The sequence below is a fragment of the Corynebacterium stationis genome (genome assembly GCF_001941345.1).
GTDB classification, from domain to species: Bacteria; Actinomycetota; Actinomycetes; order Mycobacteriales; family Mycobacteriaceae; genus Corynebacterium; species Corynebacterium stationis.
On record NZ_CP009251.1, the window covers coordinates 1,148,589 to 1,609,961 of the forward strand.

Annotated in this window: 410 protein-coding genes, 10 tRNA genes, 6 rRNA genes and 4 pseudogenes (2 of these 430 running past the window's edge); 188 read left to right on the plus strand and 242 right to left on the minus strand. The window is 54.4% G+C overall.

The features are described from left to right. Positions 1 to 280, minus strand: the 5' portion of a protein-coding gene (locus tag CSTAT_RS05350) for a DUF2631 domain-containing protein (RefSeq protein ID WP_066793350.1). Its footprint begins 161 nt before the window's first position; only the first 280 of its 441 coding nucleotides appear in the window; it begins with the start codon at positions 278 to 280; its stop codon lies beyond the left edge, outside the window. 115 nt (positions 281 to 395) lie between these two features. Here CSTAT_RS05350 and dxr point away from each other — a divergent pair, with 115 nt between their 5' ends. From dxr to map, 5 genes are read left to right on the plus strand one after another with little or no spacing between them, the layout of a single operon-like run. Continuing rightward, the gene (dxr, locus tag CSTAT_RS05355; RefSeq protein WP_075722731.1) at positions 396 to 1,544 is read left to right on the plus strand and encodes a 1-deoxy-D-xylulose-5-phosphate reductoisomerase; all 1,149 of its coding nucleotides are present in this window, start codon (positions 396 to 398) and stop codon (positions 1,542 to 1,544) included. A 22-nt stretch (positions 1,545 to 1,566) separates the two neighbouring features. Then, a complete protein-coding gene (locus CSTAT_RS05360; protein ID WP_075722732.1) occupies positions 1,567 to 2,772 on the plus strand; it encodes a M50 family metallopeptidase in 1,206 nt (401 codons plus the stop codon). A gap of 51 nt (positions 2,773 to 2,823) precedes the next feature. Then, positions 2,824 to 3,981 carry a flavodoxin-dependent (E)-4-hydroxy-3-methylbut-2-enyl-diphosphate synthase gene (gene ispG, locus CSTAT_RS05365; protein WP_066793359.1) on the plus strand — a complete coding sequence of 386 codons (1,158 nt, stop codon included), beginning with the start codon at positions 2,824 to 2,826 and terminating at the stop codon, positions 3,979 to 3,981. A gap of 55 nt (positions 3,982 to 4,036) precedes the next feature. Further along, the gene (locus CSTAT_RS05370) at positions 4,037 to 5,848 is read left to right on the plus strand and encodes a penicillin-binding transpeptidase domain-containing protein (RefSeq protein WP_075722733.1); all 1,812 of its coding nucleotides are present in this window, start codon (positions 4,037 to 4,039) and stop codon (positions 5,846 to 5,848) included. A gap of 29 nt (positions 5,849 to 5,877) precedes the next feature. Continuing rightward, positions 5,878 to 6,741 (plus strand): type I methionyl aminopeptidase, encoded by an 864-nt coding sequence (gene map / locus CSTAT_RS05375; RefSeq protein ID WP_066793364.1) that lies wholly within the window; start codon positions 5,878 to 5,880, stop codon positions 6,739 to 6,741. A 67-nt stretch (positions 6,742 to 6,808) separates the two neighbouring features. Here the strand turns inward: map and CSTAT_RS05380 are convergent, their stop codons facing one another. The 5 genes from CSTAT_RS05380 to CSTAT_RS05400 form a co-directional block, all read right to left on the minus strand. Then, complete coding sequence (locus tag CSTAT_RS05380) at positions 6,809 to 7,240, minus strand: hypothetical protein (RefSeq protein WP_075722734.1); 432 nt, start codon at positions 7,238 to 7,240, stop codon at positions 6,809 to 6,811. A 42-nt stretch (positions 7,241 to 7,282) separates the two neighbouring features. Further along, positions 7,283 to 7,642 carry a hypothetical protein gene (locus tag CSTAT_RS05385; protein ID WP_075722735.1) on the minus strand — a complete coding sequence of 120 codons (360 nt, stop codon included), beginning with the start codon at positions 7,640 to 7,642 and terminating at the stop codon, positions 7,283 to 7,285. A 347-nt stretch (positions 7,643 to 7,989) separates the two neighbouring features. Beyond that, positions 7,990 to 8,865, minus strand: coding sequence for a GDSL-type esterase/lipase family protein (locus CSTAT_RS05390; protein WP_075722736.1), 876 nt, complete (start codon positions 8,863 to 8,865; stop codon positions 7,990 to 7,992). Positions 8,866 to 8,930: 65 nt separating this feature from the next. Continuing rightward, the gene (gene mtr, locus CSTAT_RS05395) at positions 8,931 to 10,298 is read right to left on the minus strand and encodes a mycothione reductase (protein ID WP_075722737.1); all 1,368 of its coding nucleotides are present in this window, start codon (positions 10,296 to 10,298) and stop codon (positions 8,931 to 8,933) included. A gap of 15 nt (positions 10,299 to 10,313) precedes the next feature. Continuing rightward, entirely contained in the window at positions 10,314 to 11,267 is a 954-nt protein-coding gene (locus CSTAT_RS05400; protein ID WP_075722738.1) for an alpha/beta hydrolase, read from the minus strand. A gap of 147 nt (positions 11,268 to 11,414) precedes the next feature. On the opposite strand from CSTAT_RS05400, the gene mqo reads away from it, so the two are divergent. Next, positions 11,415 to 12,923, plus strand: a complete 1,509-nt coding sequence (gene mqo / locus CSTAT_RS05405; protein ID WP_075722739.1) for a malate dehydrogenase (quinone) — start codon at positions 11,415 to 11,417, stop codon at positions 12,921 to 12,923. Here mqo and CSTAT_RS05410 read toward each other — a convergent pair. Both CSTAT_RS05410 and CSTAT_RS05415 read right to left on the minus strand, forming a co-directional pair. After that, positions 12,920 to 14,107, minus strand: coding sequence for a protein adenylyltransferase SelO family protein (locus CSTAT_RS05410; RefSeq protein ID WP_075722740.1), 1,188 nt, complete (start codon positions 14,105 to 14,107; stop codon positions 12,920 to 12,922). The genes mqo and CSTAT_RS05410 overlap by 4 nt on opposite strands. Further along, the gene (locus tag CSTAT_RS05415; RefSeq protein ID WP_075722741.1) at positions 14,104 to 14,946 is read right to left on the minus strand and encodes a PhzF family phenazine biosynthesis protein; all 843 of its coding nucleotides are present in this window, start codon (positions 14,944 to 14,946) and stop codon (positions 14,104 to 14,106) included. Before CSTAT_RS05415 ends, CSTAT_RS05410 begins: the two co-directional genes overlap by 4 nt. A gap of 58 nt (positions 14,947 to 15,004) precedes the next feature. Between CSTAT_RS05415 and CSTAT_RS05420 the strand changes: the two genes are divergently transcribed. Continuing rightward, on the plus strand, positions 15,005 to 16,144 hold the full coding sequence (locus CSTAT_RS05420; RefSeq protein ID WP_244892909.1) for a DUF4921 family protein: 1,140 nt from the start codon (positions 15,005 to 15,007) through the stop codon (positions 16,142 to 16,144). Here CSTAT_RS05420 and CSTAT_RS05425 read toward each other — a convergent pair. After that, positions 16,127 to 16,816 (minus strand): YaaA family protein, encoded by a 690-nt coding sequence (locus CSTAT_RS05425; RefSeq protein WP_075722742.1) that lies wholly within the window; start codon positions 16,814 to 16,816, stop codon positions 16,127 to 16,129. The genes CSTAT_RS05420 and CSTAT_RS05425 overlap by 18 nt on opposite strands. Positions 16,817 to 16,846: 30 nt before the next feature. Here CSTAT_RS05425 and CSTAT_RS05430 point away from each other — a divergent pair, with 30 nt between their 5' ends. After that, positions 16,847 to 18,595: a proline--tRNA ligase gene (locus CSTAT_RS05430; protein WP_075722743.1), complete on the plus strand. Its 1,749-nt coding sequence runs from the start codon at positions 16,847 to 16,849 to the stop codon at positions 18,593 to 18,595. On the opposite strand, the gene CSTAT_RS05435 is transcribed toward CSTAT_RS05430, so the two are convergent. Continuing rightward, complete coding sequence (locus tag CSTAT_RS05435; RefSeq protein ID WP_244892910.1) at positions 18,590 to 19,318, minus strand: hypothetical protein; 729 nt, start codon at positions 19,316 to 19,318, stop codon at positions 18,590 to 18,592. The genes CSTAT_RS05430 and CSTAT_RS05435 overlap by 6 nt on opposite strands. Before the next feature lie 38 nt (positions 19,319 to 19,356). Here CSTAT_RS05435 and rimP point away from each other — a divergent pair, with 38 nt between their 5' ends. The 9 genes from rimP (at position 19,357) to CSTAT_RS05480 (ending at position 28,661) form a co-directional block, all read left to right on the plus strand. Further along, positions 19,357 to 19,896, plus strand: a complete 540-nt coding sequence (gene rimP / locus CSTAT_RS05440) for a ribosome maturation factor RimP (protein ID WP_075722744.1) — start codon at positions 19,357 to 19,359, stop codon at positions 19,894 to 19,896. 68 nt (positions 19,897 to 19,964) lie between these two features. Continuing rightward, complete coding sequence (nusA, locus tag CSTAT_RS05445) at positions 19,965 to 20,987, plus strand: transcription termination factor NusA (RefSeq protein ID WP_066793397.1); 1,023 nt, start codon at positions 19,965 to 19,967, stop codon at positions 20,985 to 20,987. A 112-nt stretch (positions 20,988 to 21,099) separates the two neighbouring features. Then, on the plus strand, positions 21,100 to 21,363 hold the full coding sequence (locus CSTAT_RS05450) for a YlxR family protein (RefSeq protein ID WP_088859209.1): 264 nt from the start codon (positions 21,100 to 21,102) through the stop codon (positions 21,361 to 21,363). A 90-nt stretch (positions 21,364 to 21,453) separates the two neighbouring features. Then, positions 21,454 to 24,210, plus strand: coding sequence for a translation initiation factor IF-2 (infB, locus tag CSTAT_RS05455; RefSeq protein ID WP_075722745.1), 2,757 nt, complete (start codon positions 21,454 to 21,456; stop codon positions 24,208 to 24,210). 158 nt (positions 24,211 to 24,368) lie between these two features. Beyond that, positions 24,369 to 24,803 carry a 30S ribosome-binding factor RbfA gene (rbfA, locus tag CSTAT_RS05460; protein ID WP_066793406.1) on the plus strand — a complete coding sequence of 145 codons (435 nt, stop codon included), beginning with the start codon at positions 24,369 to 24,371 and terminating at the stop codon, positions 24,801 to 24,803. A gap of 8 nt (positions 24,804 to 24,811) precedes the next feature. Then, positions 24,812 to 25,774, plus strand: a complete 963-nt coding sequence (locus CSTAT_RS05465; protein WP_083640697.1) for a DHH family phosphoesterase — start codon at positions 24,812 to 24,814, stop codon at positions 25,772 to 25,774. Further along, positions 25,761 to 27,062: an MATE family efflux transporter gene (locus CSTAT_RS05470; RefSeq protein ID WP_075722747.1), complete on the plus strand. Its 1,302-nt coding sequence runs from the start codon at positions 25,761 to 25,763 to the stop codon at positions 27,060 to 27,062. Before CSTAT_RS05465 ends, CSTAT_RS05470 begins: the two co-directional genes overlap by 14 nt. Positions 27,063 to 27,150: 88 nt before the next feature. Continuing rightward, on the plus strand, positions 27,151 to 27,975 hold the full coding sequence (locus tag CSTAT_RS05475) for a metallophosphoesterase family protein (RefSeq protein WP_075722748.1): 825 nt from the start codon (positions 27,151 to 27,153) through the stop codon (positions 27,973 to 27,975). Beyond that, a complete protein-coding gene (locus CSTAT_RS05480) occupies positions 27,975 to 28,661 on the plus strand; it encodes a 4'-phosphopantetheinyl transferase family protein (protein WP_066797522.1) in 687 nt (228 codons plus the stop codon). The genes CSTAT_RS05475 and CSTAT_RS05480 overlap by 1 nt, the downstream gene beginning before the upstream one ends. Here CSTAT_RS05480 and truB read toward each other — a convergent pair. Further along, on the minus strand, positions 28,658 to 29,521 hold the full coding sequence (gene truB, locus CSTAT_RS05485) for a tRNA pseudouridine(55) synthase TruB (protein WP_066793424.1): 864 nt from the start codon (positions 29,519 to 29,521) through the stop codon (positions 28,658 to 28,660). The two genes, CSTAT_RS05480 and truB, sit on opposite strands and share 4 nt — an antisense overlap. 45 nt (positions 29,522 to 29,566) lie before the next feature. Here truB and CSTAT_RS05490 point away from each other — a divergent pair, with 45 nt between their 5' ends. From CSTAT_RS05490 to CSTAT_RS05505, 4 genes are all read left to right on the plus strand, one after another. Continuing rightward, positions 29,567 to 30,583: a bifunctional riboflavin kinase/FAD synthetase gene (locus tag CSTAT_RS05490; protein ID WP_075722749.1), complete on the plus strand. Its 1,017-nt coding sequence runs from the start codon at positions 29,567 to 29,569 to the stop codon at positions 30,581 to 30,583. A gap of 6 nt (positions 30,584 to 30,589) precedes the next feature. Next, positions 30,590 to 31,516: a nucleoside hydrolase gene (locus CSTAT_RS05495; RefSeq protein WP_066840977.1), complete on the plus strand. Its 927-nt coding sequence runs from the start codon at positions 30,590 to 30,592 to the stop codon at positions 31,514 to 31,516. Between the two features lie 101 nt (positions 31,517 to 31,617). Continuing rightward, positions 31,618 to 31,887 carry a 30S ribosomal protein S15 gene (gene rpsO / locus CSTAT_RS05500; RefSeq protein ID WP_066793443.1) on the plus strand — a complete coding sequence of 90 codons (270 nt, stop codon included), beginning with the start codon at positions 31,618 to 31,620 and terminating at the stop codon, positions 31,885 to 31,887. 201 nt (positions 31,888 to 32,088) lie between these two features. Continuing rightward, positions 32,089 to 34,365 (plus strand): polyribonucleotide nucleotidyltransferase, encoded by a 2,277-nt coding sequence (locus CSTAT_RS05505; protein ID WP_075722750.1) that lies wholly within the window; start codon positions 32,089 to 32,091, stop codon positions 34,363 to 34,365. A gap of 68 nt (positions 34,366 to 34,433) precedes the next feature. Here the strand turns inward: CSTAT_RS05505 and CSTAT_RS05510 are convergent, their stop codons facing one another. Both CSTAT_RS05510 and CSTAT_RS05515 read right to left on the minus strand, forming a co-directional pair. Continuing rightward, positions 34,434 to 35,099: an AMIN-like domain-containing (lipo)protein gene (locus CSTAT_RS05510; RefSeq protein WP_075722751.1), complete on the minus strand. Its 666-nt coding sequence runs from the start codon at positions 35,097 to 35,099 to the stop codon at positions 34,434 to 34,436. 63 nt (positions 35,100 to 35,162) lie between these two features. Continuing rightward, on the minus strand, positions 35,163 to 35,549 hold the full coding sequence (locus CSTAT_RS05515; RefSeq protein ID WP_066797524.1) for a glyoxalase/bleomycin resistance/extradiol dioxygenase family protein: 387 nt from the start codon (positions 35,547 to 35,549) through the stop codon (positions 35,163 to 35,165). Positions 35,550 to 35,634: 85 nt separating this feature from the next. On the opposite strand from CSTAT_RS05515, the gene dapB reads away from it, so the two are divergent. The 7 genes from dapB to CSTAT_RS05550 all read left to right on the plus strand — a co-directional run bounded on the left by dapB (position 35,635) and on the right by CSTAT_RS05550 (position 45,438). Beyond that, positions 35,635 to 36,381: a 4-hydroxy-tetrahydrodipicolinate reductase gene (gene dapB / locus CSTAT_RS05520; protein WP_066793451.1), complete on the plus strand. Its 747-nt coding sequence runs from the start codon at positions 35,635 to 35,637 to the stop codon at positions 36,379 to 36,381. Beyond that, the gene (gene thyX, locus CSTAT_RS05525) at positions 36,382 to 37,131 is read left to right on the plus strand and encodes an FAD-dependent thymidylate synthase (protein WP_066793454.1); all 750 of its coding nucleotides are present in this window, start codon (positions 36,382 to 36,384) and stop codon (positions 37,129 to 37,131) included. A gap of 74 nt (positions 37,132 to 37,205) precedes the next feature. Further along, positions 37,206 to 38,120 carry a 4-hydroxy-tetrahydrodipicolinate synthase gene (dapA, locus tag CSTAT_RS05530; RefSeq protein ID WP_075722752.1) on the plus strand — a complete coding sequence of 305 codons (915 nt, stop codon included), beginning with the start codon at positions 37,206 to 37,208 and terminating at the stop codon, positions 38,118 to 38,120. Then, positions 38,117 to 40,219 (plus strand): ribonuclease J, encoded by a 2,103-nt coding sequence (locus tag CSTAT_RS05535; RefSeq protein WP_083640700.1) that lies wholly within the window; start codon positions 38,117 to 38,119, stop codon positions 40,217 to 40,219. The genes dapA and CSTAT_RS05535 overlap by 4 nt, the downstream gene beginning before the upstream one ends. Before the next feature lie 53 nt (positions 40,220 to 40,272). Next, entirely contained in the window at positions 40,273 to 40,884 is a 612-nt protein-coding gene (locus CSTAT_RS05540; protein WP_228385341.1) for a TIGR03085 family metal-binding protein, read from the plus strand. A 101-nt stretch (positions 40,885 to 40,985) separates the two neighbouring features. Next, positions 40,986 to 44,072: an FtsK/SpoIIIE family DNA translocase gene (locus CSTAT_RS05545; protein WP_075722753.1), complete on the plus strand. Its 3,087-nt coding sequence runs from the start codon at positions 40,986 to 40,988 to the stop codon at positions 44,070 to 44,072. A gap of 241 nt (positions 44,073 to 44,313) precedes the next feature. After that, entirely contained in the window at positions 44,314 to 45,438 is a 1,125-nt protein-coding gene (locus CSTAT_RS05550) for a TerC family protein (protein ID WP_075722754.1), read from the plus strand. 113 nt (positions 45,439 to 45,551) lie between these two features. On the opposite strand, the gene CSTAT_RS05555 is transcribed toward CSTAT_RS05550, so the two are convergent. Next, positions 45,552 to 45,845 (minus strand): YciI family protein, encoded by a 294-nt coding sequence (locus CSTAT_RS05555; RefSeq protein WP_066793471.1) that lies wholly within the window; start codon positions 45,843 to 45,845, stop codon positions 45,552 to 45,554. 69 nt (positions 45,846 to 45,914) lie between these two features. On the opposite strand from CSTAT_RS05555, the gene pgsA (CSTAT_RS05560) reads away from it, so the two are divergent. The 4 genes from pgsA (CSTAT_RS05560) (at position 45,915) to CSTAT_RS05575 (ending at position 48,420) form a co-directional block, all read left to right on the plus strand. Beyond that, positions 45,915 to 46,493 (plus strand): CDP-diacylglycerol--glycerol-3-phosphate 3-phosphatidyltransferase, encoded by a 579-nt coding sequence (gene pgsA, locus CSTAT_RS05560; protein ID WP_066793474.1) that lies wholly within the window; start codon positions 45,915 to 45,917, stop codon positions 46,491 to 46,493. After that, positions 46,494 to 46,973: a CinA family protein gene (locus tag CSTAT_RS05565; protein WP_066793478.1), complete on the plus strand. Its 480-nt coding sequence runs from the start codon at positions 46,494 to 46,496 to the stop codon at positions 46,971 to 46,973. Between the two features lie 67 nt (positions 46,974 to 47,040). Then, positions 47,041 to 47,406, plus strand: a complete 366-nt coding sequence (locus CSTAT_RS05570) for a helix-turn-helix domain-containing protein (protein ID WP_066793481.1) — start codon at positions 47,041 to 47,043, stop codon at positions 47,404 to 47,406. A 171-nt stretch (positions 47,407 to 47,577) separates the two neighbouring features. Next, entirely contained in the window at positions 47,578 to 48,420 is an 843-nt protein-coding gene (locus tag CSTAT_RS05575; protein ID WP_066793493.1) for a PspA/IM30 family protein, read from the plus strand. Positions 48,421 to 48,806: 386 nt separating this feature from the next. On the opposite strand, the gene CSTAT_RS05580 is transcribed toward CSTAT_RS05575, so the two are convergent. Further along, the gene (locus CSTAT_RS05580; RefSeq protein ID WP_075722755.1) at positions 48,807 to 49,802 is read right to left on the minus strand and encodes an ArsO family NAD(P)H-dependent flavin-containing monooxygenase; all 996 of its coding nucleotides are present in this window, start codon (positions 49,800 to 49,802) and stop codon (positions 48,807 to 48,809) included. 33 nt (positions 49,803 to 49,835) lie between these two features. Beyond that, positions 49,836 to 50,183, minus strand: a complete 348-nt coding sequence (locus CSTAT_RS05585; protein ID WP_066793499.1) for an ArsR/SmtB family transcription factor — start codon at positions 50,181 to 50,183, stop codon at positions 49,836 to 49,838. Between the two features lie 80 nt (positions 50,184 to 50,263). On the opposite strand from CSTAT_RS05585, the gene arsB reads away from it, so the two are divergent. Both arsB and CSTAT_RS05595 read left to right on the plus strand, forming a co-directional pair. Next, positions 50,264 to 51,382 carry an ACR3 family arsenite efflux transporter gene (gene arsB, locus CSTAT_RS05590; protein WP_075722756.1) on the plus strand — a complete coding sequence of 373 codons (1,119 nt, stop codon included), beginning with the start codon at positions 50,264 to 50,266 and terminating at the stop codon, positions 51,380 to 51,382. Continuing rightward, a complete protein-coding gene (locus CSTAT_RS05595) occupies positions 51,379 to 51,798 on the plus strand; it encodes an arsenate-mycothiol transferase ArsC (RefSeq protein WP_075722757.1) in 420 nt (139 codons plus the stop codon). Before arsB ends, CSTAT_RS05595 begins: the two co-directional genes overlap by 4 nt. A 124-nt stretch (positions 51,799 to 51,922) precedes the next feature. On the opposite strand, the gene CSTAT_RS13590 is transcribed toward CSTAT_RS05595, so the two are convergent. From CSTAT_RS13590 to CSTAT_RS05605, 3 genes are read right to left on the minus strand one after another with little or no spacing between them, the layout of a single operon-like run. Continuing rightward, positions 51,923 to 52,060: a hypothetical protein gene (locus tag CSTAT_RS13590; RefSeq protein ID WP_169833256.1), complete on the minus strand. Its 138-nt coding sequence runs from the start codon at positions 52,058 to 52,060 to the stop codon at positions 51,923 to 51,925. A 32-nt stretch (positions 52,061 to 52,092) separates the two neighbouring features. Then, a complete protein-coding gene (locus tag CSTAT_RS05600; RefSeq protein ID WP_066793506.1) occupies positions 52,093 to 52,977 on the minus strand; it encodes a permease in 885 nt (294 codons plus the stop codon). Next, positions 52,967 to 53,356, minus strand: coding sequence for an ArsR/SmtB family transcription factor (locus tag CSTAT_RS05605; RefSeq protein WP_066793516.1), 390 nt, complete (start codon positions 53,354 to 53,356; stop codon positions 52,967 to 52,969). Before CSTAT_RS05605 ends, CSTAT_RS05600 begins: the two co-directional genes overlap by 11 nt. A gap of 227 nt (positions 53,357 to 53,583) precedes the next feature. Here CSTAT_RS05605 and CSTAT_RS05610 point away from each other — a divergent pair. After that, a pseudogene (locus CSTAT_RS05610) lies at positions 53,584 to 54,081 on the plus strand (recombinase family protein); the annotation flags it as partial. 321 nt (positions 54,082 to 54,402) lie between these two features. Here the strand turns inward: CSTAT_RS05610 and CSTAT_RS05615 are convergent. Genes CSTAT_RS05615 through CSTAT_RS05625 form a run of 3 tightly spaced genes read right to left on the minus strand, consistent with a single transcriptional unit; the run spans position 54,403 to position 56,281 of the window. After that, positions 54,403 to 55,020 (minus strand): energy-coupling factor transporter transmembrane component T family protein, encoded by a 618-nt coding sequence (locus CSTAT_RS05615; RefSeq protein WP_066793519.1) that lies wholly within the window; start codon positions 55,018 to 55,020, stop codon positions 54,403 to 54,405. Then, positions 55,017 to 55,712, minus strand: coding sequence for an energy-coupling factor ABC transporter ATP-binding protein (locus CSTAT_RS05620; RefSeq protein WP_075722758.1), 696 nt, complete (start codon positions 55,710 to 55,712; stop codon positions 55,017 to 55,019). Before CSTAT_RS05620 ends, CSTAT_RS05615 begins: the two co-directional genes overlap by 4 nt. Beyond that, complete coding sequence (locus CSTAT_RS05625; protein ID WP_075722759.1) at positions 55,712 to 56,281, minus strand: biotin transporter BioY; 570 nt, start codon at positions 56,279 to 56,281, stop codon at positions 55,712 to 55,714. Before CSTAT_RS05625 ends, CSTAT_RS05620 begins: the two co-directional genes overlap by 1 nt. A gap of 96 nt (positions 56,282 to 56,377) precedes the next feature. Here CSTAT_RS05625 and CSTAT_RS05630 point away from each other — a divergent pair, with 96 nt between their 5' ends. The 3 genes from CSTAT_RS05630 to recX all read left to right on the plus strand — a co-directional run bounded on the left by CSTAT_RS05630 (position 56,378) and on the right by recX (position 58,676). Continuing rightward, the gene (locus CSTAT_RS05630; protein WP_066793526.1) at positions 56,378 to 56,593 is read left to right on the plus strand and encodes a DUF3046 domain-containing protein; all 216 of its coding nucleotides are present in this window, start codon (positions 56,378 to 56,380) and stop codon (positions 56,591 to 56,593) included. A 227-nt stretch (positions 56,594 to 56,820) separates the two neighbouring features. After that, a complete protein-coding gene (gene recA, locus CSTAT_RS05635; RefSeq protein ID WP_066793534.1) occupies positions 56,821 to 57,966 on the plus strand; it encodes a recombinase RecA in 1,146 nt (381 codons plus the stop codon). Between the two features lie 92 nt (positions 57,967 to 58,058). Continuing rightward, positions 58,059 to 58,676 carry a recombination regulator RecX gene (gene recX, locus CSTAT_RS05640; protein ID WP_075722760.1) on the plus strand — a complete coding sequence of 206 codons (618 nt, stop codon included), beginning with the start codon at positions 58,059 to 58,061 and terminating at the stop codon, positions 58,674 to 58,676. Positions 58,677 to 58,684: 8 nt separating this feature from the next. On the opposite strand, the gene CSTAT_RS05645 is transcribed toward recX, so the two are convergent. The 4 genes from CSTAT_RS05645 to gluA form a co-directional block, all read right to left on the minus strand. After that, a complete protein-coding gene (locus CSTAT_RS05645) occupies positions 58,685 to 59,623 on the minus strand; it encodes an amino acid ABC transporter permease (protein ID WP_075722761.1) in 939 nt (312 codons plus the stop codon). Then, on the minus strand, positions 59,623 to 60,309 hold the full coding sequence (locus CSTAT_RS05650) for an amino acid ABC transporter permease (protein ID WP_066793545.1): 687 nt from the start codon (positions 60,307 to 60,309) through the stop codon (positions 59,623 to 59,625). Before CSTAT_RS05650 ends, CSTAT_RS05645 begins: the two co-directional genes overlap by 1 nt. Before the next feature lie 115 nt (positions 60,310 to 60,424). Then, positions 60,425 to 61,300 (minus strand): glutamate ABC transporter substrate-binding protein, encoded by an 876-nt coding sequence (locus CSTAT_RS05655; protein ID WP_075722762.1) that lies wholly within the window; start codon positions 61,298 to 61,300, stop codon positions 60,425 to 60,427. Positions 61,301 to 61,343: 43 nt separating this feature from the next. Then, positions 61,344 to 62,072 (minus strand): glutamate ABC transporter ATP-binding protein GluA, encoded by a 729-nt coding sequence (gene gluA, locus CSTAT_RS05660; RefSeq protein ID WP_075722763.1) that lies wholly within the window; start codon positions 62,070 to 62,072, stop codon positions 61,344 to 61,346. 425 nt (positions 62,073 to 62,497) lie between these two features. On the opposite strand from gluA, the gene miaB reads away from it, so the two are divergent. Beyond that, on the plus strand, positions 62,498 to 63,985 hold the full coding sequence (miaB, locus tag CSTAT_RS05665) for a tRNA (N6-isopentenyl adenosine(37)-C2)-methylthiotransferase MiaB (protein ID WP_224758434.1): 1,488 nt from the start codon (positions 62,498 to 62,500) through the stop codon (positions 63,983 to 63,985). A 37-nt stretch (positions 63,986 to 64,022) separates the two neighbouring features. Then, the gene (locus CSTAT_RS05670) at positions 64,023 to 64,658 is read left to right on the plus strand and encodes an Rv2732c family membrane protein (RefSeq protein WP_075722765.1); all 636 of its coding nucleotides are present in this window, start codon (positions 64,023 to 64,025) and stop codon (positions 64,656 to 64,658) included. On the opposite strand, the gene CSTAT_RS05675 is transcribed toward CSTAT_RS05670, so the two are convergent. Together CSTAT_RS05675 and CSTAT_RS05680 are read right to left on the minus strand one after the other, a co-directional pair. Continuing rightward, positions 64,655 to 65,809: a GNAT family acetyltransferase gene (locus tag CSTAT_RS05675; protein ID WP_244892912.1), complete on the minus strand. Its 1,155-nt coding sequence runs from the start codon at positions 65,807 to 65,809 to the stop codon at positions 64,655 to 64,657. The two genes, CSTAT_RS05670 and CSTAT_RS05675, sit on opposite strands and share 4 nt — an antisense overlap. Positions 65,810 to 65,827: 18 nt before the next feature. Then, on the minus strand, positions 65,828 to 67,159 hold the full coding sequence (locus CSTAT_RS05680; protein WP_075722766.1) for a DUF349 domain-containing protein: 1,332 nt from the start codon (positions 67,157 to 67,159) through the stop codon (positions 65,828 to 65,830). Positions 67,160 to 67,341: 182 nt separating this feature from the next. Here CSTAT_RS05680 and CSTAT_RS05685 point away from each other — a divergent pair, with 182 nt between their 5' ends. Genes CSTAT_RS05685 through dapF form a run of 3 tightly spaced genes read left to right on the plus strand, consistent with a single transcriptional unit; the run spans position 67,342 to position 69,776 of the window. Continuing rightward, on the plus strand, positions 67,342 to 67,950 hold the full coding sequence (locus CSTAT_RS05685) for a hypothetical protein (RefSeq protein WP_075722767.1): 609 nt from the start codon (positions 67,342 to 67,344) through the stop codon (positions 67,948 to 67,950). Then, positions 67,951 to 68,874: a tRNA (adenosine(37)-N6)-dimethylallyltransferase MiaA gene (miaA, locus tag CSTAT_RS05690; RefSeq protein ID WP_075722768.1), complete on the plus strand. Its 924-nt coding sequence runs from the start codon at positions 67,951 to 67,953 to the stop codon at positions 68,872 to 68,874. 29 nt (positions 68,875 to 68,903) lie between these two features. Next, entirely contained in the window at positions 68,904 to 69,776 is an 873-nt protein-coding gene (gene dapF / locus CSTAT_RS05695; RefSeq protein WP_066797530.1) for a diaminopimelate epimerase, read from the plus strand. Here the strand turns inward: dapF and CSTAT_RS05700 are convergent. Both CSTAT_RS05700 and CSTAT_RS05705 read right to left on the minus strand, forming a co-directional pair. After that, positions 69,773 to 70,321 (minus strand): hypothetical protein, encoded by a 549-nt coding sequence (locus CSTAT_RS05700; RefSeq protein WP_066793568.1) that lies wholly within the window; start codon positions 70,319 to 70,321, stop codon positions 69,773 to 69,775. The two genes, dapF and CSTAT_RS05700, sit on opposite strands and share 4 nt — an antisense overlap. A 2-nt stretch (positions 70,322 to 70,323) precedes the next feature. Continuing rightward, positions 70,324 to 71,097: a hypothetical protein gene (locus CSTAT_RS05705; protein ID WP_075722769.1), complete on the minus strand. Its 774-nt coding sequence runs from the start codon at positions 71,095 to 71,097 to the stop codon at positions 70,324 to 70,326. A 104-nt stretch (positions 71,098 to 71,201) separates the two neighbouring features. Here CSTAT_RS05705 and hflX point away from each other — a divergent pair, with 104 nt between their 5' ends. From hflX to CSTAT_RS13805, 3 genes are all read left to right on the plus strand, one after another. Continuing rightward, positions 71,202 to 72,797, plus strand: a complete 1,596-nt coding sequence (gene hflX, locus CSTAT_RS05710; RefSeq protein ID WP_075722770.1) for a GTPase HflX — start codon at positions 71,202 to 71,204, stop codon at positions 72,795 to 72,797. A gap of 87 nt (positions 72,798 to 72,884) precedes the next feature. Beyond that, on the plus strand, positions 72,885 to 74,168 hold the full coding sequence (locus CSTAT_RS05715) for a uracil-xanthine permease family protein (RefSeq protein ID WP_075722771.1): 1,284 nt from the start codon (positions 72,885 to 72,887) through the stop codon (positions 74,166 to 74,168). A gap of 67 nt (positions 74,169 to 74,235) precedes the next feature. Continuing rightward, a complete protein-coding gene (locus CSTAT_RS13805; RefSeq protein ID WP_075722772.1) occupies positions 74,236 to 74,532 on the plus strand; it encodes a hypothetical protein in 297 nt (98 codons plus the stop codon). Between the two features lie 282 nt (positions 74,533 to 74,814). On the opposite strand, the gene CSTAT_RS05725 is transcribed toward CSTAT_RS13805, so the two are convergent. The 3 genes from CSTAT_RS05725 to CSTAT_RS05735 form a co-directional block, all read right to left on the minus strand. Further along, complete coding sequence (locus CSTAT_RS05725) at positions 74,815 to 75,081, minus strand: HPr family phosphocarrier protein (protein ID WP_066793581.1); 267 nt, start codon at positions 75,079 to 75,081, stop codon at positions 74,815 to 74,817. Positions 75,082 to 75,194: 113 nt separating this feature from the next. Further along, positions 75,195 to 77,291, minus strand: a complete 2,097-nt coding sequence (locus CSTAT_RS05730) for a PTS fructose transporter subunit IIABC (RefSeq protein WP_075722773.1) — start codon at positions 77,289 to 77,291, stop codon at positions 75,195 to 75,197. A 43-nt stretch (positions 77,292 to 77,334) separates the two neighbouring features. Then, a complete protein-coding gene (locus tag CSTAT_RS05735; RefSeq protein WP_075722774.1) occupies positions 77,335 to 78,300 on the minus strand; it encodes a 1-phosphofructokinase family hexose kinase in 966 nt (321 codons plus the stop codon). A gap of 313 nt (positions 78,301 to 78,613) precedes the next feature. On the opposite strand from CSTAT_RS05735, the gene ptsP reads away from it, so the two are divergent. Then, positions 78,614 to 80,293 (plus strand): phosphoenolpyruvate--protein phosphotransferase, encoded by a 1,680-nt coding sequence (ptsP, locus tag CSTAT_RS05740; protein WP_075722775.1) that lies wholly within the window; start codon positions 78,614 to 78,616, stop codon positions 80,291 to 80,293. Between the two features lie 52 nt (positions 80,294 to 80,345). Here ptsP and CSTAT_RS05745 read toward each other — a convergent pair whose 3' ends face one another. After that, the gene (locus CSTAT_RS05745) at positions 80,346 to 81,140 is read right to left on the minus strand and encodes a DeoR/GlpR family DNA-binding transcription regulator (RefSeq protein ID WP_066793593.1); all 795 of its coding nucleotides are present in this window, start codon (positions 81,138 to 81,140) and stop codon (positions 80,346 to 80,348) included. A 429-nt stretch (positions 81,141 to 81,569) separates the two neighbouring features. Then, positions 81,570 to 82,277 carry a transcriptional repressor LexA gene (lexA, locus tag CSTAT_RS05750; RefSeq protein WP_066841050.1) on the minus strand — a complete coding sequence of 236 codons (708 nt, stop codon included), beginning with the start codon at positions 82,275 to 82,277 and terminating at the stop codon, positions 81,570 to 81,572. Between the two features lie 835 nt (positions 82,278 to 83,112). Between lexA and nrdR the strand changes: the two genes are divergently transcribed. Beyond that, complete coding sequence (nrdR, locus tag CSTAT_RS05755; RefSeq protein ID WP_066793608.1) at positions 83,113 to 83,568, plus strand: transcriptional regulator NrdR; 456 nt, start codon at positions 83,113 to 83,115, stop codon at positions 83,566 to 83,568. A 16-nt stretch (positions 83,569 to 83,584) separates the two neighbouring features. Here nrdR and hrpA read toward each other — a convergent pair whose 3' ends face one another. Next, positions 83,585 to 87,490: an ATP-dependent RNA helicase HrpA gene (gene hrpA, locus CSTAT_RS05760; protein ID WP_075722776.1), complete on the minus strand. Its 3,906-nt coding sequence runs from the start codon at positions 87,488 to 87,490 to the stop codon at positions 83,585 to 83,587. Positions 87,491 to 87,666: 176 nt separating this feature from the next. Here hrpA and CSTAT_RS05765 point away from each other — a divergent pair, with 176 nt between their 5' ends. Then, positions 87,667 to 88,713: a hypothetical protein gene (locus CSTAT_RS05765; RefSeq protein ID WP_075722777.1), complete on the plus strand. Its 1,047-nt coding sequence runs from the start codon at positions 87,667 to 87,669 to the stop codon at positions 88,711 to 88,713. A gap of 95 nt (positions 88,714 to 88,808) precedes the next feature. Here CSTAT_RS05765 and CSTAT_RS05770 read toward each other — a convergent pair whose 3' ends face one another. Continuing rightward, complete coding sequence (locus tag CSTAT_RS05770) at positions 88,809 to 89,774, minus strand: hydrogen peroxide-inducible genes activator (protein WP_066841058.1); 966 nt, start codon at positions 89,772 to 89,774, stop codon at positions 88,809 to 88,811. Positions 89,775 to 89,929: 155 nt separating this feature from the next. Here CSTAT_RS05770 and CSTAT_RS05775 point away from each other — a divergent pair, with 155 nt between their 5' ends. After that, a complete protein-coding gene (locus CSTAT_RS05775) occupies positions 89,930 to 90,469 on the plus strand; it encodes a carboxymuconolactone decarboxylase family protein (protein ID WP_075722778.1) in 540 nt (179 codons plus the stop codon). Here CSTAT_RS05775 and CSTAT_RS05780 read toward each other — a convergent pair. Together CSTAT_RS05780 and CSTAT_RS05785 are read right to left on the minus strand one after the other, a co-directional pair. Further along, a complete protein-coding gene (locus tag CSTAT_RS05780) occupies positions 90,466 to 93,009 on the minus strand; it encodes a DEAD/DEAH box helicase (protein WP_075722779.1) in 2,544 nt (847 codons plus the stop codon). The two genes, CSTAT_RS05775 and CSTAT_RS05780, sit on opposite strands and share 4 nt — an antisense overlap. Positions 93,010 to 93,035: 26 nt before the next feature. Beyond that, positions 93,036 to 94,010, minus strand: coding sequence for a proteasome assembly chaperone family protein (locus tag CSTAT_RS05785; protein ID WP_075722780.1), 975 nt, complete (start codon positions 94,008 to 94,010; stop codon positions 93,036 to 93,038). Positions 94,011 to 94,278: 268 nt separating this feature from the next. On the opposite strand from CSTAT_RS05785, the gene CSTAT_RS05790 reads away from it, so the two are divergent. Then, on the plus strand, positions 94,279 to 95,445 hold the full coding sequence (locus CSTAT_RS05790) for a DUF4192 domain-containing protein (protein WP_075722781.1): 1,167 nt from the start codon (positions 94,279 to 94,281) through the stop codon (positions 95,443 to 95,445). 7 nt (positions 95,446 to 95,452) lie between these two features. On the opposite strand, the gene galE is transcribed toward CSTAT_RS05790, so the two are convergent. The 6 genes from galE to CSTAT_RS05820 all read right to left on the minus strand — a co-directional run bounded on the left by galE (position 95,453) and on the right by CSTAT_RS05820 (position 101,293). Then, a complete protein-coding gene (galE, locus tag CSTAT_RS05795) occupies positions 95,453 to 96,445 on the minus strand; it encodes a UDP-glucose 4-epimerase GalE (RefSeq protein ID WP_075722782.1) in 993 nt (330 codons plus the stop codon). Between the two features lie 162 nt (positions 96,446 to 96,607). Then, complete coding sequence (locus CSTAT_RS05800) at positions 96,608 to 97,288, minus strand: metal-dependent transcriptional regulator (RefSeq protein WP_066793640.1); 681 nt, start codon at positions 97,286 to 97,288, stop codon at positions 96,608 to 96,610. 319 nt (positions 97,289 to 97,607) lie between these two features. Next, positions 97,608 to 98,612 carry a sigma-70 family RNA polymerase sigma factor gene (locus CSTAT_RS05805; protein WP_066793643.1) on the minus strand — a complete coding sequence of 335 codons (1,005 nt, stop codon included), beginning with the start codon at positions 98,610 to 98,612 and terminating at the stop codon, positions 97,608 to 97,610. A gap of 133 nt (positions 98,613 to 98,745) precedes the next feature. Continuing rightward, positions 98,746 to 99,210 (minus strand): D-aminoacyl-tRNA deacylase, encoded by a 465-nt coding sequence (locus CSTAT_RS05810; RefSeq protein ID WP_075722783.1) that lies wholly within the window; start codon positions 99,208 to 99,210, stop codon positions 98,746 to 98,748. A gap of 25 nt (positions 99,211 to 99,235) precedes the next feature. After that, entirely contained in the window at positions 99,236 to 100,786 is a 1,551-nt protein-coding gene (locus CSTAT_RS05815) for a DUF7782 domain-containing protein (RefSeq protein ID WP_075722784.1), read from the minus strand. Then, a complete protein-coding gene (locus CSTAT_RS05820) occupies positions 100,787 to 101,293 on the minus strand; it encodes a DUF3099 domain-containing protein (protein ID WP_075722785.1) in 507 nt (168 codons plus the stop codon). It lies immediately after the preceding gene. Positions 101,294 to 101,378: 85 nt separating this feature from the next. Here CSTAT_RS05820 and CSTAT_RS05825 point away from each other — a divergent pair, with 85 nt between their 5' ends. From CSTAT_RS05825 to CSTAT_RS05845, 5 genes are all read left to right on the plus strand, one after another. Further along, positions 101,379 to 101,630 carry a DUF3039 domain-containing protein gene (locus tag CSTAT_RS05825; RefSeq protein ID WP_066797534.1) on the plus strand — a complete coding sequence of 84 codons (252 nt, stop codon included), beginning with the start codon at positions 101,379 to 101,381 and terminating at the stop codon, positions 101,628 to 101,630. After that, positions 101,627 to 103,408 (plus strand): DEAD/DEAH box helicase, encoded by a 1,782-nt coding sequence (locus CSTAT_RS05830; RefSeq protein ID WP_075722786.1) that lies wholly within the window; start codon positions 101,627 to 101,629, stop codon positions 103,406 to 103,408. The genes CSTAT_RS05825 and CSTAT_RS05830 overlap by 4 nt, the downstream gene beginning before the upstream one ends. A gap of 151 nt (positions 103,409 to 103,559) precedes the next feature. Beyond that, complete coding sequence (locus tag CSTAT_RS05835) at positions 103,560 to 104,135, plus strand: DUF4190 domain-containing protein (protein WP_075722787.1); 576 nt, start codon at positions 103,560 to 103,562, stop codon at positions 104,133 to 104,135. Positions 104,136 to 104,361: 226 nt separating this feature from the next. Next, on the plus strand, positions 104,362 to 106,083 hold the full coding sequence (locus CSTAT_RS05840; protein WP_083640703.1) for an FUSC family protein: 1,722 nt from the start codon (positions 104,362 to 104,364) through the stop codon (positions 106,081 to 106,083). Between the two features lie 75 nt (positions 106,084 to 106,158). Then, positions 106,159 to 107,340 (plus strand): polysaccharide pyruvyl transferase family protein, encoded by a 1,182-nt coding sequence (locus tag CSTAT_RS05845; protein ID WP_244892913.1) that lies wholly within the window; start codon positions 106,159 to 106,161, stop codon positions 107,338 to 107,340. Here CSTAT_RS05845 and CSTAT_RS05850 read toward each other — a convergent pair. From CSTAT_RS05850 to ppgK, 4 genes are all read right to left on the minus strand, one after another. Beyond that, complete coding sequence (locus CSTAT_RS05850) at positions 107,337 to 108,395, minus strand: lipoate-protein ligase small subunit (protein WP_075722789.1); 1,059 nt, start codon at positions 108,393 to 108,395, stop codon at positions 107,337 to 107,339. The genes CSTAT_RS05845 and CSTAT_RS05850 overlap by 4 nt on opposite strands. A 39-nt stretch (positions 108,396 to 108,434) precedes the next feature. After that, positions 108,435 to 109,667, minus strand: a complete 1,233-nt coding sequence (locus CSTAT_RS05855; RefSeq protein WP_075722790.1) for a 4-hydroxybenzoate 3-monooxygenase — start codon at positions 109,665 to 109,667, stop codon at positions 108,435 to 108,437. 434 nt (positions 109,668 to 110,101) lie between these two features. After that, positions 110,102 to 111,520 carry an RNA polymerase sigma factor gene (locus tag CSTAT_RS05860; RefSeq protein WP_075722791.1) on the minus strand — a complete coding sequence of 473 codons (1,419 nt, stop codon included), beginning with the start codon at positions 111,518 to 111,520 and terminating at the stop codon, positions 110,102 to 110,104. A gap of 309 nt (positions 111,521 to 111,829) precedes the next feature. Next, a complete protein-coding gene (ppgK, locus tag CSTAT_RS05865; RefSeq protein ID WP_075722792.1) occupies positions 111,830 to 112,582 on the minus strand; it encodes a polyphosphate--glucose phosphotransferase in 753 nt (250 codons plus the stop codon). 25 nt (positions 112,583 to 112,607) lie between these two features. Here ppgK and CSTAT_RS05870 point away from each other — a divergent pair, with 25 nt between their 5' ends. Further along, complete coding sequence (locus CSTAT_RS05870; RefSeq protein WP_083640706.1) at positions 112,608 to 113,462, plus strand: inositol monophosphatase family protein; 855 nt, start codon at positions 112,608 to 112,610, stop codon at positions 113,460 to 113,462. A 253-nt stretch (positions 113,463 to 113,715) separates the two neighbouring features. Further along, positions 113,716 to 114,006 (plus strand): DUF4193 domain-containing protein, encoded by a 291-nt coding sequence (locus CSTAT_RS05875; RefSeq protein WP_066793669.1) that lies wholly within the window; start codon positions 113,716 to 113,718, stop codon positions 114,004 to 114,006. 87 nt (positions 114,007 to 114,093) lie between these two features. Here the strand turns inward: CSTAT_RS05875 and CSTAT_RS05880 are convergent, their stop codons facing one another. After that, positions 114,094 to 114,669, minus strand: coding sequence for a DUF3093 domain-containing protein (locus tag CSTAT_RS05880; protein ID WP_075722793.1), 576 nt, complete (start codon positions 114,667 to 114,669; stop codon positions 114,094 to 114,096). A 188-nt stretch (positions 114,670 to 114,857) separates the two neighbouring features. Between CSTAT_RS05880 and dut the strand changes: the two genes are divergently transcribed. From dut to dxs, 5 genes are all read left to right on the plus strand, one after another. Beyond that, complete coding sequence (gene dut, locus CSTAT_RS05885) at positions 114,858 to 115,295, plus strand: dUTP diphosphatase (protein WP_088859305.1); 438 nt, start codon at positions 114,858 to 114,860, stop codon at positions 115,293 to 115,295. 190 nt (positions 115,296 to 115,485) lie between these two features. Then, positions 115,486 to 116,514 (plus strand): DUF3710 domain-containing protein, encoded by a 1,029-nt coding sequence (locus tag CSTAT_RS05890; protein ID WP_075722794.1) that lies wholly within the window; start codon positions 115,486 to 115,488, stop codon positions 116,512 to 116,514. A 177-nt stretch (positions 116,515 to 116,691) separates the two neighbouring features. Further along, positions 116,692 to 117,417 (plus strand): DUF3159 domain-containing protein, encoded by a 726-nt coding sequence (locus tag CSTAT_RS05895; RefSeq protein ID WP_083640896.1) that lies wholly within the window; start codon positions 116,692 to 116,694, stop codon positions 117,415 to 117,417. Further along, a complete protein-coding gene (locus CSTAT_RS05900; protein ID WP_075722795.1) occupies positions 117,414 to 118,721 on the plus strand; it encodes a class I SAM-dependent RNA methyltransferase in 1,308 nt (435 codons plus the stop codon). Before CSTAT_RS05895 ends, CSTAT_RS05900 begins: the two co-directional genes overlap by 4 nt. A gap of 210 nt (positions 118,722 to 118,931) precedes the next feature. Beyond that, complete coding sequence (gene dxs / locus CSTAT_RS05905; protein WP_075722796.1) at positions 118,932 to 120,833, plus strand: 1-deoxy-D-xylulose-5-phosphate synthase; 1,902 nt, start codon at positions 118,932 to 118,934, stop codon at positions 120,831 to 120,833. Positions 120,834 to 120,843: 10 nt separating this feature from the next. On the opposite strand, the gene CSTAT_RS05910 is transcribed toward dxs, so the two are convergent. Beyond that, positions 120,844 to 122,079: an HRDC domain-containing protein gene (locus tag CSTAT_RS05910; protein ID WP_075722797.1), complete on the minus strand. Its 1,236-nt coding sequence runs from the start codon at positions 122,077 to 122,079 to the stop codon at positions 120,844 to 120,846. A 95-nt stretch (positions 122,080 to 122,174) separates the two neighbouring features. Beyond that, positions 122,175 to 122,849: a DUF3000 domain-containing protein gene (locus CSTAT_RS05915; protein WP_419186565.1), complete on the minus strand. Its 675-nt coding sequence runs from the start codon at positions 122,847 to 122,849 to the stop codon at positions 122,175 to 122,177. 124 nt (positions 122,850 to 122,973) lie between these two features. Between CSTAT_RS05915 and hemQ the strand changes: the two genes are divergently transcribed. Then, on the plus strand, positions 122,974 to 123,675 hold the full coding sequence (hemQ, locus tag CSTAT_RS05920) for a hydrogen peroxide-dependent heme synthase (RefSeq protein ID WP_075722798.1): 702 nt from the start codon (positions 122,974 to 122,976) through the stop codon (positions 123,673 to 123,675). 182 nt (positions 123,676 to 123,857) lie between these two features. Here the strand turns inward: hemQ and msrB are convergent, their stop codons facing one another. The 3 genes from msrB to CSTAT_RS05935 form a co-directional block, all read right to left on the minus strand. Next, positions 123,858 to 124,313: a peptide-methionine (R)-S-oxide reductase MsrB gene (gene msrB / locus CSTAT_RS05925; protein ID WP_006821832.1), complete on the minus strand. Its 456-nt coding sequence runs from the start codon at positions 124,311 to 124,313 to the stop codon at positions 123,858 to 123,860. A gap of 10 nt (positions 124,314 to 124,323) precedes the next feature. Further along, entirely contained in the window at positions 124,324 to 125,568 is a 1,245-nt protein-coding gene (locus CSTAT_RS05930) for a glycosyltransferase family 87 protein (protein ID WP_244892914.1), read from the minus strand. Positions 125,569 to 125,657: 89 nt separating this feature from the next. Continuing rightward, positions 125,658 to 126,413 (minus strand): dihydrofolate reductase family protein, encoded by a 756-nt coding sequence (locus CSTAT_RS05935; protein WP_075722799.1) that lies wholly within the window; start codon positions 126,411 to 126,413, stop codon positions 125,658 to 125,660. A 242-nt stretch (positions 126,414 to 126,655) separates the two neighbouring features. Between CSTAT_RS05935 and CSTAT_RS05940 the strand changes: the two genes are divergently transcribed. From CSTAT_RS05940 to CSTAT_RS06010, 15 genes are all read left to right on the plus strand, one after another. After that, positions 126,656 to 126,728: transfer RNA gene (locus CSTAT_RS05940), tRNA-Gly, on the plus strand. A gap of 30 nt (positions 126,729 to 126,758) precedes the next feature. Beyond that, positions 126,759 to 126,833 (plus strand) — tRNA-Val (locus CSTAT_RS05945). 19 nt (positions 126,834 to 126,852) lie between these two features. Beyond that, positions 126,853 to 126,925 (plus strand) — tRNA-Gly (locus tag CSTAT_RS05950). Between the two features lie 48 nt (positions 126,926 to 126,973). After that, a tRNA-Cys gene (locus CSTAT_RS05955) sits at positions 126,974 to 127,044 on the plus strand. A 30-nt stretch (positions 127,045 to 127,074) separates the two neighbouring features. After that, positions 127,075 to 127,146 (plus strand) — tRNA-Val (locus CSTAT_RS05960). 52 nt (positions 127,147 to 127,198) lie between these two features. Beyond that, a tRNA-Gly gene (locus CSTAT_RS05965) sits at positions 127,199 to 127,274 on the plus strand. Between the two features lie 320 nt (positions 127,275 to 127,594). Then, a complete protein-coding gene (locus CSTAT_RS05970) occupies positions 127,595 to 128,197 on the plus strand; it encodes a copper resistance CopC family protein (RefSeq protein ID WP_075722800.1) in 603 nt (200 codons plus the stop codon). Positions 128,198 to 128,271: 74 nt separating this feature from the next. Further along, entirely contained in the window at positions 128,272 to 128,916 is a 645-nt protein-coding gene (locus CSTAT_RS05975; RefSeq protein ID WP_075722801.1) for a copper chaperone PCu(A)C, read from the plus strand. Between the two features lie 70 nt (positions 128,917 to 128,986). After that, positions 128,987 to 130,303: a Dyp-type peroxidase gene (locus CSTAT_RS05980; RefSeq protein ID WP_075723817.1), complete on the plus strand. Its 1,317-nt coding sequence runs from the start codon at positions 128,987 to 128,989 to the stop codon at positions 130,301 to 130,303. Between the two features lie 72 nt (positions 130,304 to 130,375). Beyond that, the gene (gene thrS / locus CSTAT_RS05985; protein ID WP_075722802.1) at positions 130,376 to 132,451 is read left to right on the plus strand and encodes a threonine--tRNA ligase; all 2,076 of its coding nucleotides are present in this window, start codon (positions 130,376 to 130,378) and stop codon (positions 132,449 to 132,451) included. 91 nt (positions 132,452 to 132,542) lie between these two features. Then, positions 132,543 to 133,154, plus strand: coding sequence for an HIT family protein (locus CSTAT_RS05990; protein ID WP_066793702.1), 612 nt, complete (start codon positions 132,543 to 132,545; stop codon positions 133,152 to 133,154). After that, positions 133,147 to 133,785 carry a phosphatidylinositol phosphate synthase gene (gene pgsA, locus CSTAT_RS05995; RefSeq protein WP_075722803.1) on the plus strand — a complete coding sequence of 213 codons (639 nt, stop codon included), beginning with the start codon at positions 133,147 to 133,149 and terminating at the stop codon, positions 133,783 to 133,785. The genes CSTAT_RS05990 and pgsA (CSTAT_RS05995) overlap by 8 nt, the downstream gene beginning before the upstream one ends. 8 nt (positions 133,786 to 133,793) lie before the next feature. Beyond that, on the plus strand, positions 133,794 to 134,783 hold the full coding sequence (locus CSTAT_RS06000; RefSeq protein WP_075722804.1) for a phosphatidylinositol mannoside acyltransferase: 990 nt from the start codon (positions 133,794 to 133,796) through the stop codon (positions 134,781 to 134,783). A 3-nt stretch (positions 134,784 to 134,786) separates the two neighbouring features. Then, entirely contained in the window at positions 134,787 to 135,905 is a 1,119-nt protein-coding gene (locus CSTAT_RS06005) for a glycosyltransferase family 4 protein (protein ID WP_075722805.1), read from the plus strand. A gap of 15 nt (positions 135,906 to 135,920) precedes the next feature. Further along, the gene (locus CSTAT_RS06010) at positions 135,921 to 136,415 is read left to right on the plus strand and encodes a LemA family protein (RefSeq protein ID WP_075722806.1); all 495 of its coding nucleotides are present in this window, start codon (positions 135,921 to 135,923) and stop codon (positions 136,413 to 136,415) included. Here the strand turns inward: CSTAT_RS06010 and CSTAT_RS06015 are convergent. Both CSTAT_RS06015 and CSTAT_RS06020 read right to left on the minus strand, forming a co-directional pair. Then, positions 136,396 to 137,721, minus strand: a complete 1,326-nt coding sequence (locus CSTAT_RS06015) for a glycosyltransferase 87 family protein (RefSeq protein ID WP_075722807.1) — start codon at positions 137,719 to 137,721, stop codon at positions 136,396 to 136,398. The two genes, CSTAT_RS06010 and CSTAT_RS06015, sit on opposite strands and share 20 nt — an antisense overlap. A 57-nt stretch (positions 137,722 to 137,778) precedes the next feature. Then, positions 137,779 to 138,258 carry a DUF3817 domain-containing protein gene (locus CSTAT_RS06020; RefSeq protein WP_079005671.1) on the minus strand — a complete coding sequence of 160 codons (480 nt, stop codon included), beginning with the start codon at positions 138,256 to 138,258 and terminating at the stop codon, positions 137,779 to 137,781. A 129-nt stretch (positions 138,259 to 138,387) separates the two neighbouring features. On the opposite strand from CSTAT_RS06020, the gene CSTAT_RS06025 reads away from it, so the two are divergent. The 13 genes from CSTAT_RS06025 to CSTAT_RS06085 all read left to right on the plus strand — a co-directional run bounded on the left by CSTAT_RS06025 (position 138,388) and on the right by CSTAT_RS06085 (position 154,652). Beyond that, positions 138,388 to 139,248 carry an acyl-CoA thioesterase gene (locus CSTAT_RS06025; protein ID WP_224758441.1) on the plus strand — a complete coding sequence of 287 codons (861 nt, stop codon included), beginning with the start codon at positions 138,388 to 138,390 and terminating at the stop codon, positions 139,246 to 139,248. A gap of 122 nt (positions 139,249 to 139,370) precedes the next feature. Then, complete coding sequence (locus CSTAT_RS06030) at positions 139,371 to 140,126, plus strand: YebC/PmpR family DNA-binding transcriptional regulator (RefSeq protein WP_066793726.1); 756 nt, start codon at positions 139,371 to 139,373, stop codon at positions 140,124 to 140,126. 208 nt (positions 140,127 to 140,334) lie between these two features. Continuing rightward, on the plus strand, positions 140,335 to 140,901 hold the full coding sequence (gene ruvC / locus CSTAT_RS06035) for a crossover junction endodeoxyribonuclease RuvC (protein ID WP_075722808.1): 567 nt from the start codon (positions 140,335 to 140,337) through the stop codon (positions 140,899 to 140,901). Between the two features lie 112 nt (positions 140,902 to 141,013). Next, on the plus strand, positions 141,014 to 141,646 hold the full coding sequence (gene ruvA, locus CSTAT_RS06040; protein WP_075722809.1) for a Holliday junction branch migration protein RuvA: 633 nt from the start codon (positions 141,014 to 141,016) through the stop codon (positions 141,644 to 141,646). Positions 141,647 to 141,691: 45 nt separating this feature from the next. Beyond that, the gene (gene ruvB, locus CSTAT_RS06045) at positions 141,692 to 142,771 is read left to right on the plus strand and encodes a Holliday junction branch migration DNA helicase RuvB (RefSeq protein WP_066793741.1); all 1,080 of its coding nucleotides are present in this window, start codon (positions 141,692 to 141,694) and stop codon (positions 142,769 to 142,771) included. Between the two features lie 83 nt (positions 142,772 to 142,854). Then, on the plus strand, positions 142,855 to 143,298 hold the full coding sequence (gene yajC, locus CSTAT_RS06050; protein ID WP_066793743.1) for a preprotein translocase subunit YajC: 444 nt from the start codon (positions 142,855 to 142,857) through the stop codon (positions 143,296 to 143,298). Positions 143,299 to 143,589: 291 nt separating this feature from the next. Further along, on the plus strand, positions 143,590 to 145,575 hold the full coding sequence (gene secD / locus CSTAT_RS06055) for a protein translocase subunit SecD (RefSeq protein WP_075722810.1): 1,986 nt from the start codon (positions 143,590 to 143,592) through the stop codon (positions 145,573 to 145,575). Between the two features lie 2 nt (positions 145,576 to 145,577). Next, a complete protein-coding gene (gene secF / locus CSTAT_RS06060) occupies positions 145,578 to 146,729 on the plus strand; it encodes a protein translocase subunit SecF (RefSeq protein ID WP_066839927.1) in 1,152 nt (383 codons plus the stop codon). Positions 146,730 to 146,882: 153 nt separating this feature from the next. Next, positions 146,883 to 148,592 carry an ABC transporter substrate-binding protein gene (locus CSTAT_RS06065; protein WP_244892915.1) on the plus strand — a complete coding sequence of 570 codons (1,710 nt, stop codon included), beginning with the start codon at positions 146,883 to 146,885 and terminating at the stop codon, positions 148,590 to 148,592. A gap of 146 nt (positions 148,593 to 148,738) precedes the next feature. Further along, complete coding sequence (locus tag CSTAT_RS06070) at positions 148,739 to 149,287, plus strand: adenine phosphoribosyltransferase (RefSeq protein WP_066793750.1); 549 nt, start codon at positions 148,739 to 148,741, stop codon at positions 149,285 to 149,287. Between the two features lie 95 nt (positions 149,288 to 149,382). After that, positions 149,383 to 151,683 carry a RelA/SpoT family protein gene (locus CSTAT_RS06075; RefSeq protein WP_075722811.1) on the plus strand — a complete coding sequence of 767 codons (2,301 nt, stop codon included), beginning with the start codon at positions 149,383 to 149,385 and terminating at the stop codon, positions 151,681 to 151,683. A 181-nt stretch (positions 151,684 to 151,864) separates the two neighbouring features. Continuing rightward, positions 151,865 to 153,979, plus strand: a complete 2,115-nt coding sequence (locus CSTAT_RS06080; protein WP_075722812.1) for a bifunctional metallophosphatase/5'-nucleotidase — start codon at positions 151,865 to 151,867, stop codon at positions 153,977 to 153,979. An 88-nt stretch (positions 153,980 to 154,067) separates the two neighbouring features. Continuing rightward, positions 154,068 to 154,652 carry a DUF421 domain-containing protein gene (locus CSTAT_RS06085; protein ID WP_075722813.1) on the plus strand — a complete coding sequence of 195 codons (585 nt, stop codon included), beginning with the start codon at positions 154,068 to 154,070 and terminating at the stop codon, positions 154,650 to 154,652. A gap of 82 nt (positions 154,653 to 154,734) precedes the next feature. Here the strand turns inward: CSTAT_RS06085 and CSTAT_RS13450 are convergent, their stop codons facing one another. Beyond that, positions 154,735 to 155,145 (minus strand): hypothetical protein, encoded by a 411-nt coding sequence (locus CSTAT_RS13450; RefSeq protein WP_156845098.1) that lies wholly within the window; start codon positions 155,143 to 155,145, stop codon positions 154,735 to 154,737. Between the two features lie 255 nt (positions 155,146 to 155,400). Next, positions 155,401 to 156,252: a peptidylprolyl isomerase gene (locus tag CSTAT_RS06095; RefSeq protein ID WP_075722815.1), complete on the minus strand. Its 852-nt coding sequence runs from the start codon at positions 156,250 to 156,252 to the stop codon at positions 155,401 to 155,403. Between the two features lie 248 nt (positions 156,253 to 156,500). Between CSTAT_RS06095 and tpx the strand changes: the two genes are divergently transcribed. The 3 genes from tpx to hisS all read left to right on the plus strand — a co-directional run bounded on the left by tpx (position 156,501) and on the right by hisS (position 159,030). After that, positions 156,501 to 156,998: a thiol peroxidase gene (gene tpx / locus CSTAT_RS06100; RefSeq protein WP_075722816.1), complete on the plus strand. Its 498-nt coding sequence runs from the start codon at positions 156,501 to 156,503 to the stop codon at positions 156,996 to 156,998. Positions 156,999 to 157,093: 95 nt separating this feature from the next. Next, positions 157,094 to 157,741 carry an MBL fold metallo-hydrolase gene (locus tag CSTAT_RS06105; RefSeq protein ID WP_075723820.1) on the plus strand — a complete coding sequence of 216 codons (648 nt, stop codon included), beginning with the start codon at positions 157,094 to 157,096 and terminating at the stop codon, positions 157,739 to 157,741. A gap of 5 nt (positions 157,742 to 157,746) precedes the next feature. Further along, complete coding sequence (hisS, locus tag CSTAT_RS06110) at positions 157,747 to 159,030, plus strand: histidine--tRNA ligase (protein WP_075722817.1); 1,284 nt, start codon at positions 157,747 to 157,749, stop codon at positions 159,028 to 159,030. 113 nt (positions 159,031 to 159,143) lie between these two features. Here hisS and CSTAT_RS06115 read toward each other — a convergent pair whose 3' ends face one another. From CSTAT_RS06115 to ypfJ, 5 genes are all read right to left on the minus strand, one after another. Next, positions 159,144 to 160,556, minus strand: coding sequence for an L-serine ammonia-lyase (locus CSTAT_RS06115; RefSeq protein ID WP_075722818.1), 1,413 nt, complete (start codon positions 160,554 to 160,556; stop codon positions 159,144 to 159,146). Between the two features lie 230 nt (positions 160,557 to 160,786). After that, positions 160,787 to 161,443, minus strand: a complete 657-nt coding sequence (locus tag CSTAT_RS06120; RefSeq protein ID WP_075722819.1) for an FMN reductase — start codon at positions 161,441 to 161,443, stop codon at positions 160,787 to 160,789. A gap of 75 nt (positions 161,444 to 161,518) precedes the next feature. Further along, a complete protein-coding gene (locus CSTAT_RS06125) occupies positions 161,519 to 162,640 on the minus strand; it encodes an LLM class flavin-dependent oxidoreductase (protein ID WP_075722820.1) in 1,122 nt (373 codons plus the stop codon). 109 nt (positions 162,641 to 162,749) lie between these two features. Continuing rightward, a complete protein-coding gene (locus tag CSTAT_RS06130) occupies positions 162,750 to 163,499 on the minus strand; it encodes a hypothetical protein (RefSeq protein ID WP_075722821.1) in 750 nt (249 codons plus the stop codon). Between the two features lie 105 nt (positions 163,500 to 163,604). Then, positions 163,605 to 164,504 (minus strand): KPN_02809 family neutral zinc metallopeptidase, encoded by a 900-nt coding sequence (gene ypfJ, locus CSTAT_RS06135; RefSeq protein WP_075722822.1) that lies wholly within the window; start codon positions 164,502 to 164,504, stop codon positions 163,605 to 163,607. 247 nt (positions 164,505 to 164,751) lie between these two features. On the opposite strand from ypfJ, the gene aspS reads away from it, so the two are divergent. The 16 genes from aspS (at position 164,752) to CSTAT_RS06215 (ending at position 182,681) form a co-directional block, all read left to right on the plus strand. Then, on the plus strand, positions 164,752 to 166,575 hold the full coding sequence (gene aspS, locus CSTAT_RS06140) for an aspartate--tRNA ligase (RefSeq protein WP_075723821.1): 1,824 nt from the start codon (positions 164,752 to 164,754) through the stop codon (positions 166,573 to 166,575). 128 nt (positions 166,576 to 166,703) lie between these two features. Beyond that, the gene (locus tag CSTAT_RS06145; protein ID WP_075722823.1) at positions 166,704 to 167,930 is read left to right on the plus strand and encodes a protein kinase family protein; all 1,227 of its coding nucleotides are present in this window, start codon (positions 166,704 to 166,706) and stop codon (positions 167,928 to 167,930) included. Between the two features lie 85 nt (positions 167,931 to 168,015). Next, positions 168,016 to 169,458, plus strand: coding sequence for a replication-associated recombination protein A (locus tag CSTAT_RS06150; protein WP_075722824.1), 1,443 nt, complete (start codon positions 168,016 to 168,018; stop codon positions 169,456 to 169,458). Between the two features lie 184 nt (positions 169,459 to 169,642). After that, a complete protein-coding gene (gene alaS, locus CSTAT_RS06155) occupies positions 169,643 to 172,318 on the plus strand; it encodes an alanine--tRNA ligase (RefSeq protein ID WP_075722825.1) in 2,676 nt (891 codons plus the stop codon). A gap of 18 nt (positions 172,319 to 172,336) precedes the next feature. Further along, on the plus strand, positions 172,337 to 172,864 hold the full coding sequence (ruvX, locus tag CSTAT_RS06160) for a Holliday junction resolvase RuvX (RefSeq protein ID WP_075722826.1): 528 nt from the start codon (positions 172,337 to 172,339) through the stop codon (positions 172,862 to 172,864). A 242-nt stretch (positions 172,865 to 173,106) separates the two neighbouring features. Beyond that, a complete protein-coding gene (gene mltG, locus CSTAT_RS06165) occupies positions 173,107 to 174,264 on the plus strand; it encodes an endolytic transglycosylase MltG (protein WP_075723822.1) in 1,158 nt (385 codons plus the stop codon). Between the two features lie 120 nt (positions 174,265 to 174,384). Beyond that, positions 174,385 to 175,245, plus strand: a complete 861-nt coding sequence (locus tag CSTAT_RS06170; protein ID WP_075722827.1) for a shikimate dehydrogenase — start codon at positions 174,385 to 174,387, stop codon at positions 175,243 to 175,245. A 71-nt stretch (positions 175,246 to 175,316) separates the two neighbouring features. Then, entirely contained in the window at positions 175,317 to 175,781 is a 465-nt protein-coding gene (locus CSTAT_RS06175) for a prepilin peptidase (RefSeq protein ID WP_083640713.1), read from the plus strand. A 68-nt stretch (positions 175,782 to 175,849) separates the two neighbouring features. Continuing rightward, positions 175,850 to 177,064, plus strand: coding sequence for a chorismate synthase (gene aroC, locus CSTAT_RS06180; protein ID WP_075722828.1), 1,215 nt, complete (start codon positions 175,850 to 175,852; stop codon positions 177,062 to 177,064). Positions 177,065 to 177,066: 2 nt separating this feature from the next. Continuing rightward, positions 177,067 to 177,618, plus strand: a complete 552-nt coding sequence (locus tag CSTAT_RS06185) for a shikimate kinase (protein ID WP_066793815.1) — start codon at positions 177,067 to 177,069, stop codon at positions 177,616 to 177,618. A 58-nt stretch (positions 177,619 to 177,676) separates the two neighbouring features. After that, on the plus strand, positions 177,677 to 178,747 hold the full coding sequence (aroB, locus tag CSTAT_RS06190; RefSeq protein ID WP_075722829.1) for a 3-dehydroquinate synthase: 1,071 nt from the start codon (positions 177,677 to 177,679) through the stop codon (positions 178,745 to 178,747). A 38-nt stretch (positions 178,748 to 178,785) separates the two neighbouring features. Beyond that, a complete protein-coding gene (gene aroQ / locus CSTAT_RS06195) occupies positions 178,786 to 179,235 on the plus strand; it encodes a type II 3-dehydroquinate dehydratase (RefSeq protein WP_075722830.1) in 450 nt (149 codons plus the stop codon). Positions 179,236 to 179,343: 108 nt separating this feature from the next. Beyond that, a complete protein-coding gene (locus CSTAT_RS06200; protein ID WP_075722831.1) occupies positions 179,344 to 180,435 on the plus strand; it encodes an aminopeptidase P family protein in 1,092 nt (363 codons plus the stop codon). A 124-nt stretch (positions 180,436 to 180,559) separates the two neighbouring features. Further along, positions 180,560 to 181,123, plus strand: a complete 564-nt coding sequence (efp, locus tag CSTAT_RS06205) for an elongation factor P (RefSeq protein ID WP_075722832.1) — start codon at positions 180,560 to 180,562, stop codon at positions 181,121 to 181,123. Positions 181,124 to 181,212: 89 nt separating this feature from the next. Beyond that, positions 181,213 to 181,728, plus strand: coding sequence for a transcription antitermination factor NusB (nusB, locus tag CSTAT_RS06210; protein WP_088859307.1), 516 nt, complete (start codon positions 181,213 to 181,215; stop codon positions 181,726 to 181,728). A gap of 98 nt (positions 181,729 to 181,826) precedes the next feature. Beyond that, positions 181,827 to 182,681, plus strand: a complete 855-nt coding sequence (locus CSTAT_RS06215; RefSeq protein WP_066793827.1) for a PPK2 family polyphosphate kinase — start codon at positions 181,827 to 181,829, stop codon at positions 182,679 to 182,681. Positions 182,682 to 182,786: 105 nt separating this feature from the next. Here CSTAT_RS06215 and CSTAT_RS06220 read toward each other — a convergent pair whose 3' ends face one another. The 3 genes from CSTAT_RS06220 to CSTAT_RS06230 are packed head-to-tail and all read right to left on the minus strand — an operon-like array spanning position 182,787 to position 184,523. Further along, entirely contained in the window at positions 182,787 to 183,290 is a 504-nt protein-coding gene (locus CSTAT_RS06220; RefSeq protein WP_066839904.1) for a hypothetical protein, read from the minus strand. After that, positions 183,283 to 183,780: a YbjN domain-containing protein gene (locus tag CSTAT_RS06225; protein ID WP_083640715.1), complete on the minus strand. Its 498-nt coding sequence runs from the start codon at positions 183,778 to 183,780 to the stop codon at positions 183,283 to 183,285. Before CSTAT_RS06225 ends, CSTAT_RS06220 begins: the two co-directional genes overlap by 8 nt. A 41-nt stretch (positions 183,781 to 183,821) precedes the next feature. Beyond that, positions 183,822 to 184,523: a class I SAM-dependent methyltransferase gene (locus CSTAT_RS06230; RefSeq protein WP_336469898.1), complete on the minus strand. Its 702-nt coding sequence runs from the start codon at positions 184,521 to 184,523 to the stop codon at positions 183,822 to 183,824. Between the two features lie 144 nt (positions 184,524 to 184,667). On the opposite strand from CSTAT_RS06230, the gene CSTAT_RS06235 reads away from it, so the two are divergent. From CSTAT_RS06235 to CSTAT_RS06245, 3 genes are read left to right on the plus strand one after another with little or no spacing between them, the layout of a single operon-like run. Then, complete coding sequence (locus CSTAT_RS06235) at positions 184,668 to 186,104, plus strand: ABC transporter transmembrane domain-containing protein (protein ID WP_075722834.1); 1,437 nt, start codon at positions 184,668 to 184,670, stop codon at positions 186,102 to 186,104. 2 nt (positions 186,105 to 186,106) lie between these two features. Further along, positions 186,107 to 187,855 (plus strand): ABC transporter ATP-binding protein, encoded by a 1,749-nt coding sequence (locus CSTAT_RS06240; RefSeq protein ID WP_075722835.1) that lies wholly within the window; start codon positions 186,107 to 186,109, stop codon positions 187,853 to 187,855. Positions 187,856 to 187,909: 54 nt separating this feature from the next. After that, entirely contained in the window at positions 187,910 to 188,977 is a 1,068-nt protein-coding gene (locus CSTAT_RS06245; RefSeq protein ID WP_066793843.1) for a CE1 family esterase, read from the plus strand. Here the strand turns inward: CSTAT_RS06245 and CSTAT_RS06250 are convergent. Together CSTAT_RS06250 and CSTAT_RS06255 are read right to left on the minus strand one after the other, a co-directional pair. Beyond that, positions 188,970 to 190,193, minus strand: coding sequence for a site-specific DNA-methyltransferase (locus CSTAT_RS06250; protein ID WP_075722836.1), 1,224 nt, complete (start codon positions 190,191 to 190,193; stop codon positions 188,970 to 188,972). The genes CSTAT_RS06245 and CSTAT_RS06250 overlap by 8 nt on opposite strands. After that, a complete protein-coding gene (locus CSTAT_RS06255) occupies positions 190,190 to 191,440 on the minus strand; it encodes an SLC5/6 family protein (RefSeq protein ID WP_075722837.1) in 1,251 nt (416 codons plus the stop codon). The genes CSTAT_RS06250 and CSTAT_RS06255 overlap by 4 nt, the downstream gene beginning before the upstream one ends. Positions 191,441 to 191,877: 437 nt before the next feature. Here CSTAT_RS06255 and CSTAT_RS06260 point away from each other — a divergent pair, with 437 nt between their 5' ends. After that, positions 191,878 to 192,060: an Rv0909 family putative TA system antitoxin gene (locus CSTAT_RS06260; RefSeq protein ID WP_075722838.1), complete on the plus strand. Its 183-nt coding sequence runs from the start codon at positions 191,878 to 191,880 to the stop codon at positions 192,058 to 192,060. A gap of 107 nt (positions 192,061 to 192,167) precedes the next feature. On the opposite strand, the gene CSTAT_RS06265 is transcribed toward CSTAT_RS06260, so the two are convergent. The 3 genes from CSTAT_RS06265 to CSTAT_RS06275 form a co-directional block, all read right to left on the minus strand. Then, a tRNA-Pro gene (locus CSTAT_RS06265) sits at positions 192,168 to 192,241 on the minus strand. Positions 192,242 to 192,313: 72 nt separating this feature from the next. Further along, positions 192,314 to 192,748 (minus strand): YchJ family protein, encoded by a 435-nt coding sequence (locus CSTAT_RS06270; protein WP_075722839.1) that lies wholly within the window; start codon positions 192,746 to 192,748, stop codon positions 192,314 to 192,316. A 4-nt stretch (positions 192,749 to 192,752) separates the two neighbouring features. Next, positions 192,753 to 193,904 (minus strand): bifunctional alpha/beta hydrolase/OsmC family protein, encoded by a 1,152-nt coding sequence (locus CSTAT_RS06275; protein ID WP_066793857.1) that lies wholly within the window; start codon positions 193,902 to 193,904, stop codon positions 192,753 to 192,755. Between the two features lie 99 nt (positions 193,905 to 194,003). Here CSTAT_RS06275 and secA2 point away from each other — a divergent pair, with 99 nt between their 5' ends. From secA2 to CSTAT_RS06300, 5 genes are all read left to right on the plus strand, one after another. After that, positions 194,004 to 196,295, plus strand: coding sequence for an accessory Sec system translocase SecA2 (secA2, locus tag CSTAT_RS06280; RefSeq protein WP_075722840.1), 2,292 nt, complete (start codon positions 194,004 to 194,006; stop codon positions 196,293 to 196,295). Between the two features lie 101 nt (positions 196,296 to 196,396). Then, positions 196,397 to 196,831, plus strand: coding sequence for an oxoglutarate dehydrogenase inhibitor Odhl (odhI, locus tag CSTAT_RS06285; RefSeq protein ID WP_066793863.1), 435 nt, complete (start codon positions 196,397 to 196,399; stop codon positions 196,829 to 196,831). 165 nt (positions 196,832 to 196,996) lie between these two features. Next, the gene (gene ftsR / locus CSTAT_RS06290; RefSeq protein ID WP_066839885.1) at positions 196,997 to 197,734 is read left to right on the plus strand and encodes a transcriptional regulator FtsR; all 738 of its coding nucleotides are present in this window, start codon (positions 196,997 to 196,999) and stop codon (positions 197,732 to 197,734) included. Between the two features lie 101 nt (positions 197,735 to 197,835). After that, a complete protein-coding gene (locus CSTAT_RS06295; protein ID WP_244892916.1) occupies positions 197,836 to 198,513 on the plus strand; it encodes a bifunctional nuclease family protein in 678 nt (225 codons plus the stop codon). 287 nt (positions 198,514 to 198,800) lie between these two features. Further along, the gene (locus CSTAT_RS06300) at positions 198,801 to 199,373 is read left to right on the plus strand and encodes a MerR family transcriptional regulator (protein WP_066797587.1); all 573 of its coding nucleotides are present in this window, start codon (positions 198,801 to 198,803) and stop codon (positions 199,371 to 199,373) included. 99 nt (positions 199,374 to 199,472) lie between these two features. Here the strand turns inward: CSTAT_RS06300 and CSTAT_RS06305 are convergent, their stop codons facing one another. Together CSTAT_RS06305 and CSTAT_RS06310 are read right to left on the minus strand one after the other, a co-directional pair. Beyond that, a complete protein-coding gene (locus CSTAT_RS06305) occupies positions 199,473 to 202,859 on the minus strand; it encodes a hypothetical protein (protein ID WP_244892917.1) in 3,387 nt (1,128 codons plus the stop codon). 131 nt (positions 202,860 to 202,990) lie between these two features. Continuing rightward, complete coding sequence (locus CSTAT_RS06310; RefSeq protein ID WP_075722842.1) at positions 202,991 to 204,991, minus strand: FAD/NAD(P)-binding protein; 2,001 nt, start codon at positions 204,989 to 204,991, stop codon at positions 202,991 to 202,993. A gap of 240 nt (positions 204,992 to 205,231) precedes the next feature. On the opposite strand from CSTAT_RS06310, the gene CSTAT_RS06315 reads away from it, so the two are divergent. Genes CSTAT_RS06315 through CSTAT_RS06335 form a run of 5 tightly spaced genes read left to right on the plus strand, consistent with a single transcriptional unit; the run spans position 205,232 to position 211,548 of the window. Beyond that, positions 205,232 to 206,842, plus strand: a complete 1,611-nt coding sequence (locus tag CSTAT_RS06315; protein ID WP_244892930.1) for a TIGR04028 family ABC transporter substrate-binding protein — start codon at positions 205,232 to 205,234, stop codon at positions 206,840 to 206,842. After that, entirely contained in the window at positions 206,843 to 207,781 is a 939-nt protein-coding gene (locus CSTAT_RS06320; RefSeq protein ID WP_075722844.1) for an ABC transporter permease, read from the plus strand. It abuts the gene before it with no gap. After that, entirely contained in the window at positions 207,782 to 208,648 is an 867-nt protein-coding gene (locus CSTAT_RS06325) for an ABC transporter permease (RefSeq protein ID WP_075722845.1), read from the plus strand. Positions 208,649 to 208,654: 6 nt separating this feature from the next. After that, positions 208,655 to 210,298, plus strand: a complete 1,644-nt coding sequence (locus CSTAT_RS06330; protein WP_075722846.1) for a dipeptide ABC transporter ATP-binding protein — start codon at positions 208,655 to 208,657, stop codon at positions 210,296 to 210,298. Positions 210,299 to 210,327: 29 nt separating this feature from the next. Continuing rightward, complete coding sequence (locus tag CSTAT_RS06335; RefSeq protein ID WP_075722847.1) at positions 210,328 to 211,548, plus strand: alkylhydroperoxidase domain protein; 1,221 nt, start codon at positions 210,328 to 210,330, stop codon at positions 211,546 to 211,548. A 108-nt stretch (positions 211,549 to 211,656) separates the two neighbouring features. On the opposite strand, the gene CSTAT_RS06340 is transcribed toward CSTAT_RS06335, so the two are convergent. The 5 genes from CSTAT_RS06340 to gndA all read right to left on the minus strand — a co-directional run bounded on the left by CSTAT_RS06340 (position 211,657) and on the right by gndA (position 218,165). Further along, positions 211,657 to 213,303: an HNH endonuclease signature motif containing protein gene (locus tag CSTAT_RS06340; RefSeq protein WP_083640722.1), complete on the minus strand. Its 1,647-nt coding sequence runs from the start codon at positions 213,301 to 213,303 to the stop codon at positions 211,657 to 211,659. 251 nt (positions 213,304 to 213,554) lie between these two features. Continuing rightward, the gene (locus CSTAT_RS06345; protein WP_075722848.1) at positions 213,555 to 214,406 is read right to left on the minus strand and encodes a hypothetical protein; all 852 of its coding nucleotides are present in this window, start codon (positions 214,404 to 214,406) and stop codon (positions 213,555 to 213,557) included. Positions 214,407 to 214,426: 20 nt separating this feature from the next. Beyond that, positions 214,427 to 215,302: a 3-methyladenine DNA glycosylase gene (locus tag CSTAT_RS06350; RefSeq protein ID WP_075722849.1), complete on the minus strand. Its 876-nt coding sequence runs from the start codon at positions 215,300 to 215,302 to the stop codon at positions 214,427 to 214,429. A 2-nt stretch (positions 215,303 to 215,304) separates the two neighbouring features. Then, complete coding sequence (locus CSTAT_RS06355; protein ID WP_075722850.1) at positions 215,305 to 216,669, minus strand: DEAD/DEAH box helicase; 1,365 nt, start codon at positions 216,667 to 216,669, stop codon at positions 215,305 to 215,307. A gap of 35 nt (positions 216,670 to 216,704) precedes the next feature. Continuing rightward, on the minus strand, positions 216,705 to 218,165 hold the full coding sequence (gndA, locus tag CSTAT_RS06360; RefSeq protein WP_075722851.1) for an NADP-dependent phosphogluconate dehydrogenase: 1,461 nt from the start codon (positions 218,163 to 218,165) through the stop codon (positions 216,705 to 216,707). An 83-nt stretch (positions 218,166 to 218,248) separates the two neighbouring features. Between gndA and CSTAT_RS06365 the strand changes: the two genes are divergently transcribed. After that, positions 218,249 to 218,716 (plus strand): PaaI family thioesterase, encoded by a 468-nt coding sequence (locus tag CSTAT_RS06365; RefSeq protein WP_075722852.1) that lies wholly within the window; start codon positions 218,249 to 218,251, stop codon positions 218,714 to 218,716. A gap of 59 nt (positions 218,717 to 218,775) precedes the next feature. On the opposite strand, the gene corA is transcribed toward CSTAT_RS06365, so the two are convergent. Next, positions 218,776 to 219,849, minus strand: a complete 1,074-nt coding sequence (gene corA, locus CSTAT_RS06370) for a magnesium/cobalt transporter CorA (protein ID WP_066797592.1) — start codon at positions 219,847 to 219,849, stop codon at positions 218,776 to 218,778. Between the two features lie 115 nt (positions 219,850 to 219,964). Between corA and CSTAT_RS06375 the strand changes: the two genes are divergently transcribed. Further along, positions 219,965 to 220,567 (plus strand): class I SAM-dependent methyltransferase, encoded by a 603-nt coding sequence (locus CSTAT_RS06375; protein WP_075722853.1) that lies wholly within the window; start codon positions 219,965 to 219,967, stop codon positions 220,565 to 220,567. 122 nt (positions 220,568 to 220,689) lie between these two features. On the opposite strand, the gene CSTAT_RS06380 is transcribed toward CSTAT_RS06375, so the two are convergent. Next, entirely contained in the window at positions 220,690 to 222,045 is a 1,356-nt protein-coding gene (locus CSTAT_RS06380; RefSeq protein WP_075722854.1) for an NAD(P)/FAD-dependent oxidoreductase, read from the minus strand. A gap of 248 nt (positions 222,046 to 222,293) precedes the next feature. On the opposite strand from CSTAT_RS06380, the gene CSTAT_RS06385 reads away from it, so the two are divergent. Together CSTAT_RS06385 and CSTAT_RS06390 are read left to right on the plus strand one after the other, a co-directional pair. Next, positions 222,294 to 223,586, plus strand: a complete 1,293-nt coding sequence (locus CSTAT_RS06385; protein ID WP_066839864.1) for a class I SAM-dependent methyltransferase — start codon at positions 222,294 to 222,296, stop codon at positions 223,584 to 223,586. A gap of 230 nt (positions 223,587 to 223,816) precedes the next feature. After that, positions 223,817 to 224,401 carry an SRPBCC domain-containing protein gene (locus CSTAT_RS06390; RefSeq protein WP_066839862.1) on the plus strand — a complete coding sequence of 195 codons (585 nt, stop codon included), beginning with the start codon at positions 223,817 to 223,819 and terminating at the stop codon, positions 224,399 to 224,401. A gap of 147 nt (positions 224,402 to 224,548) precedes the next feature. On the opposite strand, the gene CSTAT_RS06395 is transcribed toward CSTAT_RS06390, so the two are convergent. Next, positions 224,549 to 225,928, minus strand: coding sequence for an MFS transporter (locus tag CSTAT_RS06395; protein ID WP_075722855.1), 1,380 nt, complete (start codon positions 225,926 to 225,928; stop codon positions 224,549 to 224,551). Between the two features lie 733 nt (positions 225,929 to 226,661). Continuing rightward, entirely contained in the window at positions 226,662 to 227,372 is a 711-nt protein-coding gene (locus CSTAT_RS06400; RefSeq protein WP_211273028.1) for a YceI family protein, read from the minus strand. A gap of 545 nt (positions 227,373 to 227,917) precedes the next feature. Here CSTAT_RS06400 and CSTAT_RS06410 point away from each other — a divergent pair. After that, positions 227,918 to 228,301, plus strand: a complete 384-nt coding sequence (locus CSTAT_RS06410; protein WP_066793926.1) for an RNA polymerase-binding protein RbpA — start codon at positions 227,918 to 227,920, stop codon at positions 228,299 to 228,301. A gap of 89 nt (positions 228,302 to 228,390) precedes the next feature. Here CSTAT_RS06410 and CSTAT_RS06415 read toward each other — a convergent pair. The 4 genes and pseudogenes from CSTAT_RS06415 to CSTAT_RS06430 all read right to left on the minus strand — a co-directional run bounded on the left by CSTAT_RS06415 (position 228,391) and on the right by CSTAT_RS06430 (position 232,747). Further along, positions 228,391 to 229,543: pseudogene (locus CSTAT_RS06415) on the minus strand (ABC transporter ATP-binding protein). Positions 229,544 to 229,581: 38 nt separating this feature from the next. Next, positions 229,582 to 230,499: a polyprenol monophosphomannose synthase gene (locus CSTAT_RS06420; RefSeq protein ID WP_075722857.1), complete on the minus strand. Its 918-nt coding sequence runs from the start codon at positions 230,497 to 230,499 to the stop codon at positions 229,582 to 229,584. Positions 230,500 to 230,556: 57 nt separating this feature from the next. Further along, a complete protein-coding gene (gene lnt / locus CSTAT_RS06425) occupies positions 230,557 to 232,125 on the minus strand; it encodes an apolipoprotein N-acyltransferase (RefSeq protein WP_075722858.1) in 1,569 nt (522 codons plus the stop codon). 19 nt (positions 232,126 to 232,144) lie between these two features. Continuing rightward, entirely contained in the window at positions 232,145 to 232,747 is a 603-nt protein-coding gene (locus CSTAT_RS06430) for an FxsA family protein (RefSeq protein ID WP_083640725.1), read from the minus strand. Positions 232,748 to 232,829: 82 nt separating this feature from the next. Between CSTAT_RS06430 and CSTAT_RS06435 the strand changes: the two genes are divergently transcribed. Continuing rightward, positions 232,830 to 233,612, plus strand: coding sequence for a cobalamin biosynthesis protein CobG (locus CSTAT_RS06435; RefSeq protein ID WP_075722860.1), 783 nt, complete (start codon positions 232,830 to 232,832; stop codon positions 233,610 to 233,612). A 36-nt stretch (positions 233,613 to 233,648) separates the two neighbouring features. Here the strand turns inward: CSTAT_RS06435 and CSTAT_RS06440 are convergent, their stop codons facing one another. Both CSTAT_RS06440 and CSTAT_RS06445 read right to left on the minus strand, forming a co-directional pair. Then, positions 233,649 to 234,413 (minus strand): SDR family oxidoreductase, encoded by a 765-nt coding sequence (locus tag CSTAT_RS06440; RefSeq protein WP_075722861.1) that lies wholly within the window; start codon positions 234,411 to 234,413, stop codon positions 233,649 to 233,651. After that, positions 234,400 to 235,533, minus strand: a complete 1,134-nt coding sequence (locus tag CSTAT_RS06445) for a M24 family metallopeptidase (protein WP_075722862.1) — start codon at positions 235,531 to 235,533, stop codon at positions 234,400 to 234,402. Before CSTAT_RS06445 ends, CSTAT_RS06440 begins: the two co-directional genes overlap by 14 nt. A gap of 68 nt (positions 235,534 to 235,601) precedes the next feature. On the opposite strand from CSTAT_RS06445, the gene CSTAT_RS06450 reads away from it, so the two are divergent. After that, the gene (locus CSTAT_RS06450) at positions 235,602 to 236,264 is read left to right on the plus strand and encodes a serine protease (RefSeq protein ID WP_244892918.1); all 663 of its coding nucleotides are present in this window, start codon (positions 235,602 to 235,604) and stop codon (positions 236,262 to 236,264) included. A 6-nt stretch (positions 236,265 to 236,270) separates the two neighbouring features. Here the strand turns inward: CSTAT_RS06450 and CSTAT_RS06455 are convergent, their stop codons facing one another. The 10 genes from CSTAT_RS06455 to CSTAT_RS06500 form a co-directional block, all read right to left on the minus strand. Then, a complete protein-coding gene (locus CSTAT_RS06455) occupies positions 236,271 to 239,078 on the minus strand; it encodes a DEAD/DEAH box helicase (RefSeq protein ID WP_075722864.1) in 2,808 nt (935 codons plus the stop codon). An 86-nt stretch (positions 239,079 to 239,164) separates the two neighbouring features. Then, positions 239,165 to 240,238 carry a twin-arginine translocase subunit TatC gene (gene tatC / locus CSTAT_RS06460; protein ID WP_083640728.1) on the minus strand — a complete coding sequence of 358 codons (1,074 nt, stop codon included), beginning with the start codon at positions 240,236 to 240,238 and terminating at the stop codon, positions 239,165 to 239,167. Between the two features lie 98 nt (positions 240,239 to 240,336). Further along, complete coding sequence (gene tatA, locus CSTAT_RS06465; protein ID WP_075722866.1) at positions 240,337 to 240,777, minus strand: Sec-independent protein translocase subunit TatA; 441 nt, start codon at positions 240,775 to 240,777, stop codon at positions 240,337 to 240,339. Between the two features lie 60 nt (positions 240,778 to 240,837). Further along, positions 240,838 to 242,862 carry a helix-turn-helix transcriptional regulator gene (locus tag CSTAT_RS06470; protein ID WP_075722867.1) on the minus strand — a complete coding sequence of 675 codons (2,025 nt, stop codon included), beginning with the start codon at positions 242,860 to 242,862 and terminating at the stop codon, positions 240,838 to 240,840. 34 nt (positions 242,863 to 242,896) lie between these two features. Continuing rightward, on the minus strand, positions 242,897 to 244,336 hold the full coding sequence (gene pafA, locus CSTAT_RS06475; protein ID WP_075722868.1) for a Pup--protein ligase: 1,440 nt from the start codon (positions 244,334 to 244,336) through the stop codon (positions 242,897 to 242,899). Between the two features lie 6 nt (positions 244,337 to 244,342). Then, positions 244,343 to 244,534: a ubiquitin-like protein Pup gene (locus CSTAT_RS06480; protein ID WP_066793966.1), complete on the minus strand. Its 192-nt coding sequence runs from the start codon at positions 244,532 to 244,534 to the stop codon at positions 244,343 to 244,345. Between the two features lie 72 nt (positions 244,535 to 244,606). Further along, complete coding sequence (gene dop / locus CSTAT_RS06485; protein WP_075722869.1) at positions 244,607 to 246,175, minus strand: depupylase/deamidase Dop; 1,569 nt, start codon at positions 246,173 to 246,175, stop codon at positions 244,607 to 244,609. After that, entirely contained in the window at positions 246,160 to 247,761 is a 1,602-nt protein-coding gene (gene arc / locus CSTAT_RS06490) for a proteasome ATPase (RefSeq protein ID WP_075722870.1), read from the minus strand. The genes dop and arc overlap by 16 nt, the downstream gene beginning before the upstream one ends. A 145-nt stretch (positions 247,762 to 247,906) precedes the next feature. Continuing rightward, complete coding sequence (locus CSTAT_RS06495) at positions 247,907 to 248,743, minus strand: tRNA (adenine-N1)-methyltransferase (protein ID WP_066793973.1); 837 nt, start codon at positions 248,741 to 248,743, stop codon at positions 247,907 to 247,909. A 43-nt stretch (positions 248,744 to 248,786) separates the two neighbouring features. Further along, the gene (locus CSTAT_RS06500; protein ID WP_075722871.1) at positions 248,787 to 250,037 is read right to left on the minus strand and encodes a M18 family aminopeptidase; all 1,251 of its coding nucleotides are present in this window, start codon (positions 250,035 to 250,037) and stop codon (positions 248,787 to 248,789) included. A gap of 47 nt (positions 250,038 to 250,084) precedes the next feature. Between CSTAT_RS06500 and CSTAT_RS06505 the strand changes: the two genes are divergently transcribed. Together CSTAT_RS06505 and CSTAT_RS06510 are read left to right on the plus strand one after the other, a co-directional pair. Continuing rightward, positions 250,085 to 250,996, plus strand: coding sequence for a RecB family exonuclease (locus tag CSTAT_RS06505; RefSeq protein ID WP_211273029.1), 912 nt, complete (start codon positions 250,085 to 250,087; stop codon positions 250,994 to 250,996). 130 nt (positions 250,997 to 251,126) lie between these two features. Continuing rightward, positions 251,127 to 252,284: an HNH endonuclease signature motif containing protein gene (locus tag CSTAT_RS06510; RefSeq protein WP_075722872.1), complete on the plus strand. Its 1,158-nt coding sequence runs from the start codon at positions 251,127 to 251,129 to the stop codon at positions 252,282 to 252,284. A 131-nt stretch (positions 252,285 to 252,415) separates the two neighbouring features. On the opposite strand, the gene CSTAT_RS06515 is transcribed toward CSTAT_RS06510, so the two are convergent. From CSTAT_RS06515 to CSTAT_RS06550, 8 genes are all read right to left on the minus strand, one after another. Next, entirely contained in the window at positions 252,416 to 254,080 is a 1,665-nt protein-coding gene (locus CSTAT_RS06515; RefSeq protein ID WP_075723829.1) for a formate--tetrahydrofolate ligase, read from the minus strand. Between the two features lie 139 nt (positions 254,081 to 254,219). Then, positions 254,220 to 255,818 carry an aspartate ammonia-lyase gene (aspA, locus tag CSTAT_RS06520; protein WP_075722873.1) on the minus strand — a complete coding sequence of 533 codons (1,599 nt, stop codon included), beginning with the start codon at positions 255,816 to 255,818 and terminating at the stop codon, positions 254,220 to 254,222. Positions 255,819 to 255,983: 165 nt separating this feature from the next. Then, the gene (gene hisG, locus CSTAT_RS06525; protein WP_066793986.1) at positions 255,984 to 256,829 is read right to left on the minus strand and encodes an ATP phosphoribosyltransferase; all 846 of its coding nucleotides are present in this window, start codon (positions 256,827 to 256,829) and stop codon (positions 255,984 to 255,986) included. A 78-nt stretch (positions 256,830 to 256,907) separates the two neighbouring features. Beyond that, the gene (locus CSTAT_RS06530; protein ID WP_066839830.1) at positions 256,908 to 257,171 is read right to left on the minus strand and encodes a phosphoribosyl-ATP diphosphatase; all 264 of its coding nucleotides are present in this window, start codon (positions 257,169 to 257,171) and stop codon (positions 256,908 to 256,910) included. A gap of 51 nt (positions 257,172 to 257,222) precedes the next feature. Next, positions 257,223 to 257,912, minus strand: coding sequence for an HAD family hydrolase (locus CSTAT_RS06535; protein WP_075722874.1), 690 nt, complete (start codon positions 257,910 to 257,912; stop codon positions 257,223 to 257,225). Between the two features lie 139 nt (positions 257,913 to 258,051). Beyond that, on the minus strand, positions 258,052 to 258,432 hold the full coding sequence (locus CSTAT_RS06540; protein WP_066794004.1) for a hypothetical protein: 381 nt from the start codon (positions 258,430 to 258,432) through the stop codon (positions 258,052 to 258,054). Positions 258,433 to 258,452: 20 nt separating this feature from the next. Then, positions 258,453 to 259,715, minus strand: a complete 1,263-nt coding sequence (gene mshC, locus CSTAT_RS06545; protein WP_075722875.1) for a cysteine--1-D-myo-inosityl 2-amino-2-deoxy-alpha-D-glucopyranoside ligase — start codon at positions 259,713 to 259,715, stop codon at positions 258,453 to 258,455. A 33-nt stretch (positions 259,716 to 259,748) separates the two neighbouring features. Further along, positions 259,749 to 260,576: an undecaprenyl-diphosphate phosphatase gene (locus tag CSTAT_RS06550; protein WP_066797608.1), complete on the minus strand. Its 828-nt coding sequence runs from the start codon at positions 260,574 to 260,576 to the stop codon at positions 259,749 to 259,751. Between the two features lie 108 nt (positions 260,577 to 260,684). Here CSTAT_RS06550 and CSTAT_RS06555 point away from each other — a divergent pair, with 108 nt between their 5' ends. Next, complete coding sequence (locus CSTAT_RS06555; protein ID WP_075723830.1) at positions 260,685 to 261,722, plus strand: NHL repeat-containing protein; 1,038 nt, start codon at positions 260,685 to 260,687, stop codon at positions 261,720 to 261,722. 64 nt (positions 261,723 to 261,786) lie between these two features. After that, positions 261,787 to 262,929, plus strand: coding sequence for a quinone-dependent dihydroorotate dehydrogenase (locus CSTAT_RS06560; RefSeq protein ID WP_075722876.1), 1,143 nt, complete (start codon positions 261,787 to 261,789; stop codon positions 262,927 to 262,929). A gap of 78 nt (positions 262,930 to 263,007) precedes the next feature. Here CSTAT_RS06560 and CSTAT_RS06565 read toward each other — a convergent pair whose 3' ends face one another. Then, a complete protein-coding gene (locus CSTAT_RS06565; RefSeq protein WP_075722877.1) occupies positions 263,008 to 263,424 on the minus strand; it encodes a hypothetical protein in 417 nt (138 codons plus the stop codon). Between the two features lie 24 nt (positions 263,425 to 263,448). Beyond that, positions 263,449 to 263,985 carry a YbhB/YbcL family Raf kinase inhibitor-like protein gene (locus CSTAT_RS06570; RefSeq protein WP_066794015.1) on the minus strand — a complete coding sequence of 179 codons (537 nt, stop codon included), beginning with the start codon at positions 263,983 to 263,985 and terminating at the stop codon, positions 263,449 to 263,451. Between the two features lie 255 nt (positions 263,986 to 264,240). Between CSTAT_RS06570 and CSTAT_RS06575 the strand changes: the two genes are divergently transcribed. The 3 genes from CSTAT_RS06575 (at position 264,241) to CSTAT_RS06585 (ending at position 265,740) form a co-directional block, all read left to right on the plus strand. Beyond that, positions 264,241 to 264,326: transfer RNA gene (locus CSTAT_RS06575), tRNA-Leu, on the plus strand. Between the two features lie 68 nt (positions 264,327 to 264,394). Further along, entirely contained in the window at positions 264,395 to 265,135 is a 741-nt protein-coding gene (locus CSTAT_RS06580; RefSeq protein ID WP_066839817.1) for a TVP38/TMEM64 family protein, read from the plus strand. 5 nt (positions 265,136 to 265,140) lie between these two features. Then, entirely contained in the window at positions 265,141 to 265,740 is a 600-nt protein-coding gene (locus CSTAT_RS06585; protein WP_075723831.1) for a MarR family transcriptional regulator, read from the plus strand. Between the two features lie 5 nt (positions 265,741 to 265,745). Here CSTAT_RS06585 and CSTAT_RS06590 read toward each other — a convergent pair whose 3' ends face one another. Then, a complete protein-coding gene (locus CSTAT_RS06590; protein WP_075723832.1) occupies positions 265,746 to 266,597 on the minus strand; it encodes a DUF3097 domain-containing protein in 852 nt (283 codons plus the stop codon). A gap of 47 nt (positions 266,598 to 266,644) precedes the next feature. Here CSTAT_RS06590 and CSTAT_RS06595 point away from each other — a divergent pair, with 47 nt between their 5' ends. Beyond that, complete coding sequence (locus CSTAT_RS06595; RefSeq protein WP_075722878.1) at positions 266,645 to 267,445, plus strand: hypothetical protein; 801 nt, start codon at positions 266,645 to 266,647, stop codon at positions 267,443 to 267,445. Positions 267,446 to 267,458: 13 nt separating this feature from the next. Here the strand turns inward: CSTAT_RS06595 and CSTAT_RS06600 are convergent, their stop codons facing one another. The 3 genes from CSTAT_RS06600 to CSTAT_RS06610 all read right to left on the minus strand — a co-directional run bounded on the left by CSTAT_RS06600 (position 267,459) and on the right by CSTAT_RS06610 (position 271,590). Next, the gene (locus CSTAT_RS06600) at positions 267,459 to 268,553 is read right to left on the minus strand and encodes a ferrochelatase (protein ID WP_075722879.1); all 1,095 of its coding nucleotides are present in this window, start codon (positions 268,551 to 268,553) and stop codon (positions 267,459 to 267,461) included. Between the two features lie 81 nt (positions 268,554 to 268,634). Continuing rightward, positions 268,635 to 270,428: a DIP1281 family NlpC/P60 protein gene (locus CSTAT_RS06605; RefSeq protein ID WP_083640731.1), complete on the minus strand. Its 1,794-nt coding sequence runs from the start codon at positions 270,426 to 270,428 to the stop codon at positions 268,635 to 268,637. Positions 270,429 to 271,131: 703 nt separating this feature from the next. Then, entirely contained in the window at positions 271,132 to 271,590 is a 459-nt protein-coding gene (locus CSTAT_RS06610) for an Rv1476 family membrane protein (protein WP_075722880.1), read from the minus strand. Between the two features lie 306 nt (positions 271,591 to 271,896). Here CSTAT_RS06610 and can point away from each other — a divergent pair, with 306 nt between their 5' ends. Together can and CSTAT_RS06620 are read left to right on the plus strand one after the other, a co-directional pair. Continuing rightward, positions 271,897 to 274,713, plus strand: a complete 2,817-nt coding sequence (can, locus tag CSTAT_RS06615) for an aconitate hydratase (RefSeq protein WP_211272990.1) — start codon at positions 271,897 to 271,899, stop codon at positions 274,711 to 274,713. Positions 274,714 to 274,886: 173 nt separating this feature from the next. Further along, a complete protein-coding gene (locus tag CSTAT_RS06620) occupies positions 274,887 to 275,474 on the plus strand; it encodes a TetR/AcrR family transcriptional regulator (protein ID WP_066794037.1) in 588 nt (195 codons plus the stop codon). 81 nt (positions 275,475 to 275,555) lie between these two features. On the opposite strand, the gene CSTAT_RS06625 is transcribed toward CSTAT_RS06620, so the two are convergent. After that, positions 275,556 to 276,233 (minus strand): SDR family oxidoreductase, encoded by a 678-nt coding sequence (locus CSTAT_RS06625; protein ID WP_066794040.1) that lies wholly within the window; start codon positions 276,231 to 276,233, stop codon positions 275,556 to 275,558. 157 nt (positions 276,234 to 276,390) lie between these two features. Here CSTAT_RS06625 and CSTAT_RS06630 point away from each other — a divergent pair, with 157 nt between their 5' ends. From CSTAT_RS06630 to CSTAT_RS06645, 4 genes and pseudogenes are all read left to right on the plus strand, one after another. Continuing rightward, entirely contained in the window at positions 276,391 to 276,660 is a 270-nt protein-coding gene (locus CSTAT_RS06630) for an ACT domain-containing protein (protein ID WP_006823717.1), read from the plus strand. A 17-nt stretch (positions 276,661 to 276,677) separates the two neighbouring features. Next, positions 276,678 to 278,036, plus strand: coding sequence for a PFL family protein (locus CSTAT_RS06635; protein WP_075722882.1), 1,359 nt, complete (start codon positions 276,678 to 276,680; stop codon positions 278,034 to 278,036). 266 nt (positions 278,037 to 278,302) lie between these two features. After that, positions 278,303 to 278,536: a hypothetical protein gene (locus CSTAT_RS06640; protein WP_244892800.1), complete on the plus strand. Its 234-nt coding sequence runs from the start codon at positions 278,303 to 278,305 to the stop codon at positions 278,534 to 278,536. Then, positions 278,494 to 279,093, plus strand: a pseudogene (locus CSTAT_RS06645) (HNH endonuclease signature motif containing protein); the annotation flags it as partial. The gene CSTAT_RS06640 and the pseudogene CSTAT_RS06645, both read left to right, overlap by 43 nt. Before the next feature lie 183 nt (positions 279,094 to 279,276). Here CSTAT_RS06645 and CSTAT_RS06650 read toward each other — a convergent pair. The 8 genes from CSTAT_RS06650 to CSTAT_RS06685 form a co-directional block, all read right to left on the minus strand. After that, positions 279,277 to 280,908 (minus strand): ABC-F family ATP-binding cassette domain-containing protein, encoded by a 1,632-nt coding sequence (locus CSTAT_RS06650; protein ID WP_075722883.1) that lies wholly within the window; start codon positions 280,906 to 280,908, stop codon positions 279,277 to 279,279. A gap of 147 nt (positions 280,909 to 281,055) precedes the next feature. After that, the gene (locus tag CSTAT_RS06655; protein ID WP_075722884.1) at positions 281,056 to 281,472 is read right to left on the minus strand and encodes a metal-sulfur cluster assembly factor; all 417 of its coding nucleotides are present in this window, start codon (positions 281,470 to 281,472) and stop codon (positions 281,056 to 281,058) included. Next, positions 281,473 to 281,922, minus strand: coding sequence for a Fe-S cluster assembly sulfur transfer protein SufU (gene sufU / locus CSTAT_RS06660; RefSeq protein ID WP_075722885.1), 450 nt, complete (start codon positions 281,920 to 281,922; stop codon positions 281,473 to 281,475). It lies immediately after the preceding gene. Next, the gene (locus tag CSTAT_RS06665) at positions 281,922 to 283,172 is read right to left on the minus strand and encodes a cysteine desulfurase (protein WP_075722886.1); all 1,251 of its coding nucleotides are present in this window, start codon (positions 283,170 to 283,172) and stop codon (positions 281,922 to 281,924) included. The genes sufU and CSTAT_RS06665 overlap by 1 nt, the downstream gene beginning before the upstream one ends. Before the next feature lie 8 nt (positions 283,173 to 283,180). Next, positions 283,181 to 283,936 (minus strand): Fe-S cluster assembly ATPase SufC, encoded by a 756-nt coding sequence (gene sufC, locus CSTAT_RS06670; RefSeq protein WP_075722887.1) that lies wholly within the window; start codon positions 283,934 to 283,936, stop codon positions 283,181 to 283,183. Between the two features lie 64 nt (positions 283,937 to 284,000). Continuing rightward, entirely contained in the window at positions 284,001 to 285,182 is a 1,182-nt protein-coding gene (sufD, locus tag CSTAT_RS06675; RefSeq protein ID WP_066794059.1) for a Fe-S cluster assembly protein SufD, read from the minus strand. A gap of 5 nt (positions 285,183 to 285,187) precedes the next feature. Next, positions 285,188 to 286,633 carry a Fe-S cluster assembly protein SufB gene (gene sufB, locus CSTAT_RS06680; RefSeq protein ID WP_066794063.1) on the minus strand — a complete coding sequence of 482 codons (1,446 nt, stop codon included), beginning with the start codon at positions 286,631 to 286,633 and terminating at the stop codon, positions 285,188 to 285,190. Next, entirely contained in the window at positions 286,630 to 287,346 is a 717-nt protein-coding gene (locus CSTAT_RS06685; protein ID WP_075722888.1) for a helix-turn-helix transcriptional regulator, read from the minus strand. The genes sufB and CSTAT_RS06685 overlap by 4 nt, the downstream gene beginning before the upstream one ends. A 229-nt stretch (positions 287,347 to 287,575) precedes the next feature. Between CSTAT_RS06685 and mptB the strand changes: the two genes are divergently transcribed. From mptB to CSTAT_RS06710, 5 genes are all read left to right on the plus strand, one after another. Continuing rightward, complete coding sequence (gene mptB, locus CSTAT_RS06690) at positions 287,576 to 289,279, plus strand: polyprenol phosphomannose-dependent alpha 1,6 mannosyltransferase MptB (protein ID WP_066794068.1); 1,704 nt, start codon at positions 287,576 to 287,578, stop codon at positions 289,277 to 289,279. A 6-nt stretch (positions 289,280 to 289,285) separates the two neighbouring features. Further along, positions 289,286 to 290,218, plus strand: a complete 933-nt coding sequence (locus tag CSTAT_RS06695) for an ABC transporter ATP-binding protein (RefSeq protein ID WP_075722889.1) — start codon at positions 289,286 to 289,288, stop codon at positions 290,216 to 290,218. Between the two features lie 9 nt (positions 290,219 to 290,227). Next, complete coding sequence (locus CSTAT_RS06700; RefSeq protein ID WP_083640734.1) at positions 290,228 to 291,037, plus strand: ABC transporter permease; 810 nt, start codon at positions 290,228 to 290,230, stop codon at positions 291,035 to 291,037. A gap of 78 nt (positions 291,038 to 291,115) precedes the next feature. Further along, complete coding sequence (locus CSTAT_RS06705) at positions 291,116 to 292,168, plus strand: COX15/CtaA family protein (protein WP_075722890.1); 1,053 nt, start codon at positions 291,116 to 291,118, stop codon at positions 292,166 to 292,168. Between the two features lie 19 nt (positions 292,169 to 292,187). After that, the gene (locus CSTAT_RS06710) at positions 292,188 to 293,171 is read left to right on the plus strand and encodes a quinone oxidoreductase family protein (RefSeq protein WP_075722891.1); all 984 of its coding nucleotides are present in this window, start codon (positions 292,188 to 292,190) and stop codon (positions 293,169 to 293,171) included. Positions 293,172 to 293,290: 119 nt separating this feature from the next. On the opposite strand, the gene CSTAT_RS06715 is transcribed toward CSTAT_RS06710, so the two are convergent. Further along, complete coding sequence (locus tag CSTAT_RS06715) at positions 293,291 to 294,235, minus strand: heme o synthase (protein WP_075723835.1); 945 nt, start codon at positions 294,233 to 294,235, stop codon at positions 293,291 to 293,293. A gap of 439 nt (positions 294,236 to 294,674) precedes the next feature. On the opposite strand from CSTAT_RS06715, the gene tkt reads away from it, so the two are divergent. The 5 genes from tkt (at position 294,675) to pgl (ending at position 301,331) form a co-directional block, all read left to right on the plus strand. Then, the gene (gene tkt, locus CSTAT_RS06720; protein ID WP_211273036.1) at positions 294,675 to 296,753 is read left to right on the plus strand and encodes a transketolase; all 2,079 of its coding nucleotides are present in this window, start codon (positions 294,675 to 294,677) and stop codon (positions 296,751 to 296,753) included. A gap of 12 nt (positions 296,754 to 296,765) precedes the next feature. After that, entirely contained in the window at positions 296,766 to 297,851 is a 1,086-nt protein-coding gene (tal, locus tag CSTAT_RS06725; protein ID WP_075722893.1) for a transaldolase, read from the plus strand. Positions 297,852 to 297,993: 142 nt separating this feature from the next. Next, on the plus strand, positions 297,994 to 299,526 hold the full coding sequence (zwf, locus tag CSTAT_RS06730; RefSeq protein WP_075722894.1) for a glucose-6-phosphate dehydrogenase: 1,533 nt from the start codon (positions 297,994 to 297,996) through the stop codon (positions 299,524 to 299,526). A 27-nt stretch (positions 299,527 to 299,553) separates the two neighbouring features. Continuing rightward, positions 299,554 to 300,483, plus strand: coding sequence for a glucose-6-phosphate dehydrogenase assembly protein OpcA (locus CSTAT_RS06735; RefSeq protein ID WP_075722895.1), 930 nt, complete (start codon positions 299,554 to 299,556; stop codon positions 300,481 to 300,483). Between the two features lie 80 nt (positions 300,484 to 300,563). Then, positions 300,564 to 301,331 (plus strand): 6-phosphogluconolactonase, encoded by a 768-nt coding sequence (gene pgl, locus CSTAT_RS06740; RefSeq protein WP_066794095.1) that lies wholly within the window; start codon positions 300,564 to 300,566, stop codon positions 301,329 to 301,331. Positions 301,332 to 301,405: 74 nt separating this feature from the next. Here pgl and secG read toward each other — a convergent pair whose 3' ends face one another. The 29 genes from secG to pyrR form a co-directional block, all read right to left on the minus strand. Further along, positions 301,406 to 301,639 (minus strand): preprotein translocase subunit SecG, encoded by a 234-nt coding sequence (gene secG / locus CSTAT_RS06745; protein WP_066794098.1) that lies wholly within the window; start codon positions 301,637 to 301,639, stop codon positions 301,406 to 301,408. 93 nt (positions 301,640 to 301,732) lie between these two features. After that, positions 301,733 to 302,512 (minus strand): triose-phosphate isomerase, encoded by a 780-nt coding sequence (gene tpiA / locus CSTAT_RS06750; protein ID WP_075722896.1) that lies wholly within the window; start codon positions 302,510 to 302,512, stop codon positions 301,733 to 301,735. 43 nt (positions 302,513 to 302,555) lie between these two features. Further along, a complete protein-coding gene (locus tag CSTAT_RS06755) occupies positions 302,556 to 303,773 on the minus strand; it encodes a phosphoglycerate kinase (protein WP_066794106.1) in 1,218 nt (405 codons plus the stop codon). Positions 303,774 to 303,913: 140 nt separating this feature from the next. Further along, on the minus strand, positions 303,914 to 304,921 hold the full coding sequence (gene gap, locus CSTAT_RS06760) for a type I glyceraldehyde-3-phosphate dehydrogenase (RefSeq protein ID WP_066794108.1): 1,008 nt from the start codon (positions 304,919 to 304,921) through the stop codon (positions 303,914 to 303,916). A 358-nt stretch (positions 304,922 to 305,279) separates the two neighbouring features. Beyond that, positions 305,280 to 306,266, minus strand: coding sequence for a DNA-binding protein WhiA (whiA, locus tag CSTAT_RS06765; protein WP_066794111.1), 987 nt, complete (start codon positions 306,264 to 306,266; stop codon positions 305,280 to 305,282). Between the two features lie 96 nt (positions 306,267 to 306,362). Continuing rightward, positions 306,363 to 307,325 (minus strand): gluconeogenesis factor YvcK family protein, encoded by a 963-nt coding sequence (locus tag CSTAT_RS06770; RefSeq protein ID WP_079005677.1) that lies wholly within the window; start codon positions 307,323 to 307,325, stop codon positions 306,363 to 306,365. A gap of 111 nt (positions 307,326 to 307,436) precedes the next feature. Further along, positions 307,437 to 308,318 carry an RNase adapter RapZ gene (gene rapZ / locus CSTAT_RS06775; protein ID WP_191373055.1) on the minus strand — a complete coding sequence of 294 codons (882 nt, stop codon included), beginning with the start codon at positions 308,316 to 308,318 and terminating at the stop codon, positions 307,437 to 307,439. Positions 308,319 to 308,409: 91 nt separating this feature from the next. Continuing rightward, positions 308,410 to 310,461 carry an excinuclease ABC subunit UvrC gene (gene uvrC / locus CSTAT_RS06780; RefSeq protein ID WP_075723836.1) on the minus strand — a complete coding sequence of 684 codons (2,052 nt, stop codon included), beginning with the start codon at positions 310,459 to 310,461 and terminating at the stop codon, positions 308,410 to 308,412. A 29-nt stretch (positions 310,462 to 310,490) separates the two neighbouring features. Beyond that, positions 310,491 to 311,045, minus strand: coding sequence for a PH domain-containing protein (locus CSTAT_RS06785; protein ID WP_066794125.1), 555 nt, complete (start codon positions 311,043 to 311,045; stop codon positions 310,491 to 310,493). 15 nt (positions 311,046 to 311,060) lie between these two features. Further along, positions 311,061 to 311,552: a 6,7-dimethyl-8-ribityllumazine synthase gene (ribH, locus tag CSTAT_RS06790; RefSeq protein ID WP_066797626.1), complete on the minus strand. Its 492-nt coding sequence runs from the start codon at positions 311,550 to 311,552 to the stop codon at positions 311,061 to 311,063. 31 nt (positions 311,553 to 311,583) lie between these two features. Then, positions 311,584 to 312,855 (minus strand): bifunctional 3,4-dihydroxy-2-butanone-4-phosphate synthase/GTP cyclohydrolase II, encoded by a 1,272-nt coding sequence (locus CSTAT_RS06795; protein ID WP_075722898.1) that lies wholly within the window; start codon positions 312,853 to 312,855, stop codon positions 311,584 to 311,586. Between the two features lie 27 nt (positions 312,856 to 312,882). After that, complete coding sequence (locus tag CSTAT_RS06800) at positions 312,883 to 313,482, minus strand: riboflavin synthase (protein WP_075722899.1); 600 nt, start codon at positions 313,480 to 313,482, stop codon at positions 312,883 to 312,885. 20 nt (positions 313,483 to 313,502) lie between these two features. Further along, positions 313,503 to 314,555 carry a bifunctional diaminohydroxyphosphoribosylaminopyrimidine deaminase/5-amino-6-(5-phosphoribosylamino)uracil reductase RibD gene (ribD, locus tag CSTAT_RS06805; RefSeq protein ID WP_075722900.1) on the minus strand — a complete coding sequence of 351 codons (1,053 nt, stop codon included), beginning with the start codon at positions 314,553 to 314,555 and terminating at the stop codon, positions 313,503 to 313,505. Positions 314,556 to 314,573: 18 nt separating this feature from the next. Continuing rightward, positions 314,574 to 315,254 (minus strand): ribulose-phosphate 3-epimerase, encoded by a 681-nt coding sequence (gene rpe / locus CSTAT_RS06810; RefSeq protein WP_083640897.1) that lies wholly within the window; start codon positions 315,252 to 315,254, stop codon positions 314,574 to 314,576. A 10-nt stretch (positions 315,255 to 315,264) separates the two neighbouring features. Next, positions 315,265 to 316,866 carry an RsmB/NOP family class I SAM-dependent RNA methyltransferase gene (locus CSTAT_RS06815; protein ID WP_075722901.1) on the minus strand — a complete coding sequence of 534 codons (1,602 nt, stop codon included), beginning with the start codon at positions 316,864 to 316,866 and terminating at the stop codon, positions 315,265 to 315,267. Then, positions 316,863 to 317,849 (minus strand): methionyl-tRNA formyltransferase, encoded by a 987-nt coding sequence (fmt, locus tag CSTAT_RS06820; RefSeq protein WP_075722902.1) that lies wholly within the window; start codon positions 317,847 to 317,849, stop codon positions 316,863 to 316,865. The genes CSTAT_RS06815 and fmt overlap by 4 nt, the downstream gene beginning before the upstream one ends. Positions 317,850 to 317,866: 17 nt before the next feature. Next, the gene (gene def / locus CSTAT_RS06825) at positions 317,867 to 318,376 is read right to left on the minus strand and encodes a peptide deformylase (RefSeq protein WP_075722903.1); all 510 of its coding nucleotides are present in this window, start codon (positions 318,374 to 318,376) and stop codon (positions 317,867 to 317,869) included. A gap of 78 nt (positions 318,377 to 318,454) precedes the next feature. Continuing rightward, a complete protein-coding gene (locus CSTAT_RS06830; RefSeq protein ID WP_075722904.1) occupies positions 318,455 to 320,488 on the minus strand; it encodes a primosomal protein N' in 2,034 nt (677 codons plus the stop codon). 6 nt (positions 320,489 to 320,494) lie between these two features. After that, positions 320,495 to 321,727, minus strand: a complete 1,233-nt coding sequence (gene metK / locus CSTAT_RS06835) for a methionine adenosyltransferase (protein ID WP_066794149.1) — start codon at positions 321,725 to 321,727, stop codon at positions 320,495 to 320,497. A gap of 111 nt (positions 321,728 to 321,838) precedes the next feature. Beyond that, positions 321,839 to 323,131 (minus strand): bifunctional phosphopantothenoylcysteine decarboxylase/phosphopantothenate--cysteine ligase CoaBC, encoded by a 1,293-nt coding sequence (coaBC, locus tag CSTAT_RS06840; protein ID WP_075722905.1) that lies wholly within the window; start codon positions 323,129 to 323,131, stop codon positions 321,839 to 321,841. 128 nt (positions 323,132 to 323,259) lie between these two features. Next, positions 323,260 to 323,565, minus strand: coding sequence for a DNA-directed RNA polymerase subunit omega (gene rpoZ / locus CSTAT_RS06845; protein WP_066794155.1), 306 nt, complete (start codon positions 323,563 to 323,565; stop codon positions 323,260 to 323,262). 42 nt (positions 323,566 to 323,607) lie between these two features. Then, positions 323,608 to 324,177 (minus strand): guanylate kinase, encoded by a 570-nt coding sequence (gmk, locus tag CSTAT_RS06850; RefSeq protein ID WP_066794159.1) that lies wholly within the window; start codon positions 324,175 to 324,177, stop codon positions 323,608 to 323,610. Between the two features lie 6 nt (positions 324,178 to 324,183). Then, entirely contained in the window at positions 324,184 to 324,504 is a 321-nt protein-coding gene (gene mihF / locus CSTAT_RS06855; protein ID WP_025387580.1) for an integration host factor, actinobacterial type, read from the minus strand. A 365-nt stretch (positions 324,505 to 324,869) separates the two neighbouring features. Next, complete coding sequence (gene pyrF / locus CSTAT_RS06860) at positions 324,870 to 325,757, minus strand: orotidine-5'-phosphate decarboxylase (protein WP_075722906.1); 888 nt, start codon at positions 325,755 to 325,757, stop codon at positions 324,870 to 324,872. After that, entirely contained in the window at positions 325,741 to 329,082 is a 3,342-nt protein-coding gene (gene carB / locus CSTAT_RS06865; RefSeq protein WP_066794165.1) for a carbamoyl-phosphate synthase large subunit, read from the minus strand. The genes pyrF and carB overlap by 17 nt, the downstream gene beginning before the upstream one ends. A 31-nt stretch (positions 329,083 to 329,113) precedes the next feature. After that, on the minus strand, positions 329,114 to 330,268 hold the full coding sequence (gene carA, locus CSTAT_RS06870) for a glutamine-hydrolyzing carbamoyl-phosphate synthase small subunit (RefSeq protein WP_075722907.1): 1,155 nt from the start codon (positions 330,266 to 330,268) through the stop codon (positions 329,114 to 329,116). A 162-nt stretch (positions 330,269 to 330,430) separates the two neighbouring features. Continuing rightward, the gene (locus CSTAT_RS06875) at positions 330,431 to 331,771 is read right to left on the minus strand and encodes a dihydroorotase (protein ID WP_075722908.1); all 1,341 of its coding nucleotides are present in this window, start codon (positions 331,769 to 331,771) and stop codon (positions 330,431 to 330,433) included. Between the two features lie 34 nt (positions 331,772 to 331,805). Further along, positions 331,806 to 332,774, minus strand: coding sequence for an aspartate carbamoyltransferase catalytic subunit (locus CSTAT_RS06880; RefSeq protein WP_075722909.1), 969 nt, complete (start codon positions 332,772 to 332,774; stop codon positions 331,806 to 331,808). A 9-nt stretch (positions 332,775 to 332,783) separates the two neighbouring features. Next, entirely contained in the window at positions 332,784 to 333,401 is a 618-nt protein-coding gene (gene pyrR / locus CSTAT_RS06885; RefSeq protein ID WP_075722910.1) for a bifunctional pyr operon transcriptional regulator/uracil phosphoribosyltransferase PyrR, read from the minus strand. A 280-nt stretch (positions 333,402 to 333,681) separates the two neighbouring features. Here pyrR and CSTAT_RS06890 point away from each other — a divergent pair, with 280 nt between their 5' ends. Then, complete coding sequence (locus tag CSTAT_RS06890; RefSeq protein ID WP_075722911.1) at positions 333,682 to 335,064, plus strand: TIGR01777 family oxidoreductase; 1,383 nt, start codon at positions 333,682 to 333,684, stop codon at positions 335,062 to 335,064. 142 nt (positions 335,065 to 335,206) lie between these two features. Further along, on the plus strand, positions 335,207 to 336,334 hold the full coding sequence (locus tag CSTAT_RS06895) for an HNH endonuclease signature motif containing protein (RefSeq protein WP_075722912.1): 1,128 nt from the start codon (positions 335,207 to 335,209) through the stop codon (positions 336,332 to 336,334). Between the two features lie 159 nt (positions 336,335 to 336,493). On the opposite strand, the gene der is transcribed toward CSTAT_RS06895, so the two are convergent. The 18 genes from der to CSTAT_RS06985 form a co-directional block, all read right to left on the minus strand. Then, on the minus strand, positions 336,494 to 338,122 hold the full coding sequence (gene der, locus CSTAT_RS06900; RefSeq protein WP_075722913.1) for a ribosome biogenesis GTPase Der: 1,629 nt from the start codon (positions 338,120 to 338,122) through the stop codon (positions 336,494 to 336,496). After that, positions 338,112 to 338,810: a (d)CMP kinase gene (cmk, locus tag CSTAT_RS06905; protein ID WP_075722914.1), complete on the minus strand. Its 699-nt coding sequence runs from the start codon at positions 338,808 to 338,810 to the stop codon at positions 338,112 to 338,114. Before cmk ends, der begins: the two co-directional genes overlap by 11 nt. Beyond that, on the minus strand, positions 338,811 to 339,737 hold the full coding sequence (locus CSTAT_RS06910) for a pseudouridine synthase (protein ID WP_066839720.1): 927 nt from the start codon (positions 339,735 to 339,737) through the stop codon (positions 338,811 to 338,813). Positions 339,738 to 339,817: 80 nt separating this feature from the next. Then, a complete protein-coding gene (gene scpB / locus CSTAT_RS06915) occupies positions 339,818 to 340,396 on the minus strand; it encodes an SMC-Scp complex subunit ScpB (RefSeq protein ID WP_075722915.1) in 579 nt (192 codons plus the stop codon). An 11-nt stretch (positions 340,397 to 340,407) separates the two neighbouring features. Then, complete coding sequence (locus tag CSTAT_RS06920; RefSeq protein ID WP_075722916.1) at positions 340,408 to 341,229, minus strand: segregation and condensation protein A; 822 nt, start codon at positions 341,227 to 341,229, stop codon at positions 340,408 to 340,410. Positions 341,230 to 341,241: 12 nt separating this feature from the next. Continuing rightward, the gene (locus CSTAT_RS06925; RefSeq protein WP_075722917.1) at positions 341,242 to 342,114 is read right to left on the minus strand and encodes a ParA family protein; all 873 of its coding nucleotides are present in this window, start codon (positions 342,112 to 342,114) and stop codon (positions 341,242 to 341,244) included. A gap of 233 nt (positions 342,115 to 342,347) precedes the next feature. Beyond that, entirely contained in the window at positions 342,348 to 343,466 is a 1,119-nt protein-coding gene (locus CSTAT_RS06930) for a hypothetical protein (RefSeq protein ID WP_079005495.1), read from the minus strand. Between the two features lie 192 nt (positions 343,467 to 343,658). Continuing rightward, positions 343,659 to 344,666, minus strand: coding sequence for a site-specific tyrosine recombinase XerD (xerD, locus tag CSTAT_RS06935; RefSeq protein WP_231869241.1), 1,008 nt, complete (start codon positions 344,664 to 344,666; stop codon positions 343,659 to 343,661). Next, entirely contained in the window at positions 344,667 to 345,305 is a 639-nt protein-coding gene (locus CSTAT_RS06940) for an NUDIX domain-containing protein (RefSeq protein WP_075722918.1), read from the minus strand. Positions 345,306 to 345,308: 3 nt separating this feature from the next. Continuing rightward, a complete protein-coding gene (locus tag CSTAT_RS06945) occupies positions 345,309 to 346,250 on the minus strand; it encodes a copper transporter (protein WP_075722919.1) in 942 nt (313 codons plus the stop codon). A gap of 3 nt (positions 346,251 to 346,253) precedes the next feature. After that, on the minus strand, positions 346,254 to 347,435 hold the full coding sequence (gene steA, locus CSTAT_RS06950) for a putative cytokinetic ring protein SteA (RefSeq protein ID WP_075722920.1): 1,182 nt from the start codon (positions 347,433 to 347,435) through the stop codon (positions 346,254 to 346,256). Positions 347,436 to 347,485: 50 nt separating this feature from the next. Further along, positions 347,486 to 349,204: a DNA repair protein RecN gene (gene recN, locus CSTAT_RS06955; protein WP_075723839.1), complete on the minus strand. Its 1,719-nt coding sequence runs from the start codon at positions 349,202 to 349,204 to the stop codon at positions 347,486 to 347,488. A gap of 116 nt (positions 349,205 to 349,320) precedes the next feature. Next, on the minus strand, positions 349,321 to 350,241 hold the full coding sequence (locus tag CSTAT_RS06960; protein ID WP_066839708.1) for an NAD kinase: 921 nt from the start codon (positions 350,239 to 350,241) through the stop codon (positions 349,321 to 349,323). Further along, positions 350,238 to 351,053: a TlyA family RNA methyltransferase gene (locus CSTAT_RS06965; protein ID WP_066839706.1), complete on the minus strand. Its 816-nt coding sequence runs from the start codon at positions 351,051 to 351,053 to the stop codon at positions 350,238 to 350,240. Before CSTAT_RS06965 ends, CSTAT_RS06960 begins: the two co-directional genes overlap by 4 nt. Further along, entirely contained in the window at positions 351,053 to 351,220 is a 168-nt protein-coding gene (locus tag CSTAT_RS13595; protein WP_169833257.1) for a hypothetical protein, read from the minus strand. The genes CSTAT_RS06965 and CSTAT_RS13595 overlap by 1 nt, the downstream gene beginning before the upstream one ends. Next, complete coding sequence (locus CSTAT_RS06970) at positions 351,220 to 352,203, minus strand: HAD-IIA family hydrolase (RefSeq protein ID WP_075722921.1); 984 nt, start codon at positions 352,201 to 352,203, stop codon at positions 351,220 to 351,222. Before CSTAT_RS06970 ends, CSTAT_RS13595 begins: the two co-directional genes overlap by 1 nt. Positions 352,204 to 352,210: 7 nt before the next feature. Further along, entirely contained in the window at positions 352,211 to 353,440 is a 1,230-nt protein-coding gene (locus CSTAT_RS06975) for a tetratricopeptide repeat protein (RefSeq protein WP_075722922.1), read from the minus strand. A gap of 728 nt (positions 353,441 to 354,168) precedes the next feature. Continuing rightward, the gene (locus CSTAT_RS06985; protein ID WP_075722924.1) at positions 354,169 to 354,369 is read right to left on the minus strand and encodes a hypothetical protein; all 201 of its coding nucleotides are present in this window, start codon (positions 354,367 to 354,369) and stop codon (positions 354,169 to 354,171) included. 595 nt (positions 354,370 to 354,964) lie between these two features. Here CSTAT_RS06985 and CSTAT_RS06990 point away from each other — a divergent pair. Then, positions 354,965 to 355,390 carry a hypothetical protein gene (locus CSTAT_RS06990; RefSeq protein WP_244892801.1) on the plus strand — a complete coding sequence of 142 codons (426 nt, stop codon included), beginning with the start codon at positions 354,965 to 354,967 and terminating at the stop codon, positions 355,388 to 355,390. Positions 355,391 to 355,686: 296 nt separating this feature from the next. On the opposite strand, the gene CSTAT_RS06995 is transcribed toward CSTAT_RS06990, so the two are convergent. Together CSTAT_RS06995 and cmtR are read right to left on the minus strand one after the other, a co-directional pair. Further along, a complete protein-coding gene (locus CSTAT_RS06995; RefSeq protein WP_066794229.1) occupies positions 355,687 to 356,334 on the minus strand; it encodes a cation efflux transmembrane domain-containing protein in 648 nt (215 codons plus the stop codon). Then, the gene (gene cmtR / locus CSTAT_RS07000; RefSeq protein ID WP_075722926.1) at positions 356,331 to 356,687 is read right to left on the minus strand and encodes a Cd(II)/Pb(II)-sensing metalloregulatory transcriptional regulator CmtR; all 357 of its coding nucleotides are present in this window, start codon (positions 356,685 to 356,687) and stop codon (positions 356,331 to 356,333) included. Before cmtR ends, CSTAT_RS06995 begins: the two co-directional genes overlap by 4 nt. A gap of 744 nt (positions 356,688 to 357,431) precedes the next feature. Here cmtR and CSTAT_RS07010 point away from each other — a divergent pair. Together CSTAT_RS07010 and CSTAT_RS07015 are read left to right on the plus strand one after the other, a co-directional pair. After that, on the plus strand, positions 357,432 to 357,881 hold the full coding sequence (locus tag CSTAT_RS07010; RefSeq protein WP_272867671.1) for a replication initiation protein: 450 nt from the start codon (positions 357,432 to 357,434) through the stop codon (positions 357,879 to 357,881). Between the two features lie 241 nt (positions 357,882 to 358,122). Beyond that, positions 358,123 to 358,452: a hypothetical protein gene (locus CSTAT_RS07015; RefSeq protein ID WP_156845099.1), complete on the plus strand. Its 330-nt coding sequence runs from the start codon at positions 358,123 to 358,125 to the stop codon at positions 358,450 to 358,452. A 274-nt stretch (positions 358,453 to 358,726) separates the two neighbouring features. Here CSTAT_RS07015 and rrf (CSTAT_RS07020) read toward each other — a convergent pair. From rrf (CSTAT_RS07020) to CSTAT_RS07060, 11 genes are all read right to left on the minus strand, one after another. Continuing rightward, a 5S ribosomal RNA gene (gene rrf / locus CSTAT_RS07020) occupies positions 358,727 to 358,845 on the minus strand. A gap of 157 nt (positions 358,846 to 359,002) precedes the next feature. Continuing rightward, a 23S ribosomal RNA gene (locus CSTAT_RS07025) occupies positions 359,003 to 362,078 on the minus strand. 536 nt (positions 362,079 to 362,614) lie between these two features. Next, positions 362,615 to 364,137, minus strand: a 16S ribosomal RNA gene (locus CSTAT_RS07030). Together the 16S, 23S and 5S rRNA genes form the textbook arrangement of a ribosomal RNA operon. Before the next feature lie 696 nt (positions 364,138 to 364,833). Continuing rightward, complete coding sequence (tyrS, locus tag CSTAT_RS07035; RefSeq protein WP_066794240.1) at positions 364,834 to 366,096, minus strand: tyrosine--tRNA ligase; 1,263 nt, start codon at positions 366,094 to 366,096, stop codon at positions 364,834 to 364,836. Positions 366,097 to 366,139: 43 nt separating this feature from the next. Beyond that, positions 366,140 to 366,322, minus strand: a complete 183-nt coding sequence (locus CSTAT_RS07040) for a Trm112 family protein (RefSeq protein ID WP_075722930.1) — start codon at positions 366,320 to 366,322, stop codon at positions 366,140 to 366,142. An 11-nt stretch (positions 366,323 to 366,333) separates the two neighbouring features. Further along, positions 366,334 to 366,624 carry a hypothetical protein gene (locus CSTAT_RS07045; RefSeq protein WP_075722931.1) on the minus strand — a complete coding sequence of 97 codons (291 nt, stop codon included), beginning with the start codon at positions 366,622 to 366,624 and terminating at the stop codon, positions 366,334 to 366,336. Then, positions 366,625 to 366,786, minus strand: a complete 162-nt coding sequence (locus CSTAT_RS07050; RefSeq protein ID WP_169833258.1) for a hypothetical protein — start codon at positions 366,784 to 366,786, stop codon at positions 366,625 to 366,627. It abuts the gene before it with no gap. Between the two features lie 109 nt (positions 366,787 to 366,895). Then, complete coding sequence (locus CSTAT_RS07055) at positions 366,896 to 367,561, minus strand: vWA domain-containing protein (RefSeq protein ID WP_075722933.1); 666 nt, start codon at positions 367,559 to 367,561, stop codon at positions 366,896 to 366,898. A 308-nt stretch (positions 367,562 to 367,869) separates the two neighbouring features. Further along, positions 367,870 to 368,010, minus strand: a complete 141-nt coding sequence (locus CSTAT_RS13455) for a hypothetical protein (RefSeq protein ID WP_156845100.1) — start codon at positions 368,008 to 368,010, stop codon at positions 367,870 to 367,872. 81 nt (positions 368,011 to 368,091) lie between these two features. Then, positions 368,092 to 368,238: a hypothetical protein gene (locus tag CSTAT_RS13460; RefSeq protein WP_156845101.1), complete on the minus strand. Its 147-nt coding sequence runs from the start codon at positions 368,236 to 368,238 to the stop codon at positions 368,092 to 368,094. Positions 368,239 to 368,462: 224 nt separating this feature from the next. Then, entirely contained in the window at positions 368,463 to 369,308 is an 846-nt protein-coding gene (locus CSTAT_RS07060) for an SDR family oxidoreductase (protein ID WP_075722934.1), read from the minus strand. 113 nt (positions 369,309 to 369,421) lie between these two features. On the opposite strand from CSTAT_RS07060, the gene CSTAT_RS07065 reads away from it, so the two are divergent. Then, the gene (locus CSTAT_RS07065; protein ID WP_156845151.1) at positions 369,422 to 369,817 is read left to right on the plus strand and encodes a winged helix-turn-helix transcriptional regulator; all 396 of its coding nucleotides are present in this window, start codon (positions 369,422 to 369,424) and stop codon (positions 369,815 to 369,817) included. Positions 369,818 to 369,889: 72 nt separating this feature from the next. Here the strand turns inward: CSTAT_RS07065 and argH are convergent, their stop codons facing one another. The 12 genes from argH to CSTAT_RS07125 all read right to left on the minus strand — a co-directional run bounded on the left by argH (position 369,890) and on the right by CSTAT_RS07125 (position 384,002). Continuing rightward, the gene (gene argH, locus CSTAT_RS07070; RefSeq protein WP_075722936.1) at positions 369,890 to 371,335 is read right to left on the minus strand and encodes an argininosuccinate lyase; all 1,446 of its coding nucleotides are present in this window, start codon (positions 371,333 to 371,335) and stop codon (positions 369,890 to 369,892) included. Between the two features lie 41 nt (positions 371,336 to 371,376). Next, positions 371,377 to 372,600, minus strand: a complete 1,224-nt coding sequence (locus CSTAT_RS07075) for an argininosuccinate synthase (protein WP_066794275.1) — start codon at positions 372,598 to 372,600, stop codon at positions 371,377 to 371,379. Between the two features lie 177 nt (positions 372,601 to 372,777). Beyond that, a complete protein-coding gene (locus CSTAT_RS07080; protein WP_066794277.1) occupies positions 372,778 to 373,272 on the minus strand; it encodes an arginine repressor in 495 nt (164 codons plus the stop codon). A 19-nt stretch (positions 373,273 to 373,291) separates the two neighbouring features. Then, positions 373,292 to 374,317, minus strand: coding sequence for an ornithine carbamoyltransferase (argF, locus tag CSTAT_RS07085; RefSeq protein WP_075722937.1), 1,026 nt, complete (start codon positions 374,315 to 374,317; stop codon positions 373,292 to 373,294). 33 nt (positions 374,318 to 374,350) lie between these two features. Continuing rightward, positions 374,351 to 375,544, minus strand: coding sequence for an acetylornithine transaminase (locus CSTAT_RS07090; protein ID WP_272867657.1), 1,194 nt, complete (start codon positions 375,542 to 375,544; stop codon positions 374,351 to 374,353). Then, entirely contained in the window at positions 375,541 to 376,476 is a 936-nt protein-coding gene (gene argB / locus CSTAT_RS07095) for an acetylglutamate kinase (RefSeq protein ID WP_066794282.1), read from the minus strand. Before argB ends, CSTAT_RS07090 begins: the two co-directional genes overlap by 4 nt. Before the next feature lie 12 nt (positions 376,477 to 376,488). Continuing rightward, positions 376,489 to 377,682: a bifunctional glutamate N-acetyltransferase/amino-acid acetyltransferase ArgJ gene (argJ, locus tag CSTAT_RS07100; RefSeq protein ID WP_075722938.1), complete on the minus strand. Its 1,194-nt coding sequence runs from the start codon at positions 377,680 to 377,682 to the stop codon at positions 376,489 to 376,491. Between the two features lie 34 nt (positions 377,683 to 377,716). Next, positions 377,717 to 378,760, minus strand: coding sequence for an N-acetyl-gamma-glutamyl-phosphate reductase (argC, locus tag CSTAT_RS07105; protein WP_075722939.1), 1,044 nt, complete (start codon positions 378,758 to 378,760; stop codon positions 377,717 to 377,719). 196 nt (positions 378,761 to 378,956) lie between these two features. Beyond that, the gene (gene pheT, locus CSTAT_RS07110; RefSeq protein WP_075722940.1) at positions 378,957 to 381,443 is read right to left on the minus strand and encodes a phenylalanine--tRNA ligase subunit beta; all 2,487 of its coding nucleotides are present in this window, start codon (positions 381,441 to 381,443) and stop codon (positions 378,957 to 378,959) included. A gap of 24 nt (positions 381,444 to 381,467) precedes the next feature. After that, a complete protein-coding gene (gene pheS, locus CSTAT_RS07115; RefSeq protein ID WP_075723841.1) occupies positions 381,468 to 382,514 on the minus strand; it encodes a phenylalanine--tRNA ligase subunit alpha in 1,047 nt (348 codons plus the stop codon). 107 nt (positions 382,515 to 382,621) lie between these two features. Further along, positions 382,622 to 383,425, minus strand: coding sequence for a TrmH family RNA methyltransferase (locus tag CSTAT_RS07120; protein ID WP_075722941.1), 804 nt, complete (start codon positions 383,423 to 383,425; stop codon positions 382,622 to 382,624). An 82-nt stretch (positions 383,426 to 383,507) separates the two neighbouring features. After that, the gene (locus tag CSTAT_RS07125) at positions 383,508 to 384,002 is read right to left on the minus strand and encodes a TM2 domain-containing protein (RefSeq protein ID WP_066794298.1); all 495 of its coding nucleotides are present in this window, start codon (positions 384,000 to 384,002) and stop codon (positions 383,508 to 383,510) included. A 341-nt stretch (positions 384,003 to 384,343) separates the two neighbouring features. Here CSTAT_RS07125 and CSTAT_RS07130 point away from each other — a divergent pair, with 341 nt between their 5' ends. Further along, positions 384,344 to 385,480 carry an HNH endonuclease gene (locus CSTAT_RS07130; RefSeq protein ID WP_075722942.1) on the plus strand — a complete coding sequence of 379 codons (1,137 nt, stop codon included), beginning with the start codon at positions 384,344 to 384,346 and terminating at the stop codon, positions 385,478 to 385,480. A gap of 173 nt (positions 385,481 to 385,653) precedes the next feature. Here CSTAT_RS07130 and rplT read toward each other — a convergent pair whose 3' ends face one another. From rplT to uvrA, 5 genes are all read right to left on the minus strand, one after another. After that, complete coding sequence (gene rplT, locus CSTAT_RS07135; RefSeq protein ID WP_066794302.1) at positions 385,654 to 386,037, minus strand: 50S ribosomal protein L20; 384 nt, start codon at positions 386,035 to 386,037, stop codon at positions 385,654 to 385,656. A gap of 56 nt (positions 386,038 to 386,093) precedes the next feature. After that, complete coding sequence (rpmI, locus tag CSTAT_RS07140; protein ID WP_066794305.1) at positions 386,094 to 386,288, minus strand: 50S ribosomal protein L35; 195 nt, start codon at positions 386,286 to 386,288, stop codon at positions 386,094 to 386,096. Between the two features lie 88 nt (positions 386,289 to 386,376). Continuing rightward, positions 386,377 to 386,898 carry a translation initiation factor IF-3 gene (gene infC / locus CSTAT_RS07145; protein WP_075722943.1) on the minus strand — a complete coding sequence of 174 codons (522 nt, stop codon included), beginning with the start codon at positions 386,896 to 386,898 and terminating at the stop codon, positions 386,377 to 386,379. 309 nt (positions 386,899 to 387,207) lie between these two features. Further along, positions 387,208 to 388,209 carry a serine hydrolase gene (locus CSTAT_RS07155; protein ID WP_075723843.1) on the minus strand — a complete coding sequence of 334 codons (1,002 nt, stop codon included), beginning with the start codon at positions 388,207 to 388,209 and terminating at the stop codon, positions 387,208 to 387,210. A gap of 33 nt (positions 388,210 to 388,242) precedes the next feature. Then, complete coding sequence (gene uvrA, locus CSTAT_RS07160; protein ID WP_075722944.1) at positions 388,243 to 391,092, minus strand: excinuclease ABC subunit UvrA; 2,850 nt, start codon at positions 391,090 to 391,092, stop codon at positions 388,243 to 388,245. A 73-nt stretch (positions 391,093 to 391,165) separates the two neighbouring features. Here uvrA and CSTAT_RS07165 point away from each other — a divergent pair, with 73 nt between their 5' ends. The 4 genes from CSTAT_RS07165 (at position 391,166) to CSTAT_RS07180 (ending at position 396,290) form a co-directional block, all read left to right on the plus strand. Beyond that, entirely contained in the window at positions 391,166 to 391,768 is a 603-nt protein-coding gene (locus tag CSTAT_RS07165; protein ID WP_075722945.1) for an MBL fold metallo-hydrolase, read from the plus strand. Between the two features lie 128 nt (positions 391,769 to 391,896). Then, positions 391,897 to 392,874: a DoxX family protein gene (locus tag CSTAT_RS07170; protein WP_211272993.1), complete on the plus strand. Its 978-nt coding sequence runs from the start codon at positions 391,897 to 391,899 to the stop codon at positions 392,872 to 392,874. Positions 392,875 to 392,961: 87 nt separating this feature from the next. Further along, positions 392,962 to 395,226, plus strand: a complete 2,265-nt coding sequence (locus CSTAT_RS07175; RefSeq protein ID WP_075722946.1) for a HelD family protein — start codon at positions 392,962 to 392,964, stop codon at positions 395,224 to 395,226. Positions 395,227 to 395,237: 11 nt separating this feature from the next. Beyond that, a complete protein-coding gene (locus tag CSTAT_RS07180) occupies positions 395,238 to 396,290 on the plus strand; it encodes an App1 family protein (protein ID WP_075722947.1) in 1,053 nt (350 codons plus the stop codon). Here the strand turns inward: CSTAT_RS07180 and CSTAT_RS07185 are convergent. The 7 genes from CSTAT_RS07185 to rpsA form a co-directional block, all read right to left on the minus strand. Continuing rightward, a complete protein-coding gene (locus tag CSTAT_RS07185; protein ID WP_066794325.1) occupies positions 396,287 to 396,727 on the minus strand; it encodes a universal stress protein in 441 nt (146 codons plus the stop codon). The genes CSTAT_RS07180 and CSTAT_RS07185 overlap by 4 nt on opposite strands. 55 nt (positions 396,728 to 396,782) lie before the next feature. Next, positions 396,783 to 397,232 carry a universal stress protein gene (locus CSTAT_RS07190; protein WP_075722948.1) on the minus strand — a complete coding sequence of 150 codons (450 nt, stop codon included), beginning with the start codon at positions 397,230 to 397,232 and terminating at the stop codon, positions 396,783 to 396,785. A gap of 54 nt (positions 397,233 to 397,286) precedes the next feature. Beyond that, a complete protein-coding gene (gene uvrB / locus CSTAT_RS07195) occupies positions 397,287 to 399,380 on the minus strand; it encodes an excinuclease ABC subunit UvrB (RefSeq protein WP_075722949.1) in 2,094 nt (697 codons plus the stop codon). A gap of 18 nt (positions 399,381 to 399,398) precedes the next feature. After that, positions 399,399 to 399,998: a dephospho-CoA kinase gene (gene coaE, locus CSTAT_RS07200; RefSeq protein ID WP_066794340.1), complete on the minus strand. Its 600-nt coding sequence runs from the start codon at positions 399,996 to 399,998 to the stop codon at positions 399,399 to 399,401. Further along, the gene (locus CSTAT_RS07205) at positions 399,995 to 400,816 is read right to left on the minus strand and encodes a BglG family transcription antiterminator (RefSeq protein ID WP_075722950.1); all 822 of its coding nucleotides are present in this window, start codon (positions 400,814 to 400,816) and stop codon (positions 399,995 to 399,997) included. Before CSTAT_RS07205 ends, coaE begins: the two co-directional genes overlap by 4 nt. 11 nt (positions 400,817 to 400,827) lie before the next feature. Beyond that, the gene (locus CSTAT_RS07210) at positions 400,828 to 402,813 is read right to left on the minus strand and encodes a glucose PTS transporter subunit IIA (RefSeq protein ID WP_075722951.1); all 1,986 of its coding nucleotides are present in this window, start codon (positions 402,811 to 402,813) and stop codon (positions 400,828 to 400,830) included. Between the two features lie 264 nt (positions 402,814 to 403,077). Next, a complete protein-coding gene (rpsA, locus tag CSTAT_RS07215) occupies positions 403,078 to 404,547 on the minus strand; it encodes a 30S ribosomal protein S1 (protein WP_075722952.1) in 1,470 nt (489 codons plus the stop codon). 218 nt (positions 404,548 to 404,765) lie between these two features. Here rpsA and CSTAT_RS07220 point away from each other — a divergent pair, with 218 nt between their 5' ends. Further along, positions 404,766 to 405,209: an RDD family protein gene (locus tag CSTAT_RS07220; RefSeq protein ID WP_075722953.1), complete on the plus strand. Its 444-nt coding sequence runs from the start codon at positions 404,766 to 404,768 to the stop codon at positions 405,207 to 405,209. Positions 405,210 to 405,270: 61 nt separating this feature from the next. On the opposite strand, the gene polA is transcribed toward CSTAT_RS07220, so the two are convergent. Then, complete coding sequence (gene polA, locus CSTAT_RS07225) at positions 405,271 to 407,865, minus strand: DNA polymerase I (protein WP_244892932.1); 2,595 nt, start codon at positions 407,863 to 407,865, stop codon at positions 405,271 to 405,273. A 101-nt stretch (positions 407,866 to 407,966) separates the two neighbouring features. Between polA and CSTAT_RS07230 the strand changes: the two genes are divergently transcribed. Continuing rightward, a tRNA-Leu gene (locus CSTAT_RS07230) sits at positions 407,967 to 408,040 on the plus strand. 58 nt (positions 408,041 to 408,098) lie between these two features. Here CSTAT_RS07230 and CSTAT_RS07235 read toward each other — a convergent pair. Then, the gene (locus tag CSTAT_RS07235; RefSeq protein ID WP_075722954.1) at positions 408,099 to 409,301 is read right to left on the minus strand and encodes an amidohydrolase; all 1,203 of its coding nucleotides are present in this window, start codon (positions 409,299 to 409,301) and stop codon (positions 408,099 to 408,101) included. A 91-nt stretch (positions 409,302 to 409,392) separates the two neighbouring features. Between CSTAT_RS07235 and CSTAT_RS07240 the strand changes: the two genes are divergently transcribed. The 5 genes from CSTAT_RS07240 (at position 409,393) to CSTAT_RS07260 (ending at position 413,281) form a co-directional block, all read left to right on the plus strand. Then, positions 409,393 to 409,761, plus strand: coding sequence for a hypothetical protein (locus CSTAT_RS07240; RefSeq protein ID WP_075722955.1), 369 nt, complete (start codon positions 409,393 to 409,395; stop codon positions 409,759 to 409,761). A 76-nt stretch (positions 409,762 to 409,837) separates the two neighbouring features. Further along, positions 409,838 to 410,689 (plus strand): DUF368 domain-containing protein, encoded by an 852-nt coding sequence (locus CSTAT_RS07245; RefSeq protein ID WP_066794363.1) that lies wholly within the window; start codon positions 409,838 to 409,840, stop codon positions 410,687 to 410,689. Beyond that, the gene (locus CSTAT_RS07250; RefSeq protein WP_075722956.1) at positions 410,690 to 411,583 is read left to right on the plus strand and encodes an ABC transporter substrate-binding protein; all 894 of its coding nucleotides are present in this window, start codon (positions 410,690 to 410,692) and stop codon (positions 411,581 to 411,583) included. Continuing rightward, positions 411,580 to 412,497 (plus strand): amino acid ABC transporter permease, encoded by a 918-nt coding sequence (locus CSTAT_RS07255; RefSeq protein WP_066794368.1) that lies wholly within the window; start codon positions 411,580 to 411,582, stop codon positions 412,495 to 412,497. The genes CSTAT_RS07250 and CSTAT_RS07255 overlap by 4 nt, the downstream gene beginning before the upstream one ends. Further along, positions 412,490 to 413,281 carry an amino acid ABC transporter ATP-binding protein gene (locus tag CSTAT_RS07260; protein WP_066794370.1) on the plus strand — a complete coding sequence of 264 codons (792 nt, stop codon included), beginning with the start codon at positions 412,490 to 412,492 and terminating at the stop codon, positions 413,279 to 413,281. Before CSTAT_RS07255 ends, CSTAT_RS07260 begins: the two co-directional genes overlap by 8 nt. 19 nt (positions 413,282 to 413,300) lie before the next feature. On the opposite strand, the gene CSTAT_RS07265 is transcribed toward CSTAT_RS07260, so the two are convergent. The 7 genes from CSTAT_RS07265 to CSTAT_RS07295 are packed head-to-tail and all read right to left on the minus strand — an operon-like array spanning position 413,301 to position 420,172. Beyond that, complete coding sequence (locus CSTAT_RS07265) at positions 413,301 to 414,041, minus strand: sulfite exporter TauE/SafE family protein (protein ID WP_075722957.1); 741 nt, start codon at positions 414,039 to 414,041, stop codon at positions 413,301 to 413,303. After that, positions 414,038 to 414,514: a pantetheine-phosphate adenylyltransferase gene (gene coaD, locus CSTAT_RS07270; RefSeq protein WP_066794374.1), complete on the minus strand. Its 477-nt coding sequence runs from the start codon at positions 414,512 to 414,514 to the stop codon at positions 414,038 to 414,040. Before coaD ends, CSTAT_RS07265 begins: the two co-directional genes overlap by 4 nt. After that, complete coding sequence (gene rsmD, locus CSTAT_RS07275) at positions 414,507 to 415,076, minus strand: 16S rRNA (guanine(966)-N(2))-methyltransferase RsmD (protein ID WP_066840657.1); 570 nt, start codon at positions 415,074 to 415,076, stop codon at positions 414,507 to 414,509. The genes coaD and rsmD overlap by 8 nt, the downstream gene beginning before the upstream one ends. 25 nt (positions 415,077 to 415,101) lie before the next feature. Further along, positions 415,102 to 417,198 carry an ATP-dependent DNA helicase RecG gene (locus CSTAT_RS07280; RefSeq protein ID WP_075722958.1) on the minus strand — a complete coding sequence of 699 codons (2,097 nt, stop codon included), beginning with the start codon at positions 417,196 to 417,198 and terminating at the stop codon, positions 415,102 to 415,104. A gap of 6 nt (positions 417,199 to 417,204) precedes the next feature. Continuing rightward, on the minus strand, positions 417,205 to 418,527 hold the full coding sequence (locus CSTAT_RS07285; protein ID WP_075722959.1) for a DAK2 domain-containing protein: 1,323 nt from the start codon (positions 418,525 to 418,527) through the stop codon (positions 417,205 to 417,207). Between the two features lie 11 nt (positions 418,528 to 418,538). Beyond that, on the minus strand, positions 418,539 to 419,165 hold the full coding sequence (locus tag CSTAT_RS07290; RefSeq protein ID WP_075722960.1) for a uracil-DNA glycosylase: 627 nt from the start codon (positions 419,163 to 419,165) through the stop codon (positions 418,539 to 418,541). Then, positions 419,165 to 420,172, minus strand: a complete 1,008-nt coding sequence (locus tag CSTAT_RS07295) for a thiamine-phosphate kinase (RefSeq protein WP_211272994.1) — start codon at positions 420,170 to 420,172, stop codon at positions 419,165 to 419,167. Before CSTAT_RS07295 ends, CSTAT_RS07290 begins: the two co-directional genes overlap by 1 nt. 28 nt (positions 420,173 to 420,200) lie before the next feature. Here CSTAT_RS07295 and CSTAT_RS07300 point away from each other — a divergent pair, with 28 nt between their 5' ends. Further along, positions 420,201 to 421,106 carry a DUF3515 domain-containing protein gene (locus tag CSTAT_RS07300; protein ID WP_075722962.1) on the plus strand — a complete coding sequence of 302 codons (906 nt, stop codon included), beginning with the start codon at positions 420,201 to 420,203 and terminating at the stop codon, positions 421,104 to 421,106. Between the two features lie 4 nt (positions 421,107 to 421,110). After that, positions 421,111 to 422,106: a DMT family transporter gene (locus CSTAT_RS07305; RefSeq protein ID WP_083640744.1), complete on the plus strand. Its 996-nt coding sequence runs from the start codon at positions 421,111 to 421,113 to the stop codon at positions 422,104 to 422,106. 96 nt (positions 422,107 to 422,202) lie between these two features. Here the strand turns inward: CSTAT_RS07305 and CSTAT_RS07310 are convergent, their stop codons facing one another. After that, positions 422,203 to 423,267 carry a D-alanine--D-alanine ligase family protein gene (locus CSTAT_RS07310; RefSeq protein WP_066794404.1) on the minus strand — a complete coding sequence of 355 codons (1,065 nt, stop codon included), beginning with the start codon at positions 423,265 to 423,267 and terminating at the stop codon, positions 422,203 to 422,205. 18 nt (positions 423,268 to 423,285) lie between these two features. After that, positions 423,286 to 424,287: an NAD(P)H-dependent glycerol-3-phosphate dehydrogenase gene (locus CSTAT_RS07315; protein WP_066794407.1), complete on the minus strand. Its 1,002-nt coding sequence runs from the start codon at positions 424,285 to 424,287 to the stop codon at positions 423,286 to 423,288. A 151-nt stretch (positions 424,288 to 424,438) separates the two neighbouring features. On the opposite strand from CSTAT_RS07315, the gene CSTAT_RS07320 reads away from it, so the two are divergent. After that, positions 424,439 to 425,413: an NUDIX hydrolase gene (locus tag CSTAT_RS07320; RefSeq protein ID WP_075723847.1), complete on the plus strand. Its 975-nt coding sequence runs from the start codon at positions 424,439 to 424,441 to the stop codon at positions 425,411 to 425,413. Here the strand turns inward: CSTAT_RS07320 and CSTAT_RS07325 are convergent. From CSTAT_RS07325 to leuC, 3 genes are all read right to left on the minus strand, one after another. Further along, on the minus strand, positions 425,383 to 426,357 hold the full coding sequence (locus CSTAT_RS07325; protein WP_075722963.1) for an SLAC1 family transporter: 975 nt from the start codon (positions 426,355 to 426,357) through the stop codon (positions 425,383 to 425,385). The genes CSTAT_RS07320 and CSTAT_RS07325 overlap by 31 nt on opposite strands. A gap of 82 nt (positions 426,358 to 426,439) precedes the next feature. After that, a complete protein-coding gene (gene leuD / locus CSTAT_RS07330) occupies positions 426,440 to 427,051 on the minus strand; it encodes a 3-isopropylmalate dehydratase small subunit (RefSeq protein ID WP_066794409.1) in 612 nt (203 codons plus the stop codon). Between the two features lie 62 nt (positions 427,052 to 427,113). After that, complete coding sequence (gene leuC, locus CSTAT_RS07335; protein ID WP_075722964.1) at positions 427,114 to 428,562, minus strand: 3-isopropylmalate dehydratase large subunit; 1,449 nt, start codon at positions 428,560 to 428,562, stop codon at positions 427,114 to 427,116. 49 nt (positions 428,563 to 428,611) lie between these two features. On the opposite strand from leuC, the gene CSTAT_RS07340 reads away from it, so the two are divergent. Continuing rightward, complete coding sequence (locus CSTAT_RS07340) at positions 428,612 to 429,295, plus strand: IclR family transcriptional regulator (RefSeq protein ID WP_066840643.1); 684 nt, start codon at positions 428,612 to 428,614, stop codon at positions 429,293 to 429,295. A 151-nt stretch (positions 429,296 to 429,446) separates the two neighbouring features. On the opposite strand, the gene CSTAT_RS07345 is transcribed toward CSTAT_RS07340, so the two are convergent. Then, entirely contained in the window at positions 429,447 to 430,025 is a 579-nt protein-coding gene (locus CSTAT_RS07345; RefSeq protein ID WP_083640747.1) for an HD domain-containing protein, read from the minus strand. A 135-nt stretch (positions 430,026 to 430,160) separates the two neighbouring features. Between CSTAT_RS07345 and CSTAT_RS13305 the strand changes: the two genes are divergently transcribed. Together CSTAT_RS13305 and CSTAT_RS07355 are read left to right on the plus strand one after the other, a co-directional pair. Then, positions 430,161 to 430,793: a hypothetical protein gene (locus tag CSTAT_RS13305; protein ID WP_083640750.1), complete on the plus strand. Its 633-nt coding sequence runs from the start codon at positions 430,161 to 430,163 to the stop codon at positions 430,791 to 430,793. Between the two features lie 100 nt (positions 430,794 to 430,893). After that, the gene (locus tag CSTAT_RS07355) at positions 430,894 to 431,367 is read left to right on the plus strand and encodes a hypothetical protein (protein WP_075722965.1); all 474 of its coding nucleotides are present in this window, start codon (positions 430,894 to 430,896) and stop codon (positions 431,365 to 431,367) included. Between the two features lie 6 nt (positions 431,368 to 431,373). Here CSTAT_RS07355 and CSTAT_RS07360 read toward each other — a convergent pair whose 3' ends face one another. After that, positions 431,374 to 432,537 (minus strand): winged helix DNA-binding domain-containing protein, encoded by a 1,164-nt coding sequence (locus tag CSTAT_RS07360; protein ID WP_075722966.1) that lies wholly within the window; start codon positions 432,535 to 432,537, stop codon positions 431,374 to 431,376. A gap of 26 nt (positions 432,538 to 432,563) precedes the next feature. Beyond that, a complete protein-coding gene (locus CSTAT_RS07365; RefSeq protein WP_075722967.1) occupies positions 432,564 to 432,947 on the minus strand; it encodes a cupin domain-containing protein in 384 nt (127 codons plus the stop codon). Between the two features lie 245 nt (positions 432,948 to 433,192). On the opposite strand from CSTAT_RS07365, the gene CSTAT_RS07370 reads away from it, so the two are divergent. Then, on the plus strand, positions 433,193 to 434,086 hold the full coding sequence (locus tag CSTAT_RS07370; RefSeq protein ID WP_075722968.1) for a cation diffusion facilitator family transporter: 894 nt from the start codon (positions 433,193 to 433,195) through the stop codon (positions 434,084 to 434,086). Positions 434,087 to 434,102: 16 nt separating this feature from the next. On the opposite strand, the gene CSTAT_RS07375 is transcribed toward CSTAT_RS07370, so the two are convergent. From CSTAT_RS07375 to istA, 3 genes are all read right to left on the minus strand, one after another. After that, positions 434,103 to 434,348, minus strand: coding sequence for an META domain-containing protein (locus CSTAT_RS07375; RefSeq protein WP_244892933.1), 246 nt, complete (start codon positions 434,346 to 434,348; stop codon positions 434,103 to 434,105). A 544-nt stretch (positions 434,349 to 434,892) separates the two neighbouring features. Next, positions 434,893 to 435,657, minus strand: coding sequence for an ATP-binding protein (locus CSTAT_RS07380; protein ID WP_075722545.1), 765 nt, complete (start codon positions 435,655 to 435,657; stop codon positions 434,893 to 434,895). Between the two features lie 5 nt (positions 435,658 to 435,662). Further along, complete coding sequence (istA, locus tag CSTAT_RS07385; protein ID WP_075722970.1) at positions 435,663 to 437,270, minus strand: IS21 family transposase; 1,608 nt, start codon at positions 437,268 to 437,270, stop codon at positions 435,663 to 435,665. Positions 437,271 to 437,500: 230 nt separating this feature from the next. Between istA and CSTAT_RS07390 the strand changes: the two genes are divergently transcribed. Both CSTAT_RS07390 and CSTAT_RS07395 read left to right on the plus strand, forming a co-directional pair. Then, entirely contained in the window at positions 437,501 to 438,079 is a 579-nt protein-coding gene (locus CSTAT_RS07390) for a TetR/AcrR family transcriptional regulator (RefSeq protein ID WP_156845102.1), read from the plus strand. Positions 438,080 to 438,164: 85 nt separating this feature from the next. Continuing rightward, positions 438,165 to 438,617 carry a GNAT family N-acetyltransferase gene (locus tag CSTAT_RS07395; RefSeq protein ID WP_075722972.1) on the plus strand — a complete coding sequence of 151 codons (453 nt, stop codon included), beginning with the start codon at positions 438,165 to 438,167 and terminating at the stop codon, positions 438,615 to 438,617. An 11-nt stretch (positions 438,618 to 438,628) separates the two neighbouring features. On the opposite strand, the gene CSTAT_RS07400 is transcribed toward CSTAT_RS07395, so the two are convergent. The 6 genes from CSTAT_RS07400 to CSTAT_RS07425 all read right to left on the minus strand — a co-directional run bounded on the left by CSTAT_RS07400 (position 438,629) and on the right by CSTAT_RS07425 (position 443,444). Further along, on the minus strand, positions 438,629 to 439,090 hold the full coding sequence (locus CSTAT_RS07400) for a hypothetical protein (RefSeq protein WP_075722973.1): 462 nt from the start codon (positions 439,088 to 439,090) through the stop codon (positions 438,629 to 438,631). Between the two features lie 4 nt (positions 439,091 to 439,094). Beyond that, positions 439,095 to 439,409: a hypothetical protein gene (locus CSTAT_RS07405; protein ID WP_066794460.1), complete on the minus strand. Its 315-nt coding sequence runs from the start codon at positions 439,407 to 439,409 to the stop codon at positions 439,095 to 439,097. 569 nt (positions 439,410 to 439,978) lie between these two features. Beyond that, a tRNA-Glu gene (locus CSTAT_RS07410) sits at positions 439,979 to 440,051 on the minus strand. A gap of 647 nt (positions 440,052 to 440,698) precedes the next feature. Further along, positions 440,699 to 441,478, minus strand: coding sequence for a thioesterase family protein (locus CSTAT_RS07415; RefSeq protein ID WP_075722974.1), 780 nt, complete (start codon positions 441,476 to 441,478; stop codon positions 440,699 to 440,701). Between the two features lie 64 nt (positions 441,479 to 441,542). Beyond that, on the minus strand, positions 441,543 to 442,775 hold the full coding sequence (locus CSTAT_RS07420; protein ID WP_169833259.1) for a benzoate/H(+) symporter BenE family transporter: 1,233 nt from the start codon (positions 442,773 to 442,775) through the stop codon (positions 441,543 to 441,545). 48 nt (positions 442,776 to 442,823) lie between these two features. Then, entirely contained in the window at positions 442,824 to 443,444 is a 621-nt protein-coding gene (locus CSTAT_RS07425; RefSeq protein ID WP_075722976.1) for a class I SAM-dependent DNA methyltransferase, read from the minus strand. Positions 443,445 to 443,604: 160 nt separating this feature from the next. Between CSTAT_RS07425 and CSTAT_RS07430 the strand changes: the two genes are divergently transcribed. Further along, positions 443,605 to 444,819, plus strand: coding sequence for an alpha/beta hydrolase (locus tag CSTAT_RS07430; protein WP_075722977.1), 1,215 nt, complete (start codon positions 443,605 to 443,607; stop codon positions 444,817 to 444,819). A gap of 101 nt (positions 444,820 to 444,920) precedes the next feature. On the opposite strand, the gene CSTAT_RS07435 is transcribed toward CSTAT_RS07430, so the two are convergent. Further along, positions 444,921 to 445,508 carry a cutinase family protein gene (locus CSTAT_RS07435; protein WP_244892802.1) on the minus strand — a complete coding sequence of 196 codons (588 nt, stop codon included), beginning with the start codon at positions 445,506 to 445,508 and terminating at the stop codon, positions 444,921 to 444,923. Between the two features lie 494 nt (positions 445,509 to 446,002). Here CSTAT_RS07435 and CSTAT_RS07440 point away from each other — a divergent pair. The 4 genes and pseudogenes from CSTAT_RS07440 to CSTAT_RS07455 form a co-directional block, all read left to right on the plus strand. Then, positions 446,003 to 446,290: pseudogene (locus CSTAT_RS07440) on the plus strand (GNAT family N-acetyltransferase); the annotation flags it as partial. 111 nt (positions 446,291 to 446,401) lie between these two features. Next, on the plus strand, positions 446,402 to 447,316 hold the full coding sequence (locus CSTAT_RS07445; protein WP_075722979.1) for a MurR/RpiR family transcriptional regulator: 915 nt from the start codon (positions 446,402 to 446,404) through the stop codon (positions 447,314 to 447,316). Between the two features lie 268 nt (positions 447,317 to 447,584). Further along, positions 447,585 to 448,739 (plus strand): N-methyl-L-tryptophan oxidase, encoded by a 1,155-nt coding sequence (gene solA, locus CSTAT_RS07450; protein ID WP_075722980.1) that lies wholly within the window; start codon positions 447,585 to 447,587, stop codon positions 448,737 to 448,739. A gap of 3 nt (positions 448,740 to 448,742) precedes the next feature. After that, positions 448,743 to 450,236, plus strand: a complete 1,494-nt coding sequence (locus CSTAT_RS07455; protein WP_066794503.1) for a sodium:solute symporter family protein — start codon at positions 448,743 to 448,745, stop codon at positions 450,234 to 450,236. Positions 450,237 to 450,697: 461 nt separating this feature from the next. Here the strand turns inward: CSTAT_RS07455 and rrf (CSTAT_RS07460) are convergent. The 8 genes from rrf (CSTAT_RS07460) to CSTAT_RS07495 all read right to left on the minus strand — a co-directional run. Continuing rightward, positions 450,698 to 450,816, minus strand: a 5S ribosomal RNA gene (gene rrf, locus CSTAT_RS07460). A gap of 155 nt (positions 450,817 to 450,971) precedes the next feature. Further along, positions 450,972 to 454,047: ribosomal RNA gene (locus CSTAT_RS07465) — 23S ribosomal RNA — on the minus strand. Positions 454,048 to 454,564: 517 nt separating this feature from the next. Continuing rightward, positions 454,565 to 456,087 (minus strand): 16S ribosomal RNA (locus CSTAT_RS07470). A 742-nt stretch (positions 456,088 to 456,829) separates the two neighbouring features. After that, positions 456,830 to 458,272 carry an aldehyde dehydrogenase gene (gene aldA, locus CSTAT_RS07475; RefSeq protein ID WP_075722981.1) on the minus strand — a complete coding sequence of 481 codons (1,443 nt, stop codon included), beginning with the start codon at positions 458,270 to 458,272 and terminating at the stop codon, positions 456,830 to 456,832. A gap of 34 nt (positions 458,273 to 458,306) precedes the next feature. Beyond that, positions 458,307 to 459,191: a dihydrodipicolinate synthase family protein gene (locus CSTAT_RS07480; RefSeq protein WP_075722982.1), complete on the minus strand. Its 885-nt coding sequence runs from the start codon at positions 459,189 to 459,191 to the stop codon at positions 458,307 to 458,309. 2 nt (positions 459,192 to 459,193) lie between these two features. Beyond that, positions 459,194 to 459,997, minus strand: coding sequence for an amidohydrolase family protein (locus CSTAT_RS07485; RefSeq protein ID WP_075723850.1), 804 nt, complete (start codon positions 459,995 to 459,997; stop codon positions 459,194 to 459,196). 10 nt (positions 459,998 to 460,007) lie between these two features. Further along, positions 460,008 to 460,802, minus strand: a complete 795-nt coding sequence (locus tag CSTAT_RS07490) for an SDR family oxidoreductase (RefSeq protein WP_075722983.1) — start codon at positions 460,800 to 460,802, stop codon at positions 460,008 to 460,010. Between the two features lie 121 nt (positions 460,803 to 460,923). After that, positions 460,924 to 461,373, minus strand: the 3' portion of a protein-coding gene (locus CSTAT_RS07495; protein ID WP_075722984.1) for an IclR family transcriptional regulator. 321 nt of this gene lie beyond the right edge of the window; 450 of the gene's 771 nt are visible here — the last part of the coding sequence; its start codon lies off the right edge, out of view; its stop codon occupies positions 460,924 to 460,926.

The following is a 461,373-nucleotide window of genomic DNA, read 5'->3' on the forward strand; positions in this document are numbered from 1 at the left end:
GCTTGTTGTGGCCGGTCAGGGTGCGTACCTGGGAGAGCTTCGGCTGGAATGCGTGAATGAGCAAGCCAATAGCGACAAGGGCAGCCAGAGTGAAGAGCCAGATGGTTTCAACGTGACCGGTGTGGTTACCGAAGTTAAAGCCCAGCAGGATAAGTACTGTTACCCAACCAGCGATCTGGGTACCCGTGCGTGGGGTGCGGGACCAGCCGAAGCCAGCAGAAGGGACGTCAATGGTAGACACGCCGTCGTATACCTCTGGCGCCTTGTTGTGAGAAGACACGTGCTCTCCTTAGTTCTGTCAAAGCCACAATTCTCATCCTAACCTTAGTCCATCAACCATGTAGTTGTGATAATCCACCCCCGAATAATTCTTAAGATTGACTAAGGTGGGGTGAGTGAAACGTATTTTGATTCTTGGCTCAACTGGCTCCATTGGAACGCAAGCGCTTGAAGTAATTAGCGCCAATCCCGATAAATTCGAGGTCGTAGGCATTGCAGCGGGCGGTTCTGACCCTGCTTTGGTGGTGGAGCAGGCGCGAGCATTTAAGCTTTCTGCGCACCAGGTCGCGGTGGCTAACCCTCAAGCCGCGGAGAAGGTTGCGCAGGAACTCGGCGGGGCAGTCGTTGATTCGGCAGCGAAGTTGGTTCGCGAGATTGAGGCGGATACCGTGCTCAATGCGCTAGTGGGCTCCATGGGCTTGGAATCGACGCTGGCAACAATTGAGGCTGGGGAGATTCTTGCGCTGGCCAATAAGGAGTCGCTGGTAGCGGGCGGGGCTATCGTGATGGATAAGGTCAGGCCGGGGCAGTTGATTCCGGTTGACTCGGAGCATTCGGCGATGGCGCAGTGTTTGCGCTCCGGTGAGCGCGGGGAGTTGGCGCGATTGGTGCTGACTGCCTCTGGTGGGCCATTTCGGGGTTGGACACGTGAGCAGATGTGGGAGGTTACTCCGCAGCAGGCCGCCGCGCACCCGACGTGGTCAATGGGGCAGATGAACACGTTGAACTCGGCAACTTTGGTAAATAAGGGCCTTGAGCTCATAGAAGCCACTTTGCTTTTCGATGTTGATGCTTCGCTTATCGATGTCACCGTGCACCCACAGTCCATCATCCACTCGATGGCAACGTTCGTGGATGGCTCGACGATTGCGCAGGCCTCACCACCTTCGATGAAGCTGCCAATTTCGCTGGCGTTGGATTGGCCACATCGTGTCGCTGATGCGCAGCCGGCCCTGGACTTTACGCAGTCCTTCCAATGGCAGTTTGAGCCGGTCGGTGAAGCATTTTCTGCGGTTGACCTTGCAGCCGAGGTTGCAGGGAAGGGGTCTTTGCCCGCGGTTTATAACGCCGTGAATGAAGAAGCCGCGGCTGCGTTTTTGGCTGGGAAGATTAAGTTCCCGCAGATCGTTGATTGCGTTACCGAAGTTGTGGATTCTGCCTCCGCGTTTGCTGGTGTACCCTCAAGCGTCGAGGATGTGCTTGAGGTCGAAGCTGAAGCACGAAAGCGTGCGCACGACGTGCTGTCCGCTTGGTCATCTCGCTAAACAATTTAAGTAGAAGGTTTTCATGACGAATCTCTTGGGCATTGTGCTCTTTGCCCTCGGTATCTGTCTCACGGTTGCATTGCACGAGGCAGGCCACATGCTTACAGCGCGAGCATTTGGCATGCGTGTGCGCCGATTCTTCATCGGCTTCGGGCCGACGCTGTGGAGTTTCAAAAAGAATAAGACCGAGTACGGTGTTGCGGCATTACCGCTTGGCGGATTTTGCGATATCGCGGGCATGACTGCGCACGATGACTTCATCACTGAAGAAGAACGTCCTTATGTCATGTATAAAAAGCCGTGGTGGCAGCGCATTATCGTGCTCTCAGGCGGTGTGGCGGTCAACCTGATTCTGGGCTTCTTGATTTTGTTTGTGGTTGCGCAAACTGCCGGTTTAGCCAATCCCAATGCGGATGTGCGTCCCGTAGTTGATGAGGTGACGTGTTCAGCGGATCAATTGGACAACGGCGAGCTTGGTGAGTGCTCCGGTCTCGGCGCAGGGGAAGCAGCCGGCATTGAAGTCGGCGATAGAATCTTGACCCTTAATGGTCAAGAAGTTGCCACTTTTGAGCAGCTGCGCGAAGAAGTTCTGGTACGCCCAGGCGAAACAGTCACAATCGGGGTGGAGCGAGGTGCGCAAGTCCTTGAGCTTCCAGTAACTTTGGACTCTGTACAGCGCATTGTTGGCGGAGAAATGGTGGAAGCTGGCGCCATTGGTTTGGCGCAGAAACCCCTGGATATCATCGAAAAGCATGGCTTTATCAGCGCGTTTCCTGCGACCTGGAGCTATTCCATGTACATGCTCGATGCCACGGTGCACGGGATTGCGGAGTTCCCATCGAAGATTCCTGGCGTGGTCGCATCGATTTTCGGTGCAGAACGCGATGTGGAAGGCCCCATGTCGGTGGTTGGTGCATCGCGCGTCGGCGGCGAATTAGTTGAAGCGAATCTGTGGGCGGCGTTCTTTATGATGCTGGCATCGCTGAATTACTTCCTCGCTCTGTTTAATCTCATACCGCTGCCGCCATTTGATGGAGGTCATATCGCGGTAGTTATTTATGAAAAAATCCGGGATTTCTTCCGGAAAATTCAAAGCAAGGCTCCAGCTGGCCCCGCGGACTATACAAAATTAATGCCAGTAACCTACGTAATTGCTGCAGCTTTGATGTCAGTCGCTGCGGTAATCATCGTGGCTGACTTTGTCAATCCCATTAAATTGCTCGGCTAGAAACCGGTGCTAAAGTAGGGGAATCAAACCCCATGAAAACAAGGAGCGTAAATGACTATTGGTCTAGGTATCCCAGAGGGGCCTCCACCGACTTTGGCTGAGCGTCGGAAGACTCGTCAGCTTTTCGTTGGGGATGTCGGTGTGGGGTCTGACCATCCAATCTCCGTTCAGTCAATGACTACTACGAAGACACACGATGTTAACTCCACCCTGCAGCAGATTGCTCAGTTAGCAACTGCAGGTTGCGACATGGTGCGGGTAGCTTGCCCGAAGACTGTTGATGCAGAAGCACTGCCGGCGATTGCTAAGAAGTCCCCAATTCCTGTTATTGCAGATATTCACTTCCAGCCGAAGTACATCTTCTCTGCGATTGATGCTGGCTGCGCCGCGGTTCGCGTGAATCCCGGCAACATCAAGGAATTTGATGGCCGCGTGAAGGAAGTTGCTAAGGCTGCTGGCGATGCGGGAATTCCAATCCGTATCGGTGTTAACGGTGGCTCTTTGGATAAGCGCCTTTTGGAAAAGTATGGCAAGGCAACCCCAGAGGCCCTGGTTGAGTCGGCAATCTGGGAAGCAGGCCTGTTCGAAGAATACGGTTACGGCGATATTGCTATTTCCGTGAAGCACTCGGATCCTGTGTTGATGGTGGAAGCGTACCGTCAGCTCGCAGAACAGACTGATTATCCACTGCACTTGGGTGTGACCGAGGCGGGCCCGAAGTTTATGGGCACCATCAAGTCCTCTGTTGCTTTCGGCGCGCTGCTTTCTCAGGGCATTGGCGACACCATTCGTGTGTCACTGTCTGCTGACCCGGTTGAGGAAATCAAGGTTGGAGACCAGATTCTCCAGTCGCTGAACCTGCGTCCACGCAAGCTGGAAATTGTGTCTTGCCCATCCTGTGGTCGTGCACAGGTGGACGTTTATAAGTTGGCTGAGGAAGTCACCGCTGGTCTCGACGGCATGGAATTCCCACTGCGCGTTGCCGTGATGGGCTGTGTTGTTAACGGTCCAGGTGAAGCTCGTGATGCTGACTTGGGTGTTGCTTCAGGCAATGGCAAGGGACAAATCTTCGTCAAGGGCGAAGTTATCAAGACTGTTCCTGAGGCGAAGATCGTGGAAACCCTTATCGAAGAAGCGATGCGCATCGCTGAAGAGCAAGGCCTCGAAGCTGTCGAAGGCACGAAAGCGCAAGTTCGCGTAACGCGCTAGAAAATAGTTGTGTTGGTCAGCAAAAATTGCGACCTCGCTGCTAGGATTCTGACTCATGAAACGGTCGGTATCGCTGCTGTGCGCAGTAACATTTGCTGCGGGCACAGCCGTAGCGTGTACCCCTAAACCGGTTACTGCTGACCCCACCGTTGACTCCATCATTGAAGCGATGGAGTCCGGTGAACCTTTAGGCGAATACTTTGATAAATCCGCCGAAGTAGATGATGTTTTCTCGTCGACCTACGAAGGTCTGCAAGCAGAAAGCGTCGAGGTCGAACTCCATGGGATTGACCAAGATGAATCCCGGGCGACAGCGAATTACACCATCACCTGGGATCTGCCCCGTGATCGTGAATTGTCCTATGACACCTCCATGGTGTTAACAAAGGCCAATGAAGAATGGACGGGGCGTTGGCAACCTAGTTTGGTGCACCCGCAATTGGGTGCCAATCAGCACTTGGAACTACGTTCTATTCCTGCTGAGCGTGCGAGCGTAATTAGCTCCGATGGCGTGGAATTAATGCGCCCAGGGCTGCAGTACCGTGTTGTGGCGGATATGAGCCAAGTGGAAAGCGTGCGCGCGTTTGCAGGCAAGATAGCCGGTGCGATTGCGGAAGCAGGCGGGAAAGCTCCCGATGCCGATGACCTTGCTAGCCAGATGCGCGAAGTCGACGGCAACTTCTCTGTCGGACTTTATGATGAAAACGTTGGTAAGAAGCTTCAAGCGCGTTTTACCGATGACCGGCAGGTGCGTATCAATGAAGAACCAGCGCTGGTTCTACGTGATGAAGGTTTTGCGCGAGATTTAATGTCACGAGTATCCAACTTGGTCTCTGATGACGTCAATGGCACGAATGGCTGGTCCGTGGATGTCGTCAATGATGAAGGCGCGTCCTTTACCCAAGTCCTAGAGCATGCGCCTGATCCCTCGCCGGCTGTGCGCGTGAGCATTGACTACGACGTACAACGGGCGGCCGAAGAGGCTGTGAATTTGCGCGCGGATTCGCAAACAATGATGGTGGCCATTAGGCCATCGTCAGGCGAAATCCTGGCTGTCGCCCAGACTGAAGCAGCAGATCGCGATGGCGACGTTGCGTTGAGCGGGCAGTATCCGCCAGGATCGGTGTTTAAGATTATTACGGCAGCAGCGGGCGTCGATAAGCAAGGGCTAAACAGCGGTTCGATTGTTCCGTGCCCGGGAACGATGGATATCTACGGGCGCATCGTGACGAACTACAATGCTTTTTCTAAGGGCGATGTGCCGCTTATCGATGCTTTTGCGAGTTCTTGCAACACCACTTTTGCCGATATGTCTACGAAATTAGAGCCTGGCGAGTTGGCTAATGAAGGTAAGCAATTTGGGCTGGGTATCGATTATGAGATTCCAGGGCTGACCACGATGACAGGAAGCGTGCCAGAAGGGGAGACTCCACTGGAGCGCACCGAGGCTGGCTATGGACAGGGCTACGATCTCGCATCGCCCTTTGGCATGGCTTTGGTATCTGCGACGGTGGCTAATGGCCGAACCCCTGTTCCGACGTTGGTGTCGACTGAGGAGACTAAAGTTTCGGAAACTGTTGAGCCACCCTCAGAGCACGTGATTAATGAGCTGCGCGCGATGATGCGGCAAACGGTGACTTCCGGTACGGCTGCGGGCATGCAGGCATCGGGGGAAATTTTCGGCAAGACAGGTGAGGCCGAAATCAATAATGGCTCACACGCGTGGTTTACCGGTTATCGCTCTGATGATGATATTGCTTTTGCCACCTTGGTGGTCTTGGGCGGCGGCTCCGAGACTTCCGTGGCGATTACGGATTCTTTCTTCCAAAACCTGGATAAGAACCGAGCTGAACCCCAACGCGAATAGTTTCTTCTAGCGGTACTACGATGTAGGGCATGAGTACTCGTGAAAAACTAAAGCCTGGAAAGCCAACCCCTGTCCGCAAGGTTCCTGACCACATTGAACGTCCAGAATATGTCTGGAAAGACACTGTGCAAGAAGCGATGGGTGAGCCTTTTGTGCAAACCCCTGAAACTATTGAAGCAATGCGCGAGGCTTCCAAGATTGCAGCGAATGCTCTGAAGGAGGCAGGTGCAGTGGTAGCACCTGGTGTTACTACCGACGAAGTAGACCGCGTGGCACACGAGTACATGTGTGATCATGGCGCATATCCGTCAACGCTGGGATACCTGGGCTTTACCAAGTCCACCTGCGTGTCTTTGAATGAGATTATTTGCCACGGCATTCCCGATAGCACCGTTATTCAAGAAGGCGATATCGTTAACATTGACGTCACGGCGTATAAAAATGGCGTGCACGGCGATACCAACGCAACCTTCTTGGCGGGCGACGTTTCAGAAGAGCACCGCCTGCTGGTGGAGCGTACTAAGGAAGCGATGATGCGTGGCATTAAGGTGGCAAAGCCGGGGCGCGAAATTAACGTCATCGGCCGGGTTATTGAGTCTTATGCCAACCGCTTTGGCTACAACGTGGTCCGTGACTTTACCGGCCACGGCGTCGGCCCTACTTTCCACAACGGGCTTGTCGTCTTGCATTATGACTCCACGGCTTACCGCAACGTGTTGGAGCCAGGTATGACCTTGACTATTGAGCCCATGTTGAATCTCGGCTCTTTGGAATACGATATTTGGCCAGATGACTGGACCGTGCAAAACCGCGACGGCAAATTTACCGCGCAGTTTGAGCACACCATCGTCATTACCGAAGACGGTAATGAGATCTTGACCCTGCCTGATTAATTCCGCGCTTGAAATGCAAAAGTCGCAGCCAGCACCTGGTGTGACTGCGACTTTTTTATTCTAACTTCTAGAACTGAATGAAGTGTGGGAAGTAGCCGTTGTATACACCGTAGTTGTATGCAGCGATTACGCCACCTAGGGCAGTTCCGATAGCGGCAACAACGGTGCCATCACGCCAGATTCGCGACCAACCTGGGTTGGTGATGTCGCCGTTATCCTCCTGGTTGCCCTTTGCACTGCCAAGGAACTCGGTGCCAGATACGTCTTCACCGGCGTTCATCAATTCACCAAACTTCGAGGAGAGGGTGGGGAATTGTTCAGAGTTATCAGAGGATAGAACCTCTTGGGCGCGATCGGAGGATAGAACGGAAGAGCCCTCAACGAAGGAAGAGTTGGAGTTCTGGTGGTCGGGTTCCTCCGCGGAAGCAGCGGTGAGACCTGTGAAAGAGAGCGCAACTGTGGTAACTGCAGTAACGGCAGCGGTGCGGAATTTACGCATTAGAATGGAGCCTTTCGACGTGATTTTGTTTGAAGCTGCGGTTTACTGAATGAACTTGATGTAGTTAGCCAATGGGCCAACAATGAGTCCAATAATAGAACCGATGGATGCAAGGACAGTCAAAGCGTAAAAGCCCTGGGCCCAATCTGGGACGTTATCGAAATTCTTTGAAGAGCCGAAAATGTCTTGGCCGGTGAACTGGGTGTTCTTATCGTTGCCCTCGCCGCGGTCTACCACAGGTGAATCGGCGATCTTCGAAGATAGGGTAGGAGCAGAATCGGCGGTTCCGGACTCGGACGACAACGAGGAGGTGTCCCCTTCTTCGGCGGAAGCGATGGTGGTTCCACCGAAAGCAACAGCGATTGCAGTTGCGCCGGCGATAGCAGCGTTGCGGATACGCATGTGAATTTATCCTTAGGATTCGTACTGGCAGAGTCTCCAGGTGAAGACGATTGTGTTATTGGAAATCCAGAGGTTTTCCAGATACACGCGGACGCCGGGGAAGCGGCAGTATCCGGTGTCACAAACGAACTCTAACGAATAACCTTGTTGTTCGCAGAGGTATAACGGAAATTCGAGTTTATATTCAAGAATTGTGGGGGATGTAGATTATTCTCCGCCGCAAAATATCAGTAAAAGTTCAGGTTATTGCCACGTTGAAATAATTGAGTACTCAGAAAGACGAGCAATGTGATTATTCCCACAAGGGAGTCGACGGTTGTGAAAATACTACCGGGAGAGGTGCGTATCTACATTGCAGAGTTATTGAGCATCCGTGCGATCTCCCGGTTGCCCTTGTGGGTGATGTGGGTGCTGAGGTTGTGAGGAACCCCAGTTTCTACTAGTCCAGCCACATAGCGCTGGGAGTTATTCGCACACATGTTGTTGTACTTCGTCGCAGCGTTGAGGTTGTAGAAGTTTACGTTATTAGCGCGTGCAGCACGGTACATGTTGCTGTTGATGAATTTCTCGGTGTTATGTGCAACCGAGAGGAAATCTAGGTTAAAGCCAGAGCCAAAGCCTTGGGTACGAACTGGGCACAGCGCGCCGTTGGGGGCGGACACCGCGGGGTAGGAAACTACCGTGATTTTTGCGTTAGGTGCAGCGCGCTTAATGCGGCTGATGTTTTCGCGCATGCCCTTGAAGTAATCCTCGCCGAGGATAGCGTCAGAGCTGGCCCCAGTGACAGGATTGTCAGTGATGAGGCTCGGGGCGTCGTTAGCGCCGAACTGGATGAGCACGCTGTCAGTGTTGGCGTTGAGCGTGTTGCGGTTTAGCGCGTGGCTAACCTGCGACTGCATGTTGCTGCGCTTGGAGGTGCCACCGGCTTTTGCCGAAGAGCACGCCATATTGACGACGTCGTGGCCGAACTTCTTGAGCTCATTGCCAATATTGGATTGCCCCTGTGGGCAGCCTTGTGGGGAAGGGGAACCCGGCTGGCCCTGGTAGAAAATGTCACTCGAACCTGGCGCGGCCTGGATGCCGCCTACCTGTGCGTAGGTGGGGTTGGCGAAGAAGGAATCACCGAACATTACCACGTTGCCTGCAGGAGCCGCGTTGGCAGCAGTTGTAGATAAGGCCAAAGCAGCAACGGTTGTGGCAACTACGCCGAGGAACTTTTTCATTATTGACAGGGCTTTCGTAGCGAATGATTACTGAACCCTGTCAAATTACCACATGGTGTGAGCCTCTAGCTGAAGTCGAGGCCCAAGAGAGCGTTTTCGGTGACCTCAGGCAAAGCTGGGTGAATCCAGTACTGCTTTTGAGCGAAGTCACGCACGTCAATATCAAAAGCCATGACAGTAATCATCTGCTGGATAAGTGTGGATGCCTGCGGGCCGTAGTAGTGAGCACCGAGGAGTTTTCCGGTCTTTTTATCAGCGATGAGTTTGCAAATACCGTCGGTATCTTCCATAGCCCAGCCATAAGCAACATCGCCGTAATTTTGAACCTTGACGGTGATGTCGAAATTTTGCTCGCGGGCTTCTTCTTCGGTAAGGCCAACGGTCGCAATTTGTGGGTGCGTAAAGACAGCCGCAGGGACATTCTCATGCGGCATCGGCACCATATCATCAGGATTTAGCATGTTGTGACGAACTGCCTTGGTCTCTGCATTGGCGACGTGCTTGAGCATGTGCGGTGAGGAAACATCGCCAAGCGCCCAAATGCCTTGCGCGGTGGTGCGGCCATAGTCATCGACCTTGACACGGCCATCCTCGTGCATTTCAACTCCTGCGGCATCCAAATTCATCTGGTCGCCATTGGGAATGCGACCGGTTGCAACGAGGATCGCGTCTGCTTCTAATTCGACACCGTTGTCCAACGTCGCTTTAACGCCGGTGGCGGTATCTTCCAAGTCGCGGACATTGACGTGGGTAATAACGTTGAAGCGCTCGCGCGCTTGCTTATTAAAGCGTGCAGACAGATCCGTATCGAGGAAGCGCAGTAAGGTTTCGGAGCGGTTGACCACGGTGACTTCGGTACCCAGGCCATCAAAAACATGCGCGAATTCCATCGCGATGAACCCACCGCCGACGATAATCAGGCTGCGTGGCTGCTTCGGCAGGCGCATGATGGTTTCATTGGTGTGATAGGTGGCGCCGGAATTAGTAATCGCAGAAGGAACGTGTGGGCGAGAGCCAGTCGCAATGATGATTTCATCGCCAGTAATAACATCATCACCAGTTTTGATGGTTTTCGGCCCAATGAATTCTGCATGCTGGTCGTAGACAGTAATATTCGGAGTTTCATCACCGCGGCGATAAGCTTCGCCACCTTCTGCGATTTTATCGATGCGGTTGGTAAAGACTCGATCGACGATAGAATCCCAGTCGACGTTGGTTATCTCACCAGTGAGCCCTAATTTTTGCGAATGCGTGGTTTGATAAGCCACATCAGCGGCATAAACATACATCTTGGTAGGGATGCAGCCGACATTCATGCACGTGCCGCCGAATTTGCCTTTTTCGATAATGGCGATGGAGATATCGTCATGCTCTGGGGTGGGGATAGAGTTGCCCGAACCGGCTCCGACGATGATCAAGTCATAGTGCGTCATTGTTGTCCTTAATTCTTAAATGTGTTCTTGTAGAAATTTTGCGGTTATGTCGAATGCTTCCTCACGCGCGTGAGGAAGGGATAAGAATACGTCGTGCCGCGCTCCCAAAATAGTGTACACGTCAACATCTTTGCCGAGGTGTGGTGCCCAGTGTTGAATCTGCTGTACATCCAGCACCGCGTCGGCCGTATCCGTTTCCGCGGTATAAGGCTGGTTCAGATGCGAGCGTGATGATGTCATCACCAATGTGGGCACTCCGACATCGATGCGGTCAGTGTGGACGAGGTGTTGTCCGTTTAGTACAGCGCGCAGCCATCCTAAATATTTCAAGTGCCCACCTAAGGGTTTGAAAGTCATGTCATAGTTCCAGTCGGCATGGATGGATTGACCATAGGATTTTAGTCCACCGCCGGGCACCGCGAGGCGGGGGAAAATTTTGCCGACAACATTGACTACCCGGCGCAGGATGCCCACTTGCCAGTGGTTGAAGTACATCAAATCTAACCAAGGACTATTGAGAACTAGGGCGGGGATTTTCTTACTGGGTGATTGGTTAAGCCACATCGATACGATGAGCCCAGCAGTGGAGTGGGCGAGGGGTACCACGCTTGGGTGCTGCTTTTCGATGACGCCCAAGGCGGCGTCAAGGTCTTCAAAGTAATACTCGAAGTTTGAGGCATAGTGCCATAGCTCGCCGTCCTGGTGAGCGCGGCCGCTTTTACGCAGATCGACAGCGTAAAAGGCATAACCTTGCTCGTGGAAATGCTGCGCAACGTGCGCCTGGAAGAAATAATCGGTCATTCCATGAACCCACAATAGCGCCGGACGGCCGGCTATCGGTTCTGGCTGATAGCGAACCAGTACAGCCTGGACGTCCCCGGAACCGTCTGGATCTTTGCCCAAGGGAAGTGTAAGAGCTTCAAAGTCTTCTCCCAAGGTATCGGGCCGCCAATTGTGTAGTTGTTCCATAAACACAAATATAACGAATCTGAATTCATCGTGTTGCCTAGGCTGAATCTACTTTTAGGCACCCTTAGGCGTATGATTATAAGAGATGCGTGCTGTGTGCGCCTTTAAATTTATAACTTTTATTCGATGACGAAGAGGTAATGTCTGGTGTCCCCCGCAAAGAATGCAGGCCAAGCAGTTGATACCGTCGACGTCGCACTTATTGGTGCTGGCGTCATGAGCGCGACCCTGGGTGCGATGCTCAGGGAGCTGGAACCAAGTTGGACGCAGATGATTTTTGAGCGTCTGGATGGCCCAGCTCTGGAATCATCTTCCCCGTGGAATAATGCTGGTACCGGCCATTCCGCATTGTGCGAGTTGAACTACACGCCTGAAAAGGGCGGCAAGATTGATGTCTCCAAGGCAATGGCCATCAATGAGCAGTTCCAGGTGGCACGTCAGTTCTGGACCCACCAGGTCAACAACGGCATCCTGGTAGACCCACGCGAATTCATTAACCCAGTCCCACACGTGTCCTTCGCACAGGGCGAAATCCAGGTGGATTACCTGAAGCGTCGCTATGACATGCTCAAAGACAACCACCTTTTCCCAGGCATGGAGTTTTCCGATGACCGGGAGGTCTTCAACGAGCACCTGCCATTGATGGGCCGTGGCCGTTCGGCAGACAGCAAGGTCGCTATCTCCTGGACCAATATCGGTACTGACGTTAACTTCGGTGCTTTGACCAAGCAGTTCTTGACCGCTGCACGCGCTGCAGGCACTGAAATTCGCTATGGCAACGAAGTAACCACCATCAAGCGTGACGGCGCTGGATGGAAGGTCTACACCAAGAACGTTCACACCGGTGACACCCAGATCGTCAACGCGAAGTTCGTCTTCGTTGGCGCTGGTGGCTACGCGCTTGACTTGCTGCGCAAGGCTGGCGTGCGTGAGGTTGCTGGCTACGCTGGCTTCCCAGTCTCTGGTCTGTGGCTGCGCTCTACCAATAAGGACTTGGTAGAAGAGCACAACGCCAAGGTATACGGCAAGGCAGCTGTTGGCGCGCCACCAATGTCTGTTCCACACTTGGATACTCGCGTCATCGACGGTGAGAAGAGCTTGCTCTTTGGCCCCTACGGCGGCTGGAGCCCGAAGTTCTTGAAGCAGGGTTCTTACATCGACCTGTTCAAGTCCATTCGCCCTTCCAATATACCTTCCTACCTGGGCGTTGCCGCGCAGGAGTTCGGTCTGACCAAGTATCTTGTGCAGGAAGTGCTGAAGGACTTCGATGACCGCGTGGAAGCACTGCGCGAATACGTGCCTAGCGCAGATGGCGCGGATTGGGAGACCGTTATTGCGGGTCAGCGCGTACAGGTTATTAAGCCTGCAGCTGCTCCTCGTTTCGGTTCCTTAGAGTTCGGCACCACCTTGATCAACAACCCAGAGGGCAATATCGCTGGTCTGCTCGGTGCATCACCGGGTGCATCGATTGCTCCAGCAGTCATGCTGGAGCTTCTGGAGCGCTGCTTCGGCGAACACATGATCGGCTGGGCCGACAAGCTGTACGAAATGATTCCTTCCTACGGCGAGAAGCTGGGCAAGAACCCGAAGCTCTTCGAAGAAATCTGGGAGATCACCCAGAAGACTCTGCAGCTGGAAAACGCTCCAGAGTTCTAAGTCCCGCAGAAGGTTAAAAACCCCTCGAGGTCGCCCGGGTTGGATAAATCCGGGTGATACTCCTGGGGCTTTTTTACTGCTTCCAGCAGCTCCAAGTAGTAGGAGAGATCCCCATCAGTTGCCTGTTTGAGTGCCTTATCCAGTGGCTGATTGCGTGGGATGGTGATGGGGGAGTCGGGATTTTGCTTATGGTTTTCCACGGTGATATCGCCCTCGATCTCTTGGACATCTTCTGCTTCTAAAGCAGCGTTCATGATGTCGGTGAATTCGGCCATGGTGGAGTTGGCGATATCGATGGCGTGGTTCGGATCTTCATCGAAAAGCGGCAAAAGTGTTTCCGCTAACCGAGCCAAGTTCCAGCCTAAAATGCTCGGCTGATTGCCGTAGCGATAGCGTCCTTGCGTATCGATGGAAGAAAAATAGGTGTTGATATCAAACTGCTCCATAAAAGCACACGGGCCATAATCGATGGTCTCACCCGATAAAGTGGTGTTATCGGTATTCATGACGCCGTGGATAAACCCTAACCGCTGCCATTTTGCGACTGTGTTCGCTTGCGCGTGCATGACCTTGCGGAAAAGCCCTTGATAGTCTTCACCCGGATAGTGTCGGGCGATGGCATAATCAGCCACTGGTTTAATCTGATCCGTCATCGCCGCGTATTGCATGGTGCCCACACGCAGGTGGCTTGCGGCAGTACGCACGACAATCGCACCGGGAACAACCCTGTCACGCTGGATTTTGCGGCCCGTGCTGATAACCGCCAACCCGCGCGTGGTTGGAACCCCTAGCGCGTGCATGGCCTCGGAAACAAGGTATTCGCGCAGCATCGGCCCGAGTGCACCGCGGCCATCGGAACCAGGGCGGGAAAAGGGAGTGCGTCCAATTCCTTTGGCGTGGATATCTTGCCCGCCAATTTCGCCGAGTAAAAGCGCTCGGCCATCACCTAAGACAGGGGAGAGCTGGCCGAATTGATGCCCAGAATAGGCTTGCGCATAAGCAGTGCCGGAGCGGCCAAGCAGGAATTTTAAGCCCTTGTCAGACTTGAGAAAGTCGACGTCAAGACCGAGGCTTTCTGCTAATGGTTCATTGAGCAGGACCAGTTGCGGATCCGGTTGTTCTTCACCGTGGGCCGCGCGGACCATATCTGGCAACGCTTCGGCATAGCTGTGTTCTAATTTCATGAGGTTAACTTCCCGGCGACGCGGATGTGTACGCTGCCGCCGATCCAAATTTCTTTTCCGTCATCGAAGACGTGGATGATGCCATCTCGGCCGAGTTGGCTACCTTGGCTGGCCGTATAAGTGTCTGGAACGTGTCCGCGTTCGCGCATAAACTGCGCCACTGAGCCATTCAAAGAACCGGTTACGGGGTCTTCGAGGCCGAACATGAAGGCGCGGACTTCATAAGCAGGGCCCTGCCCGTCATAGGTGCCCACCACGCCCACTTTTTGTTGGTGCTGGCTTTTTGGCTTTAGCTGCTTCACGGCTGTGGCATCGCGCAGCTGCAGGATTTTCCAGCCGGGGCCGTTATCGCCCCAGCCGTGGTCGATAACCTCATCTGAAGAAATATTGAGCGCATCGCAGGCGCTGGCGAGCTCGTCGGCGGAAAGGGGGCCAGACTTGAGCAGCTCAGGTGTCGCGAAAGAGAAGATCTTCTGCTTTTCCCCTTCGTTATTGCGGATGGCTTCTTCTTGAATAGTAACCAGTCCCAGCGCGCACTCTTGGACAATGCGACCATGTTTGTGCGGTTCAATGCCCAAAGAACGCCAGGCACGCGCGCTGCCGAGGGTGGGGTGGCCGGCAAAGGGGAGTTCTTCAAAGGGCGTGAAAATGCGGACGCGATAGTCGGCAGAAGACTCTGTAGGCGGAAGCAGGAAGGAAGTCTCGGAGAAGTTAATCCACGCGGCGATGGATTGCATTTGTTCGGTGTCTAATTCACCGGCATTCGCGACAACCGCCAAAGGATTGCCGGAAAAGGGCGTGGTGGCAAAAACATCAACTTCAAAATACTCATGCTCCATGCCTCATAGTCTAGGTCACTGCCACCAGGGGACTGCAAGGGATTTAGTATTTAACTTCATGACCTCAAAATTTTCCCCATTTACGCAAATGGCTGACGGTACTGTGAAACAAATCAACCCCTTTTCAGGCACTGAGGTCTGGACCGTGCCGGGGCGGGCACATCGCCCTTTCGACGAAGTAACACCAGAATCCAAGGCGTCCTCGTGTGCTTTTTGCTGGGATCGGAAACTAGAAACTCCGCCGGAGAAAGCACGCATGCTTTCCGATGCCACCATCTTGCGTAACGTGCCTGTACCCCAGCTGGATGCCACGGACCCGGATTTTCGGCGCATCCCGAATCTATTTGACATAGTCAGCTTTGATTACTGGCACGCCAACTACGGGCTGGACGCAAATTATGCGCTTATCGATGCCTACTTAAACGATGACAGTGGCTATCAGCATGTCCAACAAGTGGTGGTGGCAAAGACTAAACAGCGGCTCGAAGGAAAGGAGCTCGCATTCGCAGCCCGCGGTTTTTTCTCCGGCGGCCATGATGTGATTGTGGCGCGCAGTCACACCAAATCTTCCGGAGAGATGTCCAAAGAAGAGCACGCGCGCTTTATCTCCTTTACCGCTGATTCGATGCGAGACCTGTATGAGCGCCACCCGCATGCGAATTATGTGGTGGCCTTTCAGAATTGGCTCAAACCTGCCGGGACATCTTTTGACCACCTGCACAAGCAACTAGTCGCCATTGATGACCGCGGCCGGGCGCTGCGTAATCTTGAACCCCTGGTGCTAGAAAACCCGAATATCTTCCAGGACAAGGGACTTGATGTCGCGCGGCGCCATAACCTGATTATCGAAGAAAATGAGCATGCGGTGCTTTTTGCAGGCTTCGGACACAGGTATCCGACCCTGGAGGTCTATTCGAAGCATCCAGGGCGCCCGTGGGAGCACAGCGAAGAGCAAATTCGTGGACTCAGTGATGTTTTGCATACCGCGCACGTAGCGATTGGCAGCAATGTTGCCTGCAACGAAGAATGGCACCACCAGCCGGCAGATGTCAGCTGTGCGATGCCATGGCGAATCAACCTGAAATTACGCGTGTCCACGCTCGCGGGGTTTGAAGGTGGCACGCATATCTACATCAACACCATTTCCCCATGGGATCTGCGCGATAAGATCTTGGCAGCGCTAGACAACCATCGTTAGCTGCTTGCCGTTGACTTCGGTGAACTTAAAGCCCGGAGTGTCCATGATGTCATCAATGCTGGTGATGACTTTGTCGGCGATTGCGCGCGCGAGTTGGCCTTTGTAAAACTTGTTGAAGTGTGAGATCACTTTTCCTTCGGAATTTTCCACGCGCACCGTTACCGCGTCTTTGACCTTGCCGAGTGTTTGATAAGTACCTGAGCGCAGGTCGATGATGAAGTCATTTTCGGCCTCAAGTGCTTGCGTGATCGATTTTCCCCAGCGTGACTTCATGGTGGCATCGTCAAGCTTTGTGCCGCCGGATAGCCGATAAAACGGAATCATGTCCCGCGCGCGAACAACCCCGAACAGCGCTGAGCCGATTGCCAGCTGATCCCATGCTTTTCCGGAGAGGGTTTTGGCATCTAATGCGTCGTATAAAACGCCCGTGTAGCGATACAATGCCGGCATGGTGGGGCCGGTGAGAAGCTTTGTGTTTTCTTCTGCCTCCGGGCGCAGGGTTTCCGATATCTTTAACGCCTTCATTGCTTCGTCAACATCATAATTGCGCAGTACATCGACTATATTTTCTCGATTTTCTTGCAAACTGGGAAAGGACAGCGAGGCCAAATTTAAAGCTGGCCCGTCGCCGCCAAAAGCTTTTGTTTCACTAGGAGGGAGGATAATGAGCATGCTTTTACATTAGCCGTGTATTTTAGGATCATGATTACTCGCCTTTCTGAGCTGTTTTTGCGTACCTTGCGGGAAGATCCCGCAGAAGCTGAAGTTCCAAGCCACAAGCTACTTGTTCGCGCAGGTTACCTGCGCCGTGCCGCACCCGGTGTTTATTCCTGGTTGCCACTGGGGCTTCGCACCCTGCGCAAGATTGAAGATGTTGTGCGTGAAGAAATGAATGCTATCGGCGGCCAAGAGCTACTATTCCCAGCGCTTCTGCCACGTGAACCATATGAGCTTACGGATCGCTGGACCGAATATGGCGATAACTTGTTCCGCCTGAAAGACCGCAAGGGCGCGGACATGCTGCTGGGGCCAACCCATGAGGAGATGTTTGCCCAAACGGTTAAAGACTTGTACTCCTCATATAAGGATTTCCCGGTTACGCTGTACCAAATCCAGACCAAGTACCGCGACGAAGAGCGTCCACGCGCGGGTATCTTGCGCGGCCGTGAATTCATCATGAAGGACTCATACTCCTTCGATATGTCTGATGAAGGCCTCGAAGAGTCCTATGCGCGCCACCGCAAGGCGTATCAAAATATCTTTGACCGCTTAGGTATCGAGTACGCGATTTGCCGCGCGACTTCGGGTGCTATGGGCGGTTCAGCCTCAGAAGAGTTCCTCGCGGTCTCGGAGGTTGGCGAGGACACCTTCGTGCATGCCACCGATGGTGATTACGCAGCGAATGTTGAAGCCGTGGTTACTCCTGTTCCTGCGGAAATTGACTTCACCAACTTGCCTGAGGCAAAGGTCTACGAAACCCCAGATTCAGAGACCATCGACACCTTGGTCGAGTGGGCGCGTGCAGAAGGCATTACTATCGATGGCCGCGAGGTCACCGCTGATGACACCTTAAAGTGCATGATGGTCAAGATCACCCAGCCAGGCGAGGAGCCAGAGCTGGCTGGCGTTTTGATTCCAGGCAGCCGCGCCTTGGCACCAAAACGTCTGGAAGCAGCGTTGGAGCCAGCGACCTTTGAGCTAGCTACCGATGCTGACTTCAAGGAGAATTCCTTCTTGGTCAAGGGCTATGTTGGCCCGCGTGGCCTCAACTCCAATGGCGTTAAGGTCTACGCTGACCCACGCGTGGTCTCCGGTACTTCTTGGATCACCGGTGCTGATAATAGGAACCACCACGTGGTTGGTTTGGTTGCAGGCCGTGATTTCCAGATTGATGAGGTTGTTGAAGCGTCTGAGATTCATGAGGGCGACCCAGCTCCAGAAGGACAAGGCACTCTGACTCTGAAGCGCGGCATTGAGCTTGGCCACATCTTCCAACTGGGCCGTAAGTACACCGAAGCTTTCGATGTGCAGATTCTGGATGAAAACGGCAAGCGCGCTGTACCTACCATGGGTTCCTACGGCATTGGTGTCTCGCGCATGATGGCGGTCCTTGCTGAGCAGCGCCATGATGAAAAGGGCCTGAATTGGCCGCTCGATGTTGCTCCTTACCAGGTGCATGTGGCGGTTGCGAACAAGGACCAGGATGCGATTGAAGCCGGCAATAAGCTGGTGGAAGCACTGGACAAGGCCGGCGTCGAGGTGCTTTTCGATGACCGCCCGAAAGTTTCTCCTGGCGTCAAATTTAAGGATGCCGAATTGCTCGGCATGCCATTCTGCGCAATCTTGGGCCGTTCTTTCAAAGACGGCATCATCGAATTGCGCATTCGTGGCGGCGAAACCTTGGAAGTACCAGCAGATTCCATCGTGGAAGAGCTGCTCGCGCGACTATAGTTTTGCGGCTGCGTGAATGAGCCAGTTGCGCCACTGCGAATCTTTTGCGGTGGCTGCGGCGGCTTCGAAGTGATTTCGGCTAGAATGCACTAGTTCCTCAGCGAATTGTTCCGCGGAAGAATCATCTGGCCAGTCAGCGGAATACGCGGGGGAAGATGCGGGGGCATCTTCCCCGAGTAGGTTTTGCAGTTCTAAAATCAGCTCCGCATGCGCTTGCGCGTCAACTCCTGCGCCATGAGCCTCGGCAACATCGAGTCCATACACCGTGGCATATTCAAACTCTAAAAGTTCTGTCGCTTGGGTGAGTGTATCTTCACTGGGGGCATCGGGAAGCGGTGCGTCACCGCTAGCTAACTGGACGGCTTGGCGGGCAAGCAGCGGGCGGGATTCCTGCGGAGCCTTATCCATCAGCTCGACTAACTGTGCCACTGCGGCTTGGGCTGACGTACTTGGGCCGGCTGGGTCTTCTTCATCGATGTGGCAGGTTTGCGGAACCTCACCATTTTCTTCCACACCGCAGATCCGGTTCACCTCTGCGAAGAGCTCTTCTGATTGCTTCAGGCGCAATTTCCCGTAGTTGGAGTCATCGGCATCAGCGCGCGCGGTTTGCGCAAGCTCCACTAAGGCGGAATCTGGCCGTGGGCCAAAGAAATCCACAACGGCACAGGAAGACAGCACTGGGACGCACGCAAGAAGCGCTACAAGAGAAAGTCGGCGATTCACGTGGAAGACCTTACCCGCTCACCGTTAAGCTAGAAGTTATGGCTTTCCCAAGTGAACAAAAATTAGAAGAATTCCTCGCCCCGATTTTAGCTGACCACCAACTTGATGTGGAACAGATCAAAACCACCAAGGCGGGCAAGAAATCCCAGGTAGTCATCCGAATCGATGGGGAGAATCGTCCATCCTCGGATGTGCTTGAACAGATGTCGCGCATCATCGGCGAAGCCTTCGACGCCGCGGAAGAATCCGGTGAACTCAACTTCGGTGCCGGTTACACCCTCGAAATCTCTACTCCAGGGGTAGACCTACCGCTGACTGCTGCGCGACACTTTCGACGCAACCGTGGCCGAAAGATTAAATCCTCACTCGGTGAGCTGCGCATCGGCGCTTTAAGCGAAGATGAACTAAACGTGGTTGTTGTAACAAGCACCAAAGATATAGCCAAGGTACAGGTACAGCGATTGGAAAACCTTGTGGGTTCAGTGGTAGAAATTGAATTCGCACCTGCTCCCACCGTAGAGCAGGATATCGTCGAGCTCAGCTTCGAAGCTGCCAAGGAATTGGCGGCGGAAGACTAAGCTGGCCAAATAGGCTGACTGCTTGCTTACAAAGCAGTAATTGTTGGAATCGTTTAAAGGATGAATAAGTGAATATTGATATCGACGCGTTACGTGCAATCGAAACCGAGCGCGGTGTTCCAGTAAATGATTTGCTGACTTCAGTGGCCGGTGGCTTGCTGTATGCCTACACCGAATACCGCGACGGCAACATCGAGGAAGACCATAAGGCCCGCGTAGATATTGATGCTGATACCGGCGAAGTTTCTGTCGTCGTTACCGAAATCGATGAAAGCGGCGAAGTCATCACCGAATTTGATGACACTCCCACCAACTTTGGGCGAGTTGCGGCACCTGCTGTCCGCGACGCCATCTACAAGCGCCTGCGTGAAGTAGAAGCAGACCGCGCATATGATTCCTATGCAGAACTGCAAGGCACCGTTGTCTCTGGCGTGGTTCATCAGGACGCACATGCCAATTCCCGTGGCATCGTAGTTGTGCAGTTGGGCACCGAAATTGACATCAAAGAAGGCAAAACCCAAGACGGAATCTTGCTCCCTGCTGAGCAAATCCCAGGCGAGCGTCTTCGTCACGGCACCCGCGTGCGTGCTTATGTCGTAGGAGTGCAAAAAGAAGGCGCGCGTGTCCAAGTTCTTCTGTCACGCACACACCCTGAATTGGTCCGCGGCCTGTTCGAGCTGGAAGTACCAGAAGTTCTTGATGGGGCAGTAGAAATTGTTGCCATCGCGCGTGAAGCTGGACACCGTTCGAAGGTTGCCGTGACCGGCCAGGTCAAAGGTCTCAACGCTAAGGGTGCCTGCATTGGCCCACGCGGTCAGCGCGTAACCAACGTGATGCAGGCGCTCGGCGGAGAAAAGATCGACATCATTGATTTCAATGAAGATCCGAGCGTGTATGTCGGCAATGCTTTGGCACCGTCAAAGGTCGTGCGAGTAGAAGTGCTCGACGAGGAAGCTCAGCTGGCACGCGTTACCGTTCCTGATTACCAACTGTCTTTGGCCATTGGTAAAGAGGGACAAAATGCTCGCCTTGCCGCGCGTCTGACTGGATGGAAGATCGACATCCACTCGGATGCTGACAAGGTGGAATAAATCCCCGGGTCACATCGTTGTAGTGTCGTGAGTTCAATTTTGGCGATGTTTCAAGTAGGATTGACAATGGCCCAAGTGCAGCAGGAAGGAGTTGGTTTTGAGCCGACTTCGAATGTGCATAGCAACACGACAACGTCTACCGGATACGCAGCTATTGCGTGTGGTGGCTGATACGCAAGGTTGTATCATCCCCGATCCTGGCAGGCGGCTTCCCGGCAGGGGAGCCTGGATTACTCCAGATTTAGCTGCATATGAGCTTGCGGAGAAGCGTCGGGCTTTTGCTCGCGCACTCCGGCTGTCCGCACCCGTGGATACAGGTCAAGTACGAGAGTACATATCCAAGACCTTCGAGATTGTAAGGAAGACCGAACACTGATGAGCACACAACGATGAAGCATCAGCGATGAAAGTCAGTAACTGATCCTAGGGGCGCCTTGTCGCCTCTAGGGAAACTAAGAGGAGACAAGTGGCAGGTAAGCTACGCGTTCATGAGCTGGCGAAACAGCTCGGAATTACCAGTAAAGAACTACTCGGCACGCTCAAAGAGCAAGGCGAGTTTGTAAAGACCGCATCATCGACCATCGAACCACCGGTGGTTAAGAAGATGCGTGCACACTATGAAGCACAGGGGATCGGCAAAGATAACACCGAGGCCCCGACTAATGCTGCTCCAGCAAAGCCAGGCGCTCCTAAACCAGGCGCGCCAAAGCCAGCAGCACCTAAGCCTGCAGCTGCTAAGCCAGCAGCTGCAAAGCCAACCCCGGCTAAGCCAGCAGCTGCAAAGCCTGCAGCTCCGAAACCGGCTTCACCTAAGCCGGCGACGCCGAAGCCAGAGGCAGCAAAGCCAGCAGCTCCTAAGCCGGCAGCACCAAAGCCTGGTGCTCCGAAACCAGGTGCTGAGGGCGGCCCAACTCCACGCTCTATGCCAAAGCCTGGCGGTTCACGCCGCGTGGCTAATAACCCATTTTCTTCCGGTGGCGGTTCAGGCGATCGTCCTGCACCTCGCCCAGGTGGAGCAAAGGGTCCACGCCAAAAGCCACAGGGTGGCAAGCGTGATGGACAGCGTCCAGACAACCGTGAAAACAAGCCACAGTCTGGTGGCCAGTCAGGTGGTCGCCGTCCGTCGCCAGCGATGATGCCTTCGCACCCGAACCCAGCAGCAATGCCTCAAAAGGCAGCAGCTGCGGGTGGCCGCGGTCGTGGCGGTCGTCCAGGCAAGGGTGGACCAGGTGCCGGTACCGGCGCTGGTGCACCAGGCGGATTCCGCAGCGGTCCAGGTGGACGCGGCGGACGTCGCGGTGGCACCGCTGGTGCATTCGGCCGTCCAGGTGGCGCACCACGTCGTGGTAAGAAGTCGAAGCGTCAGAAGAGGAATGAATACGAAGAGCTACGTGCACCAAACGTAGTTGGTGGCGTACGCCTTCCAGACGGCAAGGGCGAATCAATTCGCCTGCGTCGTGGCGCATCCTTGGCTGACTTCGCCGAGAAGATCGGTGCAGATCCAGCAGCATTGGTACAGGCACTGTTTAACCTCGGTGAAATGGTGACCGCAACTGCTTCCGTTTCGGAAGAGACCTTGCAGCTGCTGGGTGCTGAAATCAACTACGATGTTCAGGTTGTTTCCCCAGAAGACGAAGACCGTGAACTGCTGGAGTCCTTTGACCTGCAGTTCGGTGATGACGAAGGCACTGAGGAAGACCTTGCTAAGCGTCCTCCAGTTGTTACCGTCATGGGTCACGTTGACCACGGTAAGACGCGTCTTCTGGATACAGTTCGTCGTACCAACGAAGGCGCGGGCGAGGCCGGCGGTATTACCCAGGGCATTGGTGCATACCAGACCCAGGTTGATATCGACGGTGGCGAGCGCACCATTACTTTCCTGGATACCCCAGGTCACGAGGCGTTTACCGCCATGCGTGCCCGCGGTGCAAAGTCCACTGACTTGGCAATTTTGGTTGTTGCTGCAGACGACGGCGTTATGCCACAGACCGTCGAAGCAATCAACCACGCCAAGGCAGCAAATATCCCAGTCGTGGTTGCCGTGAACAAGATTGATAAGCCAGAAGCTGCTCCGGACAAGATCCGTGGTCAGCTGACGGAATACGGTCTGGTTCCGGAAGAATATGGTGGTGACACCATGTTCGTCGACATCTCGGCGAAGGCTGGCACCAACATCGATGCATTGTTGGAAGCTGTAGTCCTAACCGCTGATGCGGCTCTGGAACTAACTGCAAACCCAGACATGGATGCACAGGGTGTTTCCATCGAAGCTCACCTCGATCGTGGTCGTGGTCCAGTCGCAACCGTTATCGTTCAGCGCGGTACTTTGCGCGTGGGCGACTCCATCGTCGTGGGCGACTCCTTCGGTCGCGTACGTCGCATGCTCGACGAGTTCGGTCAGGACGTCGAAGAAGCTGGTCCATCCCGTCCAGTTCAGGTTCAGGGTCTTAACGGTGTTCCTGGTGCTGGTGACAATCTCTTGGTTGTTGAAGACGACCGCGTGGCGCGTCAGATTGCAGCTCAGCGTGACGCACGTAAGCGTTCTGCACTGCAGGCTAAGTCCCGCAAGCGTGTTTCCCTTGAGGATCTGGATTCAGTACTTAAGGAAACTTCGACGCTCAACCTCATCCTCAAGGGTGACAACGCCGGTTCTGTTGAAGCACTGGAAGACGCACTGCTTGATATTGAGATTGATGACGAGGTACAGCTCAACATCATCGACCGTGGTGTTGGTGCAGTTACTCAGACCAACGTCTCCTTGGCTGCCGCCTCTGATGCTGTCATCATTGCCTTCAACGTTCGCGCAGAAGGCAAGGCAACTGAAGAAGCTAACGCTGAAGGCGTCGACGTTCGCTACTACACCGTTATCTACCGTGCTATCGAAGAAGTTGAGCAGGCACTCAAGGGCATGCTCAAGCCAATCTACGAAGAGCGCGACACCGGTGCGGCAGAGATCCGTGCCCTGTTCAAGTCCTCCGCTATCGGTACCATCGCTGGTTGTATGGTCACCGAGGGCAAGGTCAAGCGCAACGGCAAGGTACGTATTGTCCGCGATGGCAATGTCATTACTTCCGATGCCAAGATTGAGTCCTTGCGTCACGAGAAGGACGACGCAAACGAAATCAACGCTGGTTACGAGTGCGGTATGGTTCTGTCCTACCCAGATATCCAGGTTGGCGACTTCATCCAGGCATACGAAGAGGTTGAAGTGCCACGTACCTGATAAAGGTACGAGCTACATCGTGTAGCAATTCGTATTAGATTGCTATTGAAGCCGGGCCCTGTGCCCGGCTTCTTTAGCCCTTAAGCAAGTGTTTTCGAATTCTAAAAAGTACACTAGGATTGTCCAAAGCTAGTTAAGAAAAAGTAGAGGCGGATATCATGGCTGATCATGCACGCGCGGCCCGGATGGCAAAGCGCATTCAAACTATTGTGGCAACCGCCATCGAGCGTGAAATTAAAGATCGCAGGCTTGAACTTGTCACCATTACTGATACCCGTGTTACCGGTGACCTACATGACGCAACCGTGTTTTACACCGTGCGCGGCGTTGACATTGACTCAGAACCAGATCTGGATCAGGCTGCTGAAGCTCTAAACCGTGCCAAGGGGCAGCTGCGCAAGATCGTTGGCGATCAGTTGCAGGTGCGCTTTACCCCGACCTTGGCTTTCGAGTTCGATGCTGTTCCAGAAGCATCAGCTCACATGGAAGCATTGCTTGCACGTGCCCGCGCACGTGATGAAGAGCTGGCGAAGCTCAAGGAAAATGCTAAGCCAGCTGGCGAAGCTAATCCATATAAGACGGATGGGGAATAAATCTGTCCATGTCCTCTATTTCAGAAGTGGTGGGAGCACTCCAGGAAGCTGACTCGGTGTGTATCGTGGCCCATCTCCGTCCAGATGCAGATGCTTTAGGTTCGATGGCTACGTTGCACCTGGGGCTAGAGCAACTTGGTAAAAAGACTCGTTGCGTAGTTGGCCAAGATTGGCCCATTTCAGAGAATCTTTTTACGATTCCAGGCACTGACACCGTGGAAGTAACAACGAGTTTGCCCACCGGCTATGACTTGTATGTCACGGTGGATTGCGGCTCGTTGGATCGCACCGGATTGCTTGCACGCGATTTAGCCAAGGCCATCCGACGCGGCAACGTGGTCTGCATTGACCACCATGCCTCTAACCACGGTTTTGGCAATATCAACTTGGTTGATGTCTCGTGTGAGTCGACGACGACGGTTTTAGCACCGGTACTGGAAGAACTTGGTGTGACTCTCAACTCTGAGATAGCGCATGCAATGTATGCAGGTTTGGTCACTGACACCGGAAGTTTCCGGTGGGGCCGGCCCCAGATGCACAGCTTTGCTGGAAAGCTGATGGAGTACGGGCTAGATACCAAGCAGATCGCCGTAGATCTGATGGACTCCAACACAGCAGAAGATTTGCAGATGCTTGGTCGAGTGCTGGCTAATGTGCAGATTGTTCCGGCCGGCAAGCACACCATGGCGGTGCTGGTTGGTCGCTATGATGTCATCTCCGGGCATTCGGATTCTGCAGTAGAGACTATGGTTGATTTCGTGCGTGCTTTAGATGGCACGGATTTAGGCGTGGTGTTTAAGGAACAGGTGCCAGGATTTTGGGCTGTTTCACTACGCTCTAATGACGTCAACTGCTCGCAGGTTGCTCGCCGCCTTGGTGGCGGGGGACATGTTCCTGCCGCAGGGTATTCGACCTCAGGAGAGCCAGAAGACATTATTGCGGAACTAGTGGATATCGTTGGTCAGTTCTAAGGATTCCCAAGTATCTGCGCGGAGGGTCTTCGGGCTTGCGCTACCGGCGCTCGGGGTATTAGCGGCGATGCCGCTGTATCTTTTGCTGGATACAGCGGTGGTCGGGCGCCTAGGTGCATCGCAGTTGGCGGCTTTGGGCGCGGCTGCGGCGGTGCAGTCGGTCGTGACTACACAGCTGACTTTCTTGTCCTATGGCACCACCGCGCGGTCCTCTCGGCTGTTTGGGTCAGGGGATAGGCAAGGGGCAATCGCCGAAGGCGTGCAGGCGACTTATGTTGCGCTGATCGTCGGCTTCGGGCTGGCGTGCATCATGTGGCTGTTTGGCGGCCAGATTGCTTTGTGGATGACGGGTAATCCCGAAACCGCTAGTCTGGCTGCCTCGTGGCTGCACGTCGCTGCCTTATCGATTCCCATCACACTCGTGGAAATGGCCGGAAATGGCTGGTTGCGTGGAGTCCAAGATACTAAACGGCCATTGTATTTTACGCTCGCAGGCTTGATCCCAGGCGCGATTGCTGTGCCGATATTTGTGCACTGGTGGGGGCTTGTGGGCTCCGCCTGGGCCAATGTTTTGGGCATGGGCATTATTGCTCTGCTATTTTTGCTCGAGTTGAAAAAGCAGCACACCGGCTCGTGGCGGTTGCGACCCCGCGTTATTAAACGTCAGTTGGTCTTGGGGCGAGACTTGATTATCCGTTCCGCGAGCTTGCAGGTGGCATTCTTATCGGCCGCGGCGGTAGCAGCACGCTTTGGTACTGCTCCATTGGCAGCCCACCAAGTCATGCTGCAGATATGGAATTTCCTCACGCTGATTCTAGACTCGTTGGCTATCGCCGCCCAGACGCTCATCGGCGCTGCCTTGGGCGCGAAGTCAGTGGATACAGCACGCAATGCTGGACAGAAGATCATTGTCTACTCGACGATATTCTCCGCTGCTTTGGCGTTGGTCTTTGCACTCGGCGCAGGATTTATCCCGCGGATTTTCACCTCGGATGCGGACGTCTTAAATGCAATGGCAATTCCGTGGTGGATTATGATTGCCATGATTATTGCTGGTGGCGTGCTTTTTGCCATCGATGGCGTGCTGCTGGGCGCAGGCGATGCTGCCTTCTTGCGCACGATTACCGTTGGCTCTGTGATCATCGGCTTTTTGCCGGGTATCTGGATTGCTTATGCACTAGATTTCGGACTCGCAGGTATTTGGGCAGGCCTTGCTGCGTTTATCCTTCTGCGTACAGTCGCTGTTGTTTTCCGCTTTTATTCGATGCGTTGGGCAGTAGTGAGCTAACGACTTGCGGGAGAGAAACGATAAACCTGAAAGAGTACCTGCTGCTAAAGTTTCAGGGGTCAATATTTTCTTAAGCGAGGGGTAAACCATGGCTGGAAAGTTATCGCACACGACGTTGTGGGCGGTTTCTGACCTGCATGCAGCCGTTAAGGCAAATAACGGCCGCATCGATGAAATACAGCCTACGAATTCTTCAGACTGGTTAATCGTGGCCGGAGATGTCGCTGAACGCACGGACTTAGTGCTCCGCGTGCTCCACAAACTGCGTACACGTTTCGCCAAGGTTATTTGGGTACCAGGAAACCACGAGCTCTTTTCACGATCGACAGATCGGTATCGCGGGCGTGAGAAGTATGACGAGCTGGTAGAAGGCTGTCGTGATATCGATGTGCTAACTCCGGAGGACCCTTTTGCGGTGTTCAACGGGGTTACTATCGCGCCGCTTTTTACTTTGTACGACTATTCTTTCCGTGCACCGGGCTCCACTGTTGAAGACGCAATTGCGGCCGCCGTGGACCGCCAAATCATGATGACAGATGAAATTGCGATTGCTCCATTCGTGGATGTGCGCGCATGGTGCTGGGACCGGCTGGCGTATTCGATTAAGCGTTTGTCACGCATAACTGGTCCGACGGTGCTGATTAATCACTGGCCACTAGTGCAAGAACCAACGCTGAAAATGCGGTGGCCAGAAATTGGTCTGTGGTGCGGATCTCGGCATACTCGGCATTGGCCAACCCGTTATAACGCTGAAGCAGTAATTTATGGTCACCTTCATATGCCATCTGTCGATAAGATTGATGGGGTAGACCACATTGAAGTTTCTTTAGGATACCCACGCGAGTGGATGGCTCATCAAGGTCATCAACTGTGGCCCTATCCCGTGTTGACAATGGAGGAGGGTGCGCAATGATGATTCAGCAATCTCTTTTCCCTGACGTCGCGCGATTTTGCTACGTCAAGACGGACCCGCAAGCGGCGGACCTTGTTAATTTCAATAACCTGCACCCGCTGGAACAATCTGTGGCTGCGCATTCGGTGGCTACCCGCAAGGCCGAATTCGGGGATGCTCGTTGGTGCGCTCACGAAGCCTTGAAGGAATTGGGCTACCGCGGAGAAGAACCGATCCTGCGTGGTGAGCGCGGAATGCCACTGTGGCCGACGGGCTACGTTGGCTCACTGACACACACCCCGGGGTTTCGTGCAGCGGTTGTTGCACCAACCTCGCAAGTGATGTCCCTAGGACTCGATGTTGAAGTAGCAGAGCCCCTGCCAGAAGGCGTGCTAGAGATGATTGCGCGCTCAGGTGAAATCCCGCAGATTAACCGGCTGCGCAAGGCAGGAATTTCTTTTGCCGACCGCCTGTTATTTTGCGCCAAAGAAGCAACCTATAAGGCATGGTTTCCCATGACTCATCGTTGGTTGGGCTTTGAGCAAGCTGAAGTAGACATCCGCGAAGATGGAACGTTAATTTCCTACTTGCTGGTTCGCCCGACACCTGTGCCATTTATTTGTGGGCGCTGGATGGTCCGCGATGGCTACATCATTGTCTCCACCACGGTAGAAGCAGGCGTCGGACACGAGCGCTTGGCGTATTAAAGCGTTGAAGGGTGCGCAACAAAGACGGTGGAGAGGCGTTTGCCCTTTTCTTTGACTAACGCGATAGACCGTCCATCAGGACCTACCGCAGCATAAGTTCCTTTCACACCGCGCGGCTCTAACCACTGACCCATGGCGAGCTTATGCGATTCCTCAGCGGTGACATCAAGGCGGGGATAGCACCGCACGAGAGCCTCATCTAGATTCAGGGAGAGCTCCATGCTGTCCAACGGGGAGGCATCGTCAAGCGAAAATGGCCCAACCTCAGTACGCCGAAGAGCAGTAAGGTGTCCACCCACGCCAAGCGCCTCGCCTAAATCGCGCGCGAGAGACCGGATATAGGTTCCTGACGAACATTCCACCACGACATCGACTTCGCGCGGGCTGTTACGGCTTTCTAGCACCTCAAAACGGCTGACGGTGACGGGACGTGCGGGGATATCAACGTCTTCACCATCGCGAACTCGCTGATAAGCACGCTTGCCATCGATCTTGATCGCGCTGACCTTCGCAGGCTTTTGCATAATATCGCCGGTTAAATTCGCAATCGCAGAAAGAATTTCCGCATCGGTGATGTGCGCAGCGGAAGTTTGAGAGATAATCTCGCCTTCAAAGTCATCGGTGGTGGTTGAAGCACCTAAAGAAATCGTGGCGTTATAGGCCTTTGTCGCAGTCACCATGTGCGCAAGGAACTTGGTTCCGCGTTCAATACCCAGGATTAAAACGCCGGTGGCCATGGGATCTAAAGTGCCCGCATGTCCCACCTTGCGAGTACCAAACTCCCTCCGTACGCGGGAGACCACATCATGAGAGGTCATCCCGGCCGGTTTATCCACAACAACAAGTCCTGAGTCAGTCATGAGGCCATAGTCTAATCGGCAAGCAAATGATCTAGCATGTAAGGCGTGGATATTTGGTACGGAACAGCAGCAGTCCCAAAAGACTTAGACAACAGTGCAGTCACCATTGGTGTCTTCGACGGCGTGCATCGCGGGCATCAGAAATTGATTAATGCCACTGTTGAAAAAGCACGCGAGGTGGGCGCGAAAGCCATCATGGTTACTTTTGACCCGCACCCGGTGTCCGTGTTTCTCCCGCGCCGTGCGCCGCTGGGGATTACTACCTTGGCTGAGCGCTTTGCGCTGGCGGAAAGCTTTGGCATTGATGGCGTGCTAGTCATTGATTTTACCCGCGAACTCTCTGGTACTTCGCCGGAGAAGTACGTGGAATTTCTTCTAGAAGACACGCTGCATGCCTCACACGTGGTGGTCGGAGCTAACTTTACTTTTGGGGAGAATGCCGCCGGCACCGCAGATTCCTTGCGGCAGATTTGCCAGTCGCGCTTGACCGTTGATGTCATCGACTTGCTTGACGATGAAGGCGTGAGGATCTCTTCCACGACCGTGCGCGAGTTTCTGTCTGAAGGAAATGTTGCGCGAGCCAACTGGGCTTTGGGACGGCACTTTTATGTCACAGGTCCAGTAGTCCGTGGTGCTGGCCGCGGAGGCAAGGAGCTGGGATTTCCCACGGCGAATCAGTACTTTCACGATACGGTCGCTTTGCCTGCCGATGGGGTCTATGCCGGCTGGTTGACCATTTTGCCCACCGAGGCACCCGTAAGCGGGAATATGGAACCTGAGGTGGCTTATGCCGCCGCTATTTCAGTGGGAACCAACCCGACCTTTGGCGATGAGCAGCGTTCTGTGGAGTCTTTTGTACTCGATAGAGATGCTGATCTTTATGGTCACGACGTCAAAGTGGAATTTGTTGACCACGTGCGGGCAATGGAAAAGTTTGACTCCGTCGAGCAGCTTTTGGAAGTCATGGCTAAAGACGTGCAGAAAACCCGCACTTTGCTAGCTCAGGATGTGCAAGCACATAAGATGGCGCCTGAGACCTACTTTCTACAAGCAGAAAGCTAAAAGCCAATGAAAATGATTTTAGATCTAGACACCGGTATCGATGATGCCTTTGCGTTGGCCTATGCCATCGCACACCCGGGTATCGATTTGATTGGTGTCACCGGAACTTATGGCAATGTCACCATTGAACAAGGCATGGCCAATACCCAGGCACTGTTGACGCTACTGGGCGCAGCCGATGTGCCCGTATATGCCGGACGCGCTATCGATGGCTTTGAGGTATCTGAAGCCTCTGCTCGTATTCACGGGCGCAATGGCGTGGGTGAGGTAGATATCGCTGCAGATGATGCGCAATCTGCTGGCGATGCACTTGAATTTTTAAGCGAAGCAGCGGCGAAATACGGCGATGATTTGGTGATCGTTCCCACCGGCGCGCAAACGACGCTTGCGCGGGCTTTAGAAAAAGATCCTGCATTGCGAGGCATTCGCATGGTCAGCATGGGCGGCGCCTTAACCGTCCCGGGAAATGTGTCACCAGCGGCTGAGGCAAATATCTCCCAGGACCCAGTCTCTTCCAACACTGTGTACCAGTTGGCTGAGGATATGACCATGGTGGGCTTGGATGTCACTATGCAAACACAGCTCACACGTGCTGAGGCGGATTCGTGGCGGGGAACGCCAGCTGGAGATGTCTTTGCTGATATGGCCGGCTATTACATCGACGCTTATCAGGAAAATAATCCGCACATGGATGGCTGCGCCTTGCATGACCCGTTGGCCGTGGCGGTTGCAGCTGATCCTGACTTGGTGGATTGTTTGATTCTTCCCCTGCAGGTCGATACCGAAGGCCCCACCATTGGTCGCACAATTGGACGGTGGGATGGCTCTGAGGTAGAAACCCGTGTAGCTGTTGGGGTAGACGTGGATAGTTTCGTGCCGGATTTCATCGACAAGCTGGCGCAACTATTTGGACGATTGGTCCAAAACCAGTAAGATAAGTTATCGCTTTATGACTGCAGTTCGCAGCAGTTGTGAAGTAGTGGCGCAAGCTGCTTTTTTCATGCGGACTGAAATAACTAATAGGAGATAATCTCATGGCATTGACCGCTGAGAAGAAGTCCGAAATCCTCAAGGAATTCGGCCTGCACGAGACCGATACTGGTTCCCCAGAAGCACAGGTTGCTTTGTTGACCTCTCGTATCAACACCTTGACCGAGCACCTGAAGTTCCACAAGCACGATCACCACTCCCGTCGTGGCCTGTTGCTGATGGTTGGTCGTCGTCGTGGCCTGCTGAAGTACTTGGCTGCTAACAACGTCGACCGCTACCGTGACCTGATTTCCCGTCTGGGTCTGCGTCGCTAAGGTTTAAAGCTTTTATCACCGCTACTTGGTTCAACTAAGTAGCGGTGATACTTGTTTTCTAGGGGTACTTCTTCTCACAGTGTATTAGAGCAGCCAGTTTGGTAGACTCTGCAATGTTGTACGTGAAAAATACGTAATTGAACACTTCTTGATGGCGACACCGATGATCGCCAGATACTCTACGAAGGAGATCCCCTCTTAATGAGTCCACGCAATAGCGGGAAAGCACAAACCCCAAATAACCAGGTCAGCTTCGCAAAAGATGAAGACTTTGACATCCTCGAGGCAACCGCCGTTTTGGATAATGGTGACTTTGGCACCCGCACCATCACTTTTGAAACTGGCCAACTAGCCCGTCAAGCTGATGGATCTGTCACCACTTACTTCGATGATGACACCATGTTGTTGACCACCGTGACTGCATCGAACCAGCCACGCGAAGGCTTTGACTTCTTCCCACTGACCGTGGATGTGGAAGAGCGCATGTACGCAGCAGGTAAGATTCCTGGCTCTTTCTTCCGCCGTGAAGCACGTCCTTCAACCGAAGCAATTTTGGCTTGTCGCTTGATTGACCGTCCGCTGCGCCCAACCTTTGTTAAGGGCCTGCGCAACGAAGTTCAGGTCATCAACACCGTGTTGAGCCTGGATCCGGCAGAATACTACGACGTCATTGCTATCAATGGCTCGTCCGCAGCAACCCAGCTATCCGGTTTGCCAGTTTCTGGCCCAGTCGGTGGCGTACGCATGGCGCTGCTGGCTGATGATAAGCACCCAAAGGGACAGTGGGTAGCGTTCCCGAATGCTGAACAGCATGAGCGCGCACTGTTTGAAATGGTCGTTGCTGGCCGAATTGTTAACCGCAAGCAAAAGGGCAAGAACGTCGATGACGTTGCCATCATGATGGTTGAAGCAGGCGCTGGCGTGCACGTGCACGAACGCATTGCGGAAGGGGCACCTGCACCACAGGAATCCACCGTGGCAGAAGGCCTGGAAGCTGCAAAGCCATTCATCAAAACCCTGTGTGAAGCACAGGCAGGTCTTGCTGAGCGTGTTGGTAAGAAAACCAAGGAATTCCCGCTCTTCCCGGCCTATGCAGATGAAATCTATGATGCGGTGGCACGTAAGGCCGAAAAGAGGCTTGGCAAGCTGCTCACCATCGCCGCAAAGCAGGAGCGCGACGACGCAACCAATGCACACATGGAAGAAGTAGAAGCGCAGCTTCTGGAAGTATTTACTGAAGCAGACGCTTCCAAGCAGATCCGCGCAGCTTATAACCAGCTGATGAAGGAAATTGTGCGTGAGAAGATTCTCACCGAAGGTTTCCGCATCGACGGTCGTGCAGCAGAAGACATTCGCGACCTCGGCGTAGAAATCGGTCTGATCCCGCGCGTCCACGGTTCCGCACTCTTTGAGCGTGGAGAGACCCAGATTCTGGGCGTAACCACCTTGGATATGCTCAAGATGGAACAGACGATTGATTCTTTGACTCCAGTGGAGTCCAAGCGCTACATCCACCACTACAACTTCCCGCCATACTCCACCGGTGAGACCGGACGCGTTGGCTCTCCAAAGCGTCGCGAAATTGGTCACGGTGCATTGGCTGAGCGTGCACTGTTGCCAGTTATCCCTTCCCGCGAAGACTTCCCGTACACCATTCGCCAGGTCTCTGAGGCACTGGGCTCCAACGGTTCGACTTCGATGGGTTCCGTTTGTGCTTCGACGATGTCGCTGTACAACGCAGGTGTTCCATTGAAGGCACCTGTGGCTGGTATCGCCATGGGTCTGGTTTCTGGTGAGGTTGAAGGCACGGAGCGCTTCGTAGCCTTGACTGACATCTTGGGCGCAGAAGATGCATTCGGCGACATGGACTTCAAGGTCGCAGGGACCAGTGACTACATCACCGCACTGCAGCTCGATACCAAGCTTGACGGTATCCCTTCTGAGGTCCTGGCTAGCGCTTTGTCGCAGGCACGCAATGCCCGTGAAGAGATCCTCGACATCATGGCTGAAGGCATCGACGGCCCAGATGAGATGTCCTCGCAGGCACCAAAGATTACTTCGATTAAGATTCCAGTATCGAAGATCGGTGAGTTGATTGGCCCTAAGGGCAAGACGATCAACACCATCACGGAAGAAACGGGCGCTGATGTCTCTATCGAAGATGACGGTACAGTTTACGTTTCCGCGACTTCCGGTGAAGCAGCGGATGCAGCAATTGAAAAGGTCAATGCCATTGCTAATCCGCAGCTACCTAAGGTGGGCGAGCGCTTCTTGGGCACGGTAGTCAAGACTGTAGCCTTTGGTGCCTTCGTTTCCATCACCCCGGGTCGCGACGGCCTGATTCACATCTCTAACCTCGGTGGCGACGAGCGAATCGAAAAGGTTGAGGATGTAGTCAAAGTTGGCGATAAGATACAGATCGAAATTGCTGATATTGATAACCGCGGCAAAATCTCCCTGGTTCCAGTTGAGGCTTAATTAAACCCTCTTCATAAAATAAAAGCAGTGCTCCTGTGTGGGGCACTGCTTTTATTTTGTCTAGGTATCTAATGCAAGATATCGATGACCACGCGGGGTTGATCGTTTAAGAAGGTCACAGAGTACGGGGATTTCTTTTCCAGGCCGATGACATATTGCGACTGTGCTTCAAAGGTCGTGACAAATTCCACGCCGGTAACAACACCCGCGCCAGGGACTGTGCCGAAGTCCATGTAGGCCTCTTCTAGCTCTGGCGTTGAAGGCCAAGGAGTGGATTCCACGCCAATGTTGATGGCTGTTTCACCCTCATACTCAATAGGGAAGCCGGAGGCCTGCTGGGTCGGCTCAGGGCCTAGTTGGGTAAACCAGCCAGCGGTACCAGTGCCTTCAAAATCTAAGACCACGCGAGTAAAGGAATCATGATCCGCAACGCGTACACCGACGGGGACAAGATCAGTTCCTACCCCAGGGCTTTGCTGCTTATCTTCTGTTGTCGGACTACCTAAAGGCGAAAGTGCTTTGGAACCTTCTGTGGTTGCCTCGACGGTATCAGCAGTCTCAGTGCTGTCAGTACCTTCAGAGTCTGTGGAATCAGATGTTGTCGACTGTGGCGCTGGGTCTACAGCAACGGAAGAGTCAGCTGCTGTGTCATCAGGAGAAGAGGAACAAGCGGCAAGCAAGGTAGCGGCGGTGAGAATACTTAGGGCAGAGAGGGAAGGGCGTTGCGTTTTCATAACACCAGTTTACCTGTGTTTTAGAGTGACATCTGAGACGATTTGGTAACAGTGAGGTGTCCGTTACGGCCTTTTTAATTGGACCAATTGAATGATGTTGCCGCAGGTGTCATCGAAAGCTGAGACAACCGAATGCCCATAGTCAGTTGGTTCGGTAACAAACTCCACGCCCTTTTCTTTCAGCGCGGCGGTTTCGGCCGTAACATCCTCGGACAAAAATTGGGTGGCTGGGATGCCGTCTGCTCGCAATGCTGCTGTGTAAGCCTGGGCTGCGGGGTGAGCATTTGGCTCGAGTAAAAGCTCCGTGCCACCATCTGGATTGGTGACCGTAAGCCACCAGTAGTGCTCATTTTTGACGCTATCTTTGACTACGAAACCGAGCTTATCTACGTAGAAATCATGGGCTTTTTGAAGGTCATCAACAAATACTGAAGCAATATATATGCGCACGGTTAAACCATAGCAGCGCATCTCGCTACACTTGAGGGCTGAAGAAGAATTCTTCGGTGAAAATGCGAACAAGGAGAAAATTTCTATGACTATTAAAGTCGGTGTCTTAGGCGCAAAGGGCCGCGTGGGACAAGCAGTTGTCGAAGGTGTAGAAGTAAGTGATGATCTGGAGCTTGTTGCTACCATCGGCCGCGACGACTCCTTGGAGCTGCTATCGCTCAACGGTGCGGAAGTCGTCGTGGATTTCACGCAGCCGGATTCCGTGATGGGCAATTTGGAGTACTGCATTGCTCAGGGCATGCACTGCGTTGTGGGAACCACCGGCTTTACCGATGAGCGTTTGAAGCAGGTAGAGGAGTGGACCCAGCAAGAAGGTGCGGGACACGTTTTGATTGCTCCCAACTTTGCCATTTCCGCCGTGTTGACTATGGTTTTTGCGCGTCAAGCTGCGCCATATTTTGAAACCGCAGAGGTCGTGGAATTCCACCACCCGACGAAGCTCGATGCTCCTTCTGGCACCGCCATTCACACTGCACAGGGAATTGCAGAGTCGCGTGCAAAGGCAGGGCTTGGTGCGATGCCAGACGCAACTGCGCAAAGCTTGGAAGGCGCACGTGGTGCTCTAGTCGATGGCATTCCAGTGCATGCTGTGCGTACCCGCGGCATGGTCGCACACGAGGAAGTCATCTTCGGTGCGGAGGGGCAATCGCTGACCATCCGTCAAGATTCCTACGACCGTAATTCCTTTACCCCGGGCGTACTGCTGGGAATTCGTGAGATTGAGAAGTTCCCAGGTCTTACTTACGGGCTGGAAGAGTACTTGGGGCTGTAGATGGCCGAGCAAGTACAACTAGATGTACAGCTGATTGCTGCTACACAATTTCACCATCCACCCCAGCCGGATTGGGAAAGGGATGACGCGGCGACGGATGCGGAAGCACTCGTCGAATTCGCGGGCCGCGCGTGCTATGACTCCTTTGATAAGCCCAATCCACGTACCCAGACCAATGAGTCATATCTGCGCCACCTGTTAGAAGTTGGCCATGACGCGTTATTAGAGCACGCTACGGCCACGCTTTATATTCAAGGTATTTCGCGCTCTGCATGTCATGAATTGGTGCGCCATCGCCATTTTTCCTTCTCGCAGCTTTCGCAGCGCTTTGTCCATCCTGAGGATGCACAGGTAGTTATTCCCAAAGCTATTGCTGACGATGAGCAGCTTTCTAGGCTTTTGCTGGGGGCAGTAGATGAGACCCGGTTTGTCTATGATGAGTTGTTGAATGCTCTAGAAGAAAAGCTTGCAGATGAACCCAATGCCATTTTGCGGATGAAACAAGCGCGCCAAGCTGCACGGTCAATTTTGCCCAATGCCACTGAGTCACGGATTGTCGTTACCGGCAACTACCGCGCGTGGCGGCATTTTATTGCAGCGCGCGCAACAGAGTATGCAGACGTGGAGATTCGCAGCGTAGCTATTGCATGTTTACGGCTGCTCAAGGCGCAAGCACCAGTGCTTTTCGATGACTTCAATATCTCCACTTTGTCGGATGGCACGGAGATGGCGTCGTCTCCATATGCCTAGTTAAAGAGGCGATTTTCGGTACACACGGGTAGTGATGTACCGAAAAGTGCACGCAACAGGTAATCTTGGTAGCCATGAGCACAGGTATGACAGCAAGGACAGGTGTCGAGTACTTTGGCCGCGTCGGTGTCGCGATGGTTACTCCTTTTGATAGTAACGGCGCATTCGACGTCAAGAAGGCTCGGCAGCTAGCCGCACACCTGGTGGACAACGGCATTGATTCGCTAATCTTGTCGGGCACCACCGGAGAATCACCCACGACTACCGTGGATGAGAAGCTGGAATTGCTCAAAGCTGTAAAGGACGAAGTAGGCGACCGCGCTAAGCTCACCGCCGGAGCAGGTACGAATAACACCGCAAGCTCAATTGAGCTAGCCAAGGCGAGTGCTGAGGCGGGCGCGGATGCCCTTTTGATTGTGACGCCGTACTATTCAAAGCCCTCACAAGAAGGCGTCTACGCGCACTTTGCAGCGATAGCTAATGCCACAGACTTACCTATCTGTGTCTATGACATCCCGGGCCGCTCAGCGATCCCTGTTGAAACAGAAACTTTGCTGCGGCTGTCAGAACTTCCCACCGTGAAAGGCGTAAAAGACGCAAAGGGCGACTTTGCAGCAGCTTCGCGTCTTATCGCAGAAACTGACCTGGCGTGGTACTCCGGTGATGACCCTCTCAACCTTCCTTGGTTGTCTGTCGGCGCATCCGGATTCATTTCAGTAGTTGGCCATGCAGCTCCACGCGAGCTAGCAGAACTGTGGGATGCTTTTGACCGTGGTGATATTGAGCGCGCACGGGAAATTAACGCACAAACTCTTATCCCTCTGGCGGAGCAACAAGCTCGTCTCGGAGGCGTAACACTTGCCAAGGAAGCCCTGCGGATGCAGGGCATTGAAGTTGGAGATCCTCGATTGCCAGTACTCGGCGCAGATGCCGACGAGCTTGAGGGTCTTCGTGAGACGATGAAGAAGGCTGGAGTCCTTAAAGAATGAATGAATCCCGAAACCGCCCCCGTAAGGTAACCCGAAAGGCGGGTCCACCTGCGGAGGCGCAGGAAACCGCTTCGAATGAGGCGGCTTCGCCTGTTTTCCAGGCACCGGACAACTCTGCAACTGATTCTGCAGTGCAGAAGAACGAAAATTCCGGTAACTCCGAGAAGAGCTCGGAGAATAAAAACCAGGGTGAGAACACCAATCGTCGCAACCGCTCCCGCGGCTCCCGCGGACGCGGCCATGGCGGAAACAATGGCCAAAACAACCAGGGCGACGGAAACCAGGGCGGACGCAACAACCGTCGTGGCGGCAACAATAACAATCGCCGCAATGTTCCAAAGTCCATGCAGGGCGCGGATCTGACCAAGCGTCTTCCACAGCCACCAAAGCAGGCCAAGGGATCCCTGCGTATTTATGCACTGGGCGGCATTTCTGAAATTGGCCGCAACATGACCGTCTTCGAATACGACGGCAAGCTTTTAGTCATCGACTGTGGTGTGCTGTTCCCATCCTCCGGTGAGCCTGGCGTTGACCTGATCCTGCCTGACTTCGGTCCGATCGAGAACAAGCTCGACAAGATCGAAGCACTGATCATCACCCACGCCCACGAGGACCACATTGGTGCTATCCCATGGCTGTTGAAGCTGCGTTCTGACATCCCAATTGTTGCTTCGCGCTTTACCATTGCTTTGATCGCTGCAAAGTGTAAAGAACACCGTCAGCGTCCAAAGTTCATTGAAGTTAACGAAAAGTCGGACGTCAGCTACGGTCCATTCCGTGCACGCTTCTGGGCAGTGAACCACTCCGTTCCAGACGCGCTTGGCGTCATGCTGGGCACCCCAGCAGGCAATGTCATCCACACTGGTGATATCAAGCTGGATCAGACTCCACTGGATGGCCGTCCAACTGACTTGCCAGCGCTTTCTCGTTACGGCGATGAGGGCGTTGACCTCATGCTGTGTGACTCGACGAATGCAAATATCCCAGGCGTTTCTGCATCTGAAGGTGATATCCCAGCTACCTTCAACCGTTTGGTTGCTAGTGCTCGTCAGCGCGTAATTATCGCGTCCTTTGCATCGAATGTTTACCGCGTGCAGGCTGCCATCGATGCCGCTGTAAATGCCGGCCGTAAGGTTGCTTTCAACGGTCGTTCGATGATGCGCAACATGGAAATCGCAGAGAAGATGGGCTTCTTGCGAGTTCCACGCGGCACCATTGTGTCGATTGAAGACGCTGCGAAGATGGCTCCGCACAAGGTTGTACTGATTACGACCGGTACACAGGGTGAGCCAATGGCTGCGCTGTCGCGTATGGCACGTCGTGAGCACCGTCAAATCACGGTTCGTGATGGCGACATGATTGTCTTCTCTTCCTCCCTGATTCCAGGTAACGAAGAAGCTGTCTATGGCGTCATGAACATGCTTTCGCAAATCGGTGCTGAAGTCATTACCAATAAGGAAGCTAAGGTTCACTCCTCTGGTCACGGCTATGGCGGCGAACTGCTCTTCCTGTACAACGCAGCGCGTCCTAAGAATGCCATGCCTGTCCACGGCGAATGGCGCCACTTGCGTGCGAACAAAGAATTGGCAATCTCCACCGGTGTCGACCGCGATCGCGTAGTTCTGGCACAAAACGGTGTGGTTGTTGACCTCCAAAATGGTCGCGCACAGGTAGTCGGACAGCTGACCGTCGGCCACCTCTACGTCGATGGTGTCAACATGGGTGAAGTGGATGCGGATACTCTCGCGGACCGTACCAACCTGGGTTCCGGCGGCGTGGTTTCCATTACCTGTGTCATTGATAACCGCACCTCTCGTCTGCTTGAGCACCCATCGGTAGCAACCACGGGCTTTAGCGATGACGACCGCGGAATCGTTCCAGAGGTCGCTGAGATGGTGGAAAACACCATGAACGACCTAGCATCCGAAGGCGAAAACGACACTTACCGCATGGTTCAGCGTCTACGCCGCAAGGTATCTAAGCTGATGGATTCTAAGTACAAGCGTGAGCCAGTTATCTTGCCAACGATTATTGCGACTTCCGGTGAAGTCCTCGTGGCTGACGAAGATGACGTAAAGGCAACGCGTCCTTCCCAGTAGTCTTTCAAGACTATTTCAGCTTCTTGTCCCTCAGCATCGCTATGCTGGGGGACATGACTTTTTCTGCCGCACAACGAAATAAGCTCGCGCAACTTCTCATTGAACTCGGTCCGGACGCGCCAACCCTGTGCGAAGGTTGGGAAACTAAAGATATGGCGGCGCATTTGTGGATCCGCGAGAACCGCTTAGACGCTGCAGCTGGAATGTTTATCTCGAAGCTACAAAACCGCTTAGAGAATCTCACCCAGGAGACGCTGTCCCGTAATTATGAAGATGTCGTTAATGAATGGGCAGCTGGCCCACCTCGTTGGCTCAAGGGTATTGATACCAAGATGAACACGATGGAACACTTCATTCACTATGAAGATGTTCGTCGCGCCAATGGCATGACTGAGCCACAGCCTTTGTCCGATGCAGCAAATAAACAGCTTTATTCTGCATTGAAGATGTTGGCTTCTTCTGCGCTCCGCAAATCCGCAAGTCCGGTGGTGCTTCACCCACGTGGGTTTGATCGGATTGTTACCGCAGATAAAAAGGGAATTTCCGCAAATGGTGGTGATGTCATCCGCGTCAGCGGCGAAGTAGGGGAGTTGTTGTTGTGGGCCTCTGGCCGTGATGTTGCAGATATTACGATCAACGGGGATGCTTCCAAGGTTGCACGATAACCACTCGGCACTACTTCCATGGCGAAAGTAATTGACAAAAATCTCCTTTTTCATGTGTGGCTAATGTGACGAGAGGGTTTGTTGCGGCTAAAGTTACAAGCATGTCTGTCAAGAATGCTTCCCGCTCGTCACGTCGGCCACGTTCAGGCACCAAGAGTGCGAACCGGTCTCGGCCTGCCCGCGCGCGAAGCGGTTCTGCTACAGAAACCAAGTTGCAGGTGACACCAAGCGCTACCAACTCGCACCAGCGAACTGGTAGTGCCTTTGGTGCTGTGGGCAAAGGCCTTACCAAGGCTGCCGGTGCAACTGCCCGTGGTTTAGGAAGCGTAACTCGCTCCTTGGGGGCCGGGATGGCAAGCTTGAAACCGTCATCGGATTATGACGGAGATAATGATCGGGATTTACACGACGATCAACTAGAACATGAAAAGGAGTTCGACGACATTACCGACAAGCCGACCCCGCGCAAGCGCCGCAAATCAAGCGTGACTTCAAGGGCGCGTCAGCAACCCGTGCAAGAAGAGCTTTCTTTGGATGACTTAGACGATGTTGAAGAAGTAGAAGACGATATCGACGAGCCTGATTCTTCAGGCTGGAAGGTATCAAATCCCGATGCTGTCGGCCTCATCCTTTTGGGGCTTGCGGCCATCGTGGGTGCATCGGTATGGCTCGACATTGCCGGACCTATTGGCGCTGCTCTGGCGCAAGGTATCCACTTGGTAATTGGCGCCGGTGCATTGGTACTGCCAATCGCGTTGATTGCTTTGGCTCTAGTCCTGATGCTTGATTTAAGCGCTCCAGAACGTGGCATCCCCGTGCGAGTGGTCATTGGAACCACCATGATTATCGTGGCGATGCTCGGATTGATTCACCTATTTGCAGGCAATCCTGGTGAATGGGCCGATCGAATTGCAGCAGGCGGCGCAGTCGGTGCGTGGACGGGTGGCCTGCTGGCAGCTGGTTTCTCTTCCTATGTTGCGGTTCCACTTCTGCTTTTAGTCATTGTGTATGGTGCTTTGCGCGTAACCGGGATTACCGTGCGTGAAGCAGCCGACTTTATTAGCGCACGCATTAAGGCGCTGATTAATGGCGAAAAGACCGAAGAAGACTTCGATGATGAAGACGAAGATCTTTATGGCTCAGTCAGCAATGACATCGAAGACATTGAAAGAGGACGTGAGCGCCCACGGACTGCAAGGATTACCCCTCGCGTTAGTCCTCGTCCTGCACCACGCAGCCCTATGGATGCATATCCAACTCCTGCGCCGGAGCCTGGCCGTTACCCTGTCGATGAAAAGCCATCAGAAACCGATACTCAGGTTTTGCCCGCGATGGCTACGCCGGCTAAAACACCAAAGCCTGCTGCGCCAGTTTCTCCTGCGACTCCGGAGCCGACGCAGGTGATCAATAAATCCGAGCCTGCTCCTGCTGAAGCCGAATCTGATTCCAGCGATGTTGTTTCCTCCTCGCAAGAAGCTATGCGCCAAGCTATCTTGGCGCGCTCTGGTGTGGATCCAGTTACCGGAAAACCATCAGCTGAGCCAGAGGCGGAAGATGACGCAGCGACTGCTGGCAGTGACTCGGTTGCCTTTGAAGCACCGGATTATGACATCCCAGAAACGAACCTTTTGACTCCAGGCTCGCCATCGAAGGAACGCACCGAGGTCAACGATCGCACCATTGAGGCGATCACCGATGTGTTTGCGGAATTTAAGATCGATGCCGCTGTCACTGGTTTCAGCCGTGGTCCTACAGTCACACGCTATGAAATTGAGCTGGGCCCTGGTGTGAAGGTTTCGAAGATTACGAACCTCCAGTCGAACCTGGCATATGCCGTAGCTACTGAAAATGTCCGTCTTCTCACGCCTATTCCAGGTAAATCGGCGGTGGGTATTGAGGTACCTAACCCAGACCGTGAAATGGTACGTCTGCGTGAGGTGCTCGAAGCTCCTGCCACGATCTCGGATCATGATCCGATGCTTATCGGTCTGGGCAAGGATATCGAAGGTGAGTTCATCTCGGCTTCCGTGCAGAAGATGCCACACCTCCTGGTTGCGGGTGCTACGGGTTCGGGTAAGTCAGCATTCGTTAACTCGATGTTGGTCTCTTTGCTAACGCGCGCCACGCCAGAAGATGTTCGCATGATTTTGGTGGACCCGAAGATGGTGGAGTTGACACCATATGAGGGAATCCCACACCTGATTACGCCAATTATCACCCAACCAAAGAAGGCAACAGCTGCCCTGCAGTGGTTGGTAGAAGAGATGGAACAGCGCTACATGGACATGAAGTCCGCGCGCGTGCGTCACATCAAGGACTTCAACCGCAAGGTGCGTTCTGGTGAGCTGACGGCACCTCCTGGATCACAACGCGAGATGCGGCCATACCCATTCATTGTCTGTGTCGTTGATGAGTTGGCGGACTTGATGATGACTGCACCGAAGGAAATTGAAGATTCCATCGTGCGTATTACCCAGAAGGCTCGTGCCGCAGGTATTCACTTGGTACTGGCAACCCAGCGACCCTCCGTCGACGTTGTTACTGGTTTGATCAAGACGAACGTGCCTTCGCGTTTGGCTTTTGCTACCTCGTCGCTGACTGACTCTCGAGTTATCTTGGACCAGGGCGGTGCGGAAAAGCTTATCGGTATGGGCGATGCCTTGTTCATCCCGCAGGGCGGACGTCCTGTGCGTGTCCAGGGTGCATTCGTCTCCGATGAGGAAGTCCAGGCCGTTGTCGAAGCCGCGAAGACGCAGGCACAGCCCAACTACACCGAGGGTGTGACTGAGGAGAAGGCATCGGCAGCCAAGAAGGAAATCGATGACGACATCGGCAAGGATATGGATGACTTGCTCGAGGCAGTTGACTTGGTAGTTACCTCGCAGCTGGGTTCGACTTCGATGCTGCAGCGAAAGTTGCGCATCGGATTTGCGAAGGCTGGTCGTTTGATGGACTTGATGGAATCGCGCGGAGTGGTTGGGCCTTCCGAAGGTTCGAAGGCACGTGAGGTGCTAGTTAAACCGGAAGAGCTGGAAACCATTGTTTGGATGATTAAGGGAGCAGACCCTGCTGAAGCTCCGAAGGAAGTCCAAGAGGAGATGGCGGCTGAAGCCGAGGCATCATCTGACGATGAACCAGATACGAACACGGTTCAAGCTACATATAACCCGACCTCAGGTGCTTTCTAGCTGAAATCTGCACGAGCCCCACCCATCAACCTGACACGTTGATTAGGTGGGGCTTTCGTGTAAGATGTGACAAGTATTGGAGGGGAGTACCCCATAAATCGGCACTGATCGTCAGCACGGAAGCATTGATCCACATCACCGTTGATGTGTTCTATTTGCTCCCGGTCGTGTCGGCCCACTGAAGTGGGCGGGGGAGACCTCCGGTCAATTTAAGCTTTTCACAAGACCGGAGGATAAAACCATGGGTGTACCTTTGTGGATCTGGCTGATAACCGGTGCGGTTATCGCAGGATTTTTCATTTTCGACTTTTATTCGCACGTAAAGACGCCGCACGAGCCATCCCTGAAAGAATCAGGTACGTGGACTGTCTTCTACGTTGCCATCGCTCTGCTCTTTGGCCTTTTGGTGTGGGGCCTGTGGGATCATGAGCACGCACTGCAGTACTACACGGGTTATGTGACAGAGAAGGCTCTGTCGGTAGATAACCTCTTTGTCTTCGCCCTGATTATGGGTGCGTTTAAGATTCCGCGTAAGTACCAGCAAAAGGTGCTACTGATCGGCATCGTTTTGGCGCTGGTGTTCCGCCTCGTATTCATTTTGCTTGGCGCAGCAGTCATCGCTGCATGGTCTGATGTATTCTACCTCTTCGCGGTGTTCCTGCTGTTTACCGCTATCAAGCTCGTCATTGATGAGATTCGTGATGCAGAAGAGACCGACCCTAACGACATGTTGATCATCAAGTGGTTGTGCAAGGTTATCCACGTAACCCCGCGCTACCACAGCGACAAGCTGACTCACCGCGAAGAATCTGGCCCGCAGAAGGGCAAGCTGGCCCTAACGCCATTGTTCATCGCTTTGGTCGCTATTGGCTTGATTGACATCATGTTCGCGTTTGACTCCATCCCAGCTATTTACGGTATTACCTCGGAAGCATTCCTGGTCTTCACCACCAATGCTTTCTCCTTGATGGGTCTGCGTCAGATGTACTTCTTGCTCGACGGTCTGCTGGACCGCTTGGTGTACCTGTCTTACGGCCTTGGCATCATCCTGGGATTCATCGGTGTGAAGCTGCTGTTGCACGCATTGCACGAAAATAACCTGCCATTTATCAATGGTGGTGAGAACGTGACCGTCCCAGAGGTCGGCACGGTTACTTCCTTGCTCGTCATCGTCGGTGTCTTGGTCATTACCGTCGTCGCGTCTGTCATCAAGAACAAGCGCGATGAGGCCCAGGGCGGCATCCAAATCTCTCACAACCACTATGACTGGGACGATGAGGGTAATCGGATCGTGCGCAACAAGAAGGGTGACCTGGTTGGTTATGCTTCTGAGCTTCCTGAGAGCGAATTACCAAGCACCAAGTAGATTGGTCGCTTTAGGGCTTTAAACTAAAAAGTCGGACACTATTGCACGCTGCAGTAGTGTCCGACTTTTTCTATGTTGGTGAGGCTCTAGTCTTGGGAAGATAGCGTGTCGTCTTAGATTTCAAACGACGCGGTAACAGGGCCCCACTCGCGAATCTCGCGCTTGTGCACAATTTCCTCGGTCCAGAAAGGGTCACCGTCCATGATGGTGACGGCATCTTCGACCGTGGAACCTTCAGCAAGTTTGACGATGATGAGCGCCCCGCGCTTGGAATCGGTAAAAGGACCGGAGCCCAGGATCTGTTCTTGGCTGTGCAAGACTTCAATAAATTCACGGTGTGCAGGTCGCACATCAGCGAGGCGAGGATGGTTTGCGTTGTATTCATAAAGCACTGCGAAGTATTTCATCTGTCTCATTGTACGGAAAACCGGCCAGATTTCGGTGGGATCGTTCATGAATAATTCGAGCACGCTATTATGTCTTGTGTGGGCATTTCAAAAGATAGCGTGAATTCAAGTTCCGGGGCAGCGAAACCTTCCAACTGGAACCTGCCTAATGTTTTGACCAGTTTGCGTATCTTATTCATCCCCGTTTTCGTGTGGCTGGTGCTCGCTGAACACCAGTGGTGGGCCTTTGGCCTTTTTGCTGTACTGATGGCCACAGACAAACTTGACGGCGACATCGCACGTGCACGCGGGCTTATCACTGACTTTGGCAAGATTGCGGATCCTATCGCGGATAAAGCGTTGATGACTGCGGCGCTGGTGTCTTTAAATATCATCGGCGCCCTGCCAATTTGGATTACCGTGGTCATCTTGGTTCGCGAATTCGGCATTACCTTGTGGCGCATGTGGATGTTGCGCAACGGCAAGGTGGTGCCAGCGTCCAAGGGCGGCAAGCTGAAGACTGTCCTGCAATCACTCGCGGTTGCGCTTTATCTGTGTCCGCTGCCCGGTTGGATGGATATCCCATCGTATGTAGTCATGCTCGTTGCAGTGGCCGTTACGGTCGTCACTGGCGTGCAGTACTTGCTGGATGCCAGAAAGCACAATTAGATGCTTGCTACGAAGGTCGTTCAGCAGTTATCTTCACGCGGGGAGACCCTTGCCTTTTGTGAGTCGCTTTCAGCGGGGCTGGCCAGTGCCACTATCGCGCAAGTGCCAGGTGCATCGGCGGTTTTGCGCGGTGGGCTAATAACGTATGCAACAGATCTCAAGGTGGCTTTAGCTCGTGTGCCGCAAGAGCTTGTCGATGAATACGGGGTGGTCTCACCAGAGACCGCTGTTGCCATGGCGAAAGGCACTCGCTGGGTCTGCAATGCAACGTGGGCGGTGTCATTGACTGGAGTTGCCGGGCCAGATTCCCAAGAAGGACATCCGGTGGGGGAAGTCTTTATTGCGTGTGCAGGACCCGACGGTGTCGGAGTAATCCGTGCGCAGCATTCCGATGGTCAGGAATTGCTTCATGGCGACCGCAATGAGATTCGCGCACAGGCTGTCGATTGTGCTCTGGAATTATTATTGAACTGCCTTTGACCTCGGTGAAGGTTAAATTTTTATAGACATGGGAACAAATAGAAGTTAAGCATCGTTGGAACAAGTAATGAACACTACAACTGCACTCCTCGAAAAAACTACTGGTTCCCATGCAGCTTCCGCATCACACAGTGCTCGTGTTCGTCATCCCGAGCCCCTGTTGCGCGAAGCACTTGGACTAACCCTGCGTGCCTTCCGCGCTGATAAAGGCGTGACCTTACGTGAGCTCGCTGCAAGCGCGCACGTGTCCCCAGGCTATCTCTCTGAGCTGGAACGTGGCCGCAAGGAAGTCTCCTCTGAGATGCTTGCTGCGGTGTGCCATGCGCTAGAAGCTTCGGTCTCGGATGTTCTCATTGAAGCAGCTGGCAATATGGCGCTGCCGACTGTCAATGAAGAATTGGCTTCGACTGCTCCTGCTGCTTCTGAGGCCTAAGATTTACTTTGTGATGGAACTTAAACCTGATTTACACGGCACTGGCAGTAAGATTTAGCTACCATTGTGCCTGTAGAATTCTAAGGTAGTTTTAGACTTAGTAGACTTAAAGTAAACAGAAGTAAACAGACAATCTGAATCTAGAAGATTTTTAATGAAAGGCCTGGGACTATGGCTAACCCGTTCGTGAAGGCGTGGAACTACCTCATGGCGTTGTTTGACTCCAAGATTGAGGAGCACGCTGACCCTAAGGTACAGATCGAGCAAGCAATTCAAGACGCACAGCGTCAGCACCAGGAATTGTCCCAGCAGGCAGCAGCAGTTATTGGTAACCAGCGTCAGCTGGAGATGCAGCTCAACCGCCGCTTAGGCGAGATTGAGAAGCTGCAGGGCAATACTCGTCAGGCACTGGAGCTGGCTGACAAAGCTCGCGCTGATGGCGATGAGAGCAAGGCTGTTGAGTACGAGAACGCAGCTGAAGCATTCGCTGCACAGCTAGTTACCGCAGAACAGGCAGTTGAAGATTCCAAGCGTCTGCACGACCAGGCGCTGCAGCAGGCAGATCAGGCGAAGAAAGCAGTTGAACGTAACGCTGGCACCCTGCGCGAGAAGGTCGCTGAGCGCTCGAAGCTGCTGAGCCAGCTGGAGCAGGCGAAGATGCAGGAGAAGGTATCTGATTCGCTGTCGAGCATGAACGAGCTAACCAACACCTCCGGTCCTTCTTTGGACTCTGTGCGTGACAAGATTGAGCGTCGTTATTCGAAGGCTTTGGGTCAGGCGGAATTGGCATCTAACTCCGTGGAAGGGCGCATGGCTGAGGTTCAGCAAGCTGGTATCCAGATGGCCGGTCACTCACGCTTGGAGCAGATCCGAGCTGAGATGAACTCCAACAACGCAGTGGAGACTGGTTCTTCCGCATCCAACAAGTCGATTGAAGCGGGCGCTAATGATGCAGCTCCTTCAGCTTCTGATGACGCAGTTCAAGCTCGTCTGCGTGAACTACGCGGTGAGTAGAATCTAAGTTCTGCATAAATAAAAAGGCGGTGTCGTTAATCGACATCGCCTTTTTCGTGTTCAATGGGGGTCATGACGACAACGCAGACTTGGCCTATTACCTGTACAGGCAGTGGTCGCGGACCAGCTTTGACCAACCTCGCACTCGCTGCTGGCCACCAAATAGTAGCAACTACACGTTAAGGCACACTTCCCATCGGAGACCCACGTTTTGTTCAGATTCAGCTCGATCCGGCCGATATGCAAGATTGCAGGTCAGGAAGATGTGGAACACTTTTCGATCCCCGGCGGATGAAGTGCCGGTGTTTTCCTGCAGCGATCGAAACTCCACTCATCTCGTTGTGCTGACGACAGAATGTCCTTCGGGGTTGCCGGCCAGGCGGGGGTTACTTGACGGTCATGCCGAATGAGTCCGAGATGGACCGGGCGGTCTGCTTGGCGTAGAGGCCTACCCCGGTGAGTGTGGCGGATCCGGGGCCGGTCCAGTCGCCATAACCGACCAGGTGCAGGCCCGGGTATTTCGGGGTGGTGCCGTCCAGGAGCCGGCGCACCGGCCCGAGGGACGGCCGAAACCCGGTACACCAGATCAGATGATTGGCCCGTACTTCGTTGAGGGAGCTGAACATCGGCGTCGCCGCCAACCATCCGGCGTCGCGGGCAGCGCGCACCTCAGGCAGCACGACAATGTCGCCGAGCTCCGAGTCGGCCCCCGGATCGGTCTCGCCGCGCTGGACGGCCAGGGCGCGTTGTCGGTTCCGGCGAAACAGCACCCGTCCGTCGACATCATCGGGCATCCACCGTGGTGGATGGCGGGTATACCAGGTGACTTCGGCAACACCGGTGAGTTCGGCGGAGATCTGCGCGGCGGAGTTCGCCGCCCCCACCACCGCCACGGACGACCCCCGGAAGGGGCCCGCCCCGGGATAGTTCGCCGAATGCCACTGCGTGCCGGTAAACAATCCCGGGTAGGCCGGGACGAAGGGAGTAGACCAGGTACCGGTGGCGGCTACGACATGGGGAGCCGTCCACGACCGATCACCGGCGTGGAGGCGGTAGCCTCCATCCTCCCGCTCGACGCGGTCCACGTGCACGGGGCGCTCGACGGGGATCCGGTAGCGCTGCTCATAGTCGGCAAGGTAGTCGATGACATGGTCCGACGGTGGGAATCCCTCGTAGGCTGGCATAGGCTTGCCCGGCAGGCTGGAGAACTCCGCGGTGGAAAACAACGTCATTGATGGCCACACATGCCGCCACGCCCCACCGGCATCCTCCTGATCGTCGAGGACCAGGGTGTCCACGCCTGCTCGCAGCAGGTAGTAGGCGGTGGCGAGCCCCGCCTGGCCACCGCCAATAATGATCGCCTCGAAGTGTTTGCTGGTCACGTGTGTGATCGTCTCCTGCTCGTCGGTGGTGGTTCAGTCCATCTGCAACACGGTGCGCAGCTCCGCGAACAGCTCCGGGCGCACCTGATGGGTCACCGTCCGGCCGACCCGGACCTTGTCCAATAACCCAGCCTCGGTCAGCCGCTTCAGGTGGTGCGACACGGTCGGCTGACTCAACCCCGACGTCTCTGTCAGCTCTCCGACGCTGACCGGGCCGCAGCCTTCGGCCGCTAACTGCGATAGCAAACGCAGGCGGGCGGGATCGGCCAACACCTTGAACAATGTGGCGTAGCGTTCGGCCTCACCACTGGTCAAGGGGCCAGCGCCCAGTGAGCAACAGGCGGATAAGTCCGCCAGCGGGAGAGTCTGCGAGAGTGTCATACCAACCATCCTATATTGACAAGCATCGATATCAAGGCTACTTTTTGTATTGATGCTTGTCAATACTGCGAAAGGCTCGTATGAATTCTGACCACCGCCCACGCATGACCTTTTTAGATCGCTTCTTGCCGGTCTGGATCATTCTTGCCATGGCCGCTGGCCTGCTCATCGGCCGGGTCGTCCCCGGTATCGGTGACGCCCTGGGCGCTTTAGAGGCCGGTGGGATTTCCCTGCCGATAGCACTTGGCCTGCTGGTGATGATGTATCCGCCGCTGGCGAAGGTTCGCTACGACAAGGCCGGTGAGATTGCCGCTGACAAACGCCTAATGACCGTGTCCTTAGTGCTCAACTGGCTGGTCGGTCCGGCTTTCATGTTTGCCTTGGCCTGGATCTTCCTGCCGGATCAGCCGGAACTGCGCACCGGATTGATCATCGTCGGCCTGGCTCGGTGTATTGCGATGGTGCTCGTCTGGAGTGATCTGTCGTGTGGTGACCGGGAGGCCACGGCCGTGCTGGTGGCGATCAACTCGGTGTTCCAAGTCATCATGTTCGGCGTACTCGGCTGGTTCTACCTCCAGGTCCTGCCAGCCTGGCTGGGCCTGGCGACTACCTCGGCGGAATTTTCCTTCTGGTCGATCGTGGTTTCCGTGCTCGTATTCCTCGGCATCCCGCTGGCCGCCGGCGTGGCCTCCCGAATCATCGGTGAAAAAACCAAGGGCCGTGCCTGGTACGAAAACACCTACCTGCCGAAGATCTCCCCGCTGGCACTGATCGGCCTGCTCTATACCATCGTGCTGCTGTTTTCCCTGCAGGGGGAGCAGATTACCTCCCAACCGTGGACCGTGGCCCGCCTGGCTGTGCCGCTGCTGGCCTACTTCGTCGGCATGTTCGCCATCGCACTGATTGCCGCGAAGGCGTCGGGAATGAATTACGCTCAGTCGGCGTCGGTGTCGTTTACGGCCGCGGGCAATAACTTCGAGCTGGCCATCGCCGTGGCCATCGGCACCTTCGGGGCGACCTCCGCACAGGCGCTGGCCGGCACGATCGGCCCGTTGATCGAGATCCCAGTGCTTGTCGGCCTGGTCTACACCATGCTGTGGCTGGGGCCGAAACTCTTCCCCCAGGATCCGACCCTACCTGTATCCTCGACACCGTCCCCGCAGACTGCTGTATCCGAGAAGGAGAACTTCACCTCATGAGCACCCACCCAACAGTCCTGTTCGTCTGCGTCGGTAACGGCGGCAAGTCCCAGATGGCCGCAGCCCTGGCCGCTAAGCACGCCGGTGACCAGATCGAGATCCACTCCGCCGGCACGACACCCGGCACGAAGCTCAACCCCCAGTCCGTCGAGGTTATCGCCGAGGCCGGTGCCGACATGTCCGCAGGCCACCCTAAGGGTGTAGATCCACAGCTGTTGCGCGAGGTCGACCGCGTGATCATCCTGGGAGGTGATGCCCAGCTGGAGCTACCCGACGATGCCCGCGGTACGTGCGAGCGGTGGGTGACTGACGAGCCGTCCCAGCGTGGGATCGAGGTCCTGGAGCGCATGCGTCTAGTCCGTGACGACATTGACACCCGGGTGCGCAGGCTCCTCGCCGAGCTGCTCGAGAACTGACCACCCCACCTGACACCACCAACGACCCCGCGCGATTCCCGCGCGGGGTCGTTGGTGTCTGCACCGGCTGTCAGCGTCCTCGTCCGGGAGCCGGACACGCTGGTAGAGACCGGGATGTGTCGGGTTAGGACGTAGCCTGCGGGTGCTGCTCCTCCTGGTCACTGGTGGTCTCAGTGGTGTCGGTGTCGTCGTCGGCGACGATCTCGACCCCGCAGCAGTCGGAGGTGGAGTTTTTCTTGGTAAACAGGTCCTTGAAACCCATGAGAGTGTGTCCTTTCGGTAGGGGTACGTGGTTTAGAGGATGATCGTCATCGCGTAGCCGGCCAGCATGGCCGCCAGCAGAATCGTGATCACGAAGGTGGCCAACAGTTTTGGCTTGAACACCGCCGCCAACATGGAGACCTCCGGCGGAGAGGCCCCCGCCCCGCCGATCATCATCGCGAAGATCGGGCCGATGGCCACCCCGGCACCCGATAAAGCCAGGGCGACCGGCAGCATCGTCTCCAGTCGGACATACAGCGGGATACCGATCACCGCAGCTAGTGGAATCAGCCACCAGACGTTTCCACCGGCCATAAATCCCAGGCCGTCTTCGGGCACGCCCCCGTAGATGAATGCACCGATGGACACGCCGATGATCATCGGAAGGAGCATGGGGCGAAGATCGTCCCATGCCTGACGGATCGCTGCCGGGGTTTCTTGTTTGATTCCACGCCACGGGGTCCCGTCCAGCTGGCGACCGCCCTTGACCTTGACCTTGCGCAGCTGGTCTTCCATGCCCAGCGCGGTCCAGGCCCAGGGTGCTCCCAGCGACAGCAGCACCATGATCACCGCGTAGCTGATCGCGACCTGCCAGGTAAAGATCAGCCAGATCCCGCCGACGATAACCGGGTTGAGCAGCGGCGAAGCGATCAGGTAGGTCACGGTGGTACGAAAGGCCACCCCGGCTTTGAGCATGCTGACAAACATCGGGATCGTCGAACAGGAACAAAACGGAGTGATCGCCCCCAATGCCAGTCCTTTGACCTGGCCGGGAACCGCTCCACCAGCCATCCAGCTCTGCAACCGCTCCGGGCCGAAGCGCCGGTTGATCAGCGCGACCGCATAGGAGATCACCAGAAACAGCAGGAGCAGTTCGACCAGGAGGATAGTGAACGTGCCGAGCGCGCTAATCAGCATCAACGACATCGTTTCTCAGGGAGGTGTCCGTGCAGCAGGCGCGTTGTCCCTCCGGGGTCAACGTCGCCAGGTGCGCCAGCCAGCGCACCGGATCAGCCAGCTGAGCACAACACACCGAATTCAGCGTGGCACGACCCCTCGGCTCCGAGTCCACCAGTCCGGCCTTGCGCAGGGCAGCCAGATGATGGCTGACCAACGCCTGACTCATCCCGGTGACCTCATGGAGCTGGCGGTTGGTCATCGACGTCTCCGCCAAGGTGAGCAGGATCGTCAACCGGTTTTCATCCGACAGCGCGGCCAGTGTGGGTACGAGTAACTGGGCCCGCTCGGCGGGACTGAGATCCGACGCGGGGATGGATAAGGAAATCTCTGTAAGCACACTCCGATATTAACAAGCGAGTACTTGTATTTCAAGCAATGGTTTGAACATCGGGAAAGGGGTTCCTTCCGGCCTTTCCCGAGCGTCTCACTTTCAAGGAAGTGGGACACCATCAATGACAATGGATTGAAAATACACAGTCCCAGGAGGAGCATGTCCCACAAGTCATGCCACAGCCATGTCCCATAATGTCCGCTACAGAATGGACTTCCGGCACTATTCTGGTTATGGATACTGGCTACGCCCGGGTGTCGACCGCGAAACAGGACCTTGACCGACAGATCGGCGCTCTGCGCCAGGAAGGTATTGCCAGCAAATACATTTACGTTGATAAGAAATCCGGATCCACCACCAACCGCCCCGGACTGCACAAGGCACTGGATCAGGCCCGTGAAGGCGACGTCATTGTCGTCCACACGCTCGACCGGTTGGGGCGCACGGTGCGGGATACGTTGAATCTGATCCATGATCTTCAGGAGCGTAACGTCGGGGTGCGCACCCTGGCTGATCCCATGCCAGTTGATTCTTCGAACCCGGATGACCCGATGGCCCAGTTGGCGGTGGTGATCCTCTCAATGTTCGGACAGATGGAGCGCACTTACGTTAGTGAGTGCGCAGCGCATGCTCGGATCGTGGCGGAATCCAAGGGTAAACGAGCCGGCTGGCCCTGCGTGGTCGACCCCGACAAGCTCTGCTACGTGGAACACGTCTGTGCAGATGGCTTCTGACATCTGAGTAAACGCCTTCTGGGAATCACAGTGGGCAACCTCAGAAATTCAGTTCAGCAGACCGAACCGCGACTATGATGAACTGCGCGAACAAGTCTTAGGGACAGCGGCGGTTCCATGACCCAGTGAACCGGGAGCAACTGGTGGAGGAATTAGTCCGGAGGATATCGTGCGCAGCATCTGCACGCACGTTTCCGCAGATAGCGGACCACTACGTCTTGTCTTAGGTGACGGAGCTGCGGAACAGAGCACGATGGTGCTCGAAAATAGGAGACAGTACTACTCGAACAAACTGGATCGAGAGCCCAAGCCGCATAGCTAGTCACCAAAGCCGCGGGCTTGAAGAGCTTCGCCGATAGCGCGTGCGCGTCTAATAGAGCGAATCAACACTGGGGTACCAAAGGCCGAGATAGAAAAGCCGGCGCCGCGTGCTTTGCGGGCATCGAGTACTTCACCCACGGTGGCAAACATTAATGGAATCAGCCGTATCGTCAATGACATCGCTAAGGTGACGTTTTCTACAGGAAAGCCAAAGCGACCAAGCGGTGCCAGTGAGGTCTCAACAGAGTCCATGATTTCATCGACCGTCGACGTCAAGGTCAATAAGAAGGCAATGAGGATGGCAGAGAAAATAGACAAGAACATGGTCAGCGCATAGTCCAAGTCTTTTGCCCACCATTGAAAAGCCGCTAATGGGATCACGATAATCAACGGGGGCCACAGCTGCGATAAAGCTACGCGCGGCGGAATAGCAGCGAGAAAATAGAATGCCACGGCGATGCCACAAGCTAGCAACCCACGCAGTGGGGTTGTCGCTAGTAGGGAGGTAGTGATAACAAAGACGATGATAAAGAGCAGTTTCCAGCTGGCACGCAGGCGGTGAACGGGGGTGTCTTTATCAACATAGACAGCTAGCGGGATGTTTTTGGTCTTCATCGCAGTGCTCGTTGTTCCATCAACTCGGTGTAGAAGCTAATTGCATCCGTGGGCAAGCCATCATAAGCAATCGAGTGATTATCAATGCAGATTACGCGGTCGAAATCCGAAATGAAGTCCAAGTCGTGGGTCACCACGATGACTTGCTGCTCAAGGGCTGCGAATTCACGTCGAATGCGGTTGCGATTAATCAGATCTAATAAGGTCGTCGGCTCATCAGCCAGAATGAGAATCGGTTCAATCACAAGCACCGCTGCCATCGCCAGCATCTGCTTTTGTCCGCCCGAAAGCGTGTGCGGGGAGTGATCGGCAAGGTCGGTGAGTTGAAAGCGCGCCAGGGCTGCATCGACAAGCTCATTGCGACGTTGCTTCGACATCTTGAAACGCCGCAAGGAAAACGCCACGTCATCGCGAACATTGGGCATCACGATCTGGTTTTCTGCATCCGAGAAGATAAACCCGATCTTCTTGCGAAGTTCCTTGGCATGTTCTGCAACATCGAAACCGTCGACTGACACCGAGCCTGAAGTCGGTTCACCTAGACCATTAATCAGCCTGGTAATGGTTGATTTTCCCGAACCATTAGCCCCAATGATACCGATGCGGTGCTCGTGCAGATCTAAATTGATGTCTTTGAGCACCGGGGTGTCATCGAATGCGACATCAACGTGCTCGAACTTGATATGCGGCACTACGCGGTCTTTCTCTTTCGGGAAATAAGGTCAGGAAACGCTGCATGAACGCCAAGCGCAATAATAATTGCGACAACAATCTTCGCGCTATCAGGCAGCAAGAAAGGAATCTGGGCCGCAAATGCTGGCGCGAGTTCCAAACCTGAGCGGATCATCAAGCCGAAGGAACCGCAGATGTATTGCACCGCGAGACCCACAAACGCTGCGATGATAAAGGTGATGGCCATTCCGGCCTTTTTACGTGGCGCACGGTAGGCAATGAGACCAGCAATAGCAGGGGAGAGAACATAGCCGATGATGTAGCCGGCCGTGGGACCCGCGAGTGCGCGTAGAGTGGTGCCACCACCGGCAAGTACCGGAAGGGCTAAGCCGAGGACGAGAAAGAGCAGGCCAACATACAGGCCGCGGCGTCCACCGAGTACAAGTCCTGCCAGGATGAGCGCAGCATTTTGCATGACGATGGGCACGCCAGCGGTGCCGATAGGGATGGAGACAAACGCAAGGACAATAACGAGTGCTGTGAAGACCGCTACGTACGCTAGGTCTGTCGCTAGGGATTTCTGTTTCATGCAAGTTACTGTAGAACAAAGTTATTATTGCTGGCAAACCCATCTTTTGAACAGTGTTTAAGCAGGCGCTTTATCGCGCTACGCTATGATGTCCCCATGCGATTAACGGAGTTTGAGCAACTGCTGCAGGATGTATTTGGTTCCCCGCAGGGCAGGTGGATAGCGCACTCACATGTGGTGTCGACCTTGGGTGAAACTCCCGATAACTTGATCGAAAATGGATACGATTTGGCCCAGGTGTGGCGCGAGCTATGTGATGACTTCTCGGTGCCAGAAGCTGACCGCCTAGGCATAGATCGCCCTGGAAAATAGAGGATTATCCGAAGGTGCACTTCTTGCGCGACTTGCCGTATTCGAATGTGCAATCGAATAAAAAGATGTGTAGGATTCGAAATGTCGAAGGCAAAAGATAGTCTCAACCGCGTAATAATCTTCAACGTGGGAACTAAATGTCACTCGCTGGAGTCTAGAAACTACAGTGGGTAATAATCAGTGGGAATTTAATACCCCGCACGTGAATTTAACTTTAAGGAATACACATGGCTGCAAAGAAGAAAGCAACGGCAACCAAGCCCGGGGATGACCGCAAGAAGGCCCTAGATGCCGCAATGTCCATGATTGAAAAGGACTTCGGCAAGGGCGCTGTTATGCGTCTGGGCGAAGAAAATCGCCCGCCGATTCAGGCCATTTCTTCTGGCAACACTGCGATCGACATTGCCTTAGGCATTGGTGGTTTCCCGCGCGGTCGTGTGGTTGAAGTCTACGGCCCAGAGTCTTCCGGTAAGACCACAGTGGCGCTGCATGCTATTGCTGAAGCTCAAAAGGCAGGCGGCATTGCGGCGTTCATCGACGCTGAGCACGCATTGGATCCAGAATATGCACGTCTTTTGGGCGTAGATACTGATAACTTGTTGGTCTCACAGCCTGACACTGGTGAACAGGCACTGGAGATTGCAGACATGTTGGTGCGCTCAGGTGCTATCGACATTATCGTTATTGACTCGGTTGCGGCGTTGACGCCAAAGGCTGAAATTGAAGGTGAAATGGGTGACTCGCACGTGGGTCTCCAGGCACGTCTGATGTCCCAGGCACTGCGTAAGATGACCGGTGCACTGTACAACTCCGGCACCACGGCTATCTTCATTAACCAGCTGCGTGAGAAGATCGGCGTGATGTTCGGTTCTCCTGAAACCACCACTGGTGGTAAGGCACTGAAGTTCTACGCTTCGGTGCGTTGTGACATCCGCCGTATCCAGACCCTTAAGGACGGCCAGGACGCAATTGGTAACCGTACCCGCATCAAGATCGTAAAGAATAAGGTCTCCCCGCCATTTAAGATTGCGGAGTTCGACATCATGTACGGTGAGGGAATCTCGCGTGAATCTTCCATTATCGACTTAGGCGTGGAACACGGCTTCATCAAGAAGTCCGGCTCCTGGTTTACTTATGAAGGTGACCAGCTGGGCCAGGGTAAAGAAAAAGCCCGCAACTTCCTCAAGAGCAATCCAGAGCTGGCAGATGAGATTGAAAAGAAGATCTTCCAAAAGCTCGGCGTTGGTGAATATGCCAAGACCACCGATGACGATGGTGCAGCCATGGATGTTCCTGGTGCAGAAGACCCATTGACTGATGATCCAGCAGGCTTTGTACCGAATGTTGATTTTGATGACGAAGATGAAGAGTAGAAATATCTAGCTCCCACGATGTGCGCGGAAGTCAGTTTTTAAACTGGCTCCGCGCATTTTTCTAGGCTGAGTTTGATGAGCGCAAATAGGGGATGAATGTGACGGCACAGGAGCCCAGTGCAGAGAAGCTGGCGAAGCTGCGCCAGGCATTAGAAGACTACGCAGAAGGCGCTGTAGACAATCCGCTTTTTGACCATGAAGCGGAGGAAATTAAAGCCGAGGTACGCTCGCGTGCCCTGCGCTTGCTGGATGAGCGCGCAAGGTCCCGACATGAACTTTGTGAACGGCTGGTGAAGCTGGAGTTCGCTAAGCCAGTCATCGAGGATGTCTTAGACGATCTGGCGTCGGTTGGGCTCATTAATGATGAGCTGTTTGCCTCAGAATGGGTTAGGCAGCGTCATGCACGCCGCGGAAAGTCCGCGCGGGCGTTGAACCAGGAGCTTATTCGCAAAGGTATTTCTTCGTCAGTGCGCGCGCAGGCGTTGGAGCAAATCGATGACGATGATGAAGAAGCTATGGCGTGGACGCTCGCGGTAAAGAAAGCGAAGTCGATTAAACATCCGCCAGCGGACCGGGCAGAACGCGATAAAGCCCTGCGGCGCATTGTCGGGGTGCTTGCGCGCAGGGGCTTTAACGAAGGAATGTCCCTCAACCTTGCACGCCGTGCCCTAGAGCAGCGGTGTGAAGAGTTGGGGACATCACAGGAGTAGCTGGTTATTTACTCCGAGGGGTTAGTAATTTCCTTATATCCAGGAGCACGCCAGTCAACGTTGGCATTGTCTTTGGTGTCAATGCCTTGGTCTGGCTGCTCTGGCACTTTGGCGATGATATTGCGCCGCGCACGTCCAGCCCGTAGCTGACGTTCGATGCGCTGTGCCAAAGTGGTAAGTCCCCAGTTGATGAGCACCATGATGATGCCGACGATAACCAGCGAGGCCAGGAAGTTCTGGTTGTAAGAAGCAGACTGAATACCAGAACGCACGATTTCGACGTAGCCAATCTGGTAGCCCAAAGCCGAGTCCTTGAGAGCAATGACCATCTGTGCAATCAATGCTGGAAGCATCGAAGCGATTGCCTGCGGGAGCAAGACCCGGTACATCGTCAGGCGATGCGACAGGCCCAAAGCCTTAGCTGCTTCGGTCTGACCCTTTGGCAAGGAACGGATACCGGAGCGGAGGATTTCCGCGATGACGGAACCGTTGTACAAGGTCAATGCGAAAACCACGGCAGAAAATGCCAGTTGCTGCGATGGAACGAGATCGTAGACAGCGAAGAGCTGGTACGCGAAAATCATCAGCAACAGCACGGGAATGGCGCGGAAAAATTCCACGATGATGCCGCAGATCCAGCGCACGAAACGGCTTTCCGAGAGACGGCCCAAGCCCAAGACCACGCCGAAGATACAAGCAAGAACAATTGAGGCAAAGGCCGAGAACAACGTGCCGCGAAGACCAGGTAGCAGGTAGGTGGTCCACGTTTGGCTTTGGAGGAACGGAGTCCACAGGCGGCCTTCAAATTGGCCATTGTTGTTTAGAGTCCAGGCAACCCACCCTATGATAGCGAGGAAGATTAACCCGGCAATGACGGAGTAGAGACGATTATTGCGACGGCCCTTAGGCCCCGGTGCGTCATAAAGGACGGTAGCGCGTACAGCCATTACTTCTTCACCGCCATTCTTTCAGAAAGTTTGCCTAACCCAAGGCCCATGGGCAGGGTGAGGATGATGAAACCAAGCGCGAATACGAAGAAGATGATAAAGAGCTGATTCGCGTGGTTTTCGATTGTCGACTTCATTAACAGAGACGCTTCTGCGACACCGATTGTTGAAGCAATGGTGGTGTTCTTTGTCAACGCGATAAGCGTGTTTCCCAAAGGCACGATAGCCGCGCGAACTGCTTGTGGGAAGACAATCTTTCTGAACATGTCAGAAAAGCTCAATCCCAGCGAGCGGGCTGCTTCTGCTTGGCCAAAGTCGACGGTGTTGATACCAGAACGCAAGGACTCGGCGACAAAGGCTGAGGTGTAAAGGATAAAGCCCACTATAGCGAGGCGGAAGTTATTATCTACCAGGAAACTAGCGGATTCGCGGCTAGCTAGAGCCATTCCCAGGTTCTGATAGAGACCAAAGGAACAGAATAGGACGATGAGCGTCAGGGGAGTATTGCGAACCACAGAAATATAGAACGTGGATATGGTGCGCAAAATCGCAACCGGGGAGACGCGCATGGCGGTGAGGATGGTTCCGAGGATTGTCGAACCAATCGCCGACCAAAAAGTCAGTTGGATGGTGAGCCAAAATGCTGGCCATAAGCCAGGTAATAGCTGATCCCACATGGCGTTCATAGTTCTCCTTGCATACTTATCAAACGCTTATTGTGAATAGTGGGTGCAAAAGCCCCGCGGAATAATGCTTATCGCGGGGCTTTCGCTAGGTATTCGTGGGCCTCAACAGATGAATTTATTCATCCATGAAGGACAGGTCGCCTGGGGTGCCCTTGGTGATTGCTTCACCTTCGCCGAGGTTGTCAGAGATGAACTTGTCGAAGGAGCCGTCTTCAAACATTGCTTCGAGAGCAGTGTTGATGGCGTCAGTGCCTTCAGTGTCATCCTTGGCCAGACCAATGCCGTAGTACTCATTGGTGAATGGCTCGCCATCCTTTTCCAGCTCAACGACGCGGAAGTTGCCAGGGGACTGAGCCGCGTAGCCATTAAGAATGGTTGCGTCAGTGGTCATGGCGTCGACATTGCCCTGACGCAGTGCCTCAGTACAGCTGGAGTAGGTGTCGTATTCCTGCAGCTGAACGGTAGGCAGTGCTTCCTTGACCTTCTGTGCCGGGGTAGAACCGGTTACCGAGCACAAGATCTTGCCTTCAAGGTCATCCAAACCGTTGATTTCGTTGTTGGAGTCCTGAACCAAAAGCGCCTGGTGGGTCAGCAGGTACGGACCACCGAAGTTAACGGACTCGGAACGACCCGGGTTAATCGAGTAAGTCGCGGTAATCATGTCGACTTCGCCGTTTTGAATCAAAGTCTCACGCTGAGCCGATGGGGTTTCGCGCCAGTCGATGGAAGGCTCATCCCAACCATTTTCAGCGGCAATGGAATTGACCACGTAGGTTGCAACTTCGACGTCTAGACCGGTCATGGATCCGTCTGGTTCACGAAGGCCCAGACCAGGCTGGTCGAACTTGGTGCCCAAGGTGACGTTGCCGGACTCGATGGAGCTGAGTAGGCTATCAGAGTCTCCGGAGGAGCCACCACAAGCGGCAAGCAGGCTGCCCGAGACAGCTACGGTTCCGATGATGGCTGCGATACGAGTGATAGAGCGTGACATGTGTTCTCCTTTAAATAAAAGATAGGGACGTAGATTTTTGAATCTAGTGAGAAAGGATTTTGCCCAGGAAGTCTTTGGCGCGGTCCGTTTGTGGATTATCAAAGAAGCTTGATGGATCGGTGTCTTCGACGATTTCTCCATCAGCCATGAACAGGATTCGGTCAGCGGCACGGCGGGCAAAGCCCATCTCGTGGGTAACCACGACCATGGTCATGCCTTCTTTAACCAGCGAAGCCATAACATCGAGCACCTCGTTGACCATTTCTGGGTCAAGCGCCGACGTTGGCTCATCGAAAAGCATGATCTTTGGGTTCATAGCCAATGCACGAGCGATAGCAACGCGCTGCTGCTGACCGCCTGAAAGCTGTGCTGGATACTTTGAAGCCTGATTGCCGATGCCCACGCGGTCAAGAAGCTGCATTGCGCGTTCTTCGGCAGCAGACTTCTTCATCTTGCGGACTTTGTTCGGACCCAAAGTGACGTTGTCCAAAATGGTCAGGTGGGGAAACAGGTTGAATTGCTGGAATACCATTCCCACATCAGCGCGCAGCTTAGCTAGTTGGCTGCCTTCTTCGGGGAGAACGGAGCCATCGATTTCGATGGTTCCTTCTTCAATTGTTTCCAGTCTGTTGATGGTTCGGCAGAGCGTTGACTTACCGGAGCCAGAAGGCCCTAGGACTACTACAACTTCGCCGTGTGCAACCTCTAAGTCAATATCTTTGAGCGCCTGGAAGTCATCAAAATACTTCTGGACGCCGCTCATGCGAATCATCGGAGTGTCTGTCACTTCACTTTCTCCTTTCGCCTGTGTTTTGCAACATATAAGAAACTTTAGGCGGTAATCTTCGCTTGTATGCAAAGCTTGAAGTAACAAATTGATAACCTTTGCAGCTTTTGCAAAGGATTTCGAAAAGTTTCGTTAAGTAGCGCCAGATAGAAGTTGGTTTCATGTACTTTCGCAAATGAAGCCAATTTCTGCGAACCGGTTTCTTACGTTGTTGAAATAGCCCCCAGTGTTGCCCTCTCATACCGTTTTCGCTATGTGCACGGGCGCTTTCTTGGGAATTTTATATGGTTAGGCGCTGGTGCATAGCGCCACTACAATGACTCCACGTGGAAACCAAGCGCGAATACCCCAATGAAAACTCAAATGCAGCCGCCCCTGCTGCAGTAGTAGAAAATGCCCGTACCTATGAGGTGCGGACTTTCGGTTGTCAGATGAATGTTCATGACTCTGAGCGCATCTCCGGCCTATTGGAAGAAGCCGGTTACGTCGCAGCGGAGCAGGAATCTGAACCCGATCTTGTCGTATTTAATACCTGTGCTGTGCGTGAAAATGCGGATAAGCGTCTTTATGGCTCACTTGGTGCATTGAAAAAGACCAAAGAAAACCATCCTGGAATGCAGATTGCCGTTGGTGGTTGCTTGGCGCAAAAAGATAAAGACACCGTGATCTCCAACGCCCCATGGGTTGACGCAGTCTTTGGCACGCACAATATGGCAGCATTGCCTACTTTGCTGGAGCGCGCGCGTCACAATGACAAGGCACAGATTGAGATTGTGGATTCATTGGAAGCATTCCCTTCGGTGCTTCCGGCGAAGCGTGAATCTTCCTATGCAGGCTGGGTTTCAATCTCTGTCGGCTGCAATAACACCTGTACGTTCTGCATTGTCCCTTCCTTGCGTGGCAAGGAAGAAGACCGTCGCCCTGGCGATATCTTGGCGGAAGTGCAGGCGTTGGTGGACCAAGGTGTTACTGAAGTAACCCTGTTGGGCCAAAACGTAAACTCCTATGGCGTGAATTTTGCAGACCCCGATCTGCCACGCGACAAGTTTGCCTTCTCTAAGCTTTTGCGTGCTGTGGGCGCGATCGAAGGATTGGAACGTCTGCGTTTTACCTCGCCACACCCAGCGGAATTTACCTCTGACGTTATCGACGCAATGGCAGAGACCCCAGCGGTGTGCCCACAGTTGCACATGCCCTTGCAGTCCGGTTCAGACAAGATTCTCAAGGATATGCGTCGTTCTTACCGCACGAAGAAGTTCTTAAGCATTCTTGATGAAGTCCGTGAAAAGATGCCGCACGCGGCCATCACCACGGATATCATCGTTGGCTTCCCAGGAGAGACTGAAGAAGATTTCCAGGGCACCATGGATATTGTGCGCCGTGCGCGCTTCGCGGCGGCTTATACCTTCCAATATTCCCCGCGCCCAGGCACCCCTGCGGCAACTATGGAAAATCAACTGCCAAAGCATGTCGTGCAGGATCGTTTTGAGCGCCTTGTGAAGCTGCAAGATGACATCGGTGCAGAAGAGAACGCGAAGCTGGTGGGCACGGATGTAGAACTACTTGTGCAGGCTGATGGTCGTAAAAATAGCGAGACCCACCGTATTAGTGGTCGCGCCCGCGACGGACGCCTGGTGCACTTTACCCCGGTCATGAATGGCGAAGATATCACTTCCCAGATCCGTCCCGGCGATATTGTGCACACCACCGTGACAGATTCGGGTTCCTTCTTCCTCATTGCTGATGAAGGTGTGACATCTCATCGCCGCACTAAGGCAGGAGATATGTCGGCAGCGGGGCAGACCCCAACCACCCAGCCCATTGGTGTGGGCTTGGGCCTTCCACGCATCGGTAAGCCAGCGGAAGAACCAGCCCCAGCGCCAGCGTGTGGTCTCTAAGACCCCCGAAAATTTGAAACGACTATGCTAGGTAATTGTGTCTAAGCAGCAAGAAAACCCAATCCAAGCGGAGCGCCGCAGTGCGCGAACCATGGATTTAAGAAACCAAGTTATTCCACTCATTGTCGCGGTCGTGTTCTACGTTGCGTGGCTAATCTTGCCGCATTCGGCGGGGATCCGCGGTTTTGAAATCATTACCTTTAGCTCCGACGCACGAGAGACCATGTCGATTGCGGAGTTCGTCTTCGCCATTCTTGCAACTTTGGGCGTTGGCGTGTGCACGACCTTGACCCTGGTAACCCGCCGCGCGATATGTGGACTCATCGGCTGGATGCTCGTTACCGTAGGCTTTGCCTATTCGTTGTTTATGGTGTGGATGCGCGGCGCACGTGCAGATAGCGCGGAAATTGGCCTATGGTGCGGCATTGTTGCTGTAGCTATTGCCACCGTGTCTTTTTCCTTGGTGGCATTGCGCCGTAGCCCTGAGCAGATGGAAGCGGCACGGCAGGCACGTGAGGCGGCCTCGCAGCTCGATGCAGTCGGCCAAGCTCAAATGGATATTCGCCGCGAAGCAGCACCGAAGGATAATCCTTTGCTCGTCGACGACCGTCGCGCTCGCGCGGCGCGACGCCACCGCAATACCGGTCAGGCTAACCAGCCACCACAGGACTAAAGCCGCAACTCCCACGACTCGGAGCGCGAAATGCCTTGGGCTCCAAGCTCGTCGAAGATACGATTCATAGCGACATCACCGGCTCCGATAGAGGCGTAGGTTCGCTCCACATCGGGCCAGCACTCACGCAATGCAGTCAACGCTAAAAGCTTGACCTTGCTAGCCAGCTGCTGTTCCCGATGCTCACGCGTGGTAACCGTTAACGTCCACTCAGCAACTTCCGGGTCAGAGCCAGCATGGCGCCCGAGTTCCGTCAAGGACACAACCTGGTAGGTAGTGTCATCAATCAGCGCCACCATGAGCGTATGCGCCTTGCGTGCGCGCAGCTTAGCATGTGCTTCATTCAGGCGAGAGCGGTTCCACTTGATGGGCTCCACGCTTAAATCGCCCGTGAGTGAATCTTCCGAGACGACGGTAAGAAGATCGATCACATCATCCAGATATTGCTCTGGGATGCCGTAGTCAAGCCACGTTTCGGTGCTTAGACCTGCTGGAACTAGAACCGTCGCTGGTTGCTCAGGTACATCTATCTTAATTTGGCGTTCAGCATTTTTAATTGCAAAGCCTGCTTTTTGATAGGCGCTGGAAAAGGGATCCGCTTCCGCAGCAGTGTCATCGGAATGCAAAGAACTAACCTGACACGTGGTGCGGCCTAATTTCTTTGCCAACTCTAAACCGTGGTTCACTAGGGTCGTCGCAACGCTGCGGGTTTCTGCATCCACCGGTTCGCCCGGCAGCGGAAGATATCCCACATCGAGGATGAAATCTATATCAGCAGTCTCTTTTTCTTCCAGTAGTGCGACGCTAAGTTGGATAAAACCCGCATAGTCATAGTCAGGACACTCACCGGTGGAAGGGATAAGCGGTAGCCCCAGAGAAGAGACTTCACCCAGTGGGGAAGCTCCTTCAATGAGGGCAAAAATATAGGTCTGTGATTCATTGGATCCGCGTAGTCGATAGAGCACGCGTTCGGGGGAGGCGGATGCAGCCGGGTCACCACTGACTTCTTGCGCATAAAGATTGGCCATAAACGCAAAGGTGCGAACGGCATCAGAAGGCGTAGGAGACAATCCCTCCGTCCTAGCTGCGGTGGCAGCAGGTCCGGAGGGAAAGTGTGGTGGTGCAAGCTGCGCGAGGTGCAGATTATCCACGTGAGGTAACTTTAATCCTTAGCTTTCTACAGCAGCTTCTGCGGTCTTGGCCCATTCAGCCCATTGCGCAGCCTGCTCGCGCAACTTCTCGGCCGCTGCGGTCTTGCCCTTAGCTTGGGCAGCCTCAGCCTGTGCGTTGAACTCGTCAACTTTGGCTTTGAACTGGTCTACGCGGGCCTGGACTTCTGGATCGGTACGGCGCCAATTGGACTCTTCGGCATCGGCCACGCGTTTTTCCAGGGCAGCAATCTTGTCCTCGTACTGGCGAACCTGGTCGCGCGGAACGAAGCCAATCTCTTCCCACTTATCCTGCAACTCACGCAGCTTGGCTTTAGCAGCCTCGACGTTCTTGGCAGGATCGATTTGCGAGTCATATTCGGCAATAAGAGCGTCTTTGGCTTTCGCATTCTCAGCGAATTCTTGGTCACGCTCGTTATTGACGGCATCACGGGCAGCAAAGAAGTGGTCTTGAGCACCACGGAATGCCGCCCATAGATTGTCATCGACTTCGCGCGGGGCTCTGCCAGCAGCTTTCCATTCCGCCATCAGATCGCGGTAGGCGCGCGCAGTAGCACCCCAATCGGTAGAAGTCTTTAAAGCTTCCGCACGCTCAACTAGCTCTTCCTTCTTCTTACGTGCGGCAGCACGCCCACGGTCTAGCTCAGCAAAGTGTGCACCACGGCGCCGGTTGAAAGCATCACGTGCACGGGAGTAACGCTTCCACAGACCATCATCGGTCTTACGGTCGATGCCCTTGATCTTCTTCCACTCGTTCAAGATTTCGCGGATGCGGTCACCGGCGACTTTCCACTCGGTGGAGTTCTCGGCGATTTCTTCTGCCTCGGCAGCCAGCTTTTCCTTAGCGGCGATGGCCTCTTCACGGCGACGTGCCTTATCAGCAGCCGCTTGTTCACCAGCTTTGACGGAGTGTTCTTGAATGGCCTCGAGGCGCTGTTCTAATGCAGCGAGATCGCCCACGACCGCCGCGGTAGGTACCGTCTGCTTCAATTCAGCAGCCGTATTCTTAATAGCCTCAGCTTCATCAGGATGTGCTTTCAGACGAGCTTCCAAAAGCTCCACTTCGGTCGCGAGGTCATCATAGCGGGCACCAAAATGCGCAAGGCCTTCTTCGGGGGTGCCTGCCTGCCAGCTGCCGACTTCGCGCTCGCCATCAGCTGTGCGGACGAAAACCGTACCTTGTTCATCAACGCGGCCCCACTTGGCTGGATCTGATTTAACTGGGGCATTCATCGTCACCACAGCCGGTTGTGCAGGCGCAGCCTGCGGCTGTGCTCCGGGCCGTGGGCCTGGCTTGGGCATATTAGCAGGGGAGGGGGTAGAAGTAGCCATGAGATGAACTCCGTCCTTAAAGTGAAGGCTGTGCCGCGCGACACGGCTGCCGAGAAATTAACTAAACAGCGCACCGTTTTTAGCAATGCGCACGTGTCTTGTTACACAATAGCGCGATATGACCATCATTGTCAGGGTTAAAGACACGAATTTCTAAGTGCAGGCTTAGGATGGAATACACAATGAACAATGTCGTCTTTCTCCCCGGCTCGCCAGCTCTAGTTACCGAGCTATCGCCAAGTGATGAACCATCCCAAAGGCTGCTCAATTCAGCTACTCAGCTGCTGACACCTTTGATTAAACAGCACAACGGGCCAATCCATGTAGTCTTTTCCCAGGACAAGCGCTGGTATACCGCGCATGACGGAAGTTTTCGGGCGTGGGGAGCGCCCCAGGTTAACGTCGCTAAGGGACATTTTCTAGGTGAGTTGGTAGCTCGTTATATTTTGCAGGCTGCGGGCGCTCCTGCAGAAAGTGTTACCGAGTGCCGGGCAAATATTGGCCACATAGATCCCCTAGCTTTAACCGTCGTTGTCCTCGATGGCAGTGCGGGGTTGACGCAGCGCGCACCGCTGGCCTTGCTTGATACCGCAGAGTCGGCTCATCAGTGGTGTTCGCAGGTATTGCAGGGCCACGCTGGTCCGATGGACGCGCATAAGCTTATCGATGCCGGTGTGATCGAGCCAGGGCTGTGGTTGGAATTGGCACAGCTTGCCCCCGAAGAAGCGCAACTGGTTGATTTTGATGCAACCCTTGGGGTTGGCCGCTTTATTGCCGCTTGGAAGGTGTAGATGGTGAAAGATAAAGATTTAAGGCCCATCGTGGTGGTTGGCCCAACTGCATCGGGCAAGTCAGCGCTGTCTTTAGAGCTCGCGCATCACTTCGACGGTGAAATAGTCAATTGTGATTCCATGCAGCTGTACCGTGGCATGGATATTGGTACTGCGAAATTGACCATCGCTGAGCGCCAAGGCATCCCGCATCATCAACTAGACGTATGGGATATAACTGAGACTGCCTCAGTCGCGCGTTATCAAGAGGATGCCGTCGCCGATGTTGAAGACATCGCAGCGCGCGGCAAAAGGCCCATCATCGTTGGCGGTTCCATGATGTATGTGCAGTCTTTGGTTGATGCGTGGGCTTTCCCGCCGACGGATGCGGACGTCCGTGCTAGATATGAAGCGCAACTGCACGAGGTTGGGGTAGCCGCGATGCACGCCAAACTTGCAAAGATCGATCCGCAAGCTGCGTCGATTATTGAAGACAATGACCCGCGGCGAACCGTGCGAGCATTGGAGGTCATTGAATTGACCGGCAAACCCTTTCAAGCAAGCCAGCCGCCTAAGGATGCTCCACCGCGGTGGAATGCACACTTAGTAGGCCTGGAAACAAACTCTGATTGGCTGAACCCGCGCATTAAGCTGCGCACGAAAATGATGTTCGAGCAAGGTCTCGTGGAGGAAGTCGAGGCCTTATTAGAAAAAGGCCTGGTACGCGACTCCACTGCTGGCCGAGCGATTGGCTACGCGCAAGTACTCCAAGCCATGGATGGCGAATTAGGGTGGGATGAGGCCCTAGAGCGAACGAACATCGGGACACGGCGCTATGTCCGCCGGCAGCGCTCATGGTTTCACCGCGATAAGAGAATTTCGTGGATTGATGCAGCGCAGCAAACCCTGCCGCAAGTACTGAGTTTGCTTGAGGCTATAGAATAGAAGGCATGTCTAATATTTCCACTGGTTCGCTGCCCTTTGCCAAGGGGCATGGCACTGAAAATGATTTCCTTATCATCAATGACCCGGATGGTGATTTATCGCTTGACCCATCGCGTGTTGCTGCATTGTGCGATCGTCGAGCGGGCCTTGGGGCAGATGGCCTCTTGCGCGTCATTCGTGCCCAGGCGCTGGTGGATAACGGAGAGCTAGACAAGCTAGCGGACGGCATCGACGGCGATGACTGGTTTATGGACTACCGCAACGCAGATGGCTCGATTGCTGAAATGTGTGGCAATGGCACCCGCGTATTTGCCCACTGGGTAATTGCTCAAGGCCTGATTCCAATTCCGCCCCAAGGTCTAACCGGAGAAGGAATTTCTTTCACCGTGGGTACTCGCGCTGGCGCTAAGCCAGTTATCGTGCATGCCTTTGATGCCCGCCACGCAGATGTCAGCGTTGAAATGGGAGCACCTGAAGTCATAGGGCTTTCTACCGCGAAGATGGCCGGACAGTCTTATGCTGGCTTGGGAGTAGACATGGGCAATCCTCACCTAGCGGCCACCATTCCAGGATTAGATTCGCAAGCACTTGCACAGTTGGACTTCGAGCAGCCGGAGTTTGATTCGGAATTTTTCCCGAATGGATTGAACCTCGAAGTGGTTACCCCACTCGAGAACGGCGAAGTACACATGCGTGTCTTCGAGCGCGGAGTAGGAGAGACCCGTTCCTGTGGCACGGGAACCGTCGCTGCCGCAGTATCAGCATTAGCTGATGCGGGCACGGTAACCGGCGAGGTTCAAGTCAACGTACCTGGTGGTCAGGTGAAAGTAGAAGTACGCGAAGATGGTTCTACTTTGCGTGGTCCTTCTGAGATTATCGCAACTGGGCTTGCGGCCCTTTAATCGCGAGAATTTGGATCATATTTCGGCCCGAGCGCCAATGCGGAGCGACGGGCTGCAAGCCACGACTCTTTGAGTTCAAAGGCGCGCTGATCCGTAATCTTCAAAAGCTGTTCAATCTCGCTGGTTTCCATATTTGGCTTAGCCAACCGAGCGTCTAAACGGCGCACAAAACGCTTGGCAGTTGAGAGTTCATAATGGAATTTCTCAATTGCGGGGTCTTCGCATTCGGGGTCAAGCAGCGCTGGTCGATGCAGCGTGCGATCCGCAATTGCTTCCGCCTCTGGGGAATGAGCGAAGTGCTCATATTCCTCGACGACATCTTCAATATCGTCTGCCGATAAAGAAATTGATGACTTCAAGGTCTTTTGCTCAGAAGCATCAGGGCGTGAATACAGCATAAACAGCGCGAGCGGAAGGATGATGAGGCAGATTATCAGTCCGGTAAAACGCAGCGCGCTGAGCACGACAAAGACCGCAGCCACAATGGCGATGACGCCAAAAATGGTGCGTTGTCGTGCTGAAAATCCCTTAGTGCTCCACTGCATAATTAATGTCCGCCGCAGCCGCCTGAGCCACATGCACAGCCGCCACCCGAGCCGCAGCCGCCCGACATAGGGGTCAAAACGCTGGCGGTCATCAACGCGGTACCTGCAAGCACTGAATCCTTGGCAGGAAGGTCCCCGAAGGATTCAGGAAGGCATAGATCGAAGGGGAATGCGCCATCAAGCACAACGTGGATAAAGCGCTTGCCGCTGAGCTGGTTATGACGCCAACCAGATTCCAAAACGCGTGCTGCAAAGCGCGCGCCAGGAGTCGGGGCTGCTGCGCCGCTTCCAGAGTTAACGATTTCCGCACCTTCGGATTCAAAGAGTGCTGGGAAGACGCCTTCAGATTCCTCGAAAGCATCGGTTGATTCATAAGACTGCACCGCAAGACCCATCGCAGTGATGCCGACTTGCTGCCACTGTTGCTCTTCAACTTCAGCCAGCAGCGGTCCTTGTGCGAGGTTTGCAGTGATTTCCGAAATCGTGTCACCGGTTGGGGTGATGATGTTCATGTAGCTTAAGACATCGTTGACCATCGACACGTGTGCAAAGGCTTGGGTGATACCTTCAAAGCCGATGTAGGTCGAGAATGGTTCCACAGCAAGGATGTTCAGCTGTGCGCCGGAAGCATCGGCAAACTGAATCAGCTGGCCACCACGGATTTCACCAGTCACGGTGAGCTGGTTGGTGGCGATGGCTGCTTCCACAACGTCTTGCCATTGTTCGAAATCGAATCCGATCGCAAGCATTTCTGAGTGGGTTTGGGCGGTAGTCATGGATTTGATTCTAGACCCTATAGTGCGTTAGGGAAAATGTGTCAGTGTCTTTTACCTGTGACTTCTAGCCAAGGGTGGTTAGTTCATGCGATACTGGGAGGACAATGACAGATTTTTCAAAACGATTTGATAGTGAAAAAGAACGCGACGAACTTTTGGCACGCGCTTTTTCAGACCATACTCCGCAGCCCTTGGCAGGACATTCGTCTGCAGGTGAGCGCGACAATGAAGAAGATCTCACTCTCGGCGAGCTCGAACTTGCCGAAAGAAATGCATTCCGTCGGGTTACCCACCGCACGGAGATTAGACACACAGATGCTGAAGACATCTATGAGGTTGAGTACCGAAAGCTGCGCCTAGAGCGCGTTATCTTGGTCGGCGTGTGGATCGAAGGCACCATCGCTGAAGTAGAGGCAGCCATGTCGGAGCTCGCAGCTCTGACGGAAACTGCCGGCGCTGAGATCGTAGAGATGCTCTATCAAAAGCGCGATAAGCCCGATGCCGGAACCTTTATTGGCTCAGGCAAGGTCAAAGAGCTTAAGAGCACTATTGAGGCAACCGGTGCTGACACTGTGGTTTGTGATGGTGAGCTAACTCCGGGTCAGCTCAACGCCCTAGAGCGCGAGCTCAATACCAAGGTTATTGACCGCACCATGCTGGTTCTCGATATCTTTGCTCAGCACGCGAAGTCCAAAGAGGGTAAAGCTCAGGTTTCGCTCGCGCAGCTGGAATACCTCTATACACATACCCGTGGTTGGGGCGGTAACTTGTCGCGTCAGGCAGGTGGCCGTGCTGGCTCCAATGGTGGTGTGGGTCTTCGTGGTCCAGGTGAGACCAAGATTGAGACGGATCGTCGCCGTATTCGTACAGAGATGGCGCGTCTGCGTAAAGAATTAAAGGGCATGCAGACCGCGCGTGATGTTAAGCGCGCCAATCGGCAACGCTCTACCATCCCGCAAATCGCGATTGCTGGCTATACCAACGCTGGTAAGTCTTCGTTGATTAATGCGTTGACTGGCGCGGGTGTCTTGGTCGAAGACGCGCTTTTTGCGACGTTAGATCCGACAACCCGCAAGGCCGAATTAGGCGATGGCCGAAACGTAGTGCTAACAGATACGGTTGGATTTGTTCGCCACCTGCCGACTCAATTGGTGGAAGCCTTCAAATCCACGCTGGAAGAAGTATTCAATGCCGATTTGATGCTGCACGTCGTCGATGGCGCTGACCCTTTCCCACTCAAGCAAATTGAGGCGGTTAATAAGGTCATCTACGAAATTGCTAAGGAAATGGGGGAGACCCCACCACCAGAAATCATCGTTGTTAACAAGATTGATGCGGCTGATCCTTTGGCACTAGCGGAGATTCGCCACGTCCTTGATCGCGAAAACGTCGTTTATGTTTCCGCGGCAACTGGGGAGGGCATTAGTGAGCTCACCACGCGTGTTGAACTCTTTTTGAATTCTTTGGATTCGCACGTGCAGCTCTTGGTGCCATTTACGCGTGGTGAAGTTATTGCACGTGTGCATGAGGTAGGCACTGTGCTCGAAGAGTCTTACCGGGCAGAGGGCACCTATGTGGATGTCCGCTTGCCAGCACAGATAGCGGGTGAGCTCGCAGAATTCATTCTGGATGAAGACCAGGTCAAAGAAATTCTTGACCAGGACCCAGAAGATGAAGGCTCGAAGCGCAGCGAGTCTTAAGTTCCTGAAATATTAATGAGTGAAGCATGTAAGTTAGCTTCGCGTTTGGTTAGGTGAAAAGGCGTGCGTGCGACATAATAGAATTTCGTGAGCTCATTGATTGGCTGGAAAATACACGGCGACGGTAAAAAGATTCAACCTGGGGCAGTAGTTGCTCCCGAAGAGCGCCTTAATTGGCCGCGGACCATTGGTATCGGCATGCAGCATGTCATTGCCATGTTTGGTGCCACTTTGTTGGTGCCCACCTTAACTGGCTTCCCGGTCAATACGACTTTGCTATTTTCCGGCATTGGCACCATCTTATTCTTGCTGATTACTCGCAATCGGCTGCCATCGTATCTCGGATCCTCCTTTGCCTTCATCGCGCCTTTAGCGGCTTCTGAACAGTACGGCATCGGTGCACAGGCCGGATCCATTTTGGTTACTGGCGTGTGTTTGATGGTCATCGGATTCATTGTCAAAATGGCCGGGCGCAAGGTCGTTGATGCCGTCATGCCACCTGCTGTCACCGGCGCCATTGTGGCTTTAATCGGGCTAAATCTCGCGCCGACGGCCGCTTCGAATTTCCAAACCCAGCCTGTGGTTGCAGCGGTAACCTTGCTCGCTATTGTGCTGTGCACCATTGCTGGCCGCGGCATGATTTCGCGCTTGGGTATTCTCATTGGCGTCATCATCGGGTGGATATTTGCGGCAGTGACCGGCAATCTCAGCGAAGGTGCGGCCGAGTCAATCGCTGATGCCGCGTGGATTGGTTTGCCAGATTTCCACACTCCCGAGTTTAATTTCTCCGCCATTGCAGTAGCTTTGCCAGTCCTGGTGGTGCTTATAGCGGAAAATGTTGGCCACGTTAAAGCTGTTAGTGAGATGACCAAGCATGACTTGGATGACTTGGCTGGCGACGCCTTGGTAGCTGACGGCTTGGCCACGACCTTGGCCGGTGGCATGGGTGGTTCGGCAACGACGACTTATGCGGAAAATATCGGCGTTATGGCAGCCACGCGCGTATACTCCACCGCGGCGTATTGGGTTGCAGCTGCAACCGCTATTGCGTTGGCCTTTATCCCGAAGTTCGGCGCGCTGATTTTCACCATTCCTTCCGGTGTTCTCGGGGGCGCGACGCTGGTGCTCTACGGTCTCATCGGCATGCTGGGCATTCGCATCTGGATGGATAATCGTGTCAATTTCAACAACCCTGTGAACTTGACCTGCGCTGCCATCGCCTTGGTAGCCGGCATCGGTAACCTCACACTCACGGTCTTTGGCATCACCTTGGAAGGTATCGCATGGGGTTCGGTAGGCATCATCATTGCCTACCCAATTTTGAAGCAGCTATATGAAACCCTCGGTGAAGGCCAGCAGGCAAAACACTAAGTACAACAGGTGGCAACATTAAGAGCTGCGTCATACTTTCTAGGCCTAGCTTTAATGAGTGCTAGCCATGAAGTTCGACCTTGTTACTGTCCCCAGCCCTACTATTTTCTGTATTCGCACTACGGTTCCATTGACTAAGATTGCACCGTTTCTCCAACCCAGTTATGAGCGTTTGGAACAGGTTCTTAAAGACCTCAACGTAGAATCCGTCGCAGGACGTGCCGACACGTATGCGATTTCTCCGGATGATATAGATATCACCGCAGCACTAGTCATCGCAGAAAAAGGCCGTGATACTGTGCGCGATGCCATTGAAAAGCACAGCAAAACAACCCTGATGGCAGTGCTGATGACCTTGATTTAATCACCTTTGAGGAAGGTCCTGCCGCACGCGCTACCCACCACGCCAGCTACAACACACTGGGTAATTCTTGGGATGCGTTTTCTCAAGAGCTCGACAGCCAAAGTGTAAAAGTTGCAGCACCTGCTTTTGAAGATTATGTCGATCGCGGTGGCGAGAATAGTTCTTCAGCAGCGACCGATTTATATTGGTATCTCGAACGCTAAGCCATGATCCCTTAAAGGGCTGTGGACCTTCCTCCCGGAAGAACCACAGCCCTTTAAGTTGTTTTAAACGCCTTAGCGCTTAAGCATCCAGGTCTTGTTCAATCAACGCTGCAATCTTTTCTACAGCTTCTGCGTTCTCAGAGGTAACGGTGACCTCATCGCCTTGTTCAGCTCCGAGTGCCATGATCATCAAAGAAGATGCCGCATCGGTTTCATCGTCGTCTTCTTCGCCAACCAGAGCCAGGAAGATATCTTCATCAAACTCTGCTGCTGCATCAGCGATGATGGATGCTGGTCGAGCATGCAGCCCGACGGAGGAGCCGACCTTTACAGTCTTAGACGCCATGATAAATAAATCCTTTCAAAGATTAAAAGTACTCACACCAGTTTAAAGTCGAATCCGAAACTTAGCCACGAAAGGTTCTACTTTCGTGCGAAGTCCCCGGAGCTTATCAGCATTTAAGCAGCTGCGAGGGCTGATTTTTCTCGTGCATCTTTTGCTGCTGCTTCCTGGATGGTCTTATTTGGCCAGAATTGCTTCAAAGCGATGACGGCGACAGCCGCAACCAAAGTACCGACCAGGATGGCAACGATGTAGCCCCAGATAGGTTCGATAGCAAAGAGCACGAAGATACCACCGTGCGGAGCACGTGAGCCCACACCGAGTGCCATGATGAGCGCACCGGTAGTGGCGCCACCAGCCATCATCGCTGGAATGACGCGGAATGGGTCGGCAGCAGCGAATGGAATCGCGCCCTCGGAGACAAAGGCCAGACCCATCAGCCAGGAAGACTTGCCGTTTTCTTGCTCCGCAGGGGTAAAGAGGTTCTTGCGCACGATGGTTGCAATCGACAAAGCAATTGGTGGAACCATACCGGAGGCCATGATCGCTGCCATGATTTCCAGGGATGCTTGATCACCGGTGGAAAGCCCTGCGGTACCGAAGAGGTAGGCAGCCTTATTAATTGGGCCACCCAGGTCAGAACACATCATTAGGCCCAGCACGATGCCCAGCACCACGGCAGAAGAACCAGACATGCCACCAAGCATGTTTTGCAGGCCAGTCATCAACGCTTCCAGCGGTGCGCCCAGCACGAAGTACATTGCGAGACCAACCACCAAAGTGGTCAACAGCGGAATGAGCATCACTGGCATCAAAGAGTTCATCCAGCGCGGCACCTTCCAGGAGCCGATCCACATTGCGATAAGACCTGCGAGTAGACCTGTGACCAGACCACCGATGAAGCCAGCGCCGACAGTGACAGCGATTGCGCCGCCAGCAAAGCCCGGCGCGATACCAGGGCGCCCAGCCAAAGCGTAAGCAATATAGCCAGATAGGGCAGAGACGATAAAGCCCATGGAGGCTTGGCCGGTGGCAAAGAGCACCGCGCCGATATATAGCAGGAGTCCAGAGCGTTCAAAGCTGAGGAGCTCACCGTCGACGTCGACCTCGTGCCCCGGCAGGTTGGTCAGTGAATACTGGGTAGAGATGGCCTGCCAGCCATTGGCCATATCGGCGCCTCCGAATAAAAAGCCCAGTGCTAGTAGCAAACCGCCAGCGGCTACGAAGGGCACCATGTAGGACACACCGGTCATTACGGCCTGCTGGATGCGCTTGCCCCAGCTGAGCTGGCTAGCGGTATCCTCCGTGCCAGAAGAGATTGCTGCGCTACCGCTAACCTTGTGTGAGTTAGGGTTTTGCGCCGCAGCAACGGCTTCGTTCAGCATGACATCAGGTTCGTTGATAGCGCGTTTTACACCGGATTCGATGACGGGTTTTCCAGCGAAGCGTTCGCGGTCGCGTACTCCCACATCGGTAGCGAAGATTACGGCATCAGCGGCGTCGATGACCGATTGTGCAACCGGGGTGTTATTGGACGAGCCTTGGGTTTCTACCGTGAGTTTGATGTCATCGCGCTTTTCTGCGGTTTGGCTCAGGGCGTCGGCAGCCATGTAGGTGTGAGCAATACCTGTGGGGCAGGCGGTGACAGCAACAATGTTCAAAGCTTTCGCAGTGCTTGTCGATGCTTCGCTTGTCGATGCCTCGTTCGTCGACGCCCCCTCTGTTGGACCTGAGCTTGCACTGGTCGGTGCTTTCTTTTCGGCGCTGACGACATCGCTAACTAAAGCGACGATTTCTTCTTCTGAGCTTGCAGTACGAAGCGCGTCGAGGAAATCCTGGCGCACCAGTGCACGCGCAAGCTTGGAAAGAATCTTCAGGTGCGCTTTGCCGCCGCCTTCCGGGGCAGCGATCAGAAATACCAACTCGGCATTGCCATCAGGACCTGCGAAATCTACCGCTTGAGAAAGTCGCGCAAAAGCCAAGGTTGGCTCGCTCACCGCTGCGGAACGGCAGTGCGGGATTGCTACCTTGCCAGGCACTCCGGTGCCAGCTTGGGCCTCACGCTCAATTGCGGGACGCGCTAATTCTTCCACGTTGCTGGCGCGACCAGCGTCGTGAACTAACGTGGCTAGTTGGGTAATTACTGATTCAACTGAGGTGCCTAAGTCTGCGTCTAAAGCGACTAAGTCAGTTCTAATAATATCGGATGCCATGACAGGACTCTCCTTGATTTAAGAAGGGGAAAAAGGGGGCGAATTAATTCAGTTGACGCACATTTGTCTCAGCTAAGTTCAGCATATCCGGAGTCGGAATGGTTGTGCCCGGCAAGGATGTTGCCGCTGAGCCATAAGCAACGGAGTAACGCAGAGATTCAGCAAGGTCATTACCTGCTTCTTGGGCGAGTAAGAACCCGGCTAAAGAACTATCGCCAGCGCCGACGGTAGAGGCAACTTCAATCGGTGGGGGGCTAGCAATCCAAGCCCCAGTCTCGGTAACCAACAAGGCACCGGCTGCGCCGAGCGTTACCAGCACATAGCCCACACCCTGGGCGTTGACCTTGCGAGCAGCTGCAATAACACCGGAGTAATCGCCACCTTCTGCAGCAGCTTCCAAAGCCAAGCCGTCTTCGCCGACTAATTGGCCAAGCTCCAGCCCATTGGGCTTGATGAGATCTGGAGCTGCGGTCGACAGGTTCTTCGCAATCTCCTCCATGGGCTTATCAGAGGTATCAAGGGCAATCTTGACCTGTGGCGCAGATTTCCGTAGGGCGTTTATGGCCGTGACATAGAAATCAACGGGCACTGCATTAGGCAAAGAACCCGCCATCACCACCCACGAGGCGTTGGCAGCAGCGTGGCAGGTAGCATCGATAAGCTGGCTTTGAGCCTGGCTATCTACCGCTGGGCCTTTGCCGTTGAGCTTGGTAGTACGTCCAGAAGTTTCCGTCACCGTGGTGTTGGTGCGGATATTTTCTGCAATTTCAACGGTCGAGATATCGACATTGATGTCATTGACCAAGGAAATGAAAGGATCATTTTCTGCAGCTGGGATGACAGCTACAGCGGATTCTCCCGCCAAAGTCACAGCGTGTGCGACATTGATGCCCTTTCCGCCTGCGGCATTGGTCATACTGGCAGCACGATGAACCGTGCCGGGGGTTAGTGGGGAATCCAAAGCGATCGTCGCATCGATGCTCGGATTTGGAGTCAGGGTCACAATCATAAGGCGCGGGGTTCTCCAAAAGTTAGCTATATTGGGTGCAAAGCTATGGACAAAAGCCAAAAAGCTTGAGTTTCCGAATATATGGCGAATACTTGGGGTAATACTCGAGAAAATACTCAATAATATTGATTGTTGCCCGAATGTGTCCGGTTGTCAATGATATTGTGTGGTTAGTTTGTGGGATACACCATTAAAACCCACATATTTAACTTCACATCTCTAATCCGCATCACCTGTTCGCATTGCACACTCATGCGCCTTCAAGGCGCAGTAGGTGTGCAGGGCGCACAAAGACAAGGGAGAAGAACACACCATGTCAAAGTCCATTAACGGTACTGGCGTTGTTGCCGGCGTTGCCTATGCTCCGGCTGTGTGGGTACGTCCACGACCGGAATTACCTCAACCTGGCGCTTCAATTGCTGAAGATGCACGGGACAGCGAATTCGAGCGCTTCAAGCAAGCCGCCGAAGTCGTCGCCGACCGGCTGACTACGCGTGCGGAAGTTGCTGACGGCCACGCTAAAGAAGTGCTCATCGCTACCGCGGGAATGGCCAAAGACCGCGGCTGGCACAAGGCAGTAAAGAAAAATATTGCCGGTGGACACAACGCTGAATACGCAGTGGTCGGTGCAACCGATAAATTCGTCGCCATGTTTGAAGCCGCCGGGGGAGTAATGGCGGAGCGCACCACCGACTTGCGCGATGTGCGCGACCGCGTGATTGCGCAACTCCGTGGGGAAGATGAACCCGGCTTGCCACATATTGAGGGCGAGGCCGTCCTTTTTGCCGATGACCTAGCCCCAGCCGATACCGCCACTTTGGACACCAATCACGTCAAAGCTCTGGTGACCGAACTAGGTGGTCCTACCAGCCACACGGCAATCATTGCCCGCCAGCTGGATATTCCATGCATCGTTGCCGTGGGCAAATCGCTGCGCGACATCGAATCATCCACCGTCGTCTTTATCGATGGCGCAGTGGGAACCGTGACCACGGATGCCGATGAAGCAGAAGCACACAAGGCCGTCGCCGACTACAAAGTGCGTGCGGAAAAGGTAGCTCAGTGGACAGGTCCTGCTCAAACCAAAGACGGGCATGCAATCCAAGTACTTGCCAATGTGGCTGATGGCAACGCTGCACGTCTAGCAGCGCAGTCCCAAGCAGAAGGTATTGGCCTTTACCGCACCGAACTATCCTTCCTGTCTGCCAGTAGTGAGCCTTCTGTCGATGAGCAGGCCAAGATTTACGGCAAGGTCTTTGATGCGTTCCCAGATTCCAAGGTGGTAGTTCGCACCCTTGATGCTGGTTCGGATAAGCCAATTTCTTATGCGACTTTAGACGATGAAGAAAACCCCGCCCTCGGTGTGCGCGGCCTGCGTATCGCGCGGGATAATGAATCACTGCTTACGCGCCAGCTGGATGCCATTGCCCAAGCAGCAGCACAGCGCAATGAAAAGGCTCAAACCTGGGTCATGGCTCCGATGGTCGCAACCTCGACAGAAGCACAATGGTTTGCTGAACTATGCCGCGAACGTGGTCTGGTGCCTGGCGCGATGGTGGAAGTACCGGCTGCAGCCTTGATGGCCGATACCATCATGCCACACCTAGATTTTGTCTCCATTGGTACCAATGACTTAACCCAGTACACGATGGCGGCTGACCGACTGTCGCCACAGCTGGCCTATCTGACTGACCCCTGGCAGCCAGCAGTGTTGCGTTTGATCCAGCACACCTGCATTGGCGGCGCAGATAACAACGTGCCAGTCGGAGTGTGCGGTGAAGCAGCAGCCGATCCTATCTTGGCCTGCGTGCTTGTGGGCCTGGGCGTGAACTCACTATCGGCAGCATCCACCGCCATAGCCGGTGTGGGTGCACAACTGGCTGAAGTAACCCTTGAGCAGTGCCAGGAAATGGCCGAAGCGGCCATTATGGCTCCCGGTGCACCAGAAGCACGCGAAGCAGTTCGCGCGCTGTTAGACGGCTACGCCTCTTAAGAAAGATTTAAGCAAGCAGGCATCGGGGGAGCCTGCTTGCCAAGTTACTGACTTAGCTACGCGCTAGGTCATCTACGACAACAACATCGATCTCGCGATCCCGTAGTGAATTTAAAAATATCTCTGAGGCACCGCTATCAGTGATGACAACATCAATCTCTGACAAGGAAGCGAAACTGACTAGGTAATCAGTTCCCAACTTGGAAGAGTCACACAGCACCACAACCTTGTGTGCATTGGTGACAAAAGCTGATTTAATCGCGGCCTCTTGCGCATCTGCAGTAGACAAACCGTGATCGAGCGTCAAAGCATTGGTGCCGATAAAAGCCACATCAGCGCGCAGCAGAGCCATGGTGCGCAGCGCAGTATCACCGACGACAGCCTGCGTTATGGCGCGAACCGTACCTCCGAGCAACTGCACATATTGCACCCCATTATTGGCCAAAGACAAAGCGATGGGCAGGCTATTAGAGACAATGGACAGCTGGTGTGCTGCCGGGGTTTGGCCAATGAGGTCAGCCACGGCGCTGGTGGTAGTACCCGCATCTAAAAAGATGCTGCCGGTGCCCTGCGGTAAAAACTCCATCGCTGCCCGGGCAATCGCCATCTTGGCAGTAGTAGCAGAACGCAGCCGAGAATCAAGGGTCAGCTCCGAGGTCTGGAAAGACTGGGAGGCAACAGCACCGCCGTGGACGCGATGCACAACGCCCTCACGGTCCAGCACGGCTAAATCACGACGAATAGTCTCTGCCGTAACGTCGAAGCGCTCGGACAACTCGGTGACGTTGACGCGGCCTTCAACTGCAGTCATTGAAGCAATCTGTCGGCGTCGCTCCTCAGCGTACATTTAGCATCCCTTCCCGCATTGGGCAATAGTCAATTGAAAACTAGGTCACATCGAGCCGTATCGGTATTAAACCCACGTCATGTCTACTCGGTTGGGGTGTAAGAGAGTAAGGCAAAAGCAAATGTGGATTCTTGTCCCAATTGGGGCAGTGTTGTCTCCAGAATGCCATGAAATTCAGAACTAAACACAGATCGTGCACTGTCGCCATGTCACTAATTAGAGCTATAGCCAGTACAGACGCCGGCATTCTTAACGGTCAGCGCGCTAACAGTCACCAAAGCAATGTGGGATTGTCTGTGAATGAGAGCAGAAGCAAACAACCCATTCGGGGGGGGGGGGGGCGTGACATGTCTATCCCACATTTGCCGTCAATAAAAAAAGACCGTATCCCCACTTTCGTGGAAATACGGTCAAAGATCTGCCCAAAAGCTAGATCTTGCGGATAACAGAGACGACCTTGCCCATAATCTTGGCATCATCACCTGGAATGGGGGCAAAAGCCTCATTGTGCGGAAGCAGCCACACGCCACTGGAGTCCTGGTGGAATTCCTTCACGGTGGCTTCTTCGTTGTCTAGCAAAGCTGCAACAAAGTCACCAGATTCAGCTGTTGGCTGGGAGCGGATAATGACCCAGTCGCCGTCCAAGATTGCTGCATCCTTCATGGATTCACCAACTACCTTGAGCATGTAGAGCTCACCCTTGCCTACGATGTCATCGGGCAGTGGGTAGTATGCGTCAACATTCTCTTCCGCGGTAATAGGTGCGCCAGCCGCAATACGTCCAACCACGGGAATGTAACTCACGCTGGAAGCGGTCTCGGGCAAGGCATCTTCAACTACGGGCTCTGCAGCAGGCTTGCGGCCTGGCTTCGATTCATCATCCATAGCAAATTGGCGAAGATCGACAGCGCGAGGCTTATTGGGGTCACGGCGCAAGAAGCCCTTTTGTTCGAGCTGGTTGAGCTGGTAAGCAACCGACGAAGTTGACTGCAGTCCAACCGCATCTCCGATTTCGCGAATGCTTGGTGGATATCCGCGCAGTACGACCGCGTCTTTGATGACTTCGAGAATTCGACGTTGGCGTGGTGAAAGTTCGGAAATGTCGGGCCGGGGAGTAATACCTCGGGGTTTAGCCATTTTAGCTCCTTGGATATCTAAGCCGGTATCCAAAATCTTGGGTACTGGCCGGCTTAGCTCGATTGAACTTAGAACAGTGACTGCGAGATTTTGGTAGACGGTGAAACTTGCCTGTTTTAATCGATACTCCATTTGTATCACGTTTTGCACCCATGTTCGACTATTTCGCGCCCGGTGTGGACAAAGTTTCGAAATCCTGTTATAAATCGAACATAGATAAATAATCGAACAGTTGCGCGAATAGACATCTGGAGTGTCTAGGAAGTTAGATAGTGTCACTTGCGTAACCGAAAGGATAACATCATGGCTATTGCTCTTAATCGCGGAATGCTCATTCAACTCGTTCTTCCTTGAAGTCAATCACACGCGCGGGACAAACTCCTGCTGCATCTGTGTGGGAGCCTGCAGTGCGCGAACCGCGCGTCAACCGAGTCCGAACTCTCGACTCAGTCGCTAGAACACCACAACGAAACGCTTTCGAACAGGCGCGTTCTTTCGAGTCTGTTGAGGCTTCTGAATCTATGAGTCGCTGGGAAAGCGTTCGAAGCAACCTGGCTCTCGGTGCTGTGTTCGGTGCGGCAGTATTTTCTAGCATTTTATTCGCTGGCTTTAATGCCTCAGATGAGCCAGTAACCCCTGCACCAACCGTTAGTTCTTCGTCTTTTTCCCACAGCGTGCAAACTCGCTAAAAGCTTTCCTACACCCGGGCCACATCCCAAACTGATAGACCATTTGGGTAGTCCGTAGTGGATTCGGACAGGGCAGTACACTAGTTCTAGTATTAAAACCCCTCGCACGGTTAGTACGTGTTGGGAATTCTACGTAAGGACGCTTGGTGTACTGCCCATTTTGTCATCATGAACAATCCCGTGTCATTGACTCTCGTGTCATCGATGCCGGCTCATCAATCCGCCGGCGCCGCGAATGCGCATCATGTCGCGGTCGATTTACCACCATTGAAAAAGCCATCCTTCTAGTGGTCAAACGCAATGGCTTAGCAGAGCCCTTTAGCAGCGATAAACTTATCCGCGGTGTTCGCCGAGCATGCCAGGGTCGCGATGTTAGCGATGATGCGCTCAAGCGCTTAGCGCAAGAAGTAGAAGAGCGCGTGCGCAGTCACGGCAGTTCCCAGGTCAATGCCAACGACATTGGTTTAGCGATCTTGGATCCACTGCGTGACCTCGATGAGGTTGCTTACCTGCGCTTTGCATCTGTGTATAAATCTTTCGACAGCGCCGATGATTTCGAATCTGAAATTCGACTTATGCGTCGGCGTGAGCGCGACGTCTAAGCCGAATCGGGATTTCTTAGAGTTTGTCTACAGCCTTTTGAATCCGCCGCAGGGATACGGCATGCGCAGTGCCAAGGCGCTGCGCAAAAAGGGAGACACGCAGCTCTTGTATCATCCAGCGAATAGCTTTGACCTCGCGTGAGCGGGCTCGACCAGCTGGCAGATTACGCAGCTTATTGTCCAAGTAGGCATTGGCACTGTCGATCTCTGCCTGACGGTCAGCATCCTTGTCTGGGTCATGGCCCATTTCTTCCAAGCGGATGAGCATTGCTTGCAAATAGCGGGGGAGATGCCGCAAGTGCTCAATGCCGTGAATAGTCACTGCATGCTTCGGTAGCAGAAATTCTATTTGTTTGACCATGTCATCAATTGCAGGCCCAGTCCACTTCTTCAGCTCATCGGCTACGCGTGAGTATTGCACCATCGCAGGCGCTAAAGCAACGATGGATTGCCGTACACGCCCAGGCACCTGTGGCTTAACCTTTTCTTTTAAAGCCTTGAACTTATCAGGAGAGCGAACAGGTCCGCCGGCGTCCATCATGACATCGCGAATTGCGGCAACGCGCGCATCATTGACCAACTCCTCAGCGCCATAGTTATCGATGGCCACACGCTGCTGTAGAGGCAAACCCTTGATCATCTGCGATGTGTTCACGGAGATTTCACGCATGAGCAAAGTCAGCGTGGTTGTTATCATCGCGGAGTCAGCTGCGGCTTTCGTCGCGTGGACTTTAACGGCAATTCCATCTGGTGTGGTCACTAGTGCCGGGTATGCGACAACCTCGTGGCCATCGACCACGGTGGCGACTTCTTCGTCCACGCTGCCTAGAGTCTCTTCTGTCCATTCGTTAACAGCAGCAGACTCTTGGGCACGGCCGAGCTGCGATACTGAAGAACTAATGGATCCTGCTTGGCGCTTGACCAGCTGAGCTAAGTCCCTATCCGAGTCAATAACCTTGCCCTTTTTGTCCACTGCAGCGAAGTTGAACTTCAAGTGTGCGGGCAAAGCCTCAGGCCGGAAGTCGGAAGCAGAGATTCCTGAACCGCCTAAATCGCGCAAGACATCAGCTAATTGCTGCACTAAGCGTCCTTGATAAGGGATCAACTTATCCAAAGCCCGGCGCGCAAATTCTGGCACGGGTACCACGGAGCGGCGCAAAGCCTTCGGCAATGTGCGCATCAACTCTGTGACAAGTTCTTCTCGCAAGCCCGGCACGAGCCAATCGAAGCCCTCTTTGTCTAAGCCCGCTAATAGTGGCACGGGCACCATTAAGGTGACGCCGTCCATGACGTCGCCTGGTTCGAAGCGATAGGTCAACTCCAAGTCAATGGAGCCTTGCTTCCAATGATCAGGAAAGGCATCCTCGGTAACTGCTGAATCGTCGTTGAGTAGTTCTTCGGGGTCAAAGTCTAAGAGCGAGGGATTTTTGTGGCGTTCCTTCTTCCACCATGAGTCGAAGTAGCGCCCAGTTGTAATCTTGGCCGGCAGGCGCTTGTCGTAGAACTCAAAGAGCGTATCTTCGTCGACAACAATGCCGCGTCGGCGTGCTTTTTCCTCATACTGGCTTGCATCATCAAGCTTCTTGACGTTGTCGTGGAAGAAGTGGTGGTGGGTATTCCAGTTGCCACCAATCAGTGCTTCTCGAATAAACATATCGCGAGCAGCCACCGGATCGATGCGGTGATACGGCACAAGGCGGTCAGCTACGACCGTGACGCCGTAGAGCGTAGAGCGCTGCGTTGCCATGGCGGCTGCACGTTTAGTGGACCACGTTGGTTCGGAATAGTTGTGACGCAGGAGATTCCCAGCCAAAGACTCCACCCATGCCGGGTCAATCTTGGCTACATCGCGTGCCCAGAGACGTGAAGTCTCCACGAGCTCTGCAGCCATAATGAACTCTGGTGGCTTCTTTGCAAGAGCCGAACCAGGGAAGATTAAGAACTTTGTATTACGTGCGCCATAGAATTCCTTGGAATTGCCATCGCGGGCACCGATATTAGACAACAGACCCGAAAGCAAGGACTGGTGGATTTGGTCATCGCGGCGATTGGTCTCTGTAGCAGTCCAGCCCATCTGCTTGGTAACCCCTTGCAGCTGGCGCACCAAGTCGAACCATTCTCGGATGCGCATGTAGTGCAAAAATTCTTTTTTCATGCGCTTACGGAAGGCATTGCCCGACATTTCATCGCGAGAATCCTGGATGTAATCCCACAGCTTAAGTATGGACAGGAAATCAGAGGTTTTATCTTTAAAGCGCGCGTGCGCCTGATCCGCTTGTGCCTGGAATTCAAGGGGACGCTCGCGCACATCCTGGATGGTCATGGCAGCGACGATCACCATGACATCGTTAAGCACTCCCAGCTTGTGAGCTTCGACCAGCATGCGTGCCATGCGCGGATCAACCGGGATGCGTGCCAGGTCTTTGCCCACGGTGGTCAGCTTTGGCAGCCCATCCTGCTCCTCGTCTTCTAGGGCCGATAGCTCGTGCAAAACCATCAGGCCATCGCGAATAGCTTTGGGCTCAGGGGGTTGGACAAAGGGGAATTTCTCGATCGCGCCCAAACGCAGCGAGACCATTTGCAAGATGACACTCGCTAGGTTGGTGCGCAAGATCTCCGGGTCCGTAAATTCAGGACGCGATGAGAAGTCTTCTTCGGAGTAAAGACGAATGGCGATGCCGTCGGCGACACGGCCACAGCGGCCCGAGCGCTGATTGGCTGAAGCTTGTGAAATCGGTTCAATGGGCAGGCGTTGAACCTTCGTGCGCGTGGAGTAGCGAGAGATACGCGCGGTGCCAGTATCCACGACATAGTGAATGCCGGGGACCGTCAGAGAAGTTTCAGCGATATTGGTTGCTAAGACAATGCGGCGGGAAGAATGCGGGCTAAAGACGCGGTGCTGTTCTTGGTTAGACAAGCGCCCATACAGGGGAGTGACTTCCACCGCGCGCCAGTGGCGTGCCTCAATAGCCTCCATGGCGTCGCGGATATCACGCTCTCCTGGGAAGAAACAGAGGATATCTCCACTGCCTTCTTTCATAAGCTCAGCGATCGCCTCACACAATCCATCGAGTGGATCTTGATCGACTAACTTGCCCTCGTGCTCAAACTGCAAGGGGCGATAGCGAATCTCGACAGGGTACGTACGCCCCGATACCTCAATGATTGGAGCTGGTTTGCCTTCTTGATCGGCAAAGTGCTCAGCAAAGCGCTCCGGGTCAATGGTTGCAGAGGTAATGATGACTTTCAGATCTGGCCGACGCGGCAAAAGCCTCTTGAGGTAGCCCAGAAGAAAGTCGATATTTAAAGAGCGTTCATGCGCTTCATCGATGATGATCGTGTCATAGGCTTTCAGGAAACGATCCCTTTGCATCTCCGCCAACAAGATACCGTCGGTCATCAGCTTTACAGCAGTGGTATCTGTTACTCGGTCATCAAAACGAATCGCATAACCGACCGATTCGCCCACATTTTGGCCTAGTTCATCAGCGATACGCTCAGCGACGGTGCGCGCAGCTAGTCGACGGGGCTGCGTGTGCCCGATTAAGCCGCGACGTCCGCGACCGAGTTCTAAACAAATCTTCGGGATCTGCGTGGTTTTGCCTGAACCGGTTTCACCAGCGATGATGACCACTTGATTTTTAGCAATCGCTTCTGCAATGTCATCTTTACGGGCACTAACCGGCAAAGCTTCGGGATATTCAATGGCTGGCACGTGGGCATCGATAAGCTCAACGCGTCCGACCGCTTTATCGATATCCGCGCCAATGGCTGCAAGTGCCTGTGGAGCACGTGCTTTGCTTAAGCGACGGCGAAAAGAGCGCTCATCCGTCAAAGGGACTTGCGCTAAACGCTCATACAACTGGTTACGGGTTGGAGCGCTGGAAGATTTAGGGGAATTACCGCTTCGTGAGTTACTCATGGCTAGTGGGAAATGATACCCGCAATTAGATTCTTTCCCCACTTGCTAAAAGCACAGGGGAGCGTTCCAGAAAGTTCCGTGTATGAAACAATTAGAAATATGCTGAGGCGGTAGCGTGGGAGGAAAGCGCCGCACAGGCAACGCAAAAGAGACAATCGAGGGAGTAGGAGTAGAAATTGAGCACTCCATATAACGGTGGGAACAACGACCACGGCAATGAGCCTGATGGTAACGGCGATGACGGATTTGGGGATCTGCCGCGCTACGGTGCAACCAACCACCCTGAGGACCAACCTGGGTACGGAAAATCAGAGCCCAACTATTCCTCCGGCTATGACTCCGCCTACGGCACAAATGGCTATAGCGGCGCCCAATTCGGTGGCCCAGGCTATTCAGGCCAGCCTGAAAATGCTGCTGGCTATTCCAACAACCTCGTGCAAACCAATGGCCAACTACAGATTTTCAGCGCCATTGGCTTCGGATTCAAGCGTACATTCTCTAACGGCAAGCTGTGGTTGTTGGGAGCGCTAGCTTTCCTTGCCTTGTCTGTAGTCCTAGGTTTCATCGCCGGTGCCTTCAACGCACCTGTATCAACTAATGGCAGCATGCAAATCGGGACGGATATTGCGAGCAATATCGTCGGATTGCTCACTTTGCTGCTGATGCCTTTCCTCTACCGCCTAGCAACCCATGAAGTTGATACCCGTGCGACCGGATGGTCCTCCATTGGCAAAGACGTCCATTACTGGCCAGCAATCGCCATTACCGTAATTTTGTGGCTAATTAGCCTGGTAATCACGTTCCTCTTCATCGACCAAGCATTCAATGACTTTATCGCCCAAGTAGAAGCTGCGGGCACAGATGAACAAGCAGTTATCAACGCAGTGAATGAGAATGTGGGTAGCTTGCTTGGCCTATCTGCCCTGTTACTCTTTGGCACTTTGTTGCTCACCCCGCTGTATCAGCTGATGGTCTGGTATGCCGCTGATGGGCGCGCCGGGTTCGGTCAAGCAATTGTCCAAGGGTTTAAAGCAGGCGCTTCGAACTACCTGCGCTTGCTTGGCTTTAACGTAGTCATGGGCATTATTATGTTCTTCATCATTATGGCCACCTTCGGCATCGGCACCATCATTGCGCTGCCGGTATATCTCCTTGCGCAAGCACACGCCTACCGCCAAATTGCGGGCGGACCAGTTCCCGACGACAGCATCGTGCGCCGGTAATAATGGTCAAGTAGAAATAGGCGCATAAACAAACGCACTGTGGATTCGAATTCCACAGTGCTTTTTATTTGCTCGGCGTGATTAAGATATCTGGCTTAACCGATTTTTTCTGCCAAGACTTTGCGGGAGCGCGCAACGGCTGCCTCGAAGGCCTGGACAACAAGCTCCCCAAAGTGGCGGAATTCTTCGCTCCGCGCTGCAGATGCGCGAAAGACCAAGCCGATTTCACGCTCGGCAACAACATCATCCCTAAATGTTGCGAGGCTGAGTTTATCGTTGGTGTACTCCGTCGCAATCGCAGATTCTGGCAAGAGAGTAGAGCCAAGTCCGCCCAGAACCAACTGGATAATCGTGGTCAATGATGACGCACGGGTAATGGAGTTGGTGGCATCAGATGGGTTGAGATCCGCGCGGCGGCACAAGTCCATGATTTGGTCTCGCAAGCAATGGCCATCATCGAGAAGCAATAGCTCTAAATCTTTAATCTGGGACAAAGTCACATCAGTATGACCGGATAGAGGATGACCTTCCGGAAGCACAATTGAAAAACGCTCACGGTACAAAGGCACAGAGACCAACCCAGAGCCTTCTGCCGGCAAGGCAATGATAGCCATATCCAGCTGCCCGTCACGAAGCTTCTGCGTTAGGTGAGTGGTTTGTTCCTCGACAATGCGAGGCTCAAGATCAGGAAACTGCGTCTTGATATCAGTCAAGATTTGTGGCAAGACATAGGGAGTAACCGTCGGGATCATGCCGATGGTCAACGGGCCCGCGAGTTCTCCATGAGTACCGCGCGCATGCGTGAGGAAGATATCAGCTGCTTCCAACGTAGCTTTCGCATAAGGCAAAAGGCGCTCCCCAGCAGAAGTGACGATAACCTTGCGAGTTGAGCGCTCAATGAGCTGAATTTCGAGTCCTTGCTCAAGCGCGACCAAAGCTTGGGAGAGGGAAGGCTGAGAAATCCTCAGCTTCTGAGCGGCCGTACCAAAGTGCTTATTCTCCGCAATGGTAACGAAGGTCCGCAGCTGCGCCAGGGTAGGACGGTACTCTTTATCGAACATGCCTATAACTCTACACGAGCAGCATATGCAAACTATAAATGCAGGTGCTATTGATAATGGTTTCAACTATATGCAGGTTAAGTGGAGATAAATTTCATACACGTGATTAGTATTGGGTAAAAAATTTTTAAGAATTGATAAAGGCGGCGAATATAATGGAAAATCCAGAACTGCGGGATTTGAAACAAAGAATTCCCCACTATGCCAAAAGCCAACAGCGCAACTTAAAAGTGTTGCTCAATTCTTCGGTGCTTACGCCGCGGCAAAAGTGGGGATGCTTGCTTGTATCCGCGGCGCTATCCAAAAACGCCTATTTGCTCAAGACTATCGATGCCCAATCCCAGAAGTTTCTAAGCGATACGGCCAAAGAAGCTGCTCTGGCATGTATCGCCACAATGACGTTGAACAATTGCGGGTTTAGAGCCAAGCACTGGTTGGGCACCGATTTTGAAGACGTGAGATTTGGGCTGCGCAACACCGTGGATTTAAAGCCAGGTATCAGCCAGGCAGACTACGAAGTCTGGGCAATCGCAGCTTCCGCGATAAATGACTGTGAACAGTGCATTCAAGCTCACAGTCAAACCGGTCAGGACGAAGGCCTAAAAATTGAACAATTATGGGAAGCCGTCAAGATTGCTTCTGTTATTAGCTCGCTTGCGCAAATCTTGCACGTTCACGAGGTAATAGATAACTAGTACTCGATTCTTAGGCTGGATAGACGAACTTCACCGGCTTCATCAGAAGCATCCAAATCAACGGTCGCTACCAACTGATATCCATGATCGCCTGCTGGATCTTTGATAATCTGGCGTACCTCCCAAGCCCTGCCTGAGGTATCTCCCAGTCTGAAGAATTCCTTTCCGCGTGCTTCCGGGCCGGTTTCCATGTCGTCATACTCATCGAAGTAATCATCCAAGGCAGCTCCGAAATCAGGGATGTCCTCAAGATAATCCAGCATCTCTTCCAGACGGTCTTCTTTTTCGAAGGCAAAAAGCTGCACGATGCGGAAGAGATAGTTGCGAACCATGATCGTAAAAGCGCGGCGGTTGGACGTTAATAGCGTCGGGTCCTCGACGCCGAAAGCTAGCTCGCGGTCGAGCGTTTCTTGAGAAATCGGGGAGTCTTCCCCGGTCATCTCTGCCCACTCATCGACCAGCGAGGAGTCCACTTGGCGGATAAGCTCTCCCAGCCAAGTGATGACATCGGATAGCTCCTCAGTCATGTACTCATCCGGAATTGATTGACGCAAGGTCCGCCACGCATCGGTGAGATAGCGCAAGATTACGCCTTCCGAACGGGCCAGCCCATAGCTAGCCACCAGATCGGAGAAAGTCATTGCGCTTTCGAGCATGTCACGAACGACAGACTTAGGCGCTAGCTCAAATTCCTTTACCCACGGATTCGACTCTGCAAAGGTGTCATAGGCTTGCTCTAGCAATTCTTCTAGCGGCTTTGGCCAGGTGATATCTTCTACGATCGCCATGCGTTCGGTGTAGTCAACGCCGTCAGCTTTGAGCGCAGCGATTTCTTCGCCACGTCGCTGCGACTGTTGAGCTTGTAAGACCTGGCGCGGATTATCCAGAATCGATTCGAAGACAGAGATGACGTCGAGATAAAAAGTCGGTGACTCCTTATCCAACAACGACAGTGCAGCGAGCGCAAACGGCGACAGCGGCTGATTTAACGCAAAGTCACGCGGAAGCTCACGCACTAGGTGGTAGGGGCGTCCGTAGATATCCAAGCCCTTGGTAGAACGCTGCACAAGCCCTGCGTTCAGCAAGCCACGGAAGAGATCCAGTGCAGTCAAAATATGCTTGTTTTGCTGCACGCGGGTGTCATGGTTAGTGCGCAGCAAATGTTTCATGTGCTCATAGCCATCACCATGACGGGCTAAGACATTGAGCAGCATGGAGTTAGAGACTCGAAACTGCGAGGTCAATTGCTCAGGCTCTGCATGAATGATGCGATCAAAAGTTTTCTCTGACCACGTCACTGTGCCATCACGCGGGGCCTTCTTCTTCAGCTTTTTCAACTTGGCAGGGTCAGAAGAGAGACGCTGGCGAGCTTTCGCATTTTCAATCTCATGCTCGGGTGCTTCTACAACCACGGTGCCTTCCGTGTCATAGCCTGCACGACCCGCACGACCCGCAATCTGGTGGAACTCGCGGGACTTCAAGATCCGTTCGCGACGACCATCGTATTTTGCCAGGCCAGTCATAAGCACTGTGCGGATGGGAACGTTAATACCCACGCCGAGAGTATCCGTACCGCAGATTACTTTGAGCAGGCCTTTTTGTGCCAGACGCTCGACCAAACGGCGATATTTAGGCAGCATGCCAGCATGGTGAACACCAATGCCGCGACGCACCAACTTGGATAAATCCTTGCCAAAAGCGGTGGTGAAACGGAAAGTGCCAATCTCTTCTGCGATGCGCTGCTTTTCTTCCGGAGTTATCAGCCCAGATAGGGAAGTAAGCGCCTGTGCACGCTCAGAAGCCTCGCGCTGAGAGAAATGCACAATATAGATAGGGGCCTTTCCAGCATCCAAAAGCTCTTGCACAGTTTCATGAACTGCCAAGAAGGTATAGGAGAAATCCAATGGAACTGGGCGAGTGGTGCCACCTACGAAAGTGGTTTTGCGCCCAGTTCGTTGGGTGAGATCTTTTTCTAGCCACTCGGTATTGCCCAAGGTTGCGGACATTAGCAAAAATTGCGCCTTGGGCAGCTCCAGCAAGGGAACTTGCCATGCCCAGCCGCGGTCCGGCTCGGAGTAGTAGTGAAATTCATCCATTACTACTTGGTCGATTTTTGCTTCTGCACCATCACGCAGCGCGATATTGGCAACGATTTCGGCAGTGGCGGCGATAATGGGCGCATTCCCGTTGACCGTGGCATCACCGGTCATCATGCCGACATTCTCTGGGCCAAAGATTTCACACAGGGCAAAGAATTTTTCGCTCACCAAAGCTTTAATCGGCGCAGTATAAAAGGACCGCTGGCCGCGTGCCATCGCAATAAAGTGCGCGGCATTGGCCACCATGGATTTACCGGAGCCAGTCGGAGTTGCGAGGATGACGTTATCGCCGGCTAACAGTGCAAGCGATGCTTCTTCCTGGGCGGGGTAGAGAGAAATCCCTCGCTGATCGGTCCACGAGACAAATGTGTCCCAAACCGCGTCATCAACGAGGGATTCAGGTACTTCTTGCAAGTCAGGCAGCATCTGGGAGAGGTTCACCCATCCCAGCTTAGCTACGTCCCTTGTTAGAAGTCATCCTCAGGGTCGGAGTCCTTGCCGTCTTCAGAATCATTTTCTAAGAAATCATCCGCGGTGTCTATATCCGCGAGGAAACGTTGGAACTCTGCTCCAAGCTCTTCACCACTTGGCACATGCTGCTCGCCCGGCATGATCGCCTGTGGATGTTCATTGCGGTAACGCTCCATATAAGCGTCATATTGATCCTCTAAGGAGTGAACGACCTGAACAATTTCCTCAGAATCATTGACCTGCTCTTCAAGCTGGATATTAACCCGTTCAATGTCATGCTCTAAGGACTTCAATGGCAGGTTCAGCCCTGCTGCCTCAGATACCGCGTCCAATAGCTGGTGAGTGGCATGTGGATATGGGGACGAGGACAAGTAGTGCGGAACGTGTGCGGTATATCCAGCGACATTACGGCCAAGTTGCGCAAGTTCCTTTTCGATGAATAAGGAAGCAGAACCTGGAACAATCATCTTGGATTCCATACGCACCATGCGAGAAACCAACTCAGCAGAGTTTCCATGCGCAGTAACTACCAAAGGACGTGTGTGTGGCACGGGCATCGGCGCAGCGTACAGACAGATGGTGTTTTTAACATCAAAGCGCGTTACTAACTCTGCAACGGCCTTGGTAAAAGACTCCCACCGTAGATCCGGCTCGGGTCCAGAAAGCAGCAGAAAAGGCTTGCCTTCAGTGTCCTTGAGCACGCGAATATCTAGATCCAAAGATTCAATTTCCACGGGCTGGTCAATATCAATCGTGACCGCAGGGCGACGGGAGCGATAATCAATGAGCTCATCGCTATTAAATGTTGCTAACGGGCGTGATTCTAAAGCAGCCTTGAGGTGATCAGCGCTGGATTCAACCGAAAGGCCGGCATCGGCATAGCCGTGCATTGCCACTACCAGCGTTGGCCCCTCATCAACCGACGGTGCGGGATATTCCAACTCATACATGCGACGTTCGTTATCTTGCATGATAAACCTCCTCTTACTACCACGTTCAACACACTTAATGGATAAAGTATTCCGGGTATTGCTCCGTGCTAACCGTGGTGGTTGTCCAACTATTCTAGGCTAAAGGCCAACTTTGATGTGTCAGGTTGACGCGGATTCGTCGAAGCGTTGGGCCAAATTGTGGATAACTATGATGACACATCAGCAAAACGGCTAAGTTATCCACAGGTTTCTGGTCTCGTGCTGCTTTGCCCTAGTGCGCTCAGAGAAAGTCAGCGAATCTTAAATCATGACAAACTCTTCAACACTTCGAACCCCTGGACAACTACTAGCAAATATCCCTGGAATCCTCGGATTCTATCCCTCTGACTCTATCGTGTTAATGGCTTTTGAAGAAAGCGACGGCGATCTAACCCTTGGCCCTACACTGCGCTTCGACATCGCCGATTTGAGCGCAACCTTGACCAAAGCCTTAACAGCAATCGATCATCACCGCTGCGTGTTCATCATGCCTTTCGCCATCACCTCGTCGACTGGATCTGACATCCAGCGCATTGCACAGGAAATCTTTAACCATGCAGAACTTCTAGACATGCCCATCACCGCGCTATGGCACACAGCCGAAATTGCCGACGGTGAACCGTTTGCTGCCATTGAACGTGACCTCAGTGAAATTTCAGAAGAACTACGAGAGATTGAAGAAATGCCTAGAGATTGGAAAAACGGACACATTGACCAAGTAGTCAGCGCTGTAACCATGGAACCTTTCATCCGCGAGGGGCGCTTGCCCGGATATGACCGAGACGAAGCGCATGCTCCACTGCACCGACGCAACCACATCATTGATGCCGACACTTTGGAGCTGATACAAGGACAAGCACTACACGCGGCAGCAATAATGCACGATAAAGACAGCCTTGTAAATCCCCGATATGGATACGGACTAGAGGACTTGCTCAAAGAATGCGAGGAGCTGATATTCCAAGCATCCACTTATGGCTTTGATGCTGCTGATAGCTGCCTGCACGATCTCGGGCTTTTGGGCTCAGCTGCCATGACGATGGGTAACACCTATGTCCGTGACCTCACTGCAGCCACCTATTTGGACCATCCGGAAGAAACTGCAGCGATCATGCTTGCTACCTCGCAGTCTTTTAGCGGAGTTATCCGCAATAACGCACTGTGCATGTATGCCGCGGCCCAAATCAAACGCGGCATGTCTATGTATGCCGGCATGGCACTGGGGGCTTCACAAAGTGCGGACCACAACCACTCACTGACATCTTTAATGCTGCAGTGCTATCTCAACGGGCTAGCTACAAACTGCGTGGACAATATCAACCAAGGAAGTGCTAATGCACGCAGTCATTACTACCGGAAACTAGCGCAACGAACGAGTGATTCGGCAAAGAGCGAAGATGAGGCCGGCACCGACAACTTTGACGATGCCGCCTAGTTAAAAGCTACTTTGCGATGCGCGAAGCGGAGTGCGCGCGTTCACCTAATTGACGGGTGAATTCCCAAGCATCCGTAACAATCGTGTGAAGGTCGGTACGCTGTGGGTTCCAGCCGAGCTCGGACTTGATGCGCTCGGAAGACGCAATCAAGGTAGCTGGGTCGCCTGCGCGCCGGGGTGCAACTTCAGCTGGAATGGGGTGGCCGGTAACCTCGCGGCAGGTTTCAATAACTTGCTTGACGGAGTAACCGTCACCTGAGCCGAGGTTGAATATCCGATGCTCTCCGAGGGCATTAGCTTCTAAAGCGAGCAGGTGGGCATCTGCAAGGTCACGGACATGGATATAGTCGCGCACAGCGGTGCCGTCGATGGTGTCCCAGTCATCGCCAAAAATGAAAATCTTGTCACGGTGACCCAGGGCTACCTGTAAGACGATGGGGATGAGGTGGGTTTCAATTTCGCGGTTCTCGCCAATAGAGCCATAAGCGCCAGCGACATTGAAGTAGCGCAATGACGTTGCTTTGAAACCATAAGCCTTAGCGTAGGAAGTGATCATGTAGTCAATAGCCAGCTTGGATGCGCCATAAGGATTAGTCGGCTGCGTCGGCATATCTTCGGTGATGGGAACCTGCTCGGGCTCGCCATATGTTGCCGCGGTAGAGGAGAAGACTAAGTTATCGACGGAATTCGCGCGCATCGCCTCGAGCAGCGTCAAAGTGGTGACGACATTGTGCTGCCAGTATTCTGCCGGCATTTCTACGGATTCGCCAACAAGCGAGCGAGCCGCAAAGTGCACGACGCCATCGAAGCCGCCTTGTGCCAGCACCTCTGCTGCCAGATCGGCAACATCGCCCCCGACCAAAGTGGCTTTTGCTGGCACTGCCTCGCGGTTGCCTGTTGAAAAATTATCAATAATGGTCACGTCATGACCTGCTTCGAGCAAAGTTGCAGCACACACGCTGCCAACATAGCCAGCGCCGCCAGTAACTAGTAGTTTCATCTCAGACCTGCCAAGTGTTTGGAAATTCATGAACGTGATCACGCTGCGTAGTCCGCCCACGAGAAAACGTAGGTAGGCGTTGCCTAAAATGCAGCGCCTTAAAAACGTTAAAAGGGTTCGAACCTAACTGAAAGGTTCGAACCCTTTTGGGATAGGCGCAGACTAACGCAGAGCCACGCGAATAGCGTGGGCGTAATCGTCTGCCAATTGTACCTGTCCACCCTCAGCGTTGGTGAGAGTGACTACGCCACCTTCTTGGCGAACAGTGACATCAGCGCCGACATTCATGCCAGCAGCAAAGAGATTCTCGAAAGCATCACCGTCGTACTGGATGATCTCATTGATCTGCGTAATGGTTGCTTCAACATCTTCACCATGTGGAAGATCAATCGCGCGCTTATCGTCATTAAACGGTGCGGAAACTGCGCCGAGCTTCTCCAAGCCCGGAATCGGGTTTCCGAAAGGAGACAAGGATGGGTCATCAATGACTGCAACCACGCGGCGTTCGACATCCTCACTCATGACGTGCTCCCAGCGACAGGCCTCATCGTGTACCTGGTGAATATCGAGCCCCAAGACGTCGGTCAATAAACGCTCCGCGAGACGGTGCTTGCGCATCACAGAAGTCGCGTGCTCGCGTCCTTCTGGAGTCAAGTCAAGACTGCGGTCTGGGCGCACGTGCAAAAGTCCGTCGCGCTCCATGCGCGCAACCGTTTGGGAAACGGTTGGACCAGATTGCTCAAGACGCTCCGCAATGCGTGCGCGCAAAGGAACAATGCCTTCTTCTTCTAGTTCATAGATAGTGCGCAGATACATCTCAGTGGTATCGACTAAGTCCCTCACGTGGCGACCCTTTCAGCAACAAAAAACAGTTAATTACTTACACACTAGCGCATTTCTCCCGCCAAGACCTTTACGGTGCGCTAAGCGCCCACGGGATAAAAGTTCGCGACTAAGTGCTGTTATTGGAAGTTATGATATGTTTCGGCGGATATAAAAGATTATGTTTTAATTTAGCACAAATTGGCAACTCTGTTCCATTAGCGCAGTGCGCTGGGCTTTAAGGAAGAGTTTGCGTTGAAGCAGTAAAAAATCCACCGCCGCAACACTCAAGGTGGCGCCGGTGGATAAATCTTACTCAGTGACTTTGAGCTACTTCTAACTACAGTGCGTACTCGCGAAGACGGTTGGCGCGGTTGCCATCGCGGAGCTTAGCCATAACCTCACGCTCAATCTGGCGTACCCGCTCACGGGAGAGGCCAAACTTGCGTCCGATCTGGTCTAAGGTGCGTGGGACTCCATCATCTAGGCCATAGCGCAAGCGGATGACGTCCTGCTCGCGCTGCTCTAAGGTTCCGATGACGTCCCGGATATCGGAGTGGCGCATGGAAGCAACCACAGCAGTTTCGGCATCGGTTGCTTCGGCGTCTTCAATGAAGTCTCCCAAAGGTGCTTCTTCATCCGCACCGACTGGCATGTCCAAAGAGACGGGGTCACGGGACTGACGGAGAAGCATCTCAATCTTGTTTTCTTCGATGCCGGATTCTTCCGCCAATTCCTCGTTTGTTGCCTCACGGCCAAGCGATTGGTACATCTCACGCTTGATGCGCGAGAGCTTATTAACCTGCTCTACCAAGTGGACTGGTAGGCGAATGGTGCGCGACTGGTCTGCCATGCCGCGGGTGATTGCTTGACGAATCCACCAGGTGGCATAAGTCGAGAACTTAAAGCCCTTGGCGTAGTCAAACTTTTCCATCGCGCGAATAAGGCCCAGATTGCCCTCTTGGATAAGGTCCAGCAAAGGCATGCCGCGGCCGGTGTAGCGTTTTGCTAGGGAAACAACCAGACGCAAGTTGGCTTCCAGCAGGTGGGAACGAGCCTTCTTGCCTTCCTTGACTAAAATCTTCATGTCGCGCTTTTCAGCACGAGTGAGCTTTTCTGCGGTGTTGAGCTTATATTCTGCATACAAGCCAATTTCAATGGCTTGGGCAAGCTCAACTTCATCTTCGGCAGAAAGTAGTGCCGTCTTACCAATTCCGTTGAGGTAAACGCGAACTAGGTCAGCGGAAGGGTTGTCATTGGTCTTACCGCGGCGGGAGCCCCGGTCAACTTCCTTTTCATTATTTTCTGAAGCGTCATGGGAATTCTGGGCAGATGAATTGGTCATCGTTGGCCTCCTGAATTTATCGCCGGTTACATAATGTCCAACGGGTGACACGTGAAATTAGTTCCCGCAAGCAGGAAAGGCTTCTTCCCAGCCGGCAAAAGCCACCCTGATTGGGGGTAAGGGGAACCTTAGTTTAGGATTCGACGAGCACAGTAAAGGGGCCGTCGTTGACGGACGCGACTTTCATCATGGCGCCGAAGCGACCTTCTTCGACGTGAATATTCCGCGCGCGAAGTTGGTCAATTACTTTGTTGATAACTGGTTCGGCAGCAAGCCCTGGTGCAGCATCCGACCAAGAAGGGCGACGTCCTTTGGCGGTGCGGCCATAGAGGGTGAACTGGCTAACCACCAGCACTGGAGCGCCGGTAGATTCCACAGAGGTTTCACCATCAAGGATGCGTAGCTCAGCAATCTTGCGCGCCATAGTGGCGATCTTATTGTCCAGTACCGCAGGATCCTGCTCACCTGTGTGGATATCTTCGACCGAGACACCGATGAGCGCTAGAAGCCCACCGGTTGATGGCGCGTCGAAGGAGCCGACTATTTCCTCATCGACGGTAACTGTCGCAGAGATACAACGCGTTAAGACAGCGCGCATAAGAAAAGAACTCCTTGTCGGGTTGCTAGATTACTGGGCCTAATTCGGTGGGGTAGAGGAAGCCATGGCGCACTAAGTCCGTAATAGCAGGCAGAGCAGCGCTATAGAGCTCGTCTGCGTCGTAGTCATTAGCGACGGCATATAGCTCCAGGGTCTCGCGCAGGTTGAGTCCCTGGGGGTTAAGACCTGCGACAATTGCTGCGATGTGCTCATCTACTTCGTGTGTCCAGCGCGGTCCTTCCGTGCGTGTAAGGCGCATGGTTGAGCGAGTGAATCCGAAGCCGAGTTCTGAATTCGACAGCGCAATATCCTCGCGTGCAACGCCCGGGCGCAGCCCAAACTGTTTATCTCCCAGCTCATCAGGTAAAAGATTTCGCAGCCACGCAGAGCGCATGAAGTGCTCTTCAACTTCCGCACCTAAAGCATCTTCGAAAGCCTGTGGAATTTCTTCAGCAGTAACTTCGGATGGCAAGTTGTCATCGATACGCTGCAAGGCGACAAATCCAAAGCCGATGCCGGTGACATTGTGCTCCCGGAAGTGCTCGAGCCAGAGCCGGGCACGTTCGCGGCCTTCATCACTGCGCGGATCGATGGATTCATCTTTAAGCCACGTGGAGACATACAAGGCCGGATCAGCGACGTCACGCTGCAAGACCCATGCGCTGGCACCAGTTTTGGGCAACCATGAAGCAACACGTTGTTGCCATGATTCATCCGGGGTGTGCACCCACGCTGCAAGCAAGTGCGCCGTGCCGCCTGGGGTGAGATGCTCAGCTGCTTGGGAAACCACCAACTCACTGGCGCCATCAAGGTTGAGACCAGAGTCGCGGTAGACATGGCCAACTTCTGGCAGGCCGACCACAAAAGGCGGATTAGCAACAATGCGGTCAAATTTCTCGCCCGCTATTGGCTCAAACCAACTTCCGTGACGAAACTCCACATGCTGTGCCCCCGTCGTGGCAATCGTGGCCTGCGCAAGGGCAAGGGCGCGCTCATGTACATCGGTAGCGACGATGTGCTGTGCGCTGTCGATTTGGCCCAGCAACTGCACGCCAGATCCGGTGCCCAAATCCAAAACGGACTGCACTGGTGTCGTTGGAGTGGTGCGCAACAGCGAAAGGCTAGCGGCGCCCACACCTAATACGTGTTCAGGTCCTGGGACGTGGTCAACCACAGAGGCATCAACATCGGAAAAGACCCACCGATTAGCGCCATCAATGACATGCGAGCGAATATCAAGCGCGATACGCACGACCCCGCTGGCATTAGTCTGCGCGATGTTGGCATCGACAAGCTTGGTGGCCAAAACTGAACCTACTGCCTTTGCTAATTCTGTAGCCGGCATGGGCTCATGCAACAAAAATAACCTGATGAGTAAGTCCATCTGGGTGCCCCGGCCGGTCGCGACCTCCACTGCAGCGGGCTCGCCACGGTATAAAGCCTCTGTTGCCTGCGGACCCAAGTGTGCTGCGATGCCGTGGGTATTGAAACCGGCTTTTTCGAAGACGTCGACTAACTCTGGCGCAAGCACATGCAACGGAATATCGGGATTAAGCGGTGGGCAAAATTCAGTCATCTATTCATCCTTTGAAGAATCTGGAGACGGGGATAAATCATCTGTAGTTTCGAAAGATTGATCACTTTGGTCAGGAGAGTCGGTGATGTGATCAATAATGTCAGATTCCCGCCGCGGGGAGTCGGTGTATTCCAGCTCCGGCTTATTATTAGCCGCTATCGCCTCCGCCCGAGCTTGCCGCGCCAGTGCTGGCTTATAGGTATTGCGCTCACGGGCATCACGCTTTTGCCCCCGGGCATTGGCAAAGACCACCGCAATCCACGGCAAAGGAATGGTAACCGCGGAAATTAACGCAGCGATAATCCACGCGTTATACGAATAGATCAGCCACAAGGAAATCAGCAGCGAAGGCACACGCAGAAACATCAAGATGCCATAACCGATTTCCCGTCGGTGGCGGTCTTGCCCAGGTGATACCTCAGCATCTGTAATCAGCACAGATTTCCTGCGGCGCCACCATGGTTTGGCGGTGGATTGACCCTTGCCTTTACTTCGACCGGAACTCATGGTTTTCAAGCCTAGACCGATCACCTACCCAAATTCGATACGCCCCTACCTGCGGCTTGCTCTTTCGGTGGGGTTTTGGGGCAAGATGGAGGGCGTGAGTACGACGACAAAGACTATTGAGAGACCAGACATCCGTGAGGATGTAAGCACTACCGACAATGACACCCCGAAGTTCTTTCACTACGTCAAAAAGAACCAGATTGTGGACTCTGCTGTGTCCGGCAAGATGGTTGTTGCGTTGTGCGGGGAAACTTTCCCGGTGACCAAACAGGCCAAGCCGGGCTCGCCGGTATGCCCCGACTGCGAACGGATTTATAAGGGCCTGCGTCGAAAGTGAGTGCACAAACTTCCAGGAACAAAGGTCAACTACGTGCCTGGCAGCAAGCGGCACTTGATAAATTCTTAGCCACCAAGCCCAAAGACTTCATGGCCGTGGCAACGCCAGGTGCAGGTAAGACTACTTTCGCGCTGCGTGTTGCGACAGAATTGGTTGATTCTCGCACCGTTGAGCGCGTTATTGTAGTCGTGCCAACGGAGCACCTGAAGGTGCAGTGGTCGGCGGCTGCCGCACGGGTTGGCTTGTCACTAGACCCATATTTCACCAACTCGTCTGCCGTTAACCCGTCTTTTGACGGCATCGTGGTCACCTATGCACAGGTGGGCATGCACCCGTTCAAGCACCGCGCGGTGACCTCAGCGCGGCGTACTTTGGTGATCTTGGATGAGATTCACCACGCGGGCGATGCAAAAAGCTGGGGCGATGGTGTGCGCGAAGCTTATGACGACGCCGAGCATCGACTAGCGCTAACCGGTACGCCATTTCGTTCCGATGACTCCCAGATTCCTTTCGTGCGCTACGAAGAGGACGGGGAGGGGCACTTAGTATCGCGCTCTGACCACACCTATGACTACGGGCATGCGCTTGCCGATGGCGTCGTGCGCCCGGTGGTCTTTTTGGCCTACTCAGGTGAAGCCCGATGGCGCACTTCTGCCGGTGAAGAATTCGCCGCACGCCTTGGGGATCCGCTCAACCCGGAGCAAACCGCGCGTGCGTGGAAGACCGCGCTGGATCCACGCGGTGACTGGATTCCTTCCGTTCTGCAAGCCGCACATACGCGCTTGATGCAGATGCGGCGCAATATGCCAGACGCCGGCGGATTGGTTATTGCAACCGATACCGCAACAGCACGTGCCTATGCCAAGATTCTGAAGGAATTGTCCTCCACGCCTGTATCGGTCATTTTGTCTGATGAGCCAGGTTCCTCAGAGCGCATTCAGGAATTTTCTGATAGCCGTGATGAGTGGATGGTTGCAGTGCGCATGGTGTCTGAAGGCGTTGACGTTCCCCGCCTTGCCGTAGGCGTTTATGCCACCTCCGCATCGACTCCGCTGTTTTTCGCACAGGCGATTGGCCGTTTCGTGCGTTCGCGTATGCCCGGTGAAACAGCTTCAGTATTTCTGCCTTCCGTACCCCGGCTATTGGGCCTTGCGGAAAACATGGAAAAATCCCGCGACCATGTCCTGGGCAAACCCGATAGGGAAGATGACGGTTGGGACGAAGACCTTGTAGTCCAAGCTAACAAGGAACAAACCGAACCGGACTTGGAACCGTCATATGAATCAATTGGTGCTGAGGCGGAGTTCTCATCGCTTATCTACGACGGCTCGCAATTTAATACCGCAGCACTCGATTCCGACGAAGATGCCGACTTCCTCGGTATCCCAGGGCTCTTAGACGCCGACCAAGTCAAAGACTTGCTGCGTAAGAAACAAGCCGAAGAGATGGACGCCCGTGCTGCGAAAGAACGCGAAGAGCGTGCAGCACAAGCAGCCGAAGAACATCGCCGCAAGATTCACGGACTCCCGTCCGCACCCGCTAATCGACGCAAAGCCCAGGAACAATCTGAGCAAGAAGGCGATAGCCCCGTTGCCATCGACGAGGTAACCAACCTGCGTAAAGAACTCAACACCATTGTTTCGATTACCGCAGGGCGCACAGGCAGACCACACGGTGCTATCCACACTGAAGCGCGCAAGGCATGTGGTGGACCACCAACCGCGCTATGCAATGCTGACCAGTTACGCGAAAGAATCGAATACCTACGCAAGTGGTAGGCCAGGGCCCAGCGCGCCGGGCTGCGCGTCAGCGGCTGCTCGCTATGTGGTGCGCGCATTCGGGGGCGTGCACCACGGCGAAGTTAGGGTTGGCTCAGGTAGAATCGTTAGCTAGTTCAATATAGCTAACAACCGTTAAGGATGATCAACTATGTCCAATCCGACGAATAACCCGTACGACTCGGGCAACAACCCTAATCAATACGGGGATCAGCCTTATAGCGATTCACATGGCGGCTCCCTGCCCAGCTATGGCGAATCCACCCACGGGGCGGGGCAAGGCGCAGGATATCCAGGCGCAGGTTCTGGGCCCGGAGCAGCATACAATGAGCAAGGCTCAGGATATGGCGGATACCAGCAGTATCAGAGCTATGATGCAGGACAACCAGGCGGGGCACCGGAGAAGAAGTCGACTCTAGCAGTAGCTGCTTTTGTCCTCGGCATTATTTCCTTGTTGGTAGCCGTGACTGGATTCGCGATTGTTCCCGGCGTCATTGGCGTGATTTTGGCGATCATCGCTTTTGTCCGCAACCGCAAGAAGGCAAAAGAAGCTCGCCGTACGTGGATGTCAGTGCTGGGACTCATCTTCTCGATCATCGGCATCGTCGCGTCCATCATTATTTTTGGAGTGATCTTGCTGGCCTTTACGGATCCAGTCGTGCAAGAGTGCATGAATACCGCTGCCAACACAGAAGAACTTCAAGCTTGCTTGGAGTCTTCACTTTAGTAACCTCAATCACGCGGTGCGTGGTTTAAATTGCGTCATGCAATAATGCAGGGTAAAGCTAGATACTAGGAAATTAAGCTTGCCCGGTATCGCCGAAGCGCTTAGCGCAGAATCAACCAAAAGATTCTGCGCTAAGCGCTTGTTCTGTTAGTGAATTGCCGGGGCTTCAATGGTGCTTAAATAATTCAATAAACAACTCTAAGAAGGATAAGGGGATAAATCAGCAGTGGATGACCTTCAAGGCCCAGCGCAAAAGAAGTTGACGTTGTCGGATTGGTGGACCGCCTTTATCGCCATTAATTCCACGGCCACGCGGTGGGCAGGCCCCTTGCGTGCAGCCTTAGCAATCCTTATCCCGGGCAGCATCGCTATGCTTACTGGCCATAAGGATGCGATTTTGCTGATTTGTGCTGGTGCTTTCACGGTCATCTACGGCGAAGGCATCGTGTACCGCAAGCGCTGGAAAGTCATGTTGACTGCCGGTGCACTGTTGTGGACAGGTTCCACAGTAGGCGCGTTGGTGGGTGCTTTGGTCTTTGCCCCCGGCCACGGCCACGCGTGGTTATTGCTGACTGCGGTATATGTCGCAGTACTAGGGGCAGGCATTGTCTTTGTTCAAAATGCACTGCGGCTTCCGCCCCCAGGTGGCTTTTTCATCGTCATGGTCACTGGTGGCTCAACTATGTTGGCACGTTCGGGTACGGATCCTTTAGAAGCAGCCTTTTGGCCGTTGACAGCTATTGTTACGGGCTTGATTTTGGGAATGCTTCCGGCGTTGCGTGATCCGCATGGCCCAGAGCGGGCAACCGTTGCCACGCTAGAACGCGCGACCAAGGCTTTCCAAAACGCGAAAGATGATGAAATTGCTCGGCACCACCAAGCTCAGACGGCGTTGACCGCGGCGTGGACAGCGCTTGCAGATGCAGGCATCGTTAACGCAGGCCGTAGTGTTATGCCTTCTCAGCAAGAGCTCGTTGAGCGCACTCTGAACGCCCAAGAAGCGATCGTAAAACGCAATCAAGCGGGGTCGGGAGCAGATGCTGAAGCTTTCTTTGAAACGGTCAACCTCATTGACCCTGAGCGCACGACTATGCCGCACGCACGGCCTACCGCACGCTATCGCATTTACCGCTCCTTAACGGCAGATAGCCACGCGATGGTTACGGCCAAGAAAGTGCTGATTGCAGCACTCGCCACGGGGGTAGTGGGCATTGCCTTAGGTCTTAATCGCCCCGACTGGGGTGTCATCTCGGCCTTGCTGATTTTGCAAAATGGCCCCGAGAAAGTCCCTGGCACCATTCGTGGTACCCACCGTGTTTTGGGTTCGATTTTAGGACTTGTGGTCTTCTCGATGTTTTACTTCTTCGGAGTTGAAGGCTGGTCATTGCTTGCTGCACTAGCGTTGTGTCAGTTCTTTGCTGAAGTGATGGTGGTGAAGAACTACGCGCTGTGTGTGATTTTCTCGACGCCATTGGCGCTTTTGATGGGTGGAATTTCCGAACCTTTAGGCAGCCTTATTGTCTCCCGTGGTATGGAAATTGGGCTTTCAGTTGTCTTTGCTTTCATCGTGCTGTGGTTTTTCAGCAATGGCTCCAAAGAACGTGAGAATAAGCGCCTGCAGCAGCGTGCCTACCAATCGATGTCCACCGTCTTGGGCAGTTTGCTCACGGGAACTCCGGATGAGGCTTTGGCTCAGCGCCGCGATCTCCAGTACGAGCTTTTATCTGAGCGTCGGTCTATCCAAAGCTTGGCAATGGATCACCCGGAGCAAGCACAGCAGCAATGGGCTAAACACCGTGCTATCCAGCACGCCGGATATCAAATCCTGGACTATTGCTCACTGAGCCCAAATACCATGATGGAATACGGGGCTTTAGGCACACTTATTGAATCCGTGCGCCAAGTTGCGCCGAAGGACGCTGGCCCGCAGGAACGTCCTCAAAAGTAAGGCACTTAGGGTTGACTTAGATAACTAAGTAAGTCATTACAGCCCTCGCAACGACGCTGTGCAACGATGGTAAACATGCCTGAAACGATTTATCTTGTCGCGCCCGCGGGGCACCCTAATTTCGGTGATGAATTCATTATTTCCGCCTGGTTGCGCGAGCTTTATCGCAGGCGCCCACACGCGCGGGTGATCTTGGACTGCCATAGCCCGGGAATCGCATCCATATTGCACGCTAATGTGCACCCGCACCTAACGGTGACAGATACTTTGTGGCATCTCGGGCTCAAGTGCGCCGACGAAGATGAAGTAGTCGAAGCGCTGAAAGATACTTACTCCAAGCCGCTTCTTACCACCGGGCTAAACCTGGCTAAGACCGCTGATATCGTGCATGTTATCGGTGGTGGCTGGCTCAATGACACCTGGCCACATCACTTGAAGGTTTTGGCCGCCGCCGCGAGCTTAAACGCGACGTATAAAGTGATGACGGGGCAGGGCTTTATCCCTGGCGATGAGATCAAAGACCAGCTGGATAAGTGGCTGCAACACTTCGATCACATGGAGGTGCGCGATGAGCCTTCAGAGGCGCTTTTTGCCAACCTTGCCCACGTGGAGCGTGGTTTAGATGATGCGTGGTTAGCTGCCTCAGATCCGGCGGCAGTGCATGGCCTGGGGTGGGGTAATGCAGATGCGCGTGAGCGCGACTTCGTCGTGATTGCGCAATCCGATCTATTGGGCATTGAAGTTGATGAGCTCGCACGCAGGATTATTCGCCAGCTCAAGCACCTAGGCGCTACCGGCGACGATGTTGCTTATGTGGAATGTATTCCCGAATATGACCACAAGGTTCTAGACCTGTTGCGCGAATTCGATCCAGAGCTAATGGAACACGTACGGGTGGTGGCCTTTGATGAACTGTGGGCTTTTGGTTTGCCGACCAGGGAAGGTCAAACTTGGATTTCCACGCGCTTTCACCCACACCTGGTGGCAGCAGCACGTGGGGTTTCAGGAATCGCGGTATCCGCGCATGCCGGAATGTACTACACGGTCAAGCATGCCTCAGTGGGGTCGGCATGGACGATTACTGACTTATATGAACCGGTAACTCCTGGTGGTCCACTAACCACGCAGCACGTGGAACAAAATTACGAAGACGCACAGCAGGTCGCAGAAAAGATCTACCCGATGACCTCAAGCCAGCAATTCAAGCAAAGCCTCAAGGCCATTGGGCGCTCGGCCAAACGCCGGATTAGGAGTTAGGGGACGCGCTTTGTCCACCCTTCAGTCGCGTATTTCTCGTCCACCAAGGTCTTGGCGGCGTGTAAATCGGAGTCACTGAGTCCTACCTCTTCGGCGCCATAGCGGCTAGAAAATACCGACTTGAGTGTATCGATGAGCTGCTCACGCGAAGCACCGGTTTGCCGGCGCAGTGGGTCCACGCGCTTTTTCGCGCTGCGCAATCCTTTATCGGAGATCTTCACCTTGCCGGTGCGCAGGACTTGCGTCATCATATCGGCGTCAATGTCATAAGACATGGTCACGTGGTGCAAGACGGCACCGCCACGGCGCTTTTGGGCAGCACCACCAATTTTGCCGCCGGTAGAGGTGATGTCATTAATTGGCACATACCACGCATCTACGCCGTGTTCTTTCAATGCTGCCAGCACCCAGCGATCTAGATATTCATAGGATTGTTCGTAGCTTAGCCCGGCTACTAGTGATTCAGGGGCATAGAGGGAGTAGGTGATGCAGTTGCCACCTTCCATAAACATTGCACCGCCGCCAGACATGCGGCGTACCACGGTGACCCCGTGTTCTTCGACTCCTTCGGAGTGTAGTTCGTTGACGTAGGACTGGAAGCTACCGATAACGGTCGCGCGGTCTTGCCAGTCCCAGATGCGCATGGTGGGTTTGCGCTTGCCGCTAGCTACTTGTTCCAAAAGCAATTCATCAAGGGCAACATTGACCGGGGTGGGCAATACGCCCGGGTGCATAATTTCCCACTCAAAATCAATAAAATCCCGGGCACCTGTGACGGCACGACGCACGGCTAGCGCTACATCGCTAGTTTGAAAGCCCTGCAGCTCAGCATGGTTGAATGCTGCAAGAGCAGCGTCCATCTTTGCTTGTAGCCGCTCCGCAGAATCGCTTGTCGACGCCCCCTCCAGCGCCCGGCTCAAAGCAAAAAATGCCTCATCTGGCTCAATGAAGAAATCTCCGGAAATTTTCACGTTTGTGATGGTGTCACCGTCGGTATCGACATCGACAACGACGAGTTTTCCGCCCGGTACTTTTAGTTCAAAATGTTGGCTCATGCTCCCCACACTAGTGAAGTTTGCGGAGCAAGAGAGTTCTTAAAAAGAATCGATGGACGGGAAATCCCAGCCGACATACTGCTGCGCAAGCAACTGGCGCCCAGCATCGGTGGTGACAACAGTCGATAGTTCTGCGAGCCGGCGATTGGTTTGGAACTGGGTAGACATCTGGTCTGCACCTGGCACGGAATGCAGCATCGAAGACATCCAGTAACTAAAATGTTGCGTCTTCCATACACGCGGCAATGCAAGCTTAGAGTAATCATCTAGCGCGGAAGTATCGGATTTCTTCACAGCATGAGCTAGTCGTGGGGCTAGCGCACAAATATCACCCATGGCCAGATTAAGGCCCTTGGCTCCGGTTGGCGGCACTGTGTGTGCTGCATCGCCTGCGGTAAACAGGCGCCCGCGCTGCATCGGGTCGGTGACTGCGGAGCGGAAACGCAACACTGCCTTATCAGTAATCTCGCCTTCAGAGACAGTGACAGCATCAGAATCGGCGCGCAGGTGCAGCTGTTCCCAAATCCGCTCATCCGACCACATATCTGGTGTATCTTCTGGATCGCACTGCAGATAATAGCGCTGGACATGTTCGCTACGCGTGGAAATGAGAGCAAAACCTGCAGGGTGGGTCGCATAAATCAGCTCTGGTGCGGTCTGTGGAGCATTGACCATGATTCCAAACCACGCAAAGGGATACTCATGTTTCATGCGCAGTCCTCCTGCACCGGTGATGAGCTTGCGGGTCAAAGACTTCGAACCATCAGCGCCGATCACAAAATTGGCACTGAGTACTCCAGAAGTGCCATCCGCGGCTTGGTAGTGCACCTTCGGATTATCTGTTTCGTGATCATCGATAGCCGTTACTTCTGTATCGAACCAAATTTCCCCGTCATCGCTTAAACGTTGGGCAATAAGATCAATGAGAACTTCATGCTGTGGATAGACAGCGACTTGTTTGCCGGTGTACTTGGCAAAATCGATGCGATGACTTTCTCCAGCAATAGAAACTGAAATGCCTTCATCGATTTCTGCCTCCCGGTCAAGGCGTTCGCCGACGCCGGTCTTGCGCAACAGGTCGATGGTGCCTTGCTCCAAAATGCCCGCGCGCACTGTCGACTCAACCTCAGAGCGGGATTGCTTTTCCAGTACTACCGATTCAACGCCCTGTAAATGCAGCAAATGCGAAAGCATGAGTCCTGCAGGTCCTGCTCCAACGATTGCTACCGGATTATGAAGGTGATCGGGAGCGGCCTGGGTACGCAATTTCATGCCTCTTTTCAGGATAAGACGATGGGGGATTGTCACTAGGGTAGCAGTAGTGATTGCCTGGCCAACTGCTCCAACGCACAGTGATGCAAGCAATAAAATGATGCTCTAAAATTCCTGCACGTCGTTAAATCCTCGGGCGACACCCAGGGAACTAAAAGATCTAGAAGTCTTAACACGTACCTGAAATGGTTGGCACGGGGAATATGAATATGTCATACTCGTACTTGCCAGCGCGTGGCCCCCGGGACTTCACCCCCGATTGTTCCGGCGCGAGCCCCCTGACACGGAGACGCTAGGCCACCCCCCCGAGCCTGGTGTCTCCACTTATTTATTGCGGAATGTTTCGGCCAAAAGGTCTCAAATCAAAAACGAGAACAATGGGGTTGTTTCACCGAAATGGAAACAACCCCATTGCTAAGCCATAAGCTTGAGATCTAGTCTAGGTAATCCCGTAGCACCTGAGAGCGCGATGGGTGGCGCAGCTTAGACATCGTCTTCGACTCAATCTGGCGAATACGTTCGCGAGTAACACCGTAGACTTGACCGATTTCGTCTAAAGTACGCGGCATGCCGTCGGTAAGGCCGAAGCGCAGTCGAACCACGCCAGCTTCACGCTCAGACAACGTGGTCAAGACATCCTGCAGCTGGTCTTGCAGCAGAGTAAAGGAAACGGCATCGACTGCGATGACTGCCTCGGAGTCTTCAATGAAGTCACCGAGCTGTGAGTCACCTTCGTCACCAATGGTCTGGTCCAAAGAGATTGGCTCACGAGCATATTGCTGGATTTCCAGCACCTTCTCCTCGGTGATATCCATTTCCTTAGCCAACTCCTGAGGAGTGGGCTCGCGACCCAGATCTTGCAGCAGCTCACGCTGGATACGGCCGAGCTTGTTGATGACTTCGACCATGTGTACTGGAATACGAATGGTACGAGCCTGGTCAGCCATAGCGCGGGTAATAGCCTGGCGGATCCACCAAGTAGCGTAAGTAGAGAACTTGTAGCCCTTGGTGTAGTCAAACTTCTCAACCGCACGGATAAGGCCCAAGTTGCCTTCTTGGATCAGGTCCAAGAACGCCATGCCGCGGCCGGTGTAGCGCTTCGCCAAGGAAACAACCAAACGCAGGTTGGCTTCCAAGAGGTGATTTTTAGCCTTGCGGCCATCACGAGCGATCCAGCGTAGGTCACGCTTTTGAGCAGGAGACAACTTCGCGGCAGCGTCACCTTCTGCGATCAGACGTTCCATTTCGTCTAAACGGTGCTGCGCATAGAGGCCGGCCTCGATGCGCTCAGCAAGAGAAACCTCTTGCTCTGCGTTTAGCAGCGCAACCTTACCGATTTGCTTGAGGTAAGCACGAACAGAGTCAGCGGAAGCGGTGAGCTGTGCGTCCTTGCGCGCTTGGCGCAGGGTAGCGGACTCATCCTCATCCCAGACGCTGGCGCCAGCATCCTCTTCTTCCTCTTCGTCCTCGTCTTCTTCGAGGTCTTCGGCGGGCTCGCCGAATTCATCCTCATCCGCTGCATTCGGATCGAAGTCGACTTCAGCCTGATCTTCGTCCTCGGTAGCGTCGACGTCCTGGTCTTCTAATGCTTCCTCGTCGTTAGATTCTGCAGAAGCCTCAGCAGGGGAAGTCGCCTTTTTAGCAGCAGACTTCCGGACAGTCTTTTTCGCTGCTGTTTTCTTAGCGGTTTTCTTCGCCGTCTTCTTAGCGGTCTTTTTGGCCGTTTTCTTCGCCGTCTTCTTAGCGGTCTTTTTGGCCGTTTTCTTCGCGGTCTTTTTGGCAGGGGCCTTTACTGCAGGAGTCTCCTCTGCGCCCTCGCCGAAAGCCTGGTCTGAAGATTCAGTGGCTGCCACGTACGCCCTTTCGCCTAGACATGATTTGTTTGAAACTTAACACGCATCAGTAATAAAACCTGGATACATTCCCTCAAGGTGCTGATGGTAATTAAAACGTCACGGTGCGCGCATTAATTTCATCTGCTATAAGAGGGCGTTGCAGCACTAACTGCTCATCCACCACGTGCATAGTTGCTCCATATTGAACGGTCGACCTACCAGTGTAGATGATTATGGATCATCACCGCCAGACCGGGTCGTTATTGTGACCATTATAGGCAGCTTTTATTATTTTTGTTTTTAACACTCACAGGTAAGACTTCGAATTTATGGAGAAATCTCCCGGGTGACTGCCATTGCCGCACCGATGATTCCTGCTTTATTACGCAGGCCAGCGGGTATAACTTCGGTCTTCGTGGTGAGATGCTTTCCCCACTTGTCAAAGCGGCGGGAGATGCCACCGCCGACGATGAACAAGTCTGGATTGAACAACGCCTCATACTCATGAAGTACGCGATCGACGCGTTTAGCCCACTTTTTGAATGAGAGGTCAAGGGCATCTTTCACCGCTGAGGATGCTTGGTGCTCAGCCTCGAAGCCGTCGACAGCAAGGTGCCCAATCTCAGTATTAGTCCAGAGTCGCCCGTCCATCAAAAAGGCTGAACCAATCCCGGTGCCGATGGTTAAGAAAATTACCTGGCCGGTTTTTGCTTTCTCCTCGCCAAAGGCCACTTCCGCTAAGCCAGCTGCATCAGCATCGTTGAGGATAGAGATATGCCTATCCGCGCCCAGGTGCCGGTGAAAGAGATCATAGGCGTCAATCCCAATCCAGGATTTATCAATATTTGCAGCAGAGAGCACCATTTGGCCTTTGACAATGGACGGAACAGTGATGCCGATAGGACCATCCCACTGCGCTTGATCCACGATTTCTTTAACCGTGGCGGCTACCGCCTCTGGTGTGGCGGGCTGCGGGGTCGCAATCTTTATCCGGACGCCCATAAATTGCCCCGTGTCTAAATCAACGACAGCACCTTTAATGCCGGAGCCGCCCACGTCAATACCGAAGGAAGTGTTCATGCGCACAATCTTATAGAAGTGCACAATGGTTGGTATGACTGAATTCGATGTATGTAAGTTACGGGACTATGCCGCAGACCTAGCACAGCAGGCGGCATCCCTGATCTCGACAAAGCGCTCGGAGATTACCGCGACGGGGGATATTCGGGCGCACAGCCAGACTAAGACGTCTGCTGTGGATCCCGTAACCGAAGTTGATACTGCTGCCGAAGAATTCATAGTGGGAAGCATTCGCAAAGACCGTCCCGATGATGGAATCATCGGAGAAGAAGGCGCCAATGTGCCGTCTCAGTCCGGTGTTTCCTGGATTATTGACCCCATCGATGGAACCGTGAACTTTATGTATGGACTCGGGGAGTACGCGGTATCCCTAGGCGCCATGGTTGATGGACAGTACGTTGCCGGTGCAGTAATCAATGTGGTCAAAGGAACGTTATATTCCGCAGCGGTAGGCCATGGGGCAACCGTGACATACCGCGACGGTACGAGCACTCAGTTGCGGTGTCGCCAAGAAACAGATCCTCGCCTTTCCTTGATTGCAACAGGTTTTGGTTACACCGAGACCCGCCGTGCAGGACAAGCAAAGATTCTCCAGGAACTGCTTCCGCAGGTTCGTGATATTCGACGTATGGGCTCTGCGGCGCTGGATTTGTGCCGCGTCGCCGAGGGCACGGTAGACGCCTATTACGAGCACGGAGTCAAGGTGTGGGACGTTGCCGCCGGGATTGTCATCGCCCGTGAATCTGGAGCGCAAGTCCATGTTCCACATTCTTGGACATCCGATGACCGAGGATCATTGGTCTGGGCTGCCTCTGCTCAATTAGCGCCGGCTTTTGAACGACTTTTGGCTTCTGCGGGGGCCAAGGAAGTCATTGACTAAGGGCCTGGGATTTTTTCTATTGTGAGACTCCGCGAATCGTCCGTCGCACAGCTTAAATAGGGGTAAAATCACACCAGTGTTCGCTGCTGGAGAAATTGCTGGTAGTGGCGTTAAAACAGCTCTAAACATACGTGGCGGGGGTAGTAATCGGGCTTTTTCAAAGCAGCGAGAATGACAGATGGCAAAATGTGGCTTAGTATGCGCGATCGACGAAACGTAAACCGCATGTTTAACCCTATTTAAGGACACATCTATGGCAACCGATTACGACGCACCCCGTCGCCGAGTTGAAGACGAGCTAGAGACTGACTCCCTAGAAGGTCTCAAGGCTGCTGAAGGCGAAAATAACGGCATGGACGACGACGGCGAAATTGTAGAGCCGTTCGAGCCACCAACAGTGGATCTCACTGGTGAAGAACTCAACGTCACCGTTGTTCCACGCCGTGAGGATGAATTTACTTGCTCGTCCTGCTTTATCGTGCAGTCCAACAAGCGCCTTTCCCACATGGAAGATGGTCAGCCAATCTGCCTCGATTGCGCTTAATTTCTCCTTGTGACAAAGCAATGGCGGCCGCCCGCAACTGGGGCGACCGCCATTGCTTTATGTTTTAGCGTTCAGGAACGTATTTCCTTAAGCGTTCAGGTCCTTGATGGCTTGTTCTGCTTGCTCGGGAACAAAAGCGCGAAGAAGTGCCTCGGGGTCCTTGGAGCTGACCAACCAATAAGGCGTGGGATCTTCTGGGTCATCGAGTACTAACATCACAAGCTCATCGACCCACTGGTGACTGACCAAGAATGCGGCTGGGTCTAACTGCGGCCCTAGGGCACTGCGGCGCGCGGACTTTGGAACCGCTAGGCTGCGCGCGACTACATCGCTAGGCAGCTGAGCGCCTTTAACCAATATCCAGCGAGTATTATCGGGATCTTTTTCCACCGTAATAACGGTCTTAGACATGGACACTAGCGCCCACGCCAGCAAGACGAAGACGATAAAGAACGTAATCACCGGCCAGAAATCGTGGCGGTTTAGGCCTACTGTCGCAGCCGTTAACGCAGCTACGAAAGCTGCTCCGAGCCACCAGTACCAAGGCACCCACTGACGCTCACGGTATAAAACCTCAGCGGTTGTATTGGCAGAGGGGCCATTGGAGCCGGCTTGGTTAGAAGAAGGAGTGCTGCTGGGGGAGGAATTAGCTGATGAAGTCACAAAACATAAGTGTACTTGTACCAATATTTTTCGCGAACCACCTCGGTCCTGTTACTGCGCTAGCGTTGCGTTAAGCGTCCTTGAAAGAAACGGGAAGAGCTAAGCGCGGTAGGGTGTGGAGCGTGAATACGAACGAAAATATCAATGACAATCAACACTCTGGTCTAGAATCCGCAGCCGGCGATGAGCTGTTGGGCAATGTTGCTATTAAGCGCTTGGATAAGGAATTGCCGCTTCCACAACGTGCCCACCGTGGTGATGCTGGCGCGGACCTTTATGCAGCGGAATCAGTAACCTTGCAGCCTGGGGAACGTGCCTTAGTGGGCACTGGCATTGCTATTGCTTTGCCACTGGGCACAGTAGGCCTCATCCATCCTCGTTCGGGTCTAGCTGCCAAGCACGGTCTCAGCGTCGTAAATACCCCAGGCACAGTCGATGCTGACTACCGCGGGGAGATCAAGGTGTGTCTGATTAATCACGACCGCCAGGAGCCCATTGAAATTTCGCGTGGTATGCGAATTGCGCAGCTGGTCATTCAACGCGTGGAACTAGTTGATTTCGTTGAGGTCGAAGAGCTCGACAGCACTGTTCGTGGAGACGGTGGATACGGATCGACGGGCGTTTAAAACTTTCGTCAAAAGGCTGAAATCCATTTGGCCACCTTAAAAAATCCTTCAGCTTCGTTAGGCTGGAAGGAAATACTTTTAATTTCTGAAAACCTTTAGCCCGCAAATTGTCTCACGTGGTTGGGCAAACGGAACTTAAAAAATAGAAGAATTCGACTCATAAATTCGTCCGAAGGGATGATGAAACACCATGGCACTTTGGCCTTTTGGCAAAAACAAGAAGAAGAACAACGCAGAGCAACCTGCGCAGCAAGAGGAAACTTTTGCCTCAGGAGCTAATTCTCCTGAGCGCACGGATGCTGCGGAGAATCCAACTGCGTCTGAACAGCCTTTAAGCGCAGATGCTCCTGCTCCCGCAGACACACCGGGGGACTCCGCAGCTGCGCAGGGAATACACGTCACTGTTAATCGCCACGATGCCATCAATGGGGATATGGGCCCATTTGATGGGGACTCTGTCGACATTGAAACTTTCGACTTCTCGGAATTCTCCACGGGAATTTTGGACTTGAAGTCAATGAAAATTCCGCTGCCTAAGCGCTCGCAAGTACAGGTCGAAATGGGCGCGCAGGGCCCGAAGATGTTGCACATCATCACGGAGTTTGGCCGTATTACGCCTGTGGCTTTTGCAGCCCCACGCTCGACTGGGCAATGGGAATCTTCCGTCAATGAGTTGGTAGAAAATATCCAGCGCGACGGCATGCCTACGCAATTAGAAGAAGGCCCGTGGGGAACTGAGATTGCTGCCCAAAACGCCAATGGCATGATTCGCATCATCGGAATTGAAGGCCCACGGTGGTTGCTGCGACTTACGCTCGCTGCGCCAACCGGCAAGGAAGAAGGCTTAACTGAACTGGCGCGCGAGGTTGCGTCGCGTGTCTTTGTTTACCGCGGCGATGATCCGATTCTGGCGGGTAATTCTCTTCCAGTGACCATGCCTCCGCAGTTGGTCAAGCAGGTGCAAGATGAGATGGAGCGCCGCAAGCAGGAACAAAATAAGCCTCAGGAGCAATCCCAGCAGGATACGAGCGCTGCTAATAAAGCCGCCCAGGAAGCAGCTGCGCGTCAGCTCTTCCAGATGCTTGGAGGAAACGCAGCAGCGCAGGCGGCGAAAAATTCTGAGCACCACCCTGAAAATGATCCAGAGGATTCTGATACATCCGCCGAATCAGATGACACCAGCGGTGATGACTCGGAAGGAAATGGCGACTCCAAGTAGAGTAAAGCTATTGATTGCACCCAAGCCAGCTAAATACCTGCGTGCCTTGGGTGCTTTAATTTTCAGCACGATGTCGAAGGCAAATATTTAACGGTGAATAACCCAGTAGGAAATGGCGAGCGCGCTAAAACCAAAGTCGCCAAAAAGCCCATCGAAGAGCAAACTTTGCTCGAACAGATGGGAGGCTGGCAAGGGCTCGTGTCGACCACCTTGCCGATTGTGGTGCTCGTGCCAGTAAACAGTCGGTGGGGGCTTGGCCCAGCTCTTGTCGCGGCTCTTTCTGTCGCATTAGTGATTTTGGTGTGGCGAATTGCTCGTAAAGAGACAATTCAGCCTGCTATTTCAGGTTTCATCGGTGTGGCCTTTTGCGCGGCTATTGCCTGGTACACGGGCGATGCCAAGGGGTATTTCCTCTATGGAATTTGGGCATCGCTCGTATTCGCCGTTATTGCGTTGATCTCCGTGTTATTTAAATGGCCAGTCGTTGGTGTTATATGGAAAGGCATCAATGGCGAGGATATGGCGTGGCAGAAGGTAACTCCTGCGCGTCGTGCATATGCCATTGCAACACTTGGTTGGGTTGTTATTTTTATTGCCCGATTTATCGTCCAAAATAACCTTTATAACTCTTCCGACACAACGACCTTAGGCATTGTGCGAATCCTGATGGGCTGGCCTTTGACCGGTGTTGTCACTGTACTGACGATTTGGATGGTACGTCGCGCCAATAAGGCCGTCGAAGCAGCGGTTGAGCGCGGCGAAATCACCCTCACGCCGAAAGTATCTTCAGGCGGTCCAGCGAAAGACGCGCAGGCGGATGGCGATCAGGCAGATAACGACCAGTTTGACGATGCAAGCAATATTGATACAACACAGACAGCAAATAAAGAGGATGAGCGATGAGCGCAGAAGATAGTTCGAAACAGCAAGGCTTGCTTAAAGCAGAAGATAGCTTGGAGCTCACTGTTGACCGCATGGCTCATGGTGGCGAAGGCATCGGCAATGCCCCCGATGGCCGCGTGGTATTCGTCCAGGGCGGATTTCCTGGAGATGTAGTTCAAGCTCGCGTGACCAAGGCCAAGAAGTCTTTTGCACATGCGCAGCTAGAAAGCGTGGTGCAGGCAGGTCCTCATCGGGTTTCATCAGCGTGCCCTGCTGCTGAGCTTGGTGCTGGCTGCTGCGATTTCGCTGAGCTGAATCCGGCTTCGGAAGTAGCGATTAAGCTCGACGTGCTCTCTGACCAGCTGCGCCGTGTAGCTAAGCTTTCAGAGATCCCTGATGTTGAGACCATCAATCTCAATCCACAGCGTGGCTGGCGCACCCGCGTGCGCCTTGGGGTTGATAGCCAAGGCCGAGCTGGTGGGCGTAAGCGTAACTCCAATGAGATCGTGCACGAAGTAGCGTGTTCACAATTAGCGCCAGGGCTTGTCGATGGCCTCGTAGGCCCCGATGCACGTCGCTTCACCCCAGGCTCTGAAGTTATTGCAGTCTTAGACAGCAAGGGCAACCGCCACGTGGTGGAAACCTCGAAGGCGCCACGTGGGCGTCGGGTGGAGAAAGTGACCACCGTTATCGAGGGCACCGGCGATGTGGAAGAACTGGCTGACGGGCACCACTTTCACTTTCCGGCCACCGCTTTTTGGCAGGCACACGCGAAAGCCCCAGATACTTATGCGGAAGTAATCCGTACCTACCTCAAAGACTGCCCACAAGCACCTGGTCGTCAGCCTTTAGGCTGGGACCTCTACGGCGGTGTCGGTGTATTTGTTCCGGCAATTGCGGGCAGCCTTGGCACACCGCAGGAGCCAGCACGGGTGATTTCCGTGGATTATTCACCGGCTGCTACCGCACTGAACCAGGCAGATCTTGAACAGTATGACGTGGATGTGGTCTCTGAGCGCGTTGAAAAAGTCGCTGCGCAGCTACCAGGTCCAACGGCAGTAGTCATGGATCCGCCCCGCACTGGTGCCGGGCTAGATGTGGTTTCTACGGTTGCTTCAGTATCGCCGCAGCGCGTCGTGCATGTCGGCTGTGACCCCGCAACTTTCGCGCGTGATATCGGATATTGGAATGAACACGGATTCCAGGTCGCACACCTGACTTTGGTCAATGCTTTCCCTGGAACACACCACTTTGAGGTCATCGCGCTTTTAGAGCCAGGTGTCGTGGAAGAAAATGAGGACATTGAAGAAGCTGCTGCGCTTTAGGGTGTAGCACAAAGTTGGTCAGACGCAGGATTTGTCGGGTGCGTATTCACGTTTTCTAAAGTGCGCGGGGTACGGTAGATCCTAAAAGATCGCGCCCGTGCGTCTGGCTGAAATACTGCCTCATTTCCAACAATACGGCGCGATGAACGTGATATTTTCACATTCATATTCAATTAGCCCCGTCGTTAGCAAAGGAATTCTAAACACTCCATGGGAATTCTTAATAAGGTGAAATCACCGCAAGATCTGAAAAAACTCTCCGTTGACAAAGTAGAAGAGCTGGCTGCAGAAATTCGCCAGTTTCTTATCGACAAGGTTTCAGTTACGGGCGGGCATTTAGGTCCCAACCTCGGTGTCGTTGAGTTGACCATTGCGCTGCACCGCGTTTTTGATTCTCCGCGGGACCCCATTGTCTTTGATACTTCGCACCAGTCTTATGTGCACAAGATCTTGACTGGACGTGCAGACCAATTCGATACCCTGCGTCAAAAAGATGGGCTTTCTGGATACACGGACCGTGGGGAATCAGAACATGACTGGACTGAATCCTCCCATGCTTCCGCGGCTATATCGGTGATCGACGGGTTGAGTAAAGCCTTTTGTATCAAGGGAGAATCGCGCCGAAATGCAGTAGCGGTTGTCGGTGATGGCGCTCTAACCGGCGGCATGTGCTGGGAAGCACTCAATAATATTTCTGCGGATAAAGAACGCAATGCCGTAATCGTGGTCAACGATAATGGCCGCAGCTATTCACCAACTATCGGTGGCTTATCGGAAAACCTCAGCCGAATTCGCACACAGCACGGTTATGACGAGCTTATGGAGCACGGCAAGAAGACCCTCAAGTCACTCGGCTGGGTCGGCAATCGGACTTTTGATGCACTGCGTGCGGTCAAAGAAGGCGTGAAGTCTTCTATTCTGCCTACTGAGATGTTCCCTGAACTCGGCATGAAATACATTGGCCCCATCAATGGCCATGATTTGGATGCACTTGATCATGCGCTGAGCTACGCGCGTGATTATGAGGGACCCATCATCGTGCACGTGGTCACTGAAAAAGGCCACGGATTTGCGCCAGCGGTTAATGAACCACAGGACCAAATGCACTCCACTGGTGCAATTGACCCTGTTACTGGTGTGCCTAAAGGCAAGAGCCAACCGGGTTGGACCGCGGTCTTTTCTGAAGAGCTGATTGAGGCTGCGAAAAAGCGCGATGACATCGTAGCAATTACAGCAGCCATGGCAGGACCAACTGGGCTTATTCCATTCGCAGAGCAGTTCCCGAACCGCTTCTTCGACGTGGGCATCGCTGAGCAACATGCGATGGCTTCGGCTTCCGGCCTCGCACTCGGTGGTTTGCACCCAGTGGTTGCAATCTATTCCACCTTCCTCAACCGCGCATTTGATCAGCTGTTGATGGATATTGCTTTGCTGAAACAACCCGTAACCATTGTTTTAGACCGCGCAGGCGTCACCGGCTCTGACGGGGCCAGCCACAACGGCGTATGGGATATGGCGTTGACGACGATTATCCCTGGTATTCATGTTGCTGCTCCGCGTGATGGGCAGCGTCTGCGTGAGCTTTTCCAAGAATCCCTAGAGATTAAATCTGGACCTTCAGTCGTGCGTTTCCCGAAGGGTAATCTGCTGGAGGATATGGATGCAGTCGCAACGACCGAAGATGGCGTCGATATCATCTTTGAGTCTGAGCAGGAGCGTTTTGCTGATGCTGAGGCAAAGAAGGTCTTGGTCATTTCTATCGGCGCGATGGCAGCTCGTTCGCTCGGCGCCGCACAGATTTTGGAAGATAAGGGCATGGCAGTCACAGTGGTTGACCCACGGTGGCTGTGCCCAGTCGCACCGTCCTTGATTGAAATGGCCGATGAGCACGATATTGTCGTGGTTGCAGAAGACGGCATGATGCGCGCAGGCGTGGGCTCGCTATTCGATGAAGCCTTCTCGGCTGCCGAAGTAGATACCCCGCTTCGCCGTGTGGCATTTCCTAGCATTTTCCCGAAGCATGGCTCTCGGGGTGAAGTGCTAGAAGAAGTTGGCATGGATGCCGATGGCATCGCAGCTGCCGTGACCGAATGGGTCGATGACCTGCACTAACGCAGCTGCGTTAGAGCAGCCTAGGGGCAAGCACAGGCTGTAGCTGCTGAATTTGCCAGTTGCGCAGCCCTTGCGTTTGCCAAAACTCTCTGAGCTCAAACGTTGTGGAAACAATCTGCGCGTGATCGCCAAAATGCGGATTAGCACTGTCACCGTGGATAGCCCACACGGTATTGCGCAGGGTTGAGACGCTGACGAGGGAGTCAGACACAACCGCGATCTCCTCGGCTAATTCATCGCGGCGCTCACGAGCCATATTCGTGAGTTCAAGAAGTTCAGGGTTATTATTTTTCAAGAATTGCTTATTAGGAAAGTCGTGGTGATTTTCCGGCAATACCGGCCACGTGCGTGGATCAGAATCCGCAGCGGTTCTAATAATGTTCGCCCAGGCGTTGAGCTCCACCGCGGAACGCCGACGCATCTGGGGAATGCGTCGCAGCTGATTGATAGAACGCGGAATCTGCTTAGCAATATCTGTTAGGGCGGCATTGGAAATGATCTGCCCCGGAGCTACATCAGTTTTTTGAGCTTGGTATTCGCGTTCTTCCCATACGGCTTTGGCCACGGCCAGACTCATCGGATCTGAAAGGCCACGCAGACTTCGTGATTGGTGCCAGTGGCGGGGAGCAGGCGCGGTAATGTCTGCAAATTGTTCGCGGATCACGCGAAATTCTTCTAGTGCCCAACGCGTCTTATGATCTTGTTCGAGTTCATAGGACATTTCATCGGCAAGCTCAAGCAAAGACTCTACATCCAATGCGGCGTAGGCAAGCTGGGCTTTAGATAAAGGGAAGCGAGACCAGTCCGTGGCACCGTATCCCTTGTCGAGAGTGATTCCGAGGAATTCTTCGGTGACAAAGGCTAAATTCGGATTTTGGATACCGAGCAAACGCCCAGCTACCTCGGTATCAAAAAGGGCGCCTGGATAAAGCCCGAGCCACGCCAAACTGGTGAGGTCTGTTGCAGCTGCGTGCACGACCCACTCCAGCCCATTGATGACCGGCGCCAAACACTCCCGGACTGCTTCACGAACGCCTTCAGGCGCGATGAGGATAATCGGGGTATCAGCCCTGCGAAGCTGGATGAGAAAGGCTCGGTCGTCGTAGCGAAAAGAAGACGCACGCTCAGTGTCGATAGCGATAGGGCCCGAACCTTGCGCAAGGATGCGCGCGGCTTTAGCAATTCCAGCACGCGTGTGAAATACGGTGGGGATCCCACCTTCGGGAACGCTGCGCGCTGAACTCATAGCTTCAAAGAGTAGTCCAAGGTTGAAGCAAACCTGTGCATTTGGCCTGCCTGTTGGCGAACTACTTTGCCAACAGGCATCGATGCCGCCGAATTCTAACGCGAAAGTTCAGTAATGCCCTCAGGTGGAAGACCGGCGACATTCGCTAATACGCGGGAGAATGCTTCCACGTGCTTGGTCAGATCAATCTCGCTGGCGGTCCAGGATGCACGCATCTCTATTTGGTGCGCGCGGGGAGGGCCGCCGATTTCTCCGAAACGAACAGATGCCGTTGCTGTAACGGTGCCCCCCAAATTGGTGTGGCTTGCTCCGAGTTCATCCAAAGACTCCGTTAGCCATTCCCACGCCACGTCAGGAAGCATTGGATCTCCGGTGACATCGGAGTCCATGTCCGCTTGGATATAGGCAACAAGGCGCATTGCTCCTTCCCAAGCCTCTTCCGCTCCTGGATCGTGGAGGAGGATGAGTCGACCGAATGCATCGCCATCGGTATCGACCGGGACGATATCGTCAGCGCTATGGTTACCCACTTCGAGTCCAACCGCGTGACTAAACGGAGCTAGCTTTTGTGGCGGTCGAATTGTTCCCAAGGTGATCTCTGGACGTAGCTGTGCTGCGTGCATGGATTCAACAGCTTGAGAAAATGCTGGTGGGGTCATCTTTTCTGATTCTCCGGCCGTGTTTTGGGTGCCGTTGCCATCGCCGAAAATCGGCGTGGGGGCGCCAAATGTGTGCTGGGTAGGTGCGTCGGAAATGCTCACGAGTCTCAACCTATAGTTCAAAGTTCGTCATTGCGTTTAGGCGCGCCGTGTCACATTTAGTGCAATTCATCATTATCCAACTTATGATGGATAAAGTATCTATTCGTATTGATGAAAGGGCAGGGCAATTCCCATGGCAAAGCTCGATTATAAGGCGCTGAATTCTAAGCAGCAGTACTCACAGCACGCGGTATTTAAGGTGCCGGCTGGTGCTCTGGGGACTGAGCGCGCGGACATCATCGCTGAGGCTCAACGGTTTTTTAAGTCCGTTGAAGAAGCGGGCACTGTCATCATCCGCGGCATCTACGATCTCACTGCGATGCGCGACAGCGCAGATTTCATGATCTGGTGGCATGCTGAGGAATTTTCAGACATCCAGAAAGCCTTTGCGGATTTCCGCCGTACCACTGTCCTTGGACAGCTCTCTGAGGTGACCTGGATTGGCAATGCACTGCACCGTCCAGCGGAGTTCAATAAATCCCACTTGCCTTCTTTCATTATGGGTGAAGAGCCAGCGGAGTGGATCGCGGTCTACCCGTTCGTGCGTTCCTATGATTGGTACCTTCTGGAGGAAGAGAAGCGTCGCACGATTTTGGCAGAGCATGGCATGTCAGCTCGTGAATACGCGGATGTTCGCGCCAACACGGTTCCTGCCTTTGCATTGGGCGACTACGAGTGGGTCCTCGCTTTCGAGGCGCCAAAGCTCGACCGCATCGTTGACCTGATGTATGTCATGCGCTACACCGAAGCCCGTCTCTATGTCCGTGATGAAATTCCTTTCCACACCGGACGTCGTGTTCAGGATGTTTCCGAGCTAATTGAGATTCTGCCGTAATTTCACTTCCATGGCCCCCTCGAGCCAATCGAGGGAATAACTACATACCTGCATAAGTACATAAATGTCGGTGGGGAATTAGTAACCCAGAAGCGGTGGCGCGAGCAAAGTAGAAGACTTGCTCGCGCCACCGCTTTGTGGTCTCCGTAGTTGACTCGTGCCCTGAAATGGACACGAATAAGTTACTTGTCGGAATCTGCGCTTTCGAAACTCATCGAAATTGAGTTAATGCAGTAACGAAGGTCGGTTGGGGTGTCGTATCCTTCGCCGGCGAAAACGTGGCCTAAGTGGGAATTGCAATTCGCGCACAATACTTCTGTGCGAACCATGCCTAAAGAGCGATCTTCGCGCTCAATAATGTTGTCACCCGCGAGTGGGGAGAAAAAGGACGGCCAGCCACAATCGGAGGCGAACTTCTCCGTCGAGCGAAATAGCTCGGCATTGCACGCACGGCAGCGGTAGACACCTTCCGCAGTGGTATTGGTGTATTCACCAATGTGAGGGCGCTCAGTGCCGGCCTGGCGCAAAACCTGGTACTCGTCAGGGTTAAGGCGCTCACGCCACTGTTCATCGGTGAGTGACTTGAAGTCGATATTGTCCTCGGTAGAGGAGGATGGCGATACAAAATTGTTGCTCATAGTCTAAAGTCTACGCCGGATTTTTCACTTGTAAACGCCACCACCCCACGGCGGTTGCAAGGGTTACAACGATGAGTAAAACCCACCCTAAAGTTCCGATGTAGGTGCCAATCCACCTGCCGAAATTCGGCCAAAGTGAGGAAGTCCAGCTATTAGGAATCAAGAATAAAACAGCTGCTAGCCATGCCGGCCACGAGTGAAACACGCTGCGAGACAAAAAGACAGTAAACACCATAGGAAACAGCCACATGGAGTAGTACTGCTGGCCTAGCGATGACAATGTGAAAACCCCGACCAACAAGAGCCCACTCGAGGTCAAAGACCATAGCAAGATATCGGTTACGCGCCATCTCAGGAGCACCAGCATGCCGATAGCTACGGCGGCGGCAACAAGAAGCCACACAGGCAAATAAAGGGCATTAGAGATATCGAAATATGCCTGCCATCCCGCAAGGGAGGAGTTTGCATAGTCACGTGTTTGACCGAGGTAGGGGACGAGCTTGGTGAGGTAGTCAGAAGCTCCCGGGATAAGTCGCCACGCGATGACGTTGAGTACGACAGGAGCAGCGATACCGCCGGTGATGGTGCGCCAATCCAGCCGCATAAGGGGAAGGAATAATAACGGCGCGAACTGCGGCTTAATAACAATCGCTAGCCCGATCGCAATTCCAGCGATATATCGAAGCGCGTGTGGGCTGAGACTTCGGCCCCTGCTGGCCTCCGTGTTTACGACAGGGCTAAAAGAGCGCACGAAGCAGAAAAGGAAGACGGAAAGCAGCAGCAATAAGATGCCATTGATATTCGAGAAAGTCAGCGTGTTGATGACTGATTCCGTCGAAAAGCCAATGGCGATTGCAACCGGCCATACTGGCCCACGCAATGACTGACCCACCAACCAGGTAAGCAGTGCGAGAGCAAGAATAATGGCCAAGCTATTGACGATAATGAAGGCGTAGCGAACCGCGTCGAAGTTATCCACCAGCCCCATCGGCAGCAGCAATAAAGTAGCGCCTGGGTTATATAAATAGAGCGGATCAACGTGGTGGTACGCCTGGTCATAGACGGGCAAACCCGTTAGTGCCCGTGAAAGTGCGTTATAAACGGTCGTAAAATCATCCGTGGCGGTGCCATTGAATGCCGTGATAACAGTACGGTGCAGCGCTAAGACTACGGCCAGTGGCCACGCTGCTGCAGTAAGAATCTGGAAAATGCGCGAGGTGCCAGATGGGTCCTGCACATTTTCGGGTTGCTTCACTGAACCCTCCACCATGGATGTTAGTGGCGTAGAGGCAGAGCCCCAGGAATTAAAACGATTCTCAAATGCAGCTGTCACATCGGCCGATATTACGGGTTGCTGGGCACTGCATAACGTAGAAACACCGTTGAATCGCTATCTACCACTACCTGCTCCAAGCTGAGCTGGAGGTTGCTGTTGTGTGAAATACCAATGCTGGAGGCAGCTTTAGCGGAAACGAGGTTCTTTTCCACATCCGTAGTCAGCGTTGGATCGAGCGTGAGATACAGCTGATCGAGCATCTTGTCGGCAATGAACAGTCCAAAAATGCCTGGGCCGCCCTCACATACGATCCGATTAAGACCACGTGCGCTTAAAGCCTGCACGATTTCGGTGGCGGTGCCGTTGCCGCTGTTGACCAATTCGACGCCGGCGCGCTGTAGCACTTCGCGCTGATCAGCTAGCTCAGGGTCAGCAAACGCTTTGTCGTTTGCGATAACCAGCGGTGGGGTAATGGCTTCTTGGACGAACTTAGAGGCGACATCCACATTGAAAGAGTTGGTGATCACCGCAATCGGGGCAGGATTGGGACGGTCCTTTGAAGGCTGAGCTCCGCCGTAATCTTCTGCAAACACAGTGCGGCTGCCGACAACGATGACATCGGCGCGCTCTCGAAGACCCAGCAGCACAGCGGTGTCGAGCTCATTGCCTAGTTCGCTGCTACTGCCATGCAGGCTGGCGGAACCTGACAAGGTGGAGATTTCAACAAAGCGCACGTGCGGATGCGAAAGGTCAGGATCGGGGCCAATTACGTCTTCGACCTTCGGGGCGGAAGTAGGAAGGGAGATAAACGATGAGTCAGTCATAAGCCCAACCTAGTCCTATACTGGCCACCATGACCTCGCCTTGGGTTGGTTCGTGGCTTGGTGGGAATTACACGGTCGTAATTTAAGTGGCAGATTTTTCACGATTCGAGGGTGACTAAAGCGCGATTGAGCGGGGGATTTGGAAACTGGAGCCGCAAAGGATAAAGTTTCATATCGCAAGCCACCGCGAGCGTTTTAATCTGAGCTCGTCTCAGAATGAATTTTCAAGCGGTTAAAGCATTGCGGATGTAGCGCAGTTGGTAGCGCATCACCTTGCCAAGGTGAGGGTCGCGAGTTCGAGTCTCGTCATCCGCTCAAAGTTTCACTACCATGGAACTTTCGTTAGCGCGATTAGCTCAGCGGTAGAGCACTACCTCGACACGGTAGGGGTCACTGGTTCAATCCCAGTATCGCGCACCAAGGGTAAAACCTTGAAAATGCGGATGTAGCGCAGTTGGTAGCGCATCACCTTGCCAAGGTGAGGGTCGCGAGTTCGAGTCTCGTCATCCGCTCTGGTTCTTTTACGGTTAGCCGTCAAAGTGCCTGAGGCGGTTCGCCACGGTGGAATGGCCGAGTGGTGAGGCAACGGTCTGCAAAACCGTGCACACGGGTTCGATTCCCGTTTCCACCTCAATTTGTGCTGTCCTAGGGGCAGGTACAAGCGCGATTAGCTCAGCGGTAGAGCACTACCTCGACACGGTAGGGGTCACTGGTTCAATCCCAGTATCGCGCACACGGATAACCACTTCGGTGGCAAATCCTAGAAACCGGGCCTGGTTTCGTTTGCGGATGTAGCGCAGTTGGTAGCGCATCACCTTGCCAAGGTGAGGGTCGCGAGTTCGAGTCTCGTCATCCGCTCCACTTAAAAGGTGGGTCATTTCTAAGAAAGAATGACCCACCTTTTCTCGTGCCCAAATGCCTTTCGGACAGCGTCAACGACGCTACCCGCTGTGTTTGACATCACCAGTGCGGCACACGAAAGCCGGGAAGAATTACTAAAGGCAATGGTGAGAATAAGTTCGCGCCGGCACGGTAGTGTGCCGTCAGCTTTCCCAAAGTACACCAAAGGAACTATTCTCAGCGGTGATACGACTAAATCCTTAGTACGCATTGAGTAAGCGTACTTTGTCTAACACGTGGGCTCACGACAGGAATTTCTTCCTGGAGCCAAGGAGTGAAAAATGATTCGATCATCGATCCATCTGGGACGGACCTTAACTGCCGGTGCACTTGTTGCGGGCCTGGGTTTGTCATCTGCCTTGTTGGCACCCGTTGCGTCGGCGCATGACACCGCCATCGGTGGCAGCATCACTGAAGGCGACGTACTGGATGAATTCCCAGAAGAGATCACGATTGAGTTCTCTGCAATTCCGCGCGACGGATTCAATAACTTCGCAGTCACCGATCAAGCCACCGGCGAAGTGCTATTTTCTGAAGAACCAGAAATTAACGAGCGCGAGCTGACCATCACTACGCCAGAGGATCAAGACCCAGGCGATGGCGACTACATGCTCGGATTCCAAATTACTTCCTCCGATGGGCATGCCACTCGCGGCGGTATCTCTTTCAGCGTTGAATCCGGTGAAGAAACCGCCAGTGCTTCAGAAACCGCCAACGGTGCGGCAGTTGACTCTGAAGGGGCCGAAACTCCTGCGGAAGCAGCAGAAGAAGCCGAAGGCATGAGCACCTGGATGAAGTGGGCACTTGCCGGAGTTGGTGTGCTGGCTGTCATCGCAGTCCTAGCGGTGATGCTGGCTAAGCGCCGCGGATACGACGCAGAGTAGTTTTCTTTCACAGAAGCTCGATTCATTTTTAACCTTTACGCTGCCTTAATGAAGGCGGAGAAAGTTTTATCGCAATGTTAAAGCACCCTCGTATTTTCGTGTCCATCGTTGCTGCCTCAGCCTTGGCATTGGCAGGTTGTAGCAATTCTGAGCAGGACTCCACGCAAAATGATTCTGCGTCACAAACCGCTGCGAATGCCTCTGCTGAATCAGACGATGATGACGCGGACGATGCTGATGATGCCTTGGATTTTGAGGACGCAGTAGTGCGTGCGATGGCTGAAGATGCCGATATGACGGCGATTTTTGGCACCCTGGTTAACGAATCCAATGAAGATATTGAGATTGTGGCTTTTAGCTCCAGCGTGGATGCTGGCATCAATGAGATCCACGAAACCGTAGACGGTCAGATGCAGGAAATGGAAGAGCCACTAATTATTCCAGCCGGTGAATCCGTGGCCCTGGAACCAGGTGGGGCACACTTTATGCTCATGGACGTCAAGGAACCAGTCATGGCTGGCGATGAAGTCACCGTGACCGTTGAGCTGGCTGATGGCTCCACCGAGGAATTTGATGACATCCCAGTTCGTACCATTGGCGCCGGCGATGAAAACTACGGCGATCTAGGTCATGACCACGGTGATCACGGCGACCACGGTGATCATGCTGATGAGGATCACGACGACCACGAGGATAACGACGAACAGCACGATCACTAATCTGTTCAGCTTTTAAGGTTTCGGTTTTGTGCCTTAAGCAGGCACAGTGTTCAAGAAGGTGAATATTTCCATGGTTGAGCTCGACCGACGAGCACTTCTAGTTCGCGGCGGCCTAGCCAGCGGTCTTGCTGCGACCGGCGCAATTATTGCGGGGTGCACCACACCCGAAGTAAAGAACGCCGCTGCAGCAAATACCGCGTCCACTGAGCAGGCAGATACAGAGACTTTCCTCAAAGACGCGATGGTTCCGTTTGATGGCAAACATCAACACGGCGTCACCGCGAGCTCTCACGCCGTGTTGAACCTTTTAGGTTTCAATCTCAAAGACACCGTGGGGAAGAAGGAATTCACCAATTTGATGCGGTTATGGACCGCAGACGCCAGGGCACTGTGTACATCGGAAACTCCGGTCGGCTCGCTTGAACCAGAGATGGCAGATACTCCCGCTAATCTCACGATTACTTGTGGGCTCGGGGAGCGGGTCTTTGACGTCATTGGTGCCTCAAAACTCAGGCCGAAGTGGCTGCGTGATGTTGAAGCATTTGACCGCGATAAGTTAGATCCTGCGTGGGGGCAAACCGATATCGTCTTGCAGATTTGCTGTGATGACCCGGTCACAGCAGGCCATGCCATGCGCCATATGATTCGCGCTGGCCAAGATTATGCGCAGGTGAAGTGGCTTCAGCAAGGCTATGGCCACGCCTACGGTGCCGGCGGTAAGGGCGATACCCCGCGCAATCACTTTGGACAATTAGACGGCACCGTCAACCCACGCGGTGACGAAGAAATGGACCAGCAGGTGTGGATCGATGAAGGTCCGCAGTGGGCGCGCGGTGGTACCTCGATGGTGGTACGCCGTATCCGCATGAATCTTGACACCTGGGAGAAACTTGACCGTAAATCGCGGGAGAATTCAATCGGGCGCAAGCTTGATAACGGTGCGCCGTTAACTGGTGAAGAAGAATTCGATAAGCCGGATTTTGACGCGGTGGATAAATACGGTCTTCCCACCATCGACCGCAATTCGCACATCGCGCGTGCCCAAGCGCCAGATGGCAAGCCTCAGGAGCGCATGCTGCGCCGTGCTTTTAACTACGATATGCAACCGGACTACGCGCCGATCTCAGAAACCGGCTTCGTTAATGACGAGGAAGAGCTCTCGGGTACCGACGTGCAGCTATCGAATTCCGGACTGGTCTTTATTTGTTTCCAGAAAGACATGACCAAGGTTTTTGAACCGATGCAAAGGCGCATGGATGAAGTGGATCTGCTCAATGAGTGGATCACACATATCGGCTCTGCCGTGTATTTTGTCCCACCAGGAGTGCAATCCGGTGGAACCACGGGGACCTTTTGGGCGGAAACCTTAATAGACGCGGTAGGATAACCGGGTTAGAACTTGTACATCAGGGTGGCGGCCAGGTAAGCCGTTTTTCCCATTAGCGCAAAGGAGCGCAGCATGTCAGAAGCAATCGCCGCAACTACGGTCAATTATGAGCCGTTTACCTGCCCTGCAGGCACAGCAGTCGGTACTGCGATGAGGGAGCTGGGTCTGCCCAATAAAGGACCTGAGGCGGTTGTCGTCGTTCGTGATGCAGAAGGTCAACTGAAAGATCTCGCTCACGTCCCTGCTGAAGACGGCGTATTTACCCCCGTCGCAGCTTCTGAAGAAGACGGCCGCGCTGTCATTCGCCACTCGTGCGCGCACGTTTTGGCGCAGGCTGTCCAAGCTGAATTTCCGGGTACCAAGTTGGGGATTGGCCCGGCAATTGAAAATGGCTTTTATTACGATTTTCAGACTGAGGAGCCATTTACTCCAGAAGATCTGAAGACTATCGAAAAGCGGATGAAGAAGATCATCAAAACTGGCCAGCGCTTTGAGCGTGGCGTGTTTGCTTCCAATGAAGAAGCCGCACAAGCCTTGCGTGATGAGCCCTTCAAGCTGGAACTCATTGAGGATAAGGGTAATGTTGACCCGAATTCCGATGAAGCAACTGAAGTTGGCGCCGGCGAGCTGACCTACTATGACAACGTCAATCCACGCACCAGTGAGGTGGAGTGGTCTGACTTGTGCCGTGGTCCGCACCTTCCGACCACCAAGTACATTCCTGCCTTTACCTTGACGCGATCTTCTGCTGCCTACTGGCGCGGTGACCAAGATAATGCTGGCCTGCAGCGTATTTACGGCACCGCTTGGGAATCCAAGGAATCCCTTGAGGCCTACCAGCACATGATGGAAGAGGCTGAAAAGCGTGACCACCGCCGTCTGGGCGCAGAGCTAGATCTCTTTAGCTTCCCCGATGACTTGGGCTCTGGTCTGCCCGTATTCCACCCAAATGGCGGCATCGTTCGCACGGAGATGGAAGAGCATTCACGTCGTCGTCACATCGAGGCCGGCTACTCTTTCGTGAACACTCCGCACATCACCAAGCAGGACCTCTTTGAGCGTTCCGGCCACCTTGGTTTCTACAAAGACGGTATGTTCCCACCGATGCACGTCGATGCTGAATATGACGAAGAGGGCAATGAGACCAAGCCTGGGCAGGACTACTACCTCAAGCCCATGAACTGTCCGATGCACAACCTCATTTTCGATACCCGTGGTCGTTCCTACCGTGAACTTCCACTGCGTATTTTTGAGTTCGGCACCGTATACCGCTATGAAAAGTCCGGTGTTATTCATGGTCTGACCCGTGCGCGTGGCTTTACCCAAGATGATGCGCACATCTACTGCACCGATGATCAGTTGGAAGATGAGCTGACGTCGGTTCTGGACTTCGTTATTTCCTTGCTCAAGGACTACGGTCTGGATGATTTCTACCTCGAGCTGTCTACCCGCGATCCAAAGAAGTCCGTGGGCTCTGATGAAATCTGGGAGCGTTCAACGGAAATCCTTGCACGTGTTGCTGAAAAGTCTGGTCTGGATCTAGTTCCAGACCCAGAAGGCGCTGCCTTCTACGGCCCTAAGATCTCTGTTCAGGCACGTGACGCGATTGGCCGTACCTGGCAGATGTCTACCGTACAGTTGGACTTCAACATGCCAGAGCGCTTCAATTTGGAGTACACCGCTTCTGATGGTTCCAAGAAGCAGCCAATTATGATCCACCGCGCGCTCTTTGGCTCGATTGAGCGCTTCTTCGGCGTGCTGCTGGAACACTACGCTGGCGCTTTCCCAGCATGGCTGGCACCACACCAGGTCGTAGGCATTCCAGTGTCCGAGGACAACGTCGAGCACCTCAAGCAGGTTATTGCGAAGCTGCGCAAGAAGGGCATCCGCGCTGAGGTCGATACCTCGGATGACCGCATGCAGAAAAAGATTCGCAACCACACCACGGGCAAGGTGCCGTTCATGTTGCTCGCTGGTGCACGCGATGCTGAAGCGGATGCAGTATCCTTCCGCTTCCTCGATGGTTCCCAAGCCAACGGCATCCAGGTTGATGAAGCAGTCGAGCTCATTGCCAACTGGATCGCAGAGCGTGAGAACACCCAGCCGAACCAAGAAAATATCGAGGCTCGTCGCAGCCAAGATGCCTAAGCTAGCGGTTTAGGTATTTTACCCGCCCCAGATAACCTTGCACAGACCTCGACGAATGATAGCGGCGAGAAGAAAGGACACGTTTGCCGTCATGGCTAATTCTTCCAAATCCTATGAACACACAGGACAAGAGGAAGTTGACGTGTATGTGGACTCTGGGGTGGGGCAGCCAGACCGTTTAGAGCGGATCTGGGCGCCGTTTCGTATGGCGTATATCAAAAAGCGAACACAAGACCCGTTTGTAGAAGCGCCAAAGAAAACAGATGAAGACGCATTAATCATCGCGCGCGGCGAAGAGGTCTATGCACTTTTAAATCTCTTTCCCTATAACGCGGGCCATCTCATGGTGGTGCCTTATCGCAAGGTTGCTAACTTCGAGGACCTTACTGACTCCGAAACCATGGAGCTTATGGCTTTTGTGAAAAAGTCGATCCGAGTGCTCAAGAAGATCTCGAATCCAGAAGGAATTAACGTCGGATTTAACTTAGGTAAAGCCTCTGGCGGGTCGGTGGGAGACCATCTTCACATGCATGTCGTGCCGCGCTGGTCTGGGGACAGCAACTTTATGACTATCCTTGATGGCACGAAGGTCTTGCCGCAATTGTTGAAAGAAACGCGGGAAGCCCTTGCCCAAGGCTGGCAGGAAATTGAGTTGGAGGATAGCCAAATGGAGGCTTCAAGAATGGAGAACCCCAGTGCTTAGCGTGCACGGGCGCAAGCCCGCAGCAGTGGTTGTCGAACCAGTCGCCCGCGGATTCCTCAAAGTAGGACTAACGCCTAATGCAGTAACTATCATCGGCACCTTTGTCACTATCGCAATTACCGTGACGCTCATTCCGAGTGGCCATCTTTTTGCCGCGGCAGTATTTTCCGGAATCTTCGCGGCCTTCGACATGGTCGATGGCACTATGGCGCGTTTAACCGGTGGGGCTACAAAATTTGGTGCAACGCTTGATGCTAGTTGTGACCGGATTACCGACGGTGCTCTTTTCGCTGCCATTATCTGGTACCTCATCTACTTCGACAATGCGCATCCCGCAACCATCTTTGCAGCACTTGTGGTCTTGGTGACATCCCAGGTCATCTCCTATGTCAAAGCCCGCGGTGAAGCATCAGGCTTTTCGATGATCGGTGGGCTCATCGAACGTCCGGAGCGCTTGATTCTCGGATTGGTTGGTATTGGCCTCGAAGGACTTGGCGTTCCTTATATTCTTCCGGTGTGCCTGTGGTTGTTGGCTATCGGTTCGATTTTTACCGTTTATCAGCGGTTGATGCAGGCGTATAAGCAAGATAGGCAGGAAAACCCTAAAGCGCCAGGTGCCAAAACAGCTTAAGGGGCTAGATGAAAATTAAGGACGATATTTCTGCCGCCGGCTATTTTGCTGGGTGGAGCCTGGTCAAGCACCTGCCTGTGCCACTAGCCGAATGGCTCTTTAACAAGGTGGCAGATAAGGTCTCGCACGATGGCGCAGGGATGGAACAGCTACGCCGCAATTTGATGCGCATAGTGGGGCCGGAAAACGTAACCCGTGAACTAGTGCGGGATTCCATGCGTTCTTATATGCGCTATTGGATGGAAGCATTTCGCTTGCAGTCCTTATCGCAGGATGCAGATTTGCATCGTCAACTGCTAGCAGGGCTTGAGGGCAAAGAGCTTCTTGATGCCTCCTTGAATTCACCTAAGGGCACCATTCTGGCGCTGACCCACAGTGGGAACTGGGACATGGCTGGCGTATTTTTGGTGGGCTATAATGGCCCTTTCACCACTGTCGCAGAACGTGTCAAGCCGGAAAGCTTGTTTAGAGCCTTCGTGGATTACCGACAGGCGCTTGGTTTTAAGGTCATAGCTCTGACCGGTGGTGAGCAGCCGCCTTATGAGCAGCTGAAGCAAGCGTTAGAAGCAGGGGAAGTGGTGTGTCTGCTTTCCGAGCGCGATTTAACGCGGCATGGCGTGGAGGTAGATTTCTTCGGCGAGCCGTGCAATATGGCCACAGGTCCTGCACGTTTAGCGCAGGAGACAGGTGCTCATCTGCACGCTGTCCATTGCTTTTTTCACGACGACAACGACGATGAGTCTGGTGCATCAGTTGCAGGTGGCAGCCCGCGGTGGGGTATGACGGTCTCGGAACCGATTGAGGTCGACGACATCAAGACAACAACGCAAAGCCTTGCTCGGCACTTCGAAAAATTCCTCCGCCGCCGGCCTCAAGATTGGCACATGCTGCAACCGCAGTGGAATGTCGATATTGAACAACGCCGGCTCAGGCGCGCGGAGCGCGAGAGCCGTGAGGAAAACCAAGCTGCGCGGCAGAAGAAAAAGGGGAGGAAATAGCAGGTGCGAATTGGTTTAGTGTGCCCGTATTCCTTCGACGAACCAGGCGGAGTTCAAGCGCATATGCTTGACCTTGCCACGGTTTTTATTGACCAGGGCCATTTTGTGCAGGTTCTGGGTCCGGCTTCAGCAGAGACCGATGTCCCGGACTTTGTTGTTAAAGGTGGCGGCTCCATCCCGATTTCTTATAACGGGTCTGTCGCGCGGCTTTCTATCGGACCGCAGGTTACTCGCCGCGTAAAAGAATTCATTCGTGATGGCGACTTTGATGTCTTGCATATTCACGAGCCAAATTCCCCGAGCTACTCCATGCGGGCTCTGAGCATCGCTGAGGGGCCGATTGTTGCTACGTATCATGCTTCTGCGGCGAGCTCACGCCTTTTGCAGTTGGCGCGTCCGGTCCTCAGCCCGATGTTGGAAAAAATTCGCGGGGGCATTGCTGTCTCGGAGATGGCGCGGCGTTGGCAGGTCGAACAACTGGGCGGCGATCCGATCTTGATTCCTAATGGCGTGGATACCTCGGTATACGCAGCGGCGCTCCAACATAGCGCCGCTGCGTCTAACAACGCAGGCGACGCTACTCAACGACCCCTGGAGATTGTATTCTTGGGCCGCCTTGATGAATCACGCAAGGGGCTTGATGTTCTCTTGGATGCGCTTGAGCACATCGATCGTCCCATCCGCGTAACTGTGATGGGGGGAGGCCATGCCCGGTCGCGCTCTGGCGTGGATTTTGTCGGGCGTGTTTCCGATCTAGATAAAGCTCGGATTCTGGGCCGCGCGGATATCTACGTGGCGCCGAATCGCGGTGGCGAGTCCTTTGGCATTGTCCTGGTTGAGGCGATGGCCGCGGGGTGCGCTGTAGTTGCCAGTGATTTAGAAGCGTTTGCGGCAGTGTGCAATGTGGAGGCTGAACAGCCTGCCGGCTTGCTGTTTAAAAATGGCGATGCCCGCGACTTGGCTGCAAAGATTACGCGGCTTATCGATGATGAGCACGAACGCCGTGCCCTGATCTCCGCAGGTATCCAGCGTGCCGAGCAATATGACTGGGACCATGTCGCAGCCGCGGTGATGCAGGTCTATGAAACTGTCCAAGACGGAACTAAAGTTCGGGTCGGCTAAGGAGCAGCGCTTTTCATGAATACGATTATGCTCATCGTCATCACGGTGATCATCACAGTTATTGCGCTGTGGGCATATTTCACCGCACAGCGGCTTAATACCTTGCACATCCGCACAGATGCCGCCTTGGCTCAGCTGCAAGCGATGCTGGACCGACGCGCAGCCGTTATCGGTGTGTTGGTCCCGGTTCTCGCGCCGATTGCCCTGCAAGCAGAAGGCGTTGCGCTCCGCCACGGGAAATTTGATGAGCGCTCACAACGTGAACGGGAGCTGAATGTGGAAATCCACAAGTTCTTTGACGTTGATGAGCAATTAGCTGCCAGTGTATCGGCGAATCCGCAGTTGGTGGATGCGGAAACACGCGTTCAATTAGCGCACCGTTTTTATAATGAAGCAGTATCCGATACCCGGGCTTTACGTTTGCGTCCAACAGTACGTGTGCTGCGTTTGGGTGGCACGGCTCCGCTGCCAGAATTTTTTGAATACTCTTTTAGTCTCGAGCGTCCATAGCAACTGGCGCTTCCGCCAGATGCTGCTGCGCAGCAGAATGTTTGGATTGTGCACGAGCTTCGCACCATGTTTCGAGCGCGAGCCAGCATAGCGCAAGCGCAGCCATAATAACGATGAGAAGATTGCGCAGCGCGAGTGCTGCCACAGGTGCGAACTCGACACCCACCTGGGCCCAAATAAAGTTGTAGTTGCTGGGATAGACGTAACTGCCTAAAGCGGCAGTTACGAGCGTTAGTACAGCTAAGGACACCATGAGGATGGAAATTGCCCGGTGAGTTCTAGGATGTTTGAGCTGGTGCTCAGACATCTGCGGCTGGCGTAGTGCAACTGCGAGCAGCGGCGCGAACCAAACAATGTACTGCGGGGAAAAGACTTTATTGGTGATAATCAGCAGTAAAATCATCACGCCGAAAAAGGCGATGGTGCTCCGTGGATTCCAACCACCAGCCAGAAAACGCCACAGTGCCCAGGCCAAAGCGAAAGCTATAACGGCGGACATGGAATAAGTGGACCAAGCAATGGCTTGATCGACGCCGGGGCCGGAGATTTCAAAACTTTTTGATTCGGCATAGCCCATTTCCCACCGCGTTGGCTCATAAAAGGCCTGGTAAACAAAAGGCGTGGCGAATACGGATTCAATCTGCAAACCGCGATCGCTTTGATAGGTCAAGGGGCTTAAAAGACGCTGCCACCCGCTGGTTACAACCGTGATGGCGCACAACGCGACAAGCGCGGTGAAAAAGCTCAACAACCTCAACCATGACTTGCGGTTGCTAAAGCGCCCGACGAGACCGGCAGCTAGAACGCCTGGCCAGAGCTTCATCGTGGTCGCAAAAGCCAGCAGCGCTGAAGCAATATTAGGCCACCTCACCAAGCACGCCGCAGCAGCCGCGACCGTAAGGGCTGGGAAAATATCGAGCCGCATGTAGAAGACTTGGCCGGTCAAGGTGCCAAAGAAGATCCAGAACCAGCCAGCAATCCATACCCGTGGGTTTGCGTGGTGATTGCTTAGGACAAGAGCGAGGAATAGGGCATCGACAAGCATGCACATCAGAACAAAAGCGATGTAGAAAGCATCGATATGATCGCCGATGAGTGCAGTGAGAACCTCCACTGGCCAAGTACCCGCATGCGGGTACTCAGTCATCATGGAGGGATCATTGCCCAAGATGCCATAGAAGTAATAAGCAACATCTCCGCGCGGGGAATGATCGCGGAAAATGATAAAGCCCAACATGATGCGGGCTATTACCCACGCGGTCCAAATCACTGGAATGGTAGCGAATAGACGCCTTAGAACTGGCATGCTCTTATGGCCTTTGTGTAGTTGTCAGTGGTTTGCAGAGTGCACGAAAGATGCACTCTAGTTGGCTTGACCCTCGATAGCGGACTCCACATCAACCGGTGGGCCCAAGTACAACAAAATACTGAAGACGATGATGACGATAACCAGCACGATCAAAATGGAGCGAACAGGGTGGCGTACCACCTGCGCTAGAACATTGTCGAAAAGTCCCTGCGGCTTTTCATCGCGATTATGAAAGCGCCAGCCACCTTCCAACAGACCCTTGCGATCCGCCCAGATAGCAAAAGGCAGCGCTGCCCACGGAATGACGGAGACAACAAGGCCCACAATGCCAATTCCCACAGGCCAGCGATTATTGATCCAGACCAAGGTCGTGATGAAAATAAAGCACAGGAAGCCGAAACCATGGATTCCTCCGGCTACAGGAACAACAGCTTCTGTCACGCCTGAGTATTTGAGGATCATTCCCACAATCAGGAAGGTCCAGGTAAACATTTCCAGATAGGCGACTACTCGATGTAGTTTCTTCGGCATCATATCCAACATGGTAACTAACAGCTGGCGAAATTGACGTACTGGACGGGCATGCAACGCATTGGTATTGCTCACATATGATTGAGAGATTACCCCTTGAGAAGTTAAGAGAAATCTACTAAGGAGAACAAAGTGACCACTAGCGACTCAACGTCTGCACCAAAAGAGCAGTCTGTTCACGACGTCTTGGATATGAAGCCTTTAGGCGATAGAAAATTCTTAGGTCCTTCGGTTCCCTCTGCTTTTACCCGAACTTTCGGCGGACAGGTTGTGGCACAGGCACTTCGCGCAGCACAACTGACTGTCGAGGGCAAGCGTGCGCACTCTTTGCATAGCTACTTCTTAGAAGGCGGCATTGCGGCGCAGCCTATCGAGTTTGAAGTTGAACATGTACGTGATGGACGTACTTTTTCCTGCCGCCGAGTGGAAGGCTTCCAAAACGGCAAACGCATGATGATTATGACCGTCAATTTCCACCACGATAAAGACCGCGGACCAGAACATGCCACCGCCATGCCCCAGGTGCCAGGGCCTGAGGAAGCTATTGACCATTTAGAGATTCGTCCGCGCTCTGCACAAAAACGCAAGCTGGATTGGATGGATTGGGATATCCGCGCGGTTGAAGAATCAAAGCTGACCGAGGAACAACTACACCCTGCAGGCCAGGGCACCCACCAGTACCTTTGGTTTAAAAACACTGGTGTGATGGGCGATGATCAGGATGTGCATCAAGCTGCGCTTACTTATTTATCCGATATGACTTTGCTGTATACGGCGCTACTGGATCACCCAGAGCAAGAATTGCAGGTAGCTAGCCTCGATCATGCCATGTGGTTCTTGCGCCCAGTGCGTGTTGATGAATGGCTACTAGTAGATCAGTATTCGCCCTCAGCTGGTGGTGGAGTGGGCCTGACCAAGGGCAATGTGTTTAATCAGCAAGGTGAATTAGTAGCTGTGTTGTCCCAAGAAGGGCTCATGCGCGAGCCTAACTAGCGTGCTTTTTCTTGTTCGCAGCCGCATTTTCTCGTGCTCGGTGCGCGGGGGATAGTATTGATAACTGCAGAAGAACGTATAGTTGATGGCAAGCTAATTTTTAACGTACGAAAGGTAACTTGATGGCAGGCCACTCAAAGTGGGCAACTACGAAGCATAAAAAGGCCGCGAATGACGCCAAGCGCGGCAAAGAATTCGCAAAGATGGTCAAAAACATCGAAGTTGCAGCGCGTACCGGTGGCGGTGACCCGGCGGCCAACCCAACCCTGGACGACATGATCAAAAAGGCCAAGAAGGCCTCCGTCCCCAACGACAATATCGAGCGCGCGCGCAAGCGTGGCTCCGGCGAAGAAGCTGGCGGTGCGGACTGGGAAAACATCATGTACGAAGGCTATGGCCCCAATGGTGTTGCCATGCTGATTGAGTGTTTGACTGATAACCGCAACCGCGCGGCTACCGAGGTACGTACCGCGATGTCTCGCAACGGTGGCAACCTCGGTGAATCCGGCTCGGTCGCGTACATGTTTACCCGCACCGGTGTGGTTTTGGTGAAAAAGGGCGAACTAGAAGTCGATGACGTTCTCATGGCTGTCCTGGAAGCAGGCGCTGAGGATGTCCATGACTTGGGTGAGTTCTTTGAGGTTACCTGCCAGCCCACCGATATCTCTGCTGTGAAGGAAGCTTTGGAAGCAGCTGAGATTGAAGTGGAAGATTCCGACCAGGACTTCCGCGCTTCGGTTGAAGTAGCGCTCGGTGTGGATGATGCTAAGAAGATCATGCGCCTAATTGACGCTCTGGAAGAATCTGATGATGTACAAAACGTGTACACCAACATGGATCTTTCAGAAGACGTGCTTGCTGCCTTGGACGAAGACTAAGGTTTGAGAGCATTATCGTGGCTTTAGTCCACTGATTCGAAACGCTAAGAGTGCACCTAGGTTCCACACTGTGGGCATAGGTGCACTTCTTTGTCACCTACATATGGTAGAACATATGTGTGAGGGTATCTGATGCCTGAGGCCTAACTTAGCGCATCGACAGGGATATAGAGCCGATGAAATCAGCGGCAAAAGGACGGTATAGCCAATGAACCTTGAGGGTTTGCGCGTCATGGGTATTGACCCTGGCTTAACCCGCTGTGGTCTTTCCGTAGTACAAGCTGGTCGCGGTCGCGCAGTCATCCCCATCTCTGTGGGTGTTGCGCGCACCCCACCAGAGGAAGAATTGGCACAACGCTTGCTTCGTCTTTCCAGTGCGGTGGAGGAATGGATGGATGATTACCAACCAGACGTGGTCGCGATTGAAAGACTTTTTGAGCGCGGCAATGTCTCCACGGTGTTGCACACAGCCCATGGTGTTGGCGTGTTGATGCTGGCTGCAGCCAAGCGTGATATACCGGTTTATATGTACACTCCTTCGGAAGTGAAAAAGGCTATCTCTGGCAATGGTCGTGCTGATAAGAAGCAGATGACCACTATGATTACCCGTATCCTCGGATTGAGTGAAGCGCCGAAGCCGGCGGATGCTGCCGATGCTTTGGCACTCGCGGTCTGCCACTGTTGGCGAGCCCCAGTTATCCAACGTGCAGAGATGGCGCAACAGCAGATGAAAAAGCTGGAGGAAGAACGCCGCAAGCAAGCAGCGAATAAGTAATGGGCACGCGTAAATCCGATAGCGGTCAAATATTGGGAACCAATGCGTTGCGTGCTGCGTCAGAAACAGCAACAAGAGTTATTGCACAAGAAGAAATGGAGCTAGAAAACCTGTGATTGCCTCTTTGAGCGGTGAGGTCTTATCCATCGCCCTTGATCACGCTGTTATTGAATGTGGCGGGGTTGGCTACCAATTCTTAGCTACGCCCCGGACCTTAGGCACTTTGGTGCGTGGTGAGCATGCGCGAGTGATGACGTCCTTGGCGGTCAAGGAAGACGCCATGACCTTGTATGGATTTACCGCCGATGAAGACCGTGCGATGTTTCATCAACTCCAAGTAGTGTCCGGTCTGGGCCCCAAGCTTGCGCTGGCATGTTTATCGGTGCTCGAGCCAGGCGAAATTGCCACTGCCATTAATAACGGGGATGCGAAGAAGCTGCAGACCATCCCAGGGGTTGGCAAGCGTATGTCGGAGCGCATGGCATTGGAGCTGAAGGACAAGGTTAAAGGCTTTATTGCGCAACCTGCTGGGGATGATGCGTCGGCTGCTTCCCAAAGCAGCCTGCCTGTCGGCAGCGGGGCAATGGTAGATACCGTTGTCGAAGCATTGGTCGGGCTTGGCTTTACCGAAAAAGCGGCGCGTCCTGTGGTTGAAGCCTTCGTGGCAGAATCAGAAGATGTGGAAACCCTTGAAACTGCTACCGTCTTGCGTGCATCGCTTGCAGCACTGAGCGGTAAGAAATAGAAGTTCTTCAACAATGAATGAATCACCGGAGATTGAGGACACGACATGTCGGATGTAGAGCGCACTGAATTTCAGCTTCCCAATGACGCTGCGCGCCCTGAGCCTTTGCAGCGTAATGAGAATATTGCCGCTGAAATGCAGCTGGGCGAACACGACGTGGAGCGTTCGCTGCGTCCGAAAGGCTTGGATGAATTCATCGGCCAGCCGAAGGTCAAAGAACAGCTGTCGCTAGTTCTCACCGGTGCCAAAAATCGTGGTGTTGTTCCAGACCACGTGTTGCTCTCGGGCCCGCCAGGTCTTGGTAAGACCACCATGGCGATGATCATTGCCCAGGAAATGGGCACGAGTCTGCGCATGACCTCGGGCCCAGCGCTGGAACGAGCTGGTGACTTGGCCGCGATGTTATCGAACTTGATGGAAGGTGACATCCTTTTCATCGATGAAATTCACCGTATCGCGCGTCCTGCCGAGGAAATGTTGTACATGGCGATGGAAGACTTCCGCATCGACGTCATTGTGGGCAAAGGGCCTGGTGCAACATCCATTCCGTTGGAAATTCCCCCTTTTACCCTTGTTGGTGCAACCACTCGCGCGGGCATGCTCACCGGTCCTTTGCGTGATCGTTTCGGCTTTACGGCGCAAATGGAGTACTACAACGACGCCGATCTAGAACATGTGGTTACTCGTGCGGCGCGAATCTTGGGCGTGGACATTGACAAAGATGCAGCGATAGAAATTGGGTCGCGCTCGCGTGGCACCCCGCGTATCGCAAACCGGCTTTTGCGCCGTGTGCGTGACTTTGCTGAAGTCAATGGCGATGGGCACGTTGACATGGCAGCAGCGCAAGGTGCGTTGGAAGTCTTCGACGTTGACCACAAAGGTCTAGACCGCCTGGACAGGGCAGTGCTTAGCGCATTGATTAAGGGCCACGGCGGCGGGCCGGTTGGCGTGAGTACTCTTGCCATTGCTGTTGGTGAAGAACCTTCCACCGTTGAGGAAGTGTGCGAGCCATATCTTGTGCGCGCTGGCATGATTGCGCGCTCTGCCCGCGGGCGCGTGGCAACTCGTGCGGCGTGGGAACATTTGGGACTTACTCCTCCTGATACCGCCGCGGGGCTTTTCTAACGCGTAGCGACTTTGTTCGCGTGTAGAGAACAAGCGGGCTTGGGCAAGGAATTTCGGCGATATTCTGGCAGTATGGAAATACTATGGAATTAATATTTATCGCAATAATCCTTGTCCTCTTCCTCCTTCCGAGCATCCTGATTGGTCGCAAGCAGCGTCAGCGTCAGCGCGAGATCCAGCAGTTCCAGCACGACTTGGTTCCGGGTCAGCGAGTAATCACGGCCGGCGGCATTGTTGGCACCGTGGTTTCCACCGACAGCAATACCGTCAACTTAGAACTATCGCCTAATGTCGTCGTTACTTTTGAGCGCATGGGCATTATCCGCAGCGCGGATGCGATCAGCCCGGCCGGTGGTGCCGCACTAGAAAACCAGCAGCCAAGCTCCCCGGCGACTGAGCAACCAGAAGCTTTCGAGGATCGCGGAAGCCACCCCGAAAATTACTCCAGCAACTTTGAGTCTGGAAACTATGACGCACCAGAGTCTAACGATGATGACTTTGGCAGCTCACCTGAGTCAAAGAACTAAAGTTAGATTTTTAGAAAGCACCCGTGTGCACCCAATTGAGGGAGCATGCGGGTGCTTTTCGCGTGCCAGAGCTGCAATTTAACTAGTTAATTCACAGCAGGGGCAACGATATGAAAAGGCGTATTACTTCTCACATGCTCGGAGAAATGCCAAGGTCGGGTGCTGCACAGTTGTATATATGACGTACGATAATGGTTTGTGTTTGGTCAACCTAACGTGTGGTGTATTTTACTGCGCGCGGGGGCCGCAAAATTTAAATAGTCAATAAAGTCAACCAGTGGGAGATTAGCCTTGTCCGCTCCTAATCGCGGCGCGATCAGCAAAAGCAATCGCACCTGGCCCAAACGCGCTCTAGCATTGTTTGGGCTCATAGTGATCCTTCTCTACGCATTAATTCTTTTTACCGGGGAGCGTTCACTTAGCCCCAAGCTTGGTATCGACCTGCAAGGTGGTACGCGAGTCACGCTAGTTCCACAGGGTGAAGAGCCAACCCAGGACCAGTTGGCGCAAGCTCGCACGATTTTGGAGCAGCGTGTCAACGGCATGGGTGTCTCTGGCGCTGAGGTAGTAACCAACGGTAATACCTTGGTTATCACCGTTCCGGGTGAAGACACCACTCAGGCTCAAGCTGTTGGTGCGACATCGCAGCTGCTATTTCGTCCTGTAGCTGAACAGCCGAATCCGGATCCAGCAGCGCTGGGTGAGACCATCGAAGAAATGGCTAACCGGTGGGTAGAATTCGACCTCATTTCTGTCGATGGGGCGAATCAGGTTCTTAAGCAGGTTCATGATGCCATTAACCCAACTACGGATGACGAAGGCGACGCTGCCGACGATGGAGATTCAGATGCGCCAACCGTAACTGCGGAGCCACGACCGGAGCCTGAGAACTCTTTAGAGGCTGCTGATCGCCGCGATGAAATGACTGAGATGCTGTTGAAGGACCGCCAGTCTGAAGACCCAACGGTTCAGGCCGCAGCACTGTCTTTGATGCAGTGCGATGCCGCAACTGACCCATTAGCAGGTGCAGATGACCCAGCACTGCCTTTCGTCACCTGTGATTATGACAATCAGGCTCCTTATCTCTTGGAACCTGTACCGTTGCTCGCGGGTATCGAGGACCCAGAAGGCACTCGTCTGACCGGTAATGAGATTGATACGAATTCACCAATCAATGGCGGTTTGAACTCTCAATCCGGACAGATGGAAATTAGCTTCTCCTTCCAGACCGGTGATGGCCCAACTGGTTCCGACACCTGGGCCAAGTTGACCGACGAGTACCTGCAGAAGCAAATCGCTATCACACTGGACTCTGCGGTTATCTCTGCTCCCGTGATTCAGGGCGTAACCCCATATGGTTCCGCGACCTCCATTACCGGACAGTTCACTCAGGAGCAAGCACAAAGTCTTGCCAACAACCTACGTTATGGCGCGCTGCCATTGTCCTTTACCGGTGAAGACGGTGAATCGGGCGGCACCACGGAAATCGTTCCACCATCACTGGGTAAGACTGCGCTGGAAGCGGGCCTAATCGCTGGTGTTGTAGGTCTGCTTTTGGTCGCGGCTTACTCCATTTACTACTTCCGCGCTTTGGCTGGTGTTTCCCTCATTACGCTGGTGGCCGCAGCAATCTTGACCTATGGCTCCATCGTCTTGCTGGGCCGCTGGATCGGCTACTCGCTGGACCTGTCCGGTATCGCTGGTTTGGTCATCGGTATTGGTGCCACCGCGGACTCCTTTGTTGTCTACTTCGAGCGCATCAAGGATGAGCTGCTTGAAGGACGTACATTTAGGTCCGCAGCCACCAAGGCCTGGGAGCGCGCACGGGCGACCATCATTACGGGAAACGTCGTGACCTTGATCGGCGCTGTCGTGGTCTACATGCTGGCTGTCGGTGAAGTCAAGGGCTTCGCATTCACGCTGGGTCTGACCACCGTATTCGATATCGTTGTTTCCTTCCTCGTGATGGCACCACTGATGCAGATCGCGGCACGTCGTCCAGCATTTGCTAAGCCATCGATGAACGGCCTGGGCGGTATGTTTGCTTTGGTCGAAGAACGCCGTGAACAGGGTTTCTACGCGCCAGGCCGCAACCACAGGGCAGCAGCTTCCACTGATTCTGAAGCCGAAGGCAAGGAAGAGCCAGTAAACCAGCTTCGAAGCGTTGTTGGGCCAACATCATCAGCATCATCAACTTCTGAAGCACCCGAAAGATCAGAAAGCGGGGATGACCCCTCCGCGAAGCCTTCGGATCAGGACTCCCAGGAGGAGAAATAATCATGGCTGCCAATAAATCTAAAATCTCTCGCATGGATCGCCTCTACCTCGATGAGGGCGGCTTTGATTTCATCAAGCGATCAAAGACCTGGTATTCCATCACCATTGGTCTTTTGGTGGTTGCAATCGCTGCAATCGCCATTCGCGGATTCAGCCTCTCGCTGGACTTTGAAGGCGGAACCAAAATCAACCTTCCAGCCAAAGGCCTGGAAGAAACCGCAGTTTCCGAGGTATTCCAAGAAGCTACTGGCATTGAACCTGAACAGGTCCAAATTGTTGGTAGTGGTGAGAGCGCGACGCTCGAAGTAAACTCCGAGCGCTTAACTGAGGAACAGGCGGATTCGGCACGACTGGCAATCTATGAAGAATTTCAGCCAGTAAACGCAGCTGGGGAAGCCACCCCTGATGCGGTGGGCGTATCCACCGTGTCGGAGTCCTGGGGCTCAACTATTACCAAACGCATGATCATCGCGATGATTGTGTTCCTGGTTATTGCGACGGCATATGTTGCTTTCCGCCTGCAGCGCACCATGGCACTTGCTGCCATCTTGGCGCTGATTGCTGACGGCATTATCATCGCTGGCCTGTACGCGCTGTTTGGTTTGGAAGTATCCCCAGCAGTCATCATTGGTCTGCTGACGGTCTTGACCTTCTCCATCTATGACTCCGTAATTGTCTTCGACAAGGTCAATGAAAATACAGAGGGGATTACTGGACAAAGAAATCGAACGTATGCTGAGCAAACCAACTTGGCAATTAATCAGACCGTGATGCGTTCGATCTCCACCTCGGTTATTTCTGCACTGCCGATCATTGCGCTATTTGTCGTCGCCGTATGGATGATGGGTATTGGTACCCTGCGCGATCTTGCGCTCATTCAGCTCATCGGTGTTATCGAAGGTATTTTCTCCTCGATTTTCTTGGCTTCACCTTTGGTAGTCACCCTGGCTAACCGTAGTAAGAAGATTAAGGAACACAACAAGCAAGTAGCTGAATATCGTGCCAGTGCCGAATTTAGCGAGGGTGAACAGGACGCAGGTAGCAAGCAAGCAAACTCCAAGCGCCAGGTCGTCTCACCAACCGCACAACAGCCGACGAACCTAGAAGGCACACAAGTCTCGCAGACTGGCTCTTCATGGCGTCCACGGCGTTAAGACTGACTCTTAACCGCTGAAGAATTTTAACAGCACCGCTTTCTACATGCGGTGCTGTTTTCTTTCTCTTTGTTTACCTATCCTCAAGCTTTTTCATTGGTTATTAAGTAGATAGGGTAGTAAAGTTTCGGGTTTGTGAAGGAGACACGTGGCATGAACCAAAAAGTGGTAAAAACAGTGGATAACCAAAGCACGCCACCAGCACCGATGCGTGGGTGGCGAAAGCATGCCCGACACTTGCGTGCTGGTCTCGTACTTCTTGCCGCATCCTCTCTTGTGCTGACTGCTTGCTCAACTGGCGGAGATCAAAGCGGCGAGCAGGAAATTGGCCCTGAAGAAAAGAAAAGCTCTGAGTATCCGGGATACTTGGCTAACTCTGAGCTAACTACGGTCAATGCTGGTTCAGCATTTGGTACTGCGTCAGTAGCATCGCAGCTTTCGGGCCGCCTATATCCAGGTGCTTTTGTCTCCGGCCCAACTGGACAGTTGGTGCCGAACTCGGATTTGGTTACGACCCATGAGTGGATGGATGGCGACCAGCGCAACGTTCTGTATACGGTGACTGAGGACGCAACTTATTCCGATGGCACTCCTGTTACCTGTGATGATTTCTTGCTGGCTTATACCGCAGGCCAGATGCAAGAGATGTTTGGGTCAAATATGCCTTTGATGGATCAAGTTGAATCCGTTGCCTGCGCGCCTGAGAACAAGAAATTCTTGGTCAAGTTCCAGCCAGGACAAGGTGGACAGTGGCGTTCAATGTTTGGCCCGGGCACTGTCATGCCGGCTCATAAGATCGCCGAACGTGCTGAGATGAGCAGGGAAGAGCTGGTTAACGCCCTCTATTCGCAAGACCCTAATCAATTAGGGCGCGTCGCAGAGATTTGGCGCTTTGCCTTTGGCCTTGATCATTTCATCCCAGAAATGCATGTCTCCTATGGTCCATTTGCCCTGGATAGCGTGGGCGAGCAGGGTGAGGTCCTGCTCAAGCGCAATGACAACTACTACGGCGATCCAGCTTTGATGGACAATCTTGTGATCTGGCCGATCCACTCGGATGTCTCAGAAGTAACCCAGCAGGATAACCTCCTGGTTGCTGACGCAGCTGTTTCTGAACCCAAGTGGTTCGATAAGGAAACCATGGGCGATAACTTCGAGATCGAGGATGTCGTCGGCGACCTCACGGACTCACTGATTTTCTCCGACTCAGGTGTCTTTGAGCAGCAGTGGGCGCGCCAGGCTTTTGCCTCTTGTATTGACCAAGAGGAAATCGCCAAGGTGAGCTCCGAGGCTTCTGGGGTAGAAGTTCCAGCCGTTTATACCCATGCGGTCAATCACAATGATCCTTTGGCACGAACCCTTGCTTCAGTTACCAAGGAACATCAGGAAACGGATATGGACAAGGCTGGACAGCTGGCCGGTATGACCATCCGCATTGGATACCTTGGTGAAGATGAGCGTTTGCAGGCGATGGTGGACTCTATCCGCCAGCAGTGCGAGCCAGCCGGGATTACGGTTGAAGAAGTAACCGGTGGCAATGTTTCTGCAGCCTTTTTGGAAATGGATCCAGAGACCTGGTTGCCGAGCATCGACGCTTTCTTAGGCCCCATTAATTCGCGTTCACAGTATGGAGTGAACGCTCCAAGCTTGGCGCGTGTCGATGAACTCCGTGACGAAGAGCGCCAATTGTGGGAAGATCTTCCCGGTTTGCCGCTGTCTGCGGAACCGCATACCTTCTTTATTTCACCGCAGCTGGCTAATGCCGTGCCGTACACCGGAAGCACCGGTATTGGGTGGAATATGGACCGCTGGTACGTCCAAGATGCGCCAGAGTCCGCAGAGTCTTCCACATCTGAGGGGTGAGAGCTCTGAAACTTCCTCTAACAGTTGGTAATCTACTTGTGCACTACTAAGCCTCTGGAGACAATCCACGAGGCTTCTTGCTTTTACTCTCGCCGCGTCTATCCCCGTTTTCCACTAACCACGAATAGGTCCTAAGGTTTAATACCGTGAACTCAAAGTATTCCAATGCCCGTGAAGCCATCAAGGATAAAATCCGCTATGTACAGGATTTTCCAGAAGACGGTGTGCTTTTTGAAGACTTGACTCCGGTATTAGCTGATGCCGATGCCTTTTCGGTTGTCATCGATGGGCTTGCTGATGAATGTGAAAAACTGGGCGCGGATCTTATCGCAGGTCTGGATGCACGTGGCTTTTTGCTTGGCTCAGCCGCAGCGTACAAGCTGGGCACCGGTGTCCTAGCTGTGCGCAAGGCTGGCAAGCTTCCTCCTCCAGTGCTGCACCAGGAGTACTCGCTGGAATACGGCTCCGCGGCGTTGGAGATTCCTGCGGATGGGGCAGTGATTACAGGCGCCAAGATTGCGCTTGTCGATGACGTCCTTGCCACCGGCGGTACCCTTGCCGGCGCTCGTCAGCTACTGGAGTCTGCTGGCGCAGAAGTCGTTGGTGCTGTTGTGGTTTTGGAAGTTGAAGGTTTAGGGGGACGTGAAAAGTTTGGAAATCTCCCTATTAGTGTGCTGAATGCCACAACTGAATAAGACGCGCTAAACTAGGTTCATTAAGGATTCGGTTTGGGTCTTTAAACCAGTAAATATTTGGATCCACCGAGTAGGTAGTGAGTGAAAGGGCGCACATGACGAACAATAGGTCAACGAAACGCCCAGCCAGCAGTGGAGTTCGCAGTATGTCGGCCCGCCTCGCGCGTTCGCTGACTGGGGGTCGCGTCAAGGTCAATCCAGTCCTTGATCCATTGCTGTCTATCCACCGGCAGTTTCATCCTCGCGCTGACGTGGAATTGTTAAACAATGCCTATTCGACTGCGGAGATGCTGCACGAAGGGGTGTTTCGCAAGTCGGGTGAACCTTATATCACCCACCCATTGGCGGTAGCGACGATTACTGCGGAAATTGGCATGGACACCACTACTGTGGTGGCGGCGTTGCTGCATGACACGGTTGAAGACACCGATTATTCGCTGGATGACTTAACCGCTGATTTCGGCCCTGAAGTCGCTCGTCTAGTTGATGGAGTGACCAAACTGGACAAGGTAGCCCTTGGTGCGGCTGCTGAAGCAGAGACCATCCGCAAGATGATTGTGGCGATGGCTCATGACCCACGCGTGCTGGTGATTAAAGTTGCTGACCGCTTGCACAATATGCGCACCATGCGCTTTTTGCCGCCGGAAAAGCAGGCGAAGAAGGCACGCCAAACCCTTGATGTGATTGCACCGCTTGCGCACCGCTTGGGTATGGCGAACGTGAAGTGGGAGCTAGAGGATCTAGCTTTTGCGATCTTGTACCCGAAAAAGTACGACGAGATTGTCCGCATGGTTGCAGACCGTGCGCCTTCCCGTGACCGGGCGCTGGCAGAAATCAAGGAGCAGGTAAGCGGTGCGCTGAAAGAAAATGGCATTGACGCTGAAGTCATGGGTAGGCCGAAGCACTACTGGTCGATCTACCAAAAGATGATCGTGCGTGGTCGCGACTTTGCGGAGATCTTTGACCTCGTCGGCATCCGTATCTTGGTTGATGACGTTAATAATTGCTACGCCGCCATTGGTGTTGTGCATTCACTCTTCCAGGCGCTGCCAGGCAGGTTCAAGGACTATATTTCTGCGCCTCGTTTTGGCGTGTATCAGTCGCTGCACACCACCGTGATTGCTGGGGAATCCACCCTAGAAGTGCAGGTGCGTACGCACGAGATGCACTACAACGCGGAATTCGGCGTTGCTGCGCACTGGCGCTACAAGGAGATGAAGGGAAAGAACTCCGGCAACAGCGAAGAAGTCGATCAGATGGCGTGGATGCGCCAGCTTCTGGATTGGCAAAAAGAAGCTGCTGACCCGAATGAGTTCTTAGACTCTCTACGCTATGACTTAACCTCGCAGCAGATCTTTGCGTTTACGCCTAAGGGCGATGTGGTGACGCTGCCTGCAGGTTCGACCCCGGTCGACTTTGCTTATGCCGTACACACGGAGGTAGGCCACCGTTGTATCGGTGCGAAGGTCAACGGCAAACTGGTTGCCTTAGAATCGGAGCTAAAGTCCGGTGACAAGGTAGAAATCTTTACCTCCAAAGATGCTAACGCAGGTCCATCGCGGGACTGGCAGGAATTTCTTGTCTCACCGCGTGCTAAGGCTAAGGTACGGCAGTGGTTTGCCAAAGAACGCCGAGAAGAGCACCTGGAAAATGGTCGTGATGCACTAGCTACTGAGGTGCAACGCGGTGGTTTGCCAATGCACCGGTTGTTTACTGCTACGTCGATGAAGCAGGTAGCAGAGCAGCTGCACTTCGATGATGTCGATGCTCTCTACACAGCCATTGGCGCAGGCCACGTTTCTGCGCAACATGTTGCTAACCAGCTCATGGCTTTGTTTGGCGATCGCGATGATGCAGTGGATGCGCTTGCCTCGCGCACGCCTTTGTCGGAATTGGAAAGCTCACGCGCGAAGCAGCGCACGCAGACGGAGGATTCCAAAGCCGGTGCCGGCATCTTGGTGGAAGGAAGCCCCGATGTGTTGGCGAAGCTTGCCAAGTGTTGTCAGCCGGTTCCTGGAGACGAAATCTTTGGCTTCGTAACCCGCGGCGGGGGAGTCTCGGTTCACCGTGCAGACTGTACCAACGCGGATAAGCTCAAGAGCGAACCAGAGCGCATGGTGCAGGTTGAGTGGGAACAAGGAAAGTCGTCTTCCGGTGCTTTCGCTGCGACCTTGCAGCTAGAAGCGCTGGATAGACAAGGCTTGCTCTTTGAGGTCACCAAGGTATTTACCGAAGCGAAGCTGAACGTACTATCCATGCGCTCGGTTCGAGGTGAAGACCATATTGCGACCCTGCAGTTTACTTTCTCGGTCTCAGATACCAAGCAGCTTGGGTCTTTGATGACAACGTTGCGCAATACTGAAGGCGTATTCGACGTCTATCGCGTGACTGCTTAGCTACCCCTTCTGCGGGGTAGCTAAGCCACCAGCAGGTGGCGTGAAGTTAAAGCTGTGATGAATTATTTTCATCGGCTCGGTAAATGCGCAGGTGGTGCAGAAGTGTTGCGCTGCTTAGATAATTTAAAGGCGATATAAAGACTCTTGTAAGTAATTTCTCATTATTCTCACAGGAGAACCCGTGTCTAAGTTTCGCCGTTTTGGACGTCTGCTGGCTGCAACCACCGTATCCGCCACCATCGTAGTTGGCGCGCCCGTAGCCTTTGCTCAAGAAGATAATATTGTTGATTTCTCAGTCACCAATATCACTGACTTCCATGGCCACCTTTCTACGCAGGAAACTAACGCTCCTGATGCCAACTCAGAGATGGGTGCGGCCAAGCTCAAGGCACTGATTGAGTACGTTAATCAGGACCAGGAATACATCATGACTACCTCCGGCGATAACGTCGGCGGCAACGCATTTGTCTCGGCAATCGCTGATGATGAGCCAACCCTCGACGTACTCAACATACTCGGCGTTGACGTCTCTGCGGTAGGTAACCATGAATTCGACCGCGGCTATGACGATTTGCTCGGTCGTATTGTCGAAAAGTCCGACTACCCATTGCTGGGCGCGAACGTCACTTTAAACGGTGAACCGATGCTGGATGCTTCCTACGTTCAAGAAATCGACGGCGTTAAGGTTGGCTTCGTTGGTACCGTAACCACTTTGACCAAGAACAAGGTCGCACCATCCGCAGTTGAAGGTGTGGAGTTTTCCGACCCCGTCGAGGCTACGAATAAGGAAGCAGACCGACTGAAGGAATCCGGCGAAGCAGACGTTGTTGTAGCGCTCATGCACGAGGATGCGCAGCAGTACGCTGCTGGCTTTAACAACAACGTGGATATTCTCTTCGGGGGCGACTCTCACCAGCGCTCCCAGGGCATCATCGAACGTGATGGTGCGCAGCCACTGCACTGGGCGCAGGGCCATGAATACGGCAAGGTTCTCCAAGATGCCGATATTTCCTTTAACAAGGACACCGGCGAAATTGAGTCTGTCGAAATTACCCAGTACGACCGTTCGATGCCTGAGGTTGAAGCATTAGCCCCGGATGCAGAAGTTGCGGCCCGCGTAGCAGCCGCTGAGGCGCAAGCTGAAGAGCTTGGAGCTAAAGTTGTCGGCCAGATGGACCGCGCTACTTTCCGTGGTCAAGATGAGGGTGCAGGAGCGGGGAGCAACCGCGGTGTTGAATCTACGTTGAACTCGCTAATTGCTGATGCCAACCGCGCATCAGTTGCTAAGGCGACTGGCGTTGACGTGGATTTGGGCATTATGAATGCTGGTGGCGTACGTGCTGACCTTCCTAAAGGCGATGTCACTTACCAAGATGTGCTTACTGTGCAGCCTTTCGGCAACTCGATTGCATATGGCACTTTGACCGGCCAAGATATTTTGGATGCTTTGGAGGCTCAGTGGCAGTCCGGATCGTCTCGACCACGCTTGGCACTGGGTCTGTCTGCTGGATTTGAGTACGCCTACGACCCAACTGCAGAGCAAGGCCAGCGCGTTATCTCCGCGACCTTGGATGGCGAAGAAATTGACCCATCAGCGGAATACACTGTTGCAACTTCCACGTTCCTCTTCGATGGTGGCGACAACTTCGCATCTCTGGCCAATGTCCAAAACCTCACTGACGTGGGCTACATGGACTACTCAGTTCTCAATGACTACATCAAAGATGGCGCAGAGGTACAGGAAGGCCAGTCTGATATCGGTATCAGCACCGAAGGCACCCTGGCAGCTGGTGAAGAAGTTACTTTTAACCTCACCTCGCTTAACTACACTATGGAAGAAGATCCACAAGCCACCACAGCGACCGTCACCGTGGGCGACGTGCAAGAGACCGCCGATATCGACGCTCAGTGGAATACTGAAGAAGATGTGCAGAAGAATGAATTTGGCCGGGCAAGCGTAACGCTGACCCTGCCAGAAGACATCGAGGCAACCAACCTGGTTACCGTGACCACCGATGCTGGCACCAAGATTTCTGTGCCGCTGAGCGCCTTGGGCGCCGACGAGGGCGCGGACGACGGCTCCAAGCCTGGCAGCAGCGCACCTGGCACAGGTAAGGGCTCTTCCCAGGGTGCTTCGGCTGCTGTAGGAATCGCTGGAGTATTGGCAGCAATTGCGGGCATCGCCGCGTTCATCGGTTTGAATGGACAGTTTGACCAGTTCATCCCAGCTAACATGCAGCGCGCTCTTGGTGACCTGCGCCGTCAGCTCAACGAGGTTAGCCACATTAAATTCTAGCCTGACGTCTTAACTAGCGGGCGGTCTTTCTCGATGTGATGATAAACCGCCTGCTATGCATTACTGAGCCCCAAGTAGGGTAGAAGTTATGACTTGGATCGATGTGCTCGTAGAACACGCCCAGGACCAAATCTATATCGTTCCTTACCGCATTCCCATAGTTATTTTCTCTGCGGTGGCGATCTATTTTGTGTTCCTGCTGCTGATGAAGATTTTCGGATCACGTGTACTAGCGTCGATGTCGGCATCAGATGCTGTTGTGATCATCATGTTTGGAGCAGTTGCCGGTCGCGTCATTCTAGGCCACCCTCCAACACTTGCCACCGGCATCATCGGCCTAGCAACCTTGATGGCGATGCAGGCCCTTTTCGGGATTTTGAGAGCAAAGACGGGAATTGGACGCATCCTTGACCGTGAGCCCATCCTATTAATGTTCGACGGCGTTGTAGTCCGTAATGGTTTGCAAAAATCGCACTTTACCTATGGCGATGTGCGAACGTCGCTTCGTAATGCGGGCATCGGTGCCTTTGCAGAGGTCCAAGCGATGATCTTGGAACCTTCCGGTGAGGTTTCTATTATCCGTGCGGACGTAAATCTCGATCCGAAGATGTTAGAGGACGTACGTGGCGCGGAAGAGCTAATTGCGGCACCCAAGCAAGAACCTCGCGCTTGAATTTGAGTGACGACTTATTAAATAACAAAGGCTGCCGGGGAGGTATCCGCGGCAGCCTTTTTAAAGCAGTCAGAGTTGACTATTAGAGCTTAAATCCGAGGTGCTTGGAAGCGAATGCGAAGAGAGCGCCCAATGCACCGATGACTGCGCTGAATACAGAGATCCAAGCGCTGATGTTCTCCGGATCAATGTCGGAAGAACCGTTTTTTTCCTTAGGCTTTTCGTTGCCGTCACCGTTGCCTTCGCCGTTGCCGTCACCGTTGCCTTCGCCGTTGCCTTCGCCGTCGCCTTCGCCGTCGCCTTCGCCGTTGCCATTGTCTTCGGTCGAGTCTGCGTCGTTCTTCGAATCGGGAGAAGAGGAGCCGCCGAAGATGTCCGAGACGCTGGAGCCGCCGGTGTTGGTTTCTTCAGCGGTGGCAGTGGAGGTGCCTGCGAATGCTACTGCGACTGCGGTTGCGCCGGCAACAAGTGCCTTGCGGGAGAAAAGCTTCATAGTGAAATCCTTTGAAGAGCGATAGGTGTATAGACGCCATGATATTAACCCGATTTTCAGGGTTCTGCAACAAAACTCAAAGCTTTTTGCATAAATGTGTCATTGCACACACAGGGTGGCCTTAGCTGAAAGAGACTGCTGGTCATGTTGGGGTTTGTGTGACTATTGTGGTCAAATCTGGGGTCAAATCGAAGCTCCGCTGACGTTATGCCAGCGGAGCTTCCTTTATTTTCGTTGCGAATATTTCAGTTTTCTTTAAGCGACAGAGGCAGATTCGATACGAACCTCTTCGGCAGGGGCGCCGTCGGCAGCGCCGCCTTCGACCCCCTTTTCAGCGATGCCGTCGAGGGTTGCGAGTCCTTCTTCAGTCACGTTGCCGAAGTAAGTGTAGTTCGGAGCCAGAGTGGAGTCCGCGTAGTTGAGGAAGAACTGCGAACCATTGGTGTCAGCACCAGCGTTTGCCATGGCGATAGAACCACGTGGGTAGATGGTCTGAACATTGGTGTCGTCCATCTCATCGGTGGGGTACTCGTTGGCGAACTGGAAGCCAGGACCGCCTGAGCCAGAACCGGTTGGGTCACCACACTGCAAGACCGCAAGACCGCCAGTGGTCATGCGGTGGCAGATGGTGTCGTTGTAGTAGCCTTGGTCCACTAAATCGGTAATCGCGTTGACTGTACAAGGTGCCAGCGCGCGGTCGAGCTCCATAGGGATTTCACCCTGGTTGGTGGTGAAGTTAACGGTGACGGTGCCTTCGGTGGAAATATCGTCGCCATTGGGAACGGTGGCGTCGTTGGCAGCTTCGCCGCTTTCGTTGTACTCACACTGGACGGTTGGCTCGAGTGCGGTTTCGCGCTGGCCAGTCAGTGTGATTTCTGCCTGCTCTTCGGGAGTAGCGCCGTTTTCTTCAGCTTCTTCGGCAACGATGTCTTCCTCGCCGCCTTGGGTTGCGAAGTAGGTGATGCCTCCGCCGATAACCAAGATGGCCAGTACAGAGGCAATAACTACGCCAAACGGGCGTGCCTTTTCTTTACGGTCGCGAGCTTTAATTTCACGCTCGAGATGATTCAGGGCTTCTTCGCCGCGCTTTTTATTACTACTAGTCACCGAGTGGTCCTTATAGTGTTTGAACAGGTCCAATTGACGCAGCCGCACAACGAAAACAACCAGCGTTGTGCTGCACAGACATCCAGAGAAGTCATCTGCGTCAAGATTTATGCCCTGATTCTAGCGTGAAGCAAACCCAGGTGCTTTCAACACCCCGGCGCATCCTTTAGAGGTTTTACTAGTCCATTGGGGGTGAGAGGAAAAATAGTTCATGGCGAGGAAGTAAAAACGGAAGTATCGTCGTAGTCATGGCTAATGTAACTTTTCAATCCAATCCAGCACAGACCGCAGGCGAGCTTCCAGCAGTAGGCGAAGCTCTTCCAGACTTCACCGTTGTCGGCACGGACCTGTCCGACATCACCCCAGCAGACTACGCAGGCAAGCGCCTAGTTCTTTCCCTGTTCCCATCCATCGACACCGGTGTATGCCAGGCACAGGCCCGCAGCTTCAACGAGAAGGCAAACTCCCTGGACAACACCGTTGTGCTGTCCATCTCTAAGGACCTGCCTTTCGCACTGGACCGTTTCTGCGCAGCAGAGGGTCTGGAAAATGTTGTTGCAGGCTCAGCTTTCCGTTCTTCCTTCGGTGAGGACTTCGGCGCAACTTTGCAAGATTCACCACTCGCGGGCCTTTTGGCACGTGGTGTCATCGTTACCGATGCTGACCACAAGGTCGTCTACGCGAAGTTCGTAGACGAGGTCACTGACGAGCCAAACTACGGTGAGGCTTTGGCTGCTCTGCAGTAAAAATTTAACTTCCCATTCCGGCTATCTCGCATTCCGCGGGGTAGCCGGATTTTCTTATTATCGCCAATGCGCAGCAACGCGATATGGTAGTCATCATGCAAATTCTGGGTTTCGGTGCAGGTCCATACAAAACGAACACGTATATCGTTGAGCACAACAGTCGTGCGTTTGTCGTGGACCCAGGTATGCACACGATGGGTCGCATTATTGAATTGAGCAGTGAGCACGACTTTGCCATTGAAGCCATCGTGCTCACCCACGGGCATTTGGACCACACTCGTGAAGCTGGTGATTTAGCTAAGCGCTTTGATATCCCTGCGTATATTCACCCTGCTGATGAATTTATGCTCCACACCGGCGAGGGCGGGTCGCCGCAATCGCAGTTGCTTTTTGATGCCTCCTCGATGCTTCCGATTAAAGATATCCGTCATCTACATGATGGGCGGCAGCTGAAACTAATTGATCTGGAATTCGATGTCTATCACTGCCCGGGGCATTCACCAGGATCCACGGTGATTGTTGCAGAAGATTTCGCGTTAACCGGAGATGTGCTTTTCAAGGGCTCGATTGGTCGTTCTGACTTTGAAAACTCAGATGCAGAAGCCATGGATAATTCACTGCGGAAGCTGTTAAAAGTTCTCGATGACAAGTTGACTCTATTGCCTGGGCATGGCCCCACAACCACCATGCGTGCAGAAAGAAAGACCAATGGGTTTCTTCTACAACTAGGGGAGGTAATCTAGAACCCGTGAGTGATAAAAAGCAGTTTCAAGCCCTGCAGGCACCTAAGGGCGTGCCTGATTACGTTCCGCCGCAGTCCGCTACTTTTGACGCTGTGCGCACGACCCTCGTGGGACAAGCATATCTTGCGGGTTATTCGCATATTGAGCTGCCGGTGTTTGAAGACACCACGGTCTTTGCTCGCGGTGTCGGTGAGTCCACCGATGTGGTCTCCAAGGAGATGTACACCTTTGCAGATCGCGGTGAGCGCAACGTCACTTTGCGCCCTGAAGGCACCGCTGGTGTCATGCGTGCTGTTATCCAGCACAACTTAGACCGCGGTCAGCTGCCAGTAAAACTTGCTTATTATGGCCCATTCTTCCGCTATGAACGCCCACAGGCAGGCCGCTACCGCCAGCTACAGCAGGTTGGCGTAGAAGCCATTGGCGTCGATGACCCTGCTTTGGATGCCGAGGTCGTAGCTTTGGCAGACCGCGGTTACCGCGCATTAGGACTTACCGAATTCCGCCTCGAGATGACGTCTTTGGGTTGTGGCAACTGCCGTCCTGCTTACCGGGAGAAGCTGCAGGAATTCCTATTCAAACTAGACTTGGACGAGGAAACCCGTCACCGCGCGGAGATAAACCCACTGCGCGTTTTAGATGACAAGCGCCCAGATATCCAAGAAGCTACCGCCGATGCGCCGTTGATGCTCGATCACCTGTGTGAAGAGTGCAGCACGCACTTTGAAACCGTAAAGTCGATGCTCAACGACATGCAGGTGCCTTTTGAAATCAACCCGCGCATGGTGCGTGGATTGGATTACTACACCAAGACCACCTTCGAGTTCGTTCACGACGGACTCGGAGCACAGTCGGGCATCGGTGGCGGTGGCCGCTACGACGGTTTGATGGCGCAGCTGGGCGGCCAGGATCTCTCCGGTATTGGATTTGGTCTCGGCGTTGACCGCACCGTGCTTGCCTTGGAAGCAGAAGGCAAGACGATCCCAGGCGTGGAAGAACGCGCATCCGTATTCGGCGTTGCTTTGGGTGAAGAAGCCAAGAAAGAAATGGTTCTCATCATCAACAAGCTGCGCCAGGCCGGCATTAGCTCTGATATGTCTTATGGCGACCGGGGACTCAAGGGAGCGATGAAAGGCGCAGACCGTGCTGGCGCACGTTTTGCGTTGGTACTGGGCGATCAAGAACTCGCTAACGGCACCGTAGCCTTGAAGGATCTTGCAGCGCACGAGCAAGAAGATGTTGCTTTGGTCGATATCGTTGAGGTCTTGGCTAAGAAGCTACACGGCTAAGACAGCACAAAGGCGCCCTGCTGGTAAATATTTACCCTGCAGAGCGCCCTTTTTAATGCTGAGTGTTCACTTTAATGTCGAATGCTCTTAGTTATATGGAGTGCGTAGCGTGCTTAGCACTCCACCTGGGAGACAGATAGTCCCAGGGTCTTAGCCAAGCCACCGATCGAAGTCTCTTTGTACTTGGTGAGCATGTCTCGGCCGGTCTCGGCCATTGTCTGCACAGCATTATCGAGAGTGACGTAATGCGTGCCTTCACCCATGCGGGCAAGGCGTGCGGAGTTAATAGACTTTACTGCGCCAATCGCATTGCGCTCGATGCACGGAATCTGCACCAAGCCGCCGACCGGATCGCAGGTTAGACCGAGATTGTGCTCGAGTGCTATTTCTGCCGCATTTTCGATCTGCGCTGGGCTCGAGCCTAAAATCTCCGCCAATCCGGCAGCAGCCATTGACGATGCCGAGCCGACTTCTCCTTGGCAGCCGACCTCAGCGCCAGAGATAGAAGCATTCTGCTTGATGATCATGCCAATAGCGCCAGCGGTGAGCAGAAAACGCCGGGCTGTCTCACGAGTGAAATCGGGGAGGAAATCACGCGCATAGTGCAAGACCGCGGGAATGATTCCGCAGGCACCGTTAGTTGGAGCAGTGACCACGCGGCCACCGGCAGCATTTTGCTCGTTGACGGCTAGTGCATAGAGGTTAACCCACTCCATGGCAGAAAAGCCTGACGCAGTATCATCTTGGTGTTCAAGCAATTGACTATAAAGTTGCGGAGCACGACGATTAACCTGCAGACCGCCGGGTAAAGTCCCCTTGGTCGCAATGCCATCGGTAACGCACTCGCGCATGACATCCCACACCAGATCTAGGTGCGCGTTGACCTTTGCTAGCCCGCCATCTTCACGGTGAATAACTGCTTCATTAGCAGCGACAATTTCCCAGATCGTCATGTCGTACTCATCGCACAACTCGAGGAGCTGATCACCGGTGCTGAAATCATAGGGGATAGCGTTGTCATTATTTTGTGCAGCCGCCATACCCGCTGGAACTTCGTGGGTGGCTTGCAGCTGTGCATCAAGCTCTGCACGCGAGAGTACAAATCCGCCGCCCACGGAAAAGTACTCCATGTTGCTAGTGATTTCTGCACCGGTTTCATCCCAGGCGCTAAATATCAAACAGTTCGGGTGCTCAGGCACCGGCTTGTTGTTGAACGCAATGGAATACTCCACGCTGCCGGCGGGGCCTTCGACTGTGCCTTCAGACGGGATAAAACTGCCGGCAAGCGGCTTAGCGCCAATAGGTACGGTAAGTGGAGTCCATCCGGCAAGGCCTAAAATAACGGCGCGGTCGGTGGCGTGGCCTTTACCCGTGGCTGAGAGTGAGCCACGCAGCTCAGTATGTACTTTGGCAGGAGCATGCGGCAAAGATTCCATAAAGGTTTTCGCTGCACGCATGGGGCCAACGGTGTGGGAGGACGAAGGCCCCACGCCTACTGAAAAGATGTCAATGACGCTAATGGTCACGAAATGACTCCTTTCTAAAAAGGGGCTTGAAAAATTAGTATGGGGGAGAAAGAAGCGCGAATTAGAAAACGAAAAATGCGCGTATCTGTGTGTCATTCTAACGTCAATGACTTAAATTAATCCGACATTGGCCGAAGATAAAAATTCACAGGGCGTGCGGAGAAAATTCAGCAGAATTTTCTCCGCACGCCCTTAAAATATAAGCCGGTGAGCTGGGGGATTATTCGGTGTTACTTTAGCAAGTCCGACATCGGCACAAAATCATCAGTATCAATTCCCACACCAGATTTGCGTTTTCTACCCGAGTTGTGACTGAAGTCTTTAGACAGTCCTTCAACATGGTCAGGATTAGCAACAATGAAGTTGGCAAGCTCGCCGGCCGCGCGCGTGATGCGCTGATCAATACGCGCGCCCTCGGGCGTACCAAAGTCTTCCGTGGCCTGAAAGACCCCAGTCGGCATGACCATCGCGTGCAGGAAGGTCATCAAGGGACGTAGCGCGAAGTCTAAGACCATGCTGTGCCGCGCAGAACCAGCAGTTGCAGCGATGATAGTGGGCATGTCATTGATGCTTTCGACATCTAAGGAGTCGAAGAACATCTTAAACAGCCCTGAATAGCTACCTTGGAAAATTGGGGAGACCACAATGAGGCCGTCGGCTGCAGAAAGCGTCTTTTTTGCATCGTCAAGCAATGGAGTCTTGGCAGCCGTATTGACCAAAGCCGATGCTAATTCCTCGGCGTAGTCCCGGGCCTCAATGAAATGAACCTCAATGGACTCACCGCGGGAGGTAACGGCACTATCGACCGCAGCAGCAATCTTTTCGCCCAATTGGCGGGTGGATGACGGATTGGACAACCCGGCGGTGACAACGGCCAGAGAACGCATTATCTATTCATCTCTTTCTTTGTGCTCAAGCTATAAGTTTATCCATCCTACCTGCGCGAAGGCAGGTGGGGATTTTTAAGACTCTTCGGCAATCTTGCTCGGGGTGACCTGGAAGTGCGGGTTGGCACGGTTGGCCTTCAGTGAAGCGTGTGACGGCGGATCGGAAGGTACGTGCTCGGGGCGGCGCGCTTCCATGCGACGACGCAGCTCTGGCACGATCTGGGTGCCGAGGATTTCAATCTGGTTGAGGACAACCTCCAGCGGCAATCCGGCGTGATCCATTAAGAAGAGCTGGCGCTGGTAGTCGCCTACCCAGTCGGCAAACTGCATGGTGCGTTCAATAACCTGCTCTACGGTGCCCACGGTCAATGGGGTGAGCTCGGTAAATTCCTCCAGGCTGGGGCCATGGCCATATACCGGTGCGACATCGAAGTAAGGACGGAACTGCTTCTTAGCTGCTTCTTCCGTTTCACCGACGAAAATCTGGCCGCCAAGACCGACGATAGCCTGGTCAGCGCGACCGTGTCCATAAGCCTCGAAGCGGTTGCGGTACATGCCCACCATCTGCGCGACGTGTTCTTTATTCCAGAAAATATTGTTGTGGAAGTAGCCGTCGCCGTAGAAAGCTGCTTGCTCTGCAATCTGTGGGGAGCGGATGGAACCGTGCCACACAAAAGGTGGAACATCATCGAGCGGGAATGGGGTAGAGGTATAACCCTGCAGTGGGGTGCGGAACTTTCCTTCCCAGGAAATATTCTTCTCGCGCCAAAGACGTCGCAGCAGATGGTAATTTTCAATGGAAAGCGGGATACCTTCGCGGATGTCCTTGCCAAACCATGGGTAGACCGGTCCGGTATTACCGCGGCCCATCATCAAATCCACGCGGCCGCCGGAAAGGTGCTGCAAAAAGGCAAAGTCTTCAGCAATCTTGAGCGGATCATTGGTGGTAATCAAGGTAGTGGAAGTCGACAGAATCAGATTTTCTGTCTGCGCGGCGATATAGCCTAAGTGCGTGGTCGGCGAAGAAGGCACGAAAGGTGGGTTGTGGTGCTCGCCGGTGGCAAAGACATCTAGGCCGACTTCCTCTGCCTTGAGCGCAATTTCCGTCATGGAGTTGATGCGCTCATGCTCAGTTGGGGTCTTGCCGGTGGTGGGGTCCTCGGTGACGTCGCCGATGGTCATGATTCCGAATTGCATTGTCGTGCCCTCGCTAAGAATTCGAGAAAGTATTTAACTTCAATGTTTAAGTGTTTCCAGAAAGAAGAATAGCACATATGTGACATGTCAACAAGCGGGTGTTGGTGCTTCACCTTCCGTTTAAGGCCTCAATCAATACTGCGAGGTCAGAAGAGGTAATAATTCTCAATGGCCGCTCGTTGCGTTTGCCAGTCTCGGTGACGATGGCGGCGTAGGGAAGACGTCCGTTCTTATCTGGGTTGATGAGTGCATCGACAGCTTCTTGCGCCGTGATATCTCGCGACAAGAACACGGCATCATCGATCTTTTTGACCATTTCTAAAACGTCGCCGATGGTGCGGGCGTCAAGGACGTTATTGTCAGCGAGATCTTTTGCCACCCAGCGTGAGATGGTGTTGGTGGTTAATAGTTGGATGAACTTGTGGTCTTCGTAAATCGGTATCTGGGCGAAGCCTTGAAGACGAATCACGCGCAGTGCTTTGGATACTTCAGACGCGGGCGTTAGCGTCACCACTTCCGTGGATTCCAAGATGGATAAAGCGCGGGGTGGATCCATTAAAATTCCGCGCAGCATTTCAATATCTTCTATAACCGCAGGATGTGGCTCGGCTATAGGTTCGCCCTCGTGGTAACGGCCATGAGAAATGGCATTGCGCAGGTTTCCATAGTCTTTTAAGACTTCTCCTTGCTGGCGTGAGAGCAAGTGTTTATCCACTGCCCGGTCGACCATCCACCAAAAAGAGTCGGAACGTTTGGCATCTAAAGCGATGCGCAGATGAGTTTCGATGTCATTGAAAGCGGCGAGGAAAGGGATGGCGCGGCTTTGGTAGCTAGAGGCATCACTATTTGAGGACGTCATGCTTTTCTAGCGTACCGAGATTGCCCATTTGGACATCGCCAAATTGTGGCCTAAATCCCTGCAGGGTGCGAGTTTTAGGCAGTGCAGGTTCAAGGCGGCGTGGGTTTAAGACGTGTAAACGCCGCGCTCGAGGTAGTCACAGGTTGCCATGGTGCCTTCTCGGTAGCCGGCGAGAAAAGCTTCCTGGCGCTGTTCGGAGGTTCCGTGGGTAAAGGTATCTGGGCGCACCTCGCCTGAGCTGCGTTCTTGGATATTGTCATCGCCAACCGCGCGTGCAGTCTCGACTGCCGCCGCTACCTGTTCCCGAGTGATTGGCTCTAAGAGTGCATCCTCACCTTTGTCGGCATAAGAAGCCCAAATGCCCGCGTAGCAGTCGGCCTGCAGCTCGATCTTCACAGCGTTGGATTCTGCACCCGGCTCGTTATAGTTCGACAGCCCCAATGTGCCTTCGAGCTGCTGAACATGGTGTCCGAATTCGTGGGCGACGATATACATCTGTGCCAGCGGGCCGTCAGAGCCGCCAAGGCTTTCTAGCTGTTCGAAGAAAGAGACATCGAAATAGGCAGTTTGATCAGTGGGGCAGTAAAACGGGCCGGTGGCTGCCGAAGCCATACCGCAGCCTGACTGCGTGGTCTGCTGGAAGATAACGCGGCCTGGTTCTGTGTATTCAATACCGGCTTGCTGTGGCAAAAGTTCTGCCCAGACATCATCAACCGAAATGCCGGTATAGTCCACGCGGCAATCGGCATAAGTATTGCCGTCTTCAAGAGTCTGGCAATGTGCCAAAGGTTCATTGGCATCTTCGCCGCTTTCAATAGCCGGCTGGGCTTGCTCCTGGCCGCCGACCAACTCGCCCAGCTGCCCCGGGCTTCCACCCAGAAGTAGAAATAATCCCACCAGCAAGAGAGAACCAAAGCCACCGCCGGCAGCAATCATGCCGCCACGCCCGCCACGACCCGAGGATGCACGGCGGCCTTGCGGAACAGAACCCTTTTTGAATGTCATGCACTGATCATGCCATAGCCAAGACAAGAAAATGGGTGGAGAGTAGAAAATTTCCGATAACCGCGCAACGCCCTTGATGCAGAATACGGAATATTTAGATGACTAAGATTGACCCCTTTAGAGAAGGGCGCGATAAAGACGAGTAGACTTGGGCCGTTCATGTCTTCTTCCTCCTTGTCGCGCGCGCTGTCTACGCAAGGCGATGGTCGAAGAAGTGGCTGCAAACTTGAAAGGAATGAACACAAACGTGTTGCGTACACACCTAGCGGGCGAACTCCGCAAAGAGCTAACCGGAGAAACCGTCACCTTAACCGGTTGGGTTTCCCGACGTCGTGACCACGGCGGCGTTATCTTCATTGACCTGCGCGACCGTTCCGGTCTCGCACAGGCTGTCTTCCGCGAGTCTGAGGTTGCTGAGCAAGCTCACGAACTGCGCTCGGAATTCGTCGTGAAGGTAACCGGCGTTGTTGAAGCTCGCCCAGAAGGTTCAGAGAACCCAAACCTGGCATCTGGCGAGATTGAACTTAACGTCACCGAGCTCGAGGTGTTGAATAAGTCTGCAGCACTGCCATTCCAAATCGATGACCCATCGTCTTCCGGTGAAGTAGGCGAAGAAGCACGTCTTCGCTACCGCTACCTAGATTTGCGTCGCAAGACCCAAGGCGACGCACTGCGTCTGCGCTCGGCTGCTAACCGCGCTGCTCGCCGCGTTCTGGACCGCCACGAGTTTACCGAGATTGAAACCCCAACTCTGACCCGCTCTACGCCAGAGGGCGCGCGTGACTTCCTGGTCCCAGCACGTCTGAAGCCAGGTTCCTGGTACGCACTGCCGCAGTCCCCACAGCTGTTCAAGCAGTTGCTGATGGTTGCTGGCATGGAGCGTTACTACCAGTTGGCACGTTGCTACCGCGACGAAGACTTCCGTGCAGACCGCCAGCCAGAATTTACTCAGCTGGACGTTGAGATGTCCTTCGTTGACCAAGAAGACGTCATCGCCTTGGGCGAAGAGATCATTGCTGAGCTGTGGAAGCTTATCGGATACGAGATCACCACTCCGATCCCACGCATGACCTACGCGGATGCCATGAAGTACTACGGCACCGATAAGCCAGACCTGCGCTTTGATATCAAGCTCGTAGAGTGCACCGACTTCTTCAAGGACACCACCTTCCGCGTATTCCAGAACGAATACGTCGGCGCGGTCGTCATGGAAGGTGGCGCATCTCAGCCACGTCGCCAGTTCGACGCTTGGCAGGAATGGGCAAAGCAGCGCGGCGCTAAGGGTCTTGCTTACATCACAGTTGCCGAAGATGGAACCTTGGGTGGCCCAGTTGCGAAGAACATTACCGCCGCTGAGCGCGAAGGCATTGCAGAGCACGTCGGCGCTAAGCCTGGCGATGCGATCTTCTTCGCTGCTGGTGATACGAAGTCTTCCCGTGCACTGTTAGGTGCTGCACGTGGAGAGATCGCTCGCAAGAACGACCTCATCAAGGAAGGCGACTGGGCATTTACCTGGGTTGTTGACGCTCCAATGTTTGAGCCAGCAGCTGAGGCCACCGCATCCGGTGACGTTGCTTTGGGTAACTCCTCATGGACCGCTGTGCACCACGCCTTTACCTCTCCTAAGCCAGAGTGGATGGATTCTTTTGATGAGAATCCAGGTGAGGCTACGGCTTACGCTTATGACATTGTCTGCAACGGCAATGAAATCGGCGGCGGCTCCATCCGTATCCACAACGCTGATGTGCAAAAGCGCGTCTTCAACGTCATGGGTATCGGCGAAGAAGAAGCACAGGAGAAGTTCGGCTTCCTCTTGGATGCCTTCCAGTACGGTGCGCCACCACACGGCGGCATCGCTTTAGGCTGGGACCGTATCGTCTCGCTGCTCGGCGGCTTCGACTCCATCCGCGACGTCATCGCATTCCCGAAGTCCGGTGGCGGAGTAGACCCACTCACCGATGCGCCAGCACCAATTCCTGCGCAGCAGCGTAAGGAAACTGGCGTTGATTTCAAGCCAGAAAAAGCTAAGGCACAGGCAGACGCTAAGCCTGCTGACCAGGCTGAAGCTTAATACGAATTCTCCCGCGCATATCGATAAAAGACCTGTGTGCGGGAGCAGAAGCTAGTAAATGGAACCACTAGTTTCTGCCGCGAAAACTCTTCCGTGGTATTTGTGGTTCCAGACTCAAGGAGAAGACCGTGAACCTAGAACAACAACAAGTCGTCGACATCGCTCAAGACTTGCTGTCGCGGCGGTTTGGCGGTCAACAAAAGCTCTCCGAAGTAGAAGAACTCTCTGGTTCTGGCCATGCAGTCGTCCTGCGCGCACGGGTTGCATCCTCACCATTTCTGCAACAGCGCACGGTAGTGCTTAAGCACAACCCGCCAACGGGGCAGGCTTTGGATGATGTGGCCTTCATCAGTGAGGTAGTGGCGTATCAATTCACCACCTCGCTATCCGAAGACACCAGGCCAGGACCCGTGCTTTTAGCGCACGATATTGATGAGCGTATTTTGGTGCTCACTGACTTAGGCGACTCCAATACTTTGTCGGATACCTTGGCAAAAGCTGATGATGAAGAGCGTCTGCAAGTAATCCGCGCACTTGGCACGGAGTTGGGGCAGATGCATGCCGATACTGCTGGCCGCGAGCCTGACTTCGAAGCGCTTGCTAACCGTGTAATCCGCAATCAACCGGATATCATCAACTATCAATTGCGTGCGGAAGCATTGCACAATTCGATTTATCTCGGCTTGGAAATTCTCCAGCGCGCAGGACTGACCCCGCCGGAGGCTGTTTCTAGCTACGCGAACGCGTCCGCTGCGACACTGCTAAGCGGTAACGAGCGAGCATTTACTCCTTTCGACTTGTCGCCAGACAACATTATTGTTTCCCAGAAGATTTCCTTCTTGGATTATGAATGGGCAGGCTTTAGAAACGTTGGCTTTGACGTGGCGTGCGTTATTGCAGGCTTCCCACAGTTCCTGTTCGCTCGCCCGATCTCAGATGAAGAAGGAGATGTCTTCATCCATGCGTGGGCTCGCGAGGTAGTAGAAACTTGGCCACGCTTTGGCGAAAGTGAAGAACTTAACCGCTTGATTGTGCGTTCACTCATTGGATGGGCACTTTCCAGCGTTGCCACCATGTACGCCGGTGGTGTGGAAGAGCTAGCAGCATTTTCTTCTGAAGACCGCGAGATCGATGACGTTTTTGCTAATTCCCTATTGCGCGGAAGCAACCAGGCTCCCTTTAGCGACGATGAGCTTTTGATTCGCCGCGACCTTTATGAGACATTCGAATCGCTCCACAGGTTTGCAGGACGTCGCGGACGTGGCTCTTATGCTGAGGAATATAAGTCCATTGAGGAATTTAGCCAGCAGGTTGCCGACCGGCTGCGGGAGCCACGCCCGATCAATTATCGCTAGCCTAGGCATCTCCTTGGCCGCCTCACTGGGGCTATCCAAGAGACTGTTCAAGGCTTAGGGCTTTTCAAATGGTGAGAAGGTAGTCATGACCCAAGATTCGTTATTTCCAACCGGTCCGTCTGCCGAATCGGAAGGGGATTCTGCTTCAGGCATAGCTGGACGTGGTGGGGCGATGTTTGCTGCGCACACGGGTTCTCCATTGGCTGCTCGCATGCGTCCGCAGCACCTGGATGAAGTCTTAGGCCAAGACCATCTTCTGGCACCGGGAAAGCCATTGCGCCGGTTAGTAGAAGGCTCTGGTGAAGCCTCAGTCATTTTGTACGGACCTCCCGGCACCGGCAAAACCACGATTGCCTCTCTGATCGCTGCAACTATGGGACAGAATTTCGTTGGCTTGTCCGCGCTCGACTCCGGGGTCAAACAAGTTCGAGAAGTAATCACCCACGCCCGCCAAGAGGCTATCCGCGGGGTACGCACAGTACTTTTCATCGACGAGGTACACCGCTTTTCCAAAACTCAGCAGGATGCGTTGCTCGCGGCTGTTGAAAACCGCACGGTACTCCTGGTGGCAGCAACCACGGAAAACCCGTCTTTCTCGGTGGTTTCGCCGTTGCTTTCTCGCTCACTGTTGTTGCAGCTAAACTCCCTGGAACCTGCCGACATTGCGAAGTTAATCGATCGCGCTATCGAGTCACACCGCGGACTGCAAGGTCGCATCAAGATAACAGATGAAGCCAAAGAGCAGTTGACGATGCTCGCCGGTGGCGATGCACGCAGAGTGTTGACCTATCTCGAAGCAGCTGCCGAAACCGCTGAGGACGTGTACTCAAAAACCACTGAAAGTGAGTCGGACGGGGAAGGCGCTGCACAGCCGGTTTTAACCACGGAGGTGCTCAACGCCAGCGTAAACCGCGCAGTGGTGCGCTATGACCGTGACGGCGATCAGCATTACGACGTGGTGTCAGCTTTTATTAAATCCATTCGTGGATCAGACGTGGATGCTGCCTTGCACTACCTAGCGCGCATGATCGAGGCAGGGGAGGACCCACGGTTTATCGCGAGGCGCTTGATCGTGCACGCTTCTGAAGACATTGGCATGGCAGATCCCACAGCACTGCCTACCGCGGTGGCAGCAGCTGAAGCCGCGCAATTGATCGGTCTTCCGGAAGCCCGCATCCCGCTGGCACAGGCGGTTATCCACTTAGCTACTGCACCGAAATCCAACTCGGTGATGCAAGCTATTGCAGCGGCACAAGAAGATATCGCCCGCGGCAAGATTGGGCATGTGCCGCCGCATTTGCGCGATGGACATTATGAAGGTGCAAAGCGTTTGGGAAGTGCAGTCGGATATAAATTTCCACACGATGATCCACGCGGTGTCGTCGCCCAGCAATATCTGCCGCAGGAACTGGCGGATGCCCGGTACTACCAACCCACCAACCACGGTGCGGAGAAGCGAATTTATGAATATCTCCCACGGTTGCGCGGGATCGTGCGGGATGAGAAAAACGCCGGCGGAAGTAAATAAAATCTCGAGTTAGAGAAATTCCTGCCCCGTATTCCGAACCAACGCCCAAGACGGGTAAAGTCTTGTGGTGTTGAGTCCGCGCTTTAACAAGGTATTGCCCAAGCGCGGCAAAAAGATTTAGCCCAGTAGTAGTTATTATGGCTTGTGATTTTAACTACCGATAGATGCAAAAGGACACTGCACAGTGAAGACTCATGAGATTCGCGAACGGTTTACGCAACACTTCGTCAATAGCGGACATGAAGCGGTACCGAGCGCCTCATTGATTCTGGACGACCCGAACCTGCTGTTCGTCAACGCTGGCATGGTTCCGTTCAAGCCCTACTTCTTAGGTCAGCAAAACCCGCCATTTCCTAATGGCTTGGCCACCTCGATCCAAAAGTGCGTCCGCACCTTGGACATTGAAGAAGTAGGCATTACTACCCGTCACAACACTTTCTTCCAGATGGCAGGCAACTTCTCCTTTGGCCAGTACTTCAAAGAGGGTGCAATCGAAAATGCATGGGCACTGCTTACCAACTCCGTCGACGAAGGCGGCTTTGGCTTAGACCCTGATCGCTTGTGGGTTACCGTCTACCTCAACGATGACGAGGCAGCAAAAATCTGGAACGAAAAGATTGGCGTTCCTAAGGAACGTATTCAGCGCATGGGCATGGAAGACAACTATTGGTCCATGGGCGTGCCTGGCCCTTGTGGTCCATGTTCTGAGATCTACTACGACCGCGGCCCGGAATACGGCGTCGAGGGCGGCCCAGAAGCCGATGACAACCGCTACATGGAAATCTGGAACCTCGTGTTCATGCAGAACATCCGTGGTGAAGGCAACGGCAAGGGAGACTTTGAACTACTTGGTGAGCTGCCGAAGAAAAACATTGATACCGGCCTCGGCATCGAGCGCGTAGCTTGTATTCTGCAGGGCGTAGACAATGTCTATGAGACTGACCTTTTGGCACCGGTTATCGCTGAGGCTGAAAAGGTCACCGGCGCTACCTATGAAGATCCAGAAGATGAGCGCATCAATGATGTGCGTTTCCGCGTGATTGCTGACCACTCGCGCACCGCGATGATGCTGATTTTGGATGGTGTAACGCCATCTAATGAAGGTCGCGGTTACATCCTGCGCCGTTTGGTACGCCGCATTATCCGTTCAGCACGTCTGTTGGGTGCGCAGGCAGAAGTTCTTGAGCGTTTCATGAACACCATCATGGACACCATGGAACTGTCCTACCCAGAGATCGCGCAAAACCGCGAGCGTATCCTGCGCGTTGCCCTGAACGAAGAAAAGTCCTTCCTCAAGACCTTGGAGTCCGGCACGCACCGCTTCGATGAGGTCGCAGCGGCTGCCAAGACTGAAGGTAAGACCGTGGTGCGGGGCCAGGAAGCTTTCGAGTTGCACGATACTTATGGTTTCCCCATCGACTTGACTTTGGAAATGGCTGCAGAGGCTGGCCTAGAAGTTGATATGGATTCCTTTAACGCTGCGATGACCGAGCAACGTGAGCGCGCGAAGGCAGATAACCGTGCAAAGAAGCACGGGCATGCGGATGAGTCGCTATACCGTGAGTGGGTTGATAATCAGCCAACTGTCTTTACCGGTTATGAAGAGCTTGCTTCAGACGCAAAGGTTATCGGCCTTGTGCGCGATGGTGAGAAAGTCACCTCAGCTGGTGCAGGCGAGCAAGTCGAAGTCATCTTGGACCACAGCCCGCTGTACGCGGAATCAGGTGGACAGATGGCAGACCGCGGTCGCATCTTTACCGGTGATACCGTTCTGAATGTTCAAGACGTGCAGAAGATCGGTAAGAAACTGTGGGTGCACAAGGCAACCGTTGCATCGGGTGGTCTAGATTTGGGCTCCCAGGTCACCGCTGAGGTTGATCAGAAGTGGCGTCACGGCGCAACACAGGCGCACACTGCAACCCACCTCATTCACGCAGCTTTGCGTGAGGTTCTAGGTCCAACAGCTGTGCAGGCAGGTTCTTTGAACCGTCCAGGTTACTTGCGCTTTGACTTCAACTTCACCGAACAGCTGTCTGATGCACAGCTGGAAGAGATTGCATTGATTGCTAACCAGGCAGTGGATGCGGACTTTGCCGTCAACACCATTGAGACTTCGTTGGAAGAAGCCAAGGCAATGGGTGCGATGGCACTCTTTGGTGAAAACTACGGTCACGATGTGCGCGTGGTTGAAATTGGTGGACCATTTTCCATTGAGCTCTGCGGTGGTACGCACGTCAGCCACTCATCGCAGATTGGCCCAATATCTGTATTGGGTGAGTCTTCCGTGGGCTCTGGTGCACGTCGTATTGAGGCTTACTCGGGTATGGATGCTTTCCGTTATTACTCTAAGGAAGCAGCGCTTATCGATGCTGTCTCGAAGGACCTCAAGGTTCCTTCCGATGACCTACCAGGCCGTATTGCTTCGCTGACAGAGAAGCTCAAGCAGGCTGAAAAGGAAATCGCCAAGCTGCACCAGGCACAACTGCAGGCTAAGTCTGCTGAGTTTGTAGCTCAGGCACAGGACATCAATGGATTTAAGGTGCTTACCTTGAACCTGCCTAATGGTGTTGCGGCTAATGACCTGCGTACCTTAGCTACTGATTTGCGTAACCGTTTGAGCAATGACGACGCGATTGTCGTCTTGGCTTCCGAAAATGATGGCAAGCTGCCGTTTATTGCTGCGGCAACCAAGTCGGCTGTAGCGCGCGGCGTGAAGTCCGGCGATGTAGTCAAGCTCTTTGGTGGCTACGTTGATGGTCGCGGTGGCGGCAAGCCAGATATGGCGCAGGGTGCTGGCAGCAATGCTGGTGGCATCGAGCAGGGCTTTGCTGCTGTCCGCGATTTTGCAGAAACTCTTTAAGTCCAGGCGTAATTAAACATGGCAAAAGTTTCCCCAGACACTCCCGGAGTAGACGACCCAGGCCTTGGGCGTCGGCTCGGTTTAGATGTTGGCACGGTGCGCATTGGCGTGGCGGTCTCTGACCGCGATGCACGTCTTGCCACACCAGTTGCGACCGTGCCTCGGGAAACCGGGTTAAAAGACCCTGATAAGGGTGACATCGATAGGCTGCTGTCTATCATTGCCGAATACGGCATCGTGGAAATCGTTGTCGGTCTACCACGTGACCTCCAAGGCAATGGCTCTGCGAGTGTCAAGCACGCCAAAGAGATCGCCTTTCGTTTGAAGCGCCGTTTGAATAAGCCTTTTGCTACAGATCCCACGCCCCCTTCTCCGGCACCTGTGGTGCGCATGGGGGATGAGCGCCTTACCACCGTCGTCGCAACTACCGCATTGCGCGCATCGGGGGTAAGCGATAAGAAGGGACGCTTCGTCATCGACCAGGCTGCTGCAGTAGAGATTTTGCAGTCCTGGCTCGACGGACGTGCAGCTGCTTTAGGCGGCTAAACTAGCTTGAATATAACGTGCTGGGGGCAAAGATATCTCAAAAAGGTAACGATCTATCGGTATGCCTGCTCGCTTAACTAACACGGAGCGACTAATGTGGTGGCGTTAATACTTGTAGATGGCAACATTGTGACGCTTTCGGGCATTCGCAATGAAAACGACCCCAAGGAGCCGAAACCTTCGTGAGCCACAAAGAACCTCGACTGGCCAAGTCCGGCAAGTCAGCTAATCCCGCCAGGTCAATGGCCCCCGTCCATGTAAAGCGTCGTCAGCGTGGACTAGCGGTATTGATCGCTTCTTTCGTGTTGATTATCGGTGCCGTAGTGTACATCGCCATGCGCGTGCTTAGCGGCAGTGGCGGGGAATCTGAAGGCAATGACTACCAGGGCGAGGGCAACGGCTCAGTAGAGCTCGTGCAAATCCCTGAAGGCTCTTCTATTTCTGAGCTTGGCCCCGAGCTGGAAGAACGCGACATTGTTAAATCCAATGCCGCGTTCCAAGCCGCAGCAGCGAGCAACACCAATGCAGGCAATATTCAGCCGGGCTTTTACCGCTTGCAGGGTCAGATGAGCGGCAATGCGGCAGTGGAGGCACTGCTCAATGAAGAAAACCGCGTGGACATGCTGGCCGTCCACGGTGGTTCAACCTTGATGGACATTAACGTCTTAGGCGGCGATACTCGCTACGGCATTTACTCACTGATTGAGGTCGTAACCTGTAATGATGGCCAATGCGTTAATAAGCAAGAGCTAGAAGACACGGCAGCTTCCGTTGATCCTGCAGAGTTGGGCGCACCGGAGTGGGCACTTGAGGATATTCGTGCTCGCGGAAACGATCCGAAGCGTATCGAGGGCCTGATTGCACCGGGTGAATACGTCTTGGACCCAAATATGAACGCCCAGGAGATCTTGACCGATCTCATTACCCGTTCCACCAAGCGGTATAACGAGACAGGCATTGAAGAGCGTGCCCGCGCCATCGGCATTACTCCGTATGAGCTATTGACGTCTGCTTCTTTGGTAGAACGTGAAGCTCCAGCTGGAGAGTTCGATAAGGTTGCTCGCGTTATTCTCAACCGCCTTGATGAGCCGATGCGCTTAGAGTTCGACTCGACGGTCAACTACGGCTTGGAAGATGTGGAGTTGGCTACAACTGACGAGGACCGCGGGAAAGTTACCCCGTGGAATACCTACGCGATGGATGGCTTGCCAGAGACCCCGATTGCTTCTCCATCTGAAGAAGCAATCCAAGCCATGGAAAACCCAGCGGAAGGTCAGTGGCTCTTCTTCGTGACTATCGACGATCAGGGCACCACGGTCTTTACCGATACCTTCGAAGAGCATCTGGAACAAGTAGATCGCGCCATCGAATCTGGCATCTTGGATACCCAACGTCAGTAGACTAAACAATGCGTGCTGTTTATCATCGCGCATTGTCTTTTTCCCTAATTACTTCCTATTACCTTCTCGGCGTTTCAGCGAAAGTTTCCGGCGCCGGCACACAAGGAGCTTTGAGAGTATATGCCACGCGCAGCGGTCTTAGGCCAGCCCATTGCCCATTCCATGTCCCCAATCTTGCATACCGCGGGCTATAAGGCGTTGGGCCTTGATGATTGGTCATATACCCGGATTGAGGCGAATGCCGAGACACTACCGGGCATCGTGAGCGGATCAGAAGAAGACTACCGCGGCTTTTCGGTGACCATGCCGGGTAAATTCGCAGCATTTTCTCTAGCATGTGAAATTACCGACCGCGCGCGACTGATGGGCTCTGCCAATACCTTGGTGCGTATTGAAGGCGGCTGGCGCGCAGATAATACCGACACCGAAGGCGTTGAAGGGGCGTTGACCGAGCTGCTTGGCCGTGCTGATAACTTGCGGGTGCGTGATTCTTCAACCACGCAACAAAGGGCATTGCTCATTGGCTCTGGCGGAACCGCACGCCCAGCTCTGTGGGCGCTGGCGCAGCGTGGTATTAAGAACATTGATCTCTTAAACCGCACTGACCGCCGCAGTGAGCTGCAACATCTGACGGAATCTCTTGGTCAAAATATTACGCCGGTGACCTATTCCGATGACATCGAAAAGATTGCGCAGCGCGCAGAAGTTATTATCTCCACGGTGCCATCACCCGCGCTAGAAGGTCATGAAGAGACGCTGGCGCACGCTCCAATCTTGGACGTTATCTACGACCCATGGCCAACTCCGCTCACCGTGCACGCGGCTTCCGATGGCTACCCGACAGTCGGCGGGCATCGCATGCTGGCTTATCAAGCGTTTAGTCAATTTGAGCAGTTCACTGGCCAGGAAGCGCCACGCGAAGCCATGTTTGAAGCTTTGAAGGTTTACATGCGTGACAAGAACGTCAACCGCCTGTACTAAGTAAAACGCCGGTACGCTGAGATGTAGACGTCTTATGACCGGAAGTGAAGCATACTTGGGGGAGTGTGTTGATGCAGAATTTAATAGCACAGGCTGTGCCCATCGTGGGGCTCGGGGGCGCAGCTGTGTGGGCAGTAGCGCTAATAATTTATGATGTTCGGCAGCGCCGCTTGCCGGACTTTCTCACTTTGCCGGCAGCAGCCTTGGCACTTGGGTGGATTGGATTTACCCTGCAGTGGCATGCGCTGTGGGGGCTTTTATGGTCAGCTCTTTATTTGTTGCTGGCCCTAGCCAGCAACGGACAGGGCATGGGTGGGGGCGACATAAAGCTGGCGGTGTCGCTCGGGGTTGTCATGGTGAAGCACTCTGGAGTCTTTGCACTTTTGGTAGCAATCGGGCTGACAGCGGTGATAGCGCTGATATGGGGCCTGATTTTGCGGGGGAGAGCTAGGCAGCGCGGCATTGATCGTGCAGATCCACCCAACGGGCCAGCCATGCTTTTTGCGACTGCGATAGTAGTTTTTACACCTTGGTAGGGGGAGTGCTGAATCAAACGGGGAGCCAAATGGTTCATTAAGGTTTGCCACATGTGATAATGGTTTGCATGCTTCGTTGGACTACTGCAGGAGAATCCCACGGCCAGGCGCTCATCGCGATGCTTGAGCACATGCCGGCCGGGGTACCCGTTGACCGTGATGAAATTTCATTCCAGCTTGCTCGTCGTCGCCTTGGCTATGGCCGCGGTGCACGCATGAAGTTTGAAGCTGATGAACTAACTTTGCTCACTGGCATTCGGCATGGATATACCTTGGGCAGCCCAATCTCCATCATGATTGGTAACACTGAGTGGCCAAAGTGGACCACGATCATGTCCGCAGAAAAGCTGGACATGGAAGATCCAGAAAACGTCAAGGCCATGGAATCGGGCCGTGGCGCACCACTTACCCGCCCGCGCCCAGGTCATGCGGACTTTGCCGGCATGATTAAGTACGGACACTCCGAAGCGCGCCCAATTTTGGAGCGTTCTTCGGCACGTGAGACCGCAGCGCGTGTTGCAGCGGCAACCGTGGCACGTAGCTTCCTGCGTGAAACCCTTGGCGTCGAGGTGCTTTCACACGTGATTTCCATTGGACCTTCTGAAAAGTACGAAGGCCCAGCACCGAGTTTTGATGACCTTAGTGCGATTGATGAATCTCCAGTGCGCTCTTTTGACAAGGCCGCTGAAGAATCCATGATTTCAGAGATTGAAAAAGCGAAGAAGCAAGGCGATACCCTCGGCGGCATCGTTGAGGTTGTTGTCGATGGCCTTCCGATCGGCCTAGGCTCGCACATCTCCGGTGATGACCGCTTGGATGCGCAACTGGCTGCGGCACTGATGGGCATCCAGGCCATCAAGGGTGTGGAAGTTGGCGATGGCTTTGAAGAAGCTCGCCGCCCAGGCTCACAGGCCCACGATGAAATGGTGCGCACTGAAGACGGCGTTGACCGTCTCACTAACCGCGCTGGCGGCCTAGAAGGCGGCATGACCAATGGTCAGCAGCTGCGCGTGCGCGCTGCCATGAAGCCAATTTCCACCGTGCCACGCGCGCTGAAGACCGTGGATATGGCGACCGGTAAGGCAGCAACTGGTATCCACCAACGCTCTGATGTGTGTGCTGTTCCTGCTGCCGGTGTCGTAGCCGAGGCCATGGTGGCTTTGGTGCTGGCACGCGCGGTCCTAGATAAATTCGGTGGCGATAGCGTCGAGGAAACCAAGCGTAATATCGCTGCTTACCAAGAATACGTCGCACAGCGTTTGGCTTTTGACCAGGAAAATTAATCATGACTCTTCCCAATATCCCGCCGCAGCCGACTGCGGTTACTCGCCCCCGCGTGGTCTTGGTCGGCCCGCCTGGTGCTGGCAAATCCACCATCGGCAGGCGCTTATCCCGTGCCCTCAACGTTGGTTTAGTGGACTCTGACCAGCTAATTGAAGAAGCAGAAGGTAAGTCTTGCGGCGAAGTATTCTCCGATCTCGGTGAACCCAAATTCCGCGAGATTGAGGCCGAGCACGTTGCTGAAGCTTTGGCATCAGATGGCGTAGTTTCCCTTGGTGGTGGTGCCGTGTTGACGGAAACGACCCGCCAGCTTCTAGAAAACCACACCGTGGTGCTTGTCGATGTCTCCGCGGAAGAAGGCGCACGCCGCACCGCGCGGGAATCTACTCGTCCGGTACTCGCAGCGGATGATCCCGTGGAGCACTACCGCGAACTCATTGAAGCGCGCAAGCAGTTTTACCGCGAGGTAGCCAATTTCCGCGCCCGTACTGATGGCCGCAGCCCGCAGCAAGTAGTTGGGGACATCCTGGGATTCCTCGACACCGTTTGTTTATAAACACTTTGTTCAATCACCTGCTTAAATCCTTGCGTGAAAGCGCAGAAAGGCAATGACAGTGACCACAATCGCCGTGAATGGACCAGCTCCCTACGAGGTGGTCATTGACCAAGGCCTGGATGCGCGCATCGCAGAGCACGCGAAGGCAACAGGTGCCGACAAAGTTATGGTTGTGCACCAGCCCAGCATCGCTGCGCCGGCGGCGCAGTTGGCCGAGCATTTGCAGGCCGAAGGCTTGCAGGTCGTCGTGGAAGAAGTACCTGATGCCGAGGCAGGCAAGCAAGTTGCTAACCCGATTAAGTTGTGGGATCGCCTGGGTGAGGAGAATTTCTCCCGCACCGATGCAATCGTGGGACTTGGCGGTGGAGCAGTAACCGATATGGCCGGTTTCGTTGCCGCGACTTGGATGCGCGGCATCAAGGTCATCCAGGTTCCTACCACCTTGTTAGCGATGGTAGACGCAGCAGTCGGCGGCAAGACAGGAATCAATACCGCGGCGGGTAAAAATCTCGTCGGCGCCTTCCATGAGCCCTCCGCCGTGTTTATCGACTTAGAGCGCCTGCGCACTTTACCTGCCGATGAAATCATTGCCGGCTCGGCTGAAATCATCAAGACGGGCTTTATCCATGACCCGGTCATCATTGAACGTTATGAGCAAGACCCTGCAGCGTGTTTGGATCCAGACGGATTCCTGCCAGAGCTGATCGCGCGCTCCGTAGCGGTTAAGGCCAAGGTCGTTGGTGAAGACCTGAAGGAAGCCGGTCTGCGGGAGACGCTGAACTACGGTCATACTTTCGGCCACGCGGTGGAGTTGCGGGAGAACTACTCCTGGCGCCACGGCAAGGCAGTGGCAGTGGGCTTGATGTTCATCGCACACTTGTCACAAGCTCGCGGGCTTATCGATGCCTCCCTGGTTGCCCAACATGAGCGTATCCTTCACAGTATTGGCCTGCCTACAACTTATGAGCCTGGTCATTTCGACGAGCTGTACCAGGCCATGACGCGCGATAAGAAAAACCGTCACGGCACCATCCGGTTTGTGGCCTTGACTGGTGTGGGGAGCACGACGCGCCTGGAAGGCCCGAGCATCGATGAGCTTCGCGCCGCCTACGACGCGATTTCTCAGTAGCAACCACTGTAGTAACGACAAAGAAGGAAGATTTCCACATGAAGATTGTTGTAGTCAACGGACCAAACTTGAACCGCTTGGGCAAGCGTCAGCCGGAAATCTACGGCACTACTACTTTGGCCGATATTGAAAAACTCGTGCGCGCTCACGCAGACAAGGCAGGCGTGGAATTGGATTTTGTGCAGTCCAACCACGAAGGCGTACTGCTTGATGCTGTGCACGCGGCTGCCGATGACAACGCCGCCGTCATCATCAACCCTGGCGCCTTTACTCACACGTCGGTAGCTTTACGCGACGCGTTGGCCGAAATTGCCGACGGCCAAGGTTATGTGGAAGTACACATCTCTAACGTGCACGCGCGTGAGCCTTTCCGCCGGCACTCCTACCTTTCCGATAAAGCCCGCGGCGTTATCGCTGGTTTGGGTGTGTATGGCTACGTTGCAGCCTTGGGATTTTTCACCCAAGATCTCACCCCAAAGGATGCTTAGGCAGCTAAGCTACAGAAGTATTCGACGCTAATTAAAAATTCATCAGCCTGAGGTGTTTTGCAGGACTAAGAAAGCCTCGGGCGTGAGAGAAAAGGATAGATAGTAATTATGGGTTTGGCAGATACTCGCTTTAGCAATCGCCGCCGGGCATTGGCTGCTACGTTGGCAGCGCAGCGCATCGATGCAATTTTAGTTACTGACTTGACCCATATGCGCTATCTAACCGGCTTTTCCGGATCCAATGGTGCCTTGCTCTTGCGCAAGGATCTCTCTGCTGTCGTGACTACCGATGGCCGCTACACCACTCAGATTGCTGAAGAAGTCCCTGATATCAAGGCAACCATTCAGCGTCGCGTGGGACCGAATCTTTTGGAAGGCCTGGAAGGTCCACAACGCGTGGGCTTCGAAGCGGCCTATGTTTCCGTTGAGGAATTTAAAAAGTTGGAAGAGGCCTGCCCGGAAGATATTACGTTGGTGCCTGTTTCCGGTGTGATTGAAAAGCAGCGTGAGAAAAAGGATTACTACGAGCTCCAGCGCCTCGAAGAGATTGCTTTATTGGCCAATAATGCCCTCGAAGACTTACTGGAGGCAGGGGAGCTGGCTATTGGCCGCACCGAACGTCAAGTTGCAGCGGATCTGGAATACCGCATGCGCAAGGCTGGTGCTGAGCGCGTCAGCTTTGACACCATCGTCGCTTCCGGTCCTAATTCCGCGAAACCACACCACGGTGCTGAAGACCGCGTGATTGCTAATGGTGATTTGGTCACCATCGATTTCGGTGCGCACTTGCATGGGTTTAACTCCGATATGACCCGCACCTTCGTAGCAGGCGAGGTCACGGACTTTGCCAAGGAAATCTACGACGTTGTCTTAGAAGCACAGCTCGCCGGCGTAGCAGCAGCTCGTCCGGGAACCGCTCTTTACGATGTGGATCGCGCGTGCCGCTCCATTATCGAAGATGCTGGCTTTGGTGAATACTTCGTGCACTCCACAGGCCACGGCATTGGTCTTCACGTGCATGAAGGGCCTTCAGCAGCGGTAACCGGTAAGGGTTATTTGGAAGAGAACATGACGCTCACCATCGAACCGGGTATTTATGTCCCCGGTAAAGGCGGCGTCCGCATCGAAGACACCCTGATTATTACTTCTGGGGCGCCGAAGATTATTACCCCGATGTCCAAAGAATTGCGGATCATTTAGTAACGATGAGGACTATGTTGCACGGTTGCTAAAATGACCTTGTTTTAGTCCAGTAACGTGTGGACACCGCAGTGTAGTAGGATAGTAGACCGTACTTTTACACGAACCATCACAGGAGAATCTCGTGGCAGACACCAGCGACTTCAAGAATGGACTTGTTCTCAAAATTGATAACAAGCTTCAGCAGATTATCGAGTTTCAGCACGTTAAGCCGGGCAAGGGCCCAGCTTTCGTACGCAGCAAGCTCAAGGATGTTGTTACCGGCAAGGTAACCGACAAGACTTGGAGTGCCGGCACCAAGGTTGAGACCGCTACGGTTGACCGTCGCGATATGACTTACCTGTACAACGATGGCACCAGCTATGTTGTTATGGACGACACCAACTACGAGCAGGTTGAGTTGCCTGCTGACAAGTTCGGTAACGCAGCGAAGTTCCTGCAGGAAAACATGCGTGTACAGGTTTCCTTCTACGAAGGTGATGCACTTTTCGCAGAGCTTCCTATTTCCGTAGAGCTGAAAATTGAGCACACCGAACCGGGTCTGCAGGGTGACCGTTCTTCCGGTGGCACCAAGCCAGCAACTTTGGAAACCGGAGCTGAGATCCAAGTTCCTTTGTTCATCGAAATCGGCAACGTCGTCCGGATTGATACCCGCACTGGCGAGTACCAGTCCCGTGTGAGCAACTAGTCGTGGCTGAAGAACGTATCAATGACGGGTCTGGTTCTGATAAGGAACCAAACCCACATGTTCTGGACGCAAAGCCTGAGTCTCACCGTGTGCCTAAGCAGCGCCGTCATGGTGCTCGTTACCGCGCGCGTCGTCGTGCTGCCGACATTATGTACGAGGCAGAAAATCGCGACGTCGACCCCGTAGCTATCGTCGAAGACCGCGTGAAGTTGGCTCGTGAAGACGAGCACGGTGTCGCACCTGTTGCTGAATACACCAAGGTGCTAGTCGCCGGCGTTGCTGAAGAATTGGACACAATCGATGCGACCATCGAGCGCTTCTTGGCGCAGGACTGGGAGCTGTACCGCATCCCGGCTGTCGATCGTGCAATTATGCGCGTTGCAGTGTGGGAATTGCTGTTCAACTCGGATGAGATTGACCTGGCTACGGCAGTAACCGAAGGCGTGGAGCTCGCCAGCGAGTACTCGACCGATGCAGCAGCACCGTACATCAACGCAGTGCTTGACGATGTTGCGCATTCCCGCTCCGAGGATAACCCGATGAATATCGAGGCTGAAGAGCCAGAGGCTTCTGAGCAGGAGAGCATTGACTCTGAGTCTGAGTAGTAGTCGCACCGCTTGACCTTGAAGATTTCGCCCTGCCCATAAACCTTTCTTAGGAAAATGGGCAGGGCGAAGGCGTTTCCTTAAGTAAGGTGGGTAAGATGAGTAAATTCAAAGTTAAAGATGCCCGCAAGTTGCGTGTTTCCACGCCCTTTAATTTCGATGATTCTGACCCGAGGGCCACACCCGGTTTTGACGGCAACGCCAAGGCCTTAAAGAAGCAGGCAAAGCGCTTTGATGAGGAATTAAGTGACCTGCAGGAGCTGCTTTTTGCGAATGCTCGTGCGCTTGGAAAAGACGCGCCATCCATCTTGGTTGTGCTGCAGGGCATGGATACCTCGGGCAAGGGCGGCGCAGTAAAATCTGTCTTTTCGGTCTTTGACCCGCAAGGAACTACGACCTTGAGTTTCGGCAAGCCTACTGACGAAGAGCTCAAGCACGACTTTTTGTGGCGCATCCGCAAACACGATCCTCTGCCTGGCCAAGTCGTGGCTTTTGACCGTTCTCATTATGAAGACGTGGTGACACAACGGGTGCACAGCTGGGTCGATGAAGCAGAGATCGACCGGCGGTTTGAAGCTATCCGGGAGTATGAAAAAGAACTTGCCGATGCCAATGTTCGTATCCTCAAGATCTTTTTGCACATCTCGAAAGAGTTCCAAACCGAAAATCTCCTAGAGCGCGTCGAAAATCCAAAGAAGCACTGGAAATATGACGATGGGGACGTTACTGAGCGCGGCTTTTGGCATGAGTATTCGCAGGCTTATGCCGATGCCATCAATCGTACTGACGCAGATCACGCGCCGTGGTATGTCCTGCCTTCAGATAGCAAGCCTTATGCCCGCATGGCGTTGAAATTCCTGATCCTGGATGAGCTTCGCAAGATGGAGCTGGATTGGCCAGAGGCAGATTTTGACCCCGAAGTTGAGCGCCAGCGGATTCTCGACTCCGAATAGCAACCTCAACGTGCACCTTAAAAACGTGCACATTAATAGGCGCCCATCCCTGCATCACATGACGAGGGTGGGCGCTTTATACATTGGCACTAGTCAAACCTAGTGCTAGTTGGAACCGGTTTCTTCTTGGGCGGTTTCAGAACCGAGCTTCGCCATCTCTTCGGCAGCTGCTACGAGTGCGTCCTGGGCGGCCAAGACACCATCGACGGCGACCTTGAGTGACTGCTTCAGCTGCTCATCGTTAAGCCCTGCCAAGTGGGTAAATTCGCGCTCCGTACGAACGATGAGTTGGTCTTCGTGTTCGGTGATGACCGCGCGTGCGCCGAAAGAGACGGTGTTGATCTGGCCTGCAGCCAAGAACAGGCCAGCATCGGCATTAGCAAAGGAAGCATCAGTGCCAACATCGGCGCGGACGATGACCACGGATGGGAGCAAAGCGAACATGATGTTCAGGCCGTTGAGGTTAGCCATCGCAACGGCGTCGGCGCCTTGTGCTTTTTCCAACTTGATATCGAAAGAATCCATGGCTTCGATGATGCGGTCGATGTCAACGGCAGGAAGCGCGTTATCAACCGAGGTTTCGGATGCAGAGTTTTGTGGATTAGTCATGGTTGTGCTCGCTTTCCCAGGTCACAAGGTCAGGGTGCTTCTGTTCGATCCATTCAAAGGAACCCAAGATGGCATCAATGGTGGTCATGACGAACGCATCAAGCTGGTTGCGCGATACGCCAGCGCCAACATGTAGCTCACGGAATGCGGAGACCGCGAGTTCCTCGGCGCTGCTGTCGAAAAAGCGCAAAGTAGGTGCAAAGTTGTCTTGGTTCCACTGATTGGTCAGCATGAGAACCTGTGGGCCCTGGGCGGTAGGAAACGCGCCACGCCACAGTGAGTCAATAACTAAAGTGTTATCGCGGATTTGCATGGCGATGGCTGCGTTAGAAAAGCCTGTGCGCAGGATGGTACCGGGGTCTCCGTCGGGAGTTTCTACATTCTCCAGGCGGTAGACTAATTGCTTGTCGTCAAAGATTTCTGCCACTCGGTCAAGCGTTAGATCTTCAACTGGTGTATCCGGAACGATGGTAGGTTCTTCGGAGCTCACTTGATCAGTCCTTAAGATAAGCGTTGTGTATGTTTTTCGTCTTATCCAGCATAACGGCTTAAAACAAATGCGTCCGTTCGGTAGGGGATTTTTACCTCCGTCCCAGGTTGAAAGCCCATATGCTCATAGAGGTACCAGTTAAGGTTGCCGGTCATGCGTTGTCGGGTCTTCTCATTTGCGCGCAGCCAATAAGACCGCGAGTGCATCAAGGTATGCAATTGCTCGGCTTTTAACGTCTGCTGCCAAAAGTCGTGGTGCACTTCAGAAATAACTAAGGGCTGGTGCACTTCTGGTTTAAAGTCAGGACGCTGAACATCGCCGGAATGCATGATGCGGGTCAGCCGCAGCACCCATGGGTCCGCGTGGACATCAATGGTGTTCCAGACTAATACTGCTTTACCACCAGGGGTTAAGACGCGGTGAAGCTCTAGGCAGGTGGCCTGCGCATCAACCCAGTGCCATGCCTGTGCACAAAATACTGCATCGATGGATCCTGAAGCCACTGCTAAATCCTCAGCGGTGCCACGCCAACAGCTAATGCCGTGGGATTGTAAAACACGCACCATATCGGGGGATGGATCGCAGGCGACAACTAAGTCATGCGGCAAACTAAGGGTAAGCTTACCGGTTCCAGCACCGATATCGAGTGCCCGCTTACCTGATGCTAGCTTGCCGATGAAGCTGGGGTACTCAGGTCGGATTTCATCATAAAGATCAGCTCCAGCATGAAATGCCTTCGCCAATGTTTCTTTATGCTGCGCGGTTGCAAACCTGGGGTTTTGCTTGCGCGAGGGAGGCCGGTAGCTGGGATAGTGTTCTGGGCTAGGCTGAAGAGGTTGATGCATCATATTATTTTTTAAGATTTCGATAGTGGGTGAGGTGTTTTAGTGTCTGCTCTTCCACAGGCAAACGATCCGCGGTGGCTTTTAAAAACCATATTTTCCCGCAAAGAACGTACCATTCCCGCAGCAATTCTAATTTCTTTAACTTTTGTCTGTAATGGCTTGACCCCAGTTGTCGTGGGCCAGGCTATCGACCGGGCAATTGCTGTGGGAAGCATATCCACGTTGTGGGTGTGGGTGGTTATATTACTCGGGATATTTATTGTCAACGCCGCGGCCGGCTGGTTTGGGCGGGCACTATTTCAACGTGCAGGTCTAGAAATCGGGCATGTGTTGCGTATGACGGTCACAGACCGCATTTCTCACCCCAAGGGCATGGCAGGCAAGCAGCGCACCGCAGGTGAGTTGTTGGCGATTGCCTCCTCAGATACGCAGCGTGTGGCAGATGCCGTAATAATGACGGTCTTTCCCTTCGCAGAGATCACATCCATTATCTATGTTGCCGCTATGGTCTCCAGCGTCAATCTTCCCCTAGGTTTGGGTGTGCTGCTTGGCGGGCCTGTGGTCGTGATGATTTCTCTGAAGTCGGCTACTCCGCTGCGCAAACGCTCCGGGGCGCGTCAGCGAGCTTTGGCAGCTGCCTCAGCCACGGCGACCGATGTCGTGCAAGGGCTTCGAATCCTCAAAGGCCTGGGCGCGGTGGATACCGTGCGTTCGCGTTATGAGGTGGTCTCAGACAAGGCTTATGAAAAGACAGTTGCGGCTAATGGGGCGCAGGCGCGCCTGAATGCTGTGACGGAAACCGCTGGGGCTTTCTACGTCATCATCGTCGGTGTCGTCTCCGGTGTCATGGCACTGGCTGAGATGATGACAGTCGGGGAGCTCATCACGGTGGTTGGCTTGACGCAATTTATCATCACCCCGATGACGATGCTGGGTAAGAATATTGCATCGCGGTGGGCAACCGCGCAAGCCTCCGGACGGCGTATTCAAGAGCTTTTGCTTGCCGACGCCTCCTTTAGCACCTCCTATCCGTCCCTACCCGCTCTGCGTCCTGGAATCACCGTGGTCTCGGAAATGCCGCCTGCGGAATTAGTCAATATGCCGCGGGAGAAATACCTGGTGGCACCTCATGATGCCGATATTTTTGAAGGCACCGTGTTGGACAATGTTCACCCGGACCGCGAGCGGGCTATGTGGGCGCTAGAGATAGCCGCAGCGGAAGATATTCCGGGAGGTTTTGACCGCGAGGTCGGTGAAAACGGCGGCCATCTATCCGGTGGTCAGCGCCAGCGTGTGGCGCTGGCGCGCGCTATTGCTGCCGATGCCGAGATTCTGATTCTGCAAGATCCCACCACGGCGGTGGACTCCGTTACTGAGCAGACCATCGCCGAGCGAGTCGCAGCAGCGCGCGCGGACAAGCCGACCATCGTCTATACCAATGCGCCTGCCTGGCAGGCCGTAGAAGTAGGAGCGAAGTAGATATGAGTATGCGTTTTCCTACCGCTACCTGGCCCCAAACCCGCAAGGTCTTAAGCAGGCACTTGCGGGAAGTGCCAAAGGCAACTCAGCAGTTTCTTTTCGCTATTGTGCTGCTTGCTCTTGGCGCGGTGGCCAATATCTGGATTCCAATCCAGCTCGGCCGTATCGTCGATGTGGTCATTTCAGCTAGTAGCACTAGTTTGCTGAGGATTACGGCAGAGCTAGTTATCGCAGCATTTGCTGCCGCTGCTTTTTCTGCTTGGGGCTTTTTCGTGCTCTCGCGATTGACGGAGCGCGTAATCGCTAATTTGCGTGAAGACATGGTGGGTACGGCCTTGGGGCTGCCAGTCCACCGCGTGGAAGATGCTGGCTCCGGCGATTTAGTATCCCGGTCCACCGATGATGTTGCGGAGCTATCGGCGGCAGTGACTGAGACCGTCCCGATTTTGGCAAACTCCGGTTTTGCAATCATCACCACCGCCATCGCCCTCGTTACTCTGGACTGGCAATTCTTGCTCGTCATTGTCGCTGCTGCTCCCATTTATGTCATTGCCGCGCGACGGTATCTGCGTGTTGCCCCTGGACGCTACGCCGCCGAGCGAGCATCGATGGCTGATCGTGCACGCCGGGTGCTTGAAGCTATCCGTGGACGCGCCACCGTGCGTGCTTTTGGCATGGAAAAATCCATGCATGACCGAATCCATACTGCTTCCTGGGACGTAGTCGAGCATGGTTACTCAGCCCGAAAGACCATGCTTATTCTGCAGCTGTGGATGACCTCGGTGGAGTTTGTCATGCTGGGGGCTGGGTTGCTGGTGGGTTATCTCACTGTGCAATCAGGTGCTATGACCGTAGGTGCCGTGACCGGCGCGATGCTCATGCTGATTCGTCTGCGGGGACCACTGATGGGTCTGATGCGCGTGCTGGATACGATCCAATCGGGCTATGCCTCCTTGGCGCGCATCGCCGGCGTGGTGGTCAATCCACCGCAGCCCACCAAGCCAGCTGGTGCTCCGCCAAAAGAAGGCCACGTGGAAGTCCACGATGTCTCATTTTCCTATGGCCAAGGCTGGGCAGTAGAAGATGTCTCACTAAGCATTGACCCTGGGAAAACCGTTGCCGTCGTCGGTGCCTCCGGCGCGGGCAAAACCACCGTCGCGGCTTTGCTCGCCGGTCTGCGGGTGCCAGATTCAGGAACCGTGAAAGTCGATGGGGTAGAAGTAACCTCTTTGTCGGATTCAGAACGCGTTGCCCGCTTAGCGATGGTCTCTCAAGAAGTCCACGTCTTTTCCGGCACCCTGCGCGAGGACTTAAGCCTGGCGCAACCAGAAGCCACCGATGACGAGATGATCGCAGTCCTCGACCGCGTTAACGCGGACTGGTTCCATCAGTTGGCGGATGGCCTCGATACCGTAGTCGGCGCTCAAGGCCTGCAATTGGAACCGGTTGCCGCACAGCAGTTAGCACTTGCACGTGTGATGTTGTTAAATCCACGCGTGGTCGTCATGGACGAAGCCACCGCCGAGGCAGGTTCACAAGGTGCGCAATCGTTGCAGGATGCAGCGGAGGAATTGGCCAAAGACCGTGCCGCACTGGTGGTCGCACACAGGTTGGATCAGGCATCGCGTGCCGATGAAATTTTAGTGATGGACAACGGACGCGTCGTAGAGCGGGGAACCCATGCGCAGTTGTTAGAATTTGATGGCCGTTACCAGCAGCTTTGGACGGCTTGGCAGCGTGGTAGACAATAGGGGCTGACAAAGTCATCAAAGTGATACGCAGATCATCAATAATGAGGAGTTCAGGTGCACACAACCAGCCATTTCGGGCGTGCTGCAGCTAAAAAGATCACCCTTGTTTTGTCTGCGGTAGTGCTGACTGCGACCTTGGCCTCATGCTCGGAGGTGTCATCGCGTGGTGAAACCTCCTCGCTTTCAGGTGAGAGCTCGACGGCTGTTAGCAGCGAATCGGAAGCAAACCCTGGCACTTATGACTTGGGACTTCCTACCTCTGCGCCTTTAGCAGGGCCTGAGCCAGGCTCTTCACAAACCATCAATCTTGCCTCGGGCCGGAAATTTATCCTGCATGTGCCCAGCTCTTATCAACCGGGCAAGAAGTGGCCAGTCGTGCTGGCTTTCCATGGTTGGAAAGAAACCGCTGAGATGATGCAGCGTTATACGGAATTAGATGCTGCCGATGCCATCGTGGCTTATCCCGCGGGTGAAGACCGTGCGTGGGCACCAGCTCCTTATGCCAAAACCACCGGTGCAGAAGATACCCAGTTTGTCCGCGATATCGTGGATTCGCTCCGTGCCACTTACGCAGTCGATGATGAACGCATCTATGCCACTGGCATGTCCAATGGCGGCGGATTTGCTGCCTACCTTGGCTGCCAGATGCCGGATGTTTTCAAATCTGTAGCGACAGTCTCAGCTGCGTATTACCAGGCTATTCACGCCTCCTGTAAGGGTGAACCAGTCGGCCGGCTCGATATGCACGGCACGTTGGACCCAGTCGTGGATTACTACGGCGGAACCCGCCACAAGGAACGCTATGTTTCAGTTCCTGAAGTAGTTTCCATGGATGCCCAGCGCAACCGCTGCGAAGGCAATCTCAACACTGAGCGCCTGGCTAATAATGCGCTCTTGGTGCAGTGGGAGCAATGTCAGTATCCGGTTCAACACATCCGCATCGGTGGCGGCAAACATGTCTGGCCCGGTGGCAACTATGACGATGCCAGCGATGTAGGCTTTGGCTTTGCCACCGATAAGGTCTTGGACTTCTTTTCCATCCCAGGACGTCCCGCTGGTATGGAAGAAGCCCGCACCGTGGAAACCGGAACTATGGAAGATGAAGACTTTAGCGCTAGCTAAGCTCGATTCTTTGTGCCTGCAGTCCAGCAGCGTGCATGCGCGCCCAGCAAATATCGGCGATGGTTTCAAAACCCGCCCGGTGCGCCGCGCTACTTTTTGCGGTCGGCTCTGGCAATTGCATCAGCTGTACTGTCCGGGTGCCGCCGTCAGCCTCATTGAGCTCAGCTACCGCCTGCGCAGTCGTGCCTGAACCCGCGAAGAAATCTAAGACCTTGGCATCTTTGGGCCCGCCAATATCAACAAGATATTTAATCAAGCGAACTGGCTTGGGAAAATCAAAGATGCCCGAAATCCCCAATGCAGATTCGGCATCGCGGCGTCCAGAGCGCGTTACCCCAAAGCGTTCGCCGTCTAAAATACTGCGCGGGCGCGCACCTTGCTTCTGATAGTTTTTCGTATACACAAAGCCGCGGCGAAAGACCAGGTCTTCGTAGTTCTCGGCAACTTTTTCTTTGCTCCAGCGCCAGCGTGCAACCTGCGTTTGCCCGGCTGGTTGATGCGGGAGATACTCTTGACCCTCGGCATCGTGGATAGCAAAATCCAGTGAGGGGACATAGCCCAAGGTTTTAGAATCCAAACGCACCAGGGAGTAAGCGCCTTTGTCATCGTGAAAGTTGTATTTGGTGGTGGTATGGCCTTGTGGATCTGTGTTGAAGCCGGGGGATTCGGCCGAGCGGGCATAGGCCAGAACATATTCGTGTTCGGTGATGGCGAAACGGGAATCGTTTTTACCCGTGCCGCCTTTCTTCCAGATGAATTGGTTGGCGAAATTCGCTTGGCCAAAAAGCTCATCGGCAAGCATGCGAAGGTGAGCTACTTCGTCTTCACCAATGGAGATAAAAATATGGCCAGTCGGAGCGAGCAACTGCCAAGCGAGTATCAGCCGAGGCGTCATCATCGACAGCCACTGTGCATGCCATTGGCCGTGATCCGTCGAACGGTGTTCACGGCGGTTACGGTAATTATCGCGGTATAAAAAGTCCCGGCCGGTGTTATAAGGCGGGTCGATATAGATAACGTCAACGCTGGCAGGCGAGTGCGCGGCCAGAGATTTTAAGGCGTCGAGGTTGTCACCCGCGTATAAAATATTTCCGTCGGGGTGAGAGAGATCTGTTTGGGTTGGCGAAGCCTTGCTCGCCGAAGCCTTGGCAGGAAGAGATGCCTGTTTCAAGGCATCTTCTTTACCTGGCCAAAATAGCCCAAAGCTAGATGTCACAAAAATAGTCCTACGATTGCGGCGGAAATGGTGGCGATGCCCGTGAAAACGACGAATGCAGCAGTCCAGTGATTGCGGAAACGATTAAGCGCTGGGACTTTATACATCGCATACATCGGCATGATGTACAAGATCATAGCAATGAATGGTCCACCGATGGATTCAATGAGCGCCAAAATCGAGGGATTCGCAATCGCTGCGGCCCATGCGGTTAAGAAGATGAAAACATTGACAGCCACGGTCAACGTGGTCATCGACAGCTTGTTGCTAATACTAGGGACAAATTTCTTGACGATGAAACGTGCGCCCTCTGCAGCGCCGAGGGCATGGCCAAAGTAGGAGGAGACAATGGCAAGGATGGCCACGATAGGAGATAGCAATGCCATGATTGGCACGCCGGTGGTGTTAGCGATATAAGACATCACGGGAATGTTTTGCTCACGTGCTTGCGCAAGACCGTCACCGCCGACTGCCAGAGCACATGACCACACGAAGAACATGGTGAAAATCGTGAGCAAGATGCCGGTGATGCCGAGAACCTTCGACGCATTCTTCTCCGCGCCCTTGCCCCAGGTGCGTTGCATTGCCAGGGTGAACTGCGAGATAGCCGGGGAGTGGTTGAAGGAAAAGACTAGCACCGGCAAAATCATGACGACTGCCCAGATCCCGGAGGTAGTGCCTTCCGTTTCATAGAAGCTGGAAAAGTCCCACTGTGGCACGAGATAGAAGGAGACCGCCGCGAGGAAGACGATGAGTGGATAGACGATAATCTGCGTAACAATCAGCATCAAACGCTGGCCGTATGCAAAGACTAAGGTCATGCCTCCGACAAGCAACAGTGACAGCAGCCAGCGCGGAATCGAAGGCCCGCCAAGCTGATTGACGATGAAGCTATCGACGGTGTTGGTAATGGAGACACCGTAGATTAAGACGATGGGGTAGATCGCTAGGAAGTACAGCACAGAAATGACCGCGCCGGCGCCCTGGCCGAAATAACTGGTTACCACCCCAGTGATGTCCACGCCGGGCTTTGGCGACGCGCTCATCATGCGTGAGAGTGCGCGGTGCGAAAGAAATGTCATCGGACCGATGAGCACGGTGGCAATCAGCAATGGCCAAAATCCGAAACCGCCAGCGTTGATCGGCAGGAACAAGATACCTGCACCCACGGCGGTACCGAAGAGGGATATTATCCAGTTGGTGTTTATGGCCTTGGGATGGTGCGGCGGGGTTTCGGTTTGCGTCATGCGGGTGGGACTCCTTGAAGCTTTCTTTCACATCGTGCTTAAAATCCAGCAGCCGAGGACTTATCAACGACCACAGCCGGTGAGAAAGAACCAACCACAGTGAAGATCGGTCATATATTTTAGAAAGATTTCATCGAAATAAATTCGTGATAACCGGCCACTAAATGTGATTATTCGACCCTAACACCGCCCGACGCAAATCCTCGGCATCGATCCACGGCAATGAGCGTTTTTTCGGGGGTAAATTCAGCACGCATAAGAGGCAAGGGATGCGGGTCACAAAGTGGTTAAGAGTGTGTCAGTTAGGTAATTTTGCGCGAATTTTCAGAAGATTTTCATGGCGAGATTCTCCGGATGTGTTTATCGTGGGGAATTGCACGACCTGATGAAGTAATAATTCGACGACAAAGCATTTTGTATTAAGGAGTGTTTCAACAATGGGTATTTTTGACGAGGCAAAGAACAAGGCATCTGAGACTGCTAAGGACGGCAAGCTCGACGAGCACTTGGACAAGGGAGAAGGCTTCGCCAAGGACAAGGTCGGCGAAGAACACGCGGACAAGGTTGATACCGCACGCGACAAGATCGACGATACACTTGGCTCCAACGACGACAAGTAGCGAAGAAATCAGCTACCACATGGATAAGCGTTAAGAACTACGTTCATCCATACCAATAGAAAATACCTTGCTCACCGGCTTAATCCGTGTGAGCGAGGTATTTTCTGTCGGACTAACAGGATTTGAACCTGCGACCCCTACACCCCCAGTGTAGTGCGCTACCAAGCTGCGCCATAGTCCGCCGTTGGTTTAAAATAAACCAACGACTTAGAGATTACATGATTGGCATTTCGAAGGGAAAATAACCCCCGGTTTAGCTGATATCACCGGTGGAATAGACCCATTCACGTGGGAAACCATCGCGTAGCTGCATGCGGTGAAAAGTTGAACGCTCCCGCTGAGAACCTGAGGTGGTGCCTTTGTAATAAGCGTCAAATTCGACGATGCCGGTGTCATCGAGAGGCGAGCCCGCGACCGTGTCGACAATGTCCAAGCGATAGAAACGAACGCCGTGTTCTGCGGCAAAAATTTCCTCGAAGTCAAGCGAATCTGGGCGCGTTGCTGGATCCCAGGTGCGCAGCAAGTATGCTTCGTCACCGGTAACAAAAGCGCTAAAACGTGAACGCATGAGAGTTTCCGCCGTAGGCGCGGGGGTGCCATCGTGGTATTTCTTGCAGCATTCGCCAAAGGTTAAGCCGGTGCCGCACGGGCAGCGCACATCGGCGGGTAAAGGGTTAAGAATGTCCATGGGCTTAAAACACATCCACGATATGAGCAGAAGAAACCAACGAAACAATCTCTGCGTCTTTGCCAGCAGCCAGCAGCGTGGCTTTCTCCGTAGCACTTAATGTGCCGACCAATTCAATGCGGCGTTCAAAGGTGGCTTCGTGAATGTGGGTGACGGTGACATTGACATCGTCAAGCGACATGCCCTTTGCTGCTTCCTTAACAGCCTGTGCTGTGCCAGCGGCCAAAGCGGACATCAAAAGTCCTTCGGCTGTGTGCCCGCGCCCGCGACCGCCGTCGGACTTGGTGCGATCCGTAGAGATGGAGCGATCATTGTTGCGCACCACCACGCCGAATTTGGTGCCATTAGCCAAATGCGAGACCGCAGCGCCAGGGCCTACTTCTTCCGGAATGTAATCCGGTTCTAGGTATTGCTCCGCCCAGGCGCCAATAAGGTCGGCCGCACGCTGCGCGGCACCTTGGCGGGTGAGTAGGTGATCGGCCTTGTCGAGTGCAACCAAAGACTTTGGGTAGCGGGTCACGCGGAAGATGGTCTGGGCATTTTCAATCCCAACGGTCTGATCAATTGGAGAGTGCACCAGCATCAACGGCTTGCGCATCCCGCGCAGGTAATCCTCGGGGTTGGTATCAGCAAGGTCCTCTAAGAACTTTCGGGAAATGGTGAGGCGCCGTCCGCCCAGCACAACTTCGACAGCGCCATATTCGTCGACCGCGCTGATTTTATCGGCGTAGTGCAGCACCGAGTGTGCAGGATCAAAAGGTGCGCCGATGGTCGCCACGGCGTTAATCGAATCGATCAATCCGGCCGCCGCGAGTGCCGCCGCACCGCCGAGAGAGTGACCAATGAGCAGTTGCGGCGCATTGTATTCGGTACTCAGCCAGTTCGCTGCTGCCTGAATGTCAGCGACGTTGTCACTAAATGAGGTATCGGCAAAGTCACCCTCTGACTGGCCCAAGCCTGGAAAATCAAAGCGCAAGCACGCAATTCCAAACTCGGTCAACTGCTTGCTGACGCGTGCTGCACCTGGGGTGTGGCGGTGGCCGGCGAAGCAGTGCGCGAAGATTGCGTACGCTTTAGGCGGAGAATCAGGAAAATCGATGGTGCCGGCGATACGGTGGCCGGCCGCAGACGAAAACGTGACATTCGCGGATTGCATGATTTATAGAATAACGGGCTGGGTTCTTGTGGGGTTAGCTTGCCCTACTAGAGTCAATAGAAATCACACATACCGCTTTAGGGAGATGGAATAACACTCATGGCAGCATTCAATTGGTTTTGGAAGGCAATGGGCTCATCGTCCGAGCGTAACAATAAAAAATCTAAGTCCATTGTGACCGATTCTGAAGGCTTGGTAGAGCAGCTTTCGCTTCTTGATGACGCAGAGCTTGCCGCCCGTGCACGCGTATGCGCTGCGGGGGGAGTGTTAGAAGATAAGTCAACTTTCTTAGCTTGTTTGGCGGTGGCTGCGCAGCGCAAGCTGGGGCTTAAGCCTTATCACGTGCAGTCGCAAGCGGTGCTGCGCCTATTAGAAGGCGACGTTATTCAAATGGCCACGGGTGAGGGTAAGACTTTGGTCGGCGCGATGGCCGCGACAGGCTTTGCTTTGACCGGCAAGCGCGTGCACGTGGTGACGGTCAATAATTACCTGGCCAGCCGCGATGCTGAATGGATGCGGCCGCTGGTTGAAACTTTTGGGCTTAGCGTTGCCAGCGTGACCGAAAAGCTTTCGGCTGATGAGCGCCGGAGTGCCTATCGCAGCGATATTATTTATGCCCCCGTTAACGAATTAGGCTTTGATGTCTTGCGCGATAACCAGATTACCGCGCGTGAGCAGGCGGTTCAGACCCCGGCGGATGTAGCGCTGGTGGATGAGGCGGACTCAGTGCTTGTCGATGAAGCCCTGGTGCCTTTAGTCTTAGCCGGCTCGCGCAAGGGGGATGCGCCTACCGGGCAGATTACCGATGTGGTCTCTAGGCTGCGGGAAAATATTGATTATCACATCAGCCAAGATGGACGCACGGTTGCGCTTTCCGATGCAGGCGCGCACCGTGTTGAAAAAGAACTCGGTATTGATTCTTTGTATTCGGAAGAAAACATCGGCAATGTGCTGGTGAAAGTCAACCTGGCGCTGCACGCTAAGGCGCTGCTGATTCGCGATATTCACTACATCGTCAGTGGTGGCGAGTTGCAGCTTATCGATGCGTCCAAAGGCCGCGTCGCCGACCTGCAACGCTGGCCAGATGGGCTGCAGACCGCTGTCGAAGCAAAGGAGGGCCTAGAAGTATCTGAAGGCGGGCGCATTCTAGATACGATTACTTTGCAGGAATTGATGCGGCGTTATCCCACCGTATGCGGCATGACCGGCACTGCGGTCGAGGCAACCGACCAACTGCGCCAATTCTATGACCTGCACGTCTCTGTCATTGAGCGCAACAAGCCTTTGCAGCGCTTCGATGAACAAGACCGCGTCTATGCCACCTTGGCGGAGAAAAACCACGCCATCGTTCAAGAAATCCAGACCTTACACGCGACGGGCCAACCGGTACTTGTGGGTACCCAAGACGTTGCTGAGTCGGAGGATTTAGCAGAAGTGCTCGGTGAGCTGGGCATTACCGTCAATGTGCTCAATGCGAAAAACGATGAGGAAGAAGCACGCATCATTGCCGAAGCCGGCGATGAGGGCCGTGTGACGGTGTCAACGCAGATGGCTGGTCGCGGCACCGATATCAAACTCGGCGGCGCCGATGGCCGTGACCGCGAGACAGTAGTTGCAAGCGGTGGACTAGCCGTTATCGGCACGTCCAAGCACCGCACTGCACGCCTAGATAACCAGCTGCGTGGCCGTTCTGGGCGCCAAGGTGACCCGGGGTTGTCGATGTTTTTCGTTTCCTTGGAAGATGACGTGGTCGCCCAAGGCGGAGAAGATGACTCTTTGGTCATTAAACCAGCACCAGATGGGCGCCTTGATGCCAAACGTGTCTATGACTTTATTAGCCACTGCCAGCGCGTGACAGAGGGGCAGTTGCTCGAGATCCATGCCCAGACTTGGAAATATAATCAGTTGCTGGCGGATCAGCGGGTGATCATCGACAAGCGGCGTGCGAACCTGCTCGATACCGACCAAGCCTGGCAGGAGCTCACTGCACGAGCTCCTGAACGTGCCGCAGAGCTTGCCGATGTCTCCACGGACGCGAAAATCACCGCTGCGCGTGAAATTATGCTTTTCCATCTCGATATGGCGTGGGCGGACCACCTGGAAATGATGGATGATGTTCGTGAATCTATTCACTTGCGGGCAATTGCGAGGGAGACCCCCATTGATGAGTACCACCGCATTGCCGTGAGGGAATTTAAAGAGCTTGCCCAACGTGCCGTGGATGAAGCAGTGGAGACTTTCACCACTGTCGAAATCGATGAAGCCGGTGCTCACATGGATGATTCCGGTCTTGCGCGCCCATCGGCAACCTGGACTTATATGGTCTCCGATAACCCGCTAGCTGGGTCTGGCAACTCGGTCATCGGGGGGATTGGTAATCTGTTTAGATAGCGAAAACACCAGCGGCTGCCCGCAGCGTGCGAGAAAGTCGCTATTATGAAATTAGTAAAGAAATACCGTCTACTTTGCCCACTCAAACGGAGGTAAACATCATGGCCGAGAACAATGGCACTCCAGAACCACAGGTTGAAACCACTTCGGTTTTCCGCGCGGACCTGCTCAAAGAAATGGAGAACTCTGCTGCTACGAGCACCGATGCCTCCACTGCAGGCGCAGATAATCTGCCTGAGGGCCAGGCCCTGCTCGTTGTAAAACGTGGGCCGAATGCGGGTGCACGCTTCTTGCTTGACCAGCCAACCACTACCGCTGGCCGCCACCCAGAAGCGGACATCTTCCTTGATGATGTCACGGTCTCTCGCCGCCACGCTGAATTCCGTATCGATGGTGACAAGTTCGAGGTCGTCGATGTTGGATCTCTCAACGGCACCTACGTTAACCGCGAGCCACGCAACTCCCAGGAACTAGAAGTTGGAGATGAGATTCAGATCGGTAAATTCCGACTAGTCTTCATCGCTAATAAGAAGTAGAATTCTAGTTCTTAAACAAAACAGTCTCTTTTTGTGAGAGACTGTTTATTAGTAAATAACATGACTGTGGTTTACCCGCAGCCAACTCGGTGCATTCGCAGTGAGCTGGGGGCGGGGCAGGCCAGGCGAGAGCTATAAAATCTTTCCGGAGAGAATAACAACATCGTGAGTGCAGCGAAGCAACAGGCAGCGGCGGTTAACCCCGTTCCGAAGACACCAAAGAAAAAGACCATGTCCATCGGCGTGGTTTTGGAAAATCTGCAGCAGCAGTTTCCTGATGTCACCGTGTCTAAAATCCGCTTCTTGGAATCAGAGAAGCTGATTGCTCCGTCGCGCACTGCCTCAGGCTATCGCCGATTCACCGAAGATGATGTGGAGCGTCTGCGCTACATTCTGACCCAGCAGCGTGACAACTACACGCCACTGAAGGTTATCCGTGAGCAACTCGACGCCATGGATTCTGGTCAGGTCACCGCGATTGTCGGTGCGGGGAAGACCTCTACGTTGGTTTCTGCGGATAAATTCCGTGCACCTGTTATCACCCGTTTGACTGGTGAGGATGTGGCGGAGCAGGCTGGTAGCACCGAGGCAACAGTCATGGCCTTGGTAAAAATCGGCCTAATCCATCCGGATTCTTCAGGATTTTTCACCGCTGACGATGTCTCGGTTGTTTCTTCGGCAGAAGCGCTGAAGGCTTTCGGTTTCGATGAGCGTCGCTTGAAGTCTTTGCGCAATAACGCTCGCCGTCAGGCGGACCTGATTTCTCAGGTAGTAACGCCTGTGGCTACTTCGAAGTCTGACACTGCGCGCCAGCAAGCAGAGGAAATGTCTTCACAGATGGCCGCGCTGGTTGTCTCGCTGCACGCGACTTTGGTCAAAACTGACCTGCGCAACGAATTTTAGAGCAGCCCACGGGCTATCAACACCACCCTTTTTCGCTGCATTAGCTGCGTGAAAATATTAGGGTGGTTTCATACTTTAAGACAAAGTTGTACTAGAAAGCGATGACCATGAATGCGGTGAAACTAGAGTTCCTCGGCGTGCACATGATGGAGCCCGAAGACTTCTTATGTGCTTTGTTGGCGCACCCAGCTTCTCAAAAGATTGTCCCCGTGTGGATGTCTTTAGCCGACGGCGCGCGCTTAAGCTCGCGTGCTGATGGCTTTAGCCCGTCGCGTCCAGACACCCATGACCTGCTTCTAGATTTACTAGAAGACCAGGGCGGGGTCATTAGTATCGTGATCAATAATGTTCACGAGGGGGCTTTTTATGTCGAGGTCACCACGGGCGCAGAAAATACGCTGGACGCGCGGCTTTCCGATGCCCTGATCTTGTCCATGCACTTTAATGTCCCAGTGACTATGGATGAGGAGATCTTGAATAAGTCCGGCATCTACGTCACCGAAGATGATCTGGATCAATACTTTGATATCGATTACTCGGAGACTTCTTTCATTCTGGGGCACACCTCGCGACCAGTAAGTAGCGATCCGGATTCCACTTCCGCCTCTGGTGATGCGCAGGCCGATGCTGACTTTAGCCAGCTGATGCAATCCATGGGCTTGAGTGAAGACGAGCTGCGCCTCGATGAAGAATCGGGAGATGAAGCATCGGAGGATGAGCCATCCGGGGATGACCTATCGGGGGATGAAGACGGGGAAAGCTCCGACGATAAGGAGTAAAACCCGCTTTGGCCAGCACCTTTACGCCACTTGGGGGTAGTGGTGGGGGTGTTGGGGCTGCGAATTTTAAGAAAAGAATGACACGCGTGTCACTAATGATGGATTCAAGATCTGCAGGGTCTAAGGTTTAAGTAGAGATTGAGACTTTGCAGCATCGGCGAAGTCCCCAGGGTTGACGTTTGGCAATCCATGGCAAATAATGAACCTATAGCTTTTGAGCTAAACATCATTGGAGTAATTACGTGTCTAAGAACGAAGAAGTCCTGATCACTGGCGACAGCAGCCACATCGAAAAAGCTGCGCAAGAAGTTACCAAGGAAACCACCGAGCCTTATCAGGAATCCCTTTTTGATGTAGGCCCTGATGAGCAGGTTGGCTACCGCGTTCCTATCGCGTGCCAAGTTGCGGGCATTACCTACCGCCAGCTGGACTACTGGGCACGCACCAACCTGGTTAACCCTTCGATCCGCACCGCGCGCGGCTCCGGCTCGCAGCGCCTTTACTCCTTCCGCGACGTGCTCGTGTTGAAGATCGTCAAGCGCTTGCTGGACACCGGCATTTCTTTGCAGAATATCCGCTTGGCAGTAGATTCCCTGCGCGACTTGGGCGTTAATGAAATCTCCGAGCTGACCCTAGTCTCCGATGGCACCACCGTTTATGAGTGCCGTTCCAATGATGAAGTTATTGACTTGCTGGCTGGTGGCCAGGGCGTATTCGGTATTGCCATTCCAGGTATCATGAAGGAACTCTCCGGCACCATTTCTTCCTTCCCATCAGAGCGCGTTGACTTTGATGAGGGTGAGGCAACCGTCGTCGGAATTGACGAGCTTGCACAGCTGCGCGAGCGCAAGACTTCCTAAAGCATAGTTAAAGCTGAGATAGAACTCTTAGACAAAGATTAATCCGCTGGCTTCGCAGATGAGGAAGCCAGCGGATTTTCGTATATCCGGCGCTAGCTACTATGTAGCTGAGATGCTGCCGTGGGCGCGGACTAGCTGGCGAGCTTCTTCCATAACGAGGTAATAGGTCGTCAAGGTAGGAGCGAGCTGCGCAATATCCGCCCACGCCTTCAAGTGCTCAGACTTGATTGGGGTGAAGAACTTCGCGATGCCCTTTTGTTCCGCCGCAGCCGCGCGCGATACATGTGCCGCCGCCACGGTGATATAAGGTCCCCAAGCCCACCAGTTCTTCTGACGCTGGCCGTAGGTCGCTCCGAATTTGCGCAGCAGCACGAGGTGGCGGCGCACATCGTCGCCGACCATGTTGGCCTCTTGCTCGAAAAGTTCCTGGCGCAGTTCCACAAGGCCTTCGATGTCCTCGAACTTACGGCGGTGGCGCAGCAGCTCAAACCAGCCGTGGCGCAACGCCTTCGCGTCGACGATGCCGCGGTCACCAGCGATATCGTTGAGCGCCTCAACTGCCTCGGAAAGTGCATTGGCCTGCGCAGCGGTGACGACTTCTTTCATGATTTGCTGGGTATCACGCAGTGGGGAGAGCACCAAAGAAGTAGGCTCAGCGGTCTTTGGCGGCAAGGTTGCGGGCACGGAGCCATCGATAAGTCCGGTGAGGTAGTCGCCGCCATTGAGCTGGATAAATGCCAGCGCGTTTTCGCGGGCTTCGCCGGTGAGGTTGCCATCGATAAGCTCATTAAGCAGCTCTAGGGCATAAACCCACGCGGTGGCGCGGAAGTCGACCATGCGCTCACCGTTGGAATGGAAGTCGAAATTCGCAAGACCGTGGTAGATGGTCAGCGCCGGCTGGTCACCAACGCGCACATTCGAGCGGCCCAAAGACTCCAACATGTGACGCGGGTCCGAGTTAACGGTCCGACGCACCGCAGCGCGCAGCGGGGAAAGCAGCGGGTCATCGACGTTGCGCAGTGCATAAAGGTGACGCCACAGCGCCGGTTGCAAAGGCTTTTCGATGCGCTCTTTCTCATTACTCTTCGACAACTGCCATGACAGCTGCGCGCCATCGGCGGTGTCAAAATGGCCTTCTTGGTTGACCACGATGGCGCTAAAGGTCGGGCGATTAGGCGCCTTAGCGATGAAACCAGGATAAGATTCCACGATGTCGAGAACCAGCGGGCCGGCGTCCTGGAGTTCTTCTGGCACGGTGCAGCTGAGACCTGCGTCAAAGGCAACGCTCCAGGGTTCAATGTCTGGGCGGGTAGCTGGCCATAAAAAGCCCGCTAGGTCCTTGTCGCTGGAGTAGCCAGAAATCCGCAGGCTATCTCCGACAATGTTAGCGGTGATCTCTGGAACGGTTTCCGTAAAGCGCGCGGTCGTAGCGATGACAACATCCGGGGTCGCGTGCGCGGCATAAGCCTTTTCATATTCGGCTACGGATTCATAAGGCTTGGTCTTCCCGGCAGAATCGAGCTCTTCCCAGGTCTCTGCCGCATTTTTAGGGTGCCAAGCCAAGGTCGCCAGGATGGATGCATGCGCCGACTTAAACGCCGCACGGATAGACGCATTGGTGGTGGTGAAAATCGCTCCGCCACGCTTGCGCTTGAGCTGAATGACCTTGACCTTGCGCGAGATCTCGTGTGTTAGTAGCAGGGAAGCAGTGCCACCGATGGCCCCGGGGAAGTGAATACGGAACTCACCATTTTTCGACAGTGAGTCCAAAGCGATGGTGTTGGGGAAGTAGTCCCAATCAGGCTGCTCGCCACGCTGATCGACGGAGTACGCCAGCGCCTTCGGCACGACGACAACATCAAGGTGATAATCAGCGGGGTTGGAGATCACAAAGGAAGTGGAGCGTTCATCGCGGTCGATGGGTTGCGCGCGCTCAAAGGGGATATCGATGTACTTCTCAGAAGTAATCCGGGGTGCGAAATATGCTTTGGTGTAGGCATTAGCGTCACCGGTTTGGTCAGGGTGGCGAAAGTTTGCGCCCGAGTCGCCGGTATAAGACACGCGAAGGTTAAAGCCTTCGGCCATGTTGTAGGTGCGGCGCTCGACTAATTCGCCGTTGCGCAAAACGTCAATGTCGTAGTGGCCGATCCAGGCGTCTTCAAAGACATCGTCGAAAAGTGGGAAAGGCTTGCCTTCGTGCTGGTCAAGCTCAATCTTCTCTTCTACCAATTCGCGCTCTGGCAGCTCTTCGTAGGCATAAGCTTCAGCGGTGGTGTCGGTGTAGTACAGCTCCACGGTCCACTCAGCGCCATCGTGCTTAGGCAGCGCAAGCTTTGGAGACGTGGTATACAGCGGCTTGCCGTCGACGCCTTGGGCATCGCTGATGCGTCCGGCAGCGTCGAACCAGCGAGGCGCATAAAGATTGCCAATGTGTACTTGCTTGACGGTGTGGGCCTTCGAGGTGGAGTTTGCGGCGCCGTAACTCATCAACAGCACGTTGGTGATATCAAGCTCGCGGAATTCAAAGAGCGACCACTCGGGCCAGGAGCTAAATTTCAGTTCATCCGTAGGCACAGCGGTTCGAGTTGGGAAGGTTTCTTCCGGAGCGTCAGAAGCGACCGGGGTTTCAGAAACTTCCTCGCTGTCGAGCTCAGCGGCTTCAACGGGTTCTGCAGACTCTACAGGCCCTGTTGTTTCGGCTGGCTCCACAACATCCGCGGGCAGCTGGAACTTCGTGCCCGTCGGGGCCAAAATCAGTGCCGTGGAGGTGGTGATGCGGTTTTGGTCCTGGGCGCGCTGCAGATCTGGGTTAAAGACCACGGCCGGGAAGCTGGAGTCAATAACCGGCAGGCGAAGCTTTTCGCCGGTCGCGGAATTGGTCACGGTGATGCGCGCGGTGGGCTGGACGATGCTCACCCGCTGGCATTGCGGGCGGCCGTCCTCATCAAGGGAGGCGGGGATGCGGAAGCTGTCAAAGCCGGCATCGATTAGCCACTCGATATTTTCATCATCGCTGGGCATGATGGCGGGCAGGATCAGGTAAAGCTTGCCAGTATCCGGTTCCAACATCAGATGCGGTTGCTCCGGCAAGGCTGGGGCCACCGCGACAGGAGAAGCCTCAGCCGGAGCAAGCTCAGCCACAGCGCTGATAACGTCCTTGTTCTTGCAGCCCAACTGGTCCGCCAATACTGCTTTCAGCGTGGTCTTATTGCGGGAATGCTCAGCGCCATTAAAGCGGGCGATGGCAGACACGGTGGGGTAGGCAGATAGCACTTCTGCCACAGATTCCTGTGCTGATACTGCCGCGGTTAGGCCGTGGCCCAGCTCGGTTGAGCACCAGTCAAGCTGCGCCTGGGTGAGCTGCAGCTTGTCAGCTGCGGCAAGTGCCTTTTCAGCCGCAGCCAAGCGCTGCTGGGTATCAGGATGCCGCTGGGCGGCCTCGATAAAGTTGGCAGTGGATGAAACTAAAACCTGTGAAGTAGACAAAAACCTATAATCCTGAAGTAGAACGCATTGATTTTGAGCTCTGATCTGCGTGCCCGATGTGCAGATACTGCTGAGAGTTTAACTATTTTGCCATACTTCGGCACCAAAACCGATACGTGCTGTTCGCGGCTTTAAATTTTTACACCCACTGTCACAAGCAGGCTGCGCGCCACCTTATCGGTTTCCTGCAGCATGAGAGGATTCGTCCCTGGCATTGGCGAAATTGTGGTGTCTGGCCACTGCGAATAGGTCGGGATTCCCGCAACGTGCAGGCGCGGATCTTTTGATCCATCTGAGTGGATGGTGCGACGTGTTTCATCGTCGGTGGCAGGGGAGCCGGTCTCATTCCCGCCTTCGATAAATGGGGTGACGCGGTTGGCAATAGACAACTCGAGGCTGTCGCCGGGGTGGCGGACATCGGGCTGGTGCATCCAGGCATCGATAAGCACTGGCGAATGCACGGCACGGGAGCCTGAAGTCATGACGAATTCCTGTTGGCTGCTGGCCGGCGGGGTCTTAATCGTCACGGAGGTGCGGTCGCCGACGAAGGTGACCAGGCCGGCATCGACTAAGGCGAGCAATTGACGGGTGCGGAATAGTGGTGGGCCAGAGCCAACCATCTGTCCCAAAGTCATAAATTCCTTGTAGGCACCCGTGCGGGTTTCCCAGATGAAGCGGCCATTGGAACCCAAAATGGAGGCTGGTTTGCGGGCTGCAGAAATAGCCCATAGGCCGGATTTCAGTGGGGAGTTGCGCGCGGCGACGGCTTCGCGGATATCGCGATCAAGGCGGCTCGCAATCCGCGTGGTCAGCTCGCGGGTAGTGAAATCAGCAACCCCGACGCCCTTCTTCGATAGTGGTGCGATCCAGTCAGTGAGCTCGAAAGGCTCCGTGGTCAGATCCTGCAGCGCAGCGCCCAGGGCAGCAGGCAGGGCGCTGGCGTCATTGCTGTTGGAAGGTACGGCAACGGACTCGATGACTGAAAGAACCTCTTCTAAGGTCGCGGTGAGAGATTCAGGGCGCACGCGGTGCAAGGTGGTGTAGTACTCGGTGTAGGCATCGCGCACAATCGCCGGCCACACCTCGGCTCCGAAGTCGATGGATTGCTCTGGGGCGTCCTGATACGCGGCGATAACTTCCTTCAAACGCGCAAGGTTCGCCTTGGGTGGCAGGGAGTGATATTCCGATTTAGGCAGGTAAGGGTAGCCGCGGCCGGAGCCGACATAAAAGTGCGGTTCATTTCCGGAAGGGACATAGCTCAGCCCGGCGCGCGCGGAGTGATCAGGGATGAATTCGCCGCCGCGGTCGATGGTCAACAGTGCCATGACATCGAAAAAGCCCATGCCCAGCCCGCGCACCAGTACGTCGGCGCCAGCGGGGACGACGGAGAGGTCCTGTTCAATGGGGTTATTAGGCCGAATCCAGGTCAGCCCGGAGTTGGCAAAGATTTCTTCTTCGGCATTGGCTGCAGGCTGTGTCCATCCAGAGGCCAGCACGGTAGCGTGCGCTTCGACGGTCTCACCGGTAGAGAGCTCAATGAGGTCCGCGTCTTCTGCTGAACGAATGTTCAGCGCGCGGGCACGGTGGTTAATCACTTCAACACCGTCAGGTAGTTGCGCCAGGGCAACCTCTAGTGCCCAGCGCAGGTAGGCGCCGTAGAGGGCGCGCGAAGGGTTGGATTCGGGCACCGTCGCAGCGATCTCCGCCGCGAATTCCTTTGCGATGGAAGGATGCGGCGGGAAGGCATCGAAAAGCTCTTGCTTTGGCTTGTCGATGCCCTCGCGCTCCCCACGCAACAGCTGAATCCATTCGTACTGGATGGGCCCTTCCAAAACGGGCGCGCCGACGGTGGAGCCGGGCTCGGTAAAGAGCGTGACGGCCCCTGCGAGGGTATTCATGCACAAAGTGTGGGTTTGCTCCGTGTCCCAGATGCGCCCGGCGCCGTGCTGCGCGTCGTCAATCAAGTGAATCGTGAACTGGGCGCTGTCACCGACTGCGGCACCCGACCTGCCGAGATAAGCGGCGATTCTTTCGATAATGGAGATCCCGCGGGGTCCTGCACCCACAATGGCGATCGAGGCGTGCGGGGAAGTGGCAGTGGAGGTGGTGCCTCGAGTGGGGGTAGAAGACATGGATTTAATCGCCCGGCTTTCTTTCGATTTCATTGGTGAAGTGCTAATTTGAAATTTAATAGACAGTGTAGTCTACCTAAATGAGACAGTCTAGTTTGCTATCTGTTAGGTTTTATTCATTGAATAATATCAACTCATCAAATTTAGCTATTGGAAAGTGAAGCGAATCAAGTGAAACGCCACAAGAGCTTGAAAAATGCTCGTAGCCTGCGCGTTTTGAGTGTGCTGCTGGCAACCTCCATGGTGGCCGCGTGCACGACAAACGCAGAGAGCGAAGAGGGGAGCGTCGACGAGCAGGCCGGCATCGAAGCCAACGAGATTACTTACCTCGAACCGCAATTCTTCCGCACCCTGTACCCGCCAGCAGCAGGGTTTTACCCCAATGGCGCGGTAGTAAATCAGATTACTGACCGCCTGTTGTACCAGGACCCGGAAACCTTGGAGCTATCCCCGTGGATCGCGACGGACCTGCCGGAGATCAATGAGGATGCGACTGAATTTACTTTCGATATCCGCACCGATGTCAGCTACTCGGACGGCACGCCGCTCACGGCTGAAAATGTCGTGCGCAATATTGACCTTTACGGCCAGGGCGATGATGAGCGACTACTCAATGTTTCTGAGCAGATCTCCAACTATGAGCGCGGGGAAGTCATTGATGAAGACACCGTGAAGTTCTACTTCTCCGAGCCTTCGCCGGGCTTTGAGCAGGCGGTTTCGTCCTTTAACGCCGGCCTGTTGGCGGATTCCACCTTGGAGTTGGACAACGAGGGCTTTGGCCCTGGCAACGCTGAGGCGATTATCGGCTCTGGCCCCTTCGTCATTGATGGCGAAAAGCTCGGCACTGACCTGCACCTGTCCGCGCGCGAGGACTATGACTGGGCGCCGCCCGCGCACGAGCATCAAGGCCGCGCACAGCTCGATGGCATTAATTATGTACTCGCAGCTGAAGAGTCCATGCGTACCGGCGCGATTACGTCCAACCAAGTACAAATCGTGCGTCAGGTATCTGCTCCGCAGGAATCGCACTTAGAAGATGCTGACATCAACGTGATTTCGCATGGCACCAACGGCATGAATAACCAGCTGGCATTCCGCTTTAATGTCTGGCCATTTAACGACAAGGCCGTACGCGAGGCGGTTATCCACGGCGTGGACCGCGAGCAGATTATTCACGTGCTTTTCTCCGAGTCTTATCCGCTAGCGACTTCCACGATGGCCAAAAATGCCCGTGGTTACAAGGATCAAAGCGCAGCTTATGACTTTGATCCCGAGCTGTCTAAGCAGCTTCTCGATGACGCCGGGTGGGAACCAAGTGCCGATGGCATCCGCGTCAAAGATGGCAAGCGCTTGAGTATTACTGCCAAGCTGGCGATGCCGCAGCCGCGTTCGCGAGAGGTCATCACCATGATTCAGGAGCAGCTGCGCGGCATTGGCATCGAGTTGCACCTCAATTCCGGTGACCAAGCCACCCAGGACTCCGATTCCAAGGATCCAAATAAGATTCAGCTGGACCACACGATGGTCGGACGGGCGGACTATGACGTGATTAAGTCGCACTATTCCGTCGATAACCGCGACTCTTTCATCAACCAGGATGAGGACGGCAACGTATTGGACCAGCACTTAGAGGACCTGCTGAGTGATGTGGTCGCTACCGCCGATGACGAAGGCCGCGCAGAAGCCACCGCCGCCGTGCAGGATTACGTCACTGAGCAGGCTTATGCCTTGCCGCTTTTCGAGGAACCCGTCGTCTACGCGGTGCAGCCGTACCTCAAGGGCTTTGCACCGGAGGCGATTGGCCGCCCCAGCTTCTACGGCGCGTGGATCGACCACAAGGAGGTCAAGTAAATGACTAGCTCGGCTCTGGCTCGTCGCATCGGGCAATCCATCCTGATGCTCTTTATAACATTCACTGTCGCATTTTTCCTTCTCTCAGCGCTGCCTTCCGATGGTGTGATGGCGCGCTACGGCGCTCCCGCGTTGGGGCTTTCCCAGGCGGAGATCGCTGGTATTAGGGAAGAGATGGGCATCGACAAGCCAATCTTGGTGCAATTTATTACCACCTTAGGAGGCTTTCTCACTGGTAACTTTGGTACCTCTGTGCAAACTGGCACTGCCGTATCGACGATGGTCGCTGAAAACCTCCCGCACACCCTAACGCTTGCAACCACCTCGGTAGGTCTCGCCGTCATTATCGCCTTGATTGTTGCCTACCTGGCGACGGTGCCGGGCCTGGGCTTTATCGGAACCTTCTTCCGCAGCCTGCCATCGCTGCTGGTCTCACTCCCAGGCTTTTGGCTCGCGATTTTGCTCCTGCAATTCTTCTCCTTCCGCCTGGGTTGGGTCTCGGCCATCAACCCTGGTGCGATTGAAGGCCTCATCCTGCCTACGCTGACCTTGGTGGTGCCCATGGCCGCGCCGCTGATCCAAGTGCTCATTCGCTCTATCGATGAGGTCAACCAACTGTCCTTTGTGCAGGTGGTACGAGCCAAGGGCGCATCGGAAGCCTGGATCTTTTGGCGCAATGTGCTGCGCAATGCCATCTTGCCGGCGCTGACGATGGTCGGCCTGCTCTTCGGCGAGCTCGTCGGCGGCGCAGTCGTGACCGAAACCGTCTTCGGCCGCGCAGGCCTGGGCAATATGACGGTGCAAGCTGTCTCCAACCGCGACACCCCAGTGCTTTTGGCAGTGGTGGTCATCGCCGCAACCGCGTACATCATCATCAACCTGATCGTGGACTTGCTATACCCAGTCCTTGACGTGCGCTTGCGCAGGAAGGTTAAGTAAATGACTAATCAGACATCAATCCCACAGCACGAGCAATCACGTCTGCAGTCGACCAGCAAACGCCACAAGGGACGCAACCCGTGGCTAACCCCGGGCTCTGTCATCGCGAGCATCATTTTGGTCATCGCCTTTGCCTGGGCGCTGTTTCCGAGCCTATTTACCAGCCTTGACGCCTATGCCGGCACCGATGTGGCCCTGCAAGCACCAAGCAGCGCGCACTGGCTGGGCACCGACGCCGTGGGCCGCGATGTTTATGCCCGCATCATCTACGGCGCGCAACAATCCCTCTTCGGCGCCCTGATTGCCGTGGCCGTGGGCCTAGTGCTGGGCACTTTGCTGGGACTTATTGCCGGCACCCGCGGCGGCTGGGTCGATGCCGTTATCATGCGGCTTGTCGATGTCCTGCTGTCCATCCCTGGCATTCTGCTTTCCCTTTCGATCATCATCATCTTGGGCTTTGGTTCCACCAACGCTGCCTTTGCCGTTGGTATGACCTCGGTTGCTACCTTTGCGCGCCTAGCGCGCTCGCAGGTGATGAGCGTGGCGAAAGCGGACTTTATTGAAGCCGCTTATGGCTCTGGCGCCTCCGGCACACAAGTACTGTTTAAGCACGTCCTGCCGAACTCTTTGACCCCGGTCATTGCGCTGGCCACCCTGCAATTCGGTAGTGCCATCCTGCAGCTCGCCATCTTGGGCTTTTTGGGCTACGGTGCACCACCTCCAATCCCGGAGTGGGGCTTGATTATCGCCGATGGCCGCGACTTCGTCGCCACCGCCTGGTGGGTTGTCACCTTCCCAGGTCTTGCGATTATCGCGGTAGTCATGGCTGCCAACCACCTGTCTCACAACATCCACACGGAGGCTTAAAGGACCATGTCTCAAGCATTGCTTCATATTGACAACCTGGCGGTTAGCTACCACACCCGCCGCGGAGATGTCGCTGCAGTATCAGGTGTGAGCCTAGAAGTTCATCCAGGTGAGATTACTGCGATCGTCGGCGAGTCCGGCTCCGGTAAATCCACAACAGCGATGGCCGCCATTGGCCTTTTGCCGCGCAGCGCCAGCGTGGATACCGGCGAGGTGCACTTCAAAGGCCGCGATATCACCAATTTGTCTAATTCACAGTGGCGTCAGCTTCGTGGGCAGCAGATTGCGCTGATTCCGCAGGACCCGAACAACTCCCTAAACCCGGTCAAAACCATTGGCGCTTCCGTGGAAGAAGCCATGGTAATTCACCGCCATGGCACGGCTGCAGAACGCAAGCGCCGCGCGATTGAACTGTTGGAAACCGTCGGCATTGACGACCCGCAGCGCCGGTATGGCCAATATCCGCATGAGCTTTCCGGTGGCATGAAGCAGCGCGTGCTCATTGCTGCAGCGTTGTCTTTAGAGCCCGAGCTGATCATCGCCGATGAGCCGACTTCGGCGCTCGATGTCACCGTGCAAAAGGTCATTTTGGACCTGCTGGACCGCATGCGCGAAGAGCTAGGCCTAGGCATCTTATTTATTACCCACGACCTCGCGGTGGCCGGCGATCGCGCCGACCGCATCGTGGTGATGGAAAAGGGCCAAGTCCGCGAAGAGGGATTGGCCGCTAACGTGCTCACCGATCCCCAGGACGACTACTCCAAGCGCTTGCTTGCCGATGCTCCGTCGCTCGCCACCGCACAAATCCACCGCCAAGCGGCTCCAGCACTGAGTACTTTGACCGAGGAGGCTGCCGGAGCAGGCAGCCAGCCTTTGGTAAAGGTAGAAGGCCTGAGTAAAAAGTACGGGGATTTCACTGCCGTGCAGGATATCTCCTTTGAGGTGCGCCCCGGTTCCACCCACGCGCTAGTCGGGGAGTCCGGTTCCGGTAAGACCACCACCGGCCGCATGATCTCCTTATTCGAGACCCCGACAGCAGGCTCAATCACGGTGGATGGGGTCGATATCCTGGCTGCTAACGCTGCCGAGCGTAAAGAACTGCGTAGCAATATCCAGCTGGTCTATCAGAACCCATACTCGTCACTAGACCCGCGCATGCGTATTGGCGATATCATTGCCGAGCCTTTCCGCAACTTCACCCGCGCTTCCAAATCCAAAGCCCAGGCGCGCGCCAAGGAGTACTTGGAATTAGTTTCCTTGGATGCTGATATGTACGCGCGCCGCCCCCGTGAGCTATCCGGTGGGCAGCGCCAACGTGTAGCCATTGCCCGCGCGCTCATCGTAGAGCCCGAGCTGGTCATTTTAGACGAGGCAGTCTCGGCCCTCGACGTTACCGTGCAAGCCCAGATCATCCGCCTTTTGGATAAGCTGCAGAAAGACTTGAGCTTGACGTACATTTTCATCTCGCATGACCTTGCGGTGGTGCGCCAGATTTCCGATACCGTGAGCGTTTTGCGCCGCGGTGAACAAGTCGAGCAAGGCATTACTGAAGAGGTCTTCCGTGCGCCGCAGTCAGAATTTACCCGCAACCTCATCGGGGCTATTCCCGGGCAGCGCTACCGCGCAGGCGACCTGAACTTAGGGCTTTAAGATAGGGCTTGAGAAAGAACGAGGAGATTATGACCGATATTATTAATCAACTAGCTGGCCTTGACGGAACGGAGTTCGTCGCGCTGCGTGAGCGTCGCTCTGATGCTGTCACGAACGCGCAGATTAGCTTCCAAGCACTGCTGGAGCCAGAAAATCCTGGCGAATTCACCTACGCAGAACGCTACGCTGTCGCAGCTTTCATCACCGGCATTTCACAGGCAGACCGCGCAGCGCAGTTCTACCTCGACCTGCTTGCCGATGAATCCGATGACGCACTTGTCGCTACCGTCCAAGGAGCCATCGCTGCCGGGACCACGACTGGCCCTTTCCACGACGGTAACTTCACTGTCTTCGACGCAAGTTCCGCGCTCGGCCCACGACTGGCAGCTGCCTTCGATTTTGCGCACCTTCTGACCTTCCATCCAAAAGACGCCAGCCCCGCTGCGGTTGGACATCTGGATGTCGCTGGCTGGTCCGCCGATGAGATTGTCTCCCTGAGCCAGTTGATTTCCTTCCTCGCGTTTCAACAGCGCGTTGTTCACGGCATGCAAGTCTTGGCAGGCGCCGCGCCGCAGTTGGTGTCGCCACAAGCCTCCCAGGAGCATGCTTCTCAGGCCGTGGCTAACCCCAGCTGGGAAGCAACCGAGAATATCTTGATTCCCGAGGTAGTAAAGCCTGCGAAGTTCGTCAATCACTCACTCGGCTGGGAGCCCTGGGTGCCAGCGATGGCCAAGGCAGACCTCACCGACGAGCACATCGACGCCCTTATCAAGCCGGAGCGTGCGGACATGCCTTACTTCCGTTTGCTGGCTCGTGACCCGCAGGCTCTCAAGGCACGCACCTTGACCGACCTCGATATTTTCTACAACACCGAGGGCGGACTCGCCCGGGCCGAGCGTGAATTAGCTGCTACCGTGGCCTCCCGCTTCAACGGCTGCGAATACTGCGCCTCAGTGCACCAGGCGCGAGCCAAGGAAGAAGGCGGTGATGCCGCAGCCATCGATCGCTTGTTGGACGAAGGCATTACCGTCGAGCTCGGTTCTTCGCTGTGGTCTGCCATTCGCGATGCAGCGGTAGCGCTAACCGCGACCCCGTTCGCATTCAACGATGAGAACGTCACCGCACTGCGCGAGGCCGGTCTTGATGACCTGAGCATCATCGACGTCATCAATTCCTCCGCATTTTTCAACTGGGCCAACCGCTTAATGCTGACCTTGGGCGAACCAAACGTTCCCAAGCGCTTTCGCTAAACCGGCTTTAAACACTCAGTGAAATTAAGCAAACAACCACTAGCAAGACCCCATACGCCTTCGGAAATCTCCGGTAGGCAAGGGTGGGTCTTGCTAGTGGTTAGTTCTTTATGCGGGAGCAAATAGATCCGGTTGAACGGTTCCATCATCGTCATCGCCTGGGGGCGGAGGACTTTCGGTCGGTGGGCCTTGAGTCTTGAGCTTATGATGCGCTGACTGTTGTGCAGCGACGGAATCATTGAACCTCAATCCATCTTCATGAGGATACTGAGTTCCGGCCCGCTCGGTATCGGGACATCGGGCAGCATGTGCCATATTGTGACGGAAATCCTGCGCATCATTGTTATCGCCATGATGCCTACGACACCGCAGTGTGAGATTTTTCAGGTCAGTTACCCCTTGATAGCTCCACGCAACGATATGGTGAACGTCGCAATTCATGGCAGAAACTTCACAGCCATCGTGCGAGCACACCATCTCCGAAGCTATCAGCGCCAGCTTTTGCGCTAGCGTTGCGCTTCGCTTGCTACGTCCTAGCGCCAGAGGCTGAAAGTCAGTGTCATCCATGATGCACAGGTAGTCACTTCCCGCGGCTCCGAGCCGGATAAGGTCCAGCGGGGTGAGATAAATTCCCGTATCGGTTGGCAGCAAGGTGTCAGGGGAGAGGTTTTCCAATTCCTGACGCGTTGCCGACACTACGATGGAGGACAGGCCAGAATTCGGGTTTCGGCTAGTCATAAAGTTAGAGCACAACTGCGTGAGCTGGTCCGCACGGCGCTGGGGCAAGCTGCGAGTATCGTCGAAACCGGTTTCTTCTCTATCGAAGCCAGGCCGCGCAGCCGGTGACATCGCTTTGGCGAAAATGGCTGCTGATACTGGGTCTAGCTTGCCGCGGATAGAAACCATGCCTTCAGCATCAGGTTCTGAGATGTGCAATTCGCGCTTAGCTAGTTGCGCGGTATGGTCACGCTCACCATTGGGCATAACGGCGTTGGCATTGGCCTGACGGATAGCCCTGCGCAGCCACGTCTTGAGCTGGGATTTTGAAAGCTCGCGCGCCTTGTCAATTGCCATCGAGCGCAATTCGTGACGGCCGGGTTTGGCGTAGCGATCTAGCTGCTTGAGTTCAAAGTCAATCATCCGCAGCACATCGGCCGGAATTGAACCGGTGCCAATCTTGTCGCGATTTCGCGCTTTGGCTTCATTTTCACGCTCAGCACGCTCTTGAGCTTCACGCTCACGCTCGGCCCGTTGACGAGCCTCTCGTTCCTCACGTGCTTTTCGCTCGGCTTCTTTAGCCTTTTCTTCCGCATCGTTGGAGTCAGCGGAGTGATCATCGGCAGGCAAATCTTCAGGATTTGACTCTGGCTCCGGAGTGGGTGGTGGGCCAAGGTCAGGCTCGACATCCTTGCCAAACAGTGATTCTGCATTGCGGAGCCTGTCCATTGCTTCGCCATAAGACAGGTTCATCCTTTTGATGAAGTATTCAGTAGCGTGAGCAGAAGAGACAAGGCGCCCCGCATCATCACGCTGAGCCAGGAAAGCGAATGCGGCATCCACAAAGGTCTTCTTGCCGAAAGCTTCCTCGAGGTCTTCCATCAACAGGTAGATGTCGTGGAACTTGAGTGTTTCCACCGAATGCGTGGCGGCTTGCAAGTTGGTTAAACCGGAAGAGATATGTGCGATAGATTCGCGAATAATCCCCCGTGCAATCTGCGGATCTTGATTTTGTGATGTGGGGTTGTAGCCAGCCATGTCATCTACCTCCTTTCCCAAGCTAGATGGGCTTTTATTACCTAGTGAATATTGCGTGCTTCTGCCTGAAATCCTAGCAACCTCACCCGAGCTTGTCGCGACTATGTTCGAAATCGATCGCGAAGCAAACCATTACTTAAAGCTTGAAATACACTCTTGCGAACTGGCCAAATCAACTTCCTCAGCGCATAAAAAGAGGGCCTTAACTCGCGTGAGTTAAAGCCCTAAACCTCCCTAAAACGGGGGTATTATTACGCTCCGGCGGCAGCCCTTAAAGCGTCAGCAACCGCACGTGAGTCGGTGCCATCAACGGAGGTAAATTCTGTAGCAACATCTTCCACAGCTGCATCCGGAGCACCTGGGCCAACGTGAACAACGGACAGCTCAACGTTGTTGCCGGCTGCTTGTGCGAAAGCGTCGGCAAAAGCGGCATCGTCCATGGCGGTGACGGTGCCGGTAGTAACGAGCAAGACGCGAACAGGGCCGTTGATATCAGCAGCGCGGTCGGCGGCGACATCAGCCGCAGCAATCACTGCTGGACGCGTCTGCGGTTCGCCACCGGTGCCGAAGGCTTGGATGGTATTAGCTGCCTCGTCACCGTTTCCAAAGCCCAAGTTATCGCGGTAACCCACCGTCACACCAGGGTTAAGTGGGGAAGAGTAGTTCCACAAGGCCACAGCCTTGTTCGCACCAGACAGGGCACGTGCGGTATTAGCCAAAGCGCCAGAGACCGGATCAAATTGACCCGCCATGGCATTGGAAGTATCGAGCAGGATTAAGGTATCAGCAGCATCAGCAGAAGGTGCAGGCGCAGGAGCCTCTGAGGTTTCGGGCTCCTCAGACGGGGTTTCTTCTTCTGAATTCTCCTCCGTGGAAGCGTCATCAACGGAAGTTTCAGCTGAAGTATCTTCCGAGGTGGCTTCATCTGAAGATGTCTCCTGGGCAGTGCTTTCTTGATCCGCGGCGTTATTTACATCGTCGCCGTTGTCGTTTCCGAGCCAGAAGTACAACAGCGCGATAATCGCCACGATGACGACGATGGCCACAGCAATGACCCAGCCAGCGGGCTTGTAGTTCTCTTGTCCATTTGAGTGCCGAGCCATTCTGCAGTGCCTTTCATTTCCTACGCCACAGTATTATCGGAACTTAGATTAGCGCGTTTAGCTTCCTCAATGAGTGCGACAAGCCGACTGCGCATCGGCTTTGCGCGGTCTGCCAGGGCGCGTTGGCGCCGCACATATTCAGCCTTACCTTCGGTAGTTTCAATCGCAACTACCGAAAACCCTAGCTCACGGCAGTCGTAGGGGGAAGCCTCCATGTCTAGAATGCGCGCATCGACAGCTAGTTCTAGCGCGTCTAGAAAAAGCTCGCCAGGCACTAAGGGGCCCATCTTCCATGCCCATTTGTACAAGTCCATTGTGGCGTGCACACAGCCAGCTTGTTCGACGCGAACTTGGTCTTCGCGGTGCAAGACTGTGAGGTTCAAGGGGCGCGCGGGTGGGGTAAAGAAGCGGAAAGCATCATAATGGGAGCAACGAATGCGGTGGGTTTCCACCACTTCATCGGTCCCAGCTTGACCCAGTCGCAGCGGTAAATCGTGGCGAGCATCCCCAGACTTATACAACATCGCCCACTCGTGCAGCCCGAAACATTCAAATCGGGAAGGATTCGCAGCAGAGTTCTCCATCAGCGTGCGGATGTGTTCCATCGAGTCGCCGCGACGCGCCCAGAAGGCCGGGATATCCAGCGCAACCCCATTGTCATCGACAACGTAGTCGCGCCAGGTGGCATGCGGTGCTTCAACCGCTCCTAGCAGCTTAACTCCGACGCCGGGATGCCATTGCCGCAGGTGCTTGGGGCGCACAGGGTAGTAGTTGAATAAAAAGTCGTACACGGGGTGCTTTTCACCGGGATGCCGATAAGCAGCAAGCAACTCATCCGCGCGGTGTTGGTGCGCCTGCATGCGCGCACCCCATTCGGAAGGGTCGAGGAAAATCATATTTATTGTGAGCGACGTCGGGAGTTGGTAGAGCGGGAAGGCTTATTGCTTGTCGATGCACCCCTGCCGCGCTTTTGACCGTTTCGCGAGGACGAGCTGCGCTTGTTGGCTTGAGTCTGTCTGGTCTGCTTATTCGGCGCTGCCGGCTTTTTAGCAGGCTGCGCCCCGGGTTCAGGAACTGGAATTCCAGTAGCCGCTTGGGCTCCGGTGATTTGTGCCAGGGTGCGGTTATACGCGGGGCTGGCGTCGGTGGAGATATCGACGGTTTGAGCATCCACGCCAGCTTTATCGATGAGTTTTGCTACTTCATCGCGTTGTTCATTCATTACCAAGGTGACAACGGTGCCTGATTCGCCGGCGCGCGCGGTCCGTCCCGCGCGGTGCAAATACGCCTTGTGTTCGGCAGGCGGATCGACGTGGACAACCAAGGACACATCGTGCACGTCGATGCCACGGGCGGCAATATCGGTGGCAACCAGTACGGATACGCTGCCATCGGCGAATCCCTGCAAAGTGGTGCTGCGAGTGTTTTGTCCCTTATCGCCGTGCAGACCCATAGCGGAAATGCCAGCGCGTCGAAGCTTTTTCGCTTGTCGGTCCACGCCGTGCTTAGTGCGCATGAACATGATGGTCTTGCCATCGCGAGCACCGATGCGGATGACTACCTTATTGCGATCCTCGCGCTCGCCGACATAAAAGAGATAGTGCTTCATTGTATCGACCGCAGCTTGAACAGGCGCGGTGGAATGCGTGACGGGGTTATGCATGAAGCGGTCAACTAACTTGTTGACATCGCCATCCAAGGTGGCAGAAAACAGCAGGCGCTGCGCATCACGTGGGGTGAGGTCTAAAAGCTTCTTGACCTGCGGCAAGAAGCCCATATCTGCCATTTGGTCGGCTTCATCGAGGGCGGTGAGGCGAACATCGGAAAGCGAAAGCTTCTTCTGATTGACCAGGTCCTGTGCGCGGCCAGGAGTGGCCACCAAAATATCCACCGGGCGCGCCAGCTGGCGAATATGATGGTTGATGTTGACGCCACCGACCACCGCGAGAACGCGCAGTCCCATGGAGTTGGCAGGTTCATCGAGGCGTTCTTGAATCTGGATGGCCAATTCGCGCGTCGGTGCGAGAATCAAGGCGCGGGGGCGAGCTGGCTTGGATGCTCCGGAGCCGGCGAGGCGGGCAATGATCGGCAAACCAAAGGTAAAAGTCTTGCCAGAACCAGTGGGTCCGCGGCCGAGGATGTCCTTTCCGGCTAAGGCATCAGGAAGCGCCGCCTCCTGGATGGGAAACGGCGAGGTGATCCCTTGCTTTGAAAGGACGGAAACAATGGGTCGGGGCAAGCCGAGATCGGCAAAAGTAGTCATTGCCCATCAGTTTAGCCGCCGGTATTGCTTAAAAGTTAATTCATCTGGGTAAGTGAGCGGTCCGCAGACCACTCGATGTGGAAAGTGCCTTCCTTATCGACGCGCTTGAAGGTGTGCGCACCGAAGAAATCACGCTGTCCCTGGACCAGAGCGGCTGGCAGGCGCTGTGCACGCAGGGAATCGTAGTAGGAGAGCGAGGACGCAAATACAGGTGCTGGCAAACCTAGTTGGGTAGCGGCGATGACAACGCGACGCCATGGATCGATGAGATCGGAAAGCTCACCCTTGAAGTAAGGATCCAAAATCAAAGCCGGCAGCTGCGGATTGGTGTCATAAGCTTCGCGAATACGATCCAGGAATTTCGCACGGATGATGCAGCCGCCGCGCCAAATGGTCGCGAGATCGCGTGGGTCAACATCCCAGTTGTGCTCGTCAGAACCAGCCTTGATGAGGTCAAAGCCCTGGGAGTAAGCAATCAGCTTGGAAGCATAAAGTGCGCGGCGGACGTCTTCGACAAAGTCCTCGCGGGTAGTACCCAGCGCATCGAAATCAACAGCGGAACCTGCTGGTAATTCGCCTTCCTGCGCAGCCTGGCGCTGGTTAGCAGAAGAAGACAAAGCACGCGCAAAGACAGCTTCAACGATTGCGGTGATCGGGATACCGAATTCTAGACCGCTAATGCCCGTCCATCGGCCGGTGCCTTTTTGGCCCGCAGCGTCTAAGATGACATCGACAAGCGGCTTACCAGTGTCTGGATCCGTAGTGGCAAGAACTTCTGCGGTGATTTCAATGAGGTAGGAATCCAAGTCGCCAGAGTTCCATTCCTTGAACACCTCAGCGATTTCCGCTGGTTCCATGCCCGCGCCGTAGCGCAGCAGCTGGTAAGCCTCACCGATGACCTGCATGTCGGCGTACTCGATGCCGTTGTGCACCATCTTGACGAAGTGGCCAGCGCCATCGGGACCGATGTGGGTTACACAGGGGACACCGTCCACAACTGCGGCAATCGACTCCAAGATAGGGCCCAAAGTCTTCCACGACTCAGCAGGACCGCCAGGCATGATGGACGGGCCGTTGAGTGCACCTTCTTCACCACCGGAGATACCAGCGCCGACGAAGTGACGGTTACGCTCCGCCATCTCCTTTTCACGACGAATGGTGTCGGTGTAGAGCGCATTGCCGCCGTCGATGATGATGTCGCCATCTTCCATCGCATCTGCGAGCTGGTTGATGACCGCATCGGTCGCAGCACCCGCCTGGACCATGATGATGGCCTTGCGTGGGCGTTCCAAGGACGCGACGAATTCCTCAACCGTTTCCGAAGCAATGAAATTGCCTTCCGAACCGTGATCCTCGATGAGGGCGCGGGTGCGTTCCGGGCTGCGGTTATAGACGGCGACGGTATTGCCATTGCGGGCAAAGTTACGAGCTAAGTTGCTGCCCATAACTGCCAAACCGACAACACCAATGTGTGCTTTATCAGTAGATTGACTCATGCCAGGTATTTTACGCACACCTTCAATCTTCGTGCCGATGAAGTGACACCTAGTACACCCCGCGGTGATTAAGATAAGAAGCTATGAGCACCCCGAAGCAGACGAAGGAAATCCGCGCGCAACTCGATGAGCTGCTAAAAGCCGCACATGAGCGGCCCTTGAATTCGCAAGAGTTGTTGATGATCAATGAAAATACCATCGGCTTAGATGCGGTTTTAGGTCTTCGTTATACTCACATCTCCCGTGGCGAGGTGCGCGCGATGGTGCGCGTTAACCCGACGCTGTTGCAGCCGTGGGGCTTGGTCAACGGCGGAGTGTTTAGCTCTATTGCAGAATCCGTGGGCTCCTTGGCCGGGGTCGTCATGGCTGGGGAAGTAGTCGTGGGGGTCAATAACAACACCGACTTCATTAAATCGGTCACCCAGGGCATCATCGAGGCGCGCGCAACGCCGATTCAGGCCGGGCGCCGCAGCCAGATTTGGAATATTGAACTGCACCACGAAGGCAAACTCGTTGCCCTCTCCAAGCTGCGCACGATGACGCTTGGGTGAAATTCGTTTCGAATTTCCCCAACGAGCTTCCGTTGTAGGAAAATTGCTTTAAAATTTTCCTACAACCAGTTGTTTTTGCGGAACCACCAGAAAATAACGGCGACGGTGACCACCATGAAAGCAATGGAGGCGTAGTAGCCATATTCGGCATGTAGCTCGGGCATGTTATCGAAGTTCATGCCGTAAATACCGGCGATAAGCGTCGGCACTGCCGCCATACCGACGACCGCAGAAATGGTGCGCATGTCGGTATTTTGCTGCATGGAAACCTTGGCGACGGAGACATCGAGTAGCGAAGATAGCCGCTCATCAAAGCTTTGGATATGGTCTTTGACCACAGACTGGTGATCGTTGACATCGCGCAGGTAGGAGCGGATTTGCTTGTCGATGAGATCCTTGTGGTTTTCCACTAACGACTTCAAAGCCGCAGATAGCGGCTCAATGGCATGCTTCATCTCCAAGATCTCACGCTTGTAGAGGTAGATGCGGTTGACATCGAATTTGGCGCCCGGTTCAAAGACTTCTTCTTCGATGTCATCGACTTCGATAGCAAGAAGTGCAGAAATCTCCGAGTAACGGTCAACGAGCATGTCCAAGATCTTCCACACCATGGCAACGGGACCAATTTCCACCAATGACTGATCATCGGCAACCGTGTATGCCAAGTTGGGCAGCTTTGCCTTGTGACAGACGGTAATCAGGAAGTTTTTGCCCATGATCATTTGCACCTCACCGGTGGAGATGACGTCACGGCGGTCTTTGACCTCATCAGAGTCGCGGTAGTTTACCGAGCGTGCGACAACAAAGAGTTGATCGTCATAGCGTTCCAGCTTAGGCCGCTGGTGAGCGACGACGGCATCTTCCACGATCAGCTCATGAATGCCGAACTGCTCTGCAATGCTGGTCATTTGGTGCTCTACTGGCTCCACCAATCCCACCCATACGAAGCCGCGCTTGTATTCGGCGACTGTGTCTAAAGCAGAATGTGGCGTGAATTCACCCGGAAGGGCTTCGCCGTCAACAAAGACACGGCAGTGCTCGATGGCGCGTTCTACGGGAACTTTTACTTTCGAAGGTGAGGGAGGCTCCACCTTCGGCTTGCGTGGCCTAAAGGGCGACGGTACAGCGGGCATATCAGCCTCCTTGTCCCAGGATTGAAAGTTTTCTAAACAAAGCGCGAGCTTAGCGCCTTGTTCATAATGACGCTTAGGAATCATACCCCCAAGTTGAACGCCTATACTGATTGTTATGGCTACTTGGAAAGAAATCACGGACGCAGATCCCTCGCACTCGCATAACTACGCTCGTCGCTGGAAGGTGCTTGAGGCAGAGGGTAAAGATATTTACGGTGAAGCGCGAACCGCCGATGCCATGTTGGAGCGCGGTTCCAAGGTACTGGACGCCGGCTGCGGCACGGGCCGAATCGGGGGCTATTTAGCACGCCAAGGCCATGACGTGCTCGGCATGGACATAGACCCGATCTTGATTGATTATGCGCGTGAAGAGCATCCTGACGTGCGTTGGGAAGTTGGAGACCTCTCCCACGATGAAATCCCTGACAACGGCTTTGACTTCGCAATCTCCGCGGGAAATGTCATGGGCTTTTTGGCACCTGAGGGCCGCGAAGGCGCCCTGCGCAATATCTTTAATGCGCTAGAGCCCGGTGGGCGCTTCCTCGTCGGCTTTGGCGAAGGCCGCGGTTGGACCTTCGAGGAATTTTTCAACCTGGTAGAAAAGGTTGGCTTCCGCATCGACTTCAAGTTCTCTTCCTGGGACTTGAATTCCTATAGCGCCAATTCCACCTTCCTCGTCGCGGTCTTATCGCGCCCAGGCAGCTCCTTGCTCGGCTAAATAGCTTTCGTGCATGCCGCGCCTTCAACCCGCGGCAAAAAGCAAAGTGCTCGTCTTCCTCCTCACAGTGTGAGGTAAGACGAGCACTTTTGCTATAACGCTAGAAATCTAGCCGGAAGGGTTTACTTCACTTCCTGCTTCGAAGCATTATCAATGATGTTGCGGGCATATGCCTGCTGCTTGGTGATTTCGATGTTGCTGCGGGAACGGGTGAAGAAGTTCTGTGCCCAGTTAACAACAGCGACAAGTCGGTTGCGGAAGCCCTGCAGGTACATCAGGTGCAGACCCAACCATGCCAACCAGCCGACGAAGCCGGTGATTTCGGTCTTGCCCATCTTCACGATGGCATAGCCACGGGAGATGATCGCCATGGTGCCCTTGTCGAAGTAGTCAAAAGCTTCGGTTTCATTGGAGGTCGACTCTTCGTCAACCTTGGCAGCAATCAGCTTCGCAGCGTGAGCGCCACCCTGCATAGCAACCTGCGCCAGACCAGGCAGACGGTTCAGACCCATGAGGTCACCAATAGCGTAGACATTGGAGTACTCGCCCACGGTGAGGTCTTCGTTGGTGGAGACGCGACCCGCGCGGTCAACCTCGACACCAGCCTGCTCGCCAACCAAGCGAGCCAGTGGGGAAGCAGCAACACCCGCGGACCAGATCTTGATAGCACCGGTCAGAGTGTGCTCCGAGTCGTCCTTCATGTTCTTGTAGGTGACGGACTCTTCATTGACATCGGTAACCATCGCGTTGAGGCGTACATCTACGCCCAGCTTCTCCAAGGCACGCTGGGACTTGCGTCCCAAACGCTTACCGAATGGTGGCAGCACCTGTGGTGCGCCATCCAGCAGGTAGATCTTCGCGGAAGAGGTAGAGAAGTTGGAGTAGACATCCGTCAAGGTGCGGTTTGCCAACTCAGCGATCTGACCGGTCAGCTCCACACCGGTTGGGCCAGCACCGACGATGATGAAGGTCAAAAGGCGCTCACGCTCCTTAGGGTCATCGGTAAGCTCGGCCTTTTCGAACGCCGAAATGATGCGGGAGCGTAGCTCCAAAGCGTCGTCCAAAGACTTCATGCCAGGCGCAAACTCAGCAAAGTGGTCATTGCCGAAGTAGGACTGACCGGAGCCGGAAGCCAGGATCAAAGAGTCGTACTCGAAGACGCGGGTGAACTCGTCATTGACTGCAGTCACGGTCTGGGACTTGATATCAATGTCGGTTACTTCAGCGTTAACGAAGTTCGCGTTGTCCTGGTTGCGCAAGAGCTGACGAGTGGAAGGAGCAATTTCGCCAGCAGAAATCATGCCGGTGGCTACCTGGTACAGCATTGGCTGGAACAAGTGGTGGTTCTTCTTGTCGATCAAGGTGATATCAACGTTCTCACCCTTGAGCTTTTGTGCAGCAGCGAGGCCGCCCATGCCCGCACCGACGATTACAACGTGGTGACGGCCACCGTTTGGACGAAATGGAGCATCAGTCATTATGAAGGAGCACCCTTCCTGGTAGGTATAATAAGTAATTTTTCGACGTAAATAGTCTAGATCCGAAAAGGCTGAAAGACTAGTTATTAATCACTGTGGCTTAACTTCTGTGCGGCATGCCTGATAAAAGAAGTGATTTTAAGTAACTATTATCGGACGTTGAGATAAACGTTAGCTCTTTGATGAGCGTTCCGCTGGGGATCTCCCTTGTATTATTTCAGGGGGATCTGAGGATGAGAAAGGCAGAAATGGCCCTAGACCAACACTTGTCCAGCATTGACGCTGAACAATGGCCTGGAATAGCTACATATCCAAGTGGAATTTTAACTAAAGTAAGGGCCCGGAAGGCAGAAGCGGAATTCGCAAAAGCCTGCTCACAGGCAGGTCTTTCCTTGGTCGAAGATCCTGACTTAGTGGTCCACCATGACGCTCTATTTGCGCGCATCGCCCACAGTGGTTGGTTGGGAGTCGCTGAGTCTTATATGGCTGGGGAGTGGTCTACACCGGATTCTGCGACTTTGGTAAAAGTTCTCACACGGCTGCTGAAAGTAGACTACAGCCCTGCTACGAAAGCCGTTGAGATCTCAGAATCTTTCGGTGGGGAACTCCCCGGCGACTTGGTCAGCCTGTATTCCGGCGACGGCTTGAGTCATCACGGCGGACTCTTTACGTCCGGTGTGCACACCACGGTGCGGCAGTCCTGGCCGTCTTATACCCGCGGTCCAGGGGCGAAAAAGCCCCACTTCGTTGATGTCACCACGATGTACGAGCCCGATGACACCGTAGACCGGGAGGACCTCGGCGATGCACAACGGCGGTGGGCTCAAAAACTCTGCGACCTGACGAAAACAGGCGTGGGTTCCCACATGCTGGTTTATCCTGCCTCAGGTTCCCAGGTTGGCGTACAGGCCGCCACACGACGTGCCACGGTTGATATCGCCTCGGCTGACGATGCCCACTTAAAGTACCTGCACGAGCAATTGGTCTTAGAGGGCGTGGAAGATTCCGTTGCTTGCATAGCGCTTGCCAAGGGTATTCCTAATCGCACCGAGCTGCGTAGTCGTTATGAGGCGATTGTGAGCATCGAAAAGCTTGAAGCTTTAAGCCCCAAGCAACGGCAAGTCTTTATCGAAGCCCTCGGAAGGTTATTGGTCGGCACTGGACGTGCAGTCTTGCAATCTTTGGTTTCCACAGAGCACATGACCAAAGCCGCGCGTTCTGCGATGCAACCTTTGCGCGCTTATATCTGGCCAGGCATGGAGCTGCCGAGCGTCGACGATGTCCATAAACTAGTTGAGCGTCATTCCGGGCTGCGAATCGTGGAACAAATCCACTTAGGCGCTCACTACCAGGCATCCTTGCAGCATGAGCGTTCCTTTTTTGACGGGCGATTGCGTGAGGCTGCCGCTGCTGGCTTCGATCAAGTCTTCCGCCGCTTATGGACATATCAATTCGCCCTGCGTGAAGCGCTGCTGGCTTTAGAGATGGTCGATTCCGTGGCGTTTGCCGCAATGCATCGTCACCGCGGCGGAAAGCGCTAACTTCTGAGACTATTGTTGCTGGTGAGAGCAACTTTTAGCCCCCTCCAATTGGGGGTGATGAGCGATTTCGTTACCACCTTTTTTAAAAGGAGGGCTAGTGTTGTGTCTTGCTTAAAAACAAGCATTCTTTTCTAAAGGGTCTATTAACTGCTAATGGGCCCTTTCGTGGCCTTGAATGCCTTTCATAATCTATACCTAAAATGCAGTATCTACTTAAGGAGACTGTTTAAGTGTCTGTACAGCGTGCTTCGCAGAGCTTGGGTGGCGCAAACGCCGTAGCCCTCGTGGATGCAAGGGATGCACTCGATGTCGAGAACTTCGAGCCAACCGGTGATATCGAAGAAACTGACAACGGCCGTCAGATCGTTATTTCGCGTGAGCTGCCGCAAGCTCCGAAGGTCGTGTGGGGCTACTTGGCTGATGCTGCACGCATCTCCCGGTGGTTTGGGCATTGCCACACCATGGACAACCCTTCACACATGACCATGGTCTCTGAAGAAATCCAGTCCACCTATGACGTCAACATCGCAGAATCCATGCCTCCGCATTTTCTGCACTTGGAAGTCAACGACCACCAGGGGCACGATCTCAACCTGCGTTTCTACCTAGCGGAAGAAAATGGTCAGACCTACCTGGAGTTCCACCACAGCGTGGAGGGCGTCGAGGACCAGGTTGGCCTGATCGCTCCGAAGTGGGAATTGATTCTGGACCGCCTCGAAATCGCTCTTGATGGCGGCGATATCAACGATGTGTGCCTGGCTAATTACTCCTGCCAAATCGCTCACTACAGCGACGCTGGAGCAGCCCACCACTAATCGAGGGTATAAGTACATAAATACATAAGTGTATTGGCACCGACCCTGGTGCCGAAAGAAAAATTCCCACCCAGACTTTAGAAACATGGTCTGGGTGGGAATTCTTATTTTTCACAAGGGGAGTAGTCCTTGGAGAAGGGCTACAGCTTAAACCTCGTTAAGATCTTGCTTCGACAATTCCTTCATGCATAGCACTGCAATCAAGGAGATTGCGGAGATGATCGCCAAGTAGATACCGACTGCGTGAACGCCGACTTCAGCGACCAGCCAGGTGGCAATAAACGGTGCAATCGCAGCGCCCAAGATGGAAGAGACGTTGTAGGAAATACCAGAGCCCGTGTAGCGCACGTTAGTAGGGAAGAGCTCAGGCAAGACAGCGGACATTGGGCCAAAGATAAGACCCATCAAGAACATGCCGATGGTCAAGAAGACTAGTACGGATGCTTCTGTCGCCGCATCAATGGCCAAGAATTGGGTGAAGGTAAAGCCAAAGACGATGATCAAAGCCGAGACAATTGCCAAAATCGGCTTGCGGCCGTACTTATCTGCGAGGATGGAAGAAACTGGAATACCTGCGATAAACGCGAAGATGGAGACCAGCTGCAGCTGCAGGAAGTCGGTGTATGGGATGCCCAGGCCAAGGCCCTTAGAAGGATCGCCAATACCGAAGGAAAGAATCCACGTGGTGACTAAGTAGAACAAGGTGTAGCAGCCCACCATGACGAAGGTGCCAATTACCATTGGCTTGCCAGCAACCTTGAATACCTCAGTGACAGGTGCTTTAACCTTCTTGCCCTGGTCGACGGCATTTTGGAAGACCGGGGTTTCCTCCAGCTTCAAGCGCACGTACAAACCGATAAGCACCATGACTGCGGAAGCCAAGAATGGAATGCGCCAGCCCCATTCCATGAAAGGGCCACTGGTGTCGCCGCGGGTGTAACCCAGCGCGGAAACCAGAATCAAAAACAGGCCATTAGCAAGGAAGAAGCCGAATGGCGCACCGAACTGTGGCCACATGGCTGCCGATGCACGCTTGCCATCCTCAGCGGTTTCAGACGCCAGCAGGGCAGCGCCTGACCATTCACCACCTAGGCCGAGACCCTGGCAAAAGCGCATCAGTGCCAGAAGCCCTGGTGCGATAATTCCCGCAGTGGCATAAGTTGGCAGCAGGCCAATGATGAAGGTAGCAATACCCATTGTCAGCAATGCGCCCACCAAGGTTGCCTTGCGGCCGATGCGGTCGCCGAAGTGGCTAAAGATGATTGAGCCCAGGGGGCGTGCCACGAAGGCCAAACCAAAGGTAGCAAAAGACTGCAGCAGCGCTACTGTTGGATCCTCAGTAGCGGGGAAGAAGAGTAATGGGAAGACCGCTACAGCCGCCGTGGCGTAGATGTAGAAGTCATAAAACTCGATCGTCGTGCCGATGGTCGAGGCAAAGGCCACGCGACGACGGTCCTTGCTAGTCAGCTTCGGTGCGGTTGCGCCATCCGGTGGCGTATTGCCGTCTTGGAAAACAGAAGTAGTCATTTACGGCGCTTTCTAATTAAAAGGTTCATTGGGTGAGATAGAGATATAGGCGGTGTTCAACTATCACCCGGCGTTTTAGATAATGTCTCACCATGTGGCCAATTATGTTCCAACTAGTGAGAATTATAGATTAGCCGTTTTGCGTGAGTAAATCAAAGATTGAAATGCTTTAAAGGCAATTTAAGGGCGTCAGTTGCTAGTTGTGTCGGCCGATATGGCTACGGAGCGCCCAGACAGATTGCCAGAGCTTGTCGATGCATGGCCAGCATCAGCAAAGGGGCGTGCCGACGTACGGCCATGCAGTTATGGGAAGAGGGATGCGGATATAAAATGACATAATGTACATTATCGGACAAAAGTGGAAGTTATTATTATCTTGCCTGGATGTCCATATAGCGTGCGCTTGTCCTTGCCCGCAGTCTGCGCCGCCTTGTGGGTGCCTACCGGTTACTGGTGTCGCTTACTGCTTGCGACTTGCAGTTGCCGCGCGGTTCGGTTCTGCAAAGCCTCCGTGCGAAGCTTGCTGCAGTTCTTGCGGAGGTTCATGACCGCCTACATGTTAGCCCGCGCTCTGTGGCTTGAGGGCTTCAATATTTGTTTGAAGGGCCTTTTAGGCTTGGCTATGTCACGATCGGTGTTTGGGCCACCCTTTTGCCCCACACACGCGATAGCCCCTAATAACGTCACTGTGACGTTATTAGGGGCATTTAGAGGGTTTAGCTGATTGCTGAAGTTAGTTATCGATCTTCTTCATAGTCAGGCGAATATCTACGGTGCCTTCTTCATCGATCTTTGCTGCAATCATGTCTGGCGTGATCACGTTGAAGTCCAGGCGGTTAATTGGAATATTGCCGCCGAGCAAGATGGTCTCGCCGTCGCGTGCGACCTGGAAGGTTTCCGTCACGGACTTGGTTTCACCCTTGATGGTGAGATCTCCGGTGAGTTCAACATCGGCGAGGCTGCCGTCTTCAGGTACTGCGCTGATGTCGACGGGCTCGGCGAGCTCAAAGGTGGACTCTGGGAACTCGGAAGTCTCGAACAGCTTAGTCTTCATGTTCTCATCACGAACCTTCTTGTCCGTGGTAAGACCATCCATGATGACGGTAATCAGCGCTGATTCAATGGTCTGTTCAGAAATTTCTGCCTGACCGGTAACATCATTGGTTGAGCCGGAAGTAACAGTTTGTTCAGCTGGCAAAATTTCTGCGAAGGTAAAGCCGACTGAGGTGGAATTATTAGGATTACCTGCAACAACTTCCCAGTTGCCGTCGACTTCAGTGGACGCAGGCTTGGTTTTCTCCGCGTTGATCGGCTCGGTGGTTACTCCGGGGCCGGTAAAGATTGAGTAGAACATCGGGACCAGGGCTACAAGCGTGAGACCAACGATGATCACAATAAAAATTGGAACCATGATCTTGCGGTTGTAGAAAATCTTTTTCAACATTAGGTTTCTATCTCAACTCTTCCACTCGGCGGGCAATGCTTAACAATTCTTCAACCAATTGCCGTATCTCAGATGCCGGCGCTTTATCTTCCACGGCGGTGGCTATATCTTCGGCCGAACAACGGAGCTCAAACAGCCCATCATGCAACTTCACCGCGCGCTCAGGCGATAGTATCAAGGCTTTGTCGTTGTCTGAAAAATTCCGAAGGGCCACGCGCTTTTCATAAGCTCGTTGCTTACATGCAGAACTGCAATACTTCTTTGGCCTGCCTCTACCCTGGTTTATGATGGTTTTCCCACACCTCAGGCACGCAGCTTGCTCGCGTTTGTCACCGGAAGTATGTATCACTGTTTCCACCTTAGTACATGATTGCGAAATCTCGTAGGTCGCTGAGTGCTATTGCGCACCTAAATCTTAAGCCTTAAGGGTGCCGGGAACAATTCGTGACCTTAGTTCGTTATACTTATAGCTCTGTTTAATGAGAAGGTCGTGTGGGTATGTTGCCCGCACTCTCCTATCCCTAGATGTAAAGGATGATGTCGCAATGGCAGATCGCGTACTCCGTGGCAGCCGAATGGGCGCAGTTAGCTACGAAACCGACCGCGACCACGATCTCGCACCACGCCAGATGGTCAAGTACCGCACGGCAGCGGGCGAGATCTATGAGGTTCCTTTCGCACACGACGCAGAAGTACCCGAAGAGTGGCTGTGCAAGAACGGCTCATGGGGAACCTTGGTAGAAGGCGAAGGCGTGGAATCCAAGCCCGTTAAGCCTCCACGTACTCACTGGGACATGCTGCGTGAACGTCGCTCTATCGAGGAGCTTGATGAGTTGCTAGAGCAGCGCATCGACGCTTTGCGCAAGCGTCGCCGTTCGGCTGCTCGCATGCTGAAGGAACAGCAGGAAGAACAAGCTAAGAACGCTTAGTTTTGGTTTTATGCGCTAGTAATCTGGCAAGAAAGACGATTGGTGGCACCTTCCCGACAAGGAAAGGTGCCACCAATTTTTATGCCTACTTAGTTTAGCCGCTCGCCATCATCAGAAGAGAAGACGTGAAGACCACCCGCAGCGATAGCAGCATGGACCGTCTCACCGGTTTGGACATGCGTATTGGCATTAACCCGCATGACGATCTCTGCGGCATTTTGTGCCGCCACGGGCGCCGCAGCCGACAGGTTACCATCACTGCTGGAAAGATGGCCGTAAAGGTAGGTGTCGCTGCCGAGTTCTTCCGTAAAGTCCACGGTAAAGGCAACCACCCCATGGCTATCAGCGGGTAGCTGCTGAGCGTCGGAAACCTGCTCTAGGCCTTCGGGGCGAAAGCCCACCACTACCGTGGACTCGCCAGATTCTGCTAATACCGCGCGGGCATTATCTGGCAGCTTGACGTACGCTGCGCCATTGCTGGCCATGCCTTGGGCATCGACGTTAAAAGTCGACAGGTTCATCGCGGGTGAGCCGATGAAAGAGGCCACGAAGGTGTTTTTGGGGGCATCGTAAAGCTCGCGCGGGGTGCCAACCTGCTGCAATTTACCCTCTTGCAAGACCGCGATGCGATCTCCCATTGTCAAGGCCTCGGTCTGGTCGTGCGTGACATATACCGTGGTCACGCCTAGCTTGCGCTGCAGCGCAGCAATCTGCGTGCGGGTTTGCACACGCAGCTTGGCGTCTAAGTTAGACAAAGGCTCATCCATCAAAAACACCTGCGGGTTACGCACAATCGCACGGCCCATGGCCACACGCTGGCGCTGACCCCCCCGACAGTGCCTTTGGCTTGCGGTCTAAAAACTCCGTCAAACCGAGAGTTTCAGCAGCCTCGCTGACACGCTTTTTGATCTCATCCTTGGACTTGCCCGCCATCTTGAGCGCAAAGCCCATGTTGTCACGCACCGACATGTGCGGGTACAGCGCGTAGTTTTGAAACACCATGGCGATGTCACGCTCACGTGGCTCCTGATTGGTGACATCCTTGCCCCCAATAGAAATGGAGCCACCAGTAACCTGCTCCAAACCAGCGAGCATGCGCAAGGTAGTGGATTTACCGCAGCCAGAGGGCCCGACTAGAACTAAGAACTCGCCATCAGCGATTTCCAAGTTAAATTTGTCGACAGAAGGCTTATCCGCACCTGGGTAGGTGCAGGTGGCGTTTTCAAAAACTACGTGAGCCATGACATTCCTTTTTAGGGTTAATTAAGGTTGCTAAAAGCCTAGCGCTTAATGTTGGAGCGCACGTCGTTGACCGTAAATTTAGCGATCTTCCACATCTCCCCTGCCATGTCACCGACAAAGGACGCTGCTTCTCCGAGCTTGGCTGGAATGGAGGTCACCCCGCTATCATCGACCAAGCGCTTGACCACAGGAGTGATATCTTCAACGGCATCTTTGGCCTGTTCGCTGCGGTGCTCAAGACCCCATTTGGTTACTTCAACCAGGGAGTCTTTAACAAAGGAGCCATCCAGCTTGGATTCGCCATATTCACGCTCAGTGAAGGTAATTGGCACCTCGCGGACATCGAAGCCATCCTTGACAGCGCGGAAAGCCAAGTCCACCTGGAAGATATAGCCGGCATCAGAAAGCTCATCGAAGTCAATGGATTCCAAAAGCTCGCGACGGAAGGCACGGTAGCCCGCGGTCATATCGGAAAGACCCGCGCCCAGCGCTACGGAAATATAGATATTGCCCAGGCGCGAGAGGTACTCACGCGAAGCTGGCCAGTTGACGGTTTCACCACCAGGAACATAGCGGGAGCCAATAACCAAGTCAGCGCCATCGGCGATCTGCTCCAGCAACAAATGCAGCTGTTCCGGCGCATGGGAGCCGTCGGCATCCATTTCGCACAGAACCTGGTAGTCGCGCTCTAAGCCCCACTTAAAGCCCGCGATATATGCGCCCAGGAGGCCATCTTTGCTCTCGCGGTGAATGACGTGCACGTGGTCATCTTTGCCAGCGTATTCATCAGCTAATTCGCCGGTGCCATCAGGTGAAGAGTCATCCACGATCAAGATGTGTACCTCTGGCGTGGCTTCACGCACGCGCTTGGTAATGAGCGGGAGGTTCTCAATTTCATTGAACGTCGGAATGATCACCAAGGTGGTGTCAGACTTTACGGTCTGGGGAGAAGTCACGGCGTTGGTACTCCTTAATCAGCAATAAAATGGGTGCGGCCAAACAAACCTTAACCACTATAGTTTAGTCGCTGAAGTTGCTTTTGCCGACTTGGCATCGCCACGCCGACTTTTGGGCTGGCGCTTTGTCCACCAAGCATACCCTGCTCCCGCCACGCCGAAGACGGCGAACACAAGCTGAATCCACCAGCCATAGCGCATCGCAAACGTCAAAGAATCGCGCCGCGGGAGTTCTTCCACCAAGTAGCCAGCCTCAAAGATCTCCGTGTGCTGCGATACCGTGCCGTCTGGCTGCACAATCGCTGAAACACCGGAGGTAGCAGGCACCACCATCGCTCTATCAGCCTCAATTGCGCGCATGCGGCTCATGGCAAGCTGCTGATAAGTCATATCGGAAAAGCCAAAGGTGGCATTGTTCGTCGGACTGGTAAGAATCTGCGCACCGTTGTCGATGGAGTTTCTAAAAGCATTATCGAAGCTGACCTCATAACAAGTAGCCACGCCGACCACGACACCGTCCATATTCACAACGCCTGGACCATCGCCGGGCTTAAAATCCCCGGCAAGCTCCACATAATCACTGACGTGGATCAGCAGATCGCGCAAAGGCATGGTCTCACCAAAAGGCTGCAGGTACTTCTTGTGGTGATAGTCCCCAGGCCCATAATCGGTTTCAAATACTTGCATGGTGTTGCGTTCCCCGACCTCATCTACGGTCAAGGTGCCCACCAAGATCGGAACGCCAACGGAATCGACGGCCTCATTAATCAACGCGCGCGCCTGGCGGTCACGGAAGGGATTGACATCCGAAGAATTCTCCGGCCACAGCACAATATCGACGTCTTCGCCAGAGTCTGCAAGTTCCTGGGTGACGTTGACGTGGTTATCCAACACGGCCCTGCGCTGCGCATTGAACTCCAAGCCTAAGCGTGGAACATTGCCCTGGATCGCCGCTACTTTGATCGTATCCGTGGTGTGTGCAGGCTGGTTAACGCCCAGCTGCGCCAGAAAGCTCAGCCCGAACGGAACTAAAGCACAAACTATCGCCACACCACGCATCCCCCATCCGCTGAAAGCTTGCTTGTCGATGCCCCCGCGTACATCGATAAGCACTGCCGCGATTGCGGTACCAACGGTCGCAGCAGCAACGGTCACAAGTGCTGGTCCGCCCCAGGCTGCCAGAAAAGCCAAGGGGCCATCTACCTGCCCCCAGCCCAGCCGCACCCAGGAAAATCCGCCGAAAGGTGCCGAAGATCGCAGTAATTCAACCGCGAGATAAAAACTGGGAAAGATTAAGAACCCCCAGCGCAAGCGCGCGATAAAGACGCCGAAGATTCCCAGCAGCAACGCATACAGACTCAAAAAGACTGAGAGCGCAATATACGGCATGGCCCCTACTAGTTCCCCGATCCAGGGCAAGAGCATTAAAAACGCGACTAGTGAGTGAACAAACGCGATCAGCGCACCTGACTTCGCGCTGACAAAGTTGCCGCGCCACGGGCAAAGGGACAAAAACAGCCCCGTGATGCCGAAAACCCCCAGCAGCCAAAGGCCGTGGGGTTCATAGGAGTAGTAAATTCCGACGCCGGATAGACCGGCGAGCAGGAGGCGAAGAAAAAGTAACACTCTTAATTACTAGCACTTACTAGCCGCGGGAAGATCCATCTGTGCCGTTCGATCCGTTACCGCCGTTACCACCGAAGTCTTCTGGGGATAGAGACTGACTCCAGTTGCGGATCTCGTCTTCATCAACGACTTCGCTTTCTTGTGCAGCACTTGGTTGCGTGCTAGACGTGCCGGCGGTGCCGAAGCTTCCGTAGCTATCGTGTTGACTGGACATAGGCGATGCATCGTAGAAGCGCACGCCCATATTTTCTACGGACTTAAAGAGCTTGACCGATAGCAGGGTGCGCAACAGCGCGCGGGTTGGCGGCAAGATGAGCAGGATGCCAAGAAATGTAGTGAGGAATCCAGGAAGGGATAAAAGCACACCACCGGCTAGGGTTAAGCCCACATTTCCGGCAGTACGTCCTGGGGTGGCGTCTTCCATGATGACCGAGCCATCTTCGGTGCGTGTGGTTTTTCCATGCATGATGCGGCGGACTTCTAGGCTGGCGATGGTCATGCCAAAGAGCATGGTGGCCAGCAGCAAGAGCAGGGTCCACCCGAGACCAATGAGGTTGGCAATACCTACGAAGGCTAAACCTTCTAAGACGATGTATAAGAACAAGACAAGCATGAACGGCATAATGCAGACCATCCTACAAGCTCGGCTGTGACAAGGCATGTGTACATGCTGTGGATTTGTCACCAAGTAGTAGAATTGCCGCATGCCTCGACCAATTATTACCTCCCAGCTAGATTCCACCGTGCTTCGTCTCTTTCCCGCCGGTGGTACGACTACGCCGAAAGATTGGCTGGAGTTGGCTGAGAGCGCGCGCACCTATGCGGATGCGAATATCTATCTCAGTGCGCATAGTGCCGTGGAACTGCGCAACCTCAAAGACAGCGAGAATGCAGCAAAGCGCTTGAGCGCCACTTCCTTGCACACCAGCTCGTGCCGTGTTGTTGCCTCGCCACTGAGTAAGCAAGCGCGTCACCTTGCCCAGGCAATTGGTTCTAAAGTGCCCGAGTCTGCGGCCGAGAGCCTTCTTATCGGTGTCGATGGCGGCGAAGGTTCAATTGCTTGTCAGCAGCTGGATGTGTGCGTGCAGGTAGCAGACGATAGCTCTGAGGTGCAGATCAGCACTTCGCAAGAGGTCATCCGCACCACCGTGGAGCAGGCTCCGGATGCCGTGTCAGAGATTGCAGAGGGCATTGAGGTAGCTCATGACGAAGCGCTTTCTGATGCCACCCTGCCCACCACCCCACTACCCATCGGCTGGTTAGCCGATCACATGCCGGAAGGCCGCGTGGAATTGGGCGTGGGCTTATTCGAAGGGGTCATGAGTGCTGATATCGCCGAGCTAGTGGGGCGCATGGAAGTGCCCGTGACGATTACGCCGTGGAAAGGACTCATCTTCCACGATCTTGCCGAAGGCGACGCAGATGTTGTCGTGCGTGTGCTCGCGCCCCGCGGGCTGATCTTCGACGTCAATTCCCCATTCCTCTAGAGATAAGTGCTGATCGCACTTATCTGCGGGAGGTACTTACCTCGGCATGCGGCGCCAGATTGCGCGCGGCACCAGGCGCATAATGAAAGCCAGCACAGCTAGTCTGCGCGGAATCCACAAGGTGACACTGCGCGGTTTCTTGGTAAGTTCCGTGGGAATCTGCGCGGTGATGGCATCAGCTACAACATCGGGGGTTACCGACATCGGTGCGGGCTTCATGCCTTCAGTCATGGAACCAATGACAAAGCCTGGGCGTGCGGTAATCAGCGCTAGATCTTTGCTCTTATCCAAAGTCAGCTTGTCCGCAAGCCCCTGGCAAAAGGCATCCAGTCCGGCTTTGGTGGAGCCGTAGACATAATTTGCGCGCCGGGCTCGCCACCCGGCAATCGAGGAAAAGGCGACGATGTGTCCGCGCGACATGACATCGGAAAGCACTGTGAGCATCGATACCTGCGCTAGGTAGTCCACCGTGGCGATATCTACCGCATGGTGTTCATCGTGCTCGGCCTTGTCCTGCTCGCCCAAGATGCCAAAGGCGACTACCGCACAGGTAATCTCACCCGCGAGCTGCTGCGCATGGATTATCACTTCGCGGTGTGTGTCCACCGCCGTCGCGTCGAAGTCCACTTTGTGTATGTCGGTGGCACCGAGGGTGCGTAAATCATCGACAAGCTTGTCCATGCCGTGCGTACCACGCGCAGCGAGCACAACTGGACGACCTGGGCACAACCTGCGCGCCAGCTCACTACCGATATCGCTGCGCCCACCGAGGATGAGGACAGCGCCTTTAGCGGAGCTCACGCGGCCCCAGGTTCAAAGATTCAATGCCATCTTTGGTCGTGGTCACGATATCTTCAATGCGCATACCCCACTTGCCCGGCATGTAGATACCTGGCTCGATGGAAAAGGCCATACTTTCCTGGATAACCAAGTCATTGCCAGCGATGATGAAGGGCTCTTCGTGTCCACTGAGCCCAATGCCGTGGCCTAGGCGGTGGGTGAAGTACTCGCCGTAGCCGGCCTGGCTAATCGGGGTGCGTGACGATGCATCAATCTCTTCTGCCGTGCGACCTGGCTTGGCAAACTGCAGCGAGGCCGTCTGCGCATCCTGCAACACCTTGTATGCGGCGAGGAAGTCTTCGGGAGCCTTCGTGATATCTCCCCCGGCAACGTAGGTGCGCGTGCAGTCCGAGTGGTAGCCACTAGCCAGGGTGCCTCCGATATCGACTACCACTGGGTCGCCGGCATTGATAACGCGATCGGAGAAGCTATGGTGCGGGTTGGCACCGTTTTCCATCGAACCGACGATTACAAAGTCGACGCTGACGTGCTCTTTGAGAATCAAAGCCTCAAGATCGTCTGCTACCTCACGCTCGGTGCGGCCTGGCTGCAAAAGCTCCGGCACCTGTCCGTGCACGCGATCAATGGCTTGCGCTGCCTTGCGCAGTTCATCGATCTCCGCTGGGTCCTTGGAAGAAAAGAGCTCAGCCAGTGCAGTGTTGGCGAGCACCCACTCAGCGGAAATCAAACCCTGCAGCTGGAAGAGGTGATCTGCTGTCAACGCTGCTGTGGCTGCAACCTTGCCTGCATTCCGGCCGATAACGCCAGCAACCTGGCCGTAGATGTCATCGCCGTCGTTCCAGCCGTGCACCTGCACATCCAGCTGCGGAACTGGTGATAAGTTCAGATCCAAAATATCGGTGCCGGGTGCGAAAAGCTGCGGGGTGCCTTCCGCCGGGATGATCAGCGCGGTCAAACGCTCATGCGACGACAGCGTCGACCCCACGAGGTAGAAGAAATCCTCGCCGGTGGCCACGACCACTGCATCAATGCCGGCCGCCTTCGTTATTTCCTGCGCACGCTTTAAGCGCTGTGCGTAGACTTCCGGTGCAAAAGTAGTCAATAAATTCATATCTGCCATGATAACCCTCTAAGGCTGCGAGATTTTAAGACCGCCGGTAGTCGACGGGTTTGTCTATGGTGGGCAAGGTGAACGAAGAATTGAACGCAGTGCCTGAGAACTTAGCGGTTCGTATCTCCACTGGGCCAAGATACTGCTCAGGAATGTTGGTGGCCCCTGACTTAAACGCCTCCGATGAACCGGTGTCTACCCCGTTGGTCCTTACCTGCGCGCACTATTTTCGTACCGCGCCGCTTAATTCCTTCAATATCCGCGGCCGCGGTTTTTGCGGCAAGCTTGATGCTGTGCGCGTCATTAATGGCACCGACATCGCTATTGCGCGCCTACGCCGCTCGGCACCGCCGCGGAAACTACTCGGAGTCGGGTCTCAGTTCTTCTACCCCGGTATGAAGACGGCGACTTATGGATTTGGCGGGAACTCCGCCGAGGCAAACGCGAAACCCGGTGCGGTATTATTTCCGACCCCGCTGTCAATATCACGCGGCGGAGTCACATTCGTGCGCCCAGCAGCGATTCAAATCAATAGCCCCAAGGCAATCAAAGGTGACTCCGGTGGGGCCGTGCTAGCTGCGAGGCACAAGGACGGCCAGCTATGCATCAACGCGGTACAGTCTCTCATCCTCGACCCGCTGGGGATCAATTTCGGGCTCGCAACCGTAGCACCGCTTCGACCGCACCTTAAAACCCTGCGCCGGGCGGCCGATAGCTTAATGGCGATGCCGCGTAGCTAAGCACCACTAAGCGCCGATGGCTACTACCCCGCGCTGGATGGCATCGACTGCGCGCCGGGCATTGGCTTTCACTTCATCGGTATAAGCCGTCTTTGCAACCTGCTGCAATAAGTCAATGGCTTGGCGGCATTGGCGCACAAAGTCACCAGGGGTTAATTCTGCTCCGGACTCAGCTGCAGCCGACATGCAATAACCCAAAGGCGCGCCCGCTGCCCACTGGTGCAAGGCCAAGGCAAACCCGGCCTCTGGCTGACGAGTTAGCGGCAAATTGTGCAGTCGCTCATCAGTGATCAATTCCTCGTGGATGCGCAAAGTCGCATTCATCGCATCTGCCATCCGGTCAGTTGCTGCATCAGGTGCCCCAGAAGTCTCCTTGCGGTTTTCAAAGGAGCACATGGAGACCACGCCCGCCAGCTCCGCTGGGTCAAGGTCATCCCACACGCGGCGTTTGAGGCACTGCGCCACCAGCAGGTCACACTCATTGTGAATGAGAGCCAAACGCTCGCCTTCATCTGTGATGACTGGGGTGCGGTCTTCGCCGACGCCTTCGAATTCGACATAGTCCATCTGCGCCAACAAGTCGACGATGCGCTCAAAAGTCTTACCCAGAGTATCTGTTGCGCGCTCTACCGCAGTGGTGAGTTTCTTTAAGTCGCGTTCCCTGCGCGCCAGCTTTTGCGCCAAAGCTGCCAGCTGTTCACGATCGGTAGCTGGCCATTCATGGACTGGGTGCAAACGGATGGCGTCGCGAAGCACCCCAACCTGTGGGTTTGGACGACTGCGCGGCTTGACCTTCATGCGCTTTGGACGGTCAAAGTGCTGACGACGGAACTGATCCTGGACGAACTTGGCGTTTCGACGTGGGTTCTTCTGCACCGAACGCGGCAACTTCATATGCCCGATCACAATCGGAGGGTTTTGAATGCCACTGGCATCAATGCGGCCTGACCATCCGGTTTCTGTGGTGATCCACGGGCGTGGATCGGCAGTTTGGTTGGCAGGGGTAGCCACTACTGCCAACGTCGGATGCTTCTTGCCGGCAAGCGCAATGACATCGCCTACTTGCAGTTTGCCCAAAATTTTGACGACTTCTTTAGAACGCTCATGGCTCTTGGACTCATTGGACTTGCGCTCTTCTTCTGTGAGCTCACGGCGCAGATCGATGTAATCGAGCAGCATATCGGTAGCGTCATCATCATCAGGGACTGGTGGCGCCAGCAAGCGCAGCAATTCATCCAATTGCCCGCGTAAGTCATTGATGCGGTGCTCTGCACGTTCGATTTGGCGGGATTCTTCCACCACTGAGTCATCTGCTTGGAACTGTGCGAAAGACTTTTCCAACAGGCGCAGGGAGTCTTGGTAGCCCAACATGCCAAGCAAGTTGATGGCCATGTTGTAACCAGGCTCAAAAGTCGAAATCAACGGGTAGGTACGCGTTGAGGCAAGCCCTGCTACTTGACGTGGATCCATGGCTGGCGCCCACATCACGACTGCATTACCGATGGTGTCAATGCCGCGTCGACCCGCACGGCCGGTCAACTGCGTGTACTGACCTGGGGTTAAATCAACGTGCGCTTCGCCGTTGAACTTAATCAGCTTTTCCAACACCACGGTGCGCGCCGGCATATTGATACCCAGAGCGAGTGTTTCAGTAGCGAATACCGCCCGAACCAATCCTTTGACAAAGAGGTCCTCGACGATGTGCCGAAACGCTGGGAGCATGCCCGCGTGGTGCGCGGCAAAGCCTCGCGAGAGAGCCTGGCGCCACTGCCGAAAGTTTAGGACCTGCAGATCGTCTTCTGGGATGCCCTCGACGCCGGCGTCCACGATGGCCTTGATTTCTTCTGCTTCTTCCTCGGAGGTCAAGGTCATGCGCGAGCGCAGACACTGATACAGAGCACCATCGCAACCTGCGCGCGAGAAGATAAAGGTGATGGCCGGCAGCATATTTTGCCCCTGCAGGATCTTTAGTACCTCTGGTCGCCCTAGTGGGTGGTATCGATCCTGTGGGCGCGGTGCGCCGGAACGGCTTGGCCTGTCATCACGTGGTTCACGCCCATTGTGGCGTGCGCGAGCGCGGAAGCCCTTTCCTGATTTATAGTCGTCGCGACCTTCATCGGCAGAACCTGCCTCAAGTCGCGCGATACGACGTGCTAACTCTGAATTTACCTGCCCGCCAGAACTTGGCTCGAAAAGTGGGAAGATTTTGCGCCCGAGCAGCATCCACTGATCCAGCGGCACCGGACGGTGCTCGGTAACGATGATCTTGGTATCGCCACGCACCGTGGAAAGCCAATCACCGAATTCTTCGGAGTTAGAAACGGTTGCGGATAGACCGATGATTGAGACAGATTCATCAAGGTTAAGGATGACTTCTTCCCAGACCGCACCGCGCGAGGCATCAGCTAGGAAGTGGATCTCATCCATCACCACGTGGCTAAGACGATGCAACGCGGAAGAATCTGCGTAAATCATGTTGCGCAGAACCTCAGTCGTCATCACGACGATGTCAGCACCGCCGTTGATGGAGACGTCACCGGTGAGCAAACCAACAGCCTGCTCACCGTGCTCCGCAACTAGGTCGTGGTACTTCTGATTACTCAACGCCTTAATTGGAGTGGTGTAAAAACACTTCGTCCCCTGCGATAAAGCAAGGGATACGGCAAACTCGCCAACGATGGTCTTGCCAGCGCCGGTCGGTGCGCACACAAGTACGCCGTGTCCGTCTTCAACGGCCTCACAGCCCGCAACCTGGAAATCATCCAGGGGATGTGACAATGTTGCTCGGAATTCCTCAAGATGCGGGTGATTCATAATAGCCAACACTACCTGCTACCAGCAGGTAGTGCGAACAGGAACGCAGCTATCCACGCTAAATGAACGCCGTGCTGTCGACTTTCCTAGAGCACATCATCGAAAGGGTTGGCTTTAGGCTTTTGCGGGTTGGTTTCAGAGAAGCTTTGTTGGAACTGCTGCGTTGGGATGTTCTGAATTGGTGCCGCGGGAGCAACCGGTTGTACTGGAGCAATTCCGCCGTCAGCTCCGATTGGTGCGGATGGCGCAATCGGGCCAGAAGATTGTTCATCGTCTAAGTCCAGCCACTCTGGGCGTTCTTCACCGCGGCGCTTGTCATTGATGCGGCAGAACTGGAATGCCAATTCCACAAGTAAGGTAATCGCCGCAGAAAGGATCATCATGGAGATTGGATCTCCGCCCGGGGTCATAAACGCAGCGAAGATCATGATGCCAACGATAATGGCGCGGCGTTTATCAGCCACATGGTGGTACTGCAACACACCGACGAGGTTGAGCATGACCAGAATTAATGGCACCTCGAAACTCACGCCGAAGATGGTAAGCAGTGCCAAAAGGAAGTTGTAGTATTCATTACCGGTTAACGCAGTGATCTGGAATTCATCACCCATGCTGATGAGGAATTCCAATCCCAATGCCACGATGAAGTAAGCAAGTACTGCGCCAGCTACGAATAATAAAACAGCAAGCGAGACGAACGTGACGGTGCCACGCTTTTCGTTCTTGTGCAGACCGGGGGTGATAAAGCCCCAGATTTGGTACAGCCAGACTGGGGAAGAAAGAACGACGCCAGCCAATGCGCCAACTTTCAAGCGCAGAATAAACATTTCAAAGGGCTGCGTAGCCAGAAGTCGACATTCACCATCCGGGGTAAAAGCCGCACGCTGTTCTGCAGGTAAGGAACAGTAAGGGCCACGCAGTATTTCTCCTAATGGTGGTAGTCCAAATGGTGAGGATTGGTACCAGATGAAACCCAAGATGGTGCCGACAGTCAGAGCAAGGAGGGAAACGATGACGCGCTGCCGCAACTCTTGGAGGTGCTCAACAAGAGTCATCTCCCCCGTTGTATTGGCTTTTCTCGCGCGACGCTTAGCTTGTAGTTGCTGGAGTCGTTGAACCGCTCCGCTCTTACCCGAACGTGCTGGCCTGCCGTTAGACATAACCTTCTATCCCCTACCGAAATTCACAACGCCTCACAAGCATGCTCACGAATCCTTCGTGGTGAATGGGGCGCCTTATACAATTTTACCGACAGCGATTACTGCTGCTGTGGAGGATAATTGTTTCCGTAGTTACCACCCTGCTGCGGGTTGTTGCCTTGCTGTGGATTGTTCCAATTTTGCTGCTGCTGCTGTTGTTCCCAGTTCTGCTGTTGTGGGGAACCGCCCTGTGGGTAGCCCTGCTGTGGCTGACCAGCTTGTGGGTAACCTTGCTGTGGGTTGTTGTGCTGTGGATACTGGCGAGGCTGCATGTTGGGGTCTTGCCAGAACTGATCGTTTCCGTTGCCCTGGGTTAGCTCGCCCTGCGGCTTGTTTTCCTCACGAGCCTTGGACTCGTTGGTCATCTCGGTGACTTCGGATTTGAAAATACGCATGGAACGACCCACTGAACGGGCCAAATCCGGAAGCTTTCGGGATCCGAAAAGCAATAAGATCACTACAATGATGAGGATGATTTCTACGGCACCTAAACCTGGCATGAACTAACTCCAAAGATTGGGCGGGTACCTTGAAATTTTAGGTGCCCGCAGCCTAAATACTTACGTTAGTTTCTGAGTATAACGAGCAAGCGCCGCAATTGCGTTTTCCGCAATGGCAACCGTGATACTTTCAGGGCGTGTCACACGCAGCCGATCGGCATTGCTCAACGCAAAACGGACAAACCATGAATCCCGGCCAATTGGCATAGACCCCTCAATCCAGCCATTTCGCGCGGTTTCGGCTAATGAAATGTCGTGATAATCTGCGAGCCAGCTGGCAGTTTCGTGTAAAAATATTGTGGCTTTATCGCTTGAGCCAAAACCAAAGGGGTCTGTGGGATCGATCTCAGTACTCGCCGATTTGGGGGTGGCAGCGGTTTCTAGCACCTCAACATCGCGCATGCGGTCTAGACGAAATGTCCTGTGAGCGTCCCGGTCTTTGTCCCACGCGCTGAGGTAAAGCTCCGCATCAGCTAAAAAGACGCGAACCGGATCTGCTGTACGCGAGGTGGATTCATTCTCGCCGGGAGACCAGTACTCAAAACGCACCTGCTTATTGGTGTCAATAGCCATCGCTAATGCCGCCTGAATCTTAGATTCCTCAGGTGGGGTCGTCGCCAGCGAGTCATAGATTCCTTGTGTCTTGGTATCCATGATCCCGCGGATTTTATTTGCCGCAGCTCGCACGGCCTGCGGATCAATCAGACCGGGCATCGATTCAAGGGATTCCAGCGCCAGCAGCAAAGCACTGGCTTCGGTGGGAGTCAGGCGCAGAGCCTGGTCCATGCCCTGGCTGTCAATGATATTGACCTTGCGAAAATCCCAAGACAAGTCAATAAGGTCCTCGGTATTTTGCGTGGCGCCGGACAAAAATAAAGTGTTGAGCGCCGCGACGAGTTCTTCATGCGACATGTCCAAATCCGAAGCCGCTTCCATCATCGACTTATCAGGATGGCGCTTAAAGTACGGCAAGATATTGGTCATCCGCACCAGCCGGTGAATACGCGGGCCGAGGTTCGAGTTTTTCGGTGCAGAATCTTCGGCTTCTTCATCGCGGCGCCAGGTGGTGGGACTGCCATCGAGATCGACAAGATTCTCGTCCAGGGCTTTCTTCGCTAGCTTTGCGATGTCCTCCTGAATCTCACCCGGCTCAAGCACTTCCGCGGAATCTGCGTACGAGAGCGCGGTGCGCGTTAACCAATCGGAGGAGACTTTATCCAGGAAGTAGATGCCATCGCCTTTTTCTTCGGCCTCTTCAATGAGCTCAATGGCCTTATCGGCATCCACGCGAACCGTGGCAGATGTTTGACTGCGACGCAGTGCATCGTTGACTAAAGACTGCAAGGATTCTTGCACGGGCGGATGAGTAGCCTTCTCATCACGAGCTTTTACCGAAGTAACGCGCAGAATCCGGAATACGCGTGGGGCTTGCTTGTCGATGTCATAGCCCACCAAATACATACGATTATGGTGAACTACTAACCCCCACGGATCCATCACGCGGCGCTGCGCCGGAACGCTAGGTTGTGGCTTATAGTCAAAGCTCATCCGCAGCCCGTTGCGAATAATCGTGTTGATATCGCGAATGATGATGGGCTTAACCAAAGTTATATCTGCAACAGCAGTGTGCACGGGGCTAGGACCGTTGCTGCGTGATGCACCCGAGGCCGCAAGTTTGCTAAAACCGGATTGCGAAAAGTCAGCGAGCCCGCCGGTACTGCCAAAACTTGCGGCCACGCTCAATGCCATGGCCTCTTCCGGAGTGAACTGGATATCGGGAAGGGCGTATTGCTCAGTAAGTAGCTGGTAGTGGGTAAAGCCGTTAGTATCGCGCGAATGAGAAATCGGAATGCCAGCATGACGCAAGGTCAGGATGTCACGGCGCAAAGCCTTATCAAAGGCTTCGTCCGATTTATCTTTGTAGCCTTGCACGCTGCGTCGAATCCACTCGGCGGTCCGCGTGGGGTTAGCACCGCTATTAGCAGCGCCTAAAAGGGCCAGATATAAGCTAATGTGCCGTCCAAGTGCAACGTATTCTTGACCGGCGGAGCCTTTCATTGGCTTATCGCCTGACCCAATTCCCATTCGGCGTGCCCTTTCAGCTTTAGACTGCAAACTATCAATCGTGCATGTGCTCTGTGATGTAGTCTATCAACCCTGCTAGGCGTTCATCTTCAAAAATGAACGGATCTGCAAATTCCACGACCTGTGGCTCTGGGCGGTTTACCTTCAACCGCGTCCAATCGACAGTGAAATCGGCGCCATATTCGCGAGCTCTGCTGAGAAACTCCCCACGCAGCTTCGCGCGCGTGGTCTGCGGCGCGATATTTACGGCCTGGGCAATCGCTTCATCATCGGTCCAGCGCGACACCAAACCCTTGCGCATCAGCACGTCATACAGGCCACGACCTGGACGGATATCGTGATAGCTCAAGTCAATTTGAGCAAGTTTCGGATGCGACCAATCCGACTGCAACCGGTCACGGTATTTATCCAGCAGATCCTTTTTGATAACCCAATCGATATCATGCTTGACGGAGGAGAAATCCTGAGTGCGGATAGCTTCAAGCACGCGTTTCCACAGCTCCACTACCTTGGCCATCTCTGCCGTGGGAGTTCCTTCATCAGGACGGTGCTCCAGCCACTTCTCGGCGCACTGGCACAAGACAGTTTGAATCTCGAGGGCGGTCATCTGTGAGGATGGAGCGGAATCATCGACAAGCTGCACCGGAGTTTGACCCGTGAGATCCAAAGCGATTTCGCGAATATGCGCGATGGGGTCTTCGACCTCTAAATTCGGCAGATCGAAATTCGCCTCAATCATCTCCAACATCAACAAGGCGGAGCCGACCTTTAACGCAAAGGTAGGTTCTGCCATATTGGAATCGCCCACGATGACGTGCATGCGGCGAAAACGTGACGAATCACCATGCGGCTCATCGCGCGTATTGATGATGGGGCGCGAGCGCGTCGTCGCCGAAGAAACACCTTCCCACACCTGATCAGCGCGTTGTGATAGCACAAAACGTGCCGGTGAGTTCGTCTTTTCCGGCGCGACCATCCCGGCCCCGCAAATAAGCTGACGCGTGATCATAAAAGGCATCAACTTCCGCGAGATATCGCGCAAGACCATGTGGCGGGAAATCAGATAGTTCTCGTGACAACCATAGGAATTGCCCTGGCTATCCACGTTATTCTTAAACAGAATTAGGGACTTCGCCAGACCCATATTCTGCAAAGTCGACTCTGCTTGGACAGCCAGGTCATTAACGATGGCATCGCCCGCGCGCTCATAGTTGAGCAATTGCGTCAGGCTATCGCACTCCCCTGTCGCGATTTCTGGATGCGAGCCGACATCTAAATAAAGACGCGAGGCATTATCAGTAAAGATATTCGTCGCCTGGTGCTTATCGACCACGGGGCGAAAAAGCTCGCGCGCTACTTCATCTGGGGTCAGATGACGCTGCGATGGCTCCGATAGAGCGGTAATGCCGTATTCGGTCTCAATACCCACGATGCGGCGGGCATAGACCGGCGACTGTGGTCTGTGGAAAGTCATGAGGTCTTACTGACCGCCCTTTTGGACATAAGACTTCACAAACTCCTCTGCGTTCGACTCCAACAGGCCGTCAATCTCATCTAATAAATCATCGGTGCCCGTCGTATCAACGTGAACCTGACCAGCTGCTTGAGCCTCGTCATCGGCTGAATTATCTCCGCTACCGGAACCATAGACCTGGGATTGCTTTTCAGACATTATTTCTCCTTTTAGTGCTTTGAACTCTTTATCGCCAGTGCATTCTCTTTATCGTTAGTGTGCAAACGCACACTAACGTCGTACTTTAATGGGCTTGGCTGTCCGTTGTATGCCAATTCCCTGCTCCTCGAGCTTTTTAACCAGCCCGGACACCGTGGAAGAGGCATCGATAATCTCCCCTACTGCCTGGTGGTTGAAGCTGCCCACATCATCGAAGCGAATGTGCGCTAGGTGTGCTGTGGTATCTGTGCCTTGCGTGACTTGGTGCTCCTGCACGGACATCACTTGCCAGTTGGTAGCCAGCACATCCTCGCCGAATTTCTCTGTGACCCGGCCACGGAAATACGCCCGGGTATCTTGTGGTGGCGTGGTCTTAGCAGCCTCGATTTCGTCTGGGCTTACCAGAGTTCGCATCCGCCCCTTGCGCACGAGCGCGTGATACAAAGACTTTGCGGGGTCGATATCGGTGTACTGCAGGTCGATGAGAGCCAGTTTCGGATCATCTAAAGCAACACCGCGGTTGGTAAAGCCTTTAATGAGGCGATATTTTGCGACCCAATCGAGAAGATGGGCGGCGGACAGGGGGTCATCGACAAGCAATGCGACAACCTCATCCCACGCTTCAAGCACCTTGGTATCTACCTCAGAAGCTGGTGTGACCCGCTCGCGGTAAATGGTTAAAATCTCCAAAGCACTAAGCTCACGACCGTCTTTGAGCTTCAGCTTGTGCTGCAAACTCAGATCGCGGCTGACGTTCTTGATCTCCGCGACGGGGTTGGCAAGTTTCAGATCGCTAAAATCAACGCCCTGCTCGATGGCATCGAGGATCATGGAGGTCATGCCGAGCTTAAGCAGGTTGGAAGTCTGCGACATATTGGCATCGCCAACGATGACGTGCAAGCGACCCCAGTGCTCGGCGTCGGCGTGTGGCTCGTCGCGGGTGTTAATGATGCCGCGGTTAAGAGTGGTCTCTAGCGTGATTTCCTGCTCCATGTAATCGGCACGTTGGGAAATCTGGAAACCTGGCTCGGAGCCATCTTGTTCCAAACCGACACGGCCGGCGCCGGTTACCACGATGCGCGCGACGAAAAACGGGATCAGTGCCTGCGCCAACATGTCGAAGTCCGTATCACGGGAGTACTGGTAGTTTTCGTGCGAACCGTAGGATGCGCCCTTGCCGTCGACGTTGTTTTTATACAACTTCAACGGTGGGCAAGGTTCGCTATTCGCTAGAACGGATTTGCCTTCGGCGGTGAGGCTGGCGACCGCTGCCGCAGCATCGAGCAAGACACCATCACCGGCGGCGTCATAGACCATGGCATCCCAGGCATTAGAACATTCCGGGGAGGAATATTCGGGGTGTGCGTGGTCAACATAAAATCGCGCGCCGGCGGGCGTGACCACATTGGCAACGCCAATCGCGTTGGGATCCACAACGGGCACAGTGGAATAGCGCTTGAGATCGAATCCGCGCATATCGCGCAGCGGATGTTCTTCGGCGAAATCCCACCGCGAGCGCGCGGAAGTAAACATTGCGCCGTAGGCGACCACCGCGTGCGTCGAGGTGATGATCGGGGAAAGCTCTGGCCACTCAGGCGTAGAAATACCGTATTCGGTTTCGGTACCTAGGAAACGTGCCATGTTGAACTCCTAAAACCTAAAAACTCGATGCTCTCAATCTTTAGCCCTTGAGTCAGCGGGCTGGAAGAACCACCATCGATGGTCTTGACCCATTCATCCGCATTCGTCTTGGTGGGCAAATGCTCGCTTTCAGCTTGCTCAGCTGCAATAGCTAGCGACAAGTGCGCGCGGTCAATGCCTTTGGGTCCATCTGGATTCAGCAGAGAATCTTTAATAGCCAGCTTCTTCGCGCGCGACATGATATTCGCGATCATCGCACCGGAGACAAAGTCCCGGTAGTGCAAAACGCGGTCCGAACCATCATCAAAGTGGACGCGGACAAAGGGGCGATCGCCAAAGAGCTCGTCGGTGGCAAACTCGATGAGATCTTGACGCTGGCCAATGTGCGGAACATCTTCTGGGAAGTGCGAATCAAAGATATCTTTCGCACCTTGCTTATTCGGGCGATTGACGCGCACCTTAATGTCGAGGCGGCCAGGGCGCATGATTGCTGGATCGATGAGTTCATCACGGTTGGTCGCGCCGATGATGATGACGTTGTCGAGCTTTTCTACACCGTCTAGCTCCGTCAGCAGCTGCGGGACGACGGTGGTCTCCATATCCGAGGAAACGCCGGAGCCGCGGGTGCGGAAGATCGATTCCATTTCATCGAAGAAGATGATGACAGGGCGGTTGGGGTTAATTGCCGCAAGCTCGCGTGCGCGCTCAAAGATCATGCGAATGCGGCGCTCGGTCTCACCAACGAACTTATTGAGCAGCTCCGGACCTTTGACATTAAGGAAGTAAGAAGAAGACTCCTCTCCCATTTGCTGCGCCAAAGAATTCGCCACGGCCTTTGCAATCAGCGTCTTACCGCAGCCCGGAGGGCCGTACAACAGCACGCCTTTGGGTGGGCTCAGTGCATAATCGCGGTATAGCTCTGGGTGCAAGAAAGGAAGTTCGACGGAGTCGCGGATCTGCGAAATTTGCGCATCCAAACCGCCAATATCCTCAAAGGAGACATTGGGGACTTCTTCCAACTGCAGTTGCGAGACTTCAGTTTTATGCACGTGCTCTAAGATGATGCCTGCACGGCTATCGATTAGCACCGTATCACCAGAGCGCACCGAATCTCGCAGATGCTCAGCGATAATTGCGATAGATTCTTCATTATTGCTTGCTAAAACCACCGCGCGGTCAGAACCGATGCGCTCGGACAAAGTGGCAAGTTGGCCATCGCGTGGAAAACCGCAGCCTTCTACAACAACCATGCCGTCGCCTAAGCGAACCAGCTGGCCAACTTTTAAGGTGCCTGGTTCTACCTGCGGGGAGATCTTCAAACGCATGGGCCGGTTATTGGTATAAACTTCGGCGTCTCGGCGTGAATCATGCGGACGGCCGGAGTAGCCCAAAAAGATTCCATATGAGGATGCGGGTTCGGCTAATTCGTTAACATCTGCAGCCAATTGCTGCAGTTTATTGCGGGAACTTTGCAACAACGAGGCAAGTGAAGAATTGCGTTCACTAAGCTTGCGCACCTGAACGCGTAACTCACTCGCGTTATGGGCGTCTAAATTCTTTTCTTGGTCTCGGTTGGATTGTGACATGAGTCCACCTTAGCGCTTTGAGTAACCTTGCCGTTCAAAACCACGCGGTTAAAAATAAGGCAAAGCTTACCCAATTAAAAACGCAGGTCAACGAGTGTGACCTGCGAGATATTAATACCGTGGGTGGGTAATTTTAGGGGTAATGCTAGCGGCGCGCACGTCGCTTTACCGCTGGTGGAGTCACACCATCAGCTAGACGACGGGTCCAAATCAAAAAGGCCGTGTGGGCATTCATTCGGTGCTCCGGACGGGTTGCAAGACCTTCCACCTTCCACTCACGTACCAAAGACTCCCACGCGCGCGGCTCGGTAAAGCACTTGAGCTCACGCAGGCCTTCCATGACCTTCATCAGCTGCGGCACGGTGGCAACATAGGTCATAAACACGCCACCTGGGATGAGCAGATCGCGTACGGTCTCCAAGTGCTCCCACGGCTCAAGCATATCCAGGACGATCCGGTCGACCGGGCCGCCGAGATCGTCTACGGTGACATCTCCTAGATCGCCTAAGCGTGGGGACCACCATTCGGGTTTGCTGCCGAAGTACTCTTCAACGTTATTCTCGGCAAATTCCAGGTGGTCTTCGCGGATCTCATAGGAAAATACATGGCCTTCAGGCCCCACCGCACGCAGCAAGGTCATAGACAACGCGCCTGAACCAGCACCCGCCTCCAAGACACGTGCGCCCATAAAGATGTCGCCTTCGACCAAGATCTGTGCCGAGTCTTTCGGGTAAATCACGGCAGCGCCGCGCGGCATGGAAAGGACATGGTCAACCATGAGGTGACGGAAGAGCAGGAAATCCGAACCGAGCGTGGAGGTGACCACGGAGCCCTCATCCATGCCCACGATCTGCGAGTGCTCAATGATGCCGCGGTGGGAGTGGAACTTCACTCCCTCTTCCAGGACCAAGGTGTAGTGGCGACGTTTTGCATCGGTAAGCTGCACTCGGTCACCGTATTGAAATGGACCGGAATAAGGCATGTGAGAATCTCCTTTAGCGCCGAAAGGCTAGGCTCTAGTTGTTTTAACCAACCAAGTATGCCTTAAGTGCATCGATCATCCATAGTTGGTCCTGCACGCCCACAAGTTCACGGGCGGAGTGCATGGACAATAACGGCACACCCACATCCACGGTGTCAATGCCCAAGCGCGTTGCGGTGATTGGACCAATCGTGCTGCCACACGGCACGGCGTTATTACCGACGAAACGCTGCACTGGAACTCCAGCACGCGCACAGGCGGATTCCCACAGGTGGATAGAGGTGGCATCGGAAGCGTAGCGCTGATTCGCGTTAATCTTTGTCACCGGGCCCTGGCCAATCAACGGGTGATGGGTCGGATCGTGCTTGACTGCATAGTTAGGGTGCACGCTGTGCGCGGCATCGACGGAGATGCACGAAGAGCGTGCATAGATCTGCCGGCGTTCTTCTTCATTCTTGCCTAATGCCGCGGCGGTACGGGTGAGCACATCCTCCAAAATCGGTCCCGCGGCACCATAGCGTGATGCCGAACCGACTTCCTCATGGTCAAAGGCAGAAAGAACCAACACATCCTCGCCGGAATAGTCCTCGGCCGCGCTAATGAGTGCCTGCATGCTTGCCCACACCGAAGAAAGATTATCCATGCGCCCGGCAGCCAGGAACTTGTGGCCAGCGCCAAAGACTTCGCCGCGTTGGGAATCTACGGTAATAAGGTTGAAAGCGGAAATCTCCTCGGCATCCACCTCAAGCTTTTCAGCAAGCACCTGGGCGAAAGAAATATCGTCAGCATCTAGGCCAATAATCGGCTGTACATGCACCTGACGGTCTGGCTCAAAGTTCTTCTCACGGTGCAAGTGGATCGCCAAATTAGGAATGCGCACCAAAGCACCAGTATCAACCAGACGCCGCGAACCATCCTTTAAAACCGCCTGACCCGCAAGTTTTAACTCGCGGTCAAACCACGTGTGCAAAATCGGCCCGCCATAGACCTCAACTGCAAGCTGCGACCACCCAGCATTGCGAAAATCCGGATTGGGCTTCACCATAAACCCTGGTGAATCCGTGTGCGAGCCTACAATCTTAAATCCCCCGGTGAAATTTTCTGGCACAACCCAGGCCATCACTGCCCCGCCGCGCACCATCACATATCCACCGGGAGTAGATGGCCACTGCGCGGTTTCATCGACACGCACAAAACCAGCGTCCTGCAACCGCGTGGCTACTACCTCAGCGGCATGGTAGGAGCTTGGCGATTGCTCGATAAAATCAATAAAGTCTGCAATGGTATTTTCCATACCCTCTACTGTGCCATTTCTTTGGCTCGCGTTAAGCTTGAAACACCATGAATCTCCCCCATACATCTGTTTCTAGCTCTACTTCTAGCTCTTCTGACACAACTTCCACGGCTGCAGACGAGCAACAGCAAGCACAACCTAGCGCACCACGTCGCCCCCGGCCGCTAGCACTGTCACCATCGCGCGCTAGCGATTACAACCAGTGCCCTTTGCTATATCGCCTCCGGGCGATTGACCGTTTGCCCGAACCGAAGACCATCGCGCAGGTTAAAGGAACATTGGTGCACGCGGCACTGGAGAAGACACATGAGCTCCCGCGCGATGAGCGCACCTATCCCCGCGCCGTGAAATTTCTCAAGCCCGAGTGGGAGCTCATGTGTGAAAAAGACACAGAACTTAAAGATTTAGTACCAGAGGAAGAAACTCTAGACTTTCTCACTGACGCCCGGGAGCTGGTCAAGGGCTATTTCCAGATGGAAAACCCGCAAGGCTTCGACGCCAAAGCAGTTGAGATGTACGTCGATACCGTCTTGCCTAACAACGTGCCCGTGCGTGGTTTTATTGACCGCGTTGATGAATCGCCAACCGGGCAAGTGCGCGTAGTGGATTATAAAACCGGCAAGAAGCCCAAGCCGCAGTACTCCCACGATGCGCAGTTCCAGATGCGTTTTTATGCCCTGGTGTACTGGCGGATCCATGGTGTTATCCCAACGCAGCTACGCCTGATGTATTTGAAGGTATTCGATTCAATGTTCTTGATGCCCTCGCGGGAGGAACTCGAGTACTTCGAGCGCGATTTGGGTGACCTATGGGCCAAGATCGAAGGCGATGGCAAGGAAGGCGTTTTCCGCCCCAAGAAATCAAAGCTGTGCGGCTGGTGCTCTTTCCAGGACCTGTGCCCCGCATTCGGCGGTACCCCACCAGAGTATCCCGGGTGGCCAGGTTCCACCGCAGATTAGCTTGTCGATGGCTCCTAAACCGCCTGCCTGTGGATAACTTCGCCTGTTGCGTGATGTGTCAACGTAGTTATCCACAGGTTTTTGACCTTCCCCTAGCGCGGGCTTGCAAAGGCATTTTAGTGTCGAAGGCATGGATAAATACGAAGAATTTATGGCTCTCACCAGCCAAGCAATAGCCATCTTAAAAGACATGTCTAAACGCTCGCCATACGACATGGCAAGCGATGGCATGGCTCGCAAGACCGCCAAGAATTTCACCCAGCTTTCCGATGTCCTTTTCGGCCCCACCGACTCACCTCGCCTACAACGCGAATCAGTAGCACTTGCTGAAGAGCGGGGTTTAAGCCTTGAGTATTTAGAGATGGTGGAAAAGCACGCCAAGAAGTTGAAGAAGCGCGGTGCCGCTTGGCGCTTGCGTGCAGAACTTATCGCGTTTGAAGGCACCTTCGAAGAAGTCGAAGCCTACGCCAAGAAACGTGTCACGGAAGAAGGCGGCGACACCAAGAAGAAGCGCGGCGTTCGCGTCGGCCGGGCTATTGACGGTCTACGCACCATAAGTATTACCGATACCCAGTGCCGTATTACCGATTTAGAAAAGACGCTTGATGTTGGCATCAAGCACGATGAGGACCAGCCACGCTCTGAAGCATTGCTCGAGCCTTTCTGGGAACTTCTCGAAGGCAACGGCACTGGTCTCATCAAGCCCGAATACCGCACCGTCATTGCTATTGGCCTCGATGACTTCGCGAAAGTCTCCTGCGGCAAAGGCGAGGACGTCGTTGTTGCGTTATCCGACGGCACGACCATGACCGGCGCTGAATTCATCAACGCTGCGATGGCCGGCTCCCTTGGTGACAAGCTCTATGTCGGTCTCTTTCACCCTACCGCCGGCCCGGTCAACCTTTATGAGGCCCGCTTCGCGTCCGACAAGCTACGAACTTTAGCCATGGCAGAGAATCTCGTCTGCCCGTGGCCAGACTGCAACGTACCAGCCGATAGATGCCAGATCCACCACATTGACGCACACAAGAACGGTGGACACACCAAACCATCGAACCTCACGATGCTGTGCAAGTATCACAACGGCGTCAACGACGACGGTGACCCGGGCAATCCCGGGTCACAGAAAAGAAAAAACAAGCGAGGAAACGGGAAGCCGAGTCCGGGTAAACCCAAGCGCGGCAGGATGCGCCGCCACCGCGGCAAAGTCCGCCTGCACACCCCAGGCGGCAAACTGGTGAGCAATACGCACCACGTGAGCAGCATGGGGGCGATGGACCTTATCTAATCACCCCAGCCTCCAACAGCGGCAAGTCCCGAGGCCTCGACTAGATCCGCCGAAGTTTTAAAGCAGTTCTAGCGCAACAGGTGCGCTCAACAAGCGTGGCACACTTGTCAATTTGTCATGCCTATTTTGAGTTAGAACAGGCCAGAGATGCTTCCGCTTGCATCGACATCGATGTTATTGGCCGCAGGTACCTTGGGTAGCCCGGGCATGGTCATGACATCACCGGTGAGAACGACATTGAAGCCTGCACCGGTGCGTGGGATGATTTCGCGCACGTGCAATGTGTGGCCTTCAGGTGCGCCCAGTTCCGTAGGATCATCGGAGAAGGAGTACTGCGTCTTGGAAATCACCACCGGCATGGTGTCCCAGCCGTTGTCTTTTAAGGTTTGCAGATCACGAAACGCCCGCTTGGAGTACTGAACTTCCTCTGCGCGGTAGATTTCCTTGGCGATGGTGTCAATCGACGCTTCGACGCCGTGCGCCGGATCATAAAGCGGAGTCGAGGTTCCCTCCAGATTGTTTAGCAACGTTTGCCCCAGCTTTTCGGCACCCGCACCTCCTTGGGTAAACACATCGGCCTCTGCGTAGGCAACATCGAAGTCTTTCGCCCACTGGCGCATAAAGTCACGCTCTGCCTCGGTATCGGAGTGGAATAGGTTAAGCGCTACGACCGGACGGATGCCGAACTTCCGAATGTTTTCTACGTGGCGCTCCAAATTCTCAATGCCTTTGGCCAGCGCCCCTAGGTCTTCTTTCTGCAAATCCTCGCGAGCAACGCCACCGTTGTATTTTTGGGAGCGAATAGTCGCGACAACCACTGCCCCATCGACGTTAAGGTCGCCGAAGCGAGCTTTGATATCGAAGAACTTTTCGCCGCCGAGATCCGAGCCAAATCCAGCTTCTGTCAGCGCGATATCGCCAAGATTAAGAGCTGCCTGCGTAGCTAATAACGTATTGCAGCCATGGGCGATATTGGCAAACGGTCCGCCGTGCACAAAAGCGGGCGCTCCACCTAATGTCTGGACCAAATTCGGCAGCAAAGCATCGCGCATTAGAGCAGCCAAGGCACCTGCAGCCTTAAGGTCGTCAGCGGTAACCGGCTGGTCATCGAAAGTAAAGCCAATGGTAATTGCGCCCAATCGGCGTTTGAGATCCTCCAAGTCGGTCGCAAGACCCAAAATTGCCATTATTTCCGAGGCCGCCGTGATAGTAAATCCAGTTTCCGCGGCAGCACCGTTAACAGCCCCGCCCAGACCAGTGACCACCTTGCGCAGTGCACGGTCATTGACATCCACGCAGCGCTGCCAAGTGACCTTATTCGGGTCAATATTTAACACATTGCCCTGATGGATATGGTTATCGATCAAAGCGGCCAAAGTATTAGTCGCAGCGGCAATCGCGTGGAAATCACCCGTGAAGTGCAAGTTAATATCTTCCATGGGCACAATCTGCGCAAAACCGCCGCCGGCCGCCCCACCTTTGAGACCCATCACAGGGCCTTGGGAAGGCTCACGAATTGCGACAATAGATTTCTTACCCAGGCGGTTGAGCGCATCAGTGAGACCAATAAGGACCGTAGATTTTCCTTCGCCTGCCGGAGTTGGGGAAACACCGGTCACCAACACCAATTTCCCGGGCTTGCCCGCCTTGGGCAGCTTTTCGATGTCTACTTTGGCCTTGTTCGTTCCATACGGAATGAGCGCTCCAGCAGGGATTCCTGCGCTAGCGGCAATCTCAGCAATCGGGTGCAGCTTATGGGCTTGGGCAATTTCTACGTCACTTAGATGCTTTGTCATACCTTCCATCGTACGCAGTGCATTTAGGCGTTTGAACCACCACCCACGTGATCTAAATTCGCCTTCAAAAGCAATGAAAATGCCCTCCACTCGGGAGGGCATTTGTCACATCAGTTGTTGCTTAATAAGCACGCGGGATTTATTCGTCCACGTAGAGCTGGCCACGGAACTCTGGGTGCATGAGGTTTTGAACAGAGAGCACCTTGTCCAGAGTTTCTTCATCCATAAAGCCCTTATCCAAGACCAGTTCGCGTACGCCGCGGCCGGTTTCGAGGGACTCCTTGGCGATGAGGTCGCCATTGTGGTGACCGATAAATGGGTTGAGGTAGGTAACAATACCGATGGAGTTGACCACGTAGTCGCGGCAAACATCAGCATTGGCAGTAATGCCGACGATGCACTTCTCGCGCAGTGTATCCACGGCGTTGCCCATGATACGAATCGACTGGAACAAAGCCTCGCCGATGACTGGTTCCATGACGTTGAGCTGCAATTGGCCTGCTTCAGCCGCCATAGTTACGGTCTGGTCATTGCCGAAGACCTTGAAACAAACCTGATTAACAACCTCGGGGATAACTGGGTTGACCTTACCTGGCATGATCGAAGAACCAGCCTGGCGTGGGGGAAGGTTGATCTCACCTAGGCCAGCGCGTGGACCCGAAGCCAAAAGACGCAAGTCGTTGCAGATCTTGGACAGCTTCATGGCGGTGCGCTTGATCGCAGAGTGCAGCAGCACGTAGGCGCCACAGTCGGAGGTAGCTTCGATCAGATTGCGTGCAGTCTTGATTTCCAGATCAGTAACTTCGCTCAGCGCAGCAACGACCTGGTGGCGGTAACCGGCCGGGGTGTTAACACCGGTACCGACAGCGGTTGCGCCGAGGTTAACCTCGAGCAGCATGCCCTGCGCCATGCGCAGCACGGCCTGCTCTTCCTGTAGGTTGCGTGCAAAGGCCTGGAATTCATCGCCAAGCGTCATTGGAACCGCATCCTGGAGCTGGGTGCGGCCCATCTTCAAGATGTCCTGGAACTCATTGCCTTTGGCTGCCAAGGAATCTTGTAGCGCGCAGATGCGCTCGATCAGCTTGTTGATAGAGAAATACAGCCCCAAACGGAAACCGGTTGGGTAAGCGTCATTCGTCGACTGTGACATATTGACGTCGTCATTTGGGTTGATGACGTCGTAGCTGCCCTTCTTCTCCCCCAGGTATTCCAACGCAAGGTTGGCAATGACCTCGTTGGTGTTCATGTTGGTCGAGGTACCCGCGCCGCCCTGGAAAACATCCAGCGGGAACTGGTCCATGCAACGGCCTTCTTCGAGAATCTGGTCACAAGCCCAGACAATGGCTTCGGCCTTCTTCTTTGGCAAGGTGTGCAAACGACGGTTGGCCATGGCCGTGGCCTTTTTCACCATCACCATGCCCCGGATGAACTCGGGGATGGAGTTGACGGTGACATAAGAGATTTGGAAGTTATCCAGCGCACGCATGGTGTGCACGCCGTAATAAGCATCTTCAGGAACCTCAAGTTTGCCCAGAAGGTCTTCTTCCACGCGGGTCTTGATATTAGAGGTCTTTACAGCCTTCTCTGCCGCGACTGCTGGACCTTTTAACCCGGTTGCCGCTGGAATTGACTGATTATCTGTCGCTTGAGCATCGGCTGTTTTCGCGGTTGCTTCGGCAGATTTCTCCGGTGCTGACTTATCCTGCGTGGATTCGTCCTTCTTGGAGGTCTTGGCCATGTTTTTCGCGCTCCTTGTTCGGATACGTGCCTGATGTCGCAGCAGAAAACCACGGTGATGTTTTCACCGTGGTTTTACTGGAGGTAATCAAGCAAAACTGAAGTGTTCTGCAACAATCGTAACCGCGTTCACATGGCGTACGAACCAAATCAGGTTTTTATACCCCTAAATGCGGGCAATGCGAAGCTCTGAAGCCAAAATTGCTTCGGCTCCGAGCTTTGATAAATCATCCATGAGCTGGTTCGCTTGCTTCTTTGGCACCATCGCGCGCGCTGCGACCCAATCTTCACGCGCCAGTGGCGAAACAGTCGGCCCCGTCAGTCCCGGCGTGATGTTTGTGGCGGCATCCAAGTTGTCCTTGTGGATGTTGTAGTCAATCATCAGGTAGTTATAGGCGTTCAAGATGCCTTGAATGCGCTTGAGAATGACCTGCTCATCTTCGGTGACATCGGTGTCCACGCGCTTGATGACTACAGCTTCGGAGTCAATCAATGGCTCGCCGAAAGGTTCCAGCCCGTGCTGGCGCAGCGTGTTACCAGTGGAAACGACGTCTGCGATGACATCGGCAACGCCAAGTTTGATGGAGATTTCCACGGCGCCATCAAGACGGATGACCTCTGCCTTCATGCCGTGTTCGGTCAGGTAGTCACGCACAACATTTGGGTACGAAGTCGCGATGCGCTTGCCGTCGAGGTCTTCAACTTTCCAGTTCTGCCCCTGTGGCGCGGCGTAGCGGAAAGTAGAAGAACCAAAACCTAAAGGCAGCAGCTCTTGAACCTTGACGCGGGAATCAGCGGCCAGGTCACGTCCGGTAATTCCCAGGTCCAGCAGACCCTTAGCAACATAAATAGCGATGTCCTTCGGGCGCAGGAAGAAAAACTCCACGCCGTTTGCCTCATCGACGATGTTGAGAGCTTTGGTCATACCGCGGGACTTGTAGCCAGCCTCGCTCAGGATTTTCACCGCCATTTCAGACAGTGAGCCTTTGTTCGGAACAGCAATCTTAATCATGAATTGGTCCTTCGAATTTTTCTATTTCGCCTATCCGCGTCGAAAACACTTCAGTTGTTAAGCGGATACGAAGATTATTTACAGGTTCTTGTAGATGTCATCCAGGGTGATGCCACGATGGAGCATCATCACCTGGGTCCAGTAAATAAGCTGTGACATTTCTTCAGCCAGTTCTTCGTCGGACTGGTATTCCGATGCGATCCACACTTCGCCGGCTTCTTCGATGATCTTCTTGCCGATGAAATGGGCGCCCTTGTCTAATGCTTCAACCGTGCCTGAGCCCGCTGGCCGCTCACTGGCTTTTTCTGCAAGTTCATTAAACAAAGTCTCAAAATTCTTCACAGTTACCTATTGTTCCATAGATAGTTGATTTCGCATGCCATTGCCTAGCTTTTACCCCGAAATGCGGGCAAACCAGTCGTAGACATCGGCAGCCGTGGCACCGTCAAGGTGCTTATTGCCGCTTAGCTTTTCGATGCTCACTGCGCCTTCTGGAACTTCCATCTGCGCATATTCGGGCAGCCCAATAACCTGACATCCAGCGGCTAAAGCAGCGCGCATACCCGTTGTAGAGTCCTCGAATACCAGTGCATCGGCGGGATCGACTCCTGCGCGGCGAGCGGCTTCAAGGTACATATCCGGGGCAGGTTTACCCTCTGCTACTTCATCGCCACAGATGGTGTCGACGAAGAAGTGACGGCCCACAGTATCGATGGCGGAATCTGCTACGTGTCGCACGGTATTTGTGGTCACGAACATGGCCATATCATCGCTTTTAAGCTGCGTCAGAAGATTTTGAATGCCTGGGAATATCTCGAGGCGCTCGGCGAAAAGCTCGCGCGTCTTATTGAAAGTCAAGGCCTGGTACTTCGGATAGTCTTCAGGGGTTAGTTCCACGCCTGCAGCCTCAGCGCAAATGCGCAGGGTGTTTTCGAAGGTCGAACCAACCGTGAGCTGCCTTTGCTCTGGGGTGAGCCGTTTGCCCAATAGTTCAGAGAGAAAATACGTTGCTTCCTCCCACAATGGTTCTGAGTCGGTGAGGGTGCCGTCCATATCCCAAAAGATGGCGAGAGGTTTCTTCATGAATCTGGTGCTAATACTTTTCTCGTTGATATCGGTTGATTAAAGGTGCCCGTTGCTAAAGACATGAGTAAGTCCTCGCGGCACTATTGCGCTAGCTCGCTGCGCTTGGCTCCGCGAGGAGGAAGAGACGAGCTTAGGGCTAGTCGAGCTCAGGTAGCTCGCCCAGTGCTTCGTCATCGGCGCCGGTATCAGCGGCTGCCTGAGAGATGAGCTCGTTGAGCTCTTGCTTTTCTTCGGGCTCCAAGATGGCGTCGGCATTCTTGCGATTGAATGCTTCCAGCTCCGTGAAAAATGGTGTCACTGCACCTTTGAGCTGTTCACCTGACGGGTCATCTGGGATCGCATCGAAAGCATCGAAAAGACGCTCAAGGATCGTCCGAAGTGAAGGCAGTGCTTTGGGATCGAAAGGTTGGTCCCAAAACTCCTTCTCATCTTCGTTGAGGTAGTCACCCGTGGCGAATGACTCCAGATTGCTCATAAACTCGTCGATTTGTGGCTGATAGGTCGCGCGAATGCTCATGTGGATATTGTCCCTTAAAACTAGGAAATGCGCACGCCCAACAGTCCATCGACAGCTGTAGCTACTACCCCTGCTGCCTGTGCAGTGGAAGGAGTCTGCGCCCACTCATCGATTACCTGCAGTGCGCCGACGGTATCCAAGTCATCGGCGAGGCGCTCACGAAGCTGTGAAACTGCCTTGTTCGCAGCATTCTGAGCTTGGGCTTCATCAACGCCGGCACCTGCTGTTTGCGCATTGGTGAATGCGCTGCGCCAAGAATTAAGGCGTTCGATAGCGGTATTGAGTAGCTCGTCGGACCAGTCGCGATCGCCGCGATAATGGTGTGCATACAAACCGAGGCGAATCGCTGAAGGGTCGACGCCCTGCTCTACTAACTTATGCACAAACACGAGGTTGCCCAAGGACTTTGACATCTTGGTGCCCTCAAGGCCGATCATTCCAGCGTGGACGTAGAATTCCGCCATTCGGTCTACACCCAATCCGGCCTCTGCATGGGCTGCTGAGTATTCGTGGTGCGGGTACTTCAGGTCCGAGCCACCGCCCTGAATCAAAAAGGAAGAACCGAGACGATTTGTAGCGATTGCCGAACACTCCACGTGCCAGCCTGGTCGGCCAGGGCCGAATGGAGATTCCCAGGATGGCTCGCCTTCGCGCACAGCGCGCCACAACAAAGCGTCGAGCGGATCTTTCTTGCCCGCTCGCTTGGGATCGCCACCGCGCTCTGCGAAGAACTCTTCCATGGTTGCACGGTCATAATTCGATTCATAGCCAAATTGCTTGGTGGCATCGATAGACGCGTAAACGTCGGAATATTGCTCGTCATCAACGACATAGGCAGCGCCATTATCCAGGAGCTTTTGAGTCATCTCGATGACTTCATCGATGGATTCGATAGCGCCGATGTAATCCTGCGGCGGCATGACTCCGAGCTGTTCCATATCGGAGCGGAAGAGCTGGACTTGGCTTTCGCCTAATTCACGCCAGTCGACGCCATCGCGTTCTGCGCGCTCAAAGAGTGGATCGTCCACGTCGGTGACATTTTGGACGTAGTGAACCTTGTGCCCCTGGTCCAGGAGCATTCGGTAGATGACGTCGAAGGTGACGTAAGTAGCAGCGTGGCCGAGGTGCGTGGAGTCATAAGGGGTAATGCCGCAGACATACATGGTGGCTGTATCGCCTGCGACTTCGACAGGCTTGGTCTTCTGATCCGCTGAGTCATAGAGATGCAACTGCGCAGCGGTGCCTGGAATTAGGGGTACGGACGGGATTGGCCAAGATTTCATGCCTGCTATCGTACCTAGCTTCAACCGTTAAGTTTAAAAGGGTTGGAGAACTCCGATTGCCAGCAGAATCATAACGAAGATACCCACTGGGATTCGGTAGGCCGCGAACCACTCGAAGGAGTGGTTGGAGACAAACTTTAAGAGCCACGCGATGGAGGCGTAACCAACCACGAACGCAACTGCCGTACCGACTAGAAGTTGCATGCCGGATGCGGCTTGGCCAGCAGCGGGGTCGAAGGCATCGGGAAGCGAAAAAAGGCCTGATGCCAATACTGCGGGAATAGCCAGCAGGAAGGAAAAGCGGGTTGCAACTTCGCGGTCAAGACCGAGGAACAGACCACCGGAAATGGTTCCCCCCGAACGAGATACGCCAGGAATCAGTGCCAAGCACTGACAAAGACCCATGATGATGGCGTCTTTCATCGTCAGCTCATCAAAGCCGCGATTTTTCTTACCCACGCGCTCAGCGACGATGAACACCAGCGAGAACAAAATCAGCATTCCTGCGGTAATCCACAGGTTGCGCAGCGCATCGCGAATAAGGTCCTTACCCACGAGTCCCAGAACGCCGATGGGAATGGAGCCCACGATGACGAACCAGCCCATCTTCCAGTCCTGGCCGCGGGATTCTTTATCAACCCAGCCTTTGAACCAGCCTGTAAGAATTTGCCAGATCATCTTGGCGAAGAAGACCACTACGGCAAGCTCTGTGCCAAGCTGAATCACTGCGGTGAAGGAAGCACCTGCATCCTGGCCCCAAAAAAGCTCGGACACGATCCGGAGGTGGCCGGAAGAACTCACGGGAAGAAACTCGGTCAGCCCTTGGACAATGGACAGGACTAAGACCTGCACCCAGGACATGTCGGTCATTTCGGTTGTAGATTGCGCAAGAGTCAGATTTTCCACGCCGGTTATCCTACCCTGCGCGTGGTTCTTTCCTGGTTAGGCCAGCTGATAGAATGGCCAATCGTGTATTCATCTTCTGGTGCAAAAAAGTTCTTAGTCGGCATAATTGCTGCATCATCGCTGGTCATTACAGCGTGCAGCTACAATCCAAATGAAGGCAATGAAACTGAGGTGCAAGGCGATGCCACGCCAGCATCTTCGCCGCAGGATACTGATCCCGCAGGTAACGTCGAAGAATACGGCGAGATCAGTGATATCGCTCATGTTGGAGACACGATTGCCGTTCGCTCTGACGAAACCATTACCTTCGGCGCCCCCGACTCCTTGGGAAATCCCCTGAAGATTTCACCTTCGTGCGGTGACCTTAATTCCTCTGCTGGCTTCTTCTTTATCGGCTGCGGGGACAAGGTCTACAAGATTGACCCAAATAACCCCAGCGACCCCCGCGTGATCCCGGTTGAAGTCGACTTTGCTGTCACCGCCGCAACTGAGTTGTCCTCAGGCGAGCTTTTTCTTGCATCGGATGAGACCAAAGACATCGTCATTTATAAAGACGGTGAAGTGATTGATGATTTCACGGTTGAAGAACCCTCTGATCAACTCCTTGCGGTTCCGAACCAGGACGGCGTCGATAACGTCATCCGCATCAACCGCGAGGCAACGACGATTCAAAACCTGGACTGGGAAAACTCCCGCGAAGGTGGACGCCTTCGCGCAGGCATTGGTCTTGGCCAAGGCACAGTCGGTGAAGATGGCACCATTTTGGTTTCGGACACCCTTGGTGGCCGCCTCATGGTCTACACCTCTGAAGACGTTGTCCGCCAACATCAATTTGGCCCAGTTGACGGCTCACCATGGGGTGTGGCCTGGGATGAAAAGCGTCAGATTGCTTGGGTAACCACCACCGATAATAACTTGGTGCACGGTTTTAATATCTCCACTGGTGTGCCTGAACTGGTTACAACATTAGGAACCGTCGCTGATGCGCAAAGCATTCAGGCTTTGGACAATGGCGACCTTGTGCTCGGCTCTGCAACGGGTGCTGGTCTGCAGGTTATTCCCGCTGCCGACATCGATGATTCTGTAGAAAACCCTAAGTAATATATTTTCACCAAGGCTTCGATTATTCGGGGCCTTTATTTTAGGCTCTGGAAGGTTAACCGCAATGAACTTTGTTAACAAGCTTGGATCGAACGCTGGAAGATTGGCGAATTCGGCTCGCCGCACTGGGTACGAGCTCGCGCTCAAGACCATGTTCAAAATTGATCCAGAGCGTATCCACGTCATGGCCAATTCGCTCATGGGCGCAATTAACAAGGTCCCACCGGCGTACAAGGCGCTCGGAGCATTCTTGCCGGTCAATGATCCGGTCCTGGCACAGGAAGTCTTTGGCGTCACCTTTCCGCGGCCACTGGGGCTTGCTGCAGGCTTTGATAAAAATGCGGCCGCTGCGGACGCATGGTCTGCAATAGGCTTTGGCTATGCGGAGCTCGGCACGGTAACCGCCAAGGGGCAGCCGGGTAATCCTCAGCCCCGCTTGTTCCGTTTGCCGGAAGATAAAGCCATCTTAAACCGCATGGGCTTTAACAACGCAGGCGCAGCGGAAGCCGCACGCAACCTGCACAAGCGTAAAACTGAGAGCGTCATTGGAATCAATATCGGAAAGACTAAAGTCACTCCGGCCGATGAGGCAGTTGCTGATTACCGTCGCTCGGCTTCACTGCTGGGAGATCTGGCGAACTTCCTAGTTGTGAATGTCTCATCTCCTAATACGCCGGGCTTGCGTGATCTCCAGGCCGTAGAATCTTTGCGCCCGATTCTCTCGGCGGTGCAAGAATCCACGTCAGTTCCGGTGCTGGTAAAGATTGCGCCTGATCTCTCCGATGGAGATGTCGACGCAGTTGCTGACCTTGCCGTTGAGCTCGGCCTCGCCGGCATCGTGGCAACCAACACCACGATCTCGCGGGAAGGCTTAAATTCCGACGACCAGTTCGTGCGCGAATTAGGAGCAGGTGGCATTTCCGGCGCACCAGTTGCAGCACGCTCGCTCGAGGTCTTAAAGCGTCTCTATGCGCGTGTGGGCGACAAGCTCGTGATTATCTCAGTCGGCGGTATTTCTACCCCTCAGCAAGCCTGGGAGCGCATCACCAGCGGCGCTAGCCTGCTGCAGGGATATACGGGATTGATTTATGGGGGACCAGATTGGATTCGCGATATCCATAAGGCCATCGCAGCGCAGATCCGCGCGCATGGCTTGAGCAATATCTCAGAGGCAGTTGGCTCTGGTTTGGGCTGGAAACACATCTAAGTAAAAAGCAGCTCGGGGCTACCACTTGAAAATTAGTGGTAGCCCCTAGCTGTGTCTATCCAATGTCAGTCCGTAGGCCTAGGCCTTCGGCATAACCGAACGCCGCAAGATGAGCGCACACAATAGTGCCGCGCCGCCGTAGAGCACCAAGAAAGACTGGTGCTGCACAAGATAAACATCCTGCGGGACAAAGCGGCTGCCGATAATCAGCAGCACTGCTATCGCCAATGCAACTACTTGGACGACACTGGACTTTTGGTCAGTTCGGACCGTAGCAAATCCACCGACGAGCAAAGCAGCGATGATGATTGCGACGCGAATGGGCGTCCATGCAAAAGGTGTTCCCCATCCATCGGTAAATACTGCAACTAGTGCGAGTAGAAACAACACTGCCGCCAGAGCCATGAAGGCACCGCCGACGCGAACTTGAATGGGAATGCTCACGCCCGGGTTCCTGCCCGAGCGCTGAGAATACTGAGGGGAATTTTGCGCCATGGTTAATTAGATTAACTGGTCGGCTTAGTTTTGTTCGTACCAACCCCACAAGATGGAACGTCCAATGGTGTGGAAGTAGAGATTAAAGCCCAAAACCGTAGGTGTTGCGTCAGGATCAATATCGAGGGTCTCCACATCGAGAGCATGCACGGCATATAGGTAACGGTGCGGAGCGTGACCTGCTGGTGGCTGCGGGCCGTAGTACTCGCGCTGTCCGCCGTCGTGCTTCAAGGAGATAACACCTTCGATGCCCAGGTCGGCTTGCGAGCCTGCTCCTTGTGGCAATTCCGTGACATCCGCAGGGATGTTAAATGCTGCCCAGTGCCAGAAGCCGGCACCTGTTGGCGCATCGGGATCCAACAAGGTTACTGCCAAAGACTTCGTACCTTCAGGAAGATCCGCCCACTGCAGCTGTGGGGAAACATTTGATGGTGCCCGGAATTGCTCTGCAATCTCATCGCCATCAGCGAGGTCGGTGGAAGTCAAAGTAAATGTTGGAGGGTTACCCAGTGGTTCATATGGATCTGGGCCTGGAAAGCGGGGTTCATTGTATGTAGACATAGCTCCATTTGTACCGGAGATCACAGAATTTTTCCGTGCCCTATCAGATCTCCTCGAATTGATCGCAGCAGAAAACATGGACCGCGCCACTCGACACGGCCACACCATCTGACACCAATGTGTTTTATAAGGCAGTTTGACGTTACAAATAGCCGTCTTTTAGTGCATTGAGCTGGCGATTTGTAAGGGGCGCTAGTTAACCGATACAGTTAGTCCGTGCCTAACGGAGCCCTGTGCCTCGTTATAAAACACCCAGCCCGGGTGGCGGAATGGCAGACGCGCTAGCTTGAGGTGCTAGTGTCCTATTAACGGACGTGGGGGTTCAAGTCCCCCTCCGGGCACAATATATTAGTCCTAGGTTGCATAACGCGGCCTAGGACTTTTTGCTTGCTGGAAGGTTATAGCGCTGGTGTCATCGTTTATGTCGTGGATAAAAAGCTTCGCTGAGTTTCTCAGTGGGCTTTTAAAAGACGCCGTGGCATCGATAAGCCAATGGAGCTGGACACGACGTTTGATAGTCGCAGCTACGACCATCGCGGTGTTGGCCGTTATCTTCTTTGTGGATCTGCCTGGCGTTGAGCAACTGCGCACATGGGCCGATGGGGCTGGTTCTTGGTTCATAGCTCTGTTTTGGCTGTGCTATGTCATCCTCACCCTCTTTCCCCTTCCACGGACAATCTGGACGGTGTCTGCGGGCGTTCTTTTCGGTCCGGTAACCGGGTTAGCGATTTCCTTAACTGCCCTGACTGTTTCCGCCGTGATCGCACTTTTAGTTGTGCGCGGACTGCTTGGTGAATGGATGCGTCCGCGGCTTAAACACCCAGCGGTTGCGGGGATTAATGCCCACCTCGAGCGCCGCGGGTGGCTTGCCATCGCCTCCTTGCGCTTGGTAGCAGCGGTCCCCTTTTCCTTGCTTAACTACGCCGCGGCGTTGACAGCTATTTCCGTGGGACAATTTGCCGTTGCCACGCTTGTTGGCTCGATCCCAACTACGGCAATCGGCGTCTTTTTCGGCGACCTATTAACAGGGCAAATGCACCCTGGAATCATCGCGGCGATGATCGTGTGCGCCCTAGTGGGAATCGGTGGATTAATCCTCGACTCGCGGATGCCGGTTACACAATTAAGTCAAGGCAACACCGTAGACTAGTGGTTATGTTAGCTGTCCATGCACGTTACCGTGGCCGCGCTGTACGGCGCGCTGAATTAGTTGAACGCTCCGCCGCTGCACTCTCGACCTTGGATGGTGTCGGTGATTTTGAGTTTCTTGGCGTCGAAGATATTTGCGCCAAAGTCGACACTGCGACAGCAGTGTGCGAGGTAGCCATGGCATTGCTTGCCGATGGCTCCTGGGCCATCTCCATCGGTATCTCCCACGATGATGCTAAAAAGACTGCAACGCGGGGTCTTAAACCATCGGCACGGCCAGGGCAGGTCTATGCCACTATCGAGCCGGCTATCGCTACCGGCACTGGCTCAAAGGCCGCGAAAGATAAGGCGAAAAAGGATGCATCCAATATTGTCGCAGCCTTTGCCCTATTAAGTTTCGTTCTTGGAAAACGCACTGCGGAAGGGCGCGAGGCGACTTCCTTGGTGCGCTCGGGCTTTAACCAAAATGAAGCTGCTGAAGAATTAGGTATTTCTAAGCAGGCCATGTCCCAGCGGCTGCAAGCTGCCGGGTGGGCTGCGGAGGGCGCTGGGTGGCAGCTAGCAGTTAATCTCATTGCTGCCGCAAACCCCTCTTTAGAATCTTAAGAATTCTAAAGAAGGTCGTGCTTGGAAAGCTCTGGTGTGGTCACAAAGTCCACTAAGCGCTCGACTGCGCCTATCAGCGTGGAGTCGAGATCCCGGAAGTTATTTACCGAATTGTAGACGCGGTGCCAGCCTTCTTTCGGGTCTGACCAGCCTAGGCGCTCGCATACGCCGGTTTTCCAGTCCTCGCCATAAGGAACGTCGGGCCAGGCTTTGATGCCGACTGCCTGGGGTTTTACCGCCGCCCAGATATCGATAAAAGGATGGCCAGTAACTAGCACGTGCTCCCCTACGGTTTCAGTCATGCGCGTTTCCTTAGAACCCTGCACCAAGTGGTCCGCGAGCACGCCAACGCGACGGCCTTTTTCCGGCCTAAATTCAGCCAATCGCTCTTCTAAGTTGTCGAGGCCTTCCAGATATTCCACCACGACGCCTTCTACGCGAAGGTCATGCCCCCAGACGCGTTCGATGATGGCCGCATCATGAATACCTTCGACCCAAATCCGTGAGGGCGCCGCCACTTTAGCTTCCACATTCGCTACACGCCGTGAGCCTGAATTCGACTTGGTCTCGGTCTGACGCGGGGCGACAAAACGCTTGAGGGAAACGCGGTTTCCTTCATATAGAAAGCCGCCTTTAATCAGGTTGAATACTCGCTGGGCACCGTAGCGGTCTTCTAAGCGGATAACGTCCCCGTAGACGGTTTTATCAACCCCCATGACAGCACCCACGAAGTCATCACCAAAGACTTCCACTACCATGCCCGGCTTGGCGGGAATGACGGGATATTCAACGGGTTTGTTTCGGGCGTGTCCACCGAGGATATCGCCAGCATAAGGATCGCGGGAAGAAAAACTCATGCCGACCATTTTATCGCCACAAGCAGTCTCCACTAGACTGGCTCGCCATGGATATGCGCGAACAGGTGTGGTCACCACTTCAAAACACAGCAGTATGGATGGGGGCATGGCTTTATGGACACGAGCCAGCTGACGATGTCCTAGCGGCACTTAATGAACTAGGTGGCGCACAGCGTCTAGTATCTAGCCCTGACGATCTTGCAAAAACTCGCCCTTTCATCGATGCACTATCGCTTATCCGCGAAGCAACGTCGACGGTGAATACTGCAGACGGTCCAAGTTTGCGTCTGGTTCTTGCAGGCCCCGGCGATCCGCCTGCATTGCCCGCAGGTTCTCCGGCCACCATCGCGGCGACAAATAACGGTTCAGGGGCGCTGGTCGTGCGCACACATGCTGACAATCCTGCTGATGAGCACCATCTGGTGCTGGTACCTGAAAAGACAGCGCGCGGAACAGACTGGACAATCTTCAAAGAAACCGCGCCGCTGCCCTCACCCGCATGGTTAAGCCCCGGCGATGCCGATGCCTTACTATCCCAAGCAACCGAAGAATCTGCGGCCTTGATTGAAGCGATGGGTTATAAAACGGACAAAGTCCCCAATCCGCGTTTAACGGTGGGGACTTTGGCTGACTTTTATGACACACCAGGGCTGCCATCGAGTACTCCTGCGCGCTCAGCAAAGCTATTTGCTCGCGCAGATCGCGTGGCTGCGATCATTGAAACAGTCACCGATCGCGTCGGTGACCACAGCCTCGACCCGCAGCTTTTTCGACTCTGGCGCCATGTACGAGCAGCGCGCGTAGCCGGAGTCGACTACGCGCTCATGGATTTTGCTCGCGGAGCCTAGGCCGTACGGCAACTTAGGCAGAAGTCTTAGCTTGCTTTAATGCCCAGATGTCACAGCAGCCTGCGGCGCAGGGGTTGCCATTTTTCGTGCGTCCTTGCACGCTGACATCGCCTAAGATTTCAGGCTTGCGGCCTGCGGTGTTTTCCTCGATCAAATCGACAATCATCGCGGCGAAGGAATCTTTAGGACCCACGGTATACGCGCGGGAAACCTGTACTCCAAGCTCCTGGGCTGCATCGACAAGCTCTGTGTCCAGATCCCAAATGACTTCCATGTGATCGGAGATAAAGCCGATCGGAGAAACCACAACCGCCTTCACGCCACTTTCGGCATGGATTGCCTCGGTGTGATCAACAATATCGGGCTCCAGCCACGGCGTGCGTGGATTACCGGAGCGTGACTGCCACACCACGTCATACTCCTCAACGCCGGCGGCCTCAGCGACTAAGCGAGCTGCTTCAGCAACCTGGCGCGAGTAAAGATAAGGATTATCCTCCCCGCCACCGACTTCATCGTGGGCCGTTGGAACGGAGTGCGCTGTAAAGAGCACGCGCATATTATCGCGCTTGTCTTCGTCGACGGCAGCGATAGCTTCCTGCAAAGCCTTCGCGTTTTCTTCGATGAAGGCTGGGTGTGAGAAGAAATGGCGCAGCTTGACCATGTCAATATTGGGAAGGTTTTTATCTTCCAAGTGTTGCTGCACACGCACGATATCTTCGTTGTACTGACGACACGCAGAATATCCGCCCCACGCAGAAGTGGCGATTACTAGCGCGGAGCGAACACCGTCTGCAACCATTTGCTCAGCAGTATCTTCGGCTAGCGGGTGCCAGTTACGGTTGCCGAAGTACACGGGCATATCGATACCGCGGGACTTCAGCTCCTTTTCTACATGGTCAATGATTTCGCGGTTGAGGTCATTGAGCGGGCTTTTGCCGTTGAAGTGGAAATAGTGCTCTCCTACTTCTACTAAGCGCTCGCGTGGAATACCGCGTCCACGCGTTACGTTCTCTAGAAATGGAACGACCTCCTCATTACTTTCCGGGCCACCGAAGGAAAGTACGAGGAGGGCATCATAATCACGGGGGTTTGGGGATGATTCGGTCATAATGAAGCATCATACCAACTTAAGTTGGATATTTAGAACCACCGTGAGGTTGGGTCTGACACACTTATCAGTGCGTGAATTTTAGAGCAGACGAACTGCGTATTCTGACATTCCAGACCAGCGAACCGGGCTCTTGGTTACGGTCTGACCGGACTGTGGGGCTTCCAGCATCATGCCGTCGCCCAAGTAGATAGCGACGTGGTGATTGCCACTAGGGCCATAGAAAATCAGGTCGCCGCGTTCCATCTCTTGCGGACTAATGCGCTGGCCCTTGTTGTACTGGTAGCCAGTAAAGTGCGGCAGCGAGATGCCAACGCCAGCAAAGGCGTAGATCATCAAACCAGAGCAGTCGAAACCGACCTTGTTGTAGTCACCGAAGGAATCGGCAACGCCTCCGTCGCGAATACCCTTGGTAGGACCATTCGCATCGCCGCCGCCCCAGGCATAAGGAACGCCGATTTGCGACTCAGCACGTGCGATGACCGCTTCGATCTTCTCGCTGCGGGAGGCATCGCCAAGCTCTGCTGCTGCGGACTCTTCCACGGAGCTTGCGGTTGGCAGATCTTCTAAGACGCCAGCCAATTCAGCTGCGGAGCTAGATTCTTCTGCAGGTCCTTGTTGTGGAAATAGCGCACTGCTGCCAGCGACCAATGCTTCGGATGTTGCATCTGTAGAGGAAGTATCTGCACCACCTGATACCGAATCGACAGAAAGCTCCGGCTGGGAAGCAGCAATAATTGCCGCTGCTGCACCTACGGCTAGACCCGCCAATTGCGCTGCCTGGTCACCATCAACACTGCTGCCTTGACTTGGCTCAGCCTGTGCTGGAGCATCGCCTGGTGTTCCAGCAGCTGAAGGCGCTACAGCCGCGGAGTAATTCTGCGTGGAAGACTGCGCAGGAATTTCCTGGGACGAAGAAGCGTCTGCAGGCTCGGCGGTTTCACTAGCCGAGTCAGATTCACTGGTCGCAGCAGCTTCCGGCGCGGAGGTTTCTTCAGTCGTTGACGTTGCAGGCGTTGCGGATGTTTCCGACGCTACCGAAGGCTCTGATGCTTCGCTTGTCGATGCAGGAGACTCGCCAGAGCTCGTCCCTTTAGCCTCCGTAGGTGATTCAGAATCCGAAGGTTCTTCACCACGTGCCGAGGATAATGCCGCTTGTGCCTCTTGCTGAAGAGCGACCAGCTTTTCATGCTCAGAGGAAACTTCGCTGACGCGCGTTTGGTTTTGTTCCAGCACAGCGCGAGCTTCATCTTCAGCTGCTTCGGCATTAGCTTCACGCTCAACCGCTAATTGCTCAGCCTTGCGCAGCTGAGATTCCTTATTGGACTTCTCGGTGCGTACCCGTTCCAATTCAGTAACGGTACTCTGCTGCTTTTCTGCTTGGGAGCGCAGGAAACTCTGGCGCGTGAGCATGTCTTCCCGGGCATCGCCACCAGCAGCACTGGTGACAGACTCTGAGGTATTGGCACGACGATAAGCCGAACGAGAAATCTCGTCCAGCTTTTCTTGTGCGCCTTCGACGTCTACCTGGGCATCGTCAAGCTCACTGCGAGCAGCAAGGGTTCCGCGTCGTGCTTGCTCAGAAAGGTTGCGCGCGTCCTGCAAGTCAACCAGAGCCTGGTTGGCACGCTCACGGAATTCACCAAGTTCGCCTTCCAGGCGGGCAATTTCTTCCTGGACATCGGCAATCGCACCGGCCAAAGAAGCAACCGAAACATCGCCGTTTAAGACACCTTGAAGCTTTTCGATAGCGGAAGTGTTTTCTTCAGCAACCGCTGGGGTTGTTGTGGATATCAGCGAAACGCTGAGCGTACACGCGACAGCTGCTAGGGCTGCCCGCATACGACGCGTGCGCTTGGAAGAGGTGGTGGCCACGAATTAACTCCTCACACCACCACCAGAAGTCAAAGCCGTGATGCGGTGGAGTGATTTGAGCATAGAAATGCCCGGGAGCCCTTACCCAGGCTGCCGCGAACACACGCCTATTTGCACACGCTCTCTTCAGCGCCTCAATAAAGGCCCTCACTCCTGACAACCAGCAGTGGGTGCTCAGTAAAAAGCGAATAGAAAATACGCCTCCGCGAATTAATTGCTACCGAATATTTGCCACTGCAAAGACCCCACTATTGACCAAGAATGCTTCAGCTCTTGGCGTGCTTCCCCACATGCCCGTGCTGACTTCATGCATCACTGTCAATATTCAAGTCTTAAACCGTGACTAATTATCACTAGAACCAACTCGTGAGTCGATGTTTGAACCATACGACACACACCCAACCCCTCGCATCTACTTTCACAAGAAACACATACGTCAAGCATCGCCACATGACTTAACTCGGGTATGTAACCAGCACTTCTGTAATCAATTCGTGACAATTGTAATGTTAGTCACACTTGGCAAAACGCGCGCAATAATCTACCGGGATAGCCACTATCGGCCTGGTATGGAGAGGTAGCCCCAGTGTTCCGCCTAAAATCCGCAGGCCAACGCCGAAAAAGCGCTCAGTGCTGGATGGTGCGCAAGATAATCCGCCCACAACAACAAAGGAGGGGCGGCGAAAAGCAAAGGGTTGATGCCTTACTTTTGGATAACAGACCTATAAACAAACAGTCCCGTGAGAACGAGGGCGACAACAACCATCGCCACAATCAGCGGCCAGGGAACACCGAAGGGATCGACGCCGGCATAAAACCGGTCAAGTAACTCAACTTGATTTACGCCTTGCGGTATATCACCCTGGGTCGCTTCGATAGCCGCACGCGAGTAGGTGTCGCTGACTGCAGATACGTTACGCACGGTTTGCACGACGACAGTATCTAGCCCGGTTGCATCTTGAAGTTCTTGTGCAATATCTCGCGCGTCGGCAAGCCGTGTTGGGTAAACATCAACAACAGCTATGCCGTGTGAATCCTGGAGGGTGGAAACGATTGGGTCTTGAATCTCTGCATTGGTAGCAAGATCGGGGTTTGAAAACGCCACGCCATCTTCCGCGAGCTGTGCAGAAAGGTTGGGGATGTCAACGCCCTCTGTAATCATTAGGTGCTACCCCTTTTGTCGTGTAGTCCATTGGCGGATGCTTCAAGCTTCTTCCCAGGTTATATCCAAATTGGGCGCCTTGAGTAGCGATGACGCGCCGGTAAACCGCAAATAGTGGAAACAGTACGCGCGTTCTGTTAGTATCGAAGGCGTCCAACGAGATACCTCACTACAATGGGAGGATGAACCATTCGGTTTGCCTCATTAGCGTTTGACTGAAAACCCCATGACTCAAGCGGTTAGAAGGCAGCGGGTGGTGAGGATAACTGAATGTTTAGTTCAAAACAACAAGGAATGGAGCTCCCTGTGACTGAAAGCTTGAACTCCTTTGACACCAAGAAGACTCTTGATGTCAATGGCAAGGAATACACTTATTTCGACATTACCGCCGTTGAAGGCCTCGAGAAGCTTCCATACTCTCTGAAGGTCTTGGCAGAAAACCTTCTGCGCACCGAAGACGGTAAGAACGTAACCGAAGAGCACATCAAGGCTCTTGCAAACTGGGACCCAGAAGCTGAGCCAGAGACTGAAATTCAGTTCACCCCAGCTCGTGTTCTGATGCAGGACTTCACCGGTGTTCCATGTGTTGTCGACTTGGCAACCATGCGTGAGGCAGTTTCCGCACTGGGTGGTAGCCCAGACCAGGTAAACCCTCTGAACCCAGCCGAGATGGTTATTGACCACTCCGTTATTACTGAGGCATTCGGCTCCGCTGATGCTTTGGAAAAGAACGTTGAGATTGAGTACCAGCGCAACGAAGAGCGCTACCAGTTCCTGCGTTGGGGTGCTGAGAACTTCTCTAACTTCAAGGTTGTTCCTCCAGGAACCGGTATTGTCCACCAGGTAAACATTGAGTACCTGTCCCGCGTGGTCTTTGACAACGACGGTTTGGCATACCCAGATACCTGTATTGGTACTGACTCCCACACCACCATGGAAAACGGCCTGGGCATCCTGGGCTGGGGCGTTGGCGGCATCGAGGCTGAGGCAGCAATGCTTGGCCAGCCAGTTTCCATGCTTATCCCTAAGGTTGTTGGCTTCAAGCTGACCGGCGACATCCCAGCTGGCGTTACCGCAACCGACGTGGTTTTGACCATCACCCAGATGCTGCGTCAGCACGGCGTAGTCCAGAAGTTCGTAGAGTTCTACGGCAATGGCGTTAAGTCCATCCCACTGGCAAACCGCGCAACCATCGGCAACATGTCCCCTGAGTTCGGTTCCACCGCGGCAATGTTCCCAATCGACGAGGAAACCATCAAGTACCTCGAGCTGACCGGTCGCCCACAGGAGCAGATCGATCGCGTTGAGGCTTACGCCAAGGCTCAGACCATGTGGCTGGAGCAGGACGGTGTAGAGCCTAAGTTCTCTGAGTACCTCGAACTCGACCTGAGCACCGTTGTTCCTTCCATCGCTGGCCCTAAGCGTCCACAGGACCGCATCTTGCAGTCCGAGGCGAAGGAACAGTTCCGTAAGGACCTGGGCAACTACACCACCGACGAAGTTCTTGTCGATGAGTCCTCTGCTGCTGCAAAGCGCATGACCTCCGAGTCCGGCGTTGTTGCTGATGGTGACGACGTCACCGGTGGCCTGAACTACTCCCGCGCTGGTAAGGGCGAGTCTGCTGCAGCTGGTGCTGTTGGCCGTCAGTCCAACCCAGTTATCGTCGAGTCCCCTAACGGCGGCGAGTACACCCTGGACCACGGCATGGTTGCTATTGCTTCCATCACCTCTTGCACCAACACCTCTAACCCATCGGTCATGATCGGTGCTGGTCTGATTGCTCGCAAGGCTGCTGAGCTCGGTCTTGAGTCCAAGCCATGGGTTAAGACCATTTGTGCTCCTGGTTCCCAGGTTGTTGACGGCTACTTCCGTCGTGCAGACCTGTGGAAGGACCTTGAGGCTATGGGCTTCTACCTCTCCGGCTTCGGTTGCACCTCTTGTATCGGTAACTCTGGCCCACTGCCAGATGAGATCTCTGATGCCATCAACGAGCACGACTTGGCTGCAACCGCAGTTCTGTCGGGTAACCGTAACTTCGAAGGCCGCATCTCCCCTGACGTGAAGATGAACTACCTGGCTTCGCCAATCATGGTTATTGCTTACGCAATCGCTGGCACCATGGACTTCGACTTCGAGACCCAGGCTCTGGGTCAGGACAAGGACGGCAACGATGTCTTCTTGAAGGACATCTGGCCATCCACCGAAGAGATCGAAGCAACCATCCAGGAAGCTATCTCCCGCGAAATGTACGAAGCTGACTACGCTGACGTATTCAAGGGCGACGACGCATGGCGCAACCTGAACGTTCCAGAAGGCGAGACCTTCAAGTGGGACGAAGACTCCACCTACATTCGTAAGGCACCTTACTTCGATGGCATGGAAGCTGAGCCAGCTCCAGTTGAAGACATCAAGGGCGCTCGCGTTCTGGTGAAGCTGGGCGACTCGGTCACCACTGACCACATCTCCCCTGCTTCGGCTATTAAGCCAGGCACCCCAGCTGCTCAGTACCTGGATGCACACGGTGTTGACCGCGTTGACTACAACTCCTTGGGCTCTCGTCGTGGTAACCACGAGGTCATGGTTCGCGGTACCTTCGCTAACATCCGTCTGGCTAACCAGTTGGTTGATATCACCGGTGGCTACACCTTGGACTTCACCAAGGAAGATGCACCACAGTCCTTCATCTACGATGCGTCTGTGAACTACCAGGAAGCTGGCATCCCGCTGGTCGTCCTCGGTGGTAAGGAATACGGTTCCGGTTCTTCCCGTGACTGGGCTGCTAAGGGCACCAACCTGCTGGGTGTTAAGGCAGTTATCGTTGAGTCCTTCGAGCGTATTCACCGCTCCAACCTCATCGGTATGGGCGTTGTCCCATTGCAGTTCCCTGCTGGTGAGTCTCACGAGTCCCTCGGCCTTGACGGCCACGAGACCTTCGACATCGAAGGCCTTGAGGAACTCAACAATGGCACCACGCCAAAGACCCTGAAGGTCACCGCAACCAAGGATTCCGGCGAAAAGGTTGAGTTCGACGCAACCGTTCGTATCGACACCCCGGGTGAGGCTGACTACTTCCGTCACGGCGGTATTCTGCAGTACGTTCTGCGTCAGATGGTCAAGTCTTAAGATAAAGGCTGACTGTCACCGCCGGAATTTGTAAGCAAGTGCACCAGGCGATGACGACAGAATAAAGCGGGGTCACGATTATTTGTCGTGACCCCGCTTAGTCTTTGAACCCTCGTTTATAAACCTCTATATCCCGTAGTGTTTAACTATTTTCAAAGGAGCAGGCTGAGCTTATGCCAATCATTAGCGATGAAGAGCTAAACCGCCGTCGCCATGACATTTTGGTGGGCGCGCGTAAATGCTTTGCAGACCATGGCTATGAAGGCGCTACTGTTCGCCTGCTCGAGGAAGCCACGGGGAAATCTCGCGGCGCAATTTTTCACCACTTCGGTGATAAAGAATCGCTGTTTCTGGCACTCGCCAAAGAAGACACGCTGCGTCAGGCAGAAGTCGTAGCCAATAATGGTCTGGTTGAGGTGATGCGCGAGATGTTGCGCCACCCCGAACGCCATGACTGGTTGGCTACGCGCTTAGAGGTTGCCTCGCTGGTGCGCACTGACCCGTCTTTCCGTGTCCGCTGGAAAGACCAGCAGTCCATCTTGGATGAGGCCATGCGTGCTCGTCTGCGCTCTAAAGCAGAGCAAGGCCGCGTGCGCGGCGACATCTCCGTGGACACGCTTATGGCTTATCTACAGACGTTTATGGACGGGTTTATCTCTCGGTTAGTGCAAGGCGATACTCACGACCTCGAAGCCGTGCTGGATATCGTAGAGCACTCGATTCGTACGGCAACCTCGGCGAAGTTGAAAGCAACCGAATAGCGATAAAAACGCCCAAGGGCCGGGCACATCCTATGTACTTCAGGATGTGCCCGGCCCTTTCTCTAGTCTTAGGTCTAGGGTTTAGGACTCCCAGATGCTGGAGACTGGCTTGTCGCCGGTGTAGAACTCCAGCGGTGCGTGTGGTGGCACCTTGTCTTCGTTGATGATCTCAGCGATGACATCGGCAACCAATTCGCGTGGGGTCTTAGCATCGCCGTCGCGCACACTTCTTGGCTCGGTGACGGTAATACCAGCAGCTGGGTCTTCAGTTAGCAGGCCAGGGCCTAGGATTACGTGGTCGAGGCTCGAGGAGTTGATGCGGTTATCGGCATTCTTCTTCGATTCCACGTAGGCGTACCAAGAGCCACCGTCATTTTCTACTTCATTGGTGGTAGCGCCCATGTAGGAAATCATAATCAGTCGAGGTGCCTTCTCCCCGAGTGATTCCATGCCCTCAACCAAGGCGATGGCGCCATCTTGGTCAACGGCAAAAGTGAGATCAGCACCGCCCCGGCCACCGTTGCCGGCGCCCCAGACGACGACATCGAAGCCATCGACAAGTTGTGCCCAATCAGCAGCACTTTGCTTCGTGATATCAGCGATAACTGGAGTAGCTCCAAGGCCTTCCAGTTCAGCTTTGTATTCAGGATTGCGCACGAGCGAGTGAACCTCGTGACCTTTTTCTACGAGCTTCGGGGTGGTTAGCAAACCAATCTTGCCGTGACCACCGATGTACAGAACTTTCTTCGTATCAGGCATGACCCCACCCTAACCGCGCCGCGGCGAAATTCCCACCGTTGCGACGTATTTTACGAACATCAGCACAACTTCCAGGCGAAGTAAGTTTAGCCACCTATTAGCGAATGGCGTCGAGCCTGTTAACGCTTGTGAATCGTACCTAGCTAGGATGTTATTTATGATTGCCATCATGACTGTTACCGGTGCCGATCGCACTGGAATTATTGCCCAAGTAACTACTGCCCTCGCGGAACTCAATGTCAATATCGTGGATGTGTCCCAGACTTTGATGTCGGGTTATTTCACCATGATTTTGCGCGTGGAACTTCTCGATTCTGAAACTTCTATTCAAAAGATCCAAGAGCGCATGAAACCCGTTGAGGAAGAAACACAGCAGGTCATCCGTATCCAGTCGGAAGACCTGTTTACCGCGATGAACGAAATTTAAAGGGAGCCGCATTCGCAATGGCATTTGAAACACACGGCATCCTCGACACCATCGAGATGATTGAGAAATATCGCCTCGATATCCGCACCGTTACCATGGGTATTTCCTTGCTGGGCTGTACTCGCACCACCATGGAAGAGACCTGCCAGGCTATTTATGACCGAGTAACCACTCAGGCTGAGCACCTCGTTGAGGTGTGTGAGGGCATTGAAGCCGAGCTGGGTATTCCTATCGTCAACAAGCGCATCTCCGTCACCCCTATCTCTTTGGTTGTTGCAGGCGTTGACGGTGACCCGGTTGATGCCGCTAAGGCTTTGGATAAGGCCGCTAAGAAGGTGGGCGTTAACTTTGTCGGCGGTTACTCTGCATTGGTTGAAAAGGGTGCAACCACCGCGGAAAAGAACCTGATTAATTCAATTCCGGAAGCTCTGGCGACTACCGACGTGGTGTGCTCTTCGGTCAATATTGCATCGTCGCGCGCAGGTATCAATATGAATGCTGTGGCAAAGATGGGCGAGATTATTAAAGAATCTGCCGAGCTGACCAAGGATAACTCGGCAATTGCTTGTGCAAAGCTCGTCGTCTTTGCCAACTCCGTAGGCGATAATCCGTTCATGGCTGGTGCCTTCCACGGCATTGAGGAGCCAGATTGCGTCGTATCCGTTGGCGTCTCTGGCCCTGGCGTTGTTGACCGTGCGCTGGGCAACCTTACTGGCGCTTCCTTGGATCAGGTTGCTGAAGAAATCAAGAAGGCAGCGTTTAAGATCACTCGTGCTGGCCAGTTGGTGGGCAACATGGCCTCAGAGCGCCTCGGCGTGCCTTTTGGCATCGTGGACCTTTCTCTGGCTCCTACCGCGGAGTTGGGCGACTCGGTCGCGCACATCTTGGAACACATGGGCTTGGACCAAGTCGGAACGCATGGCACCACCGCGGCACTCGCGCTGCTTAACGATGCAGTTAAGAAGGGCGGCATGATGGCATGCTCCCGTGTTGGTGGTTTGTCTGGTTCCTTTATCCCTGTCTCTGAAGATAAGGGCATGATCGATGCCGTACGCTCTGGTGCAATTTCTATGGACAAGCTTGAAGCCATGACTGCAATCTGCTCCGTTGGCTTTGACATGATCGCGCTTCCAGGTGATACCTCTGCCTCGACTATCGCCGGTATGATTGCTGATGAAGCAGCCATTGGCGTGATGAACCATAAGACCACCGCGGTGCGCGTCATCCCGGTCCCGGGCAAGACTGTCGGCGATGAAGTTAACTTTGGCGGACTGTTGGGCTACGCGCCCATCATCCCTGTCAACACGGTGGGCAACTCCGAGTTCATTTCTCGTGGCGGGTTCATTCCCGCTCCGGTACATGGATTTAGAAACTAATACCCGATAGTTTCACCCCCATACCTATGGTGCGGCCAAATACTTCTGGCCGCACCATAGGTATTTTTTATAACTTAATGAGCTGGGGTTTTGCCCGCATTTTGGGGGTTAAATTCAAAACATCTTGCATGCAGGCTCAATCTCCCTGTAGTTTTCCCTGCGAATCGGTGGAGAAACGAATTTATAATTAGTAACGTTTACTTATCTATTCGTTTGGTTTATTTACGTGACCGGTATGTATTAATCGTTCTATTGAATCTGGGCAGGTGACTATTTTGGGCGAGTTTATTATTGACCGCTGGCAAGACATCACCTTTCGCGCATACCAGCATGCTTCACTGGTATTGCAGTCGGTGTTGCTAGCGCTAGTCATTGCACTCATTATCGCGGTTTTAGTTTCTTCGCACCATCGTGCGACCGCAATTGCTAACTCACTTTCATCAATTGGCTTAACGCTGCCATCACCAACGACGACCAACCACGCTCCGAAGCACTACTAGAACCATTTTGGGATTTAGTCGAAGGCAACGGCACCGGGCTTATCAAGCCTGCATACCGCACGGTTATCGCTATCGGTCTCGACGATTTCGCCAAAGTCTCGTGCGGAACGACCATGACCGACGTCGAGCTCATCAACGCTGCCATGGAAGGTGGCCTCGGCGACAAGCTTTACGTCGGGCTTTTCCACCCCACCGCCGGGCCGGTCAACCTCTACGAAGGACGGTTCGTATCGGATAAGCTACGGACGCTCGCCATGGCAGAGAATCTCGTGTGTCCTTGGCCGGACTGCAACGTGCCTGCCGATAGGTGCTAGGTGCACCATATCGATGCTCATAAGAACGGCGGGCACACTAAGCCATCGAACCTAACGATGCTGTGCAAGTATCACAACGGCGTGAACGACGATGACCCCAATGGACCGCGCAAGAAACGGAAACGGCCGAGTCGCGGCAGGATGCGACGACACCGCGGTAGAGTCCGCCTCCACACTCCGGGCGGCAAACTCGTGGGTAACACCCATGCCCTGAGCAGCATGGGAGCAATGAACCTGATCTAATTTCCAGGACATGAGAAAACCCAACTAGAAATATCATCCTAGTTGGGAAATTCGGCGATCGGTTTTCAAAAATGGGAGCCTACAAAGGCTGCTACGACTGATCAAATCCTTGCACAATAAAGTTAGAGAGCCTCTAGTACACCTTCAAAGATGACACCGAGGTATGCAAGTGGGTTTAGAAGGCTAGGCGAGCTCAACGATCTCCATGTATTCGTCCGACCAGAGGTCTTCATCGCCGTCGGGCATGATTATGACACGTTCGGGTTCTAGGGCCTTGACTGCGCCAGGGTCGTGGGTCACGAGGACCACGGCGCCGGTGTAGGTCTTGAGAGCGTCGAGGACCTGCTCGCGGGACTGTGGGTCAAGGTTGTTGGTGGGCTCATCGAGAAGCAGCACGTTAGCACGTGATGAAACTAGCGATGCTAGCGAAAGCCTGGTCTTTTCACCACCGGATAAGGTACCAGCTGGCTGCTGCAACTTGTCGCCAGAGAACATGAACGCGCCCAGCAAACCGCGAAGGTCCTGCTGGCCTGCATCTGGACATGCCTCGATGGTGTTTTCCCAGACAGTTTTATCAGGGTTGATGTTGTCGTGTTCCTGCGCAAAGTATCCGATGCGCAGACCGTGTCCGGAGACAATGCCGCCTTCGCCGTCGGTGCGCTCAACACCGGCGAGAAGCTTGAGCAGTGTGGTCTTACCGGCACCGTTGGTGCCCAGCACAACGACGCGGGAGCCCTTATCGATGGCCAGGTCAACTCCGGCGAATACTTCCAGTGAGCCGTACATCTTGGTCAGACCCTTGGCAAACATTGGGGTCTTACCGCATGCAGCGGGTTCGGGGAATTTGATGCTGGCGACCTTGTCGGACACGCGAACTTCATCAAGTTGATTCATCATGCGATCCGCGCGGGCGAGCATCTGCTTGGCAGCTGCCGCCTTGGTAGCCTTCGCACCCAGCTTAGCGGCCTGCTTATGCAAGGCTGCAGCCTTCTTCTCCGCATTGGCGCGCTCACGGCGGCGACGGGCCTCATCGGTGGCACGTGCGTCTAGGTACTTCTTATAGCCCATGTTGTAGATATCAGCCTCAGCGCGCACGGCATCGAGGAACCAAATCTTATTACAGACTGCGTCGAGGAGTTCAACATCGTGAGAGATCACGATGAGCCCGCCCTCGTGGTTAGACAAGAATCCACGCAGCCACGTAATGGAGTCGGCATCGAGGTGGTTGGTGGGCTCATCGAGAAGCAAAGTGGTCTCCGACTTACCTGAACCGGAAGTTGCAGCAAAGAGAATCTGTGCAAGCTCGACGCGGCGGCGCTGACCACCGGAAAGCGTTCCTAGCTTCTGGTCAAGCACACGTACTGGCAAACCTAGGTTGTCACAGATCTGCGCACACTCAGCATCCGCTTCATAGCCGCCAAGCGCTTGGTAGCGCTCTTCCAGACGTGAGTACTTATCGATGGCCTTATCGCGCTTCTTCTCATCCTCAGTGGTCTCCATGATCTCCTGAGCTTTCGCCATGGAGCGCTTAATCTCATCGAGTCCGCGAGCCGACAACACACGCTCACGCGCGGTCTGTTCAATATTGCCTTCACGGGAGTCCTGCGGCAGATAGCCAATAGGACCAGAAGATACGACCTTGCCGCCGTACGGCTCGGTCTCCCCTGCCAGGATGCGCATCGAGGTCGTCTTGCCCGCACCGTTGCGACCAATCAATCCGATCCGGTCACCGGGCTGCACACGCAGTTGCTGGCCAGGTGCCTCGAGTAGCGTACGGGCGCCGACGCGCACTTCCAAGTCTTGGGTAACAATCACAACGAACCATTCTAACGGTCAAAGCCGTAGTTCCTAATTAAGCACTATGTAAAGAAAAGAAATTCGCCTCAGCACACCCAAAGTGTGCACTGAGGCGAATCTTTAAACCCGGTTTAAATCGGTATTTCCCCGGGTATTAGAACAAGATTAAACGGAGAAACCTAGAGCCTGGAGCTGCTCACGGCCTTCTTCGGTAATCATGTTGGGACCCCATGGCGGCATCCAAACCCAGTTGAGGTCAACTGCCTCTGCCTGCTTATTGCCGATGATGGCATCTTCAATCTGCTCAGCAATAACGTCAGTCAAAGGACATGCAGGCGAAGTCAAGGTCATGTTGATAACAACGGTGTTCTTGCCTTCGAGCTCTTCAAACCACATGTCGTAGACCAAACCAAGGTCAACAATATTGATGCCCAGCTCAGGGTCAACCACGTCGCGCATGTACTCCGCAACATCGTAGATCTTGGCGATCTGTTCTTCGGTTTGCTCAGGGCGCGTACGCGCACCGTCGAAAGAAGAGCTTTCGTTTTGGTACGGATCGGGAGTTGGGTTTGCATTAGTCATTTATGACTCCAATTCGTCGAGTGCGTCAGCCGACGCAGCTTGGAAGGCTTTCCAGCCTAGTAGTGCACATTTTACGCGAGCCGGATACTGAGATACACCGGAAAAAGCTACGCCATCACCGATGATGTCTTCGTCGCCTTCTTCCTTGCCACGAGAGGTAATCATCTTTTCGAACTCAGCGAGCTTAAAGTTCGCTTCTTCTAAAGACTTGCCGATAATTTCCTCTGTCATAACCGAAGTCGATGCCTGAGAAATCGAGCAACCAATCGCGTCATAGGAGACATCTTCCACCGTCTTGCCATCTGCGGACAGCTGGACCCTAAGGGTCAGCTCATCACCACAAGATGGGTTGACGTGGTGAACTTCCGCCTGAAACGGTTCGCGTAAACCCTTGTGCTGTGGGTTTTTATAGTGATCCAAGATCACTTCTTGGTACATCGAATCAAGCATTAATTCACCCCAAAGAAATTCTTAGCCGCCACGATCGCCTCAACCAAGACATCGATCTCGTCGCGGGTGTTGTACAGATAAAAACTAGCACGCGCAGTGGACTGCACACCCATGGTGCGGTGTACCGGCCATGCACAGTGGTGGCCAACGCGAATAGCTACACCATGGTCGTCGAGAACCTGGCCCAAGTCATGTGGGTGAATGCCATCAACCTGGAAGGACAAAGCCGCGCCACGGTCTTCAGGCGATGTCGGACCAACAATAGTCAAGCCCTCAATCGCGGTGAGCTTTTCCAGCGCATAAGCGGTGAGGTCTTGCTCGTGAGTATGGATATTTTCCATGCCGATTTCAGACAAGAATTTCACTGCGGCACCGAGGCCAACAACCTGGCTGGTCATTTGAGTGCCCGCTTCAAAGCGCTGCGGAGGAGCCGCGAACGTGGTCTTTTCCATGGTGACAACTTCGATCATGGATCCACCGGTCAAAAATGGCGGCAGCTTCTCCAAGTGTTCAGCCTTGCCATAGAGCACGCCAACACCGGAAGGGCCACACATCTTATGCCCGGAAAAAGCTGCGAAATCCACATCGAGTGCATGGAAATCAACCGGCATGTGCGGCACCGACTGGCAAGCATCCAGCACGGTAAGTGCACCGACAGCCTTTGCCCGACGAACGATTTCATCGACGTCAGCTACAGCACCCGTCACATTGGACTGGTGAGTAAAGGCCACAACTTTGACAGACTCATCGAGCTCGAGCGAATCAAGATCAATGCGCCCGTCCTTTGTGGTCTTGTACCACCGCAAAGTAGCGCCGGTACGCTCGGCAAGCTCCTGCCACGGCACCAGGTTTGCGTGGTGCTCTAGTTCCGTGATGACGATGGTGTCATCAGCGGTGACCTGGAGCTTGCCCGCGCGAGCATCGCCAAGCACGAAAGCGACTTCGTTAAGGGCTTCGGTCGCGTTTTTAGTAAACGCGATTTCCTCGCCCTTAGCGCCAACGAAAGCGGCAATGCTATCGCGTGCAGATTCATAGGCGTCAGTAGCTTCTTCGGCCAACTGGTATGCACCACGGTGAACGGGCGCAAACTTATTCAGCACGAAGTCTTCTTCGGCCTTCCACACCGGCAGCGGGCGTTGGGAAGTAGCGCCCGAGTCGAGATAGACCAAAGGTTTATCGCCTCGAACCGTCCTGCGAAGCACAGGGAACTGGCTGCGGATAGATTCAATATCAAATGCTGGTGTGGACATAATCTTTCTTAGATGAACTGCTCGTAGCCGGAATTCTCAAGATCTTGTGCGAGCTCAGCGCCGCCAGTCTTGATGATTTGGCCATCGGAGAAGATGTGTACGAAGTCAGGAACGACGTAGTTGAGGATGCGCTGGTAGTGCGTAATCATGATGATTCCGCCCTTGGTTTCCTCCTGGTAGGAGTTGATTCCGTCGGAAACAATGCGCAGTGCGTCAACGTCGAGACCGGAGTCGGTCTCATCCATGACAGCGAACTTTGGCTTGAGCAGGTCGAGTTGCATTACTTCGTGGCGCTTCTTCTCGCCACCGGAGAAGCCTTCGTTTACGGAACGAGCAATGAAGGACTTATCGATGTGCAGACGCTCACGAGCTTCCTTGAGCTCATTGTTCCACTCACGCAGCTTCGGTGCTTCACCGCGCACAGCGGTAACAGCGGAGCGCATGAACTGGCTCATCTTCACGCCAGCAACCTCAGTTGGGTACTGCATAGCCAAGAAGAGGCCCGCGCGTGCGCGCTCGTCGACCTCAAGGTCGAGGATATTTTCGCCATCAAGCAGGACTTCGCCCTCGGTAACCTCGTAGCGCGGGTGACCAGCAATGACGTAGGACAAGGTGGACTTGCCGGAGCCGTTAGGGCCCATGATGGCGTGGGTCTCACCGGAGTTAACGGTCAAGTTAACGCCCTTGAGGATTGGCTTTGGCTCTGCGCCTTCCTCGCTCGGCAGGACTTGGGCGTGGAGGTTCTTGATTTCTAGAGTAGACAATCTAGTGCTCTTTCTGTCTGATTAGTCTGATACTTGCGGTGTATGAAGTGTTACGCGTGTGCTTTTAAGCGTTGATCTTTTCGAGTTCGACAGCAACGCGGCGCTCAAGCTCCTCGCTCAAAGACTGAACCGGGATGCGGTGAATGACTTCATTGAAGAAGCCTCGAATGATCAAACGACGTGCCTCATCAGCAGGGATGCCGCGGGACATGAGGTAGAACAGCTCTAGGTCGTCGAAGCGACCGACTGTTGCAGCGTGACCAGCGCCCGAAATTTCGCCGGTCTCAATTTCCAGGTTTGGAATCGAGTCAGCGCGAGCGCCGTCCGACAGAATCAGGTTGTTGTTGGTCTCGTAAGTGTCAGTGCCAGGTGCAGAAGAACGAATCAGAACGTCACCAACCCAGCAGGTACGTGCTTCATTTTCCTTGGTGCCCTGCAGAGCGCCCTTGTAGAGGACGTTCGAGCGGCAATTTGGAACCGAGTGGTCAACCAGCAAACGGTTTTCGAAATACTGGCCAGCATCAGCGAAGTAAACGCCCAGCAGTTCAGCGTCGCCGCCAGGAGCGGTGTAGCGAACGCGTGGGAAGATACGTACAACCTCGCCACCGAAGATGGCGGAGTTGTGGCGCATGACGGAGTCACGGCCCATCACGATGGACTGGTTAGACAAGTGAACTGCGTCGTTGTTCCAGTCAGCGTCAATGATGACGGTTACATGTGCACCGTCGCCAATGACGAATCCAAGGTTATCAGCGTGGGTGCCGGAGCCTTCGTACTTGACAACCAAGGTCACTTCGGCGTGACGGCCAACATCAAAGGTGGTCGCGCCGAAGGAAACGTTGCCCTCGCCAGCGCCCGAGATGGTGACCTCGATTGGCTGATCGGAGCGAGTGTCAGGGTCAATGGTGATTAGCGTTGCTTCCGGCATGGAGGTCCACGCCTGCGCAGCTACGCGATCCGAAGGTGCGCCAGCAGCGCGCAGACGCTCATTGGTGCCGTCTACGGTTTCAACCTTGACGCCTTCAGGAGCGGTTACGTTGGTTTGCTGTGGAACAACCTTCAGGGACTCAGCGAAAGAACCGTTGTGGAGGCCGCGTAGACGACGCAGTGAAACAAAGCGCCATTCCTCATCGCGACCGCCCGGAACCTCGAAAGCATCGACGTCGAAAGAGGTAGGCAGATCGCCCTTTGTCTGGTAGCCAGCGCCTTCGACAACTGCGCTAGAAAATTCGTTAGAATTCAGCATTTTGTTTAGCCTACGGATCCTTCCATTTGCAGTTCGATCAGACGGTTGAGCTCAAGCGCGTACTCCATTGGGAGTTCCTTCGCAATTGGCTCAACGAAACCGCGTACGATCATCGCCATTGCTTCTTCTTCCTCGATGCCGCGAGACATCAGGTAGAACAGCTGCTCTTCGGAAACCTGCGAAACCGTCGCCTCGTGACCCAGGGTCACGTAGTCATTACGGATGTCGTTGTAAGGGTATGTATCCGAGCGGGAGATGTTGTCTACCAGCAAGGCGTCACACTCAACGTTGGAGTATGAGTGGTGCGCGTTCGGGTGTACCTCAATCAGGCCACGGTAGGCGGTACGACCACCAGCGCGGGCAACAGACTTCGAGACGATGTTAGAAGAGGTGTATGGAGCCAGGTGCTTCATCTTCGCACCGGTGTCCTGGAACTGGCCTTCGCCGGCAAACGCTACGGAGAGAACTTCGCCCTTAGCGTGAGGACCCATCATCCATACCGCTGGGTACTTCATGGTGACCTTGGAGCCGATGTTGCCATCGACCCATTCCATGGTGCCGCCCTCTTCTACCTTGGTGCGCTTGGTCACCAAGTTGTAGACGTTGTTGGACCAGTTCTGAATGGTGGTGTAGCGGCAGCGTCCACCCTTCTTCACGATGATCTCAACGACTGCAGAGTGCAGGGAGTCAGACTTGTAAATAGGTGCAGTACAGCCCTCTACGTAGTGCACGTAGGCATCCTCATCAACAATGATCAGGGTGCGTTCGAACTGACCCATGTTCTCAGTGTTAATGCGGAAGTAAGCCTGCAGTGGAATGTCTACGTGGACTCCTGGTGGAACGTAGATAAAGGAGCCGCCGGACCACACAGCAGAGTTCAAGGCAGAGAACTTGTTGTCACCAGCTGGGATGACGGTACCGAAGTACTCCTTGAACATCTCAGGGTGTTCCTTCAAAGCGGTGTCGGTATCCAGGAAGATAACGCCCTGCTCCTCCAGGTCCTCGCGGATCTGGTGGTAGACAACCTCAGATTCGTACTGCGCAGCAACACCTGCGACCAGGCGCTGCTTCTCAGCTTCTGGAATACCCAACTTGTCGTAGGTTTCCTTGATGTCGTCTGGGAGGTCCTCCCAGGTCTGAGCCTGCTTTTCGGTGGACTTGACGTAGTACTTAATGTTGTCGAAGTCGATGCCGGAAAGATCGGCACCCCACTTTGGCATTGGCTTCTTCTCAAACATGCGAAGAGCCTTAAGACGCTGTTCCAGCATCCACTCGGACTCGTTCTTCTGAGAAGAAATATCGCGGACAACGTCCTCGCTTAGGCCACGGCGTGCTGCTGCACCCGCGACGTCAGAGTCGTGCCAGCCGAATTCATAAGCACCAATGGACTCAATGATCTCGTCATCGGTCATCTTCTTTTCAGTACCTGGCGCCGGTTTTGCCTGGGTCATGCCCTGCTCCTTTCGTCTGAATTTTTATTAATTGGTGTCAAGGGGATATTCGTTGTACAGATTCCGTGGCCATCTGCAATAGAGGCTAAGGGCTGTACGTGAGTGCCTAACAGGGCGGAAAAGACTTCCTGTTCCGCCTCACACAATTCTGGGTGCTGCTCGGCCACTCGAGCTACTGGGCAATGGTGCTGACAAACTTGTACACCTTGTCCAGCCTCACTGATGGTGGCTGCATACCCATTATCGCCCAGTGCAGCTGCAAGTTTACGGGCTACATCCACGACCGATTCATCCGCCCCCACGAGGGGTTCGATGTCAGCGAGAATCCGTTCCATGCGCAGAATGGCGAATTTCTTGACAGCTTCAGAGCCACCGATCTCGCGCAGCGTATCGAGTGCTTCTGAAGCAAGTTCGTCATAAGTATGGCCGAACTGGGATCGACCTTTATCTGTGAGGCGAAAGTGCTTAGCCGGTCTGCCACGCCCCGCTGCTTGCCCATTTTTGGGCTGCGGACGGCGATTGACAACTTCCGTCAAGCCATCTTCCACCAGGATGTCTAAATGCCGGCGTACGCCAGCGGCTGAAAGACCAAGCTCTGTGCCCAAATCGGACGCGGTGATCGGACCTTCTTTGAGCAGCAAAAGCATGACTTGGCGGCGCGTGTCGCCATCAGTTGACCGAGTCTCGGACTGTAACTGTATTTCTGTCGCCATTGCGCCCACCTCCTTTTGCTCTCTCTTTAGACAACACTAGTGTTCCTTAATTCATTCCCAATTGCTAATAATGCAGGTCATCGGCGTGGCGAATTAGCACATTGGTGTTGCGTAAATAGCGCCACTCCCAGCCATTTCACAAGAAACAGGGCTGAAATCGTCGCAAAATGTGTAGCCAAAGGCACATCTTTACCTACCCCCGAGGTGGTGGGCATTAGAGTGATAGGCCATGAGGATAAGACTGGATCGTCTCGGCGAGATGTTGAACGAAGTCCGCGGGGAACTCCCCCGCGTTGGCACAGCTGGCTCTCGTTCAGCTCTGCTGCACGGCGAGGACAAAACTCAGTCAGATCTCAGCAGCCAGTCTCTCGCCGATAGTCGCAAGATCTTCATCCTCCGCTGGATTGGCACCGTCGGAGCCTTATTAATTGGACTTGGCGGTCTTGGCGCTGGCGCTTTGCCTGTCGTGGGTAACCCCTATGGCGAATTACCGTTTGGCCAATTGATGGGCCGGATGCTGGTGTCTTCCAGCGCCATGGTTTTCATCGGGGTTGGTCTCATTGTGATTGCGTGGCTGATGCTGGCGCCAATGGCTGCCACTCCCCTGCTTTTTCATCGACCGTTTTCAAGGGCTCCTCAGCATCTGCTTAAACCAACTCAGGTGTGGGCCATATTTTTTAGCTGGACATTGCCCATCCTTGTCACCGCGCCGCTTTTTACCCAAGATATTTATTCCTATATTGCTAATGGTTCCATCGTGGTCCAGGGCATGGATCCTTATTCGGCAGGGCCTGTTCAACTCCTCGGCGCAGGCGATGCACTGGCTAGGTCAGTGCCGTTTATCTGGGCTAATTCCCCATCTCCCTATGGTCCAGTCGCTTTAGGAATTGCGGCAGTAATCAGCGTTATTACCAATGACTCCATCGTGGCAGCAGTTATTTTGCACCGCATCACCTCTGTCCTAGGTGTCATTGCGGCAGGGTGGGCAATTACATCCTTGGCCAAGCGGTGTCGGGTTCAACCGGCGGCAGCACTATGGCTGGGCATCTTAAACCCGTTGACCATTTTGCACCTCATTGGCGGTATTCATAATGAATCCCTCATGCTCGGTTTCGTGTTGGTCGGCATGGAATTGGCACTACGCGGCATCGATAAGCTGCATACTAGCGCTCGCTTGTCGATGTCTTTTGCCTGGCCCGGATGGCTTCTCATCCTCGGGGGCGGTGCGCTCATCTCCGCCGCGGGCATGGTCAAAGTGACCGGTTTTATTGGCCTCGGTTTCGCTGGCATGGCGCTGGCACGCTTTTTACACCAGCGAGTTGAAATGATGTCCTGGCTCGCGATTTTGGCAGCTGCCGGATATTTTTTCATCATCCTTCTCGCCACCATCGCTGCATTTACCGTCATCTCCGGTATTGGCCTGGGGTGGATCACTGGCCAAGGAGGTGCCGCGACGATTCGCTCATGGCTGTCGGTGTCCACCGATGTCGGCGTCGCTTCCGGCTTCATCGGCATGATGCTGGGCCTTGGCGATCACACTGAAGCCATTTTGTCCGTTACCCGGGCTGTCGGAATTCTGGCCGCAGCCGGGTTTATGGTGCGCATGCTTTTCGCAACCTTCCGCGGGGTTATGCACCCCATTGGCGGACTGGGAGTATCTACTTTGGTTCTGGTCATCCTTTTTCCTGTAGTGCACCCGTGGTATATCCTGTGGGCAATTTTCCCACTTGCTGCATGGGCTAACCGCTGGTTCTTCCGCTACTCCGTGGTGATTTACTCTGCGGTAATGAGCTTTGTAGTCCTGCCCCGCGGGCTCGGATTGCCGCCTGGAACTATTGCGCAGATCTATCTTTCAGCGGCTGTGGGATTAGCGACCTTAATCACCTTCGGGTTGGTCGCATTACGCCTTATGAGAACTCGTGTCCTAGACTAGGAAACCGTGAGTACAACTTTTGATGGACAGCCGGTTTTGCGCCTTGAGAACGTAATCAAAGACTACGGAGACAAGCGTGCGGTCAACGGTTTAAGTTTCAGTGTTCACAGAGGTGAATTGCTGTGTCTGTTGGGCGCTAATGGCGCTGGCAAGACAACCACCATTGAAATGTGCGAAGGGTTTATTGCCCCAACTTCGGGAGAAATCTCCGTTTTAGGTTTCAATCCCGCAACCCATCCCGATGCAGTCCGCGAGCGCGTTGGCATCATGCTGCAAGGCGGCGGTGGCTACACCGGCATCAAAGTTCGCGAGATGCTGCAGGTTGCAGCACGCTATAGCGCCAATCCACACGATCCAGATTGGCTCATCGACATCTTAGGGCTAAGCGGGGTTGCGAAAAATACCTACCGCCGTCTTTCTGGTGGCCAGCAGCAACGATTGGCACTGGCGCTAGCAATCGTCGGCCGGCCTGACTTGGTCTTTTTGGATGAGCCCACCGCAGGACTAGACACCCAATCACGCATCGCGGTGTGGGAGTTAATCCGCGCTCTCAAGCGTGACGGAGTCGCAGTCGTGCTAACCACGCACTTGATGGATGAGGCTGAGGCTCTAGCCGATAACGTCCTGATCATTGACCACGGCCACGAAGTCGCGATGGGAGCACCGGACGAGCTAACTCAGATCGCTCATTCAGCAGGAGTATTCATCACCAGCAATAAAGATGTTGATGAGCAAGCCTTCGAAAATTCTGTCGGGTCAACAATCGCTGCCATTCGACCGCTGCATTATCGCATCAACCTCGAGCCAACACCGGAAGCAATCGCAAAGATTGCCTCTGAATTGGAACGTCAAGAGGTTCTGATCACGCAGTTAGAAACATCGCATCGCAATTTGGAAGATGTCTTCCTCGATATCACCGGCCGGCACTTAAGGAGCTAAGTACACACAATGGCCAACACCACTTCATCTGAAGCCGTGATGAACGGACAAGTCTTGCCGACTTTCGCCCCTGGCACCTTTGCCCCTGATGCCCGGGCATCGAGTGTCTCCTCGATGATTACTGCGCAGGGCATCATGGAAGCCAAGCTCATGGTTCGACACAGCGAACAGCAGCTATTGAGCATCATCATTCCTTTGGGCATGCTCATTGCTTTTCGCGTCTTCCCTTTCGCTGAGGAACTCGGCGGCATGGATGGCGCAATTCCCATGGTCTTTGCCGTAGCTGCCACCTCTGCTGGTTTTACCGGCCAAGCAATCGCTGTGGCCTTTGACCGTCGCTATGGGGCCCTGAAACGCAGTGGCGCCTCCGGTGCGCCGGCGTGGGCCATCATCGTCGGAAAAATCATCGCAGTATTCGCCATGGTCTGCCTCCAGGTCATTATCTTGGGGCTTGCTTCTTATTTCCTCGGCTTCCGCGCGCCACTAACGGGGATCCTGCTCGCCTTTGTGGTCCTGCTTTTAGGCGTTGCGACGTTTACCGCCATGGGACTTACCGTCGGCGGCAGCTTAAGTGCTGAGATTGTGCTTGCGCTTGCCAACCTCATTTGGTTCGTGCTGTTGGGCATCGTGGGCTGGACACTGTACTCCCAAGGCCTCACTGATGTCGGATGGCTCAACATCATTCCGTCGGTCGCACTAGCAAGTGGACTGGCTGAGGCTCTAGCAGGGTCCATGCCGATTCTTCCAGTGATCTCTTTGGCCGCATGGGCCGTCGTTGCGTCGTTTGCGGCAAGCAAATGGTTCCGGTTTGAAGGCTAAATGTGAGTTTCTTCTTCCCACCCCAAATTTTTTAGGTCACCCCCATATTCAAAGGTAACGTTGGTATTTGTGAGCGCCATGACTGATTCTTCTTCCACACAAAACACACCTACAAACAGTAATTATGGCCCTATCAACCGGGTACGCAGCTTCTTCCGCGACGCTGCCCCGTCGATTAAGCATCAAAGAATTATCGCGTTAATTCTTTTGATCTGCCAAGGTGGCATCACTGTTACTGGCTCTGTTGTGCGTGTTACTGGTTCGGGCTTAGGTTGTGAAACCTGGCCGAACTGCCACGCTGGTTCCTTGGTTCCTGTCCCAGGTGCCGCTCCGTGGATTCACCAGGTTATTGAGTTTGGTAACCGCTTGTTGACCTTTGTGGTTGCTGCTGCGGCAATTGCCGTCATCGTCGCTATGCATATGGCAAAGCGCCGTTATGAACTAAAACTCTATGCGTGGTTATCACTTGCGGGCATTGCTGTACAGGCCGTCGTCGGCGCTATCTCCGTCTTTTTGGATCTTCGTTGGTGGGCTGTGGCTATCCACTTCCTTCCGTCGATGGTTCTGGTGTGGATTGCCGCCATGCTGTATTCGCGTATTAAGGAAGCCGATGATGGGGCTCGTACGCCAGCGCTTAACGACGTCATCCGCAACCTCGCGATTGTCGCCGCCGTAGCGCTTGGCGTCGTGTTGATGACCGGCACGATGGTGACTGGCTCTGGTGTGCACGCTGGCGATGCCGGCGTGGGCATGGAAGGCCGCTTAGATGTGGACACCAAGGTAATGGCTTATATTCATGCTGCCTGCATGTACGTCTACGTTATTTTCACTGTCATCGTGCAGGTCCTTTTGTACCGCAAGGATGCGCCGCAAGCTGCCAAGAGCGCTGGCTGGATTCTTATCGCCTGCATTATCGTGCAGTGGGCGATTGGTGTATTCCAGTTCTACATGGGTGTTCCACGCTGGACCATTCCATTCCACATCGGAATGTCTTCCGTTGTTACCGCGTATTCAGCGCTGCTTTATGCTCATGGAATCGTGCGAGAAGGTGGCACCTCTGGTCTTGAGACCGGCTCACCTGAGGGTGATATCAAGCGCGAAAAGCGCCAAAAAGCACTCGCTTCACGCTAAAAACAGTTAGCCTGGATATATGTATGCAATCCAGGTAGCAAAACATGGTGGTCCAGAAGTACTGGAATACACCGAAGTGCCCTCCCCGACTCCAAGCCAGGAGCAGGTATTAGTAGACGTCGTCGCTGCCGGCGTTAACTACATCGATACCTATTATCGGGAGGGCATTTATAATGCCGCGACACCTTTTACCATCGGATTAGAAGGCGTCGGCCGGGTAGTACTAGACCCGAAAGGCGAAATCGCTGAGGGCACCATGGTTGCCTGGAACAATGCCTTTGGCTCCTATGCCGAGCAAGTATGCGTAGACCGCAACCGCATGGTGGCAGTTCCTGATGACATTGATCTCAATGTCGCTGGCACCATGCTGCTGCAAGGAATCACCGCGCACTACCTTATCCACGGCGTAGCCGACTTGGACGAAAATAGCTCCTGCTTGATTACCGCTGGTGCCGGCGGCGTAGGCCTATTGGCCACACAGATGGCCAAGGCTGCAGGCGCCACCGTGTACACGGTGGTCTCTTCCGATGAAAAAGAGCAACTATCGTACGAAGCCGGCGCCGATCAGGTCTTCCGCTATTCGGGTGGTCTCGCTGAACAAGTACGCCGCTTTAATGGCGGCCGCGGCGTCGATGTTGTCTATGACGGCGTCGGCAAAGACACCTTCCAGGAATCACTCGAAGTAGTGCGTCCACGCGGCATCGTCTGCCTCTTTGGCGCGGCGTCTGGCCCTGTGGACCCGATTGACCCACAGGTACTTAATAAGCACGGCTCAATTTTTCTCACGCGCCCTTCCATCGGTGCCTATACCGCCACTGATGCTGAGTTCCAGATGCGCGCTTCTACCGTCGTACAAATGGTCAACGAAGGAAAGCTCACTTTCCGCGTTCACGACGTCTATGACCTTAAAGATGCTCGTCAAGCACATACCGACTTGCAGAACCGTAAAACCACCGGCTCTATTGTCCTCCGGGTGCAACCAAGCAGCACGAATGAGCGCTAACTGGCACTAATCTGCACTAATCCACAACAAGGACGTGGCCTCCACCAGGGTTTTCCCAGTGGAGGCCGCGTCTACAATTATGCATTTATGTACTTATGTCCTCAATCGAGGGCACGTACTTAGAAGAGAACGGTTGACCAACCCAGCATGCGGCCGAGTGGTTCCCAACCGACAATCGCATCAATGGTAAGGCCGATAAACAGTACCGAGAGGTAGTTATTGGAGTAGATGAACAGACGCAGTGGCTTGACCTTCGCCCCCTTCTTCACGCCATCGTGTAGGCGAATAGCCATCCACAAGAATCCGATGCCGGAAACTACAGCGGCAACCAGATAGATCCAGGACGCTGCGGGAATCAGAAGGAAAGTCACAATCACAGTGCCGACTGTGTACCACACAATCTGACGGGTTACTTCGGTTTCTTTCGCAACGACCGGCAGCATTGGGACACCAGCGCGGCGGTAGTCTTCCTTGTACTTCATTGCCAGCGCCCAAGTGTGTGGCGGGGTCCAGAAGAAAATGATGAGGAAAAGAACAACTGCTTGCCACCAGCGGTCTGGTTGACCGTCCATCGCATTATCGCGAATAACAGCCCAGCCCACGAGTGCCGGCATGCAACCTGCAAGGCCACCCCACACGATGCCCTGCTCGTTTTTCATCTTCAGCCACTTGGTGTAGACGAAGACATAGAAGAAGTTGGTCAGCAAGACGAAAAATGCTGCTAACCACGAATTGGCCAAAACTCCGAGCCAGAACACGGACAACGCCAGCATGATGAAGCCGAAGACCGCAGCATTCTTACGGCTGATTTTTCCACGAACCAAAGGACGCGCGCGTGTGCGCTGCATTTTTTGATCAAGCTCATATTCGACCACGTTGTTAAACGTGTGCGCTGCCGCAGCACCCATCCATCCGCCGAAAATGGTGGATACGATGAGCCAAATATTATCGGCAGCGGCTTCGATACCGCGCTGAGCCTGCAGCATAGCAGGGATGGCGGCTACAAGGAGGAGCTCGATGATCCTAGGTTTTGTCAAAGCAATATAGGCCTTGATGGTGTCCAAGGAATTTTCCTCCAACTATTAATTGTCTTTGCGCAGTGCAGCAGATTTGAAATACGCCGAGTGTTGATCGGAGCATGTGTTATCTGCTTGTTCAGGCGCTTATTTGTACTAAAAAATAATGGCACCGCAGTGCCGTTTACGCTTTACTAGTCGAACAGGAAATCAATCTAGTTCCCCGCCGCACCTAATTGGTAGGCAATGTCACATCGGGGAGTTGCGACGATAAGCCCATCAACTTTTGTCTACGTATAAGTAGGTTAAGCAGCAACTAACCATCCCAGCCTACAACTTTTTGTGGAAAGGACGAAATAGCTTCATCTAGTCGATCCTTCCCGGGCTAGGAAGCAGTAGACTTATACGCGTCAGTAATAAACCCGATTAGATTGGTGAGGCAACTTAAACCGTGTCTTCTTCGAACCTCTCCCCCGAATTGCAGGCGATGACAGAGCGTCGCTACCCCGATGGCTGGTCAGAGCTTGACACTCGCGCGATTGATACCGTGCGTGTTCTAGCAGCTGACGCGGTGCAAAACTGCGGTTCTGGCCACCCGGGCACCGCGATGTCTTTGGCACCCCTGGCTTACACGCTGTACCAGCATGTGCTCGACCACACCCCTACGGACGTCAACTGGGCAGGCCGTGACCGCTTTGTCTTGTCAGCCGGTCACTCCTCGTTGACCCAGTACATCCAGCTGTACTTGGGCGGTTTCGGGTTGGAGATGAAAGACCTCGAAGCACTTCGCACCTGGGATTCACTAACTCCAGGTCACCCAGAAGTTGGCCACACTGATGGCGTGGAAATTACTACTGGCCCACTTGGACAGGGCCTAGCTTCTTCTGTGGGTATGGCTATGGCAGCGCGCAAGGAGCGCGGTCTTTTCGACCCAGAGACTCCAGCCGGCGAGTCCCCATTTGATCACTACGTCTTTGTCATCGCATCTGATGGAGATCTGCAAGAAGGCGTGACCGCAGAAGCTTCTTCACTGGCTGGCACGCAGCAGCTGGGCAACTTGATTGTCTTCTGGGACGACAACCGCATCTCCATCGAAGATGACACCAATATTGCCTTCAACGAAGACGTCAACGCCCGCTACGAGGCTTATGGATGGCACGTGCAGACCGTGGAATCCGGCGAAGACGTCGTTTCCATCCTGGAAGCAGTAGAAAACGCTAAGGCTGAGACCTCTCGCCCATCCTTTATCCGCGTTAAGACCGTCATCGGTTACCCAGCACCAAATAAGATGAACACTGGTGGCGCCCACGGCGCTGCCCTGGGCGGTGATGAAGTAGCCGCAACCAAGGAAATCCTCGGTTTCGATCCAGCTGTTAACTTCCACATTGACGATGAAGTTATCGCGCACACCCGTAAGCTCGCTGACCGCGGTGAAGAGAAGAAGGCCGCCTGGCAGCAGAAGTTCGACGCGTGGGCTAGTGCCAACCCAGAAAATAAGGCGCTGTTTGACCGTCTCGCAGCACGTGAATTGCCAGAAGGCTTCGCTGAAGACCTGCCTTCTTGGGATGCTGATCCTAAGGGTATTGCTACCCGTAAGGCTTCTGAGGCAGCTATCCAGGCCCTTGCAGCTAAGTTGCCGGAAATGTGGGGTGGCTCCGCTGACCTTGCAGGTTCTAACAACACGGTCATCAAGGGCGCACCGTCCTTTGGTCCAGAGTCCGTCACCACCGACATGTGGTCTGCTGATCCGCACGCTGGCCGTAACCTGCACTTCGGTATCCGTGAGCACGCGATGGCTGCAATCATGAATGGTGTCGCACTGCACGGCAACACCCGCGTATACGGCGGCACCTTCCTGATCTTCTCTGAGTACCAGTTCCCAGCTGTTCGTCTGGGCGCATTGATGTCGACTGATACCTACTACGTATGGACTCACGACTCGATCGGTCTTGGCGAAGACGGTCCAACCCACCAGCCAGTCGAGGTGCTCTCTGCGTTGCGCGCAGTACCAAATCTCTCGGTTATCCGCCCGGCGGATGCGAATGAAACCGTGCAGGCATGGGCTGCAGCAATGGAATATAAGGCTGCTCCAAAGGGCCTTTCCCTCACCCGTCAAAACATCCCAGTGCTGGAAGGCACAAAGGAAAAGGCAGCCGAAGGTGTTCGTCGCGGTGGCTACGTCCTCGTAGAAGAGTCCGCGGAAACCCCAGATGTAATCCTCATCGCTACCGGTTCCGAGGTACAGCTTGCAGTTGAGGCTGCAAAGCAGCTGGAATCCGCGGGCACCGCAACGCGAGTAGTCTCGATGCCATGCCAGGAATGGTTTGAGGAACAACCTGCGCAATACCGCGAAGAAGTTCTGCCATCATCTGTTCTGGCACGCGTTTCAGTGGAAGCTGGCGTCGCTCAGTCGTGGCACAAGTACTTGGGCTTTGCAGGTCGCGCAGTATCTATCGAGCACTTCGGTGCTTCTGCACCTGCTGAAGAGCTCTTCGAGCGCTTTGGCTTTACCGTCGATAACGTCGTCGCCGCTGCTGAAGAATCTCTAGCCGCAGCGAAGAATTAGGAGTTAAAGCATATGACCACCATTGATGAACTAGCACAACTTGGCACCTCCACGTGGCTTGATGACTTGTCACGCGACCGCCTCGAGTCTGGCAACCTTAAAGAACTCATCAGCACCAAATCAATCGTCGGTGTCACCACCAACCCAGCGATTTTTGCCACGGCAATGGCCCAGGGCACCGCTTATGATGTTGACTTCGCACAGCTAAAGGCAGAGCGCGCAAAGGCAGATGAGGCAGTCTACTCACTGGCTATCGACGATGTGCGCAATGCCTGCGATGTATTCCAGGAGACCTTCGAGAAATCCGGCGGCAAAGATGGCCGTGTATCTATCGAGGTAGATCCGCGTATCTCTGACGACGCTAATGCGACCATCGCGCAGGCTCGTGAGTTGTGGAACCGCGTTGGCCGTGACAACGTCATGATCAAGATCCCAGCGACCGATGGCTCCATGAGCGCTATCAGCGAAGCTTTGGCTGATGGCATTTCCGTCAACGTCACCTTGATTTTCTCTCTTGAGCGCTACAAGGAAGTCATCGAGGCTTTCAAGACCGGCATCCGCCGCGCGAAAGAAAACGACTTGGACATCTCCAAGATCCACTCTGTGGCGTCATTCTTCGTCTCCCGCGTGGATGTGGAAATTGATAAGCGTTTGGAAAAGATTGGCTCCGATGAAGCACTCGCGCTTCGCGGCAAGGCCGGCGTTGCTAATGCACAGCAGGCATATGCTTTGTACCTCTCTGAGTTGGAGAATGCTTCCGACTTGCCTGAGGGCACTAACCTGCAGCGTCCGCTGTGGGCATCGACAGGCGTGAAAAACCCGGAATACGCACCAACCTTGTACGTATCGGAACTTGCTGGCCCGAACACGGTCAACACGATGCCAGAAAAGACCATCGATGCCACCTTGGAATCCGATTCCTTGCACGGTGACACCTTGACCAATACCGCCGAAGAGTCCGCACAGGTCCTGCGTGATATCGCGGCAATTGGTGTCGATCTCGACGATGTCTTTGCGCAGCTGGAGCGCGAAGGCGTAGAGAAGTTCGTCGACGCTTGGAATGAACTCCTCGAATCGGTAACCTCACGTCTTACCTAGGTGTAGCGTAAGAACGCCCGTCGGGTGTCAGGATGCATAAACGCATGCTGGCACCCGACATCTTTTAGTGGCAAGCAACTATCAATCCGCACAAGCTAGTAGACTCAGAAGAGTTCAATTTCGCTGAAAGGATTGCTTGCTTGTGACTAGCCCTAGCGACTGGGTTAACCCCCTGCGTGATGATAAAGATAAACGCCTCCCCCGCATTGCCGGACCAGCCGGCATGGTCATCTTCGGTGTAACCGGTGACCTTGCCCGCAAGAAGCTCTTGCCAGCAATTTATGACTTGGCCAACCGAGGTTTATTGCCAGCTGGTTTTACCCTCGTCGGTTACGGCCGCAGGCAGTGGGATAAAGAAGCCTTTTGCGACTATGTAAAGCAGGCCGTTGAAGCCGGAGCTCGCACCCCGTTTCGTGAGAATGTCTGGATGCACCTTGCGCAAGGCTTTGAATTTGTCTCCGGTGACTTTGACGACAAAGGTTTCGACGCTCTCTCCGCGCGCTTAAAAGAGCTAGATTCTTCACGCAGCACCGGTGGAAACTGGGCGTTTTACCTGTCGGTACCGCCAGACTACTTCTCCGATATCTGTCACCAAATCGAACGCGTCGGTATGGCAACTCCAACGGATGATTCATGGCGCCGTGTGATCATCGAAAAGCCTTTTGGCCACAACCAGGAATCCGCGCACGAACTCAACGAGATCGTCAACGCGGTCTTTCCCGAAGATGCGGTGTTCCGTATTGACCACTACCTCGGCAAAGAAACTGTGCAAAACATCATGGCATTGCGTTTTGCGAACCAGATTTATGAGCCGATGTGGAATGCGCACTACATTGACCACGTGCAAATCACCATGGCTGAAGACATCGGCCTGGGCGGACGTGCCGGCTACTACGACGGCATTGGCGCAGCACGTGACGTCATCCAAAACCACCTCATTCAGCTCCTTGCGCTCGTTGCGATGGAAGAACCTAGCTCTTTCCGTCCTTCGGCACTGCAGGCGGAAAAGATCAAGGTCTTGCAGGCAACCACGCCTGTCTACCCCTTGTCTAAGACCACCGCCCGTGGCCAGTACGCAGCTGGCTGGCAAGGCTCGGAATACGTCAAGGGTCTGCGCGAAGAAGAAGGCTTTGACCCCAATTCCACCACGGAAACCTACGCGGCTTGTACCTTGGAGGTCAACTCACGGCGCTGGGCCGGAGTGCCCTTCTACCTGCGTACCGGCAAGCGCCTTGGACGGCGCGTGACCGAAATTGCCTTGGTCTTTAAACCAGCTCCGCACCAGCCATTTGATAGCAATCAGGCCGCTGCACTTGGTGCTAACGCCGTGGTTATTCGCGTACAGCCCGACGAGGGGGTGACCTTGCGCTTTGGTTCCAAGGTTCCAGGATCCACGATGGAAGTCCGCGACGTTAACATGGACTTTTCCTATGCGCAGGCCTTCACGGAAGAATCGCCGGAGGCTTATGAGCGTTTGATTTTGGATGCTTTGTTGGATGAATCCTCACTGTTTCCCACGAACGAAGAGGTGGAGCTTTCCTGGGCCATGCTCGACCCGATTTTGGAGTACTGGGAAAACAATGGCCAACCAGAAAGTTATGCTGCGGGCACCTGGGGGCCGGAATCGGCTGATGCCATGCTCTCTCGCACTGGCCGCACCTGGCGTCGTCCATAAATTATCAAGCGTGAAGGATAAATAGCTGTGATCACCCCAATGCCCAATACGACCACGCGCAAAATTGCGCGCGGTCTCGTTGAAGCTCAAGAGCACTACACCCTGACGACTTCTCGCGTGTTGACCCTGATTGTGGTCGTCAACGCCGATGATGAAGTCGATGCGATATTAGATTCAATTCGTGACGCCTCCCATGAGCACCCCTCGCGCGTGCTCGTGGTTATTCGCGGTAATCGCCGCGCGGAGCCCCTGCTTAACGCTGAGCTGCGCGTCGGCGGCGAAGCTGGCGCTTCTGAAATCGTGGTTATGCACATCTTCGGTGCTTTGGCAGATAACGCCGAATCGGTTGTTACTCCCCTGTTGCTGCCTGATACCCCAATCGTGGTCTGGTGGCCAACTGCTGCGCCACCGGAGCCTGCACGCACGCCTATTGGCGCTTTAGGTCAGCGTCGTATCACCCATGCCACCACCAAGCAGGATTTGGGCAATCTGTCCTCCGGCTACACTCCGGGTGATACCGATATGGCATGGGGTGAGATTACTCAGTGGCGCGGTATCGTCGCCTCGTCTTTGGACCGCTTGCCGCACGAGGCAGTGCAGCGCGTGGAAGTCTCCGGCCCAAGCACCAGCTTGGCAGTCGATCTTGCGGCAGCGTGGCTGCATGATCGCTTAGGCGTTCCCGTGAAGCGGCTGGATACTGAAACCTCTGGCGCCAAATCCAGCGGGGATGACAAATTCACGATCCGTAGCGTGCACTTTTTCCGCGATACTTCCGACATCATCATTGATGCCGTGGAAGCTGGTACTGTGCGCGTCAATGTTCCGGGCTCGCCCGAGTCCATGGTCGCGCTCAATACCCGCTCCAGCGCAGAGATTCTGTCTGAAGAATTGCGACACTTGGACGCGGATAAGGCCTATGCACACACACTGCGTGGACTGCGCCACGTAGACTACTAACTAGTTTTATATCGCTTAGTTTTCTGCGCTGGAAAATTTTTAAAACAGCGCAGGTACGTGAAAGGACATTAACTTTAGTCATGGTGACTATTAATCGCGTTGCTGACCTCGAGGAGCTCATATCTTCCGCGGCATTGAAATTCATTGACGTCGTCGCACAAGCACAGTCTCTTAATGGAGGTGTCCATGGCGATGGTATTGCGCGAGTTGTACTCACCGGCGGTGGCGCTGGCATTGGCATGCTCAAGGAACTACGCCGCCTAGACCAAGCAGCGCGTGACCAGGGGGAAGATTTCCCTGCTTTGCGTATTGATTGGGAACGCATTCACATCTTCTTTGGTGATGAACGCAACGTTCCGGTTAGTGACCCAGACTCCAATGAGGGCCAGGCACGCGAAGCGCTTCTTGACCACGTCGATATCCCGAATCGTCACATCCACGGCTTTGATTTGGGCGCGATTTCCATGAGCTCAGCTGCCGATGCCTACGAAGAGGAACTGCGCGAATACGCACCCCAGGGCTTCGACCTTCATCTTCTGGGCATGGGTGGCGAAGGACATATCAATTCCCTTTTCCCGCATACTGATGCTGTGCGTGAACAGGAAGAATTTGTGGTCGCCGTGCATGATAGTCCGAAGCCACCATCAGAACGCTTAACACTCACGCTTCCGGCCATCGCTAAAGCGAAGCATGTCTGGTTGCTTGTTGCTGGTGAAGATAAAGCCGAGGCCGCAGCGCACGTGGCGGCTGGCTCCCCTGCCGAGGATTGGCCCGCCGCCGGTGCTCACGGTGCGGAGGAAACCATTCTCTTCCTCGCAGAGAACGCCGCTGGCAAACTGCCTAAATAAAATTCGGTTGTAAAACGTCCTAAGCCCCGCTCAGAATTCCTCTGAGCGGGGCTTAGTGCTTCCAGGAAAAAGCTTTAAGCGTAAGCTTGAATGAGGTTAAGGCCGATGATGCAGGCAAGCCAAATGATGACCATGACCACGGTGTAACGGTCGAGGTTCTTTTCCACCACGGTGGAACCAGAGAGGTTCGACTGAACGCCGCCACCGAAAAGGCTGGACAAGCCGCCGCCCTTGCCCTTGTGCAGCAAGACGAACACTGTCATCAAAATCGCGGCGATGACCAGTACGATTTGCAGAGTCAAAATCATTAATTAGCTACCTTGCATGTTGATATGAGATATTCGCTTCTGGCAATATTACACCATTGCCATCCGCTTGCGTTGAGCACGGCCCTAAGGCCACTAAACAGCGTTCGCAGCAGATGCCGCCAGCTTTGCGAATTCTTCACCACTGAGTGAAGCGCCGCCGACCAAGCCACCGTCTACGTCTGGCTTAGAGACAATTTCCGCGATGGTATCGGTCTTGGCGGAGCCACCGTACAGAATACGGATGCCGGCAGCGACATCGTCGCCAGCAAGTTCCTTGACCAATGCACGAATTGCTGCGCAAACCTCTTGGGCATCGTCAGCTGAGGCAACCTTGCCGGTACCAATTGCCCATACTGGTTCATAGGCAATGACAGTCTTCGCCAAAGCATCAGCATCCAGTCCGGCAAGCGACGCGCGGGTCTGTTCAACGACATAGTCGACGTGGGTGCCGGCTTCGCGAATCTCCAACGGCTCACCAACACAGACAATCGGAGACATGCCGTTTTCCAACGCTGCGGTGGCCTTCTTAGCAACCAGTTCGTCAGATTCATTGTGGTACTCGCGGCGCTCGGAGTGGCCGACAACGACGTAGGTGCAACCCAATGCAGACAACATTGCGCCAGATACTTCACCGGTGTACGCACCGGACTCGTGCTGCGAGATATCTTGGGCACCATAGGTGAATTTAAGCTTGTCGCCTTCTACAAGCGTCTGGGCGGTGCGGATATCGGTGAAAGGCACCAGGAAGGAGACATCTACCTTTTCGTAGTATTCCTTTGGCAAAGTAAAGGCGAACTTTTGCAGCTCACCGATAGTTTGCTTGTGGTTAAGATTCATCTTCCAGTTGCCAGCAATAAGTGGGGTACGCGCCATTAGACACACATCCTTTCAAAAAGTAATGGAAAACTACCGCGATTTAGGACTCAAGAACCTCGACGCCTGGCAGGGTCTTGCCCTCCAGGAATTCCAAGGATGCGCCGCCACCGGTGGAGATGTGGCTAAAGCCAGCTTCATCCAAACCGAGGGTGCGCACTGATGCAGCAGAGTCGCCGCCACCGACGACGGTAAAGGAACCATTGTTGGCGGTTGCATCAATAATGGCCTGCGCAACACCAGCGGTGCCCTGCGCAAACACTTCCATTTCGAATACGCCCATTGGGCCATTCCAGAACACAGTCTTGGACGAAGCCAGAACCTCAGCGAATGCCTCGACGGACTTTGGTCCGATATCCAACGACATCCAGCCCTCAGGAATGCCGTCTAGTTCGACGACCTTGTTGTCTGCATCGGCTGCAAACTCGGAAGCCGCAACGAGGTCAACTGGTAGTACGAGCTTGTCGCCAAAGCGCTCCAGCAAGGACTTGCAGTCATCAAGCTGGTCTTCCTGCAGCAAAGACTTCTGGACGTTGTAGCCCTGCGCCGCCAACATCGTGTAGCACATGCCACCACCGATGATGACCTTGTCAGCCTTATCAGCCAGGGCTTCGATAACGCCCAGCTTGTCTGAGACCTTCGCGCCGCCGAGCACAACGACATAAGGGTGCTCAGGGTTCTGCGCAACCGTCGACAGCACCTCAAGCTCCGACTGCACCAGCTTGCCTGCGTATGCCGGCAACAGCTTGGCAACATCGTAGACCGAGGCCTGCGCACGGTGCACGACACCAAAGCCATCGGAGACAAATGCACCATCGTCAGCAGCCAGAGCAGCTAATTCTGCAGCAAACTCTGCGCGCTCTGCCTCATCCTTGGAGGTCTCACGAGGATCGAAGCGCACGTTTTCAATGAGCATGACATCGCCTTCGCTTAAGCCATTGGCGCGCTCATGTGCATCTTCGCCTGTAACATCGCCAGCTAGCGCAACGAATTGCCCCAGTGCTTCACTGAGAGCCTCTGCAACCGGCGCCAGGGAGTACTTCTCGTTGACTTCTCCCTTTGGCCGTCCCAGGTGAGCACTGAGGATTACTTTCGCGCCGCCTTCGACCAAAGCTTCAATAGTCGGCAGGGAGGCATTGATGCGGCCTGGGTCGGTGATATTGCCGTCGTCATCGAGGGGAACATTAAAGTCAGAGCGAACCAGCACGTGGCGCCCATCGACGCCTTCTGCCAGCAAATCATCCAGGGACTTAAATGCCATGTCAACTCCTTGTTTCTGTGCACGATTGGCACGCAATAGAAAAATTGTGTGAAAGCTTTACCTAAAACAATACCGACCCAGCCAGTTAAGGCGGGTCGGTATAGCTCATTTCAAGCACATGGAAATATTACCAGCAGGCTTTACAGCGCTGCAGCAACCTGTGCGGTGGTGCGAACCAGCTGGGAGGTGTAGCCCCACTCGTTGTCGTACCAGCCCAGAACCTTCACCATATTTCCGCCAGTGACCTTGGTCATACCAGCGTCAAAAATGCAGCCGTGGGAATCAGAGATGATGTCGGTGGAGACGATTGGGTCTTCGGTGTACGCGAGGGTTTCACCGAATTCGCCGGCGGCTGCTTCCTTGATCGCAGCGTTGATCTCTTCCGCAGTAACGTCGCGGGACGCAGTGAAAGTCAGGTCGGTAGCAGAACCAGTGATGGTTGGAACACGCATTGCGTAGCCGTCCAGCTTGCCTTCTAATTCAGGCAGCACCAATGCGACAGCCTTGGCTGCGCCGGTGGAGGTTGGAACCATGTTGACCGCTGCGGCGCGTGAACGACGCATGTCCTTGTGTGGTGCATCCTGCAGGCGCTGGTCACCGGTGTAGGCGTGGATGGTGGTCATCAGGCCCTTTTCGATACCGAACTTCTCGTGCAGAACCTTTGCCATTGGTGCTAGGCAGTTGGTGGTGCAGGATGCAGCCGAGATGATGTTGTGGTTGGCCGGATCGTAGGTGTCCGAGTTCACGCCATAGACGAAGGTTGCATCAACATTCTTCGCAGGTGCGGAGATGATGACCTTCTTTGCGCCAGCTTCGATATGCGCCTTCGCTGCTTCGCCATCGGTGAAACGGCCAGTGGACTCGACGACGATGTCGACGTTGTTGTCAGCCCACTTGAGGTTCTTTGGGTCTGGTTCTTCGTAGACAGCAATGCGCTTGCCATTGACGATGATCGCCGAATCATCGTAGTCAATCTCCCCGTCAAAGCGCCCCAACACGGAGTCGTACTTTAGAAGATTCGCCAGGGTGGCGTTATCAGTGAGATCGTTGAGTGCCACGACTTCTAAGTCGGTGTTACCCTGCGCAATTGCGCGGAACAAGTTACGGCCAATGCGGCCAAAGCCATTAATACCAATGCGGGTGGTCACGGTAGTTGTCTCCTAAAAAGTTGGGAAGCGGAGTACGTCAAAAGCTATTGCCTGGGAGAATTACTTCAAAGATTTATATCGAGGAAGTTTCTCCGACACTGCCGATAGTACCGAGGTTCCCTACACTGCGCAGATTTATAAAAGCAAACCCACACATTCTGCGGATATTCCAACACAATCAGACTAAAATTCACGCAATTTCGAGCAAGGGCCGGCGCGATTGCAGCAGGTAAATCCATATATGTCCGATTGTGACCGAATTGCCACACATCAAGTGTGATATATGTCTCAATTAGAAAAACGCTGGCGATATCACACGCACACCGTTGCTAGTTCACAGCTTTGTTCGCCGACTGTCCTACTCGTCAGCGTCGTAGGAAAGCTCGTTGATTGCTTCATTGGTATCAGGGATACCTAGTTCTTGCGCCCGACGGTCCGCCATCGACAGCAGACGGCGAATACGGCCTGCAACAGCATCCTTGGTCATCTGCGGTTCAGCCAGTCGGCCCAGCTCTTCGAGCGATGCTTGTCGATGCTGCACTCGCAGCGTTCCAGCATCAGCCAAATGCTCAGGTACTTCATCGCCGAGGATTTCCATCGCGCGTTCCACACGCGCCGCAGCAGTCACAGCAGCGCGGGCACTACGACGCAAGTTAGCATCATCGAAGTTCACCAGACGGTTTTCAGAAGCGCGTGCTTCCCGACGGCGGCGTTTGTCTTCCCACTGCAGGCGGGTAACTTGCGCACCCATGCGTGTCAGCAGTGCACCAATGGCATCGCCATCGCGAATGACCACGCGATCGGCGCCGCGGGTTTCTTTCGTCTTGGCAGAGATGCCGAGGCGACGCGCGCAACCAACAAGCGCTAGTGCGGCTTCCTGGCATGGACACACAACTTCCAGGGAAGAAGAACGTCCCGGTTCCGTCAGCGACCCTGCCGCTAAAAAGGCGCCGCGCCACGCTGCTTCATTATCGGCAATAGAACCTGAGACCACCTGCGGTGGCAGGCCCACCACAGGATGGCCAGAACGTGTCACCAAGCCCAAACGGCGGGTTAATTCCTTTGCGCCTGCACCAATGCGCAACTGAATGCGCGATTTCTTAGTCGATCCTTGCGGACCAACAATATGGCTTGAGGCCTTAATATCGTAGAGATCTTGGATAGCGTTGATGAACCGATCGGCAATCGCCTGGTCTTCTAATTCAATCTCATATGCAAGCTGGCCATTGGAGGTGTGGAGCTGACCTGCAAAGCGAAGAATCGCTGCAACCTCGGCAGCACGGGCGCTGGGACGGGTAGTCGTCGTCGCCGTAAGTTCCTTCTTGACGTCATCGGTCAATGCCACTGTAGAAATCTCCCTGCCTTTTGAAAATACTCATCCGAGTCAGATTATTAACGATAGCGCACCTGCCCGAGCCTTTGCTCAGGCAGCTAACCGCAGTTAGCGTGGTGTGACCCACTCATCGTGCAGAGATCGAATGACGCGCGCTAGTTTAGCGGGATCGTGGCGGTTGAGCTCTAATCCATCACTAGCAACCATACAGACATCATCAAAAACGACTTCCGCACCCAACTGCGCAGCCGCACGCTGGATATGGTTACGCTCGCTACCGCTTAGCTGCATGTGAGCATTAACCACGACACGGTCAACGCGCAGCTTCGGAGCATGCTGAGCGAGCACATGAAGGTGGCGCTCTACAGAAAAGCCACTGGTCTCCCCGGGCTCCGCAGACAGGTTAAGAACCAGCACGCGCAGAGCATCAGAACGCGAAATGGCATCAACAATCTGTGGAACCAACACGTGTGGCAACACCGAAGAAAACCAGGATCCTGGCCCTAAGGTGATGATGTCCGCCTCGTTAAGAGCTTGCAGCGCCCGAGGGTTAGCTTGCGGGGCATCCGGCAAAAGATGCACGCGGCGTACTTGTCCAGGAGTTGTTGCGACTGCAACCTGTCCGCGTACTGGGCGCATGACACGGGGGTCATCGTCAAGCCCTGCGACTTCGGCTTCAATATTGAGCGGCTGATTAACCATCGGTAGCACGCGACCACGGGAGCCCGTCAAGGTCGTGACCTGGTCCAGCGCTGCCTGCATATCACCTAAGACTTCAGCCAAACCCGCAATCAGCAAGTTTCCTACTGCGTGGCCGGCAAGCGCACCGGTACCACCAAAGCGATGCTGCAATGTCGTTGCCCACAGTTGGCCATTGTCATCTTCGGGGCTAAGAGCTGACAGCGCCATGCGAAGATCGCCCGGCGGAATGATATCGAGCTCGCGGCGCAAGCGTCCCGAGGAACCCCCATCGTCTGCGACGGTGACGATGGCAGAAATATTGGTGGGATCACATTGCCGAGCGGCAAGTAAGGTCTGGAACAGACCATGCCCGCCGCCGAGACACGCGATATTAACGGAAGAAGTACTCAACACACTCCTTAGGGGATTAAAGAGCTCTGCTTGCCTGAAACCTTCAGGACAAGCAGGCCAAAAGAAAGATGTAAAAGAGCTTAGTGCACGTTAACCAGTATTGATGTCCCGGTGCAAAACGTTGACATCTAAGTCGGTGCGCTGACGCAAACGACGCACGATCTCTTCAGATACCGCGACTGAGCGATGGTGCCCACCGGTACATCCCACACCGACGGTAATAAAATTCTTGCCCTCATGGCGATAACCATCCAGCATGGATTCCAACATCACGAGGAAGTTCTCAATGAAAGGCTCCGCGGCATCTTGGCTTAACACGTAGTCAGAAACCGGTTCATCGGTTCCACGAAAGCCGCGCAGTTCTGGAATCCAGTAGGGATTCGGCAAAAAGCGCACATCTACTATGAGGTCGGCATCGCGCGGTGAACCATTCTTGAACCCAAATGATTGCACGGTCACATGTTGTTGGTTGCCGCTCATGGAGCCAAAGGAAGCTTCAATCGCGCGGCGCAGATCATGGACAGATAAAGAAGTCGTGTCGATGATGACATCTGCGGCATCGCGCACGTCTTCCATTGCCTCGCGTTCCCTGCTGATACCCATCTTTAGGGTGTCCCCATTTTGCAAAGGGTGGGTGCGGCGCACTGAATCAAAGCGGCGAATTAGAACATCATCGCGTGCATCTAAAAACAAGATGGTCGGCTTGACCTCAATGTCTTCTAGGTCCGCAAGTATTTCTCCGAAAGAACCCGGAAACACCCGCGAACGCGTATCAGTGACCACGGCCAAGGGCTTGACGGGTGGGTCATTATCCCGCCCTGCTTTGAATACCTCTGGGATTAGATGCGGCGGCAAATTGTGCGAGACATAGTAGCCTTTGTCTTCTAGAACCTTAGATGCCGAGCTCAGACCGGCACCTGACATTCCAGTCAGCAAAATCGGTGGCATCTCATTGGTTGTCATGCCCGCCAGTCTAACGTGAAATAGTTATCTCGGGAGAATAATTAAGCATTGTTGGGATTGTGATCTCAATTTATCTTCCAGTGCAACACCGCTACCGGTTTTAAGCGTGCAGATGCTCAAAAATGGTTTCCGCCATCTTTGGGCCGATGCCCTTGACTTCGGCAATCTCTTCTTGACTAGCTTCTTTGAGCTTCTTGACAGAGCCAAAGTGCTTGACCAAGTCAGTGCGCCTGGTTGGTCCCAGCCCGGGGATGGAGTCCAGCACCGAAGAACGCATGCGCTTGGAGCGTTGCTGGCGGTGATAGCTAATGGCAAAGCGGTGCGCCTCATCACGGATCTGCTGCAGCAAATACAAAGCCTGAGAATTACGCGGCAAGATGACTGGCTCATCGTCACCCGGGACCCAAATTTCTTCCAAGCGCTTGGCTAATCCCACCAAGGTCACGTCGACGATGCCTAGTTCATCAAAAACCTTTTGAGCAGCAGCTACCTGCGGGGCACCACCGTCAACGATAAAGAGTTGAGGTGGGTAGGCAAACTTCCGCGCCACATCCGTGGTTTCCTCGATGACATTTTCATCAGCAAAGTTCGATGCCTCGGCTTCTTCATCGGGAAGAGCCAATTTATCTTCGTGGTGACGCTTAAAGCGGCGACGGGTGACTTCAGCGATAGAACCGACGTCGTCCGAGCGACCATCGCCCGCGGCCTCTTTGATTCGGTAGCGCCGGTAGTCAGACTTGCGCGGCACGCCGTCTTCAAAAACAACTAGCGATGCCACAACATCGGTGCCCTGGATATGGGAGATATCCGTACATTCAATACGCAGCGGCGCGGTTTCCATGCCCAGCGCATCTTGGATATCTTGCAGCGCCGCCGAACGCGCGGTCAGATCGCCGACGCGCTTGAGCTTGTGCTGGCGCAGCGCATCCTTGGCATTCTTTTCCACCGTTTCCATCAGCGCACGCTTATCGCCGCGCTGCGGGACACGCAGATCCACTTGCGCACCACGCAGGTCTTCCAAAAGCTTAACTACCTCATCAGACTCTTGAGGCATGGTGTGCACGAGAATCTCACGCGGAATAACTTTGCCCTGACGGGGCATAGCGCGGGATTCTTGGTCTACTCCCCTGCGCTGTAATGCAGCATCTTCTTCGGCTTCAATCTTTTCGCGTTCGACGGCATCACCGTAGAACTGAATGAGAAAGTTTTGCATCAGCAAAGCAAGTGCGGGGTCGTCTTCGCCCTCGTCGACTTTCTCCAATGGGGCTTGGTCGCCCATGCGCTCTACAACCCAGCCGCGTTGGCCGCGGATACGTCCATCGCGCACGTGGAAAATCTGCACTGCGGCTTCCAGCTCATCAGTGTGAAAAGCGATGAGGTCCGCATCCGTCGAATCAGTGAAGACAACAGCTTGTTGCTCCATGATTTTATTAATGGCCTCAAGGTCATCGCGCAGGCGTGCCGCGCGTTCAAACTCTAGTGCTTCCGATGCTTCCTGCATCTGTGCCGTAAGCTGGCGTACCACCGGGCCGGTGTTACCGTTCATAAACGAGACCAGCTGATTAACAGTATCGCGGTGCTCGTCCTCGCTCACTCGCCCAATACACGGTGCATTGCACTTGCCAATATAGCCCAAAAGACACGGTCGGCCAAGGCTTTCGTGCCGGTTGTATACGCCCTTGGAGCACGTGCGCATGGGAAAGACGCGCGTGAGTAGATCCAGGGCTTCACGCACAGCCCACGCGTGGGAATAAGGCCCGAAGTAGCGCACACCTTTACGGCGCGGACCACGGTAGAAAAATGCTCGCGGAATGCGCTCGCCAACGGATACCGCCAGCATCGGATAAGTTTTATCGTCACGGTATTTGACGTTGAAGCGCGGATCGAATTTCTTAATCCACGTATATTCCAGCGCAAGAGCTTCTACTTCGCTGGCAACAACCGTCCACTCGACGCTCGCCGCGGTTTGCACCATTTGGCGAGTGCGAGGATGCAGCTGCGTGATGTCTTGGAAATAGTTCGAGAGCCGCGAGCGAAGGTTTTTCGCCTTCCCGACATATACAACGCGTTTATTTTCATCGCGGAATTTATATACGCCTGGATCTGTCGGGATGGTTCCAGGAGCAGGCCGGTAAGTGCTTGGATCTGCCACGGTGGCCAACTTCCCTTCTTTTGTGCTGGTTAATCCAGCGGCATGTACTTCGCTTCAAGTTCGCGGAAGTTCCGGGTAGCAGCAATCGCTGCTTCTTTATCGCCGGATTGGATTGCCCAGACTGGCACGTATTCGAAATTCGGCAATTCGATGCGCGCCATGCGTGAGCCTTCGGGGAAAGACATGCCGTAGATGACTTCCCACGGGTAAAAGCGCGTGCCGATGATGTTGCGGATTTCTACCCCATCAGAATTAGCGCGCAGACGTGGACGGTTGAACGCCAGCCACGCGATTATCGAAATGACGATACCGATGCCAGGGAAAGCTAGCTTATCGATGAAAGTGATATACGCACCGGTAAATTCGACATCCAGCATGATGCCCATAAAAAGGTGCACGGGAATCACAATCGCGATGCACACCCACGCCACTTTGCGCAGAAATGGCGAGGAAATAGTCAACTCCCACGGCTTCGTGGAGGTCATAGCGAAGGGATCGGCGGTGGTATACGCCAAGATCTCTTCATCAGTTAGCTTCTTCTTCGGTTGGTAGTCGCCGGGGGCACCAGCCGTTGAGTCAGTCATGGAATTAGTCATCTCCTACAGTCCGCGCTTTGATGCGCGTTCTTTGATATTACGCAATTGCAGCACAGTATCTAAAGCCGCTTGCATGGCTTCTACGCCCTTGTCTTCGGCAGCACCTGGTGCACCTGAACGATCCACCGCTTGGTCGTGGGTGTTGACTGTCAAGACGCCATTAGCAATCGGCTTGGAAGTATCCAGCGCAATTCGGGTTAGGCCCTGAGTGACGGAGTCACAGACATAATCAAAGTGCGGAGTGCCACCACGGATGACACAACCCAGTGCTACAACTGCGTCGTAGTGGCGTGCTGCTTCTTGTACCGCGACGGGAATCTCCAGTGCGCCGACGACGCGGAAACCATCTGCTTCGGCGCCAAGTTGCTGTGCATGAGCAAGCGCTCGCTCATGGAGGCGGTCACAAATATCTGCGTTCCAGGTTGCGCTGATAACCGCGACGGAGATGCCGGTGGCATCAATCGTGGCGACTTCTGGTAGTCCTTCTTTGCTCATGTTCTTGCTTTCTTCGACGTTTTCAGGGTTCTTACTTCAGCGCGTGCGCCGCGTCCCACCGCGCAACCTGCGGCAAATCGTGGTTCATGCGGTCACGCTTGGTGCGCAGGTAATCAATATTGTCTGCGTTTGGCTCTACTTCTACCGGAGTATGCGCGGACGCTTCTACCCCGAAGCCACGCAGGCCTTCGCCTTTGTGTGGGTTATTGGTCAACAGGTTTGCTGACTTGATGCCCAGATCGCGCAGGATTTGCCCGGCGACTGAGTATTCACGGGCATCTTCCGGCAAGCCTTGCTCCAGGTTGGCATCGACAGTATCGAGGCCTGAATCTTGCAGGCTGTAAGCTTTAAGCTTTGCCAAAAGTCCAATGCCGCGGCCTTCGTGACCGCGCAAGTAAATGATGATTCCCTGGCCAGCCTCTTGGATAATCTCCATAGACTGGTGCAGCTGCTGGCCACAGTCGCAACGACGGGAATGGAAGACATCGCCGGTGAGGCACTCTGAGTGCACGCGGACAAAAACATCTTCGGCACCGTTGAGTTCTTCCACGCCACCTGCAATCAGTGCCACGTGCTCTTGGCCGTCGATCTCGTGCTTGTAGCCCAGTGCGGTAAAAGAGCCGAAGTCCGTCGGCAACTGGGTTTCGACCGTGCGACGTACCTGAGTCTCATTGTGACGGCGCCATTGGATGAGCTGCTCGATGGATATCATCTTCAAGTCATGCTCATCAGAAAAACGACGCAGCTCTTCGGAACGAGCCATCGTGGTCGGGTCTTCTTCAGAGACGATTTCACACAAAACACCCGCTGGACGCAGGCCCGCCAAGCGAGCCAAGTCGATGGCGGCTTCCGTGTGCCCATCACGCTCAAGCACACCATTAGGACGCGCAGCCAGCGGAACCACATGCCCTGGGCGGGTAAAGTCATCCACCACGCTCATAGGGTCTGCGAGACGGAGCATAGTTTCTGCGCGGCTAGTGGCGGAGATTCCGGTGGTGCCTGTATTTGCATCAACTGTGACGGTATACGCAGTACCGCGCACGTCTTCATTCCTGCCCATCATCGGTGGCAAGTTCAAACGCTTGCAGTCTTCAGGCAGCAAAGGCACGCAAATATAACCCGAGGAATAGCGCACCATAAAAGCTACGAGCTCAGGTGTTGCAAGCTCCGCGGCGAAAATCAGGTCACCCTCATTCTCGCGGTCCTCGTTGTCAACTACAACTACTGCCTTGCCGGCAGCGATATCCGCAATCGCCTCCTCGATGGAGTCCAGACGAACTGCGCTATTTAAAGGTGCGTTCATAGCTATCTAGCTTAGTCTCTACCCTTGTTAAACCTCGCCTTGGGGGCGAACCATCTTCTCGACATACTTCGCTAACACGTCAACCTCGAGATTAACCAGATCACCTTCGGCTAAATCACCCAAGATGGTGTCGCGCAAAGTAACTGGAATCAAAGAGACCTCAAACCAGGTTTCCCCAATTGCAGATACCGTCAAAGACGTGCCGCTAATCGCAATCGAGCCCTTTTCAACAACATAACGTGCTAGATCCGCAGGCAATTCGAAACGCAAAATATCCCAGTGCTCCGACGGAGTGCGGGAGATAAGTTTGGCGGTGCCATCGACATGGCCTTGCACGATATGCCCGCCCAATCGGGTGGTAGGTAGCAATGCGCGTTCGAGGTTTACCGTGCTCTGTGGCGCAAGTTCACCCAAAGCTGAGCGGTTTAGAGATTCCTGCATAATGTCGGCGATAAACGTCGCGTCTCCCAACTCCGCGACGGTCAAGCACACGCCGTTGACAGAAATGGAGTCTCCTAGTTGAGCATCAGCGGTTACCACCGGTGCCCCAATTTGCATGCGGATAGAATCCCCAAGCTCCTCCAGCGCGATAACCTTGCCTTTTTCTTCAACCAGCCCAGTAAACAACCAATTCTCCTTTAGTGAAATTATTTAGTGAGTGCAGTACGCACGTAGTTGATTAATAAATCATCGCCCAGCGCCAGAACCTGCCCGCGGGCAAAGCGCGCTGCGCCTTTCAACGTATTGGTCAACGGATGTGCCAAGACCGAAATTCCCTCACCGAGTAGGAGCGGCGCCTGGTAGACCTGCAACCAATCCACCAGTCCTTGGTTGGCAAAGCCTGAGGCCAAACCTGCTCCGCCTTCGACCAGCACATCACGGGCGCCGGTGGCATAAAGCTCGGCCAGAGCTTCACCGATGGTGGCATATTGCTCAAATCCAAGCCGGTTGAGATTAGACGCGGCATCACCGGCATCGGCAATATTGCGACGGCCAATGACAACTCGCCGGGGTTGGTGTTCTCGTTGGGTGCCGTCTGGATAGCGGGCAGTAAGCGATGGATTATCAATCAAGGCCGTGCCAGTGCCGATGATAATGGCATCGCGGTGTTCACGGTCAACGTGGACATAGTCACGCGCCATTTCCCCAGTGATCCACTGGCTGGTGCCATCGGCAGCTGCAGTAAAGCCATCGATAGTTTGCGCAAATTTCAACGTAACGTGGGGACGTCGCAACTGCACGGACTTCAACCACGGAATGAGCGCATCCGGTACTCCCTCCGGGCTTGGCAGCTGCACGACATTGATGCCGGCATCGACAAGCACTTGTGCCCCGCCGCCAGCGCTGGGATTCGGGTCGGAGTGTAAGAAAAAGACATCTTTGATGCCGGCTTCGATTAAAGCCTGCGTGCACGGTCCCGTGCGGCCGGTATGCCGGCACGGCTCCAGCGTCACCACGGCGGTAGCGCCTTCGGTCTTGCCAGCGGCATCGGCTAGAGCTTGGACTTCTGCGTGCGCCCCGCCCACCGGCTGAGTCGCACCGGTGCCCACAATCTCACCCGAAGTCGAAATAATTACCGCACCCACCGGTGGATTCGGGCTGGTAGTCCCGCGCACTTCCCACCCTGCAGACATTGCGGTGCGCAACGCCTGCTCCACAATCGGAGCCACGGCTTGGTCTGCACCGGGGTTGCTATCCATAATCCAGTAATCCCTTAATTAGACGGTGGCCAAAGCGCGCAGGTTCTCTACCTCGGCTGCGCGGTCAGCTTGCTTAAAGATTGCCGAACCCGCCACGAATGCATCGCAGCCAGCTTCCGCGCTTTGCGCGATGGTGTCAGCAGATATTCCGCCATCAATTTCGATGAGCGTATCTAAGCCTTGGTCATCGATAGCTGAGCGGAGCTTGCGCACCTTATCGAGCATCTCCGGCATAAATTTCTGCCCGCCAAAGCCCGGTTCAACACTCATCACCAGAACTAAGTCGAAGTGGGACAGCTTATCTAGCCACGGCTCAATTGGGGTATTGGGCTTAATGGAAAATCCAGCGCGAACGCCGAGCTCGCGGATCTTAGCTGCCAATGCAAGCGCTGCTGCCTCGTCTTCAACCGCCTCGACGTGGAAGATGATGCAATCTGCACCCGCCTTAGCGTAAGTGTCTACCCACTGTGCTGGCTCCTGGATCATCAAATGCACATCAAGGGTTTGATCCGTGATCCCATCGACGGCCTTGGTGATATCTGGACCAAAGGACAGGTTCGGGACGAAATGGCCGTCCATAATGTCGACGTGAATCCATTCGGCATTAGCCACGGACTTCACCTCTTCGCCTAAGCGTGTGAAATCCGCAGCCAAGATCGAAGGCGCGATAATTGGAGCACTAATAGAGCTAGAAGTCATGCTGCCCATCTTAGGACTTTTTGCGCAGCACAGCGAAGAACATTGCATCCGTGCCATGGCGGTGCGGCCACATTTGCACAGACTTATGCTCGCCTACATCTCCCATGTCAGGAATCAAGTCATGAGCGTTGTCTTCCACGATGTCTAGCTCCGCTACCGCGCGGTCGACGATACTGCGGGTCTCGCGTAAATCTGGCGAACAGGTGGAGTACACAATTACCCCTCCTGGCCGAAGCAGGCCTACGGCCGATTCCAGCAATTCGAATTGCAGCTGCGTGAGCTCAGTAATATCGGACTCGGATTTACGCCAGCGCGCCTCCGGACGACGGCGCAAAGCGCCCAGGCCGGAACACGGGGCATCGACTAAAATGCGATCAAAACCTGGCTCAAGTCCCGGCCTGCGCCCATCGGCAACGTGTACCCGTACCGGCAAATCACCCACGGTCTTTTCCACCAGCTGCGCACGGTGGGAAGAGACTTCCACCGCATCCACGGTGGCGCCATCCATCCGCGCGAGCGAGCCCATCAAGGCCGCTTTGCCACCAGGACCAGCACATAAATCAAGCCAACGACCTTGATCCTCCCCATCAATCGGTGCTTCGACAACGGCACGTGCGATAAGCTGCGAGCCCTCATCTTGCACGGCCGCAAGGCCTTGCTGCACAGGCTCCAGCTCTCCAGGATCCCCGGATTCCATGTAGACGGCATAAGGCGAATACTTGCCTTCTTCAGAGCCCGTCATCAGCGCAAGTTCCTCGGCTGTAATCTCGCCGGGGCGAGCAACTAAGTGCACGATAGGACGCTGCGAGTCGCCTTCTAATGCCGCCTCCAAATCACCTAGCCCCACAACGCGGGAGAAGGACTGCGCAATCCACTCGGGGTGCGCATGGCGAAAAGCAATCGCGGCAATCTCGCCGTCAGGAGTTAGTTGCTCCAGCAAGGTCTGCGGGCTCGCGCGCGTAATGGAACGCATAATGCCGTTGACAAAGCCTTTGGCCTTTTCATGCCCTGCTGCTTGCACAAGACGCACGGTAGTATCGACTGCCGCGTGCTGTTCGACACGGGTGTACAGCAGTTGGTAGGTCCCCAAGCGCAGTGCATCCAACACTTCCAGGGCAAGGCTGTCTAGCCCGCGCGAGGAGTGCTTGGCGATGACCGCGTCGACCACACCTTCGGCACGCAAGGTGCCATAGGTTAATTCCGTAGCAAAGGCTGCATCCCTGCCATCGAGTTTATTAACGCGCAGTGCCTTGGGCAGGGTTAAGTTGGCAAAGGCATCATCGCGGTGCACGCGCAGCAACGTTTCATAGACCACTGCGCGTGGCAGGTCGACTCCAACCGAGCCAGCGTTGCGGACAATATCTACTACCTGGCGCTCGCGATTACGGTTAGTGCCACCGGCTCGACCCGCTCGGCTTCCACCCGTTCGGCTACCGCCAGCGCGGCTACCGCCTGCTGGGGCGCCGCTCGAACGGCCACCGCCTGTGCGTTCGTGGCGGTCGTACTTTACCCGTTCACCGGAGGGTTTACTTTGGGGTTTCTTGCCACCTTGGGGTGTGCGTGCTTCTGAGTCATCGCCGGATTTGGACCGGGAGCGAAATCCACCACTCATGCGAAAAATACCTCGCCGTCAATGTCGTTATCTTCGGAGTTATTCTTAGCTCCCTGACCGCGTCCCCAGTCAGCCGCGTTCATCATCTTCTTACCTACTGGCTGCAGCTCATCGATACGCACTGGAGTTGAAGCCGTGCCAATGTAGACAGCCTTCTTCGTGATGTGTAACTGGCCGGGTTCAAGATGCGGCAATTCGCCGAGTTCTTGCGCAGCAGCATGCAGCGGGCTGACTTTACCAATTTTGATGCGGTCTTCCCCGTGCATTGTCCACGCCCCTGGGAAAGGTGAGTGCGCGCGGATGTGGCGGCCAACGGCAAAGTCAGGCTGGGTCCACGAAACACGTGCATCCTCAGTCGAAATTTTAGGGGCATACGTGGGCTCGCCCTGCTGGGGCTGCGCTACTAGCGTGCCTGATTCCAGCCCATCCATCGTCGCGACCATCAGCTGTGCACCGGAATGTGAGAGGCGCTCTAAAAGTGCGCCGGCAGTATCAACGGTTTGAATAGTCTCAGTCGTCGTACCTAGGACAGGACCGGTGTCTAGGCCTTCTTCAATCTGAAAAGTAGTTGCGCCAGTGATGTCATCGCCAGCATTGATTGCTGCCTGCACAGGGGCTGCACCGCGCCATGCTGGCAGCAGTGAAAAGTGCAAATTAACCCAGCCGTGTTGAGCTACATCGAGTAAGTCCTTAGGCACCAAGTTGCCGTACGCCACAACAGGGATGGCATCGGGAGCAAGCTCTGTCAGGCGCGCACGGATGGCGTCGCCATCTTCCGTGCCGGCTTTAAGCGTGGACGGAGTTAAGACTTCAATTCCGTGCTCAAGAGCTACTTCTTTGACCGGGCTGGGCACCATTTTGCGCCCGCGTCCCTTGCGCGCATCTGGGCGAGTAAGGACGGCTATCACCTCATGTCCCGAGGCAATTAGTGCGTTTAAAGTAGGAACAGCAGGTTCCGGGGTGCCAGCAAATACTAGCTTCATTATCTCTGGGTCGCTTTCTACTTGTTAAACCAGTCGGAATTGCGAATTTGCGACATCGCTTGCTTACGCTCATCGGCTTCTAAGCGGGAAAGAAATAGCACGCCATCCAAATGGTCAGTTTCATGCTGCACGCAACGCGCCATCAATCCGGAGACCACCATGCTTATCGGATTACCGTGGACATCTTGGCCGCTGACGGACACGGTTTCAAAACGCGTCGTGGGAGTGGAAATTTCTGGGATGGATAGACACCCTTCGATTCCTGTTTGGGTTTCCTCCCCGAGTTCTTTCCACACCGGGTTGATAATCGCCCCGCGCATGCCGGATTCAGTATGGGAGCAGTCGTAGACGAAGATGCGCTTTAACAAGCCAATCTGGTTGGCAGCAAGGCCTACTCCCCCAGCCGCATCCATGGTTTCCAGCATGTCTTCAGCTAAATCTTCTAGAGCTTCATCAAACTCGGTGATTTCACTAGCGCGGGTGGTCAATACTGGGTCGCCGTACAGCCGGATTTCTCTAATGGTCAAGGTTCTTCGCTCTTTCTCACACTCGGTATCGCTTAGCCTCCCACAATAGTGAATCTGCTTAGCTCAAGTCGCATCAGCCTAGCCAATATTGATCGGGTCAACTTGGATACGCAGCGGTAGATCATCTTTACGCGCACTCCGATTCGAATTAGCGGCACGAAGCGCTTTCCCCAGTTCCGAACGTGGCCCCAAAGGTGTTCGGATTAGAAGTCTTTGGGCAGGACCGAAGCGCTTGGTGTCGTATTCTCCCGGCAAGGACAGATTCTCCGGCAAAGGCACCGGGCCTAAGATTTCGGCGTGCTCGGGCAATTTCGCTGCTTCCAAGAAGTCACCTAGAGCCGCATCGGCGCCATCAATTGCGGCCATGTGTACTGCCGGCGGGAAACGAACCTCACGGCGCGCAGCAAGTTCCGTCTTCGCAAAACCGACGACATCCCATCCTAGAAATGCGTCGATGATCGGCACCCCTGCATTCGCAGAGATCACCACAGTCCCGCCTTTAGACGACGGTGCCACCATCGTTGCCGCAGCTAGCCACTTGGCCAGGGCGTCTTCGCCAGCACGCAAGTCCTGGCGATTGAGCAAGGCACCTGCCCCCAGCAATAAAGCAGCACCATAGTAGGACTCGGTCTCACCAGCAACCTCAACGCGGGGTTCCGCGCCCGGGGTCGCTACGATCAAGGCAGGTGCCATGGGCACTGTCTCGACTACCTTATTACCGCCTGAGACGATGATGCGGGTATTGGGAAAGATACGTCCCAGTTCTTCCGCGGTGCGCTCTGATCCCATGACGACCGCACGCAGGCGATTTGAACCGCACTCGCTACATTTGAAGCGGGTTTCTAATTTTCCACACCACGCACATGATGGCGTTGCTGCTTGTTCATGCGAATGTGGCAGCGACAATGGGCCGTTGCAGTGCCGGCAACGCGCGCGGGTAAAGCACTTAGCACACGCCAAGGTGGGCACATAGCCTTTGCGTGGGGACTGCACCAGCACCGGTTCCCCACGGTCAAGCGCGCTTTTTACCGCTTGGTATGCGCGCCCATCAAAAGAGGTGGTGCCCGAGGCCAGGTTGCGTGAAAAGTTCAGTCCATAGGGGCCCACAGCGACCATCGACGGCATGCGTGTGCGCAAGGTGGAGTCCGCAGCGACAAGGTCATGTGCCCAACCGGAGCTGACCAGCAATTGAGTTTCTGCAGTGCGCGAATGGCCAACGATCAACAAGGAAGCATTTTCCTGCGCGCTGCGCGTGGTGAGCACTTCGCGGCTGTGGACATAGGGAGCGCTGCGTTCGACGAGATTGTCATCGCCGTCATTAAAAATGACGGCCAAACCTAGGTCTTTTACCGGCGCAAACGCTGCAGATTTCGTGCCAATCACAATGCGTGCTTGGCCTACTAGGACCGAAAGGTAGCGCCGGTAGCGTGCCTGCGGACCTTGAGAGACGTTCAAGACCGTCGCTTGCTTTGCGGAGACATATTTGCGAAAAGCGGATTCAACCACATCGACATCGCTCTGATCAGGTACCACCACGAGTACCCCGCGTCCGCTTTTGGCGACTTTGGTGCCAAGTGCTGCAATGGCCGCTGCCCAATCATCACCAGGCGCTACCTGCCATGCGGCGCGTGCAGTGTTGCCTTCTAAGACAAAATCTACAAAAGACTCGCCAAATTGATACGCCGACCAAGAAGACAAATCAGGTTCTGCAATCTCCCCTAATTCCTCAAACGTCGTCTCTAGGTCCGCTTCTTCGGCCTTGGCATGCCGTGGTGGAATAGCAAAGCGGATGATATCTGAACGGGTGCCACCATAACGATTAGCAAGCGCATCCACCAAGCTCGCCAATTGTGGCGGATATACAGGAAACGGGGAAATCACCCGGTCAATGAAAGCTAAACGGCCCTCAAAGTCGGATTCGCTTAAGCGTTGGATCAGGAGGGCATCGACTAGCCTGCCATTGAACCTAATGCGTAACCGCACCCCTGGCTGTGCTGCCTCGGAATCTTCTTCTGCAATCTGATAATCAAACAGCCGATCCAGGTGCGAGACCCCTAATAATGGCAATACCCGCACAACCGGTTTAGTGGTGGCGGGTATCTTCTTAGGCATAAGCGCTTATTCTACTGAAAGACCTACTGCTTCACGAAGTGCGTCGACACGTTCCAAAGACTCCCACGGAAGAGCCAGGTCGGTGCGACCAAAGTGACCATAAGCAGCCGTTTGACGATAAATCGGACGCAGCAAGTCCAAGTCCTTGATAATTGCTGCTGGGCGCAGGTCAAAGACCTGAGCCACGCCAGCTTGAATCGCTGCATCGTCTAGGCCATGCTTAGCCGTGCCGAAAGTCTCAACGTACAAACCAACTGGCTTGGCGCGACCGATGGCGTAAGCCACCTGCACTTCTGCGCGGTCTGCAAGCCCTGCCGCAACGATGGTCTTTGCGACCCAGCGCATTGCGTACGCTGCTGAGCGGTCGACCTTTGAAGGGTCCTTGCCGGAGAAAGCTCCGCCGCCGTGACGAGCCATGCCGCCGTAGGTATCAACAATAATCTTGCGGCCAGTAAGACCCGCATCCCCCATGGGACCGCCCAGGATGAACGATCCCGATGGGTTGACCAACAAGGTGGTGTCCTCGTTATAAAATTCTTCTAATCCAGCGTCCTTGATGACCCACTCCACTACGTGCTCACGCAGCTGCGCAGCCAACCAGTTCTGAGTGATATCTGGATCGTGCTGGGTGGAAATCACCACGGTGTCTAATGCAACTGGAGTATCGCCGTCGTAGGCGAAGGTGACCTGCGTCTTGCCGTCAGGGCGCAGGTGCGGGACGATTTCACTCTTGCGAACCTGGGTCAGGCGACGGGACAAACGGTGTGCCACTGCAATCGGCAAAGGCATGTACTCTTCGGTCTCGTTGGTGGCGTAGCCGAACATCAGGCCCTGGTCGCCAGCGCCGGCAATGTCGTGCTCATCAAACTCGCCGCCATTGCGTGCCTCGGTAGAGGTGGTCACGCCGTCACCGATTTCCTGCGACTGCTCACCGATAGAGATGCTCACACCACAGGTGTTGCCATCAAAGCCCACATCGGAAGAGGTAAAGCCGATTTCACGCAGGGTGTTTCGCACCAGCGTCGGGATTTCTACGTAGCCGGTGGTGCTGACCTCACCCACCACGTGGACCTGACCTGTGGTCACCAAAGTTTCCACGGCCACGCGTGCGTTCGGGTCTTTGGCGATAAGTGCGTCTAAAACGGTATCTGAGATCGCGTCGCAGATCTTATCTGGGTGACCTTCGGTTACAGATTCACTGGTAAATAGGCGCTTTGAAGCCTCAGGAGTTGCAGTCACTGGTTCCTTCTTGCGTTAGGATATTCGGTGTCTAACTTCAGTTAAACCGGCACCGGAAATAGAATTATTATGCGTCTGCCAATCGTAGACTAAGTGGTCTAGAGCGGCAAGCTACGCCCCTGCTTCATGGCGAATTTCATTCACGACGTCCAGAATCTGCGCGGCCACTACTTGCTTAGTGCCATGGGCAACCGTGCGTGGCTCCAGCTCCTTGGTTAAAATCCAGCCCTCATTGTTGACATTGCCAAAGACTTTGCCTTCAGAGACATCATTGGCCATGAGCACATCGCAGCCCTTGCGCTGGAATTTCACTTGCGCTAATTCCAATGGCGAGGATTTTTCATCCCCGGTTTCTGCGGCAAAGCCCACGATTGTGGTTTCCTGCGAAATCTCGCCCTGCTCGCGTGCTGCTACGAGGCCTTTCAAGATGTCCGGGTTTTCAGTCATGTGCAGCGTGGACAAGGCATCATCATTGGTGTCCTTTTTCATCTTGGAAGACGCAACGGAAGCTGGGCGATAATCCGACACGGCTGCCGACATGATGACAATATCCGCATCGCGGGCGCGTGAGTCCATTTCTGCTTTGAGTTCCGAAGTGGAGACAATATTGACGATTTCCGCGCCCGATGGAGTCTGCAGATCTACGGTATTGCCGGCAACAATGGTGACGTCCGCGCCGCGCTGTGCCGCAATTTCTGCCAGGGCGAATCCTTGCCTGCCTGAGGAGCGATTGCCAATAAAGCGCACCGGGTCCAAGTCTTCCTGCGTGCCACCCGCGGAGATCAAAACCTTCAGACCTTGCCAGTCGTAGTTGATATCAATTCCAGCTAATCGCGTGCGCACCAGTTCCGCAATCTGCTCTGGCTCTGGAAGACGCCCCGGGCCAGTATCCTTTCCGGTCAAGCGCCCATGTGCTGGTTCCATCACCGTGATCCCGCGCCGGCGCAAAGTAGCAACATTGTCCCGGGTTGCGGGGTTAAACCACATCTCAGTGTGCATGGCTGGCACGACAATAACAGGACAGGTGGCAACTAAAACGGTGGCGGTCAGCAGGTCATCAGCCCGACCTGCCGCAATGCGTGCGATAACATCGGCGGTGGCAGGCGCAACCACCACTGCATCAGCATGCTGGCCGATATTGACGTGCTGTACTTCATCCACCGCGTCAAAAACCGTGGTGGATACTGGGTGCCCGGATAACGCTTCAAAGGTAGCCGCACCCACGAAGTTCAATGCTGCCTCGGTGGGCACCACCCGCACATCATCGCCATGTTCTTTCAGGTTGCGCACCAGATGTGCTGCCTTATAAGCGGCAATGCCACCAGAAACACCCACGACAATATTGCGCGGATGATTCGGGGCTACGGAAGGGGTTTGTCCAGTTGGGTTCGCAGTTTCACTCATAATCAGCAATAGTACCGACAATGAGCGAACCCCTGCCCCACTAGCAGCCCCAGAGTGCATGCGGTGATGCACCTGAAGTTAGTGGGTCAGGGGTTTAAAAGACGGCTTATCTTCTTAGAAGATAAGAATTAGGAGTCGAGTCCTTCTTCGTGCTCGAGCAAGCCAGCCTCAATCTCGCGCAATGCGATAGACAGTGGCTTTTCGCCTTGTTCTGGGGTTACCAGTGGGCCGACAAATTCGAACACGCCTTCGTCCTGCTCTTGGTAGTAGCTGTTGATCTGACGCGCGCGCTTAGCTGCGAAGATCACGAGTGCGTACTTCGAGGAAACCTTCTCCAGCAGTTCATCAATTGGCGGAGAGGTAATACCGATCGGCGTATCGTACACCGGTTCTGGTTTGATCTCAGAGTTAGCAGGGGTGGTCACGTTGGTCACATGCACCTTTTCTAGAAGTTGGCTATAAATGTTTGATTATCTCTATCCTTGCAGGATAGCAGTGATGGCCGCAACTGCGTCATCTAGGTTGTCATTGACAATCACGCGGTCGAACTCCGACTGACACGCCAGCTCTTCACGGGCCGTATCAAGTCGACGCTCAATAACCTCTTGAGGTTCGGTGCCACGACCAGTGAGACGGTCAACTAACACTTCCCACGATGGCGGAGCTAAAAATACCAACTCTGCCTCAGGAAGCGCTTTCTTGACGTTGCGCGCGCCTTCCAAATCCACCTCAATCAACACCGGCCGGGAGTCCTCTAGGGCTTCCTTCACGGGTGCTGCGGGTGTTCCAGATCGTTGTAGACCCCCGTGAATATCTGCCCACTCGAGCATTTCACCGGCGTCAATGCGGCGCTGGAATTCTTCCGGACTAACAAAGAAGTAGTCCACCCCGTCCTGTTCACCTGGACGAGGGGCGCGTGTAGTCATAGACACGCTGAAGTACAGCCTGTCTACACCGTGACGCAAGCGCGAGACCACCGTGGATTTACCAACAGCGGAAGGCCCTGCCAGCACGACAAGGCGTCCGCGGTGATTAGCGCTGTTCATCGACGATTACTCGGAAAAGCCGAAACGCTCCAGAAGGGCACGACGCTGACGGTCGCCCAAGCCACGCAGACGGCGGGTCTGAGCAATCTCGAGGTCTTCCATGATCTCGCGTGCTTTAACCTTGCCAACCTTTGGAAGAGCTTCTAGCAGTGCTGAAACCTTGGTCTTACCGATGATCTCATCGGTCTCTGCCTTCTCGAGGACGTCCTTCAAAGTGGTGTCACCACGCTTGAGGGATGCCTTCAGTTCTGCGCGAGCCTTGCGAGCCTCAGCGGCCTTGGCGAGAGCCTGCTTGCGTTGCTCATCAGTCAGTTTTGGAAGGGCCACGGGTTTCCTCCGATTCATTGGTTGATTAATTTAATCCAGTACAAAAATTACCGGAACTCGAAAGCTTAACTTAGATTATGGTTCTCGTTGTGCTCCGACTTCAGGCAATCCTAGCACCGCAACGTTATCAAGGTAGATAACGCAACAGATTTGAACGTCTATTTTAGCACGTCACCGCACTACGCAGATCAAACTACCAGCTCATGTGCTTGCGTGTAAATTCAGCGGCAAAATTAGCCCGAAATACGCTATATGCTGGCGTTCCTACGAAAAACCTGCGGAATTATCGGGAAAAGTGCCACGAAAAATCCGCTCGGTAGTTCTTAGGAAACTGCCAGCATAAACAACGTTTGTTCTAACTTCGGCTATACCAACCCGCCGTCGAAATACTCACGCGAGGTCTCTTGCACGGCCTTTTGCAGGTCGGCAACCTGCGGTCCAGCGTTCAAGATGGCACGCGAGACATTCGGAAAGCCCAGCTGGGGTGCCGTCTGCGTAATCTTTGCAACATCGGCAGCCGTCGCACCCTGTGCACCCACGCCAGGCAAAAGCACTGGCCCGTTGAGCTGGGACAAATCAGGTGGCGTGTCCAAGGTAGCGCCCACCACCACGCCAATATCGCCCACTGGGTGCTGGTTGGCACCCTCATCCTGTGCGGAAGACGCCGCACACTCGCTATTAAAAGCTGCACAAGTATCGACCACGTGCTGCGCCACGGTGTGAGAGTCATCGCGGAAATTCTGCAGCTGCACTGCCTCAGGATTCGAGGTAGCAGCCAGGACGAATACGCCACGGCCGGTCTTGGCCGCCAAGTCAAAGACCGGCTGCAGCGCTGCTACACCCAAGTACGGCGAGACCGTGACGGCATCGGCACGCAGCGGAGAGCTCTCCCCTAACCAAGCATCGGCATAGCCAGCCATGGTGGAGCCAATATCGCCACGTTTTGCATCAGCGACAGTCAAGCACCCTGCCTCGCGTAGATACTGCAACGTCTCCTCTAAGACGGCGAAACCCTGGGAGCCAAAGCGCTCATAAAAGGCCACCTGTGGTTTCACCAAAGCAGCAGTATCCGCGAAGGCTTCCACACAGGCCTCGCTAAAGCGACGCAGACCATCAACCGTGTCCTCTAAGCCCCACTGCTGAAGTAGGTAAGGATGCGGGTCAATGCCTACGCACAACCGGCCACGCACCTGCCCTGCGGCAACAAGGCGCTCGCCAAAGCCTACTGGCTGGGTATTAGTTGACTGGGGCATGCTGTAGCTCCTGCAGCGCACGAACCTTGAAATCACCCTTGCGCAGTGCTTCCAGGGCCTGTACGCCGGCGGTGACCCCTTGCACGGTGGTGATCTGTGGGACATCTACTTCCAAAGCTGCGCTGCGAATCTCGTAGCCATCGAAACGCGCACCGGAGGTGGAATCTGGTGTATTGATAACCAGATCAATCTCACGGTCCAAAATCAAATCCACTACCGACCGGCCTTCAGCACCGTTGCGAATCTCGGAAGACTTCTTCACGGTCTCGCATTCGATGCCATTGCGACGCAGAACCGACGCCGTGCCAGTGGTGGCGAAGATCTTGTATCCCATATCGGACAGACGCTGAATTGGGAAGCTCAGGTTGCGCTTGTCGCGGTTAGCTACCGAGACAAAGATGGAGCCTTCCTTCGGCATCTTCATAAAGCCTGCGATAAGAGCCTTGTAGTAGGCCGCACCAAAGTTATCGGCCAAGCCCATGACCTCACCGGTGGACTTCATCTCAGGGCTCAACACGGTATCGAGCATAGAACCATCTGCGCTGCGGAAGCGGTTGAATGGTAAGACTGCTTCTTTTACCGCGATTGGGTGTTCCAGAGGCAGGGAGCCGCCGTCGTAGGACGATGGCAACATGCCTTCTTCCTTCAGCTCAGCAATGGTAGCGCCCAGCATGATGCGCGATGCTGCCTTAGCCAGTGCCACGCCGGTGGCCTTGGAAACAAATGGCACGGTGCGCGATGCACGTGGGTTTGCCTCGATGACATAGAGCTGGTTGTCCTTGAGACCGTACTGCACGTTCATCAAGCCCTTAACGCCAATACCAGCAGCCAAAGCCTTGGTAGCTACGCGAACCTTTTCAATATCTTCTGGCCCCAGCGTCATCGGTGGCAGGGAGCATGAGGAGTCACCGGAGTGAATGCCGGCTTCCTCGATGTGCTCCATCACGCCGCCGAGGTATACATCAGTGCCATCGCACAGCGCGTCGACGTCGATTTCGATTGCGCCATCCAAGAAGCGGTCCACAAGGACAGGGTGCTCGCTGTTGAGCTCGGTTGCGCGCTCGATGTAGGACTCAAGGGCTGCCTCGTCGTAGACAATTTCCATGCCGCGTCCACCTAGAACGTAGGAAGGACGTACCAGCACTGGGTAGCCAATCTCCTGGGCCACACCGCGTGCTTCTTCATAAGAGTGCGCGGTACCAAACTCCGGCGCAGGTAGCTCTGCCTTGGCCAAGACCTTGCCGAATTCGCCGCGGTCTTCAGCCAGGTTGATGGCCTCAGGGCTGGTACCAACTACTGGAACACCCGCATCAGCCAAACGCTGTGCCAGGCCCAGTGGGGTCTGGCCACCAAGCTGAACGATGACGCCAGCAACGGTGCCGGACTCAGCTTCTGCGTGGTAGATTTCCATGACGTCTTCGAAGGTCAGGGGCTCGAAGTACAAGCGGTCTGCGGTGTCGTAGTCGGTGGACACGGTCTCAGGGTTACAGTTGACCATGACGGTCTCATATCCCTTATCCGACAGTTCAAGTGCGGCGTGCACACAGGAGTAGTCGAACTCGATGCCTTGGCCAATGCGGTTCGGGCCAGAGCCTAAGATGATGACCTTTTCGCGCTCAGTTTGGGCTTCAACCTCAGATTCTGCAGCTGGGTCGAGCTCATAGGCCGAGTAGTGGTACGGAGTCTGAGCTTCAAATTCACCCGCGCAGGTATCGACGGTCTTGTAGACCGGGCGAATGCCTAAGGACCAACGCAGTGCGCGCACGCCGTCTTCGCCAGCAAATTCGCTACGCAGGGCAGCAATCTGCTTATCAGATAGGCCCATGTACTTAGCTTCGCGCAGGAGGTCTTCATCCAGGACTGGTGCTTCAATCAGCTTGGTGCGGAAGTCAACCAAAGCCTGCAGTTCAGCCAGGAACCATGGGTCAATCTGGGATGCTTCGTGCAGCTGCTCGATGGTGCCGCCCAGGCGCAGGGCAAGCTCGACGTCGTAGAGACGGCCTTCAGTTGGGCGACGCAGGTCGTCCAATACAGCGTTGAGGTCATTGGCACGCTCTTCAGCGAAGTATTCATCGTCCTTAGTCCAGAAACCTTCTTGCTTGGTTTCCAAAGAACGCATGACCTTATTCAGACCCGCGATGTAGTTGCGGCCAATGCCCATGGCCTCACCCACGGACTTCATGGTGGTGGTCAGGGTGTCATCAGCGCCGACAAACTTCTCAAAGGCAAAGCGTGGAGCCTTGACGATGACATAGTCCAAGGTTGGCTCGAAAGCCGCAGGCGTTACACCGGTGATGTCGTTAGTAACTTCATCCAGGGTATAGCCGATGGCAAGCTTCGCAGCTAGCTTAGCGATGGGAAAGCCGGTCGCCTTGGATGCCAGCGCCGAAGAGCGGGACACGCGTGGGTTCATCTCAATGACGATGATGCGGCCGTTTTCTGGGTGTACAGCGAACTGGATATTACAGCCGCCGGTGTCCACGCCGACTTCGCGGATGATGTCGATGCCCAAATCGCGCATCGCCTGGTATTCCCGGTCGGTCAGGGTCAACGCCGGCGCCACGGTCACGGAGTCACCGGTGTGTACGCCGAGTGCGTCGACGTTTTCAATCGATGCGATAACAACCACGTTGTCATCGCCGTCGCGCATGAGCTCGAGCTCGTATTCTTTCCATCCCAGGATAGATTCTTCAATCAAGACGTTAGCTTCTGGCGATGCAGCAAGTCCGCCACCAGCAATACGCTCTAGGTCTTCATTGGTGTAGGCCAAACCGGAGCCCAGGCCACCCATGGTAAAGGAAGGACGAACAACTACTGGCAGGCCGAGCTCTGCAACGGTGGCGTGGACTTCTTCCATGTTGTGGCAGACTGCAGAACGTGCAGATTCGCCACCGATGGATTCGACGATGTCTTTGAACTTCTGGCGGTCTTCACCGCGCTCGATAGCGTCGATGTCAGCACCGATGAGTTCGATATTGTACTTTTTCAAAATGCCGGCGCGGTCCAACTGGATGGCGGCATTCAGCGCGGTCTGGCCACCCAAGGTTGCCAAGACAGCGTCGATGGGGTGCCCTTCTTCGCGCTCTTTAATCAGGATTTGCTCGATGAACTCTGGCTCAATGGGCTCCACATAGGTGTGGTCAGCAAACTCCGGGTCGGTCATGATGGTGGCAGGGTTGGAGTTAATCAGCGTTACACGCAGTCCTTCTTCTTTGAGGACGCGGCAAGCTTGGGTGCCGGAGTAGTCGAATTCACAGGCCTGGCCGATGACAATCGGGCCGGAGCCGATGACCAGGACGTGGTTAATATCGTTGCGCTTTGGCATGGTTTTCTTTTCTTACCTTTCCTGGTCGGAATTACTTAGTGGTGGAAGCGTTGTTGGACATCAGGTCAATGAACTGATCGAACAGTGGGTTCGCATCATGTGGACCTGCGGCAGATTCTGGGTGGTACTGCACCGAGTACGCCATGCCATTGCTCAAAGCAACGCCTTCGACGGTGCCGTCGTTTAAGCAGGTGTGAGTGACATGCGCTGGGCCGAAGTCAGTGGAGAATTCTTCACCTGGGTTATCCGTTGGCATCGCCAGGGCAAAGCCGTGGTTTTGGGAAGTGATATCAATCTTGCCGCTGAGGTGGTTTTTGACTGGCACGTTGATGCCGCGGTGACCGAACTTCATCTTGTAGGTTTCCAGACCCAGTGCGCGACCGAGCAGCTGGTTGCCGAAGCAAATGCCGAAGAATGGAATCTTGGCCGCCAGCACCTCGCGAATAAACGCAACGGCGCCGTCTGCGGTTGCTGGATCACCAGGACCGTTGGAGACAAAGACGCCGTCTGGGTTGTACTGCTGGATATCAGCGAAAGAGGTGCCAGAAGGAACCACGATGGTCTCAATTCCGCGCTGTGCAAAGTGACGCGGGGTCGAAAGCTTAATACCCATGTCATAAGCCACGACGGTGAACTTCTTCTCTCCTTCGACTGGGATGGTGTAAACCTCATCGGTCGACACTTCTGCCGACAGGTCAGCGCCAGCCATCGAGTCCTGGGCTTTTACTTCCTCAACCAGTTCTTCAACTGAGCGCTTTGCGGCATCGCCGGAGAAGATGCCAGCGGCAATCGAACCTTCGTTGCGCAGGTGGCGCACCAAGGTGCGGGTGTCTACACCCTGAATGCCGACAATTCCCTGCGCTACCATTTCTTCTTCTAAGCTGCGCTCAGAGCGCCAGTTGGATACGCGGTGAGAGAGGTTGCGAATCACGAGACCTGCAACCCAGATGTTGCCGCCGTTGGATTCATTATCTTCATCGTTCCAACCAGTGTTGCCGATGTGTGGTGCGGTAGTAACCACAATCTGGCGGTGGTAGGAAGGGTCGGTCATGGTTTCTTGGTAACCGGTCATGGCGGTGGTAAATACCGCTTCACCCAAGGTGGTGCCAGTTGCGCCGAAGCCTAAGCCACGAAAGCTGCGGCCGTCTGCGAGCACCAGGATGGCAGGTTGTGAAGTGTTCGTCACAGGAGTGTGCCTTTCAAATTGAGTGTAAAAAATTCACTGCTTTGCATTATATTACTACGGTTGCTCTTGAGTCTATCCAGTGTGGCGTCGAAATCAAGATTTCTGCCACCACACTGTTTTGCATAATCTCGAGGAAAATTTCACCGAGAGATTCAGAGCTTTTTAATTATCTTGCGCATCAAGTTCATAGGTGAGATGCCCACGCAACAAGGTGTGCGTGACGCGTGCACCGAACTCGATACCTTCATAGGGGTTATTTTCACTCTTAGATTCAAGCTGGGTCTTATCTGATATCCAGCGCGCTTCAGGGTCTACCAGCGTGAGATTCGCAGGCTCGCCTACTGCAATCGGACGGCCGTGGTCCGGCAGCCGGGTAATCTCCGCGGGCTTTTCACTCATCACACGCGCAATAAAGCGCCAGTCCGCAAGTCCAGGTTCGACGAAGAGCTTGACGATGACCGCGAGCGAGCTTTCCAGCCCCAACATTCCAGGCTTCGCGTGGTCAAATTCCACACACTTATCTTCTGAACCATGCGGTGCGTGGTCAGTAGCGACAACATCGATTACTCCATCGAGCAACGCCTGGCGCAAAGCCAGGGTGTCGTGTTCTTCACGCAGCGGTGGGTTCACGCGGAAGACACCGTCGTAGGTGCGCAACTTGTCATCGGTAAGCAGCAAGTGGTGCGGGGTTACCTCAGCACTCAGTGGGATGTCCTGGGACTTTGCCCACTTGAGCAATTCCACGGTGCCGGTTGTTGACGCGTGGCAAATGTGCACGCGGTTGCCGTAGTCACGTGCCAAAAGTGCATCACGAGCGACGATGGACTCTTCTGCCACGCGTGGCCAGCCGCGCAATCCCAGCTGCGCAGCGGTCGCGCCCTCGTGTGCAACAGCACCCTCGGTCAGACGTGGCTCTTCAGCGTGCTGCGCAATGAGCACATCCAAGCCCTTGGCGTATTCCAAAGCGCGGCGCATCAATTGCGGGTCAGCAACGCACTTGCCGTCATCAGAGAACATGCGCACTTTGGCATCAGAGCGTGCCATCATGCCGAATTCTGTGAGGTCCTTGCCCGCTAGTCCCTTGGTGATGGAGCCGACCGGGTGGACATCGCAAAGCCCTAAGCCCTGAGCTTTTGCCCACACCGACTCAGCGATGACGGGCTGGTCCATGACCGGCATGGTGTTGGCCATGGTAAAGACCGCCGTGAAGCCACCTTTAGCTGCGGCCTTGGAGCCGGTTTCGATGGTTTCAGTATCTTCGCGGCCTGGTTCGCGCAGGTGCACGTGCATATCAACAAGCCCTGGGAGCAAGACCTGTCCTGCCCCGTTGATGGTCTTATCGATCTTCTTGCCTGTGCCGGCATCAGCGCCAATCGCCGCAATTTCACCATTTTCGATTAATACGTCAACCGCTTCACCTTCGCCATAAGGGCGCACGTTGGTGAGCAAAGTTGTTTCGGCTGCAGCAGGTGCTTTCCGGCCGGTTTCTGGATAATTGGTCACAGGTTTTTCTCCTCGTTGTTTCTAGATACCGGCTTTAAGCGCCTTGGGGGTGCTCTTCGGCAAACCCGCTATTGGCGATAAGAGTAAACAGCACCGCCATGCGCAAGTGCACACCGTTGTTAACCTGCTGCAAGATAGCGGTTTGGTCCAGGTCCGCAACTGCGTAGTTGATTTCCATGCCGCGCAACATAGGTCCTGGGTGCATGATGATGGCATCTTTTTTCATCAAGGCCGCGCGCTGCTTAGACAGCCCGAAAAGTGTTGCGTACTCACGGTGCGACGGGAAAAAACCGCCGTTCATGCGCTCTTGCTGCACGCGCAGCATCATCACGACATCGGCTTCTGCAATCTCTGCATCGAAATTCACCGAAGTCTTCACCGGCCAGGTCTCCACCCCGAAAGGCAAAAGCGTCGGTGGAGCAACCAGCGTTACTTCCGCCCCCAGCGCGGTGAGCAAATCAACGTTGGAACGCACCACGCGTGAATGTAGGCAATCGCCGACAATCTTTACCTTCAGCCCTGCGAAATCACCCGCGGTGATTCCAAGGCGTTGACGGATGGTCATCGCATCCAACAAGGCTTGGGTTGGGTGCTGGTGTGAACCGTCACCGGCGTTAATCACGGATGGGCCATCACCATTAGGCGCTACCCAGTTCGCGACCTGTTGCGCCGCGCCTGACGATGGGTGGCGGATGATAATTGAATCCGCGCCCAAAGAAGACAACGTCAACGCCGTATCTCGCAGCGATTCGCCCTTCTTCACCGAAGACGACGATGCCGAGAGGTTAATGACATCCGCGGACATCCACTTGCCTGCTGTTTCAAACGAGGCACGCGTGCGCGTGGAGTTTTCATAAAACAAGGTGTAGATGGTGCGCCCGCGTAGTGTTGGAAGTTTTTTTACTTCCCTATCTTTCAGCGCATCGCGGAAGGTGTCTGCTTCATCCAAAAGGCCGATGATCTCGTCTTTGTCGAGGTCGGCGATGCTTAACAGATGTTTCACTCGGTCTCCTTATTGCGTGGATGTGATGCCGCGGGTCAAGACCACCGCGTCGCGGCCGTCAATATCGCTAATAAGGACATCAATGTCTTCATTGCTGGCAGTCGGAACGTTCTTTCCTACATAATCAGCGCGAATTGGAACCTGGCGGTGGCCACGGTCAACCAAGACGGCTAATTGAATGGACTGCGGGCGACCAATATCGCCGAGCGCGTCTAAAGCGGCACGAATGGTGCGGCCGGAAAAGAGGACGTCATCGACCAAAACGACAATGGCATTGTCGATGCCACCGGCTGGGATGGATGTTGGTTGCAGAGCGCGGTGCGGTTTATTACGCAAATCATCGCGGTACAACGTGATATCTAAGGATCCACTGGGGATGTCCACACCGGAAAATTCTGCAATCTTTGTTGCTAGCCGGTGTGCAAGGGGCACGCCACCTGAAGGGATGCCCAATAAAATTACTCGCGCAGCACCGGGTGAATCCAATGCTGTCTTTTCAATAATCTGGTGCGCGATGCGTGCGGTTGTACGTTCAACGTCGTCAGCACTGAGCAATTCTGACTGCGTGACATTTGTCTGCGCATCGTTTGCTTCGTGCCCGTCGTTGGGTACAGTTGTTCCACTCATCGTGACCTCCTTCCCCGCCTCACAGTGCGGTCCTTAAAGGATGTGTTCACTAGAAATATGGTGACCGTAGGTTTTACAGCTGCCACAGATACTAGCACTTATCGCACCGTCGCACCGTATCTATTTCCCCCGAATCCCCCTTCATGTATCCCCCACCGCGCAATCATTTCTCCTTAATTCACGTTGCGCACAACTTAATAAATGTATCGGGGCTAAACTAAGGAGCAAGTATTAGGCGCCGTCAGTCTGATGAACAACCCCCCAAGGAGCGTTTCCTTACATGAGTTTTTCTGCATCACACGTAGTTCCAGCATCCCGGGAACAGGTGTGGGAATGGCACACACGGGTGGGTTCGCTGTCGCGATTGCTTCCGCCATTTGTGCCGATGACTCCGCTCCAGCAGGCAGACAGGCTTTCCGATGGCACCACGATCCTGGGACTTCCTGCCGGCTTGCGGTGGACCTCGCGCCATGACCTTTCGCGGTATCGCAAAGGTTATGCCTTTACTGATGTGTGCACGAACGCCCCCATGCGTATGTTGGCTAACTGGCGCCATGACCATCGCTTTGAAGATCACCCCGAAGGTACCTTGGTCACCGACGTGGTTGATACCCGGATGCCAAAGGCAGTCTTGGACTCTATGTTTGCCTACCGCCAGCAGCAGTTGATTGAAGATACCGCTTTAATCAACCGCCTCAAGGAAATCGGGCACGTTGACGGTTTAGCCGATAGCTCTTCTATTTATGGTGCACAGCGCAGGTTCACTATCGCGATAACCGGCTCTCGCGGGGCCGTTGGACGCGCATTATCTGCGCAGCTTTCACTAGCAGGCCATGAGATTATTCAACTAGTGCGCGGCAAGGTCAAGCCTGGCCAGCGACTATGGAACCCGCAGGCGCCAGACCCAGATCTCTTAGATGGCGTCGACGTGCTGGTGCACCTGGCGGGCGAGCCTATCTTTGGCCGGTTTAATGAGTCGCATAAAAACGACATTCGCGATTCCCGCGTCGGCCCGACCCGCAAGCTCGCAGAATTAGTCGCGGCTTCTAACACTGTGACCACCATGGTTTCAGCCTCTGCCATTGGCTACTACGGCAATGATCGCGGCGAAGAAATTCTGACTGAGGGCTCAGAGCCTGGCGATGGCTTCTTAGCCGATGTCTGTGTGGAATGGGAACAAGCCACTGCCCCAGCCTCAGATGCCGGAAAGCGTGTGGTCAATATTCGCACCGGCGTGGTGCTCTCCGGCAACTCCGGAATCCTGCCGCTATTTAAGGCTCTTTTTTCCACCGGACTGGGTGGTTCTTTCGGCGATGGCGAATTTTGGCTCTCCTGGATTGCAGCCGATGACCTTACCGATATCTATACGCACGCCATTTTCGATGAAACCTACGCCGGCGCGGTCAACGGCGTGAGCCCTAACCCAGTGCTTAACCGGGGACTTGCACACGCTATCGGCACGGAGATGAAACGCCCCTCGGTCATCCCAATTCCGACTTTCGGCCCAGCTCTACTCCTAGGCAAAGAAGGCGCACGCGAACTAGCGCTTGCCGATCAGCGCGTTATCCCCGAAGTGCTCAACAACCACGAGCATCACTTCCGCTACTCCACCATCGACAAAGCCCTCGCGCACGAACTGGGCCGCGAACCCCTCAGGGAATAATCGGCTTCTTTGGTGCTGGTGTTGCGAAAAGCAACCCGCCTGTGGATAACTTCGCCTGTTGCGTGATGTGTCAACGTAGTTATCCACAGGTTTTTGACCTTCCCCTAGCGCGGGCTTGCAAAGGCATTTTAGTGTCGAAGGCATGGATAAATACGAAGAATTTATGGCTCTCACCAGCCAAGCAATAGCCATCTTAAAAGACATGTCTAAACGCTCGCCATACGACATGGCAAGCGATGGCATGGCTCGCAAGACCGCCAAGAATTTCACCCAGCTTTCCGATGTCCTTTTCGGCCCCACCGACTCACCTCGCCTACAACGCGAATCAGTAGCACTTGCTGAAGAGCGGGGTTTAAGCCTTGAGTATTTAGAGATGGTGGAAAAGCACGCCAAGAAGTTGAAGAAGCGCGGTGCCGCTTGGCGCTTGCGTGCAGAACTTATCGCGTTTGAAGGCACCTTCGAAGAAGTCGAAGCCTACGCCAAGAAACGTGTCACGGAAGAAGGCGGCGACACCAAGAAGAAACGCGGCGTTCGCGTCGGCCGGGCTATTGACGGCCTCCGCACCATAAGTATTACCGATACCCAGCGCCGTATTACCGATTTAGAAAAGACGCTTGATGTTGGCATCAAGCACGATGAGGACCAGCCACGCTCTGAAGCATTGCTCGAGCCTTTCTGGGACCTCGTCGATGGAGGCGGCACCGGCCTTATCAAGCCGGAATACCGCACCGTCATTGCTATTGGCCTCGATGACTTCGCGAAAGTCTCCTGCGGTCGCGGCGACGACGTCATCATCGGTCTATCTGACGGAACGACCATGACCGGCGTCGAATTCATCAACGCTGCGATGGAAGGCGCGTTTGGCGACAAACTTTATGTCGGGCTCTTCCACCCCACCGCCGGACCAGTTAATCTCTACGAGACACGGTTCGCGTCCGACAAGCTACGCACCTTGGCCATGGCAGAGAGCCTGGTCTGCCCGTGGCCAGACTGCACCGTACCTGCCGATAGATGCCAGGTCCACCACATCGACGCGCACAAGAATGGCGGGCACACCAAACCGTCGAACCTCACGATGTTGTGTAAGTATCACAACGGCGTCAACGACGACGGACCGGCTACGCCGGGCAGAAAGAAACAAGGAAGACGAAAACCGAGTCGCGGCCGGATGCGACGTCACCGCGGCAAAGTCCGCCTGCACACCCCAGGTGGCAAACTGGTGAGCAATACGCACCACGTGAGCAGCATGGGAGCAATGGACCTGATCTAAACCCACAGCTGAGAGGAGCGAACAGGTGACCATCAGAGCTAACTAGTCAACCGGGCTGGTTAGCCGATTCGGCGATCCCTATTAGTTTTAGTGAAACGAACAAGTAGGCCGGCTATGAGAAACTTAATCCCATAGCCGGCCTACTTAATTGCAAGCGCCCTAACGCTTTTGCGAACGGCGTTCGCGAACACGCACTGCGATACGCACAGGCGTGCCGTGGAAGCCGAAGCTTTCGCGGAACTTACGCTCGAGGTAACGACGGTAGCCCGCGTCCAAGAAGCCGGTGGTAAACAACACGATGGTCGGCGGCTGCGTATCTGCTTGGGTAGCAAAGAGCACGCGTGGCAGACGGTTGTTTTTCATCGGCGGCGGGTTCGCAGCAATTGCGTCACGCATCCAGTTATTCAACTGACCGGTAGAAACGCGCTGATCCCAGCTTTCTAGCGCCTCGATCATTGCTGGCTCGAGACGCTGCAAAGCACGACCGGTTTCTGCAGAGATATTAATCCGCGTAACCCACGGCAGGTGCGCGAGCTGCTGATCAATTTCGCGGTCAAGGAAGTAGCGGCGATCCTCATCCATCAGATCCCACTTGTTAAAAGCAATCACCAGTGCTTTACCGGCCTCAAGGACCATGTTCAGCACGCGCTGGTCTTGCTCGGAGATCTCCTGGGAGGCATCGATAAGCATGACGCACACTTCCGCAGCATCAATGACACCACGAGTACGCAAAGAAGCATAGTATTCATGCCCCTGCGCATTCTTGACCTTCTTACGCAGACCAGCGGTATCAACAAAACGCCACAGTTGCTTGTCTAGCTGCACCAAAGAGTCGACTGGGTCCACGGTGGTACCGGAGACATTATCAACCACAGAGCGTTCTTGACCGGTGATCTTATTCAGCAATGAAGACTTGCCAACATTAGGCTTGCCCACCAAAGCTACGCGACGTGGACCTGCGGTAATGGAAGCGTGGCGCGGCTTCTCAGGGAAAAGGCTCAGAACCTCATCGAGAACGTCCGCGCCGCCACGGCCGTGCAGAGCAGAGACTGGCCATGGCTCGCCGAGGCCGAGCCCATAGAACTCCGCCATATCGGCGTACATGGAATCCGAGTCGAACTTATTCGCTACCAAAATCACTGGCACCTCGGAACGCTGCAATTTGCGTGCCATCACCGAGTCAGTCTCCGTGATACCCACATTGGTATCAACAACGAAGATGATGACATCAGCAGTTTCCATGGCCACTTCTGCCTGGCGCGCAATCGCACCGTGAATCCCCTTGGCATTCGGGTCCCAGCCGCCGGTATCCTGGACAAAAAAGCGCTGGCCATTCCAGTCACCGATATAAGAAATGCGGTCACGGGTAACGCCTGGGTGGTCCTCGACAACAGCTTCGCGGCGGCCTAGGAAACGGTTGACCAAGGAGGACTTGCCCACATTTGGACGGCCCACAATAGCCACCGTGCACAGCTCTTCTTCAGTGTGCGAAGGACCGGGCACGCCGAAGGCGCGCTCGATTTCTGCCCACTCCTCTTCGGAGAGCTCTTCGCCCGCGACACCGCCGATGCCGGAATCAAGGATCTCGTCATCGATGTAGTGTGCTTCGCCGAATTCCGACTCATCAAAGTTGTAGTCGAATTCATCCTCGTTGAAATCTTCGGAGGCCCAACCGCCGTGAGGAGCTTCTACGAGTTCCTCATCGAATTTGCCTGCTGGGTAGTGAAATTGGGTTTCTTGCTCTTGATCAGCAGGGTCGCCGTTAGCTTCAAAATTCTTATCGCTCATTGGCAGGCTCCTTGACAATAGTAATGAGGGCGTTGAGCACTTCCTCCGGGCTCATCGCAGAGGTATCCACTACAACAGCATCCTGCGCTGGACGCAGCGGCGAGGTAGCGCGTGAAGAATCAGCTTCATCACGGCGAATGACATCGGCTAAAACCGTGTCGAAATCTGCTGGGATACCAGCAGCAATATTTTGGTCATAACGGCGCTGCGCACGCACCTCGGCTGAGGCAGTCATGAAGGCTTTCGCGGGGGCATCGACAAGCACGACGGTGCCGATATCGCGGCCTTCGACGATCGCACGATGCGACTCACTGGCTAGCTTGCGCTGCAGGTTCACCAAGTTCGTACGTACTTCTGGGATAGCAGAAACGGAAGAAACATTGCGAGTTACTTCGTCTTCCCGAATTTCCTTGGAGACGTCTTCGCCATCCAGGAGAACTTCGGTGGAATCAGGATCATTAGACACCGTCAGCGGCAGATCTGCCGTGGCAGCGATGACAGCTTGCGTATCTGCAGGGTCAATCCCCTTGCGCAGAACTGCCAGCGTGGCAACGCGATACATAGCGCCGGTATCGATGTACTTGGCATCCAACTGCTTGGCCAAAGCACGGCAGGTGGTGGACTTGCCGGTCCCAGAAGGACCGTCGACCGCGAGGATGAGGCCGTTATCGGGCATATTTGAAATCATTTACATCCCCACCGCTTTGTACAAGCTGGTCAGCTCAGAAGAGTTGAGCGCGCGGATGCCGCCTGGCTTCATATCACCTAACTGCACGGTGTGAATCTTGGTGCGCACCAGACGCTGAACTGGGTAACCAGCAGCCTTGAGCATGCGGCGGACGATGTGCTTGCGACCTTCGTGCAGTTCCAGGCGAATCAGGGACATGCCCTGGTTTTTGTCCACGACCTGGACGAAGTCGGCTTTGGCCATGCCATCGTCAAGCTCGATGCCTTCTTTGAGCGTACGGATTAGTGCCTTGTCGGCCTCACCCAACACAGTGGCCAGGTAGGTCTTGGACACTTCATACTTCGGGTGCATCAAACGGTTGGCCAATTCGCCATCGTTGGTCAAAATCAGCAGGCCCTCGGTATCAGCGTCGAGGCGACCAACGTGGAAGAGACGCTGGCCGGATGCGGTCTTCTCCGCAACCATATCGCCAACGCACGGACGGCCCATGTCATCTTGCATGGTGGACTGCATGCCACGCGGCTTATTCAGGATGAAGTACTCGTGCTCTTCGTTGACGTTGACACGCACGCCATCGACGCGAATGATATCCACGTTAGGGTTGACGCGCACGCCTTGGCGCTTGATGACTTCCCCGTTGACTTCAACGCGGCCGGCTTCAATGAGTACCTCTGCGTGGCGACGCGATGCTACGCCCGCCTTCGCAAGAACTTTTTGCAGGCGTTCGCCTTGGGCATTGGGATTGTGTGCGGACGATGAGTCCTCATAGAGCCAATCGGCTCCCAGGTCGCTTGCTACTGATTGCGCGGTAGCTTTCTTATTACGTTTGACGTTTTGGCGACGGGCCGGCTTGGCGTTCGACAGCAGCATTTCGCTGTCGCGCTTTTTCTTTTCCGGTGTGCCGTCGCGGCGAGCGGGTGGGGTCACGGTGTCGTGTCCTTTTCTCTTAAATTGTTTAAATTACGCTTGATGGAGTCTACTCCTGCGCTAAAGCCTACAGCAAAACCCTAGAATTCTTCATCAATCATGTCCACGTCCGGCAAAAGCGGCGCCAGTTCAGGCAAGCGCTCCAAAGAGTCAATGCCAAGCAGTTCCAGGAGTAAAGCCGTGGTCTCATATCTGATGCCGGGGCCTTCAAACTCTTCCCCGTCGACTTCGCGGATGAGCCCGCGCAAGGCCAGGGTGCGCATGACGCCGTCGACGTTTACGCCGCGCACCGCAGCAACTTGCGCGCGCGTGCAGGGTTGGCGATAAGCCACCACGGCGAGGGTTTCTAAAGCAGCGCGGGAAAGCTTAGTTTGTGTGCCGTCAAGCAAGAATTGTTCCACGGCATCGGCATTATCGCGGCGAGTAAAATAGCGCCAGCCGTCTTCTGTCTCACGCAGGTCAATGCCGGAGCCGCGGATGTCGAGCTCGGTTTGAATCTCACGGAGTACTTGCTCAACATCTGCCGCCTCCGAATCGACGGCGCGCGCTATGGCGGCGGCGCTGGCCGGGGTGTCGATGACTAGCAAGATCGATTCAATTTGCGACCGCAAAGCACTGATAAAGGGCATGTCATTAGCGGGAGTGTCCTGCAAGCTCATGTCTTTTCTCCTTAATCCCAGTTCGCAGCAGCCACCACCGCGGGGTCCACATCGAGCCCAGTCCAAGACACATTGAGCTGGCCTAGTGGGTCTTCTTGGTCGGTTTCTACTGCGCGTGCTTTATACAGCTCTAGTAGCGCAAGGAAGCGTCCAACCACCTGCATCGACAGCGTACAGTCCCGGGTTAACGCAGAAAAGCTTAACCACTGCTCCGCGCCCAGCAGTTTGAGTACTTCCATGATCTTGCCTGCTTGTTCGGGCACAGATACTGCCACCTGGTGGATGTGGCCAATGCCCACTTCCTCTGGCGGTTTGGGACGAAATACGCTCGCAGCCAACTCGGCGAAACTTGCCGGGCTGTGCCCGATTTTCACCAGCGGCAAAAGCGCAGCGAATTGCTCTTCCATGCCCACCGCGCGCGGATAAGCCCTGCGCGCATCGCGCTGCCACTGGGCGAATTGGTCAGCAACCTGCTTATAAGCTCGGTATTGCAAAAGACGCGCAAAGAGCAGGTCGCGTGATTCAAGAAGTTCCAAATCGTCCAGGTCATCAACTTCACCACGGGGAAGCAGGCGCGCGGCTTTCAGATCCAGCAGCGTTGCCGCAACCACGAGGAACTCTGTGACCTCATCCAGACCAGCGGACTGATCAAGACTGCGCGTGTAGGCAACGAACTCATCGGTGACTTCCGACAACGCAACGTCAGTGATATCTAGCTTCTTGCTGTGAATTAGTTGCAGCAGCAGGTCAAAGGGGCCTTCAAAATTGGCCAAGGCAATGCGAAAGCCAGGAATCTCTGGCTGCACTGCTTCTTGCTGTACGTGTTCGGCCATCTATGCCCGCGTCTAGCCCTTGGTGCGTTCGATGACCTCAGCGGCCAAGTCGCGGTATTGCTTCGCCGCTTGAGACGATGGCGCCCAGGTAGTAATCGGCTCACCGGCAACAGAGGTTTCGGGGAAACGAACCGTGCGGGTAATAACGGTGTCAAAGACTTTCTCGTCGAAGTACTCCACAACACGCGACATCACTTCGCGGGCATGCTTGGTGCGTCGGTCAAACATGGTGACCAAAATACCGATGACTTCTAAATCGAAGTTAATGCGTTCAGCAACTTTTTCTACCGTATCGGTCAACAGTGCTAGGCCGCGCAGTGAGAAGAACTCGCACTCCATAGGAATGATGACCCCGTGGGAGCACGCCAAAGCGTTAACCGTCAGCAGACCTAGGGAAGGCTGGCAGTCGATAATGATGAAGTCATAGTCTTTCATCACCGGGCGCAGCGCACGTGCCAAAGTATGTTCGCGGCCAACTTCGTTGACCATCTGAATTTCTGCCGCAGACAGGTCAATATTGGCAGGGACCAAGTCCAGCCCAGGAACATCGGTGCGCACGATGGCGGAGTGAATTGAGGTCTGACTATCCAGCATCACGTCATAGATCGTGTCCTCGATGTCATTGTGGTTAAGACCCAGTCCAGCAGACAGCGCACCTTGCGGATCCAGGTCAACTAGGAGGACTTTACGGCCGTAGTCCGCCAAGCATGCGCCCATGTTGATGGTGGAGGTGGTTTTGCCCACACCACCTTTTTGGTTGCACATGGAAATCACGGTCGCAGGACCGTTCTTCTCAAGTTCGGGTGGCTGTGGGATAGTACGCAGCGGCCTACCGGTTAAACCCAGATTTGGCTCATCTGCGTCAAAGAGTCCCTCGTTGCTCACGTTTTACTCCCTACTTCCCTACCAACACTCAACCTGCACTTCGAACACGAAACTACACGGCTGTCATTTAACACTGAGATACAGCTTACTCGTCTATCCTACAAGGCACATCGTCGCCCGTAGGTCAACGCTTCAGGCTAGATTAACTTATGTCAATCTAGCACCGGATCGTCAATCTAGCGTGGTTTCGATGCCGATAACCTATTACTGCTACATCCTGTTTAGCCACTTGCTTAGTACTCGTACTGATCTTGCTTACGGCGATTGCTCACCTTGCGGATGGTGAAGCCAATGATGATCAAGAGGATCACAATGCCCAGGCCAATGACTCCGTTGGCCAACAGGTTTGAGCCTTCATCATCGCTGGAAGTGCTCGTAGCTGACGCATTTTGAGCTTCCTCACCAGCGCGCTGGTAGTTCGGGTCAGTCAGGCTGACAATGACTTCAATGCCAGTGCCGTCGTTGCGCACTAGCTGCATGTAGAATGGATTATCCGGCGCCTGGCCCTCTGGGTAAGTCAAGGTCAAGGTGCGGCTGGCCGCATCAATATCGCGCTTGATGTCTTGGATAATATTGCCGTCGGCGTCAACATAGCGCAGGGTGAACTGCTCTTGGTCCAAGTTGCCAAACTGATTGTAGAAATCCAACGCTTGGCGCAGCCCCAGCTGTGCCGTAATCGTGTTGCCTTCAATGGTGGACTCTAATTCAATGCGCTCAGCAGTAGATTCATCTAGCTGTTCTGCTGCCTGACGTTCCGGCTTTTCCCCCGGGACGGCTGGCAAGGATGCATTCTGGCTTCCGGAAACATCACCAGTGCCGGTGTTCTCATCGTCTGAAGCGCCGGTGCCATTGGTGCCCTCGCCACCGGCGCCATCAGAACCATCGGCGTTTCCGCCGCCACTGCCGCCACTGCCAACCGAAGTATCACCACCAGCAGTTCCGCCGCCGGAGGTGTTTCCGCCGCTTGCGCCGCCCTCTGCCACCAATCTGATGGTCGCGGACTGGCCTTGGGCGGTGACAGGAACAGAAATCTGTCCGCCCTCTGGTGGCGCGGTGATGGTCACGGTGCTGCCAGACGTGGACACTGACCAGCCATCTCCAGAGTAAGACGCGTTTGCAGACACAGGCAGGCTGACCGTGGTGGTCTGACCCGCTGGTACCGAAATCGGGGCAGAGATTGCCGCGCGTGCGTCCTCTACTGACATGCCACCTGGCAGGGCGTGTGCCGCTGGTGCGGCCACAACGGCGCCGGTCGTAGCACCAAGGCCAAGAATGCACGCAGCAGCAATAGATGCAGCAAAGCGTCGGCTAGCAAGAGTGTGGCTCAGGGCATGGTTGCGTGAAGAGTTCACGTAAACAGTCGTCCTTTCATAAGACGTACAAGACATCATTCAACCCATATTCGGTGCTGTACTCACGCGATTCAAGACAGTGAAACGCGCAAACTCAGCACACAAAGGATTGAAGAGAAATATTAGTGCACGCGGAATGCGCGCACAGGCACGAAAATCACGGTACTGGAACTGGCATGCAGATTTCCAGATTTAAGCGCGAGGGTGAGCAACTCTCCAGACTTCTCGCAGGGAATCCGCAGTAACATGTGTGTAGATCTGCGTGGTCGTTACTGAAGAGTGCCCCAATAACTCCTGCACAGTACGCACATCGGCGCCGCCCTGCAGCAAATGGGTAGCAAAAGAGTGCCTTAATGTGTGCGGGGACACTTTCTTGCCAACCTTGGCGCGCTCAACGGCTTGCTGGATGACAGCCCAAGCGCTTTGCCGTGACAGAGGCTTGCCCAACGTGTTGAGAAACAACGCATGTGTTTTGCCGCGGCTCATCTGCGGCCGCGAACGAACCAGGTAGTCCTCAATGGCTTTGCGTGCATGAGAACCCATCGGCACCAGGCGCTGCTTGGAACCTTTACCGGTCACGGTCAAAATATCTGGGCCATCAGCAACATCATCTACCACCAGATCAAGAAGCTCGGAGATACGCGCACCAGTGCCATAGAGCATTTCCAACAGCGCTTTATCCCGAATATCTACCGCCGTGGCATACTCCCCCGTCGGAACGGCATCAATGAGTGCCGTGACTTCTTCAACAGTTAACGTATCCGGTAGGTGCTTCGCCGGACTTGGTGGTGCGACATCGGCAGCGACATCAACATTGATGTCGCCCTCAGACAACGCAAACTTGTGAAGCCCGCGGGCAACGATAAGAGCACGGCTTGTCGATGCACTCGATAGCGGCTTCTGCCCCTCCCACCCGCGGCGAAGGTCCGCGACATAAGCCTCAAGATGTTGCGTGGTTACATCACGCAGAGACGTTACTCCTGCGGCAGCGAGCCAATGAACATAACGCTTCAGATCCCGGCGGTAATTGCTGACGGTATTGGGTGAAGATCCCTTTTCCACCGCGAGGTGGTCCAACCACCCTTGTGCGAGTGTTACCAGTTCCGGTGCAGGCTCAGTCCCGCCGGCGATGCCGGATATTCCGGAGTTACCGGAATGCCCGGCGGCACCAGAAGCACCCGAGATAGTTGAAGAAGACATCTATTGCTTCTTCAGGTCTGGACCGCTGCGACGTGTTGCAATCGATGTCGGGCGCAAATCAAAAGGTGCAGTTACGTCGCGGGCTTGTCCATGGCCGTTAAGGACCTGCCACGCCGCAAAAATCCCGGTCACAGCAATCGAATTGTTAATCTCGCCGGCAAGGACCTTCGCGACTGCTTCATCGAGCTTTATCCAGGCAAAATCCATGTCGGCTTCTTCATCGCCGAAGGCCTCGGGGCGTTCGACTTCAGTGAGATCTTGGGCGAGGTAGACCCGCGCGGTTTCTTCGCAGAACCCGGGTGAGGTGACGATATCGGCTAGCACTGACCACTGCGTGGCTTTCAAACCTGCTTCTTCAACCAATTCACGCTGTGCACCAGCGAGCTCTGACTCATTTTTCACGTCCAATAAACCTGCTGGAAGCTCCCACAGCCGGCGCTTGACCGCGTGCCGGTACTGATGGACCATCGCAATTTCGCCGGCATCATTGACAGCAGCCACAGCGACTGCACCCATGTGTTCAACGACGTCGCGGTAAGCTACCTGCTCGTTGGGCATCGCGAGTTCATCTTTGCGAACGGCGATAATCGGAGCATCGAAAAGCAACTGCGAAGACAGGACCTTAAAATCGTGCGCCATGCTCTACTCCCCTTGCGGTAGCGGAGGTGCTGCAGCTTCGGCGCCTGGGCCTGAGCCATAGGCACCAGACTGCCCTGCAAGCTGTTCTACGACCGCCAAAGTCGTGGCCAATTGCGCGAACTTGCGGTTGATGGAATCGACGGTGGAAATCTCCGACTCTTGGCGCAAGGTATCAATGACTCCGCCTTCACCAGCAGCTTGTAAACGCCCCGCGACAACGGTGTAGCTGCCTGCCTCATCTAAAGAATTGGCAAAGGACACGAGGTTGTCATGGTAGTACTGTCCACCACCGCGGCCCATGACCACAACTACTGCTTGAGCCGGCAAGATAGTGCCGTCTTCATAGTTGATAAGGCCTGCTTCGCGCAATGCCTGCAATAATGCGCCGCGGTCTTCGGAAGTGGCCAAAGGCTCCGTGGTCTCGGGATTGCGCAACAGTGACGCAGCAAGCGCCTGGCCTGTGTGGCGGCCGGCGGAGAGATCGTCTTCGTCTAATTCTGCGCCCGCAGGCAAGACATTAGCGACGATGGATTTTAACTTATCTGCGCTATCTGGGTGCAAGAATTCATTGGCCAAGGAAATAGTGCCAGAATCTACGGCGCCCGCGGTGTTGAGCATCTCGCGCACCCCAGCGATATCGCGCTCAGTGGCATCGCCGGTAGCGATAATTGCGACGTCACGACCATCGAGTGCGCCTGAGATAGCATCAACAGAAAGCCCTGCGACTAAAGAATCGGCCGAATCAGATTGCGCGGTGAGATCCTTATTCTTCTGCAGTTGGTCGCGGTGTTCTTCGCGTAGGGCATCATCGCCAGATACAGCAGCTGAAGGCGCGCCATCGAGGTTAGGCGCGATGACTAAAGTGCCTGCTGCCACGCCTAGGGCCATGCCGAAACCGAGGCCCGTAATAACCAACGCGCTTTTAGAAGTCTTGGAAAATGCCATGTCCTACAGCCACCCTTGGACCGTAAGTGCGATGTTATTCCAGGTATCGATGAGGTTACCGGTAAAAGTGCCCTCACCGCCTAGGCCCACGATGAGCACGACGGCCGCAAGCGCGACCAAAATCCCCAAGACAGCCCACAGCCAGGTCAAAGAACTGCTGGACTTTACCGTGTACAAGTTGATGATCGCCGAAGAATCGACCAAACGGCTGCCAGCTTTTAGCCGGGTCAGCATCGCAGCTGGTGTTGCTTGGGCTTCAGCGGCGAAAATATCATCAAGATCCAAAGAGTCACCGACCTGCACGATCATCTCTGCCTCATGGTAATCAGCCAGCAACAGCGCTAGATCGGTAGCACTATCGGTTGCAGCGGGGAAGGTCATGGCCCCGATGCCGAGATCCTGGATGCGCTCGAGCCCTTCCGCCGTCCCATCCGGATCAGCAGGCAAGATAACACGCGCGCCGCTGCGCAGGGTCTCTGTCGCGATGTCTTGCGGATTACCGACGATCAGATCCGGGGTATACCCCAACTCCACCAAAGAATCCGCCGCGGAATCCACGCCAACCAACACTGGGTCGTATTCCCGAATGAAGTTTCTTAAACCCTTAATCTTGCCACGGTGATCCTCGCTCGGAGAGACTACAAGCACCTTGCGCTCACGCATCTCGGCGCCGGCTTCGGGGATGCCTAGGCCATCGATAAGCAAAGGCCCCTCAGAGTGAATGAACTCAATGGAGTTTCCGAAATACGCCTCCATGTGATCGACGAGGTTGCGGCGCGCTTCAGCGAAGTCCTTTTCTGCTGTTGCGCGCTCAACTTTGATGCCCTGGCCTAATAAGGTGTCACCAACAAAAACCTCACCGTCAGTGGTAATCCGCGCCTTCTTGCCATCGCGGAACCCAGCGACAAATTCATCACCGACGTTTTCTAAAAGCTCAACCTGCGCGTCCAACAACATGTGCGGGCCGTAATTAGGGATAGTGCCGGTGGAAAATTCGGCGACGTTGACTACGGCGGCAGGTTGGACATCGATAAGCGCCTGTGCTTCTTGGCGGGAAATATTCGCAGCATTAATCACGGCGATGTCGCCGGCGCGGAATTTCTTCATGCCATTGCCCCCAGGCGTGCAATCGCGCAAGGCACCATACAAACCAGGCAATTCTTGGGTTCGAGAAAACAGGCTCATACCGGATATTGTTCCCTGTGCCAGCTAAAAAGTGTGGAAGGCGCGCGGAATTATGCGCTGAAACCTTCAACTTCTTCTTGAGCCTTGGACAGAAGTTCACTCGCGTGCGCACGGCCTGTCGCAGTGTCATCCAGGCCCGCCAGCATGCGGGCTAATTCCTCGACGCGTTCTTCCTTGCTCAGGGTAATAACCCCTGAAGTCACCGAGGTGTCTGAAACATCTTTGGCGACATGCAAGTGGGTATCGGCGTACGCGGCCACTTGCGGTAAGTGCGTGACGACGATGACCTGGTTTGCCTGTGCCAAACGCGCCAACCTGCGGCCAATCTCCACGGCCGCACGCCCGCCCACGCCGGCATCAACTTCGTCGAAGACCAACGTGGTTCCAGCAGTCCCGGCAGAGAGAATGACTTCCAATGCCAGCATCACGCGCGAGAGCTCACCACCAGAGGCTGCAACTGATAATGGCTTGGGCGTCGCGGCATCGTTTGCTGCGAGCAACAGCTCTACTTCATCGGCACCCGTGCGCGAATATTTAGCCTGGCGCACCGCTACTTCCAACCGCGCCTTGGGCATGGCCAAGCCGTGAATTTCCTCTGTGACGGCTTTGGCCAGCTGCTTGGCTGCCTTGGCACGTGCGGCGGTGAGCTTTTCTGCTTTCGCCACCATGTCGGTCTGCGCTTCTGCCACCTGCGCCTGCAGCTTTTCGATCGCCTCTGTGGACGTATCCATCGACTGCAACCGGGCTTCGGCATCTGCTTTCCACGCCAGCACCCCGTCAATATCACCGGCGTATTTACGCGTAAGCCCACGCAATTCTTGCTGGCGCTGCAAACTCTTTTCCAACAGTGCAGGATCAGCTGGCAGCTCTGACAGGAACTGACCAAGCTCGCCTGCAATGCCAGCTAGCTGTGAGGTCATCTCCCCTAACTGCGTGCTCAATTCTCCAAGCTGGCTGTCATCGATGCTGTGCAAGGCTGCATGAGCTTCGCCCAACAGCGTGGAGGCGGGTTTAGATTCTTCAAAATCACCTTCGACACCGTCGATAGCTACCAGCGCACTTTGGGCAGCTTCCCGCAAGCCGTCAACATCTTGCAGGCGCTTGATCAAGGAGATCAGCTCTTCGTCTTCACCTGGTTGTGGATCCAACTGGGAGATCTCATTGACCGCAAACTGCAGGCGATCAACTTCTTGGGCGAGTTCACGGCGCGATTCTGTACGCCGCTTTAAATCTTTAGCCAGACTCCGCCAGTGCACAAAGCTTGAGCGGTACTTTTCCACCAGCGGCGCAATAGCACTCGAGGATCGGTCAAGAGCAGCCAATTGCTGGTCGGGCGATAGCAGTCGCAGCTGATCGTTTTGCCCGTGCACAGTTAGCAACGAGCGCGAAAATTCATTCAACGTTGCGGCCGGGACGGTGCGGCCGCCCAGATGAGCTTTAGAGCGACCAGTCGACATGACCGTGCGCGCAGCTACATACTCACCATTTTCATCAGCGACGCCACCGGCGGTATCCACGATTTCCGCGATACCCTGCGCATCCTCGGTACTGAGCTCATCGGTGATGAAAGTTCCTTCAACAACCGCGCGCTTGGCCCCCGCACGTACACGGGAGGCATCTGCGCGACCGCCGGCGAGAAGACGCAGCCCAGTTACAACCATCGTCTTACCTGCGCCGGTTTCGCCCGTAAGGACGGTAAGACCGGATGAGAGCTCAGCAGATGCTGAGGAGATCACGCCAAGATCAGAAATGGTGATATCTGCTAACACAGCGCGCATCTCCTCCTAGATTTTTAGAACACACTAACGAAAATTTACCACACCTTGATGGATAATCACGGCCAATGTGGCAAATAATTTTGGTTGCAGATATTTAACCTGCAACTTTAGCGGTGCGGGCCGCGCCACCCTTGAATCGGTAGATGCAGCTTGGTTACCAAGCGGTCCGTGAAAGGCTCATCGTCCAGACGCACCCAGCGCACCGGACGTGAACCGCGGGTTACTTCAATACGGGACCCCGGAGGCATGCTGATCTCACGGAAGCCATCCAAAATAACGACGGCGGGAGAGGTCAACGAAGCAGATTCCACCGCGACTGAGGAATCTGGTGACACCACCAAAGGTTTGGTAAACAGCGCATGCGCGTTATTGGGCACCACCAAGATGGCATCAAGTTCTGGCCACAGCACAGGCCCGCCCGCGGAGAACGCATACGCAGTTGAGCCAGTAGGAGTAGAAACCAGAACGCCGTCGCAACCAAAGGCCATCACCGGGCGTTGGTCGACTTCCAAAATCGCGTCGAGAACTCCCGAGCGATCCAGGTTTTCAATACTGGCCTCATTCAACGCCCAGTCTTCACCGATGACTTCGCCGTGCTCATCGATGACGGTGCAGTCAATCGTCATGCGGTCTTCGACGCGGTAGCTCTTATCGATGACCCTCTGAATAGAGTTTTCCAGCGATGAACGCTCGCCTTCTGCAAGAAAGCCCACGTGGCCGAGATTGATGCCCAGCACAGGAGCCCCCACCTTGCGTGCCAGGTCTGCTGCGCGCAAGAAAGTGCCGTCACCGCCTAGTACTAAGACTAATTCGCAACCTTCTGCTGCTTTGAAGTCATGCGACATATAAGGAAATGTCGACAATATAGATGGAGCCTCAATGGGCTCACGCGCAACTACGCGCAGCTCAATGCCTGCAGCGACAAGAAGTTCTGCTGCACGTTCGGCGTCGCGAATATTGCTAGCGCGGCCAGTATGGGGAACGAGAAGAATTCTGCGGGGAGAAGCACTCTGTGCTGATTCACTCACTGAGGACCATCCTTTATTGCAGTTTCAATCATTGATAGAAGCTCTTCTTCCGAAGGGTGCGTGGCACCGCCGTCATTGAGAAGCTTTAGGAAATATTCTACGTTGCCGCTCGGCCCGGGCAGTGGTGAGGCAACTACTCCGTGGCAGCTGAGTCCCAGAGTTTTCGCGAATGTTGCAACTTCCAGGGTTACTTCTGCGCGCAATTCTGGGGAGCGCACCACTCCGGAGGCACCGACGCGGTCTTTGCCCACTTCGAACTGGGGTTTGACCATCGGCAGCATGACAGCACCGGGGGCCATCACCTTTGCCATTGCTGGCAGGGTCAGCTTCAAGGAGATGAAGGACAAATCACCCACCATGAGATCGCATGGGCCTTCGGTGTCATCCAGCGTCAGGTAACGAATATTGGTTCTGTCACGAACTTTTACCCGGTCATCATTTTGCAAGCGCCACAAAAGCTGCCCGTATCCGACATCGACGGCATAGACTTCCGCAGCACCCCCGCGCAGGCAGACATCAGTAAAGCCGCCTGTCGATGCCCCGGCATCTAACACCTTCTTGCCCTTAAGCTCTACGTCAAAGGCTTCCAGCGCGCCAAGGAGTTTATGCGCCCCGCGGGATGCCCAATTAGCGTCATCGCCGCCTTCGATTCGAATTGATACTTCTGGTTCTACTACAGAGGCTGGCTTAGATGCTTTAAAGCCACCAACGAAGACGCGGCCATCTTTGATGAGCTCAACGGCATGTTCTCGCGAGCGCGCGATTTTACGGCGAACGAGTTCTGCATCAAGTCGTCGGCGTTGAGGTGGCATTAATTCTCCTGTAGTGCTGCCCGCAGCAGCTCATGAGCTTGATTAAGCTGCTCTGCTTCTGCAGCAAGATCAGCTACTGGTTGCGATAAGACTTCTTCAATGGACTGATTTAGCTCTTCGGGCGTTATTGGTAACACCCGCGGATCATGAGGAATTGGACCAGTCATTAGCGCCAGCCTTGGATTACTTCTTTAGCCTTGTCGGAAACCGGCTGGATGTAGCGCGGGGGCTTAGACATCGACCACGCGACTTCCAATGCTGTGCGCAGTGCCTGAATGGATGTAGCGTCGGCATCACCACTGTCAATTAACAGATCTAGACCATCGACACGCGCGGTAAACCCGCCCTGCGGTCCAGGACGTAATTCATTCGCATTGCGAGCCATATCCGCCAACGACTCACCAATGAAATTAGGGCGGTGCTCTACATCAGCCTCCAACAGTGCTATTTCATGGGAGACTCCCGTGAGCACATGGAAGGTTGTCATCGCCGCTGCATTGCCGCCCGCGATATCTGTATCTAGGCGATCACCAACAACAAGAGGCTTAGTAGAGCCAAGTCGATGTGCTGCCTGAACGAACATCGCCGGTTCCGGCTTACCAGCGGAAACTGGTGCTACTTCGGTCGCAGTCTGTACAGCGGCAACTAAAGATCCATTGCCTACTGCCAATCCACGTTCGGTCGGCAAGGAGGTATCTAGATTCGAAGCGATGTATACGGCTCCTTGGCGAATAGCCAACGCTCCTTCGGTGAGCTGTTCCCAGCCGACTGAGGGGTCAAATCCCTGTAAAACCGCCGCTGGCTGATCGTCAGCCGAGGACACGACGGTGTAGCCCCCGTCTCGGACCAAATCGCGGAATGAGTCTGCGCCGATGACGAGGATTTTCGCCCCTGGGGAAACTTGTTCTCCGGCCAAAGTCACTGCAGCTTGCGCGGAAGTCAGCACATCGTCTGCGGTTGCTTTCAGCGCTATTGCAGAGAGCTTCTCAGCCACGATCTCAGGCGCACGCGAAGCATTGTTGGTGACATAGATGCTCGGCAGCGCACAACTGTTGATGAAATCTACCGCTCCATCAATGGCGCGACCACCTTCCCAGACGGTTCCGTCTAGGTCTAAAAGCAGTGCGTCGTGTTGCTTGATCAGGCTCATTGAGGTTTTAGAACTCCTTTAGACGCTCGTGCGCGTCAGTCCATTGGTCAACGTCGAGCTTTGCGGTGTGCTCGAACCATTCCTTGGCTTCTTTCTTGCGGCCCGCTTCAGCCAGGGCATTAGCATAAGCGTAGCTCAAACGCATGGCAGGAATGCCCTTTGCATCCTTGGACGGGTTCGCACGCTGAAGAGTGACCACTGCAGAATCATTCTGACCCAAGTCCTGCCGTGCGCCAGCGACCACGATGGCAAGCTCGATAGCTGTTTCAGCGTCAACCTGTTGCGCCTCTTCGCTACGGCCTAGCTCGATAGCCTTTTCAGGGCGACCCAATCCGCGCTCGCAGTCTGCCATCACTGCAAGCATTCCTGGTCCACCGGAAATACGGCGTGCGGCGCGTAATTCGGCAAGTGCTTCCTTCCACTCACCTGCGTGGTAGGCGGCAATACCGTTGACCTCACGGGCAACAGCAACACGACCAGCACGGTCCTTAGCTGCACGCGCGTGACGAAGGGCAAGCTGCGGATCGTCTTCCATCCACTCAGCGGCCATGATCATATGCTTGGCAGTTTCTTCAGCATTGTCTTTAGATAACACCCGAAGATCCTGCAGGATCAACGGATCCAAGTCATTGATATCGATATCATCAGGCAAGTCCGGATCAGCCATGCGGCGATTAATGCGCTCTTCGCGGAAACCGGAACGCTGCGGCGCTAAGTTGCGACCAGCGCGCTCTTGCTCTGCACGGCCTCCACGGTTCGCGTGTCCACGACCGCGTGAATCACCACGGCGCTCATCATTGTGGCGATCTCCACGGTCGTTGTACCGACGCTCGCCGTCTCGACGCTGGCCGCCGCGGCGGTCGCCATCTCGGCGGTCTCCTTCACGGCGCTCGCCACGTCGGTTATCACGGTTATCCCCACCGCGTTCTCCACGGGACTGCCAGTCCCGACGGCCGCCCTCTCGACGGTCTCCTCCACCACGACGTTCGTCACGGTCATTCCGATCATCACGCCAGTTGCTGCGGGCGGAACCCGGACGATCATCACTGCGGCGACTTCGATCATTTTCACGACGAGACTTCCAGTCACCTCGACCCTGACGGTCCTGGCGTTCGTTGTTCCACTCACGACGGTCACCACGACCAGATTGGCGGTTGTCTCGACGATTAGAACCGTGCGAGTCGGAGCGACGACCCCGCGACTCTTCACGGCGGCCTTCGTTATAACGCTCTGACATTCACATTCTCTTTCATTGCTACTTATGGCAGATTAACTCTGGCCATTCTACCCGCGAAAGCGCTGAAAACAGATTCCACATCCTGGAATCTTATGACTGTCTCGTGCACCACACCGCCACCCGCCGACATAAATAAAAAATCCCGCCGAAAAGGTTGCTGCGAGATGGATTTTACTCTCGCTGCACCTCAACGGTCGGGATTTTTTGTACTTATTCATCGCGATCGCATAAGCCAGCAAAATATTCGCCTGGAAGTAGTCTAGGCGGAAGGTTGATGGCGGAAGGGTGTACAAACGGTCCTCGACCACTGCGGAGCAGTACTAAAGTCGGGCTGGCTCCAAAGCTCTTCTTCGCTATCCTTGCTATAGGAAACCGAAATCCAGTTATCGCTAGGTAAACCTGCTTGGACGTACTCCAATGCAAGACTGATGATCTCCCCTCGGCCCTTACCCACCGAGGTATCACCCTTGATATCCTCCGGCACCTCAGTCAGGTCGAAGCCCAAACGAGAAAGGCTGGTGATTCTGAGGAGCTTCCGGTGTAAGCGCTGCTGCCCCTTCTCCATCGCCGAAGACAATGGAGGATGAGGTAGTGCCAACGGGAAGCGCAATCTGATCCCGCACTTCGTCAGTACGGTTGTCGAAATCAGCGACGACTTCCTCAGCTTCTTCCTCTTGGCCGTTGGCTTCACCAATCCTTGTGGTGACGTCCTGCCAAGACGCGTCAGACTAATCAACCACCAGGACTGATACGATCTGCTCGAGTCGGTCAATCTCATCGAATGCTGAGTCGCCGGAGTTCTTCGCTACGACGATGGAATCGGGCGCATAAGCTACTGCGCTCTGAATCGGGTCAGGTGTTGTCCCAGAAATTATTAACGCCCTGCTCTTTAACCTCATCAGAGCATTGGATGAAGAAACCGTTTTCATCACTCAAGAATAGACAGCACCGTTGATCACCTTTCGCTTGCGGACCAAAGTCGTCGTCTTCCTTTTCAAACTATCTGTATAAGGACAAGACCGGTCGCGCGTTCTTCTGGGCTTCACACCTCCCAGGGCAAATCCATATGGGTACCCCGTAAGCATTTGCAGTGCTGTACGACCCCCAAATGGTCTGTGTCCGACTGATGAGTAAACCCTCACCGGTAATTGACAACATGCCCATTACAGACAGACTTGCCTTACATCAGAATGACCGAAAGCAAATATGTCAGAAAGAGTATGCATACATGGCCAAAACCGACAGATTTAGCACATTAGAAATACCCGCGATCATGTCGGGCTTGCACTCACTACCGACATCCCGAGGGACTGGCCTCCACGGTGGGACTCCATGGAGGGCCTCCTTAACATCCCAAGCGCCTGCCTAGTTAACGGCAAACTCCCAGGAGCGGATAGATAAGCCTACCGAAGCCTCCGCGAGACAGCAGAGCCTGCATGGGCATCCGGAGCGATTCTGAACACCGGTACCAAAACCGAAAGAACAGCGTCTAACCGCACTGCGCGGTTCAACCAGTTGTACACGTTGCCACAGCTTGAGGAGCATCTGCCCGGTCACGGACTGATGCCGCCACCATCCTGGCGGCGCACACGACGCAAAACCCTGTGGGTCTGGGACGCAACTGCGCGATCTTTGAAACCGCTCGGACTTGGGCATATCGGGAACTCCGCCACCACCTTGGAAATTCTCACGGCTTTTACCGCAATCAGCCAACATGCATTCGAACTCAACAGCGAGTTCAGCGAACCACTTCCGACAAACGAGGCCCATCAAATTGCCACCCGCATCCACAAATGGTTCACCACCCAATCACGGATGTGGGCCGACGGGCCAGCCGTCTACGAAGCTACCTTCACCACAATCCAATCAGCACGAGGAAAAAGCAGCGCAGCAACTCGTTTAGCGAAGCAAAAAGCTCTGATCGGGAAAGCTATCAACGATGACAACTAGAGAACGAATTCCCCGCAACGGTAAAACTGCACGTGAGGTCGCCGAAAACCGGCTTGTGCATTCGCAACATCATGGAATGGACAAGCCGAGCCCAGAGAGAACTACCTCAGCCGTGCTGAAGAACGTCGGCAGAAGATCCAGGAGCTGCGCAAACCAGGATGATCCATACGCGCCATTGCAGCCGAAGTCGGATGCTCAGTGGACTCCGTTTACAATGCGATTAATAGCGACGCATGATCTCTCGCTCCTAAAAGTTGCGGTTAACTTCGTTGGCAACGTGGTAAGCATGGACGGGGTTAATCGTCATCTATTTCATCGAGGACCTCAAAGGGAGATTCAACGTCTCCCCGCCAGGCCTCAAGCCCTTCACGCACAGCGAGGAAGGCCACGATAAGCGCTGCGACAGCGTCCGCCCAATCCCAGCCAAAAAGCGAGTTGAGCACCAGACCCAACAGGACCGTTCCGGACAAATAGACGCAAAGTACAAGCTGCTTGGCGTCGGCCATAACGCTCTTGGAATTCAGTTCGCGGCCGGTGCGGTATTCGAACCACGCCAGTGCTGGCATCACAATCAAGCTCAACACGGCGATCCCGATCCCCAGCGGGCTGTGCTCCACCGGTGTGGTGCCGGTCAACGCTAAAATAGAATCGATTGTCACGTACGCTGCCAAGGCGAAGAAGGCGATGGCGATGAGCTTGACGGTGACTTTCTCCCAGCGTTCGGGATCCGTGCGAGTGAATTGCCAGGCGACGGCCACAGCGGACAGAACTTCAATCACGGAATCGAGGCCAAAGGCAATCAAGGCTCCTGACGAGGCCTGAGAACCGGCAATAATAGCGACGATGGCTTCGATGACGTTGTAGGTGATCGTGAACCCAACGATGAATCGTACGCGGCGATGTAGCTGAGCTCGGCGCTGTTCAGTAATAGTCGGTGCGCTCAACGGGCACCTCCCGTGCAACAGTTTTCGATCGGGCAACTCGGGTCGATGCACTGAGCTCCCTCATTGACTGCCAACGTCGTTTCTAAAAGCGCCGACAGCGCACGGGCCAGGTGCGGATCAGCGATCTCATAACGCGTTCTCCTGCCTTCCAGCTCCGCGACAACGATTCCACAATCCCGCAAGCATGCGAGGTGATTTGAAACGTTGGACCGCGAAAGTTCCAGATCTCGAGTGATGATCGCCGGATAGGACGGCCCATCGAGAAGTAGCAGCAGGATTCGTGACCGAGTTGGGTCGGCCATCGCACGGCCCAATCGGTTCATCACATCAAGACGGTTAGTAATGGTCAGCATATACTGAATAGTACACCAATCACTGAACCTTCATTATTTTTCCTTGCCGCACAGTACTTTATGACGAGCTTGGCTTCAACCTGGAAGAAAAAAGATCTAACAAACATCCCCAAGCCCAGTGCAACGGACCATTCATGGGTCCTCCCGAGTAATCTGCGGCAAGGAACGAGCTTAGTTAGGCTCCCTAACTGTCTAGCTCGCTCCGCAACAAGACGGTCGAGGTCAAGCACACTTGTCCGTGCTAAGTGTCTAGCTTGTTCCGCTCTGCGCAAGCATGTCTTTAGGAGAGGGCTGCTCAAATTGCTTCTAGGGGTGACAGAAATGTCAGCCCGTGCACTTTTGTGCCAGAGGTGTGGTCATAATTTTGGAGAGGTTTGGAAGACCTCGAGTGACAGCAATTACTCAAGACCTTACAGAGCAAGCTACTGACCTAGATAGCCTGAGTCTGTTTCGTCTGAATCCCTCCTTCGGGAGGACGTTGCACTTGGCTGATTTGAGGGTGGTGCATTTAGGTAGGAAGCTTCTACAAGCGCTCATTTGGGTGGACAGCGGAGTCGCTAAAACGACCGCGAATTTGCGGACACATCTGACTTGGTTCCTCGCATCCTTTTAACACGCCTACGGATATCCCAGCGATTGCAGACCAGGTGTGCCATTGCCGAACATACGTCAGAAACCACAACGCGCTAAGAATAGCTTTGGCTACCGATCTGGCAGCTAGCCTCCGACAACCTCAGAGAAGGCATCTACCGCGGCTCTCGTCAGAACGCCCTACAACGCGGCTACATTGAAGCCAATCCCCAGACCGTCAGCAATCTGTTGGGCGTCGATATCGATCACGAGGACGCCCTGCTTAAATCCATCTGGGATCGTGAGGGCTGGCGACCCAACGCGCTAGTCGAAAACCCTGCCAATGGCCATGCACATGCCGTCTGGCCCCTCATAGAGCCCATCACCCGCACTGAATACGCTCGACGCAACCCGCTATCCTTTGCAGCTGCTGTCACCGAAGGGCTGCGCCGCTATGTGCACGGCGATAAAAACTATTCCGGGCTGATGACCAAAAACTCAGACCACGACCACTCGAACGCTTCCTGGTGGTCCAACGAGCTGTACCATGCAGGCAATCCAGCGACTGTTCCGTATTCCGTAGCAAAACCAAGACCCTACTACAACAATTTCAAACGGAAGTAGCCCAAGGCCTAACGTTCAACACCTGGATTTATCTACCGACGAACCGAGTAATTAGAACCGAGTAATTAAAAGCACTTTACTGGTAACTGACGTTGAGGTTTACGCAGAGGAAGTTCCACTACTGAACCTATACCAACCGCATGACTCAGCAATAGTCTATTTCTCCCCCGTAGAAACAACTCTTCGCGGTGACTTTTTAGGCAATACTGAACTCGTAAATGCTTCACTTTGGGACCATATCGTGCCATGGGCAAAGAACTTGGCAAAGAAGGAAGGTCAGGTGTGGACCACGGCCCCAAGTGCCTACACTATTGCAGGCGGTTCTCTAGGTGACTACACAGCCGCCGGCATCGTCGTGTTGCACCATGAGATCGCGCTCATGCCATTGTGCAGTCAGCTGCTCTGTGGTGGCAAGACCGACAATATTGGCTCTTGGAATCTTGGCAAGAGCACCTTGATGCGCCTGATGAAATCAAGCGAGTTATATTTCATGAGTACGGAAGATACGATATTCATTTCTCACGGCAAAACGTGGAGCTCGCCAACGTCTTGTCTCAAGCAGACCACGTAATAAGCACCTGACGCGACTACTAAAGTGGCCACAACTACCGAAGCTGGCGCCACTGCCAAATCGGAGGACATAAACGGATCCTCAACAGCCGCCACCAAAGCTAATGATGGGTCTCCGGGTGGGCACGCACTCCGAATAGAAGCACTACCGACCCCGTATCTACCTCTACGCAGAACGCTCGGCTTCAAGGAAGATTGTAAAACGTCGAAAAGACCCGTGAAAAGAGGTTGTCTCTTCACGGGTCTTTTCTGTATTTAGTTGTGTTTTGTTTAATTGTCGGCGGTAACTTACTCTCCCACACCCTCCCGGGTGCAGTACCATCAGCGCGGGCAGGCTTAGCTTCCGGGTTCGGAATGGGTAACCGGGCGTTTCCCTGCCGCTATCGCCACCGACAAATCATCGGAACAAAGAAGTTCTGATGCCCTGGGGTGTTGTGTCAGATACTGCATAGTGGACGCGTCTCACACCACAAAGGGTGTGCTTGATTTTTGTCTGTGCGACAAGAGTCAATTTTTCTCGTTACGTGTTACAAACCAACAACATGTGTTGGTTGTGTTTGTTTGTTGGTGTATTAGTACCAGTAGCCTTAACATCTTACAATGCGTACAGGTCTGGCCTATCAACCCTATAGTCTGTAGGGAACCTCAACAGAAACCTCATCTTAAAACAGGCTTCCCGCTTAGATGCTTTCAGCGGTTATCCCTTCCGTACGTAGCCAACCAGCCCTGCTCCTGGCGGAACAACTGGCACACCAGAGGTACGTCCGTCCCGGTCCTCTCGTACTAGGGACAGCCTTCTTCAAGTTTCAACGCGCGCGGCGGATAGAGACCGAACTGTCTCACGACGTTCTGAACCCAGCTCGCGTGCCGCTTTAATGGGCGAACAGCCCAACCCTTGGGACCTACTCCAGCCCCAGGATGCGACGAGCCGACATCGAGGTGCCAAACCATCCCGTCGATATGGACTCTTGGGGAAGATCAGCCTGTTATCCCCGGGGTACCTTTTATCCGTTGAGCGACACCACTTCCACAAGTAGGTGCCGGATCACTAGTCCCGACTTTCGTCCCTGCTCGACTTGTAAGTCTCACAGTCAAGCTCCCTTGTGCACTTACACTCACCACCTGATTGCCAACCAGGCTGAGGGAACCTTTGGGCGCCTCCGTTACATTTTAGGAGGCAACCGCCCCAGTTAAACTACCCACCAGGCACTGTCCCCAACCCAGATCATGGGCCAAGGTTCAGGTATCCAATCCGATCAGAGTGGTATTTCAACAACGACTCCACCACAACTAGCGTTGCAGCTTCACAGTCTCCCACCTATCCTACACAAACCGAACCGAACACCAATACCAAGCTATAGTGAAGGTCCCGGGGTCTTTTCGTCCTGCCGCGCGTAACGAGCATCTTTACTCGTAGTGCAATTTCACCGGGCCTGTGGTTGAGACAGCAGAGAAGTCGTTACGCCATTCGTGCAGGTCGGAACTTACCCGACAAGGAATTTCGCTACCTTAGGATGGTTATAGTTACCACCGCCGTTTACTGGGGCTTAAATTCTCAGCTTCGAAACCACAAGGTTTCTAACCGGTCCTCTTAACCTTCCAGCACCGGGCAGGCGTCAGTCCATATACCTCAACTTAACGTCTTCGCATGGACCTGTGTTTTTGATAAACAGTCGCTTCCCTCTATTCTCTGCGACCACCCCACGCTCCACCAGTAAATAGTATCACGTAGCATGGTCCCCCTTCTTCCGAAGTTACGGGGGCATTTTGCCGAATTCCTTAACCACAGTTATCCCGAACGCCTTAGTATTTTCAACCTGACTACCTGTGTCGGTTTGGGGTACGGGCCATATACACACATCGCTAGAGGCTTTTCTCGACAGTACAGGATCACCAACTTCACCAAAAAGGCTCCGCATCACGCCTTAGCCCTAAATAAGTGACGGATTTACCTATCACTTGGCCTACACGCTTACACCAACAATCCACTAAGTGGCATGGCTACCTCACTGTGTCACCCCATCGCTTGGACCACATATCAGGCCCCACGCACGCACACAAAACCAGTAACCCGAAGGCAACCAGAACATGCTTGTGGGTGGTTAGTATCAATGCTTTACCACGGGCGCGCATATACGGGTACCAGAATATCAACTGGTTGTCCATCGACTACGCCTGTCGGCCTCGCCTTAGGTCCCGACTCACCCTGGGAAGACGAACTTGACCCAGGAACCCTTAGTCATCCGGCGGGACAGATTCTCACTGTCCAATTCGTTACTCATGCCTGCATTCTCACTCGCACACAGTCCACAACTCCTTACAGTATTGCTTCAACCCATGCACGACGCTCCCCTACCCAAATATCAAAAATATTTGCCGCGGCTTCGGCGGTGTGCTTGAGCCCCACTACATTGTCGGCGCAAAACCACTCGACCAGTGAGCTATTACGCACTCTTTCAAGGATGGCTGCTTCTAAGCCAACCTCCTGGCTGTCTTCGCGATCTTACATCCTTTTCCACTTAGCACACCCTTAGGGGCCTTAACCGGCGATCTGGGCTGTTTCCCTCTCGACTATGAAGCTTATCCCCCACAGTCTCACTGCCGTAGAACACAACTGGCGGCATTCGGAGTTTGGCTGATGTTGCTAAGATGATAGTCCCGCTCAACCAACCAGTAGCTCTACCTCCACCAGGCTACTACGACGCTGCACCTAAATGCATTTCGGGGAGAACCAGCTATCACGGAGTTTGATTGGCCTTTCACCCCTACCCACAACTCATCCCCGCAGTTTTCAACCTACGTGGGTTCGCGCCTCCACGACGTCTTACCATCGCTTCACACTGGCCATGGGTAGATCACCCCGCTTCGGGTCCAGAACATGCCACTTGCCACCCTAGTTAGGATTCGGTTTCCCTACGGCTACCCCACACGGGTTAACCTCGCGACATGCCGCTGACTCGCAGGCTCATTCTTCAAAAGGCACGCCATCACCCACACAAGGGGCTCTGACGGATTGTAGACACATGGTTTCAGGAACTATTTCACTCCCCTCCCGGGGTACTTTTCACCATTCCCTCACGGTACTCATACACTATCGGTCACACTGAGTATTTAGGCTTACCGGGTGGTCCCGGCAGATTCACAGCAGATTCCACGAGCCCGCTGCTACTCGGGCACCACAACACACACCACACATCGTCTTCACCTACAGGGCTCTCACCTTCTACGGCCGGGCATTCCAACCCACTTCACCTAACAACACATAGCGCGCTCTGTTCTGGTAGAAACAGAAAATCATGGCCCCACAACACCGCATGCACAACCCCTACCAAGTATCACATACACACGGTTTAGCCTCATCCACGTTCGCTCGCCGCTACTAGCAGAATCATTATTATTTTCTCCTCCTGCAGGTACTAAGATGTTTCACTTCCCCACGTATAACCCCCACACTGACTATGAATTCATCAGCAGGTACCTACCCATAACGGCAGGCGGGTTTCCCCATTCGGACATCCTCGGATCAACGCTTAATTGACAACTCCCCGAGGCTTAACGCAGCCTTACACGTCCTTCATCGGCCCAGTATGCCAAGGCATCCACCATGCGCCCTTAAATAACGAACACACACCCCACAACCACCCAGCCAAAAGACCAAGCAACTGCAAGGGTGAACAACCGTAACTAAAAAAATAACTAAACACACAAACAACCAAGCATTAACACCCGATGTTCATGCGCGTTCTCACAGAAAAAATAAGAAAAAATTACACACACCACACAAACCAATGACCAAAGCCAAAACATTCATGCGGTGGATGCTCGCGTCCACTATACAGTTCTCACACAACACCCCACACCACCCTGGGCAAACCACTGCTAAACAGCAACAGTTTGCCTTGACCTGGCGTGAGCATCAGGACCAATCCACAAAAATGGATTGTTGTCCCAGACACCCAACAGTGCACCAACGATTTACCTAGAAAAATTATGTCCCTGTATAAGTGTTTTAAAGAATTCCTGTTACCAACCCTTATATGGTTGGCGGTGTGTTTCCACTCCGATTCAAACCGGTGGCATGACCACATCCGGGCCATCAACCACCAACCCAACAACACCATGGTTACTACCACGTGGTGGGTTATATAAATAATGCTCCTTAGAAAGGAGGTGATCCAGCCGCACCTTCCGGTACGGCTACCTTGTTACGACTTCGTCCCAATCGCCGATCCCACCTTCGACAGCTCCCTAACAAGTTTAGGCCACTGGCTTCGGGTGTTACCAACTTTCATGACGTGACGGGCGGTGTGTACAAGGCCCGGGAACGTATTCACCGCAGCGTTGCTGATCTGCGATTACTAGCGACTCCGACTTCATGGGGTCGAGTTGCAGACCCCAATCCGAACTAAGGCCGACTTTCAGGGATTCGCTCCACCTTACGATGTCGCTGCCCACTGTATCGACCATTGTAGCATGTGTGAAGCCCTGGACATAAGGGGCATGATGATTTGACGTCATCCCCACCTTCCTCCGAGTTAACCCCGGCAGTCTCTCATGAGTTCCCACCATAACGTGCTGGCAACATAAGACAAGGGTTGCGCTCGTTGCGGGACTTAACCCAACATCTCACGACACGAGCTGACGACAACCATGCACCACCTGTATACAGACCACAAGGGAAAGACTATCTCTAGCCCGATCCTGTATATGTCAAGCCCAGGTAAGGTTCTTCGCGTTGCATCGAATTAATCCACATGCTCCGCCGCTTGTGCGGGCCCCCGTCAATTCCTTTGAGTTTTAGCCTTGCGGCCGTACTCCCCAGGCGGGGCGCTTAATGCGTTAGCTACGGCACAGAAGACGTGGAAGCCCCCTACACCTAGCGCCCACCGTTTACGGCATGGACTACCAGGGTATCTAATCCTGTTCGCTACCCATGCTTTCGCTCCTCAGCGTCAGTAACTGCCCAGAGACCTGCCTTCGCCATCGGTGTTCCTCCTGATATCTGCGCATTTCACCGCTACACCAGGAATTCCAGTCTCCCCTACAGCACTCAAGTTATGCCCGTATCGCCTGCACGCCCGAAGTTAAGCCCCGGGATTTCACAGACGACGCGACAAACCACCTACGAGCTCTTTACGCCCAGTAATTCCGGACAACGCTTGCACCCTACGTATTACCGCGGCTGCTGGCACGTAGTTAGCCGGTGCTTCTTATCTACCTACCGTCACCCGAAGGCTTCGTCGATAGCGAAAGGAGTTTACAACCCGAAGGCCTTCATCCCCCACGCGGCGTCGCTGCATCAGGCTTGCGCCCATTGTGCAATATTCCCCACTGCTGCCTCCCGTAGGAGTCTGGGCCGTATCTCAGTCCCAATGTGTCCGTACACCCTCTCAGGCCGGATACCCGTCGCCGCCTTGGTAGGCCATTACCCCACCAACAAGCTGATAGGCCGCAGGCTCATCCCACACCGCAAAAGCTTTCCACCACACCATCCAAGATGCGGTCCTATATGGTATTAGACCCAGTTTCCCAGGCTTATCCCACAGTGCAGGGCAGATCACCCACGTGTTACTCACCCGTTCGCCACTCGAGTACCTCTAGCAAGCTAGAGGCCTTTCCGTTCGACTTGCATGTGTTAAGCACGCCGCCAGCGTTCATCCTGAGCCAGGATCAAACTCTCCACAAAAAAGGCGTGAAAAGCCCAAAACCTAACAAAAAAGACAAACAACACACACAAAGCGCTTAAACCCCATGTGTGAAGCTGACCAAAAATTACTACATAAAGAAATCAACAAACCCAACCAAACCAAAATCCAGCTGAGCAAGGTAAAAGTGTTTTATCTCCGTATTAAATACAGACAACAATTACATCGATTCAATATGCACCGTTAAAAAAGTTTAACTATTTTCAATGACACTCCATAACGACAAGTGACATCCGGTACACACCAACAACCAAACACTAATCAAAGTATCTAGTCCAACATAATCCTCATCCACACAACACAGACAAAAATATAAAATCTAGTACATTGGTACACTATTGAGTTCTCAGACAACAACCACACAAGATGATTTGAGCTTCTTCTAAGAAGCTTTCGTCTCTCTTGGCTGGAGTTACTACCTTAGACAATCTGTTTAAAGTTTGTCAACCGGTTGTTAACTTTTGTGCCGCACGCTCTCTCGCGGCGACTTGGACTAATTTACACAGTACCGAGATCTTTGACAAATCTTCAGGTAAATCATCGTTTTAGCTCTAAGAATGAAAAGAAGCCCCGCATCATTTCATCTGAAGTCTGCGCTAATGCAAGGTTAATTGCTTTAAACGGTGCTTTGGATGAAAGGCTGCGGGGCTTTCAAGCTTTGAAGTTATGTCTCGCTTTTAGTTGGTGCGGTGGATTCCGGCGAAGTTCTTCTTGCCGCGGCGCATAACCAACCATGCTCCATGGAGGAAGTCTTCCGCGGAGGCACTCCAGTCTTCGGACTCGATGCGTTGGTTATTGACATAAGCGCCGCCTTCCTTAATGGTGCGGCGTGCAGCGCCCTTGGAATCAGCCAGACCGGATGCGACCAAAAGATCAACAATGCCGAAGGAATCTTCTGCACCTAGTTCGGCAACATTGGTTTCAGAGAGGGCACCTTCGAGAGTCTTCTCATCCAACTCAGTGAGTTCGGCACGACCAAAGAGTGCTTGCGCGGCAAGTTCCACTGCCTTGGTTGCCTCTTCACCGTGAACCAAGTTGGTCATCTCTTGTGCCAGGCGGCGCTGAGCAGCACGCTTGAATGGTTCTTCTTCTACTGCCTTGGCGTATTCGGCGATTTCCTCCTGGTTAAGGAAGGTAAACCAACGCAGGTAATCAATGACGACGGAGTCACCAGCATTTAGGAAGTACTGGTACCAGGAGTAAGCAGAAGTCTTTTCCGGATCCAGCCACAGCTTGCCGCCGCCGGTGGACTTACCGAACTTCTGCCCCTGAGCATCGGTAACCAGTGGGCAGGTCAAAGCATGCGCCTTAACGCCGTCAACACGACGGTTAAGGTCCACACCGGAGACAATGTTGCCCCATTGATCGCCGCCACCAACTTGCAAGGTGCAGTTGTACTTACGCTGCAGCTGCACGAAGTCATTCGCTTGCAGCAGCATGTAGGAAAACTCGGTGTAGGAAATACCGTCAGTTTCCAGGCGACGCTTGACGGTGTCGCGATCCAACATGGTGTTGAGGGAGAAGTTCTTGCCCACATCGCGCAAGAAATCAATGACAGACATGTTCATGGTCCAGTCTGCGTTGTTAACCATGGTCGCAGGATTTTCGCCGTCGAAGTCAATAAATTGACGCAGCTGCTTCTTAATAGCTTCGAGGTTGCTGTCGATCTGTTCCTGGGTGAGCATGGAGCGCTCGCCCACATCACGTGGATCGCCAATAAAGCCGGTTGCACCACCTGCGAGAGCCAAGGGCTTATGCCCTGCTTCTTGGAAGCGACGCAACATAATCATGGGGACCAAGTGGCCAGCATGCAGGGAATCACCGGTGGGGTCAAAGCCGACGTAGAGGGTAATTGGCTCTTCACACGCTTCGCGCAGCGCGTCGATGTCGGTGGATTGGTTGATTAGACCGCGCCATTGCAACTCATCAATGATGTTCATATATTCCTCGTTTAGATTGTAGAAAGCTTAAAAAGTTCTCAGATTAGGCTTCTGCCTTGGGCCAGGTAATGGCGTCCTCGACCAGCATGACTGGGATGCCATCTTCGATGGGATAGGCAATGCCCAAACGCTCATTAACTAAGATCTGGTCGTTGACCAGATATCGCAATGGTCCTTTGTCCTGCGGGCACACAAGGATTTCTACTAGCGCGGGATCTAAACTCATGGTTGACCATCTTACCCGTCAGTATCTTTAAGTACTGGCATGACCCCGTATTGCAGTTCGACGGCTAAAGTACGCTCGCGCAGCATCGATACGGAGTTGGCTTCTGCGGCTTGGCGAATACCCGCCGCTTCTTGCTGAAAGATATCGAGGATGCCGACGATGCCCTCGACATGTTCATCGCGGTCATGTCCCACCACCTGCAGGTAGGCGTCCATAACATCGGGGATGTGCTGTTGGATAATGTTTGATATCGATGACTTCGCGACCCCGGACTCAGTAAAGCACTCCCAGTCTTCGAGCACTCAGTGGATTTCTTCGTACATATCCCAGAACTCGATTTGTACTGCGCGCGGGGTCATTTCATTGAATATGAGCAGCTGAGCGTACATCACCTCTTTTAGCTCATGCGCTTGCTCTTGTTCAGTTAATGGCAACGGATCGGCTTGCTTTTTGGGCGGTGTCAACAGCGCAACGCCTCCATATGCAGCAGCTGCGACTACTGGCCACAAAACCAATGCCGACAATAAAATGCAAGCCGACGACTCCTCCTGCAGCCACTATGCGCGGAGGTTTCTACGCGAGTCCAAGAAGCAAGTTTCCTTGGCCTAGGAAACTTCGGTGCACTCGGCGTAATGGATGCGCTTTGCGCCGTGGTGCCCGCAAGGGTGCGGGCATGTGAGCCAATGGCGAATGCCCCTGAGTATGGCGATCGCGGGCGGGATGATTTTGGTAAGCACGAATCCCCTTGAATATCTCGTTGAGGCCGCCATCAAGCGCGTCGAAGAATCGGCGACCGGTGTAGTCAGCGAGCTCGCTTAACTCTTTGACATCAGCGTCGCCGTAGAGAATAACAAAGACCGGTATTGGTTTCTTCTCTCCGCGTAAGCCGTCGTAGTACTGCTTGAACTCGTCGTAGCTGCGCCCGGAGGTATTCTCTCCGTCTGCCATGGCCACATAGCGATTGGTGGCAAACCACGTCGCATCATAGTTGCCACCAAAGTTACCGTGGGCAAGTTCCTGGATATTGGCCAAGGTGTGATCTGAAAATTCCATGTGGATATCAATGCCCAAGTCAGACGATGCCGCAGCGATGGCTGGCTCCAGGTCTTCGAGTTCAGTTGCCGCAGCAATGACTAAAGGCTTAGCGCTTGACGATGCCCCATCCGCGCCTTTAGTTCCAGCTCCGCCAAAATTGAAGCCGAACTCAAGAATTCCACCCGTAGAGCCGCCGGCGGCCACTACTTACTACTCCGGTGAACGTCACTAGCACTGCGGTAAGCCACTTTTTATTTACATCAACCTTTCAAGTTCTTCCGCCCACGCGGTGGCCTCCTCCAACTGTGCTGCAGGCACTACTGACTGCAGCGGCGGGCTGCAAATCCGTATTCCTCCAAGACTTGCTGCACATGCCGGTTGTCCTCGAATACCTGGAAGAACTCCTCTGCTTGCGGGGGCGCTTTGGTGAGCGACGAGTTCATGTTCAATATTGACGGTGGGCGCAAGATTGATAAGCGCAAATTCTTGCGCACGCTTCGGCCGACTAAGGACTAGCGCGAAGTATTGGGAACAAACTGGTTAAAAGAATCCCCGCTGGAACCTTCAGTCAACCCTTGCGCCAGGAATATGGGCTTTTCTTGCACCGCCGCTTCGGCAATGGTCGCGGGCGTCTCCAGATTGTCGTCCATCACGCCGTGCGCCATAAGATACGCGGATTGCGAGGAAGAGAAAGAGTGTGTGGGATTTGAGGCCTGAACCCCAACTGCCAACGGCTATCGGTAGCTTTCGGTGACCTCGCGCCAGCGCTGCCCGCCGAGGCGGAACTTCAACAACGTTGCTGGCTCTGCCTGGAAGTTTTGCTCAGCGCGTTCTACATAGCTTTGGGCTGCCAAGCCTTCGGCAACATCACGCCGCGCCACGGTGGCATATTCAACTTAAGATATTCCTGCGGTGACACCGTGCCGCCTACAAAACCTATCAGTTCCCCATTACCGGAACTGGCCGGGAAGTAGAAGTCATGCTTTGAAAACTTAGCCAATCAGGATCTGAGCTAGCCTCGAATCACCCCCAATACACAGAAAACCGCACTTCCTCCCCCACTTTCAAAGGGCGCGAGAGGAAGTGCGGTGTTTTTGCGCGGGGTTTACTTGAAGGTGTCTACAACAGAGGAAGTTGGACGACCGATGAGGTCTTGCAGATCGGTGCTCTCAGAGTAGAGTGCACCCTTTTCGATAACTGGGTCTGCTCCAGCGAGACCAGCTGCGAATTCGGCAGGAACACCGGCATCGAGCAAAGACTTCTCGTACTCCGCGACGGTGAGGTTGACATACTCTACTTCCTTGCCGAGCACCTCGCCGACCTGGGCGGCGATTTCTGGGTAGGTCAAGGCAGGAGCGCCAGCGAGCTCATAATTCTTGCCAGCGTGTCCCTCGGTGGTGACAACGACAGCTGCTGCTTCTGCGAAGTCCTGACGGGCAGCGCCCGATACCTTTGCCTCACCTGCTGCAGAGAAGAACTTGCCCATTGCCTTACCGGTTTCCAAAGCGGCGGCATAGTTTTCCCAGTACCAACCGTTGCGCAGGTTAGCGTGCGCAATACCGCTTTCTGCCAGCATCTTTTCAGTGGCTGCATGTTCTGGCGCCAAAAATAGCTCGGAGCTATCCAGGTTGAGCAAGCTGGTGTAGGCGATGAAAGATACGCCGGCTGCCTTAGCTGCACTAACGATATTGGAGTGCTGACCAATTCGCTTGCCCACCTCAGATGCGGAGATAAACACCAGGCGATCAACGCCTTCCAGAGCCGCGGTCAAGGCAGCTTCGTCATCGAAAGTCGCGACTGCAACGACTACACCGCGCTCTGCCAAAGGTTGAGCCTTTTCTTCATTGCGCACAATAGCAACAATGTCGGATGCGGCAACATCACGTGCCAAGAGCTTATCGATGACCAGTCCGCCAAGGTAACCAGTTGCACCAGTAACTGCAATACGCATATCTTTCAATCTCCTAATTTCAAGGTTTCTTTGGGTACAGCGATAAAGATAGCACTGTTAAAAAGTAAGTGCAATACTTTATTTAGAACCTTTTAAGGACTAAGGTAATGAGCATGTCCACTCCGCAGAACACCCCAGATCCCAAGCTTTGCGCAGATGTATTTTCTTCCCTGTGCACTTCCCGTGGCGCACTTCAGCACCTCACGGGTCGTTGGGGATCGCTGGCCATGGTGGCGTTGCTGGAAGCGGATTCTCGTATGCGCTTTGCTGAGCTACGCCGCAAGATCGACGGCATTAGTGACCGTATGTTGTCGCAAACCCTCGGCCAACTAGAACGCGACGGGATGGTCAACCGGGCAGTGCGCAGCTCCATTCCGCCGCACGTGGACTACTCGTTGACCGAACTGGGCATCAAAGTCGCGCGTCCACTGCAGGAACTGACCAAGATCATTGAATCGGAGCTCGATAGCATCATCGCGGCGCAAGAGCGTTTCGATGCCAGCGCATAAATGCAAAAGGCTGTTCTCCCACCACAACGACGGTGGGAGAACAGCCTTTATTCTTGCTTAGCTGTTGCCGGCTTAGTTTGCAGCCTGCGTGCGCACTGGGGTATTTGCCCAGGTGCGGAACTCGGCATTGAGCTTGTTGACGGTCTCGCGCTGTTCATTAACGCGCACCGCGGCAGTGCCGCCCTTGGTGGAGCGTGATGCGACAGCACCGTCAATGGTGAGCACCTCACGAACCGCAGGGGCAAGCCGTTCATCGACGCCCTTGAGTTCTTCATCGGTGAGGTCAACCAGGTCAACGCCCTTGGATTCTGCCAAGCGGACGCATTCGCCTGATGCCTCGTGCGCTTCGCGGAAAGGAACGCCTTCGCGCACCATCCACTCCGCCAGGTCAGTAGCCAAAGTAAAGCCCTGCGGTGCTAGCTCACGCATGCGGTCGGTGTGGAATTCCAACGTGGAGACCAGACCGGTCATTGCTGGAAGCAGCAAGTTCAGCTGCGCCACCGAGTCGACGATTGGTTCTTTGTCTTCCTGCAAGTCACGGTTATACGCCAAAGGCTGTGCCTTGAGTGTGGCCAGAAGCCCCGCCAGGTTACCAATCAGGCGTCCGGTCTTACCGCGGGTGAGCTCCGCGACATCAGGATTCTTCTTCTGCGGCATGATCGAGGAGCCAGTCGACCAAGCATCGCTTAAGGTCACGTAGCCGTATTCTGGGGTACACCAGTAGATGATTTCTTCAGCAAAGCGCGACATATCCACGGCAATCTGCGCCAGGACGAACGCGGTTTCCGAAGCAAAATCACGGGATGCAGTAGCATCCAGCGAGTTTTCCGCAGCAGCATCAAAGCCGAGTTCTTCAGCAATCGCCTCAGGGTTCAGCTGCAGCGAGGACCCTGCCAACGCGCCAGAACCATAAGGAGAAATAGCCAGACGCTTATCCAAATCCTTCAGACGGTCAATATCGCGAAGCAGTGGCTGCGCGTGCGCGAGCAAAGAATGCGCCAGCAGAATCGGCTGTGCCGCCTGCGAGTGCGTCTTACCCGGCATGATGGCCTCTGGATGCTTTTCAGCCTGGCCGGAGATAGCTTCTACCAAGTCAGAAACTTGCAGCGTGATATCACGGATGGCATCACGCACCCACATGCGGAACAAGGTTGCCACCTGGTCATTGCGGGAACGCCCCGCACGCAGACGACCGCCTACTTCCGGACCAACGATGTCAATGAGACCGCGCTCCATGGCGCCGTGCACGTCTTCATCACTGGGTGCTGGGCCAAATTCGCCCGAAGCCACCTTGGCGCCGAGTTCGTCGAGGCCGTTCAACATGGTCTGCAGGTCGGCATCGGAAAGCAATCCTGCACTGTGCAATACCTTGGCGTGTGCCTTTGACGCCAGCACATCATACGGCGCCAACACCCAGTCGAAGTGTGTCGATACCGATAATGCCGCCATGGCCTCTGACGGACCGCCAGAAAAGCGGCCGCCCCACAGTGCGCCTTCATTGGTCTTATGTGGCTGCATAATGGCTAACTATCCTCCGAGGTTATTAGAAATCGTGGTGATTACTGGCCGTTTGCGCTGGTTGGGAAACCACCGTCACGGTCACGCTTGTTAGCGATTTGGGTGGACAGGCCGTGCAGCTGAACAAAGCCCTTCGCGGCAGTCTGGTCGAAAGCATCACCGGTGTCGTAGGTAGCCAGAGAGAAGTCGTACAGAGACTGTGGCGAACGACGGCCGTTGACGATGATCTGACCTGCGTGCAGCACCAGGCGAATATCGCCGGTGACGTGCTCCTGAGACTCGGCGATGAAAGCGTCCAAAGAACGCTTCAATGGGGAGTACCACAGACCGTCATAGACCTCTTCAGACCAACGAGCATCCGTCAGACGCTTGTAGCGTGCCAACTCGCGCTCCAAGGTGACATCTTCCAGTGCCTCGTGTGCACGAATCAGGGTGATTGCACCTGGCGCCTCGTAGATTTCACGGGACTTGATGCCAACGAGACGGTCTTCAACCATGTCCAAGCGGCCAACGCCCTGTGCACCTGCACGACGGTTCAGCTCTTCGATAGCCTGCAGCACAGTGACCTGCTTGCCATCGATAGCTACTGGCTTGCCCTTTTCGAAGGAGATAACAACCTCATCTGGAGCATTGCCCAGACCTGGCTCCTCGGTGTATGCGTAAGCATCCTTGGTCGGCGCGTTCCACAGATCTTCCAGGTAGCCAGTTTCTACCGCGCGACCCCAGACGTTTTGGTCAATGGAAAATGGCGAAGAAGCAGACTGCTCAATAGGAAGCTTGATTTCTTCCGCGAACGCAATCGCCTTGTCACGGGTCCATGCGTAGTCACGAGCGGGCGCGATGATGTCCAAGGATGGATCCAGAGCGCGGAAAGAGACCTCGAAACGGACCTGGTCGTTGCCCTTACCGGTGCAACCGTGGGAGACGTGAGTACCGCCGAATTCCTGCGCAGCCTGAACCAAGTGCTTGGTGATCAGCGGACGAGAAATTGCAGAAACCAGTGGGTACTGCTTCATGTACATACCGTTAGCCTGGATGGTAGGCAGGCAGTACTCATCAGCGAACTCGTCCTTGGCATCGATAACGATGGACTCCACCGCACCACAGTCCAGTGCACGCTGGCGCACGGATTCCATGTCTTCACCACCCTGGCCCAAGTCCAGGGATACAGCTACAACGTCACCTCCGGTCATCTTCGCCAGGTAAGGGATGGCAACCGAGGTATCCAAACCGCCGGAGTAAGCAAGCACAACACGTGCGTTCATATTTTCTATCTCCTTTTAATCCAAGCTGTAGCTACAGTGCTACTGCGCTACACATTAGGCTTTCCTGCTCCATAATACGGCTACTACCAGTAGCTGGAGTGCAAGACATCTTCTCCTGCAAAATATACACGAATATACATAATATACAAAGTCGGTGGATATTATGCGTAAGCTGATCTATTCGCTTTGTTCTGGGTGCGAGCGCGCGAGCTTTTCTGCCAATTCTGCGCCAGTGAGCGGATCTCGGGCGAGCACGAAAATCGTGTCATCGCCAGCGATGCACCCTACTACTTCTTCAAAACCAACCCGGTCGATAAAGCTCGCGAGGTACTGTGCCGCTCCCGCGGGAGTGCGCAGCATGGCAATGTTGCCAGAGCTATCCGATGACACCACCAACTCATCGATCATCCTGCGCAGCTTTTCGCGCGGGCCATTGACCTGATCAACAAACTCATCCATTTCCCCGCCGACGGAGTAAAAGGACCGTCCGCCGTCGCGCTTGACCTTCTTCGCGCCCAACACGTCCAAATCGCGCGAAAGCGTTGCTTGAGTAATGTCAATGCCTTCATCGAGCAAGAGATCTGATAGTTGCACCTGACTGGTCACGCGGGTCTTGCCTAAGATTTCCAAAATCTTGGCCTGACGGGCGTTGCGGGTCTTCGGCATGGTCATAGTATTTACCTTAAACCTTTTATGCTTTCTCCGACGTTGCCTGCACGGAAGCGGCCTGCGCTGCTTGGTCCAGCAGCCACACCATTAGTGCCTTTTGCGCGTGCAGACGGTTTTCAGCCTCGTCGAAGACACGGGACTGTCCGCCGTCGATAACTTCCGCGGTCACTTCATTGCCGCGATATGCCGGAAGGCAGTGAAGGAAGATTGCATCCGGTTTCGCCTGTGCCATCAGCTCCTTGTTGACCTGGTAAGGCAAAAACGGGGTGCGGCGGTCTTTGCCGTCGCCTTCATGTCCCATAGATACCCAGGTATCGGTGATGATGATATCGGCACCATCGACAACCTTCGGGTCATTGCTCACCGTAATCGTCGCCCCAGTCTGCGCCGCGCGGTCTTGTGCGCGGTCGACAAAGTGCTGTTCCGGCTGGAAGTCATCCGGCGCACAAATCGCGATGTCTACGCCCGCAGTAGCAAATCCGATGAGGTAGGAATTCGCCATGTTGTTGGCACCATCGCCCAAGTAGACAGCCTTCTTGCCCGCAAGTTTGTCCACGCCGCCAAACTCTTCAGCACAGGTCAATAGGTCGGCAAGGATCTGGCATGGGTGCAAATCATCGGTCAACGAGTTAATAATTGGCACGGTCGATGTCTCAGCCATATCGATGAGGTTTTGGTGGGCAAAGGTACGCCAGATGATCATCTCGGTAAAACGCGACAGCACTGCCGCGGTGTCCTGCAAAGTCTCGCCCTTGCCCAGCTGCGAGTTTTGATCCGTAGCCATGATCGCATGCCCACCCAGGGCCGCGATGCCAGCTTCAAAAGAAAAGCGCGTACGCGTTGAGGTCTTCGAGAAGAGCAATGCCACAGATTTCGGCCCTTCAAGCGGGCGGTACTTGAAAGGTTCTTGCTTCAGCTCCAGCGCGAGTTCTAAAACTTCGCGCTGTTCTTGCGGGCTCAAATCGTCATCGGCAAGAAAGTGCCGGATACCGCCAAGACCAATTTCTGGTTGGTGCGGGATGGTCTCTTCGCGGGTGGTTGTGCTCATTCGAGGTGTGTCCTTAACTTTTATCTTGGGTCTTTACTTTTCTTCGGCCGAAACCAGGTCGAAGACAGCCGTGATTTTCTCAATCGCTACGTCAATATCTGCGTCAGCGATAATCAGCGGAGGTGCGATACGCACGACGTTATCGCTGGGCGCATTAATAATGAGGCCGTGCTCCAGTGCCTTTGCCACAGCTTGTTTCGCGACTGCCTGCTTCAACACGACGCCCAAGAGCAGTCCGCTGCCGCGGACGTGGTCGACCAGCGCCAGTTTTTCTAGCGCCGCGGTAAATTTTTGGCCCTTGGTCTGCACATCGGCAACAAACTGTTCGTCCACAACATCCAACACTGCATTAGCGGCAGCACATGCAACAGGGTTCCCGCCAAAGGTAGTGCCATGGCTGCCAGGGCCAAACAAGGTTGCAGCCTTACCAACACCAATGCACGCACCGATAGGCAGGCCCGCGCCAAGGCCTTTAGCCATGGTGATGACATCAGGAAGAATCCCGGCCTTTTCAAAAGCGAAGAAGCTTCCTGTACGGCCGACGCCGGTTTGGACTTCGTCTACCATCATCAAGATTCCGTGCTCATCGCACAGCGCGCGAATATCCTGCAAGAATTCTATGGTCGCAGGAATAACGCCGGTCTCACCTTGGATGGGTTCTAAGATGATCGCCGCAGTATCAGCAGGATTAATCTCCACCAATGCGCGCAGGTAGTCAATATCGCCATAGGGATAAAATTCCACGCCACCTGGCAAAGGACCGAAGATGTCGCGCTTAGAAGGCTGCCCGGTCATCGCCAGCGAGCCCATGGTGCGGCCGTGGAAACCATTATTGGCGGCCAGGATGCGCCGGCGCCCAGTCAGGCGCGCCAGCTTGAAGGCTGCCTCATTGGCTTCTGCACCGGAGTTAGAGAAGATAACGCGCGCGGACGCATCGCCAACCTTGTCCTTGAGCCGTTGCGCCAGCTTTACCGCTGGTGGCGACGCAAAGAGGTTACTGACGTGGCCAAGCGTTGCCACCTGCGTGCTGACCGCCTCAACGACCGCGGGGTGGTTAGTGCCCAAGGAATTCACGGCAATACCTGCGAGCAGATCGAGGTATTCATTTCCCTGCTCATCGACAAGATATGCACCGTGGCCCGAGACAATACCCACTGGTGGGGTGCCATAGTTATTCATCATGGCGTCTTGCCATGAGCCAATTAGTGTTGCATCAGGGGTGCTCACTGCGCATCATCCTTCCTAAATACGGTGCCTTCGGGGTACCGGGAGCGTTCAAAATTATCGGGCAGAACCATGGTGCCAATACCGCCCATGGTCAAAAGTTCCAGCAACACCGCGTGTGCCAGGCGTCCATCAATGATGTGGGAAGCTGCTACCCCACCCGTGACGGCCTTCAGGGCGGACTCCATTTTCGGAATCATGCCCGCATCCAAACCGGGAAGCATTTTTTCCAAAGGCGTTGCTTCAATCTTAGAAACCAACGATTCCTTATTCGGCCAGTCGGTATACAGTCCTTCGACATTGGTCAGCATCACTAAACGCTCTGCGCCAATGGCTTGAGCCAAAGCGCCAGCGGCCGAGTCTGCGTTGATGTTGTAGACCTCGCCGTCGGTACCAGGTGCAATACCGGAGACCACAGGAATGCGACCCGCTTCGATTATGTCCATGACTGCGGAAGGATTCACGTCCGTAATATCGCCGACGAGGCCAATATCAGTCAGCTCACCGTCGACGTTGACCATGCGCTTTTTCGCCGTAAACAGCCCGGCATCTTCACCGGAGGTACCAACGGCATAAGGGCCATGGGAATTGATCAGGTTGACCAGATCGCGGCCGACTTGACCAAATAAAACCATGCGCACAACGTCCATGATTTCTGGGCTGGTAACCCGGAAGCCGCCTTTGAATTCGCCTTCAAGCCCAATCTTGGACAGCATCTCATTGATCTGGGGGCCACCACCGTGCACTACGACGGGTTTTGCCCCCACGGTGCGCAAAAACACCATGTCAGCAGCAAAAGCACGCTTGAGTTCTTCGTCGACCATAGCATTGCCGCCGTATTTCACGACGACAATCTTGTTGCGGTAGTGCTGCAGCCACGGCAAAGCTTCAGCAAGCACCGCCGCGCGGACGGTATCAGTCATTCCGGCAATCATTATTATCTTCCTTTAAGAACTGTAGGCCGAGTTGATTTCCACATAGTCGTGCGAAAGGTCGGTGGTGCGAACAAAGGCAGTGCCCTCGCCGCCGGTGCCCAAATCAACTAAGACATCGATATCGGCACCGCTTAAGTCAACCTCGCGGGCACCAGGAGCACCGGTCGATTCCACGCACACGGGTTGGTTGTTGAAAAAGACCGAAATATTATCCGGGTCCATCTCCGCATCGGACATGCCCACTGCAGCTAGCACGCGACCCCAGTTCGGGTCGGAGCCAAACATCGCACACTTAAACAAGTTATCGCGGCCCAAGGTACGCGCGGCATTGAGCGCTTGGGCATCAGAGCCCGTGCCCTTGACCGTAATCTTGACGCGCTTGGTCACACCTTCAGCATCGGCCTGCAGCTGATCCGCCAGGTCCGTACAAGCCTTCAAGATGGCCTCGTCCAGTTCTTCTTGGCTCGGTTCGACGCCCGAGGCACCATTAGCCATGACAATCACGGTGTCATTGGTCGAAGTGGAGCCATCAACATCCAGGGTGTTAAAGGTGACATCGCAGGCCTTGTGCAGTGCTGCATCGAGCGCGGCAGGGCTTGCTTGGGCATCGGTAGTAATGCACACCAACATCGTCGCCAACGACGGTGCCATCATGCCCACGCCTTTGCCCATACCGCCCACGGTCCAGCCTTGGCCGTGCACGACGGTTTGCTTCGGCACGGTATCGGTCGTCATGATTGCTGCGGCGGCACCTGCACCATGGCTTTGTTCGGTGCCCAGGTTTTTCGCTAGCTTGTCGATGCCCCCGTGTACCTTATCCATCGGCATCAATTCCCCGATGAGACCTGTGGAACACACAGCGATATCGGATACGTCGACTCCCAAAGCAAGTGCTGTATCTTCGGCCATCTTCTTGGCATCGGTCATACCTTGCGCACCATTGCACGCATTGGCATTGCCGGCGTTAAAGACTGCGGCCTTTAGCTCATCCGGGTTGCCGTCTTTAAGCGCTGCTTGGGTGACTTTCACCGGTGCAGCGACAACCCGGTTGCGGGTAAAGACCGCTGCCGCGTCAAAGCGTGGCCCCTGGTTGACCACCAGTGCCATATCTGGATTGCCGGATGGTTTAATGCCTGCGGTGGTCGAAGCCGCGGAAAAGCCCTGCGGCACAGTCACACCTTGTGGCAGCGTTTCGGAAGTAGTCATTGCGCTTATCCTTTTTAAAAAATAGTAGAAAGTTTTATGGTGCGACTGCAGCTAGCGGCAGACCTGCGGTTTCAGCAAAGCCCAGCGAGAGGTTCATGCACTGTACTGCTGCTCCTCCGGTGCCTTTAGTGAGGTTGTCTAGTGCAGAGGTGATAACGAGCTTGCGTGCGCGTTCATCCACATGCGCCTGAATATGGCACATATTGGTGCCCACAACGTTTTGAGTTTGTGGCTGCTGGCCGACTGGGAGAACGTGGCAGAAAGGTTCATCGGCATAAAACTCAGTAAAGACCTTGGTGACTTCTTCCTGGGTGATGCCTTCTTTCAAAGGTGCCGTAATCGTTGCGAGGATGCCACGCGGCATTGGGGCGAGCACTGGCGTGAAGCTCACGTTGACAGGCGCCTCCGCCAGCGGGTTGAGGTTTTGAATAACCTCTGGCGTGTGACGGTGCGTGCCGCCTGGGGAATAAGCTTTGACACTTCCCATGGTCTCTGCGCCCAACAGCGGAACAGAAGCTTTCTTACCTGCACCAGACACGCCGGTCACGGCGATAATGGTCAAGTCAGGTTCAATGAGTTTGCCCGCGACTGCTGGCAGCGCGCCCAGCGTCATGGTGGTGGGGAAACATCCCGGGACCGCTACCCTTTTCGCTCCTTGAAGTTGCTCACGGTGACCAGGCAACTCAGGAATGCCATAAGGCCAGGTGCCTGCGTGTTCAGAGCCGTAAAAATCCTCCCAATCCTGGGCATCTTTCAAGCGGAAATCAGCAGCACAGTCGATGACCACGACGTCCTCGCCCAGCGCTTTCGCGATAGGTCCCGAGTGCCCATGTGGCAAACCTAAAAAGACCACATCGTGGCCAGCGAGGTTTTCCACCGTGGTATCAACAATCGTGCGATCTGCTAATTGGGGTAAGTGCGGCATCAATTCCGCAACGGACTGACCAGCATTGGAATGGCCAGTTAATGCCCCAATTTCCAAGTCGCCGGAGGCATATGCCGGGTGGTTAAGAAGGAGGCGGAGAATCTCGCCACCGGCGTAACCCGTGGCGCCTGCGATTGCAACTTTATATGTCATGCACACCACAGTAGTAAATTATGCACGAGTCCGCAAACTATACATGGAAATTTCCTTCAAAAATTTCCATTGGAAGAACTTAATGTATGGGAATACGAATGCACCACGGAAAAGCACATGCGCAAAGAAAGACCGCGTTTCTACTTACCCAAGGTAGTAGAAACGCGGCTTCTGTGTCAGCGCGAAAGAAAAATTCTTAAGCGCGCATTTGTGCGCCTAAGCGCTCGCTTGCCAATTCGGCAGCAGCAAGGCGGTGCGTGTTTACCTCTTCATCGGTAAGCGTGCGGTCCGCGGCGCGGAAGAACATCTTAAACGCCAAAGACTTCTTAGATTCGCCGAGTTTTTCGTCGCGGAAAACATCGAAAAGCTCAACGCTCTCAAGCAACTCTCCCGCGCCTTCCTCCAAAGTGCGACGAACCTTCTCCGCTGGCAGCTCCTCATCCACGACCAGTGCGATATCCTGGTGCAAAGTTGGGAAAGATGACAGCACTGGTGCTGGCAGGTTCTCAGAAAATGGCAAGGCGTCAATGTCCAATTCCATCGCGCAAGTGCGCGCTGGCAGGCCCATGTCCTTGACTACCTGTGGGTGCAGCTCGCCGGCGTAGCCAACGATTTCACCCTCGACCTTCAGCGCTGCACAGCGGCCTGGGTGCCATGGCTGAACTTCTGCCTTTTCTACATCCAGTTCGATATTGGCTGCGCGCGCAACCTGACGTGCAGACTCAATCGCATCAGCGTAAGAGTATGCGCGGCCGTTACCCCATGGGCCTTCAAATTCCACGTTGCCGGCGCCCACCGTTGCCACGTGCAGCGGCTGTGCTGGCAGCGTGTTGATCAGCTGGTCGATTTCATCATCAGATGGACGTTTGCTGACATCTGGCATCGGGGTGGAATCCGCACGCTTGAACGCAACCTGCTGCACGCCGAAGAGCGTGACATCGTTGCGGCCACGGGCTACGTTGCGTGCAACTGCGTCGAGCATATTTGGCAGCAGCGTCGTCGACAGCGCTGACTTATCTGCTTCCAATGGGTTTTGTACGCGCACGACTTTGCGGCGTGCATCATCGGCTGTCAGCTCCCAGGTATCAAAGAGTTCATCATTGATAAATGGGCTCGGGATGACCTCAGCGTAGCCAGCGTAAGCCAGGGCGTGACCAATAGCGCGGCGACGCTTTTGCGCTGGGCTGAGCCCACGGCTGCCCACAGTAGGAATCGGCAGAATCGACGGAATAGCATCCAGGCCTTCTAGGCGCAGGATTTCTTCGACCAAGTCGACATCTTCTGCGATATCGGTGCGCCAGGAAGGAATGGTGACATCGAATGCCTTGCCTTCATCAAAAGCAGCGACCGAGCATCCGACCTCTTCCAGACGCGCCACGATGGTGTCATTGGAGTATTCCACGCCTGCATAACGCGATGGCTTGGAGGCATCAAGAGCAACAACCTTCGCCTCCGGTACCTCACCGACTAAGGTGCGGGCATCTTCGACGTGCCCACCGCCGTATTGCACCAAAAGCTCACACGCCAGATCCAGCGAGTATTCCACAATCGCTGGGTCTACGCCGCGCTCGAACCGACGCGAAGCTTCGGAGCTGAGCTTGTGACGACGCGAGGTACGCGCCACGGTGATTGGATCCCAGGTCGCTGCCTCGAAGTAAACATCGGTGGTGTCATCGGAGATTTCCGAAGTAGTTCCGCCCATGACACCAGCGAGCGACTGGATGCCGTTGTCGTCACAGATGACGACGTCTTCGGCGAAGAGTTCGCGGTTGACGTGGTCGAGGGTCTCGAAATTCTCCCCTGCCTGGGCATTGCGGACAACCAAGTTGCCTGCGACCTTGTTGGCATCGAAAGCATGCATCGGCTGGCCCAAGTAAAGCATGACGTAGTTGGTGACATCGGTGGCGAGGTTAACCGCGCGCTGGCCGGCCAGCATGAGGATGCGCTGCATCCAAAATGGCGACTGCGCTTTAGGGTCAATGCCAGTTACCTTGCGCAGGCCAAATCGAATCGCCTTGGTTTCTTCGCGCAGGTCAATGTCAATGAGACTGCCAGAAGCTTGCGAACCCTCGCCGACAGGGTCGACGAACTTCAGGTTGAAAGCCGAAGCAATCTCGCGGCCAAGGCCACGCATGGACAACGCATAGCCGCGGTCTGGGGTGACATTAACGTCGAAGACGGTATCTGCACCGCCCAGAAGTGGCAGCGCATCCTGACCGATGTACTCAGCGAAAGACTCATCCAAGGTGATGATGCCCTCGGACTTAGCGGTAAGACCAAGCTCTGCTGCCGAGCAAATCATGCCGTTGGAGATGCGACCGTAGGTCTCGCGGGCGGCGATTTTGAAGCCGCCCGGCAATTCTGCGCCTGGCAAAGATACCGGAACCAGCGAGCCTTCGTCGAAATTGCGCGCACCGCAGATGATCCCCTGCAGTTCGCCGGTGCCGTTGGCATCTCCGACGTCCACCTGGCAGTAACGAATCGGCTTTTTGAACTCGGTGAGTTCTTCGATCTCTTTTACGCGGCCGATGACCACGGGACCAGTGATTTCTGGCAGTGGTTCATAGCCTTCGGTTTCGAAGCCGACGCGGACGAAGCCGGAGTCGAGTTCTTCGCTTGAAACGGTCCAACCTGGGTTGTGTTCACCGAGGACGCCGTGAAGCCAGTTTTGTGAAATAAGCATGTGGGTTTTCCTTCCTCGGGAATCTTAAGCGTGGACGCCGAATGGCAGGGTGAAGCGGACATCGCCTTCGACCATGTCGCGCATATCGGACAGGCCGTTGCGGAACTGCAAAGTGCGTTCGATGCCCATGCCGAAGGCAAAGCCTTGGTACTCTTCTGGGTCGATACCGACAGAGCGCAAGACATTCGGGTTAACCATGCCGCAACCGCCCCATTCGATCCAGCCGGCTCCGCCCTTCTTATTCGGGAACCACACATCGACCTCGGCGGATGGCTCGGTGAATGGGAAGTAGTTGGTGCGCATACGCGTCTTGGTCTCTGGGCCAAAGAGCTGGCGCGCGAGGTGGTCCAAGGTACCCAGCAGGTTCGCCATGGTGAGATTCTTATCTATGGCAAGGCCTTCAATCTGGTGGAAGACCGGAGTATGCGTTGCATCCAGCTCATCGGTGCGGAATACGCGGCCGGGGCACACGATATAAACCGGCACATCGCGATCCAACAGGGTGCGCACCTGCACTGGTGAGGTGTGCGTGCGCAGAATCTGCTTGGAGCCTTCCTCGCCAACGTAGAAAGTATCCTGCAGGGTACGCGCTGGGTGATCCGGCTTGAAGTTCAAAGCGTCGAAGTTGAAGTACTCTGCTTCAACCTCAGGGCCTTCAGCCACTTCCCAACCCATGCCGATGAAGATATCCGCCACAGCCTCATTCAATGCCGTGATCGGGTGCAAAGCACCGGTCTGGAAACGGGTGGTGGGAACGGTGACGTCAACGGACTCAGCGGCGAGCTGTTCTTCGCGCGCCTTTTCTCCGAGTACCTGGTTAACGCCCGCAAAGTGCTTTTCTGCTTTACCGCGCGCCATGTTAACAAGGCGACCGGCATCTTTGCGCTCAGCTTTAGGCAAGGTTCCCAGTGATTGGCGTGCTTGGGAAATAAAGCTCTTGTCCCCCAAATGTCCTCGACGTGCTTCTTGCAGCTCGTCGAGGTTGGTTGCTGCATCAAAAGCGGCGATTGCTTCTGCAGCCGCGGCTTCTAATGTTGCCTCATTAATTTCTATCTCTGGGGTAGCAGACACGTGCCCTTCAACCTCTTTAACTTGGATGAAAACTTCATAAAGATAACGCAACCATCCTACAGTCCCCCACTTCGAAGTACACAGCTAGCCCCACTCAAGCAGAGATTTTAACGGTTCTGCGCTTTGGCAGACTCATACAGGCAAATACTCGCTGCGGTAGCCAGGTTAAGCGACTCTGCGCGGCCACGTAGTGGAATTTTGACGCGGATATCGGCGGCATCGAGAAGCTCTGGGCTCAATCCATGTGCCTCATTGCCAAATAACCATGCCGTGGGCTTGGTCAAGTCCACCTCATCCAATGTCGCATCGCCTTGTGGGGCGGTCGCCAAGATCTGCAGGTTGGCAGCACGCAATTTGCCCAGAACATCTTTGACATTGGTATCGCGTGCGGTAGGGATATGAAACAAGCTGCCTGCCGATGCTCGCGCGACCTTAGAACCCAACGGATCCACGGTTTCGCCAGCGAAGATGACGCCGTCTGCGCCCATCGCATCAGAGGTACGAATCAAGGTGCCCGCGTTGCCCGGCTCAGAAGTCTCCACCGGTACGGCAAGAAGCTTCGGCTTGCCATTGAGAATCTTTCCCGCCGACCACAGCACGGGCTTACATACTGCAAAAAGCCCGCTGGTGGTCTGGGTATCCGAAAGGGACTTCGCTGCCCTATCGGTGATTGGGTGGACGTAGACGTCCATGTAGCCAGCGGCGGTGACAATCTCCGCGAATTTCTCCGCTGCGCGCTCAGTCACGAAGATATCGGTTGCTGCGCCCGTAGAAACTGCGGCATCCACGGAGTTCTCGCCTTCGACGAGGAAAGCATTCGCCTTCTTTCGCGCGGAAGAGCGATGCAGCTTCGCTGCGTTGACGATGCGCGGGGTGCGTTCGGTAAATGCTTGTTCAAAATCCAATGCCATGGTCTTTAATCTACCAAGCACAAAGAAACCCACCCTGTTTAAGTCCAGGATGGGTTTATAGATTAGTTAATTAGTTCGGGTATTAGCTAAGAGGCACACCGTTTGGGTCGACGCCGTACTCTCCGTGGCGGATGAGAATTCGGACCAAGTCAACGAATGCCCAGATGCCCACGATGGCGAGCAGCACGAAGCCGACGATCAAAATGGCCGTAAACCATCCAATGACTGATAGCGACAGCTGCGCGATTGCGCGGCCCTTGTATCCCAAGTAGAAATTATGCGCACCAAGTGTGCCCAGGAAAAATGCCAGCAGCAGAGTCGCAATCCATGACTTCGGTGGAGTCGCATACATCGCCGGTTGCGTCATCCCCGGCTGTGCCATTCCATGCTGCTGACCGTAAGGAGCCGGTGCACCTGCCTGTGGTTGCTGCTGGAAAGCATTGAATTGCGGATACTGCGCCTGCGGGTTATTCAGCGATTCCTGGTATTGCGCATAGGACTGAGTCTGCGGGTCTTGCTGCATTCGGGCATCAAAGCCATCAGGGTTTGGCTCAAAGGAGTTATAAGGATTGGTCATTTCCGACCGCCTTTCGAGATGTGGGCATCAAATTGCCAGTAGGAAGAAAAGGAATAGGGGGACGTGCCAAAACACTTAGGACAGCCTAGCACGGTGGACTTGAGTGATCATCGCAGTCGAAAGGCTATCGATGCCATCAGAAATTCGTCCATTCTCACGGGGTAAAACAATCCACCTTAACCACCGACGAGCTCATAAAGCAATGACTTTTCAGCCCTATTTCCAATCGGCAGTAAATCTGTGGATAACTTTGAACCACCGGTGGTGCGCCACGGCAGTTATCCACAGGCAAAAATCTTTGCCCTAGCCAGGGGTTGCGTTCGCGTTTTAGTGTCGAAGTTATGAACGGACAACAAATAATAAAACTCTTCTACACCAGCGGAATAACCATCCTCCGCGACGTTTACGAGTGCTCCCCTTATGACTTAGCCGGTGACCTGATGCCACTGAACACTGCACGCAAATACACCCGGCTTGCCGATGTTCTCTTCGGCCCTGCCGATTCTCCCAAGGTGCAGCGCGACTCCGTCGCGCTTGCCGAAGCAAGGCAATTAAGCCTCGAATACTTAGAAATGGTCAACAAACACGCCAAGAAGTTGCAGAAGCGCGGTGCCGCCTGGCGCTTGCGTGCAGAACTTATCGCGTTTGAGGGCACCTTCGAAGAAGTCGAAGCCTACGCCAAGAAACGCGTCACCGAAGAAGGCGGCGACACCAAGAAGAAACGCGGCGTTCGCGTCGGCCGGGCTATTGACGGCCTTCGCACCATAAGTATTACCGATACCCAGCGCCGCATCACCGACCTCGAGAAAACTCTCGACGCCGCCATTACCAACGCCGACCAGCCACGCTCTGAAGCATTATTAGAGCCTTTCTGGGATTTAGTCGAAGGCACCGGCACCGGGCTAATCAAGCCGGAATACCGCACCGTGATTGCTATCGGTCTCGAGGATTACGCGAAAGTCTCCTGCGGCAAAGGCGAGGACGTCATTGTTGCTTTATCCGACGGCACGACCATGACCGGCGCCGAATTCATCAACGCCGCAATGGAAGGCTCCCTTGGTGACAAGCTCTATGTCGGGCTCTTTCACCCCACCGCCGGGCCTGTGAATCTCTACGAAGCCCGTTTCGCATCAGAGAAGCTGCGCACCTGGGCCATGGCGGAGAATCTCGTGTGCCCCTGGCCGGACTGCAACGTACCAGCCGATAGATGCCAAGTCCACCACATCGACGCACACAAACACGGCGGGCATACGAAGCCGTCGAATCTGACCATGTTGTGTAAGTACCACAACGGCGTCAATAACGATGCCCCGGACGGTCAGCGCAACAAACACAAACCAGGAAAGCCGAAACGAGGCAAGCCCAATCGCGGCAGAATGCGGCGACACCGCGGCAAAGTCCGCCTGCAGACCCCAGGCGGCAAACTGGTGAGCAATACGGACCACGTGAGCAGCATGGGAGCGATGGATCTGATCTAAGGACGCCGCGGCAAAACAACTGCTAGGGCATGAGAGAACCCAACTAGAAACCGGGTCTGGTTGGGGAAATTGGCGATCCCTTGTATAAAACCACGAAAAAGCCCGAGCTCCCATCCCTGAGAGTGGGATAAGAGCTCGGGTTTTTAAGTAGCCGTATGTATTAAGGCTTTGGCTTAGGCAGCCTTAGGAGCGTTAACGTCCTCAGGCAGTGCAGCCTTTGCAGCCTCGCACAGTGCGGAGAAGGTCTCGAAGTCGTTGACTGCCAACTCAGCAAGGATCTTGCGGTCTACCTCGATCTCAGCCAGGCGCAGGCCGTGGATGAGACGGTTGTAGGTGATATCGTTCATACGAGCTGCAGCGTTGATGCGCTGGATCCACAGCTTACGGAACTCAGACTTACGCGCGCGACGATCGCGGTAAGCGTAGGTCATAGAGTGCAACCACTGTTCCTTAGCCTTGCGGTAGAGGCGGGAACGCTGGCCGCGGTAGCCCTTGGCGGACTTCAAAATCGCGCGACGCTTCTTCTTGGCGTTGACTGAGCGCTTTACTCGTGCCACGGTGTTACTTCCTTAACTATCTCTGACGAACTATTTTGTGGGTGATTAGGCGCTAATTACGCGCGGCCAAGCAGGCGCTTTACGCGCTTGGTGTCTGCTGGAGCAACTGCTTCGGTGCCCTTCAGACGACGGGTGCGCTTGGAGGTCTTGCCTTCCAGCAAGTGGCGACGGCCAGCCTGCTCGCGGCGCAGCTTGCCGGAACCAGTGACCTTGATGCGCTTTGCGGTGCCCTTGTGGGTCTTCTGCTTCATGGGATTCCTCAATCCTTGACGGGTCGATATCGCGGTGCAGCACACTTTCTTAAAGTGCGCGGTACAACCGTCGAAGTGAACTTGCGGGCTACTTCTTACCCTTGCGGTTAGGGCCAAAGACCATGGTCATGTTGCGACCATCCTGCTTCGGACGCGACTCCACGATGCCGTGCTCAGCCACATCTTCTGCCAGACGCTCCAGCAGGCGGTAACCAAGCTCCGGACGTGATTGCTCACGACCACGGAACATGATGGTGACCTTTACCTTGGAACCCTTTTCCAGGAAGCGAACAACGTTTGCCTTTTTGGTCTCATAATCGTGATCATCGATTTTAGGACGGAACTTCTGTTCCTTGACCACAGTCTGCTGCTGGTTCTTACGAGATTCGCGGGCCTTTTGAGCCTGCTCGTATTTGAATTTGCCGTAGTCCATGATCTTTGCGACAGGCGGCTTAGCGTTAGGGGCAACCTCGACCAAGTCCAAGTCTGCCTCAAAAGCGAGCTTTCGTGCATCATCAGTGCGGACGATACCTACTTGTTCGCCTCCGGGACCGACCAGACGTACTTCTGGTACTCGGATGCGCTCATTAATGCGAGCTTCAGAGCTGATTGTGTGTCTCCTAAGTGAGAAGGGATAGTTTGTTCGCCTACCACGTCACAAACGAAAATCCCGCCTGCCTGATAGTAAAACCAGTGCAGCCGGGAGCTCTCAAAGTTGCTAAGTGTCACCACGATACAAATAGTTCGCGCCAAACTCAGCTACCTTTTACCCGTATCCTGCACATTAAATAATGTGCGGCTTGAGGTGGGAGATGCTCCGCTTGCAACCCGATGCTCCTGAAAATGGCGCTACGGGCGGTAGTGACGATTACTTTAACACCTTTGTGCATAACTTCCCAAATCGCCTGGCGATTCGGTACTAATTGCCAGACTCTTGGGCAGGTTCTTCTGTCGAATCGGCACTAGGTCCTGTTGCCACCGGCGCCAACCGGGAAGTCTCGGAGCAATCATTGACTGGGTCGAGCTCGCCGGTCTCCAGCGCCTTTTCAATCAGAATTTCCAAACGGCTGGCAATCTCATCGAGCGCAGCAGCGGAGATATCTTCGACGGCGTCGTATCCGCTATCTTCCAGATAAGAATTGTCATCATCCCAGGTTTGCCAAGACGCAGAAACGGCAATGCCGATCTCTCCCCCATCGACAGGCATGACGGCAATTTGGCGGGAGGTGTATTCGCCGTCGTCTTCATCGAGACCCCAGCCCCCTTTAGAGTGCACGCCGTCAAGTCCGGACAGGCCCCATTTTTGCCAGTCGACGATATCGCTCATTGCGTCATAGACGTACTCCGCTTCGGGAATGCATCCCAAATGCGATGCAAAGCGCGCTTGGTCTTTGACCTTCCACGTCGACATGCCAAAAGCTTCGTCGGTCTCTACTTCAGAGTCAAAGCTATCGAGTAATTCCTCAATGCTGTGCTGTGCACTGCCCTCGGTCCACTCCACCTGGTTCCACAGTGCGAGGGCTGCGTCGTTGTCGGATTCTTTGATGGCGGCATCGACAAGCTCTTCGCTTGCGCCATCGCGCAAGGCGGCAATCGCAATGGGCACCTTGATGGTTGACCAGGCAGGCTCACTGCCATCGGCGCCGGCTAGGAAATCCTGCTTGCCATCAACGATCGCTAGAGAAACCGTGGCGCCAAATTCTTTTTCGACGTCCTCGACCAGATGCGCAATCGCGGCTTCGAGGTTTTCTTCCTCGAGCACAGCAAGATCATCAGAGATAACGGTATCCTCTGCGGTCGACGAGGTCGTAGCCGTGGGCGCACCAGGGCCGCTTAAGGTAGAGCAGCTGGTAAGCACGGCTATCGACGCAGCTGCCGCGAGCGCAATTGCGCGGCGCGGCAGGGGTTGGAAAGAAATCACGTCATCAAACACTAGCCCAGGAAACTACCTGGGCTAATTCTGCCCCTCCAATAAGGGCTTGAGGTACTGCCCGGTGTATGAGCCCTCAACTGCAATAACGTCTTCTGGTGTGCCTTCGGCCACGACGGTGCCACCACCGGAGCCGCCTTCTGGCCCCATGTCCACAATCCAGTCAGCAGACTTAATCACGTCCAAGTTGTGCTCAATGATGATGACGGAGTTGCCCTTGTCTACCAATCCTTGGATGACTAGCATCAGTTTGCGAATATCTTCAAAGTGCAAACCAGTTGTCGGCTCATCCAGGATGTAGATGGTGCGGCCATTAGTTCGCTTTTGCAGCTCGGAAGCCAACTTTACGCGCTGGGCCTCGCCACCGGATAGCGTGGTGGCTGCCTGGCCAAGGCGCACGTAGCCGAGGCCGACATCGACAAGCGTGGCGAGGTAGCGGTGAATCGACGTGATCGGCTCGAAAAACTCGGCTGCCTCCGAAATCGGCATGTGCAGCACTTCGGCAATATTTTTGCCCTTGTACAAGACCTCAAGGGTCTCACGGTTATAGCGTGCGCCATCACAGACTTCACACGGAACATACACATCCGGCAGGAAGTTCATTTCAATCTTGATGGTGCCATCGCCCTGGCAGGCTTCACAGCGACCGCCCTTAACGTTGAAGCTAAACCGGCCGGCCTTGTATCCACGCACCTTGGCCTCTTGAGTTTCGGCGAAAAGGTTACGGATCTTGTCGAACACGCCCGTATAAGTAGCTGGGTTTGACCGGGGGGTACGCCCAATCGGCGACTGGTCAACCTGCACGAGTTTGTCTAGGTGCTCAACGCCTTCCACGCGCACCGCGCGCCCCGGCACCTGGCGGGCGCGGTTAAGCTTATTCGCCAGGGTCTTAGCCAGAATCTGGTTGACCACCGTGGATTTACCCGAGCCAGACACACCGGTAATACACACCAGAACGCCCAGTGGGATTTCCACGTCGATGTCTTTCAGGTTATTTTCGTGCGCTCCGACGACCTTCAACATGCGTTCTTTGTCGATCTCGCGACGAGTATCTGGGATACCTAAGACCTTAGCGCCGGAAAGGTACTGCCCCGTCAGCGAGTCCTTGGCCTTCAAAATGCCCTTGGGCTCGCCTTGGTAGACAACCTCGCCGCCGTATTCACCCGCGCGGGGACCGATATCGATCAGCCAGTCAGACTCGCGGATGGTGTCTTCATCGTGCTCGACAACAATTAGGGTGTTGCCAATATCGCGCAGGCGCTTGAGCGTTTGGATCAAGCGGTGGTTATCGCGCTGGTGCAAGCCAATGGATGGCTCGTCGAGCACATAAAGGACACCGGCTAGACCGGAGCCGATTTGCGTCGCTAAGCGAATGCGCTGTGCCTCGCCACCGGAAAGAGTCGAAGTGCCGCGGTCCAAAGTCAGGTAGTTCAAACCGACATCCAGCAAGAAGCGCAGGCGGGCCTGGATTTCCTTCAACACGGCGCCAGCAATGATCTCTTCGCGGTGGCCAAGAACCAAGGAATTGAGGAAGGTCGAGGCATCCTCAATCGACAATGCCGTGAGGCCGGCGATGGAAAGCTCGTCAAAGCCCTGCGCTGCCAACCGCACGGCGAGAATCTCTGGGCGCAGACGCGAGCCTTTACAGGTCGGACACGGCACTAGGCGCGTGTACTGCAAAAGCCGGTCTTTTGCCCACTCGGAATCTGTTTGTTCCAGCTTGCGCTCCAAAAAGCCCACGGCACCTTCAAAAGGCGCAGTCCAGTTGCGCTGGCGGCCGTAGCGGTTTTTATAGCGGACGTTGACTTCCTCGTCGGAACCGTAAATTAGGGCATCACGCTGCGCATCGCTAAGTGAGCTCAACGGCGCTTCTGGGTCAAAGTTCAGTGCTTTGCCCAGTCCTTCGACGAGCTTGACAAAATACTTAGAGTTCGGCGAAGAAGTCCACGGCTGAATCGCATCGACCGCCGGGGCATCCTTATCAGGAATCAGCAGGTCCAAATCAACTTCCGTTTTGGTACCAATGCCGTCACAGGCCGGGCAGGAACCAAAGGGCGCATTGAAAGAAAACGCACGCGGTTCATATTCCTCAATGGTCAACGGGTGGCCATTAGGACACGCTGCCTTCTCCGAATAAGTATGGGTCAGCTCTTCGTTGTCCACGTACTCGATGGTGACAAGGCCATCGGCAAGCCGCAGCGCAGTTTCCACCGAATCAGTCATGCGCTGTTTTGCAGAAGCCTTAACCTGCAGACGGTCAACCACAACGTTGATGTCATGCTTAATCTGCTTCTTTAGCTTCGGCGGGTCGCTCAGCTGAATCAGCTCGCCGTCGACCATCGCGCGCACAAAGCCTTGGGCAGCCAAGTCTTCGAACAGATCAACAAACTCGCCTTTGCGCTTACGCACAACGGGAGCCAGTACCTGGAACTTGAGCTTTTCTTCCTGGCTTAAAACATCGTCAACGATCTGCTGCGGAGTCTGCCGCTCAATAATCGCGTCACACTTCGGACAGTGCGGCGTACCCGCGCGTGAGAACAGCAGACGCAGATAGTCATAAATTTCCGTAATCGTGCCCACCGTCGAACGTGGGTTGTGGTTCGTGGATTTCTGGTCGATGGATACCGCCGGCGACAACCCGTCAATGAAATCCACATCGGGTTTGTCCATTTGCCCCAAAAACATGCGGGCATAAGAGCTCAAAGACTCAACGTATCGCCGCTGTCCTTCGGCAAAGATCGTGTCGAAAGCCAGCGAAGACTTACCCGATCCCGATAGACCGGTAAAAACGACCATTTTGTCGCGCGGGACATCGATGTCCACTCCTTTAAGGTTGTGCTCACGCGCACCGCGGACTACTAAGCGATCAGCCACTTGTTGGTTTTCTCTTCCTCTGATGACTTCTAGTGTTCTACTCTTCATCGAACATACCCGTAAGGTGGGTGATATGACGAACGAAATTACTCTGCATCACATCTCCGTCTCGGAGATGGACAATAATTGCTATCTGCTCGCTGCCGACGGTGAAGGCTTGCTTATCGATGCCGCCGATGACGCCCCCGCCATCCTCGCCATGGCGGAGAAAGCCGGGGTGAAAATCACGAAGGTTTTGACCACGCACCGCCACTGGGATCATGTCCGCGCGCTGGAGGAAGTTCTTGCAGCAACAGGCGCGACACACTATGCGGCTTTCCTGGAGTCGCCTGCACTGCCTGCGCCTGTCGACGTCGAGTTGCAGCACGATGACACAATCGAGTTCGGCGGCCGCAACCACGATGTGATCATCTTGCGCGGTCACACCCCCGGTGGCGCTGCACTGGCCGTCAACCTAGACGGCATCCCACAACTCTTTGTCGGCGACTCGCTTTTCCCAGGTGGCGTGGGCAAAACCAATTCTGAAGGGGACTTTGTGCGCTTGTACAAGGACGTCACCGAGCGCCTCTTTGATATCTACCCCGATGAGGCCGTGGTCTGGCCCGGCCACGGTAAGGCCACCACGCTCGGCGATGAACGCCCGCAGCTGGGCACCTGGTGGGATAGGCGTTGGTAATGGCGTAACAACGTAATGGCGTAACAATTTTGCGGCAAACATAAAAATACCGGCACCAGCGTGAAGAATTTGCGTACACTGGTGGATTAGAAAAGATTGCGAACTTAGTTTAAGGAGCTTTAGAAATCATGCTACGTAAGATCGCCCGTCCGATGCTCGCGTCCTTCTTCGTGTGGGATGGCGTGGACACGCTACGCAACACCGACCAGCACGTCGAAGAGACCGAAAACATGCTGGCTCGTCTACGCAAGGTTTTGCCTCGTGAATACGCAAGCTTCGTTCCTAATGACCCAGAGCTTGTTGCACGCGGACTCGCTGGCGCACGTGTTGGCGCAGGTTCCCTCCTGGCTCTCGGCAAGGCACCGCGTACCTCTGCTGCAGTCCTGGCTGGCACCACCCTGCCGGCGCTGGTGGGCGCTAATGCCTTCTGGTCTGCAGATTCGGAGAAGGAAAAGAATGATGGCCGCAATGCTCTGATTACTAACACTGCGTTGCTGGGTGCGCTGTTTATCACGGCCCAGGATCTCGAGGGCAAGCCATCGCTAGGCTGGCGTGCAAAGAAGGCCGGCGAGCGCACCAGCAAGAAGGTCCAGGCAGCGCTGCCAACCAAGTCTGAGACGCAAAACCTCACCGGCAAGGCCACCGACTGGTTCGAAGACACCACTGATCGCGTCACCAGCTACGTCGACGACCATAAAGATGACTGGCAGGACACCGGCAAGGAATTGCTGCACACCGCAAAGTCCTACGTGGATGAAGCTCGTTCTTATGTTGATGACAATAAGGACGATTGGCAAAAGGCCGGCAAGGGCCTTATCGCTAACGTGCGCGACACCGCCAAGGATTACGGCGACTCCGCACGCGGCTTTGTCAACAACAACGCTGGCGACTGGCTGGATGCTGCGCAGGATAACGCGAAGACTGCGCGCAAGGCAGTAGTGAAGAATGCTTCCAAGGCTCAGGATAAAGCTGATAAAGCTTTGAACAAGGCAGAAAAGTCCAACGGTCGTTCCATGAAAAAGTGGAATAAGAAAGCTGGTAAATTCCAGAAGGAAGCCGATAAGAAGATCGCTAAGGCAATTAAAAAGGTAGGCAAGAACATCTAAGTTCTTTCACGTTTACCCGCAACGGCCCAGCTTTTTGTATGCTGGGCCGTTGTTTCATTTTTCATCTCTCATCACCCAAGGAAGTTGATGCCCTCCGTGACCACGTCGTCAACACCTAACCCATCTCACCCTAAACCCCAAGCTATTGCCGCTGAGCAGACCTATGTTGACATGCTCTTTGACCGCTTGGACAAAGAAGTCGCCGATGCTAACCAGCGGCTCAATGAAGTACAAGCTGATGTCGATCCTGCCAACCCTGATTCCGATGCACTTGTGCGCCGTGAAACCGAATACCACCTACTGCAAGACAAACTAGACCGCCTGAATTTGGCGCAACTCGGTCTTGTCTTCGGCCGCGTGGATGTTAACGCACCCGGAGATAACCCCACTGCGGAAGGCTTAGACCGCCGTTACATCGGCCGTATGGGCCTAGATGCCCGCGAAGAAAATTACCGCACGCTGCTGTTAGATTGGCGCGCGCCGATGGCGCGACCGTTTTACCTCGCCACCACAGCGCAGCCGGAAGATGTTGCTGTGCGCCGCCATATCCGCACCAAGGGGCGCACGGTCACTGATATCACCGATGAGGTGCTCTCCCGCGAACTCGCTGCAAGTTACGTAGAAGAAGATGACGTCAGCATCACCAGCGAATCCGCGCTGCATCAAGCGATGGACCGCGCGCGTACCTCGCACATGAATTCCATCGTGGAAACCATCCAGCGCGAGCAAGATGAGATCATCCGGGATGAACGCCGCGGCGTCATGGTCGTCGACGGCGGCCCGGGTACGGGCAAGACGGCGGTAGCGCTGCATCGTATAGCGTATTTGCTCTACAACCACCGTGAGCGCCTGTCTTCTACCGGTGTGCTCATCCTGGGTCCGAATTCAACCTTCTTGGACTATATTTCGCGCGTCCTGCCCGAACTGGGTGAAACCGGCGTGGTGTTGTCTACGATTTCGCAGCTTTTCCCCGGTGTAACTGCTACCGCGCAGGATAGTCTGCTCACTCGGGAGATTAAGGGTTCTGCGGCGATGGTCGATATTTTACGCGCGGCGTTACAGGCCTACCAGGTCGTGCCCGATGAGGATGTCACCATCAAAGTCGAGCAACTGTACTTGACTGTGACCCCTGCGATGGTCAAGGCTGCACGTACTCGCGCGCGCCGTTCGCGCAAGCCGCATAATGATGCCCGCGGTGCTTTCACTGAGCATTTCGTGCAGTCGTTGGCGGAGCAGATGGCGGATAAAATCGGCGCTGATCCGCTCGGTGGAAAAAACCTGCTCTCGCGTGCGGATGTTGATCAGCTCTTCGACGACCTCTCCGATACCCCAGCGGTGCAAGAGCTTATCGATGCCTTCTGGCCCACCCTGTCTCCCCAACAAGTCTTAGCGGAGCTTTTGGGCTCGGAAGAAGCCATCGAGCATGCTGCTTATGACTATGACGATGAAACCCGTTCGGCGCTGTGCCGGCCGTGGCAATTTGATGGCGAGGAAGTCTGGTCAGTATCTGATGTGGCGCTCTTAGATGAGTTGGCTGTGCTGGTGGGTATGCCGGATGTTGAAGCGCAGCAGGAAGCCGAGCGCGCGGCGTGGAAAGAACAGGTCGCTGATGCTGAGGATGCCTTGGATATCTTGTCCTCGTCGATGTCGACCGATAATGACGATGACATGTTTGAGGCGGAGATTCTGTCGGCGCACGATGTCATTGACGCGGAGACCTTGGCGCGACGTCAGCAAACCGTGGACCATCGCTCGACCGCGGAGCGTGCTGCTGCGGATTACACCTGGGCTTATGGCCACGTGGTCATCGATGAGGCGCAAGAGCTCACGCCGATGGAATGGCGCATGGTCTTTCGCCGTACCCCGTCACGCTGGATGACGGTGGTTGGCGATACCGGCCAGACCAGCTCCCCTGCTGGCGTGGATGCATGGGAAGACACCTTGAGTGAATTTGTGGGCGAGCGTTTTCGCGTGCATCAGCTCACGGTCAACTACCGCACTCCCCAACCGATCGCGGATTTGGCGTATAAAGTACGCCGCAGCGTCGATGAGAATGCACAGCCCACTGAGTCCATTCGCGATGGCGAACCGGTGCGCTTTGTCAGCGCCGACGATGCCGAGGGGCCATTGGATGCCGGCATCTTCACCGACGAGGGCGGCCGGCTCAATGCGATTATTGATGTCAGCAATGTCGAAGAGGTCAAAGGCTTGGAATTCGACCACGTCACCGTGGTTAATCCGGAAGAGATCATCAACCGCAGTCCGCTGGGTGTTAATGACCTATACGTGGCGCTAACCCGTGCGACGCAAACCTTGACCATCGTTGGGCACTGGCCCGAGGAATTCCATTAGAATTAGCAACCATGGCCTTAAGCGACATCATGCGTGGTGCAGAACAAGCTCTGAATAAGACGGCGGTTAAAATCGCCTCTAAACGCGGCTGGGTGCCTGCCATAAGCGGGTATACCGGTTATGGCTCTCCGCACAGCATTCGGATCTACGGCCGTATCTTGGCCGTAGATCCGAACGATCCGTTGCCGCTTGCGGTTGGCAACCCAGACGATAAATCCGCGCAGCGTGGTTGGCGGCAATTTTTGACCGTGCAGTTAACCGATCATCCTTTCACAGTGACGGTCGGCGATAAGCACATCCACGCGCACACCGATGACAATGGCTACATCGATATCAGCATGGACAACCCCGGATTGGAACCAGGCTGGCATAAAGCGCGGTTGTCGACCGCGGGAGCTGAAGATGCCGTAGCCGATATTATGATCGTGGATTCTGAGCGCCCAGTGGGAATCATCAGCGATATTGATGACACCATCTTGGTCACGTGGCTGCCGCGCGCTTTGGTCGCAGCGTGGAATTCGTGGATTAAGAAGACCAATACGCGCACGCCCGTCGACGGCATGGCCGCTTTCTTTGCGCGGCTGCGCCAGGCACACCCGGATGCGCCGATCTTTTATTTGTCCACTGGCGCGTGGAATACCTACCGTACGCTCAAGCGCTTTATGCGCCGACACGGGTTCCCCGAAGGCCCGATGCTGCTCACGGATTGGGGTCCGACCGAGACCGGGCTTTTTCGGAACGGCATGGAGCATAAGAAGGTGCAGCTGCGGAACCTGATCATCGACTATCCGCACATGACGTGGATTTTGATTGGCGATGATGGCCAGCATGACCCGCTGATTTTCTCCGAAGTGATCAAAGAACATCCGACGCAGATCAAGATGGTGGCGGTGCGCACGCTCAGCCCGCGCGAGCATGTGTTATCGCATGGCACGCTCGCACCGCTGGCGGAAGTCGCAAAAAATGCACGTGCCACCGTGCCCATTATTCATGGGCAAAATGGTCACGTGCTGATCGAAGAATTCGCGGCTAAGCCATTTGGGGCTAAGCCCTTCGAGGCTTAGTTGACGGTGTGCACGATCATGACGTCGCAGTCGGACTGACGGGCAACATCCGCTGGAACCGAACCTAGCAAGCGGCCGGTGAGCGAGTTGATGCCACGGTTACCAACCACGAGCAAGTCAGCGTTGTTATCGTTGACAATCGACATCAGCGCTTGGACTGGGGTGCCTGCGCGCACTGCGGTTTCGATGTTTTTCACACCGAACTTTTCGGCATGCGCCTTGCCCGAAGCCAGGTTCTCTGCGGCCACATCGTCACCCAAGATGGTGACGGATTCCTGGCGCAGCGTCTTGGAGGCTTCTTCCTTATTTTCATAGTAAGCGCAGCCGATAATAAGACGAGCATCGAATGCCGCAGCAATACGTGCTGCGCGCTCTACTGCAAGAAGGGAAGATTTCGACCCGTCGGTACCAACAACGATGGTGTCATATTCGCTCATAATGGACCTTTCGCACACGTTAATAAGTTGATTTTCAGTCTAACAATAGAATTGTCTAATTGCGTTCAGAGGTGGTGTTTACCACGACTACGTCAGCGTGTGCTTTACGCGTTAGCTCCGTTGCAACCGAACCAAAGACACGGCCGCGGACGGAGTTCATGCCGCGGTTGCCCACGACGAACATGTCCACGTTGTAGTCTTTTTCCACTTCCAGCATGGCCTTGACGGGCTCGCCAGATTTGCCAATGACTTCGATGGTTTTTGCGCCCTCTTCTTGCGCAATCGATGCTGCATTGTCCAGGTAATTCTGGGCATCGGTGCGGTCAATCACCGGCACGCTTTCAGAATCTGGAGCGCCCAGCATCGCGCCTGGCTGGTTGTAGAAGGCTGAAATAATAATCAGCTTCGCGTCATAGGCTCGCGCCATACTCGCCGCTGCTTGCACCGCACGCAACGAAGTCTGCGATCCATCGGTGCCCACCGCGATGGTGTTGTAATTGAGCATGTGAATTCACTTTCTCGAGGAAATAGAAATTAACCTATGTGATTTATTATGGCATTAAATGCCGGCTTCTTTGAGACCTCTGCGTTCTTTCTTCAAATCAGCGATCTCATCGCGCAAACGCCCAGCTAGCTCGAATTTTAGCTCACGGGCGGCGGCGGCCATTTGCTGCGAGAGGTCATCGATAAGCTTTTGCACTTCATCTGCTGCCATGCTCGAAACATCTGGGGCGTCCACAATCGATGCTGGATCGGATTCACCGTCACCGGTGCCCTCGTTTTCATAGACCTGGTCCAAGATATCGGCGATCTTCTTGCGCAGCGGCTGTGGGTCAATGCCCATCTCCTTGTTGTACGCAATCTGCTTCTCGCGGCGCCGCTCGGTTTCATCAATCGCGCGTTCCATGGACTCAGTGACTTTGTCCGCGTACATGATGACTTCGCCGGAGACGTTACGAGCCGCACGGCCAATGGTCTGAATCAGTGAGGTGGTCGAGCGCAGGAAACCTTCCTTATCGGCATCCAAGATGGCCACGAGCGAGACTTCGGGCAGGTCGAGGCCCTCACGCAGCAAGTTAATGCCGACGAGCACGTCGTATTCGCCCAGACGCAGCTGGCGTAGCAACTCGATGCGCTGCAAGGTGTCAATATCTGAGTGCAAATAGCGCACGCGGATGCCGTGCTCGAGAAGATAGTCCGTTAAGTCCTCGGCCATGCGCTTGGTCAAGGTGGTGACCAGGACGCGCTCATCCTTCTTGGTGCGCTCGCGGACTTCGTCGATAAGGTCATCGATTTGGCCTTGGGTCGGTTTAACGGTGACCTTCGGGTCCACTAGACCGGTCGGGCGAATAACCTGCTCGACGTATTCGCCACCAGCAGCAGCGACTTCGTAATTGCCCGGGGTCGCGGACAGATAAACCGTTTGGCCGACGCGCTGCTCGAACTCGTCGAAGGTCAGCGGGCGGTTATCCACGGCCGACGGCAAGCGGAAGCCGAATTCCACCAGGTTACGCTTGCGCGACATATCGCCTTCGAACATGCCGCCAATCTGCGGCACGGTCACGTGCGACTCATCGATGATGGTGAGGAAGTCCTCGGGGAAATAATCCATCAAGGTCGCCGGCGCCGTACCCGGGCCACGGCCATCCATGTGGCGTGAATAGTTCTCAATGCCGGAGCAGAACCCGACCTGCTCGATCATCTCTAGGTCGTATTCGGTACGCATGCGCAGGCGTTGCGCTTCGAGCAGTTTGCCGCGGTTTTCCAAATCCGCGAGGCGTTCCGCAAGTTCTTCCTTGATGGCTTCCACAGCTTTGGCCATGCGCTCCGGACCTGCAACATAGTGCGTGGCTGGGAAGATGCGCAGCTCATCGACCTGCTCGATCATGTCGCCGGTGACCGGGTGAATGTAGTAAAGCGCATCAATATCATCGCCAAAGAATTCAATGCGCACGGCACGTTCTTCATAAGCCGGGATGATATCGACGATGTCACCATTGACGCGGAAAGTACCGCGGGTAAAGCCCACATCATTGCGCTCATATTGGATATCGACCAAAAGACGTAGTAGCTGGTCGCGCTCAACTTCATCATCGATGTGCAACAGCACCGAGCGGTCCAGATAAGACTGCGGAGTACCCAGGCCGTAGATACAGGACACGGAGCTGACTACCACCACGTCGCGCCGCGAGAGCAGCGCCGAGGTCGCCGAGTGGCGTAGACGCTCAACGTCTTCGTTGATAGACGAGTCTTTTTCGATATAGGTATCAGTCTGCGCGATATACGCTTCTGGCTGGTAGTAGTCGTAGTAAGAGACGAAGTACTCCACCGCGTTATTCGGCAGCAGCTGTTTCAGCTCATTGGCCAGCTGCGCCGCCAGGGTCTTATTCGGTGCCATGACGAGTGTGGGGCGCTGCTGCTTTTCGATGAGCCACGCCGCCGTCGCTGACTTACCTGTACCGGTGGCACCCATAAGGACGACATCGCGTTCGCCGTCGTTGAGTCGGCGGTCTAATTCCGCGATAGCGGTGGGCTGGTCACCAGCAGGTTCATATTCAGAAACTACCTCGAAGGCCCGCCCGGTGCGTTCAATTTCACCAACCGGGCGGTGCTCAGACTGCGAATATATCGGGTGTTCTCCTGCAAAAGCCATACCCTCAATACTACGCCGCTACGCAAGCCACGGCGCATCCGAGATTAATTGGTCCACTTGCGGTTTCAAGTTTTCTTCCGCGGCGTTGTTATCAATGACAGAGTCCGCTGATGCTAGGCGCAAACCATCCGGGATCTGCGACTTCATGCGGCGACGGGCATCTTCTTCATCCATGCCGCGGTACTCCACCAAGCGGCGCACGCGCTCTGCTGGGGAAACATCGACGACGATGACCCAGTCCATCGCGCGATCAAGGCCGTTGTCGACCAGCAGCGGCATATCATAGATAACTGCTTCCACACCCTGCTCTCGATAGCCATCGAAAAGCTCTTGCGTACGCGCTTGAATCTTCGGATGGGTAATCGCGTTGATCTGCTCAGTGTGTTCTTTATCGACGAAAGCACGCTGGGCTAAAAGCTGGCGGTCCAATTCCCCGGTAGCGGTGATGATGTCTGCGCCAAAAACATCGGCAAGCTCTTGCAATGCTGGCTGACCGGGCTCGACGATTTCACGTGCGACCTTATCGGCATCGACAAGCGGAAAGCCCTCGTCTACAAAAAGTTGCGCGACCGTAGACTTGCCGCTGCCGATACCGCCAGTTAAACCGATAATTTTCATTGCTTTCCTTCAAGTCGTGCTACGTGCAATGCCAGGTAAGACACCTCATCATCCGTGAGATGTTCATCCATGCGCATCTCGATGATATTTGCCAAGACCTTCGCGCATTCGCTGGCGCGGGGGTACGCTTCCACGATAGCGCGGCCGATAGCCGAATGTTCGGCAAAAAGCTGTTTGTTTTGCTGCATGCGCACAAAAAGATAGCGCAAATGGGTGATAAAGCGCGCGACCGTGACCTCACTGGTGTCTAGCTGGGTGCCGAAGAATTCCCCGATGATATCAATGAGCTGCTGAATCAGCCCCGTCATGCGATAGGTCTGGGACAGATCCCCCGAGACAAAGCCCGCGTTGACCAAATGCAGCGCCAAAGCAATCGCCTCTGAATCCGGCAAAGGCGTATCCAGCTCGGCGTTGATGACTTCTAGCGTCTTGACGGCGCGCTGGTAGTCCTCTGGGTAAAGGTGTTCGACCTCGGCGCGCAGCGGGTAATCCACGATGTGGCCCGCGCGGGTTCTTTGGACTGCGGACTGGATGTGGTCTGCGAGCGCGACCACCAGCGTGAGCTCGGCTTCGACGTTAACCGCCGTTAGCGCGGTTACAACTTTGTCGATATAGTCCGGGCTCAACGCCGCCAACATGATGGCGAGGTGGTCCGGGTCGCGGCCAAGCGACGGTGTAAAAACCTGGGCAATGCGATTGCCGTCAATCTCTTCGCCGTGCTGGGCTTTAAAACCCAGACCGCGACCTGTGACAATAACTTCCTCGTCCCCGCGGCGTGCGAGGACGACGTTGTTATTAAATACTCGAAGGATCTGCATCGATAACCAGGTTAGCGCTTAATGGCAACGACCGCCTCACCAGCCTTGACTGCTCCTTCGGCGATGCTTGCGACCTCCCCCATGGCTTTCGTGTTGGTGACGGTGACAACGACGGTGTTGTCGTAGCCGGCTTCCTTGATCTTGTCCAGGTCAACTTCAGCCAGTGACGTGCCGATGCTGACAACGTCTCCCTTGGCAACCTTGGGCTCAAAGCCGTCGCCCTTCATGCGCACGGTGTTAATACCGATGTGGACTAGGACCTCTACCCCATCATCAGTCTTGATGCCGAAGGCGTGGCCTGTCTTGGTGACCGTCGCGATGGTGCCGGCGACTGGGCTTTGGATATTGCCGTTAACTGGCACGATGCCGATGCCATTGCCCAGTGTTCCGCTGGCGAAGACCTTGTCGTCGATATCTTCAAGCTTGACGGCCATGCCATCGACTGGTGAGACCAAGTCAGCGGTCTCGGCAGCTGTTGCGGCTGAGTCCTCAGAGTTGGCGTCAGCTGGGATGAGACCCGCTGCAGCTGCACGCTCACGCGATGCTTCCTTTTCCTCTGCGGTGCGGTAGTCAGTGAAGTAAATCAGCAGGAAGGCAACAGCGAAAGCGATAGCGACCGCGATGGTATACGTCAGCATTGGGGAAAAGACCGGGATGGTCAGCAAAGACGTAAACACGAAAGCATTGGTGGTAACGCCGCCGGAGGCGGTTCCCAAGATAGCGATGGTAAGACCGCCAGCGAAACAACCGACCAGCATGCGTGGGTAGATGCGCTTAAAGCGCAGGTGAATACCGTAGAGGGACGGTTCCGAAATACCACCGAAGAGACCAGCTGCCAGTGCTGAACCGGAGGTCTGGCGCATTTCTGGGTCTTTCTCACGCATGGAGATGGCCAAGACCGCAGCAGTTGCACCGAAACAAGCGAAGTTCCAGGCACCCATTGGACCTTGGATGAAGTCGTAGCCCAAAGCCTCAATGTTGACGAGCATCAGCGCGTTGAGTGGCCAGTGCAGCCCGAGTGGAACCAGGAATGGATACAGCATTGGAATCAGGATGGCGAAGACGAATGGTGCGTTACCGTTCATCCATGCCAGGCCCACGCCGATGGTGCTACCGAGCCAGACGCCGAAAGGTCCAATCAGCACAGCGGTAATCGGAATGGTAAACAACAGGGTCAAAAATGGCACAAACACCATGTGGACAGCGGAAGGAATGATCTTCTGGAAGCCCTTGTAAATCCCGGCTGCCACCAGTGCCATAATCAACGGTACAAAGACGTTTCCGCCGTAGTCCGGCAAAGCCACGTTAATGCCCAGCAAGTCAATGGAACAGGTCTCAGTGCCTAGTGCTTCATCAACCACGCAGTTGGCAACAGGGTTTTCTTTCAGCCCTAAGAACTCCGGCGTAAATAACGCGAGCATAACCGCGGCAGGAACCCAGGGGTCAATGCGCAGTTTATTACCGGCGTTATAGGCCACCATCACTGGCAGGAAGTAAAACACCGAGCGCCACATGGCATCGATGAAGAACCAGATGGCTGCTTTGTCATCGGCACGCGTATCGACGACGCCGAAAGCCTCCATCACCGCAGTAAACGCAATGATTAGCGAGGCGCCCAGCAGGACACCCAGGATCGGGCGGAAGGAGTCGGATAGATACTCAAACGCGGTATCCAACCATGGCATCTTGCCTTGTGTCTTCGCGCGGCTCGCGGCTTTGACGTCAGCATCGGATTTGCGAACGCCTGGCAGCTGCACCATTTCGTTGTACACGCTGGCAACATCGCCACCGATAACAACCTGGTAGTTGCGCCCACCCTGTGGGACAGCGCCCATGACCTTGGGGATGGCGTCGAGCTTGTCTTTGTCAGCCTTGGACGCATCGTTAAGCTCGAAGCGTAAACGCGTTGCGCAGTGCGTAAATGATGCGATATTATCCGCCCCGCCAATGCCTGCGAGGATTTCCTCTGCGGCGGTGCGCATCTCAGTCTTGGACATGAGATGTACCTTCTTTCATTCTCGGTAAAACACGAAAAGACCTGAGCGGCAATTCACAATAGAAAAGCCACTCAGGTCTTGCCTCCATTACGAGTAACAACCCTGTGGGTGTTGTAGGTTACATACTAGCCAGAGTGTGCAAATAAAATCAACTATTATTAAACATTTAATTAATTTCCAGGTTTTGGCAAGAGAAAACGCCCACCGCAATGAAGCGGCGGGCGTTTTCTTAGCTAGTTGCTATTAGCTATTTAGCGGTGAGAATTAGTTCTCGCCACCAGCAAGCTTCTCGCGCAGAGCAGCGAGCTGCTCATCAGAAGCGAGGGAACCTGCAGACTCTGCCGGTGCCTCAGATGCCGGAGCTGCATCGTTGGACTCGGAAGAGTAGTTAGCGGAAGCTGCCTCGGTCTCAGCTGCTTCTGCAGCTGCCTGACGGTGGCGCTCGATCTGAGCGGTGTGCAGCTGGAAGCGACGCTCGGACTCTGCGTAGCGTGCCTCCCAAGCCTGACGCTGCTCGTCGAAGCCTTCCTTCCACTCATTGGTCTCAGAGTCGAAGCCTTCTGGGAAGACGTAGTTGCCCTGCTCGTCGTAAGAGTCAGCCATGCCGTACTTGGATGGATCGAACTCTTCGGTGTAATCCTCGTCTGCCTGCTTAACGGACAGGGAGATACGACGACGCTCGAGGTCGATGTCAATAACCTTGACCATGACATCTTCACCAACGTTGACAACCTGGTCTGGGACCTCAACGTGGCGCTGAGCCAACTCGGAGATGTGAACAAGGCCCTCGATGCCCTCTTCGACGCGAACGAACGCACCGAATGGAACGAGCTTGGTGACCTTGCCTGGCACGATCTGGCCCACAGCGTGGGTGCGTGCGAATACGCGCCATGGATCTTCCTGGGTTGCCTTCAGAGACAGCGATACGCGCTCGCGGTCCAGGTCGACGTCGAGAACCTCTACGGTTACTTCGTCGCCAACGGTGACAACCTCGGATGGGTGATCAATGTGCTTCCAAGACAGCTCGGAAACGTGAACCAGGCCGTCTACGCCGCCCAAGTCGACGAATGCGCCGAAGTTGACGATGGAAGAGACAACGCCCTTGCGGACCTGGCCCTTCTGCAGCTGGTGCAGGAACTCAGAGCGAACCTCAGACTGGGTCTGCTCAAGGAATGCACGGCGGGACAGAACAACGTTGTTACGCTGCTTGTCGAGCTCGATGATCTTTGCTTCCAGCTCCTGGCCAATGTATGGCTCCAGGTCGCGGACGCGACGCATTTCAACAAGCGATGCTGGCAGGAAGCCACGCAGTCCGATGTCGATGATGAGGCCGCCCTTGACAACCTCGATAACGGTACCGGTAACTGGCTCTTCCTTGGCCTGCAGCTCTTCGATTGCGCCCCAAGCGCGCTCGTACTGTGCACGCTTCTTGGAGAGGATCAGACGACCTTCTTTGTCTTCCTTGGTCAGAACCAAAGCGTCGATCTGATCGCCGACCTCGACAACCTCATCTGGGTCGACGTCGTGCTTGATGGACAGCTCGCGGGACGGAATGACACCTTCGGTCTTGTATCCGATATCGAGCAATACCTCGTCGTGGTCAACCTTAACCACGGTGCCTTCGACGATGTCACCATCGTTGAAGTACTTGATGGTGGCGTCGACTGCTGCGAGGAAGTCCTCAGCGGTACCGATATCGTTAATCGCTACCTGAGGGGTGTTAGAAGTGGGCATATTTAAGTGTGCTCCGAAATTGTTAGGAGATCGAAAATGGACAGAAACGTATCTCTTGGACTGGTAGTGTTAAACACACCGTTCAATCTCACCGCGCCAGCGAGGTCAACCCTCCTATACTGATTGAAAGCGCTTGCGGGCATAGACACGCTCCAACAACCCTACATCCTTGCAGCAAGCAGTGCAATGTTTGACACGAGCCATGTAACGTATTTTTCATGCGCTACCGCTTGTCTGTTCTTATTCGCCGCGCGATCGGCTTTTGGATTGACGGTTTTGCCGTCGGAGCCGTCATCCTTCTTATCCAGTGGCTCATTAATCTCATCGGCGGCACTCCCCTGACTGGTGATGCAGCAACGTTGTACCAGATTTACGCATTCTCCCTGGTCTTTTTCGCCTACCGCACCATTGTCGAAGGCCGCTGGAACACCTCGTTGGGCAAGTGGTCACTGCAGCTGGAAATCATCTCGATTAACCGGGGCTACACAACATCCGCGATTCGCAACAGCTGGGTCCCTCTGACTGTCCTCGCAGCATTCGGCATTCCCTACGTTGAGCCCACCATCGTGGCCATACTCGGCCTATTTATCTTCGGCTTCGCGCAGCATCCATTCGATTACTTCGCTAAGACCATGGTGGAGCGCACCCCAGTGGATAACTAGTCAGGGGCGCGCGAAGTTATCCACGCAAGATGCGCTTCAATTCCTGCCAGCTACAGATTTCCTAGTGCGCAGCAGCGTCCCAGTTATCACCGGTGCCGGCAGAGACCTCGAGTGGGACACGCAAGCTTATCGATGCATCCATCTCCCGCTCCACAATCTCCTGCACCTCGGCGAGCTCACCAGGGGCAATTTCGACGACCAATTCGTCATGCACCTGCAAAAGCACGCGCGACTTGAAGCCTTCGAGGGCATTGTCGACGCGGATCATCGCGACCTTGATGATGTCCGCGGCGGTGCCTTGGATTGGTGCGTTGAGCGCTGCGCGCTCAGCATTCTCGCGTGCGAGGCGGTTATCAGAGGTCAGTTCCGGCAGGTAGCGGCGACGGCCAAAGACCGTGGCGGTATAGCCGTCCTTACGGGCCTGTTCAACAACATCCGCAAGGTACTTCTTCACTCCACCGAAGCGGTCGAAGTAGGCTTCCATGATCTTCTTCGCTTCGCCCGCTGGAATGGACAGCTGCTGGGATAAACCGAATGCGGAAAGGCCATAGACTAGACCATAGGACATAGCCTTGACGCGGCGGCGTAGTTCTGGGGTGACTTGGTCAACTGGCACATCGAAGACGCGGGAGCCGACGTAGTTGTGTAGGTCCTCGCCTTCCTTGTATGCCTCAATCAAACCTGGGTCTTGGGACAGGTGCGCCATAACGCGCATTTCAATCTGCGAGTAGTCAGCCGTCAGTAGCGTTTCGTAGCCTTCGCCGACGATGAATGCCGAGCGGATGGTACGTCCGGATTCAGTACGAACCGGGATGTTCTGCAGGTTCGGATCTGTCGACGACAAACGTCCTGTCGATGCCACGGTCTGATTAAACGTGGTGTGGATACGGCCGTCGGACTGCACGGTCTTAATCAAACCCTCAAGCGTGGTCTTGAGCTTTTGGTACTCACGGTGCGCAAGCAGGTGGTCCAAAAAGGGGTGCGGGTGATTGATAGCCAGCTGCTCAATTTCTTTCGCTGCGGTGGAATAACCGGTTTTGGTCTTCTTGGTCTTGGGCAGGTCCAAGGTCTCGAATAACACGGTTTGGAGCTGCTTGGGCGAATTTAGGTTGAGCTTGTCATCGCCGGCGAGCTCACGCGCGGCCTTTTCTTCGGCTTCGACGTGGTTAGCAAAGACTTCCTGCTGGGATTCCAAAGTGTCGATATCGACGGCGATGCCGGTCGCTTCCATCTTGGCCAAGATGGACACCAGTGGAATCTCCAGCTCGGCATAGAGCTGGTAGGAATCGATTTCTTGCAGAAGCTTCGTTAGCTCAACTGTAAGTTCCATGATGGCGGCTGCGGAATCAATGCCGCCGGTGTCATCGAGAAGCGATAGCTGCTCGCTGGAAGCTTCCAGGGTCTTGCGCAGGTGGCGCTGGTAAACATCGGGAAGCTCATAGGTACGTTGGCCAGGGCGCAGCAAGTATGCGGCAAGCGCAGTGTCGTGCGCGATGCCGTTTAGTTCGATGCCGCGGCCTTTGAGCATGTGGTACGCCGCTTTGGCTTCGTGCAGGAATTTCTCTGCATCCGATTCCAACCAGCCTGCAAGGGCTTTATCGTCTTCGGCACTGAGGTCGGCGAGTTCGATGTGCAGGCCGTCAAAGGAGTCGTCGACAAGCGAAACGCTAGTGGCGTCACCTTGGCCCGGTCTCCCATCGCCGGTAATGAACACAGCTACGCCGCTTTTATCCTTCAGCCACTCGGCAACGCTCTTGTCAGTGACGCTGACCTTGACGTCATTTTCGGGCTCCGGCATGCTGCCTTCGATATTCGGGAAAGCATCCACGACGCGCTCGCGCAGGTTGCCGCCGAATTCAAGCTCATCGAAAAGCTCTGCGATGGTAGCGCTCTCGACGGGGCGAAACGCCAAGTCTGCTGGCCCGACTTCTAAGTCCATATTGGTGATCATCTGCGTCAGCGTGCGGTTTAAGCGCACCTGTTCAATGCGCTCGCGCAGGTTATTGCCCACCACACCCTTGATTTCATCGGCGTGTTTAAGCAGATTTTCTAAGTCGTTGTACTGCAGAATCCATTTCAGCGCAGTTTTCTCCCCGACCTTGGGCACGCCTGGGAGGTTATCGGAATTATCACCACGCAGCGCCGCGTAATCTGGGTACTGCTGAGGCGTCAGCCCGTATTTTTCCTCCACTGCCTCCGGGGTAAACCGGTGGAGTTTGGAGACGCCCTGCATGGGGTAAAGCACGGTTGTGGAGTCATTAACCAGCTGCAGGTAGTCACGGTCGCCAGTAACGATGAGAGTTTCAAGCCCCGACATGTCGCTGGCCTGAGTAGCCAAGGTTGCCAAAATATCATCGGCTTCGAAGTTCTCGCGCGACAAAGTAGTAATCCCAGCTTTGTCTAAGAGGTCGCGAATGATGGTTACCTGGCCCTTAAATTCCTCGGGCGCGGATTCACGCTGGGCCTTGTACTCCGGAAACATTTCCGTGCGGAAAGTCTTGCGGCCTACGTCAAAGGCAACGGCAATGGAATCTGGTTTTTCCTCACTCAGCAGACTCGCCATCATGGACATGAATCCATAGACAGCATTGGTGTGTTGCCCGCCGGAGGTAGAGAACTTATCCACCGGCAAGGCGTAGAACGCGCGAAATGCCATGGAATGGCCGTCAATAAGAAGTAGCTTTGAAGTCACGTTTACCAGTGTAGACGGCACGATTTTATTTTTGCGAACTACTTAAGATAGTATCTTTCATGTCAGCCCCTGTAGCCCAATTGGCAGAGGCAACGGATTCAAAACCCGTCCAGTGTGAGTTCGAGTCTCACCAGGGGCACGATAGAAAATTCCTCCACCTTCCTTAAAAGTTGCTGGGGGAATTTTTCGTTGTTTGACTAGCGGGCAACGTATGCGCCAATGGCGGCAATTGCTGCGCGCACGCCGGTTTCTAGAGTGGGATCTTCTACTGGCAAAAAGCGCGGCGAGTGGTTTTTCGCCGGATTGGCATCATCGGCTGCTGCCCCGCCGAAGAACCAGAACATGCTGGGGACGTCGATGGAGTCAGCCAGGTGGCCAAAGTCTTCAGACCCCATCAAAGGTGGGGTTTCGATAACTTTGTCCTCTCCCAGTTCAGCACGCAATGCTTTCGCGACCTTCTCGCCTTCCTCAGGGTCATTCTTCAGTTGCGGGAAAGTATAGATTTCCTCAATATCGGGCTGCGGTGCGCCAGAGGCTTCGGCCTCGGCATTGACAATGCGGGTAATCGAGGACAGGACTTTCTCGCGCACGGCAGGCTCTAGCGTGCGGATGTTGAGCTTGAGCTCCGCGCGGTCCGGGATGATATTTTCTTTCAGGCCGGAATTGAAGGTACCCACGGTGACCACGGCCGAATCCAGCGGCGCGACTTCACGGCCGACGATGGTTTGCAAGCGCGTGACAATATGCGCACCCAAGACAATCGGGTCGATGGAGTCTTGTGGCTGGGAGCCATGGGCTTGTTCCCCGTAGAGGGTGATCCTCAGCGCATCGGCCGCAGCCATCGCCACATTGAGCGTGTAGTGCAACGTGCCCGATTCAAAAGGAAAGACGTGCTGGCCTAAGACAATCGCAGGCTTAGGCGCTTTATCCCACAGGCCATCGGCGACCATGGCGCGGGAGCCTTCGGCGGTTTCTTCCGCCGGCTGGAAGATCCACACAATCGTACCGGACCATGCGTCACGCTGGCCGTGAATCAAACTCGCGGCCGTCAATGCGGCAGTGACGTGGCTGTCATGGCCGCAGCCATGCATCACAGGTACGGTGGCACCGTCTAATTCGCCAGTGCTTGTCGATGCATACTCCACGCCCGTTTGCTCCTCAATCGGCAAACCGTCGGTGTCCGCGCGAAAAGCCACTGTCGGGCCTTCTCCATTTTTATCGATGGCGACCACACCAGTGCCGCCGCAGCGGAAATGCTCCAGGCCGATATCTTCGAGTTCTTTTTCGATGAACTCCTGCGTCTTATATTCCTGCATGGAAAGCTCAGGGTTTTGGTGCAGGTGCCGGTAGGTGGAGATCATTTTCTCACGTGCTCGAGTACTCAAATCAGTGTTAATCATGACCCCAAAATACGCCTCGGCGCACGTACGCGGGCAGCCTTGATTAAGATAAGGGGGAAAATTTTCAGAATATCTTCAGGAGCTTATAAATATGCGCACAAAACTCGCTGCTGTCATCACCGCCGCCGCGGTGACCCTAACTCCGCTAAGCGTAGCTAACGCCAACGCGGTCGAACTTCCTTCTTCGACCGCGGATATCACGGGACTATCCTCTGCCCTTGATTTTGAGGGCCTTTCTTCGAAGGTGAAGGCTGACGGTCTCTCCTCAAACACCGATATCCCTGGACTGTCTTCAACCGCTAAAGACAGGGCCGAAGAAAATCCTGGACACGCAGCGTTACTCGATGTGGTTATCACCGTAGGGTTATGGGCGATTTTGGGTTCCATTTATGGTTCACTGATTGCCCCACATCTGCCAAACTTGAATCTCTATGACATTGCTCCCTTCCTACGTGGATAATGCGCGTTGGGATTAATTTTTATGCGCATAAACGTGTAGCGTGAGACGTTGATCTAGACACGTTAAGGGGTTGGAATTGCAGCATATTCTCAATTTAATTCGGGGTGCGCTCATTGGCGCGGCGGAATTGTCGCCGGGTATCTCCGGCGGCACCGTAGCACTTATCATCGGCATTTACGAGCGCGCGTTACACAACGCAGATAAGATTGTTAAGCGTAAATTCGCTCAGGTTGAGTGGCTTTTCATCGCGTTCATCGGCCTGGGCATGGTCGCTGCAGTCTTTGGGCTCTCTGGCATCATCTCCACGTTTGTGGCAGAGAATTTCTCGCTGTCGCACTCGCTATTTGCCGGCATGGTGCTCATTTCGGTGTGGGTACCGTTTTCCATGATTGACAAGCAAGACCGCCGCAACCCGAAGTATTACCTTTTTGCATTAGCTTCCGCGGTGTTTATCTTCATCGTCACCGGTTTTACCTCCAACCAGGTTGAAGACCCGAATCTATTCTTTGTCTTCCTCGCTGCCGCAGTCGCAATCTGTGCACTCGTTATGCCAGGGGCCTCTGGCTCCTTGGTGCTGTTGATGCTGGGCATGTACGAGCCCGTTCTGCGCGCGGTCTCAGAACTCGATATCGCCGTCATCTTGGTCTTTATGGCAGGTGCATTGTGCGGTGTGGTCTTTATCGTGCGCTTTTTGAACTACATGCTTGAAAACCACCGCAGCCCCACACTGTTTGTCATGACCGGCTTCTTGCTTGGCTCCCTGCGCGCGCTGTGGCCCTTCGGTGAGGACCAAGACGCATCCCTTATGCCAATGATCGGAATGTTTGTCCTAGGAATTGCTATCGTTCTGGCATTCTTGATTGCCGACTACCGCATCGCAGTAAAAAAGACTGCCCAGGCCAACCAAGCAGCACAGGCAGTGAAATAAATGAGAGCCAGGAAAATCACCGCGCTCACCACGACCGTCTTGGCCTCCGGCGCGCTGCTGTCTGCTTGCGTGACCAACACGGAACCCGCACTGCCCGATGGCTGGGAAGAAATTACTCCAGAGCGTGTCGATGAAATCGCAGCCATGGTCGATGACGCTGACGGCGTACTCACTGCTGGCACCAACCCGCCCTTTGCGCCTTTTGAGTTCAAGTCTGACTCGGGTCAAATCGTCGGCGTGGAGATGGATCTCGCACGCGCCATGGCCTCGGTCATGGGGCTGGAATTTCGTCCCGTTGAGCAAGACTTCGCCATGATTTTGCCGTCAATTCAAGGCGGACAGCTTGACATTGGCGTATCTGGCTTTACGGATACAGAAGAACGTCGTGAGAACTTCGACTTCGTCAACTACCTGTATGCGGGTATTCAGTGGGCCCAGCCGACATCGACAAGCGAGCAAGTAGACCCAGCAAACCCCTGTGGGCTCACTGTTGCTGTCCAGCGCACCACCGTCTCTGAAACCGACGATGTGCGGCCTAAGTCTCAGGCCTGCGTCGACAACGGCGAAGAGGAAATTGAAATCTTAAGCTACGACACCTCCGATAACGCAGCTATTGCCGCGTTAACCGGTCGCGCCGATGCTTTCTCGGCTGACTCCTCTGTGACCGCCTATGCGGTCAACCGTTCCGATGACAAGCTAGAACTTATCGGTGACATGTTTGAAGCTGCCCCTTATGGCATGGCTGTCAAGAAAGATTCTGACTACGGCCCGGCTATGGCCGCTGCCCTCCAACACCTAATTGAAACCGGAGATTATGCCCGCATTCTTGCCCAGTGGGGTATTGAAGACGGCCTAATCGATGTGGCAATGATTAATGAAAGGCCCCAATTTTGAGTACTCCTGAAAGGATTGAAGCCAAGCCGCTACGCCACCCGTGGCGCTGGACCTTCGCCGTCATCATCTTGGCTCTCGCGGCGTGGTTTTTAATCGGCGCGGCCCGCAACGAAGCCTACGGCTGGGACACCTACTTCGCGTATCTGCTTGATACCCGTATCGCTATGGCCTCGTTGCACACCCTGGCGATTACCTTCCTCGCGATGATCATCGGTGTGGTCGGCGGCGGCATCCTCGCGGTGCTGCGCATGTCCCCAAACCCTGTGCTGCGCGCGGTGTCCTGGGTATTCCTGTGGGTCTTTCGTGGCACCCCAATTTATGTCCAGCTGGTGTTTTGGGGCCTACTTGGTGCGCTGTATCAGTCCATCAACCTAGGTTTTGCCGAAATTTCGCTCGAAGGCGTGCTCTCGTCGGCGTTCTTCCTGGCGGTTGTGGGCTTAGGTCTTAATGAAGCCGCCTATATGGCAGAGATTGTCCGCTCCGGTATTTCTTCCGTGCCTGAGGGCCAGAAGGAAGCATCGAAGGCGTTGGGCTTTGGCTGGTGGATGACCATGCGCCGCACCGTGATGCCACAAGCAATGCGCATCATCATCCCGCCCACGGGCAATGAGTTCATTTCGCTGCTCAAGACTTCTTCGCTGGTTGTCGCGATTCCTTATACCCATGAGATTTTCGGCCGCGCCACGGATATCTCCGCCGCACTTTTCGAGCCCATTCCCCTGCTGCTTGTTGCCGCAACCTGGTACTTGGTCATCACGTCTATCTTCATGGTCGGCCAGCATTACCTGGAGAAGTACTTTGAAAAAGGCGCTACCCGCGAATTAACTTCGCGCCAGCTGGCTGCTTTAGCTGATGCTGAAGGCACAATCCCGCGCAACGTATCCGTTATCCCGGAGGTCAACCGCAATGAATAAACCAGCTAACGCATCAGCGAATACGCCCATGGTAGAAGCCATCGATGTCTACAAATCTTTTGGCCAGCTCGAGGTGCTTAAAGGTATTAACCTCACGGTTGAACCCGGTGAGGTTATGTGCTTGATTGGCCCTTCAGGCTCCGGTAAGTCGACATTTTTGCGTTGTGTGAACCACCTGGAAAAGATTACCGCCGGCCGCCTGTATGTCGACGGTGACTTCGTTGGTTACCGCGAGCGCGACGGCGTGCTCTATGAAATTTCTGAAAAGGACGCCTCACTGCAGCGCCAGCACATCGGCATGGTCTTTCAGTCCTTTAACCTTTTCAGCCACCGCACGGCGCTGGAAAATATTATTGAGGCCCCGATTCACATCAAGGGCGTTAAGCCTGCAGAGGCCAAGAAGAGGGCCATGGAGCTGCTCGACCAAGTAGGTCTTGCGCACAAGGCCAATGCTTACCCAGTGCAGCTCTCCGGTGGTCAGCAGCAGCGCGTAGCGATTGCGCGCGCGGTGGCGATGGAGCCGAAGCTCATGCTTTTCGATGAGCCTACCTCCGCCCTTGACCCTGAGCTCGTCGGCGAAGTTCTGCGCGTGATGAAGGACTTGGCTAAAGGTGGCATGACCATGATCGTGGTGACCCACGAGATGGGCTTTGCCAAGGAAGTCGCCGACAAGGTGGTCTTTATGGCTGATGGCGCCGTGGTGGAGATGGGAACCCCGCAGCAGGTGCTGGATAATCCACAGCAGCCAAGAACAAAAGAGTTTTTGTCTTCGCTACTTAAGTGATGATTCCAAGATAATGATTTTAAAGTGATGTCACACCGCGGATAACAGCCGCGATGGCGCCAGCGGCAGCTACGAGGAGTGAGAACTTCCGAGCTGCCGCTTGTTCGATCTTATGGGCAATTAAAGAGCCCAGGCTAATGCCCACTAGCATGCCGAGCGCACCTGCGGGCCATACCAGCCAGGCGATACTCGTGATGGCAGCAGCGCCAACGACGGCCTTGACGATAAAAGAGATGCCACCGCCGAGCATAAAGAGCGGCTGCATGGTGGCCGCGAGGTTTGCCTGTTTCCACCTCGCCGCGGAGAAATACACGGTAAAGACCGGTCCCGCTACCCCGGCGAGAGTATTGGTAAACCCGCCCAGCACGCCGGCGACAAGGCCTGGGCCACGCCCGTTAATTTTAGGCACGTAGTTTTTGCCCAGGGTCACCACGGCCAGTGCAATCAGCAGGGAGACGCCGACAAGAATCAACAGCAGGGCGGTATCCATCGCGGCGATGAGAAAGGCCGCGGGCACTGAGCCTAATACTAAAACTGAGCCCAAGAGCGCGACTTGGGACCACACGACATTTTTGCGCACCACGACAGTGGTGGCTCCCGCGTTGATACAGGCGAGGATATTGAGCACCATGATGCCTTCGACCGGTCCCAGAATCAGGGACAAGATCGGCCCAGAAATCAGGCCCACTCCCATGCCGGAGACTCGTTGCATACACGAGCCCACGGCAATGGCGGCAAAGACAGCAAGCGCAATAATCATGCCCGGTATTTCTCCAGCACGGCTTGTGCCACAGGTTCAGGGAAAAAGCCGGAAATATCCCCGCCGTATTTGGCCACTTCCTTACACAGGGAGGAGGAGATGTAGCCGTATTTTTCATCGGTAAGCAATAACACGGTATCGATGCCCGATAGGCGCTTATTCATCTGCGCCATGGGAAGCTCGTATTCGTAATCCAGCGAGGAACGCAGGCCTTTCACGATCGAGTCAATATCGTTCGCAGTGGTGTAGTCGACGAGCAAGCCTGCCCAGTAATCAACCTTGATATTGGGCAGGTCAATGGCAGCTTTGATCAGGTCCACGCGTTCGTGGACACTAAAAAGCCCGGACTGTTTGTTCGGGTTGCCGGTAACAAGGATCGTGACTTCATCGAAAAGTGCTGCGGCGCGGTGGAAGATGTCGAGATGTCCTAAGGTCATCGGATCAAAAGAGCCGGGGCAGACTGCTTTAGTCATGTGTATTCCTTTCAAAAACGGCCATGTCCATGCGTGCAATGCCGTAGGTGCGCTTCTTTAATTTCTGGCCGGTGGGGGTAAATTCCTCGGGCCAGTTAGGCTCGGGACTATCCACCTGCCTCTCAATGACCACTATGGCACGATCCGCGAGCACCGGGGCGAGTTTGGCGATGAGACCATCGACATCGTCGAAGCCATAGGGCGGATCGGCGAGCACCATATCGAAATGCTCGCGTGGTGCCCGGTCGAGATAGGTGCCGGCTTTCATCTGGTGGATATGTACCTTGGGGTGTCCGACGACCTTCGCGTTATGAGCCATGTGCTTAGCGGCGAGCTCACTGGCATCCACCAAGTGGACTTCCTCAGCACCCCGGCTGGCGGCTTCGAGGCCCAATGCGCCGGAGCCGGCGAAGAGATCGAGTACGTAGGAGCCTTCAAAACCCCAGCGCACAGCGAGCGAAGAAAATAGCCCTTCGCGGGCTCTATCGGAGGTGGGTCGAGTGCCTTCTTCGGGCACGGTGATGGTGCGACCACGGGCTTGGCCGGCGATGATTCTGGTCATGACATATACCCTAACGCATCGGGTTTTATGCTTTGTCTAAGTATTCCTGCTCTTTTTCACGAATCTCTGCTGTCAGCTCAAAGGCCAGCTCAGGGTTGTCTTCTACCAGCTGGTAGGCATCTTCATAGGCGCGCTCAATAATGAGCAGGTCTTCGTTTAAGTCCAGCAGCTGCAAAGTGCGCTGGCGCCCAGACTGACGGGTGCCTAGTACGTCGCCTTCGCGGCGGTAGTCCATGTCTAGCTCGGTCAGTTCAAAGCCGCTGGAGGTCGCAGCGATCTTGTTGATGCGCTCAAAGCTGGCGCTATCGGGAGCGCTGAGCGTATGGAAGAGACACAGTGAGGCATTGCCGCCACGACCGACGCGCCCGCGCAGCTGGTGCAGCTGACTGACGCCGAAATTCTCCGATTCGCGAATCAGGATGATGGTGGCGTTGGCAACGTCCACGCCGACTTCGATGACCGTGGTGGAGACCAGCACGTCTACTTCCCCGCGGGCAAAGGCCGCCATGCGGTCATCCTTATCGTCCATGCGCCCGTGCAGCACCATGATCCGCAAACCCGCAAGAGCACCGTTTTGCAGCTCTTCGGCAAGCTCGAGCACGCCACCTTCGCCTTCGATGCGCGGGCAAACAATATAGGCCTGGTGGCCTGCGGCGACTTCTTCGCGAATGCGCTGCCACGCGCGACGGACCCATGCCGGCTTGCCTTCTGGTACTACAGACGACTGGATAGGTTTGCGCCCGCCGGGTAGTTCATGCAGGGAGGAAACCTCCAGATCACCGAATACAGTCATCGCGATGGTGCGCGGAATCGGCGTTGCCGTCATCACCAGCACGTGTGGGAACGTACCTTCGGGGGCTTTCAGGCGCAAAGAATCGCGCTGTTCGACGCCGAAGCGGTGCTGCTCGTCGATGACCACGAAACCGAGGGAGAAAAACTCCACGGACTCTTGAATGATCGCATGCGTACCGATGACAATATCGGCCTGGCCCGAGACAATATCAAGCAACGCCTGGCGTTTTTCGGCGACTTTCATCGACCCAGATAAGACCGTGAGCCGGATATCCTCCGGCAGAATCGCCGCGATAGAGCGTGCGTGCTGATGCGCGAGGACTTCCGTGGGCGCAAGCAGTGCTGCTTGGTGGCCGGCGTCGACAGCAGAGAGCATCGCGGCTACGGCAACCAGGGTTTTGCCCGAGCCGACCTCGCCTTGTAAAAGCCTGGTCATCGGCTCCGGTCTTGCGATGTCGTGGTCTATATCGCGAATCACGCGCTGCTGGCCATCCGTTAATGCAAAAGGCAGCTTGGCTAGCATCTCCGCGCGGTAGCCATCATCAGCTGGCGGCAGGGCAAATGCGCGCCAGTGCTTGGTATCGCGCCTGCGCAGCGCCATCACGAGGCCAATGCCCAAAGCCTCGTTATATTTCAGCCGGTCAATGGCGCGCTGGGGACCTTCAGGGCCGGGCTCATGGATATCGCGCAGTGCCTTATCGAAGGTAAGATCCGCGATATCCAGTGGATCTTCAATCGGCGGCATGGTCTCTAGCACGTGGTGGATAGCTGCCATGATGGTCCATGTCTTCAGCGTCGAAGAAGCCGGATATACCGGCAGCCACTCGCGGTCACGCAACAGTTCTTCAACATCGACGAATTGCGAAATCGCTTTGAGTGTTCCGCCCCAGCGCTTAGACACGGGTGTAGAGCCAGCAGGGGCATCGAGGATCAAAAACTCGGGGTGTTGGAGCTGCGCCTGGCGATTATAAAACTTCAGCTTGCCTGAAAAGAGCACACGCACGCCCTTTTGCAGCACGCGCTCTTGCCAGATGCCGTTGAAAAAGACGGCCGTGTACATATCATCAACGGTGACGTTTAAGACAAAGCCATTGGAGGTCGGACGCTTTGAAATCCAGGTCACCGTGCCGGAGACGGTGATGAACGCACCTTCGGGTGCTTCACGCTCGGCAAAGGCCCGGAAGTTTCTACCCTGGCGGATGTAATCGCGCGGGTAGTGATTTAACAGCAGCTGTCCGCAGGTGGTGTACCCGAAACTTTTCGTTAGCGCCTTGGCTACCTTGCCCGGCAGCACGGCAGACAATGGCCGGTCATCACTCCACCCCAACATGAGCTGTTATTCTACCCCGATTTCCGTGCGCAGGCCTGCCACGTGCACGGCGATGACTTCCACGCCTAATTGGCGGCTGAGTTGTTCGGCGTCGAGATTCAACGACGTCAAGATAGTCATCTGCTCATCGCCTTCGCGCAGCAGGTCATGGCAGCACGCCAAAATGGCGCCGACTGTTTCATCGCTGGGTTTATCCACCCGCATGGCCGCAGCGACTTCGGTCATCGCAGTCACCGCACCGGCACCGGGAGCATAGACCGAAATCGCCGCGAGCGCCTCCACATTGCTGTGCACGGGCACGACTTGCGCACCGCCAAGATCAATTCCGCGCGGGGTGCCGACAAAAATATCCTCCGGGCTAAGCTCCATACCGGCTTTATAGATCGTTGCACCAATGGAGCTAAAAAGCTTCGCTAATTCTGCGTCGCGGGTAGAGACTAGAACCCGCGGGGTGTCATCGACAAGCGGTTCTTGTGCGACCACCTTGGCGGGAAGCACCTCCAGGCGCAGATTGGTTACCACGCCGAGCCCAAAGGCCTTTTCAATGACCTCCCCGGCAGCCAGGGTGTGAATGTGGATATTGGCTTCTGTCTCAGAGGCTCGAGCAATGACCAAACTATCGCCCAAAGGCGCTATCGCAGCTTCGAGCTTGTCGATGTCCCCGGAGAAATAAAACACCACTTCCAACTCGAAGACGCTTTCTGGGACAGCGATGCCTTCGCGCGGCTCAGTTTCAGAAACTTCTGCCAGCAAGCACTCCAGCAAAATCACCAGACCTGCTCCCCCGGCATCGACTACGCCAGCTTTGCGCAAGACTTCCAATTGCGACGGCGTATTAGCCAAAGCTTTAGCGGCTTCATCGCATGTAGTGGTGAGTACTTCGACTAAGACCTGGGTGTGGCTAAGAGCTTGCTCAGCAGCTTGTGCTGCCGCCTTGAGCACGGAGACCACCGTGCCTTCGACCGGCTCGGCAATCGCGCGGTCCACTAATTCCACCGCGAGCTTTAAGGAATCAACCAGTGTGCGCGCGTCGATGTGCGAATCGGCGGTGGAATCAGCCACTGCGCGCAGCACCTGCGATAACACCATGCCGGAATTACCCCGCGCCCCGCGCACTGAGCCAATGGCGAGCGCTTCAGCGACATCGCCACCTTTGTCTGCTTCTGCCAGCGCTGCTTCCATGGTGTGCGCCATGTTCGAGCCGGTATCAGCATCAGGGACGGGAAAGACGTTGAGCTGATTTAACTCGGCGCGGCGCAGGGAAAGCTCTGCCACGGATCGCTTCGCCCACGCATGGAGCGTGGGTGCGTCAATGTGGTTTATAGCCATGAGGCTTAAGTCTACAATTGCCAGTCGATGGCGACCTCGCCGGCCTGAAGCAACGCCTCATTCGCGCGTGAAAAAGGCTTCGATCCGAAAAAGCCCCGGCGCGCTGACAGCGGTGATGGGTGTGGGGAGGCGATGATGGTGGCATCGGGGATAAAGTGTGCGGCAGATTGTGCGTCTTTGCCCCATAAAATGGCGACGAGCTCTGGGCGGTTGAGCGCGCGGATGGCGGCTTCGGTGACTTCTTCCCAGCCCATTTTCCTATGTGAGCCGGCATTTCCTGCTTCTACGGTAAGTACGCGGTTTAATAACATCACGCCTTGGTTAAACCAACTGGTGAGGTCACCGTTGGCGCGGCCGGCATCACTGAGCACAAGGCCAAGGTCTGATTCGAGTTCAGCGTAGATATTGACCAAAGAGCGCGGTGGGCGCACACCGGGTTGGGTGGAAAAAGATAGCCCCATGGCATGCCCGGGTGTGGGATACGGGTCTTGGCCGAGAATTAAGACTTTGACGTCACCTGGCGCCAAGTCAAAAGCGCGCATGACATCATCGCGTGCCGGCAGCGTGTTGGGTCCGTAGATATCCGGGCTTATCTTATCGAGCGCCGGTTGGAGAATAGGTTGCCAGTCAGGATGCATTAACGTTCCTCCTCCAAAGAGCGCACTGATTTCAGTGCGCTGTCGCTGGGGAATGACTCCCAACCGGTGGAATAGCGCGCGGGTTGCCCATCGATGGTCAGCACCCCGTCGCCATTGCGGCGGGTAACTTCACCAATGACGCGAAAGCCTGAAGGGGCATCTTTCATGGTGGTGCCTAAAAGGGTGTGGTCTTCTCCCCCAGCTAGGACCCAATCCCACGGGTCGTGGTCTAAAAGCTCACCGGCGCGAACCAGTAGCTCATCGGGGGCTACCGCGTCAGTAAAGATATTGATCTTCACCGCTGAGCGCTTCGCGATGGTTGTGAGGTCATGTACTAACCCATCCGAGTTATCCGTCATCGCGGTGGCACCCGTGGCACGCGCAATTACCCCGCGGCCGGGGTCAATGACAGGTGAGCAGTGAAAATCCACCAACGGCTGCAGCGAGGAATCAGGAAGATTCGTGCCAAAGCGTTCCAGCAATGCCCACCCGGCAGCCGACCATCCGATTTTGCCGTGGGCCACAACCTTTTGCCCGGCGCGCGCGGCACTTAGGGCTAAGGGTTCTCTATCCCCGCCGAGTGCGCCAATGGCGGTAACAGAGACGGTGATTTTCTCCGCCTGGGTAACATCGCCGCCGACAAGCTCCGTGTTGTAGTCGCCGGTTCGCTTTGCGATGCCTTCTGCAATCTCCCGCACGACTGACACCGGGGTGTCTAAAGGCGCACCGAGTGCCATAAGCGCGCCGATGGGGCGTGCGCCCATAGCTTCGATATCAGCATAGTTTTGGGTAATGGCTTTCATACCGACTTGGTAGGGCGTGGACCAATCCAGGCGAAAGTGTCGTCCTTCAACCAACATGTCTGTTGTAGCCACTGTGCGCGAATTCGGCGCCATGGGTAAAAGTACGGCGGCGTCATCTCCGTTGAGGGAACTGGGGGCGGCGGCGATGATTTCTTGAATCACACCGTGTTCGCCTACCTCACGGAGGGTCGGAGTATTTTTCACAGATTGCCTTTCAGTAACATGTGGCTTTATGAATACCCAATTTAATCGCCCGGCTATTTATGTTTCACTTGGGCTGTCTTTAGCTTTAGTGGTTGGCGTGTTGTTTGGCACAAAATATTACTTTGAAAATGTGGCAAGACAACCTGTTTCAGTCAGTGCGATTGACTCCCCGGATGCATCCCTTCCTGAATGCGCGGAGCTCGTGGAGAATCTGCCTGAGCGGATGATGGGTCAAAAGCGCTCCGAGTTGGTTGAGCCCGCTCCCGAGGGTGTGGCAGCATGGGCCGATATTTCTTCCATGGCCACGGTCTTGCGCTGTGGCGTGGATATGCCTTTGCAGTACACCGACTATTCCCAAACCGTTGATATCGATGGCTCCCAGTGGCTAGAAGTTCGCGATATGACCGAAGGTTCTACGCTTGCGACCTGGTACAACACCGACTACACCCCATCGGTTGCAGTCACCACCCACACTGATGAAAAGCCCAAGGGCCTTAGCCAGGCTTTGGAGGTTCTCAGCAAAGACCCACAAGCACCACGTCCTGCTCCCCTGTCCCAGCTGGAGCCAGCAACCAATGCTGAGGTCTGTTCCCCATTGATGGACGCCCTGCCTGACACTATCGGTGAAGACTACGAGCGTTTCGACGTTGACGAAGATAACACCGCCGCTTGGGGCGCCGAAGGCCGCGAGCCAGTTGTTATCCGCTGTGGTGTTGCCCCACCAGAAGGTTATGAGGCCGGCGCGCAGCTGCAGCAGGTCAATGAGATCCCCTGGTTCCAAGACACCACCTTGGGCGAAGGAACCACCGCCGGCACCTGGTTTGCACTCGGACGTGAAACCGATATTGCCGTCAGCGCCCCACAGGATGTCGCCAACACCGCTCTTGTGGAACTAGGCGGCGTCATCACCGCCAACACCGACGAGCAAGACTAAGACCTTGTCTGCCCCGCAGCCACGCACGCCGCAGCCACGCACGCCGCAGCCACGTAGCACGCAGTCGCCCACTAAGCCGGCAGGCACACTGCTGGGAACTCTCTCCGTGCTTGGTGCGGCAGCGCTCTGGGGTACAACGGGAACCGCTGCCACATTTGCCCCGGAAGTAGGACCTTTGGCAATGGGTGCTGCGGCATTAGGCATTGGCGGACTACTGCAAGCACTCATCGCCCTGCCGGCGCTATACCGCGCGCGGGCAGCATTACGTGCAAATATTGGCACCATCATCACCGGTGCCATAGGCGTCTTTATCTACCCACTAGCGTTTTATAGCTCCATGCACCTTGCCGGTGTCGCCATCGGTACCGTGGTCTCACTAGGTTCTGCGCCCATTACCTCTGGCTTATTGGAGCGCATCATTGAAAAGCAAAAACTCAGCCGCTGGTGGATGCTTGCCGCCACACTCGGTATCACTGGCAGCACACTCTTATGCCTGGCGAAGATGCACAACGCTCCCAGTGAAACCTGGCCCACCATCTTTGGCATTGGTCTAGGGCTAATCGCCGGGTTTACCTACGCGCTTTATTCCTTCAGCGCGCATAACCTCATTGGACGAACAGACCGCGGCACCATCGGACGCGCCGCCGGCATGGGCGCTATCTTCGGGCTCGGTGGGCTTGCCCTTATGCCTGTGCTTCTAGCAACTGGCGCTCCACTATTGACCAACTCGCGCACGCTAACCGTGGGTGTCTATATGGCGCTAGTACCTATGTTTATCGGATACCTTCTTTTCGGCTACGGCTTAGCGCACGTCACCGCAAGTGCTGCCACCACGCTGACACTTGCGGAGCCTGCCATCGCCGCTATTCTCGCAGTCCTCATCGTCGGTGAGCGCCTGGCCCCCATCGGCTGGATTGGCATGGTAGCAATCGGCACAGCACTGCTCGTGCTCTCACTTGGCCCTGCTACGCGCAGACCCACACGACGAGACAAAAAATAAACGGTAGCTAGCATAAAAGCTAACTACCGCCATTCAAATCTTTAAGTTGATGAGCGCCTTATCTGAATCTTTCTGTTGATGAGCGCTCTGCGCGAATCAACGCTTGGCCAGCGCCGTAGCCAGCAGAGTGTCGAGTAGCTCTGGGTAGCTGACACCGGAGGCTAGGAAGACCTGTGGGTACATGGAGATGGGGGTAAAGCCTGGCAGGGTGTTGATTTCGTTGATCATCGGGCCGTTGTCGGTGACAAAGAAATCAATGCGCGAGAGGCCTTCGCAGTTAAGTGACTTGAAGGTTTCGATCGCAAGGTCCTGGATGGACTTGATGGTGTCATCGTCAAAAGGTGCTGGGATGGTCGCGGTGACGGTGTTATCGAGGTATTTGGTGTCAAAGCCGTAGAAGCCTTCCTCGGAATCTTCGGTGCCATTCAGCTTCGCTGGCACGGAAGCCACCAGCTTGCCGTCGGGGTATTCAAGCACTCCGACTTCAACCTCAGCGCCGATAAGTTCTGCTTCGACAATGACCTTGTCGTCGCTCTTGGCGGCTTCGGCGATAGCGGTGTCGAGCTCATCCCAGGAAGACACCTTGGAAACACCGATAGAAGAACCACCGCGGGCAGGTTTTACAAAGACGGGCAGGCCTAAGAAGTCCTTTTCTTCCTCAGTAAGTTCGGTACGCCCACGCAAGATGACATCGCGGGTAACTGGCAAGCCCTCAGCTGCCATAAGCTTGCGCATGAACTCTTTGTCCATGCCCACTGCCGAAGCCATAACGCCTGGTCCCACATAAGGAATGCCGGCCATTTCAAAGACACCTTGAATGGTGCCGTCTTCACCGTTGACACCGTGCAGTGCCGGGAAAGCGACATCTACTTCAGCGTGCAAGGTCCCGCGGGTGACATTGTGAATCTGGCCTGCGCCTTGTGGATTTAAAGAAACGGTAAGTTCATCGGCTTCTTCTACCTCTGGCAACTTGCCATCTTTAATTTCCAAACCCTCGGTAACACCAATGGTCCAGGTGCCTTCACGGGTAATGGCGATGGGAACAATCTCATAGCGCTGGGGGTCCAAATTGTTCATAATGGCGCCGGCAGTTACGCAAGAAACAGAGTGCTCAGTACTTTTGCCACCATAGATGACAGCTACGCGGGTTTTCGAAGTCATAGCCCGTTAGTCTAGCGATTAAACTTCAGACTTCTTGCTGCGACCCATCAGAGCGATCACCATGTCTTCTGCCGAGAGGTTTTTATGGCACACCCCAAAGACTGCTTGGGTCAATGGCATATCCACGCCATGATCGCTGGCGAGGCGGTAAATCGAGGCCGAAGAAATCACGCCTTCGGCAACTTGCCCATTGGTAGCAGCCGCTGCTTCTTCTAAGCTTCCGCCCTGGCCCAGGCGGAAACCAAAGGTGCGGTTACGCGATAACTCAGAGGTACACGTAGCTACCAAGTCACCCAACCCAGCAAGACCGGCAAAGGTGCGTGAATCCGCGCCCAGGGCTTCGCCTAAGCGGGTAATCTCCGCGAGCCCACGGGTAATAAGCGTTGCCATGGTGTTAGTGCCCATGCCCATACCCGTAGCCACACCGCAGGCCAGCGCGATGACGTTTTTACACGCGCCGCCAATTTCACAACCGATAACATCGGTATTGGTATAGGGACGCAGATAGGACGTCGCAACTGCTTGCTGCACGGCCTTGGCGCGCTGTTCATCCGGGCACGCAATGACCGTGGCAGCAGCTTGTTCCTCGGCGATTTCGCGCGCGAGGTTCGGACCCGAGAGCACCGCGATGCGCTCAGGTGATGCGCCAGTGCACTCGGCAATGACTTCGCTCATGCGCTTGAAGGTTTCTTTCTCGATACCTTTGGAGATGGACACCAAGGTGGCATCGGCAGGCAAATCTGCATTCCAGTTTGCCAAGTTAACGCGCATCGCCTGTGAAGGCACAGCAAAAACCACGATATCGGCCCCGCGCAAGGCTTCTTGGGCATCGGTGGTGGTGGCAATGGATTCTGGCAGCGAAATATTCGGCAGGTAGTCCGCATTGATCTGCGAGGTAGCAATGGCTTCGGCTAACTCTGGGCGCCGAACCCACAGGCGTACGTCACTGCCGGCGTCGGCAAAGACTTTCGCCAGCGTGGTTCCCCACGAACCCGCACCCATCACAGCCACCTGTGCCATTATTCACCTTTCATTGCACCGTTAGTACGCAACCCATCATAAAACATGCACGCGCTTTACCCTGACTCATTACCCGACAGGGTTTAGGATATGGATGAAGCAATCACCCCCAAAGGAGCATAAAGTGGCCAATACACCCAAGGTTAAAGACATGCATGAAACAGATAAGGACATCTCCTCGAAGTCTTTCATCTCCGGCCGCTTGCAGCACGTTCCTGTAGATCCCAAGGCTGAGTTCAAGCGCACCACCCTGGCTGCCGGCGCTATTTTGTGGCGCGGGAACCCCGCTGCCCCCGAGGTCGCGCTCATTCACCGCCCGCACTATGACGACTGGTCTTTGCCCAAGGGCAAAGTAGACCCCGGCGAATCCTTGCCTGCTACCGTGGCGCGCGAGTTGTGGGAAGAAACCGGCTACAAGGTCAAGCTCGGCAAACTCGTTGGCAAAGTCACCTACCCGGTTCAGGGCCGCACCAAGGTGGTCTATTACTGGCTAGCCCAGGTGCTCTCCGGCGAATTTACCCCGAATGAAGAAGCCGATGAATTGGTCTGGATGCCCATTGAGCAGGCCCGCGAGCGCGTGACCTACCAGCTAGATGAGGACGTGCTGGATAAGGCCGCCAAGCGCCTGCAGCTGATTCCTGATGCTTTAGTGCTCTATGTCCGTCATGCCCGCGCGCATAACCGCAAGAATTGGAGCGGGGATGATAATTTGCGCCCGCTGGATAAAAAGGGCCGCAGGCAGGCTGAGATGCTCATTGCGGAGCTTAGCCCCTATCAGCCCACGGCGATTTATTCCGCCACCCCGGACCGCTGTTTGAACACAGCCGCGCCGATTGCAGATGAACTGAATCTTCCTGTGCACGTTGATGCCTTGCTTGGCGATGACGCCTGGTTAGAGCAACCTTCCAAAGCCCTTCTGGCCTTCAAATCCATCGTTGCGCGCGGTGGCACCCCGATCATTGTTTCCCAAGGACTGACTATTCCTTCGGTGATTGAGTCTTATGCGCCGGCATTTATGGACACCGAGGATCTGAAGGTGAAGAAGTCTTCCGTATGGGTTTTAAGCTTCCTAGAAGGCGAGCTCATCGGCGCTGATTACTTAGCGTCACCCTTGCCAGTGCGATAGGACTGGGCGAACCAGAAGCTAAAGCGCACAACACATAGGCACCAGTTGAAAATCAGCAGGCCTAAGAAAATCTGGCTGATGAGATCGAAAATGGTCATCTGGGCATTAACCCCAACAAAGTGCGTGCCCAGGCTCATCGTGCCCACGGGAAACGTTGCGCCCCACCGGGCGGGGTTATAGGGCGCCCAGTCGCGTACAGTGCGAAATTGGTGATACAGCGCGAAGACACAAGCCGCAGCACCCAGCGGCAACATCACCGTGGCATAAGCCAGTCCAAATCCTTGCGGGAAAAGCAGTTGTGCAGCCGCTGTGGATTGCCCAACAACCCCCACCGGAATCCACGCGGTGTGTCCCAAGAGCACCGGGATGGTTGTGCGTCTGCGCATGAGCGCGAAGTACACGTAGACAAAGACGGGCACGCCGATAATCCACACGAGGATGAAACCAAATCGGCCCAGCCCAATAAAACCCAGCTGCGCGGCATTAGTTGCCGCCACCATGGGTACTACAAGTGCTAATCCCCACTGGAAGTTCGGTGAGCCCACGAACTTGCGCCACTGATTCAGCGCGATGATAAATCCACCCAACCCGCCGGTGAGATAACCAATGAGCTGATAGATAGAATCCCCGCTAATTGCTGTCCACGCCGAGCCGAGGGAGATAACGCCCATGGCAAACATTCCCCACGGACCCATGTATTCCGGCAAAAAGCGCGGGCTGCGATAGCGCGCCAATCCATAAAGCGTGACGGCTAAGATGCCAGTGCCGATAACCGCAAAGACCAACCCCACGGCAGCTTGCCCGTGGATGGCAAGCAACGCAGCAATGATCGAGGTTCCCATCAACGACCCAGTCCAGGATGGACCTGCCGGTGGGATAAGCGAGCGCTGCGCAGCCGCATCGCTACGCTTTGCTTCGCCAGAGGGCTTCGGGGTGTGGGACATTTTATTCATAGTAGTTCTCGCAAAAGTTTATGCCCCAGGGTGTATTCCCTGGGGCATAAGTTTTAAACAAGTTTCAATCAACCTAAACCTGAGCCACCGGACCGGAGCCTGGTGCCACTGCTGGCTTAAATGCAGGACGCTTATTTTCAAAGTTGGAAATAGCATCCTCATCGCGCAGGGTCAGCCCGATGTCATCGAGGCCTTCCATCAAGCGCCAGCGGGTGTAGTCATCAATGTCGAAGCTGTAGACATTGCCACCAACGGTGACAGTGCGTGCTTCCAAATCGACGGTAACTTCCGTATCGCCGGATTCCAGCTGCTTCCAGATAAGTTCAATGTCTTCTTGTTCCATCAAGCCGGTCAGCATGCCAGCCTTGCCGGAGTTGCCGCGGAAAATATCGGCGAAGCGGGAGGAAAATACCGCCTTGAAGCCGTAGTCGCCCAATGCCCATACTGCGTGCTCACGGGAAGAACCCGTGCCGAAGTCCGCGCCAGCGAACAGCACCGAGCCATTCTTGTACGGCTCTTGGTTTAAAACGAAGTTCTCGTCTTTGCGCCAGTTGGAAAACAGGCCATCTTGAAAGCCCGTGCGCTTGACAGACTTGAGGTAGACCGCCGGGATAATCTGGTCGGTATCCACATTAGAATAACGCAGAGGAACGCCAATGCCGGTGTGCGTGGTGAACTTTTCCATTTCTCTCTTCTCTCTATTCGTCTTCGTAGCCTGATTCGTGGCTTGATTCGTAGCCGGGTGTCTTAAGAGGCCTGCGCTGCAGACTCGCGCGGATCCAAGTCAGCTGGCGAAGACAAGTGACCGGTAACAGCAGTAGCTGCGGCAACCAATGGGGAGACCAAGTGGGTACGTCCACCAGGGCCCTGACGGCCTTCGAAGTTACGGTTTGAGGTCGACGCGGAGCGCTCACCTGGCTTCAGCTGGTCTGGGTTCATGCCCAAGCACATCGAGCAGCCTGCGGTACGCCATTCCGCACCAAAGTCGGTGAAGATCTTATCCAGGCCTTCATTCTCGGCCTGCTTCTTTACAACCTCAGAGGATGGCACAACAATCATGCGGGTATCTGCGGCAATCGTGCGGCCTTCGACCACTTCTGCTGCTGCACGCAGGTCTTCGATACGCGCGTTGGTGCACGAGCCCAAGAAGACAGTATCGATGGAGATATCACGCAGCGGCATACCTGGGGTCAAGTCCATGTACTCCAGCGCCTTAGAGATAGCTGACTTCTCATTGTCATCGCCAGCATCTTCTGGATCTGGTACAACAGCACCCAATGGCAGACCTTGCCCAGGGTTGGTACCCCAGGTAACAAATGGGGTCAGCTCATCGGCATCAATTTCCACGACAGTGTCAAAGACTGCGCCTTCATCGGTAGGCAAAGTCTTCCAGTATTCAACTGCCTTGTCCCAGTCCTCACCCTTCGGTGCGAACTCGCGGCCTTCGACGTAGTCATAAGTAATCTGGTCTGGTGCGACCATGCCCGCGCGTGCGCCTGCCTCAATGGACATGTTGCAAATAGTCATGCGTGCTTCCATGGACATCTTGCGAATCGCTTCACCGCGGTATTCGATGATGTGGCCTTGGCCGCCGCCGGTGCCAATCTTGGCAATAATCGCCAAAATCAAGTCCTTGGCGGATACGCCTTCTTTTAATTCACCCTTGACTTCAATAGCCATGGTCTTAAAAGGCTTCAACGACAAGGTCTGGGTAGCCATGACGTGTTCTACCTCAGAGGTACCGATGCCCATCGCAATCGAGCCGAAGGCACCGTGGGTAGAGGTATGCGAGTCACCACACACAATGGTCATGCCGGGTTGGGTAATGCCCAGCTGAGGACCAACGGTGTGGACGATGCCCTGCTGTTCATCGCCCATGGAGTGCAGACGCACTCCGAATTCTTCACAGTTATCGCGCAGCGTAGATACCTGGGTACGGGAAGTCTTATCGATGATTTCCAGCAAGTTACCGGTTTTAATTCCCAAGGTGGGCACGTTGTGGTCCTCGGTCGCCAGATGCAGCTCGGGGTGGCGCATCTTTCGTCCGGCCAAGCGCAGACCGTCAAAAGCCTGTGGGCTGGTAACCTCGTGCAACAGCTGGAAATCGATATAAATCAGGTCTGGCGCACCGTTCTCACCTTTGGTAACAACGTGGTCGCGCCACACCTTTTCTGCCAGCGTCAATTTCTCGGACATTTCATCACTCCACTTGAAATCTCACTAATTGGGACGTATGTTTCAATATATGGGAGATTATAGCGCAGTTTCTGGCATTAAGGTACTCGATCGCGCAGTAGCGATTATGATGGCCGCCGCCAACAAACCATCAACGCTCAATGATTTGTGCGAGACCACCGGCTTGCCACGGGCAACCGCACACCGGCTGGCCACAGCTTTAGAAGCTCATCGGCTGGTTGCACGCACCCCCGAAGGCAAATGGACCATCGGATCCGCGCTTCCCGGCAACCGCAATGATTTGCTCACCAGCGCTAAGCCAATTATGCATCAGCTGATGGAAGATACCGGCGAATCCATTCAGTTATATCAGTGGACAGAAACCACCCGTACCTGCGTAGCCACCGCCGAGCCCAGCCAAGGTCTGCACAACGTTGTACCCGTAGGCAGCCAGCTACCACTTACTTCAGGTTCCGCAGCCCGCGTCATCGCCGCTTTCGCTGAGATCACCATCGACGGCGCAACCTTTAGCCAAGATGATGTCGATGCTGCCAAACGAGCAGGCTACTCCGAATCCGTCGAAGAGCGTGAAGCGGGCCTGGCCTCCGTCTCCGCCCCCATCATGGACGCCAATGGCCAACTCGCCGCCGTGTTATCCATCTCCGGCTCCGTCGACCGCTTCAAGCCTTCTCCTTATAAGAAATTCGGCACTCAACTCCTTGAAGCTGCCGGAAAGCTCAGCGCAAGTCTTTAAACCCCTGCGGATGCAAGGGATTGAATACGCGAGACCTATTTGTCTCCTCGATCGATGAAGCTACGCACCAGACATTGCACATATTGAGCAGCTTTTATGTAAATAGAGTTCCTCGCCACCACGCATTGTTCATAGAAAAAGCAAGTTTGTGCTAAGCGTCCCCAATTGCGTCAAAGTCCACTAACAGCGCGCGGTAGTCATCCAAAATCGGCAAATCGACAGAACCCAACCGACGCAAACGACGCTGCAGAGTTTCATACACTGCCCAATACCACCAACGCTGGGATTCCTTGCCAGAGTTAAACCGCGACCACAGCTGTTCGCCTATCTCCTCATAATCGCCCAGTATGGAAGTTAGGTTATGTACTTTGTCGCAGGCAGCAATAACCAGGGCTTCCCGCGGGGCATCGTCGAGCTTTTCCAGATAGGCTTCTGCCCGCTCACGCCACGATGACAGTCCTTTATCTTTGGTCACCCACTGCACGATTTCCACGACGTCTTCGCCGAATTCTTCTTCCATGGTGACAGCAGAATAGCGTTCTGAAGCATCTTCTAATACGTCGTGGAAAAGCGCGGCGATCTGGGTATCTTCATCCACGCCGGGTTGCTGGCTAACCAAGTGCATTACTGCAAACACATGGGAGATGTAAGGTATCTCAGTTCCTTTACGCAACTGTCCGCCATGCGCCCAGGCAGCGGCATTGATGGCACGGAGAAGTCGATCGCTCATAACAATTGAGTCTACCCTCGACAAATCCGCTGTGAGGCGCATTACAATGGATGCCCAGCCATAAGCGTCGGCGAATTATCACCCAGAAGAGACACCCCACCGCGCTCTCCACAGAGCAAGAGGAAGGACCTCATTATGAAACGCATACTTGCACTAGTTGCCGCATCAACTGCACTAGTCTTAGGCGCCTGCGGCGCACCCGCTGACGAAGAAGTCGCAGCAACGTCCACCGTAACTCAAGAAGTCACTGCTGATGAAACCACCACAGCACCTTCGAATACCGAAGGCACCGATGACAATGCCGGAGGCGAATCTGAAATAGCCGAAGACTCGGCTTCTAATAGCGCCGGAATCCCCGCCGAAGAAGACCAGAACTCGTCACCGGAACCTGAGCAGCCAGACCAAGCCGAACAAACCCCTGAAGATTTTCAGGCTCTAATGGCAGAAGAAATGCGCAACAACGGCAACTTTGGCGACACTTTCACCATCGATGGCCAGCCCACTGAACTGTGCATCCACGGTGACGGTTTCGGGCTCAATGTAGTGACCACCGGTGCTAATACCAGCTGCGATTTTGCATCGGAACTGCTCGAAGCCGCCACCACCGATTTGAATCCGACCGAACAAAGCATCCGCGACACGATGCCGCAGGCCTTTGAAGTAACAAGTCCAGTGACCAATCAGACCTACACGATGGATTGTTCGACCGATGCGCGCAATCTCATCACATGTACCGGTGGGGATAATGCCGTGGTCTACATGTACTAAATTCGCGGCGAAGCTAGTGCTTCAAGCTTTGCCAAAAAGCCGCCGCGCCGTTACCCAAAAGCAGTCAGTTTGCCAGCTTGATGGCATAACCTTAACAGGTATGAACACGCACATCGGAACACCCGCCAAAATTCTCTTCGCCGGCTTCATTGCCGCCGGGCTTAGCACCCCGGCTATCGCCGGCGCGGCAGAATCTACACCACGCACAAGTGATCCCGCGGCGACCAAAGCTTTGTATGGCCAGATTTATGACCAACTCAAAGACGGGGACATCACCAACGGCGATGCGCTAACTTTGGGAGAACGCGACGCTACCTTGTGCATGATGGGCAATGGTTATGGAGTCCATGGCCTGGCGGTGGGCCCCAACACCAGTTGTGAATTTGCCGGCGAAGTCTTCGCCGGGCTTATCCAAGGCTCCACGCCAGAAGATAATGCGCGAGACGCCACGCCCACCACGGTCGACGCACACAGCCCAGTTACCAGTCAGGACTATGACATGGACTGTGTCACCGGTCAAGACAACCTGATTACCTGTTCCGGTGGCGTGGGCGCTGCGGTCTACATGTTCTAACCAGCCTTAGGAATTGGCAAAGGGATAAGCGTTAAACCGCGCCTGCACCTGCTTGGCGCGGGTCGCGCTCAACGCCTTGAATTCCTCAACTTCAATCTTGCGTTTTGAGGCAGGCCCCTGACGTTTCCAAAAGCCCACCACTTCGCCGGATGCCACGACGGCTTGCCGGAAGACGCCATTGTTTCCCGGCACCAAAGCGGCATGGTGTTGCTCCGGAACAATGTACATGCGGTCTTGGTAGCCCAGAATGATTTCATCAAAGGCGGCTAGAAGCCGAAGTACATTTGCTTGCTTTTCGTGTTCAGCAATTCTATCCAGCGCATCTTCACGCACCCAAAGTTCCTCACCAGGTACCGAGTTACCCGTTGACCTTCCCGGCGCGCTGGTAGCTGCGCCCCAAGAGACGTAGTCGGTGTAAATATCGGCGAAGGCTTTACGAATCTTACCCAGAGGCAATTTTGACCACCAAGCGAAGTCGCGCAGAGTCGCAGGACCGTGGCTGTTGAGATACCGGCGGAGAAGCTCTGTGATCGCGGCATGCTCATCTCCGTTGAATACACCCTCTAGGTCTGTACCCGATGGGAGCCAGTCTTTGGCTAGCATCACGAGGTTTTCCACGCGGTTGGATTCTCCAGCAATTGGTCCGTACACCACGGTGCCGGCGTGCAGCATGGAGCGCACAAGGTGATACCCATTGCCAGGTGGCATGGGTATGCCTGCTTGTTGAAAGGCTTCGAAGAGTTCAGCACGGGTAGCGCCATGTTTGCCGGCTACCTCGTGAATAATCTGCGCGGCTTGGTCTACATGGGAGTTGTTTAAGCCTAAGCGCGGGCGGTTTTTCTCCATGGCTTTGAGTCGTTGTGCGCCGCAAAGTTGGGTTATCCAGGCAAGGTCAGCAGAGGAGGTAACAAAGACTGTGCCGCGCATGGGATATCCACGCACGATAAAACCTTGGTTAAACGCTTCACGTACCGCGTCCACCGCACCGACAGTGCCCATGCGATACGCCAGTGAAGAGATAGCTCCAGGAAAATCCTGGCCTTGGGTCGCAGCAAAGTAAGATGCGATCTCTTGCGCATGCTCGGGAGTGCCCGCAGGCGCTTTGCTTTCTAGGGGCACCGCAACACCTTGGGTGATGAGTCGGGCGCGAGCAAGTGGTTTATTAACCATGTGGCGAATTCTACCGAACGCTTGATCTAGTCGTGGGCTGGTGGACGTCCGATCTGCAGCCCGCGTTTACGCGTATGCACGCTGAAGTAACGCAAGCCCTTCTCCCCTGCCACAAAGCGGCGGACAGAAAGCTTTGGCAACCAGACCATGGAGCCATTTTCCAAGTTAATGGTCTCTTCTTCCGTCTCCAGCACGCCAGAACCATCCAGCACGACGATGACCACGTCTAGGTCGGGTCCTTCGTGCTTTCCGATTTCCTCGCCTGCCGGAATAGCAATCACATTGCAATCAAGCCCGCGCGTGTGCGGTTCTAGTTTCCAGATGGAGCCTGATGCATCCGCAGGAGCGGAGAGTACTTCCGCTACGTCACCAACAAGTTGTGGAAATTGCTTGTGCGTGGAGTCGTTCATCTTCCCCACCCTACGTTGCTTCTGTGTGCTACAGATTTAGCTCTTGATTTCACGGGCGCACCGAGTAGACATCCCCTTTCGAAGGGGAGTAGTTCACACCCATAATTTTTATGGCGATGAGTGGTCGACATACTGGCGTTAAGCCCGGCCACCAGCTCACCACTGGTTAGCGAACGAGACCTTCTGCCCGTATTCCTCGTGTCGGGCAGGAACTCTCCCGGCACCCGTTTGCATAAGGTCTCGCTGTGACAAGTCATGCAAAAGAGCAGAAGATCATCGAACGCTTCTTGCTCTTTTCCATCGCTGCCGCCATCTTAACCATCGCGCTCAAAAGCGCCGCGGCTTATCTCACCGGCTCCGTCGGCTTCCTATCCGATGCACTGGAATCAGTCGTCAATCTCGTCGCCGCCATCGTGGCATTAATCGCCATCCGCATCGCCGCTAAGCCTGCCGATGCCAACCACAATTTCGGCCACGGCAAATCCGAATACGTCTCAGCACTGGTAGAAGGCGCCATGATTTTCGTCGCCGCTGCGATGATTATCTACACCGCCATCGGCCGGCTGCTAGATCCCACGCCCTTGGAGCAAGTCGGTATCGGCCTGTTTCTCTCCATCGCCGCAACGCTCATTAACCTCGGCGTCGGCCTGGCTTTGCTCAAGGCCGGCAAGCAGTACCGCTCGGCAGCACTTAATGCCGATGGGCACCATTTGCTTACCGATGTTTGGACTACCGTCGGTGTCGTCGCCGGCATCGCCGCGGTTGCGTTTACCGGCTGGTTCTGGCTCGACCCTGTTATTGCTCTGCTGGTTGGCGTCAACATCTTGTGGACTGGTTACAAACTCCTGCAACAATCATTGAGCAACCTCATTAGTGAGGCGCTCCCACCCGAAGACGTCGAAGTTGTCAAAGCCGTCATCGCCGACTTTGAAGCAGAATACGGCGTGGCTATTGAAGACCTTAAGACCGTGGCTTCTGGCCGCCAGCGTTTCGTTTACATGATCATGACCGTGCCCGGTGAGTGGACCGTGGAATACGCGCATGAGCTTGCCGATGCCCTCGAAGCCGCCATCGATAAGGCCCTCCCCAGCTCCCGATCAATGATTCACACCGAGCCACGCACACTCGCCACCGCTTAAAAGTAGCTAAACCGGCTTAGCCACCCGCAGTGTAATCCTTTGGCAATGTCCCTATCTCTTTCCCCTCGCTGTCGGCTATGTGCAGGACATCCCCTTGCACATACGCGGTAACTACCCCACGCAGCCAAGTGTCCACACTTTCGCAGTACATCATCGTCGATGCCATCTGACTGAAAGTGATTACACCGTCTTCCACAGTCCACTGACCCATGAGCCGGTTGCAGCCATCGCTTCCTGAGACCGCTCCAGCATCAGCGAACACCAGGTGCGGCTGGTGAGGTTCAGAGCTTCCCCATATGCCTTTATAAAACTCATTACTGTTCAAGACTTCACACTAGTGGGAAGAAGGAAGAGAGGAAGCCTCTTCACCGTTGCGAAGAGGCTTCCTCTAAATATGGGTAGACGACCCGCACACACTGTCCAAGTCTCGGGGGGGATACTTGAATGGGGCAGGCCGCCTACTGGAGACAACTCTAGCACACTCTTTCACGTGCGCAACACATTTACAAAACAATGTTTTCGAAACACTTCAAAACCCACCAAAACAGCAGACAGACGGGTTGCATTTAGATAGAAAAAGATTTGGTTCAAGGGTGCTTTACTAAGGAAAGGTTCTTTTCCCCGCCGCCAGCCAAAAAGAGGCCAGCCCATACTCGATCACACCCCTACCCCTTCCTGCTGACTCCGATGTTTTGGTACCGGTGTTCCGGGGAGCTGGTACTTAGAGTTTCCGGGTTGTTGGTACTGGGGTTGGCCCCTGGTGGCAGCTTGTTTGGTCGGTGGGCTGCTACCAGGGGTCAGTGTTGTTAGTCGGTGGTGTGGTGGGTGTAGGCCAGGTGTTGGCGCATGTCGTAGTCGCCGAGGTTGATGCGTTGGCCGGTGTTAAGTCGGCTGACTAGGGAGTCGGCGCCGACTCTATCGGGGAGGGCTTCAAGCCAGTAGGCGGCGGAGGTTTGCGAGGCGACAATGGTTGGTAGTCTGCCGTCGCGGTCGAATATGATTTTGGTGAGGTCTTCTTGTCCACGTTGGTCGATTCCTATGGTCAGGAAGTCATCCAGGATGAGAACGTCTATGTTTTGCAGCCGTCGCATAAGGTCTGCATAACGCTTATCTGCTGGCAGGAAGACCGTTAAAGCATCCACAAGTTGATCAAGTCGGTAGTAGGCTACCGAGTAGCCTGCTTGGCAGGCGGCAATGCCTAAAGCGCAGGCGATATAGGTTTTACCGGTACCGGTCGGTGCTAGCACGTGGACGTTGGTGGGGTTTTCACGCCAGTTTGTCGCGGACAAGCGTTTGAGCTGGCGCAGGTTGATACCACGATCTTGTGGGTTAATCACCTCGGCCAACGTGGCATCGGGGTAGCGGAATTTGGCTTGGGTGATGGCTTTGGCGATATTGCGTTGCCGGCGTTGTTCGGCGGCTTGGGCCACTGCTTTGAGAAAGATCTCTTCCGGCAGCGCATTGGTCATTTCTTCATCCGCTGCGAGTTCAAAGTAGACATCAGCAAATGTGGATAGCCGCAGCTGGCGTAATTGTGCCCGGGTGGTTTCATCAATACTTAACAATGACATGATGGCTATACCTCCTTGACCTGGTCATAGTGACTTGCCGGGCGAATGAAGACAGCGCCTGCGACTTTGTCGATATCAACAGGTTTGCGTGCCCTATCACCTGAAACGACTGTCGGTGGTGCGCACTGTTGTTGATGATTGCGTGCGATATCGGTTTGGATACGGGCAATGACCTGCATATTCGGTGCTAGATTATGCTCAAGTATTTTCTGGCAGGCAGGCTCCAAGCTGGTCTTGTTGTGCTTGTTGCCAAGTTTGACCAGTATGTTGCGTGCGGTGTGTAGCCCGCGGGGAATGGCTTTTTCATTGCGCTTGAGGATTAGTGTGATGACCTTGGTAGTTGCCGGCCCGAACGAGGATGCGCGTTTGAGCAGTTCATCACGGGTGAGAACTTCGACTCCGTGGGTATCACCATCAGGATTATGCGCCGGGTCGGTGCTGTATCGGTAGCGAAATCCCTGTAGCCTGCTGTGTTCTGCTACCAGTGTGTCCCCGTCGAAGATGCTGACGAGGTCTTTGGTCAAACGGGCTCGAAGTCGTTTCCCGATGAGACGAAACGGTACCGAATAGTATTGGTGGTCGCAGGTGATGTGCCAGTTGCGATCGACTTTGACATCACGCCAGGACACTTCGGTAAAAGCTACCGCGGGTAGATCCCGCATCAAGGGTGCTTCATCCGCGTCAAATAGCTCGCGTCGGCTCATCCCATCAGTGCGTACGAGGTTGTCGTTGATATCGTCAACGCGGATGATGATGGCTTCGTTGAGCTCATCCAGGCTGTAGAAGATTTGACCATCAAAATAGCCCAGGATACGGCTATAGGCTGTTTGCACGGCGCGTTCTACTGCGGCTTTATCCTTCGGTTTGCTTGGTCGTGCTGGCACGATAAGCAGGTCGTAGAACGTAGCGAAATCAGCGTAACGGTCATGGATACGACGAGCTGGTTGTGCTTTGAACGGCCGATACGTTGCGGTAGATGCATTATCAGGGACGATGATCCCTGGTACTTTCCCGAGATAGTTCAACGCTTGGACGTGACAGTCAATCCAGGCTGGCATTTTCTCATTTGCGGCAGCCAGGGCAAACAATAACCCAGAATATGGACACACTGCGACAAACAACGAGGCCTTCATCCCAACCAGTCCGGTGGCCTGGTCGATGACCGGGATCTTATCGCCGGCCCAATCAACATAGAGTTCCTGGCCCGGCTCATGTTCAATCACGCTGTCAAGCCCCGAGGCTTGCACATAGTCGCGCAGATGCCCGCAGAACTGCGAGTACTGATACTTTGCTTCGTCCGGACCGGCATCAATGGCAAGATAATCCATCCATAGCTTATGCCGGGTCAGATGCTTATTTGCTGCCAAACGCTTCGCCAAGGCTTGGAAGTCTGGCTGGTGATAATGCTTCTTACGCACAGTACGGTTATCGCCGAAGTGATGCTCGAAAAACTCGGGCGCAAGCTGGGGAAACGATTCTTTGGTGACCGACTCTGATGCAATCACAGCCTTGGTCTTTGCGATATCACGACGTGAGCATCCCAGGGCAGAAGCTATTGCAGAATAGCTCACCCCGTCTAAACACATCGCCATGATTTCTTTGAAGTTAGCCATTACAGGCCCCTTTTTTGACTCATGAAAGGTGACGCGATGACACAAGACGTGGCACCGCCACCTAAAACAATGACCCAAACCCCCAAGCAGTACCACTTATACGGAACACGGGTACCAACTACGCGGAATACCCGTACCAACTACCCCGAAACGGCACTTCCCCGTTGACAACACCAATAGACAAACCTAACCTTTCCGTAACAGTTGTTACGAGAGGATATTCTTTGTCTGTGGACACAACCGAAGCCACCAATCTGCGCCTTTCCCAAGCGGTGTGGGAAACAGTTGCCAATGATGGAATTGAAGCGACGACAGTTCGACGTGTGGCTGATCGAGCTGAGTGCACCACTGGGCTTCTCATGCACCATTTCAAGACCCGAACCGCAATGCTTACTCATGCCCGGGAAGTGCTTTACATGCGCACGGGTGCGCGTGCCGATAAAGCGGAGAAGCTCGCCCTCAATCCGCGAGACACCTTGTACGAGGTTCTTTCCGGCTCGCTTACCTTGGATACCGAAAGGCAGCAGGAAGCACGTGTCTGGATGGGGTTTGCGGCTGCTGCCCTACCGGACAGCGAGATTCGTCAGCTCCATGTTTCCGGCAACCGCAACTGGCTCCAGCGCATCACGCGTCTTGTTACTGAGTTCAAGCCATCGGTCTCAGAGTCCGAGGCGCAAGCCTGCGCGGTAAAGCTCATCGCCCTGACAGAGGGGCTTGCCACGCTGTCCTCGCTGGATCCGGAAATGTACAGCGCGGATACCCAGCGTTTGCTTCTCAACCAGGAGATCGATTCGCTTGCCGATGCCTAGACACCGCAATTAGCCCAAGCCACCATCTCAAAACAACTGCCGTTACCAATTCCGCAATCATCACCAAATTCTTAGGGAGCAAGCCATGACGCACAAATTCTTTAACGAAAACATCTCCACCATGGATCCACGCATCTTGTACAAGATTCTGCAGATCCGCACCGACGTATTCGTGGTCGAGCAGAACTGCCCCTATCCAGAACTTGACGGTCGCGACTTAGAGCCAGACAGTGAGCAACTGTGGGTCACCGTCGACGATGAAGTTGCTGGCACCATCCGTATCTTGCGCGATGCAGATGCCCTCCGAATCGGTCGTGTCGTCGTCGCGGCTAAGCATCGCGGCACAGGTGCCGCACGCGAACTCTTTGCCTACGCCTTGGAACGCTGTGCACAAATCGCCCCTGAGCTAAAGCTTGTCTTGGATGCCCAGGCACCGCTGCAAGGATGGTACGGATCGTTTGGTTTTACTGCGGTTAGCGAAGTCTTCTACGAGGACGGCATTCCTCACGTAACCATGGAGCTAACAAACAACGCCTAGGACCCGGGTTTTTATTGCGCCATCTGCGTTAGCATTTCGTGACGGAAACTTTCCGCTTGAGAAATCGCTTCGAGGCGCTGCTCGGTTGCAGGCGCTTGTTCAACCAGCACGATCATTGCTTCAATTTGACGGCTTCGGTTTTCTGCCAGGGCTGGGTTTAAACGCAATTGCTCTTCCAATTGCGTACCAATGCCTTTTGTCGTGACAGCTTCAGCCCAACGGTACTGCAAGCGTCGAAGGTCCTGAGCACAATCCAGGGCCATTAGCTCCACGACTTCTGCGGTGCGAGCACTTTCCTTTTTGCGCGCTACTTCGGCCCATGCATGGACTATGCCGAAGATTGCCATCAGGACAGATCCCAAAACAATTAATCCACCAAAGAGCCAAAATGCAATTGCTGCTGCCCACACCACCACAGCGATAACAAAAACAATAACGACGACTGCAGCGCAGCCTGATCCACCCTTACCCATTGTTTTAGCCCTCCGCCATCGAAGAAATCCAGTCACCGGCCAAGACCATGATGAAAATACCGAGTGATACGCCTAGGACGCCAAGAACGATAGCTCCCAGAGTCATGGCGATAGCAACGCCGACACCATGACCTTGACTGTTTTGAAACGACGTCGCGGCGTCAGTGAGTTTGTCTTGGAAGACTTTAAGCTCCACTTCCCCATTCACTGCGGAACGCTGGGCGCGCAGCCACTGCGCATCAACGAGACGGAACTTCTTTTCAGAATCACTATCTGATTCTTGCACCTGTGGTGCCTCTGCTTCTTTTTCAATTGTCATGAGCCTGACGTTAGCTCAGGCGTCGGACATAGGACGTACTAGATCGAACATATATACGCTCGTACACTGGATTTCTTTCCCTGACCTAACGAAGGTCTTTCCCCAAACGGGGTAGATGGCCCGCGCACACTGTCCAAGCCTCGGGGGAAGCTCGAATGGGGCAGGCCATCTACAATGCCTACCGTAACAGAGAATTAGTAAACGCGCGCGACTTAACAAACTATTAATTAAATATCGGCCAATGTTGCAATAATTGCAGGTAGAGCCGCTGAAGGTTTTTAATAAAACCCGAATCAAATTGAATAGTTAACTAGTAGGTGCTGTTATCCGCAACAAGAATCTGCAGATCACAACAGTAAATATGAAAGGCTAAAGCTGCCGACGGACCGATTCTGAAATTTATATACCCTTTCAGTTGGCCCAGTTCGGAGATTATGTTTGCACTCCACTCCCCTGCGCCAGGATATATAGAAAATTCGGAAACCAATCTGTATGCCATTCCGGCGAATCCTCAACACGCAAGCAATGAGAAGAGGAAGCCAGTTGAAATACTGACTGCCTCTAATTTGTACCCCGTACGGGATTTGAACCCGTGTTACCGCCGTGAGAGGGCGGCGTCCTAGGCCGCTAGACGAACGGGGCCTGTACCTTTCGGACTTGATAAGAGTAAACTACCGATAGCTTTTAAGACAAATTGCCTGGCTATCGGTAGTTTATATGCGTTTATTCATTGAAAATCCCGAATCATGTGGGTCAACTTGCGGTGTACTACTCTTGCGGTCGAGGTGCGGATCGATTCAGTGGTTATTCCGCTGCTTATCTGTGGATAATGATTGACCGGTTAGAACTGTGCTTGTTGAGGATGATTCGGGATGACGCTATTCGCGTTGTGCATCCTTAGTAGCTCCTCTACTTCGACAATTGTTGGTGGCTAGAAGTTCTGGATTATGGCTATGCCGCTTCTATTTTTTAAGGATGCTCACCGTAGTTGCGTCGAGAAATATGACGCGTATTTTCTTTCATCTAATCTCCTTTGCTGTCGGTAACTTCTTATATCTGCAGCTTAACCCGCGGCATTTTTCGGTGGAAGAGGTTTGCTGAAAATCCTTGTGGTCTTAACCCTGGTCACATAAGTGACGCCGGTCTCAACTGGGCTAGGAGTCCACCGGTAAGGGGTAGGACAATACCAGTTCGTAGATTTCCCTCGAAAACTATCGTTGTTCTGCACAAACGCTGGCAAGTTTACAGCGTTGTGCATAGTATCGCCAGTTGAAAGTTATATGCGTCGACTACGTACGTGGGCGGACAGTGAGGATCTGCGAGCAGGTTCCGACGGGGCCGTTCCCATTGTGAATCACGGAATGGGTCTCGCCGATGCCATTGGCTCCGAAGCTCACACTGACATCGGCGCCCAGCCACTTGCCTTCAGGCATCCGGAACAGGTGCGCGGTGAGGTCAAGATTAGGATAGATAACTTCGCTGGGATCTTTGCGCACAACGATGCCATTGGTCATGTCCATTAGCCCCATAAACGCGGCCAGGTTAGAAGCTGGTTCGGATTCGATAAGTTCGGTGTCGGTTTGCCACCACGCAAACCCGCGGCCTAGCTCCCCTGGTTTGCGGTATCCCTTGATAGATTCCACGAATCCACCACCCCAGTTCGTTCCCAGGCCAGGAAGAGACTTCTCTGTAGTGGGACCAGGTATCAACGGGAAAGCGGTTCCGGCACTTGAGGAGGTATCGGTTTGCGCCATAAACCAAGTACGCATACGCACGGCAGGACGCCCGTTTTGTATGCATACGGCTTCAACTAGTTCGATGGTACGTCCGAGTCGAATGACTTCTACTTCGACATCGAAAGGCTCGTAGCCTAGTACCCCAAGAATCTCCACGGACATGCGCCCTGGAACAAGCGCAGCGTCTTCGTCGCGCTGTTTATGGTCAAGTTCCGTTAGGTGCGTTAAAAGGCCAATCATCGGCGCAATGTGCTGTTCTTCAGGATTCCACGCACCTCCAGTTTCCGGTGTTGCTAGAAAGGTGTTCGCGCCTTGACGAATAAAATAGGCCATGAAGATTCTCCTTTAATCACCAGCCCCCGGCTGGTTGCTCGCAACTTTTGCAGACCAATCCAGATTACTGGTGAACGGCGTGTTCTTGGGCGATTTTGTCTTCCTGAGATTGCTTGCGAGCCAACAAGATGCCGCGCACGATAAGTCCACCGGCGATAGACCAGACTGCGGCACCGATGCCGAAGATAGTCAGACCCGACGCAGCGATGATGAAAGTAATCGCAGCAGGCATCCGGGAATGTTCCGCAGGGTTCTTCCATGCACCGGCCACAGAGCCGGAGAATGTGCCGATCAAAGCAAGGCCAGCCAAGGTACTAAACACCTCTACTGGTGCTGCGGAGATGATCACGACGATGAAGCTACACAGCAGGCCAATTATTAGGTAAGTGTTCCCGCTCCACATCGCGCTGCGCCAACGACGCAGGCGCTTCACGCCAGATTCAGACCCTGCTGATAGCGCTGCGGAGATAGCGGCCAGGTTAATGGTCAGACCACCAAACAGCGCGGCAATAGAACTCATGAACCCGGTGGAGACCATCGCGCGCTTCCACGGCAGTTTGTAGTCATAAGCCTTCAAAATCGCAAGCCCAGGTAGGTTCTGGGATGCCATAGTGACCAAGTACAGCGGCAGGGAGATGTTGACGATCGCAGCAATGCTTATCGATGGCATCACGAATTCCAAGTGCGGGAAAATATTGACGCCTTCAAGGTCTGCCGCATTGAAAGTAAACGCAATGACCAAGCAGGAGGCGACGAAAGCGGCGGGAATCGCCCAACGCGGCGCTTTCCACAAAGCAATTAGCCACACGCCGACGATGGGACCGGCTAGTAAGGGTTCGGCGGCGAGGTTTAAGAAGGGCTTCGTACAGTACGAAAGCAAGAAGCCAGCAAGCATTGCCTGCGCGATTTCGCCGGGGATTTTGGAGACTAAATCAGCCAGCGGACGGATAAGACCGGTGGCAATCAACAACACACCGGTGAGCATGAACGCGCCCATGGCGTGGGAGAATAATTCGCTATCGCCTTCGCCAGCCGCAAAGGCACCGGCTATGAGTGCCGCGCCAGGGGTCGACCACGCAATGGTGATGGGCGCCTTGGTCGTATATGCCAAAAAGTAGGTGGTGAGGCCAATGGCGAAACACACCGCGAGGAGCCCACTGGAAATTTGCTCATCAGTTGCACCGAGGTTTTGCATCATTGCAATGACGATGACAAATGAACCTAAAAAGCCCACCAAGCCGGTCGTAATACCGGCAATGACGGACAAAACACCCTGTGAAGCCCCTGGCTTAGGCAAGCGAATCCCTTCCCTATTTAGTACTAACCCTGATACATCTTAGCCATTCTAGCTGGTAAAAGCGTTTGCGAGGAAAAGTGAATACTCCCCGTCCTCGCGTTCGATCTTTCCAACATCATGGAATTGAACTTCTGCAAAGCCGGCATCACGCAATGATTGCTCGAACTCATCGCGTTTAAAACCATCGTGGGCGTCATAATGATCGATGTGGGCATGGAACTTCCCGCCCGCATCATCGAGTTCGATAATGCACGCTACTCCCCCAGGTGCAAGAATGCTGGCAAATGACGTCAATAAGGCTGGGACATTGGCCACATGATGCAAAACCAGCGAGGCCACAACAAGGTCATATTTTTCATCGGGAAGCTTGCCGCCGACCAAGTCAGAATCGGAAAGCTCAGCACCATCAAGCACGCCAGCGTCAATCTTGCCTGCGATTACCTCACGCATACCGTGAGAATTATCCGCTAAAGTCAGCTGCCCCACATGCGGTGCCAAAAATTGCGAGACCAGTCCCGTGCCCACACCAAACTCAAAGACGCGCTCGTTTCCTTGAGGTTGAACCGTATCCACAATCAGTTGCGCAGTACGGCGCGCACGCTCAATCTTCTTCGGGTCTTTATCCCACTCAGCGGCCTGGTCGTCAAAGTGATGGCGATGATCAATCATTCCCGCAGTTTAGCAAGATTAAGTGTTTAGCTCCGCTGCTTTTCGATGCTCCCCAACAACCCTTCCAAAAACTGTGCCACAGATAACTCACAGTCAATTGTTAGAAATCCCAAAGGTGCAGATACATTTATTATCGATTCCCCTTACGAAAGGTACTTTCATGCGTCTTCTTCCTGCGCTGGCCGCGGCAGCACTTGCGCTTACCCTGGCACCTGCTGCTCATGCACAATCTAGCGCGAATTCCACCGGCTGGATGTCCTCGCTTGGCTCCTCGAATGGCGAGCTTTCCAGTGGCCTGAGCCAAGGCCTTTCTTCTGGCAACCTGTCTTCGGCAGGTTCATCCACGCCAGAGGTTCATCAGGAATTTAGCCGCAACTACGGCTCGTCTCTGGCCGCGATCGATACGACTTTCGGAGTCCTGGGCCTGCTTGGCGATAACTCCACCGTCCTCACCGATATATGGAAATCCGAACAAGACGCATACCCATTCCCAATTGATGATTCCATCACCACTGCCGAGCTAGTCTCGCGCAGTGCGACCAACGAGCCAGGACACGAGCGCTGGGTCGTTTCATCCCCTTCAATGGGCCGCAATGTAGAAGCTGACGTTCTCGTCGGCGATGGCGGTCCAGTGGTCTACTTCTTGGAGGGCATCGACTCACCAAAGACCTCCAACTGGATCAAGGGAGGCTACGCCCAAAAGGTATTCTCTGATACCGATGCCACCGTCGTCATCCCAGCGCAAGGCGCTGGCTCTATGTGGCAAGACTGGGACAACGATGATCCAGTGCTTGGCCGCCACCAGTGGGATACCTTCCTAACTGAAGAGCTCGCTCCCGTTGTTGAGGAAGAGGTCTCTCACAACGGCAAGCGCGGTCTTATCGGCTTGTCGATGGGTGCCTCCGGCGCTGTCATGATGGCAAACAACAACCCTGGTTTCTTTGATGGGGTTGCTGGAATCTCTGGCTGCTATTCAACTACAGACTCCATCGGCGCCGGCACCGTCAAACTTACCGTCGGCAATCTCGGTGGCGACCCAAACAATATGTGGTCCGCCCCAGAAGATTGGGAACGCAACGACGTGGTCTTAAACCCCGAGGGTCTGCGCGGTACGCAGCTGTACCTTTCCGCCGCCAACGGCGAAATCACCGATGAAGAAGTCGCCTACTACGCAGACAAGGAGATCACTGACCAGATCACAGGCTCGCTTCTTGAAGCCGGCTCACGCCACTGCACCGAGAACCTCTCCGCCGCTCTGACCAAATCTGGCATCGAGCACACCACTGACTTCTTGGACCAGGGTGCTCACGGTTGGCCAATGTTCGGCCCGCAGCTGCAGCCAGCATGGGATGGCATCAAGTCGGCGCTTCAGTAGCGTTAAAGCGTTAATGTAGAACCTGAAGAATTCAAAAGTCCGCAGCAGTTACTTGCTGCGGACCGTTTCGTTTAGAAGCTGATGACGCGCCCTAGCCGGTATTAATCGGCACTATTGAGCAAACCTGCCACTGCATCGATCACGCGGACATCTTGTGCAGTGGGCTCATTCAGGAAGTAAGAAGCATGCACCTCGGCCTTTGTAGATAGCGCATCACTTGCTGCTTCCAAGGAAAAGTCGCAGACGAAGTCCCCGTTGAGGCAGTAATCCACCCGCCTGCCTTCTGGCAGTGCAGCTCGTTCCATTGCCCACGGGTACTTATGCAATGGATTACCGATGGTCACCGCCCCTTCCAGACGACCAGTATTCGCGAGGTATTTTTCAACGCTCGTTGTAACCAATGCGCCCTGGGAAAAGCCAGCAACTACATAGTTCGGGTTACAACCGGTAGTGGCTTCATATTCTTCGACGACTTTTGGAGCGTTAATCATGCCAGAGCGAACGCTATCAATAAATCCAAAAGCCACCGAGTGAATCATCTCGTGGATCGGATACTGCTGGACAATGCCAACTGCACGCTGGACCAATTCAATCAGACCAATATTTTCGCCTTCTTCTGCCAATGGTGGCAGCCCCATAGCGGCAGGGTATGCCTCGTCATCGAGTGCGAGCACGTAGACGCTATCCATAGTTCCGGGATGTCTCTGCTCTAACTGGTGAAACATCGCCGTAAAATTGGGGCCTTCGTAACCGTTAGACGGTGCGGAGTTCTCAGAATAGAGCTGAGGGCCGAAATACTCGCCGTATTCTTCGTTTTGGTCAGATCCCCGCGCGGCGAGCACCACGGTAACGGGACAAGTCTGTTCCAACGCCGCTGCGTGCCCTGGCGCCGGTGCGGTTATCCCGGCAAGAACAAAACAAGATATGACGCCAAATACACTCCCCCGGCGGAATTTTCTCATACCTTCAAGCTACGTCAGCAGAATGTTCTCAGCAACCTTGCAGCGAGGTTCCTTAAGGCTCCGAAGCATAAAACGAATCTTTGTATCACATTCGCACAACAGGATAAAAGGAACAAACGCTAAACATCGCTAGGGCTCTTCACCTAGCCAGCAGCCAAGTAGGAACTATCGACGACCATTCTTGAAAAAGAAGGTTCGCCGTCGGTTTCGAAACTTCTAGACCTGTCAGGATGGGACGCGCGATTGGCGATTCCGGCTGGTGTTTTCTCATCGCCGATATGGCAACAGGCCCAGCGCATCAACGCCGTGGAATTGGGCGCGCGGTACTAGAGGAACTGCTGTCTGCAATTCTTACCAGGGCTCCGGAAAATCCATACATCGTCTTGCTCGCCGATGCTCCAGGACGACCGCTATATCAATCGATGGGCTTTATAGAGACCGCACCGCATTCGATTGGCATGCGGAACGCAACGAAGGAAGCTGGCTCCGCCGATAAGGCTCTTGGATAAGAAAAAGATATAGATTGCGTGCGTTAGCTACCCCTCATTACGCAATTTCATCGGCTGGGCGCGGGTATCCTGAGCTGAAAGTATATTCAACCCTAAGGACGCAGTCGCCTAATGAAAGATGCGAAAACCACGTTTCAGGAACGATACGTTGAAGCCGGTCCGCGCTTAACCCCGAGTGAAAAGAAGATCGGTGAGTATCTGCTGCGAAATCCTGATGAAGTTTTGGGCTCTTCCGCTGTAAAGATTGCTGAGGCGACGGGGACGAGTGATGCATCCGTGATTCGCACAATAAAGGGCTTGGGCTACCAGGGGCTTCCGGATCTCAAGAAAGAATTCCTCGAAAGTGTTCTGCGCCGCCGGAACTCTGCCGCAACTTTGGATCACAACATCGAAAGCATCCAAACTAATAAGCGGCCAGCTGAGCAAATGCTCGCGAACTCAGTTGATATTATCGATGCGTTTCGCGAGGAATTTGACCACGAGGCGTTTGCTAGCTGCGTTGAGGCAGTAAGCAATGCGCGGCGAACCTACACCTATGGACTCGGCGCCGGCTCCATGGTTTCAGGATTTTTAGCGCTTCATCTCAAGCGCGTTGGCTTCGATGCCGAGGCGATGATGCTCGCAGGCTACAGGCTTGCTGATGACTTGCTGCCGTTGACTGCCAATGACTGCATTGTGTTGATTGCCCCATTCCACCAGACAACCGAGGTGGAAGTGATTGTCGACCATGCCAAAGACGTCGGCGCCAGCGTTGTGCTTGTAACTGAAGCTTTAGGCATGTCACTGCAAGATCGTGTAGACATCATCATCAAAACTCCACCGTCAATTTCGAACGTGGTCAGCGAGCACTTAGCACCATTTGTTTTCAGCTATGTCCTTACGATGCAACTAGCTTCGTTGCAGAAAGACGCGTCTCTCAAGCGCAACAATTTGTTTAACGACCTTTCATCCAGATTTACTGGTAGTCCGGATTTTCCCTCGCCGGTTTTTCTTTCCGATATCGACGATGATGACTCCGACAACTGAACTAGCAATATTAAGGCTGGGAGCTATTAAGCTCCCAGCCTTTTATTTTTTGGGTTAACCCTTGCTGTCGTGAAGGAACGACGCCTTTTGAATTTTCCACTACACCCATTGACAGTTTCCGTAGCGCTTACTACATTATGAACTACGCCAAATAAGTCACCGCTTGTGAGTAGAGACATAGATACCGTTCTGCTACTCGCTCCAATACTTTGGTTGCGGCGCTAGGCCCTATATCCACCTCATTTCCCCACCTTGGAGGATCCTCACAATGGCAGAGAACAAAACCATGGAAGTCGCTGTTATCGGCGCCGGCGTAATCGGAGTCATGTCAGCATGGCAGCTTGCCGCACGTGGGCATAACGTCACCGTCTACGACCAATGGAATACCCCAAATGACCGCGGTGCCTCCGCCGGTGAATCACGTATCTTTCGCACCTTATATAAGGAAGGCCCTGACTACGTTCCGTTGATGCAAAAATCCTTGCCGATGTGGGATGAGCTGCAAAAGGGACTTGAAGTGCCTATTTTAGAAATGTGCGGCGGGCTTACCATCGGCCCTCGCGATCATAAAGATGTCCAAGCAGTCATCGACTGCGCCGAAGAGTTAGATTTGGACCATGAAGTGCTCGACCAAAAAGAGATGGCCGAGCGTTACCCACAATTTGGCCTAGACGAGAATGAGGTGGGTGTCTTTGACCCCGTCGCCGGAATCTTCCGCCCCGAACTGGCCGTTCTAACTGCTCGCGAAGAGAGTAAGCGTCTCGGGGCAAAGTACCGTCCCTACACTCGAGTACTCAATCTTCGCCCCACCGAAGACGGCATCATGGTGGATACTGCTGATGATGCACAGCGCTTTGACAAGGTAGTCCTTGCAACGGGCCCTTGGGCAACTGGTGCTACCTGGGCGACCAATTTTGCTCCGTCGATGATTCAAGCTCGACGCCTGGTGGCAGGCTGGTTCCCAGCTCGTGATACTGCCTTACACCAGCCGAAGAATATGCCTATTTCTATTCGCCGCCACCCCGAAGCTGGATTCTCATGCTTCCCCATCCTGGATGGCACGGCCGTAAAGATCCTTCCCCACCATCTTGACTGGATGAACATCGATAGTCCAGAGGATCTGCCGCGACTCATTGAGCCTGAGTTTGTTCGTGCCATTGAGCGAGCAGTTGCACGCCTAATGCCAGGGCTAGATCCAGCGGCTATTCGAGTATCGAGCTGGACCGAAGGTTTTACCACTGACGGAGTTCCTGTCGTTGGGCCATCGCCTGCCGATGACCGAGTTGTCCTTGCCTTTGGCATGTCCGGACAAGGGTTCAAATTTGCTCCAGCAGTCGGATCCATCGTTACTGACTACGTTTCCACGGATACCTCATCCGATGCTATTGCCATCATGTCCCCGACCCGCTTTGAACAGGAGTAAACAATGGATATCGGAACAACCCTACTCATTTCCGTGACTTCGTTGATAGTCATCGGAATCGGGGCTTATATCGCTTACGTGGTGGGCAAAAAGCACAACTCCAGCGAAGACTGGATGGTTGGCGGACGCAGCCTACCGGTCTATGTCGTGGGTTTCTCTCAAGCTGCTACAGCTGTAGGCGGCGGCGTGCTCGTCGCCCACGTCGGAATCGCCTACGCGTGGGGTCTTTCAGTATTTTGGTACGAGCTGTTTGTCGTTGTCGGCATGATAATCATCTTGCTTTTTGCCAAATGGCTGCACAAGGGAAACTTCTCCACTATCCCCGAGATCTTCACCCGCATCTTCGGAAACAGCCGAGTTCTGCTTGCGCTCATCGCCGTCGCCGTGATCTTGGTTCCCTTTGGCTGGTTAGCTACCCAATTCGTTGCCTTCGCCAGCCTTTTCGGACAGGTCACAGGAATTGCTATGACACCCCTGATTATCGTGATGGCTCTCATCAGTGTGCTATTCGTACTCCCCGGTGGGTTAACTTCGGTCGCATGGTCGGACTTTTTCTTTGGGGTATTCATGGTAATTGGTTCTTTCATCGTGGCTGGCTTCGCTATCCAACGTGCAGGCGGACTCGGTGAAATCTTCAGGAACGTTCCCAGTGAAATCGCCGCAGTCCCTCAAGGATTTGGCGCTGCCGGCGTTATGACCATTCTCCTCTGGGGATTTTCTATTCTGCCGGGCACGGTAACCAACCAGATGTATTATCAGCGTATCTTTGCAGCTAAAAATGTCCGTGAAGGCCGTCAGGGCATTTACATTGCGGCAGCCGGCATCATCCTCGCAGGCTTCTATGCGCTCGCCATCGGCCTAGCAGTCCGAGCAATGAATGGCTCGCTCGGAATCAACGGCCGCGAACAAGCCGCCGGTTGGTTCCTCGGCGAAATCCCATCGTGGTTGTTGGCACTCTACGGTTCATTCTTAATGGCCACCATTGTCTCCACCACTGGTTCCGCTTTGCAGTCGGTTGTTGCGAACATGGTCCACGACTTGCGGAATGCTTTTGTTAGCGAAGAGCGCTTGGCAAATACCAACACAGTTTCGGTATCCCGCTGGTGCACCATCGCTGTAACCGTAGTCGCGGCACTACTCGCGGTTCTGTACCCGCAGGCACTTGACCTGTTGGTTGCTACCTACGCATACTCAGCATCGGTACTCGCGGTTCCACTGATTGCCGGCATGATTCTGATCAAGCGCGGACAAATACCCGTCGTGGTTTCTTATGCCTCAATGGCAGCTGGCCTTATCGGTTGCGGTATCGCCCACATCATCGGGACGAACATTCCTTACGCAATCTTCGGAATCCTCGCCAGCCTGGTTGCCTTCACAACTGCGTACATGGCAGTAAAGTCACAAATCAAAGAACCTCAGCTCCCAAACGATGCAGAGGATCCAAACCACAGCAGAGAAGTGAACAAGAATCAGGAAACCATCTCAAAACAAGACTAAGACCCCAACAACTACGCGACAAGATGTAAGTCCAGATCCAGCTATCGTATCGGGTTGAGATAAATTAATCGAAGTTCCGCACTCCAGAAAGCCAATGAACGGGCAACTTCCGCGCAATCCCGTCGTTCCTACCGCACTTGTGAAAGCAAGTGCGGTGTTCCATTTCTCATGATCCTGAATGCTCTGTCTACCGGCCAATGAAAAGTACTGGGTGTGGGAAAGGATTTAACCCCTTGAGTCCCGTGTCAAAGCCGCTAGACTCGGAGCCCTCTTTGTCAGCCTTCACATGAACTCTAGCCAGCCTAGCCAAAGCACCCTGTGCGGCTTCGGGCTGAATGCGTGCTCTAATGCGGTGCTGGCGAACGCCCTCTATAAAACCGGAAACGACGAAAAGGGAGGGTTAAGACCAATAATGTGGTCTTAACCCTCCCTTCTTGCTATTTAATTGTGTTTTGTTTAATTGTCGGCGGTAACTTACTCTCCCACACCCTCCCGGGTGCAGTACCATCAGCGCGGGCAGGCTTAGCTTCCGGGTTCGGAATGGGTAACCGGGCGTTTCCCTGCCGCTATCGCCACCGACAAATCATCGGAACAAACATGTTCTGATGCCTGGGGTGTTGTGTCAGATACTGCATAGTGGACGCGTCTCACACCACAAAGGGTGTGCTTGATTTTTGTCTGTGCGACAAGAGTCTATTTTTCTCGTTACGTGTTACAAACCAACAAATGTGTTGGTTGTGTTTGTTTGTTGGTGTATTAGTACCAGTAGCCTTAACATCTTACAATGCGTACAGGTCTGGCCTATCAACCCTATAGTCTGTAGGGAACCTCAACAGAAACCTCATCTTAAAACAGGCTTCCCGCTTAGATGCTTTCAGCGGTTATCCCTTCCGTACGTAGCCAACCAGCCCTGCTCCTGGCGGAACAACTGGCACACCAGAGGTACGTCCGTCCCGGTCCTCTCGTACTAGGGACAGCCTTCTTCAAGTTTCAACGCGCGCGGCGGATAGAGACCGAACTGTCTCACGACGTTCTGAACCCAGCTCGCGTGCCGCTTTAATGGGCGAACAGCCCAACCCTTGGGACCTACTCCAGCCCCAGGATGCGACGAGCCGACATCGAGGTGCCAAACCATCCCGTCGATATGGACTCTTGGGGAAGATCAGCCTGTTATCCCCGGGGTACCTTTTATCCGTTGAGCGACACCACTTCCACAAGTAGGTGCCGGATCACTAGTCCCGACTTTCGTCCCTGCTCGACTTGTAAGTCTCACAGTCAAGCTCCCTTGTGCACTTACACTCACCACCTGATTGCCAACCAGGCTGAGGGAACCTTTGGGCGCCTCCGTTACATTTTAGGAGGCAACCGCCCCAGTTAAACTACCCACCAGGCACTGTCCCCAACCCAGATCATGGGCCAAGGTTCAGGTATCCAATCCGATCAGAGTGGTATTTCAACAACGACTCCACCACAACTAGCGTTGCAGCTTCACAGTCTCCCACCTATCCTACACAAACCGAACCGAACACCAATACCAAGCTATAGTGAAGGTCCCGGGGTCTTTTCGTCCTGCCGCGCGTAACGAGCATCTTTACTCGTAGTGCAATTTCACCGGGCCTGTGGTTGAGACAGCAGAGAAGTCGTTACGCCATTCGTGCAGGTCGGAACTTACCCGACAAGGAATTTCGCTACCTTAGGATGGTTATAGTTACCACCGCCGTTTACTGGGGCTTAAATTCTCAGCTTCGAAACCACAAGGTTTCTAACCGGTCCTCTTAACCTTCCAGCACCGGGCAGGCGTCAGTCCATATACCTCAACTTAACGTCTTCGCATGGACCTGTGTTTTTGATAAACAGTCGCTTCCCTCTATTCTCTGCGACCACCCCACGCTCCACCAGTAAATAGTATCACGTAGCATGGTCCCCCTTCTTCCGAAGTTACGGGGGCATTTTGCCGAATTCCTTAACCACAGTTATCCCGAACGCCTTAGTATTTTCAACCTGACTACCTGTGTCGGTTTGGGGTACGGGCCATATACACACATCGCTAGAGGCTTTTCTCGACAGTACAGGATCACCAACTTCACCAAAAAGGCTCCGCATCACGCCTTAGCCCTAAATAAGTGACGGATTTACCTATCACTTGGCCTACACGCTTACACCAACAATCCACTAAGTGGCATGGCTACCTCACTGTGTCACCCCATCGCTTGGACCACATATCAGGCCCCACGCACGCACACAAAACCAGTAACCCGAAGGCAACCAGAACATGCTTGTGGGTGGTTAGTATCAATGCTTTACCACGGGCGCGCATATACGGGTACCAGAATATCAACTGGTTGTCCATCGACTACGCCTGTCGGCCTCGCCTTAGGTCCCGACTCACCCTGGGAAGACGAACTTGACCCAGGAACCCTTAGTCATCCGGCGGGACAGATTCTCACTGTCCAATTCGTTACTCATGCCTGCATTCTCACTCGCACACAGTCCACAACTCCTTACAGTATTGCTTCAACCCATGCACGACGCTCCCCTACCCAAATATCAAAAATATTTGCCGCGGCTTCGGCGGTGTGCTTGAGCCCCACTACATTGTCGGCGCAAAACCACTCGACCAGTGAGCTATTACGCACTCTTTCAAGGATGGCTGCTTCTAAGCCAACCTCCTGGCTGTCTTCGCGATCTTACATCCTTTTCCACTTAGCACACCCTTAGGGGCCTTAACCGGCGATCTGGGCTGTTTCCCTCTCGACTATGAAGCTTATCCCCCACAGTCTCACTGCCGTAGAACACAACTGGCGGCATTCGGAGTTTGGCTGATGTTGCTAAGATGATAGTCCCGCTCAACCAACCAGTAGCTCTACCTCCACCAGGCTACTACGACGCTGCACCTAAATGCATTTCGGGGAGAACCAGCTATCACGGAGTTTGATTGGCCTTTCACCCCTACCCACAACTCATCCCCGCAGTTTTCAACCTACGTGGGTTCGCGCCTCCACGACGTCTTACCATCGCTTCACACTGGCCATGGGTAGATCACCCCGCTTCGGGTCCAGAACATGCCACTTGCCACCCTAGTTAGGATTCGGTTTCCCTACGGCTACCCCACACGGGTTAACCTCGCGACATGCCGCTGACTCGCAGGCTCATTCTTCAAAAGGCACGCCATCACCCACACAAGGGGCTCTGACGGATTGTAGACACATGGTTTCAGGAACTATTTCACTCCCCTCCCGGGGTACTTTTCACCATTCCCTCACGGTACTCATACACTATCGGTCACACTGAGTATTTAGGCTTACCGGGTGGTCCCGGCAGATTCACAGCAGATTCCACGAGCCCGCTGCTACTCGGGCACCACAACACACACCACACATCGTCTTCACCTACAGGGCTCTCACCTTCTACGGCCGGGCATTCCAACCCACTTCACCTAACAACACATAGCGCGCTCTGTTCTGGTAGAAACAGAAAATCATGGCCCCACAACACCGCATGCACAACCCCTACCAAGTATCACATACACACGGTTTAGCCTCATCCACGTTCGCTCGCCGCTACTAGCAGAATCATTATTATTTTCTCCTCCTGCAGGTACTAAGATGTTTCACTTCCCCACGTATAACCCCCACACTGACTATGAATTCATCAGCAGGTACCTACCCATAACGGCAGGCGGGTTTCCCCATTCGGACATCCTCGGATCAACGCTTAATTGACAACTCCCCGAGGCTTAACGCAGCCTTACACGTCCTTCATCGGCCCAGTATGCCAAGGCATCCACCATGCGCCCTTAAATAACGAACACACACCCCACACAAAAAATGCGCAGGGTGAACAACCGTAACTAAAAAAATAACTAAACACACAAACAACCAAGCATTAACACCCAGTGTTTATGCGCGTTCTCACAGAAAAAATAAGAAAAAATTACACACACCACACAAACCAATGACCAAAGCCAAAACATTCATGTGGTGGATGCTCGCGTCCACTATACAGTTCTCACACAACACCCCACACCACCCTGGGCAAACCACTGCTAAACAGCATCAGCTTGCCTTGACCTGGTGTGAGCATCAGGACCAACCCATAAACAATGGATTGCTGTCCCAGACACCCAACAGTGCACCAACGAATTACCTAGAAAAATTATGTCCCTGTATATGCTTCAAAAAATTCCTGTTACCAACCCTTATATGGTTGGCGGTGTGTTTCCACTCCGATTCAAACCGGTGGCATGACCACACTCGGGCCATCAACCACCAACCCAACAACACCATGGTTACTACCACGTGGTGGGTTATATAAATAATGCTCCTTAGAAAGGAGGTGATCCAGCCGCACCTTCCGGTACGGCTACCTTGTTACGACTTCGTCCCAATCGCCGATCCCACCTTCGACAGCTCCCTAACAAGTTTAGGCCACTGGCTTCGGGTGTTACCAACTTTCATGACGTGACGGGCGGTGTGTACAAGGCCCGGGAACGTATTCACCGCAGCGTTGCTGATCTGCGATTACTAGCGACTCCGACTTCATGGGGTCGAGTTGCAGACCCCAATCCGAACTAAGGCCGACTTTCAGGGATTCGCTCCACCTTACGATGTCGCTGCCCACTGTATCGACCATTGTAGCATGTGTGAAGCCCTGGACATAAGGGGCATGATGATTTGACGTCATCCCCACCTTCCTCCGAGTTAACCCCGGCAGTCTCTCATGAGTTCCCACCATAACGTGCTGGCAACATAAGACAAGGGTTGCGCTCGTTGCGGGACTTAACCCAACATCTCACGACACGAGCTGACGACAACCATGCACCACCTGTATACAGACCACAAGGGAAAGACTATCTCTAGCCCGATCCTGTATATGTCAAGCCCAGGTAAGGTTCTTCGCGTTGCATCGAATTAATCCACATGCTCCGCCGCTTGTGCGGGCCCCCGTCAATTCCTTTGAGTTTTAGCCTTGCGGCCGTACTCCCCAGGCGGGGCGCTTAATGCGTTAGCTACGGCACAGAAGACGTGGAAGCCCCCTACACCTAGCGCCCACCGTTTACGGCATGGACTACCAGGGTATCTAATCCTGTTCGCTACCCATGCTTTCGCTCCTCAGCGTCAGTAACTGCCCAGAGACCTGCCTTCGCCATCGGTGTTCCTCCTGATATCTGCGCATTTCACCGCTACACCAGGAATTCCAGTCTCCCCTACAGCACTCAAGTTATGCCCGTATCGCCTGCACGCCCGAAGTTAAGCCCCGGGATTTCACAGACGACGCGACAAACCACCTACGAGCTCTTTACGCCCAGTAATTCCGGACAACGCTTGCACCCTACGTATTACCGCGGCTGCTGGCACGTAGTTAGCCGGTGCTTCTTATCTACCTACCGTCACCCGAAGGCTTCGTCGATAGCGAAAGGAGTTTACAACCCGAAGGCCTTCATCCCCCACGCGGCGTCGCTGCATCAGGCTTGCGCCCATTGTGCAATATTCCCCACTGCTGCCTCCCGTAGGAGTCTGGGCCGTATCTCAGTCCCAATGTGTCCGTACACCCTCTCAGGCCGGATACCCGTCGCCGCCTTGGTAGGCCATTACCCCACCAACAAGCTGATAGGCCGCAGGCTCATCCCACACCGCAAAAGCTTTCCACCACACCATCCAAGATGCGGTCCTATATGGTATTAGACCCAGTTTCCCAGGCTTATCCCACAGTGCAGGGCAGATCACCCACGTGTTACTCACCCGTTCGCCACTCGAGTACCTTGTGCAAGCACAAGGCCTTTCCGTTCGACTTGCATGTGTTAAGCACGCCGCCAGCGTTCATCCTGAGCCAGGATCAAACTCTCCACAAAAATAAAGGCGTGAAAAGCCCAAAACCTAACAAAAAAGACAAACAACACACACAAAGCGCTTAAACCCCATGTGTGAAGCTGACCAAAAATTACTACATAAAGAAATCAACAAACCCAACCAAACCAAAGCCCAGTTGAGCAAGGTAAAAGTGTTTTATCTCCGTATTAAATACAGACAACAATTACATCGATTCAATATGCACCGTTAAAAAAGTTTAACTATTTTCAATGACACTTCATAACGACAAGTGACATCCGGTACACACCAACAACCAAACACCCACAAAGGATATTCAGTCCAACATAATTCTCATCCACACAACACAGACAAAAATATAAAATCTAGTACATTGGTACACTATTGAGTTCTCAGACAACAACCACACCACACACTGCGCACTACATCCACGATGCGTCACAGAAGAAGTGAATGGAAAGTCAAAAAATAATTTTGTATTTCTCGCCAGCGGCTGTTTTCCTACCGCCATTCTCACCAGAACCTAATGTTCTGTGCGGGGCGTTGTCGGTCTCGCTGACTCACATAAAGTTACACGGCACCTAGAACGTTGACAAATCCCCAGCACAAACATCAAATTAGGCTGTGCAAACAGCTTTAGCCTGCTTCCGCAGGTGTGTAAGACTCCGCGGCGGCAAGGGGGCAGCCAGTGTTGAGTGTCGGCTGCCCTCTGCTTTTTTCGTCGCAGGAATCGCTGTGCTTAAACGCGAAACTCAGTTGAGAACGCTAAACCTGCGATTGGACGTAGACAGTATGGGTTTCTACGAACTCCATCAATCCATGCTTGCCGTCAGCACCACCAATTCCAGACTGACGTCGGCCGGCATGGAAACCTTGCATCGCTTCAAAGTTTTCACGGTTAATGTAGGTTTCTCCGTACAGCAGTTCCCGTGAAGCCTTCATTGCCAAATTCAAGTTCTCCGTATAAACAGATGAACTTAACCCGTATTTTGAGCTATTCGCGATCTCGAGGGCTTCGTCAAGGTCTCGGACTTTGACCACTGGTAAAACTGGCCCGAAGATCTCGTCTCGGGCAATCTCTGAGTCAGACTCCACATTGGTAATAATTGTCGGCTGGTAGAAGTTACCTTCTTCAAAACCTTCCGGTGCTTGCCCACCGGTGACCAAGGTTGCTCCTTCTGATAGAGCTCGGTCTACCATCCCCTGCACCTTCTCGGATGCGGCTTGGTTGATCAAAGGCCCCATATCAATTTCGCTGCTCTTAGAGGGATCATCGAAACGTGTCGCTTCAAACTTGGTCTTAAGCTTCGCGACAAGTTCATCATGCACTGACTCTTGAACCAGAACCACCTCTGCACAGTTACATACCTGGCCGGTATTAATAACGCGCGAGTTCCAAATGGCCTCGGCAGCCAAATCCAGGTTGGCATCGTCAAGCACTATGGCTGGCGCCTTGCCGCCGAGCTCAAGGTTAACTCGAGTCAGGTTAGGTGCTGCCGCTGCCATAATCGCCTTGCCAGCTTTTACCGATCCTGTCATGGAAACCATATTGACCTTGGCACTTGTTGTCAGGGCATTGCCAACCGAGGCGCCGCTGCCTCCAACCATGTTGAATACCCCGCGCGGAATTTCGACTTGATCGACTAAGGATGCAAATTCGAAAGCCACAATTGGAGTTTCTTCACTTGGCTTGATGACGATCGTATTGCCGGTAATCGCTGCGGGCGCAAACTTCCGTGCGACCAAAAAGAGCGGAAAATTCCAAGGCAAAATGCCCGCCACGACACCAAGCGGCTGATAGGTCAAAAAGATCTGCTCACCTGGACGATCCGAAGGGATCACTTCCCCTTCAATGCGGCGGGCAAAGCCAGCCATATACTCCAAATAATCTGCCGTGAAGGATACTTCCGTCGCCGCAAGATCGGGAGTTTTTCCTTGTTCAGTCATAAGAAACTTCTGGAACTTCTGATGGTTTTCACGCAGCGCTGAAGCAATCTGGATCAAGTACTTTCCACGTTCAATTGCTGGCAACGCGGCCCACGCAGGCTGAGCCGCATTCGCAGCGTCAACTGCGGCTGAGACAGTATTGTCATCTGATTCCGGACTCTTTGCCAAAAGCTCTCCGGTTGAGGGGTTAAATACCTCAATGAAGTCACTCGCTGGCACGAACTGTCCGTTGATGTAGTTCTGGTACTCGATAGTGGACATAGTAGTTCCTCCTGGTTCCTAGGTTTTAAAAGTTTTACACTTCGCTGCTGTCTACTAGACGCTTAACTGCGTCCCTTTGGGTAGCTGACAAAGCAATATATGGTTCACGTGTCGCGGTATTGAGCTCTGAAAGATAGCGGCGCTGCACAGCCTCTTTAATGGTGTGGATAAACTGATCGCCCACGGCGTAGATCTGCATCAAGTTAGAAATTCGCCCAGCGGACCGCGTTGCTGCACTGTGGTCGCCTGATTCAAAACTTTGGTGCATCTGTGCAAAAAGCTCCGGGTATACATTGGTCAAACCAGAAATAACTCCAGCGCCACCAGCCACGCGATTCGGCAGGTAGTATTCATCAAAGCCGGAGAAGACCGCGAAATCCGCATCTGTCGCAGCAATCATGGCGCGAGTGTGTGAGATATTGTCCACGGTGTCCTTGATACCCACAATATTCGGATGAGCTTCGCGCAATTTGCTCACCAGCTGCGGTGAAAGGTCACTGCCCGTACGGTCCGGGAAGTTGTACAAAACGATTGGAAAATCAACCGCCTCAGCAAGCTCGCCGAAGTATTGCTCCGCGGCGGCTTCACTTGGTCCAAAGTAATAAGGACTAACAACCACCGCTGCATCGGCGCCTGCGCTTTTCGCGTGTCGGGTCAACCCGATGGCGCTCTTGAGCCGAGTGCTGCCGGTTCCGATGAAGACCTTCACACGACCGGCAATCTCAGCGGTGGCAAAGTCAATGATGCGACGTTTTTCTGCCTCGTCGAAAGCATAAAATTCTCCGATGCTTCCTAACACGAGGATGCCGTCCACACCGCCTTCAATGAGGAAGTTCAGGTGTTTCGACCAAGCGCCATAATCAACGTCACCTTCACTAGTGAGCGGGGTGATAGTCGGGCAAAAAATTCCTTTAAACATTACTATCCTTTCAGTTTGTAGACGCGCTTAGCGTTATTAGCGAAGACGTCCGGATCTTCTTCAAAGTGATCCCGCAATAAGTCAAGATTTTCCTGGAAACTGGAATAGAGGTTCATGACCGGCCAATTGGATGCGTACAGCAACCGCTTTCGAGAAAATTCAGCTTCCAGCAACTGCAGAACCTTCTTATTCAAGTGAGGGTTCTTGACCGACAGACCTGATACTTTGCAATACACGTTTGGCAAGGAAGCCAGGTTTTTGATTGCAGATTCGTACTGTTGATCATAAACAGTGACATTGCCGCAGTGATTCACCACGACTACTGCTTGCGGAACCTGCGAACATGCCTTCCACAGATCTTTAAGTTCATGTTCACGCATGACGGCTTCAAAGACCTGGCCAGTTTCAGCAAGAACACTCAGCCCATCCAGAAATGAGTCCTCAAGGCACCTACCCCGTGGGATATCCTCGTTATGAAGAACTTCACGAACGCCAACAAAGCGGTCATCAACATCAATATGTCGTGACAAAACTTTGCGGGTAACCGCACCAATCAGTTCTGGAGTCCGAGCCATAGTTTCCAGGACCATGCTGTCTTCGATCTTGGCGTCAGTAGTATCGGCCTCGATATGAACAAGGCCTTTTAGCTCAACATCGGCAACGCCCTGGTATTCATCGATAAGCTGGGCAATTGAGAAATCCCTTCGCAGAACACTCAGTTTTTTCTCAGCTTCTAACCACGCCAAAGACTGGCGTTGGAGGTCCCACGCGTGAAAGTGAGAATCGATAACCTGCAGCGCAGACACATCAATCACCTCACTCTAAAGTCAGTGCCCGGTCGAGGTGGACATATCCGCCATCAACATGAATCCACTGGCCTGTGGTGTGAGATGAACGGCTCGAAAGCAAGAAAGCTGCGGTGTCGCCGATTTCTTCGACAGAAGTCATCCGTTTGCCGAGCGGAATATTTTGCGTAATCGCATCTAGGCGAGACTGTTGCTCCGCCTCGCTACCGAAAGTCTCTATCCACTTTTGGTAGAGCGGCGTCCAAGCTTCAGCAACCACGATGGCATTAACGCGCACGCCATCGGATGCAAGAGCGGCAGCCCACTCACGCGTTAGCCCCAGCACTGCGCCTTTGGCAGCAGCATAAGATGAAGTCTTTCCCTGCCCCGTCAAGGCCGTCTTGGAGCCAACATTGACAACTGCCCCTTGAGTTTCTTTGAGGTAGCGTACCGATGCATGCACCAACTCGAAGTAGTGAGTCAGATTTCCATGCAGAGATTTTTCAAATTCCTGCCAGGTGGTGTTTTCAAGTGACTGATTGTCATTGGCACCGGCATTATTAACCACCCCGTCAATGCGCCCATACCTTTGGTACACCCCATCGGCTATCGAAGCGATCTCCTCAGTGTCGTTCAAATCGATTTGAATAACTTCATGCTTTGCTTCAAGTTCATCCAGCTCTGCACGGAAGTCCATAGGCATTGGATTTCGGTCAAGAATTATCGGAATTGCCCCTTCGGCAGCCACCGAAAGCACAATCCCTTTCCCGATTCCCTTAATCCCGCCTGTAATCAGAATTACGCGGTCTTTTAACTTTAAGTCCACTTGAGCCCTCCAGTTCTATCGAATGAAACCCTGTTCCATATTCACGAGAGTAACCGAGGCCACAAGATTTGCAATTCATTTACGTGCAAAAGTGAGATAACTCACTAGGCGTTCATGGGCCCTACCCCCTCCGGGATACGCTGGGAGCCCCTAAGTCTGTCGATATCGCCTGGGCGGCTTCCACAATGACGGGCGCAAACTGACACACCTCTTCGACCGAATTCTCCAAAGCCAGCGACGTCATTGAAATGCCATGGGAAATGCGTCCCGAATGATCGAATATTGGCGCGCCGATACACCTAATCCCGGGTACATTTTCTTCATCATCAAGGCTGTAACCGCGACTGCGAACCTCATCCAGCTCCCTACGCAGGGCATCCGGATCCACAATCGTATTGGGTGTCTTCGCCACCAACTCCACTGATGAAAAATATCCGGAGAGCTCTTCCGAAGTGAATCCTGAAAGCAGACACTTGCCAATCGCAGTGGAGTGCAGATGCATACTTTGCCCTACCCCGGAGGGAATGCTGTACGGAGTAGCACCACTTTGCTTAGCAATATAGATTGCTTC

Bases quoted from the DNA above. Each gene is read 5' to 3' on its own strand.
- CSTAT_RS05360 (WP_075722732.1), top strand. From the start codon at position 1,567: ATGACGAATCTCTTGGGCATTGTGCTCTTTGCCCTCGGTATCTGTCTC.
- ispG (WP_066793359.1), top strand. From the start codon at position 2,824: ATGACTATTGGTCTAGGTATCCCAGAGGGGCCTCCACCGACTTTGGCT.
- CSTAT_RS05370 (WP_075722733.1), top strand. From the start codon at position 4,037: ATGAAACGGTCGGTATCGCTGCTGTGCGCAGTAACATTTGCTGCGGGC.
- map (WP_066793364.1), top strand. From the start codon at position 5,878: ATGAGTACTCGTGAAAAACTAAAGCCTGGAAAGCCAACCCCTGTCCGC.
- CSTAT_RS05380 (WP_075722734.1), bottom strand. From the start codon at position 7,240: ATGCGTAAATTCCGCACCGCTGCCGTTACTGCAGTTACCACAGTTGCG.
- CSTAT_RS05385 (WP_075722735.1), bottom strand. From the start codon at position 7,642: ATGCGTATCCGCAACGCTGCTATCGCCGGCGCAACTGCAATCGCTGTT.
- CSTAT_RS05390 (WP_075722736.1), bottom strand. From the start codon at position 8,865: ATGAAAAAGTTCCTCGGCGTAGTTGCCACAACCGTTGCTGCTTTGGCC.
- mtr (WP_075722737.1), bottom strand. From the start codon at position 10,298: ATGACGCACTATGACTTGATCATCGTCGGAGCCGGTTCGGGCAACTCT.
- CSTAT_RS05400 (WP_075722738.1), bottom strand. From the start codon at position 11,267: ATGGAACAACTACACAATTGGCGGCCCGATACCTTGGGAGAAGACTTT.
- CSTAT_RS05410 (WP_075722740.1), bottom strand. From the start codon at position 14,107: ATGAAATTAGAACACAGCTATGCCGAAGCGTTGCCAGATATGGTCCGC.
- CSTAT_RS05415 (WP_075722741.1), bottom strand. From the start codon at position 14,946: ATGGAGCATGAGTATTTTGAAGTTGATGTTTTTGCCACCACGCCCTTT.
- CSTAT_RS05420 (WP_244892909.1), top strand. From the start codon at position 15,005: ATGACCTCAAAATTTTCCCCATTTACGCAAATGGCTGACGGTACTGTG.
- CSTAT_RS05425 (WP_075722742.1), bottom strand. From the start codon at position 16,816: ATGCTCATTATCCTCCCTCCTAGTGAAACAAAAGCTTTTGGCGGCGAC.
- CSTAT_RS05430 (WP_075722743.1), top strand. From the start codon at position 16,847: ATGATTACTCGCCTTTCTGAGCTGTTTTTGCGTACCTTGCGGGAAGAT.
- rimP (WP_075722744.1), top strand. From the start codon at position 19,357: ATGGCTTTCCCAAGTGAACAAAAATTAGAAGAATTCCTCGCCCCGATT.
- CSTAT_RS05450 (WP_088859209.1), top strand. From the start codon at position 21,100: ATGTGCATAGCAACACGACAACGTCTACCGGATACGCAGCTATTGCGT.
- rbfA (WP_066793406.1), top strand. From the start codon at position 24,369: ATGGCTGATCATGCACGCGCGGCCCGGATGGCAAAGCGCATTCAAACT.
- CSTAT_RS05465 (WP_083640697.1), top strand. From the start codon at position 24,812: ATGTCCTCTATTTCAGAAGTGGTGGGAGCACTCCAGGAAGCTGACTCG.
- CSTAT_RS05475 (WP_075722748.1), top strand. From the start codon at position 27,151: ATGGCTGGAAAGTTATCGCACACGACGTTGTGGGCGGTTTCTGACCTG.
- CSTAT_RS05480 (WP_066797522.1), top strand. From the start codon at position 27,975: ATGATTCAGCAATCTCTTTTCCCTGACGTCGCGCGATTTTGCTACGTC.
- truB (WP_066793424.1), bottom strand. From the start codon at position 29,521: ATGACTGACTCAGGACTTGTTGTTGTGGATAAACCGGCCGGGATGACC.
- CSTAT_RS05495 (WP_066840977.1), top strand. From the start codon at position 30,590: ATGAAAATGATTTTAGATCTAGACACCGGTATCGATGATGCCTTTGCG.
- rpsO (WP_066793443.1), top strand. From the start codon at position 31,618: ATGGCATTGACCGCTGAGAAGAAGTCCGAAATCCTCAAGGAATTCGGC.
- CSTAT_RS05505 (WP_075722750.1), top strand. From the start codon at position 32,089: ATGAGTCCACGCAATAGCGGGAAAGCACAAACCCCAAATAACCAGGTC.
- CSTAT_RS05510 (WP_075722751.1), bottom strand. From the start codon at position 35,099: ATGAAAACGCAACGCCCTTCCCTCTCTGCCCTAAGTATTCTCACCGCC.
- dapB (WP_066793451.1), top strand. From the start codon at position 35,635: ATGACTATTAAAGTCGGTGTCTTAGGCGCAAAGGGCCGCGTGGGACAA.
- thyX (WP_066793454.1), top strand. From the start codon at position 36,382: ATGGCCGAGCAAGTACAACTAGATGTACAGCTGATTGCTGCTACACAA.
- dapA (WP_075722752.1), top strand. From the start codon at position 37,206: ATGAGCACAGGTATGACAGCAAGGACAGGTGTCGAGTACTTTGGCCGC.
- CSTAT_RS05535 (WP_083640700.1), top strand. From the start codon at position 38,117: ATGAATGAATCCCGAAACCGCCCCCGTAAGGTAACCCGAAAGGCGGGT.
- CSTAT_RS05540 (WP_228385341.1), top strand. From the start codon at position 40,273: ATGACTTTTTCTGCCGCACAACGAAATAAGCTCGCGCAACTTCTCATT.
- CSTAT_RS05545 (WP_075722753.1), top strand. From the start codon at position 40,986: ATGTCTGTCAAGAATGCTTCCCGCTCGTCACGTCGGCCACGTTCAGGC.
- CSTAT_RS05550 (WP_075722754.1), top strand. From the start codon at position 44,314: ATGGGTGTACCTTTGTGGATCTGGCTGATAACCGGTGCGGTTATCGCA.
- CSTAT_RS05555 (WP_066793471.1), bottom strand. From the start codon at position 45,845: ATGAAATACTTCGCAGTGCTTTATGAATACAACGCAAACCATCCTCGC.
- pgsA (WP_066793474.1), top strand. From the start codon at position 45,915: ATGTCTTGTGTGGGCATTTCAAAAGATAGCGTGAATTCAAGTTCCGGG.
- CSTAT_RS05565 (WP_066793478.1), top strand. From the start codon at position 46,494: ATGCTTGCTACGAAGGTCGTTCAGCAGTTATCTTCACGCGGGGAGACC.
- CSTAT_RS05570 (WP_066793481.1), top strand. From the start codon at position 47,041: ATGAACACTACAACTGCACTCCTCGAAAAAACTACTGGTTCCCATGCA.
- CSTAT_RS05575 (WP_066793493.1), top strand. From the start codon at position 47,578: ATGGCTAACCCGTTCGTGAAGGCGTGGAACTACCTCATGGCGTTGTTT.
- CSTAT_RS05585 (WP_066793499.1), bottom strand. From the start codon at position 50,183: ATGACACTCTCGCAGACTCTCCCGCTGGCGGACTTATCCGCCTGTTGC.
- arsB (WP_075722756.1), top strand. From the start codon at position 50,264: ATGAATTCTGACCACCGCCCACGCATGACCTTTTTAGATCGCTTCTTG.
- CSTAT_RS05595 (WP_075722757.1), top strand. From the start codon at position 51,379: ATGAGCACCCACCCAACAGTCCTGTTCGTCTGCGTCGGTAACGGCGGC.
- CSTAT_RS13590 (WP_169833256.1), bottom strand. From the start codon at position 52,060: ATGGGTTTCAAGGACCTGTTTACCAAGAAAAACTCCACCTCCGACTGC.
- CSTAT_RS05600 (WP_066793506.1), bottom strand. From the start codon at position 52,977: ATGCTGATTAGCGCGCTCGGCACGTTCACTATCCTCCTGGTCGAACTG.
- CSTAT_RS05615 (WP_066793519.1), bottom strand. From the start codon at position 55,020: ATGAAGACCAAAAACATCCCGCTAGCTGTCTATGTTGATAAAGACACC.
- CSTAT_RS05625 (WP_075722759.1), bottom strand. From the start codon at position 56,281: ATGAAACAGAAATCCCTAGCGACAGACCTAGCGTACGTAGCGGTCTTC.
- CSTAT_RS05630 (WP_066793526.1), top strand. From the start codon at position 56,378: ATGCGATTAACGGAGTTTGAGCAACTGCTGCAGGATGTATTTGGTTCC.
- recA (WP_066793534.1), top strand. From the start codon at position 56,821: ATGGCTGCAAAGAAGAAAGCAACGGCAACCAAGCCCGGGGATGACCGC.
- recX (WP_075722760.1), top strand. From the start codon at position 58,059: ATGAATGTGACGGCACAGGAGCCCAGTGCAGAGAAGCTGGCGAAGCTG.
- CSTAT_RS05645 (WP_075722761.1), bottom strand. From the start codon at position 59,623: ATGGCTGTACGCGCTACCGTCCTTTATGACGCACCGGGGCCTAAGGGC.
- CSTAT_RS05650 (WP_066793545.1), bottom strand. From the start codon at position 60,309: ATGAACGCCATGTGGGATCAGCTATTACCTGGCTTATGGCCAGCATTT.
- CSTAT_RS05655 (WP_075722762.1), bottom strand. From the start codon at position 61,300: ATGTCACGCTCTATCACTCGTATCGCAGCCATCATCGGAACCGTAGCT.
- gluA (WP_075722763.1), bottom strand. From the start codon at position 62,072: ATGATTCGCATGAGCGGCGTCCAGAAGTATTTTGATGACTTCCAGGCG.
- CSTAT_RS05680 (WP_075722766.1), bottom strand. From the start codon at position 67,159: ATGGCTACTTCTACCCCCTCCCCTGCTAATATGCCCAAGCCAGGCCCA.
- CSTAT_RS05685 (WP_075722767.1), top strand. From the start codon at position 67,342: ATGAACAATGTCGTCTTTCTCCCCGGCTCGCCAGCTCTAGTTACCGAG.
- miaA (WP_075722768.1), top strand. From the start codon at position 67,951: ATGGTGAAAGATAAAGATTTAAGGCCCATCGTGGTGGTTGGCCCAACT.
- CSTAT_RS05700 (WP_066793568.1), bottom strand. From the start codon at position 70,321: ATGCAGTGGAGCACTAAGGGATTTTCAGCACGACAACGCACCATTTTT.
- CSTAT_RS05705 (WP_075722769.1), bottom strand. From the start codon at position 71,097: ATGACTACCGCCCAAACCCACTCAGAAATGCTTGCGATCGGATTCGAT.
- hflX (WP_075722770.1), top strand. From the start codon at position 71,202: ATGACAGATTTTTCAAAACGATTTGATAGTGAAAAAGAACGCGACGAA.
- CSTAT_RS13805 (WP_075722772.1), top strand. From the start codon at position 74,236: ATGAAGTTCGACCTTGTTACTGTCCCCAGCCCTACTATTTTCTGTATT.
- CSTAT_RS05725 (WP_066793581.1), bottom strand. From the start codon at position 75,081: ATGGCGTCTAAGACTGTAAAGGTCGGCTCCTCCGTCGGGCTGCATGCT.
- CSTAT_RS05730 (WP_075722773.1), bottom strand. From the start codon at position 77,291: ATGGCATCCGATATTATTAGAACTGACTTAGTCGCTTTAGACGCAGAC.
- CSTAT_RS05735 (WP_075722774.1), bottom strand. From the start codon at position 78,300: ATGATTGTGACCCTGACTCCAAATCCGAGCATCGATGCGACGATCGCT.
- ptsP (WP_075722775.1), top strand. From the start codon at position 78,614: ATGTCAAAGTCCATTAACGGTACTGGCGTTGTTGCCGGCGTTGCCTAT.
- CSTAT_RS05745 (WP_066793593.1), bottom strand. From the start codon at position 81,140: ATGTACGCTGAGGAGCGACGCCGACAGATTGCTTCAATGACTGCAGTT.
- lexA (WP_066841050.1), bottom strand. From the start codon at position 82,277: ATGGCTAAACCCCGAGGTATTACTCCCCGGCCCGACATTTCCGAACTT.
- hrpA (WP_075722776.1), bottom strand. From the start codon at position 87,490: ATGAGTAACTCACGAAGCGGTAATTCCCCTAAATCTTCCAGCGCTCCA.
- CSTAT_RS05770 (WP_066841058.1), bottom strand. From the start codon at position 89,774: ATGTTCGATAAAGAGTACCGTCCTACCCTGGCGCAGCTGCGGACCTTC.
- CSTAT_RS05775 (WP_075722778.1), top strand. From the start codon at position 89,930: ATGGAAAATCCAGAACTGCGGGATTTGAAACAAAGAATTCCCCACTAT.
- CSTAT_RS05785 (WP_075722780.1), bottom strand. From the start codon at position 94,010: ATGCAAGATAACGAACGTCGCATGTATGAGTTGGAATATCCCGCACCG.
- CSTAT_RS05790 (WP_075722781.1), top strand. From the start codon at position 94,279: ATGACAAACTCTTCAACACTTCGAACCCCTGGACAACTACTAGCAAAT.
- galE (WP_075722782.1), bottom strand. From the start codon at position 96,445: ATGAAACTACTAGTTACTGGCGGCGCTGGCTATGTTGGCAGCGTGTGT.
- CSTAT_RS05805 (WP_066793643.1), bottom strand. From the start codon at position 98,612: ATGACCAATTCATCTGCCCAGAATTCCCATGACGCTTCAGAAAATAAT.
- CSTAT_RS05810 (WP_075722783.1), bottom strand. From the start codon at position 99,210: ATGCGCGCTGTCTTAACGCGTTGTATCTCTGCGACAGTTACCGTCGAT.
- CSTAT_RS05815 (WP_075722784.1), bottom strand. From the start codon at position 100,786: ATGACTGAATTTTGCCCACCGCTTAATCCCGATATTCCGTTGCATGTG.
- CSTAT_RS05820 (WP_075722785.1), bottom strand. From the start codon at position 101,293: ATGAGTTCCGGTCGAAGTAAAGGCAAGGGTCAATCCACCGCCAAACCA.
- CSTAT_RS05825 (WP_066797534.1), top strand. From the start codon at position 101,379: ATGGAGGGCGTGAGTACGACGACAAAGACTATTGAGAGACCAGACATC.
- CSTAT_RS05835 (WP_075722787.1), top strand. From the start codon at position 103,560: ATGTCCAATCCGACGAATAACCCGTACGACTCGGGCAACAACCCTAAT.
- CSTAT_RS05845 (WP_244892913.1), top strand. From the start codon at position 106,159: ATGCCTGAAACGATTTATCTTGTCGCGCCCGCGGGGCACCCTAATTTC.
- CSTAT_RS05850 (WP_075722789.1), bottom strand. From the start codon at position 108,395: ATGAGCCAACATTTTGAACTAAAAGTACCGGGCGGAAAACTCGTCGTT.
- CSTAT_RS05855 (WP_075722790.1), bottom strand. From the start codon at position 109,667: ATGAAATTGCGTACCCAGGCCGCTCCCGATCACCTTCATAATCCGGTA.
- ppgK (WP_075722792.1), bottom strand. From the start codon at position 112,582: ATGAACACTTCCTTCGGTATTGACGTGGGCGGCTCCGGCATTAAAGGT.
- CSTAT_RS05870 (WP_083640706.1), top strand. From the start codon at position 112,608: ATGGTTGGTATGACTGAATTCGATGTATGTAAGTTACGGGACTATGCC.
- CSTAT_RS05875 (WP_066793669.1), top strand. From the start codon at position 113,716: ATGGCAACCGATTACGACGCACCCCGTCGCCGAGTTGAAGACGAGCTA.
- CSTAT_RS05890 (WP_075722794.1), top strand. From the start codon at position 115,486: ATGGCACTTTGGCCTTTTGGCAAAAACAAGAAGAAGAACAACGCAGAG.
- CSTAT_RS05895 (WP_083640896.1), top strand. From the start codon at position 116,692: ATGGGAGGCTGGCAAGGGCTCGTGTCGACCACCTTGCCGATTGTGGTG.
- CSTAT_RS05900 (WP_075722795.1), top strand. From the start codon at position 117,414: ATGAGCGCAGAAGATAGTTCGAAACAGCAAGGCTTGCTTAAAGCAGAA.
- dxs (WP_075722796.1), top strand. From the start codon at position 118,932: ATGGGAATTCTTAATAAGGTGAAATCACCGCAAGATCTGAAAAAACTC.
- CSTAT_RS05910 (WP_075722797.1), bottom strand. From the start codon at position 122,079: ATGAGTTCAGCGCGCAGCGTTCCCGAAGGTGGGATCCCCACCGTATTT.
- hemQ (WP_075722798.1), top strand. From the start codon at position 122,974: ATGGCAAAGCTCGATTATAAGGCGCTGAATTCTAAGCAGCAGTACTCA.
- msrB (WP_006821832.1), bottom strand. From the start codon at position 124,313: ATGAGCAACAATTTTGTATCGCCATCCTCCTCTACCGAGGACAATATC.
- CSTAT_RS05935 (WP_075722799.1), bottom strand. From the start codon at position 126,413: ATGACTGACTCATCGTTTATCTCCCTTCCTACTTCCGCCCCGAAGGTC.
- CSTAT_RS05970 (WP_075722800.1), top strand. From the start codon at position 127,595: ATGATTCGATCATCGATCCATCTGGGACGGACCTTAACTGCCGGTGCA.
- CSTAT_RS05975 (WP_075722801.1), top strand. From the start codon at position 128,272: ATGTTAAAGCACCCTCGTATTTTCGTGTCCATCGTTGCTGCCTCAGCC.
- CSTAT_RS05980 (WP_075723817.1), top strand. From the start codon at position 128,987: ATGGTTGAGCTCGACCGACGAGCACTTCTAGTTCGCGGCGGCCTAGCC.
- thrS (WP_075722802.1), top strand. From the start codon at position 130,376: ATGTCAGAAGCAATCGCCGCAACTACGGTCAATTATGAGCCGTTTACC.
- CSTAT_RS05990 (WP_066793702.1), top strand. From the start codon at position 132,543: ATGGCTAATTCTTCCAAATCCTATGAACACACAGGACAAGAGGAAGTT.
- CSTAT_RS06000 (WP_075722804.1), top strand. From the start codon at position 133,794: ATGAAAATTAAGGACGATATTTCTGCCGCCGGCTATTTTGCTGGGTGG.
- CSTAT_RS06010 (WP_075722806.1), top strand. From the start codon at position 135,921: ATGAATACGATTATGCTCATCGTCATCACGGTGATCATCACAGTTATT.
- CSTAT_RS06015 (WP_075722807.1), bottom strand. From the start codon at position 137,721: ATGCCAGTTCTAAGGCGTCTATTCGCTACCATTCCAGTGATTTGGACC.
- CSTAT_RS06020 (WP_079005671.1), bottom strand. From the start codon at position 138,258: ATGATGCCGAAGAAACTACATCGAGTAGTCGCCTATCTGGAAATGTTT.
- CSTAT_RS06030 (WP_066793726.1), top strand. From the start codon at position 139,371: ATGGCAGGCCACTCAAAGTGGGCAACTACGAAGCATAAAAAGGCCGCG.
- ruvC (WP_075722808.1), top strand. From the start codon at position 140,335: ATGAACCTTGAGGGTTTGCGCGTCATGGGTATTGACCCTGGCTTAACC.
- ruvB (WP_066793741.1), top strand. From the start codon at position 141,692: ATGTCGGATGTAGAGCGCACTGAATTTCAGCTTCCCAATGACGCTGCG.
- yajC (WP_066793743.1), top strand. From the start codon at position 142,855: ATGGAATTAATATTTATCGCAATAATCCTTGTCCTCTTCCTCCTTCCG.
- secF (WP_066839927.1), top strand. From the start codon at position 145,578: ATGGCTGCCAATAAATCTAAAATCTCTCGCATGGATCGCCTCTACCTC.
- CSTAT_RS06065 (WP_244892915.1), top strand. From the start codon at position 146,883: ATGAACCAAAAAGTGGTAAAAACAGTGGATAACCAAAGCACGCCACCA.
- CSTAT_RS06075 (WP_075722811.1), top strand. From the start codon at position 149,383: ATGACGAACAATAGGTCAACGAAACGCCCAGCCAGCAGTGGAGTTCGC.
- CSTAT_RS06085 (WP_075722813.1), top strand. From the start codon at position 154,068: ATGACTTGGATCGATGTGCTCGTAGAACACGCCCAGGACCAAATCTAT.
- CSTAT_RS13450 (WP_156845098.1), bottom strand. From the start codon at position 155,145: ATGAAGCTTTTCTCCCGCAAGGCACTTGTTGCCGGCGCAACCGCAGTC.
- tpx (WP_075722816.1), top strand. From the start codon at position 156,501: ATGGCTAATGTAACTTTTCAATCCAATCCAGCACAGACCGCAGGCGAG.
- CSTAT_RS06105 (WP_075723820.1), top strand. From the start codon at position 157,094: ATGCAAATTCTGGGTTTCGGTGCAGGTCCATACAAAACGAACACGTAT.
- CSTAT_RS06120 (WP_075722819.1), bottom strand. From the start codon at position 161,443: ATGCGTTCTCTGGCCGTTGTCACCGCCGGGTTGTCCAATCCGTCATCC.
- CSTAT_RS06125 (WP_075722820.1), bottom strand. From the start codon at position 162,640: ATGCAATTCGGAATCATGACCATCGGCGACGTCACCGAGGACCCCACC.
- CSTAT_RS06130 (WP_075722821.1), bottom strand. From the start codon at position 163,499: ATGACGTCCTCAAATAGTGATGCCTCTAGCTACCAAAGCCGCGCCATC.
- ypfJ (WP_075722822.1), bottom strand. From the start codon at position 164,504: ATGACATTCAAAAAGGGTTCTGTTCCGCAAGGCCGCCGTGCATCCTCG.
- CSTAT_RS06150 (WP_075722824.1), top strand. From the start codon at position 168,016: ATGACCCAAGATTCGTTATTTCCAACCGGTCCGTCTGCCGAATCGGAA.
- ruvX (WP_075722826.1), top strand. From the start codon at position 172,337: ATGGCAAAAGTTTCCCCAGACACTCCCGGAGTAGACGACCCAGGCCTT.
- mltG (WP_075723822.1), top strand. From the start codon at position 173,107: ATGGCCCCCGTCCATGTAAAGCGTCGTCAGCGTGGACTAGCGGTATTG.
- CSTAT_RS06170 (WP_075722827.1), top strand. From the start codon at position 174,385: ATGCCACGCGCAGCGGTCTTAGGCCAGCCCATTGCCCATTCCATGTCC.
- CSTAT_RS06175 (WP_083640713.1), top strand. From the start codon at position 175,317: ATGCAGAATTTAATAGCACAGGCTGTGCCCATCGTGGGGCTCGGGGGC.
- aroC (WP_075722828.1), top strand. From the start codon at position 175,850: ATGCTTCGTTGGACTACTGCAGGAGAATCCCACGGCCAGGCGCTCATC.
- CSTAT_RS06185 (WP_066793815.1), top strand. From the start codon at position 177,067: ATGACTCTTCCCAATATCCCGCCGCAGCCGACTGCGGTTACTCGCCCC.
- aroQ (WP_075722830.1), top strand. From the start codon at position 178,786: ATGAAGATTGTTGTAGTCAACGGACCAAACTTGAACCGCTTGGGCAAG.
- CSTAT_RS06200 (WP_075722831.1), top strand. From the start codon at position 179,344: ATGGGTTTGGCAGATACTCGCTTTAGCAATCGCCGCCGGGCATTGGCT.
- CSTAT_RS06215 (WP_066793827.1), top strand. From the start codon at position 181,827: ATGAGTAAATTCAAAGTTAAAGATGCCCGCAAGTTGCGTGTTTCCACG.
- CSTAT_RS06220 (WP_066839904.1), bottom strand. From the start codon at position 183,290: ATGACTAATCCACAAAACTCTGCATCCGAAACCTCGGTTGATAACGCG.
- CSTAT_RS06240 (WP_075722835.1), top strand. From the start codon at position 186,107: ATGAGTATGCGTTTTCCTACCGCTACCTGGCCCCAAACCCGCAAGGTC.
- CSTAT_RS06255 (WP_075722837.1), bottom strand. From the start codon at position 191,440: ATGACGCAAACCGAAACCCCGCCGCACCATCCCAAGGCCATAAACACC.
- CSTAT_RS06260 (WP_075722838.1), top strand. From the start codon at position 191,878: ATGGGTATTTTTGACGAGGCAAAGAACAAGGCATCTGAGACTGCTAAG.
- CSTAT_RS06270 (WP_075722839.1), bottom strand. From the start codon at position 192,748: ATGGACATTCTTAACCCTTTACCCGCCGATGTGCGCTGCCCGTGCGGC.
- CSTAT_RS06275 (WP_066793857.1), bottom strand. From the start codon at position 193,904: ATGCAATCCGCGAATGTCACGTTTTCGTCTGCGGCCGGCCACCGTATC.
- secA2 (WP_075722840.1), top strand. From the start codon at position 194,004: ATGGCAGCATTCAATTGGTTTTGGAAGGCAATGGGCTCATCGTCCGAG.
- odhI (WP_066793863.1), top strand. From the start codon at position 196,397: ATGGCCGAGAACAATGGCACTCCAGAACCACAGGTTGAAACCACTTCG.
- CSTAT_RS06295 (WP_244892916.1), top strand. From the start codon at position 197,836: ATGACCATGAATGCGGTGAAACTAGAGTTCCTCGGCGTGCACATGATG.
- CSTAT_RS06310 (WP_075722842.1), bottom strand. From the start codon at position 204,991: ATGTCTTCTACCCCCACTCGAGGCACCACCTCCACTGCCACTTCCCCG.
- CSTAT_RS06315 (WP_244892930.1), top strand. From the start codon at position 205,232: ATGGTGGCCGCGTGCACGACAAACGCAGAGAGCGAAGAGGGGAGCGTC.
- CSTAT_RS06320 (WP_075722844.1), top strand. From the start codon at position 206,843: ATGACTAGCTCGGCTCTGGCTCGTCGCATCGGGCAATCCATCCTGATG.
- CSTAT_RS06325 (WP_075722845.1), top strand. From the start codon at position 207,782: ATGACTAATCAGACATCAATCCCACAGCACGAGCAATCACGTCTGCAG.
- CSTAT_RS06330 (WP_075722846.1), top strand. From the start codon at position 208,655: ATGTCTCAAGCATTGCTTCATATTGACAACCTGGCGGTTAGCTACCAC.
- CSTAT_RS06335 (WP_075722847.1), top strand. From the start codon at position 210,328: ATGACCGATATTATTAATCAACTAGCTGGCCTTGACGGAACGGAGTTC.
- CSTAT_RS06340 (WP_083640722.1), bottom strand. From the start codon at position 213,303: ATGGCTGGCTACAACCCCACATCACAAAATCAAGATCCGCAGATTGCA.
- CSTAT_RS06345 (WP_075722848.1), bottom strand. From the start codon at position 214,406: ATGGCTCGGCACTCAAATGGACAAGAGAACTACAAGCCCGCTGGCTGG.
- CSTAT_RS06350 (WP_075722849.1), bottom strand. From the start codon at position 215,302: ATGATTTTCCTCGACCCTTCCGAATGGGGTGCGCGCATGCAGGCGCAC.
- CSTAT_RS06355 (WP_075722850.1), bottom strand. From the start codon at position 216,669: ATGACTACTTTTGCCGATCTCGGCTTGCCCCGACCCATTGTTTCCGTC.
- gndA (WP_075722851.1), bottom strand. From the start codon at position 218,165: ATGAGTCAATCTACTGATAAAGCACACATTGGTGTTGTCGGTTTGGCA.
- CSTAT_RS06365 (WP_075722852.1), top strand. From the start codon at position 218,249: ATGAGCACCCCGAAGCAGACGAAGGAAATCCGCGCGCAACTCGATGAG.
- corA (WP_066797592.1), bottom strand. From the start codon at position 219,849: ATGCCCGCTGTACCGTCGCCCTTTAGGCCACGCAAGCCGAAGGTGGAG.
- CSTAT_RS06375 (WP_075722853.1), top strand. From the start codon at position 219,965: ATGGCTACTTGGAAAGAAATCACGGACGCAGATCCCTCGCACTCGCAT.
- CSTAT_RS06380 (WP_075722854.1), bottom strand. From the start codon at position 222,045: ATGACTGATGCTCCATTTCGTCCAAACGGTGGCCGTCACCACGTTGTA.
- CSTAT_RS06385 (WP_066839864.1), top strand. From the start codon at position 222,294: ATGGCCCTAGACCAACACTTGTCCAGCATTGACGCTGAACAATGGCCT.
- CSTAT_RS06395 (WP_075722855.1), bottom strand. From the start codon at position 225,928: ATGACTACTTCTGTTTTCCAAGACGGCAATACGCCACCGGATGGCGCA.
- CSTAT_RS06400 (WP_211273028.1), bottom strand. From the start codon at position 227,372: ATGTTGAAAAAGATTTTCTACAACCGCAAGATCATGGTTCCAATTTTT.
- CSTAT_RS06410 (WP_066793926.1), top strand. From the start codon at position 227,918: ATGGCAGATCGCGTACTCCGTGGCAGCCGAATGGGCGCAGTTAGCTAC.
- CSTAT_RS06430 (WP_083640725.1), bottom strand. From the start codon at position 232,747: ATGCCGTTCATGCTTGTCTTGTTCTTATACATCGTCTTAGAAGGTTTA.
- CSTAT_RS06435 (WP_075722860.1), top strand. From the start codon at position 232,830: ATGCCTCGACCAATTATTACCTCCCAGCTAGATTCCACCGTGCTTCGT.
- CSTAT_RS06445 (WP_075722862.1), bottom strand. From the start codon at position 235,533: ATGGCAGATATGAATTTATTGACTACTTTTGCACCGGAAGTCTACGCA.
- CSTAT_RS06455 (WP_075722864.1), bottom strand. From the start codon at position 239,078: ATGAATCACCCGCATCTTGAGGAATTCCGAGCAACATTGTCACATCCC.
- tatC (WP_083640728.1), bottom strand. From the start codon at position 240,238: ATGTCTAACGGCAGGCCAGCACGTTCGGGTAAGAGCGGAGCGGTTCAA.
- tatA (WP_075722866.1), bottom strand. From the start codon at position 240,777: ATGCCAGGTTTAGGTGCCGTAGAAATCATCCTCATCATTGTAGTGATC.
- CSTAT_RS06470 (WP_075722867.1), bottom strand. From the start codon at position 242,862: ATGGGAATTGGGTCAGGCGATAAGCCAATGAAAGGCTCCGCCGGTCAA.
- pafA (WP_075722868.1), bottom strand. From the start codon at position 244,336: ATGACTTTCCACAGACCACAGTCGCCGGTCTATGCCCGCCGCATCGTG.
- CSTAT_RS06480 (WP_066793966.1), bottom strand. From the start codon at position 244,534: ATGTCTGAAAAGCAATCCCAGGTCTATGGTTCCGGTAGCGGAGATAAT.
- dop (WP_075722869.1), bottom strand. From the start codon at position 246,175: ATGGCACGTTTCCTAGGTACCGAAACCGAATACGGTATTTCTACGCCT.
- arc (WP_075722870.1), bottom strand. From the start codon at position 247,761: ATGTCACAATCCAACCGAGACCAAGAAAAGAATTTAGACGCCCATAAC.
- CSTAT_RS06495 (WP_066793973.1), bottom strand. From the start codon at position 248,743: ATGCCTTATTCCGGTCCATTTCAATACGGTGACCGAGTGCAGCTTACC.
- CSTAT_RS06500 (WP_075722871.1), bottom strand. From the start codon at position 250,037: ATGGAAAATACCATTGCAGACTTTATTGATTTTATCGAGCAATCGCCA.
- CSTAT_RS06505 (WP_211273029.1), top strand. From the start codon at position 250,085: ATGAATCTCCCCCATACATCTGTTTCTAGCTCTACTTCTAGCTCTTCT.
- CSTAT_RS06510 (WP_075722872.1), top strand. From the start codon at position 251,127: ATGGATAAATACGAAGAATTTATGGCTCTCACCAGCCAAGCAATAGCC.
- CSTAT_RS06515 (WP_075723829.1), bottom strand. From the start codon at position 254,080: ATGACAAAGCATCTAAGTGACGTAGAAATTGCCCAAGCCCATAAGCTG.
- aspA (WP_075722873.1), bottom strand. From the start codon at position 255,818: ATGGCCAAGACCTCCAAGAAGGACGAATCCACGCAGGATAAGTCAGCA.
- hisG (WP_066793986.1), bottom strand. From the start codon at position 256,829: ATGATTAAGATTGCTGTTCCGAACAAAGGCTCACTGTCTGAAATGGCG.
- CSTAT_RS06535 (WP_075722874.1), bottom strand. From the start codon at position 257,912: ATGAAGAAACCTCTCGCCATCTTTTGGGATATGGACGGCACCCTCACC.
- CSTAT_RS06540 (WP_066794004.1), bottom strand. From the start codon at position 258,432: ATGAGCATTCGCGCGACCTATCAGCCACAAATCGACGAGTTTATGAGC.
- mshC (WP_075722875.1), bottom strand. From the start codon at position 259,715: ATGAAATCTTGGCCAATCCCGTCCGTACCCCTAATTCCAGGCACCGCT.
- CSTAT_RS06550 (WP_066797608.1), bottom strand. From the start codon at position 260,576: ATGTCCTGGGTGCAGGTCTTAGTCCTGTCCATTGTCCAAGGGCTGACC.
- CSTAT_RS06560 (WP_075722876.1), top strand. From the start codon at position 261,787: ATGAACTTTGTTAACAAGCTTGGATCGAACGCTGGAAGATTGGCGAAT.
- CSTAT_RS06565 (WP_075722877.1), bottom strand. From the start codon at position 263,424: ATGGCGCAAAATTCCCCTCAGTATTCTCAGCGCTCGGGCAGGAACCCG.
- CSTAT_RS06570 (WP_066794015.1), bottom strand. From the start codon at position 263,985: ATGTCTACATACAATGAACCCCGCTTTCCAGGCCCAGATCCATATGAA.
- CSTAT_RS06585 (WP_075723831.1), top strand. From the start codon at position 265,141: ATGTTAGCTGTCCATGCACGTTACCGTGGCCGCGCTGTACGGCGCGCT.
- CSTAT_RS06590 (WP_075723832.1), bottom strand. From the start codon at position 266,597: ATGAGTTTTTCTTCCCGCGATCCTTATGCTGGCGATATCCTCGGTGGA.
- CSTAT_RS06595 (WP_075722878.1), top strand. From the start codon at position 266,645: ATGGATATGCGCGAACAGGTGTGGTCACCACTTCAAAACACAGCAGTA.
- CSTAT_RS06600 (WP_075722879.1), bottom strand. From the start codon at position 268,553: ATGACCGAATCATCCCCAAACCCCCGTGATTATGATGCCCTCCTCGTA.
- CSTAT_RS06610 (WP_075722880.1), bottom strand. From the start codon at position 271,590: ATGATTACAGAGGGCGTTGACATCCCCAACCTTTCTGCACAGCTCGCG.
- CSTAT_RS06620 (WP_066794037.1), top strand. From the start codon at position 274,887: ATGCCAATCATTAGCGATGAAGAGCTAAACCGCCGTCGCCATGACATT.
- CSTAT_RS06625 (WP_066794040.1), bottom strand. From the start codon at position 276,233: ATGCCTGATACGAAGAAAGTTCTGTACATCGGTGGTCACGGCAAGATT.
- CSTAT_RS06630 (WP_006823717.1), top strand. From the start codon at position 276,391: ATGATTGCCATCATGACTGTTACCGGTGCCGATCGCACTGGAATTATT.
- CSTAT_RS06635 (WP_075722882.1), top strand. From the start codon at position 276,678: ATGGCATTTGAAACACACGGCATCCTCGACACCATCGAGATGATTGAG.
- CSTAT_RS06655 (WP_075722884.1), bottom strand. From the start codon at position 281,472: ATGACTAATGCAAACCCAACTCCCGATCCGTACCAAAACGAAAGCTCT.
- sufU (WP_075722885.1), bottom strand. From the start codon at position 281,922: ATGCTTGATTCGATGTACCAAGAAGTGATCTTGGATCACTATAAAAAC.
- CSTAT_RS06665 (WP_075722886.1), bottom strand. From the start codon at position 283,172: ATGTCCACACCAGCATTTGATATTGAATCTATCCGCAGCCAGTTCCCT.
- sufD (WP_066794059.1), bottom strand. From the start codon at position 285,182: ATGCTGAATTCTAACGAATTTTCTAGCGCAGTTGTCGAAGGCGCTGGC.
- sufB (WP_066794063.1), bottom strand. From the start codon at position 286,633: ATGACCCAGGCAAAACCGGCGCCAGGTACTGAAAAGAAGATGACCGAT.
- CSTAT_RS06685 (WP_075722888.1), bottom strand. From the start codon at position 287,346: ATGGCGACAGAAATACAGTTACAGTCCGAGACTCGGTCAACTGATGGC.
- mptB (WP_066794068.1), top strand. From the start codon at position 287,576: ATGAGGATAAGACTGGATCGTCTCGGCGAGATGTTGAACGAAGTCCGC.
- CSTAT_RS06700 (WP_083640734.1), top strand. From the start codon at position 290,228: ATGGCCAACACCACTTCATCTGAAGCCGTGATGAACGGACAAGTCTTG.
- CSTAT_RS06705 (WP_075722890.1), top strand. From the start codon at position 291,116: ATGACTGATTCTTCTTCCACACAAAACACACCTACAAACAGTAATTAT.
- CSTAT_RS06710 (WP_075722891.1), top strand. From the start codon at position 292,188: ATGTATGCAATCCAGGTAGCAAAACATGGTGGTCCAGAAGTACTGGAA.
- tkt (WP_211273036.1), top strand. From the start codon at position 294,675: ATGACAGAGCGTCGCTACCCCGATGGCTGGTCAGAGCTTGACACTCGC.
- tal (WP_075722893.1), top strand. From the start codon at position 296,766: ATGACCACCATTGATGAACTAGCACAACTTGGCACCTCCACGTGGCTT.
- pgl (WP_066794095.1), top strand. From the start codon at position 300,564: ATGGTGACTATTAATCGCGTTGCTGACCTCGAGGAGCTCATATCTTCC.
- secG (WP_066794098.1), bottom strand. From the start codon at position 301,639: ATGATTTTGACTCTGCAAATCGTACTGGTCATCGCCGCGATTTTGATG.
- tpiA (WP_075722896.1), bottom strand. From the start codon at position 302,512: ATGGCGCGTACCCCACTTATTGCTGGCAACTGGAAGATGAATCTTAAC.
- CSTAT_RS06755 (WP_066794106.1), bottom strand. From the start codon at position 303,773: ATGGCATTTAAGTCCCTGGATGATTTGCTGGCAGAAGGCGTCGATGGG.
- CSTAT_RS06785 (WP_066794125.1), bottom strand. From the start codon at position 311,045: ATGACTGACTCAACGGCTGGTGCCCCCGGCGACTACCAACCGAAGAAG.
- ribH (WP_066797626.1), bottom strand. From the start codon at position 311,552: ATGAGCAAAGAAGGACTACCAGAAGTCGCCACGATTGATGCCACCGGC.
- CSTAT_RS06795 (WP_075722898.1), bottom strand. From the start codon at position 312,855: ATGAACGCACCTTTAAATAGCGCAGTTCGTCTGGACTCCATCGAGGAG.
- ribD (WP_075722900.1), bottom strand. From the start codon at position 314,555: ATGGATAGCAACCCCGGTGCAGACCAAGCCGTGGCTCCGATTGTGGAG.
- rpe (WP_083640897.1), bottom strand. From the start codon at position 315,254: ATGACTTCTAGCTCTATTAGTGCTCCAATTATCGCGCCTTCGATCTTG.
- CSTAT_RS06815 (WP_075722901.1), bottom strand. From the start codon at position 316,866: ATGAGTGGTGGATTTCGCTCCCGGTCCAAATCCGGCGATGACTCAGAA.
- fmt (WP_075722902.1), bottom strand. From the start codon at position 317,849: ATGAAGCTAGTATTTGCTGGCACCCCGGAACCTGCTGTTCCTACTTTA.
- CSTAT_RS06830 (WP_075722904.1), bottom strand. From the start codon at position 320,488: ATGCCTAAGAAGATACCCGCCACCACTAAACCGGTTGTGCGGGTATTG.
- coaBC (WP_075722905.1), bottom strand. From the start codon at position 323,131: ATGAGTGAAACTGCGAACCCAACTGGACAAACCCCTTCCGTAGCCCCG.
- gmk (WP_066794159.1), bottom strand. From the start codon at position 324,177: ATGAACAGCGCTAATCACCGCGGACGCCTTGTCGTGCTGGCAGGGCCT.
- pyrF (WP_075722906.1), bottom strand. From the start codon at position 325,757: ATGCCCCAGTCAACTAATACCCAGCCAGTAGGCTTTGGCGAGCGCCTT.
- carB (WP_066794165.1), bottom strand. From the start codon at position 329,082: ATGCCAAAGCGCAACGATATTAACCACGTCCTGGTCATCGGCTCCGGC.
- pyrR (WP_075722910.1), bottom strand. From the start codon at position 333,401: ATGAGTGGAACAACTGTACCCAACGACGGGCACGAAGCAAACGATGCG.
- CSTAT_RS06890 (WP_075722911.1), top strand. From the start codon at position 333,682: ATGAGTTTTTCTGCATCACACGTAGTTCCAGCATCCCGGGAACAGGTG.
- CSTAT_RS06895 (WP_075722912.1), top strand. From the start codon at position 335,207: ATGGATAAATACGAAGAATTTATGGCTCTCACCAGCCAAGCAATAGCC.
- der (WP_075722913.1), bottom strand. From the start codon at position 338,122: ATGAGCGATAAGAATTTTGAAGCTAACGGCGACCCTGCTGATCAAGAG.
- cmk (WP_075722914.1), bottom strand. From the start codon at position 338,810: ATGATTTCAAATATGCCCGATAACGGCCTCATCCTCGCGGTCGACGGT.
- scpB (WP_075722915.1), bottom strand. From the start codon at position 340,396: ATGAGCTTGCAGGACACTCCCGCTAATGACATGCCCTTTATCAGTGCT.
- CSTAT_RS06920 (WP_075722916.1), bottom strand. From the start codon at position 341,229: ATGGCCGAACACGTACAGCAAGAAGCAGTGCAGCCAGAGATTCCTGGC.
- xerD (WP_231869241.1), bottom strand. From the start codon at position 344,666: ATGTCTTCTTCAACTATCTCGGGTGCTTCTGGTGCCGCCGGGCATTCC.
- CSTAT_RS06940 (WP_075722918.1), bottom strand. From the start codon at position 345,305: ATGGCGCACGATTTTAAGGTCCTGTCTTCGCAGTTGCTTTTCGATGCT.
- CSTAT_RS06945 (WP_075722919.1), bottom strand. From the start codon at position 346,250: ATGGCATTTTCCAAGACTTCTAAAAGCGCGTTGGTTATTACGGGCCTC.
- steA (WP_075722920.1), bottom strand. From the start codon at position 347,435: ATGAGCCTGTTTTCTCGAACCCAAGAATTGCCTGGTTTGTATGGTGCC.
- CSTAT_RS06965 (WP_066839706.1), bottom strand. From the start codon at position 351,053: ATGCCACCTCAACGCCGACGACTTGATGCAGAACTCGTTCGCCGTAAA.
- CSTAT_RS13595 (WP_169833257.1), bottom strand. From the start codon at position 351,220: ATGACTGGTCCAATTCCTCATGATCCGCGGGTGTTACCAATAACGCCC.
- CSTAT_RS06970 (WP_075722921.1), bottom strand. From the start codon at position 352,203: ATGAGCCTGATCAAGCAACACGACGCACTGCTTTTAGACCTAGACGGA.
- CSTAT_RS06975 (WP_075722922.1), bottom strand. From the start codon at position 353,440: ATGTCAGAGCGTTATAACGAAGGCCGCCGTGAAGAGTCGCGGGGTCGT.
- CSTAT_RS06985 (WP_075722924.1), bottom strand. From the start codon at position 354,369: ATGAAAACGGTTTCTTCATCCAATGCTCTGATGAGGTTAAAGAGCAGG.
- cmtR (WP_075722926.1), bottom strand. From the start codon at position 356,687: ATGCTGACCATTACTAACCGTCTTGATGTGATGAACCGATTGGGCCGT.
- tyrS (WP_066794240.1), bottom strand. From the start codon at position 366,096: ATGAACATCATTGATGAGTTGCAATGGCGCGGTCTAATCAACCAATCC.
- CSTAT_RS07040 (WP_075722930.1), bottom strand. From the start codon at position 366,322: ATGAGTTTAGATCCCGCGCTAGTAGAAATCCTTGTGTGCCCGCAGGAC.
- CSTAT_RS07060 (WP_075722934.1), bottom strand. From the start codon at position 369,308: ATGCGTATTGCAGTTACTGGTGCAACTGGTTACCTTGGCGGACTGGTC.
- CSTAT_RS07065 (WP_156845151.1), top strand. From the start codon at position 369,422: ATGTCCACTCCGCAGAACACCCCAGATCCCAAGCTTTGCGCAGATGTA.
- argH (WP_075722936.1), bottom strand. From the start codon at position 371,335: ATGCAGCCACATAAGACCAATGAAGGCGCACTGTGGGGCGGCCGCTTT.
- CSTAT_RS07075 (WP_066794275.1), bottom strand. From the start codon at position 372,600: ATGAACGCACGTGTTGTGCTTGCTTACTCCGGCGGTTTGGATACCTCG.
- CSTAT_RS07080 (WP_066794277.1), bottom strand. From the start codon at position 373,272: ATGACCATGCCGAAGACCCGCAACGCCCGTCAGGCCAAGATTTTGGAA.
- argF (WP_075722937.1), bottom strand. From the start codon at position 374,317: ATGAGCACAACCACCCGCGAAGAGACCATCCCGCACCAACCAGAAATT.
- argB (WP_066794282.1), bottom strand. From the start codon at position 376,476: ATGATTGCCGGAATGACTGATACCGTCCGCGCGGCGGTGCTTGCTGAA.
- argJ (WP_075722938.1), bottom strand. From the start codon at position 377,682: ATGACTACTTCCGAAACGCTGCCACAAGGTGTGACTGTGCCGCAGGGC.
- argC (WP_075722939.1), bottom strand. From the start codon at position 378,760: ATGACATATAAAGTTGCAATCGCAGGCGCCACGGGTTACGCCGGTGGC.
- pheT (WP_075722940.1), bottom strand. From the start codon at position 381,443: ATGCTTATTTCACAAAACTGGCTTCACGGCGTCCTCGGTGAACACAAC.
- CSTAT_RS07120 (WP_075722941.1), bottom strand. From the start codon at position 383,425: ATGGCATTGGATTTTGAACAAGCATTTACCGAACGCACCCCGCGCATC.
- CSTAT_RS07125 (WP_066794298.1), bottom strand. From the start codon at position 384,002: ATGACCAATCCTTATAACTCCTTTGAGCCAAACCCTGATGGCTTTGAT.
- CSTAT_RS07130 (WP_075722942.1), top strand. From the start codon at position 384,344: ATGAACGGACAACAAATAATAAAACTCTTCTACACCAGCGGAATAACC.
- rpmI (WP_066794305.1), bottom strand. From the start codon at position 386,288: ATGAAGCAGAAGACCCACAAGGGCACCGCAAAGCGCATCAAGGTCACT.
- CSTAT_RS07165 (WP_075722945.1), top strand. From the start codon at position 391,166: ATGACGAACGAAATTACTCTGCATCACATCTCCGTCTCGGAGATGGAC.
- CSTAT_RS07170 (WP_211272993.1), top strand. From the start codon at position 391,897: ATGCTACGTAAGATCGCCCGTCCGATGCTCGCGTCCTTCTTCGTGTGG.
- CSTAT_RS07175 (WP_075722946.1), top strand. From the start codon at position 392,962: ATGCCCTCCGTGACCACGTCGTCAACACCTAACCCATCTCACCCTAAA.
- CSTAT_RS07180 (WP_075722947.1), top strand. From the start codon at position 395,238: ATGGCCTTAAGCGACATCATGCGTGGTGCAGAACAAGCTCTGAATAAG.
- CSTAT_RS07185 (WP_066794325.1), bottom strand. From the start codon at position 396,727: ATGAGCGAATATGACACCATCGTTGTTGGTACCGACGGGTCGAAATCT.
- CSTAT_RS07190 (WP_075722948.1), bottom strand. From the start codon at position 397,232: ATGCTCAATTACAACACCATCGCGGTGGGCACCGATGGATCGCAGACT.
- uvrB (WP_075722949.1), bottom strand. From the start codon at position 399,380: ATGGCTTTTGCAGGAGAACACCCGATATATTCGCAGTCTGAGCACCGC.
- coaE (WP_066794340.1), bottom strand. From the start codon at position 399,998: ATGAAAATTATCGGTTTAACTGGCGGTATCGGCAGCGGCAAGTCTACG.
- CSTAT_RS07205 (WP_075722950.1), bottom strand. From the start codon at position 400,816: ATGCAGATCCTTCGAGTATTTAATAACAACGTCGTCCTCGCACGCCGC.
- CSTAT_RS07210 (WP_075722951.1), bottom strand. From the start codon at position 402,813: ATGTCCAAGACTGAGATGCGCACCGCCGCAGAGGAAATCCTCGCAGGC.
- rpsA (WP_075722952.1), bottom strand. From the start codon at position 404,547: ATGCCCACTTCTAACACCCCTCAGGTAGCGATTAACGATATCGGTACC.
- CSTAT_RS07220 (WP_075722953.1), top strand. From the start codon at position 404,766: ATGCGCTACCGCTTGTCTGTTCTTATTCGCCGCGCGATCGGCTTTTGG.
- polA (WP_244892932.1), bottom strand. From the start codon at position 407,865: ATGGCATTTCGCGCGTTCTACGCCTTGCCGGTGGATAAGTTCTCTACC.
- CSTAT_RS07235 (WP_075722954.1), bottom strand. From the start codon at position 409,301: ATGATTAACACTGATTTGAGTACTCGAGCACGTGAGAAAATGATCTCC.
- CSTAT_RS07240 (WP_075722955.1), top strand. From the start codon at position 409,393: ATGCGCACAAAACTCGCTGCTGTCATCACCGCCGCCGCGGTGACCCTA.
- CSTAT_RS07250 (WP_075722956.1), top strand. From the start codon at position 410,690: ATGAGAGCCAGGAAAATCACCGCGCTCACCACGACCGTCTTGGCCTCC.
- CSTAT_RS07260 (WP_066794370.1), top strand. From the start codon at position 412,490: ATGAATAAACCAGCTAACGCATCAGCGAATACGCCCATGGTAGAAGCC.
- CSTAT_RS07265 (WP_075722957.1), bottom strand. From the start codon at position 414,041: ATGATTATTGCGCTTGCTGTCTTTGCCGCCATTGCCGTGGGCTCGTGT.
- coaD (WP_066794374.1), bottom strand. From the start codon at position 414,514: ATGACTAAAGCAGTCTGCCCCGGCTCTTTTGATCCGATGACCTTAGGA.
- rsmD (WP_066840657.1), bottom strand. From the start codon at position 415,076: ATGACCAGAATCATCGCCGGCCAAGCCCGTGGTCGCACCATCACCGTG.
- CSTAT_RS07280 (WP_075722958.1), bottom strand. From the start codon at position 417,198: ATGTTGGGGTGGAGTGATGACCGGCCATTGTCTGCCGTGCTGCCGGGC.
- CSTAT_RS07285 (WP_075722959.1), bottom strand. From the start codon at position 418,527: ATGGCTATAAACCACATTGACGCACCCACGCTCCATGCGTGGGCGAAG.
- CSTAT_RS07290 (WP_075722960.1), bottom strand. From the start codon at position 419,165: ATGCATCCTGACTGGCAACCTATTCTCCAACCGGCGCTCGATAAGATA.
- CSTAT_RS07300 (WP_075722962.1), top strand. From the start codon at position 420,201: ATGAATACCCAATTTAATCGCCCGGCTATTTATGTTTCACTTGGGCTG.
- CSTAT_RS07310 (WP_066794404.1), bottom strand. From the start codon at position 423,267: ATGACTTCGAAAACCCGCGTAGCTGTCATCTATGGTGGCAAAAGTACT.
- CSTAT_RS07315 (WP_066794407.1), bottom strand. From the start codon at position 424,287: ATGGCACAGGTGGCTGTGATGGGTGCGGGTTCGTGGGGAACCACGCTG.
- CSTAT_RS07320 (WP_075723847.1), top strand. From the start codon at position 424,439: ATGCATGAAACAGATAAGGACATCTCCTCGAAGTCTTTCATCTCCGGC.
- CSTAT_RS07325 (WP_075722963.1), bottom strand. From the start codon at position 426,357: ATGTCCCACACCCCGAAGCCCTCTGGCGAAGCAAAGCGTAGCGATGCG.
- leuD (WP_066794409.1), bottom strand. From the start codon at position 427,051: ATGGAAAAGTTCACCACGCACACCGGCATTGGCGTTCCTCTGCGTTAT.
- leuC (WP_075722964.1), bottom strand. From the start codon at position 428,562: ATGTCCGAGAAATTGACGCTGGCAGAAAAGGTGTGGCGCGACCACGTT.
- CSTAT_RS07340 (WP_066840643.1), top strand. From the start codon at position 428,612: ATGGGAGATTATAGCGCAGTTTCTGGCATTAAGGTACTCGATCGCGCA.
- CSTAT_RS07345 (WP_083640747.1), bottom strand. From the start codon at position 430,025: ATGAGCGATCGACTTCTCCGTGCCATCAATGCCGCTGCCTGGGCGCAT.
- CSTAT_RS13305 (WP_083640750.1), top strand. From the start codon at position 430,161: ATGAAACGCATACTTGCACTAGTTGCCGCATCAACTGCACTAGTCTTA.
- CSTAT_RS07355 (WP_075722965.1), top strand. From the start codon at position 430,894: ATGAACACGCACATCGGAACACCCGCCAAAATTCTCTTCGCCGGCTTC.
- CSTAT_RS07360 (WP_075722966.1), bottom strand. From the start codon at position 432,537: ATGGTTAATAAACCACTTGCTCGCGCCCGACTCATCACCCAAGGTGTT.
- CSTAT_RS07365 (WP_075722967.1), bottom strand. From the start codon at position 432,947: ATGAACGACTCCACGCACAAGCAATTTCCACAACTTGTTGGTGACGTA.
- CSTAT_RS07380 (WP_075722545.1), bottom strand. From the start codon at position 435,657: ATGTCATTGTTAAGTATTGATGAAACCACCCGGGCACAATTACGCCAG.
- istA (WP_075722970.1), bottom strand. From the start codon at position 437,270: ATGGCTAACTTCAAAGAAATCATGGCGATGTGTTTAGACGGGGTGAGC.
- CSTAT_RS07395 (WP_075722972.1), top strand. From the start codon at position 438,165: ATGACGCACAAATTCTTTAACGAAAACATCTCCACCATGGATCCACGC.
- CSTAT_RS07400 (WP_075722973.1), bottom strand. From the start codon at position 439,090: ATGGGTAAGGGTGGATCAGGCTGCGCTGCAGTCGTCGTTATTGTTTTT.
- CSTAT_RS07405 (WP_066794460.1), bottom strand. From the start codon at position 439,409: ATGACAATTGAAAAAGAAGCAGAGGCACCACAGGTGCAAGAATCAGAT.
- CSTAT_RS07415 (WP_075722974.1), bottom strand. From the start codon at position 441,478: ATGGCCTATTTTATTCGTCAAGGCGCGAACACCTTTCTAGCAACACCG.
- CSTAT_RS07425 (WP_075722976.1), bottom strand. From the start codon at position 443,444: ATGATTGATCATCGCCATCACTTTGACGACCAGGCCGCTGAGTGGGAT.
- CSTAT_RS07430 (WP_075722977.1), top strand. From the start codon at position 443,605: ATGCGTCTTCTTCCTGCGCTGGCCGCGGCAGCACTTGCGCTTACCCTG.
- CSTAT_RS07435 (WP_244892802.1), bottom strand. From the start codon at position 445,508: ATGGATAGCGTCTACGTGCTCGCACTCGATGACGAGGCATACCCTGCC.
- CSTAT_RS07445 (WP_075722979.1), top strand. From the start codon at position 446,402: ATGAAAGATGCGAAAACCACGTTTCAGGAACGATACGTTGAAGCCGGT.
- solA (WP_075722980.1), top strand. From the start codon at position 447,585: ATGGCAGAGAACAAAACCATGGAAGTCGCTGTTATCGGCGCCGGCGTA.
- CSTAT_RS07455 (WP_066794503.1), top strand. From the start codon at position 448,743: ATGGATATCGGAACAACCCTACTCATTTCCGTGACTTCGTTGATAGTC.
- aldA (WP_075722981.1), bottom strand. From the start codon at position 458,272: ATGTCCACTATCGAGTACCAGAACTACATCAACGGACAGTTCGTGCCA.
- CSTAT_RS07480 (WP_075722982.1), bottom strand. From the start codon at position 459,191: ATGTTTAAAGGAATTTTTTGCCCGACTATCACCCCGCTCACTAGTGAA.